The 461,373-nt window shown below is 60.5% G+C and carries 389 protein-coding genes, 1 tRNA gene, 5 pseudogenes and 2 riboswitches (1 of these 397 only partly in view); of the genes and pseudogenes, 201 read left to right on the forward strand and 194 right to left on the reverse strand.

What is annotated here, in order from left to right; genetic code table 11:
• Positions 1-619 carry the 3' portion of an acetyltransferase domain-containing protein gene (locus CD175_RS06130; protein WP_104448128.1) on the forward strand. 554 nt of this gene lie to the left of the window's left edge, so the window shows 619 of its 1,173 coding nt (coding positions 555-1,173); its start codon lies off the left edge, out of view; its stop codon occupies positions 617-619.
• A gap of 57 nt (positions 620-676) precedes the next feature.
• On the opposite strand, the gene CD175_RS06135 is transcribed toward CD175_RS06130, so the two are convergent.
• The 6 genes from CD175_RS06135 to CD175_RS06160 all read right to left on the reverse strand — a co-directional run bounded on the left by CD175_RS06135 (position 677) and on the right by CD175_RS06160 (position 6,646).
• Positions 677-1,450, reverse strand: coding sequence for a ParA family protein (locus CD175_RS06135; protein WP_104448129.1), 774 nt, complete (start codon positions 1,448-1,450; stop codon positions 677-679).
• A gap of 218 nt (positions 1,451-1,668) precedes the next feature.
• Positions 1,669-3,186: an amidase gene (locus tag CD175_RS06140; RefSeq protein ID WP_104448130.1), complete on the reverse strand. Its 1,518-nt coding sequence runs from the start codon at positions 3,184-3,186 to the stop codon at positions 1,669-1,671.
• Between the two features lie 100 nt (positions 3,187-3,286).
• Complete coding sequence (nthB, locus tag CD175_RS06145; protein WP_104448131.1) at positions 3,287-3,919, reverse strand: nitrile hydratase subunit beta; 633 nt, start codon at positions 3,917-3,919, stop codon at positions 3,287-3,289.
• Between the two features lie 44 nt (positions 3,920-3,963).
• On the reverse strand, positions 3,964-4,587 hold the full coding sequence (gene nthA / locus CD175_RS06150; protein ID WP_104448132.1) for a nitrile hydratase subunit alpha: 624 nt from the start codon (positions 4,585-4,587) through the stop codon (positions 3,964-3,966).
• A gap of 33 nt (positions 4,588-4,620) precedes the next feature.
• Positions 4,621-5,661, reverse strand: a complete 1,041-nt coding sequence (locus CD175_RS06155) for a phenylacetaldoxime dehydratase family protein (protein ID WP_104448133.1) — start codon at positions 5,659-5,661, stop codon at positions 4,621-4,623.
• 85 nt (positions 5,662-5,746) lie between these two features.
• Positions 5,747-6,646 (reverse strand): transporter, encoded by a 900-nt coding sequence (locus tag CD175_RS06160; RefSeq protein ID WP_420849097.1) that lies wholly within the window; start codon positions 6,644-6,646, stop codon positions 5,747-5,749.
• A gap of 408 nt (positions 6,647-7,054) precedes the next feature.
• Between CD175_RS06160 and CD175_RS06165 the strand changes: the two genes are divergently transcribed.
• Positions 7,055-8,059, forward strand: a complete 1,005-nt coding sequence (locus tag CD175_RS06165) for an AraC-like ligand-binding domain-containing protein (RefSeq protein WP_240628930.1) — start codon at positions 7,055-7,057, stop codon at positions 8,057-8,059.
• Here CD175_RS06165 and CD175_RS06170 read toward each other — a convergent pair.
• Positions 8,042-8,386 carry a GNAT family N-acetyltransferase gene (locus tag CD175_RS06170; protein ID WP_104448135.1) on the reverse strand — a complete coding sequence of 115 codons (345 nt, stop codon included), beginning with the start codon at positions 8,384-8,386 and terminating at the stop codon, positions 8,042-8,044. The two genes, CD175_RS06165 and CD175_RS06170, sit on opposite strands and share 18 nt — an antisense overlap.
• A gap of 30 nt (positions 8,387-8,416) precedes the next feature.
• On the opposite strand from CD175_RS06170, the gene CD175_RS06175 reads away from it, so the two are divergent.
• The 6 genes from CD175_RS06175 (at position 8,417) to CD175_RS06200 (ending at position 13,771) form a co-directional block, all read left to right on the forward strand.
• On the forward strand, positions 8,417-8,872 hold the full coding sequence (locus tag CD175_RS06175) for a glycine zipper 2TM domain-containing protein (RefSeq protein WP_104448136.1): 456 nt from the start codon (positions 8,417-8,419) through the stop codon (positions 8,870-8,872).
• A gap of 72 nt (positions 8,873-8,944) precedes the next feature.
• Positions 8,945-9,403 carry a metallophosphoesterase family protein gene (locus CD175_RS06180; protein WP_104448824.1) on the forward strand — a complete coding sequence of 153 codons (459 nt, stop codon included), beginning with the start codon at positions 8,945-8,947 and terminating at the stop codon, positions 9,401-9,403.
• A gap of 290 nt (positions 9,404-9,693) precedes the next feature.
• Positions 9,694-10,254: an FMN reductase gene (msuE, locus tag CD175_RS06185; RefSeq protein WP_104448137.1), complete on the forward strand. Its 561-nt coding sequence runs from the start codon at positions 9,694-9,696 to the stop codon at positions 10,252-10,254.
• Between the two features lie 11 nt (positions 10,255-10,265).
• Entirely contained in the window at positions 10,266-11,411 is a 1,146-nt protein-coding gene (gene ssuD, locus CD175_RS06190) for an FMNH2-dependent alkanesulfonate monooxygenase (RefSeq protein ID WP_104448138.1), read from the forward strand.
• A 55-nt stretch (positions 11,412-11,466) separates the two neighbouring features.
• Complete coding sequence (locus CD175_RS06195; RefSeq protein WP_104448139.1) at positions 11,467-12,654, forward strand: acyl-CoA dehydrogenase family protein; 1,188 nt, start codon at positions 11,467-11,469, stop codon at positions 12,652-12,654.
• Positions 12,655-12,667: 13 nt separating this feature from the next.
• Entirely contained in the window at positions 12,668-13,771 is a 1,104-nt protein-coding gene (locus tag CD175_RS06200; RefSeq protein WP_104448140.1) for a sigma-54 interaction domain-containing protein, read from the forward strand.
• Between the two features lie 30 nt (positions 13,772-13,801).
• On the opposite strand, the gene CD175_RS06205 is transcribed toward CD175_RS06200, so the two are convergent.
• Entirely contained in the window at positions 13,802-14,848 is a 1,047-nt protein-coding gene (locus tag CD175_RS06205; RefSeq protein ID WP_104448141.1) for a methionine ABC transporter ATP-binding protein, read from the reverse strand.
• Positions 14,849-14,877: 29 nt separating this feature from the next.
• Here CD175_RS06205 and CD175_RS32050 point away from each other — a divergent pair.
• Positions 14,878-14,982: pseudogene (locus tag CD175_RS32050) on the forward strand (N-acetyltransferase); the annotation flags it as partial.
• A 24-nt stretch (positions 14,983-15,006) separates the two neighbouring features.
• Here CD175_RS32050 and CD175_RS06210 read toward each other — a convergent pair.
• The 5 genes from CD175_RS06210 to CD175_RS06230 form a co-directional block, all read right to left on the reverse strand.
• Complete coding sequence (locus CD175_RS06210) at positions 15,007-15,777, reverse strand: MetQ/NlpA family ABC transporter substrate-binding protein (RefSeq protein WP_007974850.1); 771 nt, start codon at positions 15,775-15,777, stop codon at positions 15,007-15,009.
• 98 nt (positions 15,778-15,875) lie between these two features.
• Positions 15,876-16,541, reverse strand: coding sequence for a methionine ABC transporter permease (locus CD175_RS06215; protein WP_104448142.1), 666 nt, complete (start codon positions 16,539-16,541; stop codon positions 15,876-15,878).
• Complete coding sequence (locus CD175_RS06220; protein WP_104448143.1) at positions 16,538-17,911, reverse strand: LLM class flavin-dependent oxidoreductase; 1,374 nt, start codon at positions 17,909-17,911, stop codon at positions 16,538-16,540. The genes CD175_RS06215 and CD175_RS06220 overlap by 4 nt, the downstream gene beginning before the upstream one ends.
• A gap of 10 nt (positions 17,912-17,921) precedes the next feature.
• On the reverse strand, positions 17,922-19,136 hold the full coding sequence (locus CD175_RS06225; RefSeq protein WP_104448144.1) for an SfnB family sulfur acquisition oxidoreductase: 1,215 nt from the start codon (positions 19,134-19,136) through the stop codon (positions 17,922-17,924).
• Positions 19,137-19,359: 223 nt separating this feature from the next.
• Positions 19,360-19,818 carry a winged helix-turn-helix transcriptional regulator gene (locus CD175_RS06230; protein WP_104448145.1) on the reverse strand — a complete coding sequence of 153 codons (459 nt, stop codon included), beginning with the start codon at positions 19,816-19,818 and terminating at the stop codon, positions 19,360-19,362.
• Between the two features lie 135 nt (positions 19,819-19,953).
• Between CD175_RS06230 and CD175_RS06235 the strand changes: the two genes are divergently transcribed.
• Positions 19,954-21,231: an MFS transporter gene (locus tag CD175_RS06235; RefSeq protein WP_104448146.1), complete on the forward strand. Its 1,278-nt coding sequence runs from the start codon at positions 19,954-19,956 to the stop codon at positions 21,229-21,231.
• Positions 21,232-21,233: 2 nt separating this feature from the next.
• Here the strand turns inward: CD175_RS06235 and CD175_RS06240 are convergent, their stop codons facing one another.
• The 5 genes from CD175_RS06240 to CD175_RS06260 all read right to left on the reverse strand — a co-directional run bounded on the left by CD175_RS06240 (position 21,234) and on the right by CD175_RS06260 (position 25,843).
• Entirely contained in the window at positions 21,234-21,881 is a 648-nt protein-coding gene (locus CD175_RS06240; protein ID WP_104448147.1) for an amino acid ABC transporter permease, read from the reverse strand.
• Position 21,882: 1 nt separating this feature from the next.
• Complete coding sequence (locus CD175_RS06245) at positions 21,883-22,563, reverse strand: amino acid ABC transporter permease (RefSeq protein ID WP_102699563.1); 681 nt, start codon at positions 22,561-22,563, stop codon at positions 21,883-21,885.
• Between the two features lie 3 nt (positions 22,564-22,566).
• Positions 22,567-23,343 (reverse strand): amino acid ABC transporter ATP-binding protein, encoded by a 777-nt coding sequence (locus tag CD175_RS06250; protein ID WP_104448148.1) that lies wholly within the window; start codon positions 23,341-23,343, stop codon positions 22,567-22,569.
• A 16-nt stretch (positions 23,344-23,359) separates the two neighbouring features.
• Positions 23,360-24,325 carry an ABC transporter substrate-binding protein gene (locus CD175_RS06255; RefSeq protein WP_104448149.1) on the reverse strand — a complete coding sequence of 322 codons (966 nt, stop codon included), beginning with the start codon at positions 24,323-24,325 and terminating at the stop codon, positions 23,360-23,362.
• Between the two features lie 84 nt (positions 24,326-24,409).
• Positions 24,410-25,843 (reverse strand): amino acid permease, encoded by a 1,434-nt coding sequence (locus CD175_RS06260; protein WP_104448150.1) that lies wholly within the window; start codon positions 25,841-25,843, stop codon positions 24,410-24,412.
• A gap of 350 nt (positions 25,844-26,193) precedes the next feature.
• Here CD175_RS06260 and CD175_RS06265 point away from each other — a divergent pair, with 350 nt between their 5' ends.
• The 3 genes from CD175_RS06265 to CD175_RS06275 are packed head-to-tail and all read left to right on the forward strand — an operon-like array spanning position 26,194 to position 29,239.
• Positions 26,194-27,612 (forward strand): aminotransferase-like domain-containing protein, encoded by a 1,419-nt coding sequence (locus tag CD175_RS06265; RefSeq protein WP_104448151.1) that lies wholly within the window; start codon positions 26,194-26,196, stop codon positions 27,610-27,612.
• A 4-nt stretch (positions 27,613-27,616) separates the two neighbouring features.
• Positions 27,617-28,861: an NAD(P)/FAD-dependent oxidoreductase gene (locus tag CD175_RS06270; protein WP_104448152.1), complete on the forward strand. Its 1,245-nt coding sequence runs from the start codon at positions 27,617-27,619 to the stop codon at positions 28,859-28,861.
• A gap of 27 nt (positions 28,862-28,888) precedes the next feature.
• Entirely contained in the window at positions 28,889-29,239 is a 351-nt protein-coding gene (locus CD175_RS06275) for a RidA family protein (protein WP_102699557.1), read from the forward strand.
• Positions 29,240-29,251: 12 nt separating this feature from the next.
• Here CD175_RS06275 and CD175_RS06280 read toward each other — a convergent pair whose 3' ends face one another.
• The 5 genes from CD175_RS06280 to CD175_RS06300 all read right to left on the reverse strand — a co-directional run bounded on the left by CD175_RS06280 (position 29,252) and on the right by CD175_RS06300 (position 35,661).
• A complete protein-coding gene (locus tag CD175_RS06280) occupies positions 29,252-29,830 on the reverse strand; it encodes an eCIS core domain-containing protein (RefSeq protein ID WP_104448153.1) in 579 nt (192 codons plus the stop codon).
• Positions 29,831-29,871: 41 nt separating this feature from the next.
• Positions 29,872-30,348, reverse strand: coding sequence for a GFA family protein (locus CD175_RS06285; protein ID WP_240628932.1), 477 nt, complete (start codon positions 30,346-30,348; stop codon positions 29,872-29,874).
• Entirely contained in the window at positions 30,326-33,262 is a 2,937-nt protein-coding gene (locus CD175_RS06290) for a sensor domain-containing phosphodiesterase (protein WP_104448155.1), read from the reverse strand. Before CD175_RS06290 ends, CD175_RS06285 begins: the two co-directional genes overlap by 23 nt.
• A 265-nt stretch (positions 33,263-33,527) precedes the next feature.
• A complete protein-coding gene (locus tag CD175_RS06295) occupies positions 33,528-34,493 on the reverse strand; it encodes a 3-ketosteroid-9-alpha-monooxygenase, oxygenase component (RefSeq protein ID WP_104448156.1) in 966 nt (321 codons plus the stop codon).
• A 40-nt stretch (positions 34,494-34,533) separates the two neighbouring features.
• Entirely contained in the window at positions 34,534-35,661 is a 1,128-nt protein-coding gene (locus tag CD175_RS06300) for a 3-ketosteroid-9-alpha-monooxygenase, oxygenase component (protein ID WP_104448157.1), read from the reverse strand.
• A gap of 347 nt (positions 35,662-36,008) precedes the next feature.
• Here CD175_RS06300 and CD175_RS06305 point away from each other — a divergent pair, with 347 nt between their 5' ends.
• A complete protein-coding gene (locus tag CD175_RS06305; RefSeq protein WP_104448158.1) occupies positions 36,009-36,908 on the forward strand; it encodes a LysR family transcriptional regulator in 900 nt (299 codons plus the stop codon).
• Between the two features lie 23 nt (positions 36,909-36,931).
• On the opposite strand, the gene CD175_RS31600 is transcribed toward CD175_RS06305, so the two are convergent.
• Positions 36,932-37,177 (reverse strand): hypothetical protein, encoded by a 246-nt coding sequence (locus tag CD175_RS31600; RefSeq protein WP_104448159.1) that lies wholly within the window; start codon positions 37,175-37,177, stop codon positions 36,932-36,934.
• 325 nt (positions 37,178-37,502) lie between these two features.
• Here CD175_RS31600 and CD175_RS06315 point away from each other — a divergent pair, with 325 nt between their 5' ends.
• Positions 37,503-38,825 carry a DUF1329 domain-containing protein gene (locus tag CD175_RS06315; protein WP_104448160.1) on the forward strand — a complete coding sequence of 441 codons (1,323 nt, stop codon included), beginning with the start codon at positions 37,503-37,505 and terminating at the stop codon, positions 38,823-38,825.
• A 53-nt stretch (positions 38,826-38,878) separates the two neighbouring features.
• Here the strand turns inward: CD175_RS06315 and CD175_RS06320 are convergent, their stop codons facing one another.
• Positions 38,879-39,040, reverse strand: coding sequence for a DUF2986 domain-containing protein (locus CD175_RS06320; RefSeq protein WP_007974875.1), 162 nt, complete (start codon positions 39,038-39,040; stop codon positions 38,879-38,881).
• A 292-nt stretch (positions 39,041-39,332) separates the two neighbouring features.
• Between CD175_RS06320 and CD175_RS06325 the strand changes: the two genes are divergently transcribed.
• On the forward strand, positions 39,333-42,716 hold the full coding sequence (locus CD175_RS06325; RefSeq protein ID WP_104448161.1) for an Ig-like domain-containing protein: 3,384 nt from the start codon (positions 39,333-39,335) through the stop codon (positions 42,714-42,716).
• 73 nt (positions 42,717-42,789) lie between these two features.
• Here CD175_RS06325 and CD175_RS06330 read toward each other — a convergent pair whose 3' ends face one another.
• Entirely contained in the window at positions 42,790-43,356 is a 567-nt protein-coding gene (locus tag CD175_RS06330) for a nucleotidyltransferase family protein (RefSeq protein ID WP_167399502.1), read from the reverse strand.
• Between the two features lie 217 nt (positions 43,357-43,573).
• On the opposite strand from CD175_RS06330, the gene CD175_RS06335 reads away from it, so the two are divergent.
• The 5 genes and pseudogenes from CD175_RS06335 (at position 43,574) to CD175_RS06350 (ending at position 49,669) form a co-directional block, all read left to right on the forward strand.
• Positions 43,574-44,911 carry an MFS transporter gene (locus tag CD175_RS06335; protein ID WP_104448162.1) on the forward strand — a complete coding sequence of 446 codons (1,338 nt, stop codon included), beginning with the start codon at positions 43,574-43,576 and terminating at the stop codon, positions 44,909-44,911.
• A 590-nt stretch (positions 44,912-45,501) separates the two neighbouring features.
• The gene (locus CD175_RS06340; protein ID WP_104448826.1) at positions 45,502-46,038 is read left to right on the forward strand and encodes an AAA family ATPase; all 537 of its coding nucleotides are present in this window, start codon (positions 45,502-45,504) and stop codon (positions 46,036-46,038) included.
• 259 nt (positions 46,039-46,297) lie between these two features.
• A pseudogene (locus tag CD175_RS32055) lies at positions 46,298-46,576 on the forward strand (PAS domain-containing protein); the annotation flags it as partial.
• 252 nt (positions 46,577-46,828) lie between these two features.
• The gene (locus CD175_RS06345; protein WP_420849098.1) at positions 46,829-47,863 is read left to right on the forward strand and encodes a methyl-accepting chemotaxis protein; all 1,035 of its coding nucleotides are present in this window, start codon (positions 46,829-46,831) and stop codon (positions 47,861-47,863) included.
• A gap of 105 nt (positions 47,864-47,968) precedes the next feature.
• Positions 47,969-49,669: an aspartate:alanine exchanger family transporter gene (locus CD175_RS06350; RefSeq protein ID WP_104448164.1), complete on the forward strand. Its 1,701-nt coding sequence runs from the start codon at positions 47,969-47,971 to the stop codon at positions 49,667-49,669.
• A 153-nt stretch (positions 49,670-49,822) separates the two neighbouring features.
• Here the strand turns inward: CD175_RS06350 and CD175_RS06355 are convergent, their stop codons facing one another.
• From CD175_RS06355 to CD175_RS06365, 3 genes are all read right to left on the reverse strand, one after another.
• Complete coding sequence (locus CD175_RS06355) at positions 49,823-50,728, reverse strand: amino acid ABC transporter substrate-binding protein (RefSeq protein WP_104448165.1); 906 nt, start codon at positions 50,726-50,728, stop codon at positions 49,823-49,825.
• 42 nt (positions 50,729-50,770) lie between these two features.
• The gene (gene potE, locus CD175_RS06360) at positions 50,771-52,117 is read right to left on the reverse strand and encodes a putrescine-ornithine antiporter (RefSeq protein WP_104448166.1); all 1,347 of its coding nucleotides are present in this window, start codon (positions 52,115-52,117) and stop codon (positions 50,771-50,773) included.
• Positions 52,118-52,441: 324 nt separating this feature from the next.
• Positions 52,442-53,314, reverse strand: a complete 873-nt coding sequence (locus tag CD175_RS06365) for a DNA/RNA non-specific endonuclease (RefSeq protein WP_104448167.1) — start codon at positions 53,312-53,314, stop codon at positions 52,442-52,444.
• Positions 53,315-53,644: 330 nt separating this feature from the next.
• On the opposite strand from CD175_RS06365, the gene pdxR (CD175_RS06370) reads away from it, so the two are divergent.
• The 4 genes from pdxR (CD175_RS06370) to CD175_RS06395 all read left to right on the forward strand — a co-directional run bounded on the left by pdxR (CD175_RS06370) (position 53,645) and on the right by CD175_RS06395 (position 59,836).
• On the forward strand, positions 53,645-55,150 hold the full coding sequence (pdxR, locus tag CD175_RS06370; RefSeq protein WP_104448168.1) for a MocR-like pyridoxine biosynthesis transcription factor PdxR: 1,506 nt from the start codon (positions 53,645-53,647) through the stop codon (positions 55,148-55,150).
• Between the two features lie 112 nt (positions 55,151-55,262).
• A complete protein-coding gene (locus CD175_RS06375; protein WP_104448169.1) occupies positions 55,263-56,333 on the forward strand; it encodes a sugar phosphate isomerase/epimerase family protein in 1,071 nt (356 codons plus the stop codon).
• A 51-nt stretch (positions 56,334-56,384) separates the two neighbouring features.
• A complete protein-coding gene (locus tag CD175_RS06380; protein ID WP_104448170.1) occupies positions 56,385-57,650 on the forward strand; it encodes an MFS transporter in 1,266 nt (421 codons plus the stop codon).
• A 698-nt stretch (positions 57,651-58,348) separates the two neighbouring features.
• Complete coding sequence (locus CD175_RS06395) at positions 58,349-59,836, forward strand: sensor histidine kinase (RefSeq protein ID WP_104448173.1); 1,488 nt, start codon at positions 58,349-58,351, stop codon at positions 59,834-59,836.
• On the opposite strand, the gene CD175_RS06400 is transcribed toward CD175_RS06395, so the two are convergent.
• The 13 genes from CD175_RS06400 to CD175_RS06465 form a co-directional block, all read right to left on the reverse strand.
• Positions 59,833-60,534, reverse strand: coding sequence for a response regulator (locus tag CD175_RS06400; RefSeq protein WP_104448174.1), 702 nt, complete (start codon positions 60,532-60,534; stop codon positions 59,833-59,835). The two genes, CD175_RS06395 and CD175_RS06400, sit on opposite strands and share 4 nt — an antisense overlap.
• Positions 60,535-60,857: 323 nt before the next feature.
• Positions 60,858-62,225 carry a sensor histidine kinase gene (locus CD175_RS06405; RefSeq protein WP_104448175.1) on the reverse strand — a complete coding sequence of 456 codons (1,368 nt, stop codon included), beginning with the start codon at positions 62,223-62,225 and terminating at the stop codon, positions 60,858-60,860.
• Positions 62,222-62,884 carry a response regulator gene (locus CD175_RS06410; RefSeq protein WP_104448176.1) on the reverse strand — a complete coding sequence of 221 codons (663 nt, stop codon included), beginning with the start codon at positions 62,882-62,884 and terminating at the stop codon, positions 62,222-62,224. The genes CD175_RS06405 and CD175_RS06410 overlap by 4 nt, the downstream gene beginning before the upstream one ends.
• Positions 62,885-62,895: 11 nt before the next feature.
• Positions 62,896-63,540, reverse strand: a complete 645-nt coding sequence (locus CD175_RS06415; RefSeq protein ID WP_104448177.1) for a tetratricopeptide repeat protein — start codon at positions 63,538-63,540, stop codon at positions 62,896-62,898.
• Entirely contained in the window at positions 63,537-64,346 is an 810-nt protein-coding gene (locus CD175_RS06420; RefSeq protein ID WP_104448178.1) for an SDR family oxidoreductase, read from the reverse strand. Before CD175_RS06420 ends, CD175_RS06415 begins: the two co-directional genes overlap by 4 nt.
• On the reverse strand, positions 64,333-65,007 hold the full coding sequence (locus CD175_RS06425; RefSeq protein ID WP_104448179.1) for an iron-containing redox enzyme family protein: 675 nt from the start codon (positions 65,005-65,007) through the stop codon (positions 64,333-64,335). Before CD175_RS06425 ends, CD175_RS06420 begins: the two co-directional genes overlap by 14 nt.
• Positions 65,004-66,485: an AMP-binding protein gene (locus CD175_RS06430; protein WP_104448180.1), complete on the reverse strand. Its 1,482-nt coding sequence runs from the start codon at positions 66,483-66,485 to the stop codon at positions 65,004-65,006. The genes CD175_RS06425 and CD175_RS06430 overlap by 4 nt, the downstream gene beginning before the upstream one ends.
• On the reverse strand, positions 66,475-67,152 hold the full coding sequence (locus CD175_RS06435; RefSeq protein ID WP_104448181.1) for a thermostable hemolysin: 678 nt from the start codon (positions 67,150-67,152) through the stop codon (positions 66,475-66,477). The genes CD175_RS06430 and CD175_RS06435 overlap by 11 nt, the downstream gene beginning before the upstream one ends.
• Before the next feature lie 49 nt (positions 67,153-67,201).
• Complete coding sequence (locus CD175_RS06440; RefSeq protein ID WP_104448182.1) at positions 67,202-68,932, reverse strand: multiheme c-type cytochrome; 1,731 nt, start codon at positions 68,930-68,932, stop codon at positions 67,202-67,204.
• Between the two features lie 350 nt (positions 68,933-69,282).
• Entirely contained in the window at positions 69,283-69,741 is a 459-nt protein-coding gene (locus tag CD175_RS06445; RefSeq protein WP_007979155.1) for a MarR family winged helix-turn-helix transcriptional regulator, read from the reverse strand.
• 127 nt (positions 69,742-69,868) lie between these two features.
• Complete coding sequence (locus tag CD175_RS06450; RefSeq protein ID WP_007997893.1) at positions 69,869-70,321, reverse strand: Ohr family peroxiredoxin; 453 nt, start codon at positions 70,319-70,321, stop codon at positions 69,869-69,871.
• A gap of 78 nt (positions 70,322-70,399) precedes the next feature.
• Positions 70,400-70,840, reverse strand: coding sequence for an Ohr family peroxiredoxin (locus tag CD175_RS06455; RefSeq protein ID WP_104448183.1), 441 nt, complete (start codon positions 70,838-70,840; stop codon positions 70,400-70,402).
• A 1,042-nt stretch (positions 70,841-71,882) separates the two neighbouring features.
• On the reverse strand, positions 71,883-72,530 hold the full coding sequence (locus CD175_RS06465; RefSeq protein ID WP_104448185.1) for a hypothetical protein: 648 nt from the start codon (positions 72,528-72,530) through the stop codon (positions 71,883-71,885).
• A gap of 934 nt (positions 72,531-73,464) precedes the next feature.
• Between CD175_RS06465 and CD175_RS06470 the strand changes: the two genes are divergently transcribed.
• Complete coding sequence (locus CD175_RS06470; protein ID WP_420849099.1) at positions 73,465-74,637, forward strand: DUF2252 domain-containing protein; 1,173 nt, start codon at positions 73,465-73,467, stop codon at positions 74,635-74,637.
• A gap of 90 nt (positions 74,638-74,727) precedes the next feature.
• Here the strand turns inward: CD175_RS06470 and CD175_RS06475 are convergent, their stop codons facing one another.
• Positions 74,728-75,423 (reverse strand): tRNA (adenine(22)-N(1))-methyltransferase, encoded by a 696-nt coding sequence (locus CD175_RS06475; RefSeq protein WP_338066203.1) that lies wholly within the window; start codon positions 75,421-75,423, stop codon positions 74,728-74,730.
• Between the two features lie 111 nt (positions 75,424-75,534).
• Entirely contained in the window at positions 75,535-76,491 is a 957-nt protein-coding gene (locus CD175_RS06480; RefSeq protein WP_104448188.1) for a threonine dehydratase, read from the reverse strand.
• A gap of 97 nt (positions 76,492-76,588) precedes the next feature.
• On the opposite strand from CD175_RS06480, the gene CD175_RS06485 reads away from it, so the two are divergent.
• On the forward strand, positions 76,589-77,398 hold the full coding sequence (locus CD175_RS06485; protein ID WP_104448189.1) for a helix-turn-helix transcriptional regulator: 810 nt from the start codon (positions 76,589-76,591) through the stop codon (positions 77,396-77,398).
• Positions 77,399-77,411: 13 nt separating this feature from the next.
• On the opposite strand, the gene CD175_RS06490 is transcribed toward CD175_RS06485, so the two are convergent.
• Entirely contained in the window at positions 77,412-77,960 is a 549-nt protein-coding gene (locus tag CD175_RS06490; protein WP_104448190.1) for a cytochrome b, read from the reverse strand.
• 282 nt (positions 77,961-78,242) lie between these two features.
• On the opposite strand from CD175_RS06490, the gene CD175_RS06495 reads away from it, so the two are divergent.
• Together CD175_RS06495 and CD175_RS06500 are read left to right on the forward strand one after the other, a co-directional pair.
• The gene (locus tag CD175_RS06495) at positions 78,243-78,533 is read left to right on the forward strand and encodes a hypothetical protein (protein ID WP_104448191.1); all 291 of its coding nucleotides are present in this window, start codon (positions 78,243-78,245) and stop codon (positions 78,531-78,533) included.
• A gap of 151 nt (positions 78,534-78,684) precedes the next feature.
• Positions 78,685-79,245, forward strand: coding sequence for a hypothetical protein (locus CD175_RS06500; RefSeq protein WP_104448192.1), 561 nt, complete (start codon positions 78,685-78,687; stop codon positions 79,243-79,245).
• Between the two features lie 32 nt (positions 79,246-79,277).
• Here the strand turns inward: CD175_RS06500 and CD175_RS06505 are convergent, their stop codons facing one another.
• The 5 genes from CD175_RS06505 to CD175_RS06525 are packed head-to-tail and all read right to left on the reverse strand — an operon-like array spanning position 79,278 to position 84,327.
• On the reverse strand, positions 79,278-79,595 hold the full coding sequence (locus CD175_RS06505) for a cytochrome C oxidase subunit IV family protein (protein ID WP_104448193.1): 318 nt from the start codon (positions 79,593-79,595) through the stop codon (positions 79,278-79,280).
• A 13-nt stretch (positions 79,596-79,608) separates the two neighbouring features.
• Positions 79,609-80,334, reverse strand: a complete 726-nt coding sequence (locus CD175_RS06510) for a heme-copper oxidase subunit III family protein (RefSeq protein WP_104448194.1) — start codon at positions 80,332-80,334, stop codon at positions 79,609-79,611.
• Positions 80,335-80,340: 6 nt separating this feature from the next.
• On the reverse strand, positions 80,341-81,033 hold the full coding sequence (locus tag CD175_RS06515) for a cytochrome c oxidase subunit 3 (protein ID WP_104448195.1): 693 nt from the start codon (positions 81,031-81,033) through the stop codon (positions 80,341-80,343).
• Complete coding sequence (gene ctaD / locus CD175_RS06520) at positions 81,030-82,805, reverse strand: cytochrome c oxidase subunit I (protein WP_104448196.1); 1,776 nt, start codon at positions 82,803-82,805, stop codon at positions 81,030-81,032. The genes CD175_RS06515 and ctaD overlap by 4 nt, the downstream gene beginning before the upstream one ends.
• Positions 82,806-82,854: 49 nt before the next feature.
• On the reverse strand, positions 82,855-84,327 hold the full coding sequence (locus tag CD175_RS06525) for a cytochrome c oxidase subunit II (protein ID WP_104448197.1): 1,473 nt from the start codon (positions 84,325-84,327) through the stop codon (positions 82,855-82,857).
• Between the two features lie 308 nt (positions 84,328-84,635).
• Between CD175_RS06525 and CD175_RS06530 the strand changes: the two genes are divergently transcribed.
• A complete protein-coding gene (locus tag CD175_RS06530; RefSeq protein ID WP_104448198.1) occupies positions 84,636-84,974 on the forward strand; it encodes a hypothetical protein in 339 nt (112 codons plus the stop codon).
• 108 nt (positions 84,975-85,082) lie between these two features.
• On the opposite strand, the gene CD175_RS06535 is transcribed toward CD175_RS06530, so the two are convergent.
• Together CD175_RS06535 and CD175_RS06540 are read right to left on the reverse strand one after the other, a co-directional pair.
• A complete protein-coding gene (locus CD175_RS06535) occupies positions 85,083-85,475 on the reverse strand; it encodes a GFA family protein (protein WP_104448199.1) in 393 nt (130 codons plus the stop codon).
• 34 nt (positions 85,476-85,509) lie between these two features.
• Positions 85,510-86,331 (reverse strand): hypothetical protein, encoded by an 822-nt coding sequence (locus CD175_RS06540; RefSeq protein ID WP_104448200.1) that lies wholly within the window; start codon positions 86,329-86,331, stop codon positions 85,510-85,512.
• Positions 86,332-86,556: 225 nt separating this feature from the next.
• Here CD175_RS06540 and CD175_RS06545 point away from each other — a divergent pair, with 225 nt between their 5' ends.
• From CD175_RS06545 to CD175_RS06670, 24 genes are all read left to right on the forward strand, one after another.
• Positions 86,557-87,237, forward strand: coding sequence for a DUF3313 domain-containing protein (locus tag CD175_RS06545; protein ID WP_104448201.1), 681 nt, complete (start codon positions 86,557-86,559; stop codon positions 87,235-87,237).
• A 103-nt stretch (positions 87,238-87,340) separates the two neighbouring features.
• Positions 87,341-87,802: a hypothetical protein gene (locus CD175_RS06550; RefSeq protein ID WP_104448202.1), complete on the forward strand. Its 462-nt coding sequence runs from the start codon at positions 87,341-87,343 to the stop codon at positions 87,800-87,802.
• A gap of 82 nt (positions 87,803-87,884) precedes the next feature.
• Positions 87,885-88,226 (forward strand): hypothetical protein, encoded by a 342-nt coding sequence (locus tag CD175_RS06555; RefSeq protein WP_104448203.1) that lies wholly within the window; start codon positions 87,885-87,887, stop codon positions 88,224-88,226.
• Positions 88,227-88,719: 493 nt separating this feature from the next.
• Positions 88,720-88,938 (forward strand): hypothetical protein, encoded by a 219-nt coding sequence (locus CD175_RS06565; protein ID WP_104448205.1) that lies wholly within the window; start codon positions 88,720-88,722, stop codon positions 88,936-88,938.
• Positions 88,939-89,077: 139 nt separating this feature from the next.
• The gene (locus CD175_RS06570) at positions 89,078-89,899 is read left to right on the forward strand and encodes a transcriptional regulator (RefSeq protein ID WP_104448827.1); all 822 of its coding nucleotides are present in this window, start codon (positions 89,078-89,080) and stop codon (positions 89,897-89,899) included.
• Positions 89,896-90,378, forward strand: a complete 483-nt coding sequence (locus CD175_RS06575; RefSeq protein ID WP_104448206.1) for a hypothetical protein — start codon at positions 89,896-89,898, stop codon at positions 90,376-90,378. The genes CD175_RS06570 and CD175_RS06575 overlap by 4 nt, the downstream gene beginning before the upstream one ends.
• Before the next feature lie 649 nt (positions 90,379-91,027).
• Positions 91,028-91,360 carry a hypothetical protein gene (locus CD175_RS06585; protein ID WP_104448208.1) on the forward strand — a complete coding sequence of 111 codons (333 nt, stop codon included), beginning with the start codon at positions 91,028-91,030 and terminating at the stop codon, positions 91,358-91,360.
• 104 nt (positions 91,361-91,464) lie between these two features.
• On the forward strand, positions 91,465-92,487 hold the full coding sequence (locus CD175_RS06590) for an AraC family transcriptional regulator (RefSeq protein ID WP_104448209.1): 1,023 nt from the start codon (positions 91,465-91,467) through the stop codon (positions 92,485-92,487).
• A gap of 234 nt (positions 92,488-92,721) precedes the next feature.
• Positions 92,722-94,317 carry an EAL domain-containing protein gene (locus tag CD175_RS06595; protein ID WP_104448210.1) on the forward strand — a complete coding sequence of 532 codons (1,596 nt, stop codon included), beginning with the start codon at positions 92,722-92,724 and terminating at the stop codon, positions 94,315-94,317.
• A gap of 70 nt (positions 94,318-94,387) precedes the next feature.
• The gene (locus CD175_RS06600) at positions 94,388-94,888 is read left to right on the forward strand and encodes an outer membrane beta-barrel protein (protein WP_104448211.1); all 501 of its coding nucleotides are present in this window, start codon (positions 94,388-94,390) and stop codon (positions 94,886-94,888) included.
• A 905-nt stretch (positions 94,889-95,793) separates the two neighbouring features.
• Positions 95,794-96,312, forward strand: a complete 519-nt coding sequence (gene rfaH, locus CD175_RS06605) for a transcription/translation regulatory transformer protein RfaH (RefSeq protein WP_104448212.1) — start codon at positions 95,794-95,796, stop codon at positions 96,310-96,312.
• A gap of 52 nt (positions 96,313-96,364) precedes the next feature.
• Positions 96,365-97,525, forward strand: coding sequence for an outer membrane beta-barrel protein (locus CD175_RS06610; RefSeq protein ID WP_104448213.1), 1,161 nt, complete (start codon positions 96,365-96,367; stop codon positions 97,523-97,525).
• Positions 97,526-97,537: 12 nt separating this feature from the next.
• Entirely contained in the window at positions 97,538-98,071 is a 534-nt protein-coding gene (locus CD175_RS06615; RefSeq protein ID WP_104448214.1) for a polysaccharide biosynthesis/export family protein, read from the forward strand.
• A 2-nt stretch (positions 98,072-98,073) separates the two neighbouring features.
• Positions 98,074-100,389 (forward strand): GumC family protein, encoded by a 2,316-nt coding sequence (locus tag CD175_RS06620; RefSeq protein ID WP_104448215.1) that lies wholly within the window; start codon positions 98,074-98,076, stop codon positions 100,387-100,389.
• A gap of 143 nt (positions 100,390-100,532) precedes the next feature.
• Positions 100,533-101,924, forward strand: coding sequence for an undecaprenyl-phosphate glucose phosphotransferase (locus CD175_RS06625; protein ID WP_104448216.1), 1,392 nt, complete (start codon positions 100,533-100,535; stop codon positions 101,922-101,924).
• Between the two features lie 47 nt (positions 101,925-101,971).
• Complete coding sequence (locus tag CD175_RS06630; protein WP_104448217.1) at positions 101,972-103,333, forward strand: UDP-glucose dehydrogenase family protein; 1,362 nt, start codon at positions 101,972-101,974, stop codon at positions 103,331-103,333.
• Positions 103,330-104,037 carry a WecB/TagA/CpsF family glycosyltransferase gene (locus CD175_RS06635; RefSeq protein WP_104448218.1) on the forward strand — a complete coding sequence of 236 codons (708 nt, stop codon included), beginning with the start codon at positions 103,330-103,332 and terminating at the stop codon, positions 104,035-104,037. Before CD175_RS06630 ends, CD175_RS06635 begins: the two co-directional genes overlap by 4 nt.
• Before the next feature lie 16 nt (positions 104,038-104,053).
• Positions 104,054-105,124, forward strand: a complete 1,071-nt coding sequence (locus CD175_RS06640; protein WP_104448219.1) for a glycosyltransferase — start codon at positions 104,054-104,056, stop codon at positions 105,122-105,124.
• Positions 105,121-106,233 (forward strand): glycosyltransferase, encoded by a 1,113-nt coding sequence (locus CD175_RS06645; RefSeq protein WP_104448220.1) that lies wholly within the window; start codon positions 105,121-105,123, stop codon positions 106,231-106,233. Before CD175_RS06640 ends, CD175_RS06645 begins: the two co-directional genes overlap by 4 nt.
• Positions 106,230-107,549 (forward strand): O-antigen ligase family protein, encoded by a 1,320-nt coding sequence (locus CD175_RS06650; protein ID WP_104448221.1) that lies wholly within the window; start codon positions 106,230-106,232, stop codon positions 107,547-107,549. Before CD175_RS06645 ends, CD175_RS06650 begins: the two co-directional genes overlap by 4 nt.
• Positions 107,543-108,496 carry a glycosyltransferase family 2 protein gene (locus tag CD175_RS06655; protein WP_240628934.1) on the forward strand — a complete coding sequence of 318 codons (954 nt, stop codon included), beginning with the start codon at positions 107,543-107,545 and terminating at the stop codon, positions 108,494-108,496. The genes CD175_RS06650 and CD175_RS06655 overlap by 7 nt, the downstream gene beginning before the upstream one ends.
• Positions 108,497-108,509: 13 nt before the next feature.
• Positions 108,510-109,928: an oligosaccharide flippase family protein gene (locus CD175_RS06660; protein WP_104448222.1), complete on the forward strand. Its 1,419-nt coding sequence runs from the start codon at positions 108,510-108,512 to the stop codon at positions 109,926-109,928.
• Between the two features lie 30 nt (positions 109,929-109,958).
• Positions 109,959-111,011 carry a UDP-glucose 4-epimerase GalE gene (galE, locus tag CD175_RS06665; protein ID WP_104448223.1) on the forward strand — a complete coding sequence of 351 codons (1,053 nt, stop codon included), beginning with the start codon at positions 109,959-109,961 and terminating at the stop codon, positions 111,009-111,011.
• Between the two features lie 39 nt (positions 111,012-111,050).
• Positions 111,051-112,526, forward strand: a complete 1,476-nt coding sequence (locus tag CD175_RS06670) for a family 16 glycosylhydrolase (protein WP_104448224.1) — start codon at positions 111,051-111,053, stop codon at positions 112,524-112,526.
• A 30-nt stretch (positions 112,527-112,556) separates the two neighbouring features.
• Here CD175_RS06670 and CD175_RS06675 read toward each other — a convergent pair whose 3' ends face one another.
• The 34 genes from CD175_RS06675 to CD175_RS06855 form a co-directional block, all read right to left on the reverse strand.
• Complete coding sequence (locus CD175_RS06675; RefSeq protein WP_104448225.1) at positions 112,557-114,167, reverse strand: mechanosensitive ion channel family protein; 1,611 nt, start codon at positions 114,165-114,167, stop codon at positions 112,557-112,559.
• 612 nt (positions 114,168-114,779) lie between these two features.
• Entirely contained in the window at positions 114,780-115,235 is a 456-nt protein-coding gene (locus tag CD175_RS06690; RefSeq protein WP_104448227.1) for a YMGG-like glycine zipper-containing protein, read from the reverse strand.
• A 67-nt stretch (positions 115,236-115,302) separates the two neighbouring features.
• Entirely contained in the window at positions 115,303-115,656 is a 354-nt protein-coding gene (locus tag CD175_RS06695) for a Rieske (2Fe-2S) protein (RefSeq protein ID WP_104448228.1), read from the reverse strand.
• Positions 115,653-115,970, reverse strand: coding sequence for a YciI family protein (locus CD175_RS06700; RefSeq protein ID WP_007997964.1), 318 nt, complete (start codon positions 115,968-115,970; stop codon positions 115,653-115,655). The genes CD175_RS06695 and CD175_RS06700 overlap by 4 nt, the downstream gene beginning before the upstream one ends.
• A 3-nt stretch (positions 115,971-115,973) precedes the next feature.
• Positions 115,974-116,846 carry a dioxygenase family protein gene (locus tag CD175_RS06705; protein ID WP_104448229.1) on the reverse strand — a complete coding sequence of 291 codons (873 nt, stop codon included), beginning with the start codon at positions 116,844-116,846 and terminating at the stop codon, positions 115,974-115,976.
• Between the two features lie 37 nt (positions 116,847-116,883).
• Positions 116,884-117,951 (reverse strand): maleylacetate reductase, encoded by a 1,068-nt coding sequence (locus CD175_RS06710; RefSeq protein WP_104448230.1) that lies wholly within the window; start codon positions 117,949-117,951, stop codon positions 116,884-116,886.
• An 8-nt stretch (positions 117,952-117,959) separates the two neighbouring features.
• On the reverse strand, positions 117,960-119,423 hold the full coding sequence (locus CD175_RS06715) for an aldehyde dehydrogenase family protein (protein WP_104448231.1): 1,464 nt from the start codon (positions 119,421-119,423) through the stop codon (positions 117,960-117,962).
• 93 nt (positions 119,424-119,516) lie between these two features.
• Positions 119,517-120,536: a hydroxyquinol 1,2-dioxygenase gene (locus CD175_RS06720; RefSeq protein WP_104448232.1), complete on the reverse strand. Its 1,020-nt coding sequence runs from the start codon at positions 120,534-120,536 to the stop codon at positions 119,517-119,519.
• 47 nt (positions 120,537-120,583) lie between these two features.
• Complete coding sequence (locus CD175_RS06725; RefSeq protein WP_104448233.1) at positions 120,584-121,078, reverse strand: cupin domain-containing protein; 495 nt, start codon at positions 121,076-121,078, stop codon at positions 120,584-120,586.
• 213 nt (positions 121,079-121,291) lie between these two features.
• Positions 121,292-122,221, reverse strand: coding sequence for a LysR family transcriptional regulator (locus CD175_RS06730; protein WP_104448234.1), 930 nt, complete (start codon positions 122,219-122,221; stop codon positions 121,292-121,294).
• 184 nt (positions 122,222-122,405) lie between these two features.
• The gene (locus CD175_RS06735) at positions 122,406-123,434 is read right to left on the reverse strand and encodes a branched-chain amino acid ABC transporter permease (RefSeq protein WP_104448235.1); all 1,029 of its coding nucleotides are present in this window, start codon (positions 123,432-123,434) and stop codon (positions 122,406-122,408) included.
• Complete coding sequence (locus CD175_RS06740) at positions 123,434-124,297, reverse strand: branched-chain amino acid ABC transporter permease (protein ID WP_104448236.1); 864 nt, start codon at positions 124,295-124,297, stop codon at positions 123,434-123,436. The genes CD175_RS06735 and CD175_RS06740 overlap by 1 nt, the downstream gene beginning before the upstream one ends.
• Before the next feature lie 2 nt (positions 124,298-124,299).
• Entirely contained in the window at positions 124,300-124,992 is a 693-nt protein-coding gene (locus CD175_RS06745) for an ABC transporter ATP-binding protein (RefSeq protein ID WP_015095245.1), read from the reverse strand.
• 3 nt (positions 124,993-124,995) lie between these two features.
• Positions 124,996-125,721 (reverse strand): ABC transporter ATP-binding protein, encoded by a 726-nt coding sequence (locus tag CD175_RS06750; protein ID WP_104448237.1) that lies wholly within the window; start codon positions 125,719-125,721, stop codon positions 124,996-124,998.
• A 25-nt stretch (positions 125,722-125,746) separates the two neighbouring features.
• Positions 125,747-127,057, reverse strand: a complete 1,311-nt coding sequence (locus tag CD175_RS06755) for an ABC transporter substrate-binding protein (RefSeq protein ID WP_104448238.1) — start codon at positions 127,055-127,057, stop codon at positions 125,747-125,749.
• A gap of 87 nt (positions 127,058-127,144) precedes the next feature.
• Positions 127,145-128,491, reverse strand: coding sequence for an outer membrane beta-barrel protein (locus CD175_RS06760; protein ID WP_104448239.1), 1,347 nt, complete (start codon positions 128,489-128,491; stop codon positions 127,145-127,147).
• 345 nt (positions 128,492-128,836) lie between these two features.
• A complete protein-coding gene (locus CD175_RS06765; protein WP_104448240.1) occupies positions 128,837-129,547 on the reverse strand; it encodes an NAD(P)H-dependent oxidoreductase in 711 nt (236 codons plus the stop codon).
• A 9-nt stretch (positions 129,548-129,556) separates the two neighbouring features.
• Positions 129,557-131,203: an ABC transporter ATP-binding protein gene (locus tag CD175_RS06770; RefSeq protein WP_104448241.1), complete on the reverse strand. Its 1,647-nt coding sequence runs from the start codon at positions 131,201-131,203 to the stop codon at positions 129,557-129,559.
• A 2-nt stretch (positions 131,204-131,205) separates the two neighbouring features.
• Positions 131,206-132,033, reverse strand: a complete 828-nt coding sequence (locus tag CD175_RS06775; RefSeq protein WP_104448242.1) for an ABC transporter permease — start codon at positions 132,031-132,033, stop codon at positions 131,206-131,208.
• 3 nt (positions 132,034-132,036) lie between these two features.
• Entirely contained in the window at positions 132,037-132,996 is a 960-nt protein-coding gene (locus CD175_RS06780) for an ABC transporter permease (protein WP_104448243.1), read from the reverse strand.
• A 157-nt stretch (positions 132,997-133,153) separates the two neighbouring features.
• Positions 133,154-134,755 carry an ABC transporter substrate-binding protein gene (locus CD175_RS06785; RefSeq protein ID WP_104448244.1) on the reverse strand — a complete coding sequence of 534 codons (1,602 nt, stop codon included), beginning with the start codon at positions 134,753-134,755 and terminating at the stop codon, positions 133,154-133,156.
• A 99-nt stretch (positions 134,756-134,854) separates the two neighbouring features.
• Positions 134,855-136,270 carry an aldehyde dehydrogenase family protein gene (locus CD175_RS06790; protein WP_104448245.1) on the reverse strand — a complete coding sequence of 472 codons (1,416 nt, stop codon included), beginning with the start codon at positions 136,268-136,270 and terminating at the stop codon, positions 134,855-134,857.
• Positions 136,263-137,453, reverse strand: coding sequence for a pyridoxal phosphate-dependent aminotransferase (locus tag CD175_RS06795; RefSeq protein ID WP_104448246.1), 1,191 nt, complete (start codon positions 137,451-137,453; stop codon positions 136,263-136,265). The genes CD175_RS06790 and CD175_RS06795 overlap by 8 nt, the downstream gene beginning before the upstream one ends.
• A gap of 24 nt (positions 137,454-137,477) precedes the next feature.
• Positions 137,478-139,085: a 5-guanidino-2-oxopentanoate decarboxylase gene (locus CD175_RS06800; protein WP_104448829.1), complete on the reverse strand. Its 1,608-nt coding sequence runs from the start codon at positions 139,083-139,085 to the stop codon at positions 137,478-137,480.
• A 10-nt stretch (positions 139,086-139,095) separates the two neighbouring features.
• Entirely contained in the window at positions 139,096-141,195 is a 2,100-nt protein-coding gene (locus CD175_RS06805; protein ID WP_104448247.1) for an acetate--CoA ligase family protein, read from the reverse strand.
• Between the two features lie 18 nt (positions 141,196-141,213).
• A complete protein-coding gene (locus tag CD175_RS06810) occupies positions 141,214-142,374 on the reverse strand; it encodes an acyl-CoA dehydrogenase family protein (protein WP_007981552.1) in 1,161 nt (386 codons plus the stop codon).
• An 86-nt stretch (positions 142,375-142,460) separates the two neighbouring features.
• Positions 142,461-143,252, reverse strand: coding sequence for an enoyl-CoA hydratase/isomerase family protein (locus tag CD175_RS06815; RefSeq protein ID WP_104448248.1), 792 nt, complete (start codon positions 143,250-143,252; stop codon positions 142,461-142,463).
• Positions 143,253-143,683: 431 nt separating this feature from the next.
• Entirely contained in the window at positions 143,684-145,108 is a 1,425-nt protein-coding gene (locus CD175_RS06825; RefSeq protein ID WP_104448249.1) for an amino acid permease, read from the reverse strand.
• Between the two features lie 208 nt (positions 145,109-145,316).
• Positions 145,317-147,572 carry an ATP-binding protein gene (locus CD175_RS06830; RefSeq protein WP_104448250.1) on the reverse strand — a complete coding sequence of 752 codons (2,256 nt, stop codon included), beginning with the start codon at positions 147,570-147,572 and terminating at the stop codon, positions 145,317-145,319.
• The gene (locus CD175_RS06835) at positions 147,569-148,342 is read right to left on the reverse strand and encodes a substrate-binding periplasmic protein (RefSeq protein WP_104448251.1); all 774 of its coding nucleotides are present in this window, start codon (positions 148,340-148,342) and stop codon (positions 147,569-147,571) included. The genes CD175_RS06830 and CD175_RS06835 overlap by 4 nt, the downstream gene beginning before the upstream one ends.
• 5 nt (positions 148,343-148,347) lie before the next feature.
• Positions 148,348-149,064 (reverse strand): response regulator, encoded by a 717-nt coding sequence (locus CD175_RS06840; protein ID WP_104448252.1) that lies wholly within the window; start codon positions 149,062-149,064, stop codon positions 148,348-148,350.
• A 92-nt stretch (positions 149,065-149,156) separates the two neighbouring features.
• Entirely contained in the window at positions 149,157-149,804 is a 648-nt protein-coding gene (locus CD175_RS06845; RefSeq protein WP_007974341.1) for a TetR family transcriptional regulator C-terminal domain-containing protein, read from the reverse strand.
• 162 nt (positions 149,805-149,966) lie between these two features.
• Positions 149,967-150,755, reverse strand: a complete 789-nt coding sequence (locus tag CD175_RS06850; RefSeq protein ID WP_104448253.1) for a class II aldolase/adducin family protein — start codon at positions 150,753-150,755, stop codon at positions 149,967-149,969.
• 160 nt (positions 150,756-150,915) lie between these two features.
• Complete coding sequence (locus CD175_RS06855; protein ID WP_104448254.1) at positions 150,916-151,965, reverse strand: ABC transporter substrate-binding protein; 1,050 nt, start codon at positions 151,963-151,965, stop codon at positions 150,916-150,918.
• 316 nt (positions 151,966-152,281) lie between these two features.
• Between CD175_RS06855 and CD175_RS06860 the strand changes: the two genes are divergently transcribed.
• Positions 152,282-154,243, forward strand: coding sequence for an oxidoreductase (locus tag CD175_RS06860; protein ID WP_104448255.1), 1,962 nt, complete (start codon positions 152,282-152,284; stop codon positions 154,241-154,243).
• A gap of 162 nt (positions 154,244-154,405) precedes the next feature.
• The gene (locus CD175_RS06870) at positions 154,406-155,002 is read left to right on the forward strand and encodes a cupin domain-containing protein (protein ID WP_102700077.1); all 597 of its coding nucleotides are present in this window, start codon (positions 154,406-154,408) and stop codon (positions 155,000-155,002) included.
• Here CD175_RS06870 and CD175_RS06875 read toward each other — a convergent pair.
• Positions 154,999-155,931 (reverse strand): helix-turn-helix domain-containing protein, encoded by a 933-nt coding sequence (locus CD175_RS06875; RefSeq protein WP_104448256.1) that lies wholly within the window; start codon positions 155,929-155,931, stop codon positions 154,999-155,001. The genes CD175_RS06870 and CD175_RS06875 overlap by 4 nt on opposite strands.
• Positions 155,932-156,092: 161 nt before the next feature.
• Between CD175_RS06875 and CD175_RS06880 the strand changes: the two genes are divergently transcribed.
• The 12 genes from CD175_RS06880 to CD175_RS06940 all read left to right on the forward strand — a co-directional run bounded on the left by CD175_RS06880 (position 156,093) and on the right by CD175_RS06940 (position 170,907).
• On the forward strand, positions 156,093-157,451 hold the full coding sequence (locus CD175_RS06880; RefSeq protein ID WP_007974329.1) for a glutamine synthetase family protein: 1,359 nt from the start codon (positions 156,093-156,095) through the stop codon (positions 157,449-157,451).
• A gap of 152 nt (positions 157,452-157,603) precedes the next feature.
• A complete protein-coding gene (locus CD175_RS06885) occupies positions 157,604-158,692 on the forward strand; it encodes a polyamine ABC transporter substrate-binding protein (protein WP_104448257.1) in 1,089 nt (362 codons plus the stop codon).
• Complete coding sequence (locus CD175_RS06890) at positions 158,689-159,990, forward strand: NAD(P)/FAD-dependent oxidoreductase (RefSeq protein WP_104448258.1); 1,302 nt, start codon at positions 158,689-158,691, stop codon at positions 159,988-159,990. The genes CD175_RS06885 and CD175_RS06890 overlap by 4 nt, the downstream gene beginning before the upstream one ends.
• Before the next feature lie 242 nt (positions 159,991-160,232).
• Positions 160,233-160,829 (forward strand): paraquat-inducible protein A, encoded by a 597-nt coding sequence (locus CD175_RS06895; RefSeq protein WP_104448259.1) that lies wholly within the window; start codon positions 160,233-160,235, stop codon positions 160,827-160,829.
• Entirely contained in the window at positions 160,826-161,482 is a 657-nt protein-coding gene (locus tag CD175_RS06900) for a paraquat-inducible protein A (protein ID WP_095967088.1), read from the forward strand. Before CD175_RS06895 ends, CD175_RS06900 begins: the two co-directional genes overlap by 4 nt.
• Positions 161,463-163,139 carry a PqiB family protein gene (locus CD175_RS06905; protein WP_104448260.1) on the forward strand — a complete coding sequence of 559 codons (1,677 nt, stop codon included), beginning with the start codon at positions 161,463-161,465 and terminating at the stop codon, positions 163,137-163,139. The genes CD175_RS06900 and CD175_RS06905 overlap by 20 nt, the downstream gene beginning before the upstream one ends.
• A gap of 17 nt (positions 163,140-163,156) precedes the next feature.
• Positions 163,157-163,714 carry a PqiC family protein gene (locus CD175_RS06910; protein ID WP_104448261.1) on the forward strand — a complete coding sequence of 186 codons (558 nt, stop codon included), beginning with the start codon at positions 163,157-163,159 and terminating at the stop codon, positions 163,712-163,714.
• 530 nt (positions 163,715-164,244) lie between these two features.
• On the forward strand, positions 164,245-164,901 hold the full coding sequence (gene pmrG / locus CD175_RS06920; RefSeq protein WP_104448263.1) for a lipopolysaccharide core heptose(II)-phosphate phosphatase PmrG: 657 nt from the start codon (positions 164,245-164,247) through the stop codon (positions 164,899-164,901).
• 175 nt (positions 164,902-165,076) lie between these two features.
• Complete coding sequence (gene arnT / locus CD175_RS06925; RefSeq protein ID WP_104448264.1) at positions 165,077-166,798, forward strand: lipid IV(A) 4-amino-4-deoxy-L-arabinosyltransferase; 1,722 nt, start codon at positions 165,077-165,079, stop codon at positions 166,796-166,798.
• A 426-nt stretch (positions 166,799-167,224) separates the two neighbouring features.
• Positions 167,225-168,238: an iron ABC transporter substrate-binding protein gene (locus CD175_RS06930; RefSeq protein WP_104448265.1), complete on the forward strand. Its 1,014-nt coding sequence runs from the start codon at positions 167,225-167,227 to the stop codon at positions 168,236-168,238.
• Between the two features lie 3 nt (positions 168,239-168,241).
• A complete protein-coding gene (locus CD175_RS06935; RefSeq protein ID WP_104448830.1) occupies positions 168,242-169,840 on the forward strand; it encodes an ABC transporter permease in 1,599 nt (532 codons plus the stop codon).
• Positions 169,837-170,907: an ABC transporter ATP-binding protein gene (locus tag CD175_RS06940; RefSeq protein WP_104448266.1), complete on the forward strand. Its 1,071-nt coding sequence runs from the start codon at positions 169,837-169,839 to the stop codon at positions 170,905-170,907. Before CD175_RS06935 ends, CD175_RS06940 begins: the two co-directional genes overlap by 4 nt.
• A 4-nt stretch (positions 170,908-170,911) precedes the next feature.
• Here CD175_RS06940 and CD175_RS06945 read toward each other — a convergent pair whose 3' ends face one another.
• Positions 170,912-171,850: a site-specific integrase gene (locus tag CD175_RS06945; protein WP_104448267.1), complete on the reverse strand. Its 939-nt coding sequence runs from the start codon at positions 171,848-171,850 to the stop codon at positions 170,912-170,914.
• Between the two features lie 392 nt (positions 171,851-172,242).
• On the opposite strand from CD175_RS06945, the gene arnB reads away from it, so the two are divergent.
• From arnB to CD175_RS07010, 13 genes are all read left to right on the forward strand, one after another.
• Entirely contained in the window at positions 172,243-173,391 is a 1,149-nt protein-coding gene (gene arnB, locus CD175_RS06950) for a UDP-4-amino-4-deoxy-L-arabinose aminotransferase (RefSeq protein WP_104448268.1), read from the forward strand.
• Positions 173,388-174,407 carry an undecaprenyl-phosphate 4-deoxy-4-formamido-L-arabinose transferase gene (arnC, locus tag CD175_RS06955; protein WP_007974303.1) on the forward strand — a complete coding sequence of 340 codons (1,020 nt, stop codon included), beginning with the start codon at positions 173,388-173,390 and terminating at the stop codon, positions 174,405-174,407. The genes arnB and arnC overlap by 4 nt, the downstream gene beginning before the upstream one ends.
• On the forward strand, positions 174,404-176,395 hold the full coding sequence (gene arnA / locus CD175_RS06960) for a bifunctional UDP-4-amino-4-deoxy-L-arabinose formyltransferase/UDP-glucuronic acid oxidase ArnA (protein ID WP_104448269.1): 1,992 nt from the start codon (positions 174,404-174,406) through the stop codon (positions 176,393-176,395). Before arnC ends, arnA begins: the two co-directional genes overlap by 4 nt.
• Positions 176,395-177,279, forward strand: coding sequence for a 4-deoxy-4-formamido-L-arabinose-phosphoundecaprenol deformylase (gene arnD / locus CD175_RS06965; protein WP_104448270.1), 885 nt, complete (start codon positions 176,395-176,397; stop codon positions 177,277-177,279). Before arnA ends, arnD begins: the two co-directional genes overlap by 1 nt.
• Complete coding sequence (arnT, locus tag CD175_RS06970) at positions 177,276-178,925, forward strand: lipid IV(A) 4-amino-4-deoxy-L-arabinosyltransferase (RefSeq protein ID WP_104448271.1); 1,650 nt, start codon at positions 177,276-177,278, stop codon at positions 178,923-178,925. The genes arnD and arnT (CD175_RS06970) overlap by 4 nt, the downstream gene beginning before the upstream one ends.
• A complete protein-coding gene (arnE, locus tag CD175_RS06975) occupies positions 178,922-179,266 on the forward strand; it encodes a 4-amino-4-deoxy-L-arabinose-phosphoundecaprenol flippase subunit ArnE (RefSeq protein WP_104448272.1) in 345 nt (114 codons plus the stop codon). Before arnT (CD175_RS06970) ends, arnE begins: the two co-directional genes overlap by 4 nt.
• Positions 179,263-179,664, forward strand: coding sequence for a 4-amino-4-deoxy-L-arabinose-phosphoundecaprenol flippase subunit ArnF (gene arnF / locus CD175_RS06980; protein WP_104448273.1), 402 nt, complete (start codon positions 179,263-179,265; stop codon positions 179,662-179,664). Before arnE ends, arnF begins: the two co-directional genes overlap by 4 nt.
• The gene (locus CD175_RS06985) at positions 179,661-181,040 is read left to right on the forward strand and encodes a UDP-glucose dehydrogenase family protein (RefSeq protein ID WP_104448274.1); all 1,380 of its coding nucleotides are present in this window, start codon (positions 179,661-179,663) and stop codon (positions 181,038-181,040) included. Before arnF ends, CD175_RS06985 begins: the two co-directional genes overlap by 4 nt.
• 5 nt (positions 181,041-181,045) lie before the next feature.
• Positions 181,046-182,638 carry an ArnT family glycosyltransferase gene (locus CD175_RS06990; protein ID WP_420849094.1) on the forward strand — a complete coding sequence of 531 codons (1,593 nt, stop codon included), beginning with the start codon at positions 181,046-181,048 and terminating at the stop codon, positions 182,636-182,638.
• Positions 182,639-182,684: 46 nt separating this feature from the next.
• Positions 182,685-183,896, forward strand: a complete 1,212-nt coding sequence (locus CD175_RS06995; RefSeq protein ID WP_420849095.1) for an MFS transporter — start codon at positions 182,685-182,687, stop codon at positions 183,894-183,896.
• Positions 183,897-184,221: 325 nt separating this feature from the next.
• The gene (locus CD175_RS07000; protein WP_104448275.1) at positions 184,222-184,929 is read left to right on the forward strand and encodes an HPP family protein; all 708 of its coding nucleotides are present in this window, start codon (positions 184,222-184,224) and stop codon (positions 184,927-184,929) included.
• 191 nt (positions 184,930-185,120) lie between these two features.
• Positions 185,121-186,584: a nucleobase:cation symporter-2 family protein gene (locus CD175_RS07005; RefSeq protein ID WP_104448276.1), complete on the forward strand. Its 1,464-nt coding sequence runs from the start codon at positions 185,121-185,123 to the stop codon at positions 186,582-186,584.
• Between the two features lie 66 nt (positions 186,585-186,650).
• Positions 186,651-187,121, forward strand: a complete 471-nt coding sequence (locus CD175_RS07010; protein ID WP_104448277.1) for an LEA/WHy family protein — start codon at positions 186,651-186,653, stop codon at positions 187,119-187,121.
• Positions 187,122-187,148: 27 nt separating this feature from the next.
• On the opposite strand, the gene CD175_RS07015 is transcribed toward CD175_RS07010, so the two are convergent.
• The gene (locus CD175_RS07015; protein ID WP_104448833.1) at positions 187,149-188,165 is read right to left on the reverse strand and encodes an AraC family transcriptional regulator; all 1,017 of its coding nucleotides are present in this window, start codon (positions 188,163-188,165) and stop codon (positions 187,149-187,151) included.
• Positions 188,166-188,523: 358 nt separating this feature from the next.
• On the opposite strand from CD175_RS07015, the gene efeU reads away from it, so the two are divergent.
• Genes efeU through efeO (CD175_RS07035) form a run of 4 tightly spaced genes read left to right on the forward strand, consistent with a single transcriptional unit; the run spans position 188,524 to position 192,739 of the window.
• On the forward strand, positions 188,524-189,363 hold the full coding sequence (gene efeU / locus CD175_RS07020; RefSeq protein WP_104448278.1) for an iron uptake transporter permease EfeU: 840 nt from the start codon (positions 188,524-188,526) through the stop codon (positions 189,361-189,363).
• 8 nt (positions 189,364-189,371) lie between these two features.
• Positions 189,372-190,571, forward strand: a complete 1,200-nt coding sequence (efeO, locus tag CD175_RS07025) for an iron uptake system protein EfeO (protein ID WP_104448279.1) — start codon at positions 189,372-189,374, stop codon at positions 190,569-190,571.
• A gap of 17 nt (positions 190,572-190,588) precedes the next feature.
• Positions 190,589-191,887, forward strand: coding sequence for an iron uptake transporter deferrochelatase/peroxidase subunit (gene efeB, locus CD175_RS07030; RefSeq protein WP_104448280.1), 1,299 nt, complete (start codon positions 190,589-190,591; stop codon positions 191,885-191,887).
• A gap of 27 nt (positions 191,888-191,914) precedes the next feature.
• Entirely contained in the window at positions 191,915-192,739 is an 825-nt protein-coding gene (efeO, locus tag CD175_RS07035) for an iron uptake system protein EfeO (protein ID WP_104448281.1), read from the forward strand.
• Positions 192,740-192,836: 97 nt separating this feature from the next.
• On the opposite strand, the gene pssA is transcribed toward efeO (CD175_RS07035), so the two are convergent.
• Complete coding sequence (pssA, locus tag CD175_RS07040) at positions 192,837-194,180, reverse strand: CDP-diacylglycerol--serine O-phosphatidyltransferase (protein ID WP_104448282.1); 1,344 nt, start codon at positions 194,178-194,180, stop codon at positions 192,837-192,839.
• A 217-nt stretch (positions 194,181-194,397) separates the two neighbouring features.
• Here pssA and CD175_RS07045 point away from each other — a divergent pair, with 217 nt between their 5' ends.
• From CD175_RS07045 to CD175_RS07055, 3 genes are all read left to right on the forward strand, one after another.
• On the forward strand, positions 194,398-194,961 hold the full coding sequence (locus CD175_RS07045) for a TetR/AcrR family transcriptional regulator (protein ID WP_104448283.1): 564 nt from the start codon (positions 194,398-194,400) through the stop codon (positions 194,959-194,961).
• Between the two features lie 55 nt (positions 194,962-195,016).
• On the forward strand, positions 195,017-195,493 hold the full coding sequence (locus tag CD175_RS07050; protein WP_104448284.1) for a nuclear transport factor 2 family protein: 477 nt from the start codon (positions 195,017-195,019) through the stop codon (positions 195,491-195,493).
• 223 nt (positions 195,494-195,716) lie between these two features.
• The gene (locus CD175_RS07055; protein ID WP_104448285.1) at positions 195,717-196,496 is read left to right on the forward strand and encodes a TSUP family transporter; all 780 of its coding nucleotides are present in this window, start codon (positions 195,717-195,719) and stop codon (positions 196,494-196,496) included.
• Here CD175_RS07055 and nudC read toward each other — a convergent pair.
• The gene (nudC, locus tag CD175_RS07060) at positions 196,464-197,294 is read right to left on the reverse strand and encodes an NAD(+) diphosphatase (RefSeq protein ID WP_104448286.1); all 831 of its coding nucleotides are present in this window, start codon (positions 197,292-197,294) and stop codon (positions 196,464-196,466) included. The two genes, CD175_RS07055 and nudC, sit on opposite strands and share 33 nt — an antisense overlap.
• A gap of 6 nt (positions 197,295-197,300) precedes the next feature.
• Positions 197,301-198,113 carry a crotonase/enoyl-CoA hydratase family protein gene (locus CD175_RS07065; protein WP_104448287.1) on the reverse strand — a complete coding sequence of 271 codons (813 nt, stop codon included), beginning with the start codon at positions 198,111-198,113 and terminating at the stop codon, positions 197,301-197,303.
• A gap of 559 nt (positions 198,114-198,672) precedes the next feature.
• Here CD175_RS07065 and glgA point away from each other — a divergent pair.
• The 13 genes and pseudogenes from glgA (at position 198,673) to CD175_RS31025 (ending at position 221,813) form a co-directional block, all read left to right on the forward strand.
• A complete protein-coding gene (glgA, locus tag CD175_RS07070; RefSeq protein ID WP_104448288.1) occupies positions 198,673-200,256 on the forward strand; it encodes a glycogen synthase GlgA in 1,584 nt (527 codons plus the stop codon).
• A 12-nt stretch (positions 200,257-200,268) separates the two neighbouring features.
• Positions 200,269-202,068, forward strand: coding sequence for a malto-oligosyltrehalose trehalohydrolase (gene treZ / locus CD175_RS07075; RefSeq protein WP_104448289.1), 1,800 nt, complete (start codon positions 200,269-200,271; stop codon positions 202,066-202,068).
• Positions 202,061-204,139: a 4-alpha-glucanotransferase gene (gene malQ / locus CD175_RS07080; protein ID WP_104448290.1), complete on the forward strand. Its 2,079-nt coding sequence runs from the start codon at positions 202,061-202,063 to the stop codon at positions 204,137-204,139. Before treZ ends, malQ begins: the two co-directional genes overlap by 8 nt.
• Positions 204,136-206,931 (forward strand): malto-oligosyltrehalose synthase, encoded by a 2,796-nt coding sequence (locus CD175_RS07085; protein WP_104448291.1) that lies wholly within the window; start codon positions 204,136-204,138, stop codon positions 206,929-206,931. Before malQ ends, CD175_RS07085 begins: the two co-directional genes overlap by 4 nt.
• 21 nt (positions 206,932-206,952) lie before the next feature.
• The gene (locus tag CD175_RS07090) at positions 206,953-207,288 is read left to right on the forward strand and encodes a DUF2934 domain-containing protein (RefSeq protein WP_104448292.1); all 336 of its coding nucleotides are present in this window, start codon (positions 206,953-206,955) and stop codon (positions 207,286-207,288) included.
• Between the two features lie 193 nt (positions 207,289-207,481).
• On the forward strand, positions 207,482-209,644 hold the full coding sequence (glgX, locus tag CD175_RS07095) for a glycogen debranching protein GlgX (protein ID WP_104448293.1): 2,163 nt from the start codon (positions 207,482-207,484) through the stop codon (positions 209,642-209,644).
• Positions 209,645-209,860: 216 nt separating this feature from the next.
• The gene (locus tag CD175_RS07100) at positions 209,861-210,619 is read left to right on the forward strand and encodes a PIG-L deacetylase family protein (RefSeq protein WP_104448294.1); all 759 of its coding nucleotides are present in this window, start codon (positions 209,861-209,863) and stop codon (positions 210,617-210,619) included.
• A gap of 282 nt (positions 210,620-210,901) precedes the next feature.
• Complete coding sequence (locus CD175_RS07105) at positions 210,902-211,702, forward strand: endonuclease/exonuclease/phosphatase family protein (protein ID WP_104448295.1); 801 nt, start codon at positions 210,902-210,904, stop codon at positions 211,700-211,702.
• Between the two features lie 273 nt (positions 211,703-211,975).
• Positions 211,976-214,573: pseudogene (locus CD175_RS07110) on the forward strand (autotransporter family protein).
• A 300-nt stretch (positions 214,574-214,873) separates the two neighbouring features.
• A complete protein-coding gene (locus CD175_RS07115) occupies positions 214,874-215,941 on the forward strand; it encodes an autotransporter domain-containing protein (RefSeq protein ID WP_104448296.1) in 1,068 nt (355 codons plus the stop codon).
• A gap of 336 nt (positions 215,942-216,277) precedes the next feature.
• Positions 216,278-219,055 (forward strand): autotransporter family protein, encoded by a 2,778-nt coding sequence (locus CD175_RS07120; RefSeq protein WP_104448297.1) that lies wholly within the window; start codon positions 216,278-216,280, stop codon positions 219,053-219,055.
• Entirely contained in the window at positions 219,055-221,286 is a 2,232-nt protein-coding gene (locus tag CD175_RS07125; protein ID WP_240628935.1) for an RHS repeat domain-containing protein, read from the forward strand. Before CD175_RS07120 ends, CD175_RS07125 begins: the two co-directional genes overlap by 1 nt.
• A complete protein-coding gene (locus tag CD175_RS31025; RefSeq protein ID WP_146094558.1) occupies positions 221,283-221,813 on the forward strand; it encodes a hypothetical protein in 531 nt (176 codons plus the stop codon). The genes CD175_RS07125 and CD175_RS31025 overlap by 4 nt, the downstream gene beginning before the upstream one ends.
• 82 nt (positions 221,814-221,895) lie before the next feature.
• Here the strand turns inward: CD175_RS31025 and glgB are convergent, their stop codons facing one another.
• From glgB to CD175_RS07140, 3 genes are all read right to left on the reverse strand, one after another.
• The gene (gene glgB, locus CD175_RS07130; RefSeq protein ID WP_104448298.1) at positions 221,896-224,127 is read right to left on the reverse strand and encodes a 1,4-alpha-glucan branching protein GlgB; all 2,232 of its coding nucleotides are present in this window, start codon (positions 224,125-224,127) and stop codon (positions 221,896-221,898) included.
• A gap of 2 nt (positions 224,128-224,129) precedes the next feature.
• Complete coding sequence (gene treS, locus CD175_RS07135; protein WP_104448299.1) at positions 224,130-227,471, reverse strand: maltose alpha-D-glucosyltransferase; 3,342 nt, start codon at positions 227,469-227,471, stop codon at positions 224,130-224,132.
• Positions 227,472-227,610: 139 nt separating this feature from the next.
• Entirely contained in the window at positions 227,611-229,608 is a 1,998-nt protein-coding gene (locus CD175_RS07140) for an alpha-1,4-glucan--maltose-1-phosphate maltosyltransferase (protein ID WP_104448300.1), read from the reverse strand.
• Positions 229,609-229,811: 203 nt separating this feature from the next.
• Between CD175_RS07140 and CD175_RS31305 the strand changes: the two genes are divergently transcribed.
• Together CD175_RS31305 and CD175_RS31030 are read left to right on the forward strand one after the other, a co-directional pair.
• On the forward strand, positions 229,812-229,979 hold the full coding sequence (locus tag CD175_RS31305; protein ID WP_167399503.1) for a hypothetical protein: 168 nt from the start codon (positions 229,812-229,814) through the stop codon (positions 229,977-229,979).
• A 246-nt stretch (positions 229,980-230,225) separates the two neighbouring features.
• A complete protein-coding gene (locus CD175_RS31030; RefSeq protein WP_146094559.1) occupies positions 230,226-230,462 on the forward strand; it encodes a hypothetical protein in 237 nt (78 codons plus the stop codon).
• Between the two features lie 6 nt (positions 230,463-230,468).
• Here CD175_RS31030 and CD175_RS07145 read toward each other — a convergent pair whose 3' ends face one another.
• Complete coding sequence (locus CD175_RS07145) at positions 230,469-230,969, reverse strand: MgtC/SapB family protein (RefSeq protein WP_104448834.1); 501 nt, start codon at positions 230,967-230,969, stop codon at positions 230,469-230,471.
• Between the two features lie 120 nt (positions 230,970-231,089).
• Here CD175_RS07145 and CD175_RS07150 point away from each other — a divergent pair, with 120 nt between their 5' ends.
• From CD175_RS07150 to mapR, 3 genes are all read left to right on the forward strand, one after another.
• A complete protein-coding gene (locus tag CD175_RS07150; protein ID WP_104448301.1) occupies positions 231,090-231,323 on the forward strand; it encodes a DUF3203 family protein in 234 nt (77 codons plus the stop codon).
• A 195-nt stretch (positions 231,324-231,518) separates the two neighbouring features.
• Positions 231,519-232,931, forward strand: coding sequence for a cytochrome c oxidase accessory protein CcoG (ccoG, locus tag CD175_RS07155; RefSeq protein ID WP_104448302.1), 1,413 nt, complete (start codon positions 231,519-231,521; stop codon positions 232,929-232,931).
• Between the two features lie 145 nt (positions 232,932-233,076).
• Positions 233,077-234,486 carry a GntR family transcriptional regulator MpaR gene (gene mapR / locus CD175_RS07160; RefSeq protein WP_104448303.1) on the forward strand — a complete coding sequence of 470 codons (1,410 nt, stop codon included), beginning with the start codon at positions 233,077-233,079 and terminating at the stop codon, positions 234,484-234,486.
• Between the two features lie 44 nt (positions 234,487-234,530).
• Here the strand turns inward: mapR and CD175_RS07165 are convergent, their stop codons facing one another.
• The 8 genes from CD175_RS07165 to tpx form a co-directional block, all read right to left on the reverse strand.
• Positions 234,531-237,317, reverse strand: a complete 2,787-nt coding sequence (locus CD175_RS07165) for an RHS repeat-associated core domain-containing protein (protein ID WP_104448304.1) — start codon at positions 237,315-237,317, stop codon at positions 234,531-234,533.
• 130 nt (positions 237,318-237,447) lie between these two features.
• Positions 237,448-238,194 carry an SDR family oxidoreductase gene (locus CD175_RS07170; protein WP_104448305.1) on the reverse strand — a complete coding sequence of 249 codons (747 nt, stop codon included), beginning with the start codon at positions 238,192-238,194 and terminating at the stop codon, positions 237,448-237,450.
• Positions 238,195-238,398: 204 nt separating this feature from the next.
• Positions 238,399-240,480 carry a putative bifunctional diguanylate cyclase/phosphodiesterase gene (locus CD175_RS07180; protein WP_104448307.1) on the reverse strand — a complete coding sequence of 694 codons (2,082 nt, stop codon included), beginning with the start codon at positions 240,478-240,480 and terminating at the stop codon, positions 238,399-238,401.
• Between the two features lie 310 nt (positions 240,481-240,790).
• Positions 240,791-242,272, reverse strand: a complete 1,482-nt coding sequence (locus CD175_RS07185; protein WP_104448308.1) for an efflux transporter outer membrane subunit — start codon at positions 242,270-242,272, stop codon at positions 240,791-240,793.
• Complete coding sequence (locus CD175_RS07190; protein ID WP_104448309.1) at positions 242,269-245,376, reverse strand: efflux RND transporter permease subunit; 3,108 nt, start codon at positions 245,374-245,376, stop codon at positions 242,269-242,271. The genes CD175_RS07185 and CD175_RS07190 overlap by 4 nt, the downstream gene beginning before the upstream one ends.
• 148 nt (positions 245,377-245,524) lie before the next feature.
• Entirely contained in the window at positions 245,525-248,620 is a 3,096-nt protein-coding gene (locus CD175_RS07195) for an MdtB/MuxB family multidrug efflux RND transporter permease subunit (RefSeq protein ID WP_104448310.1), read from the reverse strand.
• On the reverse strand, positions 248,617-249,933 hold the full coding sequence (locus tag CD175_RS07200; protein WP_104448311.1) for an MdtA/MuxA family multidrug efflux RND transporter periplasmic adaptor subunit: 1,317 nt from the start codon (positions 249,931-249,933) through the stop codon (positions 248,617-248,619). Before CD175_RS07200 ends, CD175_RS07195 begins: the two co-directional genes overlap by 4 nt.
• 177 nt (positions 249,934-250,110) lie before the next feature.
• Positions 250,111-250,611: a thiol peroxidase gene (tpx, locus tag CD175_RS07205; protein ID WP_007974363.1), complete on the reverse strand. Its 501-nt coding sequence runs from the start codon at positions 250,609-250,611 to the stop codon at positions 250,111-250,113.
• Between the two features lie 423 nt (positions 250,612-251,034).
• Between tpx and CD175_RS07210 the strand changes: the two genes are divergently transcribed.
• A complete protein-coding gene (locus tag CD175_RS07210; RefSeq protein ID WP_007979865.1) occupies positions 251,035-251,460 on the forward strand; it encodes a YciI family protein in 426 nt (141 codons plus the stop codon).
• On the opposite strand, the gene CD175_RS07215 is transcribed toward CD175_RS07210, so the two are convergent.
• The 3 genes from CD175_RS07215 to CD175_RS07225 all read right to left on the reverse strand — a co-directional run bounded on the left by CD175_RS07215 (position 251,447) and on the right by CD175_RS07225 (position 255,861).
• A complete protein-coding gene (locus CD175_RS07215; RefSeq protein ID WP_104448312.1) occupies positions 251,447-252,940 on the reverse strand; it encodes a bacteriocin immunity protein in 1,494 nt (497 codons plus the stop codon). The genes CD175_RS07210 and CD175_RS07215 overlap by 14 nt on opposite strands.
• Before the next feature lie 91 nt (positions 252,941-253,031).
• On the reverse strand, positions 253,032-253,310 hold the full coding sequence (locus CD175_RS07220; RefSeq protein ID WP_007979869.1) for a bacteriocin immunity protein: 279 nt from the start codon (positions 253,308-253,310) through the stop codon (positions 253,032-253,034).
• The gene (locus CD175_RS07225; protein ID WP_104448313.1) at positions 253,297-255,861 is read right to left on the reverse strand and encodes a pyocin-S2/colicin E7-DNase domain-containing protein; all 2,565 of its coding nucleotides are present in this window, start codon (positions 255,859-255,861) and stop codon (positions 253,297-253,299) included. The genes CD175_RS07220 and CD175_RS07225 overlap by 14 nt, the downstream gene beginning before the upstream one ends.
• A gap of 365 nt (positions 255,862-256,226) precedes the next feature.
• On the opposite strand from CD175_RS07225, the gene CD175_RS07230 reads away from it, so the two are divergent.
• The 15 genes from CD175_RS07230 (at position 256,227) to CD175_RS07300 (ending at position 276,171) form a co-directional block, all read left to right on the forward strand.
• Complete coding sequence (locus tag CD175_RS07230; protein WP_104448836.1) at positions 256,227-257,018, forward strand: hypothetical protein; 792 nt, start codon at positions 256,227-256,229, stop codon at positions 257,016-257,018.
• 10 nt (positions 257,019-257,028) lie between these two features.
• Positions 257,029-258,480 carry a DUF1254 domain-containing protein gene (locus CD175_RS07235; RefSeq protein ID WP_104448314.1) on the forward strand — a complete coding sequence of 484 codons (1,452 nt, stop codon included), beginning with the start codon at positions 257,029-257,031 and terminating at the stop codon, positions 258,478-258,480.
• 20 nt (positions 258,481-258,500) lie between these two features.
• A complete protein-coding gene (locus CD175_RS07240) occupies positions 258,501-259,901 on the forward strand; it encodes a DUF1254 domain-containing protein (protein WP_104448315.1) in 1,401 nt (466 codons plus the stop codon).
• Between the two features lie 12 nt (positions 259,902-259,913).
• Complete coding sequence (locus tag CD175_RS07245) at positions 259,914-260,861, forward strand: SphA family protein (protein WP_104448316.1); 948 nt, start codon at positions 259,914-259,916, stop codon at positions 260,859-260,861.
• Between the two features lie 54 nt (positions 260,862-260,915).
• Entirely contained in the window at positions 260,916-261,896 is a 981-nt protein-coding gene (locus CD175_RS07250) for an AAA family ATPase (protein WP_102673574.1), read from the forward strand.
• Positions 261,896-262,840 carry a DUF58 domain-containing protein gene (locus tag CD175_RS07255; RefSeq protein ID WP_420849096.1) on the forward strand — a complete coding sequence of 315 codons (945 nt, stop codon included), beginning with the start codon at positions 261,896-261,898 and terminating at the stop codon, positions 262,838-262,840. Before CD175_RS07250 ends, CD175_RS07255 begins: the two co-directional genes overlap by 1 nt.
• Entirely contained in the window at positions 262,837-263,430 is a 594-nt protein-coding gene (locus tag CD175_RS07260) for a DUF4381 domain-containing protein (protein ID WP_104448317.1), read from the forward strand. Before CD175_RS07255 ends, CD175_RS07260 begins: the two co-directional genes overlap by 4 nt.
• Positions 263,417-264,409, forward strand: a complete 993-nt coding sequence (locus CD175_RS07265; protein WP_104448318.1) for a vWA domain-containing protein — start codon at positions 263,417-263,419, stop codon at positions 264,407-264,409. Before CD175_RS07260 ends, CD175_RS07265 begins: the two co-directional genes overlap by 14 nt.
• Position 264,410: 1 nt before the next feature.
• Complete coding sequence (locus tag CD175_RS07270) at positions 264,411-265,991, forward strand: VWA domain-containing protein (protein WP_104448319.1); 1,581 nt, start codon at positions 264,411-264,413, stop codon at positions 265,989-265,991.
• The gene (locus CD175_RS07275; protein ID WP_104448320.1) at positions 265,988-267,415 is read left to right on the forward strand and encodes a BatD family protein; all 1,428 of its coding nucleotides are present in this window, start codon (positions 265,988-265,990) and stop codon (positions 267,413-267,415) included. Before CD175_RS07270 ends, CD175_RS07275 begins: the two co-directional genes overlap by 4 nt.
• Positions 267,412-268,440: an HAD family hydrolase gene (locus CD175_RS07280; protein WP_104448321.1), complete on the forward strand. Its 1,029-nt coding sequence runs from the start codon at positions 267,412-267,414 to the stop codon at positions 268,438-268,440. Before CD175_RS07275 ends, CD175_RS07280 begins: the two co-directional genes overlap by 4 nt.
• A 71-nt stretch (positions 268,441-268,511) precedes the next feature.
• The gene (locus CD175_RS07285) at positions 268,512-270,092 is read left to right on the forward strand and encodes an arylsulfatase (protein ID WP_104448322.1); all 1,581 of its coding nucleotides are present in this window, start codon (positions 268,512-268,514) and stop codon (positions 270,090-270,092) included.
• A gap of 192 nt (positions 270,093-270,284) precedes the next feature.
• Complete coding sequence (locus CD175_RS07290) at positions 270,285-272,795, forward strand: fused MFS/spermidine synthase (protein WP_104448323.1); 2,511 nt, start codon at positions 270,285-270,287, stop codon at positions 272,793-272,795.
• A 187-nt stretch (positions 272,796-272,982) separates the two neighbouring features.
• Positions 272,983-275,343, forward strand: a complete 2,361-nt coding sequence (locus tag CD175_RS07295) for a tetratricopeptide repeat protein (RefSeq protein ID WP_104448324.1) — start codon at positions 272,983-272,985, stop codon at positions 275,341-275,343.
• Between the two features lie 327 nt (positions 275,344-275,670).
• Positions 275,671-276,171, forward strand: coding sequence for a peptidase associated/transthyretin-like domain-containing protein (locus CD175_RS07300; protein WP_104448325.1), 501 nt, complete (start codon positions 275,671-275,673; stop codon positions 276,169-276,171).
• A gap of 344 nt (positions 276,172-276,515) precedes the next feature.
• Here the strand turns inward: CD175_RS07300 and CD175_RS07305 are convergent.
• Both CD175_RS07305 and CD175_RS07310 read right to left on the reverse strand, forming a co-directional pair.
• Positions 276,516-276,992, reverse strand: a pseudogene (locus CD175_RS07305) (DUF934 domain-containing protein); the annotation flags it as partial.
• Entirely contained in the window at positions 276,989-278,662 is a 1,674-nt protein-coding gene (locus CD175_RS07310) for a nitrite reductase NirA (RefSeq protein WP_104448326.1), read from the reverse strand. The gene CD175_RS07310 and the pseudogene CD175_RS07305, both read right to left, overlap by 4 nt.
• A gap of 331 nt (positions 278,663-278,993) precedes the next feature.
• Here CD175_RS07310 and ccoN point away from each other — a divergent pair, with 331 nt between their 5' ends.
• Together ccoN and CD175_RS07330 are read left to right on the forward strand one after the other, a co-directional pair.
• Entirely contained in the window at positions 278,994-280,421 is a 1,428-nt protein-coding gene (gene ccoN / locus CD175_RS07325) for a cytochrome-c oxidase, cbb3-type subunit I (RefSeq protein ID WP_104448327.1), read from the forward strand.
• On the forward strand, positions 280,421-280,642 hold the full coding sequence (locus tag CD175_RS07330; RefSeq protein ID WP_104448328.1) for a CcoQ/FixQ family Cbb3-type cytochrome c oxidase assembly chaperone: 222 nt from the start codon (positions 280,421-280,423) through the stop codon (positions 280,640-280,642). The genes ccoN and CD175_RS07330 overlap by 1 nt, the downstream gene beginning before the upstream one ends.
• Before the next feature lie 57 nt (positions 280,643-280,699).
• On the opposite strand, the gene CD175_RS07335 is transcribed toward CD175_RS07330, so the two are convergent.
• The 4 genes from CD175_RS07335 to CD175_RS07350 all read right to left on the reverse strand — a co-directional run bounded on the left by CD175_RS07335 (position 280,700) and on the right by CD175_RS07350 (position 283,669).
• On the reverse strand, positions 280,700-281,194 hold the full coding sequence (locus tag CD175_RS07335; protein WP_104448329.1) for a hypothetical protein: 495 nt from the start codon (positions 281,192-281,194) through the stop codon (positions 280,700-280,702).
• A 188-nt stretch (positions 281,195-281,382) separates the two neighbouring features.
• Complete coding sequence (locus CD175_RS07340) at positions 281,383-281,904, reverse strand: GNAT family N-acetyltransferase (RefSeq protein ID WP_104448330.1); 522 nt, start codon at positions 281,902-281,904, stop codon at positions 281,383-281,385.
• A gap of 270 nt (positions 281,905-282,174) precedes the next feature.
• On the reverse strand, positions 282,175-283,155 hold the full coding sequence (locus tag CD175_RS07345; protein WP_104448331.1) for a LysR substrate-binding domain-containing protein: 981 nt from the start codon (positions 283,153-283,155) through the stop codon (positions 282,175-282,177).
• Between the two features lie 73 nt (positions 283,156-283,228).
• The gene (locus CD175_RS07350; protein WP_104448838.1) at positions 283,229-283,669 is read right to left on the reverse strand and encodes a carboxymuconolactone decarboxylase family protein; all 441 of its coding nucleotides are present in this window, start codon (positions 283,667-283,669) and stop codon (positions 283,229-283,231) included.
• Positions 283,670-283,874: 205 nt separating this feature from the next.
• Here CD175_RS07350 and pdxR (CD175_RS07355) point away from each other — a divergent pair, with 205 nt between their 5' ends.
• From pdxR (CD175_RS07355) to CD175_RS07375, 5 genes are all read left to right on the forward strand, one after another.
• The gene (gene pdxR / locus CD175_RS07355) at positions 283,875-285,308 is read left to right on the forward strand and encodes a MocR-like pyridoxine biosynthesis transcription factor PdxR (RefSeq protein ID WP_104448332.1); all 1,434 of its coding nucleotides are present in this window, start codon (positions 283,875-283,877) and stop codon (positions 285,306-285,308) included.
• A gap of 123 nt (positions 285,309-285,431) precedes the next feature.
• On the forward strand, positions 285,432-285,725 hold the full coding sequence (locus CD175_RS07360; RefSeq protein ID WP_104448333.1) for an antibiotic biosynthesis monooxygenase family protein: 294 nt from the start codon (positions 285,432-285,434) through the stop codon (positions 285,723-285,725).
• Positions 285,726-285,878: 153 nt separating this feature from the next.
• Positions 285,879-286,289 carry a cupin domain-containing protein gene (locus tag CD175_RS07365; RefSeq protein ID WP_104448334.1) on the forward strand — a complete coding sequence of 137 codons (411 nt, stop codon included), beginning with the start codon at positions 285,879-285,881 and terminating at the stop codon, positions 286,287-286,289.
• A gap of 228 nt (positions 286,290-286,517) precedes the next feature.
• Entirely contained in the window at positions 286,518-287,228 is a 711-nt protein-coding gene (locus CD175_RS07370) for an ATPase (protein WP_104448335.1), read from the forward strand.
• A 217-nt stretch (positions 287,229-287,445) separates the two neighbouring features.
• Entirely contained in the window at positions 287,446-287,835 is a 390-nt protein-coding gene (locus CD175_RS07375; RefSeq protein WP_104448336.1) for a hypothetical protein, read from the forward strand.
• 293 nt (positions 287,836-288,128) lie between these two features.
• On the opposite strand, the gene CD175_RS07380 is transcribed toward CD175_RS07375, so the two are convergent.
• Entirely contained in the window at positions 288,129-293,024 is a 4,896-nt protein-coding gene (locus CD175_RS07380) for an NAD-glutamate dehydrogenase (RefSeq protein ID WP_104448337.1), read from the reverse strand.
• Between the two features lie 595 nt (positions 293,025-293,619).
• A complete protein-coding gene (locus CD175_RS07385; RefSeq protein WP_104448338.1) occupies positions 293,620-295,458 on the reverse strand; it encodes a S8 family serine peptidase in 1,839 nt (612 codons plus the stop codon).
• 341 nt (positions 295,459-295,799) lie between these two features.
• Between CD175_RS07385 and CD175_RS07390 the strand changes: the two genes are divergently transcribed.
• The 7 genes from CD175_RS07390 (at position 295,800) to CD175_RS07420 (ending at position 303,277) form a co-directional block, all read left to right on the forward strand.
• Positions 295,800-296,153 carry a hypothetical protein gene (locus CD175_RS07390; protein WP_104448339.1) on the forward strand — a complete coding sequence of 118 codons (354 nt, stop codon included), beginning with the start codon at positions 295,800-295,802 and terminating at the stop codon, positions 296,151-296,153.
• Between the two features lie 269 nt (positions 296,154-296,422).
• Positions 296,423-297,382 carry an AAA family ATPase gene (locus CD175_RS07395; protein ID WP_102700673.1) on the forward strand — a complete coding sequence of 320 codons (960 nt, stop codon included), beginning with the start codon at positions 296,423-296,425 and terminating at the stop codon, positions 297,380-297,382.
• Between the two features lie 5 nt (positions 297,383-297,387).
• The gene (locus CD175_RS07400) at positions 297,388-298,332 is read left to right on the forward strand and encodes a DUF58 domain-containing protein (protein ID WP_007979925.1); all 945 of its coding nucleotides are present in this window, start codon (positions 297,388-297,390) and stop codon (positions 298,330-298,332) included.
• Positions 298,329-298,823, forward strand: a complete 495-nt coding sequence (locus CD175_RS07405) for a DUF4381 domain-containing protein (protein ID WP_104448340.1) — start codon at positions 298,329-298,331, stop codon at positions 298,821-298,823. The genes CD175_RS07400 and CD175_RS07405 overlap by 4 nt, the downstream gene beginning before the upstream one ends.
• Positions 298,816-299,898: a vWA domain-containing protein gene (locus CD175_RS07410; protein WP_104448341.1), complete on the forward strand. Its 1,083-nt coding sequence runs from the start codon at positions 298,816-298,818 to the stop codon at positions 299,896-299,898. The genes CD175_RS07405 and CD175_RS07410 overlap by 8 nt, the downstream gene beginning before the upstream one ends.
• On the forward strand, positions 299,895-301,631 hold the full coding sequence (locus CD175_RS07415) for a VWA domain-containing protein (RefSeq protein ID WP_104448342.1): 1,737 nt from the start codon (positions 299,895-299,897) through the stop codon (positions 301,629-301,631). Before CD175_RS07410 ends, CD175_RS07415 begins: the two co-directional genes overlap by 4 nt.
• Complete coding sequence (locus CD175_RS07420) at positions 301,628-303,277, forward strand: BatD family protein (RefSeq protein ID WP_104448343.1); 1,650 nt, start codon at positions 301,628-301,630, stop codon at positions 303,275-303,277. The genes CD175_RS07415 and CD175_RS07420 overlap by 4 nt, the downstream gene beginning before the upstream one ends.
• Positions 303,278-303,289: 12 nt before the next feature.
• On the opposite strand, the gene CD175_RS07425 is transcribed toward CD175_RS07420, so the two are convergent.
• Entirely contained in the window at positions 303,290-304,867 is a 1,578-nt protein-coding gene (locus tag CD175_RS07425) for an ATP-binding cassette domain-containing protein (protein ID WP_104448344.1), read from the reverse strand.
• A 379-nt stretch (positions 304,868-305,246) separates the two neighbouring features.
• On the opposite strand from CD175_RS07425, the gene CD175_RS07430 reads away from it, so the two are divergent.
• Genes CD175_RS07430 through CD175_RS07440 form a run of 3 tightly spaced genes read left to right on the forward strand, consistent with a single transcriptional unit; the run spans position 305,247 to position 310,722 of the window.
• Complete coding sequence (locus CD175_RS07430) at positions 305,247-306,491, forward strand: exonuclease SbcCD subunit D C-terminal domain-containing protein (RefSeq protein WP_104448345.1); 1,245 nt, start codon at positions 305,247-305,249, stop codon at positions 306,489-306,491.
• Positions 306,488-310,129 (forward strand): AAA family ATPase, encoded by a 3,642-nt coding sequence (locus CD175_RS07435; RefSeq protein WP_104448346.1) that lies wholly within the window; start codon positions 306,488-306,490, stop codon positions 310,127-310,129. Before CD175_RS07430 ends, CD175_RS07435 begins: the two co-directional genes overlap by 4 nt.
• Positions 310,126-310,722: a glutathione S-transferase gene (locus CD175_RS07440; RefSeq protein ID WP_104448347.1), complete on the forward strand. Its 597-nt coding sequence runs from the start codon at positions 310,126-310,128 to the stop codon at positions 310,720-310,722. The genes CD175_RS07435 and CD175_RS07440 overlap by 4 nt, the downstream gene beginning before the upstream one ends.
• Positions 310,723-310,889: 167 nt before the next feature.
• On the opposite strand, the gene CD175_RS07450 is transcribed toward CD175_RS07440, so the two are convergent.
• The 6 genes from CD175_RS07450 to CD175_RS07470 form a co-directional block, all read right to left on the reverse strand.
• On the reverse strand, positions 310,890-311,147 hold the full coding sequence (locus CD175_RS07450) for a hypothetical protein (protein WP_104448348.1): 258 nt from the start codon (positions 311,145-311,147) through the stop codon (positions 310,890-310,892).
• Positions 311,144-311,356 (reverse strand): hypothetical protein, encoded by a 213-nt coding sequence (locus CD175_RS07455; protein ID WP_104448349.1) that lies wholly within the window; start codon positions 311,354-311,356, stop codon positions 311,144-311,146. Before CD175_RS07455 ends, CD175_RS07450 begins: the two co-directional genes overlap by 4 nt.
• Positions 311,357-311,471: 115 nt before the next feature.
• Positions 311,472-311,597, reverse strand: a complete 126-nt coding sequence (locus tag CD175_RS31870) for a hypothetical protein (protein WP_276309726.1) — start codon at positions 311,595-311,597, stop codon at positions 311,472-311,474.
• 191 nt (positions 311,598-311,788) lie between these two features.
• Complete coding sequence (locus CD175_RS07460) at positions 311,789-311,968, reverse strand: hypothetical protein (RefSeq protein ID WP_007979950.1); 180 nt, start codon at positions 311,966-311,968, stop codon at positions 311,789-311,791.
• Positions 311,969-312,124: 156 nt separating this feature from the next.
• On the reverse strand, positions 312,125-313,294 hold the full coding sequence (locus CD175_RS07465; RefSeq protein WP_104448839.1) for a lactonase family protein: 1,170 nt from the start codon (positions 313,292-313,294) through the stop codon (positions 312,125-312,127).
• On the reverse strand, positions 313,287-313,625 hold the full coding sequence (locus CD175_RS07470; RefSeq protein ID WP_104448350.1) for a DUF5629 family protein: 339 nt from the start codon (positions 313,623-313,625) through the stop codon (positions 313,287-313,289). The genes CD175_RS07465 and CD175_RS07470 overlap by 8 nt, the downstream gene beginning before the upstream one ends.
• A gap of 75 nt (positions 313,626-313,700) precedes the next feature.
• Here CD175_RS07470 and CD175_RS07475 point away from each other — a divergent pair, with 75 nt between their 5' ends.
• On the forward strand, positions 313,701-314,420 hold the full coding sequence (locus tag CD175_RS07475; protein ID WP_158255661.1) for a FadR/GntR family transcriptional regulator: 720 nt from the start codon (positions 313,701-313,703) through the stop codon (positions 314,418-314,420).
• A gap of 48 nt (positions 314,421-314,468) precedes the next feature.
• Here the strand turns inward: CD175_RS07475 and CD175_RS07480 are convergent, their stop codons facing one another.
• The 9 genes from CD175_RS07480 to CD175_RS07520 form a co-directional block, all read right to left on the reverse strand.
• Positions 314,469-315,404: a sugar kinase gene (locus CD175_RS07480; protein ID WP_104448352.1), complete on the reverse strand. Its 936-nt coding sequence runs from the start codon at positions 315,402-315,404 to the stop codon at positions 314,469-314,471.
• A 116-nt stretch (positions 315,405-315,520) separates the two neighbouring features.
• Positions 315,521-316,738, reverse strand: a complete 1,218-nt coding sequence (locus CD175_RS07485) for an amino acid deaminase (RefSeq protein ID WP_104448353.1) — start codon at positions 316,736-316,738, stop codon at positions 315,521-315,523.
• Positions 316,739-316,777: 39 nt separating this feature from the next.
• The gene (locus tag CD175_RS07490) at positions 316,778-317,542 is read right to left on the reverse strand and encodes an IclR family transcriptional regulator (protein WP_102702095.1); all 765 of its coding nucleotides are present in this window, start codon (positions 317,540-317,542) and stop codon (positions 316,778-316,780) included.
• 132 nt (positions 317,543-317,674) lie between these two features.
• A complete protein-coding gene (locus tag CD175_RS07495) occupies positions 317,675-318,064 on the reverse strand; it encodes a RidA family protein (protein WP_104448354.1) in 390 nt (129 codons plus the stop codon).
• A 30-nt stretch (positions 318,065-318,094) separates the two neighbouring features.
• On the reverse strand, positions 318,095-318,901 hold the full coding sequence (locus CD175_RS07500) for an amino acid ABC transporter ATP-binding protein (RefSeq protein WP_104448355.1): 807 nt from the start codon (positions 318,899-318,901) through the stop codon (positions 318,095-318,097).
• Complete coding sequence (locus tag CD175_RS07505) at positions 318,898-319,560, reverse strand: amino acid ABC transporter permease (protein ID WP_104448356.1); 663 nt, start codon at positions 319,558-319,560, stop codon at positions 318,898-318,900. Before CD175_RS07505 ends, CD175_RS07500 begins: the two co-directional genes overlap by 4 nt.
• A 9-nt stretch (positions 319,561-319,569) precedes the next feature.
• Positions 319,570-320,232, reverse strand: a complete 663-nt coding sequence (locus CD175_RS07510) for an amino acid ABC transporter permease (RefSeq protein ID WP_033047866.1) — start codon at positions 320,230-320,232, stop codon at positions 319,570-319,572.
• A 51-nt stretch (positions 320,233-320,283) separates the two neighbouring features.
• A complete protein-coding gene (locus CD175_RS07515; RefSeq protein WP_104448357.1) occupies positions 320,284-321,132 on the reverse strand; it encodes a transporter substrate-binding protein in 849 nt (282 codons plus the stop codon).
• A 267-nt stretch (positions 321,133-321,399) separates the two neighbouring features.
• Complete coding sequence (locus CD175_RS07520; protein WP_104448358.1) at positions 321,400-321,804, reverse strand: MerR family transcriptional regulator; 405 nt, start codon at positions 321,802-321,804, stop codon at positions 321,400-321,402.
• A gap of 76 nt (positions 321,805-321,880) precedes the next feature.
• On the opposite strand from CD175_RS07520, the gene CD175_RS07525 reads away from it, so the two are divergent.
• Positions 321,881-323,104: an NADH:flavin oxidoreductase/NADH oxidase family protein gene (locus CD175_RS07525; protein ID WP_104448359.1), complete on the forward strand. Its 1,224-nt coding sequence runs from the start codon at positions 321,881-321,883 to the stop codon at positions 323,102-323,104.
• 148 nt (positions 323,105-323,252) lie between these two features.
• Here the strand turns inward: CD175_RS07525 and CD175_RS07530 are convergent, their stop codons facing one another.
• From CD175_RS07530 to cobW, 4 genes are all read right to left on the reverse strand, one after another.
• Positions 323,253-323,798: a VWA domain-containing protein gene (locus tag CD175_RS07530; protein ID WP_167399504.1), complete on the reverse strand. Its 546-nt coding sequence runs from the start codon at positions 323,796-323,798 to the stop codon at positions 323,253-323,255.
• A gap of 119 nt (positions 323,799-323,917) precedes the next feature.
• On the reverse strand, positions 323,918-324,940 hold the full coding sequence (locus CD175_RS07535; RefSeq protein WP_104448361.1) for a magnesium chelatase ATPase subunit I: 1,023 nt from the start codon (positions 324,938-324,940) through the stop codon (positions 323,918-323,920).
• Between the two features lie 161 nt (positions 324,941-325,101).
• The gene (gene cobN / locus CD175_RS07540; RefSeq protein WP_104448362.1) at positions 325,102-328,944 is read right to left on the reverse strand and encodes a cobaltochelatase subunit CobN; all 3,843 of its coding nucleotides are present in this window, start codon (positions 328,942-328,944) and stop codon (positions 325,102-325,104) included.
• A gap of 3 nt (positions 328,945-328,947) precedes the next feature.
• A complete protein-coding gene (gene cobW / locus CD175_RS07545; RefSeq protein ID WP_104448363.1) occupies positions 328,948-330,018 on the reverse strand; it encodes a cobalamin biosynthesis protein CobW in 1,071 nt (356 codons plus the stop codon).
• Between the two features lie 102 nt (positions 330,019-330,120).
• Positions 330,121-330,333: riboswitch (cobalamin riboswitch) on the reverse strand.
• Positions 330,334-330,513: 180 nt separating this feature from the next.
• Positions 330,514-330,739: riboswitch (cobalamin riboswitch) on the forward strand.
• A 122-nt stretch (positions 330,740-330,861) separates the two neighbouring features.
• Between cobW and CD175_RS07550 the strand changes: the two genes are divergently transcribed.
• The 4 genes from CD175_RS07550 to cobM all read left to right on the forward strand — a co-directional run bounded on the left by CD175_RS07550 (position 330,862) and on the right by cobM (position 333,013).
• A complete protein-coding gene (locus tag CD175_RS07550) occupies positions 330,862-331,053 on the forward strand; it encodes a CbtB domain-containing protein (RefSeq protein WP_007974650.1) in 192 nt (63 codons plus the stop codon).
• An 11-nt stretch (positions 331,054-331,064) separates the two neighbouring features.
• A complete protein-coding gene (locus tag CD175_RS07555; protein WP_104448364.1) occupies positions 331,065-331,772 on the forward strand; it encodes a CbtA family protein in 708 nt (235 codons plus the stop codon).
• Positions 331,769-332,182: a cobalamin biosynthesis protein gene (locus CD175_RS07560; RefSeq protein ID WP_015094887.1), complete on the forward strand. Its 414-nt coding sequence runs from the start codon at positions 331,769-331,771 to the stop codon at positions 332,180-332,182. The genes CD175_RS07555 and CD175_RS07560 overlap by 4 nt, the downstream gene beginning before the upstream one ends.
• Positions 332,183-332,266: 84 nt before the next feature.
• Positions 332,267-333,013, forward strand: a complete 747-nt coding sequence (cobM, locus tag CD175_RS07565) for a precorrin-4 C(11)-methyltransferase (protein WP_104448365.1) — start codon at positions 332,267-332,269, stop codon at positions 333,011-333,013.
• 163 nt (positions 333,014-333,176) lie between these two features.
• Here cobM and nfuA read toward each other — a convergent pair whose 3' ends face one another.
• Together nfuA and CD175_RS07575 are read right to left on the reverse strand one after the other, a co-directional pair.
• Positions 333,177-333,761, reverse strand: a complete 585-nt coding sequence (nfuA, locus tag CD175_RS07570) for a Fe-S biogenesis protein NfuA (RefSeq protein ID WP_007912592.1) — start codon at positions 333,759-333,761, stop codon at positions 333,177-333,179.
• Positions 333,762-333,963: 202 nt separating this feature from the next.
• The gene (locus CD175_RS07575) at positions 333,964-336,261 is read right to left on the reverse strand and encodes a fatty acid cis/trans isomerase (protein WP_104448366.1); all 2,298 of its coding nucleotides are present in this window, start codon (positions 336,259-336,261) and stop codon (positions 333,964-333,966) included.
• A gap of 156 nt (positions 336,262-336,417) precedes the next feature.
• Between CD175_RS07575 and metH the strand changes: the two genes are divergently transcribed.
• Positions 336,418-340,128 (forward strand): methionine synthase, encoded by a 3,711-nt coding sequence (gene metH, locus CD175_RS07580; protein ID WP_104448367.1) that lies wholly within the window; start codon positions 336,418-336,420, stop codon positions 340,126-340,128.
• A gap of 134 nt (positions 340,129-340,262) precedes the next feature.
• On the forward strand, positions 340,263-340,481 hold the full coding sequence (locus CD175_RS07585) for a DUF2970 domain-containing protein (RefSeq protein WP_007980782.1): 219 nt from the start codon (positions 340,263-340,265) through the stop codon (positions 340,479-340,481).
• Here CD175_RS07585 and CD175_RS07590 read toward each other — a convergent pair.
• The gene (locus tag CD175_RS07590) at positions 340,461-341,573 is read right to left on the reverse strand and encodes an ABC transporter substrate-binding protein (protein WP_104448368.1); all 1,113 of its coding nucleotides are present in this window, start codon (positions 341,571-341,573) and stop codon (positions 340,461-340,463) included. The two genes, CD175_RS07585 and CD175_RS07590, sit on opposite strands and share 21 nt — an antisense overlap.
• Before the next feature lie 522 nt (positions 341,574-342,095).
• Here CD175_RS07590 and CD175_RS07595 point away from each other — a divergent pair.
• Positions 342,096-343,754 carry a nitrite/sulfite reductase gene (locus CD175_RS07595; protein ID WP_104448369.1) on the forward strand — a complete coding sequence of 553 codons (1,659 nt, stop codon included), beginning with the start codon at positions 342,096-342,098 and terminating at the stop codon, positions 343,752-343,754.
• On the forward strand, positions 343,738-344,232 hold the full coding sequence (locus CD175_RS07600; RefSeq protein ID WP_104448370.1) for a DUF934 domain-containing protein: 495 nt from the start codon (positions 343,738-343,740) through the stop codon (positions 344,230-344,232). The genes CD175_RS07595 and CD175_RS07600 overlap by 17 nt, the downstream gene beginning before the upstream one ends.
• A 52-nt stretch (positions 344,233-344,284) precedes the next feature.
• Here the strand turns inward: CD175_RS07600 and CD175_RS07605 are convergent, their stop codons facing one another.
• The gene (locus CD175_RS07605; RefSeq protein ID WP_104448371.1) at positions 344,285-348,172 is read right to left on the reverse strand and encodes a dermonecrotic toxin domain-containing protein; all 3,888 of its coding nucleotides are present in this window, start codon (positions 348,170-348,172) and stop codon (positions 344,285-344,287) included.
• An 828-nt stretch (positions 348,173-349,000) separates the two neighbouring features.
• Positions 349,001-350,023 carry a protease SohB gene (gene sohB, locus CD175_RS07615; RefSeq protein WP_046038501.1) on the reverse strand — a complete coding sequence of 341 codons (1,023 nt, stop codon included), beginning with the start codon at positions 350,021-350,023 and terminating at the stop codon, positions 349,001-349,003.
• Between the two features lie 199 nt (positions 350,024-350,222).
• On the opposite strand from sohB, the gene CD175_RS07620 reads away from it, so the two are divergent.
• From CD175_RS07620 to CD175_RS07640, 5 genes are all read left to right on the forward strand, one after another.
• Positions 350,223-350,933 (forward strand): histidine phosphatase family protein, encoded by a 711-nt coding sequence (locus tag CD175_RS07620; protein WP_104448373.1) that lies wholly within the window; start codon positions 350,223-350,225, stop codon positions 350,931-350,933.
• 64 nt (positions 350,934-350,997) lie between these two features.
• A complete protein-coding gene (locus CD175_RS07625) occupies positions 350,998-351,312 on the forward strand; it encodes an SCP2 sterol-binding domain-containing protein (protein ID WP_007976511.1) in 315 nt (104 codons plus the stop codon).
• A gap of 250 nt (positions 351,313-351,562) precedes the next feature.
• Entirely contained in the window at positions 351,563-352,426 is an 864-nt protein-coding gene (locus tag CD175_RS07630; protein ID WP_095966810.1) for a LysR family transcriptional regulator, read from the forward strand.
• A 106-nt stretch (positions 352,427-352,532) separates the two neighbouring features.
• Positions 352,533-353,678 carry a sterol desaturase/SRPBCC family protein gene (locus CD175_RS07635; protein WP_104448374.1) on the forward strand — a complete coding sequence of 382 codons (1,146 nt, stop codon included), beginning with the start codon at positions 352,533-352,535 and terminating at the stop codon, positions 353,676-353,678.
• Entirely contained in the window at positions 353,675-354,754 is a 1,080-nt protein-coding gene (locus CD175_RS07640) for an SMP-30/gluconolactonase/LRE family protein (RefSeq protein ID WP_104448375.1), read from the forward strand. The genes CD175_RS07635 and CD175_RS07640 overlap by 4 nt, the downstream gene beginning before the upstream one ends.
• A 126-nt stretch (positions 354,755-354,880) precedes the next feature.
• On the opposite strand, the gene CD175_RS31310 is transcribed toward CD175_RS07640, so the two are convergent.
• Both CD175_RS31310 and CD175_RS07645 read right to left on the reverse strand, forming a co-directional pair.
• Positions 354,881-355,042, reverse strand: a complete 162-nt coding sequence (locus CD175_RS31310) for a hypothetical protein (RefSeq protein ID WP_167399505.1) — start codon at positions 355,040-355,042, stop codon at positions 354,881-354,883.
• Positions 355,043-355,151: 109 nt separating this feature from the next.
• Entirely contained in the window at positions 355,152-355,385 is a 234-nt protein-coding gene (locus CD175_RS07645) for a DUF465 domain-containing protein (protein WP_104448376.1), read from the reverse strand.
• A 218-nt stretch (positions 355,386-355,603) separates the two neighbouring features.
• Between CD175_RS07645 and CD175_RS07650 the strand changes: the two genes are divergently transcribed.
• The gene (locus CD175_RS07650) at positions 355,604-356,125 is read left to right on the forward strand and encodes a DUF4142 domain-containing protein (RefSeq protein WP_104448377.1); all 522 of its coding nucleotides are present in this window, start codon (positions 355,604-355,606) and stop codon (positions 356,123-356,125) included.
• Positions 356,126-356,710: 585 nt separating this feature from the next.
• Here the strand turns inward: CD175_RS07650 and CD175_RS07660 are convergent.
• Both CD175_RS07660 and CD175_RS07670 read right to left on the reverse strand, forming a co-directional pair.
• A complete protein-coding gene (locus tag CD175_RS07660; RefSeq protein WP_104448378.1) occupies positions 356,711-358,822 on the reverse strand; it encodes a hybrid sensor histidine kinase/response regulator in 2,112 nt (703 codons plus the stop codon).
• 180 nt (positions 358,823-359,002) lie between these two features.
• A complete protein-coding gene (locus CD175_RS07670; protein ID WP_007973313.1) occupies positions 359,003-359,692 on the reverse strand; it encodes a GntR family transcriptional regulator in 690 nt (229 codons plus the stop codon).
• A 140-nt stretch (positions 359,693-359,832) separates the two neighbouring features.
• On the opposite strand from CD175_RS07670, the gene CD175_RS07675 reads away from it, so the two are divergent.
• From CD175_RS07675 to CD175_RS07710, 8 genes are all read left to right on the forward strand, one after another.
• Positions 359,833-360,918 carry an ABC transporter ATP-binding protein gene (locus CD175_RS07675; protein WP_104448379.1) on the forward strand — a complete coding sequence of 362 codons (1,086 nt, stop codon included), beginning with the start codon at positions 359,833-359,835 and terminating at the stop codon, positions 360,916-360,918.
• A gap of 1 nt (position 360,919) precedes the next feature.
• Positions 360,920-361,837, forward strand: coding sequence for an ABC transporter permease (locus tag CD175_RS07680; RefSeq protein ID WP_007973317.1), 918 nt, complete (start codon positions 360,920-360,922; stop codon positions 361,835-361,837).
• On the forward strand, positions 361,834-362,622 hold the full coding sequence (locus CD175_RS07685) for an ABC transporter permease (RefSeq protein ID WP_007995935.1): 789 nt from the start codon (positions 361,834-361,836) through the stop codon (positions 362,620-362,622). The genes CD175_RS07680 and CD175_RS07685 overlap by 4 nt, the downstream gene beginning before the upstream one ends.
• 17 nt (positions 362,623-362,639) lie before the next feature.
• The gene (locus CD175_RS07690; RefSeq protein WP_104448380.1) at positions 362,640-363,707 is read left to right on the forward strand and encodes an extracellular solute-binding protein; all 1,068 of its coding nucleotides are present in this window, start codon (positions 362,640-362,642) and stop codon (positions 363,705-363,707) included.
• A gap of 156 nt (positions 363,708-363,863) precedes the next feature.
• The gene (locus CD175_RS07695; RefSeq protein WP_104448381.1) at positions 363,864-365,060 is read left to right on the forward strand and encodes an amidohydrolase family protein; all 1,197 of its coding nucleotides are present in this window, start codon (positions 363,864-363,866) and stop codon (positions 365,058-365,060) included.
• Positions 365,057-366,544: an amidohydrolase family protein gene (locus tag CD175_RS07700; protein ID WP_104448382.1), complete on the forward strand. Its 1,488-nt coding sequence runs from the start codon at positions 365,057-365,059 to the stop codon at positions 366,542-366,544. Before CD175_RS07695 ends, CD175_RS07700 begins: the two co-directional genes overlap by 4 nt.
• 12 nt (positions 366,545-366,556) lie before the next feature.
• The gene (locus tag CD175_RS07705; RefSeq protein WP_007973324.1) at positions 366,557-367,219 is read left to right on the forward strand and encodes a flavin reductase family protein; all 663 of its coding nucleotides are present in this window, start codon (positions 366,557-366,559) and stop codon (positions 367,217-367,219) included.
• A gap of 305 nt (positions 367,220-367,524) precedes the next feature.
• A complete protein-coding gene (locus tag CD175_RS07710) occupies positions 367,525-368,496 on the forward strand; it encodes an alpha/beta fold hydrolase (RefSeq protein ID WP_104448383.1) in 972 nt (323 codons plus the stop codon).
• A 1-nt stretch (position 368,497) separates the two neighbouring features.
• On the opposite strand, the gene CD175_RS07715 is transcribed toward CD175_RS07710, so the two are convergent.
• The 5 genes from CD175_RS07715 to CD175_RS31230 form a co-directional block, all read right to left on the reverse strand.
• Positions 368,498-371,596, reverse strand: coding sequence for an error-prone DNA polymerase (locus CD175_RS07715; protein WP_205886322.1), 3,099 nt, complete (start codon positions 371,594-371,596; stop codon positions 368,498-368,500).
• Positions 371,572-372,987, reverse strand: coding sequence for a Y-family DNA polymerase (locus tag CD175_RS07720; protein WP_104448385.1), 1,416 nt, complete (start codon positions 372,985-372,987; stop codon positions 371,572-371,574). The genes CD175_RS07715 and CD175_RS07720 overlap by 25 nt, the downstream gene beginning before the upstream one ends.
• Before the next feature lie 7 nt (positions 372,988-372,994).
• Complete coding sequence (imuA, locus tag CD175_RS07725) at positions 372,995-373,612, reverse strand: translesion DNA synthesis-associated protein ImuA (RefSeq protein ID WP_007973327.1); 618 nt, start codon at positions 373,610-373,612, stop codon at positions 372,995-372,997.
• The gene (gene lexA, locus CD175_RS07730; RefSeq protein WP_104448386.1) at positions 373,612-374,229 is read right to left on the reverse strand and encodes a transcriptional repressor LexA; all 618 of its coding nucleotides are present in this window, start codon (positions 374,227-374,229) and stop codon (positions 373,612-373,614) included. Before lexA ends, imuA begins: the two co-directional genes overlap by 1 nt.
• A 437-nt stretch (positions 374,230-374,666) precedes the next feature.
• The gene (locus CD175_RS31230; RefSeq protein WP_158255658.1) at positions 374,667-374,825 is read right to left on the reverse strand and encodes a hypothetical protein; all 159 of its coding nucleotides are present in this window, start codon (positions 374,823-374,825) and stop codon (positions 374,667-374,669) included.
• A gap of 651 nt (positions 374,826-375,476) precedes the next feature.
• Between CD175_RS31230 and CD175_RS07740 the strand changes: the two genes are divergently transcribed.
• Entirely contained in the window at positions 375,477-376,196 is a 720-nt protein-coding gene (locus tag CD175_RS07740; protein ID WP_104448388.1) for an ATP-binding cassette domain-containing protein, read from the forward strand.
• A gap of 67 nt (positions 376,197-376,263) precedes the next feature.
• On the opposite strand, the gene CD175_RS07745 is transcribed toward CD175_RS07740, so the two are convergent.
• From CD175_RS07745 to CD175_RS07795, 11 genes are all read right to left on the reverse strand, one after another.
• A complete protein-coding gene (locus CD175_RS07745; protein ID WP_104448389.1) occupies positions 376,264-376,542 on the reverse strand; it encodes a DUF971 domain-containing protein in 279 nt (92 codons plus the stop codon).
• Positions 376,539-377,501, reverse strand: coding sequence for a HEAT repeat domain-containing protein (locus tag CD175_RS07750; RefSeq protein ID WP_104448390.1), 963 nt, complete (start codon positions 377,499-377,501; stop codon positions 376,539-376,541). Before CD175_RS07750 ends, CD175_RS07745 begins: the two co-directional genes overlap by 4 nt.
• Entirely contained in the window at positions 377,498-378,346 is an 849-nt protein-coding gene (locus tag CD175_RS07755; RefSeq protein WP_104448391.1) for an ABC transporter ATP-binding protein, read from the reverse strand. The genes CD175_RS07750 and CD175_RS07755 overlap by 4 nt, the downstream gene beginning before the upstream one ends.
• Positions 378,346-379,128 carry an ABC transporter permease gene (locus CD175_RS07760; protein WP_104448392.1) on the reverse strand — a complete coding sequence of 261 codons (783 nt, stop codon included), beginning with the start codon at positions 379,126-379,128 and terminating at the stop codon, positions 378,346-378,348. Before CD175_RS07760 ends, CD175_RS07755 begins: the two co-directional genes overlap by 1 nt.
• Before the next feature lie 134 nt (positions 379,129-379,262).
• A complete protein-coding gene (locus CD175_RS07765; protein WP_167399506.1) occupies positions 379,263-380,669 on the reverse strand; it encodes an ABC transporter substrate-binding protein in 1,407 nt (468 codons plus the stop codon).
• A 223-nt stretch (positions 380,670-380,892) separates the two neighbouring features.
• Entirely contained in the window at positions 380,893-381,138 is a 246-nt protein-coding gene (locus CD175_RS07770) for a 4Fe-4S dicluster domain-containing protein (RefSeq protein WP_003180418.1), read from the reverse strand.
• A 26-nt stretch (positions 381,139-381,164) separates the two neighbouring features.
• Positions 381,165-382,895: a fumarate reductase/succinate dehydrogenase flavoprotein subunit gene (locus tag CD175_RS07775; protein ID WP_104448393.1), complete on the reverse strand. Its 1,731-nt coding sequence runs from the start codon at positions 382,893-382,895 to the stop codon at positions 381,165-381,167.
• Positions 382,892-383,644 (reverse strand): GntR family transcriptional regulator, encoded by a 753-nt coding sequence (locus CD175_RS07780; protein ID WP_104448394.1) that lies wholly within the window; start codon positions 383,642-383,644, stop codon positions 382,892-382,894. The genes CD175_RS07775 and CD175_RS07780 overlap by 4 nt, the downstream gene beginning before the upstream one ends.
• A 171-nt stretch (positions 383,645-383,815) precedes the next feature.
• On the reverse strand, positions 383,816-384,784 hold the full coding sequence (locus CD175_RS07785) for a Gfo/Idh/MocA family protein (protein ID WP_104448395.1): 969 nt from the start codon (positions 384,782-384,784) through the stop codon (positions 383,816-383,818).
• Positions 384,785-384,800: 16 nt separating this feature from the next.
• A complete protein-coding gene (locus tag CD175_RS07790) occupies positions 384,801-385,688 on the reverse strand; it encodes a Dyp-type peroxidase (protein ID WP_104448396.1) in 888 nt (295 codons plus the stop codon).
• A 114-nt stretch (positions 385,689-385,802) separates the two neighbouring features.
• On the reverse strand, positions 385,803-386,843 hold the full coding sequence (locus CD175_RS07795) for an AraC family transcriptional regulator (RefSeq protein WP_104448397.1): 1,041 nt from the start codon (positions 386,841-386,843) through the stop codon (positions 385,803-385,805).
• 238 nt (positions 386,844-387,081) lie between these two features.
• Here CD175_RS07795 and CD175_RS07800 point away from each other — a divergent pair, with 238 nt between their 5' ends.
• On the forward strand, positions 387,082-387,999 hold the full coding sequence (locus tag CD175_RS07800) for a SphA family protein (RefSeq protein ID WP_240628959.1): 918 nt from the start codon (positions 387,082-387,084) through the stop codon (positions 387,997-387,999).
• A gap of 105 nt (positions 388,000-388,104) precedes the next feature.
• Here the strand turns inward: CD175_RS07800 and CD175_RS07805 are convergent, their stop codons facing one another.
• From CD175_RS07805 to CD175_RS07815, 3 genes are all read right to left on the reverse strand, one after another.
• Positions 388,105-389,313, reverse strand: coding sequence for a DSD1 family PLP-dependent enzyme (locus CD175_RS07805; RefSeq protein WP_167399515.1), 1,209 nt, complete (start codon positions 389,311-389,313; stop codon positions 388,105-388,107).
• 74 nt (positions 389,314-389,387) lie between these two features.
• Complete coding sequence (locus tag CD175_RS07810; protein ID WP_104448400.1) at positions 389,388-390,782, reverse strand: D-arabinono-1,4-lactone oxidase; 1,395 nt, start codon at positions 390,780-390,782, stop codon at positions 389,388-389,390.
• A 22-nt stretch (positions 390,783-390,804) separates the two neighbouring features.
• Positions 390,805-391,191: a c-type cytochrome gene (locus CD175_RS07815; RefSeq protein WP_240628939.1), complete on the reverse strand. Its 387-nt coding sequence runs from the start codon at positions 391,189-391,191 to the stop codon at positions 390,805-390,807.
• 253 nt (positions 391,192-391,444) lie between these two features.
• Here CD175_RS07815 and CD175_RS07820 point away from each other — a divergent pair, with 253 nt between their 5' ends.
• Positions 391,445-393,070, forward strand: coding sequence for an NADP-dependent glyceraldehyde-3-phosphate dehydrogenase (locus CD175_RS07820; protein ID WP_104448401.1), 1,626 nt, complete (start codon positions 391,445-391,447; stop codon positions 393,068-393,070).
• Positions 393,071-393,114: 44 nt separating this feature from the next.
• On the forward strand, positions 393,115-394,155 hold the full coding sequence (locus CD175_RS07825; protein ID WP_104448402.1) for an FUSC family protein: 1,041 nt from the start codon (positions 393,115-393,117) through the stop codon (positions 394,153-394,155).
• A gap of 15 nt (positions 394,156-394,170) precedes the next feature.
• On the opposite strand, the gene CD175_RS07830 is transcribed toward CD175_RS07825, so the two are convergent.
• Complete coding sequence (locus CD175_RS07830) at positions 394,171-395,064, reverse strand: DMT family transporter (protein WP_104448403.1); 894 nt, start codon at positions 395,062-395,064, stop codon at positions 394,171-394,173.
• A gap of 136 nt (positions 395,065-395,200) precedes the next feature.
• On the opposite strand from CD175_RS07830, the gene CD175_RS07835 reads away from it, so the two are divergent.
• Together CD175_RS07835 and CD175_RS07840 are read left to right on the forward strand one after the other, a co-directional pair.
• Complete coding sequence (locus CD175_RS07835; RefSeq protein WP_007973356.1) at positions 395,201-395,638, forward strand: Lrp/AsnC family transcriptional regulator; 438 nt, start codon at positions 395,201-395,203, stop codon at positions 395,636-395,638.
• A 56-nt stretch (positions 395,639-395,694) separates the two neighbouring features.
• The gene (locus CD175_RS07840) at positions 395,695-396,024 is read left to right on the forward strand and encodes a YceK/YidQ family lipoprotein (protein WP_104448404.1); all 330 of its coding nucleotides are present in this window, start codon (positions 395,695-395,697) and stop codon (positions 396,022-396,024) included.
• Positions 396,025-396,084: 60 nt separating this feature from the next.
• Here the strand turns inward: CD175_RS07840 and CD175_RS07845 are convergent, their stop codons facing one another.
• Complete coding sequence (locus CD175_RS07845) at positions 396,085-396,756, reverse strand: Bax inhibitor-1/YccA family protein (protein ID WP_104448405.1); 672 nt, start codon at positions 396,754-396,756, stop codon at positions 396,085-396,087.
• Between the two features lie 123 nt (positions 396,757-396,879).
• On the opposite strand from CD175_RS07845, the gene CD175_RS07850 reads away from it, so the two are divergent.
• Positions 396,880-396,967, forward strand: a tRNA-Ser gene (locus CD175_RS07850).
• Positions 396,968-397,075: 108 nt separating this feature from the next.
• Here CD175_RS07850 and CD175_RS07855 read toward each other — a convergent pair.
• Entirely contained in the window at positions 397,076-397,999 is a 924-nt protein-coding gene (locus CD175_RS07855) for a universal stress protein (protein WP_104448406.1), read from the reverse strand.
• A gap of 322 nt (positions 398,000-398,321) precedes the next feature.
• Between CD175_RS07855 and CD175_RS07860 the strand changes: the two genes are divergently transcribed.
• Positions 398,322-398,747, forward strand: a complete 426-nt coding sequence (locus CD175_RS07860) for a potassium channel family protein (protein WP_104448407.1) — start codon at positions 398,322-398,324, stop codon at positions 398,745-398,747.
• Between the two features lie 24 nt (positions 398,748-398,771).
• Here the strand turns inward: CD175_RS07860 and CD175_RS07865 are convergent.
• Positions 398,772-399,215 (reverse strand): annotated as a pseudogene (locus CD175_RS07865) (hypothetical protein); the annotation flags it as partial.
• A 294-nt stretch (positions 399,216-399,509) separates the two neighbouring features.
• Between CD175_RS07865 and fnr the strand changes: the two are divergent.
• Positions 399,510-400,253 carry a fumarate/nitrate reduction transcriptional regulator Fnr gene (gene fnr / locus CD175_RS07870; RefSeq protein ID WP_104448408.1) on the forward strand — a complete coding sequence of 248 codons (744 nt, stop codon included), beginning with the start codon at positions 399,510-399,512 and terminating at the stop codon, positions 400,251-400,253.
• An 85-nt stretch (positions 400,254-400,338) separates the two neighbouring features.
• Here fnr and CD175_RS07875 read toward each other — a convergent pair whose 3' ends face one another.
• Positions 400,339-401,250 carry a universal stress protein gene (locus CD175_RS07875; protein ID WP_104448409.1) on the reverse strand — a complete coding sequence of 304 codons (912 nt, stop codon included), beginning with the start codon at positions 401,248-401,250 and terminating at the stop codon, positions 400,339-400,341.
• A 225-nt stretch (positions 401,251-401,475) separates the two neighbouring features.
• On the opposite strand from CD175_RS07875, the gene CD175_RS07880 reads away from it, so the two are divergent.
• Complete coding sequence (locus CD175_RS07880; protein ID WP_104448410.1) at positions 401,476-402,039, forward strand: GNAT family N-acetyltransferase; 564 nt, start codon at positions 401,476-401,478, stop codon at positions 402,037-402,039.
• A 54-nt stretch (positions 402,040-402,093) separates the two neighbouring features.
• Here the strand turns inward: CD175_RS07880 and CD175_RS07885 are convergent, their stop codons facing one another.
• Both CD175_RS07885 and CD175_RS31315 read right to left on the reverse strand, forming a co-directional pair.
• Entirely contained in the window at positions 402,094-403,017 is a 924-nt protein-coding gene (locus CD175_RS07885; RefSeq protein ID WP_104448411.1) for a universal stress protein, read from the reverse strand.
• A 24-nt stretch (positions 403,018-403,041) separates the two neighbouring features.
• Positions 403,042-403,371, reverse strand: a complete 330-nt coding sequence (locus CD175_RS31315; protein WP_167399501.1) for a hypothetical protein — start codon at positions 403,369-403,371, stop codon at positions 403,042-403,044.
• A 312-nt stretch (positions 403,372-403,683) separates the two neighbouring features.
• On the opposite strand from CD175_RS31315, the gene CD175_RS07895 reads away from it, so the two are divergent.
• A complete protein-coding gene (locus CD175_RS07895) occupies positions 403,684-404,604 on the forward strand; it encodes a universal stress protein (protein ID WP_104448412.1) in 921 nt (306 codons plus the stop codon).
• 21 nt (positions 404,605-404,625) lie between these two features.
• Here CD175_RS07895 and CD175_RS07900 read toward each other — a convergent pair whose 3' ends face one another.
• From CD175_RS07900 to CD175_RS07960, 13 genes are all read right to left on the reverse strand, one after another.
• Positions 404,626-405,825 carry a patatin-like phospholipase family protein gene (locus CD175_RS07900; protein ID WP_104448413.1) on the reverse strand — a complete coding sequence of 400 codons (1,200 nt, stop codon included), beginning with the start codon at positions 405,823-405,825 and terminating at the stop codon, positions 404,626-404,628.
• A 326-nt stretch (positions 405,826-406,151) separates the two neighbouring features.
• On the reverse strand, positions 406,152-406,433 hold the full coding sequence (locus CD175_RS07905) for a hypothetical protein (protein WP_104448414.1): 282 nt from the start codon (positions 406,431-406,433) through the stop codon (positions 406,152-406,154).
• Between the two features lie 425 nt (positions 406,434-406,858).
• The gene (locus tag CD175_RS07910) at positions 406,859-407,446 is read right to left on the reverse strand and encodes a peroxidase-related enzyme (RefSeq protein ID WP_104448415.1); all 588 of its coding nucleotides are present in this window, start codon (positions 407,444-407,446) and stop codon (positions 406,859-406,861) included.
• Complete coding sequence (locus tag CD175_RS07915; protein ID WP_007979459.1) at positions 407,446-407,973, reverse strand: CMD domain-containing protein; 528 nt, start codon at positions 407,971-407,973, stop codon at positions 407,446-407,448. The genes CD175_RS07910 and CD175_RS07915 overlap by 1 nt, the downstream gene beginning before the upstream one ends.
• A 67-nt stretch (positions 407,974-408,040) precedes the next feature.
• A complete protein-coding gene (locus CD175_RS07920) occupies positions 408,041-409,606 on the reverse strand; it encodes an ABC transporter substrate-binding protein (protein WP_104448416.1) in 1,566 nt (521 codons plus the stop codon).
• Positions 409,607-409,660: 54 nt separating this feature from the next.
• A complete protein-coding gene (locus CD175_RS07925; RefSeq protein ID WP_007979462.1) occupies positions 409,661-410,674 on the reverse strand; it encodes an ABC transporter ATP-binding protein in 1,014 nt (337 codons plus the stop codon).
• Positions 410,664-411,677 (reverse strand): ABC transporter ATP-binding protein, encoded by a 1,014-nt coding sequence (locus tag CD175_RS07930; RefSeq protein ID WP_007979464.1) that lies wholly within the window; start codon positions 411,675-411,677, stop codon positions 410,664-410,666. Before CD175_RS07930 ends, CD175_RS07925 begins: the two co-directional genes overlap by 11 nt.
• A complete protein-coding gene (locus CD175_RS07935; RefSeq protein WP_007979467.1) occupies positions 411,674-412,594 on the reverse strand; it encodes an ABC transporter permease in 921 nt (306 codons plus the stop codon). Before CD175_RS07935 ends, CD175_RS07930 begins: the two co-directional genes overlap by 4 nt.
• Positions 412,591-413,565: an ABC transporter permease gene (locus CD175_RS07940; protein ID WP_104448417.1), complete on the reverse strand. Its 975-nt coding sequence runs from the start codon at positions 413,563-413,565 to the stop codon at positions 412,591-412,593. The genes CD175_RS07935 and CD175_RS07940 overlap by 4 nt, the downstream gene beginning before the upstream one ends.
• Positions 413,562-415,022: a SidA/IucD/PvdA family monooxygenase gene (locus CD175_RS07945; protein WP_104448418.1), complete on the reverse strand. Its 1,461-nt coding sequence runs from the start codon at positions 415,020-415,022 to the stop codon at positions 413,562-413,564. The genes CD175_RS07940 and CD175_RS07945 overlap by 4 nt, the downstream gene beginning before the upstream one ends.
• Before the next feature lie 224 nt (positions 415,023-415,246).
• Positions 415,247-416,197 (reverse strand): LysR family transcriptional regulator, encoded by a 951-nt coding sequence (locus CD175_RS07950; protein ID WP_104448419.1) that lies wholly within the window; start codon positions 416,195-416,197, stop codon positions 415,247-415,249.
• Between the two features lie 145 nt (positions 416,198-416,342).
• A complete protein-coding gene (locus CD175_RS07955; RefSeq protein WP_104448420.1) occupies positions 416,343-416,795 on the reverse strand; it encodes a VOC family protein in 453 nt (150 codons plus the stop codon).
• An 85-nt stretch (positions 416,796-416,880) separates the two neighbouring features.
• Positions 416,881-419,016, reverse strand: coding sequence for a calcium-binding protein (locus CD175_RS07960; RefSeq protein WP_104448421.1), 2,136 nt, complete (start codon positions 419,014-419,016; stop codon positions 416,881-416,883).
• Between the two features lie 527 nt (positions 419,017-419,543).
• Between CD175_RS07960 and CD175_RS07965 the strand changes: the two genes are divergently transcribed.
• On the forward strand, positions 419,544-420,104 hold the full coding sequence (locus tag CD175_RS07965) for a lipid-binding SYLF domain-containing protein (protein ID WP_104448422.1): 561 nt from the start codon (positions 419,544-419,546) through the stop codon (positions 420,102-420,104).
• A gap of 232 nt (positions 420,105-420,336) precedes the next feature.
• Entirely contained in the window at positions 420,337-421,551 is a 1,215-nt protein-coding gene (gene gltS, locus CD175_RS07970; RefSeq protein WP_104448423.1) for a sodium/glutamate symporter, read from the forward strand.
• Positions 421,552-421,594: 43 nt separating this feature from the next.
• Here the strand turns inward: gltS and CD175_RS07975 are convergent, their stop codons facing one another.
• The gene (locus tag CD175_RS07975; RefSeq protein WP_104448424.1) at positions 421,595-422,509 is read right to left on the reverse strand and encodes a pirin family protein; all 915 of its coding nucleotides are present in this window, start codon (positions 422,507-422,509) and stop codon (positions 421,595-421,597) included.
• A gap of 122 nt (positions 422,510-422,631) precedes the next feature.
• Between CD175_RS07975 and CD175_RS07980 the strand changes: the two genes are divergently transcribed.
• The 3 genes from CD175_RS07980 (at position 422,632) to CD175_RS07990 (ending at position 425,635) form a co-directional block, all read left to right on the forward strand.
• Positions 422,632-423,543 carry a LysR family transcriptional regulator gene (locus CD175_RS07980; protein ID WP_104448425.1) on the forward strand — a complete coding sequence of 304 codons (912 nt, stop codon included), beginning with the start codon at positions 422,632-422,634 and terminating at the stop codon, positions 423,541-423,543.
• A gap of 94 nt (positions 423,544-423,637) precedes the next feature.
• Positions 423,638-424,453 (forward strand): helix-turn-helix transcriptional regulator, encoded by an 816-nt coding sequence (locus tag CD175_RS07985; RefSeq protein ID WP_104448426.1) that lies wholly within the window; start codon positions 423,638-423,640, stop codon positions 424,451-424,453.
• 108 nt (positions 424,454-424,561) lie between these two features.
• On the forward strand, positions 424,562-425,635 hold the full coding sequence (locus CD175_RS07990) for a threonine aldolase family protein (protein ID WP_240628941.1): 1,074 nt from the start codon (positions 424,562-424,564) through the stop codon (positions 425,633-425,635).
• A gap of 79 nt (positions 425,636-425,714) precedes the next feature.
• On the opposite strand, the gene CD175_RS07995 is transcribed toward CD175_RS07990, so the two are convergent.
• The 4 genes from CD175_RS07995 to CD175_RS08010 all read right to left on the reverse strand — a co-directional run bounded on the left by CD175_RS07995 (position 425,715) and on the right by CD175_RS08010 (position 428,298).
• Positions 425,715-425,972: an Atu4866 domain-containing protein gene (locus CD175_RS07995; protein ID WP_104448427.1), complete on the reverse strand. Its 258-nt coding sequence runs from the start codon at positions 425,970-425,972 to the stop codon at positions 425,715-425,717.
• A 15-nt stretch (positions 425,973-425,987) separates the two neighbouring features.
• Positions 425,988-426,725 (reverse strand): SDR family oxidoreductase, encoded by a 738-nt coding sequence (locus CD175_RS08000; RefSeq protein ID WP_104448428.1) that lies wholly within the window; start codon positions 426,723-426,725, stop codon positions 425,988-425,990.
• Between the two features lie 133 nt (positions 426,726-426,858).
• Entirely contained in the window at positions 426,859-427,782 is a 924-nt protein-coding gene (locus CD175_RS08005; RefSeq protein WP_104448429.1) for an NADP-dependent oxidoreductase, read from the reverse strand.
• Between the two features lie 75 nt (positions 427,783-427,857).
• Positions 427,858-428,298: a DoxX family protein gene (locus tag CD175_RS08010; protein ID WP_104448430.1), complete on the reverse strand. Its 441-nt coding sequence runs from the start codon at positions 428,296-428,298 to the stop codon at positions 427,858-427,860.
• A gap of 132 nt (positions 428,299-428,430) precedes the next feature.
• On the opposite strand from CD175_RS08010, the gene CD175_RS08015 reads away from it, so the two are divergent.
• From CD175_RS08015 to CD175_RS08025, 3 genes are all read left to right on the forward strand, one after another.
• A complete protein-coding gene (locus tag CD175_RS08015; protein ID WP_104448431.1) occupies positions 428,431-429,348 on the forward strand; it encodes a LysR family transcriptional regulator in 918 nt (305 codons plus the stop codon).
• Positions 429,349-429,695: 347 nt separating this feature from the next.
• The gene (locus CD175_RS08020; RefSeq protein ID WP_104448432.1) at positions 429,696-429,995 is read left to right on the forward strand and encodes a DUF4189 domain-containing protein; all 300 of its coding nucleotides are present in this window, start codon (positions 429,696-429,698) and stop codon (positions 429,993-429,995) included.
• Between the two features lie 160 nt (positions 429,996-430,155).
• Positions 430,156-431,895 (forward strand): dipeptidase, encoded by a 1,740-nt coding sequence (locus CD175_RS08025; RefSeq protein ID WP_104448433.1) that lies wholly within the window; start codon positions 430,156-430,158, stop codon positions 431,893-431,895.
• Positions 431,896-432,295: 400 nt separating this feature from the next.
• Here the strand turns inward: CD175_RS08025 and CD175_RS08030 are convergent, their stop codons facing one another.
• Positions 432,296-432,823 carry a GNAT family N-acetyltransferase gene (locus CD175_RS08030; protein WP_104448434.1) on the reverse strand — a complete coding sequence of 176 codons (528 nt, stop codon included), beginning with the start codon at positions 432,821-432,823 and terminating at the stop codon, positions 432,296-432,298.
• 3 nt (positions 432,824-432,826) lie between these two features.
• A complete protein-coding gene (gene pdxR, locus CD175_RS08035; protein WP_104448435.1) occupies positions 432,827-434,311 on the reverse strand; it encodes a MocR-like pyridoxine biosynthesis transcription factor PdxR in 1,485 nt (494 codons plus the stop codon).
• A gap of 116 nt (positions 434,312-434,427) precedes the next feature.
• On the opposite strand from pdxR (CD175_RS08035), the gene CD175_RS08040 reads away from it, so the two are divergent.
• The 8 genes from CD175_RS08040 to CD175_RS08075 all read left to right on the forward strand — a co-directional run bounded on the left by CD175_RS08040 (position 434,428) and on the right by CD175_RS08075 (position 444,956).
• The gene (locus CD175_RS08040) at positions 434,428-435,192 is read left to right on the forward strand and encodes a sulfite exporter TauE/SafE family protein (RefSeq protein ID WP_104448436.1); all 765 of its coding nucleotides are present in this window, start codon (positions 434,428-434,430) and stop codon (positions 435,190-435,192) included.
• Positions 435,193-435,368: 176 nt separating this feature from the next.
• Entirely contained in the window at positions 435,369-437,495 is a 2,127-nt protein-coding gene (locus tag CD175_RS08045; protein ID WP_104448437.1) for a TonB-dependent receptor family protein, read from the forward strand.
• A gap of 386 nt (positions 437,496-437,881) precedes the next feature.
• Positions 437,882-438,343, forward strand: a complete 462-nt coding sequence (locus tag CD175_RS08050) for a MarR family winged helix-turn-helix transcriptional regulator (protein WP_104448438.1) — start codon at positions 437,882-437,884, stop codon at positions 438,341-438,343.
• Positions 438,340-439,413: an HlyD family secretion protein gene (locus tag CD175_RS08055; protein WP_240628943.1), complete on the forward strand. Its 1,074-nt coding sequence runs from the start codon at positions 438,340-438,342 to the stop codon at positions 439,411-439,413. The genes CD175_RS08050 and CD175_RS08055 overlap by 4 nt, the downstream gene beginning before the upstream one ends.
• The gene (locus CD175_RS08060) at positions 439,406-440,944 is read left to right on the forward strand and encodes a DHA2 family efflux MFS transporter permease subunit (RefSeq protein WP_104448439.1); all 1,539 of its coding nucleotides are present in this window, start codon (positions 439,406-439,408) and stop codon (positions 440,942-440,944) included. The genes CD175_RS08055 and CD175_RS08060 overlap by 8 nt, the downstream gene beginning before the upstream one ends.
• 73 nt (positions 440,945-441,017) lie before the next feature.
• Positions 441,018-442,295: a tyrosine/phenylalanine carboxypeptidase domain-containing protein gene (locus CD175_RS08065; protein WP_104448440.1), complete on the forward strand. Its 1,278-nt coding sequence runs from the start codon at positions 441,018-441,020 to the stop codon at positions 442,293-442,295.
• Positions 442,296-442,467: 172 nt separating this feature from the next.
• Entirely contained in the window at positions 442,468-444,036 is a 1,569-nt protein-coding gene (locus CD175_RS08070; protein ID WP_104448441.1) for a DUF3300 domain-containing protein, read from the forward strand.
• A gap of 26 nt (positions 444,037-444,062) precedes the next feature.
• The gene (locus CD175_RS08075) at positions 444,063-444,956 is read left to right on the forward strand and encodes a DUF2950 domain-containing protein (protein WP_104448442.1); all 894 of its coding nucleotides are present in this window, start codon (positions 444,063-444,065) and stop codon (positions 444,954-444,956) included.
• 30 nt (positions 444,957-444,986) lie between these two features.
• Here the strand turns inward: CD175_RS08075 and CD175_RS08080 are convergent, their stop codons facing one another.
• Positions 444,987-445,490, reverse strand: a complete 504-nt coding sequence (locus tag CD175_RS08080) for a GNAT family N-acetyltransferase (protein WP_104448443.1) — start codon at positions 445,488-445,490, stop codon at positions 444,987-444,989.
• Between the two features lie 144 nt (positions 445,491-445,634).
• On the opposite strand from CD175_RS08080, the gene CD175_RS08085 reads away from it, so the two are divergent.
• Genes CD175_RS08085 through arsH form a run of 4 tightly spaced genes read left to right on the forward strand, consistent with a single transcriptional unit; the run spans position 445,635 to position 448,496 of the window.
• Positions 445,635-445,982, forward strand: coding sequence for a metalloregulator ArsR/SmtB family transcription factor (locus CD175_RS08085; RefSeq protein ID WP_104448444.1), 348 nt, complete (start codon positions 445,635-445,637; stop codon positions 445,980-445,982).
• 24 nt (positions 445,983-446,006) lie between these two features.
• Positions 446,007-447,290 (forward strand): arsenic transporter, encoded by a 1,284-nt coding sequence (locus CD175_RS08090; RefSeq protein WP_007978309.1) that lies wholly within the window; start codon positions 446,007-446,009, stop codon positions 447,288-447,290.
• A 28-nt stretch (positions 447,291-447,318) separates the two neighbouring features.
• Positions 447,319-447,789 (forward strand): arsenate reductase ArsC, encoded by a 471-nt coding sequence (locus tag CD175_RS08095; RefSeq protein ID WP_102674275.1) that lies wholly within the window; start codon positions 447,319-447,321, stop codon positions 447,787-447,789.
• Positions 447,790-447,800: 11 nt separating this feature from the next.
• Positions 447,801-448,496, forward strand: a complete 696-nt coding sequence (gene arsH / locus CD175_RS08100; RefSeq protein WP_104448445.1) for an arsenical resistance protein ArsH — start codon at positions 447,801-447,803, stop codon at positions 448,494-448,496.
• A 143-nt stretch (positions 448,497-448,639) separates the two neighbouring features.
• Here arsH and CD175_RS08105 read toward each other — a convergent pair whose 3' ends face one another.
• Positions 448,640-449,317: a hypothetical protein gene (locus tag CD175_RS08105; RefSeq protein ID WP_104448446.1), complete on the reverse strand. Its 678-nt coding sequence runs from the start codon at positions 449,315-449,317 to the stop codon at positions 448,640-448,642.
• Between the two features lie 344 nt (positions 449,318-449,661).
• On the reverse strand, positions 449,662-450,876 hold the full coding sequence (locus CD175_RS08110; protein ID WP_104448447.1) for an aldose 1-epimerase family protein: 1,215 nt from the start codon (positions 450,874-450,876) through the stop codon (positions 449,662-449,664).
• 305 nt (positions 450,877-451,181) lie between these two features.
• Here CD175_RS08110 and CD175_RS08115 point away from each other — a divergent pair, with 305 nt between their 5' ends.
• Both CD175_RS08115 and CD175_RS08120 read left to right on the forward strand, forming a co-directional pair.
• Positions 451,182-452,315: a pyridoxal-phosphate-dependent aminotransferase family protein gene (locus tag CD175_RS08115; RefSeq protein WP_104448448.1), complete on the forward strand. Its 1,134-nt coding sequence runs from the start codon at positions 451,182-451,184 to the stop codon at positions 452,313-452,315.
• 264 nt (positions 452,316-452,579) lie between these two features.
• Positions 452,580-454,088, forward strand: a complete 1,509-nt coding sequence (locus CD175_RS08120; RefSeq protein ID WP_104448449.1) for a sensor domain-containing diguanylate cyclase — start codon at positions 452,580-452,582, stop codon at positions 454,086-454,088.
• A 138-nt stretch (positions 454,089-454,226) separates the two neighbouring features.
• Here the strand turns inward: CD175_RS08120 and CD175_RS08125 are convergent, their stop codons facing one another.
• Positions 454,227-455,120 carry a LysR family transcriptional regulator gene (locus CD175_RS08125; RefSeq protein WP_104448450.1) on the reverse strand — a complete coding sequence of 298 codons (894 nt, stop codon included), beginning with the start codon at positions 455,118-455,120 and terminating at the stop codon, positions 454,227-454,229.
• 367 nt (positions 455,121-455,487) lie between these two features.
• Between CD175_RS08125 and CD175_RS08130 the strand changes: the two genes are divergently transcribed.
• From CD175_RS08130 to CD175_RS08150, 5 genes are all read left to right on the forward strand, one after another.
• Positions 455,488-456,471, forward strand: coding sequence for an aldo/keto reductase (locus tag CD175_RS08130; protein WP_104448451.1), 984 nt, complete (start codon positions 455,488-455,490; stop codon positions 456,469-456,471).
• Positions 456,472-456,938: 467 nt separating this feature from the next.
• Positions 456,939-457,790, forward strand: a complete 852-nt coding sequence (locus tag CD175_RS08135; RefSeq protein WP_104448452.1) for a sugar phosphate isomerase/epimerase family protein — start codon at positions 456,939-456,941, stop codon at positions 457,788-457,790.
• Between the two features lie 14 nt (positions 457,791-457,804).
• Complete coding sequence (locus tag CD175_RS08140; protein ID WP_104448453.1) at positions 457,805-458,875, forward strand: isopenicillin N synthase family dioxygenase; 1,071 nt, start codon at positions 457,805-457,807, stop codon at positions 458,873-458,875.
• A gap of 46 nt (positions 458,876-458,921) precedes the next feature.
• Positions 458,922-459,716 carry an ABC transporter substrate-binding protein gene (locus tag CD175_RS08145; protein WP_007978291.1) on the forward strand — a complete coding sequence of 265 codons (795 nt, stop codon included), beginning with the start codon at positions 458,922-458,924 and terminating at the stop codon, positions 459,714-459,716.
• A gap of 64 nt (positions 459,717-459,780) precedes the next feature.
• A complete protein-coding gene (locus tag CD175_RS08150; RefSeq protein WP_104448454.1) occupies positions 459,781-461,328 on the forward strand; it encodes an amino acid ABC transporter permease/ATP-binding protein in 1,548 nt (515 codons plus the stop codon).
• Positions 461,329-461,373: the final 45 nt, after the last annotated feature.

Raw genomic sequence — 461,373 nt, forward strand, 5'->3', positions numbered from 1 at the left:
TGATCGCGGCTGGATCGAATTCTCCGACAGCTTGCGCCTGCGCACTTCCTATCCCCTGCTGCCGTGGATCGGTGTCATCGCCCTGGGTTACTGCATCGGCCCCTGGTTCGCACAATCAGCCTCGGCCACCGTGCGTCAGCGTTATCTTTTGCTGGCCGGGACCAGCGCATTGACCGGTTTCATCGCACTGCGCCTGGTTAACGGTTATGGCGAGGCACATTGGGGGCTCTATGAAAGCACCACACAAAGCCTCATGAGTTTCTTCAACACCACAAAATACCCACCGTCCCTGCTGTTCCTCTCGCTGACGCTAGGGGTAGGCCTGTTGCTGCTGCTTGGCTTGGAGCGGGCTCGCCAACGCAATTGGATCAGCACTCTGGCGGTATTTGGCGCGGCGCCGATGTTCTTCTACCTGCTCCATCTTTACGCGCTGAAAATGCTGTATCTGACCCATGTGGCGTTGTTCGGTTTGAATCAGGGCAACTACTTCGGTTTCGACAGCATTTGGGCGGTGTGGCTGACGGCCGCGCTCTTGGCTACAACGCTGTTTCTACCTGTACGCTGGTTTGCCGCATTGAAGGCTCGTCGTCGTGATATTGGCTGGCTCAAATACTTCTGATCGGGGCACAGGTTTTTCACGGGCGGCTGGTAATAGCGCGTAGACACTGACGCGCTGTCAGGCCGCCCGCTCCAGTGCATCCAGCAAGCCCGCGTACTCCAGTGAGAGCCGGTGGCGCGGGGCCAGATGCACGATGGGAACAGACACTTCGTGAGACTCGCGCATCTTGACGGAACTGCTCAGGTAAACCGGCAGCACTGGCAAGCCTTCGGCCAACAGCTCATTAACGAGATTCTGGTGAAACCCGGTGTGCCCGGTGAACTGGTTCACCACCACCCCTTCCACTTCAAGCGACTCATTGTGATCGAGTCGCAGCTCTTCCACTTGAGCGATGACCCGGTACATCGCCTGGCGAGAAAAGCTGTCGCAATCGAATGGAATCAGCACCCGGTCTGCCGCCACCAAAGCGCTGAAGGTGTAGAAGTTCAGTGAAGGCGGCGTATCGATATAGATGCGCTCATAATCCTCAGACAGTTCAACCAGCAACTTGCGTAGCTTGTTGATCTTGAACTTGCTCTCGAGTCTTGACTGCAGGTCTGCCAGATCGGGACTCGCCGTCACCAGGTGGAGGTTGTTGTAATGGGTCTCGGTGATGCACACCCGATTGCGCCTGCCTTCGAAACCGCCGGACAAAGTCTGCTTGAAGAAATCGGCTATGCCGGCAGGAATATGCTCGTTGCTCAGCCCGGTGAGGTAGTGAGTCGAGTTTGCCTGGGGATCGAGATCAACCAGCAGCGTTCGGTACCCTTCGGCAGCACTGACAGCCGTAAGATTGCAGGCGATGCTGGATTTTCCAACGCCGCCTTTTTGATTGAATACGACACGACGCATAAGGCTTGCTCATCCATGAAAAGGCCAAGGGCCATCTGTAGTAAATGTAAGCAGTCATGTCAATTCTATGACCGCAATATTACAGTTTCACGACAGTGGTTGCCTGAAGGCACGGACTAGAGCGTTGCGCTCGGCGAATCCGAGTGTCTACAAGTTTACGAATCCCGGTGGGAACGGACGGGTGATTGGCGCAGTGTCCGCCCCACGCGTCTCATGGGTCAGCGCGATCGCCAGTCAGCAGCCTGCTCGAAAGCATGGGCCGCCCGGTAAATGTCGGCTTCGCCGAAGTACTTGCCGACCAGTTGCAGGCCAATGGGCAGGCCATCGCGCATGGCACAAGGGATCGACATCGCTGGATGGCCCGACACATCGAAGCCACAGGTGTTGCCGAGCATCTCGAAGGCACGACCCAGGAAATCCGGCAGTGCGGCATCCGCGTTCGGTAGTGGCGTCGACCTGATCGGCAACGTGGGCATCAGCAGCAGGTCAAAATGTTCGAGCAGGCCGTCGTAGGCCAGGCGCAGTTGACGGGCGAGATTCTGTGCTTTTCCGTAATAGCGGCCTTGGTACTGGCGACTGAGGTACTCACCGAGGATCATTGTTGTCTTGACGGTGTCCGGAAGGCTGTCTGCCTGCCCCCACCATCGCGCATGGTGTTCCATCATGTCGGTCAGGTAGAGGCCGCGCCAATTGAAGCCGTGGCTATTGCCTTTCATCATTTGCTGGGTGGCGCCTTCGGCCGCAATTGCCAGCCAGATAACCGCACCCATGGTGTGCATGGGAAGGGATACTTCTTCAACCGAAGCCCCGAGTGCACGGAAGGTCCCACAGGCCTCCAGTACCGCCTGATCCACGACGACTTCCGCGTTGGCCAGGCCGAAGCCCTCCTTGAGAATGCCGATCCGCATGCCAGCGACGCCACGTGACAGCGCCTCGACGTAGCCGCCCACCTTTGTCGGGGTCGATTGGCGAGGGTCGAGGCCGTCCGCACCCGCCAGCACCTCCAGCATTAGCGCGTTGTCCCGGACGCCAGCGGTGATCGGCCCCAGGTGGTCGAGTGTCGTTTCGATGGGCATGGCGCCGGTATAGGGTATCAACCCATAGGTGGGTTTCATTCCGTAGACGCCGCAGAAGGAGGCCGGGATGCGAACCGAACCGCCTTGGTCGCTGCCGACGGCCAGATCAACTTCGCCCGCCGCGACTAGCGCGGCGCAGCCCGACGAAGACCCGCCAGCGGAGTATCCGTGCCGGTGTGGGTTGTGCACCGGGCCGCTGGCTGCGGTATGGGAGCCGCCCGAGAAGCACAGCGCTTCGCAGACTGCCTTGCCGGCGATAGTCGCGCCCGCATCCAGAAGACGGGTAACGACGGTGGCGTCGACGTCCGGCACATAGCCGTCGAGCGTAAAGGAGCCATTGAGCATGGGGAGCCCGGCGACCGCGATGTTATCTTTGATCGCAACGCTTCTACCCGCTAACGGGCCGTCGCTCCTGCCGCGGATCTGCGATTTGCATTGCCAGGCGCCATAGCGGTTCTCCTCGGCGCCCGGCAAATGAACCCCTTGCCGTGGGTAGCGGACTTCTGGAATAAAATCCGGAAGCGCTTCGAGTTGGTCGTACGCGTCGAAATTACCCTGTAGCGCGACCTGATAATCCTCGATCTGCGAAGGGCTCAAGGTGATGCCGAGGGAGGCGGCGATTTCACCGATTTGTTCATTGCCGGGTCTGAGAATGGCCATGTAGTGTCCTCATGGAAGTCCGTGCTGAAAAAGGGTGCGCCGAGCGACACGCAGAAGCTGAACGTCTGTTAGCTGCTTCGTCGCACCGAAAAGTCGTTCGTCAGGCCGGGAGCAGATAGCCGCCGAACAAGTCCACGACCACTTTTCCCGCGTCCGCCTGGTCTCCCCAAAGTTCCTGGGTCGTGAACTGGACGTGGTAGGTGGGTTCGGATGGACTGGAATGGCCATGGCCGACCGTATCGGGGAATGGCCATTCCTGGGATGTGCGGTGCACCACTACACCGCGTTTTCCGCGAACATAACCGGGCATGCGGATATGCCCGGAAACGAACTCATTACGCACGAGCACCTGATCGCCCACCTGAAACGGCTGTTCAGGAGGACTGGGGGCACGCCCCGCGACCCAGGGCATGGCCAGTGGATAGGCGCCTGCGGCCAGTTCTTCGAGGCGTTGCTGTTGGAGTGCTCCCTTCTCGACGAACAAGGACGCCACGCCGACGATGATCCTGTCGTAGTAGCTGGACGTCAGGTATTGGCGCGGCTCCATGCGTTCTATCGCATGGCGCAGTTCGTCAACATTGAACAGGCCGAGTTCGGCTGCGCCCAGGAAGAGCAGGCTGTAGCCGAGTTTTTCCCAGTCTTCGTGGAAGACCGGCTTGTAGCTCAGGGAGTTGGCGGTGTGCTGTACCCGGCCGAAGCCCTGAAGGCCACCGAGATCATGTATGCCATCCATTTTTCATTCACTCGCTGCAGATGATGGAAGTAGTAGCTACCGGATCATTCCCGGCCCATACGCTCAAGGCTTGCCGGGACTTCAGGTCGGGCGATTCCGATCAGTACGTCCTTGGTGACGAGCAAGGCCAACGCCTCTTCCGACCAGCCTTCCGTACCCGCCGGCCGAAATGGCAGGACCATGTAGCGGGTTTCGGCAGTGGTATCCCAGACTTGGATCTCAACGTCGAGAGGCAGGTCCAGGCCCATTTCACGCAGGACCGTGCGCGATTCCCGTACGACCCGCGCGCGGTACTCGAAGCTCTTGTACCAATCCGGTGGCAGGCCGAGGACAGGCCAGGCAGTGCAGGAGCAGAGCGTGCAGACGATTACGTTTTGCAGTGTCGGTGTGTTTTCCAAGGCGACGATGTATTCACCCTGCACGCCGGTGTAACCGAATTGGTCGCAGGCGGCGGTAGCGTCCCGCAGCAGCAGTTCGCGATAGGCGGGGTCTACCCAGGCCCTTGCCACGACTCGCGCGCCATTGGCCGGATCGAAATCGTTTTCCATGATTTCGGTGAATTTCTCGACATAGCCTTCGGGCAGCAGTTCGCGTTCCTGGAGTGCATTTTTCAGGGCATAGGCGCGAGCGGATGCCGGCGCCGCAGTCTTGTTCAGGGTGTTACTCATGATCGTTCTCCTCTTGGCGAATCACCGAGCAGTTCATGCTCCACACATCAGCCCTGTACCGGCGTGACAGTTGATGTATTCATAGCGCTGGTCCTCGGCGCGCATGACGCTCACTTCGTGGTAGCCCTTCCACTTCAGATCGGCCTGGAGCGTTTGCACCATGCGCATGAAGGTCCCGAATATCTCGATATGGGTGGGATGGGATTCTGACCAGCGTTCAAGGTGCGCCAGGGAGCGCCAGTGGCTGACCGAAAAACTCTTCTCTTGAAGTTGCCCGCTGGCGTCGATGTGCTGCATGTAACGATTGCTGTAACAACCGACAGGCTGGCCTTCATCTCTCAGGAAATTCATGCCTTCGCGCAGCACGGGCTCCATCTCGCCGAGGTACAGCTCCCGCTCCTTGCCAACTGTTTCGGTCCAGTCCTGACCAGAGCGAATGACCACCAGGTTTTCATGCCCCCTGACAATCACACGGGAAGGCCTTTCTTCTGCCACCAGGTCCCCCGTTGGCGCCATGCCATCGGTCTGTGAAAGCGCGATCCGGTCGCGCATGGCGCCCCAGTAGCCATGTTCCTGAATCTCGTCGCTACGGGTCGCCATGACAACGCCCACACCTTCCATGCCCTCTGGCATGGCATAGAGTGTCTCGAAGCGCTCAACGCCCGGCATCAGGATTTCCCGGAAATAACCCAAGCCATCGCTGCCACGGGATTCAGCGTTCCACCAGCTGGCAACCTGCATGTTCGCTTCCCAGCGAGCGAAAGCGGCGGGATCGTCCCAATAGGCGATGGCCAGCATGTTGTCGTAGCCGGCAGCATCGACGTAGTGAGACAGGTCATGGTGATGAGGGCCATCGTCCAGGGTAAAGCTGGTCATGATCTGCCGCAGGGCTGCACACGCAGCACTCAACTGGCTCTCACCTTTTGACTGGACACCGAAGTAACCCATTACGAACTGGGTGACTGAAGCATCGGCGCGTCCTACCCAGGCCGGGAATGGAGGGGTGTAACTGTCGTCGATGCGCCGGGTGCGAGTACGAGGGCACATCAGGTGCTTGTCGATTGCTGATTCCATGGGTTTCCTCACAGTTTTTGATTGCCATTGACCGCCGATGCGCGGCATGGCCTATGGCTTGCTCTTGTTGTTGGTTAAAGCGAGGTCAGAACACCCGCGCATAGCGAAGATTCATCCGGAAGTCTTCTCGCGGGCCGTTTTCAACAGACAGGTCCCGGCCCAGCTGAAGTTGCAACTGGTCCTTGGGGGTGAAAAAACGGGTTGCGGTGAGGCGGAAGTTGGTGGTGCGCATGGCACTATCCAGGTCAGCGCCATCGATCTCGGCTTCACCTCCCCACGTCTGCCCGAAGCCGACGCCCAATGAAGTTGCCGGGTCCGGCATGTAACGCCCCATCAGTTGCGCAGCGTAGGAAGTTTTCTGCTTTAGAACATCCGAACCGGGACCGTAGTCATCGTTGCTCCCATACCAGATCGCATCACCCACCAGATCCATCGCCCACTTGTCGCTGAAGTGCTTGATATAGGCAGTCTGGAAATCGACCTTCCAGCGGTTTTCGCCGAGGTTGATCGGATCATCCTTGTCATAGCTGCCGGTAGGTACGTACAGGTAGGCGTTGAGGCTGAAAGTATCGCGGGCGCTGTTAAGCAAGAACTTGATCGGTGCTGTCAGGATCAGGTCGCCGGTGCCGCTGGAATTTCCCAGTGCGGAAGCGTCGCCGCCGCTGGAAACGTGACCGAAAGGCAAAAGGAACTGTGGGTCGATGGTGACTGAATCGCTCAACTGATAGACGTGCAGCAGACGCAGGATGCCGATGTCAGAGGTCAGGTTGAAATCTGAACTGGCTTCACGCCCATGGACGCGCAGAGAGTCAGTGGTAGCGTGCTGGTAATAGACCACGCCGATGGTGGCACCCGCGGGGTATTGCTCGTAGTCACCCGGCGCCACCTCCACGGCCAAAGTGGAAAAGGAAACGCCGATAAGCGTCAGCGCTGCCCATACCGATTTTTTAACCTCAGGAAGCAACAGTCTTATTGTTTTCATTATGTCTGCCTTGCTCGGAAAACCCCTCACGGGGAACTTGGGTCTTTGACCTTCCTGGTCGTGCGCCGGGCATGCCTGGCGTACGGGTCGACATCCAACGGCCATTCACACCGCATGTGTTTGTCGCTGACTCAAGGATGAGGCCGCCGTGCATCACACTTCTTGGCTCAGACGGAACCAAAAATATGCTCAGACGGCCCTTCCGTCTCAGGTAGCTGGCGAGTAGCTGGAGGCTGTTGTAAAAGTTGTCCCAAGGCGTTTGCAGGCCGTTGCGTACAGGGAGCTTCGCTAACCGTCAAAGAGCCCCGCCTGACAGAAAAAGCGAAGCAAACTATGGATCTATCCTGAAAATAAATTCAAAAAAGCAGGGGTACATTGCAATTGAACAAAGACGCTCGGGAGTACTCCATAGTGATTCCGCAAACCGGTCGAAAGGTTCTGGCGGGCACAGACTGGTCTAGCGAAAGCGTTGACCTCACGACTCAAACCAACTCTTTCAATGACCGGGTGGACTACTGGCGGGAAATGATCTTGCGACTGTTCGCCGACGTGGAAATCGGTGCAATCCCGAACCCCGATTTCTTCGGAAAAGTTCGCTCGCAAAAGTGTGAGTTCCTCCGCGTGAGCGATGTCGGAGCCGCAGCACAAGCTGTGAATCGACGGCACTTACAACCTACGTGCCGGGAAGAGGACAGATATTTTGCGGTACTGATGCTTGAAGGCACGGAGTGCCTGGAACAGGATGGCAACCGAGCGGTGATCCGGCCTGGCGATTTCTCCATCTACGATGCAACGCGGCCGCATTACTTGACGTTCGAGAATGACTGGAGGCAGATCATCGTCAGCGTACCCCGAACCTGCATCAATCAGTTGGTGGTAAACATGGAGTGCCGCACGGCAACGCGGATATCCACTGACAGCCCTGTGGGAAGGGTCATGCGCTCCTTCCTGGAGAGCATTGCCTCGCAGATCGGGCAGTTCACTCCAATTGAAATGGCACGGCTATCAGAGTCGATTACACATTTGATCGCGCTGACACTCGGCCATCTGCAGCCCATGGACTCTGAGCATTCGCGCTCACAGGCACTGACACTGATGCGGGTCAAAATCTACATTAACGACAACCTGGGCAACCCCACACTCAGCGCGCAGCAAGTTTCCCTGGCAACGGGGGTCTCCGTTCGCTACATCAACAAGCTGTTCGAACAGGAAGGTGTTTCCCTGATGCGCTACGTGCTGCGTCGGCGACTAGAGCGCTGCAGCAGCGATCTTCTCAATCCGATCAATACAGCGCATCGAATATCCGACATTGCCTTTCGCTGGGGCTTCAATGACCTTTCCCATTTCAGCCGGGTCTTCCGGGAATTCTATGGTGTAGCGGCCAGAGAATGGCGGGAGTCACAAACGAAGCGATGATTGGCGTGCATCTGCTGGCCGCCGTACCGCTTCGCATCCTGTGTCCAGCGCATGGCGCTCACAGAACGCCATCAGTTTTTTTTCAAAGCCTTTGCCTTTGCATCGTGGCGATACCGCGACATTGATCAGGGGCATTTCCGCTTGCTCCTGACGCATCACCAGCAACCCCACGACTTCCAGGTTGTCCGTCACCACGAAGGTATCGGTCTCGACCAGCACTTGCCGATAGTCGTCCAGCATCGGTGCCGGCTTTCTGCCGATCCTTGCCCGGTAAAAGAACCGAATGCACCAGGCTTTTTCGTCTAACGTGAATTGAAGCGTTTGCATGATCTATTCCCCTGAAAATGGAGTTCGACGATGAAAACTATCGCTTCCTGGCTGTCGGTTACGTTTCTTGGGCTGGTGCTCGGCGGCTGTTCGGCGGTCGGCGCCGGGAGCGGTGGCGCTGGCGAGACGGAGATTCGTTCGGGGAAAATCGAGCAGATTACACTCACCCAGATGCAGACCAATCACGATAGCGGCGTCGGCGCCATATTGGGTGGTATTGGCGGTTTAGCCTTGGGAAGCCTGGTCGGCCAGGGGACCGGTCGGGATGTGGCGATGGTTGCCGGTGCCCTCGCTGGCGGGGTAGGCGGCAATTACATCGAAAAGAAAAAGTATGATCAGCCCGTGGACGCTCAGCAGATCGTCGTTCGGACCCACAGCGGCGTACTGGTTCAGGTGACCCAGCCAATCAATCCGGCGCTGGCAAAAGGCATGAACGTTTATGTCGAGGGCACCGGTAACGAAGCGCGGGTAGTACCGCAAAGTTAGTACCGCAAAGTTAGTGGCGGCCACCTTCGCTCACCGGACAGGCCCGTCAGAATGCCGCTCGACCCGCCCGCGATGAAAGTCGGTGTCATCTCCGACACCCACGGCCTGCTCCGGCCCGAAGCCATCGCCGCCCTGCTGGGCTGCGATTGCATCATTCACGCCGGCGACATCGGCAGCGCGCACATCCTCGACCAATTGGCGGCCATTGCACCGGTGCACGGGGTGCGTGGCAACAACGACCTGGACGCGCCCTGGGCGCGCGAACTGCCCGACTGTCTGCGCCTGGACCTCAACGGCTGGAAGGTGCTGCTGGTGCATGACATCGCCGACCTTGCAATCAATCCTGATGAGCGTGTCGACCTGGTGATCTGCGGCCACTCCCATAAACCAGGCATCGAATGGCGCGGCGCACGACTGTTCCTGAATCCGGGCAGCGCCGGGCGTCGACGCTTCAAGTTGCCGGTCACCCTGGCGCTGCTGGACCTGTCTGCACAGTCCATCGAACCTCGGCTGGTATCACTGCTCGACTGATTCATCTGCCAGGCACCGCTCTCCCTTCGCGTCATAAATACCCTAAAGGAATATTAAAATAATTATTAATTCCTTTGAAGAATATAAACAATCTCCTATAACTGTCCGAAATGGAACACCTCGCAAGTGTTTCCAGGCAAACAGCGATTCAACAAAAATTGCCTGACAGCAACACACCAACCAAAAAAACAAAATAAATCCCTTTGTTTTCATGGAGATAAAAACTGGTTCGGTTCTTGCTGAGCACTGCCACCGACTCTGTTTGTAGAGCGACAGCACAGGAATTGAACATGACTGCCCCCTTGAACGTAATCGCTGTATCCGGCGGTGCCTACCGCCCTTCTCGCACCCAGGTACTCAGCCAGGCCATTCTCGACGAGTTCGCCAACCGTCTGAATATGGTGGGCCGGGTCATCGAGCTGGCCGACCTCGCCCGCGACGTGGGCGGTGCCCTCAGCCGCCAGGAGCTGCCGGCCGAGGTAGAGGCGCAACTGCAAGCCATCGAAAACGCCGACCTGTTGATTGTCGCTTCGCCGGTCTATCGCGGTTCCTATCCGGGCCAGCTCAAGCACCTGTTTGACCTGATCGGTCAGGACACCCTGATCGACACGCCGGTGCTGCTCGCCGCTACCGGTGGCAGCCCTCGTCACGCGCTGGTGATCGATCACCAGCTACGGCCACTGTTCAGTTTCTTCCAGTCGCTGACCCTGCCGCTGGGTGTGTACGCCAGCGAATCGGACTTCCGCGATTACCGCATCGACTGCGAGCTGCTGCAGGCGCGCATCGGCCTGGCCGTAGAACGCGCCCTGCCCTTTTTCAGCCGCCACCAACGCCTGCGCCAGAGCGCCTGAGGAGCATGTCGATGAATGTTTTCTGGTTCCTGCCGACCCACGGCGACGGCCACTTCCTTGGCACCAGCCAGGGCGCGCGCCCGGTGACCCTCAACTACCTCAAGCAGATCGCCCAGGCGGCGGATGGCCTGGGTTACTACGGGGTGCTGATTCCTACCGGGCGCTCCTGCGAGGACTCCTGGGTCATCGCATCGGCGCTGGCGCCGTTGACCGAACGCCTGCGTTATCTGGTGGCGATTCGTCCGGGGATCATCTCGCCGACGGTATCGGCACGCATGGCCGCTACCCTTGACCGATTATCCGGCGGACGCTTGCTGATCAATGTGGTGACCGGGGGGGATCCGGACGAAAACCGCGGCGATGGCATCCACTTGAGCCATGCCGAGCGTTACGAAGTCACCGATGAATTCCTGCAGATCTGGCGCCGAGTGCTGCAAGGCGAGTCCGTGGATTTCCATGGCAAGCACTTCCAGGTGGAAAACGCCAAGGCCCTCTATCCACCGGTTCAGAAGCCCTACCCGCCCTTGTATTTCGGCGGTTCTTCGGATGCGGCCCATGACCTGGCGGCCGAGCAGCTGGATGTCTACCTGACGTGGGGTGAGCCGCCGGCTGCGGTGGCGCAAAAGATCGCCGATGTCCGCGCCCGGGCAGCCCGGCACGGGCGGACCGTGAAGTTCGGTATCCGCCTGCATGTGATCGTGCGCGAGACCGCAGACCAAGCCTGGCAGGCCGCCGACCGACTGATCGAGCACATATCCGACGAGACCATTGCCGCCGCGCAAAGGTCATTCGCACGCTTCGACTCCGAAGGCCAGCGGCGCATGGCCGCGCTGCATGACGGTCGCCGGGACAATCTGGAAATCTCCCCCAACCTGTGGGCCGGCGTCGGCCTGGTACGCGGTGGCGCAGGCACAGCATTGGTCGGCGATCCACAACAGGTGGCTGCACGGATCAAGGAATACGCCGACCTTGGCATCGATAGCTTCATTTTCTCCGGTTACCCGCATCTCGAAGAAGCCTATCGCTTTGCCGAGCTGGTCTTCCCGTTGCTGCCCGAACCCTATGCCAGCCTGGCAGGTCGGGGCGTAACCAATCTCACCGGCCCCTTTGGCGAAATGATCGCCAACGATGTCCTGCCACGGACACACACACCATGAGCCTGACGTTAGCGACCTGCCTGGCAGGCACCACCCAACAATCGAGGAATTGCGCGTGAGCACCCAACTACAGACTGCTGTCCTGAGCCCCTTGCAGATCGCGCGCAAACTGGCCGCCACCTTTGCCGAAACGGCCGCTGAACGGGACGAGCACGGTGGCACGCCAAAGGCCGAGCGCGACGCCCTTCGTCACAGCGGCTTGCTGGCCCTGAGCATTCCGACCCAGTTCGGTGGCTTGGGGGCCGACTGGAGCGAGACGCTCGGCGTGGTTCGCGAGTTTGCCAAGGTCGACAGTTCGATCGCCCACGTCTTCGGCTTCCAGCACCTGATGCTGGCCACCGTGCGACTGTTTTCGCGGCCCGAGCAGTGGCAGCCCTGGTTTGAACAGACCGCCCGCAACAACTGGTTCTGGGGTAATGCACTCAACCCGCTCGACACCCGCACAGTGGTGAAGAAGTTCGATGGCTGGCGTGAGTTTTCCGGCAGGAAAAGTTTCTGCTCCGGTGCCAGCGACTCGGAAATGCTGATTGCTTCAGCGGTCGACGAAAGCGCCGGCGGCAAGCTGCTGATCGCCGCCATTCCCAGTGGACGTACCGGCATTACCCTGCATGGCGACTGGGACAACATGGGCCAGCGCCAGACCGACAGCGGCAGCGCAACCTTTGAGCGTGTGCGGGTGGAAGAGTCGGAGCTGCTGCTGGATCCGGGTCCCTTGAGCACCCCCTTTGCCTGCCTGCGCCCGCTGATCGCCCAACTGCACTTTGCCCATATTTTCCTTGGCATCGCCGAAGGGGCTTTCGAGGAAGCCCGTCATTACACGCTCAAGGAGGGACGTCCGTGGTTCACCTCCAAGGTCCGCCATGTCAGCGAAGACCCCTACATCCTGCGTCACTATGGCGAGTTCTGGGTCGGCCTGGAAAGCACCCGTGTACTGGTTGAACGCGCCGCGGCACAGCTCGACGAAGCCTGGCGCAAGGGCCACAACCTGGGCAGCGAGGAGCGTGCGCAACTGGCGCTGTCGATCGCCAGCGCCAAAGTGACGGCGACCCGTACCGGCCTGGACCTGTGCACCCGTTTGTTTGAAGTCACCGGGGCGCGCGCGACTCACGCCTCGCTGCGGTTCGATCGTTACTGGCGCAACCTGCGCACCCAGACGCTGCATGACCCGGTGGACTACAAAATTCACGAGTTGGGTGACTGGGCGCTGAACCAGAACCGCCCTATTCCCACTTTCTACTCATAAGCGAGGGAGCCCCATGCAACTGCTGACTCTGCCCCCATCCCCGTCGCTGGCCACGTCGATCCGCGCCACCGCCCAGGTTTTCGAAGACCCCAAGTCCCAGGCCCTGCTCGCCCATTTGCAACAGGTCGCGCCCAGCGAGGCCAGCGTCCTGATCATCGGTGAAACCGGCACCGGCAAGGAGTTGGTCGCACGCCATATCCATAACCTCAGCCGGCGCAGCCAGGGTCCCTTTGTGGCGGTCAACTGCGGCGCCTTCTCCGAATCACTGGTCGAGGCCGAACTGTTCGGCCATGAGAAAGGCGCCTTCACCGGTGCCATCAGTGCCAAGCCGGGCTGGTTCGAAGAGGCCAATGGCGGCACCTTGTTCCTCGATGAAATCGGCGATCTGCCGATGCCCATCCAGGTCAAGCTGCTGCGTGTGCTGCAGGAGCGTGAGGTGGTGCGACTGGGGTCGCGCAAGAGCATTGCGATCAACGTCCGGGTGTTGGCCGCCACCAATGTGCAGTTGGAAAAAGCGATCAACGCCGGACATTTCCGCGAAGACCTCTACTACCGCCTCAACGTGGTCAGCCTGCACTTGCATCCGCTGCGTGACCGCCCCGGCGACATTCTGCCGCTGGCCCGCCACTTCATCCGCACCTACAGCGAACGTCTGGGATACGGACAGATCGCCCTCAGTGCCGACGCCGAACGCAAACTGGCCGACTATGGCTGGCCCGGCAACATTCGCGAACTGGAAAACGTCATCCACCACACCTTGCTGATCTGCCGGGACGGACTCGTGCGGCAGGAGGATCTGCGCCTGTCGCATTTGCGTATCGAACGCCAGGCGGAAAAAACCAGTACCACTGAAGAATCTGCCCAGGCGCTCCTGCAGCGCGCGTTCAAACGGTTATTCGAAGAACACCAGGGCGCGCTTTACGAGCAGGTCGAGGACAGTTTGTTGCGCGCCGCCTATCAGTTCTGTCATCACAACCAGGTACATACCGCCAGCCTGCTCGGACTCTCGCGCAACGTGACCCGGGCACGCCTGATTGCCATCGGCGAGCTGGTGGTCAACAAGCGTCGTGCCGTCGATGACGCGCCAGACCATCGGGTGATCCAGCTATCGATATGATTGCCCGTCACTGCCGCCGCCAATACTGACTCAGACGCCGACCCGCTCGACCCGATCAGCGATCTGTCGTGCCTGTTGCAGCAATACGTCCACTCCGCCACCGGCTGTTTCCACGCGCACCCGCAGGCGACCCAACGCACGGCCCTGGATGCGCTCGATACCCCCTTGCACCAGGTGCGTACGGCAACCGAACAGCGCGGCGATGGCCGACAACTCCGGCTCGTGGCCGCTGGCACCGGTGTAGTGCAGATCGAGCAGGATCGCGGCCGACGCCTGCGCTGACGGAACGTCATGCCCGGCTGGCTGCAGTGTGCCAAGCAAGGCACGGGTGACGTCGTGTTGCGGGTCACCGAACACTTGCCAGACGTCGCCTTGCTCGACCACCCGGCCTTGCTCCAGGACCACCACACGGTCACAGAGGTCGCGGATCACCTCCATCTCGTGGGTGATCAGCACGATGGTCAGCCCCAGGCGGCGATTGATGTCGCGCAGCAACGCCAGAATCGCCTGGGAGCTCTGCGGATCAAGTGCCGAGGTCGCCTCGTCGCACAGCAACAGATCAGGCTGCAACACCAGCGCCCGGGCAATGCCGACCCGCTGCTTTTGCCCGCCGGAGAGCTGCGCCGGGTACGCGTCACGCTTGTCCTGCAGCCCCACAAGCTGCAACAGCTCGTCGACTCGGTGCTCACGCTCGGCACGCCCGATGCCCGCCAGCCGCAGCGGCAGGCCGACGTTGTTGCCGACGGTCTGGGAGGCCATCAGGTTGAAGTGCTGGAAGATCATCCCGGTGCGCTGACGCAAGCCTGCCAGGCGTGCACGATCGAAACCGACGATGTCCTCGCCCTCGATCAATACCTGGCCGCTGCTCGGTTGTTCCAGACGGTTGAGCGAGCGCAGCAGCGAGGATTTACCCGCGCCGCTGCGACCGATGATACCGAACACTTCACCGCGGCGAATGTCCAGGTTGATGTCGTGCAGCGCTTGCACGCTCTGCTGCCCGACCCGGTAATGCTTACCCAGGCCCACCAGCCGTATATGCACGGCGGCAGCCAGGGCCTGTGGATTGAAACTGACCATGAACGAAAGTCCTGAACAAACAAAAGTGACCATGTTCCCTGTGGCGAGGGAGCTTGCTCCCGCTGGGCCGCGAAGCGGCCCCAAAAGATGGGACTGCTACGCAGTCCAACGGGAGCAAGCTCCCTCGCCACAGAAAGAGTGTTCGTCTTGGCTACCGGTCAGAAGCCCGGAGCGATCTGGCCTTTGTAGCGGGTCAGGATGAAATCGCGCACTTGCGGCGAATTCAGGGCCTTGGCCAGCTTCTGGATACCCGGATCATTGATGTTGTCCGGACGGGCGACCAGGAACTCGACGTACAGGTCCTTGCCCTTCTCGACGATCAACGCGCTGTTGGTGTCGATACCGGCCTCCAGTGCATAGTTGGCAAAGACGAACGCCAGGTCCACCTGGCTGACCGCACGGGCCAGCAAGGCGCCTTCCAGTTCACGAATCTTCAGTTTGTGCGGGTTCTCGACGATGTCGTGTTGCGTCGCCAGGGTATTGCTCGGGTCCTTGAGCTTGATCAAACCGGCTTCGTGCAACAACACCAGGGCGCGCCCGGTGTTCACCGGATCGTTGGGAATGGCGACACTGGCGCCCTCGGGCAGATCGGCGAGTTTTTTGATCCGGGTCGAATAGGCGCCGAACGGCTCGATGTGCACGCCCACTACCGGTACCAGGTCGGTGTGCCGGGTCTTGTTGAAGTCATCGAGGAACGGCCGGTACTGGTAGTAGTTGGCGTCGAGGTTTTTCTCGGACAGTTGCAGGTTCGGCTGGATGAAGTCGCTGAAGACCTTGATGTCCAGATCGACCCCCTCCTTGGCCAGCACCGGTTTGACGAACTCCAGTATCTCCGCGTGGGGCACCGGGGTGGCGCCCACCACCAGTTTTTCGTTGGCGTGGGCGCTCAGGGATAAAACGGCAGCGAGGGCGGCCAGGGTCTTTTTCATGCTCATGACTCCAGAATGATCGGAAAGTGGCCGTCGTGAGGTGGACGTAGGGCCTGCAGCAGCGATACCCGGCTGCTGCGTTCGGGTAGATCAGGCGCTTAGCGCCGTGTGTAATGCCGGACCAGACGATCGCCGCTCATCTGCAAGGCCTGCACCAGCAGGATCAGCAGCAGCACGGTGACCACCATCACATCGGTCTGGAAACGCTGGTAACCGAAACGGATCGCCAGGTCCCCGAGGCCACCACCGCCCACCACGCCGGCCATGGCGGTGTAGTCCACCAGCACGATGGCGGTGACCGTGACCGCGGCGATCAGCCCGGTCCGGGCTTCGGGCAGCAAGGTATGCAGGATGACTTGCGGGGTGCTGGCGCCCATTGACTGCACGGCTTCAACCAGACCGCGATCGACTTCGCGCAAGGCACTTTCCACCAGCCGGGCGAAGAACGGCGTGCAGCCGACCACCAAGGGCGGGATAGCGCCGCGCACGCCCAGCGAGGTGCCCGTGACCAGAGTGGTCACCGGGATCAGCACGATCAACAGAATGATGAACGGCATCGAGCGCAACACGTTGGCCACCACCGACAACAGCCGGTACAGCCGCGGCGATTCGAGCAACTGGCGCTGGCCCGTCAGGTACAACAGCACGCCGAGCGGCAACCCGAGCAACACCGTGCAGGCCAATGCCGCACCGAGCATGCTCGAGGTGTCCAGGCAAGCCTCGGCCACCTCGCCCCAATTGACATGAGCGAACCACTCGTTCATCGCCGCTCTCCCACGCGCAAGGCCGCCGCCGGGTGGGGCGTCGCCAGGCGATCGCCCTGTCCGAAGAGCTTATGGCGCAGGGTGCCGTCCTCGTACTCGCGCTTGAACAGGCCCCGTGCCTGCAACTCCGGCACGAGCAGATCGACCACCGCCTCAAAGGTTTCCGGGGCGACCACGCTGGCCAGATTGAAGCCGTCGACGTCGGTTTGCTCGACCCACTCCTGGAGCTGATCGGCCACGGTTTTCGCCGAACCCACCAGCACCGGGCCATCGCCACCGATGGCACAGTAATCGGCAATCTCTGCGGTGGTCCATGTCCGATTCGGGTCGGCGCGGGTAAACGCCTCTACGGCCGACTGGATGGCATCGCTGGGCACTTCTCGCAGAATCTGGTCCGGCCTGTACTCGCCGAAATCGATGCCGGTCCAACCCGACATCAAGGTCAATGCGCCGCTCGCACTGGCGTATTCGCGGTACTCGCGCAAGCGCTCCAGAGCCTCGGCGTCCGTCGCGGCGACGATCACCGTGAGCTGTTCGAACACCAGCACCTGATCGGCCTCGCGACCGGCCGCCTGTACCGCCGCACGCAATTGCGCGACCTGTTGTTTGAGCACCACCTTGCTCGGCGCGGCCACAAACACGCACTCGGCATTCGCTGCGGCGAAGACCCGACCGCGGCTGGAAGCGCCGGCCTGGTAGATCACCGGCGTGCGCTGTGGCGATGGCTCGCTGAGGTGGAAACCGGGCACGCTGAAAAACTCGCCCTGATGAGCGATGCCGTGCACCTTGCGCGGATCGGCGTAACCCCCGCTGGCGCGGTCGGCCTGCACCGCGCCCTCTTCCCAGCTGGCTTCCCAGAGTTTGTAGCAAACCTGCAGATATTCCTCGGCCAGCGCATAACGCTGATCGTGGGACAACTGCCGCTCCTGGCCCAGGTTTCGCGCGCCACTGCTCAGGTACGAGGTGACGATGTTCCAGCCCGCGCGCCCCGACGTCAGGTGATCGAGGGTCGACATGCGCCGGGCGAACGGAAACGGATGCTCGAACGAGACCGACGCGGTGACGCCAAAACCCAGGTGGCGAGTCGCTGCGGCCATTGCCGGCACCAGTTGCAACGGATCGTTGACCGGCACTTGCGCCGCGCTGCGCAGCGCCTCGTCGGCACTGCCCTGGTAGACGTCATAGACGCCGAGCACATCGGCGATGAACAGGCCGTCGATCTTGCCGCGTTCCAGGGTTTTCGCCAGCTCGATCCAGTAGTGGATGTCGGTGTAGCGTGTGGACTGATCACGGGGGTGGCGCCACTGGCCGGGCGACAAGTGCCCGACGGTATTCATGCTGAAGGCGTTGAGACGAATTTGCTTGGGCATCTGCGCGTCCTCAGGACCAGTCATGGCGAGGCGGCTTGATGCCGTTGAGCAACCAGTTACCCACGACGTGGTACTTCCAGCGCACAGGGTCGTGCAGGGTATGAACCCGCGCGTTACGCCAATGGCGATCGAGGTTGTGCTTGCGCAGCGTCGAGCGGGTGCCGCCCAGTTCAAACAGCTTGTTGCTGGCCTCGATGGCGATTTCGGTGGTCAACACCTTGGCCCTGGCCACGGCCAGCGATGCCTGCGCAACCGACTGTTCATCGGACGCCGAGCGGGCCTGGTCGAGCACCAGGCCGGCACGCTCGAGCAGCGCCTCGGCGGCTTCCAGACGGATGTCCAGTGCGCCGACCTGAATGATGGTCAACGGGTCTTCACTGGCCTTTTCCACCCCGGCATCGATCCATGGCCGCGCCTGCTCACGGACAAAGCTGATGGTGTCACGCAGCGCCGCACGGGCAATGCCCGCATCGATGGCCGCCGTGGTGATCTGCGCAAAGGGGCCGGCCAGGGTCGGGCGCTCGTAGGAGCGGTAGGTCGGGAACAGGTTGAAGGCCGGCACCCACAGCCCCTCGACCAGCACGGTGCCGCTGGACGTGGTGCGCTGGCCGATGCTGTCCCAGTCGTCCACCACATGCAAACCCTCGGTGTGGCGCGGTACGAAGGCCAGTTGTGCACGGTCTTCGCTGTCCAGGGCCAATACGCCCAGCCAATGGGCATAGAGTGATCCGGTGCAATAACCCTTGCGCCCATCAATGCGATAGCCCTCGCCGTCTGCGACCAGGCGGGTACGGATGTCCTGCACGTTCTTGCCGCCGGTTTCCGACAGCGCATTGGCGAAACGATTGCCCGCCAGGGCCAGGTCGAAGAAGAACTGCTTCTGGTCGTGGCTACCCTGCAAGCGGATGTCTTCCAGCAGGCAGTAATGGTTCTGCGGGATCTGGCCAAGGGATGGGTCGGCCGCCGAGACAATCGCGATGACGTGGGCCAGGGTCGCGTAAGACACCTCGGCGCCACCGTACTGCCGAGGCACCGTAATGCCCCACAGTCCGCTGTTGGAAAAAGCATCGACCACCTCGACCGGCACCTGACGCGTCTGATCGCGCTCGGAGGCACCGACTTGCAACAACGCGGCGATTTCATGGGCAATACGTATGGCTTCGGCGTCATCACGGATCACATGGGCCGAAGGTGGATTGATCGGGTAGGCGGCTGCAACTGACATGGATTCCTCACTCTAACGGTGGCTCCGCCAACGGCCGCACAGTCCTGCAAATGACTGTCGGTACGGAGCCTTACCCAGATAGAGCATGATCCATGCCATGATATTTATTCGTTAAATATCAATAACATATAGATTTCAATGAAGAGTGAAATCGCCAGCCGGACACTTGTTGTTGAAGTACTGTTGAATATTCAACAGTGGTCAGGGGATTGGCTGCCCTTGTTCACGACTCGTCGGCAACCACTCTCACTCTGTGGCAGTCGGACGGCCCAAGCTTCTGACCGCCGGAGGAGCGAACTTCAATCGGCATCAGGGTCTGGCCGCGCTCGTTGTCCAGCAGCACAGAGCGCGTCTCTTCGCGCTTGAACAGGAAACGTTCACCCCACTGCCGCAGGCTGACCACCACCGGAAAGATCTCCCGCCCTTTGTCCGTAAGGACGTACTCCTTGTAGGCACTGCCGTCTGACGCGGGTTGTACGTCGAACACACCGACCTCAACCAGCATTTTCAAGCGCGATGCCAGAATGTTCTTGGCCACGCCCAGGCTTTTTTGAAATTCGCTGAATCGGCGAATGCCGTCGAATGCGTCGCGGATGATCATCAGCGACCATCGATCCCCAATGGCCTCCAGTGTTCTGGCTACCGGGCATTCGCTGCTGTGCGATGAAGTGTCTTCGACCATCGTATTGACCTTCCGGATAAGGATTGCCGGGCCTGCCGTGCAATCTCGAGCAAAGTGGTTGCAATTTTAAACCTGTTTCGATAACAATTCAATCCAGTTTTTAATTGAAACCAGTTTAGCGCCACGGAGGCTCCTGTGACAGCCGATGCCGATTCAGCCACCCGCCCCTTCGCCCAGCAGGCTTCAGGCCTGCCCGATGCGGATAATGGGGAAAGCGCCCGCGCAGATAGCTCTGCCGGGCTGTCTGCGTCACTCACACTGCTGTTTTCCGTCACCTGCGCGCTTGCAGTCGCCAACGTGTATTTCGCGCAACCCCTGCTCGATTCAATGGCGCAGAGCCTGGGGGTTGCCTCATCGATGATCGGGGTCGTGGTCACGGCTACCCAGGTCGGTTACGCGCTGGGGTTGCTGTTCATCGTCCCGTTGGGCGACTTGCTCAACCGTAAGGGGTTGATCCTGACGCAAGTGCTGCTGTCTGCGGTTGCACTGGCGGGAGTCGGCGCAGCGCAGCAATGGCTGACTCTGTTGGGCGCCATGGTCATCGTCGGTTTGCTCGCGGTGATGGTTCAAGTGCTGGTGGCCTATACCGCCGTGCTGGCAACGCCGTCACAACGGGGCCAGGCCGTGGGCACCGTCACCAGCGGCATTGTCCTGGGCATTCTTCTGGCGCGGTTTACCTCTGGGCTGATCGCCGATCTGGCGGGCTGGCGCGCCGTGTATTTCGTTTCTTCGGGATTGATGCTGGCCCTCGCGGCGGTGTTCTGGAAAGTGCTTCCTGCCACAGAGTCTCCACGCAACCGAAACACCTACCCGGCACTCATCCGCTCGATGTTCAGGTTGTTCATGACCGAACCGGTCTTGCGCATCCGGGGCTTGCTGGCCTTGCTGATCTTTGCCGCGTTTTCGGTGTTGTGGACATCCATGGTGCTGCCACTGAGCGCGCCTCCACTGTCGCTGTCGCACACGGCCATCGGCCTGTTCGGTCTGGCTGGCGTCGCCGGTGCGCTCGCTGCCAGAAGAGCCGGTCGTTGGGCCGATCAGGGGCTGGGGCAACGCGTGACCGGCATTTCGCTGGTGATCCTGACGCTGTCCTGGATGCCCATCGCGTTTGCGCCGACGTCACTGATCGCGCTGGTGTGCGCAGTGGTCCTGCTCGACTTCGCGGTGCAAGCCGTACACGTCACCAACCAGAGCCTCATTTTTGCCGCACGCCCCGACGCCCAGAGCCGCATGGTGGGCGCCTACATGTGCTTTTACTCGGTGGGTAGCGCACTGGGAGCCGCGGCCGCGACCCAGGTGTATGCGCACTGGGGCTGGACAGCCGTCAGCCTGCTGGGTGCCTCGATCAGTGCGACGGCCCTGGTGCTGTGGTTGATCACCTGGCGTTGGCACAGGCAGCGCTACGCCAGATAACCTCAGTGCCTGGTCTTGCGCTCGAGCATGCGCACGGCCAGTGAAAGCGGATAACACAGGGCAAAGTAGATCGCGCCGACCAGAATGTAGATTTCCAGCGGCATGAAATACACCGAACTCAAATCCTGCGCCCGCAGCATCAAGTCCGGTGCCGCGATCAGCGAAGCCACGGACGTATCCTTCAACAGCGAGATCGCGACGTTGCCTATGGGCGCCAGCACGATGCGGATGGCCTGGGGCAACACGACCCAGCGCAACACGTTGTGGCGTGCCATGCCAATCGCTTTCGCCGCTTCCACCTGCCCCTTGGGCACGGCCTCGAGCCCCGCACGGTATATCTCTGCCAGATACGCCGCCGCGTTCAGTCCCAGGCCAATCATGGCAGCCTGGAACGAGCTGAAATGAACGCCGATTTCGGTCAGGCTGAAATAGACGATGAACAACTGCACCAACGCCGGGGTGCCACGAAACAGCTCGATGTAATAGAGCGCGGCGCGCCGCAATGCGCGGTTGCCGGAAAGCCGTGCCAGCGCCACCAGCAAACCGACGATCAAGCCGATGACCAACGCACCGAACGCCAACTGGAGTGTGGCCCAGGCGGCCGCCAGCAATTCGACATGGGTCGCGTCCCACAACTCGCCATAGCCCATCTCAATTCTCCTTGACGACTTTGAGACGGCGTTCGGTGCGCGCCGCCCAGTGGGAAAGCACCAGGCTCAGGATCAGGTAGATCATCGCCAGCAGGAAGTAGATCAGGTTGGTCTGGTAGGTTTCGCTGACCAGCATTTTCGCCTTGAACGTCAACTCCGGCACTGCCGCCGCAGACGCCAGGGAGGTGTCCTTGAGCAGGCCGATGGCGAAGTTGGCCATCCCCGGAATCGCCACCTTGAACGCTTGTGGCAGCACGATGATGCGCATCGCCAAAGACCGGGTCATGCCGATGGAGAACGCCGCTTCGCTTTGTCCACGGTCAATGGTGCGGATGCTCGACCGGAAAACCTCCGACAGAATGGCCGCACCGTTCAGACCGAAGCCGATGATCGCCGCACCGATCGCCGGCAGGGTAATGCCGATATAGGTCAGGCCAAAGTACAGAATGAACAACTGGGTCAGGATCGGTATGTTGCGAAAGATCTCCAGGTAAACGCTGGCGATCAGGCTCAGGAGGCGGCTGCGCGAAAGCCGCATCAACGCCAGGCAAAAACCCAACAGCGCCGCCACCACAAACGCAGCAGCCGTCAGGCCGATGGTGGTCAGCGCGCCGACGCCCAGTACGTTCAAGAAGTACGGCAGCATCTCGATGGCTTTGTTCAGTGCAGTGGTATCGAACATCGATCAATGCTCCTGCACGGCGCGGATGAAGGAGCGGGTACGTTCGACCTGGCTCTCGCGGAAAATCTGCCGCGGCGGTCCCTGTTCGACGATATTGCCGTCGGCCATGAAGATCACCTGGTCGGAAACGCTTTCGGCGAAGCTCATTTCGTGGGTCACGATGATCATCGTCATGCCCTCCTCCGCCAGCCTGCGCATCACGCCCAGCACTTCCCCGACCAACTCCGGGTCCAGCGCCGAGGTCGCCTCGTCGAACAGCATCAACTTGGGCTTCATCGCCAGCGCCCGGGCAATGGCGATCCTTTGCTGTTGCCCGCCCGACAGTTGCTCGGGAAATGCATCGCGCTTGGCGAACATGCCGACCTTGTTCAGCAGATCCTCTGCCAGCTCCACCGCTTCGGCGCGATTGCGCTGCTGCACCTTGAGCGGACCGAGGATGATGTTTTCCAGCACCGACAGGTGCGGGAACAGGTTGAAGCGCTGGAACACCATGCCGATTTCGGCGCGCATCCGCGCCAGTTCCTTATCGCTCATGGGCACTTTTCGACTGCCCACCAGGCGCTGGCCGATCAGTTCGTTGTCAATGTAGATGTCGCCTTTGGTGGGCTCTTCCAGGTAGTTGACGCAACGCAGTAAGGTGGTCTTGCCCGAGCCGCTGGGGCCGATGAGCGAGATTTTCTGGCCCTGCTGCACGTTGAGGTCGATGCCTTTGAGAACGTCCAGGCTACCGAAGGACTTGTGCAGCCCTTCGATACGCACCAGTGGAGTGGATTCAGCCATGGGTCAGGTCCTCGATTCAGGCAAAGGCCTGACTGAAATCACGGGCTGGATGCTCGAAGGGTCCAATGACATTGCCCTTCTCGTCGCGGTCCACACCGATGCGCGGGTCCTTGGCGGGCGGTACGAGGTAGTCCGGGTTCTTGATGCCGTACTTGGCCAGCACCGGTTTGATCTGATCCGTGGCTTTCAACCAGCGCAGCCCCTGGTTCACCCCATCGAACAGGTCCTGGTTCTGCGGATGAACACCCCAGATCGCCTCGAACTTGGCGGTCAGGCTGGGGAATTTCTCGTCGTAGGCCATGGGGATCTGCTTGAGCTTGAGGCTGGGGTCCTGAAGGATCATGTAGTCGATGGTCGGCGCATCCAGCACGGCGAAATCCAGGCGCCCGGCGCGCACGTCGCGCAGGCAGGAATCGGTGTTGTCGTAGAGTTTGACCTCCTTCACGCCCTCGATTTTCTTCATGTCGGGGATTGTGAAATAACCGGTGATGGCGCCGATGGTGCGGCCCTTCACATCGTTGACCGTGATCGAGTCGGTGAACGGTTCGCTGTCGCGCATGATCACGTAGGCACCGGTGTAGAACACCGGGTCGGTCAACAGCAGGATTTTCGAGCGCATGGGGTTCCACGCGAAGTTGCCGCCAAACCAGTCGGCACGCCCGGACCGCACGGCTTCGACCACCGCCGGGAAACCCATGGTCAGTACGTCGAGCTTGAGCTCGAGGCGGTCGGCAATCAGTTTGAGCAACTCCAGATCGGTCCCGACCGGGACGCCTTCGCGCAGCGCGCCCAAGGGCATGTCGCCCAGGCAGGCCGCGGTCAGGTAACCGGGACGTACGGTCTTGATTGGTTTGTCGGCAGCGAACGCGAACGACATCGGGCCCGTGGCACTGGCAGCCATTGCCGCCAACGAACCGTAGCCTGCGGCCTTGAGCACTGCGCGCCGGGAAACACCCTGGGTATTGAACTTGAAGTCGGACATACATCACCTATAGGCAAATTATTGTTGTGACCGGAACAAGCCTTGCTACTCAACCGCCGTCCGTGGCGCGATGCTTCCCGTGATTTATGACCGTGTCGGCAGACCCGCGAGGATGTCGATGGCATTGACGTGGGGGGTGGCGGCGGTTTGCCGTTGGCGCCTGAGGACCAGGTAAGCGACAGACACCACAGCGAGGCTGACGAGGCTGGCGAGGAACTGTGTACGCAAGGATTCCTGGAACGCCATGGCCACCAATACACCCGCAATCACTGCCACCACAGCATAGGACAGCCATGGGAACAGCCACATCCTGAGGGTCAGCCGGGCCGGCGCGGTGGCTTCGACCTGGCGTCGAACCTTGATCTGCGCCAGTGCTACCGCCAGGTACACGAACAGCATCACCGCACCGGAAGCGTTGACCAGGAACAGGAACACGCCCTGCGGAGAAATGATCGCCGCCATGATCGCGATGTAGCCGATCACACTGCTGAGCAGTACGGCGGCCCTGGGCACTTTGCGCCCGGTCAGCACCGACAGTTTTGCCGGGGCGTCACCGCGCTGGCTGAGGCCGAACAGAATCCGCGAAGACACATACAGCCCGGAGTTCAGCGCCGACAGCACAGCGACCAGCACCACCGCCTGCATGATCATCGCCGCTCCGGGAATGCGCATGACCTCCAGCGCTGCCACGAACGGCGAATGACCGGCGACGATCTGGCCCCAGGGCACCACGCAGACAATCAGGAAGATCGAGCCGACATAAAAGGTGATGACACGGAAGATCACCGAACGGGTCATGTTGGCGACGTTCTTCGATGGATCGTCGGACTCGGCGGCGGCAATCGTCGCGATCTCGGCGCCGCCGACCGCGAAGATCACCGTCGGCACGCCGGCCAGGATCGCACTCACGCCGTAAGGCATGAAGCCGCGGTCATTTACCAGATTGCCCAGCAGCGCGCTGGTGCTCGGCGCGAACCCGAACAGGTAGGCGCCCACCACAAAGATGAAGACGATGATCGCGAAAACCTTTAATGAGGCGAACCAGTACTCGAACTCGCCATAGGATTTCACCGACAGGCAGTTGATGGCGGTCATGATCGCCAGCAGGCTCAGCCCGATCATCCAGGCCGGCAGCGGTATCCACTGTTCAAGGATATTGGCGCCGACCACCGCTTCCACCGCCACCACGATCACCCAGAAGTACCAGTACAACCAGCCACTGGTGAACCCGACCCAATTACCCAGGCCGATACGTGCGTATTCGGTAAAGGAGCCGACGCCGGGCAAGGCCACGGCCATTTCACCGAGCATGCGCATCACCAGCATCACCACGATGCCGGCAGCGAGATAACTGAGAAACGCGGCGGGCCCGATTGCCTGAATCGTTGCGCTGCTGCCGACAAACAGGCCGGCACCAATGATCCCGCCCAGGGAGATCATGGTGATATGGCGCTGACGCAGTGCCCCGCTGAGGCGTTGCTGGCCGGATGTTGTCTTGCGTGGCTGGGCGTTGCTCATCGGAGGACCTCCGCTGGGGTGGATAGGGTCGATCGACCGGATAAATTCATCGAAGACTTTGCGCGAGGGGGACAACTCACCGGATACTCTGTGCCGCCCACTCTCAGGGGCAAGAGGCTTTGGTGTCGGGTAGCCAGGGCTGAGCCCGGCTGGAAGGTTTTATGAGTCATGTGCTTACCCGTTTGGGCTGGTCATCGCCAGCCATTTTCTTATTGTGTTGCATGACAAGCATTACAACTCACACACTAATCACGGTTTTTTAGCTTGTCAATGGGCTTTGTATCGGATAAAAAGCAATACAAATTCGCTTATTGTCTGGCTCAGAGCATGACAAGCAGGGATAAAGCACCATGAGTCAATTCGAACAACTGCTGGACGAACTCAAAGCCAGCGCGGCGTTGCAACGCGACAAGGCAGAAACCCTTTATGCCCAACTGGCCGAATCGCTGGCCGAAGCGATTGGCAACGGCAAACTCAAGCCCGGCGAACGCCTGCCACCCCATCGCGATTTCGCCAGTGCACTGGGGGTGAACATCACGACGGTGACCAAAGCCATGGCCGTGCTGCAACAAAAAGGACTGGTGGAAAGCCGCCCGGGCCGCGGGACGCAAGTTGCACAGCCGCGGCATCCGGCGGCGCAATTTCAGTCGGCCCCCAGCAATGACCCGGGCACCGTCGACCTGAGCGTCAATCGCCCCGCCACCCATGGCTTCAACCGGGTGTTGGCGCAGCTGTTGCCGCGCCTTGCCAGCGATCCGCGCTTTTCCGACATGAAGGACTATCACCCGTCCGAAGGTCCGCTGTGGGCCCGTGAAGCGGCGGCGCAATGGCTGCGCCACACCGGCGTCGAGGCCCAGGCCTCGCAGATGCTGATTTGCGAAGGCGCCCAGCACGGGATCGCCAGCACCTTGCGCAGCCTGACCAACAGCGGCGATACCGTGCTGGCCGACAGCGTGACGTATCAAGGCATCAATGCCTTGTGCCGTTCGCTGGGGCTGATTCTGGTCGGGGTCGACGCCGATGAACGCGGCATGTCCCCCGAAGCTCTGCGCCAGGCCTGTGTCGAACATCAGCCACGCCTGTTGTTTCTGGTGCCGTCGATCCATAACCCGACCGCCATCACCCTCGATGCCGAGCGCCGCAAAGAACTGGCGACAGTCATTCGAGAAACCAGCCTGCTGGTCATCGAAGACGACGTCTATCGTCCCCTGCTGGACAAGTCGCCGGCGCCTTTCGCCGCGCTGCTGCCGGAGCGCACGATCTATATCTCGGCCCTGTCCAAATGCATCGCGCCGGGGCTGCGCATGGGTTTTGTCATGGCCCCGCAACCCCTGGTGCAGGACATCGCCGCCATGCAGCGCATCGACTGCTGGAGTACGTCACCCCTGACGGCGCTGATTGCCGCCCGGTTGATCGAGGACGGTCATGCCGAGCAATTGGTGTCGGAACAACGCGAAGAACTGCGCATTCGCCAGACGCTGCTGGCCACGCACCTTGAAGGCCTGGAGTTCCAGCACAGCGCCACCGGCACCCACGCCTGGCTGGTACTGCCGGAACCCTGGACCGGCTCGCGTTTCGCCCGCCTGTGTCAGGACCGCGGTGTGGTGCTGCTGGCCGGCGGTGCCTTCACCTTGCGTCCGGAACTCTCGCCGCAAGCCGTGCGCATCAATATCTCTGCGGCCCTGTCACGGGAGCAGTTGATCAAAGCCCTGACCATCATCAGCCAGTTGGCACGCCAGGGTCACCTCCACATGCACAACCGGATCTGAGGACATGACACAGCCCGTTCATTGCGAAATTGCCGTTATCGGTGCCGGCGTTGTCGGCGTTGCCACCGCACTCTGGCTGCGCCGCCAGGGTTATCAGGTCGTGTTGCTGGAGCGCGACGCGATTGCCAGCGGCGCGTCCTATGGCAATGCCGGCACCCTGGCACCGTACGGCGTGATGCCGATTGCCCAGCCGTCGCTGCTGAAGGCGATTCCGTCACTGCTGTTTTCGAAGGAGTCGCCCTTCGTCATCAACTGGGCACGCCTGCCAAGGTTGATGCCTTGGCTACTGCGGTTTCTCAATGAATGTCGCGCTTCGCGCTGTGAGGCCAACACCCAGGCCCTGAGCAACATTCTCCAGCACACCTACAGCGGCTATGCGCCGCTGCTGGCCGACGCTCCGCTGGCCGACCGGCATTTGCGTCACAACGGTTGCATCTATGCCTACGGCACCGAGCAAGGTCTGGCCGGTGCGCGACCGGCGATCGAATTGCGCCGCGCCATGGGCATTGCCCAGCAAGTGCTGAACGCGGCGGATATCGAACAACTGGAGCCTGCGCTGGCAGGCAAAGCGGTCGGCGGCATTCTGTTTCCCGAGTCGTCGCACATGGATGACCCGCGCGCCTTCATCGAAGCGCTGGCCGCGCCACTGATCGCCGAAGGCGCAGTGCATCAGGCGACGATTACCACCGTGCAGCGCAAGAGTGACGGCCTGTACCTGGGCAGTGCCGAAGGGAAAAGCTGGCGCGCCGATCGCGTCGTGCTGTGTGGCGGCGCCTGGTCCGCGGCACTGGCACGTCAGGTGGGTGATCACATACCACTGGACACCGAACGTGGCTACCACATCGAATTCGATCTGCAGGACACCCTGCTCAACCGCCCCTGCTGCCCGGTGGAAAGTGCGTTCTACATGACGCCCATGGCGGGTCGCCTGAGGGTCGCGGGCACAGTGGAACTGGGCTCGATCAATGACCCGGCCAATCCGCAACGCTTCGACTACCTGGAGCGCCACGTACGCCGGGTCATGGGCCTGACCCAGCCGGTCGCGCGCAAGTGGCTCGGGTTCCGCCCCTCCCTGCCTGACTCGTTGCCGGTCATTGGTCCGTCACCCAACGAACCGCGATTGATCTATGCCTTCGGCCATCAGCATCTGGGCCTGACCCTGGCCGGCGCGACGGGTCAGTTGGTGGCTGACTGTATCGCCGGCAAGGCGCCCCAATGGCTCGACAGCTTTTCCGTGCAACGCTTCTGAGCAATGCCTTCCAAAGGAGTGCAATTGATGCAAACAATCGAACGCAAGCAGACCAACCAGCGCATGAGCCAGATCGTCATCCACGGCAATACGGTTTACCTGGCCGGGCAAGTGGGGGAAGCGCGTCACGACATCACCGGTCAGACCCGCGATGCCCTTGCACGGGTGGATGACTTGTTGGCACAGGCCGGTTCGTCACGGGAGCAGATGTTGCAAGTGACCATCTGGCTCGCTGACATGGCGGATTTCGCCGCCATGAATGCCGTTTGGGATGCGTGGGTACCGGCGGGCCATGCCCCCGCCCGTGCCTGTGGCGAGGCGAAACTGGCAGACCCGGCGCTGCGGGTAGAAATCATCGTCTGCGCCAACCGGGGCTGAGTCGGGACGGCTTCAGTCAGCCCCTTTGCGCACCGCCCGCCTGACCTCGGCCTGTATGGCATAGGCCGGTGCCTCCACGGCATTGAAGTCATGGGTATAGCGCTGGGCAAATCCCTGCACACCCCATTCCTGATATTGCTGCACATGCTTGAGTTCGTGAGCCCAGAGCGCGACGTCCGTTTCTGCGGCTTGGGGGTCGCGGAAGAGGATGATGTCGATCAGCGTCACGGCACCGACATCGGGGTTCTGCAGCATGGCCGTGGCGGCGCTGAATTGGCCGTTGTCGCTGATTTTGTAGCGCGCGGCATCGAGGACGCCGGGGTCGTACCAGGGCAGCAGTTGCTCACGGATGTGCGGTGGAATGGGTTGGGTACCGGCGATGGCGGCTTCATCACGGGCCTGGGTCAACCACAGCGCCAGGGCCGGTGTCGCGATCTGGTAAACGTCCTCGGGCACCACGTCCGGCAGGCAGATGCAGCCGTCCAGGCACACCTGTCTCTCGCCAGCCGGGCAGTCGCTGGTCCGGGCCGGCACTTCAAGTGCCAGGCAAAGAACAAACAGCGCCACCAGAGGTGTGGTGATGGGCGGCATTCGGCGCTCCGGGCAGCGGACAGTGGTGAACCGTTTCCGGGTCAGGCATTGACCTGGAGTTCATGCAGAAGAAAACCCAATGATTCCGGGGCTGCGCAATGACTTTTTTCCGAGCGTTGTTCATCCCATGGCCTCGCGTCATCGGTGCAGAAATCTCCAATGCATTCCATGCTCAGCTCGGCGTCGAGAAGTCCGAGCGGAATCCAGAAATAAGGTGTTTCGCGAAGTACATTAGGCACGGTCGAACCACATCGCGAGCAAAAGTCATTTCTGTACCCGGTGGATTTGCGCCAACCGGTGATCGCCTCTTGCCCTTCTTCCCATCGAAAGTCGCGAGCATTGACCAGTGTGGCGAGATTATGGCCGACCCCGGTTTGCTTGCGGCACAGCGTGCAATGGCAGCGATAGAAAAAACGTGGTTCTACCGCCAGGAAAAAGCGTACAGCCCCGCAAAGACATTGCCCTGATGCCATGAGTCTCTCCCTTGAAAAATGTTCATCCGTGTTGGCTTGCGCCATGATATCCGCTTGATCCCTGGCGGCCGAGCAGTTCACTCGCCAACAGCGCTTTCAACGCCATCGGCTTGGCAAAGTGATAACCCTGGGCCTGCCCTGCGCCCATTTCACGCAGCAGATCCAGCGTCGCTTCATCTTCGACACCTTCGGCCACCACACTCAGGTCCAGCGACTCGGCCATCCGCACAATCGCCCGGACAATCGCGCGACTGCGGGAACTGGTGGTCAGTTCGAGGATGAACGACTTGTCGATTTTCAAACCGCTGAAACGGTACTGATGCACATAGCTCAGGGAAGAAAACCCTGCGCCGAAGTCGTCGAGCACCACCGACATGCCGTTGTCGGCCAGTTGCTGCATGGTCTGTCGGGCAATCGCCGGCTCGGCGACCAGCGCTCCTTCGGTCAGTTCCAGGCAGATCCGCGACGGCGACACCCGATGCTGCGCCAGCAGTTCCAGCACCTCACTGGCGAAGTCGGGGCGCGTCATGCTGTAGCTGGAACAGTTGACGTGCACCGCAGGCCAATTGGCGTGCTCGGGCTGCGCGAGGATCTGGGCAATGCTGGTCAGCATGTACAGGTCCAGTCGACCGATCAGGCGCAAGCCTTCGACATCCGGCAGGAACTCGCCCGGCGCGATCACCCGGCCGCCCGGCTGATGCCAACGGATCAGCGCTTCAAGGGCCAGCAGCTCGCCGGTTTCGACGCTGACGATCGGCTGGAAATACGGCAGCAGTTCGTCAGTACGCTTGAGCGCGTTGCGCAAGGCCCCTTCACGCTCGACCTGGTCCGAGACTTCACGGCGCACTTCCTGGTTGAACACCGCGTAGCTGTCGCGCCCGGCACTCTTGACCCGGTACATCGCCGCATCGGCATCGCGCAGCAAGTCGGCGGGCTCGTGATGGAACTGACTGTCGGCGCTGACGATACCGATGCTGCAGGACGAAAAAACCTCATAGCCGTTGATGAAAAACGGCAGGTCGAACGCCACCAGGATCCGCTCGGCGATTTCGATCATCACGTCCAGCGGGGCCTCGGGCGCCAGTACCGAAAACTCATCGCCCCCCAGGCGTGCCAGCATGTCGGTCTCGCGCAGACAACCGCGCAAACGCTGGGCCGCCTGCATCAACAGCAGGTCGCCAAAGTGGTGGCCGAGGCTGTCGTTGACCATTTTGAAACGGTCCAGATCGATGAACATCACCGCCAGATGCCCGCCTTCGCGGCCGAACCGCGACCAGGCCAGATTGAGGCGCTGTTGCAGGTAGGTGCGATTCGGTAGCCCGGTCAGCGCATCGTGGGCGTTTTCGTGCTGCAACTTGGCGTTGGCGTGATCGAGTTCGCGGGTGCGGCTTTGCACCCGGGCTTCCAGCTGGAGGTTGGCGGCATGGATCGCTTCAGCGGCCGTGCGTCGCGACAGCGCCGTGTCGATGTGCCGCGACACGAATGTCAGCAGTTCCTGGTCACGCTGGGTATAGCGCACCTGCGAGGTATAGCTTTGCACCGCCAGCACGCCACGCACCGCGTCGTCTTCGAACAAGGGAATGCCCAGCCAGGAGTAAGAGCGTACAGACTCATGGGCAAGTTCGATTTCACCCTGAACGGACAATCGTTCGGCCTCGGCGACATCAATCAGGCAAGGTCGACGCTTACGGATCACATATTCGGTCAGGCCCCTGCGCCCTCGCCGTGCCGGCGGGCAGGTCGTCTGCCGCTCATCCACGTAATAGGGAAAAGTCACTTCGCCGGTGGCGTCGTCGAACAGCGCAATATAGAAGTTCTGCGCGAACAGCAGATCACCGACGATGCCATGCAGGGTTTTGAACAGCTCGGCCATGTCACCGGGCTGGCTGGACAGTTCGGCAATCTGGAACAGCGCGCTCTGCAGATGTTCGGCGCGTTCCCGGTCTGCCACTTCCTGGCGCAATGCATCGTTGAGCGCGGACAGTTCCAGGGTCCGACGCATCACCGTTTCTTCCAGGTCCTCTCGGTGCAGAATCCGGTCCAGCGCCATGGCCACATGACGGGCGACCACCAGAAACAACGCGCGGTCTTCAGCGCTGTAGACACGCGAAACGTCGTAGACCTGCATCGCCAGCATGCCAAACACGTCATCCGAGGCATTTTTCAACGGTGCGCCCATCCAGAACTCGGGACGATCACCCACGCAGTGGAAACGGTTTTGTGCCTGGGCCGCGAGAATGCCGGCGGAATCGATCAGCAATGGCTGGCCACTGGTCAACACCTGCCCGGTCAACGACAGGCGCGAAGGGTCAAGGTATTCATAGTTTTCCGATTCCAGGGCATCGACGTCGATGATGTCGACGTAATACGGGTAATCGATCTTGCCAGTGTGCGGGTTATACAGCGCGAGATAGAAGTTCTCGGCGTCGATCAGGCTGGCCAGCAGCCGGTGAACCCCCACCAGGAACACTGAACGGTCACGGGTCGAACTGGCCAGATAGGTAATTTCATACAGCACACGCTGGGTGATCTGCGCACGGGCCAGGGTATTGGTCTGTAGCTCGATGCCCAGGCGCTGGGCAAAGTCCGCGAACGCAGGTTCAGCAGCATCATTGACGGGTGCGAGCAGCCAACCCAGCTCACTTTCACCTCTGCCGGTCGGCCAACGGTGCAGGTTCGAAGTCCGGCAAAAGGCTTCAAACGCCTCATTGGCAATGCTCGAAGGCCATTGCGCCCGCGGGTCGCCTTGCCCGACCCAATGCATTTGTTCGCCGGCGCGGTAGAACACCCAGGCAGTGCTGTGGGCCCAGTTGCGCGCTGAGTCCAGCACGTGTTCGATCGAGTCGTCGTTGCCAGCGTAAGCCATGCCGACAGTATCCGGATTCTCTATGGGTTGGAGTGCGGCCACTTCGCAATGGCTCGAATGCCGCCGGGAGTCGGTCAATGTACGAAAACTCATCAGGGCTCCCTTAGCCAAAAACCGCCGACACTCACTGACTGATTGCTAGCAATATGCCACCTATCATCTTATTTATAGCTTATAGCGTTTTTTGCAATGATTTGTTCACTTTAGTATCAGGTATGAGACGGGCTGCAAATTATTCGCTGCGTATTGCCCGGGCCGGCGTCTTTACGGGGATGCGTTCCATCAACCGGCCCAGACAAAGAAACGCCACTCTAGCGAGTGGCGTTCTTGTAGTGCTGTCTATGGAGGGGACCATTGATCAGGCAATGTTGGCTTGAGGTGGCGCATCAACAAAAAACTGTCGATACCACTTTCTCAATTCGAACAGCTGACCGTCCGCCTGGCACAACAGCGGCGACTCGCGATAAACCTTGTTCTCCCAGATTTCGACATCCTCGTAGAACGCCTTATGGGCAAACCCGGCGTATTCCTCGGCAATGGCGTCAATATCCGCAATCGCATGATCATGGCGCAGCTTCAATCCGTAGCAAAGGTCCAGACTCTCGTGATCGACCGGCGTATGGAAGTTGACCTGACGGCTTTCGTGGGTACCCTGCATTTCAACGTGCATGACGCCGGGTCCGAAGTAGGTGGCCACCGTCTCCAGTTGACTGCCCAGTGTGGGGTGCTGGCCAATCAAGGAAATCTGCCGCGCGATGTGCCTGTCGTACTCAACGGTGATCTTGTCGATGGGCGACTGGTGAACGATGGCGAAGTGCGGGGTATCCACCAGGTTTTCGATGATTTCCTTACCCTGGGTCTTGATCCTCCAGCGCTTGAAGTACCAACGCGTCCAGCCCTCCTCTCCACTCATTTCGGCTGACCGCGGAACCTCCCATTCGGGCTCGCCACCTTCAGGGTCGAACCAGAGATGAATCATCTGGTTGAGTTCCCGGACGTGGTGCCATTTCAGCGCGCCTTCCTTCGCCTTGGGTGGAATACGCTCCGAGTACGGTATGGCGGTGCACTTTCCCTCCTGATCGAACTGCCATCCGTGGAAGGGGCAGCGAATGGTATTTCCTACGCAACTGCCGCCGCCAAGGTGGGCGCCAAGGTGAGGGCAATGCGCATCGAGTATCGCCACTTCCTGGTTTTCACCCCGAAAAGCCACGTAGTCCCGATTGAAGTACTTGAACGATTTTATTTCCCCTGCGGCCAGCTCACTTGAAAAGAGCACACCAAACCATCCCTTGGGGAATCGTTCAGAAAAAAAGTCTTTTTTCACGGTTGTATCTCCAGGCTTTTATTGTTTTTTGCGCGCCACCCTATGCCTCGGAACCAGACAGCACCCCCTCCCTTGGATTGATTGCCTGGCCGTCGAGCCCGACACCATGAACATCCAGAAGCCATTGCGCCGTATCCTCTCTTTCGCGAGAAACAAACACTCTTTTCTCGATGGACTTAAGGGGCACTTGTTCGCGGTCCAGATAAAACTGGTCATACCATTCGCGCAACTGATATACCGGCCCGTCCCCGCCGCAGAGAATTGGATTGTCCACGCGTTTTTTGTTATCCCAGATACGCAGATCCTGAAAGAAAGTTTCCTGCCCGTTGGCAATGTATTCAGCGATGAGCTTTTGATTCTCGGAAAAAGACAAGCACTCCAGCGCCCGCACTTTCATCCCGAAGTGCATCATGAAACGATCATGATTAATCGGAACATTGCCAATCATCATGATGCATTCAAGTTTATAGCCCCACATTTCGGCTTCCATGTCCGCAATTACATAGGACGGCCCATAGTAATAGGCAATACTACGTAACGAATCGCCTGTACCAATCAACTGATTTCCGCCCGTCAGCATCTGGCAGTATGTATGTCCTTGCGAAACATTAAGGTAACTACTGACGGGTGAGCCGTGGACAGGTTCAAAGTGGTACACGTCGGCAAGGTTATCGATCAGTTCCCGGCAGTTGGTATTCGCCGGCTTGCTGATAACGGCCCAGTCCGACCAGCCATCTTCGGTACAACACCTGTGTGCCGGTATTTTCTGTTCAGCAATCGGACCCTGTCCTTCGAGATCGTGCCAGATAAACAGAAGTTCGTTTTCGACCATGCTTTCCCACTGCCGGATCCGCGCTTTGGGCGGGATTTTCTCGCAGTAAGGAATCTTTTCGCAGTAGCCTCCATCGCCCCACTGCCATGAGTGAAATGGGCATTCCAGGGTATTTCCCTTGACGGTACCGTTTGCCAGGTTCGCTCCCATATGTGGACAGTAAGCGTCGAAAACCCGAATCTGTCCGTCCTCACCACGGAACGCCACCAGTTCTGTCCCAAAGGCCTCAAGAGAAGTTATTTCGCCCAGCTTGATATTTCTTTCAAGTCCAAAGCAATGCCAGCCACGTGCATAGCGATCAGGCAACTTCGAGATTATCCGTGCAAAATCAACCATCTTCCTTCCTCTATGAAGTTCACTTCCAGGGCCAACTGCTATACAGATGAATGTGAAGAAAACTAGTAGTGCAAGAACGCTGTGTAAAGGTTCAAATTTGCACGCAACAGTGCATTCTCGCACCCTGCAATCAAGTTGCTTTAGTGCAGGCGTACACCGCAGGCGCCATGAGGCTACTTTGAGTTCGGGGTTTTACCCGATGGTTGATCGCTGCACCTATACGTGCTTTTATGCACAGCTTCGCCCCTTTCAACCCGATACTGATCAAGCATAAGTAAAACCCGTGCTTGAGGGGAAAGATCGGGTTGCACGAACCAATACTATTAGAACAAAAAGGAGCCTCGAGAATGCTGGACTGGGACGATCTACGTTATTTCCTCGCCGCCGTTGAAGCGGGCTCCTATTTGGGCGGCGCAAAAGCGTTGGGGGTTAATCGAACAACTGTAGGTCGTCGTGTCGAAGCACTGGAAAAACGCATCGGCAGTCCACTCTTCAAACAATCGGCGTCCGGATATCATCCAACTGAAGTAGGCGTCAAAGTCTTGAAGTGTGCTAAGCAACTCGAAAAACATGTCGCGCAGTTGTCAACCACACTCGTCAAGCAACAAGGCGCACTGGAGGGGCATGTTCGCGTTGCCGTCGCAGCGGAACTGGGCAGCGATCTGCTCCCCGACATCATGCGTTTTCAACAGACCCATGCCGAAGTGACCGTTGAAGTCTCTAGCGTACGCGACCCGGCAATCGCTCTGACCCAACGTAAAGCTGACATTGCCCTGGGCGTTTTGAGGGCAAGGCCTGAGTATTTGACAGGGCTTTGCCTGGGTAGATTGTCACTCGCGGTTTATGGCGCCGCGAGTCCCCCTCGCCCCCGTGTGGACCCGGAGCACTCAACCTGGGTTGGGTGGTCTGAAGACATGAACGGCTGCATGCTGGCAAGCTGGATGACCCGTCATCTCAAGGAAGACGCCCGGACCGGTAGCTGGGTAGATTCCTGGGCCGCGCTCAAGGCGGCCACACAAGCGGGTCAAAATGTCGCGCTGATGTGGCAAGCCTTTGCCGAGCCCGAGCCGGGGCTTGTTCAGCTTCCGGGATTCATGACGGGGACAGGGCAAGGATCGGATCTCTGGCTTCTATCACTCGAAGCGATTCCGCTGGATGCCTGCAAGAAAGAGATGTTCGATTTTCTGTTCTCCAGCCTCAGGCACAAGCTCTGCGGCGGGCCAGGTTTCACAGCAGCTCCCCACTAGCCCCCGCATTTCAATGCGACCTATCAGTCGTCATTGTCATCGCGATCACGGTAGCGACGGTGATCGCGATCATAGTCGCTACGATCATAGCCACGACGTTCATCGTCACGGTCATAACCTCGATCATCGCCCCCTCTCCAGTCGTCACCACGTCGATGATCATGATCGTGATATCGCCCGTACCGTTCTCCGTCATCCCAATGCGGGCCGCAGCCTCCCAACAACACGGCGCTGGAAATGGCCACGATCAAAACTACTGCGCGATTCATGAAAACGTCCTGAGTGTCGGGATTATGGAAGGGTCACGGCTGCTCGAAACGTTCAGCCATGGCTATGACCATTCAGTAACTCAATGATTCCGCTGGGAAATACAAACAAGTGACGGTCACTCTCAGCGATCACGCCATCGAAATGCCCGCCGAGGCCCACCGGGCCTGTCATCAATAGCCAAGGGGCTGTCGTCGAATGAAAAGCGCCCCTGACACGGGGGTTATCTAATGGCAGTACTGAAAAGGTCTCTGGCGACGAGTCGACGTAAGCGACGTTGCGCCTGAGTCACGAGTTGCCTGGAACACCAGGCAGGAGAACAACAATATGAAATTCGTGAAAACTCTTCTGGCTGCCGCACCCTTCATGGCGCTGGCCATCGATGCCCAAGCCTATGTATCGAGCCAGGAAGCCGCCCGGTTGGGCAGCAGCCTGACGTGGGTGGGAGCCGAAAAGGCCGGTAATGCCGATGGCTCCATTCCGCCCTACAACGGTGGCCTGACCACTGCCCCACCCGGTTTCAAGACCGGCGACAGCATGCGTCCGGACCCTTTTGCCGGCGAAAAACCGCTGCTGGTGATCAACGGCAAGAACGTCGATTCGTACAAAGGCATGCTCACCGCCACCACCGTAGCATTGGCCAGGCGCTACCCCGGCTTTCGCATCGACGTGTATCCGACCCACCGCACGGCATCGCTGCCCCAGGCGGTACTGGACAACAGCCGCCGGAATGCTACCAATGCCAAGTCCCTCAACGGCGGGATCGCCATCGACAATGTGATGCCCGGGGTGCCATTCCCGATCCCGCAATCGGGCGCCGAGGCAATGTGGAACTTCCTGCTGCGCTACCAGGGCGTCAACATCCATTCCAAGTACGACTCCTGGACGGTCGACACGGCTGGCGTACCGAGCCTGGCGGTCACCGGCGAGGCATTCGTCTCCTTCCCCATCTACGAGAACATGTCCAAGCCGTTCAACAGCTCGGACATTTATTATCAGTTGAAACTGTCCTATACCGGGCCTGCGCGCCGAGCCGGCGAGTCGATCATGCTCAAGAACGCCACCAATCCAACGGAGTTTCCCGGCCGCGCCTGGCAGTACATGCCGGCCCAGCGCCGGGTCAAACAGATTTCGATCCTGGCCTACGACACACCCAACCCCGGTACTGCCCGTGCGCTCGAGCTGTATGACTGGACGCTGGTCGGCAAGCAAGAAATGATCGTGCCCTACAACACCTACAAGCTCACCTACGCTCGCGACGCCAAATCCCTGACCACGCCGAATTTCATTGCCCCGGATTTCGTTCGCTGGGAAAAGCACCGGGTCTACGTCGTGGAGGGCAACCTCAAGCCCGGCGCCAGGCACATCTACCAGAAGCGTCGCTTTTACCTGGATGAAGACACCTGGGCCGCAGTGGCCTCTGATCAATACGACACCCGTGGCCAGCTGTATCGTGGCTCCTTCGCTTTCTTCAGCCAGAGCTATGACCAGCAAGTCCCGGATGCCACGCCCTTCATGACGTACGACCTGTCGAAAGGCACCTACAACATCAATGGCGTGGTCGGTCCTCATGGAGGCATCCGCTACATCGAGCCGCTATCGACGGCGCAGTGGGTGCCGGAGTCCATGGCGGGCGCCGGTATTCGCTGAGTTCGTGGTGGCAGAGCCCCCTGATGGGAAAAAGGGGGCGTGAGCTGCGCGGATCAGCTCTCGCTGGCAACAACCGGGTCTTGAGCCGCTTCGGCAGCCAGCTTCAATCGGTCAGCCTTGCTGATGTACTTATCCTTGCTTTTCGGTGCCAGTTTGGCACTCGCCTTTTTGGCGTTAGCCTTTAACAACTGATTTATTTTCTTGCGACGATTCATGTTGTTCTGCTCAACCGGTATTTCTTGAATGATATCAGCTTAACCATTCAGGCCGGGCTGCCACGTTCCCCATAACTGGGTTACTTCACCCACCCTTCCGGGCAATCACCACCAAGTTGGAGGAATACCCCCCGCATCTGTCGCCCATGCCCCAGTCAACAACCTGTTCATTTACCTGGATTTTTTCTTTTCCCGGGTGATGGCTCATTAGTTGCACTCCCCCCACTTGTGCCCACCACAGCGGTCGTCCCGGACATGGAGACGACGGGACATCAGCCGAGGGGTAAAAAAAATGAACAGCGCGACACCACAACGCAATTCCTTCGACCGGCTGCGTAAATCAAGCCTGCCTTGTGCGATGCTCCTTTCCCTGGCCACGGCAGACGCCGCGCCGCTTGACGATGTCAGCCAGCCGCCACCGACGGACCCCTCGGCGTTTACCAACCCGCCGGCCGACCCCAAGGCCGCGCTGGATGCCATTCTGACCATGCCCTCCACCAACCAGGGCGCCATCGCCCTGCCCAACGGTGTGTTTGGCGACCGGTACACGCCACGGGCCGAGAACGTGCTGCCGCCAGCGCTGCAGACATCGTTCAAGATCCCCACCAACGGCAAGCCCAGCCCGTTGTTCGGGGCGCAGCCGTACACTCAGCAACTGCTGTTGTTCGAAGAATTCGGCACGGAAAAACTCGACCCCACACTGCCAGCGCCGCCCCTGACGTTCCCGCCGCCGATTGTCGGCCCAGCGCCCACCCAGGACCCGAACAGCATCGCCCGCAGCGGCCCTTCAGCTGCGTCGCTCGAAGCTTTCATGCGCCAGCCCGGGCTGTACCCGTTTCCGTCACAGTATTCCAACGTGCTGGACCGTAACCCGTGGAAAGCGCAGGTAGAAGCCTTCCTCAACCGCCATCCGGTCGGCTCGCCGGCCGAGGGGCGGCCGCCAGGAAAAGGCTGGTCGCACCAGCGCTGGAACGAGTTCTACCCACAGGTCGCCTTCAAGACCGCCCAAGCCGGCGCCAAGCTCAACGGCGGCATGCGCGACCGCCGCCAGTTGCACAACTACGCCGTCGGTGAATTCGGGCCAGGCGGGCTCTACAACCAGACTTCGGACGCCCCGGTCATCGCGGGCACCACCAAAGGCATCGACACGCGTTTTCACCCCAACATGCCGATTCAGAACCACAAGGCGCTCTGGACCTTCGACGGCACCTTTCCACCAAAACTGTTGATGGTGCGTTACGGCCAACCGGTGCTGATGCGGCACTACAACGCCCTGCCGATCGATCCCTCGGCCAACATGGGTTTTGGTCTGCACACCCTCAGCACCCACGAACACAACGGCCACTCCCCAGCCGAAAGCGACGGCTATGCCAATGCGTTTTTCTTTCCGGGGCAGTACTACGACTATCGTTGGCCGATCCAGTTGGCCGGCTATGACAGCATCAATACCACTGCGCAGGATCCGCGCGCGGCCTTCCCCTGCGCCCCGGGTGAAACCCTGTTCGTCAACGACGCCACTCCGGGCCTGAAGACCTGCAACAACGGCAGCATCAAGATCCGTGGCGACTGGCGCGAAACCATGAGCACCCACTGGTTCCACGACCACATGCTCGATTTCACCGCTCAGAACGTCTACAAGGGCAACGCGGTGATGATGAACTACTACAGCGCCATGGACCGCGGTAACGAAGCCATGGAAGACGGCGTCAACCTGCGCCTGCCCAGCGGTTCGGCGTTGCCCTGGGGCAACCGTGACTACGACGTCAACCTGATGGTGGCCGACAAGGCCTGGGATGCCAATGGCCAGTTGTGGTTCAACCCGTTCAACACCGATGGCTTCCTCGGCGATCAGATCCTGGTCAACTGGCAGTACCAGCCGCGCTTGAACGTGCGCGCGCGCAGCTATCGCTTCCGCATCCTCAACGGCTCGGTGTCGCGTTTCTTCAGGATCGCGCTGGTGCGTGAAGTCGTCGGCACCGGTGGCGAATTCCCCGGTCCGGCAGGTTCCGGCCTGTCCTATACCCGCGTGCCGTTCCACATGATCGCCAACGACGGCAACCTCATGGAACACGCCGTGCCGTTCGACGGCAGCATGGACCTGGACGCCGACGGCGATGTACAGGACCACAACGCCATCCTGCCCACCCAGGGCATTGCCGAGCGTTTCGATATCATCGTCAACTTCTCGAAATACGGGATCAAGACCGGTGACAAGCTGTACTTCGTCAACCTGATGGAGCACCAGAACGGCAAGGGTCCGGAGAATATTGCGCTGAGCCTGGCCGATGTGCTGTCCGGCAAATACAAAGCCGTGCTCAAACTGGGCAGCAAGGGGCTGGAGTGGGACTTGGGTGACCCGGCGGTTGGCAAGTTCATGCAGATGGTGGTGCAGCCTTATGCCGGCCAGGACGTAAGCATGAACCCCGCCGACTACGAACCCGCCAAACCGGGTAAACCGGTCGGCAAGGTCATGATTCCGTTGACGGTCAACCGCGACGATCCAACGATGCAGGCCAAGCTCAAGACCGTGCGGCATCGCGAGTTCATCTTCGGCCGCTCCGACGGCACCGACGGAGAACCCTGGACCATCAAGACCGACGGTGGTTTCGGCAACCGCGCGGACCTTCGTCGGATCAGCGCCGCGCCGCAACTGGCCACCGGCCCGACCCCTGCCGGGTTCTCCGGTGATGGCACCCTGGAAGTGTGGAAAATCAAGAACGGCGGCAACGGCTGGAGCCACCCTGTACACGTGCATTTCGAAGAAGGCGTCGTCCTCAGCCGCGACGGCAAGGCACCGCCGGAATGGGAAAAATGGGCACGTAAGGACGTCTATCTGATCGGCCAGGGCATCGACAGTACGGTGGATGTGGACATCGCGATCCGTTTCCGTGAATTCGCCGGGACCTACATGGAGCACTGCCACAACACCCAGCACGAGGACACCTCCATGTTGCTGCGCTGGGATACCGAGAACCCGGGCCAGTTTCAGTTGATGCCAACGCCCCTGCCAGGCTGGGATGGCGTGACCTACGTCAACTCCGCTGCGCTGCCTACCTTCCGCACGGGTGATACCCGTACCAACGACGATAACCAAAAACCGATCGCCAACCCCGACAGCGCCATCAGCAACACCGGCCAACCGGTGACCATCAACGTGCTGGCCAACGACAGCGACCCTGACGGTAACGTGCCGCTTAAAGTAGTGGGCCTGGCACAACCGGACTCCGGCATGGGCTCGGTCAGCACCGATGGCCTGCGCGTGATCTACACGCCACCAGCCACGGTCACCGCGCCATTCACTGCGACCTTTACCTATCAGGCCGCCGATGCCAAGGGTGCGGAATCGGCACTGGCGACGGTAACCGTGGCGGTCTCGGCAGGGGTCGTCGAGAACCTGATCGTCACCGGCGCTACCGTCACCTCCCGCAGCAACAGCCGCTGGTATTGGGTACTTTCCGGCACCACCTCGCGTGGCACGGGCAATACCATCACGGCGACGGCCACGACAACAACCGGTACGGTGAACCTTGGCACCGCCACCCTGACCACTACGCCTACGGGCGCGCGCTGGACTATAGCGGTGACAACCGTCGGCAGCGGCCCGTCGCCTGCCCCGACGGCGACCATCAAGTCGGCCTTCGGCAAAACCGTAACGGTGCCGGTAGTGAAGAACTGAGCTTCAACCTGGCTTTAGCGACGAGGGCCTCAAAGGATCTGAGGCCCGAATCGGTAAGTTCAGCTGCTTGCCTTCAACTGTGCGGCGCGATGATCCTGAGCCACGGCCAGCGAGCCTGATAACTCCTGGCCTTCTGATCGAACAAGTCCGGCCTGGGATTCCCTGGATTGATTCGAAGCAACCCTTGCTCTGTGTCGGCTAGGCCGTTGGGGGCATAGACCTCGCCGGTGGCGACATCCCAACCTATGCAGGTACCGGCAACCAGGTAGCGGTCGATCCCGTCTCGGGCAGACTGAAGCCTGGGATAATCCCCGCCGAACCGTTGGCTGTACCACAGGTGAACGCGCGCCTGATTCTTGACCTCAACGTTCACGTCGAGGTCGTTGAACAGATGCCGGGCTGACTGGATGACCTCATTCTCTGCCTCCCAGGACAGATCGTCATCGAAGTAAAAGACGTCGTAATCCTTCACGCCCCATTCTGGCGGTCGCTGCGACTGATGATTCCAGACGGCCTGGAACAGGCAACCGGCCGTGAGCATGCATTGGTTCAAGCCGAGCTCGGGCAAGCGTGTGTAAATTTGTGCGTTGACCGGATTGGTCATTGCGATCCTGACCAGGCTTTCGGCAGTCAATGTCATCTTCATCCCTTCCCTATCGATCTGATCCTGGCGACCGACAATACCCCCGCTGCTTTACAAATTCACGAAAAACACGGCACGGCCGATCTGGCGCCAATCATGGGTCATTCAAGGCTATGAAGTCGGTGCTGACTATGTGGATGACACTTTTGAAGTGAGCCGCCGCCGTGCCTGCCCCGATAATCGATAGCTTACTGACGAACTGTCGAGGTCAAGCATGACGAGCGCAAATATGGAACAAGTCAGCCCGGGAACACTGAGAAGAGTGATCGTCGCCGCCGGCATCGGCAATTTCGTCGAGTGGTTCGACTTTGCCGTCTATGGCTTTCTGGCCACGACCATCGCCCAGCAATTTTTCCCCAGCGGCGATGCCAGTGCGGCGCTGCTCAAGACCTTTGCGGTGTTCGCCGTGGCCTTCGCGTTTCGGCCCCTTGGCGGGATTTTCTTCGGCATGCTGGGCGACCGGATCGGCCGCAAGCGAACCCTGGCGATGACCATTCTGCTGATGGCAGGTGCGACGACCCTGATCGGTCTGCTGCCCACTTATGCGGCGATCGGAGTCATGGCGCCGATTCTGCTGTCGCTGATCCGTTGCGCCCAGGGCTTTTCGGCCGGGGGCGAATACGCAGGTGCCTGTGCCTACCTGATGGAGCATGCACCGAGCGACAAACGTGCCTGGTACGGCAGCTTCATTCCGGTGTCGACATTTTCCGCCTTCGCCGCGGCAGCCGTGGTGGCCTACGCGCTCGAGGCGTCATTGTCGGCCGAAGCCATGGGCAGTTGGGGGTGGCGCCTGCCGTTCCTGATTGCTGCGCCACTGGGCCTGGTGGGGCTTTACTTGCGCTGGAAGCTCGACGAGACGCCGGCATTCCAGGCGGTGACCCAGGAACATGCGGTCGCCCACTCGCCGCTCAAGGACACCTTGCGCAACCATGGGGCGGCGATCTGTTGCCTGGGTGCCTTCGTGTCACTGACCGCCCTGTCGTTTTATATGTTCACCACCTATTTCGCGACTTACCTGCAAGTCGCCGGTGGCCTGAGTCGCGCAACCGCGTTGCTGGTGTCACTGATTGCATTGCTGTTCGCCGCGGCGATCTGCCCGCTGGCCGGACTGTATTCGGATCGGGTCGGGCGTCGCATGACGGTGATGACGGCCTGCGCACTGTTGATCGTTGTCGTGTATCCATCGTTCCTGATGGCCAGCTCCGGCTCGTTCGCAGCGTCCGTCGTCGGCGTAATGCTCCTGGCGATTGGCGCGGTGTTGTGTGGCGTGGTGACGGCGGCCTTGCTCTCGGAAACCTTCCCGACCCGCACTCGATACACCGCCTCGGCCATCACCTACAACATGGCGTACACCCTGTTCGGCGGCACCGCGCCGCTGGTGGCGACGTGGCTGATCAGCACCACCGGCAGCAACCTGTCGCCGGCGTTCTACCTGATCGCGATCGCATTGCTTGCATTGGCGGGTGGACTGGCATTGCCGGAAACCTCGAGGATTTCCCTGCATGACGTGGTGGCGCAGGAGAAAGCCGAAGGCGTAGGTGCATCCGCCTGACACACGAAACGAGCCGGCAGCCGTCATGTCAACGAGGTTTCCCTCTGCGGCCTTTGACTGGCCAGCAAAACCCTGCACAATTGCCGGCTGTTTTTGGGGCTTTCACTGGTTTGGAGGCCGCTGGCTTGCCAGCGATGGTCGTTAACGATTACGCGTGTGACCTTGATAAACGCGGTCCCATGTAGGAGCTGGCCTGCCAGCGATGGTCGTCAACGATAACGCGGGTGAACTGGATAAACGCGGCTCCTGTAGGAGCTGGCCTGCCAGCGATGGTCGTCAACGATAACGCGGGTGAACTGGATAAACGCGGCTCCTGTAGGAGCTGGCTTGCCAGCGATGGTCGTTAACGATAACGCAGGTGATCTGGATAAACGCGGCGCACTGGAGTCCATCGCCAGCAAGCTGGCTCCTACAGTTTCCCAGTGTGGGCATAGTCCCCTGTGGGAGCTGGCCTGCCAGCGATGGTCGTTAACGATAACGCGGGTAATCTGGATGAACGCGGCGCGCTTGAGTCCATCGCCAGCAGGCTGGCTCCTACAGTAGTTCCCCGGGAATGCGTAAAGAATCTTTTTTTCGACAGGACGTCACTCGTGCAACGGATTGTTATTCTGGGCAATGCCGGCAGCGGCAAATCCACCCTCGCCCGCGCCCTCGGCAAGCGTCTGGGCCTGCCCGTGGTGCACCTCGATACCTTGTTCTGGGAGCCCGGCTGGGTCGAACCCGACGCGGAACAGTTCCGCACGCGGGTTAGCGCAGCAATCGCAGCGGATAGCTGGATTTGTGAAGGCAACTATGCCCGGCGCACCTTCGACCTGCGCCTGCCCCGGGCCGACCTGATCATCTGGCTCGATACGCCGCGACTCACCTGCTTCGCCCGGGTGATCCTGCGCAGCCTCATGAACCGTCCTCGCCCTGACCTTGCAGCCGGCTGCGCAGAGAAGCTCGACCGGGCGTTCCTGACGTTCCTTGAGTTCGTGTGGAATTTTGATCGAGGCTACCGCCCGGGTATCGAAGCGGTGCGCCTGGCCATGGGCCCGCGGATTCCCGTGGTGCATTTGCGCAATAGCCAGCAGATTGCCGCCTTTCTCCATGGCTTGCCCGCAATGCCTGGAACCTGCCTTGAATAGAGGGGCGACGACATCCGTCACCCGAGGTCATGCCTCGCGCCCCGAAACCGACTCAATTCGACGTCACGCATGATTCCACAGCGACATCGTGGACTTGTCATGAAATGAAAAGAAATTGTCGTCGAATGAATCTCCGTCAACCTCCCCCCTCCATAAATTCCTCTTCGGGCCCGCACGCGTTGAATCCCGTGATCTGACGACGGGCCCGTTCTGGTTTACAGGCTCAACATCATAATAATAATCCGAGGGGCCGCATCGTATGCGCGTGAATTTACCCGTAACCGAGCATGAAAGAGTATTTCCCGCCGAACAACGATTGATCTCCACGACCGATCTCGATAGCCGGATCACCTACTGCAATGAGGCCTTTGTTGCCATCAGCGGTTTCACCTACGACGAGTTGGTGGGCCAGCCCCATAACCTGGTTCGACACCCCGACATGCCTCCCGGGGTGTTCATTCACATGTGGCACACCATCAAGCAAGGCAAACCCTGGATGGGTATTGTGAAAAACCGCGCGAAAAATGGTGATTTCTATTGGGTCAGTGCCTACGTCACGCCCATTCATGAAAACGGACGCCTGAGTGGTTACGAGTCTGTTCGTTCACTGCCCAGCCGCGACCAGGTTCGTCGGGCAGCAGCACTCTATGCACGGATGCGGGCCGGCAAGCCCATCGTTTCGCTGAGCACGCGGATTTCCCGGCCGCTGCAACACGGCTGGCCGTTGCTGATCACTGGCGCAGTTTCATTGCTCGCCGAGCAGTGGCTGCCCAATGCGGCGGCACAGGGGCTGTTGGTGGCGAGCCTGTGTATGGCCTGGTACCTGATCGACTCCCGGCATCGCAGAGCTATCGAGCGTACCCTGGCCGAGCATCCGAAAGCCTTTTCCGATCCATTGGTCGCGCTCACCTACAGCGACAACCATGGTCCCCAGGGTCGTCTGGACATGGCCATGGTCAGTGAGGAAGCGCGCTTGCAGACCGCCCTGAGCCGACTTGTCGATGCCGGGGTCAATGTCAAGGCCAAGGCCGCGCAGTCATCCGAACTCTCCGGTTCGCAGGCGCAGTCGCTGGATCGTCAGCGCAGTGAAACCGATCAGTCAGCCGCCGCCATCTCACAGATGGCCGCCACCATCCAGGAAGTCACCCAGAACGTCATCAGCACCGCGCATGCCGCATCGGAGGCTGACCAGTTGACGCGTGAGGGCAGTGAGCTGGCCCGGCAAAGCCTGAGCGCCATGGAAACCATGCATGAGGCGGTCAACGAGATCGGTAAGGCGGTCAACGCACTGGCCAGTGAAACGCAATCGATCGGCAGTGTCGTGGATGTCATCACGTCGATTGCCGAACAGACCAACCTGCTGGCGCTCAATGCGGCGATCGAGGCGGCCCGGGCCGGTGAGCAAGGTCGCGGTTTTGCCGTGGTTGCCGATGAAGTGCGTTCCCTGGCACAACGCACTCGCACCTCCACCGAACAGATCCACGGCATCATTGCTTCGCTGTACGACGGTGCCGATCGCGCAGTGTCAACGGCCAGCCGTGGCGAGCAGATTTCCCGCGAAAGCATGCAGCGTGTCGAGGCGGTGCAGTCGGCGCTGATCGGCATCAGTCAGGCGGTCACCCGGATTACCGGGATGAGCCAGCAGATGGCCTCGGCGTCTGAAGAGCAAAGTCATGTGGCTGAAGACATCAATCAGCAGATCACGCGTATTGCCCAACTCTGTGATCACAGCGCCGGGCAGGCCAAACAAGGCGCCGCGATCAGCCAGGATCTTGAAGTCATGGCCGACTACCTGCACAGCCTGGCCGAGCGTTTTAACCGTTAGCACCTGCAAGGATCGGTCAACCCCGTTTGGATTCACACGCTACGCTACTGCCTGAAGCTTTCCTGCCATCAGGCATTAACGTAGCGAAAATGGGGGAATCAATCCGTGCAGGCACTCTTCGCGTTTCTCAATGCCAACCCCTACATGTTGCTGTTCCTGGTGGTGAGCCTGGCGGTGCTGATCGGCCGCTTCACCATTAAGGGTTATGGGTTGGGTACAGTCGGAGGCGCCATCGTGGTCGGCTGTGGCGTAGCCATCGCCGCCTCCCTCTATGGCATCACGTTCAAGCTCGACACGTTCACCATGAACCTCTTCTACTACCTGTTCATGTACGGGGTCGGGTTGCGCGTCGGTCCTTCCTTCCTCAATAGCCTGAAGGATGACGGGCTGAAGTTCACTGTCCTTGCGGTCATTTGCAGTGTGGTCAGTCTGGCCGTGGTGGTCCTGGGTACGCGTCTTTTCAATTTGCCGACTGGCGCGGCGGGCGGAATCCTCGCCGGGGCCACGACCATGTCATCCGCCATCGGCTCGGCGGAACAGGCGGTTGCCTCGGGTGCCGTGCACCTCGCACCGGGCGACACGGTCGAGGGGGTGTCGGCGATGATTACCCTGTCCTATGGCATTACCTACATCTGGGGCACCATCGGCATCGTACTGATGTGCAAATACATGCCGCGCTGGTGGGGTGTCGATGCGAAAGCGGCAGCCCGTGCCTATGAGGAACAGCATGGGATGCATGATCTCGAGGACGATGGCCTGACCGCAGACAAGGCCTTTGGCTTGCGCGCCTACCGCCTGGAAAACCCCACGACTGCCGGCCTCACCATCCGCGAATTTCTCGCTCGATACCCGGAATACCGCATCGTCAATGTGCACCGCGACGATGAATCGACAGGCGCCGATCCCGGCATCCAGCTGCAGTTGGGCGATGTGATTACCCTAGGCAGTACACGCAAGGGGCTGACGGCCAACATCGGCCTGATCGGCCCGGAGGTCGATGACGCCAGGGCACTCGCCGTACCCCTGGACCACGCGGAGATCCTGGTGACCGAGAAAGCCGTCATCGGCAAGAAGCTCAAGGAGTTCCGAGCGCTGGACCTGGCCGGGCAGCTTCAGTTGACTCGCATCCAGCGCGGCGGTGTACCGCTACCCGTCGGCCCGGAGACTTCGTTGCAACGTCGCGACGTGCTTTTCGTCACCGGCCTGTCCGGCGCCGTGCAACGCGCGGGCGAGTTGTTTGGCGTCATCGCCCGTCCCAGCAGCATGACCGATTTGTTGACACTGTTTGCCGGAATGACCCTGGGGCTGCTGATCGGCCTTATCCAGTTCCCCGCCTTTGGCGCTTCTGTGGGCCTCGGTAGCGCCGGCGGCCTGATGGTGTCAGGCATCATCGTCTCGTCACTGTCCTCGCGCCTGCGCTTCTTCGGCAATACGCCGAACGCCGCGCGCAACATCCTTGAGGACATGGGCCTGCTGGTGTTCGTTGCCATTGTCGGGATCAATGCCGGCGCCACCCTGCTCGCGCAATTGACGGGGACGCTCGCCGTGCAGATCTTCCTGGTAGGCTTCGTCGGCTGCATGCTGCCGCCGTTCGCCGTCTGGGTGGTCGGCTATCACGTGATGAAGATCAACCCGGCCGTATTGATGGGCGGCATGGCCGGCGCCCGCAGTCATTCCGGACCGTGCCTGGAAGCCGCGGCGGAGATCGGCAGCAACGTGCCCTGGGTTGGTTTTCCGGTAGCCTTTGCAGTCTCGGGAATCCTGCTGACAGTCCTCGGCTACTTCGCCATGGTCTTCGCCAATTGATGCTGACCATTAATCCGATGCCGCCTGCAGGCGTGATGCCGCTCACTGTAGGAGCGAGCTTGCTCGCGATGGACTCAAAGACGCTGCGTTTAGCCAGTAAACACGCGTTTTCGTTAACGACCATCGCGAGCAAGCTCGCTCCTACAAAACCCATCAGGGCAATGCATACACCCTGAACAGTCTCTTCACGGTAAGGTTGCTCCCGCCCAGATACTGGTCGTAGGCCTTCTCCACAAAGCCCGAGTAATAGGCTTCACTCAGGGCCGTATCGACCAGCAAGCGGAAGTCTTCGTCGTTGCGATCGACCATCATCGCTACCGGCGAGTACTCGAAAATGCGGTCCAGGATCATCAGGTTCTGCGCCGCACCTCCCTTGGCGACTTCATTTCGCAGCAGCATGCGTTCGGAGAAGAAGGCATCGGCCTTGCCCTCGGCGACCAGTTTGACGCCCTCGTCATTGTTGGCCACGGTCACCAGCGAGGCGATCACGTTGAGCAGGCGCATGCGTTCGCGAATCCAGTCTTCGGTCACCCCGCCCTCGAGGGTCGCGTAGGTCTGGTTGGACAGGCCATTGTTGATGCTGGCACGCCAGGTCGGTCCGTTGTAGGCGACCTCGCCGTTGAGCACCTTGAGCAACGGCTCGCCAGCGTCCTTGCGCACCACGACCGAGAGACCGGCGGTGTAGACCGGTATGGAGTAGCTGATCATCTTGCGCCGTTCCAGGGTGGGCGCGGTCGGCGTGCAGAGGATATCCACCTTGCCCTGGCTCACGGCACTGACCTGGTCCGCAACCGTGACCGGCTGGTAGTGCACTTGCAGGTCGGGCAGGCCCAGCTCGCTCTTGAGCTTGTCGGCGACTTTCAGGCACAGGTCGATGGCGTAACCGCTGGCCTTGTCGCCTTCCTGCTTGCTGAAGGGTGCCAGGTCCGGCAAGTAGCCCAGGGTAAAGGTGTGGCTGCTGCGTACGCGTTCAAGGGTGTTGGCGCCGGCCACCAGCGGCAGCGTCAAGAGTGCGAAGGCAAGCAGCAGTCTGGTGGTTGTGGCAAATGGTACGTTCATGTCCGGTTTCCCCGTATGCAGATGTCTGTGCAGTCCTGATGGCTACGCCTGAGGGTTTGCAGGCCTGGCCTGGCTGGCCGCTGGCACTTCGGTGAAGCGCTTGGCGAGGAATCCGTAGAGCAGGTAGCCGACAGCGAGTACCAGGGTGCCGCCCATCACTGCGTCCTTGCCGCAGGCATACAGGGCGTACAGGGAGTACGTGACGGCAATCAGCAAGACCACCACGTTACGCGTGCGAATCGCTGATGAGACCCCGGCCTTGTGCATGATCACCAGCAGGCCGGTCAACGCAGTGATGTAGGGGATCAGGTTGGTGACCGCCGCCAGGCTGACCAGCTTGCTGAACTGCGCGGCGGCGTCGGGCGAGATGGTCGACAGGGCCATGAGGGTTTGCAACACGCCACAGACGATCATGCCGACGACAGGCGCATTCATCGAGTTGACCTTGCTGAACAGCTTGAGGAACAGGTTCTGGTCAGCCGTCATCTTCGCCGTTTGCGCCAGGGTGAATTGCCAGCCCAACAGCGAGCCGACGCAGGCCATGACCGCCAGGGCCATGACGATATTGCCCACCATCGGACTGAATATCGTGGCGTAGACCAGCGCGAAAGGCGCCGAGGACTTGGCCAGTTCGGCGTTGGGAATGATGCCCTGGATGACGGTGGTCGACAGCACATAGACCACGGCGGCACCGAGGGTGCCGAACAGGCAGGCCAGCGGCACGTTGCGCTTGGGGTTTTCCACGGCATCGGTGGCCTGGGCCGCCGACTCCATGCCCAGGAAGGCCCACAGGGTCAGGGGGATGGCTTTGCTGATGGCTTCTGAAATCGGCAGGCTGTTGGGGTTCCAGGCGGCGGCCAGCACATCGGGCTTGAACCAGAACCAGCCGATGATGCTCAGGCCCGCGACCGGAATGATCACGCCCCACACCGTGAACGCGCCGATCTTGCCGGTGATGCCCGGGCCACCGAAATTGGCGAAGGTGGTCAGCCAGATCAACGAGATCGTGCCGATGCACAGTGGAATGGCCCCCGTGCCCAGCCAGGGCACGAAGGCCGTCATGTAGCCCACCGCGGAAATGGCCACGGCCACGTTGGCGATGGCCAGGGACAGGAAGTACAGATAGGAGCAGAGGAAAAACCCCGACTTCGCATGGGCTTCTTCGGTGTAGGCGGACAAGCCGCCGGAACGCGAACAGAAGACTCCGCATTGGGCAAAGCAGTAAGCAATGGCCATCGAACCGATCGCCGTGAAGATCCATGACAGCAGCGAGACCGCACCCAGTTGAGCCATGTTGGTGGGCAACATGATGATGCCCGAGCCCATCATGTTGACCGTTACCAGCGTCGTGAGCCCCATCAGGCTCATTTTCTTGCTTGAATCAGCCATCGCAAACTCCTTGCCTTGTTCAGAGTTTTGAACCTGGGCCTGGCGACGTGCAGTACGCGGCCGGACAGGGCTAATGCTTGATCAGACCTTGAACCTGTAAACGCACCGCATTGCTGGCAGGGATTTTCAAAGCGTTCATCACCAGAATTTCTCGGTCTGTCCGACGTTGAGGTTCCTGGGACGAATATCTGTGGAGGCATCATGTCCCGGGGCCAGGAGCGATTGCCCTATTGGGTATAGTTCAAATTTACAATCTGTTACTTCTTGCTGAATGAAACACCCCATAGGTTGCGTCCAACCTGTGGGGTGCTGCTCATCCAGCCGTCAGGTGCGCCCTGCGGAACCTGTAACGGGCAGGTTCCCAAGCAATTTGAGCCCGGTGCTCTTCACGAAAGTGTCGTAGTCCATCGGCTTCTGGATACGGGTTTCAGCATTGGGCAGTACGTAGGCCCAGGCACGTTTGGACGAAGCGTCGTACACCAGCTTGAACAGGCGCGTCGGCACCCAGACCTGGTTGTCGCCGATGGTCGAGTGGCCTGGATCGAAGAGTGGGCCGGTAAAGACAAACACGTTGCCATCGGCTCGCGTGGCAAACTTCCTGACATCCGACTCGACCTTGCTCCAGATCTTGCGGTTGTTGGTCGGGTCTTGCGGCACCATGTTCGACAGCGCAAAGGATTGGGCCATTGCCTTGGGGTTCGGTGCATCGGCTGCCGGGGATTGATGGCCACGGTCCACGGCCGGATGCTGGCTGCGGTAGTCGCTCAACTCTGCACGCCCACCCTTGGGAATGCGTGGGTCCGGGTAGAACTGGTTGGTACGCTCCTCCCCTTTGGCATCCCGCAACTGGGCCGCATTCAGGCGTTCGACCACCACCAGCGGAGTCTTGCTGGTTTGCGAGTACAGCACCGCGAAATTGTCGGAACACAATGCCAGGGGTTTCATGGATGCAGGCACAGTGGCGGTGTTGATCGGTTTCGCTGCCGGGAACAGCTCTGCACAGCCATCGAACGAGGCCTGTTTCTGTTTGCTTGAGTAGAGGTCCAGGGCCGCGCTCTGGCTGATCGAGCCTGAGCGGGACGCTTGTTCGTGTTGCGCGGCGGGTGGCTTGAGGAGGTCCAGCAGACTGCGGGCTTGCGCCCCGGGCGAGAGCAAAACAAGGGCCGACAGCCCAACTGCAATTTTGCGTAGGTGCATGAGTTAAATCTTCGAAAGGAATTGAGGGGTAAACGTACGGCGAGTCCCGATTCACGGAGCCGGGTGGAGGGGGGGGCTGATTATGTGGCGGCGAGCATGCTTTCACTGTCCTTGATCAAATGACCGATGCGGGGCCGGTCGGTTCGACCGCTGAGGGTCGTGCGGGGGTTATGGACCATGACAAAACCGGTTAGTGCAATGCCGCACCCGGCACTCTTGCTATTGTGACGCCGGGGTGGATGACATATCCAGCACCCCTCGCTACCCTTTCGCATCCGGGTGCCTGACAGCGATTCAGGCCAGACCACATTCCATCCAGACGAACGAAAAATGAAATCCTCCGCAGGTTTGCTGTTGTCGCGTATCGAGCTGGACCGTGCCAGTTCCATCCCCTTGTACCGCCAACTCTACTTGCAGATTCGCAAACAGATTCTCAGTGGCAGGCTTCAGGGCGGCGTGCGTCTGCCGTCCACGCGGACCCTGAGCAAGGAGCTTGAGCTGTCGCGAATCAGCATTCTCAATGCGTTCGATCAACTGATTGCCGAAGGCTTCCTGACGTCGCGGACCGGGGCCGGGACTTACGTCGGCCATGAATGGGAAGGCCGCGGCATTGATGACGAGCACCCGCGCCAGCCGCCTCGCCTGTCCGACCTGAGCCAGTCGATGCTGTCGTTGCGCAGCGATCATTTTCGCGGCGTTTCCTATGCCGACTGGGCGACCGGCAGCCCGACGTCGTTCCTGCCCAGTCACAGCGCCTACGATGCGTTCCCGCAATCGGTCTGGAAGCGCCTGTTGAACCGCCACCTGCACAAGCCGACCAAGGCCATGCTCGGCTATGGCGAACTGCAGGGGTTGCTGGCCCTGCGCGAGGCGATTGCCGAGTACGTCTTCGATGCCCGCGGCATTGATTGCAGTGCCGAGCAGGTGGTCATCGTGTCCGGCGCCCAGCAAGCCTTCAACCTGCTGGGTATGCTCTTGCTCAATCCACAGGACAGTTTCTGGATGGAAGATCCGGGGCATATCGCGGCGCGCATTGCGCTCCAGGCCCAGGGTGGCCAGGTCGTGCCGTTGCGTATCGACGAACAGGGGATCGATGTCCGGCAAGGCCTGGCGTTGTGTCCTGACGCCCGCCTGGTGTTTACCACGCCTTCTCGCCAGCATCCCCTGGGCGTCACCATGAGTTATGGGCGACGCCAGGAACTCATCGACTGGGCCGCGCAGAATCAAAGCTGGATCATCGAGGACGATTGCGACAGTGAGTTTCGCTACAACGGCCGCCCCTTGCCGGCACTCTATGCCATGGACCAGTGGGCCCGGGTCATCTATGCCGGGACCTTCAGCAAGGTGCTCTTCCCCTCGCTGCGACTGGGGTACGTGATACTGCCGAACGCCCTGGTCGAACCCTTCTGCACCCTGCGGGCGGTGATGGATCGCAGCCCGCCCACCCTGCTTCAGGCCGTCACGGCGGACTTCATGCGCGAAGGCCACTTCCTCGGCCATATTCGCCGCATGCGCGCCCTGTACCAGGCTCGCCAGCAGGCGCTGGTCGAACAGCTGCAGAAACAGCTGGGGACTTTCTTCAGGATCACCCCGGTGGAAGCCGGCATGCACCTGATCGCCTGGTTACCCGCGCATCTCGACGACGACGCCCTGGCCAGGGAGCTCGGCCAGCATGGCATTCACACCTATCCCCTGAGCGACTATTGCCTGGAGCACGTCTTGCCGCCGGCGCTGCTGATCGGCTTTGCCAGCACCCCCGAGGACCAGGCCCAGGCGCGGGTCGAAGCGCTGGCCCAGGCCCTGGACAAAATGGGCTACCTACAACCGGCCACTTGACGCCGGGCAAGTGGTCTTATGATTTAACTGATAATGGATCTATCGAGAGTTCCTGACTGGCGCGATAAAGGCTGCGCCGGTAGACCCGGTGTCTGAACCAGGAACGACTCGAATGAACAATAAGATCCAGGAACGATTCAACGCCTTGCTCAGCCATAAGGCTGTCGAGGCCGAGGCTCCCCCGCTACTGACCGAGGCACTGGCGCGCCAGTTGCTCGACCGACTTGGGCAACTGCGCCTGTTTGCCCATGCCTACCCCTTGCTGACCAACCTGACCCACGGCCGTGTCACCCCTGGCGACCTGCTGGACTTCGCCTATCGCCACGAACTCCAGGGCCTGAGCCTGCACCTGCTCGACGGTGAGGAAAACAGCCTGAGTCAAATGACAGACGCGCAGCTTCAGGCCTTCGCGGCCAAGGCCAATGCCCTCGGGCTGGACGTGCATCTGGAAATCAGCAGCACCCTGAAAAAAGATATCGATCAAGTAATCGCCATTGCCAAGGCGCTGGGCACCCGCAACATCCGTGTCTACTCACGCTACGAAGGGGCACTGTCCCGGGTCATGGACGTGATCGAGTCCGACCTGCACTACCTCGCGCAACAGGCAGACAAACACGACCTGTTCTTCGACTTCGAGCAGCACGAGGAACTCAAGAGCGGCGAGATCGCGCAACTGCTGAGCCGGCTGAACCACCCGCGCCTGCACGCCCTGTTCGACTTCGGCAACATGATCAACGCCTGCGAGCAGCCCCTTGCGGCACTGCGCGCCCTGGCCCCGCACATACGCCAGGCCCACCTCAAGGGTGTGCGCATCGTGCCTGAGCAAAACGGCTTCGGGCATTACGGCGTGCTGCAAGGCAGTGACGAAGACGACCTGCCCAACGCACGCATGCTGTTCGAACTGCTGATGCTCGGCGAATCAACCCCGCAAGTGATCGCCTTCATTCTCGAGCAGGAAAACCACTACGTGGCACCGGCGTTCCGCCAGCTCGACGAAGCCACCGACCCGTTCATTGCGTACCGGGAAATGAGTGAAACAGCGCTGCCGCAAGGCTTCTCGCTGGAGCGAATGCTGGCCGATGAACACCGTTGGGCAAACAACCAGGTCGCCTATGTACGAGGTCTGCTGGCCGAGTTCCGAACCCTGGCCGAGTTGACCCTGGCCCATTGCGCTGACGCCTGAACCTGACGTGCCGAGCGGCACTGCCTACCCCAATACGCCTGGAGAACAATAATGACATCCCATGACAAGGCCAAATGGCTCAGATTCCTGATTCTCATCCTCGGTGGCGGCACCATCTACAAGCTGGCGAATCTCAAAGATGCCTTCTACATCCCCATGCAGGAATTCATGGGGCTGTCCCACACTGAAATCGGCGTGCTGCTGAGCGCCAACGCCATCATCGCCACCGCGCTGTTCGTGGTGGGCGGCATGCTCGGCGACCGGTACGACACGCGCAAGCTGATCCCCCTCGGCCTGATCGGTACCGGCGGCCTGGGGCTTTACCTGGCGACCTTTCCGCCCTTCAGCAATCTGCTGGTTGTGTTCTGCCTGCTGGCCGTGTGTGCCGACTGCATCTTCTGGCCTTCGCTGCTCAAGGCCATCCGCAACCTGGGTGACGATAAGGAACAGGGGCGCCTGTTCGGCCTGCTCGAAGGCGGGCGTGGCGTCATTGATACCCTGGTCGCGTTCTCTGCGCTGGGCGTCTTCGTCGCCATGGGCTCCGGTGAAAACGGCTTGAAGTCGGCGATCCTGTTCTATTCGGTCATCGACATTCTTGCCGGCACCCTGACCTGGCTGCTGCTCAAGAGCGGCAAAACCCAGTCGACCGTCAAGCCGAAGAACGGACTGTCGAACCTGCTCGAGGCGATCAAGGTGCCGGGCATCTGGCTGGTCAGCCTCAACGTGTTCATGGTCTACATCGTCTACTGCGGCCTGACCTATTTCATTCCCTACCTCAAGGACATGTACGAACTGCCCGTGGCCCTGGTGGGCGCTTACGGGATCATCAACCAGTACTTCCTCAAGATCCTCGGTGGCCCCGCTGGTGGCTTCATTGCCGACAAGCAGTTCAAGAGTTCCAGTCGTTATCTGAAGTGGGCCTTCCTGGCGTTGTTGCCGCTGATGGGCGTCATCATGCTCATCCCGAAAAGCCCGGGTTTCATCTACGCAGGCATGGCGGCCACCCTCTCCTTCGCGCTGATCGTGTTTTCCATGCGCGGTGTGTTCTGGGCACCGATGGGTGAAGTCGGCATTCCCCAGCACATCACGGGCTCGGCCTTTGGCATTGGTTGCCTGATCGGCTATGCGCCGGGCATGTTTGCCTACGTCATCTATGGCGCGATACTCGACCACTTCCCGGGTCAACAAGGCTACAACTACGTCTTCTCGTTGATGAGCCTGCTAGCCATTATCGGATTCATGGTGTCGAGCCTGCTGTATCAAGCGGTGCGCAAGAACGCCACGGTCACTGGTGAGCTCAGCGCCGCGCAAGCCTGAACATAGGCCGGGTTTACCCAGTTCATACCCGTTATCGTTAACGACCATCGCTGGCAAGCCAGCTCCTACAAAGGACCGTGCCCACGCTAAAACTGTAGGAGCCAGCCTGCTGGCGATGGACTCCAGTGCGCCGCGTTTATCCAGTTCACCCGCGTTATCGTTAACGACCATCGCTGGCAAGCCAGCTCCTACAAAGGACCATGCCTACGCTAAAACTGTAGGAGCCAGCCTGCTGGCGATGGACTTGAATGCGCCGCGTTTAACCAGGTCACCCGCGTTATCGTTAACGACCATCGCTGGCAGGCCAGCTCCTACAAAGGACCGTGCCCACGCTAAAACTGTAGGAGCCAGCCTGCTGGCGATGGACTCCAGTGCGCCGCGTTTATCCAGTTCACCCGCGTTATCGTTAACGACCATCGCTGACGAGCCAGCTCCTACAAAGGACTGCGCCCACGCTGAAAACTGTAGGAGCCAGCTTTATACGTGTTGCAATGCAACGCCGTGCGGCGGTAACCGGTGCCTCCCGGTTACCGCCGCACCGACGCCAGCATCAGATGTGGCGGGTATTCCACCCGTGAAGCTGTCGGATCGTCATGCAGTGATCTACTGTCAGTCATAGGCTTGGCGTCAATCTCCAGATGGGCGTTGAACTGCCGGGTTTGCAACCGACCTGTCTCGATGATCAGGGAACCGGACCTATGGCAAAAAATGCAAAAGCGGAATCCGAAAACCAGACGTTCACCGCGCGGCAAGCCGAGGCGCAGGACGAACCAGCCCCTGTTGGCGATGTGAATCGCAATGGCCTCTGGCGTACATGGATCAGGGGCCGGGCGCGCAAGCTGAGTCACTCGACCCAGTTTGTCATTGCCGCTGCGGTGATCCTGGGGCTGACCATGTTTTTCGTCGGCAATCTGGTGAGCGTGCGCATAGAAAGTGCCGCGGTACATAGCGCAGCAGAAGCAGGCGCTCAGTACATGGATACGTTTCTGGAGCCCTTTGTGCAGGAGTTGAGCCAGGACAACACCTTATCGGCTGCAAGTATCCAGTCCCTGGACCGCCTCACGGAAAGTCGTTCGCTGAAACAGCACATTGTCTCGATCAAAATCTGGCGAGCAGATGGCACGGTGGTCTACAGCACGAACAAAGACATCACTAACGTTCAATTCCCGCTGGATGAGATCACCGAGGCACTCAAGGGCAAAGTGGTCACCGATCTTCAAGAACTGACCCAGGATGAGAACGTGTTCGAGCGCCAGCTCAACGTCCCGCTCTATGAAATCTACGCGCCCCTGCGGGATTCGCGCTCCGGGAAAATCATCGCGGTGGGCGAATTCTATGAAAAGGCCGACAGCCTCAGGCGCGAGATCAATCGGGTTCGGGAAGAGGTATGGGGGGTCGTCGGCGCCGCGACACTGGCCATGCTGACCCTGCTTTTCTTCATCGTGCGACGCGGCGACAAGATTATCCAGCAACAGCAGGTGGCACTGCACTTGCGGCTGATCGAACAAACCCGTTTGCACATCAGCAATGCTGAACTCCAGCACAAGATGGCAACGGCTACCCAGGAGTTTTCCCGAGTCAACGAGCTCACCTTGAGGCGCATTGGCGCAGACCTGCACGATGGGCCCGCGCAGCTATTGACCTTGATTCTGATCCGGCTCGACGACGTGGCCGAAAACTGCACGGCGGTCGATCAGGAATCGCTGGAAACCATCCGTGCCGCCGCCACCGACGCATTGCGTGAGGTCCGCGATTTATCACGAGGCCTGGCACTTCCGGAAATCAACGACGTGAGCCTGGTGGAAGAGTTGCAACTGGTGGCGCAACGGCACGAGCAACGCACTGGCACCAAGGTCACATTGACCCTGGGGCAGCTACCCAAGGCCGCGCCATTGCCGCTCAAACTCTGTTTGTACCGGTTTGTGCAAGAAGCCCTCAACAACGCTTACCGGCACGCCAACGGCGAGGGCCAGGTCATCCTGGCGAAGTACATCGATGGCGTATTGAACATCAGCGTCAGGGACAGTGGCCCAGGCATGGCCGCGGACGCGATGCAGCTCGAGAAATCCGGTAGAACCCGATTGGGACTCGCCGGTTTGCGTTATCGCGTCGAATCGCTGGGCGGGTTGTTCAGCATCGACTCCTGCGACACGGGTACGTCGGTCAATGCACAGTTCAAACTCTAGTCAGGCGCCGCTTCGGCATCCATTGGCGCTTTCGCCGCGCCGATGTGAAGGTGGCCGATAGCTTCGCGCTCCCGGTAGTGGCGCAGAGCCGTGACCGCTTCGACTCGATTTCGCGCGTTCAGCTTCTGCATCACACAGCCCATGTGGTGCTTGACGGTTTTTTCGCTGATCAACAGCTTGTCCGCCACTTCCCTGTTGGTCAGCCCCTTGGACACTTCACGAATGACCTCTTCCTCGCGGTGGGTCAGATCGAACTTGCGGGTTTCCGCTTCGTGCTTCTTGATGTTGCTCAGCAGTTTGTTGGCAAACTCGGGGGTGATATACGACTCACCCTTGGCAACCGTCCTGATCGCCAGCACCAGTTCCGGCCCGCTGACACCTTTCAATACATACCCGCGTGCCCCGGCCTCCAGTGCCAGGAAGGCATCATCCTCGGACTCCGAAACGGTCAGCATCAGCACCCTCACATCCGACAGCTGTGTGGAAATGAAGCGCACCGCGGCGAACACGTCACCCGGCATATTGACGTCCATCAACATCACGTCCGGACGCTCCTTCTGCGCAATATCCATGGCATCCTGCGCATTGGAACCTTGCTCCACGACCTGAAGATCCGCCCGTTTTCTCAACGTATTGGCCACACCCTCACGCAACATCGGGTGATCGTCGGCAATGCCGATGCGAATGAATGGACTCATGAGACGCTCCCGCAAGAATAAGCATTCGGATACACATTGATTAATAGCAGGGAACCCGTGAAGCCGCCGGTCATCAGTCGTATGTACCGGGCTCCAGTCGTCCGGATATTCGACTTAGGTCGGATGCAATCAGAACCTGAACAAGTAAAAAATCTTACAAAGCACTTTATATTTCTATTTCAACGCTTTGTTTTAAATGGGTTTGAGCATACAAAAAAACTGAAACCTTCATAAAATCCGGATCCGTCTTCAATCCGACCAGCAGTCGCCCTGCAACACTTGGGTACAGGCGACCAAAGCACCCGGCATAACCAGGCCCGACGTCAAACGCGACAAATTTCCAACGTGGCGCGTAACCCGCCAGCAATGCGGTTCTCCAGTTTGATCTGTCCACCCAGGCGAACCGCAATGGCCTTGACGATGGTCAGCCCCAACCCTGCCCCCTGATCATTTGCGCGACTGTAGAAACGCTCGAAAAGCCGATCACGATCCTGCTCATCGATACCAGGTCCCTCATCTTCGACAGACAGTTCGTAGCCCTTGCTCTTTTCGACCAGTTTTACCGTGATCACTCCGTGCCGGGGGGAGAAGTTCGCCGCGTTGGTGACCAGGTTGTTCAAGGCAATGTCGATGGCCGCAGGGTCGACCCTCGCAAGGCCGATGTCGTCGCTGACATCGAAAACCAGTTCAAGGTCCTTGCTCAACAACCAGGGCGTCAATTGGACCAGGCTGTCGCGAACCGTGGCTGCCAGATCGACAGGTACAGGCGGTTGCGCGCCTGCTTTAGGCTCGATACGGGCCATCGTGAGCAATTGATTAACCAGCCGGCTGGTACGGTCCACTCCGGCAATCAAGTGCTCAAGCGACGCACGACGCTCCCCTTCGCTCCCCGCTTCCATCAGGTTCTGCGCATGCACCCTGAGCACGGCCAGGGGGGTGCGCATTTCGTGGGCGGCATCGGCGATAAAACGTCGCTCACGTCCCATGACTTCCTGAATCTGCGCAAGCATACGGTTAAGGGCCGCCTGCATCGGCTCAAGCTCCGTAGGCAGCGGTGTCAATTGCAGGGGTTCGAGTGAACCGGGGTGCCTCGCGCGCAGTGTTGCAGCCATGTTGACCAGCGGTTTCAATCCCCAACCGATGGCCAGCCAGAGCATGGCGGCCAGTATCAAGCTCCCCAGAATATTAGGCCACAAGGTGTGGCGTACGATGCGGTCCACCAGGTCCATTCGCACATCGTCCCGTTCGCCCACCCAGATCCGCAGGTTGTTCTGCTTGTCTTCAAGCAGGAAGGCCCGCCAATGCCGGTTGTTCAGGTCGACGACGTCGCTGAAGCCTGGTGTGACCGGGGGTTGGCTGAAGGACGGAGAACTGGCGGTATGTACCAGCACTTCACTCCTGGCATTCCAGACCTGAAACGCAATCTTCGTTTCATACGGATGCCCCTCGTCCCTGGGCGTCGCCTCGTTCAAGGCCTGGTTGAAAGCCTGGTACAGGTCTGCGTGATCCTTGCTCACCATGGGCATACGCATGACGCCTTGCAGCAGGCGAGCATTCTGGGCCAGTTGGGCATCATAGACTTCGGCAATTTCATGGTTGCTGTCGTGCAGGTTCAGCACGCTGATCACCGCCAGACCTGCGAGCATCAGGCCAATGATCAGGGTCAGGGTGCGACGCCGGATCGAGGTCATCGACGCTCCTCCACCAGATAACCGATACCGCGGACGGTGCGAATCAGGTCGGTGGAGAGCTTCTTGCGCAGGTGATGGATGTGCACTTCCAGCGTGTTGCTTTCGGCCTCCTCGCTCCAGCCGTACAGCAACTGCATCAGATGATCGCGAGTCATTACCCGCCCCGGTGGCGAGAGCAGTTCGTGGAGCAACTGGTATTCCTTGGGTGTCAGGGCCACCGGTTCGCCTTTGTAGCTGACTTGCTGGGTGCCGGGGTTCAGGCTGATACCCGCGTGCTCGATCAGCGATTGCCCACGCCCGGCGCTGCGCCGAAGCAACGCACGCAGGCGCGCCTTCAATTCTGCCAGGTCGAAAGGCTTGATCAGGTAGTCATCGGCGCCGGCATCCAGGCCGGCGATGCGGTCTTCGGTGGCATCGCGCGCCGTCAGGATCAACACAGGCAGGTTGGAGCCGCTGTCACGCAAGCGCCTGAGCACTTCGAGACCGTCCATGCGTGGCAGGCCAAGGTCGAGCACCGCCAGATCAAAGATTTCACTGAGCAGCGAGTGCAAGGCACTGTTGCCGTCCTGCAACCAGTCGACGGTATAACCTTCACGGCGCAGGGCCTGATGAATGCCCTCGCCGAGCGCCACGTCATCCTCTACGAGTAATAAACGCACAGGGTCTCCTGTCAGCCGAGTTTCTTGTTCACGTCCACCAACAGCGCTTCGATCTCCTTGCGGCGCCCGGCATCAGCGCTCTCGCGGCCAGGTCGGGGCGCTGCCTGCAAGGCTTTTTGCAACGCTGCCCTGGCTTCGACATACCGCTTCTGACGGTAGAGGTGATCGCCCCAGAAGTACAGGCTGTCGATGCCGTTGGGGTTTATTTGCAATGCCAGCTTGAGCAACTGCTCGGCCTTGTCCGCATCGCCGAAACCGATGGGCCAGCCCGGTACGCGGTCATACAGGGCCCCCAGACTGGTATAGGCAGAGCCTTGCAGGGCCTTGGGGTCCAGGGCCAGGGCTTTTTCCAGATCGACTTTGGCATCCTTGACCTTGCTCAGCGCACCCAGCCCTCCCTGGGCGCCCGCCCAGCTACTGGTGACGATGCCAGACCAGATCCACGCCTCCGCCACCGTTTGGCGTTCCTGCTTGAAGCTCGAAGCCTGGGCGGCCAGCTTTTCAAAAGCCGCAGTGCGTTGTCCCTCGGGCAACTCGTACTGAATGTGCGCCCAGCTTTGCTGGATACCGTTGAGACGCTGCTGGTCGGCAGCATCCAGCGCCCAGACACTTTGGCTCAATGCGCTCAGCAACAGGCAAGCGATGATCTTTTTCATGGTTCGAGATTCTCCTGGTCGGGTTTCTGGCTCAGGCGGCGGATCAGTGGCAATTGCTTGCGCAACCCACGGTCCACCAGATGGGGCAGGAAGCTGTTCAGGCGTACAAAAAAACGCTCGGGCCAGCCCAGGTACAAGTCGCGACGGTCACCGGCAATGGCGTGAATCACCGCGGCCGCCACGGTTTGCGGATCGTCGACATTGGCCTTGAGCGCATCATTGAGCGCTTGGGCTGCCGGGCTGTTCATGCCGGTACGGGTCGCTCGCGGGGCGACGTAAAGCACACTGACCCGGGTGTCCGCCAGCTCTCGGCGCAGGGCTTCGGAGAACCCGCGCAGGGCAAACTTGGTGGCGCAGTAACTGGCGTAGCCGGGGTAGCCAATGGAGCCATAGGTCGAACCGACGTTCACCACCATGGCACTGTCGGCTTGCTTGAGCAGTGGCAGCATCAGTTTTGTCAGGCATATCGGCGCACTGATGTTCACCGCGAGCATCGAATTGATTTCACTGTCGTCGAGTTGTTCGAGCATGGCGAAATGGTTGACCCCGGCGGCATTGATCAACAGGTTGATTCCGCCGACGCTCTGGGCCCGAATCAGCACCTTACCGCGGTCGGACAGTAACGTCAGGTCTGCACGGATCCAACACAGATTATCGGGATATCGCTCAAGCAGCGGCACCAGGGGCTCTCGATGACGAGCCACGGCCAGCACCTGGGCACCACTGGCGCACAGTGCAGTGGCGATGGCCAGGCCGATGCCGCCACTGGCACCGGTCAACACGACGCGGGCTTCAGACAGGCGCATGCAGGTTCTCCCCGTTACGCGGCAAGCCACGAAACATATCGGCGTAGAGCCGGTACACCACTTTGGAGGCATGAATGACGGCGGCCTGGTCGTGCGGGTCATCCAGAGTGTCCATCAGTCGACGGTAGGTCTGCATATGTTCGATATCCAGCGAACCGTGGGAACTGAGGTAGCTGAAGGCGCTTTCCGGCAAGTCCAGGCGCTGGCGAATACTGCCGGCGGCGTGGGTCGCCAAGGCGATGCTCGTGCCTTCTAGCACGTTGACCATGCCGAACAGTCCCACCGGGTTGTCCCTGGCAATCAGGTCGTAGAGGAAACTGACCATCAATTCGATCGGCAATGACGGGCGCCCGTCCCGTACAGCGTCCCTGTCACCGCCGCAGGCTTGAATGTCATTGAGCACCCATTGTTCGTGGCCATATTCGTCCTCGATGTATTCACAGACCGCTTCGCGCAGCCATTCCAGACGCAATGGCAGGCGCGCCCCGCAGGCCATCATCAACGGCACGGTATGGCGTACGTGGTAATAGGCCTGTGCCAGAAAGGCCCGGTAACTTTCCAGGCTGACGTCGCCCTGCAGCGCATCACGGATGATCGGCAGGTTGAACAGCTCATTGCGTTCTTGCTCAGTGGCTTGTTGCAACGTGTCAAAAAAGCTCATGGTGCGGATTCCTCGGAAAATACAGATTCGGTCAATTGCCGCCGGTAGCACTCGATGATGGCGTCACGGCGGGGCCGGCCATTGGCGGTGAGCAAACCGTTGGTGGCACTGAAGGGTTGGTCGAGCCGACTCCAGTGGCGGACCTGGGCGTACTCGGGTAAAGACTCGTTGGCCTGGGCCACGGCGGCGGCCAGTTGTTCGTCGGTACAATCCGGGCGATGCGGCCACAGCAGCGCATGGTTGTGGGGCATCGCCTCGCCATAGACGAAGGCCTGGGCGACAGGCCCGCGCTGGGTCAATTCGGCTTCCACCCACTCGGGATTCACATTGCGCCCGAAACTGGTCACGAACTGATGCTTTTTGCGTCCCTTGAGGTAGAGAAAACCTTCGGCGTCGAACTCGCCGAGATCGCCACTGGGCCACCACTGCGCGGTGTGCGGCGCCTCTCCCAGATAGCCCAGCAAGGTTGAACCCTTGATCAGCACTTCTCCGTCATCTGCCAGGCGAATCTCCACATGGGGCAATGGCCGTCCGACACTGCCGGGGCGCCGAGCTTGCGGGCGATTGAGGCACACTACCGATGCGCACTCGGACAACCCGTAACCTTCATAGACAGGTATGCGCACACGTTCAGCGCGATGCAGTAGATCTTCACTGACCCGGGCACCGCCCACGGCGGCAAAACGCAGGTGCTGTGGGTCGAAAGCCTTCTGCTCGGCAGCACCGACCAGCATCAGCAACAACTGCGGCACCAGGACCAGGCTCTGGGGGGAGCGGCTGGCCAGGCAACCCAATAGTTTCGGCACTTCCACACCGCTGGCGCCTGCAATCCCCAGGGTTTTCTGGCTGGGCAGGCTCAAGGTGGCCCCGGCATACACAGCGGCGTAACAACCGATGTTCTCCAGCAAAATGGCCAGCGGCAGCAGCGCCAGGTGGTGTTGCGGGTCGGTGGGTTGGCTGGCCAGATCCAGCTCGCGAGCGACCCGCAGAATGCTGTCGGCACTCAAGCACACGCCCTTGGGTGTGCCTGTGGTGCCCGAGGTGAAGGTCAACTTCGCGGTGCCTTCAGGCATCCGGTTCGGGCCACTGAACGTGCGGTGCCAGAACTCGCCGCACTTCAGATATCCAGCGGCTTGCAGTTCGTCCTGCAATGGCGGCTCGGCAATGACGTGCTCGGCCTGGCTCTGCTCCAGGCAATGCTTGCGTTGCGCCGGACTGAAAAAAGGCGGCAAGGCCACGCAGGTCAACCCCTCGAACAGCGCGGCCAGGTCCCAGAGCAGGGCTTCGATACCATTGTCCAGGGCCAGGGCGACCACCCTGACCCGTTCATCACGCAGGCGCTGCTGACGATAAATGACCTCGGTATAGAGCGTGGCGTAGTCGAGCTTGCGATGATCGTCCCACAGGGCAATGGCGATGGCTTTTTGCTCAGCATGATTACGCAGGGTCTGTTTGAAATGCTCCATTTCAGGCGACATGGCAGGCACCTTCAATGGAGGTCGGCAAGCCCAGGCGACTGAACAGGCCGATGTTGCGCAAATGAATGAACCCGGAGCGGATATTGCCGAAATGAACCCACGGCTTACTTTCGTAGTAATTGCCCCAGGCGTGGCGGTCGTCGCCCAGGCGCGCCGGATCGGCAGCACACAGGGTCACGGGCTTCAAGCCAAGGCGATGAAAGCTATTGACCAGCCCCACGTTTCCGGTAAAGGCGACCCATTCCAGCCCCCCCATGGCCAGCAGGAAGGTCATCGCGATGATGCTCATCCGCGCGCTGCCGGTGTCGCTGGCAGCCAGGTTGCCGACCTCGACGATGGCTGAGCGGCTTACGGTGTGGTCGGCCGCGGCACTGATCAGCGGATCGATCGCCTCATCCAGGTAACCTTCCAGAAACAGCGGTCCACTGCTCGCCAGACGCACGCCAACCACCGCGCAAAGCGTGCCGGACGCATCGCTCATGCCAAACAGCTCCGGCATGAAGTGGCGAACATCGGCACCGTGGGCCCGACGAAACCGTTGCTGGATAAAGGCTTCGAAGACACACCTTTGCGGGGCGTCCGGCAAGGCCCTGACAAGATGCATCTGCTGTGCTTCGGTCAAGCCAAAGCGCAGGGGCAACTGAACGTTCCAGTTGAAAGCGGACATTGAAAAACATCTCCCCGGATCAATGGGGGAGCAGTATCAAAGACAATTCTTAACGAAGTCTGAAGGTGACAAAACGGTTCGCATCAGTGGTCTTCTGATTGTCACCTTGCAGGACCGGGGCCAGCCCGGGCGCCGAGACTGCACCCGTATCCGCCCCGGCAACCGGCAGGCTGGTCGACAGGGGTACGCTCTGCGTGACGTTGCTCATCCGGGTGATCTCCACCTGCACCTTGTCCTTGCCGAGCAGGTAGTCGGCCAGCTTCTGCGAAAACGGCCAGTAGTTCAGGTCGGCCGTCAGGGTCAGCGGCCCGACGGCGTCGGCCGGCACCAGGAAGGAGAACTCCCCGATATCGTAGCCCTTGGGCAGAATGCGGTTGTCCGAGAGAATTTGCGTGGCATTCCAGACCTCGACGTCAAGCGGGTTGCCGTCCTTGTCGCCTATGTGCACCTTGAAATTTCGCGTGTTGACTTCGGTCTTGCCGTCCTTGATCGAGCCCAGTCGGTAGATCTCGCGCCCCGTGGCATCCTGCACCCGGAAATCGATCCACATCTCCCGTCCCTCCGGAAAGCCGGTCGGCAGCTTGTGCCCTGCGCCGACATTGGAAACCTTGACGGCGACCGAGGTGTATTGCCCGGCAACGATCGCTGCCGGCAATTGCTCGAAGGTTATTTCCCCCGCGCGCGCGAGCATGTTGCGAGCCCGTTGTGCGCCCTCATCCTGACCGAGATGGTTGAGCATCATCGCGTTAGCCCCGCTGAACCAATGCGAGGCGACCTCCTCGCGATCCGGCCCCATGATCGCGGCCTTACCCTTGAAACCCGGCATGTGGCAGCTCTGGCAGGTGACATCGTTAAGGCTGTAGGTGCTCTCCTGCCATTCGTCATAGGTGCGCTCCACCGCCACGCTGCTGAACGGGTGCGTGACGTTGTGGCAGGTGCCGCAAAAGTCCGAGCGGGTGTGCAAAGCCGAATACACAGTGTCGTGATAAGGCGAGACGGCGTCTTTGCGCGGGCCGAACTTGGTCGGTTTACCGTGTGCCCGAGGGCTCAGAACATAGGCGCCATTGTCCAGGCCCGTGCGGGCACTGATGTTGTGGCAGGTTTCGCAATCGACCCCGGGCATCGGAGTGTTCTTCGCGCTGTCTTCAACCGAGGAGCGGTTGACTTGCGAAGTGATCTGCCCGGTCGTGAGACCGATCGGCGTATGGCAGCCGGTGCAGAAGTTATCGACCTTGCCCTCGGTAGCCGAACTCGCACGCTTGAGCAAGGCCCGATAGATGGGTTCATCCCAGGCCTGGGACATCATCGACGAGCGCCACTGCTTGTAGATCTCCGTATGGCAAGCGCCACAGACCTGGGCATTGTCGAAGTCCTTCACATTCAAGACCAGGTTACCGGTGGTATTGGCCCGGTGAGGGAAGAACGGCATCCCGCCATTCACATGCATGAGCCTGGAGCGTGCTGGCTCCAGCCACTTCTCATTGCTCTGATTGTCATTGCCCTGATTGTTATTGCTCTGCGGTTCGTCGGCTGCCACCAGCGTCACCGTCAGCAGGCAGGCCAGGAAGAACAAAATACGGCGAGCCAGAGGCCTGAGTGCCAGGAACAACGGTATGAACAATGTCGCCAGGGAAATGTTCAAGTCGACAATAGCCAGCTTGACGCCTGGCGGTACGTTGAACATTGCCATGTAAGACCCGGCGCTGATCGTCCAAAGAACAATCAAGGCCGATAGCCCGTGCAGCGCCAACTGTGCACACGTTGATCTGGAGTGGCTCATAGCATTTCCTCTGGACGGTTCGCAGAGGAGGACTGCAGTACTTCTATTGAGTAGCCAAGGGGTATTTCGTGATGCAAACCGATGGTTACATGCAATCACTCAATGGGGTACTTACAGCTCCACAGCTTGCCGCCGCTGCACCTTTCATGAACGGGACAAGCTCACTGAGCAATTACCCTGCCATCGCTGTAACAAAATATGTGCGAGGAGCGAAATGTGCCTGCAAACATTCGTCGAAAGTTGAAATGCCGTGCTGATGCTGGCGTGAATACTGCTGGGGAATTGCGCCCCGTTTGTGGGGACGCTCACACCGAAATCGGGGGCCACTCATCGTCTTGAGTCGATCCCCATTAATCCCTGTCTTTCGTCGTCCGAATGAGATTGCCCCGTAACTTCACGATGGCCTTCTGCATTTGCACGAAGTCGTCGGGATCGAGGCCGGTTTGCGGGAAGCCGTCTTCGCGCAGGCCTTCACGCAGCGTTCGCCCCTCTTTTGTGAGATTGATCCGCACCTGGCGTTCGTCTTCCGGGTCGCGCTGGCGCAGCAGATAACCCATCGCCTCGAGCTTCTTCAGGATCGGCGTGAGGGTGTTGGATTCGAGAAACAACTTTTCGCCAAGGCTGCCGACGGTCTGATTGTCTTCTTCCCACAGCGCGACCAGGGTGATGTATTGCGTGTAGGTCAGGCCGAGCCGTTCGAGCATCGGCTTGTAGGCCTTGCCGAAGGCCAGGTTGGTGGAATAGACGGCAAAACACAGGAAGTCGGAGAGTTTGAGATCCAGGGCGGATGTCTTGTCGGTGTTTTTCATGGACGTTCTCAGGGGTCAGTCTCGCAAGACTGAAACTATACGTCGTACGCGATGGTATCGGAAGTGTGCATAAACACCGACGACCGGCTCACCGGGAAAATCCCCGTTGAGCCGGCCGTGCAGCGGGTCAGGCCGTCAAGACATTGATGTCGACATCAATGTTGCCGCGTGTGGCCTTGGAGTACGGGCAGATTGCATCGGCGTTATGGGCCAGTTCAGTCGCCACCCCATGATCCAGTCCCGGCACGCGCAACGTCAGGCGGGCCTGGAGGAAGTAAGCCGCGCCGGTCTGGCCCAGATCGACTTCAATGTCGACGGCCGTGTCGGTCGGCAGTGTCACCTTCATTTGCTGGGCGGCCAGCCCCACCGCTGCGATGTAGCAGGCCGACCACGCTCCGGCGAACAGTTGCTCGGCTTTCGGGTGCGGCTGGACGGCAGTCAGCACGTGTGCCGGTGTGTCGCTGCCGGGGGACGACAGCACGATGTCGAGGTTGCCGTTATGACCGCGCGACGTATTGCCCGCGCTGTTATGGGTGGTGTGGGTTTTGCCGCTGGCCAGTACTTTTTCGATCTTGCTCATGATGATTCCCTCAGGATTACAATCAGTTAAATTCGTATGCGCTTGCATCGTATGCGATATTGGTGATGCGTCTGCGCGTCACGCCGTGATCACGTTCAGGGCAACATCGATATTGCCGCGTGTCGCTTTGGAGTAAGGGCAGATGGAGTCGGCGATGTGCGCCAGTTCGGTCGCGACATCCTGTGCCAGCCCTGGCACGCGCAGGGTCAGTCGGGCCTGAAGGAAGTAGGCCGGACCAGTCTGGCCCAGGTCCACTTCAATGTCGACGGCCATGTCCGCCGGCAAAACGATATTGCGTTCCTGCGCCACCAGCCCCACTGCTGCGGTGTAGCAGGCCGACCAGGCCCCGGCGAACAGTTGCTCGGCTTTCGGATGCGGCTGTGTGGCGGCAAAGACGTGGGCTGGCTGGGTGGAACCCGGTGACGACAGGACGATATCGAGGTTGCCGTTGTGACCGCCGACACTGCTGCGGGTGGTGTGGGTTTTGCCGGTAGCCAGTACTTTTTCGATTTTGCTCATGGGGATTTCCTCAGGGTTTAAAGTTCGTACGATATTATCGTGTGCGATGCATGTGACATTCAAAAAGACATCGTTCGTCAATTGGCCTGTGCAACGATCCAGTTGTTGCCGTTGTGGCCATGGGAAGCTTGAGCGGTAGCGATCAACAGGGTGCGGCGGCTTCCGGTGTTCATGGCTGAATCTCCAAACGGCAAGGGTTGTCTGTATTTGTTATCGCATTCGACTTGATCGCATGCGATTGATGAATATTCAACCAAAGCCCCAATGATGTCAAAGTTTATTTTATGCCTTGGCGATGAGCGGCAGGTTCGCAGCCGACCGTGCTGCCCTCCCCCTCCCCGAACCAAGGGATGAGCGGACAACATTCGGCATCGGACAAAAAGGTTCTTCACGCATTCCCGGGAACTGCTGGCGATGGACTCAAGTACGCCGCGTTTATCCCGTTAACACGCGTTATCGTTAACGACCATCGCTGGCAAGCCAGCTCCCACAATGGACCGTGCCCACGCTGAAACTGTAGGAGCCAGCCTGCTGGCGATGGATTCCAGCGCGCCGCGTTCATCCAGTTCACACGCGCTATCTTTAGCGACCATCGCTGGCAAGCCAGCTCCTACAGGGGACCGTGCCCACGCTGAAACTGTAGGAGCCAGCTTGCCGGCGATGGACTCCAGTACGCCGCGTTTATCCAGGTCACACGCGTTATCGTTAACGACCATCGCTGGCAGGCCAGCTCCTACAAGGGGCCATGCCCACGCTGAAACTGTAGGAGCCAGCCTGCTGGCGATGGACTCCAGTGCGCCGCGTTTATTCAGTTCACACGCGTTATCGTTAACGACCATCGCTGGCAAGCCAGCTCCCACAAAAGGACCGTGCCCACGCTGAAACTGTAAGAGCCAGCTTGCGACCATCGCTGGCAAGCCAGCGCCTGCAATGCCCCGGAAATGCGTGAAGAACCCGCAAAAAAAACCCCCTCACTGGGAGGGGGTCTGGTGTTTGCAGGGTTCTAACGGTTTAACCCGTCTTCACCTGGACTTTCGTCAGCTCATCGCGCAGGAATTCCAGCGAACAGCCAGGTAGTCTCCTCGGCCGGCGCTGCGGCGTTGCGATTGCGCGCCCATTGGGTCAGCGCCACCATCGTCGCAAAGCCGAGCACGATCAATACCGGATAGGCCATCAGCAACTCGGTCAACGAGTATTTCCAGGCCAGCGGTCGGCCTACACCGAGCATCGCGGCATACAGCCAGGAAACGCCTGACAGTGCACCGGAGAACAGGGCAAACATTCGCACATTGATAGGCAGGTCAAGCAAGGAACCGGCCTTGAGCATGGCGGGCAATACATAGCGGTGCAACAACATGCCGTTGAATGTCAGCAACAAGACGATAATAACTTTGGCTTGAAGTTTCGGGTTGGCAAAATAGGTCATCCCTTTATCAAGATAATCAATGCCTATAATCGCCGCACCGCTGATCCACAAGAATAGCAACGCATTGGAAACAGACTTCTGCAGACTGGCCATATGATCATTATCGTGCCCGGAAGACACACGGCCCTTCAATAAATCCTTGACCATGGCGACATCGCTGGCAAACACCAGGCCAATGGCTACGCAGCAAGCCAACAGGTGTACGTATACAACTCCTAAACGCATAAACTCCATGGATTCTTTCTGGCCGAGCAGGCCGATCATTGTATTAATATCCACGTTTACATCTCCACTTATTGCGGCAGTGTGAATTGACCATGCCCCAGGCACGCGAATTAAATAATCACGCCTGCACAATCAAAGTTCACATTGATTGAAGCAACTAAAATAGTTTGGGTATTACAAGAGAGAGCGACTCGCCCCGCGAGTCAGTGATGACGGCATACTATCACTCCAGGTCTCAGGTAAAAAAAATCCCCATGTGCATTCCATTCAATGCAGATGAGGTATTCGTCCATTTTACTAGGGATTGCAGTGCGAAGCTCAAGGGATCCGCCTGCTGGAAGATCAGAGCCCAGCATATCGCGATCGTTCATTTTTCGAACAGAAACCTCGACAAACGGTACTCCCGACACCCCCCAAAAAGGCCGGTTTCATTGGCTGAAACCACCGTTGCCAAGCGGCTGAATCGTTTCATTTTTTCATGCCGAAAAAAAGCGGATTTCGCGCGGAACTCACACTGTTTGACCCCGCAAACAGCGAATTTCGCCTCGCACGCGGTCACGCCATTCAATGCTGGCAATACAGCATCTCGGAACGGAACTGCTACGCTTGAACAACGGCTTCGACTCTATCCGAAACACCAGTACAGGCGCGCCCTGAAGGCTGATGGAACAGTCGCAATAGCAGATCCTGTGCCCGAGGGAGTCAGCCTTCGTTGAGCAAAGGAGTGGACATGCCCCCCCGTAAAAGCAAGTCTGCCGACGGCCCGGCAAAACAACCGGACGACAGTGCAGACGATTCAGATTTTCTCTCGCGTAAGGAGCGCCTGTTCGCAGGCGAGCAGTTACGCGAACGCTTGCCCCATTCGGTTCACGGCGAATGGAAACCGCCGGGCAAACACCGCGACCCTATCGAACGCCTCGAAGAATCCAACCGCTATCGACTGCCCAACCTGGTGCCGCTGCGCTACGGACGCATGCTGCGCAGCCCGTTCACCTTTTTACGCGGCTCTGCGGGTTTGATGGCCCATGACCTGGCCACTACCCCAAACACAGGCATTGAGGTGCAGGCCTGCGGGGACTGTCACCTGATGAACTTCGGATTGTTCGCGACACCTGAGCGCAATCTGATTTTTGATATCAACGATTTCGACGAAACACTCCCTGCCCCCTGGGAATGGGATGTCAAACGCCTGGCAATCAGCTTTGTCGTGGCGGCACGCGATAACCGGCTCACCGATAAAGAGGCACGGGGCATTGCCGTCAAATGCGTTTGTGCTTACCGCGAGGGCCTGCGCAAGTTCTCGAAAATGGGCCCGCTGGAGGTCTGGTATGACCGTCTGGATGCCCAAGCGATCATCGACATGGCGCCCAATGCCCAGATCAGGAAAATTCGCGAGCAAGTGGTGGCAAAGGCGAAAATGCGTCTGGGGGATTACCTCTACCCCAAGATCAGCAGCGAAGTCGGCGGGCGACGGCGACTGATCGATCAACCGCCGCTGCTTTTTCATGTGTATGAAAAGGGCTTCAAGCAGCGAGTGCGAATCGCCCTGCAGGATTATCGTTTGTCGCTGCCCCATGAACGACGCGTGCTCTTCGATCGGTACCGCCTCGAAGACGTTGCCGTCAAGGCTGTCGGCATCGGCAGCGTGGGCACCTACTGTTTCGTCGGCCTGTTCTTTTCTGCAGAAAACCACCCCTTGCTCCTGCAGTTCAAGGAAGCCTGCCCCTCGGTATTGGCGCCTTATGCAGGCGACAGCGAATACGAAAACCAGGGGCAGCGTGTGGTCACGGGGCAACGGCTGATGCAGTCCTCCAGCGACATCTTTCTGGGCTGGACACGCGGACAAAATGGCCGGCATTTCTTTGTACGCCAGTTGCGCGACATGAAAATGTCAGCCCCCATCGAAGGCATTTGCGCCGCAAGAATGAAGATGTACGCCGAGTGGTGCGGGCATACCCTGGCCCGTGCCCATGCCAAATCCGGAGATGCCGCGCTCATCAGTGGCTACCTGGGCAAGACGGACTCCTTCGACCAGGCCATCGGCAAATTTTCCATTGCCTACGCCAATCAAAATGCGAAAGACCATGCCACGCTGCTGGCGGCAGAAAAGTCAGGGCGGATCCATGCACTCAGGGAAGAAGAGTGATGAGGCCGAACCATCGCGTTGATGTGTCTCGCTCGAGGTTGCCGCCCCCAACCTGAATCGAGGTTCCTGGGCGCGGTGGGCCTGGTTTTCTCAAGCCAGCAACTGGTTGATCCACCGCACCTGGCGCGCGATGTCCTGCACCTTTTCCTCAGGCACGGCCCGCTGCGCCCCGGCAAATTGGCTCAGGGTCTTCTGCTTCTGGCGCAGTTTGCGCTGCCACTTGACCAGGAACGCCGGGCTGCGGGCCTGCATCTGCAACGGGCCGAAGTACAACTCTTCTGCGGTGTAGATCACCGGCCCTGCGCGCTCGGCGACGATGATTTCGTAGTCGAAACGATTTTCCCGCAGCACTTCCTCGCAGAGGATGCGATAGCCATTTTCCATCAGCCACAGGCGCAGAGGCTGTTCCCCGCCGTTGGGTTGCAGGATCAGGCGCTCCTGCCCGCTCAGGTACGCCTTGCCGCTCTCGAGGATGTCGCGGATCGTTTCGCCGCCCATGCCGCAGAGGCTGATCGCCGTGATCCCGTCCCCAGGCAGGATTGCCGCCAGGCCGTTGGCCAGGCGCACGCTGATCCGTTGCTCCAGATCGTTGTCGTGCACGGTGCGTTCGGCCGCGCGGAACGGCGTCAACGCCACCTCCCCGGCCACCGCCGCCGTGATGGCGCCACGGCGCATCAACGCCACCGGCAGGTAGCCGTGATCCGAGCCGATATCGGCCAGGCGTGCACCGGCCGGCACATGCGCCGCCACGCGTTCCAGGCGCATGGACAATGTCTGTTCGTTCAACTGCGGCCCCTTCTCACCACGAACGTCCGGAGCCTTTGCCCGGATCGGGGCGCGATTGTGTCGGGCAATGCCGTGCATTTCAAATTTATGCGACCACGGCCACAGCTCCCTTCACGCGATCACGCCCGCATACACCGACCTGTCGACGTTTCCACCGGACAGAATCACCCCCACCTTTTTTCCCGACATGGCTTCACGCTCGGCAATGAGCGCCGCCAGCGCCGCCGCACCGGCCCCTTCCGCCAGGTTGTGGGTATCGGTGTAATACACGCGCATGGCCTCGGCTATCTGCGCGTCACTGACCGCAACGATCCGCGCCGCACCTGCGGCATAGACGGCAAAGGCTTCAGGTATTGGCTTGCGTACGGCCAGACCGTCGGCAAAGGTGGTCGCCGAGGCCGTTTCGCACAGCGCTCCGGTATCGAACGATAACTGCGCGGCCGCCGCCTCTGTGGAAACCACGCCCACCACCCGGGTGTCCAGGCCCAGTGCATCGCGGGCGGCGATCACGCCACAAATCCCCGATCCACAGCCAATCGGTACATAGACGGTGTCCAGATCCGGCACGGCGTTGAACAACTCCAGCGCATAGGTGGCGACGCCCTTGACCAGCTCGGTGTGAAACGGCGGCACCAGGAACAGGTCATTCTCCTGGGCAAGGCGTGCCGCCTCTTCGCGGGCATCATCGAAATCGCGGCCATACTCGACCACTTCAGCGCCAAAGCCGCGCATGGCGTTGTTCTTTTCGACCGAGTTGCCTTGCGGCACGACGATCAGCGCCCGCAAGCCCAGTGCGCCAGCCGCCAGTGCAAGGCTCTGACCATGGTTGCCGCGGGTCGCGCTGACAATGCCCTTCACGCCCGGATGCTCGCGTTTGAGCCAGTGCATGAACGTGATGCCGCCGCGCACTTTGAAAGCACCGGTAGGCGTGTGATTTTCGTGCTTGACCCACACCGTGCAACCCAACCGCCTGGCCAGCAAGGGCCAAGGGTACTGGGCGGTGGCGGGCATGACCTGGTACACGTTACGTGCGGCCTGTTCGATGTCGTCGCGAGTCAGTGTGTGCATGAGTGGTCTCCCCGGGATTTTTTCCCAGTCTGAACAGGGGCGCAGTACGCAGGCTTTCAAAAAACCGACCTGACTTTTGTGTCCCCTCTTCACTACTATGGTGCTCATGAGCCATCGAAACCGTCTGCATCCACCCCTGCTGTCCGAACCGGTCCGCCGTATCGAGGCCGGCCCCTGGGCGATTGAATTGCTCCCCGGCTGCGCCTACGCGACCCGATACGTAGCGACCCAGGCGGGAATCGGCTTTGCCTTCGACAGCCAGCGAGGCCTGCACGCGATCGGCAGCGACCGGGTACAACCCTTCGATGCCATGCCCAACGGCCTGGCGTTCGTTCCGGTCGGGTGTGACGTGTTGTCCGAATCGCCCAAGGGGGGTGAATATCTGCGGGTGATACGCACTGACGGTATGGCACTGGAGGGCAATCGCGCTTTCAACAATCGCATCGACCGGCAGGCCACGGCCCTCGCATGGCGCATGCGCGCCGCGCTGTTGCACCCTGGCGTGGAGGACGATTGGGAGGCCTGGGCACTGGCATTGTCCGAGCGCGCGACGGCTGGTGAAGCCGTGTCGACACCGCCCCATGGCTCGATAACCGGCAGCCGGATGCGCTTGCTCGATGAGTTCATTGACGCGGGCCTCGATGGCCCGTTGAGCGTACCGGCGATGGCGGGCCTGCTCGGCTTGTCCGAAGGCTATTTCATGCGGGCCTTCAAAAACGCCACCGGCAAAAGCCCCCATGCTTACCTGATCGACCGACGCCTCGCCAGGGCCCGCGCCCTGATGCGTGACTCGACCGCCACGCTGGCTGAAATCGCCTACGCCTGCGGTTTCAATTCCCAGGCGCACATGGCGACCACCTTCAGGCAACGCCTTGGCGTGAGTCCGGTGCAATTGCGTCAACAATGAAACGACAGGAAAATCAGCGGTCGCGTGCGGGCAGCATGCCCTTGAGCACATCATCCTTTTCAACGAAGTGATGCTTGAGCGCAACCAGCAGATGGCCACCGACCAGCGCACCGCACAACCACGACATGTTGGTGTGAACCGCCTTTGCCAGATCGTACAGGCTCTGATCCGGGTCAACGATCGGCGGGAGCATGAACAGCGCAGCCACCATGACGGGTTTGTCGGCGACCGAGCTCCAGTACCAGCCGGACAACGGCAGCCCGATCAAGGCCATGGCGTACAGCAGCACATGCCCGACCAGCGCACCACGCTTCATCGTCGGGCCCATCGAGTCGGGTAACGCCGGTGCCGCGTGACTCAATCGCCAGGCGATACGCACGACAATGAGAAACAGCAGCGTGCTGGCCATCGCCTTGTGCACGTAGGTGAGTTCATGGTGGGCATTGAATTCGTCGCGCCAATGCGTCGCCACAATTCCAATGACCCAGGCACCCAGCCAGACCAGGGCCATGCCCCAATGCAGCCACTTGGCTGTACCGGTATAACTTCCTTCCTTCGCCATCACGCTGTCCTGCCCGTCACTTTAGAGGGCGGATTATCGCGACAGGGTGTTATCGGAAAAACCGTGAAATGTTGCTTAAACATATCGAGATGTTCGATGTAGCTCGTGTTTCGCCTTCGATCGTAGAGGCCGAAATCGACCCCATGTGGCCGGTGGTCGTTGCGTGTCGATTGTCGCCGGCGTTTGACTAAGCTTACTGAATCAGGGCGACCTGAAACCCGGGGACTGCGGACATCAACGGATCTGTATTGCATCAAGACGGTACTCTCAAAGGAGACGACCATGTATGCGGTGATAAGAACCTACCTGGGTGCTGGAGCCAAGCAGCTATTCGAGCTTATGGAAGAGCGCAACGTCGACATCGAAGCGACCTTGCGCACAGTACCTGGCCTTGTCAGCTACACACTGTTGAATACGGGTGATGGTGGTACTTCGATCACTGTGTGCACGGACAAGGCCGGCAGTGATGCGAGCCTGAAAGTTGCGCGTGAGTGGATTCAGAAAAACACTTCGCATATTCATGCGAACCCGCCGATCGTGACGGAAGGTCCGGTCATTGTGCAAATTAACTAGCGACCGGTCCGCAGGGTGGCGAGTGCTATACTTTTTTTCAGATTGCATGAAGTGTGCAACGTTCCCCACGGTTCAGGCACCGACTGCAAATCCAGGTTAATCGCTGCCGGACAAAGGAGGTCTACAGCAAACTCGAGTCGGGAGGTGTGGCATGAATCGGCACTATTACATCAGTGACAATCTCAACGATCTTGAAAGCGTTGAATATGAACTCGAAGCCAGCGGCATCAACTCTGAACAGATTCATGTGCTCAGTGAAAAAGTTGCTGATGTCGAACAACATCACCTCCACGAGGTTAACTCGTTATTGGAACAGGATGCTGTTCACTCAGGCGAGATTGGCGCGGTGATCGGTTTGCCCCTGGCGGCACTGGTTCTGGGTGGCGCCTATTGGATGGGCTGGACCGAATCCGCCGCAGGCTGGATGCCGTTTATCTTCCTTTCCATTGTCATTTTGGGCTTTTGCATCTGGGAAGGCGGTTTTTTCGGCTTCCAGGTGACGAACACTCACTTCCGCAATTTCAAACAGCTGGTAACCGAGGGCAAACATATCTTCTTCGTCGATGTTGAGCCCAACCAGGAATCGGTACTGGATCAGGTCATCAGACAACATCCACAGTTGGAGATAGCCGGCACTGGCGCGGCAGCCCCCCATTGGACAGTGGCCTGGCAGCACAAATGGCATCAGTTCAAGCGAGTGATATCGGGTTAGCGCCTGGCGACTCAAGGCCATCCGCACACGGCTTACTTGCCAAAGAAAATGACCCGGCTGAGGAAAATATAGTCAGCCTCGGTGGCCATAAGTCCGACGAGCACCAGCAAACACAAAGGTGGCACCAATATGGCGTAGACCATAGCCAACCGCTCCCAGGCCATATGCATGAAGATGGAGACAATTAAACCTGCCTTCAACAACATGAAAGTGATAATCAGGGACCACCGAAGGTAGCCATGGAAGTGGAAATAGTCGACCAGGTACGACAGCGTGCTGAGGACGAATAACAGCCCCCAGATTTTAAGGTACAAACTGATTGGATGTTGCTGACCCTGAGCATGTGCCATCACCCGTGCTCCTCTACCATAAATAGAAGAAAGCAAAAATAAACACCCACACCAAATCCACGAAGTGCCAGTAAAGCCCGGCTATCTCGACGTTCTGGTAGTTTCCGGAGCGTTCATAATCTCCGCGCAAAACTTTCAGCGCCACAATGCTGAGGTAGATGGCGCCGATTGACACATGCAGTCCGTGAAAACCGGTAATCATGAAGAAGCTGGCACCAAATTGCGCCGCCCCCATGGGGTTCCCCCACGGACGCACGCCTTCTGCGATGAGCTTGCTCCATTCAAATGCCTGCATGCCGACGAAAGTCACACCCAAGGCAGCGGTCGCCAGCATCAGGGCAGTCGTTTTCGTACGATCACGGCGATAGGCGAAGTTAACGGCCATGGCCATGGTGCCGCTGCTACTGATCAGCACAAAGGTCATGATGGCGATCAGAATAAGCGGGATTTCCCTTCCTCCGATCGTCAAGGCAAACACTTCACTCGGGTTCGGCCAGGCCGTGGTGATGGTCATGCGTACTGACATGTAGCCGGTTAAAAAACAGGTGAATATAAACGTATCGCTGAGCAGGAATATCCACATCATCGCCTTGCCCCAGGGCACCTGCTTGAAGGCCTCTTTGTCCGAGGACCAGTCGCTGGCGATGCCTTGCCATCCCGGCGCAGTTGGCGAACCTGGGGGATTGGATGAACCAGTCTCGGCTTGGACTTGGGTTTGGGCTTGCGGATGCAATGCCATGGCTTTTCACCTCAGGCCGCAGAATCTGGCGATGGCTTCATAGGTTTGCGGCGTGCTGGCCAGCAGAGCGAACAGCACGAACCAGAGTCCCAGCAAGTAATGCCAATAGATGGCACAGAGGTCTACGCTGGCGCTCAATTGCGCCACGGGCACATGGCGTAGAAATTTGGCGACGATCCAGCACCAGGCGATCAGCCCGCCCAGCAGGTGGAGCCCATGCAGCCCGGTCAACAGATAGAAAAAACTGTTGGCCGGATTGCTGGCGACAAAGTAGCCCCAGGCGACAAACTGCTGCCAGACCCAGAGTTGCCCCGCCAGAAAGGCAATTGCAAAGATGCCCCCCAATGCAAAACCCATCACGGTTGCGCCCAGTCGAGCCTGTCGGGCGGCCATGCGCGACCACTGCAGTGCGATGCAACTCAATAGAAGAAAAGCCGAATTCAGCCATAGCGGCCGCAGATTGCTTAACGGCGCCAAAGGCTCTGTCAGAGGTAGCCAGTCGGCCATTTGTGAACGGGCAACAAAGGCGATCAGGAACAGGAAGAACAACGAGCTCACCACCACCAGAAACAAGCGCAAGCCCACTCTTGCGATTTGACGTCTATTGGCACCCTCGGCGTCGTGAACGCCCTCAGGGTCGCGATTCCAACTGCCGCCGGGGTCAGCGCCGTCGGCGTTTCTCAATAGCAGCCTGTTCATGTCTTGACGTCCGCTTTCCAGGTTCCGGCACTGAGTTGCCGCATGTGCTCCAACTCCTCGGCGGAGACCGTTTGCGGCACGAAATCCTGCTCTATCCCCGGCACGCTGTAGTCATAGGCCCAGCGATGCACGACCGGCAATTTCTCTCCCCAGTTACCATGTATCGGCGGGGTGTTCGGCGTTTGCCATTCCAGGCTGGCCCCGCCCCAGGGATTACTGCCGGCGGGCTTGCCCTTGAATGCACTCCAGGCCATGTTGAACACGAACAGTAATTGGGAAACCCCGACAGTCAATGCGACCACCGTAATGAAGGCATTCAGCTCTTGCGCCGACTGCGGGATGAACGCGTAGTTTTCATAGGCGTAGTAACGGCGAGGCATGCCCTGGAAACCCAGGTAGTGCATGGGGAAGAAGATGGCGTAGGTGCCCAGAAAGGTAATCCAGAAATGCAGCTTGCCCAGGGTGTCGTTGTACATGCGCCCGGTGACTTTCGGATACCAGTGATAGATACCGCCGAACACCACCAGTACCGGTGCGACCCCCATGACCATATGAAAATGGGCGACGACGAAATAGGTGTCCGAGAGCGGTATATCCACGATCACATTGCCGAGAAACAACCCGGTCAGACCGCCGACCAGGAAGGTGACGATAAAGGCCAGGGCAAACAGCATCGGCACGGTCAGATGGATGTCGCCGCGCCACAGGGTCAGTACCCAGTTATAGACTTTCAGCGCGGTCGGCACCGCAATGATCAAGGTGCTGACGGCGAAAAAAAAGCCAAAGTACGGATTCATTCCGCTGACATACATATGGTGCGCCCAGACCACAAAACTCAGTACCCCGATCGCAATAATGGCCCACACCATCATTCGGTAACCGAAGATGTTTTTACGCGCATGGGTGCTGATCAGGTCGGAGACCAGGCCAAATGCAGGGAGAGCGACGATGTAGACTTCCGGGTGGCCGAAAAACCAGAACAAGTGCTGGAACAATATCGGGCTGCCACCCTGGTGATCGAGTTGCTGCCCCAGCGAGACCATCGCCGGCATGAAGAAGCTGGTGCCCAACAGCTTGTCAAACAGCATCATGACCGCGCTGACGAACAACGCCGGGAAGGCCAGCAAGGCCATGATCGAGGCCATGAAGATGCCCCACACCGAGAGCGGCATGCGAAACAAAGTCATGCCGTGCGTGCGCGCCTGCAACACCGTGGTGACGTAGTTCAACCCGCCCATGGTGGCGGCGACGATAAAAATCGCCAGTGAGACGAGCATCAGGACAATGCCCCACTCGACTCCCGGTGTCCCCTGGGCGATGGACTGTGGCGGATAGAGCGTCCAGCCGGCACCCGTGGGGCCGCCCGGGACGAAAAAACTGCTGAGCAACACCACTACCGCCACCAGGTAAAACCAGTAGCTGAGCATGTTGACATAGGGGAAGACCATGTCGCGGGCGCCCACCATCAGCGGGATCAGATAGTTGCCGAAGCCCCCCAGAAACAAGGCCGTCAGCAAGTAAATGACCATGATCATGCCGTGCATGGTCATCGCCTGATAGTAAGTACTGGCATCCATGAACGCCAAACTGCCGGGGAAGCCTATCTGCATGCGCATCAAGTCGGACAACACCACCGCGACAAGCCCCACGAACAGAGCCGTCAAGGAATATTGAATGGCTATGACCTTGTGGTCCTGACTCCAGATGTATTTGGTCAGGAAGCTTTTGGGCTCGTGCAGTGCTTCTGTTTCGGCTTGTTCCGCATAGGCCATCACGTCATCCTCGTTCCGAAGTTTCAGTGTGTTTCTGGCTGCTTTACGGCTACTTCCCTGGCTCCGCCTTGGTCGCATCAGCGTCAGTATTCGCTTTGGATTTGATAAAAGCGATCAGTGCACTCAGTTCCTTGTCACTCGGCGCCAGGGTCGGCATGACGGCTGGATAGCCCTTGACGATTTTGGCATTGGGATGAAGAACCGATTCTTTCAAATAGCCCTCATCGACCTTTACGCCCGTATCGTCGGCAAGGGTTTCTGTCTTGCCATACAGCCCCTGCCAGCTGGGGCCGACGCCCTTGTTGCCATCGACACTGTGGCAGGCCAGACAGCCAAGCGACCCGGCCACTCGCTGCCCCTGCGCCACCAGGTCTTCACCCGGGCTCGACGCTTCGCCGGTCGAAGGTTGATCGTCTTGCCGGGCAGCACCCAGTGATTTGATCAGGGCGATGACAGCACCCAGTTCGTCGTCCTTGAGAGTATAGGCCACCATCACCGGCGGGTAGCCCTGTACCAGTCGAGCCTTCGGATCGAGAATCGACTCTTTCAGGTAGGCCTCGTCGACCAGCACGCTGGTGCCATCGGCAAGCTGTTCAGTGCGGCCGTACAGCCCCTTCCATCCCGGGCCGAGACTGGCACTGCCATCCTGGCTATGGCAGGCCTTGCAGCCTAGCTGTTCGACCAACTGGCGGCCTTTTTCCAGCACGCTGTCGCCACCGGGTTTGGCAGCTGTGGTCAATGTCTGCGCAAAAGTCGGTTGGCCTTTCAGCCATTGATCGAAGACGGCTTGCTCTTCCACGATCATATGGCCGCGCATGTTGTAATGACCTACGCCACAAAATTCAGCGCATAGGACTTCGTATTTTCCGGTTTTAGTCGGCGTAAACCAGAAGTACGACACCATCCCTGGCACCATATCCATCTTGCTGCGAATTTGCGGTACATAGAAATCGTGCAGGACATCTTTGGAGCGTAATAAAACTTTCACCGGCCGATCGAGCGGAAGGCGAACTTCATTATTCATGACAAGCACATCGTCCTGGCCTGCTGGATCCTTGGGATCAAGGCCGAGGGGATTGGTGGAGTCGACAAACTTGATATCCGACTTGCCCAGCTTTGCGTCTTGCCCGGCAAAACGATAGGCCCACTGCCACTGCTGGCCGACCACTTCAAGTTCGTAGGCATTTTTCGGCACCCGGATGAAATCGTTGTAGACAACCAGACCTGGCGCCAACATCCCGGCGATACCTGCCGAGGTAACGATGATCAGCCATGTTTCCAGTTTTTTGTTTTCCGGCTGGTAGGCCGCCCTGGCACCCACCTTGTGACGATATCGAATCAGCGCTACCGCCATGAATCCCGTGATGGCAATGAAAAATATTCCGCTGATGATCAGGGTGATGAACAGGGTGGTGTCTATGGATCCCCAGTTGGAAGCGGCCGGTGTCGCATGCCAGGGCGCCAGTATGTGGAATAGCACGGATGCAATAACGATGAGTATCAAGACAATTGCTATTGCCATTTGCTCTTCATCCTATTCCTGTTGTTCATTGGTTATGCAATAAGCATCGCCACTGACGTCCAAGCAGGGCCGACAAATACCACCCGTCCGGGCGTTAAAGTCAGTAAGAAGTATAGAGCGATCGGCTTGTAACGTGAGGCCGGCAAGTGAGTTCCGGTTGCCAGCTATACTTGAGTGCTGATGACGGATGGCAGAGTTCGGCACCGCAAAGTTCGAACCCTGCCCTTGTCGAGTCGTCAAACAAATGTGGTGACATTGAGCAGGGACGACAGCCACACAGTCCAGCAATCCACTTGGGAGGTTTCGTCATGAGTGCCCTGACGATCGAAGGCTGGTGCAAAACCAGCGGCGACCAAAAGTCCACCCCGATGGGGGAAGTCCATTTCAACGTCGACGGACCTCTCCATCTCCGTCTGGAACAGGCCGAAGAGCGCCTGCAGAAGAGCCACGAGCGTGAAGCCATGGTCGATGTCGATATGGACTCGATGGATTTGAAAATGCCCGAGGGATTCGCGCCCTTGTCCGACTGTCAGATGCGTGTCTATCTGCACCACGAACGCGGTCAGTTTCATATGGTCGGGCATCGTGCGAGCGATGGCAGCCTGATTTATACCAACGCGGTGCTGATCGATCAGTTGCTGGATTAGCGGCGAGAGATTCGCTGCATCGATCGTTCTGTGCGGTGCTGAAAACTCACTGATCGCTGAGCCGGACACCCGGAGCCTCAAGACCTGGCGTACCGCAATGCGTGCCCGCTAGTCCTCGAAACGCCCCGTGGAATCCCGATCGCGCTCGTAGCGTCGTGTGAGCGCAAACGCCGGCAGCCAGGCCTCACGACGCACGAGCCAGCTCTCATAGGTTGGCGTCAGTTGATCCGGGGCATCCAGCGACCCGAGGTTCACTTCGATTTCGTCTGCACTGCGCGCGAACACGGACGAACCGCAGTGCGGACAGAAATGCCGCCCGGCGTAGTCACGTGTTTCGCCTTCGATCGTCACGGCATCCTGATGAAATATCGCGGAGGCGTGAAACAGCGCCCCATGATGCTTGCGGCAGTCGAGACAGTGACAAACGCCAACCCGGAACGGGCGCCCCGATGCAACAAGGCGCACCTTGCCGCACAAACAACCGCCGGTGAATCGGTCCATGGGGTATCTCCTCCAGGCCGTCCGAAACGGCGTATCAGCGTGGAAACAGGAACGTCACGGCGGCGCGAAAGCCCCAGCCTTGCGGGCCGTCTTCCGGGCTGTCGAGCCAGTAGCGCGGGCCGGCCTGCACCGTCAGCGGTTGACCGCCGATCTTCAACAATTGGGTGACCGTGAGGTTGACCGGTACCGACCATTCCCGCGATTGCCAGTTGTAGGTTGACTCGGTGTTGACCCCGTAGGTCGTGAGCGTATGGGTGGTGTACGAGAGGAAGGGTTGAAGGAAGGTCTGGTTGACCTTTTCCTTGTCGTCCGGCGGGCTGTCGTCCAGGCCCCAGATATGGTTGGCCAGAATGCCGCGGGTCCAGCCATTGGACTGTTTCAACGCCACCCCCGTCGGGCCGAGGCCCCATTGCTCGCTGCCGAGCAATTCGTCACTGCCGGTCGGTATCAGCAACGCCGGGCCGGCACCGAGTATCCAGCCACTTGCCGTCGGCTTGGTCGGCGAGAAGAAAAAACTCTGGGTGATATCGCCGGTGCCGGTTTTGTCCGCCGCGCCATTGGGGGCCAGGCCGTGCTGGTCGATGATCGGCAGAATGGTGCGAGAGATGAGATTCCAGTCCTCGTTCAGGGCAAACGGCAGCACCGGCTGGATATTGGTCACGCTGTGCATGCCCTCCCCGGTCGGCCCCATTTTCTGGTCCCAGTTGTACTGTACCGGCAGGCTGTACATCGCGGCGACCGGGTTGAGGGCTTTTTTTGCCAACTCTGCCGAATCCTCGGCCTGAGCCATTGGGATGCAACCCAACGCAACGACGAGTGTCGACGCGCTACCCATCCACCCTGCTTTCAAATCCATCTCGCTCACCTGTCGTTGTCAAAAACCGGCGTTGCAAAGGGTTAGCGTAGGCAACTGTGATCGATGTGCAACCCGGCCCTGCCCCTCGCTGGCCGTGTGTTTAACGGTTTTTGAGAGTTTTTGATTCGGATTATCCCGCTGCGGCAGGCAGCATTCGGCCCGCATTGACCGGCGTGCAAACACCTGTACCCGAATGACAACTTTCATCACGTGAGAACCGAACACATGGGCATGTCGAATAAATGGATTGCGGGTATTGCTTTGAGCTGTGTATTTCAGGTCGGCTGTGTCTCGAAAGTGGCGCAACAGGAGCAATACTCGGGCTTCCTGGGCAACTACCAGGGCCTGGAGGAGCAAACGACACCGAGTGAACAGAAGGTCCTGCGCTGGGTATCGCCGGGGTTCGATCCTCGCGCCTACTCCACTGTAGTGTTCAGGCAGATGGAGCTGTATCCGGCGCCGAAGCCGACCGCGCGCGTCAGCCTGAAGACCCTGCAAGACCTGCAATTGATGGCCAGCAACAGCGTCAAGCTCGCCTTTTCCCGCCGCTATGCGATCGTCCCTTATCCACAACTGGCACCGACCGATTCGCGATCGCTGATCCTGCAAGCGGCTATCACTCACGTCAGCGCCAACAACGAAGGCATGCACTGGTATGAGGCCGTGCCGATCGGCGCCATTGTCGGGGCAACACAAGCAGCCACCGGGCATCGGGATCAGACTGCCGAGATGTACATCGAAGCCAACCTGATCGATGCCAAGACCGGTTTGCCGGTCGCGAAGATGGTTCGCAAGGTGTTTGGCGCGACACTCGACAATGCCCAACAGCCGGTGCTTGCCAGTGACTTCAAGGTCGCGCTCAAAAGCATGACAGACGATATGCAGGCCCTGCTCCTCAAGCACTGATGCCCGGATAAACCCCATTGCACGCAGACTGGCATGGGGTTTCAACCGCGCTTGTTCCTTGACAAACCGTCAGCCGTATCGACGCCTGACGTGAGACCCCATCATGAAAATACTGGCCCATACCCTGGCGGTGCTCATGCTGTTGCTGAGCACCAGCGCCCTGGCAGTGACGGTGATCCCCCTCAAAGGTCAGACTTCCCAGGCCATCGCGCAGGACACCAGTGCCTGCCAATCCCAGGCCAACGCACAACATCCGGTACAAAGCACCGTGCCATCCGGTGGTCGGGCAAAGGGCGCCGCAACCGCCGCCGTAGCCGGGGCGACCGCGGCTGAGGTCCGGGGCCGCCAACATGAAAACGTCTATGACCAGATCGACGACGACACCCGGCAAGACTATCGCCAGAACCACGCGCGCAGTGCCGCGGCGGCCGGCGCCGTCGTCGGGGCTTCCAGGCAACGCCAGGCGCGCCGGCAGAATAATGCGGCGAGCGAGCAAAGCGTCACCGCCAACAATTCCGTCTATAGCAGTTGCCTGCAGCAGCGTGGCTACGATGTCTTGCCTTGATCGGCGGTGACAATGACCTGAAACATTGGCCGACCTTCCTCACCATGACTCAACGAACCGATCGAATTTGAGGGCTTCACCGATGCGCCTTGCAGGTGTTCCTGTCGTGATCCTCGCTTACTGGCTCCTGGCCGGTTGCGCCGCCTCCCCTAACAACCCGACTTCATCGTTGCAAACGGACAAATCGCCCGAGCAGTATGTCGACTGCCTAGTACCGAAGTTGAAGGACAACGCGATGAGCCCGGTCGTATCCGGGAGCGAACGCAGTTACCGGGTTGTCGTTTCAAGCAAAGTTGCCGTAGACACCGTGCTGGAAACCCACAGGGCACAGGATGGGGGCAAGGTGTATCTGTACGAGCGCCAATTGTTGGCCTCGGCCTTCAGGCCATCGAGCATCGAGCGTGCCGCGCAGGAATGCCTCTAACGCCGATATACCCCGCAAAAAAGGTTCTTCACGCAATCCCGGGAGCCTGTAGGAGCCAGCCTGCTGGCGATGGACTCCAGTGCGCCGCGTTCATCCAGGTCACACGCGTTATCGTTAACGACCATCGCTGGCAGGCCAGCTCCTACAGTGGCCCCGCGTTCATCCAGATCACACGCGTTATCGTTAACGACCATCGCTGGCAAGCCAGCTCCTGCAATTTCCCGGGCTCGCGTGAAAAAAACCAAAAAAAACCCCGCGTCCTCCATGAAGGGCGCGGGGCAAATGCCGTTGAACGAGAGGTGAGGATCGTTTACGCCGCGTCAGGCAACGCATGAACGCGATGAGTGTCAACGCTCCTCGAGATCCATTAAAAGCGCTAACGAGCCTGGTTCAAAGCTAATTGGAATCAAAAATAATCTGCAGTTGACCGTGCGCACAAACAACAATCATTGACTTGTATTGTGAAAACACTCGACCCGTTCAGGAGCAACTAATGCCTGCCTGGACAGCGCAGGCAATCCTCTCGGACCCTGGCTACGCGCAACTCACCCGCCAGAGCTTGCAGTTTTCGGATAGCGCAGAACATCCATTCAAAGCATTATTCATGCTGTCAAAATCAAAAACCGTGGGTCATCCAGCAATGCTTTTCCTTCGTTTGATTCAACTGATACCTCTGACAGGCAGGGCTGTTTACCGCACTGCGCGCTCCTGAGTCGAGCCGGTCCCGCATCGTAAAGGCGACACAGCGCGCCTTGCGCCTGGCCCTCATCTTTTTCACCTCCCAGTCCAGAATGTACCGAGCCAACTCCGGCCCCTATACTCAGGCCAGTACGCCTGATCGGAAGATTTCTATGAGCTACACCTTCAAGTTGAAAAATGGCGCCGTGGCGATATTCGACCCGGACAGCGCCATGCTCACCCTTACAACCCCCCATGGAGATGTACAGAATTCCACGCTAGGCAGAGCCGAGTCGCGTCTATTGGACCTGCTGCTCATGGAACCAGGAGTCACCAAAAGCCGCGATGAAATCATCGACTACACCTGGAATGACCGCGTGGTTGCCTCCGGCAGTTTGAATCAAACCGTTTTCTCACTACGAAACATTTTGAATGACAGTCGGGATCACGAGATCCTGATGACTGTTCCTCGCCGGGGATATTGCTTCAACCGGCACTTTGTAGTCGATGCAGCAGCAGACGCACCGGCACCTTCAGAAGAAGCTGTGCAGCCACCCGCAGCCACTCCTGGACAACGACCGCAGCCAGATAGCGATGAGTCGCTGGCGCCCTCGAGTAAAACCGAAAAACCCACCCGCATTACCAAGGCCCAACTGATCGCCTATATCGTTACCTTGGCAGTCGTTGCCTTGACTGTCTTTCAGTTCGACTTCGACGCACCAAAAATTGAAATTTCCAGCGTCGACAAGAATGGACTGATCATCCACGCCGTAGGCAATGATCTTGCCGAGGCACAAGCGTTGATGGAGCTGTCGGCCAAACAATCAGAACAGCTTCCACCCAACCTGAAGGGTCAAGTCTGGATCAACCTGTATAAAACCAATTATTCCGTTTCGTGCATTCGCCCGGATCTAAGCACTGCAAATTTACAATTAAACAGCAGCGAAAGAGACCTCGCCATGATGATTCGTCAATGCTTGGAAGTCACCTTATGAAGTTTGAAATTCCGCAAACGGTTCACTGGCCGATTATAGCCTTGATCAATGCACTCTGCATTTTCTCCTTTTTTTATTCTCCTTCGCACTACATGGAAAATACCAGTTATCAAACAAAAGCCAGGCAATGGCTGGAAGATCTCAATCAACTCAACACCGAAGAATATCTCACTATCGGGCATGGCCGACTCACCGGGACCACGCTGGAAAGCCTGAATGGGAAAATCCGTAATGCAACCCTATCGGCAAATATAATCAGAGAAAGCAAAACGCAGGTACAGATCAAAATCAGTAACGTCAAACTCAGCCAGGACAATGAACTCTTTGCCATTGAAAAGACCCCTGACCTGTTCTTCAGACGCCAATACGTCTTGCAAGAAGGCGCCATCCTGAACTACGAATTGATTCCGACGCAGAACAAAAACACCGTGTGTTTTTACATACATGATCTTGGCCGTTTGCGCTGCATGAACCATTGATTGACTCAACACCCACCTGGCACAGGCTCACATCAAAGATTACTCCTGATAAAAATAACAGTTATTGAGTTGAATCAGATGGCGTCCCGGAAAAAAATCCCCCGCCAATAATCTCTGGAATCGAGCCTGCTTGATTCTCGTCCGGGACAATGCCCTACACAGGGGAATCAAGTGAAAACAATGCATTTCCTGCGAAGCAATAAATCGACGACCTTCGGATGCCTGGCGGTTCTATTACTGTCTGCCCTGCCATTTTGTTCGTTAGCGAACGACGAGCACTCCGTCGAAAGCACGACCATTGAATATTATGAAATTCAAACAAACCCGGATGACACTCAGAAACTATCGCATCTGAAAATCCATAGTGAGAATGAGTATCATACGGACGATCAGGATAGTGATTCAGCCCTCTCTCCTCCGCCACAAAGTGAGACCGGAATGAGTTACGCCACCTCGCTCATATTACTTTGAACAGCGCGGTATTTGCCATCGCAAGCGGCGATTGGCCTCTTCTGACGACCTGGCAAATATGAGTTATTGACTTTGGAAGGCGCAGTCGGGGTGAGATTATTCGCAGACCAAGTCGTGGCAGAGATGCAGCTGACACTAGGTTCTGCCTGAATAAACTGTAAATAAGGAAATCGCCTCGATGCTACTGAAAAACTTCGTCACCGTGTCGTTTGGTTTATTGCTTTCTCTCAAGGCCATGGCCGACGACAAGGGTATCTACAGTGCAAAATTGACGAGTGTCGAAACCAACAAGAAGGCTCCGGATTCTGTGAAAACTGGCTATGAGGTAAAAACGGGTTACCGTATTGACGACTTTTATTCCTTTACAGCGGCAGCCATTGACCCGATGAACCCCCCATCGAAAATCTTCAGTCCGATGGTTGACTCGCGCAACGTACAGCAGCTGGACGACTCACCATCGCACAGCAATTACGCATTTTCAGCGGAACTGGAAATAATCCGGGGGCTCTGACAAGCCTCTCGACGCGTCTGTACCTTCATCCGGCATGTGACCGTCATCGCCGCACGGACAGTCATTGCCTGACCCTAATCATTTAACAGGTGAGCTTTCAATTCATGAGTATCGCACCTCCCGATGAAATCTTTCATTTGTCTTCTGCCTCGCCAAGCCAACTGAACAGAACAATAGGCAACTGGGAAATGAGCCTTATCCCGACCGAGCACGAGGCGCGCATCCGGCAACATAGGCTCTTTCACAGCCCTGCACTGCAGTGCAGTCGCCTCGAGTTCGACTCCTCCGTCACCCTGGTCAGTTCTGTCCCCGCCGGATTCGTCACATTCGCCATCTCGCAGGCCCCGATTGGCCGCCCCCTCGTGAACAATCACAAACTACGGCCTGACGAAATCATCGTACTGCACAGCGACGAATCGGTGCATTACACCTGCGAACCGAATGAAACACTGTTCACCATCACCACAACACTGGAGCACTATGACCGGTGCCGCCAACTTCACCCTGTCAAAGACATACTGGCGAACAGAACAAAACACAGCTACCAGGTTGATAACTTTCAATTCATACAGTCTGCCATTCAAGCCATCAGCGCTTGCTGTGTCGACATCAATGACGCAGCCTCACCACAGTACGCTGAAGCAGAGCGTTCAACGATTGAAACTGCGGTACTGGCGTCTGTATTGCAATCATTGACCCCCGCTGGCGGCTTCAGCCGTAAAGTCCCGACCAGACGGAAGGTGGCGATAGAAGCCATCGAGTACATTCATGAAAACATCAAGAAAACGCTCACCATCAAGTCACTCGTAAGGCAACTTGAGACGACCACCCGCACCCTGCATTTTGGCTTTATCGAGACATTCGGGATGTCGCCAATCGCCTATATCAGAAATCTGAGACTCGCCAGTGCCCGCCGCGACCTGATTAATAAAACATGGCCCACCGTGACGGAAACCGCGATGTTCTGGAACTTTCATCATCTGGGCCGATTCTCCAAGGCCTATCAGACTGCTTACGGAGAGACACCGTCAGAAACAGCCAGGCGCAACTCAGCCAGGCCCAGGAACATGACCTCATCCCTTTACAATCAGGTCGTTGGCACGTTTCCACCAAGCCCCGAAAAATGAGGATTAATAATTTCCGTTGATTAACGATGGATGCCGACAATTGCTTGTTTTCCCACTCAAGGAGATAAGCATGCTTCATCGAATAAACACGCTGCCACTCAAGCAGAAAATCTTCCTGTGCATGGCCGCCTATGTCAGCGGCATCTTATTGGCCTGGGTCATTGATTGGTACTGAAGAAGTTTAACTCGCGACTGCAAGGTGCACAGTGAAATAATGATACCTCGGGGTTTTCGATGATTGCCGTATATAAAGCGTTATTTGGAAGGCACGCAATCACTGTATGTCTGATTGCTGCAGCGGGTTGGGCCGCATGGTTCTGTGCCGGAGGTCTGGCGGAGTCAGTCATTGCACGGAAGTTGAATAACGTTTATGCCGATCTGCGTGCGGCTCAAGTGGAGCCCAATGCGCAGATCGACAAGGTACTGGAAGCCCTCGGCGATCTTGATCGCTCAGGTCAGGAATGCTCCGTCGAGCAGTATTCACAACTGGCCGACCTGGTCAAAGACCTGCGATTTGTTGATCAAGCGGCAATCCAGTTGCCCAATGGCAAGATCTGCTCCTCCTATGGACAAGAACTCCCGTCGATACTGGCCGGTAATGAGAAGCGCAAGTTCTCCGTTGGTAAGCGAACCTATTGGGTCGATTCCGGCCACGCCGTTTCTGCAGACACCGACTTTATCATCGTGTCGGAACAGTCGATCTACGTCTGGGCAAACAAGAAGATCCTGCTCGACAACTTGAAGTTTCCCGAGGACCTGCAACTGGACCTCATCGGCCCCGGCGGCGCAGTACCCATTGCCTCTACTGGCCTCAAGCCGCTGCAGATGCTGAAGCCGTTCCACCTTGAAGAACTGGTTACCGCGGCAGACAAGGCCCTCATCGCCTTTGCGGGCAATCGAAATGAATTGATCTCGGTCATTTCGCTTCCGTCGAGTTACCTGACAGCGCTCAAATTCAAATTATTCATTGGCCTTGTGTGCGTGTTCGCAGCGTTGCTCTTGCTCGCAAGGTGTATCCAACGGCATTACACCTCTACTGCCGTACGTCTTCGCAAAGCCCTGAAAGCCAACACACTGGGCGTTCACTATCAGCCGATCGTCAATTTGACGACAGGTTATCTGGTTGGCGCCGAATCACTTTCTCATTGGAGCGACAATGGCACCCCCGTGCCTGCGGACGTGTTCATTGCGCAGGCGGAGAAGTCTGACCTGATCTGCAAACTGACGCGTTCGGTGATTCGACAGGTAGCGGAGGATTACAGCACTTACCTTTGGGCGTGCAAGGATTTCTACATTACGGTCAATCTGTCCGCCCAGGATATTCAGGACCCGGACTTTCCAGATTATGTGGCCAGCGTGCTGGCAACCTACAACATGCCTGTGTCAGCCATGGCCTTTGAAATCACCGAAAGAACCATGCTCGACCAGAAGCCTGCCGCCATGCAATTGCGACGGCTTCGGGCCTGTGGTCACCGCATTGCCGTGGACGACTTCGGTATCGGCTATTCCAACCTCTCGCTCCTCGATTCAGTGCCTTTCGACATTCTGAAAATAGATCGCTCGTTCATCGCCGGCGACAAGATCGCAGCCGAGGATGCCCTGTGGCGACACATTGCCCAGTTGGCCAGGTCGCTAAGACTCAAGGTCGTGGCCGAAGGTGTCGAGACTGCGGAGCAACTGCCGCATCTGGTCTCGGAGGGCGTTCTGTTGGCACAAGGCTGGTTGTTCTCCAAAGCGCTGCCTGCCCAGGCGTTGGCCAGGCGCTACTTTCAATGCCCGGCAAACAACCCGCCTTGCGACCCGAAAATATCAATCAATGACTTCTATTAACGCCTCATGGCCCCTCAAATGCTCGCCGAACCCTAACACCTGACAAACCTGTACAAGGACTCCACTACACATGCTACTTCGAAACCTTGGCTTCGCTTCACTGCTATCGCTGCTGTCTTTCCAGGCGCTCGCTGATGACAAAGGTTTGTATCTTGGAGCTGGCGTAAGCAACATCCAGACCGACGAATCCAAGTTGGACGACGAGGACACCAGCTACAAAGTTTATGCAGGCTATCGCGTCAACAGCTACCTGGCCTTCGAAGGCGCCTACGTCGATCTCGGTCAATTCAAGGACAAGAACATCGATTTCGACGGCAAGTCGGTTCAGGCTGCCGCCCATGTCGGCTTTCCACTGGGTGATCGGTTGCGAGTATTCGGCAGTGTCGGTGCTCACGCCTGGGACGCCGACGGCAATGCCACCGACGACGATACCGGGGTTGACCTGACCTACGGCGTCGGCGTGGAGCTCGATGTCTTTCGCAACATCGGCCTGCGCGCTGAATACGAAATTCTGGAGGTCGGAGAGATCGACCTGAATCAGACAACTGCATCTGCCTATATACTTTTTTAACACCGCTGCAACTGAGCGACCTTGCCGGTCGCTCAACGCACTCTGCGCGACGCTCGTCCCCCACCCAGCCTGGCCCCGCTATTACTTCGCACACTCTGCGGCTGAAAATGTATCAAGACTCTTGTAACTACAGCGTGTAAAGAAATAGCGACACACCCAAGTTCTGACGCTTTTCAAAGAGCCATCGAACAGCAACCCCCTCTGAACAAATGAAACATTATGGGGCTCTTATGCAACCCACTCATAAGCCATGCACCAATAATGCTCCAAACGTGCGAAAAAATATCATTCGCAACGAGCAATCACTAACAAATACACTACCCCCTCTCAACTAAGTTATGAACTCCCCTCCCGGTGACCCTCAATGCCAGCGAAAGTTTAATTTTTCCGACAGAATTCAATTTACCTATAAAAACAATCAATTAGGATCAGCTTATTCAAAAACAGATAAAAGGTATGCTTTTTGACTTCTTATGTTTTGACAGACCGATTAGAGAGGCCGATAACTATATACCGACCCATATGGATACTTCGTGAGTGCAGCAGTACTAAATATCCGAAGAGTCCGGGCAACACGTGAATCACCTTTGTATACAGGACGCCAAGTGCGGACCGTGCGGTAGCTTTGAGCCAGTGAAAGTTGCAGGGTTCTTATTCCACACACGACCCTACATACACCCCCGCCGAACTGCCTCACACTTGAAACACATATACGCTCATTTCTGAAACACATATACGCTCACTTGTGAAACACATAAAGCCCCCAATAAAAAACATGATGTTTTTGGTATTAATTCTTAAAAGGCCGGATAGGCCTACTACCTACTAGCCAGCACGACGGAGTCTCCTCCCCTCTTCTCGGGTCTGCCGTGCTCAAGACCAAGCTATGTACGGAGTTCTCCAGAATGCTGACTAATAGCCCCAACGGCGCTCATTGGTATCTGCTGCAATGCAAACCCCGTCAGGACGAAAGAGCCCAGCTCAACCTGTTGCAACAGGACTACGTCACGTTTCGCCCTCAACACGTGAGTGAACGCCTGGTTCGCGGCAAGCGCCACCGGATGCTGGAGTCCCTGTTTCCAGGGTACCTCTTCATACAGCTAAGTCCCCGTGATCACTGGGCACCCATACGCTCTACTCGCGGCGTCAGCCGTATCGTTGAATTCAACCATGTCCCCGCAGAGGTGTCCGACGAGATCATCGAGCATTTGCGCGTGCGCAGCATTCAATCGCTGGATCAATTGCAAACCTGCAAGACAATCGAGCCCGGGGAAATGCTGCAAATCGTCCACGGCCCGCTGGCGCCGCTCGAAGGCGTGTTCCTGTCTATGCTCGGCGCCGAACGGGTCATGCTCCTGCTACAGTTCCTGAACCGGCAGCAGCACGTCTGCGTGCCGCTCAGCTATCTCGAGCGCCAACGTTAGCAACGACAAAACCAACAACAGCCTGGCTTGTTTACTTTTCGGGAAAAACGATATGCCCCTCAAGTCGCATTGCCCTTTTGCTCTGTTCCTGGCCTCCCTGTATCCCGGCATTGCCTGGAGTATTGTCCCGCAATCCATTGATGTTTACGGATTCCAGTTCATCCCCACTTTCGGCTTGACGGAAAGTTACGACGACAACATTCGGGAGGTCGAGCACAACGCTCAGTCCTCGATGGTGACCAGAATTGCGCCCTCCTTCGAACTCAAGGCTGAAGACCGCAACAGCGCCACCCGCATCATCTGGCAACCGACACGCTACATTTATCATTCGGAGTCCGATGCATCGAGCACCTCGCAGCGCCTGCGGGCCGACAGCATCATGGAATTCACCGACCGCCACCGCCTGAAGCTCGAGGCCGAGTACCGCAAGTTCGAGCGTACGACCGATACCGCCGTCGAAGGCGTCAACGACAAGATCAATAACAAACGCGTGGGGGGCGTCTATACGTACGGCGCCAAAAGCGCCGCCAACCAGATAGACGTCGGCGCCAACTACGCGCAACTGCGCTACGACAATGCCGACGGCGTCAACGACGACAAAGAACGCAACACCACCGGTTTGACCACGACCTGGTATCACCGCATCGGCAGCAAGACCCGTGGCTTGCTGGAATACGACCACACCCGTTTCGACTACTTGCAGTCCAACAGCCCGCGCAGCAGTAAATCCGACGCGCTGCTGGCCGGTGCAGAGTGGGACATCACAGCACGCACGACCGGCAAGGTCCGTATCGGTTATGAGCGCAAGAACTTCGATGAAAGCACGTCCAAGGACCTGGACAACCCGACCTGGCAAATCGATCTGCAGTGGAAACCCCGCACCTACTCGACCTTCACTTTCCTCGCCCGCCAGGCCCTGGCCGAAGGTGACGATGGTTCGGACGCCGTCAAGGCAACCTTCACCCAGATTGGCTGGCGCCACGGCTGGACCGAACGGATCACCACCGTCGCGCAGGCCGGTTACGGGCACAAAGTCTACGAGGGTGAAAACCGCACCGACAAGCTTCAAGAATACAACCTTGCGGTGATCTACCAGATGCGTCGCTGGCTGGACATCGAGCTGGGTTATCGATTGCGCGATAACAACTCCGATGCCGACAACGAAAGCTTCTTGCGCAATGTGTTTCAACTCGGTTTCAACGTCAGCCTGTAGGAGGACATGCATATGAACCCGCGCCTGTTTGGTTTGTTGTTATGGCTGTTGCTCGCTCCCCTCTCCTATGCAGCAGACCCCATCACCGATTACAAACTGGCCGCCGGTGATGTGTTGCGCATCACCGTGTTCGGGGAGCCCGAATTGAGCATCAAGAAAGTCCGACTCAATGATGCGGGGACGTTTTCCTACCCGTTCCTGGGTGAAATCGTCGCCAAGGGCCTGACCCCGAACCAGGTTGAGAGAAAGATCGTCGACGGGCTCAAACAAGGCTACCTGATCGACCCGAAAGTCAGCATCAGCCAGATCGAATACCGCCCGTTCTACATCAATGGCGAAGTGCAGAAGCCCGGCAGCTACGCCTTCGTGCCCGGCCTGACCCTGGAAAAAGCCATTGCCCTGGGCGGCGGCCTGACCGAACGCGCCTCGATGAAACGCGTGACCATCCTGCGCGGCGACGGCGGTCCACCGCTCGAAGACAACATTTCCAGGACCACCGTTATATCCCCCGGTGACACCATTTCCATTGCACAAGGCTTTTTCTAATCATGGACAACAGCCCTAGCACCTACGTCGAACGTCCGCTCCAGGCGCATCTGCATCCGCAGCACAGCGAAGAGTCGGACACCATTGATCTGCTCAAACTGTGGAGAGTCATCTGGTACGCCAAATGGAACATCGCCTGGTTTGTGGTGCTTTGTTGCGCCCTTGCGGTGGCGGTATTGTCCTTCATCACGCCCCAGTACCTGGGCAGCACCACGCTGCTGATCAAGGAAAAGACCCCACCGGTGCTGACCTTCCAGCAAGTCTCCGACTCCGGCGCATCGACAACCACAGACTATCTGCAAACCCAGCAAGCGCTCCTGCAATCGCGGGATCTGGCGGAACGGGTCGTGAAGAAACTCAGTCTCACCACCCACCCGGTTACCGATCCGCGCCAGCAAACGCAAGCCTGGTTCAAGCCTCGTCAATGGTTGAGCGATCTCAATGCCGGTCAATGGCTGCCCTGGCTGGCCTATTTGCCCCCGGAGAAACCCGCGCCCACGGAACAGGACATATTCAATGACGTCACGCAGAACCTCATGCTGCACACCACCGTCAAATTTGTCGGCAAGAGCCAACTGATCGAAATTGCCGTCGAGTTACCCGACCCTGATCTCGCGGCGGCGGCCGCCAACGCGCTGGCCCTGGGTTACATCGACAGCCAGCTCGACACCAGCCTGAAGTCATCGCAAACCACCACCAACTGGATGAACACTCGCCTGGTCGAGTTACGCAGCAACTTGCGCGCCGCCGAGGACAAACTGCAAGCTTATCGGGAAGAGCAAGGCCTGGTGGACGTCGACGGCGTGGCAACGATCAGCGCCAACGAGCTGCAAATGACCGGAAACCGCATGATCGATGCACGGCGCAATCGCGCGGAAGCCGAAAGCCAGTTCCGCCAGGCCCAGTCGCTGAGCAACGGCGACATGAGTCGGTTGTCCAGTGTGCCGGCGGTATTGAGCAACCCGTTGATCCAGCAGTTTCAGGCGGAGGTGGCCAAGGCCCAAGCCAAGGTCGAGGAGCTTTCCGGACGATATGGTTCCAAACACCCGGCGTTGATCTCCGCTCAATCGGAGTTGCGTACGGCGCAAACCAGCTTGCGCCTGCAAGTGCAGCAAGTGGTGGCCGGCATCGAGCGACAGTATCAACTGGCGGTGGCCAGCGAAGGTGCCCTGCAGAAATCCTTCAACACCAACAAGGCGCAGATCCAGAACATTTCACGTAAAGAATTCCAGCTGCGCGAGTACCAACGGGAAGTCGACAGCTCCCGTGCACTGTACGAAACGTTCGTGACTCGCTTGAAGGAAACCTCCGCCACCTCCGACATGGACTCTGCCAAGGCCCGCGTCGTCGATCCGGCGATCACCCCGGTGGAACCCAGCAAGCCGCATAAAACCCTGATTGTGGCGATTGTCGCGGTGGTTGCGTCGATCATCGGCGTCGCGCTGGCCTTCCTGTTCGAAACCCTGAGCAATACCTTCAGGACCGACGAAAGCATCGAAAGCATTCTCAACGTGCCGTTGCTGAGCGTGGTGCCGCTGGTCATGAAAAAAAGTCGCCGGCAACTGGCGCGGCTGTTCGAAGACAACGACAACCCGCGGTTCTCTGAAACCATTCGCAATCTGCGAACCTGGCTGATGCTGCAAAGTACCGAGGCGCCTTCGCAGGTGGTGCTGGTCACCTCGACCGTACCGGGAGAGGGCAAAAGCACCATCGCCAATAACCTCGCCTCCTCGCTGGCCCCACTGGAGCGGGTGCTGTTGATCGATGCCGATCTGCGCCAGCCGACCTTGTCGCTGAACTTCGACTTTCCGCCGGACAGCCCGGGTTTCGCCAACGTGATCGCCGGGACCGCCCGTCTCGAAGACTGCATTCGTACCGTGGGCAATCTCGACATGCTGCCGGCCGGGAGTGTCTCACCGCCCGCGCTGGACCTGTTCGACACCCCTCGCCTGCCTTCGCCGAACGATCCGCTCGACACGCTGCGCCAGCCACCCGCGCAGGATCTGCTCAGTTCGCCGCGGGTGGCACGCATGCTTGACGTGCTCAAGTCGCGCTACCGGCACATCGTCATCGATTCTCCACCCGCCGAGATGGTCAGTGATGCGCTATTGCTGGCCAAGCATTCCGATGCAGTGATCTATGTGGTGAAAGCCCAGAGCACGCCGATCGACCAGGTGCAAAAAAGCCTGGCGATGCTGCAACAGAACCATGCGCCGGTGTTTGGCGTGGTGCTCAACCAGGTCGACCTGCGCAAGGCGCGCAAGTACGGCAACAGCCACTCCAGATCCTTCTACGACTATGACTTCGCTCCCCGGTAACCAGCCCCGGTAGCTCCCCCCAAATCTCCTCCGATAACAACGGGCAGCAGCCCTGGCTGCGCTAACTCATCACCCGTGTGCGCATTGAAGCCGGGCCGTCCGATACGGCTTGGAATGACTCCCCATGCCTGGAGATTGAGCCCATGACTCCGATACTTACCGCTCAAATGGCGCACCGCCGGGGCGTGACTTTCTGGGGCCAGTGGTTGAGTGCGATGACGCTGGTCAACCTGTTGCTGATGCTGCTGGTACAGATGCGCGTCGGCAGCCTGACCCCCGAGTACCGAGTCCTTATCATCCTGACTGTCCTCGGCTCGGTGCCGATCTACAGCCTCATGCAGGTCTACCACAAGCGTCATGGCCTGTTGGTCGGGCTCAGTCGTCTGCTGGCCGGCTGGCTGGTCTTGCTGTCGGTGTTGATCACCATTGCCTTCGTCACCCAGACCAGCGCCCTGTTTTCGCGACAGGTCATCATCGTCTGGGCCGTCGCCGGCTTCCTCGTCCAGGCCGCCAGCTTCCTGCCCTTGCACTACTTTGCCCGGCTGTACTCGCGGATAGTCTTCAACGAGCGTCGCTCGGTGATCATCGGCACCTGTCCGACCGCCCATGAGCTGGCCAAGAAACTGAGCAGCCCCAACCGCGCGCTACTGCTGGGGTTCATAGCCGCGAAGGAACATCATGGCCCTGCCCCAAGCATCCTGCCGCTGCTGGGTCACGTCGATGACATACGCGAACTCATCACGCGCATGGAGGTGCGCCGGGTCTACATCGTGTTGCCGATGGCGGAAGCCGCGACCATCGAGGCACTGTACATCGACTTGCTGGACATGAACGTCGACGTAGTCTGGATTCCCGACTTCGGCAGCATGGTATTGCTCAACCACTCGATCTCGGAGATCGAGCGAATGCCCGCCATCTACCTCAACGAAAGCCTGCTCACGTCCCACCCCGGCAGCCTGTTTTGCAAGGACCTGCTCGAACGCAGCCTGGCCGCTATGGCCCTGATATTGCTCGGCCCGTTGCTGCTGTGTGTGGCGCTGGCGGTCAAGCTGACATCGCCGGGTCCGGTCTTGTTCAAGCAGAACCGCCACGGCTGCGACGGCCAGGTGATCATGGTGTGGAAGTTCCGGTCGATGCGCGTTCACGACGACGGCGAAGTCCGCCAGGCCACCCGGAACGATGATCGCATCACACCCCTCGGACGCTTTCTGCGTCGCAGCTCCATCGATGAACTGCCGCAACTGTTCAACGTGCTGTTCGGGCAAATGGCCCTGGTCGGCCCGCGCCCGCATGCGGTGACGCACAACATCTACTACACCGGCAAAGTCCGCGCCTACATGGCCCGCCATCGCCTCAAGCCAGGCATCACCGGACTGGCGCAAATCACCGGCCACCGGGGCGAAACCGAAACCCTGGAAAAGATGCAGCTGCGGGTTGCCCAGGACCTCAACTACATCAATCACTGGTCGCTGTGGCTGGACATCAAGATTCTGCTCAAGACGCCCTTCACCCTGTTCTCGAAAAATATCTACTGACCTCGTGCCCGGTCCTGGATCGGTCCCACGAAACCTGAGGGTTTCCCATGAATGTGAGTGTATTTGGCATTGGCTATGTAGGACTTGTACAAGGTGCGGCGCTGGCCGAGGTCGGTCACACCGTGATGTGCGTGGACGTCGACGCCGACAAGGTCCAGGCGCTGAATGAAGGCACGCTGCCCATTTATGAGCCGGGTCTGGAAGCCCTGGTTCGGGACAATCATCAAAGCGGTCGCCTGCAGTTCAGCACCGACCTCGCCGGTGCCGTGCAGCATGGTGATGTGCAGTTGATCGCCGTCGGTACGCCGCCCGACGAAGACGGCTCGGCCGATTTGCAATACGTCCTGAGCGTGGCCCAGACCATTGGTTTACACATGCAGCGCCATCAAACCATCGTCGACAAATCCACCGTACCGGTGGGCACGGGCGATTTGGTGCGGGCGCGCATCGCCCAGGTGCTGGCCGACAACAATCGCAGCGACCTGACATTCGACGTGGTCTCCAATCCGGAGTTTCTCAAGGAAGGTTGCGCGGTAGAAGACTGCATGCGCCCGGACCGCATCATCATCGGCACCGACAGCCCCTGCGCTGAAGAGGTCATGCGCGAGTTGTACGAGCCCTTCAATCGCAATCGCGAAAAAATCATCGTGATGGACATCCGCAGCGCCGAACTGACCAAGTACGCCGCCAACTGCATGCTGGCGACCAAGATCAGCTTCATGAACGAAATGGCCAATCTCGCCGAGCGACTGGGCGCCGATATCGAGATGGTCCGCCACGGCATTGGTTCGGACCCGCGCATCGGGTACCAATTCATATACCCCGGTGTCGGCTACGGCGGCTCGTGCTTTCCCAAGGACGTGAAGGCGCTGATCCATACCGCCAACAGTCTCGATTTTGATGCACGCGTGCTCAAGGCCGTGGAATCACGCAACAACGAACAGAAAGCCACGCTGTTCCACAAGATCCATGCGCATTTCAACGGCGCGCTGCACGGCAAGACCTTCGCCCTGTGGGGCCTGAGCTTCAAGCCCAACACCGACGACATGCGCGAGGCGCCCAGCCGTGTGCTGATGGAGGCCTTGTGGCGAGCCGGAGCCAGCGTTCAGGCGTTCGACCCCAAAGCCATGAAAGAAGCCCAGCGTCTGTACGGCGCCCGGGATGACCTGACCCTGGCCGGCACCAAGGAAGCGGCGCTGAAAAATGCCGATGCGCTGGTCATCGTTACCGAATGGCAAGCCTTTCGTGCACCGGACTTCGAACTGCTGGCCACACAACTCAAGCAACCGCTGATCTTCGACGGGCGCAACCTGTACGACCCGCAGCGCCTGAGCAAACGCGGCTTCACCTATGTGTCGGTGGGCCGCCCGCCTTCTTCACCGCTGATGCCACCGGGAGACAGGCCATGATCCGGCTGGATTTGATCGGCCAGTATTCGCCGGCCATGCTCGAGACCAACAAGGCGTTTTCCTTTATCAACTTCGCGTCGATCGGCAGTTTTTTCCAGCACCCGCCTGACGCCATTGCCTACTTTTGCGACGGCATGCTGATGTCGAGTTTCATGTCGAAAGTCACCGGACGAACCATCGACCGGGTCAGCTTCGACTTCACTTCGATTGCCGGCCCCGTGTTCAGCGATGCCGAAAAACAGGGCAAGCGGGTGTACATCGTTGGCGCCACGCAAAACGAACTGGAACTGTTCATCTGCAAATTGCACGCTCGCTACCCACGGCTGCCGATTGCCGGTTACCACAACGGTTACTTCGATGCCCCACAGCTCTCGGCAATCCAGGCGGACATTCGCCTGGGTCGTGCCAACGTCCTGATCGTGGGCCTGGGTGCCGGCTTGCAGGAGCGCTTCGCGCTAAGCGCACTGAATGCCGGCTTCACCGGTGTGGCGTTCACCTGCGGCGGTTTCATTCGCCAGGAAGCCATGGCCAACGGTGTCTATTACCCCGAAGCAATCAATCGTCTGCACTTGCGGGCCTTCTATCGCATGTACCGCGAGCCGCACACGATCAGGCGCTACGCGATCGACTACCCGAAAAACTTTTTGCAACTGGCGGCGATGATTCTGCGCCACAAAGTCGCGATCAACATCACTGCGCCCTGAGCGCCGGAGAATGGCCATGCACATTATGTTCACTCTCAAGGATTTCAAGCTCGGTGGCGGTGTCGAGCACGTCCAGCAACTCTTGGCCGGGCAGTTTCTCAAGGATGGGCAGCGCGTGAGTTTTTTCGTCATGAACGGTGAAACACCGGATGTAGAGGGCGCGCAAATCACCGGCGGCGGCGGTACCGGACTCCTGGGCCTGATCAAGTCGATTGTGCTGCTGCGCGGGATCATTCGCCATGAGGGCGTGACGCACCTGATCAGCGCCAAGGAGCAAGCCAACCTCTGTACCTGGGTTGCCACCCTCGGCAGCCGTTGCCAGGTCATCTACACCCGGCACACGGCCCTGGATTGCGCAGAACAAAAAACCGGTGTGCACAGCCTGCGCCTGCTCTACGCCTTGTACTTGTGTGGCAGCGGCAAAGTGGTGACGGTCTCCCATGGCCTGCATCAAACCATTGCCCGTCTGATGCCCTGGGGACGCGAACGTATCCGCTACTGCCCCAATGCGGTGGTCAACGAGCAACTGCACATCGCCTCTCGGGCGCCGCTGCCCCAGGACATGCCCCATGACTACTGGATCGGCGTGGGCCGCCTGGTCGAGCTCAAGGGTTTTCATTTGTTGCTCCAGGCCTATGCCCTGGTGAATCACAACCCGGACGTTCCCGACCTGGTGATTGTCGGTGACGGCCCGCAGCGCGAGGCACTGACCGCTCAGGCGCGGCAACTGGGCATCGCCGACCGGGTGCACTTTACCGGCCACCTGCAAAACCCCTACCCGCTGATCCGCCGTGCACGTCTGTTGATCCTCAGCTCTTTTTCCGAAGGTCAGCCCACCGTGTTGATCGAGGCGATGGCACTCGGTACACCCGTGCTTGCCAGCGACTGTCCCACCGGCCCCCGGGAGCTGCTTGATAATGGGCGACTGGGTCAACTGGTGAAAGTCAACGATGTGTCAGACCTGGCGCAAGCGCTACAGCAAAGTCTGTATCTCAGGGCGCACAGCGCAAGATCGATGATTCGCACCGTGCGTCCGTACACCAGCGTGCACGCCGCGCACGCCTACTACGCGGTGTGGGCTCAATGAAACGCCTGCTGATCATCCTGCACGACCTCAGCGCAGGCGGGGCCGAGAAAATGATGGCGCGCCTGGCCGGTGCGCTGGTCGACGCCGGCAATGACGTGACGTTGCTGATGCTCACGGGTGGCGGAGTCAACGTGGCGTTGGTCGACCCTCGGGTCAAACAGGTGGAATTGCGCAGCGCCCGCAGCGCCAGCGCGGTGCCCGCGCTGGCCAGTTTTCTGCGCCAGAACCACTTCGACGCACAACTGGCCGCCCTCACCCACGTCAACGTGGTGGCCATTGCCGCCGCTGCGCTGTCGGGGACGCTGGCACGGTTGCACGTCAGCGAGCGCAATGCGTTTTCCCGGGATAAACACGTCAATTCTTCATTACGCGTACGCCTGGCCTATTGGTTGGCACCCCTGCTGTATCGGCTGATCCCCAACCCGGTGATTTGCGTCTCGCGCGGCGTGGCCCAGGATCTGGTCGAAACCACGGTTGCCCGCACGCAGGACGTCACCATTGCCGACAATCCGGTACTGGACAATGACTTTCGCGACAAACCACCGGGCTGCCCGACGCATCGCTGGCTTCAGGAAAAGACCTCCCCGGTGATTGTCGCCGTGGGACGCCTGGCACCGCAGAAGGGTTTTGACACCCTGATCGAGGCGTTTGCCCGGCTACCGGTTCGCAACGCCCGGCTGATCATTTTCGGCGAGGGCGCGCTCAGGGACGACCTGCTGGCACAAGCCGCGCGCCTCAGCGTGGCGGACCGTTTCGATTTGCCGGGTTATGCCGACGACCCCATGGCCCAAGTGGCCGCCGCCGATTGTTTTGTCCTGTCGTCGCGTTTCGAGGGCAGCCCCAACGCCCTGGTCGAAGCCCTGTCCACCGGCACGCCGGTGGTCTCGACCCGCTGCCCCTATGGCCCGCAGGACATTCTCGAAGACGGCGCAGTGGCGCCGCTGGTGAGCGTCGATGACCCGCAAGCACTGGCCCAGGCCATCGGCATCGAGCTGGCCCAGCCAAGGGGTCGGCACCGCCAGACACGCATTGATGCCGCCGCACGGTTCATGAGCAGCCGCGCCGTGCAGACCTACCTCGCCGCACTGCTTGGGAGGCAGTCGTCATGAACAAGCTGGAAGTCAGGTTTTCTACGCTGCGCGATGCCTTCACACTGTTTGGCCTGCTGTTTTACTTCCAGGTGACGTCGTTTTTTCTCGGCCTGGGCAATGCGGTCGACATCGACGATGTCGCAAAAGACCTCGAAGGCAACGTGCTCAACCAGGTGTGCGGCCTGATCACCTTGCTGGTGCCGTTGTTCCTGTTCGTGCGCCACAAGGTGTTCCTGAGCAAAAGCTTTTACCGCGGCAACTTCTTTTTGCTGGCGTTCCTGATCTGCGTGGCGGCGTCGATCTTCTGGTCCGACGATCCGATGCTGAGCTTCAAGCGCTATATCGCGATGCTCAGTGTGGTGTCCTTCGCCGGGTTCATTGTCTACAACTACCGCATCGAAAGAATCGCCTTCATGCTCGGTTGTCTCATCGGTGCCATAGCCTTGATGGGGCTGATTTTCGCCGTGTTCAGGCCCGATATCGCCTTCATCGCCGGCGGTATTCGTGACGGGGCGTTCAAAGGGATCTTTGCCGAGAAAAACGCCGGCGCGCGGATCAATGCCATCGGCATCCTGTTGCTGCTGCCGACGATCAGGCAACGCAACCCGTTGGCCATCCTGTATGCACTCTTCTCGCTGATAGCCATCGGCCTGGCGCAGTCCGCCACCGCGATTGCCTTGATCGTGGCCGGCGCGGCGAGCTACTGGTACTTCCTGACCCTGGTGCGGTTACGCATCAATCGTTCGATGATGGCGTTCTTTGGCGCCACACTGGTTTATGCCTTGATTTGCGTGTTTTTGTACGGCAATTACAACTTGTTGCTGGACCTGCTCGGGCGGGACTCGTCACTCACCGACCGCACGCTGATCTGGGAACTGCTCTCGCCATTCATCGATGCCAAATTCCTCAAGGGCTACGGATACGGAGCATTCTGGGGCAGTGATGATGCCGAGATTTTCATCAAGCGCTGGGGCTACATCGGCAACGCCCACAGCGGCTACCTGGAAACCCTGCTCAACGGCGGCGTGATTCAACTGACGGCGCTGTTCCTGCTGTTTGGCCAGGCGCTGATCAAACAATACCGGTCAATCACGTCCGAACAGTCGGCCCGGGTGCGCACCTGTGCCCTGGTGATCATCGGGCTGTTCGTCATGACCAACTACGTGGCGTATGTGATTCCCAACTATCGCAGCGCCGAGTTCCTGGTGTTCTGCACCCTGGCCCTGTCGTTTCGGTCCCCTCACGCCACTCGCCCGCAACAGTCACCGGCAACAGGCCGGACCCGCTTCCCCGGGTCGGCGAAGGCGTATCCCAAGGAGAAAACCTCGTGCTAGAGCAACCCTCCGCTTCAGGGCATTCAGTGTGCGTCGTGATCCCGATGTTCAACAGTGCAGACAGCATAGAGCAGACGCTGGCCTCGTTGACCGGCCAGACCCGGTTGCCCGATCACGTCATCGTCATCGACGACGGTTCCAGCGATGACGGGCCGCAACGCGTCAAGGATTTTGCGGCGCCGTTTCGCCTGACGCTGCTGCATCAAGCCAATGAAGGCCCGGCCAGCGCCCGCAATCATGGCCTGCGACACACGGAAGAAACCCTGGTGGCGTTTCTCGATGCCGATGACCAATGGCATCCGCACAAGCTCGAAAAGCAACTGGCGCTGTATGACGACCTGCTCCGCCAGGGACGGCCGGTAGGGCTGATCGATTGCAACGTGACGATTGATTACAGCGACGGCACCCGGCTTGTGGAAGACCGCTACAAGAGCGGCATGCATTTCCACGATTTCATCCATTGCAACATCGTCAATGGCGTTTCCGCCGTACTGATCCGCCGCGATCTGCTCACACAACTCGGTGGCTTCGAAACCAGCCTGCGTTATTCCGAAGACCGGATGATGTGGGCCCGGATCGCCGAACACTGGGAAATCCACACGGTGCCGCAATTCCTCGTGCGGCGGACGGTCAACGACGGCAACGTCACCGCCCAGCCGAAAAAATACTACCCGCACAAGCTCAGGTTCATCGAGCTGTTCCTCGCCCGTTATGGCGCACAATTGAGCCCGCAACAGCGGATCGATTTCGTGCTGGGCAACCACGCGGACTTCCTCGGTGCCTTTTCCCGCTGCGGCGAGCATGCCGAGGTGATCACCGTGTATCGGCGGATGCTGGCGCACTCCTGGCAGACGCTGATTTTCAACCGGGGCAAACCGACCTTGCGCTACCTCTATGCGTGCGCCAGAGCCCTGGGCCGGACCGCCGAGTCAACCACCGCCCATTGAACCGGTGCCCACCATGGCCAACCATCGTCTGGTTACCCTGCTCTGGATCTTCACCGAGAAATTCGGCCTGATTTTCCTGTCGATGATCACCTTTGTCGTCTACGCGAGGTTGCTCACGCCCACGGAACTGGGCGTGGGCACGGTGATCATCGCGATTGTGGAAATGGTCGGGCTGCTTTATTCATCGGTGCTGGAAGATCCACTGGTCCGGGCCAAGCGCCTGGAAGACAGGCACATCAGCACTGCGTTCTGGTTTGCCGTGCTGATCAGCCTCGCATCCATCGTCGTCATCTCGCTGGCCGCGATGCTGTACACACCCTCCCCGGCACTGCAATGGATGACGGCAGTGGCCTCGGTGAAGATTCTCTTCACCATGATGGCGCGGGTGTATGTCGTGCAAATGCGCCGCACCAGCAACTTCAAGCGACTGGCGTCGCGCACGCTGCTGGGGAAAATCGTTGGGGGAGCCGGCGGGATTGTCGTGGCGCTCTGGGGGTTCGGTGCGTGGGCAGTGATCGCGCAGGCGCTGATCATGGAATTTGTCTGCGTCCTGGTGCTGATGAACGGGGACAGGCGGCGCATCGCTTTGTGCATTGACGGGCCTTTCCTGCGGGAACTGCTCAAGACCGGAGCCCCGGTGGCCATCAACACGCTCAGCACACAAACCCTGCAACGTGGCGTCAACGTGGTACTGGGCATGACCGCCGGGGCCCATGTGGTGGGCATGTTCAACCTGGCCATGCGCATCATCGACCTGCCACGCTCGGCGATCTACAACGGTCTGATGAGCTATGCCTTGCCGGTGTTCGCCCGGCGCAGCAGCGACCCGCTGCGACTGATCGGGATCATCAGCGACTCGACGGCGATCAGCGGTTTTCTGCTCACGCCGTTTTTCCTGGGGATTGCGCTGACGGCCGAGGATATCGTCCTGTTGATCTTCGGCGCCAAGTGGGCCGACGCCATTCCCATGCTGCAAGTACTGGCAATCACCGCAGCCATCGGCAACCTTGCCATGTACGCCACCACGGCACTGGTGGCGGTCAACCACACCCGCGTCACCCTCAAGGCCGAGGTGACCACCACCCTGCTCGCCCTCGGGCTGGTTTATCTGCTGGGCCCGACCTTTGGAGGCATGGGCGCTGCCCTGGCCTTGCTGGTGCGCATGCTGCTCATCACGCCGTTGCAGGTCCGCGGGCTGAACACCGCCATCGGTTACGGCTGGGGCGCGTTCTTCGAGTCCGGCTACCGCAGCGTGATCGCCTCGCTGGTCATGGCGGTCACGGTGTTCTCGGTTTCCCCGCACCTGGCCTTGCAAGGCTTCTTGCACCTGGCCTGCAACATCGCCATCGGTGCCCTGACCTATGCGCTGGCCTACAGCGTGCTGCACCCGCGCTGGCCGCAAGAATTCAAGTTGGTTTTCACCGCCCGCTGACCCTGATTTTTTCAAACAGGAACGCCCAAAATGCATAAAACCACACTGATTACGGGCGGCGCCGGCTACATCGGTTCCCACACCGCGCTGACCCTCATCGACGCCGGCCAACACGTGCTGGTGCTGGATAACCTGAGCAACAGTTGCCATGAGTCCATAGAGCGCCTGGAGCACCTGGCCCATGCCCGGGTCGACTTCATTGAAGGCGATATCCGCGATACGGCCTTGCTCTTGCGCCTCTTCAGTCATTACGACATTGACGCTGTGGTGCATTTTGCCGGCCTCAAGTCCGTGGCCAACAGCGTGAGTCATCCCCTGGATTATTACGCCAACAACGTCGTGGGCACCCTCAACCTGTGTGCGGTCATGGCGCGCTTCAATGTGTTCAAACTGGTGTTCAGTTCTTCGGCGACGGTCTACGGCGAACCGGCACACACGCCCATCCTCGAGGATTCGGGCACTGGCTTTCCGGCCAGTCCCTATGGGCGTTCAAAGCTGATGGTCGAACAGTTGCTGACTGACCTTGCCCTCTCCGAACCGCGCTGGAGCATCGCCCTGCTGCGCTACTTCAACCCGATTGGTGCACACGAAAGCGGGCTGCTCGGCGAAGACCCCAACGGTCGGCCGAACAACCTGTTGCCCTGCCTGACCCAAGTGGCGATTGGCCGAATCCCCGAGCTGACGGTGTTTGGCAACGACTACCCCACCGTCGACGGCACCTGCGTGCGGGACTACATCCACGTGGTCGACCTGGCCGAAGGGCATCTCAAGGCCTTGCAGGTGTTGCACAGTGACGGTGGCCTGCACATCTGGAACCTCGGCACCGGGATCGGCTACAGCGTGCTGCAGATGATCCGCAGTTTCGAAGACGTTACCGGCGTCAGCATTCCGTTCCAGATCGCCCCGCGCCGGGCCGGCGATATTGCTCAATGTTGGGCCGATGCCAGCAAGGCCCGGCGCGAACTGGGCTGGTGTGCCCGGCGCAACCTGGCGCAGATGATCGAGGACAGCTGGCGCTGGCAATCGAGCAATCCATTCGGCTACGGCCACGCTGTTCAGTTGTCGGCCGCCCTGGCCAGGTGACGGCCGCGTCACTCCTCCAAGGCCTTTCAGGGGGCTCCCATGCTCAGGGAATTTTGGCTGGTCTTGCTACTGGCCGCGATGGCCTGTTGTGCCCAGGCTGCGCCTTCGCGTCCGGCGACCGAGGGCCTGGTCCTGTGGCTCGATGGCGCCGATCGGTCAGCGATGTCCCTGGACCGGCAAAACGGGATCCTGCGCTGGCACGACAAATCGGGCAAGTCCAACCATGCGAGTGTCGACAACCCGAACGCCACGTCGCTGCCACAGTGCATCGACAATGGGATCAATGGCAACGCCGTGGTGCGTTTCAGTGGGGTTTCGGCATTCATCGGCAAGCAAATCCGCGTGGCGAAGGGGCCGGTCACGGTGTTTCTGGTGTCACGCCGACTGCCCGAACAGGCCGGCGGCGATACCTGGCAGCGCCAGTTCAGCTCGCGTCCGCAGCTGGCCGATAACGACAACAAGGCGCCCAACTTCGCGCTCAGCGTGGAAAAGACCACGGCGTTCGAGCCGACCCTGGCCTTTCTGGAACTCAATGATGTGCCCATCGGCCCCTACGCCGTGGCGCGCAACGTGGTCGGCAGCACCGAAGTCTTGCGTGGCGACATTGCTGAAGTACTGGTTTATGACCGTCCGCTGATCACACAAAAGGAGCGCCAGGCCGTGTTCGAGTACCTGGCGAACAAATGGTCGGTCGCCATTCCCAAGCAGGCGAATGTCTGGACCCGGGTGGGTCCGCTGGGCGCCGTGCCTGCATCGACCCATGCCAGCCTGCCACTGTCGGATCAGGCCAATGCCGGGCATTGGGTGCTCGACACGCCACTGTGCGACGACTTCAACGGCGATGCCCTTGACCGTGAGCGCTGGTACGTCAACAACGGCACGGGCACCGACTCGCTGGGACGTCGACCGGCCCTGTTCACGCCGGAAAATGCCAGCGTCGCAGACGGCAACCTCAATATCGTTTTCCGCAAGCAGACCTTGCCGGAGAAATACATCAAGTTGGGCTTCAAGGATTACACCTCGGCGATGGTGCACACCCATGACCGACGCTTGTACGGCTACTACGAGGTCCGGGCCAAACCGATGAATTCGGCCGGCTCCAGCGCGTTCTGGCTGGCGTGGACGGGGCTGCCCGAAAACGCCACTGAAATCGACATTTTCGAAATCGGCGGCAAAACCGCAAGCGGTGCTTTCGACCGGCTGTACAACATGAACGCGCATGTATGGGCCACGCCACAAAGCGCCGAGCATTTGGCCAATGGCAGCACCTGGACCGCACCCTGGCGCCTGGCCAGCGCCTTTCATGTCTACGGGTTCGACTGGCAACCCGACACCCTGCGCTGGTACGTCGACGGCGTGCTGGTCAGGGAGTCGAAAAACACCCACTGGCACTTCCCGATGCAAATCGTGTTTGACAGCGAGGCCTTCTGGAACTGGTTCGGCGTCGTGGACGACGCCGACCTGCCTTCCACCTTCAGCGTGGACTACGTGAAGGTGTGGCAGCGGGGCCAATAACCGGGGGGCGGACTAGCGGTCAGGCGTAAATCAAGGCTCCTTCGACTCTTGCGCCGGCGCCATGTACCACTTGTCCCTGGGTACCCACTTCTCCTGTTGCGGATCACCCAGGTAGTGCGGCGACATGATCTGTACGCCGTACTCGTTGAACACATCCTGGATGTTGGCGTGCAGCATGCTCAGCAGCACCGCTCGCGGCCGTGGCTGGCTGGGAATGGCCTGGGCCACCAGCCGGTACTCGGGGTAGAAATCCGACAACGCCGTCTGGAACACCTGCGGCGGTGGGGTTTCGAGGACGCCGGGCGTGCGTTTGGCGGCTTCCAGCAACATCCCTTCGACCTGCCGCCAGGGGGTGTCATAGCCAATGGTGACCACGGTGTCGACCACATAACCGGGGCCTTGTACGACCCGTGAGTAGTTCTTGGTGACCGTGCCGGTGATCATTGAGTTGGGCAGGGTCAGCACTTCGCCCAGGCCTGTACGAATGCTGGTGGTAAACATGCCCAGTTCAGTGACCGTGCCTTCGTGCTCGCCAATGCGCACGAATTCACCGGGACGCAGGGTCCGGGTGTACGTCAGGATCAATCCGGCCGCCGCCTGCCCGACGACGCTGGAAGCACCCAGCGAGATCATCAGGCCGACCAGCACCGACAAGCCTTTGAATGCATCGGTACCTGCACCCGGCAAGTAGGGATATGCCATGGCCAGGGCAAACAGCCAGATCGCCAGTGACGTCAGGCGCTGGGTGGGTTTCAGGGTTTCGTGGTTCAGCCAGTTGAAGGTGCCGGGCGTGGCCATGCGCCGCAGTATCCGGCGGGAGAAGGCTGTGGCGCCTCGTGCAATGAAGAAAATCGCCAGCGCTACGCCGAGTCCGGGGATGGCCCCGAGAATCCCTTGCAGCAAATAACCGGCGACTTCCAGCAGATAGTTGTTAAGGCTCTCGCCCCAGGGCCGGGTATAGGGAAAACGCGACAGGACAAACCCCAGCCATTCGTAGCTGAGCAGCAGCACGATGACCCAGCGCAGCACTTCCAGCACGCGGCTGACCAATGGATAGAGAAAGTTGGCGTCGATCAGCGGAACCCGCCCGACCTTGAGGGCCTGGGTGTGCCGATGCATCAGGTCGGGCAGTTTTTTCAGCAGTTTGCGCCGTAGAAAAGCCATGGCCAGGAGCAGGCCCAGATAGATACCGGTGGCGAGCAGCGCGGCGCCCACCGACCGGAGTATCAAGTGCAGGCTGCGAGCTTCCTGGGTTTCGGCCACCACCTGACGCAGTTTTTCAGCTGCGGCTTCGGCGGCTTGCTGCACCGAGTCGAATTCGGTGGCGTCGAAATCCTTGGGCGTAACGATGAAAGCGCGGCGAGAACCGAGCAGCACCATGTAGCTTTTCATGATCGGATCGAGGGTAACCTTCAGGTCGTCGGCCTCGTCCAGCGCCTCACCGATCACCGCTTTCGCCCGTTTGACCCGCGAGGCTGGGGCTTCACCAAGGAGGGTCGCGCGAAACACCACGACACTGCGGTTGGCCACTTTCAGTTCAGCAGGGGCATCAACCACCTTGGGTGAATCCTCGGCCCACAGCTGCAACGACCAGAACAACCCGAAAACAGTGAACAATACAACGAGCAGCCTGCTCCGCATCTGTCAGATCCCTACTTCACAAATTTCTGGTCGAGTGCACGTACCGCAGCGTAGCTCACCGATGAACGGTTGTCAGATGGGTGCTTCTGTAGGCGCGAGCTTGCTCGCGATAAACCGGAGAGCACTGCGGGGCACCTGCCAGCCAGCGTTATCGTTGACGACCATCGCGAGCGGGCTCGCTCCTACAGGGTTTGTGTTTTCGCCGGCAGCCAATGCCATCTGTAGGAGCGAGCCTGCTCGCGATAAACCAGAGAACACCACGGGGCACCTGCCAACCCGCGTTATCGTTGACGACCATCGCGAGCGGGCTCGCTCCTACAGAGTTTGTGTTTTCGCCGGCAGCCAATGCCCCCCTGTAGGAGCGAGCCTGCTCGCGATAAACCGGAGAACACCACGGGGCACCTACCAACCCGCGTTATCGTTGACGACCATCGCGAGCGGGCTCGCTCCTACAGGGTTTGTGTTTTCACCGGCAGCCAATGCCCCCCTGTAGGAGCGAGCCTGCTCGCGAAAAACCGGAGAACACCACGGGGCACCTGCCAACCCGCGTTATCGTTGACGACCATCGCGAGCGAGCTCGCTCCTACAGTTACGGTGTGTTCAATACCTGATTCAAGGGTTGACCTGGTAACCCTTGCCCTGCAAACAACTGGTGTAAGCCGACGTGGTGTTCGCCTGCGTGGTTTTCGATTGCTCCCGGCGTTCCTGGCGCTGACGTGACGCACCGACTACGGCGCCGGCTGCCGCTGTCTCCTTGGCGCGGTTCTGGCGATAGTCCTGTTTCCTGTCATCGTCGACACGATCATAAACCTCGTCATGTTGATTGCCGCGCACCTGGGCCCCAACCGCGCCAGCGGCAGCCCCGGCAGCAGCACCCTTGACCCGCCCGCCGGAAGGCGTGGAAGCCGTCGATGCGCTTTGGCTGGCGGCGATGCTGTTGCATTCGTTGATGTCGGCCTGGGTTTGTTGCGAGCTTTGCCCTTTCATCGGCACTACCGTTTGCGCCCATCCCGGGGCGCTCAAAACCGACAAGGCGAGACACAGACTGATGGGTGAGAATTTTTTCATGATGACCTCCGGATGAACCTGGTTCACCCCCAACAGGAGTTTAGATCAGCCCCCATCAGCCACCCGGTTACTGACCGGCGGTGAGCTCGATCTCCATGACCAATTGGTCTTCGACCCAACGTACCGGCACGGCCTCCAGTTGCGCGCCTTTACACGGGCCGTCGATGCAGTGCCCGTCGTCGTAACGAAACATCGCACTGTGATGGGCGCACATCAGGACCTTGCCGCGCCAGGTGCAGAACTGCTGCGGATTGAAGTCCAGCGGCACCGAGAAATGCGGGCAGCGATTGATGTACACCCACACCTGCTCGCCCTGACGCACCGCCACCAGCCCGGCGGGATGCAGTTGCTGGTGCTGTGGCAATCCCAACGCCCCGCCGTCGGCGATGTCGTCCAGTCGGCACAAGGGAATGCTGGTCATGGAAAACCGCGCAGTTCGGGATTGCCCAGGCTCCAGTGCCAAGGACGAATCTGCAGGCTGGCGAACAGTCCCGCCTGGACATAGGGATCGTCGCGCATGAACGCTTCCACCTCCGGCAGGCTGCCCGCCTCGATGACCAGCAAGGTACCCGTCATCGCCGCGCCGGCATCATCAAGGATCGGGCCGCCGAGGCGCACGACGACCCGATGATCCCCGGTCGCACGCAAATGCGCCTGGTGACTGGGCCGCAGACGCTGGCGCAGCGCCTGGCAGTCCGAGTGATCAGTGGCAAACACCGCAAAGAACTGACCCATGATTCACGCAGATTCCATGACAAATTCATAACATGCACGCTTGAACGGCACGTCCATACCCAGCCTGGCGGACACATCGTCGTGGCAGGTCAAGTCTTCGTAGATCACCTGCAACGACTGTTTCACCCCAAACACTGCATCGGATTGCAGGTACGGATCATCGTGGTTGAACAGGTGCGTGACCAGTTTGCGATAGCCCGGCACATCAATCATGAAATGCAGGTGAGCTGGCCGCCACGCATGGCGATTGGCGGCATCGAGCATGCGCCCTACCGGGCCATCGGTCGGTATCGGATAGGCCACCGGGACAATGGTGCGAATCGCAAAGCAGCCATCCGCGTCGGTGCGATAGCGCCCGCGCAAGTTGCCGAACGGCTGTTCGGTGTCCTGTCCGGAATACATGCCGTTTTCGGCGGTCTGCCACACGTCCAGCACCGCGCCGGCCAAGGCATTGCCATGGATGTCGACCACGCGCCCGCGTACCAGTGCGGTTTCCCCGGGCGTGAAGGCCATGTTTTCGCCGAACTCGCGATCCGGCATGCCATCGATGTAGAACGGCCCGAACACCGTGGTCTCGGTGGCCGTTGCGCTGTGGCGATGGTTGATCGCGTCGACCAGCATCGAAACGCCAAGGGTGTCCGACAGCAGAATGAATTCCTGGCGCACCAGGCCATCGCATTTGTGCCCGGTGTCGGTCAGAAAGCCAATGCCTTCGAACCACTCCTGCTCGGTCAACTCGACCTCGCTGACAAATGCATGCAGGTGGTGCACCAGGCTTTGCATGATCTGTTTGTAACGCGCATTCGGCGCATCGTTGAAGCTGTTCACTGCCTGCTGGGAGATCAGTGATTCCATGGTTTTGTCTTGATCGGTCATTGTTGTTATTCCGACGAGGATAAGAGTGGCTGGCAGATCAGGCGGGAGCCAGACCTGTCAGAGCACGGTTGAGCAGCGCCTCAATCGGGCCTTGTTCAAACGGCCGCGGGTTGTAGTAAGGGCTGGCGCAGGCGATTTGCGCGGCTTCGGCCGGGCCGTTGGCCGGGAAGCCGATGTCCGCCAGGGCCAGTGGAATACCCAGCTTCTGGTTCAGCGCGTACAACAAGGCACCGACCTCGCTCGCCTCACTCCCACCCAACGCGCGCGCAGCCCGTTGCAAAGGCCCCGCCGCTGCTTCGCGGTTGTAATGCGCGGCGTGGGGCAAGACGATAGCGTGCGCCTGGGCGTGGGGCAGATTGAACGTGCCACCCAAGGTGTGACAGAGTTTGTGGTGCAAGGCCATGCCGACCGAACCCAGGCAAATGCCTGCCAGCCATGCGCCGTACAGCGCCTGGCTGCGCGCCTCGGGGTCATCGGGATGCTTGACCACACCCGGCAAGGCCTGCGCCAGCGAGCGAATCGACTCTTCGGCCATGAAGCCGATGATCGGGTTGGCATCCTGGGCGTACAGCGCCTCGACCGCGTGGGCCATGGCGTTCATGCCCGAACAGGCCGAAATGTGCGCTGGCAGGGTCAGGGTCAATTGCGGGTCGTAGATCACGGTCCTGGGTAAAACCCGAGGATCCCGTCCGGTTTTTTTCAGGCGATTTTCGGTCAGCCCGTAGATCGGCGTCATCTCGGAACCGGCGTAGGTGGTCGGCACTGCCACGATGGGCAGGCCGGAATCCATCGCGATCGCCTTGCCCAGGCCGATGGTCGAGCCACCGCCAATGGCCACGCAACAATCCGCATCCAGCCGCGCCGCCTCAAGGCGCGCCGCTTGCGCCACTTCCAGCGGGACATGCATCACGGCCTTTGGATAGACACCGGCGGCACGATCACCGAGCAACGCCGCGACCTGTTCGCCGAGCCCCTGCTGTTCCGGTGTGGTCAGGATCAACGCACGCCGCGCACCCAGCCGTTCGATTTCCTCGGCCAGCGCCGAGAGCTTGCCCCAGCCGAACACCACACGGGTCGGCAGGCTTTGATAGACAAAGGGATTCATGGCTGGCCTCAGCGTTTGTAGTACGGCGGGATGTTGGCGTCGACATTGACCCAGACCGAACGGGCTTCGGTGTAGTCGTGGATCGCTTCGAAGCCCATTTCCCGGCCATAACCGGACTGACCGACACCGCCAAACGGACTGCCCGGGTTGACCCGTTTGTAGCAGTTGATCCAGCACATGCCGGCGTGAATCGCCTCGGCCATCTTGTGCGCGCGGCTCAAATTCTGCGTCCACAGGCCGCTGCCCAGCCCGTATTCGGAGCCATTGGCGATGGCCAGGGCCTCTTCGTCGGTGCTGAAGCGCACCACAGTCACGAACGGACCGAAGACTTCCTCCTGGCAAACGCGGTCACCAGGCCTGGCCTCGACCACCGTCGGCTCGATGTAGAACCCATTGGCCAACGCCTTGTCATCCGGTGCCTTGCCGCCGGCCAGGACCTTGCCGCCCTGCTCGATGGCAATGTCGATGTACGCCATCACCCGGTCGCGGTGCAGCGCCGAAGTCAATGGGCCCATTTCGGTGTCCGGATCCAGCGGGTCGCCCAGGCGAATGGACTTGGCCAACGCAATGAAACGCTCAAGGAATTGATCAGCGATGTCTTTGTGCAGAATCAGCCGCGAACCGGCGATGCAGGCCTGGCCCTGGTTGTGAAAGATCGCCCAGGCCGCGCCATTGACCGCCGCGTCCAGGTTGGCGTCCTCGAACACGATGTTCGCGCCCTTGCCACCCAGTTCCAGCTGGATGCGCTTGAGGTTGCTTTGGGAGGCTTCGACGATCCGCCGCCCGGTGGCGGTCGAACCGGTAAAGGCAATCTTGCCCACATCGAGGTGTTCGGCCAGCGCTTGCCCGGCGGTATGGCCGTAGCCCGGCACCACGTTGACCACGCCCTTGGGGAAGCCGACTTCCGTCATCAGCTCGACAATGCGCAAGGTCGACAACGGTGTGATTTCCGAAGGCTTGATCACGATGGTGTTGCCCGCCGCCAGTGCCGGGCCCATTTTCCAGCTGGTGAACATCAGTGGGAAGTTCCACGGCACGATCTGCCCCACCACGCCAATCGGCTTGCGTTGCACGTAGTTGAGGAAGCCCGCCTCGACCGGAATCACCGAACCTTCGATCTTGTCCGCCATGCCGCCGAAATAACGGAAGCACGCTGCCGTGCGCGGCACGTCGAGGCCACGGGAATCGCGGATCGGATGCCCGGTATTGAGGGATTCGAGCTGCGCCAGTTCTTCACCGCACGCTTCGATCCGGTCCGCCAGTTTGAGCAACAGGCGTCCGCGTTCGGCAGCGCCCAGCGCCGACCAGGCCGGGAAGGCGCGCTTGGCGGCGGCCACGGCGAGGTCGATGTCAGCGGCTTCGGCAGCTGCGATGCGGGTGATCAACGAACCGTCATGGGGCGACACGACGTCGATGGTGCCGCCGCCGACGGCATCCACGAAGCGGCCATCGATATAGAGCTGATTTTGCATAATGGTTTCCTCGCACCGCGCGGCTGGCGCAGTGTTTGACGAAGTGATTGCTGAACGCTTTGCCCGGCGCTGGGCCGGGCCGGACACGAGGTCCTAGAACTCGATCGGATACGGCTTGAGCTCACCGCTTTCGTAGCGTTGCGGCAGGTTTGGCGTGGCGTTTTCCCAGACCATCAGCATCGAGCGTTTGGTCGAGTAGCCCTGATGACGGATGTCCGCGGGCATGGCGCAGATGTCGCCGGCACGCATGGTGATGCGCGCACGGGGATTGCCGTCGTCCTTGTCGCCGACGTCCCAGATGATTTCGTCGGACATCTGCAGGAACCACTCGATGCGGTCGTTGCCGTGGAACACCGGCAGGATGAACTCCTCTGTGGTCGGGCAGAACAGGCTGGCCTTGCACACCGAAGTCACCGACGGGTTCCAGGTCACGTCGGAGCGCGACAGGTACTTGAACAGGTTGAAGGCATGCAGTTCGCCTTCGAAGCCTTCGGCGGCATGGACCTCCGGTTCGTCCTGCGGCACATCGATGAACTGGCGGTTGACCGGCAGGTCGTCACGCAGCGGCGAGTCATCCTTCAGGCCCGGCATGCGTTTGGTGGCGATGCGCGAGCGCTCGATGGCTTCGATGTTGTTGCCGTTCTTGCGCCCGAATGCGCTGCCGGTTTCTTCCGGGGCGGCAAAGGGGTCGAAGGTGGCGTTGGTCCAGTCCCGCAGGATGGCCTTGAAGGTGGCCATGATCAGCGGCGTTTCGAAGTTTTCGGTGTAATTGACCCCGGCCGCCTTGAGCGTGCCGTTGAAGGTGCCGGCGTACAGGTCGACCTTGCCGTAGTAGTTGCGGGTGCCGATGACCTGGTCAAAGTTGACCCAGCCATAGAAAAAGCCCCAGGCCACGTCGCGCATCATGGCGCGCAGGAAGGCATCGACCGGAATCAGGTGCGAGCGGGTCTGGCCCTTGGCCGGCCAGGTGATGCGGGCGAAATACTCGTCGCGCGACAGTTCGAAGGCGCCGAGCTTGAATGAGCGGTAGCCGGTGACGGCATGGGGCGCGCTGGCCTGGACTTCATCGTCGGCAAGGTGGGCGGTGTCGGCAGCGGTTTCAAGCATGGCCATGGCGGAATTCCTCTTGTTGTTGTGGGGGGGCGGTCGGATGTGGCAGATCACTTGAAGCAGATGTCGGCCCACTTCTCGACCGACAACGGGCCTTTGATGGTCTGCTGCAGGATCACACCCGGGCGGCTGGCTTCGAAGCGATAAGCGGTGCCGACCGGCAACAGGCACTGATGGCCGCGCTTGAGCAACACATAACCCATCGGTTTGCCGGCCGGTACGTCACCGGCCAGGTGCGTGCCCTCGCCGGCTTTCAACGGCGCATCGAGCTTGAGGAAGTCCACGCGAACCTCACCGTCCATGACGATGGCGAATTCATCGTGTGCTGCGGTGTACCAGGGCGACTGGCCTTCGGCACGGATGGACTCAACGACGTAGCCGAGGTTGAAACCCACCACGACTTTTTCATAAGAGAGGGACTTATCCGCCACTTCGAAAATGTTGGAAAAGGCGTAGTGGCTGGCCTGGCCGCTGATGATTTCAACCGACCCTTTGGTGTAGTTGTCCAGCGAGCCGAAGACCGTTTCGATTGCAGCGCTACTCATGGTTTTCACCGTTTTGTTGTTGTAGTAACAGTGAGCCAACAGTACGTCGCACCACCTCGGCGAACAATTAGAGGACCGGCGACAACAGTGTTTGCGAAACGCGAACACTGTTGTAGGAGCTGCCGCAGGCTGCGATCTTTTGATCTTGCTTTAAAAAATCAAAAGATCGCAGCCTCGTTGCACGAGACAGCTCCTACAGGGAGTACGTGGTCATCAGCGCACCCAGCCACGCTCCAGCAGGGGCTTGTCCCAGCATGGCTCATCGCCGAAGTTGTCCACCAGAAAGTCGATCAACGTACGGACTTTCAAGGCCCGGCGCTGGGTGGCGGGATACACCGCCGAGAAGTTGAACGAGGACAGCGCATACTCCGGCAGCACCGGAATCAGCCGACCGCTGAGCAAGTCATCACTGGCCACCAGGGTCGGCAGGCAGACAATGCACACCCCGGTCTGCGCGTAATCGCGCAGCAAATGCACGGAGTTGGAGCGCACCTGGCCCGGCAGGCTCAGCTCCACTTGCTCGTCGTCGCGGGTGAAGATCCAGCGATTGCGCGACGGATAGCCTTCGTACAGGGCGATCTTGTGTTGCAGCAACTCCTGGGGATGGGTCGGTACACCGAACTCGCCGGCGTAATCCGGGGACATGCAGAACAATCGGCGCACGCTGAACAGCTTGCGCTCGATCAGGGTTTCGGCCATGGGCGGGAACATCTGGAACGCCACGTCGAAGCCTTCTTCGATGGGGTCCACCACCCGGTCGTTGACGATCACGTCGACTTCGATGTCCGGGTACAGGCGCGTGAACTCGGCCAGCATGCGGCCGAAGTGACCAATGGCAAACCCCGGCAGCATCTGCACCCGGAGCTTGCCGGTGGGCTTGGCCCGCAGTTCGCGCATGTGTTCGGTCAGCGAGTTGAAACCGGCGACCATGTCGGCGCATTCCTTGTAGTAGGTCTCGCCCACTTCGGAAAGCCGCACATGGCGCGTGCTGCGGTGGAACAGCGGCGCGTTGATGAATTGTTCCAGTTGCTGGATGCGGTGGGTGATCACCGAACGGGTCACCCCCAGTTGCTGGGCCGCCTTGGCGAAGTTGCCGGTTTCGGCCACCCGCACAAAGGCTTCGACACTGAGTAAACGATCCATGGGCAGGTACTCTGGATGTTTTTTGTTCTTGTATGAACAGCGAGGTTAGCCTGTCGCTCCACTTCCAGGGCGAAAACCTGCCTGTAGGAGCGAGCCTGCTCGCGATGGACTTGAGAACTCCGCGGGGTGTCAGGTACTCAGCGTTATCGTTAACGTCCATCGCGAGCGGGCTCGCTCCTACAGGTCATGGCCGGGCGGACAATCGTCGCTGCATCGGGAATACCTGCCAGCCCAGCCGCTCGCTGATCAACCCCCACACCCCTTGCGGCGCCTTGAGCATCATCACCACCGCGACCACGCCAAGGATGATCATGTACAGCGCGCCATACTGCGCCAGACAACCGCGCAATACGAAGTAAATCAGCGTGCCGATCAACGGCCCTTCCAGGGTGCCGATGCCGCCAATGATCACGATAAAGATCACCACCGCCGTCCAGTCCTGCAGGTTGAACGCCGCGTCCGGGGAAATCCTCAGCTTTTGCAGGAAGATCAACGCTCCAACCACGCCCGTACAACCCGCGGCCAGTACATAGACCATCAGTTTGGTGCGAAACGTATCTACACCGAGGCTGCCGGATGCCGGCTCGGAATCACGAATCGACGCCAGGGCCAGCCCCTGACGCGAGCGCAGCAAAAAATACACGACTGCCACGGCGGCAATGGCGATGGCCATCGCGGTGAAGTAGATCAGCGTTTCACGTCCGTCCCGGTCATTGCCGATTTGCCGCACAATCGCTGCCGGCAGGCTTTGCCCCGACCCGCCACCCAGGCTGCTCATCTGCGCCAGGCCCAGACGGAAGACCTCCGCCACCACCCAGGTACCAATGGCGAAGTAAGCGCCGCGCAGGCGAAAGACGATCAGCGCCGTGGGAATCGCCAGCAACGCCACCAACATGCCTGAAAGCAGCACCGCGACCAAGGGCGGCACACCGAATTGGCTCGCCAGCATGAACAGCAGATAGCCGCCCAGGCCGACGAAGGCCTGCTGCCCTACCGAAACCATGCCGGCGTAGCCCGCCAGCAGGTTCCACATTTGCGCCAACGCCAGGTAGTAGGCGAACTCCACCACCAGGCGCAGGCTCGCCCGGTCGGCCCACAAGGGTGCACTGAGCAAGACCAATACGCACAGGCCCAGTAACGACAGGCCGATGGTGCTGCTGGTGGTCGTGCGTTGTACGCGATAAGCGAGCGCGGGGTTGTTCAAGGCATTCATCAGTCGACACTCCGGGGAAACAGGCCACGCGGGCGCACGACCAGGATCAGCAGAAACACAAGGTGACCAGCGAGGATTTGCCAGCCGGGATCGATTTTTGCCCCCAGGGTTTGCGCAACGCCGAGAATCACTCCTCCGGCCAGCGTGCCCCACAGGCTGCCCAGGCCACCGATGATCACTGCTTCGAAGCCGTACAACAGCCGCGCCGGCCCGACCGTAGGATCAAAACTGGTGCGGATCGCCAGGAACACGCCGGCAATCGATACCACGGCCATCGCCAGCGCCATGGCCAGGCCGAAAATGTGCGCGTTGTTGATGCCCATCAGCCGTGCGGTGTGCTGGTCATCAGAGGTGGCGCGAAACGCCCGGCCCAACGATGTTTTGTAGAACAGCAACTGCAGGCCGCCAATGATCAGCAGCGCACTGCAGAACACGATCAGCGGCATCACGCCGACGCTCAGGCTGCCCATGCCGACACTGGCCACCTCCAGGTCGCCTTGAGCCAGTTTCTGGCTGTCGGCGCTGAAGAATTCCAGCAGCACGTTCTGCACGATGATCGACAGGCCGAACGTCACCAGCAACGGCGGCAGGATGTCCGTGCCCAACGTGCGGTTGAGCAACAGCCGTTGCAGCAGATAGCCGAAACAGAACATCAGCGGCACCACGATCAGCAAGCTCGCCAACGGGCTGAACCCCAGGTGATTGACCACCAGCAGTGCCAGGTACGACGCCAGCACGATGAAGTCGCCATGGGCGATGTTGACCAGTCGCATGATGCCGAACATCAGCGACAGCCCCACCGCGAACATCGCGTACAAGCCGCCGAGCAACATGCCTTGAAGCAAAGTATTGAGCCATTCCATCACTAGATCCCGAAATACGCGGCTTTGATTTGTGCTTTGTCCGCATCCCCTGGCCGGCCGGTCAGGGACACCCGCCCCTCCTGGAAGCAATAGAAGCGGTCGCACACACTCAGTGCCTGATTGATGTCCTGCTCGACGAGAATCACCGTGGTGCCGTCGGCCTTGATCGAGGGCAATGCGGCGTAGATGTCCTTGATCGTCGTCGGCGCCAGGCCCAGGCTGATTTCGTCGCACAACAGCAAGTGCGGGTTGGCCATCAGGCCCCGGCCAATCGCGACCATTTGCTGCTGGCCGCCAGACAGTGCGGTACCCGGACGCTTGCGCAGTTTTTCCAGCACCGGGAACAGCTGATAGATGCGCTTGAGCGTCCACGGTCCCGGGCGTTTGCTGTAGGCGCCGATCAGCAGGTTTTCTTCCACGCTCAGGGACGGAAACAGCTTTCGGCCCTCCGGCACCAGCGCGATGCCGCGCTCCAGCACCTGATTGGCTGCCATGTCGCCAATGGTCTGCCCCTTGAAAGTAATGGCGCTCGGCTGGTTCTTGATCAACCCGGCCAAGGAGCGCAGGAACGTCGATTTGCCCGCGCCGTTGGAGCCGATGATCGCCACGGTTTCACCGGCCTCAAGGGTCAGGCTGATGTCGAACAGCGCTTGAAAGTCGCCATAGCCGGCGCAGAGTTTTTCGATGGTCAGCATGCGTCAGCTCCCGATGCCCATGTAGATGTCCTGGACTCGAGGGTCGGCCATCACGCTGCGCGGTTCGCCTTCGGCCAATTTGGCGCCGAAGTTGATCACCGTCAGGCGACTGACCACCGCCAGCAAGGCGTGCACGATGTGCTCGATCCAGATGATGGCGACACCCGACTTGTGGATGCCCTGAATGGTTTCCACCAGTGCCAGGCATTCCGGTTCGGTCAGGCCTCCGGCAATTTCGTCGAGCAACAACAGGCGCGGCCGTGTCGACAAGGCCCGGGCCATTTCCAGGCGCTTGCGGTCGAGCAAGGTCAGTGAGCCGGCCAGCACATTGGCCTTGCGCATCAGGCCAGTGAGTTCCAGCGTCTGCGCACACCATTGGCTGGCTTCGTTGTCACGCAGCCGTGCACCGAAGGTTGCGCCTACCAGCAGGTTCTCGAACACGGTCATTTTCACGAACGGATGCGGAATCTGATGGGAGCGGCCGATGCCCTGCTGGCAGCGCTTGAACACCGGTTCGCGGGTGACGTTGCGGCCTTCGAAATGAATCGTGCCTTTGTCCGCCGCTACGCCACCGGCGATCAGGTTGAACAACGTGCTTTTACCCGCGCCGTTGGGGCCGATGATGCCCAGGGCTTCACCCGGTTGCAGGGTCAGGTCGATGGCGTCCGTGACCTTCACCGAGCCGTAGCTTTTGTGCACATCGGTCATTTGCAGAAGTGGTTGTTGCATGGTGCACCCGTGTCCTGTTGCGCGATCAATACGTAATGGCCTGCATCTCTCCGCCCAGCGGAATCGCCGGGGCGGTGGCATTGCTGGTCACGATCAGGTCGTATTTATTGTCCTTGCCCAGTCGCCACTGGCCGCTGACCAGAGGCGTCTTGGCGACGTTCTTCACCGGTCCGCCATTCCAGTTGATCGGGCCGACCACGGTGTTGAGGTGGGTCTTGAGCAAGGCATCGCGGACCGCTTGGGCGTTGCCGATTTCTTCGGTGCGCTTGAGGATGTCCACTGCCAGCTCGAACAGGGCATGCACGAACCCCAACGGTTGCGTCCACTGCTTGCCGGTGGCCTGGGTGAAGCCCTGGGCCAATTGGCCGGCACTGGCGCCGGTCAATGACGAGCTGAACGGGTGCGTCGGGCTCCACCAGATTTCGGTCGACAGGTTGTTGCCGGCCTTGCCCAATGCCTCGACTGCCGTCGGAAACAGCAAGGCCTTGCCCACCGACACGGCTTTCGGATTGAAGCCCTGCTGCCGGGCCTGGGTCCAGAACGTGCTCAGGTCCGGCGGGATGACCACGCCGGTAACGATCTCGACATCAGCCTTTTTGAACGCGGCGATCTGCGCGGAAAAATCGTCGGTCAGGCTTTGAAAGCGGCCAGGGTCGACCAGTTGAAAGCCCTTTTGCGCCAGTACTGGTGGGAACCCGAGCTTCTGGTCGCCCCAGGCATTGCCGTCGCCATCGTTGGGGAACAGACCGCCGACAACTTTATTGGACGGCATCGCTCCCCACATGGCGCTGTAAGTGCCGATCACATCTTCCAGGCCCCAGAAGAAATGGTAGGTCCACTCGAAGCCTTGATCCGGCTTGCCGCCCCGGGTGAAAAACCACGGCTGCCAAGGGGCAACGGTGGAGATGCAGGGAATCTCGTTGATTTCGCACTGGTCGGACACCGGGTTGGTGGTTTCCGGGGTCGACGACACCAGCATCAGGTCGACCTGGTCCGACAGGATGAGCTCGCTCGCCACTTCCGCCGCGCGGTTGGGGTTGGACTGGCTGTCCTTGACGATGACCTCCAGGCGATAGGCCTTGCCTGCGACATTGATCGAGTTCTTCAAGACTTGCTTGAGCGACTCGATGATGTAGTTGTCGGCCGCCGCAAACGGCGCCAACGGCCCGGTCTGCGGGCTGACGTAGCCGAGCTTGATCACCCGCTCACCGCCGATGGCAAAGGTGAACGGCATGCTTGCCAGTGCCACGCCACCGGCGGCAATACCGGTACTGCGCAGGAAATCACGGCGGGAGAAGTCGCGGCCTAACAGGTTTTTATCGTTGTTGTCTGTCATGTAAGTACTCCAAAAGCCTGGACGAACGGGGTCGCCACGTGTGGCCGGGCCATCACGCAGGGTCAGGGATAAAGCAGGGAAATCCGTTTAGAAAAAGAAACTGACGTCGAACGACGCGACCACTTGCGAATCCTTTTCGCCGTCGGCATAGGCATCGCGGCCGGAGCCTGAATGGATGTCGTAGCGCAGTTCCGGGCGCAGGCGCACGTTGGGTGTCGGCGTCCAGGCCAAGTTGGTGGTGACGCCGTAGAAGCTACCCCAGGTCGGATCGGGAATGCCGGTGTTCGGGTCGATGTTGGCCATCATTACGTGGACCGGGGCGTCGGTGTAGAACCACTCGGCTCGACTGTTCCACATCAGGTTTTCGCTGAGTTTGTGGTACCAGTTCACGTCCGTGCCATACCAGGTCGCGTCGTTTTTGTTGGCGAACCCGGCGAAGGCGCCCTGCTCCTGCTTGCCGTAGTTCAACTCCAGCGCCACGCGGTTGTTCGGGTCGAGTACTTGCGACAGGGTCAGGTAGGACGCCAGGCGTTTGTAGTCGTCATCCTTGGTGCCCGCCGGCAGCGGCGAGCCACAACTGCATTCGGCAAAACTGTCGCCAGCGCCATTGCCGTAGATGTTTTCCCAGTCGATCCAGGTGCCGAAGTCCGCCGAGCGCCAGCGCACGTTGGCAATCACGTCCGGCGAATGATTGGGGTCCTGCAGGTTGTTCCAGCCCTGGACCACGCCCAGTTCGAAACCGAGCATGCTTTCGCCCGGCTCCGAAGGCAGTTTGAACGAGTACAGTGCCCCGGCATGTTTGGCCGGGCCGTGCATGAATGAATAGGTGTGGGAGTAGAAGTCAGTCGGGGCCGGAGATGGCAAGGCGAAACCGATTTCGTTTTCCAGCGGCGTATGGAAAATCCCGACCATCAACTCAGAGCCCCCCAGCACGGGGAAGTAGAAGTTGACGTAAGCCTGGGCGACGGTGAACGCCGGATCTTCAGGCTTGTTGTCGCGGTTGACGCTCAGGTCTTCGTCCCAGCCGTAGGTCTTGAAGAAGCGCGCATCCTTGCCGTAGAGCGCCGTGACGTTGAACCCCCAATCGGCTTCTTGCGGCATCGCCCCGGGAAACGGTCCGACGCGGCCGATCACATTGCTCTTGGGTTTCTTCTCCACGGCCAGGGCGAACTGGTTGAGGTTCACACCTTCGTCGGTATTGAAGAAGCTTTGCTTGCTGACGTCATCCGTGCCGTTGTTGTTATAGATCACACCGGCCTGAGCCCAGCCGTAGATCTTGATCCCGTGTTCGCGCTCAAGGCTGTCGCCGAAGACATTGCGCACCAGCGAACCCATGGGATCGTCTGCTGCCAGAGCCGTTGAGGGAAACAAAACGTCGGCACCCAGAACGGGCGCGAACAGGGTTGCTGCGCAAACCCATGCACGAATACTCATACCTGCCTTCCTTATTTTTATTAGGCGCCAATCCCCCGAAGGGGCATGAGGCCGAAAGCAAGGTATGACGTCTTGATGAGCCCTGGCTTGAGCTCCACCCGGTCGTTGGCGGATCGTGGTGTTCGGCGTAATGGAGGCTACAAGCCCGCCACTGCACCAACAATTCCATTCTCGGCGACTTCAGTGTTTGCGTATTCAGAACAATGGCGCGGGGATTCGAATGCATTGAAGATCAAACTGTGGGAGCGAGCCTGCTCGCGAAGGCGGTGGGTCAGCCGACATCAATGTTGACTGTGCCACCGTATTCGCGAGCAGGCTCGCTCCCACAGGGGGGTGTGGTGTTAGTCAGGCCTTGGTGCTCAGCGGATAGAGCTTGTCATCGAACTGCGACAGCTTCGGGAATACCAACGGCTGGTCATCACTCAGGTGTTGCAGGCGTTGGCCGTAATCAACCAGGAACTGCTGGCGCGCCTCTTCGCTGATATACGGCACATGCCAGGCCACGAAGGGTTCCAGCACATCAAAACCGACATAAGCCAGCGTGCCGCGCAAGATCGGGCGCAGCATGTCTTCCAACGGACCGTGGATCGCGCCCTCACCGAACATGTGTTCCCGACCGCCCAGGGTCACGGTCACCAGCGCTTTCTTGCCGGCCAATCCGCCCTGATCGTAGAAGCGCTTGCCGCCATAGCAGATGCCCGACACCAGCACCCGGTCGATCCAGCCCTTGAGCATGGCCGGGGTGGAGAACCAGAAGATCGGGAAGTTGAGGATCAGCAGGTCGGCCCACAGCAGTTTGTCCAGCTCGGCCTGGATGTCCGGCGCCAGCGACTGGCTCTTCACGCCCAGGCGTTGTTCCAGGGCATAGACCAGGTACTCGGGGTTTTCCCGATTCGAGAAGTCGGCGTCGCTGGCCACCGGGTTCCAGTTCATTTTGTACAGGTCACTGACCTGCACTTCGTGGCCCTGGGCTTCGAGCGTGGCGACAGCCTGGTCACGCAGAGCGGCGGTGAAGGATTGCGGCTCCGGGTGAGCGTGGACGATCAGTACTTTCATGGTGGTTCCTTAGACTTGTTCCAGCGTATCGGTTGAAGGTGTGCAAGCGCGTGTGGCCAGCAAGCGGTCGAGCCAGTCGGGGTCCATTTGCGGTTCGGAAGAAAACAGCAGCCTGGTGTAGTCCTGATGCGGCGGGGTGAAGATCTGGCTGCGCGAGCCGTGGTCCACCACCCTGCCCCGTTGCATCACCAATACCTCATCGGCAATCGCCCGAACAGTAGCAACATCGTGGGTGATGAACAGGTAGGCGACACCCAGTTGTTGCTGGATGCGGTTGAGCAATTTCAATACGCCTTCGGCCACCAGTTGGTCCAATGCCGAGGTCACTTCATCGCAGATGATCAGTTGCGGATCGGCCGCCAGGGCCCTGGCGATGCAGATGCGTTGTTTCTGCCCGCCGGACAGCTCCCGGGGTTGACGCTCCATGAAGGTCGCCGGGTCGAGTTCGATCATCTCCAGCAGTTCGGCGACCCGGGCGCGCATGGCCTTGCCCTTGAGGCCCAGATAAAACGTCAATGGCCGACCGATGATGTCGACGATGCGCTGACGCGGGTTCAGCGCGGTGTCGGGGATCTGGTAGATCATCTGGATGCGCCGCAGTTGTTCCTTGCTGCGCTGGCGAAAGTCCGCCGGCAAGGGTTCGCCGTTGTACAGCACCTGGCCGTAAGTTGGCGGCAGCAAGCCGGTGATCAGCCGCGCCGTGGAGCTCTTGCCGCTACCGGATTCGCCGATCACCGCCAGGGTCTGGCCGCGATACAGCTTCAACGATACGTCGTGCAGCACCGGTTGCCGGCCGTAACTGGCAAAGCTGTTGCGCAGTTCCAGCAGCGGTTGTTCCTGTTGCGGACTTGCCTTGGGCTCGGTGCGGAAACTGCGCACCGCCCACAGTGACTTGGTGTAGTCCTCTTGCGGGTCGCCGAGCATCTTGCGGGTCTCGGCCTCTTCCACCAGTTTGCCGTGGCGCAGCACCATGATGCGGTCGGCCATCTGCGCGACCACCGCCAGGTCGTGGCTGATGTAGATCGCCGCGCTGCCATAGGTCGCCACGGCATCGCGAATGGCGGCGAGGACTTCGATCTGGGTGGTGACGTCCAGCGCCGTGGTCGGTTCGTCGAAGATGATCAGGTCCGGGTGACAAGCCATGGCCATGGCGGTCATGACCCGCTGCAACTGGCCGCCGGAGACCTGATGCGGATAGCGCTGGCCGATGGTTTCGGGATTGGGCAAGCGAAGCACCCGATACAGTTCCACCGCCTCGCGCATGGCCTGTTCGCGACTCATGCCGCCGTTTTTCACCGCAGTTTCGACGTGCTGGTCGATCAGTCGATGGGCCGGGTTGAACGAGGCCGCCGCACTCTGTGCCACATAGGCAATGCGCAGCCCCCGCAGTTTGCGCAGGGCTTCAGGCTTGGCCTTGAGCAGGTCGATGCCGTCGAAGTGCACCGAGCCGCCGGTGATCCGGCAGCCGTCGCGGGTGTAGCCCATCGCCGACAGGCCGAGGGTCGACTTGCCCGCGCCGGACTCGCCGATCAGCCCCAGCACTTCGCCCCGTTGCAGGGTCAGGTCGATGCCCTTGATCAGCGGATGCCAGGCGTCTTCGTAATGGCCTTCGATGTGCAGCTCACGGATTTCCAGCAAAGGTTTTGCAGTCGTCATGTTCAGCACTCCTTGAGGCCGCTGGATTTGTGCAGCATCCAGTCGACGACGAAGTTGACGCTGACCGTGATCAAGGCCACGGCCAGGGCGGGCAGCAACGGACTGATGTCGCCGAAGGTGATCAGCACGGCGTTGTCGCGCACCATGCTGCCCCAGTCGGCGGTGGGCGGTTGAATGCCCAGGCCGAGGAACGACAACGCGCTGATGAACAGGAACACGAAGCAGAAACGCAGGCCGAACTCGGCAATCAGCGGCGCCGCGGCGTTGGGCAGCACCTCGCGGGTCACCAGCCAGCACAGGCCCTCACCGCGCAGGCGCGCGGCTTCGACGAAGTCCTGCACCACCACGTTCATGGCCACCGCGCGCGACAGGCGAAACACCCGGGTCGCATCCAGCAGCGCAATCACCAACACCAGCGACGTCGCCGTGGTGCCGACCACACTGAGGATCAGCAAGGCGAAGATCAGTTGAGGTATGGCCATGAGGATGTCCACCACCCGCGACAAACCCTGATCGACCCAGCCGCCCTTGATCGCCGCGATCAAGCCGCAGGACCCACCGAGCAAAAACGCCAGTACCGTGGTGAGGAAGGCAATGCCCAGGGTGTTGCGCGCGCCATAGACCAGGCGGCTGAACATGTCGCGCCCCAGGTTATCGGTGCCCAACAGGAACTGCCCGCCCCGCGGCGTGAAGCCGTCGCCCACCACCTGGGTTTCGCCAAACGGCGCCAACACTGGCGCAAACACCGCCACCAGCACGTAAAGCAGGATCATCAACAAACCGAACTGGGCGCTCAGGGGCGCCCGCCACACGTGTTTTAACAGGCTCATGGTCTACCCCTTCGGATGCATCAGGCGTGGGTTGCTGGCAATCGACAGCACATCGGCGCTGGTGTTGAGCAGGATGTAGGTCGCGGCGAAGATCAGGCTGCAGGCCTGCACCACCGGGATGTCGCGCTTGGCCACCGAGTCCACCAGCAACTGGCCGAGCCCCGGATAGACAAACACCACCTCGACCACCACCACGCCGACCACCAGGTACGCGAGGTTCAACGCCACCACGTTGACGATGGGCGCCAGGGCATTGGGCAAGGCGTGGCGCAAGATGATCCGCGACTGGCTGATGCCCTTGAGCCGGGCCATTTCGATGTACGGACTGGCCAGCAGGTTGATCAACGAGGCGCGGGTCATGCGCATCATCTGCGCGATCACCACCAGGCTCAGGGTCGCCACCGGCAACACCGAGCGTTCCAGTACCGTGCCCAACGAAGCGTCGGGCGCCAGGTTGGAAATGCTCGGGAACCAGTTGAGCTTCACCGCGAACACCAGGATCAGGATGTAGGCAACGAAGAACTCGGGGAACGACACCGCGCTCAGGGCCGAGGTGTTGAGCAAGCGGTCGAACCAGCTGTTGCGGTACAGCGCGGCGAGCATCCCCAGACACAATGCCAGTGGCACTGACACCAGGGCCGCCAGCAAGGCGAGGCTGAAGGTGTTGCCCAGGCGCGAGCCCACCAGCTCTGCGATGGGCCGCTGGTTGGCCAGCGATACGCCAAGGTCACCGTGCAACAGCTGCCAGATCCAGTGGCCGAAACGGGTGAGCGGCGGCAGATCCAACCCCAGTTGCGCCCGGTAGGCCGCCACGGTTTCCGGGGTGGCCGACTGGCCGAGCATGGCCTGGGCGATATCACCCGGGAGCATGCCGACGGCCAGGAAGATGATCACTGAAACGGCGAACAGGGACAGCAGGCCTAATGCGAGGCGCTGTCCCAACAGTTTGAAAATACTTCTCATCGTGCGGTTCCTTGAAGTGGGCACGCCTTTGAAGACTGCAAATATCCAACTGTAGGAGCCGGCTTGCCGGCGATGACGTCTTCATTTTCGATGCAAGACTCCAGACCGTCATCGCTGGCAAGCCAGCTCCTACAGGGGATTTCCATCGTTCCCGGGGTTACGCCTGCCACCAGCGCTCGATCACCCGCAGGCCATCCAGTTCACCGTAGGGCGCAGTCTGCCCGCCGTGAACCACCCGGTTGGAACGCGCTGCCACGGAACTGGCGAACAGCGGCACGATCGCCCCGCCTTCGTCCCGGCACAGCGCCTGCATTTCGTTGTACATCTCGCGGCGCAGCGGGTCGTTCATTTCGCCGCGAGCGGCGTTGAGCAATTGGTTGAAACGCGGGTTGTCCCAGTGGGTTTCGTTCCAGGCCGCACCCTTGGCGTAGCCGATGCTGAACATGCGGTCGGCGGTCAGGCTGCTGTACCAGAACGAGGTGGTGAAGGGTTGCTTCATCCACACGTTGGAGAAGAAGCCATCGGCCGGCTCGCGCACCACGTCGATCTCGATCCCGGCGGCTCGCGCCTGTTCCTTGAACAGCACCGAGGCGTCCACCGCGCCGGTGTAGGCCGCGTCGGAGGCTTGCAGGCGCACCTTGAGCGAATCCAGACCGGCCTTCTTCAGGTAGAAGCGCGACTTGTCCGGATCGTAGGTGCGTTGCTCCAGCGCGGTGTTGATGAAACGGCTGCCGGGCTGGATCGGGTGGTCGTTGCCCACCAGGCCATAGCCGTGCAGCACCGAAGCCAGTAGGGTTTCGCGGTTGATCGCGTGCTTCATCGCCAGGCGCACGTCGTTGTTCAGGAATACCTGGCTGTCGGTGAGCATCGGGAAGGTGTAGTGCTGGGCGCCTTTGGTTTCTTCGATGACCAGGTTCGGGTTGCGCTTGAGCAGCGCGACGGTTTTCAGGTCGACCTTGTTGATCACATCCACTTGCCCGGTGACCAGCGCATTGACCCGTGCCGCGCCGTCGGAGATCGCGATCAACTCGGCGCTGGCGAAGTGCGCGCGGCCCGGTTTCCAGTAATCGGGGCTGCGTTCCAGGGTCATGCGCAAGCCCGGCTCGAAGTCCTTGAGGCGATAGCCACCGGTGCCGGCGCCGGCCTGCCAGTCCGCCGCGCCGTCCTTGCTCGGCATGATCGCCAGGTGGTAATCGGCAACCACATAGGAGAAGTCGGCGTTGCCCGAATGCAGTTCGAACACCACGCTGTCGCTGCCGTTGGCACTGACTTTGGCCACGTCGCCCAGCACGGTCTTGGCCGCCGAGGTGGATTTCTCGCCGAGGTGATGCTGGATCGACGCCACCACGTCCTCCGCGGTCAGGGTCTTGCCGTTGTGGAAGGTCACGCCCTGACGAATCTTGAAAGTCCAGACGCGCGCGTCCGGGGTCGAGGTCCAGCTTTCGGCCAGTTCGGGAATGGCGCTGCCGTCGACGGCAATTTCGGTCAGGGTGTTATAGACCGCCGAGAAGCCGACGAAGGTGAAGGTGTCAGACCAGGAACCCGGATCTTTCGAGTCCGTGGTGCTGCCACCCGCCAGGCCCAGACGCAACACGCCACCCGGTTTTGGTGTGGCCTCCCCGGCAAAGGCGCCAAACGGCAACCCCATGGAGAACGCCCCGGCCACCGCCGCGGCTGCCGCGCTGTACTTCAGGAAGTCCCTGCGCGGGAAGCTGAATTCATGGTTCGCTTGAGTAATCTTGTTTTTGTTATCGCTCATTGCATTGCCCCTGATCAAAAAGCTAATGAATTACCGGTTCAAAACCACGCAAGACACCGGGCCAGGGCCCGGTGCATACAACATTTGAATCGCCAACCGTCACACCTGGATCGCCTTCACTTCGACGAACTCGTTGAGTCCCTCCTCACCCCACTCCCGGCCATTGCCCGATTGTTTGTAGCCACCGAACGGCGCCTGGTAATTGAACGCCGCGCCATTAAGGAAGCACTGGCCGGCACGCATCTGCCGGCCCAGGTGCAAGGCACGCTCGGCACTGCCGGCCCAGACGCCACTGGACAGGCCGAACGGCGAGTCGTTGGCGATCTGCACCGCTTGCGCCTCGTCGGCGTAGGGAATCAGGCACAGCACCGGGCCGAAGATTTCTTCCTGGGCGATGCGCATGCGGTTGTCGACATCGGCGAACAGCGTCGGGCTGACATAGAAGCCGCGCTCGAATGCCGACGGCGCATCACCGCCGCACAGCAGCCGTGCGCCTTCCTGTTGGCCGACCTTGATGTAATCGAGCACTGTGCGTTTTTGCCCCGCGGAACACATCGGGCCCAGGAAGCTTTGCGGATCCAGGGGATCGCCCATGCGCAGGCTCAGGGTCTCCTGCAGGGCGATTTCCACGGCTTCGGCATAGCGGCTGGCCGGCAGCAGCATGCGGGTCAGCGCGGTGCAGGTCTGGCCGGAGTTGATCATCACGTCCTGCACGCCGTAGCGCACGGCCGCGTCCAGGTCCGCATCCTCGGCAATCAGCAGCGGCGACTTGCCGCCCAGTTCCAGGCACACACGCTTCACTGAAGGCGCCGCCGCTTGTGCGACGCGAACGCCCGCGCCGGTGGAGCCGGTGAACGACACCATGTCCACGTCAGGGTGTTTGGCCAGCGCTTCGCCGACTTTCGAGCCCGGCCCACTGACCAGGTTGAACACCCCGGCCGGCAAGCCGATGTCTTCTATCATCTGCGCCAGCAGGAACGCATGCAGCGGGGTTTCCTGGCTCGGCTTGACCACCACGGTGCAACCGGCGGCCAGAGCCGGGGCGAGTTTGCCGATCAACTGGTGCAGCGGGTAATTCCACGGGTTGATGAACGCGCAGACACCCACGGCCTCGCGGATCACCAGCGAATTGCCGACTTCGCGCACCTCGTCCATCAGATGAGCCAGTTCGACGTACTGCTCAAGGCCAGCGATCGGCCCGTCGACCTGCACCGAGCGGCACCATTGCACTGGCATGCCAAGTTCAGTGGTGATGACCGCGGCCATCTCATCGGCACGATTGCGCAGTTGATCGGCCAGTGCACGGATGTAACCGGCGCGCACGCTGGAGGGAGTGCGTGACCATGAGTCGAAGGCCCGGCGCGCAGCTGCCACAGCGTTTTCGACATCGAGTTCATCACCGAGCGGAACACTGCCGCAGACTTCCTCGGTGGCCGGGTTGATCACCTCGGCGATACCCTGCCCCGACGGTTTTTGCCAGCGGCCATCAATAAACAGTGCATTGTGATTAAGCATGAACCTGGGCCTCCATCAATTCCTGGGCACAACGGGCAATGCGCTGGCAGGCATCGCGCAACGGTTCGGCGCCGACCACCAGACCGAGTCGAATGTGCCCCGCCGCGCTCGGACCAAAGGCCTCGCCCGCCAATACCGACACACCGTGGCGATCCAGCAGACGGTCGGCAAACGCCTGGGCACTGAGCCCGGTCTGGCGGATATCGAGCATCACGAACATGCCGCCGTCAGGTTTCAACGCCCGCACGCCTGGGCAATCGGCCAGGCTGTCGCACACCAGGTCGCGACGCTGGCGATAGGCTTCGCGCATGGCCTCCAGTTCCGGCAGGTTGCTTTCCAGGGCCACCACGGCAGCGTCCTGAATGAAATCCGGCGAGCCGTAGAGCATGCACAGCGCGAGGTTTTCCAGGTGCGCAGCGAGGGACGGTGGCGCCACCACCCAGCCGACGCGCCAGCCGGTCATGGCGTGGGATTTCGACAGGCTGTTGAGGGTCGCGGTGCGCTCGGCCATGCCCGGCAGGCTCGCCGGGCTGACGTGCTCGCCTTCGAACAGCAGTTCGCTGTAGACCTCGTCGGAAATCAGCCACAGGTCGTGGGCAATGCACAACTCGGCCAGAGCGGCCCAGGTGCTGCGCGGCAGACTGGCGCCGGACGGGTTGTGCGGACTGTTCAGCGCCAGGGCCCGGGTGCGCGGCGTGATGCGTGCGGCGACATCTTCAGGCAACACCCGGAAGCCGTTTTCCGAACGCACCGGCACCGGCACCACCACGGCGCCGCAGGCACCGAACACGGCTTCGTAGGTGACGTACATGGGTTCGGCGACGATCACCTCGTCACCGGGATTGAGCACGCATTGGGCCACGCTGAACAGCGCACATTGCGCCCCGGCCAGCACGGTGACCTGATCGGCCGAAACGCTTTGGCCGCTGCGTTGTTGATGACGCCTGGCAATGGCCTCACGCAGGGCACGCTTGCCGCGCACCTCGGCGTAATGGGTATTGCCGCCCAGCAGGCTGTCGATAGCGCCCTGCACGATGGGCTGTGGCGTGTCGAAATCCGGGTCGCCCACGGACAGCAGCAAAATGTCCTGGCCCTGCTCGCGCAGCGCCAGGGCGCGGTAGTGAATATCCCACGCGGCAGCGCCATCACCGGCAATACGTTGAGTCAGATCGGAAAAGCGCATGGCTTCGTCCCCTTCAAATACAGATCAGTGCGCGCAGGCATGCTTGAGTTCGATCAAGGTCACGCCGTTGCGCTTGAAGCCGTGGCGCAAGTCGGTCTGCAACTCGGCCAGGCTTTGCGGCTGGTTCACCGTGCAACCGAACGCACGCGCGAGGGCTGCGAAATCCGGATTGCGCGGCAGTACGCCGATGGGTTCGATGTCCAGGCCGAGCATGTCGTCGCGGATCTGCCCCAGGGCGTCGTTGTTCCACAGCAGCACCACCAGCGGGCTGTCCAGCTCTTCGACGGCCGTCGCCAGTTCCTGCGCGGTGTAGAGGAAACCACCGTCGCCGACCAGTACCAGACCGGGCCGTTGCGGTGCGCCGAACTTGGCGCCGATCCCCGCCGGCAATCCATAACCCAAGGTGCCGTAGCCGGTCGGGTGCAGCCAGCTGCGGATGGCCAGGCTGTCAAAGGCGTAGTTACCCGTATACGCAAGCTGGGTCATGTCGGTGCTGATGAAGGCGTTTTCCGGCAGTTCAGCAGCAATACGCTCGAGAATCGCCTGATGGATGGACTGCAATGGGCCATGACTGGCCTTGACCGCTTCGCGCAACGCGGCAACCGAGGCTATCGCAGTGCCGGCATCACGCACGTCCGATGGCAGGCGCTCAAGCAAACCGCTGAGGGTTTGTTGTGCATCGCCATGCAAGGCCACTGCGCAGGGATAGAAGTCGTTGAATTTGCGCGGGTCGATATCGACACGCAGCAGTTCACCCTTGAGCGGCAGGCGTTCGCGCCAGAAGTCGGTGTCGGCCATTTCGGTGCCAACCGCCAGCACCACGTCGGCCTCGGCGATCAGGTTCCAGCCCGGCTCCACACACAGGGAGGAACCGGCGTTGAGCGGTGCATCCGGTGGCAGCAGGCCCTTGCCGGCGACGCTAGTGAACAGTGGTGCAGCGAGACGCGTGCTGAGTTCGCTCAGTTCCTGCACGGCATTGAGTGCACCACCACCGGCGATGATCATCGGGCGTTTGGCCGCGTTGAGTTTGGCCACGGCCTGGTCAAGCGCAGTGGCGGATGCCGGACCACGGCCCGGACGACGCACCACCTCGTTGCTCCAGTCACGGGCAATCGGCGCCGCCAACACGTCCAGCGGCACCGAGATGTGCACCGGGCGCGGCCGCTCGCTGTCGAACACCGCGTAGGCACGGGCGACCAGTTCCGGCAGGTCTTCGGCGGTCAGCGCTACGGCCGAGAACGCCGTGATCGGCGCAGTCATCGCCCGTTGATCCTGACACTCGTGCAGGCTGCCCCAACCCTTGCCCAGGCTGGCGCTGTGGTTGACGCTGGAAATCACCAGCATCGGAATCGAATCGGCATAGGCCTGGCCGATACCGGTGGCGGCGTTGGTCACGCCGGGGCCGGTGATGACAAAGCACACGCCGGGTTTGCCGCTGACCCGGGCATAACCGTCGGCCATGAAGCTGGCGCCCTGCTCATGACGGGTCAGCACGTGGCGAATGCCGCTGCCGGGCAAGCCGCGATACAGCTCCAGGGTGTGTACGCCGGGGATGCCGAACACGGTATCGACGCCGTAGTTGGCCAACAGGCGCACCAGGGCCTGGCCGCCGGTCAAGGTTTTGCTTTGCATGTTCATGTCCTCACTCGTGGCCGAGGCGAATCAACGCATCGACCGCAGTCGTGCCCTGGGCACCGACCAACAATGGGTTCACATCGAGTTCCAGCAGTTGCGCGGCGTTTTCGCAGGCGTAGTCGGCCACGGCGCGGATCGCCGTCACCAGGGCGTCGAAGTCAGCAGACTCACGGCCACGGAAGCCTTGCAGCAACGCGGCGCTGCGCAGGCTGAGCAAGGCATTGCGGATCGCACCGTCGGTGGTCGGCAGCAACAGGCTGCGACTGTCCTTGAGCAACTCCACCAGAATGCCGCCGGCACCGATCACCAGCGCGAGGCCGAAATCGTTTTCGCGCTTGATGCCGACGATCAGCTCAGCCAGTGGCGGTTTGGCCATGGGCTCGAGCAACAGTTGATCGAAGGCTACGCCCGGGGCGTAGGCGGCGATGCTGGCGCGCATCTTCTCCAGCGCCGCGCTCAACGCCGCGCCATCCTTGAGGTTCAACGCCACGGCGCCGGCCTCGGTCTTGTGCGGCAGCTGTGCGCTGACGGCTTTCAAGACCAGCGGATAGCCCAGTGACTCGGCATCCTTCAGGGCCTGTTCCGGGGTGCTCAATACGCCGTTTGGCGTCGGCAGGCCGAAGGCTTTCAACGCCTGTTTGGAATCCCATTCATTGAGCAAGCGCCCCTCGCCTTCCAACGCATGCGGGCACAGCGGCACCAGCGCCGATTCGCCCAGAGCCAGCAAGGCCTGGCGATTGCGCTGATAACCGGCGATGCGGCCCCACGCGGCCAGCCCGTCTTCCACGCCCTGCAAGGCCGCGACGCCTTGTGCGTGCAGACGCTCACGGGCATGGGCCGGCAGCAATTCGGGGAAGGCCGAAGTCACGAAACCGGTCTTGCCGTGGCGCTGCAGTGCCGCGCAGTACAGCTCCAGTAGCAGGTCGCACTCCTTGCGCTCGCCGGTGAACTCCGACGGGTAGTCGAGCACCAGCATCGCCGCGTCGGCTTCGGTACGCAGGGCGCTGTCGAGCATGCGGTTCAAGGCTTCGCCGTCACCCCAGATCGCCGTGGTGAAATCCAGCGGGTTGACCAGGTTGGCGTAGGTCGGCAGCACGTGCGCGAGTTCGCCGACCTGCCCTTGATCGAGTTTCGGCAGGCCCAGTTCGTTGCGCTCGGCGTAGTCGGCAATCAGGCCGGCGTCACCGCCGGAACAGGCCAGCGCGATCAGGCTGTTACCCGCTGGCAGGTTGCCGCAGGCCGCGGCCTTGAGGGTTTCGACAAAACTCACCGGGCCGCTGACGCGGATCACCCCGAGACGGTCGAACAGCGCGTCGTACAGCGCATCGGAGCCGGACAGCGAGCTGGTGTGACTCAAGGCCAGTTCGGCGCCGATCTGCGACACGCCGGTTTTCAGGGCGATGATCGGGATGCCCTTCTCCAGCGCCTTGTGCGCGGCACGGGCAAAACCCGGGACGTTCTTCAGGCCTTCGAGGTGCAGGCCGATGGCGGTGACCCGCGGTTCGTCGAGCAACACGTCCATCAACTCAGCCACGCCCAGTTGCGCCTGGTTGCCCACCGAGGCCATGTAGGCCACCGGCAGCGAGCGGTCGCTCATGGACAGGTTGTAGGCGAAGTTACCGCTCTGGGTCAGCACCGCCACGCCCTTCTCCACCGCTTTGCCGCCATGGGCCACCGGCCACAGCGCGGAGCTGTGCAGGTAGTCGAGCACGCCGTAGCAGTTAGGGCCGAGCAGCGCCATGTCGCCAGCGGCCTTGAGCAATTGCTGTTGCAGGGCCTGGCCTTCGGCGCCGGTTTCGGCGAAACCCGAGGCGTAGCAGATCGCGCCGCCCGCGCCGATGGCGGCCAGTTCGGCCACGCAGGTCAGGGTCAGTTCGCGGTTGGTGGCGATGAATACCGCGTCCGGGCCGCAAGGCAACTCGGCGATGCTGCGCACGCAGGGTACGCCTTCGAGGCTGTCGTGCTGCGGATTGACCAGCCACATCTGCCCTGGGTAGCCGCCCTCAGCACAGCGCTTGAGGGCGCGCGCCATGCTGCGGCCGCCGACAAACGCCACGTGTTGCGGCGCGAGCATGCGTTTGAGGTTGTCACGAATGGTTTGGGACATAGGAATTCTCCGGGCCGATCAGCGCAGCAGCGGCCGCAGCAGCTCGCGGGAAATGATGTGGCGCTGGATTTCCGAGGTGCCTTCCCAGATCCGTTCGATCCGTGCGTTGCGCCAGATGCGCTCCACCGGACCTTCGTCCATCAGGCCCATGCCACCGAAAATCTGCACCGCTTCGTCGGCGGTACGGCCGAGCACTTCACTGGCGAACAGCTTGGCCATGCCGGCTTCGCCATCGGTCATGGTGCCCTGGTCCATTTTCCACGCGGTGTGCAGGGTCAGCAGTTCGGCGGCGCGGATTTGCGTGGCCATGTCGGCCAACTTGAACGACACGCCCTGGTAAGTACCGATCGGCTGGCCGAATTGCTTGCGGTCCGCCGCCCATTGCAGCGACACGTCGAGTGCACGCTGGGCCTGACCGACGCAGTTGGCCGCGACCATCACGCGCCCGGCGGTCAGCCAGGCGTTGGCCACATCCCAGCCTTTGCCGACTTCGCCCAGCACTTTGCTGGCCGGTACGCGGCAGTCGTCGAAGAACATTTCGAAGGTGTGGTAACCCCGGTTGCTCACGCACTTGGGTCCACGGCGGATGGTCATGCCCGGGGTGTTGCGGTCGACCAGGAACGAGGTCACGGCGTTACGCTTTTTGCCGTTGTGTTCGTAGGTGTCGGTCACGGCGAAGACGATGGCGAAGTCGGCATGCCCGGCGTGACTGATGAAATGCTTGCTGCCATTGAGAATGAAGTCGTCGCCTTCACGCACGGCGCGGGTCTTGATCGCATTGGCATCGGAACCGGCGCCCGGCTCGGTCAGGGCGAAGCAGTCGATTTTCTCGCCCTGGATGCACGGTAACAGGTAGTCGTTGATCTGGTCGCCGGTGCAGGCCATGAGGATTTTCGACGGCCGGGCGACGAACACGTGCAGCGCCCAGGACACTTTGGACAGCTCACGTTCGATCAGCGCCTGGGACAGGTAGTCCAGGCCACCGCCGCCCACTTCTTCGGGCATGTTGAAGGCGTAGAACCCGGCAGCGATCGCCTTGCCGCGAATCTGCGCCGCCAGCTCCGGGGACACCTCGTCGGCGCGGTCGACTTGCTCTTCATAGGGCAGCAGTTCCTTCTCGACGAAGCTGCGTACCGAGTCCACCAACATTTCTTGTTCTTGGGTCAGTTGGAAATTCATGGTGCTACCTGTTGTTCGTTCAAAAAGAATGGTGTGCGAGGCTGAAGGCGATCACTGGCAAGCCAGCGCCTACAGGCCGGCTGCGATTAGCGGCCGACAAAGTTCGCCGGACGTTTTTCCATGGCGGCGCGCAGGGCTTCGTTGCCGTCCTCACTGCGACCGCAGAGCAGGCCCGCGGCGAGTTCGGCTTGCAGTTGTTCCGCCAGGCTGCGATCGGCGCCTTCACGCATGAGTTTTTTGGTCTGGGCGAAGGCGAACGTCGGCCCGGCGGCCAGGCGTGCGGCCAGTTCGCTGGTGACCGTCAGCAACTGATCGTCGGCACAGACATCGCCGACCAGGCCGGCGTCGAGGGCACGGTCAGCACCCCACAGCTCATCGAGGAACAGCAGGCGCTTGGCTTTTTCGCTGCCGATCAGGCGCGGCAGGTGCCAACTGGCGCCGGCATCCGGCGAGTACGCCATGCTGGTGTAGCCGGCCTTGAAGCGTGCCGACTGGCCGGCAATGCGCAGGTCGCAGCATAGGGTCAGGTCCATCCCGGCACCGACGGCGGTGCCGTTGATGGCGGCGATAGTGGTTTTTTCCAGACTGTGCAGGCGAGTCATCAAGGCGTGGGCGGTCTCGGTCCAGCCGTAGGTTTCCAGTGCGCCCCGGGCTTCGGCATCCGCCCATTCATCGAGGTCGGCACCCGCGCAGAAGCTGCGGCCACTGCCCGTCAATACCACCACGCGCACCGCTGGATCGGCGTTGAAACCGTCGAGCAAGGCGTGCAGGTTTTTCAGCGTCGGAACATCCAGCGCATTGCGCTGGGCAGTGCGATTGAGGGTGATCCAGGCAACGCCTGCTTCGACCTGGCTGAGCAGCGACGATTGAGTGGTCATGGGAATCCTCGAATTATTGTGATTGGTCTGAGGTGATGCGACTTGAGGCCATACTAAACGAGTGTTCAGTAAGGCGGCAATCGGTGGGGAAATGGGCTGTAACAGCTTGAAAACAGAGTCAACCTGTTGTTTTTATTGGATTTAATTATTTTTCTGGAGGATGCATTGGTTGCCTTGTTACAACTTTGAACAACTGTGGACACGATGACGCCAGGATCGCAGCCTGCGGCAGCTCCTACAGGGATACAGGCGTACCCGAGCAATGTAGGAGCTGCCGAAGGCTGCGATCTTTTGATTTTGTCGGGAACACAAAACCACTGTGGGAGCGAGCTTGCTCGCGATTGCGGTGGATCAGTCAACAGTGATGTTGAACCTGATGCCGCCATCGCGAGCAAGCTCGCTCCCACAGGGAATGTGTTGGATTGAAGGAATTAAACAGTCGGCAAGCTCGGTGCCAGCACGCCCTGACGCTTGCGATGAATCAGGAAGTACGCGCCATAGCACAGCGCAATGAAGCCAAAGCCCCAATACAGCGATGGACGCTGGGTTTCATCCAGGGCCAGGAACACGAACAGCGAGCAGCACAGCGTGATGCACATCAGCGGCAATACCGGGAACCACGGTGCGCGGTACTTCAGGTCGCTGAGTTTGCCGCCGTCACGCAGGTACGCCTTGCGGAACTTGTACTGCGCCAGGGCGATGACGATCCAGGTCACTGTGCCGGACATGCCACTCACCGCCATCAGCACCATGAACAAGGTGTCGGCGGCGACGAAGCTGGTCATCAGCGACACCAGCGCGAAGCACAAGGTGATGCTCAGGGCGCGTAACGGCACGCCGCGCTTGCTCAGTGGCGACAGGCTTTTCGGCGCCATGCCGGTTTTCGACATCGCCCACAGGATGCGCGTCGAGGCATAGAGGCCGGAGTTGCCCACCGACAGGATCGCGGTGAGGATCACGAAGTTCATCAGGTCGGCGGCGTAGGGAATGCCAACCATGTCGAACACCTGCACGAACGGGCTTTCCATCAGTCCTGCCTGCTGCCATGGCACGATGGCCGACAGCACGATAATCGCCAGCACATAGAAAATCAGCACGCGGAACACCACGTTGCGCACGGCGCGGGGAATGCTCTTTTCCGGCTGGTCGGTTTCACCGGCGGCCACGCCCATGATCTCGCAACCCTGGAACGCGTAGACCACGGTCATCATCACCGCGAACACGGCGGACAGACCGTTAGGGAACAGCGAATCGCCGATCAGGTTGGTCGCCATCGGTGCCGGTGCGCCACTGCTCAGGGGCATCACGCCGAAGATCACCAGCACGCCGACCACGATGAAACCGAGAATGGCCGCGACCTTGATCCCCGAGAACCAGTATTCGGCTTCACCGAACGCGCGGGTGGCCATGGCGTTGATACCGAACAGCACCACCACGAACAGCGCCGACCAGTACCAGATCGGCACCGCCGGGAACCAGCGGGTCATCAACATGCCGGCGGCGGTGAATTCCAGGCCGACGGTGGTGGCCCAGCTCATCCAGTACACCCAGCCGATCATGAACCCGGTGGCCGGGCCGATGTATTTTGTCGCGTGGGTCTGGAACGAACCGGACACCGGCATCTGCACCGACAGTTCGCCCAGGCAGACCATCACCAGGTACATCAGGAAGCCCGCGACCAGGTAAGCCAGGATCGCCCCCACCGGGCCACCCTGGTTGATGGTCACACCGGAACCCATGAACAGCCCGGTACCGATGACGCCGCCCAGGGACAGCATGAAGATGTGCCGGCTCTTGAGGGCGCGGGTCAGCTGTATGCCTTTTTGCTGGGTGCTGCGATCTGTATTTTCGTTCATGTCGGCACCTCAGCAGTCAGTGAGGAGCGCAGCGCATGACAGGACGTCACGGCGCAGGGAGGGATCAGCTTTACGGCAATTCATTATTATTATCTCCAATAAGCTTCGAAGACCGCGCTGCGGCGGTTGCGTCGATTATTGGAAAGCCATGTAAGTTCGCGTTGACCGTAAAGATCGAAGTTGTACAAAGTCGTAACAAATTTGTACGTCAGCTCTGCAACAGGCCTTTGAGGGTATCGAGCGAGTGCTGCAATTGCTCATCCAGCGCGGGACTCATGCGCTGGATGTCCGATTCATCGTTGGCCAACGCCAGGGTTTCCAGCGTCCTCAAGGTGCTGGCCAAGGCCCTGAAACCCAGGGAATCACAGCTGCCGGCCAGACGGTGCGCCAGTTGCGCGACTTCTGTGCAGTCATCGGCGGCCATGGCTTCATGCAGCGCATCGCGGTGTTGAAGGATCGAGTCGCGCAGCACCGCCAGCAGACCCTGGACCTTCTGCTCACCGAGCAAGGTGCGATGGGTCTGCAACAGCGGCCAGTCCATCGCTTCATCGCTCATCAGCGCCCCGGCGCTGTGAGTACGCCCTTCCAGCACCTGGCGCAGGTTTTCCAGCTTCAAGGGCTTGGCCAGGACGCCGTCCATGCCGGCCTCCAGATAACCGCGCACCAGTGCCGGTTGCACGCTGGCAGTCAGGGCGAAAATGCGCGTATGGCGGTTCGGCCCGTCGCTGTGGCGGATCTGCCGGCATAACTCGACACCGCTGATGCCCGGCAGATGCACGTCCAGCAACAGCAAATCGAAAACCTGCGTCGCGCAGTGTTGCAGCGCCTGATCCGCCTCTTCGGCGAGCCACACCTGGTGGCCGTCTCGCTGCAGCAAACCTTTGGCCACTTCGCGGTTGAGCGCCACGTCTTCGACCACCAGGATATCCAGTGCCGGCCCCGCCGCCCGAACCGGCGGGGCCTCAGCCACGCCGCTGGCCGGCTGCAAGGACAGCTCGAACCAGAAACAACTGCCGCGCCCCTCTTCGCTGTCCACGCCGATGCAGCCGCCCATCTGTTCCACCAGGTGTTTGCAGATCGCCAACCCCAACCCGGTGCCACCAAAACGTTGCGCGACTTCTTCGCTGGCCTGGGTGAAACGCTCAAAAATCTTCGCCTGCATCGCCGGGGCTATGCCGATGCCGTCGTCAGTGACACTGACCCGCAGCCGCTGTCCCACTTGTTCGCCGGTTTCGCTGAGAAGCGCCACCTGGACGCTGACTTCGCCACCTTCGGTGAACTTGATCGCGTTGGCCAGCAGGTTGCTCAGCACTTGGCGCAGGAACTGCTCGGCGCCATGGTGATGCTCGGCAATCCGCTGGTCGACCCGGCAACTGAGGATCGTGTCGTTGGTCAAGGCTCGCGGTTCCAGCAGTGTCAGCACCTCGTCGAGCAACTGGCGCAGCGAGAAATCCACCGGCTCGGGATGACTGACGCCCTCCTCCAGCTTGGCGAAATACAGCACTTCGTTGAGGATCGTCAGCAAGCCTTCGCCGGCCTTGTGCAAGGCATCCAGGCGCTTGCCGTCCCGGGCATCCAGGCGCGCACCGCGCAACAGTTCGGCCATGCCGAGGATGCCGTTGAGGGGCGTGCGCAGTTCGTGGCTCATGGTCGCCAGGAACCGCGACTTGGCAAGGTTGGCCGCTTCCGCTTCATCCTTGGCGCGCATCAGGCTGGCTGTACGGCGCTCGACCATTTTCAGCAGTTCGTCACGGTTGTCCTGCAAGGCCAGGCGATCGCTTTCCCGGCGCTCGATGTCGTGCAGGATCGCCCGGCGCATGTCGTCCAGGGCATGGGCCACGGTATCGATTTCGTCGCTACCGCGGCGCTTGTCCAGTTGCAGGGGTTCCTGCCATTCACCGGCGGCGATGCGCCGGGCGAACTCGGCCATGACTTTCAGGTGTCGGGTCACCAGGCGATAAAACAAGCCCGACAACGCCACGGCCAGACCGCAGAGAAACACCGCCATCCACAACAGGCTGGTCAAACCGGTGGCGTAGAGACGCTGGTAAACCGCCCCCAGATCAGTGCTGACTTCCAGTTCGCCCAAGTGGCGCAACGGGCCGGACGGCGGCTGATAGTCCAGGGCAAAGCGCTCGATACGCAGCGGTCCGACCGGCTCGGGGTTGCCCTGTATAAGGTCGAAATCGGCACTGGTCAAGTGCACCCGCGCGACGTCGGAGAAGTCCACCAGCCCGCGCAACTGCACGTTCAGCTGCTCCTGGTTCAAGTCCCACAGGCTGCGTTCCAGGCTGGCCAGGTAGCCGGCGCGGATCAGTTCCATGCGCGAATCGATGTCGCGCATTTCCCGTCGATACTCGATGTACAGTTGCACGCTGCTGGCCAGCACGGTGAAGCACAGGCTGAATAACAGAATGAACAGCAACAGGCGTCGCAACAGTCCACCGGGACGCGCGCGAATCATTGCGCATCCGCCGGCAGGTTGATCATGTCGCGGTAGGTCACTTCGCTTTCGTTGAGCCAGCGCTCGATGTCGCCGGCATCGACCATGCGCTGCAATTGCGCGTTGATCTCGGGCATGCGATTGGCCAGGGGCGAGCGCCGCGACACGGCAACCCGCAGATAGTCCACGCTCAAGGCCTTGGGCAAGGCGACGATGTCCTGGCCACCAGGCAGGTTTTCCACGTACAACTGGCCGGTGCGCCGCTCCTGGGTGATGAAGTCGATGCGCCCGCGAATCAGCTTGCCGAAGTTCTGGTGGCTGTCGGACACCCATTCGATGTTGTTGTTGCGCGCGACCATGCGATCGAACTCCACCCCATAGCTCTCACCGAACAACAGGCCGCCACGGTAATGGGCCAGGTCGTCCAGTTGTTCGAATTTCACCGGGTGTTGACGGTTGATGAACAGCGCCACTTCTTCACGCAATACCGGCACCGTCGAGAACAGCATGCTTTGCTCCCGTTGTGCGGTGCTGTAGGCCAGCACCACATCGACCCGGCCTTCGGCGGCGTCCAGCAGGCAGCGTTTCCAGTTGCCCAGCACGACTACCTCGACCTCATAACCCAACTGACCGAACAGGTGCTTCACCACGCTCGGCGCCAGGCCGCGCACCTGTTTGCCATCGCTCCAGGAAATCGGCGGGTACACCGGGTAGTCGCAATAGCGAACCCTTTCCGCCGAGACAGCATGGCCGGTCACCAGCAGCGCCAGCAGGCAAAGCCATCGCGCCATCCGGTTCAGGCCGCCACGCCGGCGGTGAACAGGTAACCGGCGCCGTGAATGGTGATGATCAACTGCGGTTCGGCCGGGTCGTCGTGCAGCTTGCGACGCAGGCGTCCGACCAGCACGTCGATGGAGCGGTCGTTGGGCACCCATTCGCGGTTGCGGATCTGGTCCATCAATTGATCGCGGCTGAGGGTGTGGCCGCTGTTGCGCAGGAACACGCTGAGCAACTGGTATTCGCCGTGGGTCAGCAGGGTTTCGTTGCCCGATGGATCGATCAGGCGCCGACGGTCGGTGTCCAGCGCCCAATCGGCGAACTGCTTGACCGGTTTAGCCAGCGCAACGGCCGGCTGTGGCATTTGCGCATGACGTACCCGGCGAATCAGGTTTTTCGCCCGGGACACCAGTTCCCTTGGATTGAGGGGTTTGATCACATAGTCATCGGCGCCGCATTCGAGGCCGACAATGCGGTCGATTTCATCAAAGCGCCCGGTGATCAGGATGATCCCGACCTCCGAACGCACCCGCAGCTCGCGGGTCAGGGTCAGGCCGTCCTTGCCCGGCAGGCGGATGTCGAGCATCACCAGGTCGACGGCCTGGCTGGCGAGGAAGGTTTCCGCCAGTTCCGCCGTGGCGGCGCAATGGACGTCGTAGCCTTCCTGGGACAGGTAGGCGTGCAGCAGATCGCGAATCAGCGGATCGTCATCGACGATCAGTACCCGAGGAGTCATCGCTTGGTGTCCGGCTCAGGCCCGAAGGCCAGTTTCTTATTAGAGTGTTTTCCCGCATCGGCGCCAGAGAGTATCCAGTGTTGAACAACTGATCAACAGTCGCTCGTCTGCACGCAAAAGCGCTGGCGTCCACCGGCCTGCAAACCATCGACCCAGGCCTCGCAGATCTGAATGCCCTGTTCCGGGGTAAAGGTCCCGGGGTTCAGCCCGGACTCCAGCCACAGGCCGTCGAGCAAGGCGCTGAGGCTGATGGCGGCGAGGTCGGCGTCGAAGTTTTCCCACCCCTCCTCCTGGGCCAGTTCCGCCAGCACCTTGCGCAGGATGGCGCGATACTCGCCATAGGAATGATCGTGGGCCTTGTTGATCGCCTCGGCGGTTTTCACCGCACCCCAGAACGCCAGCCAGGCATCGATCAGCTGCGGATCGAGCAATTCGGCGGAAAACGAACCGCGGAAAAACGCCGACAATCGCTCCCGGGCATTCGGTGCGGCCTGTTCCATGGCGTCGCGCAACAGGGTCATGACCCGCCCGGTGATCGCCATGTAGGCTTCGGCCACCAGTTCATCCTTGCCGGAATAGTGATGGCTGATCAGCCCCACCGAGACCCCGGCCTCGGCGGAAATCTTGCGGATCGACGCGCCCTGGAAGCCGTGACGCTTGAGGCACACCAGCGTCGCCTCGATCAGGTTGGCTTTGCGCAACTCCGGTTCCATGCGGGAAAAACGGGCTTCCTGGTTCATGGGCGACACGCTCCTTGGTTCAATCGTTTGGGCCTGCGCGGGTTGGCGATGGGCTGAACGACTGTACAGCAAGAGAGGGCCTTGTCTCCAGTCAGTTGCCAGTCTGGCAGACCGTGGCGCGCCCATCGCGAGCAAGCTCGCTCAGACAACATAGGATCTGGATCAGTCGCGGTAACCCGGCGCCACTCGGTCCAGCATCCGCAACAACGCCGCCCAGGCCAGTTGCATGGCATCCGGATCGTTCAACTCGCCCTCTTCCAACGGCCGCCCCGGATCATTGAACTGCCGTTCGGTGTGCGCGCAGACCTCGTGCGACGGCAAAACAATTTCACCGGCCGCTTGCGCGGCCAACTGGATTTCGCAGGCTTTTTCCAGATAGTACATGCGCAGGAACGCCTGGCTCACCGTTTCGCCCACCGTCAACAAACCGTGGTTGCGCAGCATCAGGACCGACTTGTCGCCCAGGTCCGCCACCAGCCGTTGTTGCTCGCTCAGGTCCAGCGCTACGCCTTCGTAGTCGTGATAGGCGACGCGGCCGTAGAACTCCATGGAAATCTGGTTCACGGGCAACAGCCCGCACTTCAACGCCGCCACCGCACAACCGGATTTGGTGTGGGTGTGCAGCACGCACTGCGCGTCTTCCCGAGCACCATGGATGGCGCTATGGATCACGAAACCGGCCGGGTTCACCGGGTACGGCGATGGCTCTACGGCGTGGCCATCGAGGTCGATTTTCACCAGGTTGGAAGCGGTGATTTCGTCGAACATCAGCCCGTAGGGGTTGATCAGAAAGTGATGCTCCGGCCCCGGAATGCGCACCGAGATGAGGGTGAAGATCAGGTCGGTCATGCGAAAGTGCGCAATCAGGCGGTAGCAGGCCGCCAGTTCCTCACGCAGGCGCTGCTCGGTGGCGCTGCGCTCAGGGGCCAGGTGGCTGGCGATGTTGTTCATTGTCGTGGTTCTCCAGGCTGAGTGGCTGGGCGCTAGTGTACAGCCGCCCACTAACGCTTTTCTGTAGGCGCTGGCTTGCCAGCGAAGGCGGCCTTGAAACTTGCGCGGACCATGAGATCGTCATCGCTGGCAAGCCAGCTCCTACAAAGTCCGCGCCAGGTTATTTGCTGGCCCAGGCGTTGAAGCGCTCTTCCAGCTCTTCGCCATGATCGACCCAGAAGCCGACGTTCATCGACAGCGCGCCCTTGAGGTTCTGCGGTGCGGTGGGCACCCATTGCGCCAGCTTGTCGTCCAGCCGTGCGGCGGCCTGGATGTTGGTCGGGCCGTAAGGGATCTGCTGTACGTAATTGACCTGGGCGTCCGGCTGATTGGCGAAGGCGATGAATCGCTTGGCCTGGTCCACGTGTCTGGAGCCTTTGATGATCGCCCAGTAGTCCATGCCGTACAGGCTGCCGGGCCAGACCAGGCCGAGGTGACTGCCTTTCTGCGCGGCGTCGGCGATGCGTCCGCTGTAGGTCGAGGTCATCACCACGTCGCCGGCGGTCAGCCACTGCGGCGGTTGCGCGCCCGCCTCCCACCACTGGATGTAAGGCTTGAGTTCAGTGAGTTTGGCGAATGCCCGGTCCACGCCTTGCGGGGTGCCGAGTACTGTGTAGACGTCTTCGGTTTTCACGCCGTCCGCGAGCAAGGCGAATTCCAGGTTGTACACCGCGCGTTTACGCAGCCCGCGCTTGCCGGGGGTCTTCTTCACGTCCCAGAAGTCTGCCCAGGAGGTCGGGGGCTGGGCCAGTTTGTCGGTGTCGTAGGCAATCGCTACGCTCCACACCAGTGCGGCGGAACCACATTCTTGTGCCGCTTGCGGGATCAACTGGTCGGCGTGGCCCAGGCGGGTCCAGTCCAGGCGCTCGTACATGCCTTCCTCGCAGCCGCGCATCAGGTCGGGGCCTTCGATCTGCACCACGTCCCAGTCGACGTTGCCGGTGTCGACCATCACTTTGATTTTGGCCATCTCGCCGTTGTATTCGCTCTGGATCACCTTGCTTTGATCCACGGCGGCGAAGGGTTGAAAGAACGCCACGTCCTGGGCTTTTTGTCCGGCTCCGCCGTATCCGACCACCACCATGTCCGATGCTGCCTGAGCGCTGCCCAGGCCCATGGCCACGGACAACACCAAGGGATAAAAACCGTGCTTGAGCGTGTGCGATTTCATCGAGGGTTCCTCTTGCAGGTGCCGCCCGGACAGAGGTCGGCGCAGCCCTTTTTTTATTGTTGTGAGGTACGGCCCGGGAGCGGGCTCGAAATGAAATTACTCCACGCCGCAGTAAAAAAACAAGTTGATTTTTTACTGAAGGTAAATTTCTATAGCACAATAATAACAACCGAAAACCTGATGCCTCTGTAGGAGCGAGCCTGCTCGCGATGGACCTGAGAACGCCGCGGGGTGTCAGGTACCCAGCGTTATCGTTAACGTCCATCGCGAGCACGCTCGCTCCTACACAGGTCAGCCTGCCTGGAGTACCCGCACCATGCCGACCTCGACACCTGCCTTCGCGCACCTGTTCGACCCCCTGGAAATCCGTGGCAAGCGCCTGAAAAACCGCATCATGTCCAGCGGTCACGACACCTCGATGCCCACCGACAATCTGGTCAACGAGCAATTGATCGCCTACCACCGGGCACGTGCCGAAGGCGGTGCCGGGCTCATCGTGCTGCAAGTGGCCGGTGTGCACGACAGTGCGCGCTACACCTCCCATGTGCTGATGGCCACCGACGATGCGTGCATCGAGGGCTATCGCAAACTGGCGCAAACCTGCCATGCCCACGGCACCGTGGTGTTGTCCCAGGTGTTCCATCCGGGGCGGGAGATCATGGAGTCCAGCGATGGCCTGCTGGCGGTGGCCTATTCGGCCTCGTCGGTGCCCAATGAACGTTTCCGGGTGATGCCCCGCGCCCTCGATCAGGCCATGATCGACGAGATCGTCGCCGGTTATGCCGCTGCCGCCCGCCGCCTGCATCAGGCCGGGATCGATGGCGTCGAAGTAGTTGCCAGCCATGGTTACCTGCCGGCGCAATTCATCAATCCGCGAGTCAACCGGCGCACCGATGGTTACAACGGAGATTTGGAACAACGCTTGCGTTTTCTGCGCGAAGTCATCGAAGCCGTGCGTGCGGCGACCGATGAACAGTTCATCATCGGCCTGCGCATTTCCGCCGACGAGCGCGACCCCGAGGGCCTGACCGAAGACGAATCCCTGGCTGCCGTACAGTCACTGCAAGCGCAGCTCGATTACGTGCACATCGTCGCCGGCACCTCGGCCTCCCTTGGCGGCGCGGTGCATATCGTGCCGCCGATGGCGATCGAGGCGGCGTACCTGGCCAAGGAAGCCGGGACGTTCAAGGCCGGCTTGAACATTCCGCTGTTCGTCACCGGGCGCATCAACCAGCCCCAGGAGGCCGAGCTGATTCTGGCTCGCGGCCAGGCCGACGTGTGCGGCATGACCCGGGCGCTGATCTGCGATCCGCAGATGCCCAACAAGACCGACACCGGCCGCGTCGAAGACGTGCGCGCGTGCATTGCCTGTAATCAGGCGTGCATCGGGCACTTTCACAAGGGCTTGCCGATTTCCTGCATCCAGCACCCGGAAACCGGCCGCGAGCTGATTTTTGCCGAACGCCGACAGGCGATAAATCGCAAACGCATCATGATCGCCGGCGGCGGCCCGGCCGGGATGAAAGCAGCCGCTGTCGCCGCCCAGCGCGGACATGACGTGACCCTGTACGAGGCCGGTTCACAACTCGGCGGCCAGGTGTTGCTCGCGCAGTTGCTGCCACGGCGCAGTGAGTTTGGCGGCGCCAGCACAAATCTGCAGCGGGAAATGCAGCTGGCCGGGGTACGCGTGGTGCGCAATACGCGGGTCAATCGGGCGCTGGTGGAGCAGGAAAAACCCGACATGGTGATCGTCGCCACCGGTGCCGAGCCCTACTGGCCAAGCTTCGAGCGTGGCGGTGAATTGCAGGTGGTGGATGCCTGGCAGGTCTTGCGCGACGAGGTACAGATCGGCCGCTCGGTGGTGGTGATCGACTGGCGCTGCGACTGGATCGGCCCCGGCATCGCCGAGCGCCTGGTACGCGCCGGGCATCAGGTGCAACTGGCGGTCAACGGCACCCATTGCGGGGAAAACCTGCCACTGTACGTGCGTGATCAACTGGCTGGCGAGCTGCATAAACTGGGCGTGCCAATCACGCCGTACGCGCGGCTGTATGGCTGCGATGACAACACGGTCTACCTGCAACACACCGCCAGCGGCGAGCCGATGCTGATGGAGAACATCGATACGCTGGTGCTGTGTCAGGGTCACCAACCCGTGGATACGCTGGGTGCCGAGCTGCAAGGGCTGGTGGAGTTTCGCCGCATCGGCGACTGCCTGGCGCCGCGCACCGCCGAAGAAGCGATTTATGAAGGCCTGAAAGTCGCGTGGGAGCTTTAAGGCTGTTTATACTCCGGGGCTTTACATACACATGATCGCTCTGTGTAGGAGCTGCCGCAGGCTGCGATCTTTTGATCTTGTTTTTGAAAAGCAAGATCAAAAGATCGCAGCCTGCGGCAGCTCCTACAGGGGTGTAGCGAAGACCCGGGTTTGGAACTCAGCATGAGCAATAACAGCAAGAAACCGTCCGAAACCGGCAGCGCCGAACCGCATTTCCTCGGCACACGCATTCGCGGCCTGCGCAAACGCCGGGGCATGACCCTCGCGGAACTGGCGCAACAAAGCGAACTCACGGCCGGCTACATCAGCCAGCTGGAGCGCAACCTCGCCTACCCGTCGATTCCGGCGCTGTTCAACATTGCCCGCAGCCTCGGTGTCACCATCCAGTGGTTCTTCGCCAGTGAAGCAGTTACCGCCCCTGAAGACGATGGCGTGGTGGTGCGCAAGAACAGTCGCCTGAACGTGCATTACGAAGACGGCATCGTCGACCAGTTGCTGACCCCGCAAGCCAACCGCCAACTGGAAATGCTCCACTCACGGTTCCCGCCTGGCACCTACAGCCAGCAAAGCTACAGCCATGAAGGCGAAGAAGCCGGGTTTCTGCTGTCCGGCAGCTTCGAACTGTGGGTTGGCGAGCGCCATTTCCAGCTCAATGAAGGCGACAGCTTCAGCTTTTCCAGCCAGGAACCGCACCGCTACGGCAACCCCGGCGATGTGGACGCGGTGGTGATCTGGGTGATTACGCCGCCGACGTTTTAACGCCGGCCGCGCCCGATGGGCTGCGCGACACTCGCACGCTTGAGGGTGTCGCTCGGCAGTTCCTTGAACAGCGCGCGATAGCTGCTGGAAAATCGCCCCAGGTGCCAGAACGACCAGTGCATCGCCACTTCGGCCACGGTGGTTTGCGTGGGCGTGCGGTTCAGCAGTTCGCGGCGGGCGCTGTTGAGGCGGCGCAGGCGCAGCCATTGGGTCGGCGCCATGCCGGTGTAGGTCTTGAATGCATGCTGCAACTGGCGCAGTGAAACCCCGGCCACCTGGGACAGTTCCAGCAGGTTGAGGTGTTCTTCCGGGGTGTCCGCCGCCCATTCCCCTACCCGCTTCATGATCGCCCGCTCTCCGGCACGGCGCTGCAACGCGCCCTGGTCGAGGCCGACACAGGCGTTGTCGAGAATGAACAGACAGTCTTCCAGCAATTGCTGGGTCAGCGCTTCGCGGCTCGGTGGATCGAAGGTCTGCGACAGCCGCGTCAGGGTCCCGCTGAGCCAGCGGCAGAACAGCGCGTTCTGCTGCGAGTTGAGCGGCGCCATGAACAGCCCTTCGAGCCGGGCGATGTCGAGGCTGTGGCGTTTTACGAACTCCGGCCCGAACACCACGGCGATTTCCTGGTAGTTCTCCGGGGTGATCCAGATGTTGCGACTTTCGCCATTCAACACGTACAGCGCGTTGTCGCCGCGATCGAAACAGAACGACAACGAGCCCTGGGGCGCACTGAAATTCTGCTCGACCCGGGTGTTCATCGACTCTTCGTAAATCTCCACGCCCTGCAGATCCAGATAGCGCACCAACCCCGCGAAATGCCCCGGCGACATCTGCTGGTAATGCTGAATCCAACCCGGTGTGGCGCGGATTTGCTCGGCGACATCGGCGGTGTTGAAGGCTTGGACCTGGAGGGAATTGGAACCTGTCATGGGTGACCTTACGCACTCTTTTGGTGCGCTTTGTGCTGCTTAAAGTGGATAGATGGAACCGCAAGGCTCGCCCAAGATAGACCTCAACGCGCTACAGGGGAAGTGTCCGGCGGATGAAACCGGCCTCTCCTGGCGTTAATAAAACCAATAACGAGGTCTTTATGAATGTCCCTTTCGATCAGCTGTTCACTTGGCTGAAAGATCACAAGATTACCGAAGTCGAGTGCGTTGTCAGCGACCTGACCGGCATTGCACGCGGCAAAATTGCACCGACCAACAAGTTCCTGCATGAGCGAGGCATGCGCCTGCCGGAAAGTGTCCTTCTGCAAACGGTAACCGGGGACTTTGTCGACGACGACATCTACTACGACCTGCTCGACCCGGCCGACATCGACATGGTCTGCAAGCCGGACGCCGACGCCGTCTACGTGGTGCCATGGGCCATCGAGCCGACCGCCATCGTGATCCACGACACCTTCGACAAGTTCGGCAACCCGATCGAGCTGTCGCCGCGCAACGTGCTGAAGAAAGTCCTGCAGCTGTACACCGACAAAGGCTGGCGGCCGATTGTCGCGCCGGAAATGGAGTTCTACCTGACCCAGCGCTGCGAAGACCCGGACTTGCCGCTCAAGGCGCCGATGGGCCGTTCGGGCCGTGCCGAAAGCGGTCGGCAGTCGTTTTCCATCGACGCGGCCAACGAGTTCGATCCGCTGTTCGAAGACGTCTACGACTGGTGCGAACTGCAAGGCCTGGACCTCGACACGCTGATCCACGAAGACGGCCCGGCGCAGATGGAAATCAACTTCCGTCATGGCAACGCACTGGACCTGGCCGACCAGATCACCGTGTTCAAGCGCACCATGCGTGAAGCGGCGCTCAAGCACAATGTGGCGGCAACCTTCATGGCCAAGCCGGTCGGCGACGAGCCTGGCAGCGCCATGCACATTCACCAGAGCGTGGTGGACATTGCCACCGGCCAGCCGATCTTCGCCGATGCCGATGGCAACATGAGCGAGCTGTTCCTGCATCACATCGGTGGCTTGCAGAAGTACATCCCGAAAGTGCTGCCGATGTTCGCACCGAACGTCAACTCGTTCCGCCGTTTCCTGCCGGACACCTCGGCACCGGTGAACGTCGAATGGGGCGAAGAAAACCGCACCGTCGGCCTGCGCGTACCGACTTCCAGCCCGGACGCCATGCGCGTGGAAAACCGCCTGCCGGGCGCGGACGCCAACCCTTACCTGGCCATCGCCGCCAGCCTGCTGTGCGGTTACCTGGGCATGGTCGAACGCATCGAGCCAAGCGCCGCGGTACAGGGCCGCGCCTATGAGCGTCGCAACCTGCGCCTGCCGATCACCATCGAAGACGCTCTGACCCAGATGGAAGAGTGCGACACCATCAGCCGCTACCTGGGCAGCAAGTTCGTACGGGGCTACGTCGCGGTCAAACGCGCCGAGCACGAGAACTTCAAGCGCGTGATCAGTTCGTGGGAGCGTGAGTTCCTGATGCTGAGCGTCTGAGGCCTGCGCTGTTCTCAAGGGCCCCTTCGCGAGCAGGCTCGCTCCCACAATTGGAATGCATTCCCCTGTGGGAGCGAGCCTGCTCGCGAAGACGGCCGCTCAAACACCAAAGAATTGCCTGAAGAATCCAATAATTCCAAGAAGGTATCGATATGCGTCTATTGAAATCCGTCGTCCCGCTCGCCCTGGCAGCCTTGTTCAGCGCCATTGCCCAGGCCCAACCCCAGGTCAGTGTCTACAACTGGACCGACTACATCGGCGAAACCACCCTCGCCGACTTCCAGGCCAAGACCGGGATCAAGGTGATCTACGACGTTTTCGATTCCAACGAAACCCTGGAAGGCAAACTGCTTGCCGGTCGCACCGGGTATGACGTGGTCGTGCCGTCGAACCACTTCCTCGCCCGCCAGGTAAAGGCCGGCGCGTTCCTCAAGCTCGATCGCGAGCAGTTGCCGAACTTCAAGAACCTGGACCCGAAACTGCTGGCGCTGCTGGAGAAAAACGATCCGGGCAACGCCCACTCGGTGCCCTACCTGTGGGGCACCAACGGCATCGGCTACAACGTCGACAAGGTCAAGGCCGTGCTGGGCATCGACAAGATCGACTCCTGGGCTGTGCTGTTCGAACCGGAAAACATCAAGAAGCTCAGCGCCTGCGGCGTGTCGATGATGGACTCGGCGGATGAGGTGTTCCCGGCAATCCTCAATTACATGGGCATGGACCCGCGCAGCGAAAACCCTGAGGACTTCAAGAAGGCCGAAGCCAAGCTGCTGCAGATCCGTCCTTACATCACCTACTTCCACTCCTCCAAGTACGTCTCGGACCTGGCCAACGGTGACATCTGCGTGGCGTTCGGTTACTCGGGTGACGTGTTCCAGGCCGCCAACCGCGCCAAGGAAGCCAAGAACGGCGTGAACATCGCCTACGCCATTCCCAAGGAAGGCGCCAACCTGTGGTTCGACCTGCTGGCCATCCCCGCCGACGCCAGCAATCCGAAAGAGGCCCACGCCTTCATCAACTACCTGCTGGACCCGCAAGTGATTGCCAAGGTCAGCGCGTCGGTCGGCTACGCCAACCCGAACCCGGCCGCCAAGCAGTACATGGACCCCGAGCTGGTCAACAACCCCGAGGTGTATCCGCCCCAGGAGGTCCTCGACAAACTCTACATCTCCACCACGCCGCCACAGTCGATCATGCGTCTGATGACCCGCTCGTGGAGCAAAGTGAAGTCCAACAAATGAATCAGTACACCCAGGAACATACCCACTCCTATTACGCGGCGTCCGCCAAGGGCATGAGGCAGCGTCCCGCGCTGGCCTCGGACCTGGTGGCCGATGTCTGCGTGGTCGGCGCGGGTTTCACCGGCATCAACACCGCCATCGAGCTGGCCCAGCGCGGGCTCTCGGTGGTCCTGCTGGAGGCCCGGCGGATTGGCTGGGGCGCCAGCGGGCGCAATGGCGGCCAGCTGATACGCGGCATCGGCCATGACGTCAGCGGCTTTGCCAAACATGTGGGCGCCGAAGGCGTGCAGTACCTGGAACAGGCCGGGGTCGAATCGGTGCAAGTCGTGGCCCATCGCATCCGCGAACACGGCATTGATTGCGACCTGCGCTGGGGCTTCTGTGAACTGGCCAACACCCCGGCGCATTTTGCCGGGCTGAAGGCCGAACACGCCGAATTGCTCGAGTCCGGTTACGCCCATGAAACCCGCCTGATCGAACCTGACCAGATCCGCGAGCACGTGGTGGACTCCAGCGTTTATGCCGGCGGCCTGGTCGACATGGGCTCGGGCCACCTGCATCCGCTGAACCTGGCACTGGGCGAAGCGCAAGTCGCCGAGTCCCTTGGCGTGCAGATCTTCGAGCAAAGCCCGGTGCTGGAGTTGATCCATGGCAGCACGGTGCAGGTGCGCTGTGCCGGTGGCACCGTACGTGCGGCCACGCTGGTGCTCGCTTGCAATGCCCACCTGGAAGAGCTGGAACCGAAGCTCAGTGGCAAGGTGCTCCCGGCGGGCAGCTACATCATCGCCACCGAACCCTTGTCGGAAGACGCCGCCAGGCAACTGATCCCGCACAACGTCGCGCTGTGCGACCAGAAAGTCGGCCTGGATTACTACCGGCTCTCGGCTGACCGGCGTCTGTTGTTCGGCGGTGCCTGTCATTACTCCGGGCGCGACCCGGCGGACATCGCGGCCTACATGCGCCCGCAGATGCTCAAGGTGTTCCCGCAACTGGCCAAAACGCGCATCGACTATCAGTGGGGCGGCATGATCGGCATCTCGGCCAACCGCTTCCCGCAGGTCGGGCGCCTGAGCCAGCACCCGAACGTGTTCTACGCCCAGGGCTACTCCGGCCATGGCCTGAACGTCACCCACTGGTGCGCGAAGTTGTTGGGCGAAGCGATCCATGCCGGGCACAGCAAAGGCTTCGACGTGTTCAGCGCCGTGCCGCACATGACCTTCCCCGGCGGACGCGCCCTGCGCTCACCACTGCTGGCCCTTGGCATGTTCTGGTATCGGATGCGGGAAATGCTGGGTTGACACAATTCTCCTGAAAGGCAGATTCATCCGGTGGGAGCGAGCCTGCTCGCGAAGACGATTTAGCAGCAAAAGAATGGCTACCTGATAAACCGCTTTCGCGAGCAGGCTCGCTCCCACAATGCTTTGGGCAACATCCGGTACGCCCTCCATCCCCTTGTTTCGACTTTCGATTTGCTCAATTGCGAGGCACTTCTATATTGAGGGGGTGCTCTGAATTTCCTGCCTCTTGTTGAGCTTGACCCATGGCAACTACCGATCAACTGATCATCTGCGAGCACTGCGACAGCGTTTACCAAAAAGTCACGCTCGCCAAACATCAGAAAACCCTGTGTACGCGCTGCGGCGGCGTGCTTCAGCGCTATAACGGCCTCACGGTGGAGCAGCGTCTTGCGTTGACCTTTACCGCGCTCATGCTGTGGATTTTCGCCAATTTCTATCCCGTGATGAGCATCAGCCTCAAAGGCTCGAAGCACAGCGCCACCCTCTGGGACTCGGTGCTGGCCCTGAGCCTGGGGCCTATCACCTTCATCGCCATGGTGGCGGCGATCGCCATGATCATCGCGCCGATCTTCCAGTTGTTGCTGTTGATCTGGGTGCTGGGCTTCGCACTCTCCGGACAACGCTCACCCGGATTCAAGTTCTGCATGCGCTGGCTGGAAACCCTCAGGCCCTGGAGCATGCTTGAAGTCTGTTTGCTGGGCGCCATGGTCGCCGTGATCAAACTCGCCGGGCTGCTTGATGTGCTGCCCGGTATCGGGTTGTTTGCCCTGGCCGTATTGAGCCTGATGATGATCCGCATCGCCGGGCGCGACATCCGCGAACTGTGGGACATTGTATGAGCACGCCTCCGTACGCCGACGAGCTCAACCTGTGCCTGTGCCACACCTGCGGCCTGGCTTGCGACATGACTGACGAGCCTCACGAATGCGAGCGTTGCGGTGCGCCGCTGCACCGGCGCAAAACCAATTCGCTGACCCGCACCTGGGCCTACATGATCGCGGCCCTGGTGTTTTACATCCCGGCCAACCTGTTGCCGGTGATGAACACCGAAATGGTCGGCCACGGCGCCGACAGCACGATCATGAGCGGCGTGCTGGAGTTCTGGGAAGCCGGGGCCTGGGACATCGCCCTGATCATTTTCATTGCCAGTATCGCGGTGCCGGGCATCAAGTTCGTCGCCATCACCTTGCTGCTGATCACCGTGCAGCGCGACAGCGAGTGGGCACGTAAAGAGCGTTCGACGCTGTACCGCTTCGTCGAGGTCATCGGCTACTGGTCGATGCTCGATGTGATCGTGGTCGCCCTGGTGGCCTCGCTGGTGAAATTCCAGGCCCTGGCCGACATCGAGCCGCGCCCGGGCATTCTGTTTTTTGGTCTGGTTGTGGTGTTCACCATGCTCTCGGCAATGAGTTTCGATCCACGCATGATCTGGGATAAAGAGCGGGAAAACCCACACAATGAGGAGGTCACGGATGAAGTCGCAAGCCACTGACGGGCCGCAAGCCCCTGGGCAGGCACCGATCAAGACCCGCCGTTTCAGCGTTTCGCTGGTCTGGATCGTGCCCATCGTCGCGGTGCTGGTGGGTATTTCGCTGGTGGTTCACAGCATTCTGCAGCAAGGCCCGACCATCGTTGTCACGTTCAAGACAGGGAGCGGCCTGACGGCGAATAAAACCGAGGTCAAGTACCGTAATGTGGTGATTGGCCAAGTCTCGGATGTGGAACTGAGCGATGACCAGAAGAGTGTCAACGCCACCATCAAGCTGGCCAAGCAGGCCGAAAGCTTTACCCGCGAGGATTCGCAGTTCTGGGTCGTGCGCCCGCGCATTGGCGCGGGTGGCGTGTCCGGTATCGATACGCTGCTGTCGGGCGATTACATCGGTGCCGATATCGGCCAGGCCAACGGCCGGGCAAAACGCTTCACGGGGCTGGAAAACCCGCCGCCCATCACCTACGGCGAGCCAGGCAAGCGTTTCACCCTGTTCACCCAGGACCTGGGGTCGCTGGATATCGGCTCGCCGGTCTACTACCGCAAGATCCCGGTGGGCCAGGTGGTGGCCTACGCGCTGGACCCGGATGGCAAAGGCGTGAACATCGAGCTGTTCATCCACGCCCCCAACGACAAGTACGTTACCGAAAACACCCGATTCTGGAACGCCAGCGGCATTGACGTGAACGTCGGCGCCAACGGGTTTGCGGTGAAGACCGAATCGTTGTCCTCCCTGCTGGTGGGCGGCATTGCCTTCCGTGCACCCGACTACAGCCCAGGCGATAAACCGGCCGCTGCGGAGTACGCCTACGAACTGTTCGACGACCAGCAAACCGCCCTCGCCCCGCCAAACGGCAAGCCGCAGTACCTGGCCATGCGCTTCGACCAGGCAATGCGCGGGCTCAAGGTGGATGCTCCGGTGGAATTCCTTGGTGTGGAAATCGGCAAGGTGGTGTCGGTCAATCTGGATTACGACGAGAAGATTCGGTCCTTTCCGGTCAACGTCGGCATCGTGATTTACCCACAACGCCTGGGCAAGGCCCATGACAAGATGCTCAAGGCGCTCAATCATGACCCCAATGACGAAGCGGCTGGCGTACGCCTGATCGGCACCTTTATCGATAATGGCCTGCGTGCCCAGGCGCGCACGGGCAACTTCCTGACCGGCCAGTTGTACATCGCCCTGGACTTCTACCCCAAGGCAGAAAAAGTCGCTTTCGATGCAACGGCACGTCCGGTCATGATTCCGACCATTCCGGGCAGCCTCGAGCAATTGCAGGAAAAACTCGAAGCCATGGTCGACAAGATCAACAAACTGCCGATCGAGCGAATCGCCGGCAATCTCGATGGCAATCTTGTCGAACTGCGCAAGGGCATGGCGCAATTCAACGGCAAGATCCTGCCTGGCGTGCAAAGCACTCTGTCGGACTTCAGCAAGACGATGGAAACCGCCAATACGACCCTGCAATCCGCCGGTTCGACCTTGGCCGACGACTCGCCGCAACGGGAAAAACTGGGGCAGACCCTGGATGAACTGGGACGCACGTCGAGATCCTTGCGTGATCTTTCGGATTACCTGGGACGGCATCCGGAGTCGCTGCTTCGCGGCCGCCCGAACAATGCCGCGCCCATGGATCTGCAAGGGCCACCGCGCAATTGAGCACAGGAGCAACACCCATGGCTTTTCCGCTGAAGTTCACCGTGTTCACCGCGTTGTTGCTGCTCGCCGCCTGCCGCAGTGACCCGATTCAGTTCCACACCCTGACCCCGGCCCAGGTGGGCAATCATTCCACGACCACCGTCGGGGTGATTCAGATCGAGACAATAAGCTTGCCGCCTCAGGTCGATCGGGCGCAGATCGTCATTCGCGAGGGCAACAGTACCCTGGCGATCCTCGAAACCCATTGGTGGGGCGCAACCCTCGTGGAGGAATTGCGCAGTGCGCTGGCCGATCAACTGAGCAACAGTCCCGTACAGGGCAAGTATTCGGTACGGGTCGATGTGCAGCGTTTTGACTCTGTCCCCGGTCAATATGCGCTGATGGACGTGATATGGCGTCTGCGCAGTGCAGAGCCCGGCAACAAGGCACAGGTGATTTGCCGCAGCACCTTGCAAACGCCGTCAGGCGCGAGTGTCGATGAGTTGGTACTGGCCCAGCAAAACAATATCAAACGCCTGGCCGCGCTGATCAGCCAGGCGGCCACCCGACCACAGGCGAGCTGCCCTTCGTCCTGAAGGCCATCCATCGCCGGCAAGCTGGCTCCTGTGGGAGCTGGCTTGCCAGCGATGGTCGTTAACGATAACGCGTGTGACCTGGATAAACGCGGCGCGCTTGAGTCCATCACCAGCAAGCTGGCTCCTACAGTTTCGGCGTGGGCATGGTCCTTTGTGGGAGCTGGCTTGCCAGCGATGGTCGTTAACGATAACGCGTGTGACCTGGATGAACGCGGCGCGCTTGAGTCCATCGCCAGCAGGCTGGCTCCTACAGGTATTGCGTTATTGGTGTTTCCCGGGATTGCGCGAAGAACCTCTTTTTAGCGCTGCCATCCCACGCAAGAGTAAAAGATAACAATTTCCAGTAGTTGACTAATTACCTGCCACAACCCCCTCTGCAATTTTTTCACATTCTGTTCACCGTTCCGACACCTGCGCAGATTTAACTTGGGCTCCAGTTAATTCGCTGAACTTGGTTTCGGCGAAATTTTTTGTGCTGTTTCAGGTTTTGTTCAACAGCACTTTCCCTGGCGCTTCAATGGTGGACAAACTTGGTCGACTCCGTCTTGCGTAAACCGTCTTCGCGCCTGTCCAAATCGGTCGTGGCCATTAGCGCACTGACCATCGCCGTGCTGGTCACCGGCTTTGTCCTGTGGCCGAAATCCCCGAACAACCTGGCCGAGGAAGGTGCGCAAGCCCGGGCCCAACTGCTGCAACAATGGAACGCCGGCGAGATCGCGGTGCTGGTTCGCCATGCCGAGCGGTGCGACCGTTCCAGCAATCCTTGCCTGGGGCCGGCTGACGGCATTACCCGTGCCGGCAGTGAAGCGGCCGCCGTTGTCGGGCAAGGTCTGGCACACCTGGGTCTGTCGCAGACCGACATCCTGTCCAGCCCCGTTACACGCACTGTGCAGACCGCGCATTACATGTTCAACAGCGACCCTCGGACCCAGGAATGGCTGGCCACCTGCGGCACGACCCTGCGTAACGATGTCGTGGCGCACAAGGTGGCCCATCGCAACCTGGTGCTGGTGACCCACAGCGGTTGTATCGCGGACTTTGAACAGCAGACTGGCCTCAAACACGCGGCGAAGGACGCCGAGTACGGCAGCTCGTTGTTTGTCCACATCGATGGTAATGGGCAGCTGCAAGTGCTCGGCATTGTGAATGCCGAAGACTGGAATACTCTGCGACAAGAAAAAGACTGAGTCATTACTCAGCGAAAACTTTGGCAACAAGTTACTTCAAAGTTGACTGAATAACAGCTGAACAAACGGCGAGAAACATGAATGAACTTCTCGCCGTTCAATATCATCCCGCTTTTCTCTCTTGCAAGTTTGCACATCCTTCTTCAATCAGCCTTTTCAGCGCCAAGGTCAAGACATGACGTCAAATCAGCCACTGCCGGATTTTGTCGGCCATTCTTCCCGCCTGCTCGCACCAACGACACCTGCCAATGAGCGCTGGATGCTGTTCGCCCTGGTTCTGGCGTTCATAGCGTTCTACTTACTACCCCTGATGAGCCACGGCCTGTGGATTCCCGACGAAACCCGTTATGCGCAGATCAGCCAGGAAATGCTGCAAAGCGGGAACTGGATCTCGCCGCACTTCATGGGCCTTCGTTATTTCGAGAAGCCGATTGCCGGGTACTGGATGATTGCCATCGGTCAGGCAGTGTTTGGCGACAACTTGTTCGGGGTGCGCATCGCGTCGGCGCTGAGCACCGGGCTGAGTGTTTGGCTGACCTGGCTGATTGCCCGCCGGTTCTGGGGCGATCCGCGCAAAAGTTTTGCCTGCGCGCTGCTTTACATGAGTTTCGGGCTGATTGCCGGTCAGGCCGGGTATGCCAACCTCGACCCGCAATTCACCCTCTGGGTGAACTTGAGCCTGGTCTCCCTGTGGTTTGCCATCGACAGCCGCACCACGCGTGCCCGCCTGGTTGCCTGGGTGGTCCTGGGCATCGCCTGCGGCATGGGCTTCATGACCAAGGGCTTCCTGGCTTGGCTGCTGCCGGCGGTGATCGCCCTGCCCTACATGCTCTGGCAACGTCGTATTGGCGAGCTGTTGCGTTACGGGCCACTGGCTGTCGTGGTCGCCGCGGCCGTCTGCCTGCCCTGGGCATTGGTCATTCATTATCAGGAACCGGACTTCTGGAATTTCTTTTTCTGGAACGAACATGTACGCCGCTTCGCCGCCGACAATGCGCAACACGCCCGTCCGTGGTGGTTCTACCTGCCGATGCTGGTCGTTTCTGTCCTGCCCTGGGCTGTGTTGTTACCAACAACCCTCATCCAGGCCTGGAATAACAAGCGTCAGCCCGTCAGCGGTTTTCTCCTGCTCTGGTTGTTGTTGCCATTGGCGATTTTCAGCATGAGCAGCGGCAAGTTGCCAACCTACATCATGCCGTGCCTGTTGCCGCTGGCGCTGCTGATGGGGGATGCCCTGACTCGCCTGCTGCAACAGGCACGGGGACGGACGATTCGCTTCAACGGATGGCTCAACGTCGTCATTGCCACGACGGCCCTGACGGCCTTGCTGTACCTGCAACTGAGCAAAGAGATCTTCGAAAATACCGAGATGTTCAGCCTGTCCCTGGCATTCATCGTATTGCTGGGCTGGATCATCGCCAACGCCCTGCAAATCCTGCGGCCATTGACGTTATGGGCGATGCCGGCCCTCGGCATCTGGCTGCTGGTGGCGCTGCTACCCGCCGCCATGCCGGCTCAGATCGTCGACAGCAAGATGCCCGACCGGTTTATCTCCGAACACCTGGACAGCCTGAACCAGACCACCACGCTGCTGAGCAATGACCTGGGGGCAGCTTCGGCCATGTCGTGGCTGACCCGGCGACCGGAAGTAGCGCTCTACAACGTCGCCGGTGAAATGAAATACGGCCTCCAGGATCCCGCTGCCGCCGAACGCAAGGTGACCCTGCAAGATATCGGGCAATGGATGGCCGAGGCGCGCAAGAAAGGCTCGGTCGGGGTGGTAATGCGGGTCAACAGCGTCGATGAGGTTCAGGAGGTCGAGGCACTACCTGCCGACGGCACGCGTTATCAGCGCGGCAATATGCAGGTCCTGATCTTCCCGCCAATCCAGCCCTGACAGGCAGGCCAGAAAAAGGACCGCAAGGCCTCTGCCCTACGCTCCCCCGGTGGAGCCGTTGACGATGGGTGGAAGCGGCTGAACCCGTTCCCCGGCACGCCGGCAATCACCGAGCTATCCTTTCGCAACCCCGATGAACGCCACGCGGGGCCAGCAGCAACTGGCATCGGGTGATTGAAAAAGACAGTCGGGGGCAGCGTCCTATCCTGATCGACGACATCGTTTAATCGACGAGTCGCACCACGGCTGGCACACTGCTGCTAATCTGAATGACAATTACATGTATTAACGGTTTTTTTGACGTTATTTTCTCATTTGGATCTCTACATTTCCCGCAACTCAAAAGACATGCAAATGATTCGCATTGGTTAACTGGCGTTTCAATGCGCATGACTTTCAAAAAATGCACCAGGAGCAGCCCGCAGAATGATTCCCAAAATCCCTTCGTTCTTGAAAAAAGCCCTGCTGGCCACCGCGTTGCTGAGCGCTGGCCAGGCCTATGCCGCTGACTCCGTCGGCCTCGTGGTGTACAACGCGCAACATGAAGGCCTGACCAAGGCCTGGGTCGAGGGTTTTACCCAGGAGACCGGTATCCCTGTCACTTTGCGCAACGGCGATGACACCGAAATGGGCAATCAGATCGTGCAGGAAGGTTCGTCCTCTCCGGCGGACGTATTCCTGACCGAAAACTCCCCGGCCATGGTGCTGGTCGACAACGCCGGGCTGTTCGCGCCTGTCGATAAAACCACGCTGGAGCAGGTTGACCCGGCCTACCGTCCGGCCCACGGCAAATGGGTCGGGATCGCCGCGCGTTCCACGGTGTTTGTCTACAACCCGAGCAAACTCTCGGAAACCAACCTGCCGAAATCGATCATGGACCTGGCCGACCCAAGCTGGAAAGGTCGCTGGGCCGCGTCGCCAGGCGGTGCTGACTTCCAGGCCATCGTTGCCGCCATCCTGCAACAAAAGGGCGAAGCCGCCACGCTGGAATGGCTCAAAGCGATGAAAACCAACTACACCAGCTACCGTGGCAATAGCGCGGTGCTCAAGGCGGTGAATGCCGGGCAGATCGAAAGCGGTGTGATCTACCACTATTACAGCCTGGTGGATCAGTCCAAGACCGGCGAAAACAGCAAGAACACCGCCCTGCACTATTTCAAGCACAAGGACCCGGGCGCTTTTGTCAGCATCTCCGGCGGTGGCGTCCTGGCTTCCAGCCAACACAAGGAACAAGCCCAGGCGTTCCTCAAATACATTACCGGCAAGGACGGCCAGGCGGTGCTGAAGAACGGCAAGTCGTTTGAATACGCTGTCGGCAAAGGCGCTGAATCCAACCCTAAACTTGTGCCTCTGAATCAACTCGATGCGCCGACTGTCGATGCTTCAAAACTCGACAGCAAAAAAGCCGTAGAGCTGATGACACAGGCCGGACTGCTCTAATTGATGCCTGAAACCCTGCCTGCGGAAGTCGCCGAGGCGACTCCCGCACAATTGCGTCGACGCTCCCGCGGACTATTCGCCGGGCGTGGCGGTGTATGGGTGATCGGTTTGTCGGTGCTGGTTTCGTTACTGGCACTGCTGCCGATCGCTTACGTTATTGGCGTGTCCCTGCAGACAGGCTGGTCAACCGTCGTGACCCTGGTGTTCCGCCCTCGGGTCGGTGAACTGCTGGTCAACACCGTGTTGCTGGTGCTGCTGACGATTCCATTGTGCGTGGCACTGGGCGTGACGCTGGCATGGCTGACCGAACGCACGAATCTGCCGGGGCGGCGCTGGTGGTCGTTGCTGGCCACCGCACCGCTGGCGGTGCCTGCGTTCGTTCACAGCTACGCCTGGGTCAGCCTGGTGCCACCGATTCACGGCTTGTTTGCCGGCGTCCTGGTCTCGGTCATCGCCTACTTCCCGTTCCTGTATTTGCCGGTGGCGGCCACGTTGCGCCGGCTCGACCCGGCCATCGAAGACGTCGCCGAGTCCATGGGGCTCAAACCCTGGAAAGTGTTTTTCCGTGTGGTGTTGCCGCAATTGCGCCTGGCGATCTGCGGCGGCGCGTTGCTGGTCGGCCTGCACCTGCTGGCCGAATATGGCCTGTACGCCATGATCCGCTTCGACACCTTTACCACCGCGATCTTCGACCAGTTCAAATCGACCTTCAACGGCGCAGCGGCGCACATGCTGGCCAGTGTGCTGGCGCTGTGTTGCCTGGCGATGTTGACGGCCGAATCCGCCGCCCGGGGTTCGGCACGATATGCTCGCGTCGGCTCGGGGAGCGCCCGGGAGCAACGGGTCGTGTGCCTGAAACCGGCATCCACCCTGCTCTCGTTGATGCTGCAAATCGTGACCTGCGCCCTGGCCCTGGGCGTGCCCTTGATCACCCTGGGCAAATGGCTGATCGCCGGCGGCGTGGAGGTCTGGGACACGAGCGAGTTGTTGCCTGCTTTGGAGCAAACCCTGCTGCTCGGCGTCGCCGGTGCAGCGCTGACAACGTTAGCGGCGATCCCGATTGCCTGGCTGTCGATCCGTTACCCCGGCCGAATGCAACGCGTGCTGGAAAGCTGCAACTACATCACCAGTTCCTTGCCCGGAATTATCGTGGCGTTGGCCCTGGTAACGGTCACGATCCATTTTGCCCGGCCGATTTACCAGACCACCTTCACCGTATTGCTGGCGTACCTGCTGATGTTTTTGCCACGCGCCCTGGTCAGCCTGCGCGCCGGCATTGCCCAGGCCCCGGTGGAACTGGAGAACATTGCCCGCAGCCTTGGCCGTTCGCCGGCCCAGGCACTGTGGCTGATCACCTTGCGCCTGGCCGCGCCGGGGGCAGCTGCCGGTGCGGCGCTGGTGTTCCTGGCGATCACCAACGAATTGACCGCTACCCTGCTGCTGGCCCCGAACGGCACGCGCACCCTGGCGACCGGGTTCTGGGCCATGACCAGCGAAATCGATTACGCTGCCGCGGCGCCCTACGCCCTATTGATGGTTGTGCTGTCGCTGCCGCTGACCGGACTTCTTTATCACCAATCGAAAAAAACGGCTGGCCGATGAACACTCTTGAACTCAATGCCCTCTACAAATCCTATGGCACCCATTGCGCGCTGGACAATGTCAGCCTGTCGGTGCCAAGCGGCAGCCGCACGGTCATCGTCGGCCCGTCCGGCTCCGGCAAAACCACTTTGCTGCGAATGATTGCCGGCTTCGAATTCCCCGATTCCGGACGTCTTTCGCTCAATGGCCAGACCCTGGTCGACGACACCCACGAAGTGCCGGCCCATCAACGCCTGATCGGCTACGTGCCACAGGACGGCGCCCTGTTTCCGCACATGACCGTGGCGGCGAACATCGGCTTCGGCTTGTCGACCAAGGGTTCTGAAAAACAACAGCGCGTCGCCGAACTGATGGACAGCGTGGCGCTGGACGCGAAGATGGCCGAGCGCTGGCCTCACGAATTGTCCGGTGGCCAGCAACAGCGCGTGGCCCTGGCCCGGGCATTGGCACAACAGCCACGGCTGATGCTGCTGGACGAGCCGTTCTCGGCGCTCGATACCGGATTGCGCGCCGCGATGCGCAAGATGGTCGCGCGGCTGCTGGAAGACGCGGGCGTCACCACCATTCTGGTCACCCATGACCAGAGTGAGGCACTGTCGTTCGCAGACCAGTTGGCGGTGATGCGCCAGGGTCGACTGGTACAGTCAGGGCATCCGCTGGACCTTTACCGCTATCCCGAAGACGAACAGACCGCCCTGTTCCTGGGGGATGCGGTGGTGATGCCGGCACGCATCGAGGCCGGTTGGGCTCATTGCGACCTGGGGCGGATCCCGGTCAACAACCACCGCAACAACAACTCGGCGCAGATCATGCTGCGCCCCGAACAACTGCAATTGACCAGTATCCTCCCCAGCGACCCGGAAGCCGGTGGTTGCCGGGCCGTGGTCACCGATCGGGATTTCAGCGGCAACACTTGCACGCTGACGGTCGAGCTCCAGTCATTGACCAGCGGCGAGCAACCGGGCCGCTCACTGCTGGTGCGCAGTTCCGGCATGTATGCACCACCCGCCGGCAGCGCGGTTCAGGTCTCGACCATTGGCCACGCCCACGTGTTGAGCGAGCTGTAATCGTTTACAGGTCGAAACGATCCACTGCCCGACGCCGCTCGTTATCGTCGCGCACATCGTAGTTGGCCGTGGTCTGGATGTTGCTGTGGTGTGCCAGTTTCTGCGCAATCGACAAGTCATGCTCTTCGATCACCCGGGTAATGAATGAACGCCGGAAGTCGTGGGGCATGATCTTCACCCCGACCTGCGCTCCCCGCTGCCGGGCGATGTAGTAGATCGCATGTTTGGTGATGCGCTCACGGGTGATGTGGCTGCCACGGCGGATGCGGTTGAACAGAAACGGATCGTCCGACTCGCCTTCCTTGAGCAACGAACGGCGCAGTTCAAGCCAGGCTTGCAGTTTGGCAAAGGCCCAGGCCGGCGCGTACTTGATCAACTGCTTGTTGCCCTTGGCGGTCACCTGCAGGCTGCGCTGGGTGAAGTCGACCTGATTCAGCTCCAGGTTCACCGATTCGGACTTGCGCATTCCCGAGCCGTACAAAATCCCGATGATCGCGGCATCCCGCAAGCCTTGTGGCCGCGGATCGGCGGCGCAGACGGCCATCAGCTCCTGGATCAGCGTACGCCTGAGGTTGCGCCCCTGGGACAGCCGTGAACCGGCGATGCCCTTCACCGAGCGCATCTTCAACAGGTGCTCCTGAGAGATCAGGCTCATGCGCCACGCTTCGTTCATTACCCCGCGCACCGCGTTGACATACAGTGAAGAGGTGTTCGGCGCATAGCCGTCTGAACGCAATGTGGCCACGAGTGCGATCACGTCTTCGGGCTGCAGGTTGTGCCAGGGTATCTCCTCGATATCGCAGTCTTCGAAGCCCAGGCGGTCGGCGGCGTCCTGCAGCACATAGCGCATGGTCAGCTGGCTGGAGGGTGCCAGTCGCGCCAGATACAGGGTCAGCGGATTGGTGAGAGATGTGCGTGGATCAGTACCAGGTAAGTCAATCAAACGAAACGGCCTTGAATGTAAACAGTTCAATGAAGCAACTAAGAAGAGAAATAACGATGATCTAAAAGACGCTACAGATGTAGGACTTTTCCTAACATTCGCGATAAACGGAAGAAGTCTGAACAGCGGCTTAATGGCCTTCAGATAAAATGATTCCCCAACCGTTTTTTCATGTTCCTTTCACAAAATCGGGCATAACCTCCTATAAAGTCGGCGCAACCCGAATGGACGTCCAACCTGCCGCCCACGGCGAAAAAAGTCAACCGATGCAGTTTTTTACCGCCAACCGGTAACTAGTTGATTTGATGCAAATTCTGTTTTAGCGTCTATGCTGATTTTTGGATCCCTTTTAGCCTCAAAGGCTATTTACGTTTTCAGCCCCAGAGGTGCCCATGAGTCAGGCGTTTCTCCCTTTTTCCCGTCCCAGTATCGGTGACGAAGAAATCGCCGCCGTCGAGCAAGTATTGCGTTCCGGGTGGATCACTACCGGGCCGAAGAACCAGGCACTGGAAGAACACTTTGCCAACTACGTCGGTTGCCGACACGCCGTGGCACTTTCCTCGGCCACGGGCGGCATGCACATCACCCTGCTGGCATTGGGCATCGGTCCCGGCGATGAAGTCATAACGCCGTCGCAGACCTGGGTGTCCACCGCCAACATGATCACCCTGCTGGGTGCCACACCGGTGTTCGTCGACGTCGACCGCGACACGCTCATGACCGACGTGGCCATGATTGAAGCCGCGATCACGCCGCGCACCAAAGCCATCATCCCGGTGCATTACGCCGGTGCGGCATTCGATCTCGATCCGCTTTACGCCCTGGCCGACAAACACGGCATTGCCGTGATCGAAGACGCCGCCCACGCCGCAGGCACGTTTTACAAAGGTCGTCACGTCGGCGCCAAAGGCACGGCCATTTTCTCGTTCCACGCGATCAAGAACATGACCTGCGCCGAGGGCGCCATGTTCGTCAGCGACAATGAAGCCCTGGCGTCCCGGGTGCGCATGCTCAAGTTTCATGGGCTGGGGGTTGATGCCTACGACCGCCTGACCCACGGCCGCAAGCCCCAGGCCCAGGTGGTCGAGCCCGGCTTCAAATACAACCTGGCCGATATCAACGCGGCCATTGCCCTGGTGCAACTGGAACGCCTGGACGAGATCAACGCCAAGCGCACTCAACTGGCCCAGGCCTACTTGCAGCGCCTGGAAGGTTTGCCGGTACAACCGTTGGCCGTCCCCGCTTATTCGCAACAACACGCCTGGCACCTGTTCATCCTGCGCATTGATGCCGAGCAGTGCGGGCTGGATCGCGAAGCGTTCATGAAAGCCCTTCAAGAACAGAATGTCGGCACCGGCATTCACTTCATTGCAACCCACCTGCACACCTACTACCGCCAGCGTTACCCCAACCTGTACCTGCCCAACACCGAATGGAATTCGGCTCGGCTGTGTTCGATCCCGTTGTTCCCCGACATGACCACCGATGATGTCCAGCGCGTCGTCGGCGCCATTGAAAACTGCATGGATAGAAGCCTTTGAGACCTTACCCAATCAACTTCGTGTCGATCGTCATTCCGGTCTACAACGAACAGGACAGCCTGCCGGAGTTGCTTCGTCGCACCGAAGCAGCCTGCCAGCAGTTGCACCATGCCTACGAAATCGTACTGGTCGACGACGGCAGCCGCGACGACTCCGCACAGATCCTGGAAGACGCCGCGTCCCGCGAAGGCAGCCCGGTGGTGGCCGTCATCCTTAACCGCAACTACGGCCAGCACGCGGCGATCATGGCCGGTTTCGAACAGTGCAAGGGCGATGTCGTCATCACCCTCGATGCCGACCTGCAAAACCCGCCCGAAGAAATTCCGCGGCTGATCGAACAGGCCGAACTGGGTTATGACGTCGTCGCGACGGTGCGCAACAACCGCCAGGACTCGGCGTTGCGCCGCTGGCCATCGAAGCTGATCAACCTCGCCGTGCAACGCTCCACCGGCGTGGCCATGAGCGACTACGGCTGCATGCTACGCGCCTACCGACGCACCATCGTCGACGCCATGCTCGCCTGCCGTGAACGCAGCACCTTCATTCCGATCCTGGCCAACAGTTTTGCCCGCCACACCACGGAAATCCTCGTGACCCACGCCGAGCGTGAACACGGCGATTCCAAGTACAGCCCGATGCGCCTGATCAACCTGATGTTCGACCTGGTCACCTGCATGACCACCACGCCCCTGCGACTGCTGAGCATCGTCGGCGTCGGCATGGCGGCCCTGGGCATGCTGTTCGCCATCGCCCTGGTCCTGCTGCGCCTGGTGTTCGGCGCCGGTTGGGCCGGTGGCGGTACCTTCGTCCTGTTCGCCGTGCTGTTCGTCTTCACCGGTGGGCAATTCATCGGCATGGGCCTGCTGGGTGAATACCTGGGCCGCATGTACAGCGATGTGCGCGCACGCCCGCGCTTCTTCATTGAAAAGGTGCTGCGCAGCCAGCCCGCCTCCCCCGCTTCCGTTGTCACCGTCGACGGCCTTACTTCCACTTCTTCAGATCAGGTTCCTTCATGAGTGCAAAAGCTGTTGTCTTCGCCTATCACGATATTGGCTGTGCCGGCATCGAATCCCTACTCTCCTCCGGTTTCGAGATCGCTGCGGTGTTCACCCACGCCGACGATCCGAAGGAGAACGCCTTCTACGGTTCCGTCGCGCAACTGTGCGCCCGCCACGGTATTGCCGTGCATGCACCGGAGGACGCCAACCATCCGTTGTGGATCGAACGTATCGCCAAGCTCGATCCCGACTACATTTTCTCCTTCTACTACCGCAACCTGCTGAGCGAGCCGCTGCTGGCCACGGCGCGCAAGGGCGCGTTCAACCTGCACGGTTCGCTGCTGCCGCGCTACCGTGGTCGCGCACCGGCCAACTGGGTGCTGGTGAACGGCGAAACCGAAACCGGCGTGACCCTGCACCGCATGGTCAAGCGTGCCGATGCCGGCGCTATCGTTGCCCAGCAAAAAGTCGCGATCGAGCGCAGCGACACAGCGCTGAGCCTGCACGGAAAACTGCGTACGGCGGCCGCTGATCTGCTGCGCGATACCTTGCCGGCGCTGCTGCAAGGCAAAGTCAGCGAAACACCACAGGACGAATCCAAGGCTACGGTGTTTGGCCGTCGCACGCCGGCTGACGGCAAACTGGTCTGGGCCAAGCCGGCCGAGGAACTGTTCAACCTGGTCCGCGCCGTGACCCAGCCTTACCCGGGCGCCTTCTGCGCGGTAGGCGAGCACAAGCTGATTGTCTGGAGCGCCGAAGTCGCCAAGGGCAACGAAGGCCTGACGCCGGGCCGCGTGATCAGCGTCGATCCGCTGCGCATCGCCTGCGGTGAAGACTCGTTGATCATCAACGCCGGCCAGCGCAACGACAACGGCCTGTACCTGAGCGGTCCGCAACTGGCCAACGAACTGGGCCTGGTGGACGGTTCCGTGCTGCGCGGTGCCGAATCCGGTCGTGCCCCGCGTCGCACCCGCGTATTGATCCTCGGCGTCAACGGCTTCATCGGCAACCACTTGTCCGAGCGCCTGCTGCGTGACGACCGCTACGAAGTCTACGGCCTGGACATCGGTTCGGATGCCATCGAGCGCCTGCGCAGCCACCCGAACTTCCACTTCGTCGAAGGCGACATCAGCATCCACTCCGAGTGGATCGAATACCACATCAAGAAGTGCGACGTGGTACTGCCGCTGGTGGCCATCGCCACGCCAATCGAATACACCCGCAACCCGTTGCGCGTATTCGAACTGGACTTCGAAGAGAACCTGAAACTGGTTCGCTACTGCGTCAAGTACAACAAACGCGTGATCTTCCCGTCGACCTCGGAAGTCTATGGCATGTGCCAGGACCCTAACTTCGACGAAGACAGCTCCAACCTGGTGGTCGGCCCGATCAACAAGCAGCGCTGGATCTACTCGGTCTCCAAGCAACTGCTGGACCGGGTGATCTGGGCCTACGGCCAGAAAGGCCTGAACTTCACCCTGTTCCGTCCGTTCAACTGGATGGGGCCGCGCCTGGACCGTCTGGATTCGGCCCGTATCGGCAGCTCCCGGGCGATTACCCAGTTGATCCTGAACCTGGTGGAAGGTACGCCGATTCGCTTGTTTGACGGTGGCGAGCAAAAACGCTGCTTCACCGACATCGCCGACGGCGTTGAAGCCCTGGCACGGATCATCGACAACGACAACGACGTCTGCAACGGCCAGATCATCAACATCGGCAACCCGGAAAACGAAGCCAGCATCCGTCAGTTGGGCGAAGAGTTGCTGCGCCAGTTCGAAGCTCATCCGCTGCGCCACAACTTCCCTCCGTTCGCCGGGTTCCGCGATATCGAGAGCAAGGCGTTCTACGGCACCGGTTACCAGGACGTATCGCACCGCAAGCCAAGCATCGCCAACGCCAAGCGCCTGCTGGACTGGACGCCAACCGTTGAGATGAGCGAAACCATCGGCAACACGCTGGACTTCTTCCTGCGTGAGGCCATGCTCGAAATCGCGGACAAGCGCTGATGCAGGCGGGACTGCGGATCGATGTCGACACCTACCGAGGCACCCGTGAAGGGGTGCCCCGGTTGCTGGAAATCCTTGATGAAGCCCAGGTCAAGGCGACGTTCTTCTTCAGTGTCGGGCCGGACAACATGGGGCGCCACTTGTGGCGTCTCATCCGTCCACAGTTTCTCTGGAAAATGCTCCGTTCCAATGCAGCCGGCCTGTATGGCTGGGACATTCTGCTGGCGGGCACCGCATGGCCTGGAAAACCGATCGGCCGCGACCTGGGGCACTTGATGCGGCAGGCTCGGGATGCCGGGCATGAAGTCGGCCTGCACGCCTGGGACCACCACGGCTGGCAAGCCAATGCCGGGCGCTGGAGTGATGCACAACTGGTCGACCAGATACGCCGTGGCGTGGACACCCTCAACGACATTCTCGGGGAAAAGATCACCTGCTCGGCCTCCGCCGGCTGGCGTGCCGATGAGCGTGTGATCGAGGCCAAGCAAGGGTTCGGCTTTCGCTACAACAGCGATTGCCGTGGCCAGAGCCTGTTCCAGCCGCGACTGGCCAATGGTTGCCTGGGCGCACCGCAAATTCCGGTGGACCTGCCGACCTTCGACGAGGTGGTCGGACCGAGCGTCGCCGCCAAGGACTTCAACAGGTTCATCCTGGACCGGTTCACTCCGGAAAAACTCAACGTCTACACGATCCATGCCGAGGTAGAAGGGATTCTGATGGCCAACGATTTCCGTCAACTGCTGAGCGATGCGCGTCAGCGGGACATCCGTTTTCAACCCCTGGGCGACTTGTTGCCCCAGGCCCCTGACAGTCTGCCGGTCGGCCGCGTGGTACGCGGTGCGCTCGAAGGTCGCGAAGGCTGGCTGGGAGTGCAAGGAGAATGAGCAAACGCTGGGCTTTGCCGTTGTTGCTGGCCATGGTGGCGCTGGCGTACCTGCTGCCACTGGGCAGTCATGGCTTGTGGATTCCCGACGAAACCCGCTACGCCCAGATCAGCCAGGGCATGCTCCTGAGCGGCAACTGGGTATCGCCGCATTTCATGGACGTACGCTATTTCGAAAAACCGGCGGCCGGCTACTGGATGATTGCCATCGGGCAGGCGCTGTTCGGCCAGAACCTTTTCGGGGTGCGCTTCGCCTCGGCCCTGAGCACCGGCTTGAGCGTGCTGCTGTGCTACCTGATCGCCCGCCGCCTGTGGAACGAACCGCGCAAGAGTTTCGCCTGTGCCTTGCTCTACATGAGCTTTACGGTCATCGCCGGGCAGGCCGGGTACGCCAACCTCGATCCGCAATTCACCTTCTGGGTCAACCTCAGCCTGGTCGCCTTGTGGTTTGCGCTGGACAGCGTCGGCCGCCGTCAACGGCTGGTGGCGTGGGCGGTGCTGGGTCTGGCCTGTGGCATGGGTTTCCTGACCAAGGGCTTCCTGGCCTGGTTGCTGCCCGTGTTGGTCGCCCTGCCCTGGGTGATCTGGCAAAAGCGCTGGCGTGAACTACTGGTCTACGGCCCGGTGGCGGTCGTGGTCGCCATCGCCGTCAGCCTGCCGTGGGCGCTCGCCGTGCACGCCCAGGAGCCCGACTACTGGCGGTTTTTCTTCTGGCACGAACACATCCGCCGTTTTGCCGGGGACGACGCCCAGCATAACGCACCCTGGTGGTACTACCTGCCGTTGCTGGTGGCTTTCAGCATGCCGTGGGTTGCCTTGCTGCCGCCCGCACTCAAGCAAGCCTGGCAAACCCGACGCCAGTCCGATATCGGGTTCCTGCTGCTGTGGCTATGGATGCCATTGATCTTCTTCAGCCTGAGCAAAGGCAAACTGCCGGCCTACATCCTGCCGTGCCTGTTACCCCTGGCCTTGTTGCTCGGCCATGCGCTGGCTGACCGATTGAAGCTCGAACAAGGCCGCCTGCTGGGCATCAACGGCCTGCTGAACCTGGTGGTGGGCGTGGTCACCCTGCTGGCCCTGGTTTACGTGCAACTGAAAAAGCCGATCTACGATCATGAACTGCACAACCTGGTGCTGGTGTTCATCGGCTTGATCGGCTGGATCATGGCCAACCTGCTGCAAGCCTTCCGCCCATTGCAGTGCTGGGCCGCCCCGGCCTTTGGAAGCCTGCTGTTCGCCGGCCTGTTGCCTGCCGGCCTGCCCAATTCCGTAGTCGCCAACAAAACGCCTGACCAGTTCATCCTCGATCACGCCCAGGAACTCGGCCAGAGCGCCAGATTGCTGAGCAACGACCTGGGCGCTGCTTCGGCCTTGTCCTGGCGAATGAAACGGCCGCACGTGGCTTTTTTCAACACGATAGGCGAATTGAAATATGGCCTTGCCTATCCTGATTCGCTTGAGCAGCGCGTCGACCCGGACCAGGTGCAACAGTGGATGCACGATGCCCGCCAGCAAGGCTCGGTCGGTGTGGTCATGCGGGTCAAGGGTGAGGAAGAGCTGCATGAACTCGAACAGTTGCCCAAAGAGGGCAAGCGCTATGAACAAGGCAACCTGGTGATTTTGATTATCCCGCAGGCGGCACCATGAGCCTGCTATTGCTACTGGTGGCCTGCCTGCTGACCTGCCTGGGCCAGATCGCCCAGAAATATGCGGTGGAAAGCTGGCGCGGCGAACCTTCCGGGTGGATGGACAAACTGCGCTCGCCCTGGCTTTGGCTGGCTCTGGCTGCGCTGGGCCTGGGCCTGCTGGTATGGCTGCTGGTGCTGCAACGCCTGGAAGTCGGGGTTGCCTATCCGATGCTGAGCCTGAACTTCGTGCTGATCACCCTTGTTGCGCGTTTCGTGTTCCACGAAACCATCGACCGCCGCCACTGGGTCGGTGTGGCATTGGTGATCGGTGGCGTGGCTCTGTTGGGGCAACACGCATGAACCGCAGGCGCGGCATCACCTTCGCACTGGGCAGCGTGTTGCTGGTCAGTGCCGCCCAACTGGGCATGCGCTGGAGCATGAGCCACCTGCCATCGCCAGAACAGTGGCTCAGCGCGCACATCGACCTGACAGCCGTTGCCGTGGTGCTCGTGGCCATCCTCGCCTACGCCTTGTCGATGCTGTGCTGGCTCGCGGCCCTGCGGGACCTGCCCCTGGGCCGCGCCTACTCGTTGCTGAGCATCAGCTACGCGCTGGTGTACCTGCTGGCCGCCAGTCTGCCGCTGTTCAGCGAAGCGTTCAGCCTTACAAAAAGCCTTGGCGTGGCATTGGTCATCCTCGGCGTCATTACCATCAATTCCCGACCTGCTCGTGCGCCCGAATTAAGGAGTGCCCCATGAAAATCAGTGTGTTTGGTAGCGGTTATGTTGGCCTGGTGCAGGCAGCGGTATTGGCGGAAGTCGGCCACGACGTGGTCTGCATGGACGTTGACGAGAAGAAAGTCGAACTGCTCCAACAGGGCCACGTGAGCATTTTCGAACCCGGCCTGGCCAGCCTGGTACGCGAAGGCCTTGACGCCAAGCGGTTGCAGTTCACCTGCGACGAAAAATTCGCCGTCCAGCACGGCGAGGTGCTGTTCATCGCAGTCGGTACTCCCTCCCGGGACGACGGCTCGGCGGACTTGCGCTACGTGATGTCGGTGGGCGAAGCCGTGGCGCGTCATCGCGAGCAACCGGCGATCCTGGTGGAGAAATCCACCGTCCCGGTCGGCACCGGCGACGCCTTGCGTGCACACATCGACAAATGCCTGCTCAGCGCCGGGCGGGTATTGCAGTTCGATATCGTCTCCAACCCGGAGTTCTTGAAAGAAGGTTCGGCCGTGGCCGACTGCCGGCGCCCGGACCGTATCGTCATCGGCTGTGAGCGCGATGAAGTGCGTGACGTGATGCGTGACCTGTACTCGCCATTCAACCGCAACCACGAACGCATCATGTTCATGGACCTGCGCAGCGCCGAACTGACCAAATACGCCGCCAACTGCATGCTGGCGACCAAGATCAGCTTCATCAACCAGATCGCCGAACTGGCCGAACACCTGGGTGCCGACATCGAATCGGTACGCCTGGGCATCGGCGCCGACTCGCGTATCGGCTACCACTTCATCTACCCCGGTTGCGGCTACGGTGGCTCGTGCTTCCCCAAGGACATGCGCGCCCTGATCCACAGCGCCGAAGAGGCCCATTGCTCCAGCGACCTGCTGCAAGCGGTGGAAGCCATCAACGAGCGGCAAAAGCACAAGCTGTTCGAGCGCATCAACGCGTTCTACAAGGGCGACTTGCGTGGCAAGACCTTTGCGGTCTGGGGCCTGGCCTTCAAACCCAATACCGACGACATGCGCGATGCACCGAGCCGGGTGTTGCTCGAATCGTTGTGGGCCGCCGGGGCGAATGTCCGCGCGTTCGATCCGGAAGCCATGCAGGAAACCCAGAAGCTGTACCCGGATGAGTCGAAACTGATGCTCATGGGGACGCCTGAGTCAGTCTTGTCCGGCGCCGATGCGCTGATCATCTGCACCGAATGGCAACAGTTCAAGGCGCCGGACTTCGAGTTTATCCGCCAACGCCTGAACGCGCCGGTGATCTTCGATGGCCGCAACCTGTACGACGCGGACCGACTGGCGCGCATCGGTTTTACCTACTTCCCGATCGGTCGGGGTGAGTCGCGCAAGTTGCCGATGCCTTACCAGCAATGGCTGACCGAATCAGTGGTCGCTTAAACGTCATGCTCCCCCACTTGCGCCAACAGTCCCTCGCGCTGGGTCTGTTGGCGCTGATATTGTTCTGCGCAGGGATGTATCAGCAGCCGGCCATCGGCTTCGATTCGCGCTTCGTGCTGTTCGCCCAGGAAATGCTGCGCAACGGACCGTCATTTTTTCCGACGACCTACGGCCAGCCCTACGCAGACTATTCGGGCCTTTCAACGGTATTCATCTGGCTGCTTTCACTGCCGCTCGGCCAGGTCACCAGCCTGACCGCGTGGCTGCCGAGCGCCATCGCCGCAGCGGTCATCGTCACCTTGATGTACCGATTGCTGGCGCCCTACTCCACGCGTTGGGCGCTGCTGAGCATCGCCCTGATGCTGCTGACCAACACCTTCATCACCGAAACCCGCGCCGTTTCCCTCGACCTGATGCTGGCGGCCGTCGCGTTCAGCGTGTTCTACCTGGGTTATGCCGCCGATCACTTCGCGGCACCGCGCCGCCGGGGCCTGATCTTTGCCTTGCTGATGCTGGGCTTCTGGATTCGCGGCCCCATCGGCCTGGTGATTCCTGCGGGAATGCTCTGCAGCTATTTTCTGGTCAACCGCCAATGGCGGCGGCTGTTTGTCTTCGGATTGCTGGCATCGGTGCTGTTGGCGATGTGTGTCGGTCTGTTGCTGTGGCTGGCCGACGTCAGCGGCGGCCCGGCCTTCTTGCAGGACGTGATTCGCATGCAGTTCATGGGACGCATGGACGGCAGTGAAGGCTCCAACGAAGTGTTGTATTACTTCACCAGCTCGATAGGCAATTACGCACTGGCCTGGCCCTTGGCAGTGCTGGCGCTGGTGGCGGTCGCAGCTTCTGGTCGACAACAGTCAGGCCCGGCATTGCGCCTGACGCTGTACTGCGCAGCCGCCGGGTTGATCGTGATGGTCGGCCTTTCCGTCCCACAGGCGAAAAAGGCCCGTTACCTGCTGCCGATGCTGCCCATGGCGGCGATCATTGCGGCTTACCCGTTCTACGCGGTGCAAGGTCGGCTGTTCAGTTGGCTGCGCGTATTGATGCAGGGCTTATGGCTGCTGATCCCGGGGCTGCTGATCGTGACCTTGCTGGTGGTACAGCGAAGATTCCCCGAAGACGTGGCTCACCTCGCTTCGTTGTTCATCATTCTCGGCGTGCTGCAAACGGTCGCCGTGGCAGCGTTCAAGCAACCCCGCTGGCGTGCACAGACTCTCGCTCTTTGCGCGGTCCTGGCACTGTGGTCGTTATACATCCTGCAGTTCGAGCCCATCCAGCGACAGCTTTACGACACCCGGACCTTCAGCCACGAAGCGTTCGAACTCGTGCAAAAAGACCCGGCCCCCCTGGTGATGCACGCGATGGGCAAGGATGCCAAAGCCATCAAGTTCATGGTCAACATCAATCAAGGCCTGCAACCGGAGTTCACCGATTCCCCCCAGGAACTTGATGCCCTCGAGGGTCCGGCGTGGCTAATGATGGACCTGAAGGTTTACAGGACACTGCAAGGCACGGCTATCGGTGCCTTGCCACCCGTGTTGAGCGGGCGTTTCGACAAGAATGATTTCGTGCTGCTGCACCTCAAGTCAATCCCGTAGCAACGACCGGGTGTCCGACTGCTAGAGTAGCGCTGACCTTGGGCTGATGCCGGCCCGATCGAATAAGGACATTCACGTCGTGACCCGTTACTCCCCCCTCATCCGCCGCCTGCTGATCTGCTCACTGACCATCGTCGTCAGCCGCGCCATCACCAGCCCGTTACTCACGTTGTTCGTCAGCGACAAGCTTGGCCTGAACCAGCAGGACGTCGGCTTGTTGCTCGGCATTGCGGTGTTCGTCGCCACCCTGCTCTCCCTCTACGGCGGCTACATCATCGATCGCTTCGAAAAACGCCGACTGCTTGTGCTGTCGATGGCGTCCAGCGCGGTCGGCCTGCTGTTACTGACCTTTGCCGAAAACCTCTACCTGACCACGATCACCCTGATCGTCACCGAAACCGCCTCGGCGCTGTTCCTGATCGGTTCGAAAGCCATTCTCAGCGACAACTTGCCCGTGGGCCAGCGGGCCAAGGCGTTTTCCTTGAGCTATACGCTCACCAACATTGGCTACGCTGTCGGGCCGATGCTTGGCGTGCTGATTGCCGGTGCCTTTGCGAGTGCGCCATTCCTGATCGCGGCGGCCATCGCTTTTTTCAGTATTTTCCTGATGACCGGCATTCCCGCGGATCCGGCCAAGGTACCTCTTGCCGGTCAGGCGCAGAGTTTTCTGAAAACCCTGATCACCCTGAAAAACGACCGCACCCTGATCATGTTCACCGCCGGTTGCCTGCTCAGCACCGTGGTGCACGGGCGATTTACGTTTTACCTGTCGCAGTACCTGCTGGTGACCAGTAATCCCCGGCACACCATGGAAATCATGGCCGCCCTGCTCGCCTGCAACGCCATCAGCGTGATCCTGTTGCAATACCAGGTCGGGCGTTTTCTCAAACGTGAGCAATTGCGCCAGTGGATTGTGGCTGGCACCGGCCTGTTCATCCTCGGCCTGATCGGTTTCAGCCTGGCGAACAGTCTGGTGAGCTGGTGCGTGGCAATGTTCATCTTCACCCTGGGTGAAATCATCATTTACCCGGCCGAGTTTCTCTTTGTCGACACCCTGGCTCCGGAAGAACTGCGGGGCAGTTACTACGGCGCACAAAACCTTGCTGCGCTTGGCGGCGCGGTGAGCCCGGTGATTTGCGGCTTCATGCTGATGCACACCCCGGCACCGACGATGTTTTATGCCTTGAGTGCGCTCGCAGCACTGGGCGGCCTGCTCTGCTACCTGAGTGGCCGAAGGGGCCATTTAAAGCAAAATTAATGCACTGAAAGATCATTAATATGAATTTGTCAGTAGCTGGATTGAACGGCACACTGTGCCTGTTCCTCCCCCAACAGTTGGAACACCTTCAAGGGCTTTCTGGGTTTCCCAGCTAAGCCCTTTTTTTAGGTTCTTCACTGGCGGGAGGTCACACGATCCCTTGTAGGAGCTGGCTTGCCAGCGATGGTCGTTAACGATAACGCGTGTGAACTGAATAAACGCAGCGCACTGGAGTCCATCGCCAGCAAGCTGGCTCCTACAGTTCCCGCGATTGCGTGAAAAAAAACTTTTTTACCTCGATTTTTTTTGCCGGAGTTTTCTCGCAATGCTTGCCCGCTGGTTGCCCGTCGCCATCAACACCCGCCCCACCGAATGGAGCCGCGCCGCCATCGGCATGGCCTTGGGCACGCTGCTCAGCGTCTGGCTCTGTAGCCAGGTGTTTGGCATTGAGGTGGCCCAGCACCTGATCGGCCCGCTGGGGGCCTCGGCGGTGCTGTTGTTTGCCGTGTCTTCGGGAGCGCTCGCACAGCCCTGGTCGATTCTGGGTGGCTACTTGTGTGCTGCAGTGATTGCGCTGCTGGTGGCCCATGTGTTGGGGCGAACCCTGGGGAGCGCCTGTCTGGCGGCGGGCATGGCGGTGTTGCTGATGTGTTGGTTGCGCTGCATGCATCCACCGGCCGGGGCATTGGCCCTGACCCTGGTGCTGGCGGATCCGGTGACCATTGCCATGGACTGGAAAGCCATAGAGCCGGTCATGCTCAGCGCAGCGACGATGCTGCTCTGCGCGCTTGCCTACAACAATCTGACCCGCGTTCGTTACCCCAAGGGCAGCAGCGAACCGGCCGTCATGATCCCGGCCGATCACCCGCCAGTCGACAGTCAGGCCATCACCGCCGAAGACCTGAAACTGGCGCTGGCTGACATGGAAGCCTTCTATGACGTCACGCCCGAGGACCTCGAACAACTGATCCAGGCCAGCCAATTGCACGCCAAACGCCGCAGCGTCGCCGAGGTGTTCGCCCCGCGTCCGTAAGCCCCTGTTCTGGTGCAATGCGGTTCACTTAAGGATGAACACTGTATCCGTGGCGAGGGAGCTTATTGTTCGCTCTATCTCTTAAGTAAACAGCATTACTGTTCTGGAGGATCTTTTGCCGTGGCCGGGCGGTTCTGGCATCCTGCGCCTCCATTTTCCGACCCGGCCCGCCTTCTGGCACGCAAACCACCATGACCGCCTCCGAAAAAGCCCCCGCGCCACGTAACAATGACCTGATCTACGGCCTCGATGACCGCCCGCACCTGACCGCCACCGTCTTCGCCGCCCTGCAACACGTGCTGGCGAGTTTCGTCGGCATCATCACCCCGACGCTGATCATGGGCAGCGCCCTGGGCCTGCAAAGCGAAATTCCCTATCTGATCAGCATGGCGCTGTTCGTCTCAGGCCTGGGCACCTTCGTCCAGGCGCGGCGCTTTGGCCCGGTGGGTTCGGGCCTGTTGTGCCTGCAAGGCACCAGTTTCTCGTTCATCAGTGTGATTCTCAGTGCCGGCTTCATGGTCAAGGCCCGGGGCGGCGGCACCGACGAGATTCTCTCGACCATCTTCGGCGTGTGTTTTTTTGCCGCGTTCATTGAAGTGGTGTTGAGCCAGTTCATCGGCAAACTGCGCATGCTGATCACCCCGGTGGTGACCGGGACGATCATCACGCTGATGGGGTTGTCGCTGATCAAGGTGGCCATGACCGACATCGCCGGCGGGTTTGGCGCCCAGTACCTGGGGGCTGCCAGTCACCTGGCCCTGGCGGCGCTGGTGCTGGGAACCATCGTGGTGTTGAACCGGGTAGACGTGCCGTTTCTGCGCCTGGGGGCGATTGTCATCGGCCTGACCCTCGGTTACGGGGTGGCCTGGCTCACGGGCCAGGTGGATTTCAACGGTCTGCCGGAAGTTCCGCTGATGAGCGTACCGGTGCCTTTCAAGTACGGTTTTTCCTTCGATTGGGTGGCGTTCATTCCGGTGGCGGTGATCTTCCTCGTTTCGCCATTGGAGGCGGCCGGTGACCTCACGGCCAACTCGATGATTTCCCGGCAACCGGTCAAAGGCCCGGTGTACATACGCCGGATCAAGTCCGGCCTGCTCGCCGATGGCCTCAACTCGGCCATGGCGGCGGTGTTCAACAGCATGCCAATGGTGACCTTCGCCCAGAACAACGGGGTGATCCAGCTCACGGGCGTGGCCAGTCGTTACGTGGCGTTTTTCATTGCCGGTTTGCTGGTGGTGCTGGGCCTGTTCCCGATGATCGGCGCGGTACTGCAACTGATGCCCAAACCAGTGCTGGGCGGCGCGGAGCTGGTGATGTTCGGCACCGTCGCCGTGGCCGGGATCAAGATTCTCGCCGAGGCCGGCCTGCATCGGCGCAACATGCTGATCGTAGCGATTTCCATCGGCATGGGCCTGGGGGTGGCCGCCGTGCCGGAAGTCTTGCGTGAACTGCCCAAGGCCCTGCACAACATTTTCGAATCGCCCATCACCGTCGGCGCGCTGTGCGCTATCGTTCTTAATATCTTCCTGCCTGAGGAGTTCATCGAGCTGGAAGAGGACGAATTCGATCCGGAGGCCTCCGTGCTTCAGGTGATGCAGAACCCCGATGTGACCACCAGGGATGAACCCGCAAAGGCTGCGGTGGTCGCACCGTAAAACCGCCGGACGGGCTCAGGGGCTGAGCCGGTGGCGGTACAGCCCTTTTCAGATGAGAGCACGTCCATGCGCAGCGTTCACGCGGTCCTGATTTCCCTCCTGCTCTGCCTGAGCGCCTGTTCCTCGCTGCCCAATCGAGACCCGCTGAAAATCAACGTCGTGGGTATCGAGCCCCTGCAGGGCGAGGGCATGGAAGTACGCTTTGCCGTGACAATCCGCGTGCAGAACCCCAATGACTACAACCTCACCTACAGCGGCGTCGCCCTGGATCTGGACATCAACGGCCAGCCATTCGCCTCGGGCGTCACCGATGAGAGGGGCGAGATCGGGCGTTTTTCCGACACCGTCGTGAGCGTGCCGGTCAGCGTTTCGGCATTTTCGTTCATCCGCCAGACCTATGGCATCAGCCAGATGAAAACCCTCAACAACATGCCTTACATCCTGCGCGGCAAGCTGTCGGGCGGGCTGTTCAACACGATGCGTTTCGTCGACAGCGGTACACTCAATCTGCCGGGATCGACCACTGGCAGCCGCTAGCGATAGAGGGTCAGGCTGGCGCTGAATCTACTCGACGTCATTGAGAATCAGGCTGCGGTAATGCCCCGGATTTGACCCCGACCACTTGCGAAAGGCCTTGTAGAACGAACTGGTGTCAGCGAACCCGAGCCGCGTGGCGATTTCGCTGAAGCTGATCGCCGGCTCGGCCAGCCAGACGATCGCCAGCTCCTTGCGCACGCTGTCCTTTAGACCTTGATAGGTTTGCCCTTCTTCGGCCAGCCGGCGGCGCAAGGTCGATGCCGACATGCACAGGCGTTGCGCCAAGGCCTCGGTTTCCGGCCAGTGCTCGGCCGGCAGGTGACGCAGATCGTGTTTGATACGGCTGGCCAGGCTCTGCGGATCACGGTATTTCACCAGGATGTTCGCCGGCGCGAGGGCCAGGAATCGCTTGAGCTCTTCGGGGCTGCGCTTGATCGGCAGATCCAGGCAATCGGCGGAGAAAATCATCCGCGTACGCGGCCGGTCGAAACGCAGGTTCTCGGAAAACATCACCTGATAGTCATCACAGAAATCCGGTTTCGAACAGCGCAGTTCAATGGCCAGAATCGGAATCCGCCGCCCTGCCAGCCAGCAGGCAACGCCGTGGACGATCATCCAGTAGGTGAAATAGGTGAAGGCCCGGCGTGGCTCCCTGTCGTCTTCGAGCAAGACGATTTCCGCCAGGCTTTGCTGACGCACCAACTGCGCCGGCAGGTGTTCGAGGATCAGCGACAGAAACGCCAGGCCGCCAGCCAGTCCCGCCGCCACGTTGGGTTGGAGCATGGCGCTGCGACACAGGAATGCGAAGCTGCCGGATTTGAGTTTGCGTGGGTCCATGCCAAAAAACTCGTCATCCCCACGCCGTGCCAGCAGCCGCCACAGGCGCGCATAAGCGGTGGCTGGAACCCGGGCGTCGGCGTTATCCAACAGCCGCGGGTCGATGCCGACCTTGATCAACACCTCGTCCTTGTCGATGCCTGGTGCGCAGCTTTGCAACAGTGCTTCACGCACCAGTTGGATGGAGATGGTGTCTTTTTCCGACATGGATTGCGGCAAGCCCTGTTCTTGTTCGAGTGGGGGCATATTAGCTGAAACCGCCCATTGAACGCAGATCCCCCTTGCTCGCGATGGACGTTCGGCCTCACGAGGGGGCAAGAAGATCAAAAGATCGCAGCCTGCGGCAGCTCCTACATTGACCGGGTACACCGCCAATATGGTGGACGAACAAAAACCCCGTAGGAGCTGCCGCAGGCTGCGATCTTTTGATCTTCTCCCACAGGAGGCGGCACTGATCTTCAGGATCGTTCAGCTTAGGTTCAGGTAATTGTCAATCAATACCATATAGGAATGAATGTCATTATGTTACAACTTAGCTCCCTAACTAAGTTCGAGACGCCGCTCAATGCTGGTTCCTTTTCTGATCATGCTGCGCGAGGGTGTCGAGGCTGCGTTGATCGTTGGCATCATCGCCAGTTACCTCAAACAGACCGGTCGCGGCCAATGGCTGCTGGCGATGTGGATCGGGGTGTTTCTTGCCGTCACGCTCGCCCTGCTGGTGGGCGGTGGCCTGGAACTGGTCAGTGCCGAGTTTCCGCAAAAACAACAGGAGCTGTTTGAAGGCATCGTTGGACTGGTCGCCGTCGGCATTCTCAGTTCCATGGTGTTCTGGATGCGCAAGGTGGCGCGCTCGATCAAGCATTCGCTGCACCAGTCCCTCGACCACGCTTTGACCGGCTCCGGGCACCAGGTGATTGCGCTGATCGCCATGGTGTTTTTCGCCGTGGCCCGCGAAGGCCTGGAAACGGTGTTCTTCCTGCTCGCGGTATTCCAGCAAAGCCAGGGCCCGGCGGCACCGATTGGCGCCCTGCTCGGCCTGGTCCTGGCCATCGTCATCGGCTTCCTGATCTACAGCGGCAGCATGCGCCTGAACCTGGCGGCGTTTTTCCGCTGGACCGGTCTGTTCATCCTCGTGGTAGCGGCCGGCATCCTCTCCAACTCGGTGCAGGCGCTGCATGAAGCCGGGCTCTGGAACCACCTGCAAACCGTGCTGTTCGACTTCAGCGCAACGCTGCCGATGGACGGCCCAATGGGCTCGGTGCTGGCCGGCATGTTCGGGTACCAGGACGCTCCGACCGTCAGCACCCTGGGTGCGTATCTGATCTATCTGCTGGTGGCGCTGGTGATGTTCTTTTCCCCGGCCGGCGCACCCGCCAGGCAACCCTCTTCCGCTTCCAGCCAGTAAGGGCTCCCATGCCAAATCAAGCCACACCCCAGGCATCCCCGCCCCGCGCCTTGCGCTGGGCGGTGGCCGGCTCGGTGATCCTGATGATCGCCGCCGGTGGCCTGTTCTACTACGCCGCGCAAAGGGCGGCGGCCAAGCGCCAGGCCAATCACGATGAAGTGCTGGTGACCATTGACCCGCACAGTTGCGAACCCAATGCCCTGACCGTTGCGGCCGGGCGTGCGAGCTTTCGCATCGTCAACCGCTCCGACCGCGCCGTGGAATGGGAAATCCTCGACGGCGTGCTGGTGATCGAAGAACGGGAAAACATCGCCCCCGGCTTGAGCCAGGTCATCAACGCCAACCTGTCACCCGGTGACTACAGCATCACTTGCGGCCTGTTGAGTAACCCGCGCGGGACCTTGCATGTCACGCCAACGGCTGCCTCCGACGCTGCCGCCAACGCCAGGCCGTCGATGCTGGCGTTCGTCGGGCCGCTGTCGGAGTTCCGCGTGTACCTGAACAGCCAGAGCAACGCACTGATCAAGGCGGTCACCGCCCTGCAGCAAGCCATCGAGTCCGGAGACCTGAGCCAGGCGCAAGCCCTGTATGTGCCGGCGCGCATCGCGTATCAGCAGGTGGCGCCTGCCGCGCAACGCCTGGCGGAACTGGACAACGCCATCAATGCCCGCGCCGACTATTTCGAAAAGCGCGAGCAGGACCCGGACTTCACCGGTTTTCACCGCCTCGAGTACGCGCTGTTCCAACAACGCAACCTTGAAGGTCTGGCGCCGATTGCCCAGCGTCTGCTGACAGACGTCACCAGGCTCAAACAACAACTGCTGGCCCAGTCACTGCCACCGGAGCAACTGGTCAGCATCATGGTGCGCAACCTCAACAGCCTGGCCGATGTACGCGCCGGCAGCGGCGAAGAAGAACGCTACAGCCATAGCGACCTGAACGGCTTCGCCGCCAACCTCGACGCCACCCGCAAAGTCGTCGACCTGTTGCGTCCGTTGCTGAGCAAATCCGCGGCCGGCTTGCTGCCAGACATCGACGAGGCCCTCAACGCTTTCGACACCGAACTCAATGGACTCCAGGTCGGCAACGGTTACGCCAGCTACGACAGCGTCGACGCCGAACAGCGCAAGCAGGTCGCCGACAAGGCCAAGGCACTGGCCGCCGCACTCGATGGAATCGATCCCGCCCTTGGCCTTTCCGGCCTGTAAGCAGAAGACGTTAACCGATGAACGATCCAGAGCAATTCAACCTCCAGCGCCGTCGCGTCCTGATGGGCATGGGCGCCGCCGGTGTCGCCCTCGCCGGCTCAGCGCTCAGTTGCCCGGCCATGGCCGCCAGCTCGGCGCAAGTCACCGAAGCGCCGAGCAGCGACAAAACCTTCGAACGCCACGCGTTCCATGGCCAGCACCAGACCGGCATCGTCACCCCGCGCCCGGCGGCCGGCATGCTGGTGTCCTTCGATGTGTTGGCCAGCGACCGTGAAGACCTTGAGCGGCTGTTCCGCACCCTGAACCAGCGCATTGCGTTCCTGATGCAGGGCGGCCCGGTGACCCAGGTCGACCCGAAGCTGCCGCCGGTGGACTCGGGCATCCTCGGGCCGGTCGTGACCCCGGACAACCTGACCGTTACGGTGTCGGTGGGCGCATCGCTGTTCGATGAGCGCTTCGGACTGGCCGACGCCAAGCCCAAGCGGCTGGTGCGCATGGTCGGCTTCCCCAACGACGCGCTGGAAGCCGATTACTGCCATGGCGACTTGAGTATCCAGTTCTGCGCCAACACCACCGACACCAACATCCACGCCCTGCGTGACATCGTGAAAAACCTGCCGGACCTGCTGCTGGTGCGCTGGAAACAGGAAGGCAGCGTGCCGCCCCAGGCCCCGGCGAAACCCGGTGTGCCGGCACAGAGCGCGCGCAATTTCCTCGGTTTCCGCGACGGGTCGGCCAACCCTGATTCCAACGACGCCAAGGCCATGGAGCACATCGTCTGGGTGCAGCCCGGTAGCGATGAACCGGCGTGGGCCGTCAACGGCAGCTATCAGGCGGTGCGGATCATCCGCAATTTCGTCGAACGCTGGGACCGCACGCCGTTGCAGGAACAGGAAAGCATTCTCGGCCGGGTCAAGAGCACCGGTGCACCCATGGGCGGAGCCCACGAATCCGAAGTGCCGGACTACGGCAAAGACCCGCAAGGCAAGCTGACCCGACTCGACGCGCACATTCGCCTGGCCAACCCGCGCACTGCCGCGTCCCGGGCCAACCTGATCCTGCGCCGGCCGTTCAACTACTCCAACGGCGTGAACAAGAACGGCCAGCTCGACATGGGCCTACTGTTCATCTGTTATCAGGCCGACCTGGAAAAAGGCTTCATCACCGTGCAAACGCGGCTCAACGGCGAACCACTGGAGGAATACCTCAAGCCGGTCGGCGGCGGCTATTTCTTCACCTTGCCCGGTGTCACCAGCGACCAGGATTTCATCGGTCGTTCGCTGCTCGATGCCACGTCCCCGAAAACAACTGCCTGACCACAACAACCCTCACGGAACCGTCCCATGAAGAAGTCACCCCTCGCGCTAATGCTGACCCTTGGCTTGCTCAACACTCCGCTTTCGGCTTTCGCTGCAACGGCGCCGCTGGACCTGGTGGGGCCGGTTTCGGACTACAAGATTTACGTGACCGAGCAACTGGATGAACTGGCCAGCCACACCCGGCAATTCACCGACGCCGTGAAAAAAGGCGACCTGGCCACCGCGCAAAAACTCTATGCGCCGACTCGCGTCTACTACGAGTCGATCGAGCCGATTGCCGAGCTGTTCAGTGACCTGGATGCGTCCATCGACTCCCGCGTCGACGATCACGAAAAAGGCGTGAAGGCCGAAGACTTCACCGGATTCCACCGCCTCGAATACTCGCTGTTCTCGGAAAAAAGCACCCAGGACCTGGGCGAACTGGCGGACGGCTTGGACAAAGACGTGAAAGACCTGCAAACCCGCGTGGCCGGTCTGACCTTCCCGCCCGAGAAAGTCGTGGGCGGTGCCGCCGCGCTGCTCGAAGAAGTCGCGGCGACCAAGATCTCCGGTGAAGAAGACCGCTACAGCCACACCGACCTGTATGACTTCCAGGGCAACATCGACGGCGCGAAGAAGATCGTCGACCTGTTCCGTTCGCAAATCGGGAAGCAGGATGCGGCGTTCGTGGCCAAGGTCGACAAGAACTTCGCCACCGTGGACAGGATCCTGGCCAAGTACAAAACCTCGGACGGCGGATTCGAGACCTACGACAAAGTGAAGGATGCCGACCGCAAGGCACTGGTCGGGCCGGTCAATACCCTGGCTGAAGATCTGTCCACGTTGCGTGGCAAGCTGGGTCTGAACTGACAGTCCGCGTTGTCGGTAAAAAGATCGCAGCCTTCGGCAGCTCCTACATTGACCTGTGTAGGAGCTGCCGAAGGCTGCGATCTTTTGATTTTAATCTTTAAAGAATCCGGTACAGCAACCGCTCGATCCGCACACGACTCACGCGCTTGAGGAACTTGGCCACGCCCATCGGATATTCGGCAAGGGTTTCCAGGTTCTGGAAGTGCTCGATTCGCCGGGTGTGCTGGAAGATCTCCGCCAGTTCAAGGCGGCGCGGCTCCAGCCATTCGCCGTGTGGATCATCGATCAACAAGGCGTTTTCCAGATCAAGCCGGAACGCCCGCGGGTTGAGGTTATTGCCAGTCAGCAAGGTATAGCGCCGGTCGATCCACATGCCCTTGAGGTGATAGGTGTTGTCACCATCACGCCACAGGTGCAGGTTCAACTGACCGCTGTCGATGTTGCGCTGATGACGCTTGGCAAACCGGCGCAAGCTGATTTCGTACAGGTACGGCAGCGCCGATATGACCCGGAACGGTTCGCTCGGCGGAATGTAGAAGTCATTGGCCGTCTTGTCACCGACCACGATGTCGATCTTCACCCCACGGGCCAGCGCGCGGTTGATCTCGCGGATGATCGCCAGTGGCAGGTTGAAATACGGCGTGCAAATGGTCAGTTGCTGCTGGGCGCTGGCAATCAGCTCGCAGATCACCCGGTTCAGCGGATTGTTCTTGCCGACGCCGAGCAGCGGGCTGACGGACAGACCGGTCCGGTCGGTGGAGCCTCGCGTGGTGTCGTACGCCGCGTGCTTGAGCCGGCTGCGCAGGTCGCCGATGTCATTGCGCAGGCTACGGGTGGTCGGCAGGTTCGGCAGGTCGAGGCGGTGCACCGCTTTGGAGGCCACCAGGCCGTGCTGCACCAGGTGCTGCATCGAATCGGCCAGTTCGCGATTGCGCAGCAGGTGATAGCGGTCGTAGCGGTACTTGTCGAGCTTGTGCAGGTACACGTTGTTCAGGCTCGCGCCGCTGTAGATCACGCAGTCATCGATCACGAAGCCTTTGAGGTGCAGCACACCGAACAGTTCGCGGGTTTGTACCGGGACGCCATAGATCGGCACTTCACTTGCGTGGGTGCGGGTCATCTCCTGGTACCAGGCCGAGTTGCCCGGTTGCTTGCCGGCACCGATCAGGCCGCGCTGGGCGCGCAGCCAGTCGACGACCACCACCACGTCCAGTTCCGGACGCGCCAGTTTGGCCGCGTGCAAGGCATCGAGAATTTCCTGGCCGGCTTCATCCTGTTGCAGGTACAGCGCAACGATGTAAATGCGCCGGGTCGCGCTGGCGATTTGCTCAAGCAGGCAACGACGGAATTCGGCAGCGCCGGAGAGAATGCCGACGGCATCGGCCGTCAGCGGGAAACTGCGCAGCTTGGGCAGCAGGGAGCGTTTGAAAAGCGACGGCATAGGGCTCGCAATGGGTCGAATCCGAAGAACCTGAGAGCTTACACCATCGCTGGGTTCGGGTCTTGTTGCTGTCTGCCCTGACGTCATCGCCGGCAAGCCGGCTCCTACAAGGGGAACGCGGTCAATCTGTAGGAGCTGGCTTGCCAGCGATGACAATCTTCAGGTCGCGCAAAAATAACAATTGACCAAGGAGAACGATCGTTCTACTGTTAGCCCCATGAGCGAAATCAATAGCAACGACACACGCGACATCATTCTGGATGTCACCGAAAAGTTGATCTACAAAAGTGGCATTGCCGCCACTGGCATGGATCTCCTGGTGAAAACCGCCGGTGTCTCCAGAAAAAGCATTTACCGCTACTTCGCCAACAAGGACGAACTGGTCGTGGCCGCCCTGCAACGCCGCGATCAGCGCTGGATGCACTGGTACCGCAGCGAAGTCGGCCAGGCACCGACCCCGGCCGGGCGGCTGCTGAACCTGTTTACCGTACTCAAGTCGTGGTTCGCCTCCGAAGGCTTCCGTGGCTGTGCCTTCATCAACACCAGTGGCGAAACCGGCGACCCGCAAGACCCGGTGCGCCTGGTCGCCAAAGAGCATAAACAGAAGCTGCTCGACTACGTGTGCGAGTTGTGTACCGAACATGGCGCCGAGGATCCGCAGAGGCTGGCCAGACAGCTGCTGATCCTGATCGATGGTGCCATTACCGTGGCGCTTGTAACGGGTGATCACAGTGCCGCCGATAATGCGCAATGCATGGCGCGCAAGTTATTGGACCTGTAGCAACCTGATCAAGCTCGACAATTGTTTTGACTTTAACTTGATACGGAGACTTGAAATGTCTAATGCCGAAGTTCGTCCGCCATTGCCCCCTTTCACCCGTGAATCGGCCATTGAAAAAGTTCGCCTGGCTGAGGATGGCTGGAACTCCCGTGATCCGCAACGCGTGTCCCTGGCCTACACCCTGGACACCCAGTGGCGAAACCGCGCCGAGTTCGCCTATAACCGCGAAGAAGCCAAAGGCTTCCTGACCCGCAAATGGGCCAAGGAGCTGGATTATCGACTGATCAAGGAACTCTGGGCCTTTACCGACAACCGCATCGCCGTGCGTTATGCCTATGAATGGCACGACGACTCGGGCAACTGGTTCCGCTCCTATGGCAACGAAAACTGGGAGTTCAACGAGGACGGCCTGATGGCCCGCCGCTTCGCCTGCATCAACGACATGCCGATCAAGGAAAGCGAGCGCAAGTTCCACTGGCCGCTGGGGCGTCGGCCTGACGATCATCCGAGCCTGTCGGATCTGGGTCTGTAAACACTCACTGTAGGAGCTGCCGCAGGCTGCGATCTTTTGATCTTGATTTTTTAAGATCAAAAGATCGCAGCCTGCGGCAGCTCCTACATACAGAGCGATCGACAGATCCCATGCAGTGGGATCGACGGATCGCGAGCTAAGCGGTCGCCGTCGGAAGGGGTTATGGGTAATATGTCGCCCCTTCCCTGCAGCCCTTTCTGCACCCGCCGAATAAGCCGATCCCATGCCTTTCGAACTCAGCGTTGACCTCTCCACCCTGGCCATCCTGGCCCTTGTCGCTTTTGTTGCCGGTTTCATCGACGCCATCGCCGGTGGCGGTGGTCTGTTGACCACCCCGGCCTTGTTGACCGCCGGCCTGCCGCCGCACTTGGTGCTGGGCACCAACAAGCTCAGTTCGACCTTCGGCTCGGCGATTGCCAGTTTCACCTTCTACCGCCGCAAGCTGTTCCACCCCGCGCAATGGGTGCACGCCATCGTCGGTACCCTGGTCGGCGCGCTGACCGGTGCCGTGGTCGCGCACTACCTGCCGGCGGAATGGCTGAACAAAATGCTGCCGGTGATCGTCTTCGCCTGCGGTGTCTATCTATTGTTTGGCGGTACGCCGAAAGCGCCAACGGACAGCGATGCACCGATCAAGAAAAAGTGGCAGTCGACCCAGGGCTTCAGCCTCGGTTTCTATGACGGCGTGGCCGGTCCCGGCACGGGCGCGTTCTGGACCGTGAGCAGCCTGTTGCTCTACCCCATCGACCTGGTGAAGGCCAGCGGCGTGGCGCGCAGCATGAACTTCGTCAGCAACGCGGCGGCGCTGTCGATCTTCATCTTTTCCGGTCAGGTGGACTGGATCATCGGCCTGTGCATGGGCTCGTCATTGATGGTCGGCGCCTTCTTCGGCGCCCGCACCGCCATCAGCGGCGGCGCGAAATTCATTCGTCCGGTGTTCATCACCGTGGTGTTGGGCCTGACCGTGCGCCTAGCCTGGCAGCACTGGTTCAGCGTGGCCTAAACGCCGCGCCACGTAGACGTCGATCAGGTAACGGGCAATCGAGCGCGACGCCGGCAACGGCGGCAGCGCGTGCACGTTGAACCACTGGGCGTCTTCGATCTCGTCCTCCTGGCAAACGATCTCGCCACTGGCGTATTCGGCATGAAAGCCGAGCATCATCGAGTGCGGGAACGGCCAGCATTGGCTGCCCATGTACTGGATGTTCCTGACCTCGATGCTCACCTCTTCACGAACCTCGCGAATCAGGCAGTCCTCGGCCGATTCGCCCGGCTCGGCAAACCCGGCCAGGGTGCTGTAGACCCCCGGCACAAACCGTGGCGAACGCCCCAGCAGAATCTCGTCACCACGGGTCACCAGTACGATCATGCTCGGTGAAATCCGCGGGTAATAGCGCAAGTCACACGGCTCGCAGTACATCGCCCGCTCACGCACCACCTGATGGGTCGCCTGGCCGCAATTGCCGCAAAAGCGGTGTTCGCGGGCCCAGGTGCCGATCTGTGCGGCGTAACCGAGCACCTTGTAGACCGTGTGATCGCCTTCGAGCATGAACGCCCGCAAGCCTTTCCAGTTGCAGCCCGGCACTTCGCTTTGACTGCGCAGCTCCAGCAGATAGACCGGCTCGCCATCGAGATGACCGATGCCATGCTCGGCGAGAATCGACAGGTCCTGACGCTTCAACCATTCGCGTGGAAACAGTGCGCCATTGTCATCGAACAGAAAGCCTTCGGGGCTGCGCGCGACGGCCCAGCCGCCGGGTTGGTCGGTATCCAGTACTGCAGTGGTCCAGCGAGGAATCATGGTTAATCAATCCAGAAATTCGGGTTTCTGTTTGCTCATATGGGCGGCCATGGCCACGCGCAGATCGGTGGATTGCAGCATGGCGGCGTTCCAGGTGGCGATGTATTCGAGGCCGTCATCGATGCGATGGTCACGCATGTAGCTGATCATCTCCTTGGTGCCGGTGACGGCGATCGGCGACTTGCCGGCGATTTCGCGGGCAATCCCCATGACGCCGTCGAGCAGGCTGGCGTTGTCGCTGTAGATGCGATTGACCAGGCCCATGCTCCGCGCTTCGTCGGCGCCAAAGGTGCGACCAGTGTAAGCCAGTTCGCGCAGCATGCCGTCACCGATGATCCGCGGCAAGCGTTGCAGCGTACCCACGTCGGCGGCCATGCCGATGTCGATTTCCTTGATCGAGAACTGTGCGTCCTCGGCGGCATAACGCATGTCGCACGCGGCAATCAGGTCGATGGCGCCACCCAGGCAGTAGCCCTGAATCGCTGCAAGCACCGGTTTGCGGCAGTTGTCGACGGCATTGAACGACGCTTGCAGGGTAAGGATCTTGCGCCGCAACAGGCGCGCATTGCGGCCGACGTCCTTGCCCAGTTCATTGGCCACACCGGCCAGCATCATCAGGTCGATACCCGAGGAGAAATGCTTGCCTGCGCCGCTGAGGACCACCACGCGCACTTCATCGGTGTCATCGATCCACTGGAAGATCTCGACGATCTCGCTCCAGAACGCAGCGTTCATCGAGTTGATCTTCTCCGGTCGGTTGATCTGCACATGGGCGATTTTATCGACCAGTTCGACGTTGAACGCGCTGTACTGAGACATTCCATTGATCCTTTTGCGGGCAGAAAACGAGGCCCGAACTATAACAAGGCATCGCGACCGGCAGTAAGGCAGTGGTTCAGCCAAATCCGGGACTTAGCGCGCGCACCACATTGGTGCGCGACCGCCCGATCACGTCGCACATTCATGTGACTGCCCGGTGACTTTTTGAGGCCAAAACGCAAAAAAACATGCACTTCGTCGGGGCGTTTGCACCTCGATCAGGCACGTCCGTACCGTTACAAACCGATTGTCGAACAATTTTGCCATCTGCCCTTTACCGCTCTAAGTTCTGGCCTAGACTCATTTTCTCAAAGCGAAACCGGGCGGTCATAAAGTGGAAAAATAGTCGAAACTTTTTCCATTCCCGATCGGTCCTCTGACAAGAAGGTGCGTTGCGACTGGTGCAATCTTTGCAACGGCTCATTCACCCCTTTTGCTTCGACGCATCGGGCAGCGCTTGCTCACTGATGCGCAGCGCTTTTGCGCCCGGCCACGGGAATTGGCCATGAAACACCGTTTGCCAGACCTAAGAATTAGATCAACAGCACGGGAGATTCATATGATCAGTACGGCTTTGGAAATACAGGGAGAACGTGCTCATCAGGTCGGCGAATCGAGCGCCGTAACTGCCGCGAACACCCAACCCGTCAGCGTGCCCGGCACCAGGCCCCTGACCCCGGCAGCCCACCAGAATCCGAACCGTAAGAAAGTGTTGTTCGTGACCTCGGAAATTGCCGACCTGGTGAAGACCGGTGGCCTGGGCGACGTTTCCGCTGCACTGCCACGGGCCATGGCCCATCTGCACGATGTGCGGGTGTTGATCCCGGGTTACCCGCAGGTGCTGCACAGCGAGAACCCCATTCATATCATCGGTGAACTCGGCGGTCATGCCGCGTTGCCACCGTGCAAGATCGGGCGCATGGACATGCCCGATGGTTTGGTCATTTACGTACTGATCTGCCCCGAACTCTACGAGCGCGAAGGTTCACCCTACGGCGCCAACAACGGCCGCGACTGGCCGGACAACCATATCCGTTTCGCCCGACTGGGCCTGGCGGCGGCCGACATCGCCGCCAACCTCGCGCAAATCCACTGGTGCCCGGACCTGGTGCACGCCCACGACTGGCCGGCCGGCCTGGCCCCGGCCTACATGCATTGGCGCGGACAACGCACACCAACCCTGTTCACCATTCACAACCTGGCGTATCAAGGCGTGACCAGCCTGGGTTCGTGCCCCGAACTGGGCATTCCCCATCACGCGCTGCAACAGGAAGGCATGGAGTTCTACGGCAAGATGTCGTTCCTCAAGGCCGGCATGGCCTACTCGAGCCACATCACCACCGTCAGCGCGACCTACGCCCAGGAAATCACCACCCCGGATTTCGGCTGCGGACTCGACGGTTTCCTCGCTGCCAAGACCCAGCAAGGCCTGCTCAGCGGGATTCCCAACGGCATCGATGAAAGCTGGGATGCGGCGACCGACCCGCACCTGTTCTGCCCGTTCAGCATCGGCGATTGGGATGGCAAGGCGGTGAACGCCGCCCATGTGCGCGAACTGTTCGGCCTGCAAGACTCCGAAGGGCCGCTGTTTGCCGTGGTGTCGCGCCTGGTCTATCAGAAGGGCCTGGACCTGACCGAAGCGGTCTCCGAATACATCGTCAAATCCGGTGGCCAGATCGCGATCATCGGCCGTGGCGAGCCGGAAGAAGAACAGTCGATGCGCGAACTGGCCCTGCGTTTCCCCGGGCAGATCGGCGTGCGCATCGGCTTTAATGAAACCGATGCCCGGCGCATGTTCGCCGGCAGCGACTTTCTGCTGATGCCTTCGCGTTACGAACCTTGCGGCCTGAGCCAGATGTACGCCCAGCGCTTCGGCTCGTTGCCGGTGGCGCGCAATACCGGTGGCCTGGCCGACACCATCGAAAACGGCGTGACCGGCTTCCTGTTCGATGAATCAACGGTGCAGAGCTACCAGGAAGCCCTGAGCCGCGCGTTCAAGGTGTTCGCCTTCCCCGACCTGCTGCACGCCATGCGCTGCCGGGCCATGGCAGCGCCGTTCAACTGGTGCAAGGCGGTCGAACCCTACGCCGAACTCTATGAACAGCTTGTGGCGAAAGCGTTGGGGAAATCGAACAAACAGTAAGAGGCTTTCAAGATGCCGTTACGGACCCTTGAGACCTGGCCCCACGGCGCAATCATGCTGGACGCAGAGCACACGCGATTCGCGTTGTGGGCGCCAGATGCGTTTTACGTCAGTGTCGAACTGGAACATGGACAGTCCTTGCCGTTGCTGCCCCAGGCCGACGGCTGGTTCGTGAGCAACATCCGATGCGCGGCGGGCACCCGTTACCGCTACAGCATCGACGGCGAACTGGAAGTGCCCGACCCGGCTTCCCGCGCTCAGGATGGCGATATCGACCGACACAGCGTGGTGATCGATCCGCTGGCCTATGCCTGGCAACACAGTGCCTGGTCGGGACGGCCGTGGAACGAAGCGGTGATCTACGAATTGCACGTCGGTGCCCTCGGCGGCTTCAGTGCCGTCGAGCAGCACCTGGCGCGCCTGGTCGAGCTGGGCATCACCGCGATCGAACTGATGCCCATTGCGCAGTTTCCCGGTGAGCGCAATTGGGGCTATGACGGCGTCCTGCCCTACGCGCCCCAGGCTTCATACGGGTCACCCGAGCAGCTCAAACACTTGATCGACACCGCCCACGGTCATGGCCTGGCGGTGATTCTCGACGTGGTCTACAACCACTTCGGTCCGGATGGCAATTACTTGCATCGTTATGCCAAGGGCTTCTTTCGCGAAGACAAACAGACGCCGTGGGGCGCGGCCATCGATTTTCGCCGCCGCGAAGTACGGGACTTCTTCATCGAAAACGCCTTGATGTGGCTGCTCGAATACCGTTTCGACGGTTTGCGCCTGGACGCGGTGCACGCCATTGAAGATCCGGATTTCCTCCAGGAACTGGCGCAACGGGTGCGCCAGCAGACGGGACCGGCGCGACATGTGTGGCTGATGGTGGAGAACGAACACAATCAGGCCGGACTGCTCGAACAGGGTTACGACGCGCAGTGGAACGATGACGGCCACAATGCCCTGCATGTGTTACTGACCGGCGAAACCGAGGCCTATTACGCCGACTACGCGCAAAACCCCACCGAACAACTGGCGCGTTGCCTGAGCCAGGGTTTCGTGTTCCAGGGTCATATCAATCGCCATGGCGTGGCACGCGGTGAACCCAGCGGGCACTTGCCACCCGGCGCCTTCATCCTGTTCCTGCAGAACCATGATCAGATCGGCAACCGGGCCTTCGGCGAGCGCCTGCATCAACTCGCTCACCCGCAAGCGCTGCGGGCCGCCACGGTGTTGCTGCTGTTGTCGCCGATGATTCCGCTGCTGTTCATGGGTGACGAATTCGCCGTCGAGCAACCCTTCCTGTTTTTCACCAGCCATCACGGTGAGTTGGCCAAGTTGGTACGAGACGGCCGGCGCAACGAGTTCGCGGCATTCAGCGTGTTTGCCGACCCACTCCTGCGCGAACACATTCCTGACCCGAACGATCCGCAGACATTTTCAGCGTCCCGCCCTGTCCTGCCTTCGACCGGCCATACTGAGATGCACGACCTGTATCGCCGGCTGTTGCAGATCCGTCACCGGCTCCTCATCCCCCGCTTGCCGGGCACCCAGGCACTGGGGGCTGACGAGCTGGGCGAAGGCGCGGTCAGTGCCGCCTGGCGCTTGGGCGATGGCAGCGAGCTGCGCATTGACCTGAACCTCAGCGACAAGCCCGTAGTCCACACCTCACAGACCGGTGCTGCGCGGGTGTTCGAATACCCGCCACAGAGCGCCGATCTGCTGGACCAGGGCACCCTTGCCCCGTATTGCGCGCTTGTCAGCCTCACCGCCGCAGCCCCTTTGCTAGTTCGTATGGAGAGCGTCCATGAGTGATGCGCAACTGGAAATTCTGGCCAGCCGTGCCGGCCTCGCGGTCGACTGGATCGACGCCAACGGCCGCCCGCAAAAAGTCGCACCCTCCGTGTTGCGCAATGTGCTGACCGGCCTGGGTCACCCGGCGGGCAGCGCCCAGGAAATCGACGCCAGCCTGCTGGAATTGCAAGCGGTGCAACAGACCCATCACTTGCCGCCATTGATCACCGCCGATGTCGGGACGGGCCTGGATCTGGCACGCTTTTTTGCACCTGAAACCCCTTGCGAAATCCACCTCGAAGACGGTTCGCGCCTCAACCTGAAACTGGACGCCAACGCAAAGCTGCCGGGGCTGGTACCGGTCGGCTATCAACAGGTCAGCATCGACGGACAAACCTTCACCCTGGCGGTGGCCCCATCCCGTTGTTACAGCGTCGCCGATGCCGTGGATAACCCGATCCCCCGTGCCTGGGGCCTGAGCGTGCAATTGTATGCCTTGCGCCGTCCCGGCGATGGCGGCTTTGGTGACACCCAGGCGCTGGAGGACCTCGCCCGAGTGGCCGGTGAACGTGGCGCCGAGGCGCTGGCGATCAGCCCCTTGCATGCGATGTTTTCCAATGACGCCCAACGCTACAGCCCGTATTCGCCGTCCAGCCGTCTGTTTCTCAACAGCCTTTATTGCGCCCCCGGCACCATTCTCGGCGAGCGCGCCCTGCGCACCGCCATCGATGCAACCGGACTGGCCATTGAACTCAAGGCGCTGGAGGAGCGTGCGCTGATTGACTGGCCGGCCGCCGCCGAAGCCAAGCATCGGCTGTTGCAGTCGCTATACGAAGGTTTCGTCCAGGGTGAACACCCCTTGCACGAAGACTTCAGCAGCTTTCGTCACGCTGCCGGCGAAGCGCTGGAAAACCACTGTCGCTTCGAAGCCATCCAGGAGGCACGCGCCGCCCGTGGTGAAGGCCTCGACTGGCGACTGTGGCCCGAACCCTGGCGCAACCCGCGCAGCGCCGAACTGGCGGCTTTTGCCGAAGAGAATGCCGGGCGCATCGGCTTCTTCGCTTTCTGCCAGTGGCTGATCACTCGCTGCCTGGAGCGCGCGCAAACCGCCGCCCGCGCCAGCGGCATGAGCATCGGCCTGATCGCCGACCTGGCCGTTGGTGCCGATGGCGGCGGCAGCCAGGCGTGGAGCCGGCAGGACGAACTGCTCGCCGCGCTCACCGTCGGCGCGCCACCGGACATACTCAACCGCACTGGCCAGGGCTGGGGGATTTCCGCGTTCTCCCCTGAAGGCCTGGTGCGCAATGGTTTCCGCGCGTTCATCGAAATGCTGCGGGCCAATTTCGCCCATTGCGGTGGCTTGCGTATCGATCACGTCATGGGGCTGCAGCGTCTGTGGGTGATCCCCAACGGCTCGCCACCGGCCGATGGCGCCTACCTGTATTACCCGGTGGACGACCTGTTGCGCTTGTTGACCCTGGAATCCCATCGGCACCAGGCCATCGTCCTCGGCGAAGACCTCGGCACCGTGCCGGACGGCCTGCGGGAGAAACTCATTGCCCGTTCGATGCTCGGCATGCGGGTACTGCTGTTCGAGCAGGACAATACGCACTTCAAGCCGATCCTCGACTGGCCGGACAACGCCCTGGCCACCACCAGCACCCATGACCTGCCCACCCTCAACGGCTGGTGGCATGGCCGCGATATCGACTGGAACGCCCGGCTCGGCATGGTCGACGCCAGCGGTGAGATCGAATGGCGCCAGCATCGCGAGCGTGAGCGCGAGGGCTTGCGCCGGGCATTGAGCCAGGACCCGCAGAACTTCCGCGAAGAATCCCACGAAACCGACCAGGTGCTCGACGCCAGCGTGCGTTTTCTCGGTCATACCCGGGCACCCTTGGTGCTGCTGCCGCTGGAGGATGCCCTTGGCGTGGAACAACAGGCCAACCTGCCCGGCACCATCGACACCCACCCGAACTGGTCGCGGCGCTTGCCCGGCTACAGCGAAGCCCTGCTCGATGGACCGGATGCCGCGCGGCGCCTGGAACTGCTCGCCTGTGCGCGACTGCAGGCGGCCGAGCGTGACCGATGACCCGGCAGTCCACCCGCCCACTGCGCGCCACGCTGCGCCTGCAATTTCATAAAGGCTTCACGCTGGAAGACGCGGTGCCGCTGGTGCCGTATTTCGCACGCCTGGGCATCAGCCATGTCTACGCCTCCCCGTTGCTGCGTGCCCGAGCCGGATCGATGCACGGCTATGACGTGGTGGATCCGACCAGGGTCAACCCGGAACTGGGTGGCGAAGTGGCGCTGCGCAGCCTGGTCAACGCCTTGCATGAGCAAGACATGGGGTTGATCCTAGACATTGTCTCCAACCACATGGCGGTTGGCGGCGCTGACAATCCCTGGTGGCTGGACCTGTTGGAGTGGGGACGCCTGAGCCCCTACGGCGAGTTTTTCGACATCCAGTGGCACTCTTCCGATCCGTTGATGGAAGGCCAGTTGCTTCTGCCGTTCCTGGGCAGCGATTACGGCGTGGCGTTGCAGGACGGCACGCTGCCCCTGCGCTTCGACGCCTGGCACGGCACCTTCCATGTCGAGCATTACGAACATCGCTTCCCCATTTGCCCCTGGGATTACGGCGAACTGCTCAAGACCGATGCTGCGCTCGATACGGAGCAGGCCGAACAACTGAAAAACCTGGCCGATCGCTTCAGCACCCTGAGCTACCAGACCGACGCCCACAGCCTGGCCATACCGCTGAAAGAGGAACTGCGCGATCTGGTCAGCGATCCGCTTATTGCTCAAGCCATTGACCGGCACCTGAAGAACTACGACTCACTGACCGACGAAGGCTTCCAGCGCCTGCACAACCTGCTGGAGCGTCAGAGCTATCGCCTCGCCAGCTGGCGCACGGCCGCCGATGACATCAACTGGCGGCGCTTCTTTGATATCAATGAACTCGGCGGACTGCGCGTCGAGCGTCCCGCGGTGTTCGAAGCCACCCACGCGAAGATCTTCCAACTGGTGGCTGAGGGGCTGATCGACGGGTTGCGCATCGACCACATCGACGGCCTCGCCGACCCGCGGAGCTACTGCCGAAAGCTGCGGCGCCGGGTCGACAGTCTGTGCTCGGGCCGCCATCTGCCCATCTATGTCGAAAAAATCCTCGGTGAAGGCGAGACCCTGCATCGCGACTGGTCGGTGGATGGCACCACCGGTTACGAGTTCATGAACCAATTGTCACTGCTGCAACACGACCCACGGGGCGCGCAGACACTGGCCGAACTCTGGCAGCGCCACAGTGAGCGGCCCGCTGACTTCTCCCCGGAAGCACAGCTGGCCCGCCAGCAAATTCTCAACGGTTCCCTGGCCGGGGATTTCGAAAGCGTCGCCCAGGCCTTGCTGCAAGTGGCCCGGGACAATCTCATGAGCCGCGACCTGACCCTCGGTGCGATTCGCCGGGCCTTGCAGGCGCTGATCGTGCATTTCCCGGTGTACCGCACCTACATCAGCTCCCTCGGCCGGACAGGCCAGGACGAGGTGTTTTTCCAGCAGGCCATGGACGGCGCCCGCCAAACCCTGGGCGAGGCAGACTGGCCGGTGCTCGACTGCCTAGCCGGCTGGCTCGGTGGCGAGCCCTGGCGGCAACGCCCGGCCGGTCGTCAGCGCAAACGCCTCAAGCACGCGTGCGTACGTTTCCAGCAACTGACCTCGCCAGCCGCGGCGAAAGCGGTGGAAGACACCGCGTTCTATCGTTCGGCCGTCCTGCTTTCGCGCAATGACGTGGGGTTCAGCACCGAGCAATTCAGTGCGCCGGTGGCCGACTTTCATCGGGCCTGCATCGAGCGCCTTGAAACCTTCCCGGACAATCTGCTGGCCAGCGCCACCCACGACCACAAGCGTGGCGAAGACTCACGCGCGCGGCTGGCGGTACTGAGTGAGCGCAGCGGCTGGTACAGCGAGCAGATCGGCCTGTGGCGCACCCTCGCCCGGCCATTGCGCCAAGACGATCAAGTGCCGTCGGCGGGTGATGAGTTGATTCTGTACCAGGCGGTCCTCGGCAGTTGGCCACTGGGTTTGGCTATCGATAATCCACCGGCGCTCGAGGACTACGCAAAACGCCTCTGGCAATGGCAGCGCAAGGCCCTGCGCGAAGCCAAGCTGCAAAGCAGCTGGAGCACGCCCAATGACGCTTACGAGCAAGCGACCGAGGACTTTATCCAGCGCCTGTTGCTCAACCCCGAAGGTGAGCTGCTGCGTGCGGCCCTCGCCAAGGCGGCCCGCTCGATTGCCGCCCCGGGTGCCCTTAACGGTTTGGCGCAAACCTTGCTGCGCATGACCGTGCCCGGCGTGCCGGATTTGTATCAGGGCAACGATTTCTGGGACTTCAGCCTGGTCGACCCGGACAACCGTCGCCCCGTGGATTACGCCAGCCGCCAACAGGCACTGCAGCACACGATAGACCTGCCGGACCTGTTGTCGAACTGGCAGGACGGGCGCATCAAGCAAGCCCTGATTGCGCGCACCCTGGGTCTGCGCGCCGAACATGCCGAGCTGTTTCGGCGTGGCACTTACCAGCCCCTGGAAGTACTGGGCAGTGAGGCCCATCGAGTGCTGGGTTTTGTCCGCGAACGGGAGGGAGAACGCGCCATCGTGATTGTGCCAATACGCTGTGCCGAACTGCTGGAAAACAGTGCCGTACCCCAGGTCCACGCGCCGCTGTGGGGCGATACCCGGGTCAAACTGCCGTTCACCGTTGCGGACGAACATCTGAAGGGACTTTTTACCGGCCTCACAGTCACAAAACACAGAGAGCTGCTGATCAGCGCCGCGCTGGGGGATTTCCCGGTCAATCTCATTATTCAAACTGCCCACACTTGAGTTCAGTTCAGGAGCATTGCGATGAGTACCGACGATAAACGCATCCGCGAATTCGCCTATCAGATCTGGGAATCCGAAGGAAAACCCGAAGGTCAGGAAGCCCGCCACTGGGAGATGGCGTGCAAACTGGCGGAAGCCGAAGCCCTGGCCCCGAAAATGCCTGCGAAGTCCGCCGCCAGCAAGGCAGCGCCAAAGAAAACCGGCGACGCAAAACTTGGCCCCGACAAGTCACTCAATGGCAAGACCGCCGCGCCGAAAGCCAAAGCCAAACCGGCGGCGACTTCAAAAGTGATCCCGCCGGGAGAAAAGGCCGTCGAGAAAAAGCCCCGTGCGGCGCGAAAACCGCCCGCGGTTTGAGACAGTCCTGGCAAGGCTTGCGAAGAGTCACCATGAACGTCGAGCCTGATGGCCTCATCGCGAGCAGGCTCGCTCCCACATGGGATCTGTGTCGTTCAAAAATTTGCGGCCCGTTCCCGATCAATGTGGGAGCGAGCCTGCTCGCGATGGCGGCATGGCAGTCGCCATAGATTTCTAGTTTGCAGGAGCACTTATGACCAGCCCAAAGAAAGCCCCCGCGCCAGCCCCCCGCGCTGAAGCCACGCGAATCCGTGAAGGCCTGCCCTTCCCGCTGGGTGCCACCTGGGACGGACTGGGAGTCAACTTCGCCCTTTTTTCCGCCCACGCCACCCGGGTTGAACTGTGCCTGTTCGACGACAGCGGCGAGGTGGAGCTCGAACGCATCGAACTGCCCGAATACACCGACGAGATCTTCCACGGCTACCTGCCCGACGCTCATCCCGGGTTGATTTACGGTTATCGCGTCTACGGTCCGTACGACCCGGCCAACGGTCATCGCTTCAACCCCAACAAACTGCTGATCGACCCCTACGCCAAACAGCTGGTCGGCAAGTTGAAATGGTCCGAAGCGCTGTTCGGCTACACCATCGGCCACCCCGACGCCGACCTCAGTTTCGATGAACGCGACAGCGCACCCTTCGTACCCAAGTGCAAGGTGATCGACCCGGCGCACACCTGGGGCCACGACCACCGCGTCAGCGTACCGTGGGACAAGACGATCATTTATGAAACCCATGTACGCGGCTTCAGCATGCGTCACCCTTCGGTCCCGGAAAACCTGCGCGGAACCTTTGCCGGACTGATGGTCGATGACGTGTTGGAGCACATTCGCAAGCTCGGCGTGTCGACCGTGGAGTTGCTGCCGATCCACGCGTTCGTCAACGACCAGCATTTGCTGCACAAGGGCATGACCAATTACTGGGGCTACAACAGCATCGCGTTCTTCGCCCCCGATCCGCGTTACCTGGCCAGTGGCAAGATTGCCGAGTTCAAGGAAATGGTCGCGCACCTGCATGAAGCGAATCTGGAAGTAATCCTCGACGTGGTCTACAACCACACCGCCGAAGGCAACGAGCAAGGCCCGACCCTGTCCATGCGTGGCATCGACAACGCGTCCTACTACCGCCTCAAGCCCGATGACAAGCGCTTTTATATCAATGATTCCGGCACCGGCAACACCCTGGACCTGAGTCATCCATGCGTGCTGCAGATGGTCACCGACTCCCTGCGCTACTGGGCTTCGGAAATGCACGTGGACGGATTCCGTTTCGACCTGGCGACCATACTCGGGCGCTATCACGACGGTTTCGATGAGCGCCACAGTTTCCTCGTCGCCTGCCGCCAGGACCCGGTGCTGCGCCAGGTCAAGTTGATCTCCGAACCCTGGGACTGTGGGCCCGGCGGTTATCAGGTCGGCAGGTTTCCGCCTGGCTGGGTCGAGTGGAACGACAAGTTTCGCGACACCGTGCGCGCGTTCTGGAAGGGCGACGACGGTCAACTGGCGGACTTCGCCAGCCGCCTGACCGCTTCGGGCGATATGTTCAATGAACGGGGTCGCCGCCCCTACTCATCGCTGAACTTCGTCACCGCCCATGACGGCTTCACCCTCAACGACCTGGTGTCGTACAACGACAAGCACAACGAGGCCAACGATGAAAACAATCAGGACGGCAGCAACAACAACCTGTCCTGGAACCACGGCGTCGAAGGCCCCACCGATGATCCCGAGATCAACGCACTGCGCCATCGGCAGATGCGCAATTTCTTCGCCACCCTGCTGCTGGCCCAGGGCACGCCGATGCTGGTGGCCGGCGACGAGTTCGCCCGCACCCAGGACGGCAACAACAATGCGTATTGCCAGGACAGCGAGATCGGCTGGGTCAACTGGGACCTCAGCGAAGACGGCAAGGCCTTGCTCAAGTTCGTCAAACGCCTGATCAAGTTGCGCCTGACCTACCCGATCCTGCGCCGCGGGCGTTTTCTGGTGGGCAGCTACAACGAGGACATCGGCGTCAAGGACGTGACCTGGCTGGCGCCGGACGGCACGGAAATGACCACCAGGCATTGGCACGATGCGCACAATCGCTGCCTGGGCATGCTGCTCGATGGCCGCGCCCAGGAAACCGGCATTCGCCGCAAAGGCGCCGACGCGACGTTGATGCTGGTGGTCAACGCGCATCACGACATTGTCAATTTCCGCCTGCCCGAAGTGCCTGACGGCGGTTTCTGGACGTGCATGATCGACACCAACCAGCCGTCGATCCGTGGCCAGGAGCGCTTCGAGTTCGGCCACGAGTACTCGGTTACCGGCCGCTCATTGCTGCTGTTCGAGTTGCAGCATGAGGAAGAGGAGTGACGACGAGGTCCAGGCATTCAGCGCGCGACTGCCGCAGAGCGGAAAAATCATTTTGGCCGGGCTCGCGACGCGACGAATAGCGTTGCATGAGCAATACTCGATTCGCGGCGATCCAGGGTTGGGGTTGTCGCACCTCGCTATCCACCAGCCCTCACGGGTCGGCCGGGCTTGTCCCGCGCACGACTGAAGGCGAAGCAGCACAAGGACGTAATACCCATGAAATCCGTTTCCCTCAGCGAAGCCAGCCTGCCCTCCCAGATCTGGAACAGCGCCCCGCAACTGGACAGCATTGCGGTCATCAACACCCAATCCCTGGTGCCTGCCGGTGCACGCGCCGTGCTCATTGCGCCGCACCCAGGCGATGAAGTCGTGACCTGCGGCGGCCTGCTGCAATTGCTCAGCAACCTGGGCCACCCGCTGCAATTGATCTCGATCACCGACGGCAGCGCCAGCCATCCCGGCTCTCGACAGTGGTCGGAAAAACGCCTCAGCGTATTTCGTCCCCAGGAAAGCGTGGAAGCCATCCGCCGACTTGGGTTGCCGATGCACAGCCTGAAGTGGATCCGTGGCGGGTTTACCGACAACGCCCTGGTGGAACACGAAGATCGGATCGCCCAATTCATCGGGCGCTACCTGCGCCCGGGTGATGTGGTGTTCAGCACCTGGTGCGAGGACGGCAACGTCGACCACGACACCGTCGGCCGCGCCAGTGCCAGGGCGGCGGCCAGTGTTGGAGCCACCTACAACGACGTGCCGTTCCGGGCCTGGCACTGGCCGGCGCGGGACCGGGAGCTGATCCCCTGGCATCGTGCGCGCAAGGTGCGCCTCGATGCCTGGACCGTCGCCCGCAAGAGCCACGCCACCCACGCCTACGCCAGCCAACTCGACGGTGAACCCGCGATCGGCCTTGCGCCGTTGCTGCCGCGCACACTGCTGGAGCGCATTCGTTTGCCTTATGAAATCGTCTTCGTCTAAGCCCGTTGCGCTTTTCTGTAGGAGCGAGCTTGCTCCGGGCGGCGATCCGACGATGGTCGTCAACGATAACGCTGGTTGGCAGGCGCCCCGCGGTGCTCTCAGGTTTATCGCGAGCAAGCTCGCTCCTACAGGGGGCATTGGCCGCCGATGCTGAAAACACAAACCCCGTAGGAGAGATCACCGCAGAGTGTCAGATCTGGCGCGTTGGCGTTAAAGGCAAACTGAACTGCCCGTCCATGCGCCAGTCGCATGCATAGGCAGCCCCCAATCATAGGAGCGAACGTGGCCAGTCATTCCAAGCGGCAATCAGCTGAATCGGTGCCGTTGAGTACTCCCCCGGACATCCACCGACTGCGCGTGCTGACGGTCAACACCCACAAGGGATTTACCGCGCTCAACCGGCGCTTCATCCTCCCCGAACTGCGTGAAGCCGTGCGCAGTACGTCGGCGGACCTGGTGTTTCTGCAGGAAGTGGTCGGCGAGCACGACCGCCACTCCTCCCGCTACAACGATTGGCCACAGACCTCGCAATATGAATTCCTTGCCGACAGCATGTGGAGCGACTTCGCCTATGGACGCAATGCCGTCTATCCCGACGGTCACCATGGCAATGCTCTGCTGTCGAAATACCCGATCCGCGAATACCGGAACCTGGATGTCTCCATTACCGGCCCGGAACGCCGCGGCTTGCTGCACTGCGTGCTAGACGTGCCGGGGCACAGCGAAGTGCACGCCATCTGTGTGCACCTCAGCCTGCTGGAAAGCCATCGTCAGCTGCAATTGCAGTTGCTCTGCCAGCTCCTCGAGTCCCTGCCGGATGATGCGCCGGTGATCATTGCCGGCGACTTCAACGACTGGCAGATGCAAGGCAATGCCGCCCTTGCCCGCCGCGACTACCTGCACGAAGCCTTCGAGCGCCACCATGGCCGCCCGGCCAAAACCTACCCCGCGAGGTTCCCCCTGTTGCGCCTGGATCGCATCTACCTGCGCAATGCCAGCAGCCATGAGCCGAAAATACTCGGGAACAAGCCGTGGACGCACCTTTCCGATCATTTGCCGTTGGCGGTGGAAGTGCATCTTTGAATCGCGGGGATTGAGTGTGAAGTACCGAGAAATTGTCCCCCACCTGTTATTTCTGACAGTAGCCACGTTGTATCGGTGCCTGCTACGTTGTTGCCGCCCTGACGGAAATCCGCAGGGGCTTGCGACACACACGTAGCGCCTTGGTTGCCGAAGGTACTTGCGGGTCATAGTTCCTGCCGATGTCGTCTTGCAACTCGCGCTGCCAAGCACGTCTGGTTCCTGGCGATCGATGACGACCAAAGGAACGGACGTTGATCCCATCGCGGAGGCAACATGGAGTTTTCGACAGATCTGTCCAAGTACCGTTATGGCGCCTGCCTGTTCTCGATCTGGTTATGTGCGAACTGGCCCCAACCCGCCTACGCAACCTGCACACTCACCCCTACCGCCGGCAATGACAACTTCGTCTGCGACAGCGGCACCAGCGGGCCGTTGACCGATTTGTCGGGCAACAACACCCTGACCTTCCCCGCCAATGGCAACGGCAGGATCAACGGCAATGTGACCTTCGGTGCCGGCGCCGACGCTGTGAACATGGCCTCGGGCACCGTGGCCGGCGCCGTAGATCTGGGCGACGGGGCCGACAGCTTTACGATCAGCGCCGGGCAAGTCACCGGGGCGGTCAGTCAGGGCAATGGCATCGACAACTTTGTCATGTCTGGCGGAACCATCCAGTCCGTGGCCCAAGGGGACGGCCGCGATACCTTCCTGATGACCGGCGGCACCATCGTCGGCGCCTTCGAAGATGGCGACGTGGCCAAAATGACTGACGGTACCATCGGCCGGGTCGACATGAAACTCGATAACAATATCTTCGATATGTCCGGTGGGCAGATCCTCGCCAACCTGGTAACCGGTTTGGGCACCGACACCATCATCGTTTCCGGGGGGCATATCGGCGGCAACATCAGTGTCAGCAACGGCAACGACAGCATCACGATCACCGGCGGAGAAATCGTCGGCGAGATTCGCGCCGGCAACGGCGATGACACGCTGGTGTGAGACGGCGGCGGGATCATCCGCTCGCAAGTCCTGCTGGGGGCAGACAACGATCGCGCCACTTTGCGCAATCTGACCGAAAGTACCCTCGCCCTGACCCCGAGCATCGATGGCGGCAATGGCAATGACCTGCTGACCTTCGATCACTCCACCTCATCGGGCGCCGCCCGGTATATCAATTGGGAAACCCTCAATCTGGTCAAGGGCTCGCGCCTGGATCTCGATGGCAATCTTCAATTGGGGGACAGCACCACGGGCACCGGCGTGTTCAACATCGACGGCAGCAGTACGCTCACGTCAATCCAGGGCAGCATCTCATCTTCGACCGCGGGCCGCCTCGCGACCTTGAACAACAGTGGGGTCATCGACCTTGCCGGCGGTAACTCGCGTACCAACGACACCCTGACGGTTGAAGGCAATTACGTGGGTAACGGCGGCCAGTTGCTCTTGCAAAGTGCAGTGGGCGATGACAGCTCCCCCAGCGACAAGCTGGTGGTCAACAACGGAACGCTGACCGGCAGCACCCTGATCAGCGTCACCAACGTTGGCGGCGCGGGTGCCCTGACTCGGCAAAACGGTATCCAGCTGGTACAGGCCCAAGGTACGGCGGTCAGCGACAACACCGCATTCGCCCTCAAAGCCCCGGTGTCGGTGGGCGCCTTCGATTACCGCCTGTTCAAAGGCGGCATCACACCGGGCAGCGAAAACAGCTGGTACTTGCGTTCCTCGGTGGTGGCGCCGCCCGTGGTTGCCGTCGCCAACCCGGATCCCGCCTTGCCGCCGACGCTGGTGCCCATCGTGGCAGTGCCGGTCGCCGCGCCTGTGGTCGTGGCTACCGGGGTTCAAGGATCTGAAGGCGTCGTGACGCTCGAAGCGCCTGTGTTACCGGCCGCCGTACCCGGCGCAGAACCTATCCCCCTGTATCGCGAGGCGGTGCCTACCTGGTCGGTGGTGCCACCGGCTGCAGCACAATTGAGCCTGACAGCACTGGGTACCTTTCATGACCGTCAGGGCGATCAGCGTCTGCTGACCGAAACCGGCGCCTTGAGCGCCGGTTGGGGCCGGGTCTACGACAAGAACCTCGAGCAGACCTGGGCCGGCACCGTCACACCAAGACTGGACGGTTCGCTCAATGGCTTCCAGGTCGGCAATGACCTGTTCAGTTCGCAACTGGCGGGTGGACAAACCCAGCGCAGCGGCTTCTTCATCGGCCACAGTCGCCTGCAAGGGGATGTCGACGGTTTCAATCAGGGCTTCGAAGGCAAACGCTCCGGCAACGTCGAGTTGAAAGGCGACAGCCTTGGCGTGTACTGGACCCTCACCGATCCTGCCGGCGCCTATTTCGATGCCGTGGCCATGTACACCTGGCTCAATGGCGACAACCGCTCCGAAAGTGGCCTGAAGATCGACAATGACGGCCACGTAACGACGTTATCGGCAGAAGTCGGCTACCCGATCACCGTGGCAGGCAACTGGGTAGTCGAACCCCAGGCCCAGGCGATTTATCAGAAGGTCAAACTCGACAGCCAGGACGACGGCATCTCCCATGTCTCGTTCGATTCCGACAGCGCCTGGACCGGCCGCGTCGGCGCACGTCTCAAGGGGCGCTACGAAGTCAGTGGCCGACCGCTGGAACCCTATCTGCGGGCCAACATCTGGCACACCTTTACCGGTACCGATACGGTCACCTTTGACCATGTCGATCAGATCGAAACCCAACAACGAGCCTCGTCCGCCGACCTCGGTATCGGCATGGTGCTGAGCGTTGCCACCTCGGTCAGTGTGTATGCAGGACTGGACTACACCAGCAATATCGACAGCAACCAACAACGGGGGACATTCGGTAACGTGGGGGTTCGGGTGAAGTGGTGAGGGGTTGAAACTGCTCTATCCCGAGGTTTTTTTGACGATTGCTCGAATAAACAAGTACCTGGAGACACGCCATTAAACAGCCCCTTTTAAACCATTACCACTGATCGGCCATCTTCTTGACTCGACTGTTTCGGTCTTCTTGACTTCACGTTACTACCCCCGGAAACACTACCAGGACCAGCCGCGGGCTCCCGTAAAAACGGGCAGCCCGTGACGGCGCCTAATCCATTCGGTCGCCCCTCATTCGGGTAGGAGAGACGCCAGAGCGAGATACCGCATGCGACTGCAAGGCAGACCTCCATGAAAACGTCACTCACCTCACAAGAGATCAAAGTCACTTTTTGCACTGTATCGAGTTCCCTCCTCCTGTGTTCCTCCATTGAATTGCTCGCCGCCACTGCCGAGCAGGAAACAACGCCGTGGTATCGCCAGGACATCCCGACACTCGGTCTGACTACCCTTGCAGCAACCTGGCCCGGTCAATTCAGCGCCCATCCCGATCTGCGCAGTTCCAGCCTGACCACTGAAGACGCCGCGCCCACGGCCTGGGACCAACTCTACGGCCAGCCCTCCCGCCAGGCACAAACCGATTACCTTTCCCAGCGAATGGCGGTTCCCGGCACCCACGAACTCAAAGGCCCGGCGATCCTCACCCTGCAAAGTGCCAGCGGCCATACGCAAAGGGTCGGTCTGGTCGGCGGCACGAGTCAGTACCCGCTCAACAACAAGGGCGCGCCGATCACCCCGGCGATGTCCGCCCCCAACCACAACACGCTCAACCTTCAGGGGCAAAGCCTCGGCGCCTACTGGAGCCTGACCGGTCCACAAGGCTGGCACGTTGACCTGACCGCCAGCGGTGGCCGGGTCAGCGGCGTCAGCCGCAATGAGCAAGGGACGCGAAGAGCCACCGAAGGCAGCGCGATGACGCTGTCGGTGGAAGGCGGTTTCCCTATCGGCCTGGGTGAAAACTGGGTGATTGAACCCCAGGCGCAATTGATCAATCAGCGCATCACCCTGGACACCCCGTATGCCGGCTCGGGCAACGCGTCTTCCAGTGACCTGACTTCATGGAGCGGTCGGGTCGGTGCGCACTTGAAAGGCAGTTACGATATCAACGGGATGCCGGTCGAACCCTACGTGCGGACCAACTTGTGGCACACGGTGTACACCGGCAATACCGTAACCCTCGATCAGGTCGACAAGATCAGCAGCAGCCGCAAGTCCTCGACCGTCGAACTGGGCCTGGGTCTGGTCGCCAGGGTCACCCCGACCGTGAGTCTGTACGTCAGCGCCGACTACAGCAGCGACGTGGACGATAATGATTTGAATGGGTTGATTGGCAGCCTGGGTGTGCGGATGCGTTGGTGAGGGATGGGCCTCGAAAGATGGAGTTACAGGGTGGACGTCTGCTGAAGGCTCGGTGTTTCCTCGGTAGACGTCCCCTCGCACGCGCCGTACCTGGAACCGTTCTCCTCCCTGAATACCTGTTATTTCTGACAGTAGCGCATCGGCCGACCTGTTGATACCGTGGAAACCGCGCTGTGCATTGTGATGTGCAGTCGAAAAAGCCATGTCAACTGGTTGCATAGCCCGATGTTTTCCGATGCAGGAAACCAGCAGTCCCTGATCCGTATCGCTTTCGACATTGCCATGGTCTGCCCCGCAGGAGCGGGCACGGAGCATCCCATCGAGCGAGGATGGATCATGAGTAGAGCACTTTCGTCACTGAAGTACCTGGTCACCGGCACCCTGTCGTTAATGATCATGGCGGGCTGGCCGCTCATTTCTCACGCCGACTGTACACTCGTGCCTACTGCCGGCGATGACAGCTTTACTTGCAGCAGCAGCACCGGCTCCGGGCTCGCGGACCCGAGCGGCAATAACAGCCTGACCTTTCCGCAAAACGGTACCGGCACCATCAATGGCAATGTCACCTTTGGCGCTGGCAATGATCTTGTGCAAATGAGTTCAGGCAGCATCATTGGCGCTGTGGACATGGGTGGCGGCGCAAACATCTTGCAGCTCTTCAATGGGGCCATCAGCGGTTCAGTCCACCAAGGCGATGGCAACAACATCGTACAGGTCAGCGGCGGTTCAGCCACCACCTTTACCCAGGGCGCTGGCAACGACAGTTTCACCATAAGCGGAGGCAACATCACCTCCCTGTCCCAAGGCGCTGGCCATGACATCTTTAAGATGAGCACCGGTGCCATTACCGGTAGCGTTGAAGACGGTGAAGAGGCTCTCATGAGTGGGGGGAGCATTGGCAGGGTCGCGATGAATCTGAACCTTAACTCATTCGAAATGCTGGGCGGCCGGATCGTCGGCGACCTGGACGCCGGGATCGACAACAACACCGTCAACATCAAGGGCGGGACGGTTGGCGGAAATATTATTGTCAGTGGCGGCGGTAACGTGATCACGGTCAGCGCAGGCGAGATCAATGGCCAGGTTCGTGGTGGCAGCGGCAATGACATTTTCACCTGGGATACCGGTGGACTGATTCACTCGGCCATCCTGATGGGCGGGGGCAACGATCAAGCGTTGCTGCACAATCTCACCGAAACCAGCCTGTCGTCCACACCGGGCATCGATGGTGGGCCGGGTAACGACAGCCTGACGTTCGACAACAGCCAATCCGCCAGCCCTGGACGCTACCCCCATTGGGAAACCGTGAATCTGGATAACGGCTCGCGCTTCAACCTGAATGGAGATTTCGTCCTCGGCGATAGCGTTTCCGCCACCGGTACGTTCAACGTTCACGGCGGTAGTGTGTTGTTGGTCGACCAGGGTAGCATCACACCGTTCAGTACCGGACAGTTAGCGACCTTGAACAACAAGGGGCTGATCGACATGACCAGCGGTAACGCCACTGCGACCAACCGACTTACGGTCCGGGGCAATTACTTTGGCGACAATGGGCAGCTGCGCCTGCACAGTGTTTTGGCCGGCGACGATGCTGCCAGCGACAAACTGGTGGTAGAGCGAGGTACGCTGCAAGGTTCCACCAAACTCGACATCGTCAACCTCGCCGGTCCTGGCGATCTGACACGGCAAAACGGCATCCTGGTGGTGCAAGCACTCAATGGCGCCACGGGCAGTGACCTGGCGTTCACCTCCTCCGGGCCCGTTTCCGCCGGAGCCTATGATTACTATCTGTTCAAGGGCGGCGTCACCCCGGGCACAGCCCAGAACTGGTACTTGCGTTCCGCCGTCGTGGCGCCTCCACGACCCGAACCGGAAGCCCCTCCTGTGCCACTTCCCAACCCGGAAGACCCTCACGTTCCCTTGCCCACCCCGGAGGACCCTCACGTACCCCTGCCCAATCCGGAGGACCCTCACGTACCCCTGCCCAATCCGGAGGACCCTCACGTACCCCTGCCCAATCCGGAGGACCCTCACGTACCCCTGCCCAATCCGGAGGACCCTCACGTACCCCTGCCAGGTGTCGTCGACGGTCCGGGTGGCACAATTCTGCCGACTCGACCGGATTTACCGGGAACCGAACCCGGCAAACCGCCCATTCCGCTCTATCGCCCGGAAGTCCCGGTGTATTCCGCACTCTTGCCTGCCGTCAAGCAGATGACCCTGGCCGCCCTTGGCACCTTCCATGAGCGCCAGGGCGATCAGAACCAACAACATCAGGCAGGCACAATGGCGGCCGGCTGGGGTCGGTTCTATGCCAGCAACAGCCGCCAGACCTTTGCTGGCACGGTCAACCCGCGTCTGGACGGTTCGATGACGGGTTATCAGGTCGGCAGTGACCTGTACGGCTGGACCACCGCTGATGAACAGACCCAAAAGATCGGATTCTTTGTCGGTCACAGCCGAGTGCAAGGCGACATCGACGGCTTCAACCGCGGATTCGAGCACCGTGACGCGGGCAAGAGTACGTTGCGCGGCAATAGCGTGGGCCTGTACTGGACACTCATCGCCCCCTACGGCGGGTACATCGACAGCGTGCTGATGTGGACGGGTCTGGACATCAACAGCGAGTCCAATCGCGCCGTCAAGCTCAACACCCGCGGCCACGCCATGACGTTATCCGTCGAGGCCGGTTATCCACTGCAGGTTTACCAGTCCTGGGTTCTTGAGCCGCAGGTGCAACTGATAACCCAGCACAGTGCCCTGGACGGCCAGAACGACGGCATCTCCGATGTCGACTTCGATGCCGACAACAGCGTGACCGCTCGACTCGGTGCCCGACTGCGCGGTACCTATCAATTGGCCGGCATGCCCGTGCTGCCCTACGTGCGCAGCAACGTCTGGCACACCTTGTCCGGTACCGACCGGGTGACCTTCAACAACTTCACGGCGATCGACACGCAGCAGAAGTCCACGACCACGGACCTGAGCATGGGCATGACCGTACAGGTTTCGAGCACTTTAAGCCTGTATGGCGAGGCTGGCTACGAGACCCAACTTGACAGCAATGCACTGAACGGACGCAAGGCGACACTCGGAATAAGGATGGAGTTCTGATGCTGACCAAGGGTCTGGAACATCCGCATCGTGGCACGCCGATCCTTGCCGTCATGGACCCGCGAGGCCTGGCGATCAGAGCGGTGCAATACCACCGGCGGCAGGCAGTCGATCCGCTCGAGGCGCGGGTAACGCATCAACGCTTCGACACCGCCGGCCGGCCGGTGACCAGTCAGGATCCGTATCTGTTTGCCCTGGCGCAGGACGATGCATCGGTTCCGGTCAACCTCAGCCAGGTGTTCAGTTTGTCCGGCGTGCCGTTGGCGAGTGACAGCGTGGACGCTGGCTGGCGGGTCGCGTTGCAAGGCGCTGCCGGGCAAATCGTTGAACGCTGGGACGGTCGTAGTCGTTCGTTGACTGAATTCGATGCACTGTTGCGCCCCGTGGCTGTGCGAGAGCATGGTGGCGATGACGTGGAACTGGTCGTTGAGCGCTTTACCTATGCGGAGATCGATGACGATGCCGTTGCGCACAACCTCTGCGGCCAACTGATCCGCCATGACGATCCGGCCGGAACCCTGCACCTGAAGGAGATGGGGCTCGGCGGTGCGGTGCTGCAACAGACCCGGCACTTCTTGCGCGATGCCGACACACCGGATTGGCCTGCGAGCGAAGCCGCCCGCGACGCCTTGCTCGAAACCGGCGATGGCGCCACCACTTCCCATGTCTACTCGCCAGGCGCCGAACCCCTCCAGCAAACGGATGCGTTGGGCAACCGCCAGCGCTTTGCCTACACCGTCGCTGGCGAACTGAAAAACACTTGGCTGACCTTGGTCGGTAAGGACGAGACGACGCTGGTCAGCGACCTCCATTACAACGCCTTCGGCCAGATCGAGGCGGAAACCGCCGGCAACCGCGTCATCACCCGCCATCGCTACGACCTCGCGGACGGACGCCTGATTGGCTTGAGCGCGCACAAAGCCGATGGCACGCCCCTTCAAGACTTGCACTACAGCTACGATGCCATCGGCAATGTGCTAAGCCTCAAAGACGCCGCCCAACCGATCCGCTACTTCAACAACCAGCGCATCGAACCGCTCAAGACCTATCGCTATGACACCCTCGATCAACTGATCGAAGCCCGCGGCTGGGAAGCCAAAACCGGCAGCGGCGGCCCCGCCCTGCCCGACCTGCCCCCCGACCCCAGCCAGGTCGCCAACTACACCCAGACCTACCATTACGACGCCGGCGGCAACCTGCTGGACCTGGTGCACGTCGGCGCCCAGGCCCCCGGCCGCCTTTTGACTCGCGCCAAATACAGCAACCGCTGCCTGCCCGAGCGCAACGGCCGGCCACCGACGGAAGCGGAAATCGCTGCCGGCTTCGATGCCAATGGCAACCTGCGGGAGCTGCAAGCTGGCCAGTCGATGGAATGGGACCTGCGTAATCAACTCACCGTCGTGCGCCCGGTGGTGCGCGACAACGCGGAGGATGACTACGAACGCTATGTCTACGATGGCGGTGGCCAACGTGTACGCAAGCTCCGCGCGAACCAGACCAATGCGCGCACGCTGATCAGCGAAGTGCGCTACCTGCCCGGTGTGGAAATCCGTAGTCATGGTGGCACCGGGGAGGTCCTTCATGTAATCACCGCCAGCGCGGGCAGCAATAGCGTGCAGGTGTTGCATTGGGTCGCCGGACAGCCCGAGGGCATCGCCAACAATCAAGTGCGCTACAACCTCAACGACCACTTGCAGTCCAGCGCCCTGGAACTGGACCAGAACGCTGACCTGATCAGCCAGGAATGGTATTACCCGTTTGGTGGTACGGCTTGTTTTGCTGCCCGGTCGGCCACAGAAGCCAAGTACAAGACCGTGCGTTATTCGGGCAAGGAACGGGATGCGACGGGGCTTTATTACTACGGCCTCCGCTACTATGCGCCGTGGTTACAACGCTGGATCAATCCAGACCCCGCGGGCCCTATCGACGGGCTCAACTATTACTGCATGGTCAGCAACAATCCGATCACCTTACTGGATGTAAATGGAGAAAAAGGCGAAAAATACAATGATGAAGATTTAAAAAATTTTAAAAAAGAGCTTGAGGAGTCGACACTTATAATAGACGCCATTAAAGACAATATAAAAATACAGAAAATTCTTGAAAAAATAAACAAGACAAAATCGATATCAAAACACAAGCACTTTCTAAAGTTTTCGCAAAGAATACTTAAGATACGTGAAGAACTTAAAAATGAAAAAAAAGGCTTGGGGAAGATATTTTTAGATTGACTGATGAATTTTTCGAGTCTGCACAGGGATTTAAATCTACAACCAGTGAAACTTATGTAGCCTGGACGGTACCTGAGTTCGACCTTTTTAAAGGGGCTGGACGGCCCTCCCCCGGATTTTCAGGGAGTGGTAGGCCGAGTAGTTCTGAACGAACACATTCAGGGCGGCAGCATTTTGAATCAAGCCAGCAACCTGGGGCTTCCCATTCGCGCAACACTCAGAGACCAACGGAAAATCCGTTTGTAACTCCCATTGAACTGCCACCGCAAACAGATAAAAACATTATCAAGGGATACAACATGGCCATCGACATCATCAATAATAAAAATAATATTCGCGCTATTTTTCCTGCCGAAGACGAAAGCAGTAGACAACAAAGATACAAGGCGATAGCACTGCTTACACACCCAGACAAACTAAAACTAGAGGGCGTGCCTGAAGTTAAAAAAACGGCTGAGGAAGCCTTCAAGATAACTTCAGCTTGGAAACAGAACGGATATCCCGGAGCAACAACAGGTCGTCGATAATCCCGATGCCATCAAGGCGAGCCCCCTTTCCTACAGGTCAGCATCTGCAGGAAGGGGTCTGCCTATAATCAACGCCCCCTCATCACCCCTCCGGCCGCAACATCAACACCGCCAACGGCGGCAAATTCAACACCAACGACAACGCCTGCCCATGGCTCGGCGTGTCCTCGGCCATCGCCCCACCGCTATTGCCGTAATTGGACCCCGCATAGATCGACGAATCGCTGTTGAGCACCTCGTTCCACTGCCCCGCAAACGGCACCCCAACCCGATAAGCCTCACGCGGTACCGGCGTAAAGTTGGCCACCACCAGCACAGGCCGGCCGTCCTTGCTCCAGCGCAACCACGCATAAACGCTGTTGATCGCGTCATCGCCGATCAGCCATTGGAAACCCTGCGGCACATCGTCCTGTTCATGCAGGGCCGGCTCTTCGCGGTACAGGCGGTTGAGGTCGCCGACCAGTTTCTGTACGCCCTTGTGCTCGGAGTACTGCAGCAGGTACCAGTCCAGTTGCTGGTCGTGGTTCCACTCGCGCCATTGGCCAAACTCGCAGCCCATGAACAGCAGCTTCTTGCCCGGATGCGCCCACATGAAACTCAGGTAGGCCCGCAGGTTGGCGAACTTCTGCCAGCGGTCGCCGGGCATTTTGTCGATCAGCGAGTGTTTGCCGTGTACCACTTCGTCGTGGGAGATCGGCAGGATGAAGCGCTCGGACCAGGCGTACACCAGGCCAAAACTCAGCTCGTTGTGGTGATGGGCGCGGTACACCGGGTCCTGCTGGATGTAATGCAGCGAATCGTGCATCCAGCCCATGTTCCATTTGTAGGCAAAGCCCAGGCCGCCCTGTTGCGTGCCCTGGCTGACGCCTGGCCATGCGGTGGACTCCTCGGCAATCACCAGGGCACCGGGTGCTTCCAGGGCGACCACATCGTTGAGGTGGCGCAGGAAGTCGATGGCTTCCAGGTTCTCGCGCCCGCCGTGGCGGTTCGGCACCCACTCGCCGGCCTTGCGCGAGTAATCGCGGTACAGCATCGAGGCCACGGCATCGACCCGCAGGCCATCGACGTGGAAATGCTTGAGCCAGTGCAGTGCCGACGCCAGCATGTAGCCGTGCACTTCGGTGCGCCCCAGGTTGTAGATCAGCGTGTCCCAATCCTGGTGGAAACCTTCCTGCGGATTGCCGTACTCGTACAGGGCCGTACCGTCGAACTGGGCCAAGCCGTGGGTATCGGTCGGGAAATGCGCCGGCACCCAGTCGAGAATCACCCCGATGCCGGCCTGGTGGCAGGCGTTGACGAACGCGGCGAACTGGTCCGGCGTGCCATAACGCGCACTCGGTGCGAATTGCGACAGCAACTGATAACCCCACGAACCGCCGAACGGATGCTCCATGATCGGCATCAGTTCGATGTGAGTGAAGCCCAGGTCTTTGACATAGGGAATCAGTCGCTCGGTCAGTTCCGGCCAGGTGTACTGGCGGGCCACTTCACCCAGGTCGTCCAGCTCGCATTGCCACGAACCGGCGTGCAATTCGTAGATCGACAAGGGCGCCGTCACCCGCTGGTGGTCACCTCGGGCCATCATCCAGTCCTGATCCTGCCAGTCGACGCTCAAAGGCGAGGCGACTTTCGAGGCGGTGTCCGGTGGCAGGCTGGTGGCCAGCGCCATCGGGTCGGCCTTCAGCGGCAGGATGCCGTGGGCACCGAGAATTTCGTATTTATAGGCGTCCCCCGCTTGCAGACGCGGGATGAACAACTCCCAGACCCCGGTGGGATGCCGCAGGCGCATCGGATGGCGGCGCCCGTCCCAGACGTTGAAATCACCCACCACCGACACCCGCCGGGCATTGGGTGCCCACACCGCGAAACGCACACCATCGACGCCGTCCACGGTCTTGAGCTGGGCACCGAGGCACCCACTGAGGTCGCGGTGATTGCCTTCGGCAAACAGGTACAAATCCATGTCGCCCAGCAAGGGGCCGAAGCTGTAAGGGTCTTCGGCCGTCTGCTCGCCGCCGGCCCAACGGGTGCGCAGCAGATACGCTTGCGCGCGGTCGAAATGCCCCACAAACAACCCCGGCGTCTCTGTGGCTTGAAGACTCCCAAGCGCTTCGCCCGAGTCCCTGGCCAGAACCTCTACACTCAGGGCGCCCGGCAGATAGGCGCGGATGAACTGTCCACCGGCACCATCACCGTGGGGGCCAAGTATGGCAAAGGGATCGATATGCTCGGCGCGCACCAAGGCATCGATATCCCGTGCGCCGGGCAGCAGCGCTTCTTTGTGATGACCCTGTTCCTTGTTCGAGACACTCATGACTACTCTCCACCAAGATCGGAAAAGGGTTTAAGCCCACTCAATAATCCATATAAACCGTGCAACGGCACGGGCAACCAGGTGGGGCGATTTTCCGCCTCATAGGCCACTTCATACGCCGCCTTCTCCAGACCGAACAACGCCAGCGCAGCGTCCTCGCCTTCGGGATCTTGCCATGCATGGGCAAGACTAGCTGCCGCCAGCCGATAGGCGTCGACAAATGCTGTTCGCGCTTCACTCAAATAGCGCTCGGTGACCCGCACACGCGCGGCATCGGCCGCCGCCGTGTTATCGACGTTGTGCACGTTGGTCGCCATTGCCGCCGCATAGTCGAAGGAACGCAGCACGCCACTGACGTCCTTGTACGGGCTGTGTTTGCCCCGACGTTCATGCAAGGGCCGCGCCGGTTCCCCCTCGAAGTCGATCAAGTACGCATCGCCCTTGATCACCAGCACCTGGCCCAGATGCAGGTCGCCATGCACACGAATGCGCAAGCCGCCCGCGGTCTTTTTGCCCAACGCTTGCACATGTCCGAGAATAGCTTTTTTGTTGTCCAGTAAATGGCCGACCAGGGTCTGGTCCGCCGGGGTCAGTTGATTCTGATGTTGCTTGAGCAAGTTCAGCGCGTGCTCGATTTGCGTTGCGACATCCCTGGCCGAGGCCAGCGCGTCCTTCTGCGTGGTGACCTGCGGCAGGAAGTCCGGGTTGGCGCTCGGCGTTGCCAGCACCTGATGCATTTCCCCCAGGCGCCGGCCCAGCATACCGGCAAAATCTTTCAGTTCGCCGAGCGCGTTGTAGTGTTGCTCCTGCTCGGACATGGCGTCGGCCAGTTCGTCGCGCAGCGCCCGTTCGAGGTTGTTTTGCGTCCATTCCCAGGCATCGCCCTGATTGTTCAGGTAGCCCTGGGCGATCATCAACAGGTTGTCTTCACCCGCCCCGTCCCGGCGAACCACGGCCCCCAGCAGTGGCGAGATATTGCTGAACCCGGCTGCGGTCAGACAGGCGCTCATTTCCAGTTCAGGATGCACGCCGCTGGCGACCTTGCGGATCAGCTTGAGCACCATGCTGTTGCCGATCACCACCGAGCTGTTGGACTGTTCCGCCGACAGGTAGCGCACCGGCGACTCGGCATTGAGGCCGAGCTTTTCCAGTTCGGCGGTGGACTCGAAGCGAATATCGCCATCGCTGCAGGCCAATACGGTACCAGCCTGAATGCCTTGCAATACGGCATGCACGAAGGATTCCAGGCTGAAGGCATCGGTGATCAGGCCGACCTGGCGTCCGCGCCGTACCCGCGACAGCGCCAGCTGCTGCGGCAACGGTGTACCGACTTGATCCTCGGAGATAAAGCCGAACGGCAACTGATAGCGACTGCTCTGGCCACCGCTGGTGACATTGATCTCACTGAACAGCACCGGATGTTGCGCATCGCCGAAGCGCACACCGTAGGCCAGATCGACCTGCTCGATGGCAGCGTCCTTGCCGGCGAACCAGCGACGATTCTGCAACCAGCTGGGCAGGATGCTCTGCTCAAGGGTGTGGCGTGACGGCGCTTCAAGCAGTTCCTCCATGCGTTTTTTCAGCACCAGCGTGGTGAAGTCCGGCAGGCTCTGTGCGGGCTCCACATGCCAGCTGGGCATCTGGTTTTCCGCGGCGAGGCCGAACCAGTAAAAGCCGTAGGGCGCGAGGGTCAGGAGGAAATTCAGCTGGCCGATGGGCGGGAACGCGTTCCCCCCGAGCATCTCCACCGGCACCATGCCGACGTAGGCCGACAAGTCGAGCTCGGCGGCCTGGGCACTGCGCGACACGTTGGCCACGCACAGGATGACTTCGCGTTTGCCGTCCGCCCCTGTGTATTCACGGGTGTAGGCCAGAATCCGCCGGTTGCTCGGCGACAACATCTTCAATGTACCGCGCCCGAAGGCCTTGGACTGCTTGCGCACGGCGAGCATGCGCCGGGTCCAGTTCAACAGCGAATGCGGGTCGCCGGCCTGGGTTTCGACGTTGACCGACAGATAGCCGTATTGCGGGTCCATGATCGGTGGCAGCACCAGGCTGGCCGGGTCGGCGCGGGAGAAACCGCCGTTGCGATCAATGGACCATTGCATTGGCGTGCGCACGCCATCGCGGTCGCCGAGGTAGATGTTGTCGCCCATGCCGATCTCGTCGCCGTAATACAGGGTCGGCGTGCCGGGCATCGACAGCAGCAGGCTGTTGAGCAGTTCGACCCGGCGTCGGTCACGCTCCACCAGCGGCGCCAGGCGCCGGCGAATCCCCAGGTTGATCCGCGCGCGACGGTCGGCGGCGTAGTAATTCCACAGGTAGTCGCGTTCCTTGTCGGTGACCATCTCCAGGGTCAGTTCATCGTGGTTGCGCAGGAAGATCGCCCATTGGCAGTTGGCAGGGATATCCGGGGTCTGACGCAGAATGTCGGTGATCGGGAAGCGATCTTCCTGGGCCAGCGCCATGTACATGCGCGGCATCAACGGGAAGTGAAAGGCCATGTGGCACTCGTCGCCGTTCAGGCCTTTCTTGTCGGTGTCGCCGAAGTACAGCTGGGTGTCCTCCGGCCACTGGTTGGCCTCCGCCAGCAGCATGCGGTCGGGGTAATTGGCGTCGATTTCGGCGCGGATCTGTTTCAGGACGTCGTGGGTTTCCGGCAGGTTTTCGTTGTTGGTGCCGTCGCGCTCGATCAGGTAGGGAATCGCATCCAGGCGCAAGCCGTCGATGCCCATGTCGAGCCAGTAACGCATCACCGACAGCACCGCTTTCATGACTTGCGGGTTATCGAAATTCAGGTCCGGCTGGTGGGAGTAGAAACGGTGCCAGAAGTATTGGCCGGCGACCGGGTCCCAGGTCCAGTTGGACTTCTCTGTATCGAGAAAGATGATGCGGGTGCCGTCGTATTTCTGATCGTCGTCGGACCACACATAGAAGTCCCGCGCCGCCGACCCGGGTTTGGCCTTGCGTGCGCGCTGGAACCACGGATGCTGGTCTGAGGTGTGGTTGATGACCAGTTCGGTGATCACCCGCAGGCCGCGTTTGTGTGCCTCGGCAATGAAACGCCTGGCATCGGCCATGGTCCCGTAGTCACTGTGCACGCCGCGGTACTCGGCGATGTCATAACCGTCGTCGCGCCGTGGCGAGGGATAGAAGGGCAACAGCCAGATGGTGTTGACGCCCAGGTCGGCGATGTAGTCGAGCTTGGCGATGAGGCCGGGAAAGTCGCCGATCCCGTCGTTGTTGGAGTCGAAATACGATTTGACGTGTACTTGATAGATCACCGCATCCTTGTACCAGAGCGGGTCCTTGATGAACGTGGCTGCCTTGGGTTTCTTCGCCATGTGAAACTCCTGGTGAATTCATAAAGGCCGCTCTCAGACGCCCCTGTAGGAGCTGCCGCAGGCTGCGATCTTTTGATCTTCACTTTCTTTAAAGCAAAAGATCGCAGCCTTCGGCAGCTCCTACAGGGGGGCGGCGCATTCAAGAGGCGGTAATGCGCCAGATCCCGAACGGCTGGTACGCCGGGTCGATCCGCATGAACTGATGCTTGCCATGCCAGGTCCAGCGATGGCCATTCATCAGGTCTTCGCCCTGGGTGCTGGCGTCGTCAGGCAAAACCATTTCCCACAGCGGCAACTCGAAGTTCGCCTCCTGCACGTTGTGCGGATCGAGGCTGACCGCCACCAGAATAAAGTTGCTGCCATCAAAGCTGCGTTTGCCGAAGTACAGGATGTTGTCGTTCCAGGCGTTGTAGACCTTCAGGCCCAGATGCGTGTGCAGCGCCGGGTTCTGCCGACGGATGCGGTTGAGCTGGGCAATCTCGGCAATGATGTTGCCCGGCGCATTGAAGTCCCTGGGGCGGATCTCGTACTTCTCGGAGTCGAGGTACTCCTCCTTGCCCGGCACCGGTGCCGACTCGCACAACTCGAAACCCGAATACATGCCCCACAGACCCGAACCCATGGTCGCCAGCACGGCGCGGATGAGGAACCCGGGACGCCCGGATTCATGCAGGAACGCCGGGTTGATGTCCGGCGTATTGACGAAGAAATTCGGCCGGTAGCACTCGCGCCACGGCGATTCGTTGAGTTCAGTGAAGTAGGTCGCCAGTTCGGCCTTGGTATTGCGCCAGGTGAAATAGGTGTAGCTCTGGGAATAACCGACCTTGCCCAGGCGCGCCATCATTGCCGGAGTAGTAAAGGCCTCGGCCAGGAAGATCACTTCGGGGTACAGCGCCCGTACATCGGCGATCAGCCATTGCCAGAACGGCAACGGCTTGGTGTGCGGGTTATCGACGCGAAAGATCTTCACGCCCTCCTCGACCCAGCCCACCACGATGTCGCGCAGCTCCACCCACAGGCTCGGAATCGCCTCGGGGGCATAGAAGTCGACGTTGACGATGTCCTGGTATTTCTTCGGCGGGTTCTCCGCGTACTTGATCGAGCCGTCGGGCCGCCAGTTGAACCAGCCGGGGTGCTGCTTGAGCCATGGGTGGTCCTGGGAGCACTGGATGGCGAAGTCGAGGGCGATTTCCAGGCCGTGGGCCGCAGCGGCCGACACCAGTCGCCGGAAGTCTTCGCGAGTCCCCAACTGTTTGTGAATCGCCTCGTGGCCGCCCTCCTCGCTACCGATCGCATACGGACTGCCCGGATCATCGGGGCCTGCCGTCAGTGAGTTGTTCGGGCCTTTGCGGTAGCTGCGCCCGATCGGGTGGATCGGCGGGAAATACAGCACGTCGAAGCCCATGTCGTGGATCATCGCCAGCCGCGAATGCACGTCGTTGAAAGTACCGTGGCGTTCCGGACTGTCGGTGATCGAACGCGGAAACAATTCATACCAACTGGCGAACTGCGCCAGCTCGCGCTCCACATCCACCGGGTACTCCGGGCTCAGGCTCAGGTAGGCACGATGATCGACGCGGGCCATGAGGTCGGCGCTACGCGGGTGCAAAAACAGTGCGACCTGCTCGGTTTCGAGCAGTCCTGCCAGTTCATGGTGCAATGCCGCCAACTGCTCACTGAGTTGCCCTTCACTGCGCTCGGCAGCTTGCTGCACCTGGATCCGCCCTTCCTGCAATTCGAGGCTGACGGGCACCGCTGCCACATGCTTCTTTTCCAGTTCGTAGCGAAAACTGGCGAACTGATCGATCCAGGCTTCGATACAGAACAGATAACGGCCCTGACTGTTCACCCGGAACTGCCCCTGCCAGCCGTTGTTGCCCAGATCGTGCATGACAGCGCTTTGCCAGACGTCCTCGTCCTCGGCGCGCCAGCGCACGCGAACCGCCAGCTTGTCATGCCCGTCGGCAAAGACCTTGGCCGTCACCACCACATCCTGGCCCACCACCGCCTTGACCGCGAACTGCCCGCCTTCAAGAGTCGGCATGATGTTTTCTATGACAATGCGCGGCAGCAACAGCGCCTGCGACAGCGGCATGTGCGGGTTGTAGCTCAACTCAGTCGGTTTTTCAGCCGTCATCGAGCCTCTCTCCTTACGCCCCATGGACGCGCTTGTGTCTGGTCGCCATCCCGTTGGGCCATCCGCCCCGGAACGTACTCACTTAGGTTCCGAGCGATAGCTGGCGGGAAAAGTTCATCAGCAATTTGCGGAATCAAATCGTTCGCACAGCAGTCAACCTACTAAAGCACGACTCACGCCATGTGCCACCGGAGGCCTGACCAATGAACAATCCATTCCCGGCTGAAACCCCCGATCCAAACATCGACAACCCGGTGATCCCCCCCAGCGAACCCCAACCGGTGCCCGAACAGGACCCGCCCGGCACAACCCCTCCGCCAAGGGAAGAACCGCCAGCGACGATGCCGCCGGTGATTGTGAATCCTGAATGAAGACAGTTGATCGTTCCTGCCTCGACACCAGGAACGATCATCGAAAATGAATGACGCTTCCCAAGTACGTGTAGTACCGATCCTAAAGCGCCAATTCTGCCCGTCCGTCACTTTACGAAACTCACACCCCGCGCCTTATATAGCCATCACTTCTTCAGCCTTGAGTGTGGTTAGCCATGAAAACGTTTTTTTCCAGCGTCAGCGAGTTCGCAAACAGAGCTAGCGCACAGCACCACGCGCTAAACCGTGAACGACCCACCGACGGCTGGCCATCCCTTGAAAATATTCAACTACGAATTTCTTTGCTTCAAAGCCGAACGCAATCCCTCTGAACAATCAACCAAAAGCTCAATCATCAGGGAGCTGGAGAAACATCTGCTGCACGGTGATATGGACTACAGCCAGCACGAACTTTCGGAAACGCAGAGCGACGAGCTGGAGTCGGGCTGTGAAGCGACTTGCACAGGCGGGGCAAATCCCTGACAGCTCCTAGGGTCGATGATCTTTGTCAATCAGCTTCACAATTCTCGGCATCACACTGAACACCCCCAGCGCCAACAGCGTACTGAGCACCGCCGTCGCTTCCCGGCCCAGGCCGGCGGCGACGCCGATGGCGGCGGTCATCCACAGGCCGGCGGCGGTGGTCAGGCCCTTGACGTCGCTTTCGTCGCCTTCGTGGTTTTTCAGGATGGTGCCGGCCCCGAGAAAGCCGATCCCGGCAATCACGCCCTGCACGACCCGACTCATGGCATCGGCCTGTGAACCGGACATCTGCGGCACCAGCACGAACAGCGCCGCCCCCATCGCCACCAGCATGTGGGTGCGTACGCCAGCGGCCTTGCCCTGGTGTTCACGTTCGAACCCGAGAATTCCGCCCAGCACGGCGGCCATCAGCAGACGCACGGTCATCCGCGTCAATTGCGAGGCATCGGTGATGTCGGCGAACTCGGCTTGCAGCGTCACCCAGACTTCGTGCCACCAGGCGTTCATGGTGCTGTCCTTGTGAGGAACCATGGAGAGTGGACCGCTGCGACCATTAATCGGTTGCACAGAACGATGACCGGCAGTGGCGGCCTGAAACATTAGATACCCCTGAAAAAGGATTCCGCCATGACCGTGCGCATCGAGAACCAGACCTGCTTTTTCACCACTGAAAATGGCGAAGAAATTCGTCTGTGTCCTGACGTGACCATCGTCACCGATGGTCGCAAAGCCATGTCGGCGGTGGACATCGAAGGCCAGCGCATCTACATCACCGAGGCGGAAGCCGATGCGTTGACCGTCGCAGGCGCGGTGGATGGACGCCGGCACCTGAAAGCCAGCGACAGTGATTCGGTGATTTGACTGACGTTGGTCAACACCCGCCGCAGCTGTTTTGCATAGGCGTTTGCACCTTTGTGCGACGAGTGCTTCAAGTTGTCGCAGGCCGGGCGAACACGGCCATCTGATCCGCTTTTTAATGCAATACCTGAGTCTGTTATGCAAACAGATCGCCGCTCATAGTGCTCATGCCTGATGGAGGCTGATGAGCGAAAGACCATGAGCGAAAGAATCCCCGTCCGAACCGTAGAAACATTCGAGCCTTCGCGTCCTAAGACGAAGACCGGAACCAGCGATAACCTGATCCACACCCGCAGCTTCACCGGGCTGTTCCGAACCCTGCGCATCAGCGGCGCGGGTTTTCTGTTTTTGCTGTTTTTCGGCACCGTGTGGTTGAACTGGGGCGGCCGCCAGGCGGTGCTCTGGGATCTTTCCGAGAGCAAATTCCATATCTTCGGCGCGACTTTCTGGCCGCAGGACTTCATCCTGCTGTCGGCGCTATTGATCATCGCCGCGTTCGGCCTGTTCGCGATCACCGTGTTTGCCGGCCGGGTCTGGTGCGGCTACACCTGCCCACAAAGTTCGTGGACCTGGATCTTCATGTGGTGCGAGAAAATCACCGAGGGCGAGCGCAACCAACGGATCAAGCTGCAAGCCGCGCCGTGGGGCGTGAACAAACTGATGCGTCGCTCGGCCAAACACACTTTGTGGCTGGCCATCAGCCTGCTGACCGGCCTGACCTTCGTCGGCTACTTCACCCCGATCCGGCCACTGGCCGAAGAACTGCTGACCTTGCAAATGAGCGGCGTCAGCCTGTTCTGGGTGCTGTTTTTCACCGGTGCCACCTACATCAATGCCGGCTGGCTGCGTGAAGCGGTGTGCATGCACATGTGCCCTTACGCGCGGTTCCAGAGCGTGATGTTCGACAAAGACACCCTGACCATTTCCTACGACGTGGCCCGTGGCGAAAACCGTGGCCCGCGCAAACGCGAGGTCAAACCCGCCGAGGTCGGTTTGGGCGATTGCATCGATTGCCAGCTCTGTGTACAGGTCTGCCCGACCGGCATCGACATCCGCGATGGCTTGCAGATGGAATGCATCGGTTGCGCCGCATGCATCGACGCCTGCGATTCGATCATGGACAAAATGGGTTACGCCCGGGGACTGATCAGCTATACCTCCGAACATCAGTTGCAAGGTGGCAAGACGCACCTGCTGCGTCCGCGCCTGATCGGCTACACCGCCGTATTGCTGGTGATGATTGCCGCGCTGGTGGTGGCATTGATGGAACGGCCGATGGTCTCGCTCGACGTCAGCAAGGACCGGGGCCTGTTCCGCGAAAACAGCCGGGGCCAGATCGAAAACATCTACAGCCTGAAGGTGATCAACAAGACCCAGCAGCGTCAGGACTATCAATTGAGTCTGGTCGATGCCGATGATTTCGAGTTGCAGGGCAAGACCGTGCTGAGCCTGGCGCCGGGCGAGATTGTCGATCTGCCGGTGTCGGTGGCGATGCTCTCGGAGCGTCCGGCCAGCAGTTCGCAGAGCATCAGCTTCAAAGTGATCGACAGCGATGAGCCTGGCGTCTACAGCGTGGCGAAGAGCCGGTTTGTTGCGCCAATGAATCGCTGAGCCTTTAAGATGCAGAGCTTTAAAGATCGCAGCCTTCGGCAGCTCCTACGCAAGCGAGCCGATCCATTGTAGGAGCTGCCGAAGGCTGCGATCTTGGCGGTACCACCTTCACTTCTTTCCAAAAGACACCCAACCGGGCTTTTTGATGAAACGCTACGAAAAATTCGCCGACGACATCGCAGAACTGATCCGCTCCGGCGTTCTCGGACCGGGCCAGCGTGTGCCGTCAGTGCGCTACGCCAGCCAGACCTACGGCGTCAGCCCGTCGACGGTGTTCCAGGCCTACTACCTGCTGGAGCGTCGTGGACTGATCCGCGCCCGTCCGCGCTCGGGCTACTTCGTCAATGCCCATGCGCCACGACCGTTTTCCGAGCCGGTGATCAGCAGCCAGGTCAACGAATCCACCGAAGTCGACGTCAGCGAACTGGTGTTTTCGGTACTCGACTCGATCAAGGACCCGAACACCGTGGCCTTTGGCTCGGCATTCCCCAGCCCGACACTGTTCCCCCTGCAACGCTTGTCCCGCTCCCTGGCCAGTGCCACCCGCGAGATGGATCCGCGCATGGTCGTCACCGACCTGTCGCCCGGCAACCCGCAGCTGCGCCGGCAAATCGCCCTGCGCTACATGGTCGGCGGACTGATGCTGCCCATGGAAGAACTGCTGATCACCAACGGTGCGCTGGAAGCCCTCAACCTGTGCCTGCAAGCGGTGACGCAACCTGGAGACTTGGTGGCCATCGAAGCCCCGGCGTTCTACGCCTGCCTGCAAGTGCTCGAACGCCTGAAACTCAAAGCCGTGGAAATCCCCGTGCACCCGCGCGACGGCATCGACCTCGGCGTGCTCGAACAAACCCTGGAGCGTCATCCGATCAAGGCCTGCTGGTGCATGACCAGCTTCCAGAACCCCATGGGCGCCACCGTGCCCGAGGTGAAGAAACAGCAGCTCGTGGAACTGCTGCGCCGCCACCAGGTACCCCTGATCGAAGACGATGTCTACGCCGAACTGTATTACGGTCAACAAGCGCCGAAACCGGCCAAGGCATTCGATACCGAAGGCCTGGTGATGCATTGCGGCTCGTTCGCCAAGAGCCTGGCCCCCGGTTACCGCATCGGCTGGGTCGCCGCCGGGCGTTATGCGCAGAAGATCGAACGCCTGAAACTCATGACCTCGCTGTGCGCGTCGATGCCTGCGCAGGCGGCGATCGCCGACTACCTGCAACACGGCGGCTACGACCGGCACCTGCGTAAATTGCGTCATGCGCTGGAAGACCAGCAAGCCGCCATGCTTGCCGCCATCGCCCGCTATTTCCCGGCGCAGACCCGGGTCAGCCAACCGGCGGGCGGGTACTTTTTGTGGCTGGAATTGCCGGAGCAGATGGATTCGTTGAAGCTGTTTCAGATGGCGCTGGCGCAGGGGATCAGCATTGCACCGGGGCCGATTTTTTCGCCGACGCAAAGGTTCAGGAATTGTATTCGGTTGAATTATGGGAGCCCGTGGGATGAGGCTGCGGAGAAGGCGATGGAGACGTTGGGGCGGATTGTGCGGTCGTTTTAAATGGAACAACCTCACGATATTCACACTGCAAACCAAAGTCATAATCAAGGAGCAGTTTTACGATCTTCCCTGTATCGACTCATCGCGCCAGCGAAAGCCGCTAGCGTATCCGCGTTAGCGAGGGCCATATCTGTTCTAATCCGGGGGGAATTTCTAAATTTATGCATGGCCTCGTCTAAGTTACTCGCACCGGCTCCTAGAATAAATTTTTGCTTCAGGCTCCGATCAATATCACTCTCTTCGACTACGCCACCCATCAGTTTTTTTGATATCGCCTCCGTGCCTACATGCTGCATCGCATCCATCAGAGAGAACTGTGGGTTGCTTGAAGAAGCTCTATACTGATTTTCATAAATTGGAATTGCTGAATACCAATAATCCTTAGATTTAAACAGTAAATTTCTATGACTCAATTCATGAATTATTATCGAACCAACACTTTCATCAGTGCCTGCCTTTACCCGCAGCGAATTAAAATAGATCTTTCTTCTTCTATCATTATGGTTTACAAGCGCCTCCGTATCCACCAACTCCCCAACGCCAGCAAAAATCACAACTTTACCTGTTTTCTTTTCAATATGCTCCATGTCAGACAACAGCCCACGATAGCCCTTGATCAAATACTCCGTATCATCCGAAGATATCGTGCCAAAGTACGATTTTATTATATCCGAATTGAAATCCCCTCCCTCCAGTTCTGCCACCACATTTTCCAAGACATCTTTTGCTCGGCTAAACGCTTCGATTAACAAGTCAGCTACTTCAGGCAAATTCTTTCTGATATTTTTCATACCTCTCTGTTCAACCATATGACGCAAGCCTTTGTCTCGCTCCACCCGAAAATCATTAATGAAAGCGAACAACGAATTACACCCTATTTGGTCAACAAAATTAACCGGACTACTCCTGACAAACCGATAAAAATTCAACCCATCCACATCCCCCGCCGGATCCGGATTCAACCACCGCTGCAACCACGGCGCGTAGTACCGCGCGCCATAGTAATAAAGCCCCGTCGCATCCCGTTCCTTGCCCGAATAACGAATGGTCTTGTAGCTGGTTTCCACTTCATGCCGCCCCGCCAACCACGCCGTTCCGCCGAAGGGGTAATAGACTTCCTGGCTGATGGTTTTAGCCTGCGCATCGACTTCAAAGGCACTCGATCCCAAGTGATCGTCGAAGCAGTAACGCCACTGATCGTTGTCCAGTCCTGCTGGCGGCGGGCTGTCCCAATGCAGCAGGCGCACGCTGCAGCGCCCGGCCTGTACGCTGATCACCTGGAGCCGTTCTCCGGTGGCGCTATTGGCGTGCAGTTCGATGCCCGGCAAGTAACGTACCTCCGGCGTATGCACGATGGATTTCGCGGTGACCTCCCGGTATTTGCGCAGGCGAGCGCCTTCGCTGTCGTAGACATACCTCTCGATGTCGTCGGCGCCTTCAATCCGTGCCACTTGAGTGACCTGGGCCAACTGATTACGCCCATTCCACTGCAAGGCCTGCCCAGGTTGCAGCTCCAAGAGATTGCCGCGAGCGTCGAACAGCTCGTCGATCCCGGGCTGGCCGGATCGGGTTTTGACGCTGCGATTGCTGTGCGATGCCACGCGCATGGTCAAGGTGTCGTCTACCGCGCCGTGATGCAGACGTTGCAGCAGATTGCCCGCTTCATCGTAATAATAAGTCTCTGTGTAATTGCACCAGCGACTGGCGTCCGGCGGGCCGAATCCCTGCCACCCGGGCAATGCTGGCCCTAACGACGGCTTGGCGGTTTCCCAACCGGTGGCGCTGATCAACTGGTACAGAGTGTCGTAGGTGAAGCGCCGCACCGGTTCGATGCGCTGATTGGCAAAATGCTGAATGGGCAGCGCCGCGTCGGCGATTTCGCTGATGTTGCCAACCGGGTCGTAGCCATAACTGAGCTTCTGCAGAAATCCCTGAGCGGGGCCTTGGGTATCGAGGTTTGTCAGGCGTCCATTGGCCGGATCATAACTGCTGGAAGTACGCATGCCATTGCCTGCCCGCTCGTGTTCTATCTGGCCAAAAGCGTTGTACTCGATGGCATTGACCAGCGTGTCGGCGGAGGACTGACCAGCCCGTTGCAGCCCGACCGAATGCAGTTGCCCGGCGCGGTCATAGGTGAAATGTCGGGTGTGACTTTTGGTGTCGGTCTGATGCGAGAGCTCGCCCGAAGGCAGGAAGGACCAGGATGCCTGTGCGCCCTCGCCCGGTTCCAGCAGACGGTCGCGCTCCGTTTCTACAAGGGGCCAATCGGGCGGATCAATACTGTTCAAGAAATGCCGAACCTCAAACAGCACCAACGCCGACAGCCCATAGTCGGCCATCAACCGGCTGCCTGCCGGGTCGTCCTGTCGGATCGGCTGACCACAGCGATTGTGCCGGGCCTCTTCTTCCGTCGCAGCGCCCCATTGGATGCGCTCGGCGCAGCGTTCCACCTCACCGACAACTTGTTCGAACATCGCTACAGGCCGCAGCGACGCATCATGCTCAGTGCGACGATGCCAGCCGCGTTGATCCCATGCTTCAAGCGCCTGCCCTGCGGCACCCGGCAACTCAAGTTGCCACCCGGCATCAACACTGTCGCTGCACAGCGGCTGATTCGAAAGGCTGTAAGTGGTGGACAGGTTTGAAGGCGCATCGAGCAACGCAAACAATCGCGGATCGCGTTGCCGAGCAAGACGGCCAGCCCCGTCATACTGTTGATGCGTGATCCGAGACTCGGCTGGCTCTTCGGCCACGCGACGTTGATAAGCCACCGCACGAACAGCTAAACCCCGAGGGTCGACGGCGCTCAGCGTTGGTGTGTGAATGTCCATGCACAGGGCGCCCGACTTTGAGAGGCTTCACCACACGCCGTGTTCGGTTGCGTGGCTCGTCGCCAATCTAGGCGCCCTTGTCAGCAGCGTCTACTGTCAGAAATAACAGGTGGACGCTGGCGGGCTCAACTCAGCGACCTCCACCCAGATCAACAAACGTCCCCGTCGCATAGGAAGCCTTGTCCGACAACAACCAGACAATCGCCTCCGCCACTTCATCCGGCCGCCCGCCCCGTGCCATCGGGATCGCCGATTCCAGCTTGCTGACCCGGTCCGGATCGCCGCTCAAGGCATGGAAATCGGTGTAGATGTAGCCCGGGCGCACGGCGTTGACACGGATCCCCTCTCCCGCCACTTCCTTGGACAGGCCGATGGTGAAGGTGTCCAGCGCCCCCTTTGACGCCGCGTAGTCGACGTATTCGTTGGGCGCGCCAAGCCGCGCAGCGACCGAGGAGACGTTGACGATACTGCCGCCCTGCCCGCCGTGCTTGGGTGACATGCGCAGGATCGCGTGCTTGGCGCAGAGGATCGGCGCCAGGACGTTGGTTTTCATGATCTTGAGAATGCGGAACTCGGACATTTCGTCGACCCGGGACTTTTGCCCCACGGTGCCGGCGTTGTTGACCAGCGCGGTGACCCGGCCCAGTTCGTTGTCGACCCGATGGAACAGCGCGATGACTTCGTCTTCGATGCTGACGTCGGCCCGTACTGCAATGGCTTGCGCACCGAGGGCGCGGACTTGCTCCAGCACGTCGAGTGCGGCCTTTTCGTCCGCCTGGTAGTTGATGCAGATCCGATAGCCCTGCGCGGCGGCCAACAGTGCGGTGGCGGCGCCAATGCCGCGGCTGCCGCCGGTGATGACGATGACTTTGTCCATGCGAGCCTTCCCCCAATCAAAGCTTAAGCGGTCGGGGGCAAGAATAACCGCCATTGGTGGTTTTTGCATGGCTTGGGCAGTGCTTTGTGGCGAGGGAGCTTGCTCCCGTTCGGCTGCGAAGCAGTCGGGATTTCAGTTGACGCTGTAGGCTGAAAAGCGGGGGCCGCTTTGCGACCCAGCGGGAGCAAGCTCCCTCGCCACGGGTCAACTGGCAACCAGTGCCTCGCCGCGATGGATTTCCATCATGAAGCCTGCGGCCGGCAGCGGATGCCCCAGCAGGTAACCCTGCAGCGAGTCGCAGCCCAGTTGCGTCAGGAAGTCCTGCTGCGAGCCCGTCTCCACCCCCTCGGCAACGATGCGCAACCCCAGCGCCTGGCCGAGCGCCACGATGGCCGAAACGATGGCGGCGTCATCGCTGTCGCGCTCCAGGTCGCGGACAAAACCGCGGTCGATCTTCAGCTCGTTGGCCGGCAGGCGCTTGAGGTACATCAAACTCGAATAACCGGTGCCGAAATCGTCGATGGACAGGTCGACACCCATTTCCGAGAGTTCCTGAAGCACCGTCATGCTCGCGTCGGCATCGCTCATGGCGGTGGTTTCTGTGATTTCCAGGGTCAGGCTGTTGGCCGGCAGATGGTGAGTCGCCAGCGCCTTGGCGACGCTCTGGACCAGTCCGGCATGGCAAAACTGGATGGCCGACAGGTTCACTGCGATGCGCCAATCGGTGTAGCCCAGCACGTACCACTCGCGCATCTGACGGCACGCTTCGTTGAGCACCCACTCGCCGATCGGAATGATCAGCCCGGTCTTTTCCGCCAGTTCGATGAATTTGTCCGGCAACAGCAACCCCTGCGTCGGGTGCTCCCAGCGCAACAAGGCCTCGGCGCCCACCGGCCGGCCATTGGCGGCATCGAACTTGGGCTGGTAATGCAGGCTGAATTGCTGATGTTCCACGGCATTGCGCAAGTCCTGCAGCAATTGCAGTTGCTTGCGCGCGTTGTTGTTCATCGAGGCATCGAAAAAGCTGTAGCCGTTTTTACCGGCGCCCTTGGCGTGGTACATCGCCGCGTCGGCGTTCATCAGCAATTCGTGGGCGGACTGCCCGTTACCTGGATAGAGCGCGATGCCGACACTGGCGGAAATGTGCAAATCATGTTCGGCAACCCGGAACGCCTGCGCGATCAACCCGACCTGACGGGCTGCGAGGTTCAAGGCATCGTTCTGTTCGCTCAATTGCACCAGCAACACGAACTCATCGCCGCCGATCCGCGCCAGGGTGTCCTGGCTGCGCAAGTCCTCGCGCAGGCGCAGGGCCACTTCGCGCAACAGCAAGTCGCCCATGTGGTGGCCGAAGGCATCGTTGACGGGTTTGAAGCCGTCCAGGTCGATGAACATCAGGGCAAAGCAACCACCCTCTTCACGAACCCGCGACATGGCCTGATCGATTCGGTCGGCGAGCAACGTCCGGTTCGGCAACCCGGTGAGGGTGTCATGCAGAGCCAGTTGGGTCAGTTCACGGTTGGCTTCGGTCAGCGACTGGGCCAGGCTCGCGGTGCGGGCCTCCAGGCGTGCATCGAGGATCGAGGTCAGCAAGGCGATGCTCAGCACCGCCAGCGTGGTGATCAGCACCAGGTTGTCCAGGCCCTTGCCGCTCAACCCATCGACCGCTGCTCCGCAAAAGCTGCCGTCGGCAAAGCGTGCAGCGGCCATCCCGGTGTAGTGCATGCCAACGATGGCGATGCCCATGATCACGGCGGCACCGCCACGGATCAGACGGACATAAGGCGTGTGTTGGCGCAATCGGAAAGCGATCCACAATGCCGCGCCCGAGGCACCGACAGCGATCATCAGCGACGCGCCGAACAGCGTCGGGTCATAGTCGATGCCGGGTTGCATGCGCATGGCAGCCATGCCGGTGTAGTGCATCGCGCTGATGCCGGCGCCCATGACCAGCGCCCCAAAGGCCAGTTGCCAGGCCGGCAGTTGCGGCTGGCTGACCAGCCACAGCGCAAAACCGCTGGAGAGCACGCCGATCAACAGCGACAACAGGGTGATTGCGCCGTCATAGCCCAGATCGATCGGCAGTTTGAATGCGAGCATGCCGATAAAGTGCATCGACCAGATACCGATGCCCATGGCAATGGCCCCGCCTGCGGTCCACAAATGCACGGCGCGGCCTTTGGCAGTGGCAATGCGTCCGGTCAAGTCGAGTGCGGTATATGAGGCGAGAATCGCGACACAGAGCGAAATGATAACCAGGGTGGGGGAATAGCTACCGATGAGCATGGGGACTTCTCGCGAATGCCCCCGTTAATGGTATTGATTCTCGCCGGGGGAAAATGCGGCGATTGTACTGATTCCGAATGAGAACGCACTCACAAAATGAGCAAAGGGCCATCAGCCCGATGAAACGTCTGTTTTAAGGTTTTACATTAAGTCGCATCAAGCTGCTGGCACCACAAAACCTGTGGGAGCGAGCTTGCTCCGGGCGGCGTTCCGACGATAGCGGTGGGTCAGGCAACATCCATGCTGAATGTGACTCAGCCATCGCGAGCAAGCTCGCTCCCACAGGGATTGCAGTGTCCGTTTGATTGCGCTATCGGCTCTCACTCACCTCAAGCTGCCCGTCCCAGCCACCGCCCAGCGCGGCAATCAACTGCACGCTGGCGATCAGGCGGCTTTGCAACAGGTCCAGGTTGCTGCGCTCATTGCTCAGCGCCGCGGCCTGGGTCACCACCACATCGATGTACGCGATCAAGCCGGAATTGTACTGGTTCTGGGTCAGGCGCAACGATTCACGAGCGGCGTCCAGCGCCTGTTGGCGCACGACGGCTTCGTCCTGGAGCACCTTGAGCTGCACCAGGAAGTTTTCCACTTCGCGGAATCCGTCCAGCACGGTCTGGCGGTACTTGGCCACTGTTTCGTCATAGGCCGCTTCACTGCGATCGACTTCCGCCGAGCGCTGGCCGCCGTCGAACAGGGTCATGGCCAATTGCGGTCCGACCGACCAGAAGCGGTTCGGCAGACTGAACAAGTCTTTCGAGGTACTGCTGCTGTAACCACCGTTCAAGCTCAGGGTCAGGTCCGGGTAATAGGCAGCCTTCGCCACACCGATGTTGGCGTTGGCAGCCATCACCGAGCGCTCGGCGGATGCGATGTCCGGGCGACGCTCCAGCAGTTGCGAAGGCAGGGCCGGCGGCACTTGCGGCAACTGCGGAATGTCCTGGCTTTCCGCCAGGCTGAACTCCGCTGGCGGCAGGCCGATCAGCACGGCAATGGCGTTCTCGAACTGGGCGCGTTGCCAGATCAGATCGATCATGTCCGCTTCGGTACTCTTGAGCTGCGTCTGGGCCTGGGCCACGGCGTCCTTGCCGGATACGCCGGCGCGGTACTGGTTCTCGGTCATTCTCAGGGAGCGCTGATAAGCCTCGACCGTGTCCTGCAGCAGGCGTTTCTGGCCATCGATCACGCGCAATTGCAGGTAATTCTGCACCAGCTCCGACTGTTGACTCAGGCGCATGGCCGCCAGATCGGCAAAGCTTGCCTGGGCATTCGCGGTGTCGGCTTCCAGGCCACGGCGCAGCTTGCCCCACACATCCGCTTCCCAACTGACGCCCGCCTGGGCTGAATACGTGTCGCGAATACCGCTGGACGAACTGCTCAGGCTGGAGTTGCTGCTGCCGGTGCCCTGGCTTGAACGGTTCTTGCTGACGTTCAGGTCGACCGTCGGGAAAAACGCCCCGCGTGCGCTGCGCACCAAGGCCTGGGCCTGACGGTACTGGGCTTCGGACTGGGCGACGGTCTGGTTGGCGCTGTTGAGCTTCTCGATCAGGCCATTGAGCTGTTGATCGCCGTACAGCTCCCACCATGCGCCGCGCGCCAGGGCATCGCTCGGGTTGGCCTGGCGCCAGCCTTCTGCTGCCTTGTACTGAGCAGGCTCCGCGGTTTGCGGGCGCTGGTAATCCGGGCCGACGGCGCAGGCACTGAGCATCGCCATGCACAGTGACAGGCTCAGCAGACGCGAGCCTCGAGCCGTGATCAGCGGTGCAGCCAGGTTGAAAAGCGAACGTTCAGTCATAGCGGAGTTTCCAGAGCAGCATCGGTACGCACTCCACGCCATTGGTTGAAGCGATGGCGCAGTTTGTCGAGATAGAGGTAAACCACCGGCGTGGTGTAAAGCGTCAGCACCTGGCTGAAGATCAGCCCGCCGATGATGGTCAGGCCCAGCGGCTGGCGCATTTCCGCCCCTTCGGCGCGGCTCAGCAGCAACGGCAAGGCACCGAGGATCGCCGCCAGGGTGGTCATCAGGATCGGTCGCAAGCGTTGCAGGCAGGCACTGCGAATCGATTCCAGCGGTGCCATGCCCTGATGCCGCTCCAGCTGCAACGCCAGGTCGATCATCAGAATGGCGTTTTTCTTCACCACGCCGATCAGCAGAAACAGCCCCAGCAATGAAATCAGGCTGAACTCACCGCCCAGCGCATAGATCGACAGCAACGCGCCGACCCCGGCCGACGGCAGGGTGGACAGGATGGTCAGCGGATGAATGTAGCTTTCGTACAGCACACCCAAGACCAGATAAACCGCCACCAGCGCCCCCAGAATCATCCACGGCTGACTTTTTTGGGTTGCCGCGAAAGCGTCGGCTGTGCCGGCCATTTTCGCGATCACCTCTTCCGGCAGCCCGACCTTGGCAATCGCCCGCTCGATGGCGGCACCACCCTGCTCCACGGTCACGCCTTCGGCCATGTCGAAGGCAATGCTTTCCGAGGCGAACTGGCCTTCGTGGCTGACCCGGTCGTTTTCCAGGCTGTTTTCGTAATGGGCGATGGTCGACAGTGGGATCCGCGCACCATCGGCGGTAATGACCTGGACCTGTTTGAGGGTGATCGGGTCCTGGGCGTATTTCGGGTTGACCTCCATCACCACCTGATACTGGTTGAGGCTGTCGTAGATGGTCGAAATCTGCCGCTGGCTGTAGGCATTGTTCAGCACCGCCGTGACCATGTCCATGTCGACACCCAGGCGCTTGGCCTGGTCGCGGTCGACGATCAGGGTCACTTGCCGGGCGCCCCGACCTTCCCGCGCATCGATGGCCGTCAGTTCCGGCAAGGCCTTGAGCGCGGTGACGACTTTCGGATACCACTCGCGTAACGCCCCGAGATCCCCGCTTTGCAGGATGTAGGAGTATTGCGAGGTGGTCTGCTCACGCCCGCCACCGAACTGCAGGTCCTGGTCGGCCATGAGCATCAGTTGTGCGCCGGGCACCTTGGGCATTTCCTTGCGCAGGCGTTCGATGACTTTCTGCGCGGAAATGTTGCGCTCCTTGATCGGCTTCAGGCGCACCAGCATGAAGGCGTTGTTGGTGCCGTTACTGCCGCCGATGAAGCCGGCGACGCTTTCTACCGCCTCATCCTTCAAGACCGCCCGACGGAAAATCTCCATCTTCGGCTGCATCACGCTGAACGACAGGCCGTCGTCGCCGCGCACGAAACCGATCAGCTGACCGGTATCCTGCTGAGGTAAAAATGTTTTAGGAACAACAATATACAGTGCAATATTAACGCCAATTGTCACGAACAGACTGAGCAACGTCAGGCGTTTGTGGCGCAGCACCCAGTCGAGGCTGGTGGCGTACTTGCCAACCATCCAGTCGTTGGCCCGTCGGCTCCAGCGTTGCAGGCGGTTCTCCTGCCCCGGCGTGTGCGGCTTGAGCCAGCGGGCACAGAGCATCGGGGTCAGGGTCAACGACACCAGCAGCGAAACCACGATGGCCGCCGCCAGGGTGATGGAGAATTCGCGGAACAGGCTTTCAATGATCCCGCCCATGAACAGGATCGACAGGAACACCGCCACCAGCGACACGTTCATCGACAGCAAGGTAAAGCCGACTTCCTGGGCACCGAGGTAGGCCGCCTTCATCGGCCGCACACCTTCGTCGATGTGCCGGGAAATGTTCTCCAGCACCACGATGGCATCGTCCACCACCAGCCCGGTGGCCAGGATCAGCGCCATCAGCGACAGGTTGTTCAACGAAAAGCCGTAGAGGTACATCACGGCAAAGGTACCGACCAGCGACACCGGCACCGCCAGGGTCGGGATCAGCGAGGCGCGGAAGTTACCGAGGAACAGGAACACCACCAGGATCACCAGCGCCACGGCGATCAGCAAGGTCATTTCCGCCTCGTGCAGCGTGGCCTTGATCACCGGCGAGCGATCCATGGCCAGGTTCAGCTTGACGCTGGCCGGCAACACCGCCTGCAACGCCGGCAACTGCGCCTTGATCTCGTTGACCGTCTCGATGATGTTGGCGCCGGCCTGCCGGTTGATCACCAGCAGCACCGCCGCGTCGTCGTTGAAGAAACCGCTGTTGTAGCGGTCCTCGACGCCATCGCTGACCTTCGCCACGTCCTTGAGGCGCAGGGCCGCGCCGCCGTTGTAGTGGATGATCAGCGACTCGTAGTCCTTGGCCTTTTCCAACTGGTCGTTGGCCTGGACCTGCCACAGCCGCTGATCGTCTTCCACCGAACCCTTGGGCCGGCGCACGTTGGCATTGGCGATGGTGTTGCGCACGTCGTCCAGGGCCACGCCGTACTGGTTCAGCGCCTGCGGTTCGAGTTCGATACGCACCGCCGGCAGCGAACTGCCGCCGATCTGCACCTCGCCGACGCCCTGCACCTGGGACAGGCTCTGGGACAGGATCGTCGAGGCCAGGTCATAGAGCTGGCCTTTTTCCAGCACATCCGAGGTCAGCGACAGCACCATGATCGGCGCCTGGGACGGGTTGACCTTCTTGTAGGTCGGCATGCTGCGCATCCCGCTGGGCAGCAGGTTGCGCGAGGCGTTGATGGCCGCCTGCACTTCCCGCGCCGCGCCGTTGATGTCGCGGTCGAGGTCGAATTGCAGAATCACCCGGGTCGATCCCTGGCTGGAGCGGCTGCTCATGGTGTTGACCCCGGCGATGGCGCCGAAGGAGCGCTCCAGCGGCGTAGCCACGGTCGACGCCATGACTTCGGGGCTGGCGCCGGGCAGGCTGGCCTGGACCACGATCACCGGAAAGTCCATTTGCGGCAGCGGCGATACGGGCAGCAAACCGAAGCTCACGCCGCCCAGCAGCATGATGGCCAGGCTCAGCAACATGGTCGCGACCGGGCGCTTGATGAAAGGTCCCGAGAGATTCATTAATGACTGCTCCCGGCACCAACCCACGAGCCCTGCAGCCCTCCTGTGGGAGCGAGCCTGCTCGCGAAGAGGGCCTTGCATTCAACATCCCTGGCGACTGACCCGGCGCCTTCGCGAGCAGGCTCGCTCCCACAGGTTATGCAGGCCGTCATACCGCCGTCTCCTGAGCGCCGGTCTTGCCAAAGCGCCGACCGAGACGATCGAAATACAGGTAGATCACAGGCGTAGTGAACAGGGTCAAAACCTGGCTCAGCAACAGACCGCCGACCATCACCAGGCCCAGCGGCTGGCGCAGTTCCGCGCCGGAACCGGTGGCCAGCATCAACGGCACGGCACCGAACAGCGCGGCCAGGGTCGTCATCAGGATCGGTCGGAAACGCAGCAAGGCGGCCTGATAGATCGCCGTTTGCGGGTCCATGCCCTGGTTGCGCTCGGCGTCGAGGGCGAAGTCGATCATCATGATCGCGTTCTTCTTGACGATGCCGATCAGCAGAATGATGCCGATGATCGCGATCATGCCCAGGTCGTTGCCGCTGAGGATCAACGCCAGCAAGGCGCCCACCGCCGCCGACGGCAAGGTCGAGAGAATGGTGATCGGGTGGATGTAGCTCTCGTAGAGCACGCCCAGCACGATGTACATGGTCACCACCGCCGCCAGGATCAGCAGCAAGGTGCTCGACAACGAAGCCTGGAACGCCTGCGCCGCACCCTGGAACTGGGTCTGCACGCCAATCGGCATGCCGATGTCCTTCTGCACCTGCTCGATGATCTCGACCGCATGCCCCAGTGCCACGCCGGGCGCGAGGTTGAAGGACATCATCACCGCCGGGAACTGGCCGATGTGGGTGATCGCCAGTTGCGCCTGACGCTCCTCAATGTGCGCCAGGCTGGACAGGCGCACCTGCCCGCCATCGGTGGTCTTGACGTGAATCTGGTTCAACGCATCCGGGCCGATCTTCTCGCCGGACTGCGATTGCAGGACCACGCGGTACTGGCTCGCCTGGGTGTAGATCGTGGAAATCTGCCGCTGGCCGAAGGCGTCGTACAGCGCATCGGTGATGTTCGACACCGACACCCCGACCCGCGACGCCGCATCGCGGTCGATCACCAGATAAACCTGCAAGCCCTTGTCCTGCAGATCGCTGGCCACGTCAGTCAATTCCGGGCGGTCGGCCAAGGCCTCCACCAGGCGACCGCTCCACAGGCTCAGCAGCTCCGAGTCCGGCGACGACATGCTGAACTGGTACTGCGTGCGGCTGACCCGGTCCTCGATGGTCAGGTCCTGCACCGGCTGCATGTACAGACGGATACCGACCAGCTTGTCCAGCTCAGGTTGCAGGCGAGCAATCACTTGCGTTGCACTCAGGTCACGGTCGTGGTGCGACTTGAGGTTGATCAGCAAACGACCGCTGTTGAGCGTTGAGTTGTCGCCGTCCACGCCAATGTAGGAGGACAGGCTCTCGACCGCCGGGTCGGCCAGAATCACCTTGGCCAGCTCCTGCTGACGCTCGCTCATGGCGGCGAAGGAAATCGATTGCGGCGCTTCGGAAATACCCTGGATAACCCCGGTGTCCTGCACCGGGAAAAAGCCCTTGGGCACCACCATGTAGAGGAATACCGTCAGCGCCAGAGTGCCAATGGCCACCATCAAGGTCAGGGGCTGGTGCTTGAGCACCCACTGCAACTTGCGTCCGTAAGCGGCAATCATCCAGTCGATGAACGCACCGCTGGCGCGATAGAAACGCCCCTGCTCGGCTTCCTTGGGTTCCCGCTTGAGCAACCGCGCGCACATCATCGGCGTCAGCGTCAGGGAAACCACCAGGGAAATCAGGATCGCCACCGCGAGTGTGATGGCGAACTCGCGGAACAAGCGCCCGACCACGTCCGCCATGAACAGCAGCGGGATCAGCACGGCGATCAGCGACAACGTCAGGGAAATCAGGGTGAAACCGATCTGTTTGGCGCCCTTGAGCGCCGCGTTCAGCGGGCTGTCGCCCTCCTCGATGAAGCGCGCAATGTTCTCCAGCATGACGATCGCATCGTCCACCACGAAACCGGTGGCGATGGTCAGGGCCATCAGGGTCAGGTTGTTGACCGAGAACCCGGCCAGGTACATCACGCCGAACGTGCCGATCAGCGACAGTGGCACGGCCACCGACGGAATGATCGTGGCGCTGGCGCGACGCAGGAACAGGAAAGTGACCATGACCACCAGGGCGATAGCGATCAGCAATTCGTGCTGCACGTCCTTGACCGAGGCGCGGATGGTCTGGGTGCGGTCGGTCAGCACCACCACGTCGAGGCCGGCCGGCAGGTTGTCGGTGATGCTCGGCAGCAAGGCCTTGATCCGGTCCACCACCTCGATCACGTTGGCACCCGGCTGACGCTGGATGTTCAGCAGTACGGCCTGGTTCTCGTTGGCCCATGCCGCGAGGCGTTCGTTCTCGGCGCCGTCGACGATTTCCGCCACGTCCTTGAGCCGCAGCGGCGCGCCGTTGGCATAGGCCAGGATCAGGTTGGCGTAGTCCTTGGGCGAGGTCAGTTGATCGTTGGCATCGAGCATCGAGACCCGGGTCGGGCCGTCGAAGTTGCCCTTGGGCTGGTTGACGTTGGAGGCGCCGATCAGGGTGCGCACGTCCGACAGGTTCAAGCCATTGGCCGCCAGGGCCTCCGGGTTGACCTTGATCCGCACGGCCTGGCGTTGACCACCGGCGATGCTGACCATGCCGACGCCGCTGATCTGGGCGATTTTCTGCGCCATGCGCGTATCGACCAGATCGTTGAGCTTGGGCAGCAGCATGGTCTTGGAGGTAATGGCCAGGGTCAGCACCGGCGTGTCGGCCGGGTTGACCTTGTTGTACACCGGCGGTGCCGGCAGGTCCTTGGGCAGCAGGTTGGTGGCCGCGTTGATCGCCGCCTGCACCTGTTGCTCGGCCACGTCCATGTTGATGTCGAGGCTGAACCGCAACGTCAGTACCGACGCGCCGCCGGAACTGGTGGACGCCATTTGTGTCAGGCCGGGCATCTGCCCGAACTGCCGTTCAAGCGGCGCGGTCACCGCGCTGGTCATGACATCCGGACTGGCGCCGGGGTACAGGGTCATGACACGAATGGTCGGATAATCGACCTGGGGCAGCGCCGACACCGGCAGCAACCGATAGGCAATCACGCCGGCCAGGATAATCGCCAGCATGCTCAGCGTGGTGGCTACCGGGCGAAGGATGAACAGCCGCGAGAGATTCATGCGCCGCCCTTTTTCGCCTTGTCGGTGGTCGCGGGCTCAGCCGCGTTGACCGCCGACTTGCCTTGCAGGTGTTCGGTTGGCGTGGTCGGCACGTCCTGGCTGTCGTTGACCACCTCCACGTCGCTGCCGTCCTTCAGACGGTCAGTGCCTTCCAGTACGACCCGCTCGCCCGCGGACAGGCCTTCGGTGACCACGGTGTTCAGGCCGTCACTGGCGCCGACTTTCAACTGACGGATCTTGACCTTCTTGTCACCGTCCAGGACATAGGCGAACGTGCCGTTGGTGCCGAACTGGATCGCGGCGGACGGTGCGAGCACTACGTTTTTGAGGGTGTCGGCCAGCAGGCGCACATTGACGAACTGGTTGGGGAACAGCGACTGATCGCGGTTCTCGTAACGGGCCTTGAATTTCAGGGTGCCGGTGGTGACGTCGATCTGGTTGTCCAGGCTCTGCAGTACCCCAGTGGCCTGCAACTTGGTATCGCCGCGATCCCAGGCTTCAGCCGGCAATTGGGCACCGCTGCGATAACGGGCGAGCACGGTGTCGAGGCTGTTTTCCGGGAGGGTGAAGGCCACGCTGATCGGTTGGGTCTGGGTGATGATCGCCAAGGCGGTGGTGTCGTTGGCCGCCACCAGGTTGCCGACGTCCAGTTGACGCAGGCCCACGCGACCGGTGATGGGTGCGCGGATCCGGGTAAATTCAAGGTTGAGCCTGGCATCGTTGACCGCTGCCTGATTGGTCTTGACCGTGCCCTGGAACTGACCGACCAGCGCTTCGGCGGTGTCCAGGGTCTGCTTGGCAATACTGTCTTCGCGGTACAGGCCGCGATAACGCTCGACATCGACCTGGGCGTTTTTCAGTTGCGCCTGATTCTGCAGCAAGGTGCCTTCGGCCTGAAGCAAGGCGTTCTGGTAAGGGCGCGGGTCGATTTCGGCCAGCAGGTCGCCGGCCTTGACCATCTGCCCTTCTTCGAAAAAGATCTTGACCAGTTCACCGCCGACGCGGCTGCGGACGTTGATGGTGTTCAGCGCCGTGACCGTGCCCAGCGCCTTGAAATACAGAGGGAAGTCACCGGTGACGGCCGGAGCCACGCGCACCGGTACCGGCCCTGAGGCACCGCCGAACCCCGGACGCATGCCCCCCGATCGACCGGTATGCCCGGCAACGGCTTTCTGCCCCGCGGCCTCTTTGGGTGCAGCGCTGCCAGGCCAGAATTTCCAGCACAGGGCGGCGATGACCAACAGGACAAGCAGGCCGAACAGCCAGCGACGGGGACTACGGGAAGCGGAGGATTGCATTGAGTGATCAACCATTGGGCGCGTGGGCTTTTTTACATGAGGCTGAACGATAAGCACTGGCGGGTTTTAAGCAAAGCGCCTTTACCGGCAATTTACTTTCGGCTTACGTAACAGGAGTTTTGTGTAAGACACTGAAGCACAAATGAAAACGGCCTGGACAGGGCCAGGCCGTTAAACATTGTAAAGGTACGCTTATTTCAGAACAGCAAGTGCCGCTTCGTAGTTCGGCTCGTCAGCGATTTCGCCAACCAGCTCGCTGTGCAGCACATTGTCGTTTTCGTCCAGCACGACCACGGCACGGGCGGTCAGGCCTTTCAGCGGACCGTCAGCGATGGCCACGCCGTAGTTCTGGATGAACTCGGCGCCGCGCAGGGTCGACAGGTTCTGTACGTTTTCCAGGCCTTCGGCGCCGCAGAAGCGGGCCTGGGCGAACGGCAGGTCAGCGGAGATGCACAGCACAACGGTGTTGGCCACGTCGCTGGCCTGGGCGTTGAACTTGCGTACCGAGGTGGCGCAGGTCGGGGTGTCAACGCTTGGGAAGATGTTCAGCACTTTGCGCTTGCCGGCAAAGTCTTTGAGGGTAACGTCGGACAGATTGCCGGCAACCAGGGAAAAGGCTGGCGCCTTGGAACCGGCTTGTGGCAGTTGGCCGTTGACTTGAACCGGGTTGCCTTTAAGAGTGACTTGAGCCATGAACGGAGTCCTTCTGAACGTTGTGGTGGAGAATTTTGACGAGGCCGAAGTTAACCACGAAATTGTCCTGCGACCTACGGTCAAACATAAATTGTCATGTATCAGCGCACAAAACTGGATACAACCCATAACCCTGTGGGTGCGGGCTTGCTCCGGGCGGCGATCCGACGAAAGCGCAATGTCATGCAACATCGCTGGCGACTGATCTGACGTCATCGCGAGCAGGCTCGCTCCCACAGGGTTCGCTTGTTAGCCGAACAAGTCGGCAAAAGTACAGAGTACGCCCTCACCCGCCGCTTCCCGATGTTCATGACGAAAGGTACGCGACACGTCTTCGACTAAAACTTTTTTAGCACTCTGTCGAATTGCTCCACCGTCGTTCGACTATAAATCGAATCACTCAACTGCAACGGAGACGACACCATGCGATTCATGATCATCATCAAGGCCAGCCAGGATTCCGAAGCCGGCGTCATGCCCAGCCAGGAACTGCTGACCGCCATGGGCAACTACAACGAAGAACTGGTCAAGGCCGGCATCATGCTCGCGGGCGAAGGCCTGCATCCGAGCAGCAAGGGCGCTCGTGTAAAGTTTTCAGGTGACAAACGCTCGGTGATTGACGGCCCCTTCATCGAAACCAAGGAACTGATTGCCGGTTTCTGGTTGTGGAAAGTGAAGTCCAGGGAAGAAGCCATCGAATGGGTCAAGCGCTGCCCCAACCCGATGCCGGGCACCGAGGCCGAGATCGAGATTCGCCAGGTGTTTGAAGCCGAAGATTTTGGCGCCGAGTTCACTCCCGAATTGCGTGAGCAGGAAGAGCGGTTGTTCGGGCAAATCAAGAAGTGCTGAGCATGACGTACAGCGGATCAAACCCTGAATCATCCGGGAAAACCACGATGTAATCGGCGAACCGGGCTGTTGCTCCTTCGGCTGTGATGGGCTCGACAAGCGGTACGGTCAAAGACTGCACAAATCCCAAGCGACGCGTTGGGGGCTGTGCTGCGGGAGTCTGACGCACAAGGGGGACTGGGGTAGACCAGCAAACAGTGACGGGGGTGGTGCCATCAATGGTGAAACCAAAGGCGCCCCGTTGCTGATCAAACTGCGCCGCCCGCACTCTGACCTTGGCCGGCACGTTAGCGCTTGGGGTCGGAGTGATATAAACCTGCGCCAGTGTTTTCACCTCGCGCAAGCCCTGAAACATCGTTCCCGGTCTTGCGGGCACTGTAGTCGTCCCGATTCGGAAAGGAAGATCAATCTCGGACTCTTTCATCGCCAACGAAAGCCAATCCTGACCCTCGAGCGGCGTCAGTTCGACCAACGGAACACAGAGCCCGTAGACCTGAGTATCCGCACGGCTGGAAAACTCAAATTGCATCACGGCGGCGCACAGTGTCTCATCGCTCGGTTCGCCTGAAGTGTTCCTCCAGGTAAATTCGGCAACAACCGAACGAATGGCTGCCTGCAAATCAATCTGTTGGCTCAACTGCAAACCGGATGGACCACCCTCCAGTAAAACCTCGGGGCGCTTGTGGGCAAAGGCCAATGAGGCCGTGATCATGTAGCCCGGCTGACCAGGTTCGGCCCTCGCCAGCCGACGGGAACGAATCAATTGGTCCTGTGCCTTTATCAACAACGCCTCGACCTCGTCATGCAAAGATCGATGACGCTGGCTAAAAGCTGCCAATTGCCCGGTGTAGCGATCCTGCAATGCGTTGATCTGCTGAGCGAGACTTTGCCACTGCGCCTGTTCGGTACGTGCATAGGTCAGGTTACGCTGGGCATCATTTTTGGCGAACTGCACAGTCATTTTCCAGAATTCGAACTTCCTGACCGCGATCACCACTGAATGTTGAACATGTTCCAGTGCGCGGATATCTGCTTCTCGATCAGAAACCGTCTTGCTGCCATTTAGCTGGTCGCGCAGTTGCTGGATACCCTGCCCGAACAGACCAAACGCTTTTTCAACGGCTACTTCCGACGCTGCCACATCTGCAGCAATTTTTTGCACTTGCGCAAAGCTGCGTGCAAGAGGTGTCATCACTGGCGATGGTGCGGGTACGAAAACTGATTCTTCTTTGAACGCAGTACCTCCTTGATTGCGATGCCAGTCCTTGACGTAATCCACCACCGATTCGGGGCTGTTCGAGTTGAATTTTTCATTCGGGTAAAATAGCAGGTCAGCCCCCTTGGGATGACCGACAATCTGGTCGAAATGGTTGATAAGCCTGTCATGATCCTGCTTGGATAAATCCACAGCCCAGATCTTGTTGACCAGCGCCTGAAATTCCGATTCGGTGTAATCCTTGAGTGTGGCCTTAAGTTCCATCCTGGTTCTTCCTTGAGCCCTTGGGGCAAGCTGTCGTAGACAAGGGCACTTGCTCGATCAGGGGCAAGTGCCGGCAAGTGTTGATAGAAGGTTATTCTGGTTTGAAGCCGGGCTTGTTATTGGCTGCGCGCCATTCTTTGACTTCTTTCAGGATGCCTTCCGGACTGTCTTCCTGGCCTTCCTTTGGGTAAAAGATGACGTCTGAGCGTCCCGGGTGCTCAGTGACTGCCTCAAAATGCTCTAAGAGCCTGTCCCAATACTCTTCGAGCGCCCGTCCTTTTAAACCGCTTGTGTGATTAAAGAACTCACCCAAAAAAGACAGAAATTCCGCCTCGGTGTAGTCCTCTAGTTTCTCTTTAAAAAAAATCATAATGTTGTCCCTTATGCAGTTGAATATGACGCTTCGGGGTCATTACAAACAAGTCATCCAAGCCGTAAACAGCACCACCCTTTGCTATTTCAATTCGATGATGAAGTTCGAACGCCTTACGCCCCCCGACTTGATCAGTCCCCTTGGGAAATGGAGCCGAACCATTTCGCATTCTTTCGAGGTTACCTTTATAAAATTGCTCACTAAGTAATACGTCCGCCGCAACAGCCTTCCAAAACGCCTCCCTGAACCGGTGAAAATTGGCAAACTCAACCCCTCTCAACCGATCCGCAATACGCGAAGGTATAGGCGCCCCCTCTCCTCGCGCAGCTTCACCCAACCATCCCCCCGAAACCACCTGCCCCACCCCGGTTGCAACCCCCGGATCGTCCCGTCGATCACGAAACAAAGCGTCCGGCGAGGGCAGTTCCATATCCCCCGGATACCCCGGAATACTCGCACCAACTTCCCCTACATCAACAGCCGGAAATGTCTCGTTTTCCGGTAGGACGGGGATGGCCGGGCTACCGGGATAAATCAACGGATCGGTCGGTGTAATCGGCGATGTCGTCGACCCGATGTGTTCGCTGCTTGGCGGCACCACGGGTTTCCAGCTGCTGGCCGGAGGAATCGGCCAAGGAACAACCGCAGGGAGGATCCCGAGCCATCCTTCGGCAGCTTGCGGCGTCTTGATGCTGATTCTGTCGAGGTTGAAAGGATCAGACCAGAACTCCGAACGCTCCTGGTAACGCAGTTCGAATTCATGGCTTTCACCCACCCATGTGCTTTTCGGCGCGTAGGGGGCGAAACCTTGTTCGACGCGTTTTTTGTTCACCTCATCGAATGACGAGACAAGTGGGTGATGCTCTCCTATCGTTCGCCACAACGCTTCATCGAAGGCCTCGAACGATTTGAATTCGCGACCTCGGAACTGGTCTCCGACTTGAGTCGGGATAGCCGCACCCGCAGTCTGAGTCGCCGAATTCCACCATTCTTTTGTCGGCGGCTGACCTGTTCCTGTAACGACGCCTGTGCCCATAGGCGGGACGCCGAAAGACAGATAGATCGGCTCAAGGCCAGGCACGCAAACAATGCAATCCTGGATGCGCAGATCGACGCCTGACGGGATGTCTTGAGCCTGGGGCTCCATCACCGCCAACGGCGTCCGGCCAGGTATCGCAGCCTGGGAAGGGGTATCGGCAGTGAACAGCAGGTGCCGGGTTGGCGATCCAGGGACCTCGGCGGTGTAGAGCCCTGTCAGAGGGTCGAGTATTGCATTGACGACCGGAACCCGGGAATCGATCTCGCCGCCAGTACTGGCGATGACAATTGCAACACCTTCCGACATGGCTAAGGGCTTGAGCCGGTACTCTGCTTCTACCGAGCCGCGTTCGTCAGCAATCCCTTGCAGTTCCTGAGCGTCGTAAAGCTCCAATGTTCTCGCGGGTACACCGACGGCGTAGAACAAGCGATCTCGTTGCTCCGGAGTCAACTCACCGTTGCCCAGGACGGGTGACTCCAGCATCCCCGTAATGAACACCGGTCCTGTTTTTAGCGCGATGCGGCCGAGATCGATAAGACCTTTGATGCCAGCCTGAACTGCATTTTCGAGTACTGCTGCAACTTCCTGGGCAACAAGCAGGCCTTGTGGTGTCAACACCACACCGCCTGCGGCCAGCGCAGTGGCAGGTAACCTCAGTGTGTTGGCTTGCCTGACGCGCTCAATGCGCGTATCCGCATCTGCCTGTTGCTTGAAACGGATGCGTGCATCACGTTGCTCGGCAATCTGCCGAAGACGCTCCCAATGAGCTTCCCTTTCACGCCAGACAATGGTCTGTTCAGCATGATGACTGGCTAGCCTGTTTGACTTTTCGGTGAGCGAAGTAACTTGAGTGGATAGCAGCCGGGATTCATGGGCAGCTGTATAGGCGTTTTCCCAAGCCTGATAACCACTGTCGAGCGCATCGCCGAACTGGTCCAGTCGCACCAGAAAATCAGCTGGCGTACGCGTGAGAGGATCGTGCCCATCAAACGATCGGGCAGCGATATTCCTTGCATTGAGTTCCGATGTTTTGCGGGCGATCAGCCCATCTATTTCGTTTTTTTCTTTGCTGAGCAAATACAGTTGCCAGCGTTCGCTGCTCGAACCACTGTCAAGAGGTTGTCTTGCGCTCGATATCTCGTGTTCAAGTGATGACGATAGCTGAGCAGTCTTGGCCGCAAAGCCCTGGTCAATCTCAGCCCTCACGATGCCATGACGCTGGGCCTGCCCTGCAAGCAGTTGTTGCCGCGTCTGTACACGGGCCTGCTCCTGCGCCCGAGCTGCAGCGTCTGCTGCATCTTTGGCCGCCTTCTCTTTTCGCTCCTGTTTGGCCTTTTTCCTGAGCGCAATGGTCTTGGCGCCCGGGCCACCAAAATTGCCGGACGCGCCGACACGATTACCCCCGAAACCACCGCCTCCCCATGAACCACCACCGCCACCCGAAGCCGGCGGTCCGGACCTGATTACTACGTCTCCTGACGTCCCATCATTGAATGTTCGTTGTGCCATACAGTCTCTCCTTGTCTGTAAGGCACAGCTTGTCTACGTAGCAGCGATCAGGTGCGGTACATATTTATGGGATGCGGTCGGACTACGGGATCAATGAGCTATCTGATGGCTTGCAACCACTCTCAACGCAACGGCTCCTTTAGTTAATACTCCCAACTCGTTGTTTCGTATTAACTTCTTAGTACACAAAAATAAGGAGAATCCACACACAAAACGAAAGAATTAATCCATAGGACTGGCTAACCCGTGGTTAACTGCTAACTTCATCCGACGAGTCCTACAGGCTTGATCGGAAAGGGATTACGCAGTTACGGCCAAACATAACGGCCGCATGCCCAATCAGCCACCAAGGAACCGGGGGAATGATGTCAAAGAAATTGGGGAAGTACGCCTTCGTCTGGGTGACTTCACTCACGCCTGTTTTTTGTGCTCACGCCGATAACGCCGAGACGGCCAACAAAAGCAACAACCCGCTGAACCTGGCGCCCGGCGTCAACCTTCAGGACTACTACACCCCCAGGTTGTTCGACACCAACGCTCATACCAATGACGCGCTGCTGCGTGGCGCGTTGCCCATGGCGCCGAATGATTACATTGGCGTCCCGCAACTGTTGCGCGTCACCCTTCCCGTCAGCACCCGCCCCGATCCCCACAACGGTTACAGCACCGGCATCGGTGACCTGAACCTGTTCGATATTTTCCTGCTCAAGACTGAAGGCGTGCAGTTGGGCGTCGGCCCGCAAATTACCGCGCCGACCGCCGAGCAGGATGAGTTGGGAACCGGCAAATGGCAGGCCGGACTGTCCGCCATCGCCATCGACTCCTCGCCGCATGGACTCCTTGGCGCACTGGTGCAGTACCAGAGTTCGTTCGCCGGCGATCACGACCGTCCTCACGTCGAGTCCGCCACCTTCCAGCCGTTCATCATCCACAACCTGGAAAAAGGCTGGTACCTGCGCTCGACCGGCATCTGGACGTTCGACCTGAAGAACAACACTCACTACATTCCACTCGGTTTGGGTGGCGGCAAAGCCTGGAAGTCCGGGTCCAATATCCTCAATGCCTTTATCGAGCCACAGTGGACCGTTGACCGAAAAGGCGACGGCTTGCCGCAATTCACACTGTTCGCCGGGATCAATGTCACCTTCGGTAAATAAGGACTTTTGTATGCACGGTGCACTTCGCGCAGCCGGTTTCAGCCTGATGACAATGTTCGTCAGTTGTGGTGTGGGCGCCCAGGATCTCGATACACGTATCGGCAAAATTGCCATGCAAGGCGAACTACCGGCCCACGAATCGATCGCCAGGCTTTACGCCGAACTGGATTTCCAGCAGGCCACCCAAAGCTATCTGTGGGCGTTGCCGCTGGTGTCCTACGCCCAATGGCAGGAAGAGTTTCGCGACAAACTGGGTGCCCACAGCGGCGACCTGATGGTGCTCAACAGCTACGAAGACAAGCTAGGGGTGATCACGGCCAACGCCACCACACCTTACATCCTTGGCTTTGTCGACCTCAATGAAACCGGGCCACTGGTGATTGAGTTGCCACCGGGCCCGACCGCCGGTGGCGTGGGCGATTTCTGGCAGCGGGCGATCATCGACATGGGCCAGACAGGCCCGGACAAAGGCAAGGGAGGCAAATACCTGGTGCTGCCACCGGGTGCCGAGCCACCGGCCGATGCCGGCAAGTATTACCTGGCCAAATCGGAAACCATGAACGTGCTGGTCGGTTTCCGCGTACTCGATCCAGACCCGGCCAAGGGCAAGGCGCTGGTCGAGCAATTCAAGATGTACCCGTATGCCAAGCGTGCAGAACCGTCCAGGACCAGGTTGTTGTCCCCCGGCGGCAAAGCCTGGTCCGGTACCCAGCCTCGAGGCCTGGCGTATTGGGAGCGCTTGCACCAGATCATTCAGAAGGAGCCGGTCAACGAACGTGACCGTTTCTACATGGCCATGCTGGCCAGCCTGGGCATCGAGAAGGACAAGCCGTTCAATCCCGACGACAAGCAACGCGCTGCCCTGGAACAGGGTGCGCAGGTCGGCGAACTGATCGCCAAGGCCAACACCTTCGCCAAGCGTTTCCCCGACGCCCAGTACTGGCCGGATCGCCAATGGGACACCGTGCTGAACATCGCCGAGCCGTCCCAGCGTGTCGCCTATTACGACCAGCTGTGGGAGCGCAGTGCCTGGTTCTACGAGGCGGTGACCAACACCAAAGGCATGGTCTCGAAAACCCCGGGGCTGGGCCAGACCTACCTTGGCGCCTACACCGACAACCAGGGTAACTGGCTCGACGGCAGCAAGAACTATCGCCTGCACGTCGGCGCCAACCCTCCGGCCAAACAGTTCTGGTCGATGACCGTGTACGACATCGACAGCCGTTGCCTGATCGACAACCCGCAGCGCAAGGCCGACCTGTCGTCCCGGCAGAACCTGAAGAAAAACCCCGACGGTTCGGTGGATCTTTACTTCGGCCCGACGGCGCCGCAAGGCTTTGAAGACAACTGGGTGCAAACCCTGCCGGGCAAGCACTGGTTCAGCTACTTCCGCCTGTACGCCCCGACCGAGGCGTATTTCGACAAGAGCTGGAAACTCGACGACATCACGGCTGTGCAATGAAGGCCGAGACAGGGAACACTATGAACTACCGCATCGTATTCACCGGCCTGGCACTGGCTCTGAGCACCAACGCCTGGGCCGACTTCACCGCCACCCCGGACGAAGCCCGGGCCATTGCCAAGGAGGCCTATCTGTACGGCTTCCCGGTGGTGGAGATGTACAAGACCCTCTACACCCAGGCCGTGGACAAGAAGAGCCCGAATTTCAAGGCACCGTTCAACCAGATCGGCAATACCGCCAAGGCGTTTACCGCGAAGGACACGGCGTTCGTCACCCCGAACTCCGATACGCCCTACTCCTTTGTCTGGATGGACTTGCGCGCCGAGCCGTTGGTGCTGACCCTGCCGCCCATCGAAGAACACCGTTATTACTCGGTGCAACTGATCGACGCCTACACCCAGAACTTTGGCTATCTGGGCACTCGCAGCACGGGCAACAACGGGGGTCACTACATGATTGCCGGCCCGAACTGGCAGGGTCAGCAACCGGTCGACATCGACCGCATGGTCCGCAGTGGAAGCAACATCGCTTACGCGCTGTACCGCACGCAATTGTTCGATGAAAAAGACCTGGCCAAGGTCAAGCAGATCCAGAAAGGCTACAAGGTCGAATCCCTGAGTCACTACGTCAAACAGAAAGCTCCGGCTGCCGCACCGAAAATCGACTGGCCGAAACCGACGCCAACCATGAGCGAGACCCCGGACCTGTTTCGCTACCTGAATTTCATGCTGGCATTCACCCCGGCCCAGGACGTGGAAAAAGACCTGCTGGCGCGCTTCGCGAAAATCGGCGTCGAGGCCGGCAAACCCTTCAAGCTCAGCGACCTCACCGCCGAACAACGCAAGGCGCTGGAAGACGGTATCAGTGACGCCAGGGCCGAGTTCGCCGAATTCAAGAAAACCAAAGTCGACACCCATGAGATCAGCAGCGGTGACCTGTTCGGCAGTCGCGACCACCTCAAGGGCAACTACCTGTACCGCTATGCAGGTGCCAACATGGGGATTTTCGGCAACTCTGCCGAAGAGGCGAACTACTTCGGCTATTTCGTCGACAAGGACGGAAAACCGGTCGACGCGTCGAAAACCGACTACACCCTGCATTTTGACAAGGACGCCCTGCCCCCGGTCGATGCGTTCTGGTCCCTGACCATGTACGACGGCAAAAACAAACTACTGGTGGCCAACCCGCTCAATCGCTACTTGATCAATTCGCGGATGTTGCCCGACCTCAAGCTCGATGCCGATGGTGGCCTGACCCTTTACGTGCAACACAAGGCACCGGCCAAGGCATTGCAAAGCAACTGGCTGCCGGCTCCGAATGGTCCGTTCTACGGCGTGCTGCGCCTGTACCTGCCAAAACCGGAAGTCAACAACGGCCAGTGGAAACTGCCGCTGCTGACGCCAGCCACCACACAACAATAAGCGGAGTCGTTCATGATCAGGCCTTTCGTAGTGCGCCCCTTGTTGGCGCTGTGCATGGTCAGCGTCAGTCCATGGGTCCTGGCGGCCGAAGGCGGTGTCGGTCGCCCGATCACCGGCCAACAAGTGTTTTCCGATGCCGGGATCGTGCCCCCGGAGCCGGGTTGGGTCATGTCCCTGACCAGCATCTGGTACGACGGCGACCTCAAGGGCAACGCCCAGGTGCCGATCGTGGGCGCCCTGAGTACCGGGCTGGACATGAAAGTGTCTTACACCATGGCCAACTTCACTCGCGTCTGGGACACGGGCAAGGGTCGCTGGAACTACGCCTCGGCCATCGGTGTACCGGTGCAGTACACCGACATTACCGCGAGCATCACCGGCCCTCGCGGCAGGACCCTGGGCACCGAAGACACTGGCACCCAGTTCGCCGACATCCTGGTCACGCCGATTGCCGCCGGTTATCACTTCGACGAACTCAACCACATCGCGTTCTCGCTGCCGATCTACGTGCCGACCGGTGCCTACAACGACGATCGCCTGGCCAACCCCGGGCAGAACACTTACACCTTCATGCCGACCGTGGCGTTCACCCATCTGGACGGCAAGGGCGGCGAGTTCACGTTGTCGAGCGGCCTGGAGTTCTACACCGAGAACGACGCCACGGATTATCAAAACGGCAACATTTTCACCCTCGACGCCCTGTGGACCCACGGCTTCGGCAACGGCTGGAACGCCGGCGTGGTGGCAGGCTATATCCAGCAGGTCACCGACGACTCCGGATCCGGCGCAACCAGCGGTTTTCGCGGACGCTCGGTGGGCGCGGGCCCGACGGTAGGCTGGAGCGGCAAGTTCGCCGACGCCCAGGCCAACATCAGTGCCCGTTGGGTGCCGGAGTTCGACACCAAGAACCGGCCCGAAGGCAATGGCATCAGTGTCAACCTGACCCTGGCATTTTTCTAAGAGGTAGCCAGGGATGGCCATCAGCACCCGTTCGACCTTTTGCAGGATCCTTTCATGACCGCACTCAACGACCTCAACGCCCTGCAAGCCAGCATCGCCGAAGCGGTACTCGGTCAGGACCAGGTGATCCGGCAGATCCTCGTCGGCCTGCTGGCCAACGGGCATCTGCTGCTGGAAAGCCTGCCCGGCCTGGCCAAGACCCGCACGGTGAAAGCACTGGCCAAACACCTGGACGCGAAGATGAGTCGCATCCAGTTCACCCCGGACTTGCTGCCGTCGGACATCACCGGCGCCGAGGTGCTGCATCAGGTCGAAGGCAAGAACGAAATACGCTTCCAGCCCGGCCCGCTGTTCGGCAACCTGATCCTGGCCGACGAAATCAACCGTGCGCCGGCCAAGGTCCAGGCGGCGTTGCTCGAAGCCATGGAAGAACGCCAGATCACCGTGGCCGGCAACAGTCATGCCCTGCCGGAACTGTTCATCGTGGTGGCGACCCAGAACCCGATCGAACAGGAAGGCACGTACCCGCTGCCGGAAGCGCAGATGGACCGCTTCCTGATGAAAGTGCTGCTCGATTACCCGAGCGCGGAAAACGAAAGCCAGGTGCTGCGCCTGCTGCGCGAAGAAGAGCAGGCGCTCGGCGCCAAAACGGCTGCGGTGCAAGGGTTCGCCCTGGCCCAGGACGTGATCTTTGCCGCGCGCCGGGAAGTCAGTGCGGTGCACGTGTCCCCGGCCATCGACCGCTACCTGATCGACCTGATCAATGCCACGCGCCATCCGGCCGATTACGACGCCGATCTCGGGCGCTGGATCAGCATCGGCGCCAGCCCCCGCGGCGGCATCGGCCTGGACCGTTGTGCCCGGGCCGACGCCTGGTTGCAGGGCCAGGATTTCGTGTCTCCGGACAACGTGCGCGCCGTGGTGCACCCGGTGCTGCGCCATCGGCTGCAACTGAGCTACGACGCGGTGGCCGATGGCGTGAGCGCCGACCAGGTGCTCGACCGTCTGCTCGATAAAGTCGCGATCCCGGCCTGATGCCCATGAACAGCGTCGACGGCCTGGTGTATGTCTCTCTGGCGCAGTTGATGGCCCTGGAGTTCAAGGCCCGGGACCTGAGTTTTGTCGCTCGCCAACCTCAAGGCAGCATCCTCGCGGGCAATCACGCTTCACGCTTGCGTGGCCGCGGTCTGAACTTCGATGAGCTGCGCCGTTATCAGCCGGGGGACGATTTGCGTCATCTCGACTGGCGCGCCTCCCTGCGCACCGGCAAACCGGTGGTACGGACATTCACCGAAGAGCGCGACCGCCCGGCGCTGATCCTCGTCGACCAGCGCATGTCGATGTTCTTTGGTTCGCAACGCAGCTTCAAATCTGCCGTCGCCGCCGAGCTTGGTGCCCTGGCGGCGTGGATGGTGTTCAACGCCGGCGACCGCGTCGGTGGGCTGGTATTCAACGATCAACGCATCGACAGCATCGCCCCGCTGCGCAGCCGCAAACGCGTCGAAGCGCTGTGCAGCCGCATTGCCAAGCAAAACCAGGCACTCAATGCGGGCAACCCGGATGCCGAGGGCGAAGACCAGCTCGACAAGGTCCTGCAGCATTGCCTGGCCGTGGCCGGTCACGATCACCTGATCTGCATCGTCAGTGATTTTGCCGGGGCCGGCGAACGCACCTTGCAACTGATGCGGCAACTGGCGGCCCATAACGATGTGATCGCCATGCAGGTCTATGACCCGCTGGCGCTGAACCTGCCGAAAAACGGCCGCGTGCTGATCACCCAGGGGCAATTGCAGGTGGAATTGGCGGTGGATCGGCAACAGGTGCATCAGCCATTGGGGGATTTTCTCAGCGGTCGGCTCAAGGACGTCGCCACTTTGCTGCGCCGTAGCCAGGTGCCGTTGATGATGTTCAGCACCGCCACCGAAGCCCACGAACAACTGCGCGACGAACTGGGCAAGCTCGCCGGGAGACGCCGATGAACCCCGCTATCCCGAGCATCGACCAACTCAAGGAAATGGCCCTGCCGGCGCCGGTCAGCTATGCGCCGCAGACGTGGGGTTGGTGGACGTTGCTGACATTGTTGGTGCTCAGCCTGTTGCTGGTCAGTGCCCGACGTTACTGGCAATGGCGGCGCGATCGCTATCGGCGCGAGGCGCTGGCACGGCTGGCGGAGTTGCAGCAACGCAGCAATGACCTGAATGCGTTGCGCGAACTTCCGGAGCTGCTCAAGCGTGTGGCCCTCTCGATGCCCTTCCGGCAAAACACAAAACCTGTGGGAGCGAGCCTGCTCGCGAAAGCGTCAGGTCAGTCGACACAACCTTTGGATGTAACGTCCTCATCGCGAGCAGGCTCGCTCCCACAGGGATCTCCTGCGGCGCTGGGGAACGAGGATTGGCAGGTGTTTTTGCAGCGGCACAGTAAACAGCCCTTACCGGCCGATTTCAGCCAGCAACTGGCGCGGCTTGCCTATGCGCCGGACACCACCTTGCGGGACATGCCCAGCGAACAGCGACAGCAACTGTTCAACACCTGCAAAACCTGGGTGGAGCGTCATCATGTGGCAGCTTGATTACCCCTGGTTGCTGATCCTGCTGCCATTGCCATGGTTGGGTTATCGCTACCTGCCTGACTATCGCGAGGCGCGCAGTGCCGTGCGCGTACCGTTTTTCGGCGCCATGAGCCGTGCTGTCGGCCAGGCACCCAGCCAGGCCGGTACCCGCAGCAACCGCTGGCAGCTGCTGCTGAACCTGCTGGTCTGGACACTGTTGCTGGTGGCGGCGAGCCGGCCGGTGTGGGTGGAACAACCCATCGAGCGCCAGCAGCCGGTGCGTGACCTGATGCTGGCCATCGACATTTCCCAGTCGATGGAAACCACCGACTTCACCGGCGCCAACGGCCAGAAAATCAACCGCCTGGCCGCGGTCAAGGACGTGGTGCACGGGTTCATCGACAAGCGCAAGGACGATCGAATCGGACTGATCGTGTTCGGTACCGGCGCCTATCCGCAGGCACCCTTGACCCTCGATCACGCCAGCCTGTCACTGCTGCTGGACGACACCGGCATCGGCATGGCCGGCCCCAACACGGCCATCGGCGACGCCATCGGCCTGAGCCTGAAACTGCTGGAGCAGGCCCACGAGCAGGAAAAAGTGCTGATCCTGCTCACCGACGGCAACGACACCAGCAGCGCCATCACCCCGGATCACGCGGCCGCCATGGCTGCCGCCAAAGGGGTGGTGATTCACACCATCGGCATCGGCGACCCGAACGCCGAAGGCGAAGCCAAGGTCAACCTGCAAGGTTTGCAGGACATTGCCCAGGCCACGGGCGGACGCTTCTTCCGCGCCGAAGACCGCAACGCCCTGGATCAGGTCTACAGCACCCTCGACAAGCTCACCCCGCATCAGGTGAAAACCCTCAGCCATCAGCCCAAACGCGATCTGTTCTGGTGGCCGCTGGGCGGGGCCCTCGCGCTGCTGACGATGTATCACCTGGGCGCCCTGCTGCTTCCACGGTTGATGCTCGCCCGTCAACGGCAGGAGGCCTGAGATGGACATCAACCTCGGCGACTTCCATTTCCTGCGCCCTGTGTGGCTGTTGCTCGCCGTGTTCGGCGCACTGCTGCCAGTGCTGTGGCGACATAGCCAGGATTTGCAACGGCGCATGCGCAGCAACATCGCGGCGCACCTGCTGCCGCATCTGCTCATCACCCCGCAAGACCGGCACCGCCTGCGCCCGGTACATCTGCTGTGTGCGCTGTTGGTACTGGGCGCCCTCGCCGCCGCCGGACCAACCTGGGAACAGGATCGCCCGGACTTTCTGGAAAACCGCGCGCCGCTGATCATCGCCGTCGACCTGTCGCCGTCCATGGACGCCAGCGACGTTCCACCCAGTCGCCTGGAAGCGGTCAAGCACAAGCTCCACGACCTGATCCAGCGCCGCGCCGGCTCGCGCAACGCCTTGATTGCCTATGCCGGCAGTGCGCACCTGGTGTTGCCCGCCACCGATGACCCGGCCCTGCTCGACACCTTCATTCAGGCCCTGAGCACCGACCTGATCAACAAACCGGGGAAAGATGTCGCTGCGGTCATCGATCAGGCCAAGCGCCTGCTCGCCGCCGAGAAAACACCCGGTACCCTGCTGCTGATCACCGATGGCGCCGACACCTCGGCACTGGCCGGCCTGGACAAACGACTGGCGGACAGTGCGTTGCAAGTGCTGATTCTGGCGGCCGGCAGCACCGACGGCGGAATCATCCGCGATGCCAGCGGCCAGCCACGCATCGACAGCAATGGTCGCCCGCAACTCGGCAGCTTCGACCCGGACGCCCTCAAGCAGCTTGCCTCAACGTTGAATGCCCCGTTGGGCAGCCTGACCCTCAACGATGACGATCTGGACTGGATCGAACTGCACGCCGAGCAGCACTACCAGTCAGCCAGCGACGAACAGCGTGAATTGCGCTGGAAAGACGCCGGTTACTGGTTGTGCTGGCCGCTGTTGCTGTTCGCCTTCTTCAGCGTACGCAAGGGCTGGAGCGTGAACTGGATGGCGGGACTGCTGCTGGCGGTGGGCCTGGGCCTGCAACCGGCGCCGGCACAGGCCAACGCACTGACCGATGCCTTTTTCACCCGCGACCAGCAAGGCCGCTGGGCCTTCGAACACCAGCACTACCCTCAGGCGGCGGCGCTGTTCGTCGATCCGTACTGGAAAGGCGTGGCCGCCTACAACGCGGCCGATTTCGACCTGGCACTGGCCAGCTTCGCGCGGCTCGATACACCGCAGGCGTATTTCTACCTGGGCAATATCTACGTGCGCCGGTTCAAGTTCGATCAGGCCATCGCGGCCTATCAGCAGGCGCTGAAGTTGCAACCGCAGTTCCCGGAAGCCACGGCCAACCTGGCCCTGGCCATCGCCTTGCAGAAAGACACCGAAAGCGCTGAGAAAAACACGCCGGAGGTCAAACCCGACGAAATCAAAATGGACAAGGCGCCGGGTAAAGGCCAAAGCAAAAAGATGGAAACCCAACAAGCGGCTTCGGATGAGCAGTGGCTGCAGAACCTGACCACGTCGCCGGCGAAGTTTCTCAAGCAGAAGTTCAGTCTGCAGGATCAGGCGGGGGCTAAACCGTGATCAGCCTGAAAGTCCGTGTCGCGGCCTTCGCGAGCAGGCTCGCTCCGACATTTGATCCTGGCGCACCACAAACCCCCTGTGGGAGCGAGCCTGCTCGTGAAAGGGCCCGACCACTCACCACAAATCTCGGAGCCCTGCTCATCGGCCTGATCAGCCTCAACACATTCGCCGCCGACCCTCAACTGAAAGTCCAGGCCACCCTGCAACCCGCCGACCCTGTCATGGTCGGCAGCCTGATCGAACTGCAACTCGATGTCTTCACCGACACCTGGTTCACCAACGCCCCCACCCTGCCCGACCTGAAACTGCCCGGCGCACTGGTGATGCCGCCGGACGGCCATGCCGAGCACATCAACCAGACCTTCGACGGCCAATCCTTCAGCGGCATGCGCTACAGCTACCTGATCACCCCGAACCTGGCCCAGGGCTTCGACATTCCGGCACTAACCGTTCAAGCCACACCGGGCCAGGCCAGCCACGCACTCAGCGCCCAAAGTCAGCCATTGCACTTCAACGCCGCACAACCGCCAGGATTCCAGCCCGGGGAGGCGGTGCTGGTGGCGCAGAACCTGCGCTTCACCCAGAAGACCATAAATTCAGCGACACCGTTGAAGGTCGGCGACAGCATCACCCGGGAACTGACGCTACAGGCCGACGGTGCCCTCTCCATGTCACTGCCGACACCGGCGCTGGAGGCCATCAAGGGCCTGAGCCGTTACCCGAAAGCCCCACAAATCCGCAATCTGGATGACGGTCGCGGCCACTTCAATGGCGGCCAGCGCATCGACAGCGTGACGTATCGAATCGACACCGAAGGCCACTACAATCTGCCAGCCGTCGAGCTGAAATGGTGGGATGCCAGCAGCCGGCAAACCCGCACGGCCACAGTGCCCGGCGTGACCTTCGACGCCGCGGCCAACAGCGCCTACAAGCCGGTGTTTTCAATCACCGAAGACCTGAAAGAACTCGGTCAGCACAATCGCCTGCACCTTTCCGGGCACTGGTTCGGACTATTGGCACTGGCGTTGGCGGTGGTGGCCGTGGGCTGGTTCAGTCGCCCGCTCGTACACCGCGCATACCTTAACTGGCAGGCCCGACGCCGCGCCCGGCACGCCGCCTGGCTCGAGTCCGCCGACTACGCATGGCAGCAGATTCCGGCACAACTGGAGAGCAAGCCGGCGCAATTGAGCGCCCTGTACCTGTGGACCCGACGCAGCCGCCGGGGCCTGAAATTGACCGGTCTCGGCCCGCGCCTGCAAAGCTTCCTGCGAGCCTGTTACGGCCGCGAACCGGACAAAGAGCAGGCCCTGCGCCAAATCAGGGAATCCTTGTCTACGCTGCATAGTCAGGCCGAGTGCAACAGAGAATCAGTCTCTTCTGCTCTTCATCCGCTCAACCCCGTTCAAGAGAAGGGTTTCCCATGACGAATTCGATATCGTTACGCCATCCTCGCGTATTCAGCTTCCTGCTGACCCTGGCCTTGAGCCTGCCGCTGCTGGTCCAGGCAGCCGAACCGCTGCCCTCGTGGAACGATGGGCCGTCGAAAAAGCAGATCATCGAGTTCGTGCAGGCGGTGACCGATCAAAGCAGCAAGGACTTCGTCAAACCCGAAGACCGCATTGCCGTGTTCGATAACGACGGCACCTTGTGGAGCGAGCAGCCGATGTACTTCGAAATGCTGTTCGCCCTCGAAGAAGTCAAACGCACCGCGGCGCAGCACCCGGAATGGAAAACCACCCAGCCGTTCCAGGCCGTGCTGGAAAACGATCACAAGGCACTGGCCGCCAGCGGCATGGAAGGCATGATGAAGATCTTCGGGGCGACCCACACCGGCATGACCAGCGAAGCGTTCGATGACTACGCCAAGACCTGGCTGAGTCAGGCCAGGCATCCGAAAACCGGTAAGCCGTACACCGAAATGATCTTCCAGCCGATGCTGGAGATGCTCGACTACCTGCGCGGTAACGCCTTCAAGACCTACATCGTCTCCGGTGGCGATACCGGGTTCATGCGCGCCTTTGCCGAGAAGGTCTATGGCGTTCCACCGGAACAAGTCATCGGCACCACCTTCGTCACCGCGTTCCAGTACAAGGACGGCAAGGCGTCGATCTTGCGCACACCGAAACTGGCCCACAACGACGATGGCCCGGGCAAACCGGAAAGCATCAATGCCGTCATCGGCAAACGACCGATCCTAGCGTTCGGCAACTCCGACGGTGACCTGCAAATGCTCCAGTGGACCGCCGCTGGTCCCGGCAAACGATTCATGGGGTTGGTGCACCACACCGACGCCAAACGCGAATGGGCCTATGACAGACAGTCGCAGATCGGTCGCCTGGACAAGGCCCTGGACGAAGCGAACAAACGTGGCTGGACAGTCGTCGACATGGCGGCCGAATGGCGCCGGATCTATCCGTACGACGCCGCCACACCTGAGCAAGTGCAATAAAAAAAGGCGTTACGCAGGACCGCAATAAACGTTTGTCGCACTCAGCGACGTAGTGAAAAGGAGCCAGTCAGATGACTCGCATAGGTAAGTGGCTACCGAAACTCGCCCTGGTGGCAACCTCGGTGATGGCGATTTCGGCAACAGCCGGAGCCGCTGATAAACCCAACATTCTGGTGATCTTCGGCGACGATATCGGCCAGACCAACATCAGCGCCTATTCCATGGGCGTGGTTGGCTACAAGACGCCGAACATCGACCGCATTGCCAAAGAAGGCATGATGTTCACCGACTATTACGCGGAGAACAGCTGCACCGCCGGTCGGTCTTCGTTCATCACTGGTCAGACGCCTTTGCGTACCGGTCTGTCGAAAGTCGGCATCCCGGGCGCACCGGTGGGCCTGCAAAAGCGTGACATCACTATCGCCCAGGCGCTCAAGTCCCAGGGCTACGCCACCGGTCAGTTCGGCAAGAACCACCTGGGCGACAAGGATGAGTACCTGCCGACCAACCACGGTTTCGACGAGTTCTTCGGCAACCTGTACCACCTCAACGCCGAGGAAGAACCTGAGCGCCCGTACTGGCCAAAAGACGATGCCGAGTTCGTCAAGGCCAACACCCCACGTGGCGTGATCCACAGCTTCGCCGACGGCAAGATCGAAGACACCGGCGCGCTGACCACCAAGCGCATGGAAACCATCGACGATGAAACCACCGCTGCGGCGCAGGCGTTCATCGAGAAACAGGCCAAGGCGGACAAACCGTTCTTCGTCTGGATGAACACCACGCGCATGCACGTGTTCACCCACGTACGCGATTCGATGAAGGGCCAGAGCGGCATGCCCGGCAACGAGTATGCGGACGGCATGCTCGAGCATGACGGCGACGTCGGCAAACTGCTGAAAACCCTCGATGATCTGAAAATCGCCGACAACACCATCGTCGTCTACACCACCGACAACGGCCCGAACCAGTTCTCCTGGCCGGACGCGGCGACCACGCCGTTCCGTAACGAGAAGAACTCCAACTGGGAAGGCGCCTACCGCGTGCCGGCCATTGTGCGTTGGCCGGGCAAGATCAAGGCCGGTGAAGTCTCCAACGAAATGTTCTCGGGCATGGACTGGTTCCCGACCCTTCTGGCCGCCGCTGGCGATGCCGACGTGAAGGAAAAGCTGCTCAAGGGTTGGGCACCGACCTCGGGCGGCAACAACTTCAAAGTGCACCTGGACGGTTTCAACCAACTGCCCTACCTGACCGGCCAACAACCTAAAGGCGAGCGCAAGGAGTTCTACTACTTCAACGATGACGGCGTGCTGGTGTCGATGCGTTTCGATAACTGGAAAGTGGTGTTCTGCGAACAACGCGCGCCTGGTGGCTTTAAAGTCTGGAGCGAACCGTTCGTGTGCCTGCGCGTACCGAAAATCCTCAACCTGAGGATGGACCCCTATGAGCGCGCTGATGTGGTTTCCGATCAGTATTACGATTGGCAGACCAAAAACGTCTACCTGGCCGCTCAAGCCGTACAAAAATCGGCCGGGTTCCTGCAGACGTTCATCGAATACCCGCCAAGCCAGAAACCGGCCAGCTTCAGCATTGACCAGATCCGTGCTGCGGTAGATGCCAAGATCGCTGAAAAAATGAAAGCTGCACAGTAAGACCACCGCTCGCCCTCACCGGCGAGCGGACTTTTTTCCGGAATGCGAACACATTCCAACTGTAGGAGCTGGCTTGCCAGCGATGGCGATGGCTCAGGCAACTTCTTGGGTGGCTGGAAGTCAGCCATCGCTGGCAAGCCAGCTCCTACAGGGCTTGGTTCTAATTCGAAATTCGCACAAGGCAACAGACCCATGACCTCACGTGTCGCCAGCAAGTCGTCGGCCATACCTGCCCCGCAAGTCGCCTCCCCGGCGCTGTTGATCCCCGCCCTGCTGCTGTTTGTCTCCGGCGCCGCGGCGCTGGTGTATCAGGTGCTGTGGATCAAGCAGCTGTCGTTGGTCGTGGGCGTCGAGGTCTACGCCATCACCACCGGGATCAGCGCATTCTTTGCCGGGCTGGCCTTGGGCGGCTTGCTGTTCGGCCGCTGGGCGGACCGGATGCAGCAACCGGTTGTGCTCTACGCCGTGCTGGAAGTGCTGGTGGCGCTGCTGGGTGTCGCTGCGACCTTCTCCATGAGCCTGGCGGCCGGCCCGTTTGCCTGGCTTGAAGCACAGGTGGGCTTGCTGGCCTGGGTGCTGCCGTTCGCGCTGGTAGGCATTCCCGCGCTGTTGATGGGCGGCACCCTGCCGGTGCTGGTTCGCTCCCTGGCCACTGACCCACAACACCTGGGCAAGGCCGGTGGGCAACTGTATGCGGCGAACACCGCCGGGGCCATCGCCGGCACCCTGCTCGCCGCGTTCGTGATTGCCACCCTCGGCGTGCGCGGCAGTGCGCTGGCCGCCGCCATGCTCAACTTGCTGGCCGCCACAGGGGCCCTGTGGTTTCAGCGCCGGCGCGTGGCCCCCGTCGATGCGGCGGCGAAACAACACGTTCAAAAAGCCCCCGACCGCCTGGCCCTGTGGCTGTACTCCATTGCCGGTGGCGTAGCGCTGGGCTACGAAGTGGTGTGGTCGCAATCGATCGTGCAGTTCATGAGCACCCGTACCTACGCCTTTGCCGTGGTGCTGGCAACCTACCTCACCGGGTTGTTCCTGGGCAGCATGCTGCTGGCCCGTCGGGTCGATCGCCTGCGCGATCCCTGGGGGGTGTTCGGTTTGCTGATTGCCGCAGCAGGAGCAATTGCCCTGCTGGAAGTGGCGTTGCTCGGACGCTGGCTGGTGTTCGCCCAGACCCTGGCCGAATCCTGGGTATTGTCATGGGGCGGCAGTGAACTGGCGGGCATGAGCACGCGCTTTGCGGTGGCTGCCTTGAGCATTGTATTTGTACCGACCCTGTTGCTGGGTGCGGCGTTCCCGCTGGCCCTGCGCTTGAGCGTCGGCGGCGCACAGGTGGGGCGCAACGTTGGCGAAGTCGTCGCGTTCAATACCCTTGGCGGGATCATCGGCGTGATGCTCTGCGGTTTTGTCCTGATCCCGATGCTGGGTCTGGTACGGACCCTGGGACTGCTGGCAATCATCGCCGCCGGTATCGCGTACCTCGCCGTGCGCAAGGGCCATGGCGTGAAGAAAGGCCGGCGTCAGGCGGTGATTGCCATTGGCCTGGTGTCCCTCGCACTGGCCGTGTTCACGCCGGTCAACAAGCTCGCCAGCCTGCTGCCGGGCGCGCGCAATGGCACGCTGACGTTCTACGAAGAAGGCCGTGGCGGGACCGTCGCCGTGGTCACCCAGGGCAAGGGCGAACGGGCGTTCCAGCGTTTGTACATCCAGGGCGTGTCCAATACCGGCGACGCCATGCCGTCGTTGCGTTACATGCGGATTCAGGCGCTGCTGCCCCTGTTGATCCACAACGGTGAACCGCGTTCGGCGCTGGTGATCGGGTTCGGCACCGGCATCACCGCCGGCGCCCTGACCCGCTACCCCGGCCTGGACCATCGCGTGGTCGCCGAACTGCTGCCCTCGGTGGTCAAGGCGGCCCCCTTGTTCAAGGGCAATTTCAATGCCGCGGCCGATCCGGGTGTCGATGTGCGCTTGCGCGACGGTCGCCAGGAACTCTTGCGCAATCCCCAGCGCTACGACCTGATCACCCTTGAACCGCCACCGCCCTCCGCTGCCGGCGTGGTCAACCTGTATTCCCGGGACTTCTACCAACTGGCCGCCAGCCGTTTGCAGAAACAGGGCCTGGTCGCCCAATGGCTGCCGCTGCCGACGCAGAACATCGACGACTCGCGCTCACTGGTGCGCAGCTTCCTCGACGTGTTTCCCTACGCGACCCTGTGGACCAGCGAGTTCCACGAGATGCTGCTGGTGGGTTCGATGGAGCCGATTGAGCTGGATGCGGCGAAGATCAACGCACGCTTCCAGCAGGACAGCGTCCGCAGCACCTTGCAGGATGTCGGCATCGGCTCAGCCGCAGCATTGCTCGCCACCTGGGTGACTGATCGTACGGGGCTGGAACGCTTCGCTGGGCAAGCGCAACCGGTGACGGACGATCAGCCGCGCATCGAATACGCGCCGTGGGTTCGGGCCAAGGAGATCACACGGGTGCTGCCGGCCCTGCTCGACTTGCATCAGTCGCCCACGCTGGTGAACGCCGACGCCGGATTCATCGAGCGCATGAACACCCAGCAACAACGTCTGATGCAGTTCTACCGGGCCAGCCTGCATGCCTATGACGGAAACCGTGACGCTTGGGCCAGGGATATGCGTGAGGTGATGCGCGGGGATTCCGGGAATCCGTATTACCGGTGGTTTGTCGGGGATTGATTGGCCGCCTTCGCGAGCAGGCTCGCTCCCACATGGGGATGCGTTCCCCTGTGGGAGCGAGCCTGCTCGCGAAGGGGCCATCGACTTCACCGCATCCGTTATTTGACAGACGCCGACCATCCGGCAAAGCTGCATCAAGCTTCAACGCGCGCCTGACGGCAATCGCACCTGGACCATGGAAGTCGTAATGCCGACAAATAAAAACAAAGCTGCACAGCCAAACCCAAATTCGCAACCGACCCTGATCAACCGTTATCTGTTCCCCGTCACCATCGGCATCCTGTTGCTGACTGTGGCGGGTATTGGCTGGTTTTTGCTGAGCAGCACACCGACGACGCCCAAGCCGGTCACCGTCAGCCCCCCTGCTGTCCAACCGGCCCAACCGCAACCCGTCGCCATGGAGCCAGCAAAAATGGTCGACGAGCAGCAATGCCAGGGTTGCCACGGCGAGCAGGTCAAGGACTGGCAAGGCTCCCACCACCAGTTGGCGATGCAGCAAGCCAACGCCGACACGATGCTCGGCGACTTCAACAACGTCACTTTCAAGGCCGAAAAAGAAACCACAGTGTTCTCGCGCAAAGGCGACGAATTCTGGGTCAACACGCCGGGTACCGATGGCAAGAATGCCGATTTCAAGGTGGCCTATGCCTTTGGCGTCGCTCCCTTGCAGCAGTACCTGATCGAGGTCGGCGAAGGCCGGTTGCAGGCTCTTGGGATTGCCTGGGATACCGAAAAGCACCGCTGGTTTCACCTCTACCCGGGCCAAGGCGTGAACTTCAAGAACCCGCTGCACTGGAGCAAGCCGAGCCAGAACGCCAACTTCATGTGCGTCGAATGCCATACCACTGGCTTCAAGCGCAATTTCGATGCGGCAAAAAACACCTTCGACAGCCACTGGAACAGCCTGGGTGTCGGCTGTCAGGCCTGTCATGGCCCCGCATCCAATCACCTGGAATGGACGGCAAAGAAGACCGACCTGATCCATGCCGGCTTTGCCGTCGACCTCAAGGACAAGAACGCCACCGTCGAAATCGAAACCTGCGCCCGCTGCCACTCGCGCCGCGCGCCTCTGGATGACGGCTACACGGTCGGCAAGCGGCTGATGGACGACTACCTGCCTAGCGTCCTGACCCGCGAGCTGTACGCGCTGGACGGCAAGATCAAGGACGAAGTGTTCGAACACGGCTCCTTTGCCCAGAGCAAAATGTTCGACAAGGGTGTGCGTTGCAGCAACTGCCACAACCCGCACAGCACTCAATTGAAAGCGCCAGGCAACGGTGTCTGCCTGCAATGCCACAACACAGCCGGCAAAACCACCGTGGAAGGTGTCGATGGCAAAGGCCTGCAAGCGAAAAACTACGACTCCATCGAACACACCCGCCACACCATGGGCCAACCGGGTTCGCAGTGCGTGGATTGCCACATGCCCGGCAAGTTCTACATGGGCAATGACTTGCGGCATGACCACAGTTTCAGCATCCCCAACCCTGAGCGGGCAAAGAAACTCGGTACACCTGATGCCTGCCTGACTTGCCACCAGGGCAAGGCCGGCGACAAGGTCACCGAGCAGTTCAAGCTGTGGAACACCGCCAACGCCAGCGCGGTACAAGCCCCTCGCTACGACGAAAGCCTGTGGCTGATTCGCAACGGTCAGGCCGGTGCCGCACAGGCCTTGATCGAGCAACTGCAACGCAGCAACCTGCCGGCGATCCAGCGCGCGACGCTGCTTGGCGAATTGGCGCAGTATCCGAGCGAGCAAGCGTTGAAACTGGCCACCAGGGACCTCAACAACCTGTCGCCGCAAGTCCGTGAGAGCGCCATCCGCGCACTCAGCGCATTCCTGCCGCCAGCGGAACGTGCGCCACTGCTGACACCCTTGCTGAGTGACCCTGTGAGAGCCGTGCGCATCGCCGCCGCCCGTGATCTGCTCAGTGTCGCGCGCAACGGCCTGGGCACGGCCCAGGACAGCTGGAATGCCGCCATCGCCGAATACGAGGCGGTGCAGAAAAACCTGCTCGAACGCGCCGAAGCGAACCTCAACCTGGCGATGCTGTATCAGGCCAGCGGTCGCAACGCAGAAGTCGAAGGATTCCTGCGCACGGCCCTGCAGCGCGATCCGGACTTCTACCCGGCGCTGGTCACCCTGGTGCAGTGGCTGGAGGCCAACGGTCGCAGCCAGGAAGGTCATGCCCTGCTGGCGCAAAGCCTCAAGGACCATCCTGACTCGGGCCTGCTGCAATACACCCAGGGCCTGGCGCTGATTCGTGCCGGCCAGGCGGCTCAAGCCATGCCGTACCTGCGCCAGGCGGCGAAACTGGAACCGCAGAGCGGGCAATTCGGCTACGTACTGGCAGTGGCCCTGCATGACAGCGGCAAGATTGACGAAGCCTGCGCAGAACTGGAACGGCTGTTGAAAGAGCAACCGGCCAACCGCAATGCCCGCTTGTCGCTGATCCAGTATTACCTGGCCAACGGCCAGGAGCCCAAGGCCCAGGTGCTGTTGCAGGGCTGGAAGAAGATGAATATGGGGGACCCGGCATTGAAATGATCCGGGCTGAACCGGACGCCCGTTCACGGGCAATCCTGCCCCCACGGGGTTAGCGTCGTCGACAGAATCCGTGTACGACACTAACCCTGGGGGAGCGGGCGCGCCCGCGAAGACGGCCGTGCGAGCAACGCCCATCCCTGGCATATCCCTTCCCCGTTTGCCCTGTATCGGTCAGCAAACAATGCGAATCCCCTGAATTTTTAGTGATATCACTACGCCACTAGTGATAAGGTTCGCGGCGCTTGAAAAACCTCCCCCATTACATTTCGAGGCGACATGAAGCAAGCCTCGGCCAATGACGGCAATGACCGGTCGCAAGGATCAACCATGGAAGCTCTCCGCAAGCTGTTCACCGTTACAGCCCTGACCACAGCACTCCTGACTTCGGGCTGTGCAAGCATCGTCGGTGACAGCAAATATCCGGTGAACGTATCGAGCACGCCTAGCGGCGCCAACTTCACCATCACCAACAAAGCCGGTGTCGTCGTACATAACGGCTCCACGCCCAACACCGTGACACTGCCTTCCGGTCGTGGTTACTTCAAGGGTGAGGCCTACACCATCACCTTCAAGAAAGAGGGTTATGCCGATACCAGTACCACTCTGGATACCAGCATGAGCGGTTGGTACTGGGGCAACATTCTGCTTGGCGGGTTGATTGGCATGCTGGTAGTCGATCCACTGACCGGCGCAATGTACAAACTTCCCGAGGACGCCGCGGGTAACCTCGGCAGTCCGTTGGCCGGCGAAGCAGCAAAAAATCTCACACTGCTGGAAATCGACCAGCTTTCGCCAGGCGAGCGCGCTTCGCTGGTTCGCATCAACTGACATCACCCGGCGCATTCCGCCGTTCGGGATGCGCCCTTTTGCACGGCAAAGCTGTCGAAACCTCATTTGTAGGAGCGAGCCTGCTCGCGATGGTGTTAAAGACGACGCGTTTATCCAGAATGTTCGCGTTTTCGTTGACGTCCATCGCGAGCAGGCTCGCTCCTACAGGGGCGGTATTGGCTCAATCACCAACGCATATTCAGCGGATTTGTCTTCACGCACGGCAAATCAGTCGAAACCGCGTTTGTAGGAGCGAGCTTGCTCGCGATGGCGTTACAGGCGACGCGTTTATCCAGAATATTTGCGTTTTCGTTGACGTCCATCGCGAGCAAGCTCGCGCCTACACGGCGTCTGAACAACGGCCGCGGTTCAATCACTGAACGCCCGTACAACACGCTCATCCCCGCCAATCCCTTCAATGCATCTTCCGCGGATTTGTCTTCACGCACGGCAAAGCTGTCGAAACCGCATTGGCGCATGTGGCTGAGTTGATCGCGCAAGACATCGCCGATGGCGCGCAACTCGCCGCCCCAGCCCAATCGCGTGCGCAGCAGATACGCCTGGCTGTACCCGCGGCCATCGCGAAAGCTCGGAAAATCCAGGGCGATCAAGGGCAGTTGGGCAAACCATGGCTGGAGGCTTTCCACTTCATCGTCCGGCCCCAGCCACACGCCGTTTTGCGACGGGTTTTCCAGCCAACGGCTCAGCGGCAGAATCGCGGCCCCCACGGGCAGCGGTGCTTGCGGGTCGCGCACGAGCTCCCAAGGATCATCCGCAACAATCCGCGCCACGCCCGCTTCCAGCCGCAACAGATTGTTCATGCCGACACCTGCGGCACTTTCCCGTAGACCGCCTCCTTGAACGGCTCCAGCCCGATCCGCTGGAAGGCGTCGACGAACAGTTCTTCGCTCTCGCGATAACGCACGAAGGTGTCGACAATGCATTCGATCACCCCGGGCACTTGCGCGGCGCTGAAGGACGGGCCAATGACCTTGCCTAGCGCACTGTTCTTGCCCTGGGCGCCACCCAGGGTGATCTGGTACCACTCGGCGCCGTTCTTATCGACCCCCAGAATGCCGATGTTGCCGATGTGGTGATGACCGCAGGCATTCATGCAGCCGGAGATATTGAGGCTGATGTCGCCCAGGTCGTGCAGGTAGTCGAGGTCTTCGAAGCGTGCGGCAATGGCCTTGGCGATGGGGATCGACTTGGCGTTGGCCAGCGCGCAGAAGTCGCCTCCGGGGCAGGCGATGATGTCGGTGAGCAATCCGGCGTTGGCGCTGCCCAGATTGTGTCCGCAGGCCAGGCGCCACAGAGTGAACAGATCGGCCTTGGACACGTCCGGAAGGACGATATTCTGCTCATGGGCAATGCGGATTTCACCGAAGCCCAAGCGTTCGGACCACTCGGCCACCGCCTCCATCTGTTCGGCAGTGACATCGCCCGGTGGCGCAGCGGCGCCGGGCTTGGTCGACAACACCACGCTGGTATAACCCGATACTTTGTGCGGCTGCACGTTACGCTGCACCCAACGAGCGAACGCCGGGTTTTCGGCCAGGTGCGTGCCGAAATCGAGATGGGTGTCGGACAGATCGCGATAAGGCGGTGCGACGAACGCGCTGGCCACACGCTCGAACTCGTCAAGGGTCAGTTGCGCCGGGCCGTCCTTGAGGTACTGCCACTCTTCTTCCACTTCCCGGGCGAAGGCCTCGATGCCCAGGGCCTTGACCAGAATCTTGATTCGCGCCTTGTACTTGTTGTCCCGCCGACCATGGCGGTTATACACCCGCAGCACCGCCTCTACGTAAGACAGCAGGTGCTGCCACGGCAAGCCTTCGCGGATCTGCAAGCCGAGGATCGGCGTGCGCCCCAGGCCGCCGCCGACCATGACTCGCAGGAGCATGTGCCCGTCGGAGCCTGGGTAAAGATACAGGCCGATGTCATGCATCATGATCGCCGCGCGGTCCTGCTCGGCCGAGCAGATAGCGATCTTGAACTTGCGCGGCAGGAACAGGAATTCCGGGTTGATGGTCGACCACTGCCGCAGAATTTCCGCCAACGGTCGCGGGTCGATCATTTCGTCGGCCGCCACCCCGGCAAAGGCTTCGGTGGTGATGTTGCGCACGCAGTTGCCGGAGGTCTGGATCGCATGCATTTCCACCTCGGCCAGGCGTTCGAGGATGTCCGGCACCTGGGCCAGTTCGATCCAGTTGAACTGCATGTTCTGCCGGGTGGTGAAATGGCCGTAGCCGCGATCGTAATCCCGGGCGATGCTCGCCAACGTACGCATCTGCCGGACGCTCAGTGTGCCGTAGGGAATCGCCACCCGCAGCATGTAGGCGTGCTTTTGCAGGTACAGGCCGTTCTGCAGGCGCAATGGCAGGAACTCTTCTTCGCTCAGTTCACCGGCCATGAAGCGCTCGACCTGATCGCGAAACTGCGCAACCCGTTCGAACACCAGTGCCCGGTCGTAATCATCGTACTGATACATGTGGCAACCTCATCAGGATTCACCGCATTCCCCTGTGTAGGAGCTGCCGAAGGCTGCGATCTTTTGATCTTAAAGAACAGAATCAAAAGATCGCAGCCTTCGGCAGCTCCTACGGGTCGGTGGGTTTGCGGTTGTTGTGTGAGGTTGACTATGGACGTGCGGCTCAGCGCATTACAGATTCACCTGAGCGCATAAAAACCGTATCAGAGCACGGCAGATGGCCGCAGGCGGCACTCAAATCTGATCCGCCTAAATGAAATATTCCTGAGCCTGTTTTGTTTCCATCGGGGTTTCTACAGTGCACGGCATTGCAACCGTGGAAGCATTGAGCATGAGCACAACAACTATCAGTCAGGCCTATAACTACAAGGTCGTGCGCCAGTTCGTGGTGGCGACCGTCTTCTGGGGCGTCGTGGGGATGGCCATGGGCGTGTGGATCGCCTCGCAACTGGTGTGGCCGCAGATGAACCTGGACCTGCCCTGGACCACCTTCGGCCGCTTGCGCCCTTTGCACACCAGCCTGGTGATTTTCGGTTTTGCCGGCAGCGCGCAATTTGCCGCCAGTTACTACGCGGTACAGCGCACCTGCCAGGTGCGGCTGTTTTCCGACAAGCTCGCCGCGTTCACCTTCTGGGGCTGGCAATCGGTGATCGTGGTGATGCTGATCACCCTGCCGCTGGGCTACACCACCACCAAGGAATACGCCGAAATCGAATTCACCGGCGCAGTGTGGATGACCGTGGTCTGGGTTGCATATGCCGTGGTGTTCTTCACTACCGTAGTACAACGCAAGACCAGGCACATCTACGTCGGCAACTGGTTCTTTGGTGCGTTCATTGTGGTCATCGCCATGCTGCACGTGGTCAATCACTTGTCGATTCCAGTGGACTGGTTCAAGTCCTACCCGGTGTATTCCGGGGCCACCGACGCCATGGTCCAGTGGTGGTACGGACACAACGCCGTGGGCTTTTTCCTGACCACCGGTTTCCTGGGGATGATGTACTACTTCGTGCCCAAACAGGTCGGCCGCCCGGTGTATTCCTATCGCTTGTCGATCGTGCACTTCTGGGCGCTGATTACCCTGTACATCTGGGCCGGTCCTCACCACTTGCACTACACCGCGCTGCCGGACTGGGCGCAGTCGCTGGGCATGGCCATGTCGCTGATCCTGCTGGCGCCGAGCTGGGGCGGGATGATCAACGGCATGATGACGCTCTCGGGCGCCTGGCATAAGCTGCGCACCGACCCGATCCTGCGCTTTCTCGTGCTATCCCTGGCGTTCTACGGCATGTCGACCTTCGAAGGGCCGATGATGGCCATCAAGACGGTCAACGCCCTCTCCCACTACACCGACTGGACCATCGGCCACGTGCACGCCGGCGCGCTCGGCTGGGTGGCGATGATCACCTTCGGCGCGACCTATCACATGGTGCCGAAGGTATTCGGACGCGATCGGATGCACAGCACGCCGCTGATCAACCTGCATTTTTGGCTGGCGACCATCGGCACCGTGCTGTACATCGCCTCGATGTGGGTCAACGGCATCACCCAGGGCCTGATGTGGCGCGCGATCAACGATGACGGCACGCTGACCTACTCCTTCGTCGAAGCCTTGCAGGCCAGCCATCCGGGATTCGTCGTGCGCTTTGCCGGCGGGGTGTTCTTCCTCAGCGGCATGCTGCTGATGGCCTACAACGTGTGGCGCACGGTGCGGGTAGCGGACGTGGCGATGGCCGAACGCGAGGCGCAGTTGGCCTGATGATTGAAGTCATGTTGAACATGGCGGGGGTGGCATTTTTGTGGTTCGCCATCGAGTATTGTCTGCGCCACCAGACCGCCGAGAGCCTGGACGATGCGAGCCTGATCCCGTTTGCGGATGACCCGGAAGTGGCGCGGCGGGTGGAGTTGGCGACCGGAAAAACCGTCAAGACACTCCCGCCGCAAGAGGCGAAGGCGGATTGGGGAACCCTCGATATCTGATGCAGCTGCGATGACTGTGGGAGCACGCTCGCTCCCACAGGGTTGTAGGTCGAGACTTCAGGCACGTTCCCGGGGAATCAGGCTTTGCAGTTGTTGCGCCAGGAAGTTTGCATCGAACTCAAACGTGTCCGGGTCTTTCAAGCCATTGGTCTTGCGCCACTGCCAGCCGGTGGATGGCGGCAGGCACACCAGTGACACGCTGCCATAACGGGCTGCCGTAAAGCCCATCACCGCCACGGAAATCTGCCCGCCGACACCCATCACCTCCGGCACGAATTCCACCGGTTTGCCCGCGATCAGGATGCTCAGCTTTTCAGTCTTGAAGGGAGAGGTCTCCACCGGAACACTGGGCCCCGACGCGACATACACTTCGCGGTTCACTTCGAGCAGGTCAGGTGCCTTGACCGGTTCGAGCCACTGCTGGATCTCATCGAACAGCGCACCAATGCGCTTCGCCCACTCGGCCGATTGCGACTCGAACACTTGTTTTTTGTGCGCTTCGCTTTCGGCGTAGTGGCGAAGCATTTCGCCCAGTTGCTGTACATCGTCCATAGCGGTGTTCCCTGAATAGACCGGTGTTGCGGACCTGAAGCATGGCAGATGCCCGCACGCTGCGTACGACTAAAACCTGACGACAGTTTGCACCGTTGCGCAAACGCGGGCACTGCAGGTGCGCACTTCACCTGACAAACGGAGCACAGCATGCGCCAGCTGCAGTGGCGTTCGCCCTGGCGAATGACTCAGTTGGCCCTGGGCGGGCGACGCAGGCGCGCCATGCTCAAGGTGTCCACCAGTACGCCATCGCGAACGGCGTAATCACGAAACAGACCCTCGGTTTCGAAGCCGAACTTGCGGTACAGGGCAATGGCCGCTTCGTTATCGGCAAACACCGAAAGCTCGACGCGTTGCAGGTTCATCCAGTTGTCGGCGATATCCAGCGCCGTCGCGAGCAACTTCGAACCCACGCCCTTGCCCTGCCACTCGACCGCAACGCCCATGCCGAAACTGCCGGCATGGCTGCGACGAATGCGCGAGAACTGCTCCAGGCCAATGTTGCCGATGACCGTGCCTTGATGCAGGGCCACTACCTTCACCAGGCGTTCGTTATCCGGCGCCAGGCGACTGCGCCAGAGCTCGGTGGACTGAAACGGCATTTGCAGGGTCTGCCGGGCGATGGCGGGATCGTTGTACAGCGCCGTAATGCCTTCGATATGGGACTCGTTGAAGCGCTCGAACGTGATAACGGGTTCGGTGGTCGGCATGGGTGAATCATCCTTGAAGCAGACATGGCCGTTCACTCTATAACGCTACCGTCCAGTGTGGCGAGAACCGATGTGGGAGCAACTGTCTTCCCCCTGCTACTCGTCACCGCCATTCGGTGCCGGCCTCATCGCGGGCAAGCCCGCTCCCACAGTTTTGTTGGTTGCTCGGGGATTTTGCGGATAGCCACGAACCCTGTGGGAGCGGGCTTGCCCGCGATGGCGGTGACGAGTGGCATGGTGAAGGCAGTTGCTCCCACATTTTGATCGCACTCAGCTTTCGAACCACTCCCGACGCTCGCTGAAGGTGTTTTCAATCAACTCGACCACCGTCCGCACCTGTGCTTCACCCTGTGACTCGGCGTTGACCGCCATCCACACCTGACGCCGCATCGGCCGCTCGAACAGGCCCGGCAAGGCAACCAGGCCGCGGTCGAAGTGGCTCATGTAGTGCGCCAGCAGGCCGACGCAGGCGCTGCAACGGATCATCTCCAGCATCAGTTCGTAGGATTGCAACTGCACCGCTCCGGCCAGGCGCTGGTCCACCAGTGCATTCCATGGCCGGAAGCTTTCAACCTGGCAGTCCTGCTGCCATTGCACCAGGAGGAAATCGGCCAGTTCCTCCAGGCATTCCGGCCTGGAAGCCACCCGTGAGTAACGCTTGGCAATGTGTGGCAGGTACTCCAGTTGTGCCAGAGACCGGGGTTCGGTGGTGGCAAAGCTCGGGCCCGGCAACGGCGATCCGGTTTCGCCCAGCCACACCACCACGTCGGCGCTGACCGCTTGCAGGGACAATTCGCTGTCGAGCGTCTTGATGTCCAGGCGCACGCTGGCATTGCGCCGCAGCAGCGCCACCAGGTCACGCCCGAGAATGTCATGCAGGATCGAATCGGCCACGGCCAGGCGAATCAACGGCTGCTCGATCACCGGCAAATCGCGCTCATGGGCCAGGGCGATCAACTGTGCGTGCAGGCGCAAGCCATCGCGGCTGAGGCTCAAACCATTGTCTGACGGGTTGAACAGCGAGCAGCGCAACTGTGTTTCCAGCAGCGCCAGTTGCCTGCGCAGGCGGGTGGCCTTGATGTTCAGGCTGCGCGCGGCCTGCATGAAACAACCGCAACGGGCACTGACGGTGAAGCTCAGCGCCAGTTCAGGGTCGATACCCGCGGCCAACTGGCGCCAGGACGCATTTTTATCGATGGCTACACGATACTCGGCAGCACCCCGGTGGGCGCTGGTTTCCATGACTGACATCGAGGACTCCCTGTCGACATGACACTGACAGCGCCATCCTGCGGATCATTGATGAACCTGCTGTGACAATGACTCAGGCGCTGGGTGTCTGGCGAAAGCTCACGGCCAGGCTATTCCAGCTGTTGATGGTGGTGACGGCGATGGTCAGGTCGACCATTTCGGTTTCACTGAACTGCTCCCTGGTCAGCGCGTAGACATCGTCCGGGACGTGGCTTTGCGAGAGCAAGGTGACGGCTTCGGTCCAGGCCAGCGCGGCTCTTTCCCGCGGATTGAAAAAGTTGCTGTCGCGCCAGACCACGATGGAATACAGGCGGCGGTCGCTTTCGCCGAGGCGCCTTGCATCCACCGAGTGCATGTCGGTGCAGAAGGCACAGCCGTTAAGTTGCGAGGCGCGAATCTTGACCAGGTGCAGCAGGCCCTGCTCGATGCTCAGGCTGCTGGTCAGGGCCTCCATGGCGATCATGGCCTTCATCGCTTTGGGGGACGCGCTGTAATAATCCAGGCGGGGCTTCATGGAGCGTTCTCGTGCGGCCTTGAGTTGATTTTCACGGTAATCGCTGGCGCGGGAGCATGACAGATCCAATTTCGCGATTTCCCCGTGGACCAAGGCCCGCAGACCAATTGACGGTTTTTCCACTGCGCAACTTCTGCCGACCGAGCGGATAAGGGTAATCTTGCGCGACGCACACGCGCCTCAACAGCCCCGGAGTCTCGCCGGCATGGAACTACATGTTGTCATCAACGGCCGCAAGGACCTGGCCGGCCAGTTGTATAACCAACTGCGCAGCGCCATCGAGTCCGGACGCCTGGCCGCCGGGACGCAACTACCGCCCAGTCGTTTGCTGGCCGAACAATTGGGTATTTCGCGCAAGACCATTTCCGATACCTACGCCCAGTTGACCTACGAAAACTTCCTCACCGGCGTGGTCGGCAAAGGCACTTACGTCAATGCGCGCTCGTCGAAGGTACAGCGTAAACAGAACTACACGGAGCTTGGCGGCTTTGAGGTGATCGAGTCCTGGCGCAACCTGCCGGTATTCCTGCGTCATCCGACCCTGGAAGGCTCGCTGCGCTACGACTTCATTGGTGGCGCCACCAGCAAGGGCCAGTTTCCCCAGGATGACTGGCGACGCTGCACCTCCCACGCGCTGCGCCAGATTGCCGGCTCCAAGGGCTTGTATAGCTTGCCTGAGGGCTTGCCCGCTCTGCGCAACGCCATTGCGCGGCACATCGCGTTCTCCCGCGGGGTCAATTGCCAGGATGAGGATGTGGTGGTGTGCAACGGCGCGCAGCAGGCGTTGGACCTGATCGCGCGGGTGCTGATCAGTCCGGGCAGCCTGGTCGCCATGGAGGACCCCGGCTACCCGCCGGCGCGGCTGCTGTTCGGCACCCATGGCGCCACGGTGATCGGCGTGCCGGTGGACGCCGAAGGCATCGTGGTGGAGCAGATTCCTCGCGGCACGCGCTTGATCTACGTCACCCCGTCGCACCAGTTCCCGCTGGGCATACCGATGAGCCAAGCGCGCCGGGAAGCACTGCTGGCCAAGGCCCATGAGCTGGGCGCGATCATCATCGAGGACGACTACGACAGCGAGTTCCGCTACGAAGGCCGCCCTACCGATTCCCTGCAAAGCATGGATGAACGGGGGATCGTCGCTTACGTCGGGACCTTTTCCAAAACCCTGCTGCCGGAATTGCGGCTTGGCTATGGGATCCTGCCGCCGGCGATCCTGGAGGCCGTGGTGCGCGCCAAACAGCTCACCGACCTGCACACGTCGACCCTGCCGCAGTGGGCGTTGGCCAAGTTCATCGCCGAAGGCTGCCTGCTCAAGCACATTCGCCGCTGCCATGCCATCTATGCCGGGCGCCGTGAACGGATCCTGACGCGCGTGGCCGGCGACCTCTCACCCTGGCTGGAGGCGGTGCCGTCCACCGCCGGCTTCCACATGGTGGTGATGTGCAAAGTGCCCCTGGATATTCCATTGGTGATCGAACTGGCGAAAAAAGTCGAAGTCGGGCTCTATGCCATCGACAGCTTTTTCTATCAGCAAGCGCCCAAGGCCGGGTTTTTTCTCGGTTTTGGCGCCATTGAGACCCTGGACATCGACACCGCCCTGGACCGTGTGCGCGACATTTTGCAACAGGTGGCCTGACGGATTGGCCTGCGGCTTTATCCGGCGATTGGCTATTGGCGGTCCGCAGGGTCAGGCCTATCCTGCATAGGCGTTAACCCTCAATGAGCAGGATTCGTCCGGCCTGATTCAGGAGTGTGAGCAATGTCCCATGAAGTGATCAATACCGTACAGGTACGTGCCGTCGCCGGCCGCTCGGATGAACTGGGTAAGCAACTGCAAAGGATTGTCGAAACCCTGCGTGAACTACCGGGCTGCGAATCCTATATGGTCGACCGCTGCCCAGAGGACAGCAATCGCTGGACCGTCAGCGCCCGCTGGCAATCGGAAGCGGCCATGAAATCGCATTTCAACTGCCCCGAAGTCCAAGGTTTCATCGGCCTGATCGACAGCCAACTGGCCAATGCCGTGGACTTCAACAGCTTTCCTATCGTCTGAAAACAGGATCAAGAGATCGCAGCCTGCGGTAACTCCTACACGGGCTGCGATCTTTGCTTTGGTCCCCTCGCCTTCCGCAATATTGGCTGTTTAACCGCTACCGCTTGCGCACTACTGTGGTTTGCAACAACTAACCACCGCAGGTAAAGAACCATGAACATGTTGCGTTTGCGTGCTGCCTCCCTCGCCGCCCTGGCCCTGATGGTGTCCGCATCGGCCTTTGCCCATGACCCTTCGGAAAAAGTCACCGTTTTGCAGGACCAGATGCTGAAAAATGCCCCGGGCAAAAAGGCTTTGATGATCGAGGTTGACTACCAGCCAGGCCAATCGTCCATCGCCCACAAGCACGACGGTACGGCCATGGCCTATGTGCTTTCGGGGTCAATCACTTCTCAGGTGAAAGGCGAAAAAGCGGTCACCTACAAGGCCGGTGAGTACTGGTACGAACCCGCAGGTTCAGAACACCTGGTCTCGAAAAACGCCAGTACAACCGAACCGGCGAAGCTGTTGGTGTTCATGGTCTTGGCCCCCGACGAGAAAGTGTTGATCCCATTGGAAAACTGATGGCTGAACGTACAGCTATAAATAAAAAGGCTCGAATTTCGAATTCGAACCTTTTTATTTCCCGAGGCAATTAACCGCAAACTGTTAAGCCAAACAAAACTATAGGCCACCGAATAAGTGCGGACATTCGCTATTTCAATGAAACAGCCAGGGTTTAGTCTTTATTCACCGCCGGCACAGCACCGGCAACTTTAACTTTCGACTGAATTGTTTCACTGGAGAAACACCATGAAACTTGCACTTGTCAGTACGTTTACCCTAACGATTGTTTTAACCGGCTGCTCGATCCCAACTGCGCCCACGGCGGTCTCTCCGCTCAATGGCATTTTCACCGAACCGGTAGGCCGCAGCGGTGCCACCCTGATTAACAACGGTAGCCAGGTCTCGTTGGGCATCGTCTACAGCCAGAATACCCAGACGAACCGCGCCTATCTGCGGGACTACCAGGCCAACGCCGGCACCGGTTTCGGCCAGAGCCTGCTGGTGCAGCCAATTCATGACGCCTATGTAGCCACTTCCAAGCCAGACCTGGCCGTGGATTGGGTCAAGACCTCCCTGCAGCGGCAATTCGGTTCAGTGACCGTGTATCCGGACATGCAGAGCCTCAGGGCGGCGAAGCCGGACGTGATGGCGGTGGTCGACACCCGCAGCCAACTGATTACATCGCGCAGTTCAGATATCCAGTCAGATGTCAGTGCGGACTTTTACGACAAGAACTTTAACTATCTCGGTACTGCACAAGGGCATGACGCCAAAGCACTTAGTCCCGTGTGGGCTGACTACAAACGTAGCGAAGAGATCGTTGCCGACATCAATGAACAACAGAATGTGCAAGTCAGGGCACTGCAGAAGTTTGACCAGTCGCTCAGCGACTTATTGACAACCTCCTCAAAGGAAATATCAAAACTCGACTCTAAAACAGAGAAAAAATTTTATTAACACTGAAAACTTGTCGCGAGCAAGTTCCCTACCACTGGTGATCGAACTCGCCTGGAAGAATTCGGTCACCTGTGCCGCCCACAAACGTCAGAACCTGGATCAAGGAGCTGTTTAGTCACATCAAGAAATCATCGAGCACTTCACTCACAGTTTGGATACCATTACTTTGAATTGGCACAAAAGCCACTTCAACTTAATTCGAAATAAAGGAATATTTATGAACAAAGACCAAGAACGGTCCTTCGTTGCTCGCCTCTCTAGCGATTTCAGCAACATGAGCTTTTTTGACCAACAGTTGGACTCCAACCTGTTTAACTCTTCCGGATTTTCCTCTCCGTATCCACCAAACATCATCACAACAAACGAGTTTGTCCTTGATGGCAAACTATTCCCGGTGGCAAACGACCGGCGCACGCCTAAACTTATTGTACATTTCCGGTGCTATGACGATTACTACAACCTGCAAATTCTCAACGAGCCGTACTCCCTAAAATACTTCAGCAAAGACAGTCAAGGTATCCTCGGGGCTTTCCCTGCAGCGGGGGGGAAACAACATCATTCAATTTGTTGGACGACAACCACAACATCATTACATTGGATGATTTAGCTTCAAACGAGGCGACCATTTATCTTAAGGCACGGAACGCAGAAATTATCAAAAAGAGCATCTGGGGTAAGCCGATCAATAAAGCAATATTTACTGACAAGAGCGGAGATATCTCTGCATTTCAGCTGACGATCCTTGAAAGAGAGGTCGCAACGCCGAAAAGTCCGGCAGATTACGCCTGAACAATAGATAACACTCACCTTAGTGAGCCACATCCAAAAGGCAATACTGGCAGCGCGAGATAAAAAAAGCCCCGCATCTTTCGATGCGGGGCTTTTTCATTCAACGCCTGATCAGGCCGCCGGTTCCAGCTCGGCGGCGACGGCGGCAGGCACTACCGCTTGACCGCTCAACGCCAGGTCCAGCAGTTCGCGGTTGGCCACCGCGTACATGGCGTAGTCAGTGCCGCTGGCGGCACGGATTTCCACCAGCATGGCGCGCCAGCGTTCGATCATGCTTTCGTGCTGCGCCATCCACAGGGAAAGCCGTGTTTCCACGTCCTGGGTGCCGTCGCCCTGTTGCAGGACCGAGATGGTGATCGCGCGTTGCTGCCAGTCGACGTCATCGCGGAACGCTTCACGGGCCAGGGCCTGCCAGTTGTTTTCAACCGGCAGAGCGCTGATCTGTTGCATGTACCAGGTGATGTCCAGCGCGCTACCCACGGCGAAGTAAGCCTTGGCTACCTCAGCCGGATCCTGGCCAGTCACGTCGGAAGCCTCGATGATCGGCAGCAGGGTGTACAGGTGCGAGGTACCCGCCACCATACGCGCCAGCAACTCCGGCACACCGGCTTCGACGTAGGCCTGATAACGGCGCTGCCAGGTTTCACGGATCTCACCGCTGAGCAGCTCGTCGAGCTTCAGGCCCAACTCTTTCAAGTGCGGACCAAAGTGCGCGACGTCACGGGCAGCGTTCTGCTCGTTGCGACGGGCACGCAGGAACCAGCGCGTGGCGCGACGGCCCAGGCGCATCAGCTCGTCCATCAGCTCCAGTTGAACGTCGGCCGAAACCTGGTAATCCAGGTTTTCGATCTGACGGAACCAGTGCGGGAGATGGAAAATGTCACGCACGATCACGTAGGCGCCGGCCACGTTCGCCGGGCTCATGCCGGTCGACTCTTTGAGTCGTTGAACGAAGGTGATGCCCATGTGGTTGACCAGATCGTTGGCGATCTGGGTGCTGACGATTTCGCGCTTCAGGCGGTGACGGCGCATGGCCACGGAGAACTTGCTCACCAGGGTTGGCGGGAAAGCGGTTTCCATGTCGCGGGTCAAGTAGTCGTCGTCCGGCACCAGGGAGCCCAGCAGCTGCTCCTTGAGGTCGATCTTGCTGTAGGAGATCAGCACCGACAGCTCGGCACGGGTCAGGCCATGGCCTTGCGCGACACGCTCGTTGATCGCTTCTTCCGACGGCAGGAACTCGATGGCACGATCCAGCTTGCCACGGCCTTCCAGGTCGTTCATCAGGCGCTTGTATTCGGCAATCCGCGGCAAGGCGCGACGGGCTGCCAGGGACAGGGCCTGGGTCTGCTTGTAGTTGTTGCCCAGCACCAGACCACCGACTTCGTCGGTCATGCTCGCCAGCAACTGGTTACGTTGCTTGTCGGTCATGTCGCCGGCCTGAACCACTTCGTTCAGCAGGATCTTGATGTTCACTTCGTGGTCGGAGCAGTCCACGCCACCGGCGTTGTCGATGAAGTCGGTGTTGGAACCGCCGCCATTGAGGCCGAACTCCACACGACCCAGCTGGGTCATGCCCAGGTTACCGCCCTCGCCCACGACTTTGCAGCGCAGTTCGTTGCCGTTCACGCGCAGTGCATCGTTGGCCTTGTCGCCGACATCGGCGTGGCTTTCGCTGCTGGCCTTGACGTAGGTACCGATACCGCCGTTCCACAGCAGATCCACCGGCGCCTTGAGCAAGGCGTTCAGCAGTTCGGTCGGGGTCAGCTTGTCAGCCTCGATGTCGAAGCGCTCTTTCATCTGCGGGGAAATCGCGATGCTCTTCGCGCTGCGCGAGAAGATGCCGCCGCCTTCGGACATGATGCTGGTGTCGTAGTCCGACCAGGCCGATCGCGGCAGGTCGAACAGGCGCTGACGCTCGGCGAAGCTCGACGCCGGCTCAGGGTTCGGATCAATGAAGATGTGCAGGTGGTTGAAGGCTGCGACCAGTTGCAGCTTGTCAGACATCAACAAGCCGTTGCCGAACACGTCACCGGCCATGTCGCCGACACCGACCACGGTGATGCTGTCTTCCTGGACATTGATGCCGCGCTCGCGGAAGTGGCGCTGTACGCCGACCCACGCGCCCTTGGCGGTGATGCCCATTTTCTTGTGGTCGTAACCGGCCGAACCACCGGACGCAAACGCGTCACCCAGCCAGAAGCCGTAGTCGATGGCAATGCCGTTGGCGATGTCGGAGAAGGTCGCGGTGCCTTTGTCCGCCGCCACGACCAGGTACGGGTCATCGTCGTCATGACGCACGACGTTGGCCGGCGGTACCAGTGCGCCGTCCTTGAGGTTGTCGGTGATGTCCAGCAGACCCGAAATGAAGATGCGGTAGCAGGCGATGCCCTCGGCCGCGATCTCGTCACGGCTGCCGCCCAGTGGCAGGCGACGCGGCAGGAAGCCGCCCTTCGCGCCCACCGGCACGATCACCGAGTTCTTCACTTGCTGGGCTTTTACCAGGCCCAGGACTTCGGTACGGAAGTCTTCTTCACGGTCAGACCAGCGCAGGCCGCCACGGGCAACGTTGCCGAAGCGCAGGTGCACGCCTTCGACGCGCGGCGAGTACACGAAGATTTCGAACTTCGGTACCGGCTTGGGCAGCTCGGGAATCAAGTGCGGGTTGAACTTGAAGCTGAAGTACGACTTGTTATGGCCGTTGGCATCGGTCTGGTAGAAGTTGGTGCGCAGGGTGGCCTTGATCAGGTCCAGGTAGCGACGCAGGATGCGGTCTTCGTTCAGCACCTGGACGTCGTCCAGGGCGCTGAGAATCGCGTGTTCCAGACGCTGTTGCTTGTCGTCCAGGTCATCGCTGGTCAGCTTGCGCGCCAGGTAGAAACGGGTCTTGAACAACCGGGTCAGTTCGCGAGCGATGTCGGTGTGGTTGTTCAGGGTGCTGGCGATGTAACCCAGGTCGAAGCCCAAGCGGATCTGCTTCAGGTAACGGGCGTAGGCACGCAGCAGTGCCACGTCACGCCATGGCAGGCCGGCGGTCAGTACCAGACGGTTGAACGCGTCGTTCTCGGCATCGCCACGCACGATGTGGACGAACGCGTCCTGCAACGTGTCGTTGAGCTGCTGGATGTCGAGTTCCAGGCCTTCGGCGGCAGTGAACGCGAAGTCGTGAATCCAGAATTCGCGGCCATTGCTGTGACGCAGGTGATACGGGAACTCACCCAGCACGCGCAGACCGAGGTTTTCCAGGATCGGCAGGACGTCGGACAGTGCCAACGGCGTATCGGCGTGGTACAGCTTGCAATGCAGCTGGCGCTGACCGGCGACCTGGCCCAGCGGCTGATAGAAGCTCATCACCAGCGGGTTTTTGTCGCTCAGGCTCAACAGATGCTGCATGTCGACCACAGCGGAATGCGCGGCGAAACGCTCGCGGTACCCGGCCGGGAAGCCTTTCGGGAAATCGGCCAGGACGTTGGTGCCCTGGGCTTCACCGAAGCTCTCGACGGTCAGTGCGGCGTAGTCGTCCTGCCAGCTGCGGCAGGCCTGTACCACTTCTTTTTCCAGCAGCAGCGGGTCGATGTCGAGACGGTTTTTCGGGTCGACGCGCAGGATCAACTGCACGCGGGCCAGCACGGACTCGGAGAAGAAGGTCCAGAACTCGCAGTCGGTGGCTTTCAGGCGATCCATCAGCACTTGCTGGATCTTCTGGCGCACTTCGGTGGAGTAGATGTCGCGCGGCACGTAGGCCAGGCAGTAGCAGAAACGGCCGTACGGGTCTTTGCGCAGGAACACGCGAATCTTGTTGCGTTCCTGGATCTGCACGATCGACATCACGGTGCTGAACAGCTCGTCCACCGGGGTCTGGAACAGATCGTCGCGCGGCAGCACTTCGAGCACCTGCGCCAGTTCCTTGCCCAGGTGAGCCTTGGCCTGGAAGCCGGAGCGGTGTTCGATTTCCTCGACCTTGCGGCGGATGTACGGGATCACCCGCACGCTCTCGCCATACACCGACGAGGTGTACAGGCCCATGAAACGGCATTCCTTGATGACCTTGCCGTTGGCGTCGATTTCGCGGATCGACACGTAGTCCGGGTAAGCCGGACGGTGTACGCGGCTTGGGTGCGCGGCCTTGGCGAACGACAGCAGGGTCGGTTCGCGCAGGTAGTTCACGGCGTAGTCTTCGATGTGCCGGTCTTCGTTGGTCAGACCGGTGCGCAGCAGCTTGGTCAGGCCGAGGAAGGAGTTCGGGTCATATTCGATATGGCCGCCATCTGCCTGATCGACCACGGTGAACTCTTCATAGCCCAGGAAGGTGAAGTGGTTGCCCACCAGCCATTCCAGGAAGCTCTTGATTTCGTTCTTCTCGTCGCCATCGACGGCGAACTGGCTGTTGTCCAGCTTGGTCAGGATCTCCTGGACCTTGGCCTTCATCGGCTCGAAATCGCCGACGGCCACGCGGACTTCACCGAGCACCTGCTCCAGCTCTTTGCTCAGGACGTTGAGCTCGGCGGTGTTGGCGCAGCGGTCGATTTCCAGGTACATCAGCGATTCTTGCTGAATGTCGTCGCCCTGGGTGCCCTTGGGCAGGATTTCCAGCAACTCGCCCTTGCTGCCACGACGCACGCTCAGCACGGTGGTTTGCAGGGTATGGATGCTGTAGCCCCGGCGGTTCAGCTCGGTACGCACCGAGTCCACCAGGAATGGCAGGTCGTGGTGCAGCACTTCGACCGCCGTGTGGGTCGACTGCCAGCCGTGGCGTTCGTAATCGGGGTTGAAGACGCGCACTTGCGGTTGCGCGTGATCGAAGCGCTCAAGCAGGCGCCATGCAGAAAGGGTGCAGCCAGTAAGGTCGGACAACCGACGCTGGGTCAGCTCGTCAAGGGAAATGATGCCGAAGAATTGTTCAGCGAACAGCGCCACTTGTGGCAGTGCCTGTTCACTGATGTGCTGCGCCAGTGCCGCTTGCAGTTGGTGCTGGAAGTCGGCTTTGCTGGCTGCGGTGAAGAACGCCATCTGTGGTACTCCGCTTGGGCTTGTTATTGATGAAAGCGTCGCGTGCAAAACCCCTGTTCGGGGTTACCCGTCACCCTGCTCCTGATTCTCGGGCAGAGGAAACAGGGTGACAGGTGGGTGAAGCTGGACGAGACACTCGGGTCACATTCACCTTCCGTGAATGGGCATCTGCAAAAACGACTGGCCACGGGTTGCTCCAATGTCTTTACAGGTATCCATTGGTTGCGCAGCTTAACCAGTGCGGCAAGGCCCGTGCTTGCGGTGCTGCGACATATTCGGTCATCGGCACGCTGCTCAAGGCACGCGCATCGAACAACACTAGCAGTCGTACAGGAAAATGACGGCTTTGCGCCCGGATTTACGGGACCTTCGTACCAGAAATGACCGGTAACACACTGGGTGTTCGCTACATGAGCTTGACCGCTCGGACGAGCACAGTTTTTTTTTGGGGGGGGGGGTGAGGCTTGGCGGCGTCAGGTGCGGTGATCAACGAAGATGAGCGGGTCAAAGGTGCCAGTGAGCACGGGTCCTTCAGTGCTCACTGGAAGTTCAAGATTTCGGCAGAGACCACAACACATGCCCTGCAAGTACCTTGTTATGGGCAATCAACCCCTGGGTGCCAAGGCTGTCCAAACGGAGCTGAATAGAGATCCGGTGGCTTATTGACGCTCTTGTAGTTTTGTTTGTATTTTTTCCCTTTGTGCGCCACCTCTTCGTCATAAGTTACATATTTTTTGCCGGCATCCCAGGCCGGGATCTCGCCGCACTCACCTCCCCCGGCAGGTGCTTTGATATTGATATGCTCAGTTAGCGTAAGGGTATGCGTGCCATCAGAAACGGCTACAGAAAGGGTACCTCTAGTATCCGCAGTGACTGTCGGCGCTGTGAAGGACATCGTTTCCGTACTACCTATCGGAGGCGCGAATCTGGTGGCGGTCCAAAGATAATTCAGGGGCTTGTTTGCTGGAGACCCCGCATAGACATGTGCGCTGAATATCTCGCCCGATGCGACTTCCTCTGGCACGGCAAGCCGTCCTGTAGGCGGTTTGTCCTCCAACATTTTCTTGATTGCGACCTCCAGATCGGGTTGAACGCCTATTTCTGTACTATCGCCGTTGATCTGCGGGTAGCCTGTTTCGACGAGGAGTTTACGGAGTTCTTTCGGTGGAATATTGCCTAGTCCCTTGGCGCGAGCTACTCCTTGTAACGAGGCAACAACACCGGCAATGATTGGGTTCGCTGAAGAGGTGCCGCTAAACGTATGCGTATAGTTCGTGGTTGGATTGCTCACACTCCATGTCGTCGTTGTGACATTGCGACCCCAACTAAACAAATCGACGCGACTTCCATATTCGGAAAAGCTCGCTCTAAGGCCAGTTTTTGGGTCAACAGCCCCCGCATAAATTGCACCGCTATCGAAAGCATTACGATCATAGTAACCATTGAAAAATGGATGATCCAAATTTATATTGCCATTCGCCGCAGCCAACACCACATGCACGCCTTTTTCTTCAACAAGATAAGTAATAATATCGCGCACTGTTCTATTATCTTCGATCGGCACAAAACAGTTAACCGTGCAGCCAACCTCACTAAAAGGCTCCTTTTTTCTGATATGAACACCTATCTGCACTACATCACCCTCACGTAGCTTATCCGCCAACTGGAGCAATCTATCCGTACCCCAGTGCAAATAACCCAACTTGGCACGGGGAACAATCCCGGTAGTGCCAAAACCATTTTGCTGTGATGCAATAATGCCTGCACTGGCCGTGTCATGAGCGCCTGTTACGGCCCCGACATCAATTTCCAAATTGGCTTTTGGTAAATCAACATGCTCCTCCGCCCAACGATTTACTTCTGCGGAGACCACTTGCATGTCCTGACCTCTGCCACCCAAAACTTTCCAGGCTTCAACCGCGTTCACGCCACCAATCTTATAAGGGGTTACTGTAGCTTTGCCTTGCAGATAGTTTTGTTGACCCGTGAAATCAGGAATACTTTTGCGTGCGAGCTTTTTAATAGGCTTACCATTATCTTCATGCATCCCTTCTACACGGGGCTCAAATTCGGCGCTTTCGACCAAAGGACTCTGTCTTAATTTATCAAGCAATGACTCAGCCTGATTTTCAGTCAGTTTGTGGGTATCAACCATGAAGTAACGATCCAATCGATGCCTCTGCAGTGCCTGTAACTGGGCATTGGTTCTCTCTCGGGAAGCCGGAACCAGCGGCCGTATATCAGGCACAAGAAGCTTGAGTGCCTTTAACGATTCATCACTGGAGCCTTGTTGCCTGTGACTTTCCGAAGATAAAACACCGCGTTTAACCAATATCATCACACTCGAATAATCAGGAGTGGCCGCACTCACCAGCAAAGGCAACGAAGCAACACAGAACAACATAGCACCCAGCCATTTATTCATCGACTTCATGTCTACACCTCGCAACTGTTGCAAAAATCAATAAAGCACTTTCCAGCAACACCAACACTGGCCCATGCAATACAGAACAAACTCGACTGCTATTCATCGATTGCTCGGCCTACAGTGAATGCTGCAAACCGAAGAGTGGCTACTGTCAAAATTTACAGTGCCGACGACTGGTCACACTTTTCTAATCCTTGGTACTTACACTGAAGACAATTGCCCAGAGAAGTGTCGTTGTTGTTGCTATCGCTACGCAAAAGGACCTGTAGCCGAGCAGGTTTTTTTAAAGGCTGGCAGAATTGTGCCTTTGTCTGACTTCGCAGCGCTCGTCGAGCCAGGAAATCCCCATGAAAATGAAAACCGCCCTTTTGATCGTCAACCCGTGCGATGACGAAGAAGACAATATGGCCATGCTCTGCTGCCATAGCGACAACGGCGAAATGTTCCTGATGAGCCGTTACCCGGATGAAGACGAACTGGAAATCACCCTCGACGGCGAGCCTTCGACCCTGGAGGGCGTGAAAGTCACCCTGAGCCCTTCCCTGCTGAAGATTGAAATTGCGGCGGCAGATGCCGATGCGCTCAATGGGGATGATGTGCTGGAGATCACCTTTGATGCCGACATGACGGATCTGGCTGAAGTGGAAGAAACCTTGCAGAACATTCTCAAGGGTACTGGCACCTATATCAGCCAGATTTAAGGTGTTTGATCTGCCCTCATCGCGAGCAGGCTCGCTCCTACAATTGATCGTCGTACACCGTCAATGTAGGAGCGAGCCTGCTCGCGATAGGGCCGGCACAGCCACCCAATCACTCCCCAGCTACGAAAATCCAGCAATCGCCCCAACCATTTCCCGCACTTTGCGCAAAATGCCGTTAGTCGCCGCCCCCCGCGATGGATTAAAGTAACGCCCCCAGCCCTGGCGTATGTCGAACGTCCTCGGCCACCCTTTTGCAGGAACAGTCATCGATGGAACATCGTGAAGCGCTGCTCGCGCTGCGAACCTTTCTTTCAACGCAGATTCTCGGCCAGGAAAAACTCATCGAGCGCTTGCTCATTGCCCTGCTCGCCGACGGCCACATGCTGGTCGAAGGCGCCCCTGGCCTGGCCAAGACCAAGGCCATCAAAGAACTCGCCGAAGGCATCGAGGCCCAGTTCCACCGGATCCAGTTCACCCCCGACCTGTTGCCGGCCGACATTACCGGTACGGAAATCTACCGCCCGGAAACCGGCAGCTTCGTGTTCCAGCAAGGTCCGATCTTCCACAACCTGGTACTGGCGGACGAAATCAACCGCGCCCCGGCCAAGGTTCAGTCGGCCTTGCTCGAGGCCATGGGCGAGCGGCAAGTCAGTGTCGGGCGCAGCACCTATGAGCTGTCGCCGCTGTTCCTGGTGATGGCCACGCAAAACCCCATCGAGCAAGAAGGTACCTATCCGCTGCCGGAAGCCCAACTTGACCGGTTCCTGATGCACGTGAAAATCGGTTTTCCCGATGCCACGGTTGAGCGTCGGATTCTGCAGCAAGCCCGTGGAGAAGCACTGAACGGCGAAGCGAAGCCTGAGCGTCGGGTGACTCAACAGACGATTTTTGTCGCGCGCAAGGAAATCCTCGGCTTGTACATGGCCGACGCCGTGGAGGAATACCTGGTGCAGCTGGTCATGGCCACCCGCATCCCGGCCAAGTTCGACCCGGAGATGGCCGAGTGGATCGCCTATGGCGCCAGCCCTCGCGGTTCGATTGCCCTGGACCGCTGCGCCCGCGCCCACGCCTGGCTGGCCGGCCGCGACTTCGTCAGCCCGGAAGACATCCAGGCCGTGCTGTTTGACGTGTTGCGCCATCGCATCATTCTTTCTTTTGAAGCCGAAGCCGCTGGCATCGATCAGGACCGGGTGGTCCAGCGGATTCTCGACGTCGTAGCCGTCGCTTGACCCCGATGAACGCCAGCCTGCCGCCCGAGCCGGGCATCCGTGTCAGCCTCGCCGACCTGATCGAGATGCGCCATCGCGTGCGTGAAGTGCAATTGTTTTCCACGCCGAGCCAGCGCAGCCCGCTGATCGGCCTGCACCACTCCAAACTGCGCGGACGTGGCGTCGACTTCGATCAGGTGCGGGTCTATCAGGCCGGCGACGATGTGCGCACCATTGACTGGCGCGTGACGGCCCGTACCCAGGAACCCCACACCAAGCTGTTCCACGAAGAACGTGAGCGACCGATCTTCATCATGGTCGAACAAAGCCGCCGGCTGTTTTTCGGCTCGGGCCTGATGTTCAAGTCGGTGCTCGCCGCCCAAGCCGCAAGCCTGATCGGTTGGGCCGCCCTGGGGCACAACGACCGGGTCGGCGGGCTGGTGTATGGCGACAACGAGCACTACGAAATCAAGCCTCGGCGCAGCAAACAAAGCCTGCTGCAGTTGCTCAACCGGCTGGTGCGGGTCAATCAGTCGCTCAACAGCGAAAGCGAGCCGGACCGCGACGCCTTTGGCATTGCCCTGCGCCGCGCCCGGGAAGTGTCGCGCCCTGGCAGCCTGGTGATCGTGATCTGTGACGAACGCGCCCTTTCGGACAGCGCAGAGCAACAGCTGAGCCTGTTATCGCGCCACTGCGACCTGTTGCTGCTGCCGTTGTCCGATCCGCTGGACCATGCCCTTCCCGCCGCCGGCCTGTTACGTTTCGCCGAACGCGGCGCGCAACTGGAGCTCGACACGCTGAATTTCGACCTGCGCCAGACTTACCGGGCCCAGGCCGAAGCACGTATCGCTCGCTGGGAACTGCTCGCGCAGAAGCTACGGGTGCTGATGATGCCGTTGAGCACCCAGAGCGAGATGGTCGAGCAACTGCGCGAATACCTGAACCCACAGAAACCGGGGAAAGGCCGATGAGCAGCCTTGATCAACTGCAACCGCTGATATCCCCGCCACCGGTGGAATTCTGGCCTCCGGCACCGGGTTGGTGGCTGCTGCTCCTCGTGGTGCCGCTGATCGCTCTGGGCCTGTGGAAGCTGCGTCGCTTCATTCCGCAAAAACGCCCCGTGGTACGTGCCGAACAGCCGCTTGACCCGGTACGCCTTGCAGCCCTGGCCGAGCTGGCACTGATGCCCAAGCCTTATGACGGTGCGCCGGCCGGTGCCTGGCTGCAGCAACTCAACGGCCTGCTCAAGCGTCTGTGCCGCAACCACTATCCCTACAGTCAGAGCCATACTCTCAACGGCCGCAAATGGCTGGCGTTCCTCGACAATCGCTGCCCGGCGGCCGGCCTGACCCGCTGGATGGTGCTCGTGGAAGGCGCCTACAAACCCGAATGCAAACTCGACGACAAGGCCATAGCCGGCCTGACCCAAGCCGTCGATACGTGGATTCGCAAACATGTTTGAATTCGCCTGGCCGTGGATTTTTGCCCTTGCGCCGCTGCCGTGGCTGATGCGCATCGTATTGCCGGTGGCCGACAGTGGTGAACCGGCACTCAAGGTCAGCTTCCTCAGCGATCTGGAAGGCCTCGCCGGGCGACGCGCCCGGGCCAACCTGCCAGCCTGGCGCCAGCAGGCACCGTTCATTCTGCTGTGGCTGTTGCTGCTGGTCGCGGCGGCTCGCCCGCAGTGGCTCGGCGAACCCCTGCCGATTGCCGCCAGCGGCCGTGACCTGCTGGTGGCAGTGGACGTTTCCGGGTCCATGGATTTCCCTGACATGCAATGGCAGGACGAAGACATCAGTCGCCTGTCACTGGTCCAGCATCTGCTCGGAGACTTTCTCGAAAGCCGCGAAGGTGACCGGGTCGGGCTGATCCTGTTCGGCAGCCAGGCCTACCTGCAGGCACCGCTGACCTTCGACCGCCACACCGTGCGCGTCTGGCTCGATGAGGCGCGCATCGGCATCGCCGGCAAAAACACCGCCATCGGCGATGCCATCGGTTTGGCCCTCAAACGCCTGCGTTTGCGTCCGGCCACCAGCCGCGTGCTGATTCTGGTGACCGACGGCGCCAACAATGGTGGTGAAATCGACCCGCTCACCGCTGCGCGACTCGCCGCCAAGGAAGGCGTGAAAATCTACCCGATCGGCATCGGCGCCGATCCGGAGCAAAGTGGCACGGTCGGCTTTCTCGGCGTCAATCCGAGCCTGGACCTGGACGAACCGTCCCTCAAGGCCATCGCCGAGGCCACGGGTGGCCAGTATTTCCGTGCTCGCGACGGCAAAGAGCTGCAGGCAATCAAGGACACCCTGGACCAACTGGAGCCCGTGGCCCAGCAACCCACCCAGGCCCGCCCGACCCAAGCGCTGTACCACTGGCCACTGGCCCTGGCGCTGTGGTTGAGCATGCTCCTGGTGGCCCCCGTGCTCTGGCCGGACAACCCCTTGCAACGCCTGTTTACCAAGGATCTGTTCTTGCAAACCCAACTGCTGCCTGACTGGCGCCAGCGTCTCAAACGCTTGCGCCTGCGGAGGCGTCGATGAGTGCGCTGTGGCCGTACTGGTTCCGCCCCTGGTGGCTGCTGTTGCTGCCGGTGCTTGGCTGGTTGCTCTGGCAACTCTGGCACCGCAAGAAGCGCGCCGGGCGCTGGCAAATGATTCTGCCACCGGCCTTTCACGCCGCACTGCTCAGTGGCGGCAGTGGCCGTGACAGTAAACTGCCCTGGATCGCCCTCGGTCTCGCGTGGCTGTTAACCGTGCTCGCCCTGCTCGGTCCGGGCTGGCAGCGTGTCGAGCAGACCAGTCAAAAGCCCGCCGACCCGCTGGTGGTGGTGCTCGAGCTGACCCCGGAAATGCTCGCCACCGACGTGATGCCCAACCGGCTTGAACAGGCTCGACGCAAGTTGTTCGATCTGCTGCAGATTCGCAGCGACGCGCAAACCGCCATCGTCGTCTACGCCGGCAGTGCCCACACGCTGGTACCGCTGTCGGATGATCTGTCCACCAGCCGCAATCTGCTGGACGCACTGAAACCGTCGTTGATGCCAGAGGCCGGGCATCGCGCCGATCTGGCGGTGCTCAAGGCCCTGGCGCTGCTCGAACAAGCGGCGCTGGGCGACGGCCGGGTCCTGCTGATCGGTTCGTCCTTGACCGAACAGGAACGGCTGGGCATCCGTCATGCGCTCAACGGCAAATCGACTCAATTTCTGATGCTTGGCATCGGCACCGCCGAAGGCTCGCCCATCACCCAGGAGGACGGCAGTTTCCTCAAGGATGAACAAGGGGCCATTCTCGTGCCGCGCCTGGACGAGCCCGGCTTGAAGGGTTTTGCCAACGACCTGGATGGACGCTTTCGCCAGGCACGCCTGGACGACAGTGACCTGCATGCCCTTGGCCTGTTCGACGGCCCACGCCACCTGCGCAACGACGGTCAGACCCTGCGCCTGGACACCTGGGCCGATCAAGGTTACTGGCTGCTGCTACCGCTGCTGTTGCTGGCAGCCTGCGCGGGGCGTCGCGGCTGGCTGCTATGCCTGCCGCTGCTATTGGCGCTGCCTCAACCGAGCTACGCCTTCGACCTCGTCGACCTGTGGTTGCGTCCCGACCAACAAGGCGTGCACCTGCTCAAGCAAAAGCGCCCGGCCGAAGCCGCCCGGCGCTTCGAAGACCACCAGTGGCAAGGCGTGGCGCTCTATGAAGCCGCAGACTATGCCCGCGCCGCCGAGCGGTTCGCAGAAGGCAACGATGCCCACGCCCACTACAATCGAGGCAATGCCCTGGCCAAAAGCGGTGAGCTGGAGGCGGCCCTGGACGCGTACGAACAGGCTCTGGAACGTCAACCGGATTTGCGCCCGGCGCTGACCAACAAAGCGCTGGTGGAAGAGCTGCTCAAGCAGAAAAACAGCCCGTCCGCCCCGGAACCGGACCCTTCCAGCGACGAACCCCAGGCCATGCAACAACAGACGCCACCGGGCGTCTCATCGCAGTCTTCGGACAGCGGCGAGCCGCAGGCGCAGGAACCGCCGGCCGACTCCAACACCGCGCAACCGCCGGTGTCACCGCCCAGACCGGGTGCCAATGAAGTGCCCGGCAGCGAGTTGGGTGACGAACAGCACACCACGCCGCCCTTGCGCCCTGCCACCGACAGTATCGAAGGTGAACAGCGTCAGGCACTGGAGCAGTGGTTGCGGCAGATCCCGGATGACCCCGGCGAGCTGCTGCGGCGAAAATTCTGGTACGAACAGCAACAACATCAGGATCAGGAAAAAACTCGATGACCCGCTTCACCGTTTTATTGCTCGCGCTGTTGCATGGTCTGTTGTTCTGCTCTGTCCAGGCGCAGGCTGCAGAGCTGGCCGCCAGTGTGGACCGCAGTCGCCTGAGCTCAGGCGAGACGGTCGAGCTGACCCTGGAGTCCACCGACGTGACTCAGTTCGGCAAACCCGACCTGACACCGCTGGAGCCGTTGTTCGAAGTGCGCGGCACCCGCCAGGTCAACCAGTTGAACACCCTCAGCGGTGAAAACCAGGCCGCCACGCGCTGGATCATCACCCTCCTGCCGCGGCAAAACGGCAGCGTCGTGATCCCGCCACTGCAACTGGGCGAACTGCAGAGCCAGCCGATCACCCTGCAAGTGGTCGAGAGCGAAACACCAGACAACCCGAACAAACGCGCCCCGGTGTTCATCGATGCCAGCCTCGATCAAACCAGCGTGTACGTTCAGGCCCAGGCAGTCCTGACCCTGCGCATCTACCACTCGGTGTCGCTGTACGACGACAGCAGCCTGCCACCCTTGCAGATACCTGACGCACGCATCGAACAATTGGGCGACTCACGCACCTACGAAAAAGACATCGATGGCCTGCGCCACGGTGTGATCGAAATGCGCTACGCGATCTACCCGCAACACAGTGGCGAACTGATCATTCCGGCACAGATCTTCAACGCTGCGCTGGTCGATGCGCAACCGACACAGGACACCACCCAAGGGCCGAAAACCGGCAAGCAGATGCGCGTCACCTCGACCGAACTGCTGTTGACGGTCAAGGCCAAGCCCATCACCTGGCCGGCCGATGCGCCCTGGTTGCCTGCCCGCAGCCTGACCCTGAGCGAAAGCTGGAACCCGGAGCCGGACCACGCCCAGGTCGGCGATTCACTGACCCGCAGCCTGACGGTGACGGCCGAAGGCTTATCCAGCACCCAACTGCCACCGCTGCCCGGCACCGATGTCGGCGGGCTGCGCCGCTACCCGGATCAACCGGTACTCGGCAACCAGAACAGCGAACGCGGCCTGGTCGGCAGCCGTGAAGACCGCGAGGCCCTGGTGCCGACACGGACCGGCGCCATCGAGCTGCCCACCGTCGACGTGATCTGGTGGAACACTTTCGAAGACCATCTGGAACACAGCAGCCTGCCTGCCCGCACGCTGCATGTGGCGGCCAATCCGAGCCTGGTGGTCGACACCCCGGCCGGCGCGTCTGCGGTCGAAGCCGGCGCAGACAGCGAAGCCCTGTGGCGCTGGAAGCTCAGCACCCTGTTCCTGGCCTGCACCACCCTGCTCGGCTTCGGCCTCTGGTGGCGTGGCCGCTGGCAACCGGCGGTGGCGCGCACTGCCCAAACCGGCCCGAGCCCGCGCACCGTACTCGACGACCTCAAGCGCGCCTGCCTGGCCAACGATTCCCACGCCACCCGCCAGGCCCTCGACGCCTGGGCCCGGCAACAACCGGAAACCCTGGCCGACATGGCCGCCCGCTTCGTGCCCCTGTCCAACGCCCTCGACGGCTTGAACGGCGCGCTCTACAGCGAAACCGGCCAGTACTGGCAAGGCGACGAATTGTGGCGGGCGATCAAGGCGATTCCGCTGGCCGAACGGGTGCAGGATCCGGTTGGTGACAGTGGGTTGCCGCCGCTTTATCCGAAGTGATTGTTTTAAGCTTTAGAGATGAAACTCAGCATCCAGATGAATAGCGTGTAAAAAAGCGCAATCGTGAGAAACCACGATCAATGCCCCTTGGTATTGATCAAGCATCTGCTCCAGCGCGATTCTACTGGGCAGATCCAAATGGTTATCCGGTTCGTCCAGCAACAGCAATTGCGGTGGCCGCTGTGCATACAACTGCGCAGCGAGCGCTATTTTCAGGCGTTCGCCGCCACTCAACTGGCAGGTCTTGAGCATCGCACGATCTGCATCTATCCCCATCTGCGCCAGGCGGGTCCGCGCCTCGGCCTCAGGCAACTCAGGATTGCTTTCATAGAGCCATTGCACCGCCGTGCGTTCGGGGTGCTGCAACCCGGCGTGTTGATCCAGCCAGCCGACATGGCAGCTACGGATGAGTTCGCCTTCGCACACCGGCAGTTGGCCGGCGATCACTCGCAACAACGTCGACTTACCGCTGCCGTTGGCGCCCAAAATCGCCATGCGCATAGGCCCGGTCAGCGTCAGATTGATCGGTGCTGCGTAACCGTACGGGAGAATGACGTCGTTGAGTTGCACAACCAGCTTGCCATTGGGCACTACGCTTTCCGGAGACAGCATCATGCGTTGAATGTCGGGCGCACACCGCGCCCTGGCCTCGGCGATTCGTTGTTGCTGCTGTTCCCGGGCCAACTGCTGGTTCAGGCGCAACTTGCCCTGGCTGTTTTCGCTGCGTTCTTTCTGGGCGTTGGTGATGAGTTTGGTCTGGTTACCATCGCGAGCCTGACGGTCGCCACGGGCATTACGTCGCTGCTGACGCTCCATCTGTATGACCATCTCGCGTTGCTCGCGTTTGGCCTGCGCCCGCTCACCTTGCAATGTCGACTGGAACGCCTGCTGCTCCTGCTCGCGCGCCGCCGCATACTGACTGAAGTTGCCGCCATAAGCCGCCAGCCCCAATGGCGACAGCTCGACGATTTCGTCCATGTGCTCCAAAAGCCCTCGGTCGTGACTGATCAACACCAGGCCGCTCGGCCAGCGATCGATCTGCTGCGCGAGCTTGTGTTGCTGATCCCTATCGAGGTGGTTGCTGGGTTCATCGAGAATGAGCCAGTCGGCTCTGGAGAGCCACGCCCCCAGTAGTGCCACCCGCTGTCGCTCGCCACCACTGAGTGCGTCGGTACGGGAGTCGGCGTTCAAATGACCCAGCCCGATCTGCGCAAGCTGCGCCTCAAGACGAGTGGCACAGTCCCATTGGTCGACCGCCAGCGCATGGTCGTTATCGTCGACGCTGCCTTGGGCAATGCGATCCAGCGCCGCCAGAATAGGGGCGACCCCGGCCAGCGCGGCAACGCTGGGATAGCGCTCCGGTTCCAGTAACTGCGCAACGGTGTAAACCCGCCCTTCGCGACGGACGATGCCGCTGGTGGGCTGTTGCTCCCCCGTCAGGAGCCGGCCAAGCAAGGACTTGCCACAGCCATTGGCGCCGACGATCCCCGTGGCCTTGGGACTGAAGGTGTGGTTCAAGTGATCGAGCAACACGCGCCCGTCGGGCAGGTTGAAGGACACTTGATCAAGCTGAAGTAACCGTTGAGTCATGACACTTCCTTATGCAATCGGCCCGATAGGCACTGAACCACTCCCTGATGGTGCGCAACAGCACCTGCCCACATTTGAAAATGACCTTCGAACAGCATGCCGGCCCTGATCGACGTCGAAAGATTTTGTGTCACCATCAACACCAGATGTTCCGAGGGCCAATGTACCTCGACCAAGCAGGCCCCTCTACCTACAACAAGATCAAAAGATCGCAGCCTGCGGCAGCTCCTACATGGGACATGCGCATAACCTGTAGGAACTGTCGCAGGCTGCTTTTTTTTGCCTTCTGCATTCCCGTCCTTTTACCAGTAAACTCTCCCCCCTTTCGCCGCCTTCATTCTTCACGCGGCCATCACCTATTTTTGTACCGGAGTTCGCCTTGCGCTTGTTTCACACCTCCGACTGGCACCTGGGGCAAAACCTGCACGGCCAGGATCGCGATTTCGAACATGGCTGTTTTCTTGACTGGCTGTTGCGCCAGCTGAAACTGGATCAGCCGGATGTGCTGTTGATCGCCGGCGATATCTTCGACACGGTCAATCCGCCGGTCAAAGCCCAGGAGCGGCTCTACGACTTCATCGTCAGCGCCCACGAGCAGCAGCCGTCGCTGACCATCGTGATGATTGCCGGCAACCACGATTCCGGTTCACGGATCGAACTGCCCGCGCCATTGATGCGCCGCTTGCGCACCCATGCGCTCGGCCGTGTGCTGTGGCTGGATGACGGGCAGCTGGATGCCGAGCGCCTGTTGCTACCCTTGCCTGACGCCAGTGGTGCGATCGCCGCCTGGTGCCTGGCGCTGCCGTTCCTGCGCCCGGCGGAAGTCACCGGCGCGCATTTGGGCGACAACTATCTGCGCGGGATCGGTCAGGTTCACGAATGGCTGATCGAAGCGGCCAACGTCAAGCGCACGCCAGGCCAGGCACTGATCGCCATCAGCCACGCGCACATGGCGGGCGGCTCGGTGTCGGAAGACTCCGAGCGCAGCCTGATCATCGGCAATGCCGAAGCCCTGCCCGCCAGCCTATTCGGGCCGAGCATCAGCTACGTTGCCCTGGGCCACCTGCACAAACCGCAGAAGGTCAACGGCGAGGACCGCATCCGCTACAGCGGCTCGCCGATTCCGCTGTCATTCTCCGAGATCAGCTATCAGCACCAGATTCTCGACATCAAGCTCGACGGCGAAACCCTGGTGAGCGTCGAGCCGAAACTGATTCCCCGCGCGGTCAACCTGCAACGCATCGGTCCGGCCCCCTTGAGCGAGATCCTGCTGCAACTGGCGGACCTGCCGAACATCGACCTGTTGGCCGACATCCAGCGCCAACCCTGGCTTGAGGTGCGGGTGCGCCTCGATGAACCGCAGCCCGACCTGCGCAATCAAGTGGAAACCGCCCTGCAAGGCAAGGCCGTGCGCCTGGTGCGCATTGCCGCCGAGTACGCCGGCAATGGCGGCCGTGATGGTGCCGATGAAGGCAGCACGCTGATCGAGCTGGACCAGCTCACGCCCCAGGAGCTGTTCAGCCGCGCCTGGCAGGACAACTACGGCAGCGAGGTCGACGAGCAGACCCTCAAGGACTTTGCCGAGCTGTTGCAAGACGTGCAGATGGAGAGCGAACAGCCATGAAAATTCTCGCGATCCGCCTGAAAAACCTCGCCTCCCTGGCCGGCCCCTTTGAAATCGACTTCACCGCCGAACCCCTGGCCAGTGCCGGGTTGTTCGCCATCACCGGCCCCACCGGCGCCGGTAAAAGTACGTTGCTCGATGCGTTGTGCCTGGCGCTGTTTGGCGCCGTACCACGCCTGAACAACACCGGTCGCGACGCGAAAGTGCCGGACGCCGACGGCGAAATCGGCACCGGCGACCCACGCACCCTGTTGCGTCGCGGCACGGGTGAAGGCTACGCGGAAGTGGATTTCGTCGGAGTCGACGGCCGCCGTTACCGCGCCCGCTGGGAAGCCAATCGCGCCCGGGACAAGGCCGCCGGCAAACTGCAGGCCAGCCGCCAGAGCTTGCGTGACATCGATCAGGACCAGTTGCTGGCCAGCCAGAAAGGCGAATACAAGGCTCAGCTCGAAGCCGCGCTGGGGCTGAACTTCGAACAGTTCACCCGCGCCGTGCTGCTCGCGCAAAGCGAGTTCAGCGCGTTCCTCAAGGCCGACGACAACGACCGCAGCGAACTGCTGGAGAAACTCACCGACACGGCGCTCTACACCCGCCTCGGTCGTCGCGCCTTCGACAAGACCAAGGAGGCTCGCGAGGTTCACAAACTGCTGCAGGATCAAGCCAGCGGAGTGACGCCGCTGGCGCCGCAGGCCCGTGCGGAACTGGATGAGCGCTTCAATGCCGCGCAGCAACAGCTGAAGTTGCAGCAGGCGCAACTCAAACAGCTTGAGCAGCAGCACACCTGGCTCAAGGAGCTGCGTCAGTTGCAGGACACTCAACTCGCAGCGACCGAGCAACTTCACAGTGCTCAACAGCAGTGGGAAGGTTTGACCGGCGAACGCTTGAAGCTCACACGGCTGGAACAACTCGGCCCACAACGGCACCAGTTCGCCCGCAAAACCGAACTCGATGCACTGCTGACGCCACTGGCCGCACAGGTTGCTACCCATACCCGGCAGCAACACGAGCTGACTGAACGCCAGACGTTGCTGGAGCAGAACCTCTCTGCCACACAAATCGCCCTGAGCGAAGCCCAGCAACGACAAACCGACAATGCTCCGCTACTGCGTCAGGCCTTCGAGGAACAAAGCACCCTCGCCCGCCTGGCCAAGGACACTGCCCTCAGCGCCGACGCGAAGCACAACGCAGAACAAGCCTGCATCCAGGGCCAAAGCGCCATTCAAGCCTTGTTGGAAAAGCAGAATCAGGTTGCCGAACGTTTGCAGCGTATCGCCACCGAGCTTGAGCAAAGCGGCCATCTGGCCCCGCTCAGCGACGCGTGGAATGCCTACCGGGATCGCCTGCAACAGTTGATGTTGATCGGCAACCGCTTGAACAAAGGCCAGGCCGAGCTGGCGACCCTCGAACAAAACGCCACCCGCTACGGCGAAGAACTCGCCTTGCAAAAACAGCAACTTGAAGTGCTGTTCAAAGAGGCCGGCGCGGAGCCGGACGCCGTGGCCGAGCAGATCGGCATCCTCGGCAACCTGTTGCAGGACAACCGTAAACAGCTGCGCGCCATCGAAGACCTGACGCGGCTGTGGGCCAGCCAGCAGGAACTGGACAAGCGCGGCGCCGAACTGCAACAACGTCAGCTCGCCGCGCAACAGGAACGTGAGCGCCTGACTCAGGACGGGGTGAAAACCAAAGCCGAACTGACGGTCGCCGAACAAACCTTCAACGTCACCCGGGAACTGCTGGAACGCCAACGTCTGGCCCGCAGTGCGAGTGTCGAAGAGTTGCGCACGCAGTTGCAGGACGACCAGCCGTGCCCGGTCTGCGGCAGTCACGAGCATCCTTACCATCAGCCCGAAGCGCTGCTGCAAAGCCTCGGTCGCCACGACGAAAACGAACAGGCCCACGCGCAGCAAGCGGTCGACCAGCTCAAGGAAAAGCTCACCGAATTGCGCGCCGAGGTGGTGGGCGTCATCGCTCAGCAAAAGGAGTTGCTGCAACAACAGGAGCAACTGGACGCCCAGCAACAAGCCTTGGCTCCGAGTCTCGACGCTCACCCACTGGCCGCACAGCTTCTGGATCAGGACGCCGAAAAGCGCGACGCCTGGCTGACCCGACAGAACGATCAGTTGAACCAGAGCATCGCTCAGGACGAACAACGTCAGCGCGCCCTGCTCACCCTGCAGCAGGACGCCGCGCGCTTGACCCAGCAATTGCGCCATGCCGAAACCGCGCATCAGCAAGCGGCCCAGCACCTGAGCAACCAGCAGCGCGAACTGGGCAGCGACCGTCAACGGCTCGACGAGGAACTCGCCGCATTCGGCAGTCTCCTGCCGGCCGAAACCCTCGATGCGCTACGGATGGAGCCTGCTGCAACGTTCATGCAGCTGGATCGGCAGATCGCCGAACGCCTCACACAGCTCGATCAGCAGAAAGAAGAACTTGCCGAGCAGCAACAGCGTCAACAAACGCTAGAGAAAGAACAGGATCGCCAGCAAACCCGCGTGCAACAACTGCAAATCGCCGAGCAGCAATTCAGTGCACTGGCCGAACAGCAACGGGCTTGCCAGCACCAACTTGCACAACTGCTGGGCGAGCACAGCAGCGCCGAGCAGTGGCAGAAAGGGCTGGAAAACGCTGTAGAGCAAGCACGCAATGCCCAGGCAACAACGGCGCAGGAGCTGCAGCAGGTACGTACGCAACGGGTGCAGATCGCCGCCGAACTCAAGGCACAGCAGGAGCGTTTGCAAGCGCTGGAAAACGAAGATCGCGATCTCACCGACAAAATCGCCGACTGGCGCGGCCGTCATCCTGAGCTGGATGACGGTGGCCTCGAAGATCTGCTGCGGATCGACGATACGCAGGTCAGCGAACTGCGCCAACGCTTGCAACACAACGAAAAAGCCATCGAACAGGCCAAGGTGCTGCTGCAGGAGCGTGATCAGCGCTTGCTCGACCATCAAGCCCAGCACAACGGCCATCTCGATGCCGAGCAACTCGCCACCGCCCTCACCGACCTGCAAAATCAGTTCGCCGTCAGCGAGCAACACTGCGCCGAACTGCGCGCCGAGCAGGTCGAGGACCAGCGCCGGCAGAACGCCAATCAGGCCCTGGCCCAACAGATTGCCGACGCCTACAACGAGTATCAACGCTGGGCACGCCTGAATGCGTTGATCGGTTCCGCCACCGGCGACACCTTCCGCAAGATCGCCCAGGCCTACAACCTCGACCTGCTGGTGCATCACGCCAACGTGCAATTGCGCCAACTGGTGCGCCGCTATCGCCTCAAGCGCGGCGGCAGCATGCTCGGGTTGCTGGTGATGGACACCGAAATGGGTGACGAACTGCGTTCGGTGCATTCGCTGTCCGGTGGCGAGACCTTCCTGGTATCGCTGGCACTGGCCCTCGGCCTGGCTTCGATGGCATCGAGCACGCTGAAAATCGAGTCGCTGTTCATCGACGAAGGCTTCGGCAGCCTCGATCCGGAGTCCCTGCAACTGGCCATGGACGCCCTCGACGGCTTGCAGGCTCAGGGCCGCAAGGTCGCGGTGATATCCCACGTACAGGAAATGCATGAACGGATTCCGGTGCAGATTCAGGTCCGCCGTCAGGGCAACGGCCTGAGTACCCTGGAGGTGAAATGAACACGCTGTATTCCTTCCGCCGCTGCCCGTACGCCATGCGCGCACGCATGGCCCTGCGTTATTCGGCAGTGGCCGTGGACATCGTCGAAGTCAGCCTGAAGGCCAAGCCCGCCGAGATGCTCGCGCTGTCGGGCAAAGGCACGGTGCCGGTGCTGAGCGCCGACGGCCGGGTGATCGACGAAAGCCTCGACATCATGCGCTGGGCGCTGGCACAGAACGATCCGCAAGACTGGTTGCTCAAGGAAGATCCTGATGCAGCGGCACAGATCGCCCCGCTGATCGACCATAACGATCAGGTGTTCAAGGTGCACTTGAACCGCTACAAGTACGCCGAGCGTTATCCCGAGCAGCCGATGGAGGCGTATCGCGCCGAGGGCGAGGTGTTTTTGCAAAGGCTGGATGAGTTGCTGGAGGGACGCGACTATTTGCTGGCCGACCATCCAAGCCTGGCCGACGTGGCGCTGATGCCCTTCGTGCGCCAGTTCGCCCACGTCGACCGTGAATGGTTTGCGCAGACGCCGTATCGGCGGTTGCAGGACTGGTTGCAGCGGTTTCTGGAGTCTGAACTGTTTACCAGTGTGATGCGCAAGTAAGCACACCGACACTGTGGCGAGGGAGCTTGCTCCCGCTGGGCTGCGAAGCAGCCCCAAATCCATTGCACTCAATTCTTCAGGTAAACCAAATCAACCGGTTGACGACTGCTGCGCAGCCGAGCGGGAGCAAGCTCCCTCGCCACAAAGGGTTCAGTGACCAGCAGAGTTCAAGCCAACACCTCACACATCCCGATCGCCGAGCAATCGACCTGGAACGGGCCGAAAACCACCCCTTCGCTCCTGATCGGCGGATTGCCAGCCAGCATACCCTGCGCGTTGGCATTTTCGATGTTGCGGGCAATGTTGTGATTGGCTTCGATGGCGCGCGCCACCGAGCCCGCCGAGCCCTGTCCGATCCCCAGCAGGGAGGATCCGTTGGTCATGAACGCCAGGAAGGCGATAACCCAAAGTCTGTGCCCTTTCATGCGCCGGCGACTCCTGCGAGTTCAGCCTGATCAACGCTGGCGTTTTGCGCACGGTGGTCAAACTGGATGCCGGGATGAGCGACCTGGATCGGCGCTTCGAAGGTGGATTGTGACTGGGATGACAGGCTGACCAACAGCACCATGGCAAGGTACAGGCCGATCGCTACATAAGCGCCGTGTTTGGCAGAAGTGAGAATTGCGCTGGCCATGATGTTCTCCGCAGGCATGTTGCAATGCCCACAGAATCGATCAAAAAAGCCTGGGTCACCACTCAGGGTTATCCATAGTGATCATCAGCTTCGTTGATCATCAAGCCAGACTATTTCAGTCTTCAATAAAACTCATCAAGCGCTCGCGCGCAGTATCCGGTTCACCGGAAACAGCGTCGGATGCCGACAAAATAGGGGTGGAATAGAGAAACAGAAGAACCAATGCCAGACGCGTCACCATGCTGCCGATCCTTGCCGTGAGGAGGAGTCAAAAAATCAGCGTCAATTTAAACGTATGGCTATGTGATATCAAGCGCGACATTGATAGCAAACTGATGCTGTCGCAAATGCGTTATGCAGGAGCGACATCACTCTGATCGTTTTCAACGATCATCAGTGACTTCGCTCCTGCATAAAGGCAGGGGGGAAAGTTCAGGCTTGGGTCTTGTGATCCAGCGCGGCGTAGAAGTTGGCGCTCTGTTGCAGGTATTTCTGGGTGTAGCTCTGGGTGTGGGCTTTTTTGTCGCTGATTTCAACGTTGGCACTGGCTGGCAGCGCAACGGTGGCAGAAATGGCGGAAGCGGCGATAACAGAGAAGATGTTGAAGTTCATGGCGGTATTCCTCGGATTCAGTTGGCTTGCTTGCCCGGTGGGGCCGTGAAGCAAACTTAACCCTCGAGGGTTCATGCCTTGAAATGCTTTGTAGCAGTACCAGATATCAGCGCCATTGATAAAAGCAGGCAGGCCCCATCAACCGGGGCCTGCGGCTTATTGACGCAGCAGAAACTTCAGGTCGCTCGGGGCGTCCATCGGCAGTTTTTGCACGGTTTTACCCAACAGACCGCTCTTGGCATCGCGTTCGACGACGACAATCTGGTTGCTCTTCTGGTTGGCGATCAACAGGAATTTGCCGCTCGGATCGAGGCTGAACTCCCGTGGATGGTCACCTTCTACCGCCCGGCGTTGCAGCTCGGTAAGGCGTCCGGTTACCGGGTCAATGGCAAACACCAGCAGTTGATTGGCCGTGCCACGGTTGCTGACGTAGAGGAACTTGCCATCGGCCGAGGCATGCAGCGCCGCGGCCGCCTTGTCCGAGAGGGGTTGCCCGGCAGCCAGGTCGACAATCTGCGTCTGCTCGAGCGTGCCGTCGTGGTAATCGAACACCGCCACCTGAGCGCTCATTTCCATGGTCAGCCAGGCGTGTTTGCCATCGCGGCTGAACAGCAGATGACGCGGTCCGCTACCGGGCGGCAGTTGCACGAATGCCGGGTTGGCCGGGGTCAATGGCAGCTGCGGATTGGCCTTGGGGTCGAAGCGATAGGCAAACACCTTGTCGGCGCCCAGGTCATTGGCGAACACGTATTGGTCATCCGGTGACGGGATGGTCGAATGCACGTGGGCCGAGGCCTGGCGCTCGGGATTGACCCGGCTCGCCGGGTGGCTGCTCATCTGCACCACCGCTTTGAGCTTGCCATCGGCAGCCACCGGCACCACCGCGAGGGTACCGCCGGGGTCTTCGGCCACCGAGTAATTGCTGACAAACAAATGGCTGCCATCGACGCTGAGACTGGAATGGGTCGGCTCGTTGCCGAGGCTTTGCACCTGGCTGATCAGGCTTAGCGCATGGGTCTTGGGATCTATCGCATAACTGCTGACACGCCCAACCGGATCAGCCTGGCCCGGGCCGTTTTCGTTGACCACGAACAGGTGTCGCTGGTCTTTCGACAGGGTCAACCACGATGGATTTTCGCTTTTCACCACTTGCAAGGGCCTGGCGTTGATCTGCCCGGTGGTGCTGTCGAATGCCAGGCGATAGATCCCCTGGCTTTGCCCGGCGGTGTAGGAGCCCACCAGCAATTCGACAGGCTCGGCCATCGCCGTTTGCACGCCCATGGCGCCGATGCTGCCGGCCATCAACAGTGGCCAGAGGTTACGCATCGTCTTGGTCATCATCTTCGTTGTCACCGCTGACGACATCGCCCAGGCACACCAAGCGGTGTTCGCCCGAGTCACCGGTGATCAACCAGCTTTGCAGCGTGGAGTCGAAGGTCGCGGCCTGGACCTGCGCCGGGGTGAACTCCCAGTGTTTGGCCGCACGGCCATCCATGCATTCAATATGCAGGTTATCGAACTCGTCGAGGGCGAATTCGAAGGCGTGCAAGCCATCGATTTCCACCATTCCGCAGTGTTCGAGGGCATTGAGCAAGGTGTTGGTTGGGGCAGTCATGGCAATCAATCTTTGAATGGGAAAGCGCCAATGATAGCTCATAGTGCCCCAACCCAAGGTGGGAGCGCGCCTGCTATCATGCGCGACACCTATTCGCACTGGACCGCGCCGTTCCCCATGGATTACCGCAAACCCTCCGACCGCAAAAGCATGCACTCGCGCATCGTCCAGGAACTGGGCATGCAGATCGTCTCGGGACGTTTCCTGCCGGACGACAAACTGCCCGCCGAAGCGCTGTTGTGCGAAGAATATGCGGTTAGCCGGCCGGTGCTGCGCGAAGCCACGCGAGTATTGGTCGCCAAGGGCCTGGTGTATTCCCGCCCGCGCGTCGGGACCGTGGTCAAGCCGCGCAAGGACTGGCACATGCTCGATCCGGACGTGCTGCACTGGCTGATGCAAAGCAGTCCGCAAAGCCAGTTTTTCGACCTGCTGACCAGTGTGCGCAGCATCATCGAACCGGCCGCTGCCGCCCTCGCCGCGCAATTCGCCACCGAGGCGGACATCGCGTCCATCGGTGAGGCCTACCAGCGCATGGAAGCCGCACCGACACCGGAGGCGCTGTTGCAGCCGGACCTGGACTTCCACAGTCGCATCGCCGACGCCACGCACAACGACTTGCTGGCCAACCTGTGCAACATGCTCTCGGTGGCGATTGCCGAAGCCTTGAAGCATTCGAACCAGCGACCGAACCTGCATGAACGGGCGCTGCCGCGGCACAAGGCGATTCTCACCGCCATTGAGAACCGTGATGCTCTGGGTGCGCGGCATGCGACGCTGGTGCAGCTGGATGATGCGCGTAGTGCGTTGAATGTGGTGTTGGGTAGCGATCCGTCGTAGAGCAAAGTCAAAAGATCGCAGCCTTCGGCAGCTCCTACAAGGGTTTGTTCAGGTGCGGGGGATCAGTGCCCCGGGCACCTGAATCACCTGGCTCGCCAACCGGTGCCCCGCTTGCGCCGCTTCAACCGGGCTGCCACCCTTGAGCCGACTGGCCAGGTACGCAGCACTGAACGAATCCCCCGCCGCCGTGGTGTCCACCACCCGCTCGACCTTCTGCGCCGGCACCTCGAATGACTCGCCATCACAACGAATCAGGCACGCTTGCGCGCCGCGCTTGAGCACCACTTCCGGCGTACCGATCTGAGCGTAAGCGGCAAATACCGCGTCATCATCGGCATAACCAAACAACGCCTGCTCGTCATCCACCGTCAGCAACGCCAGGTCGACTTGCGGCAGCACGCTGCGATACGCCGCCCGGGCGTCCTCGACCGATGCCCAGAGCCGTGGCCGGTAGTTGTTGTCGAACACGATCCGCGCATCGCGCTGGCGGGCTTCGATCAGGGTTTCCAGGAGTTTTTCCCGACCTTGCACGCCGAGTACCGCCAGGGTGATGCCACTGAAATACAGCACATCGTAGTCCGGCAGCGCCGCGAGGATCGGTGCGGCGGCCGGGGTGGTGAAGCAGTCGCGTACCGCCGCTTCATTGCGCCAGTACAGAAAGCGTCGCTCACCGGCGGCGTCAGTCTGGATGCAATACAAACCCGGCAGGCGTCCGGGCAGGCGCTGGACCATCTCGAGGCCGATGTTTTCCGCCGCCCAGCTCTGGCACATCGCGTCGCTGAAACTGTCATCGCCCAGGGCGGTGACGTAGTCCACGGTGCCGCTCGCCCCCAATTCCCGGGACAGGTACACCGCCGTGTTCAAGGTGTCGCCGCCGAAGCTTTGTTGCAGGCTGCCGTCGGCGCGATGCTGCAACTCGATCATGCACTCGCCGATCAGGGCGATGCGAGGGGTGTTGGGGCCGAGGGTGTTGATGGTGTTCATTGTTGTGGGGTCTCTGGTGTTTCTTTGTTGTCTGGGCCGCCGCCATCGCGAGCAGGCTCGCTCCCACATTGGAATGCGTTCCCCTGCTCGCTAAGGCCGCACCTCGGTCCTGAACCTTAGAAACAGGTTTCCATGGTCTCGATAACGTTCAACTGCTCATCGACCAGACAGCCGACACGCCACTTGTCGAACGTCAGGCACGGGTGCGAAGTGCCGAACGAAATGATGTCGCCCACCCGCAGATCAACCCCAGGTGCCACGGTCATGAACGCATGCTGATCCATGACCGCGGTGACTTTGCAGGCACTCACGTCATCGCCGCTGGCCGGCACCACGCCCGCCTTGTAGCGCCGCAAAGGCACCGGCAACCCGGCGTCGTAGGCGACGTCGCGTTTGCCGAGGGCAATCACCGCAAACCCTGGCTCCGGCAACGACTGCACGTGCGCCCACACTTCCAGCGCCGGGCGCAGGCCTTCGTGCAGGTCACTGCGACGATCAAGCACGCAGCACTGCGCTTCCTTGTAGATGCCATGGTCGTGAGCCACGTAGCTACCGGGACGCAGCACGCTGAGGAAGCGTCCGGCGGCGTTCTGTGCTTCGAAGGACTCGGCAATCAGGTCATACCAGGCCGAACCCGACGCGGTGATGATCGGCTTGGCAATGGCGAAGGCGCCGCTGTCCTGCAACTGCACCGCAAGGCGCACCAGCGACGCGGCGAAATCGCGGATACCGGTCACGGCGTGATCGCCATGGATCACCCCTTCGTAGCCTTCGATGCCGGTCAGGGCCAGGGCCGGTTGCGCGGCGATGGCCTTGGCCAGGTCGAGCACTTCCTGTTCGCTGCGGCAACCGCAACGCCCGCCGACCACGCCGTATTCGATCATCACGTTCAGGCGCACGCCACGGGAGGCGAAGTAGGCACCGAGGTCGGCGACGTTGTCCGGGTGATCGACCATGCAATAGAAGTCGAACGTCGGGTCGGCCAGCAGGTCGGCGATCAATGCCATGTTCGGCGTGCCGACCAACTGGTTGGCCATCAGGACACGGCGCACGCCATGGGCGTAGGCGGCGCGGGTTTGCGTGGCGCTAGCCAGGGTGATGCCCCAGGCACCGGCGTCCAGTTGGCGACGGAACAACGCCGGGGTCATGCTGGTTTTGCCATGGGGCGCCAGTTCCGCGCCGCTGTCGCTGACGAACGCCTGCATCCAGCGGATGTTGTGTTCCAGCGCCTCGCGGTGCAGTACCAGCGCAGGCAGGCTGACATCACGCACCAGGCTGGCACCGATGGGCGCCGCGCCTTTATCCACGTTGGCAGTATGGGGGGCAGAAGACATGGTCGAACTCCTCGTTCACGCGGCTGCAGGCAGCCACTGTTATTCGTTGATGCGACGGGCCAGGCTATTGGCACTTGCGATCAGCACCCGGCGGTAGTCGTTGTAGTTTTTCTTCGCATCAGCCCGTGGGGCGACGATGCACAGGGTCGCGATGGCCACGCCGTCGGGGTTTTTGACCGGCGCGGCGAAGCAATGGGTAAAGGTGTCGGCGACGCTATCGAAAGAAAAGAATCCATCGATACCGGCCTGACGGATTTCCTTGAGGAACTGCGCAAGCTCCAAGCGTTCGCCATCGGGCAGGATGAAGTCGTCGTGGTCGATCAGGTCGACGATCTCCTGGTCGCTCAGGTGCGCCAGCAACAGGCGCCCGGAAGCGGTCCAGGGGATGGGCGCGTTTTCGCCGATGTCCGAGGAAATGCGAAAGTGCCGCTCGCCTTCCTTCATCAGCGCCACGGTGTATTTGCGCCCGTTGAGCAGGCACATCTGCGCGGTTTCATGGGTCTGGCTGACGATGTCCTGCAAGGCGTGATCGGCCTCGCGGGTCAGGTCGAAATGGCGCAGGTGCGCCTGGCCGAGAAAGTACAGCTGACGACCAAGGTAGACATGACCGTCCTTGCCCACCGGCTCCAGGATCCGCCGTTCCAGCAGCGAGGCCACCAGTTCGTAGACCGTGGATTTGGGGCTGCCGATACCGTTGGCGATGTCGTTCGGGCGCAAGGGCTGGCCGATCTCCTTGAGGAAATCGAGGATATCGAACGCCCGGTCCAGACCGCGTGCCCGGCGCTTGATGGTGTCTTCGGTCATTTCAGTATGCTCACTCAATGATGCCCTGTAGGAGCTGCCGCAGGCTGCGATCTTTTGATCTTGCCTTTGGTCCCGTACAAAAAACGGCAAAAGATCGCAGCCTTCGGCAGCTCCTACAAGAGCAACAGCCGATCAGGCCTTTTTCTTGTACGCAATGCAGTCGATCTCGACCTTGCAGTCGACCATCATGTTCGCCTGCACACAGGCCCGTGCCGGGGCGTGCTCGGGTTTGAAGTACTCGGCGAAGACCTTGTTGAAACTGGTGAAATCCCGCGGATCCTCCAGCCACACGCCAGCACGCACCACGTCTTCCAGGCCATAACCGGCCTCCTGGAGAATCGCGATCAGGTTCTTCATGGTCTGGTGGGTCTGTTCGACAATGCCGCCAGTAATGATCTCGCCGTCCACCGCCGGCACCTGCCCGGAAACGTGCAGCCAGCCATCGGCTTCAACGGCGCGGGCGAAAGGGCGAGGCTGACCGCCAGCGGCGGTACTGCCGGTGCCGTAACGAGTAATGCTCATGAGTGTTTCTCCTGATTGAAAATTGAAGGATCAAAAACGGGTGCTTTTGAGAAATTCCGCCAGTCGTGGCGATTGCGGGCGCTCGAACAGGTCCTTGGGCGGCCCCTGCTCTTCGATACGTCCCTGATTCATGAAGACGATCTTGTCCGAGACCTCGAAGGCAAAGCGCATTTCGTGGGTCACCAACAGCATGGTCATGCCGTCTTCGGCCAGGCCCTTGATCACGCTCAACACTTCGCCGACCAGCTCCGGGTCCAGCGCCGAGGTCACTTCGTCGAACAGCATCAGGCTCGGGTTCATCGCAATCGCCCGGGCAATCGCCACGCGCTGCTGCTGGCCACCGGACAACTGACCGGGAAAGTGGTCGCGCCGTTCCAGCAGGCCGACGCGCTCCAGCCATTTCTCGGCCAGGGCCACGGCCTCGTCCTTGTGCAGTTTCTTCACCTTGAGCAGGCCCAGGGTGACGTTCTGCAACGCGGTCAGGTGCGGGAACAGGTTGAACTGCTGAAACGCCATGCCGGTCATGGCGCGATGCCGGGCGATGACTTTTTCCGGATGACGCACGCGCTTGCCGTTAATCTCGTCATAGCCGATGGACTCGCCATCGAGCAGGATCTGCCCGCCCTGGAACTCTTCGAGCATGTTCACGCAACGCAGCAATGTGGTCTTGCCCGAGCCGCTGGAACCGATCAAGGTCACCACATTGCCGCGCTGCATGCTCAGGTCGACGCCCTTGAGCACTTCGAGCTGATCGTAACGCTTGTGCAGGCCGCGAATGTCCAGCAGGGGTTGGCCGTTTTGAGCAGGATTTTGTGCAGGGTTTTGAGTCTGAGTCATGGCAAAGCCACCCGTTTTTCAATGTGCCGGCCGAGTAACTCGATGCCGTAGTTGATGACGAAGAACAGGAAACCGGCGAACAGGTAAAACTCCAGGGTCATGAAGGTCCGGGCGATGATCTGCTGGGTGCTGAGCAGCAATTCCGCCACGCCGATCACCGACAACAGGGTCGAGGCCTTGACGATTTCGGTCGACGAGTTGACCCAGGTCGGCAGGATCTGCCGCAACGCCTGGGGCAACAGTACATAGCCGAGCGCCTGGTAGAACGTCAGGCCGATGGCCTTGCTCGCCTCCATCTGCCCACGCGGCAATGCCTGCAAGGCGCCGCGCACGATCTCGGCGACGTGGGAGCCGCAGAACAGAGTCAAACCCAGCGCACCGGCCTGGAACGCGCCGATCTGCCAGCCCAGCGCCGGGGCCATGTAAAAGCACGCCAGCACCAGCACGAACACGGGTGTGCCGCGAATCACATCGACATAAAAACGAAACGGCGCGCGCATCCAGAATTTGCCGTAGGTCAGCACCAGCCCGGTGACCACACCCACCAGCGTGCCGAGCAGAATCGCCAGCACCGACACCTGGACACTGGTCAGAAAGCCTTGCCACAGCACTTCCCGCGCCACCCACAACTCATGCAACCAACTCGGGGATTCGTACATGGGGAGCTCCTATCGGCGAATCGCCAGACGCTGTTCGAGGTAACGCAGCATCATGGCAATGAGGTAACAGGCCGCCACATAGAGCGCCGTGGTCACCAGCCAGGTTTCAATCACCCGGTAACTCTCGACATTGATCTTGCGCGCGTAATAGGTCAGCTCCGGCACCGCAATCGCGGCCGCCAGCGAGGTGTCCTTGAACAGCGAAATGAAGTTGTTCGACAGGGCCGGCAACACGTTGCGCAGCATCACCGGCACGGTGACGTAGGCCTTGACCTGCCACTCGCCCAGCCCGATGGCCAACCCGGCTTCGCGCTGACCCTTGGGAATGCTCAGCAATCCACCGCGGAACACTTCGGTCAGATAGGCCCCGGCATACAGCGACAGGGTGATGATGAACGAGGGGATCTTGTCCAGGCGGATGCCAAGGCTTGGCAAGGCAAAGTAGATCAACAGAATCAACACCAGGATCGGCGTGTTACGAATCACCGTGACATACACCGACGCCATCACCCGCAATGCGCGGTGCCTGGACAGCAAGGCAAACGCCATCATCAGGCCGATCACGCATCCGATGGCGATCGACACCAGCGCCAGTTCAAGGCCCAGGCCGAGCCCCGCCAGCAAGGTGTCGAAGTCGCGCCAGACGGCGGCAAAGTTCAACTGATAGTTCATGGTCAGCAGTACCTGAACGGGGCGATTCATCACCGCCCCGCTCTCACGGGATCATTGAAATTCGACGGGGAAACCAATCTTCGGTGACGGCAGATCGACACCGAACCACTGCTTGAACGACGCCGCGTAAGTCGGGAATTCAACACCGGTCATGGCTTCATGCAGGGTGGTGTTGACGAAATTCAGCCAGTCCTGGTCGCCGCGCTTGACCGCGCACGCATAGGTCTGCGGGCTCCAGGCGTAGGCCGGGCTGCGATAACGGCCAGGGTTCTGCACCATCAGGTACTTCACCGAAGACTGGTCGGTGGCCGCCGCGTCGGCCCGACCGGAGTTCACAGCCTGGTACATCAGGTCCACGCTGTCGTACTGATCGACCTTGGCCTTGGGCAGCGCCTGGTGCACCAGCTCCTCGGCGTAGACGTTTTGCAGCACTGCCACGGTGACGCTGTCACCGGCGGCCTGCATGTCGTCGATTTCCTTGTACTTGCTGTTCGTCGGCAACAGCAGGCCGACACCTTCGCGGTAATACGGCAGGGTAAACGCCACTTGCTGGGCGCGGCTGGCGGTCACGGTGATGAACTGGCAACTGATGTCGACCTTGTCGGTCAGCAGGTTCGGAATCCGCGCATCGGACGACTGCACCACGTATTCAACCTTGGTCGGATCGTTGAACAAGCCCTTGGCGATCATGTGCCCGATATCGATATCGAACCCCTGCAACTTGCCGTCCGCGCCCTGGAAGTGCCACGGCGCATTCGTGCTGCCGGTGCCCACAATCAGTTTGCCGCGGGCCAGAACACTATCGAGCTTGCTGTCCGCCGCCTGGGCCACGCCCATGGCAGCGGCTGAAGCTGCGAAAAGAAAAACACACGCTTTGAACAAGGATGGTCGGCGATGCATGGCAAGCACTCCAGGGTGATGTGTATTCCGCTATACCGGAACGTGGTATGTAACAACGGAATAGACAGCAGAAAGTGTGCCACAGGAAGTGGAGGGAATGTGAGGGGGATTGAAATTTGTTTTGAATCAGAGGGATGCGTGCAGACAGAAAAAAGCGTTACCAACCGCACGAAACCTTGACCGCTACCGTTGGCTACATATGGCGGGTATCCGCTTCACAACCGGGCGTTTGGAGGGCCGGTACGCTGATGAGCAATCCGTTCTGACCTAGTGCTTGAATGACGTCATCACCCGTTCGGCATTTTCATCGCAACTCATGCCCTCCGGCTTGGCCTGGATGGTGTCGATCCACCCCAACAACTGCGCCTTGCTATGGGCCAGGTGCCGTTGCATCTCTTCGATCTGCTCGATCTTGCGATGCAGGCCCGCCATCAACTCATCGTGCTTGAACGCACCGGTCACATTATCCGGGAGCAACTGCTTGAGTTCTTCCAGGCTGAAACCGGCCTGTTGTGCGCATTGGATCAGTTGCAGGGTTTGCAGCGCCTGTTGCGAGTAACGCCGATACCCGTTGGCAGAACGCTCGACCTGCCGGATCAAGCCCTGAGACTCGTAAAAACGGATGCGCGATGCGGTCAGGCCACTCAACTGCGCCAATTCACCAATTTTCATTGCGGCCTCATTTGCCTGCTTGACATTAAAGTTAACTTTAAGCTTAGCCTCTGCTCATCAGTATGAGGAGTCAAGCATGTCACCCTTCCAAACCTTGAATTTGCCCAACGGCCAGACCATCGGCAATCGCATAGCCAAAGCCGCGATGGAGGAGAACCTCGCCAACACCGACCAGGTACCCGATCAGGCGCTGCTTCGCCTGTATCAGGCCTGGGCCGAAGGCGAAGCCGGTTTGTTGCTGACCGGCAATGTGATGATCGACCGCCGCGCCATGACCGGCCCCGGTGGTGTCGCACTGGAGGACGAGCGAAACCTGGAACGCTTCCGCCAGTGGGCCCGTGTCGGCCGGGCCGGCGGTGCGCACTTCTGGATGCAACTCAACCACCCTGGCCGCCAGACCATGGCCAACCTTGGCCAGCAAGCACTGGCGCCGTCGGCGGTTGCGCTGGATCTCGGCCAGTTCTCGAAGATGTTCGCCGAACCCAAACCCATGGACGAGGACGACATCCAGGAGGTGATCCGACGTTTCGCCACCAGTGCCGCACTGGCGGAGAAAGCCGGTTTTACCGGCGTGCAGATCCACGCCGCCCATGGCTACCTGCTCAGCCAGTTCCTGTCGCCGCTGACCAATCGACGCACTGATCGCTGGGGTGGTTCGCTGGAGAATCGCGCGCGCCTGCTGCTGTCCGTCGTCGAGGCGGTTCGCCAGGCGGTGTCGCCGCAATTTTGTGTGTCGGTAAAGCTCAACTCAGCGGATTTCCAGCGCGGTGGTTTCGATGCCGATGATGCACGGCAAGTGATCCAGTGGCTCAACGAGCAACCGATCGACCTGCTCGAACTCTCCGGCGGCAGTTACGAAGCACCGGCCATGCAAGGCGAAGCGCGCGACGGCCGGACCCTGGCCCGGGAGGCGTACTTTCTGGAAATGGCCGGTGAACTGGCCAGCGTGGCACGCATGCCAGTGATGGTGACCGGCGGGATCCGGCGTCTGGCAATCGTCGAACAGGTCCTCGACAGCGGCATCGCCATGGCGGGCATCGGCACCGCGCTGGCCGTGGAGCCGCACCTGGTCAAACATTGGCGCGAAGGCAAGAACAGCCACCCACAACTGCCGCCGATCCGCTGGAAGCGCAAACCCCTGGCGGCGCTGGCGAGCATGGCGGTGGTGAAGTTCCAGCTGCATCGCTTGAGCCGTGGGCGCAAAACCCGACCTGAGGTTTCGGCGCTATGGGCGTTGATTGTCGACCGGTTGTACATTGGCAAGCGTACCCGGCAGTATCGGCAGACGATGGGCAAGTGATTCAAATTTGAGGTTGGCAGGTACACCGCTTTCGCGAGCAGGCTCGCTCCCACAGGGGTTTTTCGGGCGATTACAAAGTTTGTGTTCAACACAGATCATTTGTGGGAGCGAGCCTGCTCGCGAAGAGGCCGGAACTGCCAAACAGAACTCAACCAGGCAGCAACTCGTCGATGTGCCGATACTCGGCCTGCAACTGCGCCGCCAACACCCTGCTGCGCCCGAGCCGAATCGGTCCGCGCTCGATGTCAATCAGCACTCCGGGGCACTCCAGCACGGGCAGCAACGACCAGTCCTTCAGCCGGCCATCGGTCAACAACAGCAACCGCTGCTGCTCTGCCGGAAAACGTTTCTGCCGAGCAGCAAGCCACTGCCCGGCTTCGCTCAATGCCGCCAGCAGCGGCGTGCCGCCACCGGCACCCAGGCCGTCGAGCCAATGGCGCAGCCCCGTGGAAGCCTTCAACCCCTGCACCTGCCACCTTGGAGCAGCACCGCTGGCCGTGAGCAAGGCCAGACGTGCGCGCTGGCGATAGGCATCGTCGAACAACTGCGCCAGCAAGCCCTTGGCATCGCTCAATGCCTGATGACGGCGGGTCGACGCGGAGGCATCGACTATCACCAGCCACAGTTCATGGGGCGAACGCGTGCGCAGTTGAAACATCAGGTCGTCGCGCTGACGCGGCCGGCCATTGAGCAAGGTGCCGGGCCAGTTGACCGAGCCACTGCGGGCGGCGTGACGCTTGCCCTGTTTGCCATGGTCCAGTCGCCCGGCTCGGGGTCTGGCATTCGCCCCCGCGTCGCAACGAGGGCGAATGCCTAGGGCTTTTTTGGCCAGCTCGGCACTTCACGTCGGACGCCAGTCGCCAGTGCCTGGGCAGGCAATTCGCCCCACTGGCCCTGCCCTTCGCTCGGGTTGGCGTGCTGCGGCGCGGAGTGCTGCGGCGCGGAGTGCTGCGGCGCGTGGGATGGCTGAGACGCCGCAGTTGAATGCTCGCGACGACGATGGCGCAAGGCGAACTCGGCGACGGCGTCGATATCTTCTTCGGCGATAGCGTTCGCCCCGCGCCAGGCGGCGTGAGCCCGGGCGGCACGCAGCCATACCAGGTCGGCGCGCAAACCATCGACGCCAGCGGCAAAGCAGCGCTCGGTAATGAGGGCCAGCGCCTGGTCGTCAAGGGGAATGCTCGCCAGGGCGTTGCGTGCGTGCTGGCAACGTTCACGCAGAGACGCCTGCGCCGATTCCCATTCGGCGCAGAAACCTTGCGGATCGCTGTCGAAATCCAGGCGACGGCGGATGATCTGGCCTCGTTCGGCCGGTGCTGTGTGGCCACCAAGGGCGATATTCAAGCCGAAACGGTCGAGCAGTTGCGGACGCAATTCACCCTCTTCGGGGTTCATGGTGCCAATCAGCACGAACTTCGCCGAGTGCCGATGGGAAATGCCGTCACGCTCGACCACATTGATGCCGCTGGCGGCCACATCGAGCAGCAAGTCAACGAGGTGATCAGGCAACAGATTGACCTCGTCGACGTAGAGCACGCCACCGTCAGCCTTGGCCAATACGCCAGGCGAGAACTGTGCGCGACCTTCACCCAGCGCCGCGTCGAGATCGAGGGTGCCGACCAGGCGCTCTTCGGTGGCGCCCAGCGGCAATGTGACGAACTGACCGCTGGCCAGCAGGTCCGCCAGACCACGGGCCAGGGTCGACTTGGCCATCCCGCGCGGGCCTTCGATCAGGACTCCGCCGATTTTCGGGTCGATGGCGGTCAGGTACAGGGCCAGCTTCAAATCGTCGGCGCCGACCACGGCGGAGAGCGGGAAATGCGGGGTGTCGGTCATTGTTCTATCTCGGTCATGGTCGGTGATCAATTTACAAATATCACAGTTGCCTTCATCTCTGTGGGAGCGAGCCTGCTCGCGAAGGCGGTGTGTCAGCCAGCATAAATATCGGCTGACTCTCCCTCATCGCGAGCAGGCTCGCTCCCACAGGTTCAAGCGTGTCAGCCGTCTTCTTCTATATCCAGCAACAGATTCTCCAATGCCTCGCGGTACTCGCCCGGCTCCTTCCACATCCCGCGTTGTTGCGCCTCGAGCATGCGTTCAGTCATGTCGCGCAAGGCATGGGGATTGTGTTCACGGACAAAATCCCGGGTGTCAGGGTCGAGCAAATAGGCGTCGGCCAGCAACGCGTACTGGTGATCGTCGATCAACTGCGTGGTGGCATCGAAGGCGAACAGATTATCGACGGTCGCGGCCATTTCGAACGCACCTTTGTAGCCGTGGCGCTTTACCCCATCGAGCCATTTCGGATTGGCCGCCCGGGAGCGGATCACCCGGTTCAGCTCTTCCTTCAAGGTGCGAATCTTCGGCAGGTCCGGCTGACTGTGATCGCCATGATAACTGGCCGCCGCCTCGCCTTTCAGGCTTTCCACCGCCGCGAGCATACCGCCCTGGAACTGGTAGTAATCGTTGGAGTCGAGCAAATCGTGCTCACGATTGTCCTGGTTTTGCAGCACCGCCTGTACCTGGCTCAGGCGATGGCTGAACTGTTCACGGGCGGCGGTGCCTTCGTCGGAACCGCCGTAAGCGTAGCCGCCCCAGTTGAGGTAAACCTCGGCCAGGTCTTCTCGGGTTTGCCACAGGCGACCGTCGATGGCGCCCTGCACGCCTGCACCGTAGGCACCGGGCTTGGCCCCGAAAATCCGCCAGCCGGCCTGCCGTCGCGCAGCGTCTTCATCCAGCCCCGCCTGCAACAAGGCTGCACGCTCGGCACGCACCTTGGCCGCCAACGGATTGCGGTCGTCCGGCTCATCCAGGTCGGCCACCGCTTGCACCGCCGCGTCAAACAGGCGGATCAGATTGGCAAACGCATCACGGAAGAAACCGGACACGCGCAAGGTCACGTCGACCCGAGGACGGTCGAGCAAACTCAACGGCAGAATCTCGAAATCGTCGACCCGCTGACTGCCGGTCGCCCAGACCGGACGCACGCCCATCAACGCCATCGCCTGGGCGATGTCATCGCCGCCGGTGCGCATGGTCGCGGTGCCCCACACCGACAGACCGAGCTGGCGCAGATGATCGCCGTGGTCCTGCAGGTGCCGTTCGAGTATCAGGTTGGCCGACTGGAAACCGATGCGCCACGCCGTGGTGGTCGGCAAATTGCGCACGTCCACCGAGTAAAAGTTGCGCCCGGTGGGCAGCACGTCCAGGCGACCGCGACTCGGCGCACCGCTGGGGCCGGCCGGGACGAAGCGACCGCTGAGGGCGTCGAGCAGACCGCGCATTTCCGCTGGGCCGCAGGCGTCCAGCCTTGGCGCGACCACTTCGCGCAGGCTGTCGAGGATGGCTTGCACCTCAATCCAGTCGGCCCCCTGTAGGAGCGAGCCTGCTCGCGATGGAGTGTCAGTCGACATCAGTGTGACTGATACTCCATCGCGAGCAGGCTCGCTCCCACAGGGGTCAGCCAATGCCTGCGAGATCAGTTGTGTGGCGAACAGCTCGAGGCGTTCGCGGGTATCGCCGGTGGTGCGCCACAGTTCAGTGCTGATCGACAACAAGGCATCCGGTCGAGGCCCGGTCCACGGCTCCGCCAATGCACAATCGAGCGGATCGAAGCCCAACGCAAACGCCTTGGCCAACGCCCGCAGCACACTCGATTGCGCGCCTCGGCCATCGCCCCGTGGAATGCGCAACAACGCCAGCAAGGTGTCGATACGCAAACGCCCGGTGGGCGATTCGCCGAATACATGCAGGCCGTCGCGGATCTGCGACTCTTTCAAGTCGCACAGGTAAGTGTCGAGTCGCGGCAGCCAGATCGCTGCGTCGGCATCGCTGTCGAGTTGCTCGTCCAGTTGCAGTTCACGGTCGATGTGCGAGTCACGCACCAGTTGCAGGATGTCGCGCTGCAACTCGCGGGCGCGGCGCGGGTCGAGCAACTGCGCTTCGTAATACTCGTCTGCCAACAGTTCGAGGTTGCGCAGCGGGCCATAGGTTTCGGCGCGGGTCAGCGGTGGCATCAGGTGATCGATGATCACCGCCTGGGTGCGCCGCTTGGCCTGGGCGCCCTCGCCCGGGTCATTGACGATGAACGGATAGATGTTCGGCAGTGGCCCGAGCAGCGCATCCGGCCAGCAGTTTTCCGACAGCCCCACGCCCTTGCCCGGCAGCCATTCGAGATTGCCGTGCTTGCCGACGTGGATCACGCCGTGGGCGCCATAGGTGTGGCGCAGCCAGAAGTAAAACGCCAGGTAGCCGTGGGGCGGCACTAGGTCCGGGTCGTGATACACCGCGCTCGGATCGACCTGATAACCCCGCGCCGGTTGAATGCCGACAAAGGTCAGGCCAAAGCGCAGACCGGCGATCATCATCCGTGCGCTGCGGCACATCGGGTCGTTTTCCGGCGCGCCCCAACGTTCGAGCACCGCCGCACGATTGGCTTCGGGCAGTGCATTGAACATCGCCAGATAGTCGTCCATTCCCAGGCTTTGCTGGCACGGACGCAGGTCGAGGGTATCGAGATCGTTGCTGACACCACCCAGCAACTGCTGGATCAGCGCGGTGCCACTGTCCGGCAATTTGGCCGGCAGCGGATAACCTTCGGCATGCAGTGCCCGCAGGATGTTCAGCGCCGCGGCCGGAGTGTCGAGGCCGACCCCATTGCCGATGCGCCCGTCGCGGGTCGGGTAATTGGCGAGAATCAAGGCGATGCGTTTTTCGGCGTTGGGCACCCGCGCCAGTTCGACCCAGCGCCGCGCCAGTTCGGCAACGAAGTCCATGCGCTCCGGTTGCGGTCGGTAGCAGACCACATCCGACTGGCTGCGCTCACTGCGCCACGCCAGGTCCTTGAAGCTGATCGGGCGGCTGATGATGCGCCCGTCCAGCTCCGGCAAGGCAATGTGCATCGCCAGATCGCGCGGGCCAAGCCCCTGTTCACTGGCGCGCCAACCCGGTTCGTTGTCCTGGGCGCAAATCGCCTGGATCACCGCAATATTGCGCCGGAACGGCCGCAGGTGCGGCGCTTCGGGGCTGGACTGGGCGAAGCCCGTGGTGTTCAGGATCACCGAGACGCCGGCTTCATCCAGCCAGTCCTCGACCGCGCCCAGGCAGCCGGGTTCTTTCAAACTGGCCAGCGCAATCGGCAACGGATTCAACCCCGCGGCCTGTAAACGCTGGCAAAAAACATCAATGAAAGCAGTGTTCGCCGCCTGCAAATGCGAACGGTAAAACAGCACCGCCGCCACCGGGTGATCGGCGTGCCAGTCGGCCTGCCAGTCGCTCAGTGCGGCAGAGTGTTTGTGCGGATGGTAAATCGCCGTGCGCGGCAGGGTTTGCGGCTCGCCCCAGGTGTAATCGCGCGCCAGCCAGCGGTTGGCCAGGCAGCGGAAGAAATCCAGGGCATTGCCCATGCCGCCCTGACGCAGAAACTGCCAGAGCCGGTCGCGGTCCTCGGCACCGACGGTACTCAGGTCACTGAGCTCCGGGTCCGGGCGGTCATCGCCCGGCACCAGGATCACCTGCACGCCGCGCTGGGACAGCTCGACCAGGCGCTCGATGCCGTAGCGCCAATAGGCGATGCCGCCGTGCAGCGAAATCAGGATCACCCTGGCGTGGCGCAACACCTCATCGACGTACAAATCGACCGAGGCATGGTTCTGCACCTGCATCGGGTTGGCCAGGCGCACGCTGGGGTAATCCTCGGGCAACTGCTGCGCCGCCTCGGCGAGCAGCGCCAGGCTGGAGTCGCCGCTGCACAGGACCACCAGCTCGGCGGGGGTTTGTCCAAGGTCGGCGATGTTGTCATCCGACACGAAACCGCCGGGCTGGGTCCTGAGCAGGTGCATGGGTTACACGCTGAGCGCAGCGCGCAATTGCGCTTCGAGCACGGCGGCGTCCAGTTCCTGGCCGATCAGCACCAGACGGGTGATGCGCGCCTCTTCGGCACCCCACTGGCGGTCGAAGTGTTTGTCGAAACGCGTGCCCACGCCCTGGATCAGCAGGCGCATCGGTTTGTTCGGAACGGCGGCGAAACCCTTGACCCGCAGGATGCCGTGCTGAACCACCAGTTGGGTCAGCGCATCCATCAGCAGGCTTTCGTCGGCTTGCGGCAGTTCGATGGAGATCGAATCGAAGGCGTCGTGATCGTGGTCGTCATGATCGTCGTCGCCATCGTGATGATGGTCGTGGTGGCTGTGGCGGCTGTCGATGTGTTCTTCGGAGCCGGCACCCAGGCCGATCAGCACGTCCAGCGGCAGGCGACCGCTGCTGGCTTCGATGATTTTCACCGCTGGCGGCAATTCTTCGGCGACTTCCAGGCGCACACGGGCCAGGTCGGCCGGGTTGATCAGGTCGGATTTGTTGAGAATCACCAGGTCGGCGCTGGCCAACTGGTCGGCAAACAGCTCGTGCAATGGCGATTCGTGGTCCAGGTTCGGGTCGAGTTTGCGCTGGGTATCGACCTGGTCCGGGAAGGCGGCAAAGGTGCCGGCGGCCACGGCCGGGCTGTCGACCACGGTGATCACCGCGTCAACGGTGCAGGCACTGCGGATTTCCGGCCACTGGAAAGCCTGGACCAGCGGTTTTGGCAAGGCCAGGCCCGACGTTTCGATGAGGATGTGGTCGAGATCGCCACGACGAGCCACCAGTTCGCGCATCACCGGGAAAAATTCTTCCTGGACGGTGCAGCACAGGCAGCCGTTGGCCAGTTCATAGACGCGGCCGTTGGCTTCTTCTTCGGTGCAACCGATGGAGCACTGCTTGAGGATTTCGCCGTCGATGCCCAGCTCGCCAAACTCGTTGACGATTACCGCGATGCGGCGACCCTGGGCGTTGTCGAGCATGTGCCGCAACAGCGTGGTTTTACCCGAGCCGAGAAAGCCTGTGACGATGGTGACGGGGAGTTTGGCCAGTGTTTTCATCGGATGCCCTATGGCTAGGTGGCGGGCATACGGGACGACGACCGGCAACGCAGATGCGCGTGCCTGAAGAGTTCGCCACCGGATCACCCCGCCCGGTTGAATTTGAGAATCTGTGTCGAGGCAGGTCTCCTGGCTGACGGTGTGCCGGCCTTGGGCCTGGCATTCGCTGCGCCTTCCCGCCGGCCTCATGGATTGAGCCTGCAGTGGCGTGGCAACGAACATCACCGTTCACAGTTGCGGGGGCAGCCGCGGCATTGACCGCGTTCCCTTCTTAGCTTCGACAAACGCCGAAGAACCTCGAAAGCGCAAGGCTACGCATGGTAGGAAGACCGGTCAATCACTGTAGGAGTTGCCGCAGGCTGCGATCTTTTGATTTTGCTTGTAAAAACAGGATCAAAAGATCGCAGCCTGCGGCAGCTCCTACAAAGAGCCGGGCATCATTGCGCTTCAAGTGAGAACCCATGCCAATTGACGCCCAACCCTCGTCCATGCTCTCCTACGCACCTTGTTACGGGTGCCCTTCACAGGGTGAAACGGGAAACCGGTGAATCATGTGCTTTACTCTAAAGCCATGTCAGTCCGGTGCTGCCCCCGCAACGGTAAGCGAGCGAAGCATCAAATCCACTGTGCCACTACGGCATGGGAAGGTGATGTTTTCAGGTTCAGGCCCAAGCCTTTGCCCCTCGTGAGCCCGGAGACCGGCCCGCAACATAAAGTGACCATAACGATCACTGAAACAACAAACCCGCGGTGGGCGGGCGCTGTTTGAAACCCTGCGCGCCTGGTCGTGCAGGTTTTTGCATGCGCTCTTGATTCCCCGCTGACAGACCAGAGGGAAACGCCATGTCGATCATCAGCAGCACCGGCCACACTACAGCCAGCACCACTTCTACCCTGACTCAACGTCTGACCGCCGCCGTCTGCGCGTCGATCCTGGGCGCGTGCCTGGTGTATTTCGCCGGTTTCTCGCACATCGAAGCGGTGCACAATGCCGCCCACGATACCCGTCACAGCTCCGCGTTCCCGTGCCATTGAGACCTGCTGACATGATCAAGCGTATTGCGCAAACCGCAGGTTTCACCGGGCTGCTGGCCGCCCTGTTGCTGACCCTGCTGCAAAGCTTCTGGGTCGCCCCCCTGATTCTGCAGGCCGAAACCTACGAAAAAGCCGAACCGGCTGCCGTTGAAATGCATGAACACGCCGATGGCGCGATGGCTGCCCACACCCACGACGCCGAAGCCTGGGAGCCGGAAGACGGCTGGCAGCGCGTGCTGTCGACCACTGGCGGCAACCTGGTGGTGGCCGTCGGTTTCGCCCTGATGCTGGCTGGCCTGTACACCTTGCGTGCGCCGACCAAAACCTCCCAGGGCCTGCTCTGGGGCCTGGCCGGCTATGCGACCTTCGTGCTCGCGCCGACCCTCGGCCTGCCACCTGAACTGCCAGGCACTGCCGCCGCCGATCTGGCACAACGGCAACTGTGGTGGATCGGTACCGCCGCCTCCACCGCCGTCGGTATCGCGCTGATCGTGTTCAGCCGTCACTGGCTGATGAAAGTTCTCGGTGCGGCAATCCTTGCCGTTCCCCATGTGATTGGCGCACCGCAACCGGAAGTGCATTCGATGCTCGCTCCGGAGGCACTGGAAACCCAATTCAAAATCGCTTCGCAACTGACCAACGTGGCGTTCTGGCTGGCCCTGGGCCTGATCAGCGCCTGGTTGTTCCGTCGCAAAAGCGATGGCCAATACCACGCATGACTGACGTCAGCACAGCGCCGACCCTGGTGGTCGGCCTGGGCTGCCAAAAGGGCTGCCCCGTCAGTACCTTGCTGGCGCTGCTCGACCAGGCACTGGAGGCGCACCAGATTGCGCGCCATGAAATCAAGGCCCTGGCCAGCATCGATTCGAAGCGCGACGAACCCGCACTGATCGAACTGGCTCAGCAGCTTGGCCTGGAATTGATGTACTTCAGCAGTGAACAACTGGCCCCCTATGAGCCGCAACTCAGCCATCAATCGCAAATAGCGTTTGAACGCACCGGTTGCTACGGCGTGGCGGAAAGCGCCGCACTGGCCCTGGCCGAACAACTGGCCCAGGCACCGGCAAAACTGCTGATTCCCCGACAAAAATATGCCCAGGCAACCCTGGCATTGGCCGGCGCGGCATAAAATCCCCGATAATCCCCGCCTCGATCATGAACATTCTTCATCTGAAGCCCTGTTCAGCCCCTTTTATCCCCACAGGAACCGACGATGACCGTCTACTTCATTGGCGCAGGTCCCGGCGACCCCGAACTGATTACCGTCAAGGGCCAGCGGCTGATTCGCAGTTGCCCGGTGATCATTTATGCCGGCTCGCTGGTGCCAGCCGCCGTACTGGAAGGTCATCGTGCCGAGCAGGTAGTCAACAGCGCCGAACTGCACCTGGAACAGATCATCGACCTGTTCAAGGCCGCCCACGCCAAAGGCCAGGACGTGGCCCGGGTACACTCCGGCGACCCGAGCCTGTATGGCGCCATTGGCGAACAGATTCGCTATCTGCGGGAGTTGGGCATTGCGTTCGAAATCGTCCCGGGCGTGACGGCCACCGCCGCTTGTGCAGCGCTGCTGGGTGCAGAGCTGACGTTGCCGGACGTTTCACAGAGCGTGATCCTGACTCGCTACGCCGACAAGACCGCCATGCCACCCGGAGAGGAATTCGCCAGCCTGGCCCAGCACGGCGCGACCATGGCGATTCATTTGGGGGTCAATCACCTGCCGAAGATCGTTGAGGAACTGTTGCCGCATTACGGCGCCGATTGCCCGATTGCGGTGGTTCACCGCGCGAGCTGGCCGGATCAGGACTGGGTGACGGGAACGCTCGAGGACATTGCCGGTAAGGTTGCCGCCAAAGGGTTTCGGCGCACGGCGTTGATTCTGGTGGGACGGGTGCTGGGCAGTGATCACTTCAGTGAGTCATCGCTGTATCGCGCGGGGCATGCGCATCTCTACAGACCGTAATCACCCGGTGTAGGAGCTGCCGCAGGCTGCGATCTTTTGATCTTGTCTTTTAAAAATCAAAGTCAAAAGATCGCAGCCTGCGGCAGCTCCTACATAGGGGTTTCGATAGGGCATAAAAAAACGGCGCTCACGGGGCGCCGTTTATTATTTCGCAGCGAACACCTTAGTAGTAGGCGTTTTCTTTCTGCGTGTGGTCGGTCACGTCGCGAACACCCTTGAGCTCGGGAATACGCTCAAGCAGGGTGCGCTCGATGCCTTCCTTCAGCGTCACGTCGGCCTGGCCGCAGCCCTGGCAACCACCGCCGAACTGCAGGACGGCGATGCCGTCTTCGACCACGTCGATCAGGCTGACCTGGCCGCCGTGGCTGGCCAACCCCGGGTTGATCTCGGTTTGCAGGTAGTAGTTGATGCGCTCGTTGACCGGGCTGTCGGCGTTGACCATCGGTACTTTGGCGTTTGGCGCCTTGATGGTCAGCTGGCCGCCCATGCGGTCGGTGGCGTAGTCGACAACGGCATCGTCCAGGAAGGCTTCGCTGAAATGGTCGATGTAGGCGGTGAAGCTTTTCAGCCCCAGCGCGGTGTCTTCCGGTTTTTCTTCGCCCGGCTTGCAGTAGGCAATGCAGGTTTCGGCGTACTGGGTGCCAGGCTGGGTGATGAAGACGCGGATGCCGATGCCCGGGGTGTTCTGCTTGGAGAGCAGATCAGCCAGATAATCGTGGGCGGCGTCGGTAATGGTAATAGCGGTCATGGAAACTCCTCGCAGGCTTGGGCGCAGTTTACGCCAATCGGCGCGCCGGACAAAGTCCCAGTATTTTTGTCGGGAAAGATTCCGACGATCCCCCCCTGTGTAGGAGCTGCCGCAGGCTGCGATCTTTTGATCTTGTCTTTTAAAAATCAAAGTCAAAAGATCGCAGCCTGCGGCAGCTCCTACACAAGGGTTCGGTGATTGGTCAGAGGTTCTCGAAGCGGTTCATGTCCAGCACGCCCTCTTCCACCGGATCGGTCTCCTGGATGTAGCGGCTCATGTCATGGAAATACTGCCAGAATTGCGGATGACTGCGGCGTATTCCCCAACGTTCGACGATTTTTTCAAAGCTGTCGCTATCCTTGGCGTTCTCCATCGCATCCACGAACGCCGGCACTTGCCCGGCCGGAATGTTGAACATGAAGTTCGGGTAGCTGCTGAGCACACCCGGGAAAATCGTCAGGGTATCGAGCCCCGGCTGATAGCGCAGCGATTCGCCGAGCAGGAACGCCACGTTGCTATGGGCCCGGTTGCGCAGCAGGCTGTAGACCTCACGCTTGCCGCTGCCGGTTTCGATACGCAGCATGGTCGCTTCCGGCAGTTGATCAATCACTTTCAACCCCGCCGCCGGACGCGAAGTCAGGCGGCTCAACACTTGCTCGGCATTTTGCAGGTCCGGATCAATGTTCGGCCGCGAACAGTAGGCGCCATCGCAGCGGTTGATCGGGTCGGGCCTGGCATTGAGGTCGCCATAACGGGCCAGCAATTGCTGGGCGAAATCGCGCTTGGGATCCCGCGGATCAAGCTTCAGCGCCGTCGGCGTGTCATCGTCGATGGACTCGTAGTCCAGCCACATCTTGAATTTGCCACTGTTCTGATACCAGTCGTCGAGGTAGCCCTCCCGCGAATCGGCGGGCATCAGGCGCAGGAAATTCTGCTCGGCGCCGTTACGGATCAGGTCGAAATACAGGCGCGTCTGGGCCTGATGGGACACATTGCCGAACACATCGAAATTGACTGCCAGTTGATAGTAGGTGCGCTCCAGCAGCGGATAGTCGAACAGCCACATCGTCTGCGGCACCTCACCGATCAGGCCCTTGGTCACCGAGGCGCTGTCGAAATGGCGAAAGATGCTCAGCAGTGCGTTGTCGTTGCCGGCCCACAGGGTCGACCAGCTCGGTGCGGGCTCGTCGGCGTAACTGTCGCGGCGCAGGGCCTCGTATTCGTTGCGTTTGTCGCGGTAGTCGTGCCACAGGGTCAAGACGCTGCCGACATCATCATTCTGCCCCGGCATCGCCAGCAACGGCGTGGCTTGCCCGCGATAGTTCGGGTCGGTGATGTAGAGGTCGTGTTCAGGTGCCTGGAACAACGCCCAGAAGTTATCGCGAATCACGTCCGTGGCGATCTGCCCACGACACACTGGCCCACGGATAAAGGTGCGCACGAAGTACTCGGCGTTATCGAGCATGAACTGATAGCGAGCCTGGGCCGGAATCGCTTCGAAGGTGGCAAAGGGGTTGGCCCGGCTCTTCGGCCCGTAGCCCGGTAATGCATTGACCTCCCAGTTGCCGCTGTAGAACAGGGATTTGACCCGCGCCAGTTTCGCCGAACTCAGCGGATAGGTGATGTGGGTCTTGTGCACGATCACGCCCTGCACCGGCCACAGGCGGTAGTAAAACTCGGTGCCCGGATCATCGTTGGGGCGCCGGGTATTGATCAGGTCAATCGGCTGGCCGGGCGGCGTGCGCGAACGCACCCACTGGAAGAAATGCCCGGGCTCACCTTCCTTGAAGTAAATATGGGCGAGGAACCAGTGTTCATACAGCCAGCGTCCCACCAGGCTTTGCCGGGCGCCCGGCGAATTGAGCAGGTTTTCCCACAGGATCACTTGCTGCGCTTCCTTCGCACTCGGAGCCAGGGCCTGTTGATCGATGGGTGCGCCTGCGGCCAGCCAGCGTTGCAGCGTCTGGTACTGCGGGTCGGTCAGGCCGGTTACCGCCAGCGGCATGCCTTCCTTCGGATGCGAAGCGGCGTAGCCATCGAACTGCGCGGGCATGGAACACATGTTCTCCCGGTTCAGGCCCAGGACGATGTCTTGTGGCAGCCTGGCGTTGGGTTGCAAGGGGGTGTTGTGGCCCAGTTCAAGCATGCGCGCCATCAACCCGGCCTGGCTGCCCTGTGCATCGAGCACCGAAAAGAAGCCCTTTTGCTGCCAGGCGGCTTTTCCGGAGGCGTCCAGAAACAGCCGCGTCGGTGCCACCGCTTTAGTGCGGTCACCGTCGTAAACCGGGACTTTCGTCGCGCCGCGTGCCGCGCCCTCGCCGCTGCCCAGGTTTAGCTGACAGGCGGCGTCGTTGCAGGCGTGGCAGGCCACGCACTTTTCAGTGAAGATCGGTTGAATGTCTCGACTGTAGGAAATGGCAGAGGAATTCGCCGGACTTTGCGCCGCAGCGCCCCAGCTTAAAAGCATCAACACACTGCTGATGACGAAGCGATGAGACATGTCCCTGGTCCTGGATCCTGAAAAAACGCCGCGATTCTACCGGTCTGCCACCCCTACCAACATGAACGATATTCATGCAAAACCGAGTCATGCTCTAAAAGCGCACAGGTTTGCTATCATCCCGGCCCTTCGTCATGGTCTTACCGAGTAGTCCAAATGTCCGATCGCAGCGTTCGCCTTCAAGCTCTCAAGCACGCCCTCAAAGAGCGCATCCTGATTCTCGATGGCGGTATGGGCACGATGATCCAGAGCTACAAGCTCAAAGAGCAGGATTACCGTGGCAAACGCTTCGCTGACTGGCCGAGCGATGTCAAAGGCAACAACGACCTGTTGGTACTGACTCGCCCGGACGTGATTGGCGGCATCGAGAAAGCCTACCTCGACGCTGGCGCCGACATTCTGGAAACCAACACCTTCAACGCTACCCAGATCTCTCTGGCCGACTACGGCATGCAGGGCCTGGCGTATGAATTAAACGTAGAAGGCGCTCGCCTGGCACGCAAGGTCGCCGACGCCAAGACCCTGGAAACCCCGGACAAGCCACGCTTCGTCGCCGGCGTGCTCGGTCCTACAAGTCGCACCTGCTCGTTGTCCCCGGACGTGAACAACCCCGGCTACCGCAACGTGACCTTCGATGAGCTGGTGGAAAACTACACCGAATCCACCAAAGGCCTGATCGAGGGCGGCGCCGACCTGATCCTGATCGAAACCATCTTCGACACCCTCAACGCCAAGGCCGCGATCTTCGCCGTGCAAGGCGTGTTCGAAGAGCTGGGCGTCGAATTGCCGATCATGATTTCCGGCACCATCACTGACGCCTCGGGCCGCACCCTGTCGGGCCAGACCACCGAAGCCTTCTGGAACTCCGTGGCCCATGCCAAGCCGATTTCCGTTGGCCTGAACTGCGCCCTCGGCGCCAGCGAGTTGCGCCCGTACCTCGAAGAACTGTCGAACAAGGCTGGCACCCACGTGTCGGCGCACCCGAACGCCGGTCTGCCGAACGAATTCGGCGAGTACGACGAACTGCCGTCGCAAACCGCCAAGGTCATCGAAGAGTTCGCCCAAAGCGGCTTCCTCAACATTGTCGGCGGCTGCTGCGGCACCACGCCGGGCCACATCGAAGCCATCGCCAAGGCCGTGGCCGGTTATGCGCCGCGCCAGATCCCGGACATTCCCAAGGCTTGCCGCCTCTCGGGCCTGGAACCCTTCACCATCGATCGCAGCTCGCTGTTCGTCAACGTCGGCGAGCGGACCAACATCACCGGTTCCGCCAAGTTCGCCCGGCTGATCCGCGAGGACAACTACACCGAAGCCCTGGAAGTCGCCCTGCAGCAGGTTGAGGCCGGCGCCCAGGTGATCGACATCAACATGGACGAAGGGATGCTCGATTCGAAGAAGGCCATGGTGACCTTCCTCAATCTGATTGCCGGCGAACCGGACATCTCCCGCGTACCGATCATGATCGACTCCTCGAAGTGGGAAGTGATCGAAGCCGGCCTCAAATGCATCCAGGGCAAGGGCATCGTCAACTCGATCAGCATGAAAGAAGGTGTCGAGCAGTTCATTCACCACGCCAAACTGTGCAAGCGCTACGGCGCCGCGGTGGTGGTGATGGCCTTCGACGAGGCCGGCCAGGCCGACACCGAAGCGCGCAAGAAGGAAATCTGCAAGCGCTCCTACGATATCCTGGTCAACGAAGTGGACTTCCCGCCGGAAGACATCATCTTCGACCCGAACATCTTCGCCGTGGCCACCGGCATCGAAGAGCACAACAACTACGCCGTCGATTTCATCAACGCCTGTGCCTACATCCGTGACGAGCTGCCGTACGCGCTGACTTCCGGTGGCGTGTCCAACGTGTCGTTCTCGTTCCGCGGCAACAACCCGGTGCGTGAGGCGATCCACTCGGTGTTCCTGCTGTACGCCATTCGCGCCGGGCTGACCATGGGTATCGTCAACGCCGGGCAATTGGAGATCTACGACCAGATCCCAATGGAACTGCGCGACGCCGTCGAAGATGTGATCCTCAACCGCACCCCGGAAGGCACCGACGCCCTCCTCGCCATCGCCGACAAGTACAAGGGCGACGGCAGCGTCAAGGAAGCGGAGACCGAAGAGTGGCGCAACTGGGACGTCAACAAGCGCCTGGAACACGCGCTGGTCAAAGGCATTACCACCCACATCGTCGAAGACACCGAAGAATCGCGCCAGTCCTTCGCTCGCCCGATCGAAGTGATCGAAGGTCCGCTGATGGCCGGCATGAACATCGTCGGCGACCTGTTCGGTGCCGGCAAAATGTTCCTGCCCCAGGTGGTGAAATCCGCTCGCGTGATGAAACAGGCCGTGGCGCACCTGATCCCGTTCATCGAACTGGAAAAAGGCGACAAGCCGGAAGCCAAGGGCAAGATCCTCATGGCGACCGTCAAAGGCGACGTGCACGACATCGGCAAGAATATCGTCGGCGTGGTGCTCGGTTGCAACGGCTATGACATCGTCGACCTCGGCGTGATGGTCCCGGCGGAGAAAATCCTCCAGGTGGCCAAGGAGCAGAAGTGCGACATCATCGGCCTGTCCGGCCTGATCACCCCGTCGCTGGATGAGATGGTCCATGTCGCCCGCGAAATGCAGCGCCAGGACTTCCACCTGCCGTTGATGATCGGTGGCGCCACCACCTCCAAGGCGCACACCGCGGTGAAGATCGAGCCGAAGTACAGCAACGACGCGGTGATCTACGTTACCGACGCCTCCCGCGCGGTCGGCGTGGCGACCCAGTTGTTGTCCAAGGAGCTCAAGGCCGGTTTCGTCGAGAAAACCCGCCAGGACTACATCGAGGTTCGCGAGCGCACCGCCAACCGCAGTGCCCGCACCGAACGCCTGAGTTATGGCGCGGCCATCGCCAAGAAACCACAGTTCGACTGGGCGAGCTACACGCCGGTCAAACCGACCTTCACCGGGACGCGGGTGCTGGACAACATCGACCTCAACGTTCTGGCCGAGTACATCGACTGGACGCCGTTCTTCATATCCTGGGACCTGGCCGGCAAATTCCCGCGCATCCTTCAGGATGAAGTGGTCGGCGAAGCGGCCACCTCGCTGTACAAGGATGCCCGGGAAATGCTCACCAAACTGATCGATGAGAAGCTGATCAGCGCCCGCGCGGTGTTCGGTTTCTGGCCGGCCAACCAGGTGCATGACGACGACATCGAACTTTATGGCGATGACGGCAAGCCAATGGCCAAGCTGCACCACCTGCGCCAGCAGATCATCAAGACCGACGGCAAGCCGAACTTCTCCCTGGCCGACTTCGTTGCGCCCAAAGACAGTGAAGTGACCGACTACGTGGGTGGCTTCATCACCACCGCCGGCATCGGCGCCGAAGAGGTGGCCAAGGCCTACCAGGACGCTGGCGACGACTACAACTCGATCATGGTCAAGGCCCTGGCCGACCGCCTGGCCGAAGCGTGCGCCGAATGGCTGCACCAGCAGGTGCGTAAAGACTATTGGGGCTACGCCAAGGATGAAGTGCTGGATAACGAAGCGCTGATCAAGGAGCAATACACCGGCATCCGTCCGGCACCGGGTTATCCGGCCTGCCCGGATCACACCGAAAAAGCCCAATTGTTCGCCCTGCTCGATCCAGAGGCCCAGGAAATGCGCGCCGGCCGTAGCGGCGTGTTCCTCACCGAACACTACGCCATGTTCCCGGCAGCAGCGGTCAGCGGCTGGTACTTCGCTCACCCGCAGGCGCAGTACTTTGCCGTGGGCAAGGTCGACAAGGACCAGGTACAGAGCTACACCTCGCGCAAAGGCCAGGAGTTGAGCGTGACCGAACGCTGGCTGGCGCCGAACCTGGGTTACGACAACTAAGGCAAGATCAAGAGATCGCAGCCTGCGGCAGCTCCTACAAGGGAATATATAACCCTGTAGGAGCTGCCGCAGGCTGCGATCTTTTGATGTGTATTGTCTATGCTTGCCTCACACACATTCGTGGCGAGGGCTTTATGGACGATCCGGCCGACAACAAGCCGCCGAGCTTCTGGCAAATGCTGCACAGCGTCATGGCGGCGGCGTTCGGGGTGCAGAGCGGGAAGAACCGGGCCCGTGATTTCACGCACGGCAAGCCCAGTCATTTCGTGATTCTGGGGATCCTGTTCACGGTGGTGTTCGCCTTGACGCTGTTCGGCATCGTCAAGCTGGTGCTACTCCTGGCCGGGGTTTGACGCGGCTCGGTGCATCAGGGTTTGCAGGGTGAACGGGTACCGCCAGGACGCGGGACGGCCCTTGGCCGAGAGTTTGTGAAAATCCACACCGAAGTCCTGCGTGGCACCCATCGCCAGCAGTCGCCTGGCCTGTGCCCGGTCGATCAGCTGCAGCAACGGAATCTGGCGGTCACGGCCGCCGTACTGGCTGATGTCCACGCCCTCATCGTAGTCATGCAATTGCACCAGCGCCCAGCCACCCAGACTGAAGTGCCCGCCCAGCAACACACTCAGGCGACGGTCCAGCAGTGCCTGCAACGCCTCGGGTGAACTGTTGATCGCGCCGAACAGCACGCCCTTGCCTGGCACACCGCCGGCCTCGACGTACGCCTGCATCACACCGAACGCCATCTCGTCGTTCGCGGCCCAGACCAGCGACGTCTGCGGGTAGCGCTTGAACAACAACCTGGCCTGCTCGTAGGCGCGTTGCCGGGTCCAGCCGCCGTACACCAGCTGGCGCAAACGCACTTCGGGGTGCTCGGCCAAGGCACGCCGCAGGCCTTTCTCGCGATATTGCGCGGACGGGGTGATCTTCAAACCGGAAAAGGCCAGCAGTTCAATCGTCTGGCCGGGGGCCGCCGGGCCGTGCTGCCGGATCAGTTCCTTGAGCATCAGGTAGCCGCCCTCCTCGTCATTGGGCACCAGGCTGCCGAGCAAATCGGGATACTTGTCAGGCCGCGCGCCAATCAATTTCATCTGATCCGCCGTCAGGGCGTTGTTGACCATGAACAGCTTCACCCCGCTGCCTTTGGCCAGCCGCAGGATCTCGGGGGCGATGTATTGCTCGTTGACGAAGACCAGGTAGTCGGGACGGTGGTAGCCCTGAAGGGCTTCACGAGCCTGGTGAATGGTGTTTTCGGAGACGCGGTCGGAATACTGGATACGCAAGTCCATCCCCAGGTCCGTCGCCGCAGCCTGCATGAACTGCGAGTAGCTCGCCCAGAAAGCTTCCGTTGGGGTCCCCGGATTCAGGAACAGCACTGACGCCGCTTGGGCACAAGGTCCCACGACCATGCCCAGCGTCAGCAATACGCCATACAGAAACTTCAACATTGGTCGTCCGAGCCCCCGGAAATTCGCCGCGCATTATAGCCAGCGAAAGTCCGTAAAACGGCGATTTTTCCGGTTTTTGTCGGACAATCGTCGGAACCGGGCCCGGACGGGTCGTTTATTGGTGGCTGACCCAGAAAACCGCCGTCCCCACGACCAGGATGATCAGGAACAAGATTGCCCAGGCATCTACGGTGCTATCGCTTTTCCGTGCTTTGGTTGGGTTGCTCATTGCATCGCCTCTTGTCGGTTTTATCGGTGATTGCATAAAGACTCGAGCAGAGTAAAGACGACGATTGCCCGCATCACAAACAGGGTCTTTGCAACAACGATTCTCATTAGGCGATTTGGTTCTTTACATATGCTCAAACATCACTTTTACGCATAACTGCAAACTGGTATCTTGCCCCGGCTCCGTAGGGAGTGCGCGGCCGTGCGCGCAGAATTGCCGAGGTTTTATCGGACGCCAGCCAGCCAAAAAACGCCGCTGTTTCCGACCGGCCCAAGCCTGAGAACAGGACTTATATGTACGTATACGACGAATACGATCAGCGGATCATCGAGGACCGCGTCAAGCAGTTCCGTGATCAGACCCGACGCTATCTGGCAGGCGAGCTGAGCGAAGAAGAATTCCGCCCCCTGCGCCTGCAAAATGGCCTTTACATCCAGCGTTTCGCACCGATGTTGCGAGTCGCCGTGCCTTACGGCCAACTGACTTCGCGGCAAATGCGAATGATGGCCAAAATCGCCCGGGACTACGACAAGGGCTACGCCCACATCAGTACCCGGCAGAACGTGCAGTTCAACTGGCCGGCCGTGGAAGACATTCCGGACATTCTCGCTGAACTGGCCACCGTGCAGATGCACGCGATCCAGACCAGCGGCAACTGCCTGCGCAACGTCACCACCGACCAGTTTGCCGGTGTCGCCGCCGATGAACTGATCGACCCGCGCCCATGGTGCGAGATCGTGCGCCAGTGGACGACTTTCCACCCGGAATTCGCCTACCTTCCGCGCAAGTTCAAGATCGCCGTCAACGGTTCGACGTCCGACCGCGCCGCCATCGAAGTCCATGACATCGGCCTTGAGCCGGTGTACAACGCCGCTGGCGAACTGGGCTTCCGTGTTCTGGTCGGTGGTGGCCTGGGCCGTACGCCGGTGGTGGGTGCATTCATCAATGAATTCCTGCCATGGCAAGACCTGTTGAGCTACCTCGACGCCATCCTGCGGGTCTACAACCGCTATGGCCGTCGCGACAACAAGTACAAGGCGCGGATCAAGATCCTGGTGAAAGCGCTGACGCCTGAAGTCTTCGCGCAGAAAGTCGACGCGGAAATGGAGCACCTTCGCGGTGGCCAGACCACGCTGACCGAAGCCGAAGTGCAGCGCGTCGCCAAACATTTCGTCGACCCGGACTACAAGGCGCTGGACAACCAGTCCGCCGCCCTGGCCGAGCTCGACCTGCAGCACCCGGGCTTTGCCCGCTGGCGCGCACGCAACACCCTGGCCCACAAGAAACCGGGCTACGTGGCCGTGACCTTGTCCCTCAAGCCAACCGGCGTCGCACCGGGCGACATCACCGACAAACAGCTCGACGCCGTGGCCGACCTGGCCGAGCGTTACAGCTTCGGTCAACTGCGTACCTCTCACGAGCAGAACATCATTCTGGCCGATGTCGAGCAGGACAAGCTGTTCGTCCTGTGGGGCGAGCTGCGCGAACAAGGCTTCGCCACGCCGAACATCGGCTTGCTGACCGACATCATCTGCTGCCCGGGTGGCGACTTCTGCTCCCTGGCCAACGCCAAGTCGATCCCGATCGCCGAATCGATCCAGCGCCGTTTCGACGACCTGGACTACCTGTTCGACATCGGCGAGCTGGACCTGAACATTTCCGGTTGCATGAACGCTTGCGGCCACCACCACGTGGGCCACATCGGCATCCTCGGGGTGGACAAGAAAGGCGAAGAGTTCTATCAGGTTTCTCTCGGCGGCAGCGCCAGCCGTGACGCCAGCCTGGGCAAGATCCTCGGCCCGTCCTTTGCCCAGGAAGCCATGCCTGACGTGATCGAAAAGCTGATCGACGTGTACATCGAACAACGTACCGAAGACGAACGCTTCATCGACACCTATCAGCGTATTGGTATCGACCTCTTCAAGGAGCGTGTCTATGCAGCGAATCATTAAGAACAACGAGGTCGTCGACGAGACCTGGCACCTGCTGCCCAAGGACTTCAACATCGACGAAATCAGCAACTGCGACGACTTGATCGTCCCCCTGCAGTTGTGGCGCGAACACAGTCGCATGCTCCTGGCCCGCGATGGCGGCCTGGGCATCTGGCTGGATGCCGATGAGGAAGCCGAGGAAATCGGTGAAGACGTCGCGCAGTTCCAGGTCATTGCCCTGAACTTCCCGGCATTCACCGATGGCCGCAACTACTCCAACGCCCGTCTGCTGCGTGACCGTTACGGTTTCAAGGGCGAATTGCGGGCCATTGGCGACGTGCTGCGTGACCAGTTGTTCTACATGCATCGCTGTGGTTTCGACGCGTTCGCCATTCGCCCCGACAAGGATCCGCACGAAGCCCTGGAAGGTCTCAAGGACTTCTCGGTGAGCTATCAGGCCGCGACCGACGAACCGCTGCCGCTGTTCCGTCGCCGTTGACCGTCACCCCTTGAACCCCGGCCCCGGGGTTCAAGGGGCTTTATCCTTGACGCTAGAACACCGGATGTTCCACCAGCGGAATCGGCCGCCCCATGGCCACCCAGTCACGGTACAGCCGGACTCGATCCTCCAGCACCATGAACAACCTGAACGGGTTTTCCGCATCGCCAACCCGCGTATCGACACTTTGACGCAACCAGCCCCACAACTCTTCTGACGTATCCGCTTCGTGCAGCAAGCGCCACACGCGCGCCTGCAGCGACCGATAGCCGACCTGGAAATCCGCCGTCAGGCGCAATCCATCCATGACCCGCAGCAACGTACTGCCCGATGGCTTGACGGCCAGTCGTTGCCAGATCTGTTGCCGCGCCTCGCGCACGCTTTCATCGCCCTCCTCCAGCCAGGGCGTCGCACTGCCGTAGTCGGCACCCGGTTCACTCAGCCACAGATTGATGCCGGTACGCTCGCGATGATCGACCAGGCGCAGCAAGGTATCTTCATCCGTCAGCGGATTACCCCACAGTTTCACCCGGTCCCGGGAGACCGCCTGATTCAGTATCGATTGGGGAACCCGGCTGATCCGGTTGCCTCGCAAGTCGAGCGAGGTGAGGTACGGCTGATCGGCGATGCCTACCGGACAACGGCTGATCCCGGTGTTTCTCAGGTTCAATACACGCAACTCATTGAGACCCAGCACAACGGGCGGGACGGTCAAGGGGTTGTCACTCAGGTCCAGCGTTTGCAAGCTCACCAGATCACCAAACTGTGCAGCCGTGTTCTCCTGAAACTGCAGCAGAGTGGAGCTCAGGTTCAGCGTAGTGAGACGGGTCATTTGCCGAATCGGTGGAGGCAACACACCTTCCAGTGCGCCGTCTGCGCTGAGTCGACGCAGGTTGACACGCTCCAGGCTCAGGGAACGCAGGTTCGGAAAACTTTCGAGAAAGGCGCTCAGGCTCTCGCGCTCGATCAGGTGCAGGCCCAGCATCGATAACTCGACGACCTCATTGAAGCGTACGTTCATCGTCGGCAACCGATGGTAGTCCTCGAAAGCCAGGTCCAGCCTGTACCCGGAGAACGCCTCACCCGACATCACTCTATTGATCCGGGGCGCGCATTTTTGCCAGATGCTCATCAGTTCATCGCCCAGTTCGGTCCGGGTTTCACGCTCGAAATCGATCACGGTTTGCAGCAGTTCGACATTGTGTGCCTCGACCTGCCCGGGGCTCATGCCCGCTGCATCATCATCGCCCACGGCCAGAAAATCGATGTCCATGTCATCGGCATCCAGCACGGACTGGTCGATCCACTGGCGTAGATCGGCATGCAACTGCTGCATCTGCGCAATCAGGCGATCCACCAGTGCCTGAGCCCCGGCACCCGCGTCAAACAGCAACTCATCCGCTTGGGCATCGGTGAAATCCGGATACAGATCCTTGACCTGCAGACGCATGACGCCATGGGTCAGCGCTGCGGCCTGTGGCGTGTTCGGGAAGCCGCCACCGCGCAATCCCCCGGCTTCGAAAGGCAACCGCGAATCCATTCGATTCAAGCCGAGTATCAACTCGGAACGGGCCAAGGCATGATCACCAATGCGCAACCGCAACTCGCTGGCAGCATCCTGCGAGTCAAGCGACATCGCCGTACGTTCCTCCACGGACAATAGGTCAACCAGCGCGGTAAACAGATCCGAACCCTCGTCATCGGTAGCCGCCACTGCGGTGTATCGATAGCGCTCACCAACCTTGATCAAACGCCGGCAATCCGTGGAATCGAGCGGACCGCAGCGGTCGAGGACACGGCCGCTGATTGCCCCGTCGAGCACCTCGATACGCAGGCCTTGCGGCCAGTCGGGCAGGCGCGGCAGAGAGTGCAGTGCCAGGACATCGGTTTCGGGGTTCCGGACCGAACGCAAATACAAGCCTTCATAGGCCCGGTTGAGTCGTACATGCTGTTGGTATTCCCGCGATTTGTTGTCCAGTCGCTTAAGCAATTGCAGCGCCTCGTCAGCGTCGAAGGGCCGATGGATGTCGACTCCCGAACGGTCGAGGATTTGCTCCACGGCGCTTTTCGGCAATCCTTGGTATTCGCGCTGAAACAGGCGAACCCATTCGCGCTCCGAGTGCTGGAGCGTCTGATAGCGGGCGTTGAACAATCCGGCCCGTGCTTGCGCATCGGTGACGGCTTCGAGTTCCTGATCGAGCTTGAAGCGTGTGATGGTATCGGCCAGCAACGGCGTTGGCGGACGACCCGCCTGCATCAGGCGCAGCATATCGTCGTCGACCGTGCTGACCCGGGCGATCTGCCCCAGCACCTCATCACTGAAAGCGGCATGGGGTGCGCACACCTCACGCAACAGCGCTACGCGGGTCGACACCGGCGCCGGAACCGATCCGGCTACGGGCTTGGCCAGCGTTCCGGGATGCGGCTCGCTCGCGGGTTCTCCAGGCTCGTGCAGGGTTCCGGCGATTTTTTCTTCGCCCTTGAGTGCCACCACGGCCCCGACCAGCGGGAGCGCATTGAGCAAGCCGAACACAGTGCGCGACACGCCCTCGGAGCGCTGCTCCGGTGTCTTGCCGTTGATGGCCTGGTCGAGGCCATAACCGGCGTCGATCAGGCCGGCCAGCACCAGGACGCCCTCGCCTCCCGGAATGAACAATGCCAATGGCCCCAACCGGTTGATCCAGCGCACCAGCGGCTCCACCACCGCGCTCAGGTTGTCGCGATTGACCTGGGCATCGTCACGGATGGTTTTGACGCTGGCCATCGAGGCCTGCTTCATGGTCAGCACCAGTTGCGCGAACGGATCGGTGCCTGAGGGCGGGCGCTCAAGATCGATGTAATCCTGCGGGTTCCAGAAACCGTCGTCGTTGAACAGCCCGGCGCTCCTTTTCAGCCAGTGTTCGTTCGGGTAAACCGCCATGCCCTCCAACGCGGTCGACACGCCCGCATGGAAGGTGCCGTCTTCCCGATCGTTCTCGGCAAAATGCGCGAGCAGCGCCTGGCGTGTGGCCGGCACCTTGCCTTGGGCCACGATCCATTGGCGCAGGTGCCGCCAGTCGGTGAATTCATGCAAGGGTGAGGAGTTGCCCGGGATGTTCAGCAGGACCCGGCCGCTGTGACGGTGGCGATAACACCAGATATCGTCCGACGTGTAGCGATAGATCGTCAGCCGTCCGGCCTCGATCGGTGCGCTGACACGAGTCGGCGCCTGGAGCTGATCGAGGGTCAGCGCACTCCATGCCTGCCCCGCTGGCAAGTCGGCGGCCTGCATGGCCAGGGCCAGGCCTTCCTGACTCAAACTGCCCTCCTGGTGTTGCAGGCAGGCGCTCATGATAAAGGCGGCCTTGGCCGAGGTTCTCAGGTCGTAAGGCTGCGCCTGGACGATTCGCTTATCGGAGGGCCAGGCACGATCAAGGTATGCCTGATAGCGGGTTTGCAAATCCAGCTCCCACACCCACTGTTTGAACGCCGCCGGCCTGAGGGCAATTTGCGTTGCCGGTCCATACACCTGGGGCGTGGTCTGGCGATAGATGCCTTCGTAGGTATGGTGGTTGCCATTGCCGTGGTCGGCGAATTCATCGACATGCTCCACGATGCGAATGGACGGGCCGACATCGGGCGGTGTGTACAAGCCAAACGCGCTTTCGGCGAAGCGCCCGTCGCCGACGGTCTGGTAGTTCTCCAGCAACGCCTGGACCAGGGTTTGGGTGCTTACCACCTGCCCCTGCTCGATACCGTCCTGCGGCGGGTGCCCGTGGTAGCGGTAATCCAGGGTGACCAACAGCGCGGTTTGCGGGTCGATGTCTAGCCCCCATTTCTCCTTGATCAACTGTGCACCGAACTGCTCGGGAGACTGAGGTAAAGCCGCGCTCACCACAGACTGCAGTGTTTCGCGCAATGGCGCAGGCTGGGGGTTTAGCGGTGTCTGGTGGTCATTCATGTGCATTCCATGGCAACTATTTTTGGAACACCAACATAACCAGCCGCCGCGTTGCCGAAAGCAGGAACGATCGCCTGCCGACTACAGAGATTTCGCCGTGCCGTGGAAGACATCGGGCAAGCGTTCGCAGGCAAAAAAAGGTTCTTCACCCCTTACCGGGAACCTGTAGGAGCCAGCTTGCTGGCGATGGACTCCAGTGCGCCGCGGTCATCCGGCTCACACGCGTTATCGTTAACGACCATCGCTGGCAAGCCAGCTCCTACAAAGGACCGCGCCCACACTGAAACTGTAGGAGCCAGCCTGCTGGCGATGGACTCCAGTGCGCCGCGGTCATCCAGCTCACACGCGCTTTCGTTAACGACCATCCCTGGCAAGCCAGCGCCTACAAAGGACCGCGCCCACACTGAAACTGTAGGAGCCAGCCTGCTGGCGATGGACTCCAGTGCGCCGCGTTTATCCGGCTCACACGCGTTATCGTTAACGACCATCGCTGGCAAGCCAGCTCCTACAAAGGACCGCGCCCACACTGAAACTGTAGGAGCCAGCCTGCTGGCGATGGACTCCAGTGCGCCGCGGTCATCCAGCTCACACGCGCTTTCGTTAACGACCATCCCTGGCAAGCCAGCGCCTACAGGGGACCGCGCCCACGCTGAAACTGTAGGAGCCAGCCTGCTGGCGATGGACTCAAGCGCGCCGCGTTCATCCGGCTCACACGCGTTATCGTTAACGACCATCGCTGAAAATGAAGCGCCCTCCAAACCAGTGAAAACACCAAAAAAAACCGGGGCAAATGCCCCGGCTGGATGTTTGGCAAAATTTCCTGGCCCGTTACCAGAAACGTTGCTGGGTCAAACGGCTCCACCAACTCAACAGCACGCGATCGACCGAGCCGCTGGCGGCCATGCCGATGCGCTCCGGCAGGCTTTTGCGTTCGGCGTAATGCAAGTGATAGAGCTCGGACTTGCTGGCGCGCTCAGCGAGGTATTCATCGCTGGTCTTGAGTTCGTCGACCAGGTGCTTGTCCAGCGCCGCGACGCCGAGCCAGATTTCGCCGGTGGCCACTTCATCGATCGCCAGTTGCGGACGGTAGCGCGACACGAAGTTCTTGAACAGTTGATGGGTGATGTCCAGGTCTTGCTGGAACTTCTCCCGGCCCTTCTCGGTGTTTTCGCCAAACACCGTCAGGGTGCGCTTGTACTCGCCGGCGGTGAGCACTTCGAAGTCGATGTCGTGCTTTTTCAGCAAGCGATTGACGTTGGGCAACTGCGCCACCACGCCAATCGAGCCGAGGATCGCGAACGGTGCGCTGATGATCTTCTGGCCGATGCACGCCATCATGTAGCCACCGCTGGCTGCGACCTTGTCGATGCACACGGTCAGGGGCACGCCGGCTTCGCGGATACGCGCCAGTTGCGAGGAGGCCAGGCCGTAGCTGTGAACCATGCCGCCGCCGCTTTCCAGGCGCAGGACCACTTCGTCCTTGGGTGTGGCGAGGGTCAGCAAGGCCGTGATTTCGTGGCGCAGGCTCTCGGTGGCCGAAGCCTTGATATCACCGTTGAAATCGAGCACGAACACCCGGGGTTTGGCCTCGGGCTTTTTCTTCTGCTTCTTGTCAGTCTTGGCCTGGGTCTTGCGCAGGGCCTTGAGCTGGTCCTTGTCGAGCAAGGTTTGCTCCAGGCGTTCGCGCAGCCCTTTGTAGAAATCATTGAGTTTGCTGACCTGCAACTGGCCGGACGACTTGCGCCGCCCCTTGCTGCGCAGGGCCGCAAAACTGGCCAGGACCACCAGAATGGCGATCACCAGGGTCACGGTCTTGGCCAGAAAAATGGCGTACTCGGAAAAAAACTCCACGGGGACTCCTCAAACGATGCGCGGCTTGAACGCGCGGGATACCTCCAGCATACCCATGCGCCGACCTTGCGACCAGCCGTGAAACCTCTGGCAACGGGCCTGTAACGAGCATTTCAAACAAGCGTATGTTTTTTCATTGACAGCTCACCGCCATCCTCATAACCTCGCCAAACCTTCAACGTACCGGGATGACGCGGACGTGGGCAGTATCTATTTGATTCGACATGGCCAGGCCTCCTTCGGTGCAGACGACTACGACGTCCTGTCGCCGACCGGCATTCGGCAGGCTGAAATCCTTGGCCGGCACCTGGCCGAACTCGGGATCAGCTTCGACCGCTGCCTGGCAGGGGATCTGCGCCGGCAGCAGCACACGGCCAACAGCGCGCTGGAACAATTCGCCGCGGTGGGCCTGCCGGTCCCGCTGCTGGAAACCGACTCCGCCTTCAACGAATTCGACGCCGACGCGGTGATCCGCGCGCTGTTGCCGGCCATGTTGCCGGACGAACCCGAGGCGCTGAACATCTTGCGCAACGCCGCGCAAAACCGTGGTGAGTTCCAGCGCATCTTCGCCCTGATCATCGAACGCTGGCTCGCCGGTACCTACGACACACCGGGCCTGGAAAGCTGGCTGGGGTTTGTCGAGCGGGTGCGGGCCGGCTTGCATCGCATCCTCGACCAGGCCGACAACACCCAGAAAATCGCCGTGTTCACCTCCGGCGGCACCATCACCGCCCTGCTCCACCTGATTACGCAAATGCCTGCCCGGCAGGCCTTTGAATTGAACTGGCAAATCGTCAACACCTCGCTCAACCAGCTTAAGTTTCGTGGTCGCGAGGTGACGCTGGCTTCCTTCAACAGTCATGCGCACCTGCAACTGTTGAAGGCCCCGGAACTCATCACGTTTCGCTGAGTCCGGACTATTGTGACCCTGGCTGTAATCACCCAGCTCTTATTACCCAAGAAAGGATTGAACCATGACCTCCGTAGCAGACGCCGTACAAGCAATGAAAGCCAAGTTCAACCCAGCCGCTGCTGCCGGTCTGGACCTGGTCTTCGGTTTCCGCATCGACGACACCAAGAACTTCTCGCTGATCGTCAAGAACAGCACTTGCGAGCTGCAGGAAGGCGAGAACCCGGACGCCCAGGTGACTCTGGTGATGGACGGCGAAACCCTGGAAGGCATCGTCGACGGTTCGACTGACGGCATGCAAGCGTTCATGGGCGGCAAACTGCGCGCTGAAGGCGACATGATGCTGGCCATGAAACTGTCCGAGCTGTTCCCGTCGTAAGCACCTGGCTCCCGGCCTTCGGGAGCGTGCCTGCTGCAAACGAATCCCGCCCCTAGTGGCGGGATTCGTCGTTTCAGGGTTCTAAAAAGACGCTCTGTGTGGCGAGGAAGCTTGTCGGATTGCCGCACCGTCCCGTTGGGCTGCGCAGCACTCGGTTCGGGGCCGCTGCGCAGCCCAACGCGAGAAAGCTCGCTCGCCACAAGTTCTGTGGTGCTCTTACAATGCTCACACTCCCCACACCGGCCGCCCCATGGACATCGACCTCGCCCGCACTTTCCTCGAAATCGTCCGCCATGGCAGCCTGGCTGCCGCCGCGCAAAAGCTCCATGTCACCCAGACCGCGATCACCGCACGGGTGCAGAAACTCGAGAGCCAACTGGGCAGTACCCTGTTCGTGCGCAACCGTGCCGGTGCTCGCCTGACGCCCAACGGTGAAGCGTTCGTGGTGTACGCCAACCAACTGGTGCAAACCTGGGACGCCGCACGGCGTGATCTGCCCTTGCCCGAGGGTTATCGCGATGTGCTGCATATCGGTGGCGAGGTGAGCCTGTGTAACCCGCTGATGCTCGGCTGGGCCGGCGAAATCCGCAAGCACATCCCCAGCCACGCCCTGCGCATGGAAATCCATGACGGAGAAAACCTCCTGCGCCAACTGGAGTTGGGCGTTCTGGATGCTGCGCTGGTGTATCAGCCCGAGTACTGGCCGCGTTTGCAGGTCGAGCAGGTGCTCGAAGAAAAACTGATCCTCGTGCGCCTCGCCGACAGGCCCGATCCTTATGTGTACATCGATTGGGGCGCCGAATTCCGGCGCCAGCACGATGCCGCCCTGCCGGAAAAAGCCAAGGCTGCGCTGAGTTTCAATCTTGGCCCGCTGGGCTTGCAGTACCTTCTCGAAAACGGCGGCAGTGGTTACTTCCGCACCCGTGTCGTGCAGAGTTATCTCGATAGCGGCGCCCTGGAACGGGTGCCCAAGGCTCCGGAGTTCAGCTACCCGACCTATCTGGTCTACTCCCGCGATCGTGACTCGCCGACGCTGCAACGCGCCTTCGACCTGCTGCGCGAGGTGATCGATTCCGACGAAGACTGGTCGCAACGCTGGGACCCGCTGACCTGAGACCGGTTTGCACCGGATCATGGCCGTTGTGTCCTCAAGGTTCACCCCGCCAAAACAGCGGAATCGACTAATCTGCAGGAGATAACAATAACCACAGGTGATTGCAGTGAGGCAGACCACCGAAGGATTCCGCAGCCATTACCGCGCTGCCATTCATCCGCTATACAACCCTTGGCTGCACGGCGCTTTTGTCCTGTTGTTCGGGGCGCTGGCGATCAGCGCTTTCTGGAGCAACGTGCATCAGGTACAGCCAAGGGAATGGCTTGCGGTACCCGTCACGCTGCTAGCGTTCAACCTCGGCGTGTACGTGGTGCATCGCCACCTGGGGCATCATAAAAAGCGCTTCGCCCGGCTGTTTTATGCCCGTCACGCCGGCGACCACCACAGTTTCTTCACCCCTGGCCACATGACCTACGACAGCGCCCGCGACTGGCGGGTGATCCTGTTTCCCGCATGGCTGATCGTACTGCACACGCTCGCCGTGGCCCTGCCCCTCTGGTGGCTGCTCAAGCACTTCGATAGCAACGTCGCCGGACTGGTCGGCGGCGTTCTTGTCCTCGGCTACCTGGCTTACGAGGTGTTCCATGCCTGCGAGCATCTGCCGTCGCACAATCCGCTCACACGGCTGCCGTGGATCCGCCAGATGCGCCGGCTGCACGAACTGCACCACCGCCGCGAACGGATGCAGGAGCGCAATTTCAACATCGTTTTCCCGCTGATGGACTACCTGTTCGGCACCCTCTATTGGGAGCCGGAACCTGCGCCGCTCAACCCGACGAGAACGCCCATGACCCGCATGCAGCATCAGATTGTCATTGCCGGACACCCGACCGATGTACTGGCCTACGCCAGCACCGTGACCCTTTGGCCGCAATGGCACCCGTCGTCGCTGCACATCGATGGGCCCAAAGGTCCATTGCATGCCGGCGCACGTTTCGAGGAGGACATCCGCGCCGGCGGCCGTGAAGGACACTTGAGCTGGGAAGTGGCGCAGTACCTGCCCGGCCAACGCTGGAGCGCGCGTGCCCAGGGTGACCATGGCCTGTCGCTGGTGGTGACCTACGAATGCGAAGCCCTGGGCAAGGACACACGTTTCGTCCGTACCCTGGAATACCGATTCAGCGGTCTGGCGATGCGGATTGCCAACCGGTTGTTGCTCAAGCGGCGCATCGACCGGGAATCGGCGGCGTCGATGCAAGCGTTGCGCGAGATGGCGCAGAAATACCTGGTGGCAACCGGAGTCAACGCGTGAGCAGAATCCTCAAATGCCTGCTGCTGGTCATTGTCGTCATCGGCGCCTTCCTGCTGCTGATGCCGACCAAGGTGCGACCGGTGGCCTGGACGCCACAACCCGCGCCATCCCTCTCCAGCGGCATCTACGCCGACAATCAGCGCCTCAAAGGCGTGGAGCGCGTCGGTGCCGCCGACATCGACGGGCCGGAAGCCCTGCTGCTGGAAAACGACACGCTCATCACCGGCCTGCACGACGGGCGCCTGATCCGCACCAGCCTGGATGGCAAGACCACCAAAGTCCTGGCCGACACCGATGGCCGGCCACTGGGCCTGGCCCGGCATCCCAATGGTCTGCTGGTGATCGCCGATGCCGTCAAAGGTTTGTTGTCTCTCGACGCCCAGGGTCGTCTGGTGGCCTTGACCACAGAGGCTGGCGGCGTTCCCTTCGGATTTACCGATGATGTGGTCATCGACAAACCCGGTCACTACGCTTATTTCAGCGACGCTTCGAGCCGTTTCGGTTATGGCCACGACGGTGAGGCCGTGCTCGAACACGGTGGTGACGGTCGATTGCTGCGCTACGACTTCCAGACCGGCAAAACGGCGGTTGTGCTGGACAAGCTGGAGTTCGCCAACGGCGTGGCCCTGGGACCGGACGATGCCTACGTGCTGGTCAATGAAACCGGCGCCTACCGTATCAGCCGTTATTGGCTCAGCGGCCCCAAGGCCGGCACCCAAGACCTGTTCATCGACAACCTGCCGGGCCTGCCGGACAACCTGTCATTCAATGGTCACGATCGGTTCTGGGTGGCGCTGTATGCCCCCCGAAACGCCCTGCTCGATGGCACGGCGGCGCATCCGTTCGTGCGCAAGATGATCGTGCGGGCCATGACTGTCCTGCCCAAACCCGTGGAAAAGCGCGGGTTCGCCCTGGGCCTGGACCTTGAAGGCAAGGTGATCGCCAACCTGCAGGACGGCAGCAGCGACAACTACTCACCGATCACCACCGTGCGCGAGTATGGGGACTGGTTGTATTTCGGTTCACTGAAGGCGCAGAACATGGCGCGGTTGCCTTTGAGCAAGGCGTTGCAATGATCTGTTGAGTTCAACCAAGCACCAATGTGGGAGCGAGCTTGCTCGCGATGGCGCCCGACCAGTCCGCATTTATATCGACTCACCCACCGCTATCGCGAGCAGGCTCGCTCCTACAGAGGACGGTGTTCACTCTGGATCGATGTCGACACCTTCATCCTCCGGCCATTCATCAATGCCCGGCTCTTCCTCGGGATTGACCGTGGTGTGTTCGGGGCTCAGCGGTTCGGGATGAGTGGGTATCGGGTCGTAGCCACCCTGTTGTTCACTGGGATATTTGGGCTGGGTCATGAGGCACCTCGTTGAGAGCCGTGATATCGGTCTCTGAGCATTCGAGGTGCCGGTTCTGGTGGCCGTTCCAACTTTTCAGCCACCGATCGTCGGTGGCAGGCACGCTGGATCAGGACCGCAACTGGAGTTGTTTGACGATCTTGTCCTTGACCTCCAAGCGCTTCGCCTTGAGCTTCGTCACCGCATCATCGCTGGATTTGGCTTCCTCCGCTTTCACCACTTCGGCATCAGCCAGGGAATACTTGTTGATCAGTGAATCCAGTAACGGATCCGTGGTGCGTTTCTGCTGGATTTCTTCCTTTGTGCAACTCAGATCCTGAAAAAGGTCATGGGGCACCGGCATGGAACACCTCCGTTTGTTAATCGGTAGCAAACGCCGACTGATTGCGTTCACCAACTATCAGAATGGCCTCGGTTGGCCCGTTCTGTCGACCACCTGTCAGACCAGCGGTGCCCGTTCGTCGTCCTGTCGCAAATGCGATAAAACCTTTGCCTGCGCCGCTGCCTCCACTGGTTAACGATCACTTGATCACCTTAGAAAACCTGTGCGGAGAATCACCAATGGACGGACTCAACGTGCGTCACCTGGCCCTGGTTATCGCAATGAGCAGCTGCATGGGCAGTGCCCTGGCTGCCACCTCCAATGACTTTGTCGACAAAGCGGCCGCCGGCGGCATCGCCGAAGTCGAGACCAGCCGGCTGGCCCTGGAAAAAAGTGCATCGGCCGACATCAAGAAATTCGCCAAGATGATGATTACCGATCATTCCAAGGCCAACCATGAACTGGCCGCCCTGGCGAAAAAATTCGACATCGAAGTGCCGGACAGCACGACGCTGACCAAACAAGCCAAGGAAAAAATCCTCGACATGCGCGACGAATCCTTCGACGCGGCCTACGCCGACAACCAGGTCAAGGCCCATGAAGAAACCATCGACCTGTTCAAGAAGGAAGCCAATACGGTGACGGACGACCGGGTCAAAGGTGCCACCGCGCTCAAGGGCTTTGCGCAAAAAATGCTGCCGGCGCTGGAAAAACACCTGCAAATGGCGAAAAAACTCCAGGCCGCCCATCCGAGCAAGTAGCTGCGTGATCCATGCATCCTTGTGGGACGGCGCTTGCTCCGGGAGTCGATCCGACGAACGCGTCAGGTCAGCAAACATCTCTATTGGATGTACCGGCCTCTTCGCGAGCAAGCCCGCTCCCACAGGTGCCGAGTACAGCCCCAAGAAATTGATCGGCTGTCAGACCGCCATCGCTGGCAAGCCAGCTCCCAGAACAGCAGAGTTGCGAACACCCGCTTCTCACCACTCAACAGGCCGAGCGTTAGCTCGCCTGCCGCTCTTGATCTTGATCCACCCGCCCCCTCGGCAGGCTGAGCGGAGGTGTTCATCCGGGGATGGGCGCGCAGCGCCGTTCGACGTAGTCGAACTCATTGCATGTAGGTCGAAGCGAAGCCGACCGGAGGGCAATGCCCCCGGATGAATGCCGGAGCGAAGGAACCCCGAGCCTAGGCGAGGGGCCGCACGTAAGGGGCGAGCGTTTTTTGCTTACTTTTTTAGGCGCTTGTAAAAAAGTGAGTCGCCGTAAGGGCGAAACCATAAGCCGCCGTTACCGAAGAAACGGATATGTACACAGTCAACACAGGCTCGCCCCCACAAGAAATTCTGTCAGCCACCAAGAACCGTCCGCACCATCTGCGTCAACGCTTCAGGACTATAGGGTTTGCTGAGCAAATGGGTATCCGGACTCAGCTGGTGATTGCGCGAGATGATGTCGCGGGTATGCCCCGAAGTGAACAGCACCGCCACCGGCGGCTCCTGCACCTTCGCCCAGGCCGCCAGGTCCGAACTCTTGATCAGACCAGGCATTACCACGTCGGTGAATATCAGGTCCACCGTCACCCCATCCAGCAACATTTGCATGGCGACGTCTGCGTTGGCGGCCGTGAGGACTTGATAACCCTCCTCGCCCAACAACTCCACCGCCGACACTCTCACGGCCTCATTGTCCTCGACCACCAGGATGCGTTCGTGCCCGCCCCGTGGCGGCATATCGGGGCCCGGCGTCTCACTGGGTACCGCGCGCAAGGTGCGCGGAAAGTACAACTGCACCCGGGTCCCCCGCCCCACGTCACTGGCGATTTCGATATGACCGCCACTCTGCTTGACGAAGCCAAACACCATGCTCAAGCCCAAGCCGGTGCCCTGCCCGTCGGCCTTGGTGGTGAAGAATGGCTCGAACGCCTGGGCCAGCACCTGTGGCGGCATGCCGACGCCGGTATCCGTCACGGACACCCGCACATAGTCCCCCGGGGCAATGCCCCTACCGACGCAAAACTTGCGATCGAGGACGAGGTTTTCCGCACACAGGTCAATCCTGCCCTCGCCTTGAAGGGCGTCACGGGCATTGATCGCCAGATTGAGAATGGCGTTTTCCAGTTGGTTGCGATCAACAAACACATTCCAGGAATCCTCAGGTGCCGTCATGTGCACCTGAAGGGTTTCACCCAGGGCACGCAGCAACAACTCCGCCAGGCCATCGAAAATCTGCCGCAATGTGAAGACCGCGGGCGACAACGGTTGGCGGCGGGCGAACGCCAGCAATTGCGAGGACAGCTTGGCACCGCGCTCGACGGCGGCAATCGACGCCGAGACCCGGCGCTGCACATTGGCGTTACCCCGCTCATGGCGCGCCAGCAAGTGCAGGTTGCCGGCGATCACTTGCAACAGGTTGTTGAAGTCATGGGCCACACCGCCCGTGAGGCCGCCGATGGCTTCCAGCTTCTGTGACTGGCGCAATTGATCTTCCGCCGCCAGCCGCGCCTCGACCTCATCGGCCACCCGCTGCTCCAGGTTGCGGGTGAACTTGAGCAAGGACTCTTCGGCGGTCTTGCGTTCGTGGATGTCGATCAGCACGCCGGGGAAACGAAACGCCTCGCCCTGTTCATTGAACTCGCAACAGCCACTGGCGAGTATCCAGAGGTAACTGCCGTCGGGGCGCCGGATCCGGTATTCGACGTTGTAGGGCTCGCCCGTCTCCACCGACAATCTGACGCGTTCCCGGACCCAGCTGCGGTCATCTGGATGGATGCGGCTTTCTGCGGTTTCCTGTGACAGGTTTTCCAGGTCTTGCCCGTGGGGATAGGAAAACGTGCGGGCAAAACGCTCATCGCCCGACAGCACGTTGGCCTTGATGTCCCAGACAAAGGAGCCGAGCAATGCACCGGCGTTCAGCGCCAGGCGCACCCGTTCGTTGTCGGCGCGGTAGGCGTCTTCAGCCGCCTGTCGCCGATGTTCGGAGATCACCCGATCCGTGGTTTCCACCACCATGGCCATGACCCCGGCCGGGCGTCCGTCATCGTCGGCTACCGGGCTGTAGTAGAGGTCCATCCAGACATCTTCCGGAACCCCGTCACGCAGCAGCACCAGTTCCTTGTTGCGAAAGGACAAGGTGCCGCCCGCCAGACAGGTGTCGACCACGTGGCGATTGAATTCGGCGACCTCGGGCCAACCCAGTTCCACGGCGGAGCCGAGCAGGTACGGATGACGCCCACCGGCAAACTTGGAATAAGCGTCGTTATAGATCATGTACCCGGACTGGCCCCAGAGCATCACCATCGGCAGCGGCGAAGCGAGCATCAACTGCACCGCGCTGGTCAGGCTCCTGGACCATGAGTCGAGCGGGCCAAGTTCGGTCTGGCTCCAGTCGAACGCACGAATGCGCCCGGCCATTTCGCCGTTCCACCCGGCACACCCGTGGCTATCCGCTAGAAACTGCATCGGCTGGCTCTATCCCGGTAAATGGCACCCGTTTGTTTCGAGCACTCTGGGCGCGATTCGTTTCATAGAGGTATAGCTGATGCGATGAAATAGCTACCCCTGTAGGAGCTGCCGCAGGCTGCGATCTTCTGACTTTGATTTTTAACAACAAGATCAAAAGATCGCAGCCTTCGGCAGCTCCTACACCTCAATCAGATGCTTGAGCGGGTTGTAACTGCTTTTCAGGGTCGCCGCGACATCGAGAATGGCCTTCTCGATGCCATTCAAATGCATGCAGGTCAGCTCGATGGCCGCGCTCTGGTTGCCCGCTTCGATGTACTCGATCAACCGCAGGTGTTCATCGTCGCGGCAGGCTTCGTGGCTGTCGTCATCGAGCGCGGCGGCATACAGCGAGGCCCGGGAAATCAGCTTCTGGAACCAGTCGAGCAATACCGGGTTGTTCAGGCTGCGGGCCAGTTTGATGTGGAACTCGCCGAGCAGGTGAATCAGCCGTTCGTGATCACCGCTTTGATGCGCTTCATCTTCCAGCAGCAGGTGATCGCGCAGATCCTGGGTCACCGCCGTATCACGGCGACGGCACAGTTCACTGACGATACCGATCTCGACCAGACGCCGGGTTTCGAACAGCGAGCGGATCTCCTCGTCACTGGGCAATGACACCGATGCCCCCTTATTGGGCTCGGTGGTGACCAACCCATCGGCCTCCAATTGCTTGAGCGCGGCCCGCACAGACGTACGGCTGACGTTGAACAGCTCGGCCAGCGAGGCTTCGCCCAGCTTCATCCCCGGACGCAACGAACGCTTGCTGATCGCCTCGTAAACCCCTTGGTAGACGCGGTCCACCGTGGTTTCCAGTTTCTTTTCCGTCATTCATCAACTCCTTGCGCCCTGTGCAAACAACCCTGGCGAATGATCAGCCTTTGAAAAAGGGGCTTGCACGAGCAGATTAATCCGGGTATTTCTAAATTGCATCCAGATTTTGCATACAATAATTAGAGGAATGCACCATTATGGGTCATCCAGTTGCAATTGAAGTGCGAAACGTCTCAAAGCGATATTCCGACGACCCCGGGCTGGCGCCAGCCCTCGACAATGTTTCTGTCGACATCGCCGACAACGAATTCTTCACCCTGCTCGGCCCCTCCGGCTGTGGCAAGACCACCCTGCTGCGCACCATTGCCGGCTTTGAGCACGTCAGCGACGGTGAGATCCGCCTCGCGGGCGAGCCGGTCAACGATTTGCCGCCGTTCAAGCGTCGGGTCAACACGGTGTTCCAGAGTTACGCGCTGTTTCCGCACATGAGTGTTGCGCAGAATATCGCCTTCGGCCTCGAGATGCAGGGCCTTGATCGCAAACTGATCCCGCAGCGGGTCGAGGAAATGCTCGCGCTGGTGCAAATGCAGCACCTGGCCAAACGCAAACCGGCCGAACTGTCCGGCGGTCAACAGCAACGGGTGGCTCTGGCCCGGGCCCTGGCGCCGAAACCGAAAGTGCTGTTGCTCGATGAGCCGCTGTCGGCGCTGGACCTCAAGCTGCGCAAGGAAATGCAGGTCGAACTCAAGCGCGTGCAAAAAGAAGCCGGGATCACCTTCATTTTCGTCACCCACGATCAGGAAGAAGCGCTGACCCTGTCCGATCGCATTGCCGTGATGTCCGCCGGCAAGATCCTGCAAATCGGCACGCCCAACGAGATCTACGAGCGTCCGCAGCACCAGTTCGTCGCGCAATTCATCGGCGACATCAACTTCCTCCCCGGGCATCTCAAGCGTGGCCAGCAGAACGAAAAGCTCTTCGTGCCCAACGGCATGCCCGTGGAAATCCCCTGCCCGGCCCAGGGCTTTGACGGCAGCAAGGTACAACTGGCGTTCCGCCCCGAGCGTTCGCAACTGGTCGAACCGTCGCAACCCCATCACCTGCGCGGCGTGATCGAGGCCGTGCTGTACGTCGGCACGGCCACGCTCTATCAGTGCCGATTGAACAACGACATCAAGGTCATGCTGCGCGAGAACAACGAAGGCCTGAGCCACGGGCGGGTGGTGGGCGATCGCGTCGCGGTCAACCTGCCGCCTCACGCCTGCCTGTTGATGGAGGCCTGAGATGAGCGTCAGCAGCACTTCCCCGGCCCTCAACCGCGCGCTGTTGCTCAGCCCGGTCGTCCTGACCCTGCTGGCCCTGATCGCCATTCCGCTGGGCATCATGGGCTACATCAGCCTGTTGCCGCGCAACGTCTATGGCGGCGTCGATTGGCAGGCCAACTGGCAATTGCAAAGTTATGTGCAGCTGTTCTTTCAGGAAGGTTTCGACGGCGAACTGGAACTGAACTGGGTCTACGCCCAAGCGTTGTTGCGCTCGGTGTTCCAGGCCGGCGGTACCACGGTCCTGTGCTTCCTGTTCGGCTTTCCGGTGGCGTTGTGGATGTCGAGCCTGACGCCGCGCCGACGCAACCTGATGGTGTTGCTGATCACCATCCCGTTCTGGACCAACCTGCTGATCCGCAACTATGCCTGGCTGATCATCCTGCGCGAACACGGCTGGGTCGCCCAGAGCCTCAACGCGCTGTTCCCCCAGGCCGGCGGCATCACCCTGCTCTACAACGATTTCGCGGTCAGCGTCGGCCTGGTCTACAGCTTCCTGCCGTTCATGATCCTGCCGATCTACTCGACCCTGGAAAAACTCGACTGGCGCCTGGTGGAAGCGGCCTACGACCTGGGCGCCAATCGCTGGCACGCCTTGCGGCGGATCATCCTGCCGCTGTCGATGCCGGGGGTGATTGCCGGTGCCTTGCTGGTATTCGTGCCGAGCCTGGGTGCCTTCATTACCCCGGCGATCCTCGGTGGCGGCAAGACGCTGATGATCGGCAACCTGATCCAGCAGCAGTTCGGCACCGCGCGCAACTGGCCGCTGGGCAGTTCGCTGTCGTTCCTGCTGCTGGGGATCATGTTGCTGTCCCTGGTGCTCTACGCCCTCTATAGCCGCAATGCCGCCAAGACCCAACGCCCAGGAGCCCAAGCATGATTGCCCTGCACCTGAAGAAACTGCCGCTGACCCGTGAAGTCAGCCTGTTGATGCTGGCCTATCTGTACCTGCCGATCTTCGTGCTGATCGCCTACAGCTTCAACGCCAACCGTTCGGCGACGGTGTGGACCGAGTTTTCGTTCGCCTGGTACGGACGCATCCTGGCGAACCCGTCGATCCAGACCGCGGCATTGAACTCGATCATCGTTGCCAGCATCGCCACGGTCTGCGCCACGGCGATTGCCCTGCTCGCGGCGCTGGCGACTTACCGGCCGTTCTACGGACAGAAAATGGTCGAAGGCGGGATCAACCTGCCGCTGATCCTGCCGGAGATCGTCACGGCCGTCGCCACCCTGCTGCTGTTCATGGCGCTGGGGATCAAGCTCGGTCTGCTGACGGTGATCGTTGCCCACATCGGCTTTTGCATCCCCTTTGCCTACCTGCCGATCCGTGCGCGGCTCAATGACCTGGACAAGAGCCTGCTGGAAGCGGCGAACGACCTGTACGCCAACCCCTGGCAGGTGTTTCGCCGGGTGACCTTGCCGCTGTTGTGGCCGGCGGTGCTGTCCGGTTCGGTGCTGGCGTTCGTGGTCAGCCTCGACGATTTCATCATGACCTTCTTCGTCGCAGGCCCCGGTTCGACCACCTTGCCGGTGTACATCTTCTCGGCGATCAAGGCCGGCGTGACGCCGGAGATCAATGCGATTTCGACCCTGATGCTGGTGATTTCCATCGTGCTGGTGGTGCTGGCCTTCTGGCTGGGACAGCGCGGCAAACAACAATGAGCCTGGAGGTTACTTTTATGAGCAATAAAGTGAAAAGCATGCGTTTCGCCGTTGCCAGTCTGGCCTTGAGTTGCTTCACCGCGTTCGCTGCGTCCAGCGCCCAGGCCGCCGAGCCCAAGGAGCTGTTCTTCTACAACTGGACCGATTACTACCCGGTCGACCTGTTGGCCAAGTTCGAAAAGGAGACCGGCATCAAGGTCACCATGGATGGCTATGACAGCAATGAAACCCTGCTGGCCAAGTTGCAGGCCGGCGGCGCTGCCTATGACGTGATCGTGCCGTCGCAATCGATCATGCGCACCCTGATCAACCAGGACCTGCTGCTGGAAATCGACGCCTCGGCCCTACCCAACTTCCAGTACGTCAAACCGGCGTTCCGCGACCCGAGTTTCGACCCGGGCCGCAAGTTCTCGGCACCGTACCTGTGGGGCACCACCGGTTTCTCCTATGACAGCGCCCGGGTGCCCGGCGGCAAGCTCGACGACTCGTGGAAAGAGTTCTTCGAGCCGCGCAAGGAACTGCAAGGCCAGCTCGCGGCCCTTGACACCTCCAGCAGCGTGATCAACGCCGCCAGCCACTACCTGAATGTCGACGAATGCAGCGAAAACCCGCAGGACGCCAAACGCATCCTCGAACTGCTGCAGAAGCAGAAACCCTTCCTGAAGATGTACAGCTCGGACAACACCGTCGACCGCATGGCCTCCGGCGAAGTGATCATGATGCAGAACTGGAACGGCTCCACTGCCCGCGCCACCCTGCAGAAGAGCACCATCAAGTACGTCTATCCGAAGGAAGGCCTGGCCATGTTCCAGGACAACTTCGCCGTACCCAAGAGCGCGCCCCACCCCGGCAACGCGAAGATTTTCATCGACTGGATGATGAAACCGGAAAACGCCGCCGCCGTGTCCAATGCGATCGCCTACGACAACGGCATCCAGAGCGACAAGCTGATCGACGCCAAATGGCGGGTGATGGATGCCATCAACATGCCCGACGAATTCGCCTCGCGCCTGCGTCCTGAAAAGGAATGCAGCAACAAGGCGCGGGAGCTGCAGGACAGGATCTGGGCGAAGCTCAAGGGCTGATTGTTTGACTTGAAGCCGAGTCGCGGCCATCGCTGGCAAGCCAGCTCCCACAGGGTTTGGTGGTGTTCACAAATTTTGTGCCCAACACAAATCACTGTAGGAGCTGGCTTGCCAGCGATGAGGCCCTCCCAAACACCACAGAATTTGAGGTTTTAAATGACCCAACCCCGCTGGCTGCGCAACGTGCGCCCCTACGGCACCCCCGCCGAAGACCTGCTGATCGAAAACGGCCGGTTCACTCAACGCCGTCCGGCTTCGAACGAGGCCCTCTGCGCCACCGACATCGACGGCCAGAACCAGTTGCTCACCCCCGCCCTGGTGGAAAGCCACGTACACCTGGACAAAACCCTCTGGGGCCAGCCCTGGCGCCCTAACAGCGCCGGTCCGACCCTCAAGGACTACATCGCCAACGAACGGCGCATCCTGCGCGAAGTCACCACACCGATTGCGCAACGGGCCGGGGCCCTGCTGGAAAACTGCATCGCCCGCGGCTCGCTGACCATGCGTTGCCACGTCGACATCGACCCGGAATTCGGCCTGCGGCATGTCGAGGCCATGCAGCAACTGCGCGAACAATACCGCGACCTGATCGACCTGCAACTGGTGGTGTTCCCGCAAACCGGGCTGATCAGTCGCCCCGGCACCGCCGAACTGATGCGCGAAGCCATGGCCCTGGGCGTGGAGAACGTCGGTGGCCTGGACCCGTGCGGCATCGACAACGACCCGATCGCCCAACTGGATTTCGTCTTCAAGCTGGCCAGCGAATTCGACCGTGGCGTCGACATTCACCTGCACGACAAGGGCGAGCTGGGCCTGTGGCAGATCGCGCTCATTGCCGACTACACCGAGCGCTTCGGCCGCCAAGGCCGGGTGATGATCAGCCATGCCTACTGCCTCGGCATGCTGCCATGGAGCCAGGTCAAACCGGTGGCCGAGCGCCTGGCGACACTGGGTATTTCGCTGATGAGTTCGGCCCCGGCCGATTGCGCGGTGCCACCGTTCCTGGCCCTGCGCGAAACCGGCGTGAATCTGTGCCTGGGCTCGGACGGCATTCGTGATGCCTGGTCGCCCATGGGCAACGGCGACATGCTGGAGCGCGCGATGCTGCTGGCGTTCCGTTTCGATTTGAACAAGGACGAAGAACTGGCTGCGGTGTTTGACGCGGCGACCGTCAACGGCGCCCAGGCGCTGGGTTGCGCAGCCAATCGCCTGAAGATTGGCCAGCCGGCGGACTTCCTGCTGATGCCTGTGCAAACGTTGGGTGAAGCGGTGGTTTCGCGACCGCCGCGTCAAGTCTATCGCGCGGGTCGTTTGATCGCTGCGGGCGGTCGTTTGCTGGAAAGCCGTCTGTGAAGCGCATCGGCTTGCGGGCCAGTTGCGTGGTCGGCTTCGACGGCACGCAGCATGTGCTGTGGCGCGACGGCGAAGTGGTGTTCGAAGGCTCGCGCATCGAGTTTGTCGGGCGCGGTTATCTGGGCCCGGTGGATCAGTGGGTTGATTACGGCAACGCGCTGATCGGCCCCGGCTTCATCGATCTGGATGCCCTTGGCGATCTCGACTCCACGGTACTGACCCTGGACAACGGCGACGAGCGCGACATGGGCCGCATGTGGTCGGCGCAGTATCTGGCGCGTGGATCGCGGGAAAGTTACAGCCCCGAAGAAGAAGTCTTCAAATACCGCTATGCCTTCACGCAACTGATCCGCAACGGCATCACCACCGCCATGCCGATCACCTCGATGTATTACCGCGAGTGGGCCGAGACCTACGACGAGTTTGCGGCGGTAGCCGGCGTGGCGGCCGAGTTGGGGCTGCGCACTTACCTGGGCCCCTGCTACATGAGTGGCATGAGTTACTGGCGCGCCGATGGCACCCTGGCGCACCACTGGGACGAAGCCCGGGGCATGGCCGGCCTCGATGCCGCCGAACGGTTTTTCCGGGATTTCGACGGCGCGAACAACGGCCTGATTCGTGGTGCACTGTTGCCCGACCGCATCCAGACCTGCACCCCGGCGCTGCTGCAACGCACCGCCGCGCTGAGCCGGGAACTGAACGCACCGATGCGTTTGCACTGCTGCCAGGGCCTTGGTGAAGTGGCGATGGTCGAGCAACTGCACGGCACCTCGCCGTTGGGTTGGTTACAGCAGCTAGGGCTACTGACTCCACGCAGCCTGCTGCCCCACGGCATCTACACCCACGGCGATGACGACCTGCAACGTGTGATAGATGGCGGCGCGAGCCTGGTGCATTGCCCGGTGGTGTTTGCCCGGGACGGCGAGGCATTGAATTCGTTTGGCCGCTATCGGGCCAAGGGTGTCAACTTCGCCCTCGGCACCGACACCTGGCCGGCGGACTTGCTCGACAACATGCGCCAGGGCCTGAACATCGCCCGGCTGATGGAGGGCGGCAACTCACTGACCAGCACACTGGATATGTACAACGCTGCGACCCTCGGCGGCGCCAGGGCACTGGGTCGCGACGATCTCGGCCGACTGGCACCGGGGTGCAAGGCCGACATCAGCGTGTTCAACCTGCGCGGGATGCACCTGGGGCCTTTGTTCGACCCGCTGAAAAATCTTGTACTGGCCGGTCGCGGCGACGACTGCATCGCCAGCTACATCGATGGCCGCTGCGTGATGCAAAACGGCCAGGTCGAGGGCGTCGACTACCCCGCCCTGCAACGGCAGGCCCAACGCCAATTCGAAAAACTGATGCGCAGCCACAGCGACCGGGCCTTCGGCCAACCGGACTGGAAAAGCCTGTTCCAGCCGGCCATCCCGTTCGCCGACGACTACAGCGCACAGACGCCGCTGAGCGTGATCGAGCCTCTCCTTTAGGGAATTCTGCCTATGCAAAGCTTTGACTTCAGCACACTGAGCCCACGGGACAAATACAAGATTCTGATCGGCAGCGTCGTGCCACGACCGATTGCCCTGGTCACCACCGTCGACGGCGAAGGCCGGATCAACGCGGCGCCGTTCAGCTTTTTCAATGCGCTGTCGGCCGATCCGCCCATCCTCGCCCTTGGCGTGGAAAACTACGGCGACCAAAGCCCCAAGGACACCACCCGCAATATCCAGCTCAATCAGGAATTCACCGTGAACATCGTCAGTGACGCGTTGGTGGAGGCCATGAATGTCTGTGCTGTGCCCTTCGCCCCCGGCTTCGACGAGCTGACCGCCGCCGGCCTCACCGCCATCCCCGGCACCACGGTCAAATGCCCGCGCATCGGCGAAGCACCGGTGGCGCTGGAGTGCCGGCGGATGATGGCGCTGTCCATCGGCCAATCCCGGGAGATCATCTTTGGGGAGGTGCTGATGGCGCATGTGCGTGACGAACTGATCGACCCGAAAACCCTGTACATCGATCAGTTGGGGCTCGATGCCATCGGACGCATGGGTGGACATGGCTATGCGCGCACGCGGGATTACTTCGATTTGCCGACGCGCTCGCTGCAGGCGTGGACGGATGCCCCGGGCGGTGGCGAGCGGTTTTGGCCACTGGCCAAATAATTTCTGTAGATGCACCCCTTCCATGTAGGAGCTGCCGAAGGCTGCGATCTTTTGATCTTGATTCCTGGCGGTTTCATGACCGCTGAAGATCAAAAGATCGTCCGAACGCGGCCCGAGCCTTCGGCAGCTCCTACAGAGGTTGCGGTGGGTCAATGGCAGGCCAAGAACCCGCCTGACTACCTGCGTTGGCATCTGAAATTCGAGGTCGTACATTTTTCAGGTGCCAGCATTGCCGCCGTACCCCATCCCCCTTTCAAATCCTCCCTCTTGCTTCTCAGCTCACCCATCATCAGGATCTCAAAGACATGGATGCCCTTGAACGATCGACGCTTCGCCATCAGACACGAAGCCGGCGACTCACCCGCTTGCTCAGCGCAATAGTCGCCACTACCACGCTCGCAGTCCTGGGCGCCGCCCAGGCAACTACCCCGACAGACTTCCCCTTGAAGACCAGGTCGATCCTGGCAGGTGACACGACCTGGTCGTACTACGAGGGCGCAAAAAACGGTCCGGTACTGTTGCTTGTACATGGCTTTTCTTCAAACAAGGAGGTCTGGCGCACGCTGGGCGAGGACCTCGGCGCACGCTTTCATGTGATCATTCCCGACCTTCCCGGCTGGGGCGAGTCAACGCGCCTTGCAGGTGAAAATTACGACATTGATGCACAAGCCGTACGGCTCAATGATTTTCTGCTTGCGCTCGACCTGCGTGAAATCAATCTGGTCGGCCACTCCATGGGGGGTGCCATTGCCGGAGTGTTCGCCGCCCAGAGGCCGGAGCGCATTGCGCGCCTGGTGCTGATCAGCCCGCTGGGATTGAGCTTTGCCGAAAACGATTTCATCCGGGCCTTGAATGCGGGTGACAACCCGTTTATCTACGATGACCGTGCCGGCGTCGAACGCACTGCCCGACTTGTCTATCTCGATCCTCCCGAAATGTCTGATCAGGAGGTGGAAGATGCGGTTGCAAGCAATCGGCGCCAGCGCAGCTTTATCGAGTCCTCCCTGGCGCAGATCCGTCCACCGTCCCAATGGCTCGCGCTGGACCCTCGGCTGGCGCAGCTCACCATGCCGGTACTTGGCATCGGCTGCCGCGAGGATAAGGTGATCGATATCTCCGCCCTGGAGACCCTGCAAAACGGTCTGCCCGATGGTCGGGGCGGACAGGCTGTCACCCTTGAAGGTTGCAACCACTTGCCCATGATCGAACGCCCTGTGGCAACAGGGCAGCTACTCACCGACTTTGCTGCCGACACTCAACTATCTGAAGCCCTGTGACTCAATGAAAGTCCCGGCTACGCACAGTGATGCCATCGAGCAACGCACTCAGGTCACTCAAGCGCCCGGCTATCAGATGCCGGACCTCGCCCTCCTTCTCCCAGCGCCCATCGACCTTGAGCAGCTGCGAGCCGACCAGCACCTGGCGCTGACGCTCGGCCAGGTCGCGCCACACCACTACATTGACATTGCCGAACTCGTCCTCGAGGGTGACGAAGGTCACGCCGCTGGCGGTGGCCGGGCGTTGCCGGCCGGTAACCAGGCCGGCGACGCTGACCGGCCGACCGTGCTCGACGTCCAGCAATTCTTTCGAACTGCGGCAGCGCCGTGCCTTCAACTCACCCCGCAACAGGGCCAGCGGATGCGGCCCGAGGGTGGTGCCGACACTGGCGTAATCGGCTTGCAGGTCCTCGCCCACGGTAGGTTTGGGCAACGCCACCGCATCCTCCTCCTGGCTCGGCAGGCCGGCAAACAAACCCAGCTGCTTTTGCACCCCCGCCACTTCCCAGCGCGCCCGGTGGCGGTCGCCGGCCAGGCCACGCAACGCACCGGCATCGGCCAGTTGCTCCTGGGCGCGGGCATCGAGTCGCGCCCGCTCGCCGAGGTCGGCGATGTCGGCGAACGCGCCTTGCGAGCGGGCCGCTTCGATGCGTCGGGCATCGTCCTCGCGAAAGCCCTTGATCATGCGTAGCCCCAAGCGAATCGCCGGTTGGGCACCGCTGATCGGTTCCAGGCTGCAGTCCCAGTCACTGGCTCGCACGTCCACCGGGCGAACCTGCAAATGATGACGCCGAACGTCCTGCAGAATCTGGTCCGGGCTGTAGAACCCCATCGGCCAGCTGTTGATCAGCGCACAGGCGAAGGCCGCCGGCTCGTGGCATTTCAACCAGCAACTGGCGTACGTCAGCAAGGCAAAGCTGGCGGCGTGGGACTCGGGAAAACCGTAGCTGCCAAAGCCCTTGATCTGCTCGAAGATCTGCGCGGCGAACTCGGCGGTGTAGCCGTTTTTCTTCATGCCGGCGGCCAGCCGTTCCTTGTGCGGTTCGAGTCCGCCATGACGTTTCCAGGCGGCCATGGAGCGGCGTAGCTGATCGGCCTCGCCGGGGCTGTAGTCGGCGGCGACGATGGCAATCTGCATGACCTGCTCCTGAAACAGCGGCACGCCAAGGGTGCGCTTGAGCACCACTTCCAGTTCCGGCGACGGATACGCCTCCGGCTCTTCCTTGTTCCGTCGCCGCAGGTACGGGTGCACCATGCCGCCCTGGATCGGCCCTGGCCGAACGATGGCGACCTCGATCACCAGGTCGTAAAACGTCTTGGGCCTGAGCCTCGGCAACATCGACATCTGCGCCCGGGACTCGATCTGGAACACGCCGATGGTGTCGGCCCGACCGATCATTTCGTAGGTGGCCGCATCCTCGGGCGGGATGGTCGCCAGACTCAGGTCCAGGCCCCGGTGCCGGCGCAGCAGATCGAAACATCGACGAATCGCGCTGAGCATGCCCAGGGCCAGGATATCGACCTTGAGCAGGCCCACTGCGTCGAGGTCATCCTTGTCCCACTGGATGATGGTGCGCTCGGCCATGGCGGCGTTTTCCACCGGCACCAGACTGTCCAGCGGCTGCTCGGAAATCACGAAACCGCCGGGGTGCTGGGACAAATGCCGGGGGAAGCCGATCAACTGCCCCGTCAGGCTCAGCACCCGGTGCAGCAGCGGACTCTCCGGGTCAAAACCACCTTCACGCAGGCGTTCGACAGGGGGCGTTTCATCGCTCCAGTGACCGCAGCAATCGGCCAGGGCGTTGATCTGGTCCGGCGGCAAGCCCAATGCCTTGGCCACATCCCGTACCGCACCGGCGGCGTGGTAAGTGCTGACCACCGCCGTCAGCGCGGCGCGGGCCCGGCCATAACGCTGGAACACGTACTGCAAGACTTCTTCGCGGCGTTCATGTTCGAAATCGACGTCGATGTCCGGCGGTTCGTTACGTTCCTTGGACAGGAAGCGCTCGAACAGCAACGTGGTGCGATCCGGATCGATTTCGGTGATCCCCAGGGCGAAGCACACTGCCGAGTTGGCGGCAGAACCACGCCCCTGACAAAGAATCTGTTGCTGGCGGGCAAAGCGGACGATGTCGTGGACCGTCAGGAAATAACTTTCATAGCCCAGTTCGGCGATCAGTTGCAGCTCTTTATCGATCTGTACCAACACTTCGTTTTTCGGCCCTTTTGGCCAGCGCCACTCGATGCCCTCCTCGGTCAAATGACGCAGCCACGAGGTGGCCGAGTGCCCTTGCGGAACCAGTTCGCGGGGGTATTGATAACGCAGCTGGCCGAGGTCGAAGGTGCAGCGCCGGGCAATGACCAGTGTTTGCGCCAGCAAGTCTGGCGGATAAAGCGCCTGCAGCACATCGAGACTGCGCAGATGGCGCTCGCCGTTGGGGTGCAGGCGCAACCCGGCATCGGCCACCGGCAGGTGGTGTCGGATCGCGGTCATGGTGTCCTGCAAGGCCCGGCGCCCGCGTGCGTGCATGTGCACATCGCCACTGGCCACGGCTGGAATTCGCAGCTCCCGAGCCAGTGTGAGCAGATCGTTCAGGCGTTGCCCATCGTCCTGACCGCAATGCAACTGCACCGCCAGCCACAGGCGTTCGCCGAAGACCTGCTGGAGCCAGTGGCCCTGTGCAAAGGCATCGACAGCGTCCGGCACCCACAATGCCAACAGCCCCGGCAACGGTTCGCCGAAGTCTTCGCGCAGCACCTGATACTGGCCTTTCTGCGTACGGCGCCGGGCGCGGGTGATCAATCGGCACAGCGCCTGATAGCCCTCGAGGCTCTCCACCAGCAGCACCAGTTTCGGACCGTTCTCGATGCGTATTTCACTGCCGATGATCAGCGGCAACTCCACGGACTTCGCTGCTTGCCAGGCACGAACGATGCCCGCCAGGGTGCATTCGTCGGTGATCGCCAGGGCTTGGTAACCCTGTTTTTTCGCGCGCTGGAACAGCTCGAGGGCACTGGAGGCACCGCGCTGGAAACTGAAGTTCGACAGGCAGTGCAGTTCGGCATAGTCGCGGCTCATGCGAACCAGCCCTGCAACCACAACGGGCCGTCCTCGCCGACCGCCCGGTAGGCCCAGCCCTGTTGGCCGGCGCGGGTTTCGATCAGGTAATAGTCGCGGCGTACGTCGTCACCGTCCCACCAGCCCGACTCGATACGCTCCGGCCCCATGAGGATGCGCGCCGAACCCTGATGCACGGCCAGCGGCTCGGTCAGCAGCCAGCCCGGCCGCTTCACGGCACCCAGCGCTGCGCAAGGCTGGCTGTCGGCACTGGCCTGCCACGCGCACTCGGGGCGATGATCGGCCTGGAAGCGCAAGCCATGCACCGCGTCATCCCCCAGCCGTGCCCGCAGGCGTTCGCGCAGTTGCTCCCAGGGCAAGGACTGCTGCGGGCGATCGTCGAACAGCTCCTGATGCTGGGGCACGAAGCTCGGCAAATCCTCGGCACACAGGCGAAAGCCGCGCACCGGCGCCTCGACCTGGACTTGCTCCAGCCGCCCCCGGGCCAGTTCGAAGAGCATCGCCGGATCACGCTCGGCGCTGAGCAGGCCGACCTTGATCAGCGTATCCGGCAACCCGGCGTGCTCCAGATGCAGATCGAAACGCTGTACGCCGCTGTCGCGACCGCAGAGGAACGCCGACAGGTCGCCCGTCAACCGGCGCAACGGAAACAGCAGGGCTTGATGGGACTGCACATCGAAATTGAGCTCGATACGCACATCGAAGCGGTCCGGCGGCAGGTAAAACGCCAGCGCCAGCCGCCGCACACCCAACAGGGCATCCAGATGCTTGAGCACCTGGGCCTCGAAACGCCGGGCCAGGCTCTGCCGGGGCAACGCCTGCACCTGGCTCAAGGTGCGCAGGCCCATGCGCGACAAGGCCGTGGCGACCTGTGCTTCGAGGCCGATCCGGTCGACGGGCATCTGCCCCAGGTGATGCTGCAAGGCTTGATCATCCGGGACCACCAGGCCGTCATAGGCGTTGGCCAGCACCCGCGCCGCCACCGGGTTGGGCGCGGCCACGATGCGGTGCCGAAACCCCAGTTCGCCAAGTTCACGGCGCAAAAGCGCTTCGAATTGCGGCCAGGCGCCGAACAGGCCAAGACTGGATTCGATCTCGAACACCACGGCCCGGGGGTAATGCACGCTGACCTGGGAACTGAAGCGATAGGCCCAGGCGGCGAGAAACTGCTGCCAGCGCTCGATTTCACTGGCGTCGTATTCAGCCGTGGCAAAACCCTTGCTCAAGGCCTGTGCCGCGCTCATGGACTGGCCGGGACGCAAACCCAGCGCCCGCGCCGCAGCGTTGACGGCCTGCAGCACCCGGCGCTGGGCCGGGCCGGTCAGCAACGCCAGGGGTTCATCAGGATCGGCGCGCTGACGCAATGCCGCGTCCAGCGCCAGTTGCGGGAAAACAATGCAGACCCAGCGCATGGCAACCTCAATGCCCCACGGCGAAGGCAATCGGCGCCGAACGGGCCAGGCCGCCGCGGCACTTGAGCACGCGCAGTTGTGCAGGCCGGGCATCGATGGCGATGCGCAGGGCCGCCGGCGAAGGGTTGATCGCTTCACTGAGGGGGCGATAGGCGAAGGCCAGGGTCTGGCCGGTTTCCGCCGCCACCTGCAAACGGCGCAAGGCACGATCATCGGCCTTGTGCGGCCAGCACAGCACCGCGCCGCAACTGCCCGAACGCAGGCATTGTTCCGCGGCCCACAGCGCATCGCGCTCGCTGGCCCGGATGATCGACAACTGACGCAGATCGACCCCGGCGCCCTGCCACGCCTGGGGATACGGCACATAAGGCGGCGCCACCAGCACGATGCGTTCGCCCGCCGCCGACAGCCGTGCCAGCGTCGGCCACACCAGTTGCAACTCGCCCACGCCCTGCCCGGCCAGCAGGATTTCCGTCAGCGCCGCCTCCGGCCAGCCGCCGCTGGGCAATGCCGCGTCCAGTGCCGCATGCCCGGTAGGCTGCGGGCTGGCGGCCGGCGGCGCAGGCCGGCCCCTCCAGACCTGGCCGCCATTGAACAGCGTATCCAGCGCAACGACGGCACCCATCAGCCTTGCCTCACCAGGCCACAGAACACGCCTTCGATGGCCAGGTCCTGATCGGCGTTCACAATGATCGGCTGGTAGGCCGGGTTGCGCGGCAGCAGGCGAACCACATCGCCGACCCGCTCGAAGCGCTTGATGGTGACTTCACCGTCGAGCCGCGCCACGACGATCTGGCCGTTGAGCGCCTCGGGGTTGCGGTGCACACCCACCAGATCGCCATCGAGAATGCCGTCCTCGATCATCGAATCACCGCGCACCCGCAACATGTAGTCCGGCACCCGCGAGAAAATCGACGGATCTAGCAGCAAGCGGCTATGAACTTGCGCATCGACCCCGATCGGCGCACCGGCCGCCACCCGACCAAGCACCGGGATGTCCAGCAACTCGGGACGCGGCGGCTGCCCGAGCAGGCGAATGCCCCGGGCCTGATGCGGGTTGACCTCGATAAACCCGGCTTCGGTCAGCGCCAGCACATGCTTGCGCGCCACACTGCGGGAGGCGAAACCGAACGCCTCGCTGATCTCGGCGAGGCTCGGAGGCTGACCGTGCTCGGCGATGCGATCGCGGATGAAGGTCAGGATGGCGGTACGGCGGGGAGTCAGAGTCGTCATGGAGTACATTTGTACTCTTTCAGCATTTACCTGGCAAGGACTTGTAGGAGCTGTCGAGTGAAACGAGGCTGCGATCTCTTGAGGCCAGAGCAAAAAGATCGCAGCCTGCGGCAGCTCCTACAGGAGGCCGGTTCAGTCAGGGAGTCCACGGATAAAACCTGCCGCTCGTCGCCTTTCTGAAAAAATCAGCATTTGAAGAAAATAAAAATCCATAAAAAAGTATAAAACGCGCACTGACTCCTACAGAAATACTTTACTCAAAATAGCAAGATCATTTCTGTGTGCCGAAAACTAAAACACCGTTTCAAAAAGGAATTCCACGGATCCACATTTGAACCCGCCCCCACTAGCACCATTAAGCTTCCCAATCACATGTAGGAGATATCTTAAAAAGCCATAAGAAACCCCCTACAACATCACTTGCACCCAACGCCAAAATCAACTAATCAATACCCGGCAGCAAACCACAAACGAAAGCGAATTAAAAAAACAACCTCAGGGTGACACCATTCAATGACTAAAAACATTTTACCCAGAGTGCTCTCCCTAACCCCCATATTCATCAAAGAACAACTAAAAGAACCCATCGCCTTTTTCTGGATCATGATATCCCCTTGTGCAATGTTCTATTTTTTTTCAACAACCAGGCAAGACCCCAACTATTTCTCCGGCAATTACATTACGATTTCGGCATGGTTTTATGCCTACATCTCTTCAAGTGTCGCACTATTCGGATTCGCCTTTTACATAATCGGAAGAAGGGAAAGCGGATTCACCCGATCATTTATTTACTCCAGGGAATCGAAACTGATTTTTCTTTTATCGCACTTCATTGCCTACTCGCTAATATCAATATCTTATTGCGCAACCTTTTACTTGACGACCAAGCTTCCATTTGGAAACTACGCCCTCAATGAACTACTGAATCTCGCACTACGCTTTTACATCTGCTTTATGATGTTTTGTGCTCTCGGGGCTGCCTTCTCATTGCTACCGATCAATTTCCAGAACTCGAACACTTTGCTTTCCATTTTTTCGTTCTGCATGTTGATCCTCGGTGTAATGAGTGCCAGCAGACCAAACCCCATCACCGACGCTTTGAACCTCGCAAACCCACTGACACTTGCAAGCCAGATAATGGAACAAGGCCTTGGACCCAACAAACTCATCACAACTGCAATAGTTCTTTTGTTTATTTTTGCACTGTACAAAACGTTCAAGCACCTAAGAATAAATCCCGTATGGAGCCGGTACTGATGAAAAAATTCACGGCGCAGAACATTGACTTCTCCTATACAGATACGCCCCTCTTGACCCGGGCATCTCTTGAGGTTGCTCAAGGCGACATTGTCGGCATTCTGGGGCCCAACGGATCTGGAAAAACAACTTTTTTCGATATCGTCTGCGACCTTAAAAAAGCAAAATCCGGCCTCATAAAAAACGACTTCAATCATTTTTTATACCTTTCTCAAATCATCTCCACGCCCCCACCGCTGCGCATGCGTGACATTTTTAAAATGGTATCGGCGCTGTCATCAAACGACCCCATGACACAAGATAAAACCCTGAAAAAACTAAGTACCTGGAGCCCAGCGATAGTTGACCGATACCAGGATATATGGAACAAAAAGTCATCACTATGCAGCTACGGAGAGACACGCTGGTTCTTTACGCTTTCTCTTCTTTCAATTTCTGCAGACTTTGTAATTCTCGACGAACCTACTGCCGGCGTAGATCCAGAATTTCGTCACTATATCTGGCAATGTCTTCACGGCGCTGCCAGGGAGGGCACCGCCATTCTGGTTTCCTCGCACAATGTTGATGAAGTCATTAACCATTGTGATTATTTTTATATGATCAGCCAGCAACGCTTCAATCGCTTTAACAACGGCAGTGAATTCATGCAAAAGTATGGAGTAAAGACTGTGGACGATGCGTTTATCCGGGCCGTTACTGAACCTGTATTCGCAACATAAATCACTGGAAGCGCACGGGGGAGCTGCCGCAGACCACGACAGCTCCCGATGAGGAATGAAATTCGATTCAGTCGGTAAGTCCAGCCAGATACGCCCACGGATAAATCCCCCGCTCATGCCCATCGCTGAAGACCAGTTGCAGGCCATAGCCCTGCGGGTTCAGTTCGATCACCCGCACCCGGGCATCCACCAACGGCACCATCCCCCGCAGCCGAAACGCTCGACACTGCGAACACGGGCACTGCCGGCGCAACTCGGCGTGGTCCAGCAGTTGTTCGCGGCCATCGGGCCAGTTCAATCGCAGCTGCTGCCTACTCTGCGAATTACCCACCGCCAGCGGATTCATTGCAGTTGACTCAAGGCAATGCGCACGGCCTTGCGCACTTCAGGGTCGCCGTCGTGTTGCGCGGCCTGCAATGGCGCAATGGCCCGTGGGTCGCCCAGTTCGCCAAGGGCCAGCGCGGCTTCCTTGCGCAGGTTGCTGATGCGATGGCCGAGGGTGTCGATCAGCGCTTCGAGCGCCGGTACATAACGCAAGCGACCGAGGCTGCGGGTGGCGCGCAGACGCACCTGCCAGTAATCGTCGCCCAAGGCGTCGACCAGGGCCGGGCCGGCGTCGGGGTGGCCGACCTTGCCCAGGGTGGTGGCGGCTTCTTCGCGGACTTGCCAGGCAGCGTCCCGCAAGGCCTGGCGCAGGGCCGGCAGCACCTGGGCGTCAGACGCCAGGCCCAGCGCCCCGGTGGCGGCTCGCCGCACGTCGGTGTCCGGGTCAGCACTGGCCAACCGCGCCAGGGCCGGCAAGGCCTCGAGTTGCTTGAGCCAGCCGAGCACCCCCACCGCCTCGCGGCGCACGCTGGCGCTTTCATCGTCCAATGCCCGGGCCGCCGCATCGGCGGCATCGGGGCAGCGCAACTCGCGCAACGCCCTGAACGCGGCAATGCGTACGCCGCTGTCGGCGTGCCCGGTCCACGGCAGAATGACCCGCCCCGCCGCTTCGCTCTTGAGCAGGCTGAGGCTTTGCGCAGCGGCCGCCTGCACCGCCGGGGATGGATCCGTCAGGGCCTGGCACAAGGCTTCGACCACGGGCGCGTCCTCCCAGGCTTCCAGCAACCGGGCGGCTTCGGCGCGCACCTCGGCGATCGGGTCTTCGGCCAGTCGATCGATCAACCACTGCAGGCCGTCCGGTTCCTCAAGATCGGCCAGTTCGATCAGCGCGATCCGGCGTACGCCGGGGTCGTCATCGGTCAGGCGTGGTTGCAGAGCCAGAATGTCGTCGTTATCGGTTACATCGAATAGTGAGGTCATAGGGCAAATCGCGGCAGTTTGTTTTCAGGGGGAAGTCCGAGCGGGTTCAGGCGCGGCAGTTGCCGGCCGTCTTCGTGCCGCAGGAGTTCGAGGCAATGGCGTTTCAGATGCGAAAATTCAGGGCGGGTCATCAGTTCCGTGCTACGCGGCCGGGGGAAGTCCAGGCGCAGGTCTTCGATGATTCGCCCGGGGCGCGAGCTCATGACCAGCAAGCGGTCGGCGAGGAACAGCGCTTCGTCGATGTCATGGGTGACAAACACCACGGTGGTGCGGATGCGCGTCCAGATGTCCAGCAGCAGCTCCTGCATGTTCAACCGGGTCAGGGCATCGAGGGCGCCGAAGGGCTCGTCCATCAGCAACAGGCGCGGACGGTTGACCAGCACCCGGGCGATTTCCACCCGCTGCTGCATGCCACCGGACAGTTGATCGGGCCAGCGCCCGGCAAAACCTTCGAGGCCCACCAGGGCGAGGATTTCATCCGCCGCCTTGTGCCGTTCGGACCTGCCGATGCCTTGCATTTTCAAGCCGAACGCCACGTTGTCACGCACCGTGCGCCACGGAAACAGCGTGTGCTGCTGGAACACCATGCCCCGTTGTGGCGATGGTCCCGACACCGGCGCGCCATCCACGCTCAAGCTGCCGGTGCGCGGTTGCAGATGGCCGGCCAGCGCCCCGAGCAAGGTGGATTTACCGCAACCGGACGGCCCGAGGATGCACACGAACTGCCCCGGTTCGATCTGGCAGTCGAGGCCCTGCAACGCTTCGAAAGCCCCAGGGCCCTCGCCTAGGCTGATCGACAACCCGTGGATATCGATACGCCCTTCCAGGTGTTGAAAAACGCTCATCAGGCTTTTCCTCGTGGTCGATGCCAAGGCGTGAACAGCCCGCCCAGACGCTTGATCAACAGGCTGCTACCCATGCCGAGCACGCCGATCAGCAACATACCGACGACGATGTCGGCGTAGTTCTGGATGGTGTAGGACTCCCAGGTGTAATAGCCGATGCCGAATTGGCCGGAGATCATTTCCGCCGTCACCAGGCAGAACCACGAGGTGCCCATGCCGATGGCCAGGCCGGTAATGATACTCGGCGCGGCGCCCGGTAGAACGACTTCCAGCAGGATGGCCCGGCGCCCTGCCCCGAGGCTTTTCGCCGAGGCGATCAGCCGTGGGTCGACGCCTTCGACGCCATGCACGGTGTTGAGCAGGATCGGGAACAGGGCGCCGGTGAAGGTGATGAACACCATCGACAGTTCCGACGAGGGAAACATCAGGATCGCCAGGGGAATCCATGCCACGGCCGGGATTGGCCGCAGGACTTCCAGGGGCGGCAGCAACAGATCTTCGGCCCATTTCGAGCGGCCGATGGCCAGGCCCAGGGCGACGCCTATGATCAGCGCCGCGAGGTAGCCGGCGAATACCCGGCCGAGGCTGCTGCCCAAGTGCTGGGCGAGTTTGCCCGAGTCGCCCAGGCCAAGGGCGGCCTCAATGACCGCCAAGGGTGTCGGGACGTTGGCGAAGGTCACCAGGCCGAGGTTCCAGTGGTGGCTGGCGGCGAGTTGCCAGAACAGCAGGCAGAGCAGCAGTGAAGCGGCTCTGGGAATCCAGCGTAAGAATGATCCAGACATACACATTTCCCGATGGCAATCACAACCCCTGTAGGAGCTGCCGAAGGCTGCGATCTTTTGACGGTTTCACGATTGCCGAAGAGCAAAGATCGCAGCCTTCGGCAGCTCCTACAGGGAACCGTGGTGTTTGGGGGTTAGCGGGCGGCCACGGCCTGTGTGGTGGCATCGGTGAAGTCGTATACCTTCCCGCCCTGGGCGCTGGCGAACTGTTGGGCCTGGCCTTTGAGCAGGAACGCGCTCAGCCGCCCTTTTCCGTCGGTGGCAAACCACGCCTGATCCGCCAGCAACTTGATCCCGCTGTCGCTGGCCTGGGTGTACACCGCACGGATGCTCTTGCCTTCCTGTTTCAATGCTGTCAGCGCGGTAAATGCCGACTCCGCGGAGGCGTACTGACGGACTTTCGGCTCGCCACGTACCCAGATTTCCGCCACATGGCTGAAGTCGGTGATGGCTTTGCCGCTTGCCGCATCGACGGCCTTGAGCGGCGTCTGCTGGTAATTCCCAAGCTGCGCGCTGTAGTCCAGGTTCGAGGCCTTGAAGGCGGCGCGGATGTACTGGTCGTCGATGAAGGTATTGAGATCGAGACCGCGATCGGCCTTCTTCAACAGCTTGAGGGTATCGATGGCGGTGCCCACGGCCTGGCGGTATTCCGGCTTCCAGCTCAGGTCGCGGGTCTGTACGCCGAGGGGGCCATGGAACAGGTAGTTGACCTCGGCATCGACCCCGGTGACCTTGGCGATCAACTCGCTGTATTTCTCCGGTTCAGCCGCCAGCAGCTGGTTGGCTTCGATGCTCGCCCGCAGGTAGGCGACGACGATTTCCGGGTACTTTTTCGCATAGGCCTGATCGACCAGCGCACCGTGGAAGGTCGGCGCATCGGCCTGGGAGCCATCATAGATCTTGCGGGCGAAACCACGGCTGGGAAACAGCTCGGCGAAGGGGACGAAGTCGGCGTGAGCATCAATCTTGCCGGCCTGCAACGCGGAACCGGCGACTTCCGGCGGCTGGGCGATGATGTTCACGTCCTTGAGCGGGTCCCAGCCCTGGGCCGCGACGGCGCGCAGCAGCATGCCATGGGCGGTGGAAGCGAACGGCACGGAAATGGTCTTGCCCTTGAGTTCGGCCAGCGACTGCACGCCCGACGCACTCGGCACCACGATGCCGTTGCCACTGCCCTTGGTGCTGCCCGACAACACGCTGATGAACAGACTGTGCTTGCCCGCCGTTTCGAAAGCCACGCCGTTGAACGCACCGGGGAAATCGGCCATGGCGCCGAAGTCGAGTTTGCCGGCGACCATCTCGTTGGTCAGCGGTGCGCCGCTTGTGAAGTTTTTCCACTGCACCTCGTATTGGGCGTCTTTGTAGGGGCCGTCGTGGGGCAGGTATTTGTCCAGCAGGCCGAGTTCACGAATCAACAGACCACCGGCGGCGCAGTTGATGGTGGTGTCCTGGGTGCCGATGGCAATGCGGATGGTTTCGGCCGAAGCCGACAGGGTGAAGGAAGCCAGTACCAGACCGGCCAAAGCTGCACGCAACATCATGAGTGTTTCCCCTCGAATCATTTATTGGATGTTCGTCTCCGCCACGATCAGGGCGTGGTGGGAAACGAGGGGGTGTTCTGGATCAGGCGTCCGGTGGTTGCCGGATGGCTTTTTGGGTTGTTTGAACTCGATTCACTGCTCGCGAAGGCGTCCGATCAGTCAATGGAGATGTCGCCTGTGCCGGCCTCTTCGCGAGCAAGCCCGCTCCCACAGGGACGGTGTTTCAGCGCAGCAAATACGGGATTTCGACTTTCACGGCCCCGGTCGGGCAGTCCTTTTCACAGGGCATGCAGTACCAGCATTCGTCGAACGCCATGTAGGCCTTTTGCGTGGCCGGGTTGATCGCCAGCAGGTCCATCGGGCAGACGTCGACGCACACGGTGCAGCCTTTGTGGGCGATGCATTTGTCTTCATCGACCGTGACCGGTGCGTTGGAGCGGAAGAAGATTTCCTGGGGTTGGTAAGCCATGTTCGGTCTCTCTCTGGTTGTCGGCATCAAGCCGCATCGGCACCGACCCGCAGCCGGTCGTAGGCCTGCATCTCGTCGGCATCCAGCGGGATGATGTAAGGCTCGACGGCTTTCTTGAAACTGCTCATCAAACCGTTTTCGTCCTTCTTCAGGTGGCAATGGCAGAACCAGTCGCGGTCGTTGCGTTGCGGGTGATCGACACGATGGTGGTAAAGCCCCCAGCGGCTTTCCGCGCGGAACAATGAAGCGCGGGCGGCCATTTCGGCGCAGTCGCGGATCATGCTGACTTCCATGGCGCGCATCAGTTCGTGGGCGTTGTGGGCCTTGATCTGGTCGAGGTCGCGCTGTATGTCGCTGAAGCGTTGCAGGCCGATCTGCATCTTCTTCGTCACTTTCGGCGGTTGCAGGTAGTCGTTGACGAAGCGCCGCAGCTTGTACTCGACCTGGGCCGGTGGCAGGCCGTGTTCGCGGTCCAGCGGTGCATAGACCCGCTGTTTTTCGCTTTCGATCTGCGCGGCATCCAGCGCGGAAAACTCACGCCTGGCGACAAAATCCGCCGCGTTGTTGCCGGCAAACCAGCCATAGGTGAACGCACCGAGCATGTAGTTGTGCGGCACTGCCGCCATGTCCCCCGCCGAGTACAAGCCCTTGACCGAGGTCTCGGCCTTCTCGTTGACCCACACCCCCGACGCCGAATGCCCGCTGCAAAAACCGATTTCCGAGATGTGCATTTCGACCATCTGCGTGCGGTAGTCGGTGCCGCGATTGGCATGGAACTGGCCACGGCTCGGACGCTCGTTGCTGTGCAGGATCTCTTCGATGTTCTGGATGGTTTCCTCGGCCAGGTGATCGAGCTTGAGGAACACCGGGCCGTTGCCGCTTTCCAGCTCCTGATGGAACTCCCACATCATCTGCCCGCTCCAGTAGTCGCACTCGATGAAGCGTTCGCCCTTGTTGTTGGCGGTGTAGCCACCCAGGGGGCCGGTGACGTAGGCGCAGGCCGGGCCGTTGTAATCCTTGATCAGCGGATTGATCTGAAAGCATTCAAGGTTCGCCAGCTCGGCCCCGGCGTGGTAGGCCATCGAGTAGCCGTCGCCGGCATTGGTCGGGTTTTCGTAGGTGCCCATCAGGTAGCCCGAGGACGGCAGCCCCAGGCGTCCGGCGGCACCGCAAGCGAGGATGACCGCCTTGGCCTTGATCACATGGAAGTCCGCCGTGCGGCAATCGAAACCCATCACGCCGTTGACCGCGCCCTCCTCGTCCGTCAGCAAACGCGTGCACACCAGGCGATTGGTGATACTCACCCGCGCGCGCTTCAACTGCCGGTACAGGACTTTCTTGATGTCGTGCCCTTCCGGCATCGGCAACACGTAAGCGCCCATGTGGTGGACTTTTTTCACGGCGTAGTCGCCGGTTTCGTCCTTCTCGAACTTCACGCCCCAGCGGTCCAGTTGCTCGATGGTTTCGAAGCTGTGGGTGGCATAGGCGTACACCGCCGCCTGGTTGACGATGCCGTCGTTGGCGATGGTGATTTCCTTGGTGTACTGCTCCGGTGTCGAATGGCCCGGAATGATCGCGTTGTTCAGGCCGTCCATGCCCATGCTGATCGCGCCGCTGCGCTTGACATTGGCTTTGTCGATCAACAACACCCGCAGGTCGCGGTTGCGTTCCTTGGCCTTGATCGCCGCCATCGGGCCGGCGGTACCGCCGCCGATCACGACGATGTCGTATTCCTGCTCCAACGTGCTGCGCGTCATGCCTGATCCCCTTTTTGCCGGTCGATCCGCAGGCGGTACTGGAAGGCATCGCCTCGGTAGTAAAGGTGTTCGAAGTCCACTGGCCGGCCTTCGGCGTCGTGGGTCAGACGCTCGATGCGCATGATCGGCGAGCCGGGTTCGACGTTCAGTGCCTGGGTCAGGTCGCTGTCGGCCAGTACCGCATCGATGGCCAGGTCAGCGTGACCGAGCGCCAGGCCGCAGTCGTTTTCCAGGATCAGGAAAATATCGCGGGTGACCAGGTCGGCTTTTTCCAGGCGCTCACCAACATCCTTGGGCAGGTAGGTGATTTCCAGGGAAATCGGTTCGCGATTGATCAGGCGCACCCGTTTGATCTGCGCCACGACCTCGCCTTCGTCGACCTGCAAACGCTCGGCGACAAGCTTGTCGGCAGCAATGAATTTGAAGCTGCGCAGGCGGTTGATCACCTCATAGCCGCGACCGGTCATGGACTCGGCCAGGCCTTGCAGGGTGCTGACGTTCTGGAAGGTTTTCGGTTTGGCGACAAAAGTGCCCTTGCCGTGGATCTTGAAGATCAACCCTTCCTTTTGCAGGTCACCCAAGGCCTGGCGCACGGTGATGCGGCTGACCTTGAACAAGGCGCCAAGCTCGCTTTCGGAAGGCATCTGGCTGTCTTGCGGGTATTCGCCGTCGAGGATGCGGGCACGCAGCACGTCTCGCAGCTGGGTGTGCAGCGGGACGCTGCTCAGGGATAGAACGTTATCGGTCATGGCAGATCACTTGTTATAACGAGTTATGACGTGATCTTAGAGAGGCCGTGTGGGGCTTGAGAAATACTGTTTGAGAATAAGGTTAAGCAAAAGATCGCAGCCTGCGGCAGCTCCTACAGGGATTGGGTGTATCTGTAGGAGCTGCCGCAGGCTGCGATCTTTTGACCCCGCTCAGCCGCGCTTGAGGATCCGGTCCATCACCCAATCGGTCTTCAGCGCCTCTGCGGCCACCGCAGGGTGCTGCGCCTCACCACGAATATGCGCATTCATGCCCAACACGTGGTGCCACTGAATGTGCGCGTGGTGCTCGATGGTCAGGCTGAGGTGCTCGCCGGCGTGCAACTCGACCGGGTGCTCATCGAACACTGAAAAGCTGATCCGGCCTTGACTGCCAATCACTTCGACCCGGTCTTCGCGGCGATCGGCGACGAAGTTCCAGCAGCCCATCCCCAGTGCCCCGCTGGCAAACCGCCAAGTGGCGCTGACGGCATCTTCGGCCGCGTACAAACCGGCCTGCCGTGCGGTGAGCCCGGCGACTTCGACGATATCGCCGAACAGGTACTGAAACAGGTCCAGGCCATGGCTGGCCAGATCGGCGAAGTAGCCACCACCGGCAATCGCCGGATCGGTGCGCCAGTTGTTCGCGCCCGCAAGATCCGCTGCCGACGGGGTTTTGGTGAGGGTCCAGCTCAAGTGCCGGACCTGACCGATCCGCCCCTCCTCCAGCCATTGCCGCACTTGCCGGAAGCGTGGCAGCGAACGCCGGTAATAGGACACGAACAGGTGCAGCCCGGCATCGGCAAACACCTGCTGCATCTCGCGACTTTGCCCGGCATTGAGCGCCATCGGTTTCTCGACGCAGCAATGCTTGCCGGCGGCGGCCACCTGCAAGGCATAGGCATGATGGCTGTCGGGCGGTGTGGCGATGTATACGGCGTCGACCTCGGGATCGTTGATCAGCGCCTGCGCATCGGTATAAACCCTCGCGATGCCGTGGCGCGCGGCGTAGTCGGTGACGGCTTCCAGGCGCCGCCCCATCACCGCCACCAACGCCGATCCGGGCGCCTTGTAGAAGGCCGGCGCGCTTTTGCGTTCAGCGACACTGCCACAACCGATCATGCCCCAGCGCACCAGGTTCATAGGCTCTCCTTGCCGTTCAGTCGATACGCAATGCGCGCAGGTCCAGTCGACCGTCCTTGAGCGGCGGGCACCAGTAGTAGCCACCGGTGACCGGACGGCTGATGCGGTACAGACCGTCGGTGATGCCGTCTTCCAGGCCACTCATGCGGCGCAGCTGGGCTTCGAAGGCGTCCAGGGAGAAACCGAAAGCCAGGAACATCAGGCCGGCGCGGTCACCTTCGATCCACGGCATCGAGCGGCGCACCACGAAGGCCTCAGGCGCAAAACTTTCCTGGGCGGTGCGTTTGACGTGGGCGGAAACCGGCGCATCGTCGATCTCTTCGTTATCGCTCAGGCGGCGGCCCATGATGTTGTCTTTCTCATCCGCCGACAGCCCATGGAAACCTTTCAAGTCATGCTGCCACTGCTGGATCGCGGCGAAGCTGCCACCCACCATACCGTCCGCGCCTTCAGCCACCAGTGCGGCGGCTACTGCGGCTTCGTCGTGCGGGTTCTCGGTGCCATCTTCGTAGCCGGTCAGGTCATGGCCGGTCATGTGGCGGAAGGTTTCGTTCATCTGCACCAGGCGCAACGCCGGGGCCAATGCCGCGGCGATGGCGTTGCTGCGGTTGAGCAACTCGCCACGATCTTCACCGTGCAGCCAGCACCAGAGCGCGTGTTGGGTCGACGGATTGTCGACGCCGACGCCCGTCAGCGCCGGGAACGGCCGCAGACCTTCGATCTGCCCGTCCAGCGCCTTGACCAGGGACTCGCCGAAGCCAACCACCACCGACTTGCCGTCCACCAGCCCTTGCAGGTTATCGAGCGCGGCCGGCAGTGCAGCGGCGGATTCGAGCGCGAAGAACATATGGCGGGCTTGAGGTGGAACGGGGGTGGCGAGAATGCCCGGCTGGTAATGACTCATATGAACTCCTTGAAAAAGAGCATGGAGTTTAACCGGTGTGTGAGGTTTTGTGTGCCGTCGGAGGTCAGGAACCTGTGGCAAAGGGGGGCTTCTGTGGTGCTCACCACAGAAGGATCAGACTACGCTGGGGCTTTCGCTGCGGAACGCACTCGGACTCATGCCGGTCCAGCGCTTGAACGCCCGGCGAAAGCTGCGCACGTCGCTGTAGCCGACTTCCTCGGTGATGCGTTCGATGGACATGTCCGGGTTGGCCAGCAGGCTCATGGTGCGGGCCTGGCGCACTTGTTCCAGCAGTGTTTCGAACGTCAGCGCGTGTTCGGTGAGGCGCCGACGCAAGGTACGGCTGCTCATGTTCAGGTCGCTGGCGATTTTCTCGATGTGGCTGCCCTCGGTCAGGTCCCGGGCAATCGCCCGTTCCACCGCCTGGATCAGGTCCATTTTCTGGTGCACCTGCGCGGCTTCCAGTTCGAGCAGTTTCACGGCCTGACGCAGGGCCAGGGAGTGGTGATTGGGCAATTGGACGTCCAGCCAATGCCCATCGATCACCATGCGGTTTTGCAGGCAACCGAAACGCACATCCGGACCCAGCAGGCGCGAATATTCGCCGAGATAGTCCGGCGCCGCATGGATGAACTCCACGGCCATCGGCTTGAAATCCGCCCCGACCAGCGCCCGGCCGTACACCAGCAGGCTGGCGAAAAACTCCTCGACCGCGAACAACTGCACGTCGGCGAACGGCAAGCGGCATTCAACGTCGACAAACACCCGGTCACCCGCCTCCTCCACACTGGACACGACAATGCCGCCCGAGGTGTGTTGATGGCGGATGCCCAGTTCAAAAGCATCGCGCAGGGTCTTGCACAGCGACAACACATGCCCCAACAGCCCCAGCGTGCCGAGCACGTTCTGCGCGCCGACCCACAGGCCCAGCCCCTGATTGGGCAAGGCCTTGAGCGCACGCTGAATCATGGCCACGGCCTGGCGATAGGAAATGCGCTGCGCCGGATCCTGAAGGTCTTCAAAGTCAAACCCCAACCCTCGGCACAGGCTCTGGGGGTTGATGCCTTTCTGCTCGGCGACTTCGGCCAGGGTTTGCAGGAGAAACGGCGACACCAGCGCCAGTTCAAAGGTGGGATCGATCACTTTCATTTGCATGGGGCCATACATTCCGGGACGAGCAGCATTCTTATTTTTGTAACCGGTTATGTCGAAGGAAGTTAGCACAGCGTTTAAAGGCTGTCCGCAGAAGTCCCCCTAAATGGCCGCCAATACCCTGCCTTGCAGGGCGCGGACAGCTTATTTCTATGGGGCGGCCCTCGTATGGATGCCGGACAGCCCGCTAACAATAATAATGAGTACACCCATGATCGCGACTCGCACGACACTTTCCCTGATGGCCATCAGCCTGGCCGGCGTCTGCGCCCTGCAACCGGCCCTGGCCACCGAGGCTGGCGTGGACAACATCGGCCCCGGTACCGACGGCTTTTTCATGTTGCCGCTTTCGCCCGACAGCCTTCCGGACAACATGGTTGCGTTCAACCTCTACTACAACCACTACAAATCCACGAATCTGAACATCAGCTCCCTCGGCGGCAAGGTGCCGAACGTCGAGATCGAATCCACGGCCGTCATTCCGCGCCTGGATTACCTCAGCCCGGTGCGGGTGTTTGGCGGCCGGTTGGCCGGCTACATCGCGCAGCCATGGCTCAAGCAGGAAGTCTCGGTGTTCGGCCTGCCGCAGGACACCCGCGAAGGCATGGGCGACACCACCGTCGCGCCGATCATTCTCTGGGACATGGGCCCAAACCTGACCCTCGGCGCCGCCATTGAAGTCACGGTGCCGACCGGCGAATACAGCGTCGATCGCCTGGCCAACACCAGCAACAACTTCTACACCTACAAACCGCTGTTCTCCTTCACCTGGCTGCCGACGGACAGAACCGAGGTGTCGATGAAGACCACCTACAGTTTCAACGAGAAAAACAAGGACACCGATTACAAGTCGGGGCAGATTTTCCACATCGACTACTCGGCCAGTTTCAAGATCACCGACGACCTGATGTTCGGGCTGAACGGCTACTACCTCAAGCAAACCACCGATGACAAACAGTTCGGCCACACCGTGCAGTTCAACGGTCAGGACGTGAACGACGGGGTGCGCGGCCAGGTGTTTGCGATTGGTCCGGCGCTGCACTGGACCTTTCTCAAGTACGCCAGCGCGGAGATTCGCTGGGCCAAGGAGTTCGACGTGGAAAACCGGCCTGAAGGGGAAATGCTTTGGGCCAAGGTCAGTATTCCCTATGCGTTTTGACTGAACTGACGCCTTCGCGAGCAAGCCCGCTCCCACATTTGGAATGCATTCCCCTGTGGGAGCGGGCTTGCTCGCGAAGGCGGTGGCACCTCCACAAAAGATCCTTCAGGAATACACCGGCCAGCTATCCACAATCCGCCCACGCCGAACCGCCAGCAAATCCCCAAACTGCAACAACACCGCCTCCGTCTGGGCAGGCCGCAAGAACACCTGGTCCTCAACCCCAAGCCCCACCGCCGCCGAACCATTGACCATCTCCTGGTTCGAACTGCGGCCATACACACCATTGCTCTGCAACCCCGGTGGCGATTCGAACTCGGCCATCCAGTTGCCGCCGTAGATAAAAAACGTCTCACGCTGATTGGCGTCCCACCAGGCAAACAGCCTGGACTTGTCGTCCAGCGCCGGAATGTTCACCGCCCCGGTGCTTTTCAGCACCGGCGTGGCGATGTAAGCTGCCGGCACATGTTCCACCAGCGACGGCAAGTCATAGTGAGTGGGCTTGAGCATCGCCGTCCCCACCGACACTTCGCTGCTGAGCTGCTCTTGCTCATGCATGCGATAGCTCGGGCTGCCGGCCGTATTGATGGTCAATCCTTCTCGCCATAAACCGGGATATTGCTGACGGGTGAAATCGACGCAGCGCTTGTAGATCACCATCACCTTGGCGAACAGCTCTTCGGGCGAGCCCAGAATCCCCGGCACGCCCATGCCCACGAACGGGTCGTAGCCCATGAATCCGGCGAACTCCAGGTGCTGCGGGTGCTGGCTGATCAGCGTCAGCATCTGCCCGAGTACGCCAAGGTCGCTGATACCTCCGCGATGCAGCCCGACATCCAGTTCGATGTTCACCCGCAATCGCGTGTCCAGCCCCTGAGCCAGGGCGAGGTATTGCTGCAAACGCTCTGGCGTATCGAGCAGCCATTGCAATTGCTTCGAAGGGTCGAAAGGCCCCTTGTGCGACTGATAGAACAACTGCGCCGAACGCACTGGCAGCGGCTTGCCCAGCAGAATGTCAGCCTCGGGAAACTGCACGGCGTCATGATTGAGAAAGGGTTGGTGAAACGACATCAGGCGTTGCGTGCCGGCGCGCTGGATGATGTAGGCCAGAAGCCCCGGTGCCGGCAGCGACTTTTCCACCAGCCGCAGGTGTTTGCCGCCACGCTTGACCGATTGCATCACCACGTCGATGTTGTGATCCAGCCGATCAAGGTCGATCAGCATCACCGGACGCATCGGCCCGTGGTCCTTGAGCTCGCGGTTGAGCAGGCGGAAATAGTCGCTGTAGGGCGCACCTCGGTCACCCGGCCGCAGCCACGCCCCGACACCCGCCAACAAGGCGCCGACGCCTGCGGCACCCAGCATGAAATTACGGCGATTGACGGCCATCAGCTCACCCCCAGGATCGATGACAAATGCGCATTGAGGAATTTGCCGTTGGGGTCGAGTGCCTGCCGCACCTGAATGAACTCCTGCCAGCGCGGGTACAGCAGCTGCAGGTTTTTCGCGTTCAGCGTGTGCAACTTGCCCCAATGCGGCCGGCCGTTGTACTTCCAGAAAATCGGCTCGATGGCGGCGAAGAAGTTGTGATGATCCATCTGGTAATGCTGGTGGACCGAAATCGAACAGCTGTCGCGGCCTTCGAACATGCTCAAGGGAATGTCATCGGCCTTGACGTAACGGTATTCGATCGGAAACCAGGTGCGCAGGTCTTTGTCCTGGATCAGCTTGAGGATCTCGCGCAAACAGGCCGGGCCGTATTCGGCCGGCACGGAGTATTCCATCTCGTTGAAGCGCACCGTGCGCACGTTGGCATAGATGTCGAACGAATCGCCCACCCGGTCATCGAAGCTGGCCAGGTGGCGCAGGTTATTGAGCATCGTGCGGCGCAGGTCCGGGAAGTCGCTGGCGTACTTGTCGATCTTCTCGATCAGCGTGACAAACTCGTTGCCGCCCTCCTCATCCGCCGGGACCGGCGGTGTGGACGGGTCGGTGGTTTCGTTCAGGGCGATCGACAAGGCGTAGTCGGAATGGGTCACCACAAGCATTTCCCAGTGCTGGTTTTCCCGGGTGTTCTTGTCCAGGTCTTCGAGCAACTCTTCGGTTTTGGCGATCCACTGCCGCTCCCGCAAGCGATACGCCGGGCGGTTTTGCAGGCGCACCCGGGTCGCCACGCCCAACGCCCCCAGGGACACCCGGGCGGCGCTGAACACCTCAGGATGGCGATTGGCGTCACACTCCAGCACGTCGCCCCCGGCGGTCACCAACTGCAAGCCGCAGACATGCGCCGAATAGGATTGAAAGTGCTTGCCGGTACCGTGGGTCGAGGTCGAGATCGCGCCGGCGAGGGTCTGGTAATCGATGTCGGCCATGTTTTGCAGGGCCTGGCCGATGTCCTTGAGCGGTGTGCCCATGCGTGACATCGGCGTGCCGGCGGCGAACTCGGCTTGCAGGGTGTTCGGATCGTGATCGAGCAACCCCGAGAAATAGCTCAGCGACAGCAAGGTGCCATCGGTGGGCACCAGCGCGCTGAAGGAATGTGCCGAACCCACCGGACGGATCTTGCCGGGGGCCTGGCGCACCACTTGGGTCAATTCATCCAGGTTCTTCGGCGCCAGCCGCGCCGCCGGCAGGCAATTCTGGCCGCCCGACCAGTTGCGCCAGGGAATCAACCGTGGCGCGCGCAGCAGCTCGGCCAGCGCCGGGGCTGAGCCGAGCGCGGTAAAGGCGCCGATGACGCTCGCCCGTTGCAACAACTGACGCCGTGTCAGGTCCATCGTCATGAATCGCACCCTGCCGTTCTTGTTATTGGATTTGCTGGCCGGACATGAAGGCAATCAGCGCCAGGAACTGTTCCTGCGAACACTGCATGCACATGCCCATCGGCGGCATGCCGTTGTAGCCGTTGATCGCGTGATCGAGCAGCGAGTCGGCGCCCTGCAGCACCCGTGGCTCCCAGGCCTTGATGTCGCCGGTCAGCGGTGCCCCGGCCGCCGGGTTGGCGTGGCAAAGCTTGCAGCTGTTGTCGTAGACCTGCGCCAGCTCGGCGTCGGCGGGCCTCGCGGCACCAGCTTCGTTGCGGGTCGGCGGGTTTTTCGGCTCTTCGCCACACCCCGCCAGCAACGCCGCAAAGACACCCACCGCCAAGGCCAAACAAAGGCTAGGCTTTTCAGTTAATCGGCTTGCCCGCATGGCTGTCCTCTCATTGGCTGCCCGGTCGGCCGGGTGCAGCTTTTTTGTTGTGCTCAAGGAGAGCTCAACACTAAGGCACTCCACGCGGGCGGGTTGAGGGCATTGGGGGCCAACAAGGGGCGCTTCTGAGGCCATGACGGAGGGCGCCGATAAATCCGCGAACGGCAAAACGCTGAGATGAGTCATGACAAGGGTTGCTGAGGTCTGCTAAAACGATTCATCAGTGCATCACCCAATCCAGAGGGGTAGCGACATGACCACAGCCAATATTCTCCAGAACCTGTTCCCGAGCCCCGCCGACATCCCGGAAAAGTACCGCCTCGACGGCCAGACCGAACAGCGTGAGTACCTGGTCGATGGCGTACTGAGAACCTGGAACGGGCCACTGGCCCAGGTCCGCAGCCCGGTGTACCTGAACGGTGCCAACGGCGACGAGCAAGTGATACTCGGCAGCACGCCGCTGCTCGATGCCGACACCGCATTGACCGCCCTCGACGCTGCCGTGCGCGCCTACGACCGTGGCCAGGGATTGTGGCCGACCATGCGCGTGGCCGAGCGCATCCAGCACGTCGAAACCTTCCTCGGGCGCATGCGCGAGCAGCGCGACGCCGTGGTCAAGTTGCTGATGTGGGAAATCGGCAAGAACCTCAAGGATTCGGAAAAGGAATTCGACCGCACCTGCGACTACATCGTCGACACCATCAACGCGCTGAAAGAGCTCGATCGCCGCTCCAGCCGTTTTGAACTGGAACAGGACACCCTCGGCCAGATCCGCCGTGTGCCGCTGGGCGTCGCCCTGTGCATGGGGCCTTACAACTATCCGTTGAACGAAACCTTCACCACGCTGATCCCGGCGCTGATCATGGGCAACACCGTGGTGTTCAAACCGGCGAAACTCGGCGTGCTGCTGATTCGTCCGCTGCTGGAAGCCTTCCGCGACAGCTTCCCGGCCGGGGTGATCAACGTCATCTATGGCAGCGGCCGCGAGACGGTCAGCGCGCTGATGGCCAGCGGCAAGATCGACATCTTCGCCTTCATCGGCACCAACAAGGCCGCCAGCGACCTGAAAAAACTCCACCCAAAACCCCACCGCTTGCGCGCGGCGCTGGGCCTGGATGCGAAGAACCCGGGCATCGTCCTGCCGGAAGTGGACCTGGACAATGCAGTCAGTGAAGCGGTGACCGGTTCGCTATCGTTCAATGGCCAGCGCTGTACGGCCCTGAAGATCCTGTTTGTCCACGAAGACGTGGTCGAGTCTTTCATCGACAAATTCAATGCCAGGCTCGCCAACCTCAAACCCGGCATGCCCTGGGAAAGTGGCGTCGCCCTGACGCCCCTGCCGGAATCGGGCAAGGTCGACTACCTGCACGCACTGGTGGCGGATGCCGAGAGCAAAGGCGCCAGGGTGGTCAACCCCAACGGTGGCGAGGCCCGGGCGTCGTTCTTCTACCCGGCAGTGCTGTACCCGGTCACGCCGCAGATGCGGGTTTATCAGGAAGAGCAGTTCGGCCCGGTCATCCCGATCGTGCCGTACCGTCATCTGGATACCGTGATCGATTACGTGCTGGAGTCGGACTTCGGCCAGCAGTTGAGCATCTTCGGCACCAATCCGGTGGCGGTCGGCCGGCTGGTGGACACCTTTGCCAACCAGGTCGGGCGCATCAACCTCAATGCCCAGTGCCAGCGTGGCCCGGACACCTACCCCTTCAATGGTCGCAAGAACTCGGCCGAAGGCACCCTCTCGGTGCATGACGCACTGCGGGTGTTTTCGATCCGCACGCTGGTGGCCACCAAGTTCCAGGAGACCAACAAGGACCTGATCAGCGAGATCATCAGTGGCCGCAGTTCGAGTTTCCTGACCACCGACTACATCTTCTGAGGAGAGCCAGCCTGAGTACATCCAGAGCCGATCGACTGCCACCGCTGCTGCGCCGATTGCTGCGTCCGTTGCTGGACCCGTACCGGCGCTACCGCCATGCGCGGGTGATCCATGCGGTGCGGGTGTCGCTCGGCTTGCTGGCGACGATCCTGCTGACCACCGGGATCAAACTGCCCCACGGTGAATGGGCGTCGGTGACCATGCTGGTGGTGATCGGCGGCTTGCAGCACCACGGCAACATCGGCAAGAAAGCCGCCGAGCGTGCCATCGGCACCTTGATCGGCGCCGGTGTCGGCCTGGCGCTGGTGGCACAACAGGCCTGGCTCGGAATGCCCTGGCTGACCTATTTCGCGATGTCGGTGGTCTGCGGGTTTTTCTCGTATCACGCCATCGGCAAGGGCGGCTACACCGCGCTGCTGTCGGCGATTACCGTGTTCATCGTCGCCGGGCATGGCGACAACCCGGTCACCGATGGCTTGTGGCGCGGGGTGGATATCCTGATCGGCATTGCCCTGGCCCTGGCGTTTTCCTTCGCCCTGCCGCTGTACGCGGTGTATTCCTGGCGCTACAACCTGGCCGATGCGCTGCGTGATTGCGCGAAAGTCTACGGACGCATCATTGACGGCCAGGCCATCACCGCCGACGAACACCTCAAGCTCATGACGCGCCTGAATGCGGCGATGGTGCAACTGCGCTCACTGATGCCGTCGGTGTCCAAGGAAGTGAAGATTTCCATGACCGAGCTCGATGCCATCCAGCGCAACCTGCGCATGTGCGTCAGCACCCTGGAAATCCTTGGCAATACCCGACCGGATGCCAATGACCCCGAGGCCATGACGCTCCTGCAAACGGCATTGAAAGCCGAACATCGACAGATCCGCGTGCAATTGATCGGCATGGCCCGGGCGTTGAAATCAGGCGCCGCCCAGCGCCTCGATCGGCCCATGGAGGTGCCGCTGGTCAGCCTCGATGCACCGGTCTACAACGCGCTGGACGGTTATCGCCTGCTGACTCAACAACTGGCGGCCAACATCGGCGAGATGCGCCAGCGCCTGGCCAGGAACGCACCGCGCTGGAACATTTGAAGCCGGTGAGGCGGGTTACGGCGTCACCCTGCGCCGAAACTTGAGTGACCAGCCTTGCTGCATACCGGCGGCGGCCAGCAGGATTGCCGCGACGCCGATCCACTGCAGCGGCTCCAGACGATGGCCAAAGGCAAACCAGTCGACGAAAATCGCCGCAATCGGATAGATGAAGGACAGCGCCCCCGTCAGCGCAGTCGGCAGTTTTTGAATGGCGCCGTACAGCAACACATACATCACACCGGTGTGCACCATGCCCAGTGTCACCAGGCTGGCCCATGCGCTCGGCGCCTGCGGCAGTACCGAAAGATTCGCGAATGGCGCGAGCAACAACACGCCGGTGCTGACCTGGATCAGCGCAATCAGGTGCGGTGGCGTCCCCGTCAAACGCTTGATGATCAGCGCGGCAATCGCATAGAGAAACGCCGCGCCCAATGCCAGGGCAATGCCCGTCAGGTAATCGCTACCGCTCTCGCCCTGGCTGCCATGGGCACTGACGATGGCCAGCATCCCGAGAAACGACACGCCCAGCCAGAGCATTTTCTGCGTCGTGATCTTTTCGTTGAGAAACAGCGCCGCCAGCCCGACCAGCATGAACGGTTGAACGTTATAGACGGCGGTGCCGATGGCAATCGACGCCCGGGAATAGGACGCGAACAACAACACCCAGTTGCCGACAATCGCCACCCCGCTGAGCTCGGCGAGCAAAAACGTGGTGCGGGTCAGAATGCCAGGGCGCAGAAAGCCGAAGGCGGCGCAAATCAGCAGCAAGGTGCCGGCACCGAACAAGCAGCGCCAGAACACCACATCCAGTACCGGTTGCCCGGACACCAGCACGAACCAACCGATGGTGCCGGAGATCAGCATGGCGGCCGTCATTTCAAACGAACCGCGGCGTAGGGATTTGTCCATCATCAGACTCCTGTGTTTGTGGCAAAAGTATGCCGATGCACCACAGCGCTACTCCATAGCAAAAAGCAGGCTAAACTCTGAATCGGCCTTTTTTATGAAGGCAGTTTTGAAAAAATGCCTAACAGAGGGTTTCGCCATGACCGATGACATCGACCAAGTGCTGATCACGGCCCTGATGGAAGACTCGCGACGCTCGCTCAAGGCCCTGGCGCAAATCAGCGGCCTGTCCTCCCCCAGTGTTGCCGAACGCCTGCGCCGCCTGGAAGAACGTGGCGTGCTCAAGGGCTACACCGTTGAAATCGACCCGAAAAGCTTCGGTTATCAACTCCAGGCCATCGTGCGTATTCGCCCGTTGCCGGGCCAGTTGCAAGAAGTGGAGCGGCAAATCATGGCCATTCCCGAATTCACCGAGTGCGACAAGGTGACCGGCGACGACTGTTTCATCGCACGCCTGCACGTGCGCTCGATGGAACAACTGGACACCCTGCTCGACCGCCTCAACACCCACGCCGAAACCAACACGGCCATCGTCAAGAAAACCCCGGTCAAGCGCCGGTTACCGCCCATGGCGTGAGTGATATTTGCTTCAGGCTGAAGTAGATTGATGGTTTCCGGCGAAGGATTGACGGCATGAAAATTCAGGCAATGCTACTGGCGGCAATGATGCTTGCGGGTTGCGGCACGATTCAGACGGTTGTGCGCAGTGACGAAGTGGCCTCGAAAAGTCTCCAGAAACAAAAGAGTTACTGCGGTGCGGTACCGCGAATCTACAGCGGCGTGACCTACGACTTCTGCTACCTCAACGCGCCCCTCGAAAACGGTCGGGATGCGCAGGTACATGGCCCCGCCCCCGCCATCGTGCTGCTCGACGTGGTCGTGTCCGGCGCATTGGACACCTTGCTGCTGCCCTACACCCTCTACCGCCAGCAAGCCGACGGCAGCATTGTCATTACCGAATAACCCTGGATTCCAGGCAATAAAAAACCCGCCTGAGCGGGTTTTTTACTTCAAGGCCGACGATCAATCGTCACGGCCCATGATGCCGAACAGCTGCAACAGGCTGACGAACAGGTTGTAGATCGATACATACAGGCTGATGGTGGCCATGATGTAGTTGCGCTCGCCGCCATGAATGATGGCGCTGGTCTGGAACAGAATGCAGACCGAGGAGAACAGCACGAAACCTGCGCTGATCGCCAGTTGCAGACCGCTGATCTGGAAGAACATGCCCGCCAGCGTCGCACCCAGCAGCACAAAGAAGCCTGCCGTGATGAAACCGCCAAGGAAGCTCATGTCCTTGCGGGTGATCAGCACATAGGCCGACAGGCCGCCGAACACCAGCGCGGTCATCGCGAAGGCCGAGCTGACCACTTCAGCGCCGCCCTGCATACCCAGGTAACGGTTGAGGATCGGGCCGAGCAGGAAACCCATGAAACCGGTCAGGGCAAATGCCGACACCAGGCCCCAGGCCGAATCACGGAGTTTGTTGGTGAGGAAGAAAAGACCGTAGAAGCCGATCAGCACCACGAAAACGTTCGGGTAGCCAACACGCATCTGCTGGGCAACGTAGGCCATTACACCGCTGAATGCGAGGGTCAGGGCGAGCAAGCCGTATGTGTTGCGCAGGACGCGGCTAACCTCTAGCTGCTCAGCCTGCACGCTGTTATTAACTGCGTAATCCTGTTCGCGCATGGCGACACTCCTGTTGGTTTGAAACGTTCAGTCGCAAAGATCATAACAGACGCTCTGTAACTAGCTATGCAGAGAGTTTGACAGTGTGTTTCATTCAGGTATTATGGCGCCCGCAACGCAAACGGAGGTGTGGCCGAGTGGTTTAAGGCAACGGTCTTGAAAACCGTCGACTGTAACAGGTCCATGAGTTCGAATCCCATCGCCTCCGCCATCTTTATACGACAAAGCCCTGATTATTCAGGGCTTTGTCGTTTCCGGGGTTTGGCGAATACACGACCACACTCAAAGCATGACAAAACCCTCCCGATTTCCCGCCTTCCTACATCCTGCCCCCCGATAATGGCTTGACGATCATCAAACTGCACGGTGCCCGGTTCAACACACTCTCGGCGGTATCGCCGATAAAGCCCTCAGGCCCATGGTGATAAGCCGTGCCCAGCACCACCATGTCGAAAGCATGCTGTTGAGCGAACCGCGCGATTACCTTGTGGGGGGAGCCCGTCAATAAATGTCGGTGGGCATCCTTGATGCAGTAGCGCTCGGCAAGCACATCGAAAGCCTCTTGTTGGGCATCCTCGATAGCGTTTCTCAAATTCTCATCAAGACTGCCTGTCGGTACACTCATCGGCGCATCGCTTATCTCTGACCAACGACTGACGTTAAGCAAGTGCAACTGCGCACCGCAACTGGCCGCCAGAGTAGAGGCCAGGTCAAGTATTCGGTCATTCAATCCCTGAGTGAGTTCCTCTAGATGGGACAGATCGATCGCCGCGAGAATTTTCAAGGGCTTGGGATTTTGGGCGCTGGTCACCAAGTGCAGGTGGGTCGGACACTCGCGTAGCAATCGCCAGTCCACGGGCCGATGAAAGGCACGGTCAAGCGCCGGCACATAATGGGTGTCCTTGATCACCAGGTCCGGAAGAAAATCGTTCACGTATTCCAGCAGGTTTGTCAGGCTCGACCTGGCCCAGACCACTTCGGTGGTCACCTGTATGCCGCTGCATCGTTGAAACCGGGCCTGCTGCTCCAGCCAATGACGGTGAACCTGCAGATAGCCTTCTCGTGCCTGTGCCATCGCGTCATGGTCAAGCAGACCGGCTACCGCCAGGGCCTGGACATAATCGAACGCGACAATGTGCAATAAGGCACCGGTTGCACCAGCCAAGGCATGTGCACGCTCAAACGCCGGGGTCAGGGTCATTTCGCTGGGTGCTATCAATAGAATGCGTTTGAGTTTGAGCATCACATACCTCGCCCTGAAACCTGCCTGATTGCAAACCCGCCTGGCTGTCGAGCCTTGTGTCAAACGTTTGTTACTTCGAGCGAACTCGTGACTGCAGCCAGCAAAAAGTCCTGTCGACTTGTTGCGACCGGAAAGCGGCAGTTCGATTATTTGGCGTTATACCGTGGGGGATCTGACTTTTATCAACTAATCAACAGCTATCGTTAACGGAGCGACTGGCTTTCGATGACTTAAACCCTTGTTGATTCAGCTCAACGATTTTCCGGCTTCCTCGCGTAGAACTACGCAGATGCACTGCCTCCCCTATCGCTGGAGATTTGCCATGCTGGCAGTCACGCTGATCAATACGCTGGTGGTGGTCATCGCCGTAGTGATCCATTACGAATGCCTGTTACGCCTGAATGACTGGCTGCCCCGGCTCAAGGTGTGGCACCGCTTCAGAATCGTGGTTGGCGTATTCGGCGCCCTCCTGGCCCACGCCATAGAGGTCTGGTGCTTTGCGCTGGTCTATTACCTGATGTTGCACTCAGGGGGATGGGGCAGCCTGACGGGTAACTTCGACGGTTCGCTGATGGACTGCGTTTACTTTTCCTTTACGACTTACACGACCATCGGCTTCGGCGATATTTCGCCTGTGGGCAACCTCAAATACTTGACCGGTCTACAAGCCCTTACCGGGCTGGTGCTCATCACATGGACCGCATCCTTCCTGTTTCTGGAAATGCAAAAGTACTGGAAGCGCAAATAATCCCCTCTCTGACTCGTATCAGACTCAACTGACGGTCTGGATCAAGTCTGGTACGGACAGGATCCAGACCGCCAGAACGCAGCAGGACTTGTCCACGCCATGGGACTGGACTCTGCCCATCACGATCACATCCACATTGTGTTCATTGGCAAACTCACTCGACACCGTCACCGGGCCGCCCATGTCCGCCAGAAGAGCGGCCGAGATATCACAGGCATACAGCAAATGCAGCTCGGCGTTGCACTGCATCGCAAGGCTGCAAGCCTGCTTGATGATTCGGTCGTTCAATTCATTGTCGGTAGACTCGACATCCGGTACCTCGACCGCTGCTACTACCTTGCGAGGCAAAACGAAGCTGCTCCCGCCCACCAGAAAAACCGGCACCGGACAGTGACGCAATAAGTGCCAATCCAACGGTGTGAAGAAGGCTCGCTTGAGTACTGTGGCCATTACCGGCTCAGCCTGGACGTCATGTGCCTGCAGTTGCCCGGCACACGAAAAATCGCTCTTGAACTTCTCCGCTAGCGGATCAGGCCACCAACAGGTTTTTCTCGATTCTGAGCGCCTGCAGCGCTCATGACTTGATTTACATCAACGCTCAGAAAGTACGTATTGACTGAATGACGCACAGGCAATGGGCATTGGTCCAGCAGACGCAACGAGGCATTCACCCGTTCGTCTATTACATCCACTATAAGTTGGAACAAAGGGTGGCCTGGGCTGCTAGCGCGTATGCTGATCCTATTCGTGCGGAGACATGTCATGTCTGAAGCCATGCAGATTCAAAGTCAAAACCTCAAGTCTGCATGTTCCAACTGCAGCGTCCTGGAGCTGTGCCTGCCGCTTGGCCTGACCGGTCCGGAAATCGAACGTCTCGACACACTGATCGTGCAACGATTCAAGGTCAAAAAGGGCGCAACGCTTTACCGCGCGGGCGACCCGTTGCGTTCGCTGTATGCGGTGAGAATCGGTTCGTTCAAGACCAGCGTGCTGTCGGTCGATGGTCGCGAGCAAGTCACAGGGTTCCAAATCCCCGGCGAAATGCTTGGTCTGGATGCCATCAGCACCGATCTGCATGCGTGTAATGCCGTTGCTTTGGAAGATAGCGAGGTCTGCCCCATCCATTTTGCTCACCTGGAAAAACTTGCCCGGGAACTGCCTTCGTTGCAGCACAACCTGAACAAAATCCTCAGCCGGGAAATCGTTCGCGATCACGACATGCTGATGATGCTGGGCAACATGAACGCGGATGAACGACTGGCCGCTTTTCTCCTCAATTGGTCGCAGCGCTTGAATACCCGCGGTTATTCGTCCAGCAGCTTTGTGCTGAAAATGCGTCGGGAGGAAATTGGCTCCTACCTGGGCCTGCGCCTTGAAACCATCTGTCGGGGCATCGCGCACCTGCGAGACCAGGGACTGGTGGAAATAAGCGGCCGCGACGTCAAGATCCTGAACATGGACGGGCTCAAGCAACTGAACGTGGGCTGCCATCGCAACCTCCACTGACACCTGAAGCCTGGAGAATCTTCATGCGTGCCATGGTGCTGGCTGGCGCTGTTGCGCACAGGTCAGTTCAACGGTGCGATAGCGCTCACTCCCTGGCACGCGACCTGACCACCAACAGACTGCCCGGCACAGAGTACAACGCCCGCTCGGTGTTGCTGCCGATCAACCGATCGAGCCCCACCCGATTCGCAGTCCCCATCACCACGACATCGGCCAGGTATTGCTCGACAAACTCACTGATCACCGGCACCGGCAGTCCCATGACGAAATGCCGTCGCTCCGCTGGCACCCTGTAGCGCTGCGCCAGTGCAACAAACGCCTGGTGCAAGGATTGACGCAGCTCTTCGCTCAGATCCACGCCCCAACCGCCCCCGGCCAATGGCGCGTCGCTGTTGAAAGCCGGCGACAGGTCATAGGCGTAGAGCAGGTGCAACGGCGCATCGCATTGCAGGGCCAGGGCGTTAGCGGTCTGAATGATGGTGTCGTTCAAACCGCTCAATTGTGTCGACGGATCGAACGGATCCACTGCTGCCACGATTCGGTGCGGCAAGCTGTAACGAACGTGGTTGACCAGATGCACGGGGATCGGGCATTCACGCAACAAGTGACAATCAAGCGGGGTGATGAACACTCGCTTGAGCACAGGCTCAAGGGTTACATCCTTGATCAACAGGTCGGGTTTGAGATCCTCGACCGTCTTCAAGATATCCAGCAGTGCATGGGTGGTGAAGACGGCCTTGACCGTCACCTGCAGCCCCAGGTCGCTGAGTCGATCGAGCTCTTCGGCCTCCCAGCGGCGGTAGCGACGCAAATACCGCTGTTGCTCTGCGTCATCGACTTTTTCTTGCCATAAATGCACCACCGGTGCCGGTTCGACAAAGGCCCGTACATCCAGTACGGCCCCGGCTGCCTTGGCCAATGCGACGGCACGCAGCTGGGCGGGAGACTGATGCAGGTTTTGATCAGCGATCAGCAGAAAACGTTGATATTGCCCCATCACACACCTCCGTTCGACTCCGGTCGTACAGTGCCGGGATGCTTTCAAGACTGCGCTCTATCACCTGGCGCGGTTTGATTTACATCAAGCCCACGCAAACCGGTGCCGCCGGCACAGCTGTCTGATCCAGATCAGATTCAAACGTCGCCAGCGGAGTAGAAAAGAACTCAAACGCGAATTTTCTTCCGCATGCCAATCTTGCAAACCGCACTGGAGGAACACCCCATGCTTACCGTCAAAGACCACAACGATCGGGCCGCGGCCACCTATGCCGCGGTCGACGGCCAATACTGGATAGAAGCGCTCAGGGACGGTCGCCACGTTTTGATCCGACCACTGGCGCAGAAGGATCGCGACCGTGAATACGCCTTCATCAAACGGCTGTCTCCCGAATCCAGTCATATGCGCTTTCTCGCGCAGATCAGCGAACCCGGCGCTGCGATGCTCGATCAGTTGATGGACACGGACAATAAACAGCGTGTGGCCTATGTCGCCCTGGTCCATGAAAAAGGGGATCTGGTCGAGATCGGCATCAGCCGTTACGCGGCCACCCGCGAGCATGAGTGTGAATGTGCCGTCACGGTCGCCGATGAATGGATGCATCTGGGGCTGGGCACGTTGTTGATGGAGCATCTGATCAAGGCGGCGCGCAAAAACGGCTTTCGCCAGATGTATTCGGTGGACGCCTCCAGCAATACCCCCATGCGCGACCTGGCCAAGGCGCTCGGATTCGAGACGCACAATGATCCCGACGACAGCCGTCAGGTGATCCATCGTCTTTACCTGTAGAACAAACGCTGCGCGATGTTCCGGCCACCGGTTCGTCGCGGGGCGATCCAGCCCTCAGGATTGCAGCATTCTTCCCGGCTTGATCGCCAGCACACTGCACGGCGCCCGATGCAGCAGGTGCTCGGCGGTGGTTCCGATTAATTTGCTCAGGCCCTTGTGCTGTACCGTGCCCATGACAATCACATCGGTACGGTGGTCCGAGACGAATTCACAGATACTCGGCACGGGTGCCCCCACTATGAAGTGACGACGCTGCGGTGACACGCCGTGGCGTTCAGCGATGGCCGCAAATGCCTCATGCTGAGCCGCTCCCAACATTTCATGGATCCCGCTGGCCAGCGGCAATGCGCCAATGCCCATGTCCTGGACATATATAGCCGTCCAGTCATACACATGCAGCAACTCAAGACTGGCATCACAGACCGCCGCCAGTTTCGCCGCGGCGCTGATAATCTGGTCGTTGAACACAGGGTCCTGATCTTCATCGCGCAACACATCAATGATGGCCAGCACGTTGCGTGGTCGGGCATTCAGCGCAGTCGTCACCAGATGCACCGGCACAGGACAATCGCGCAGCAGCTGCCAATCCAGCGGTGTAAAAAATACTCGCTTGTACGCCGACTCTTCCTGGGCGTCCTTGATGATCAGCGCCAGCGGCATCTCAGTGATGAAGTTCAGAATCTCCTCATAAGGATGCTGTACCCACACCACTTCGCTGGTGACCTCGACACCCTGCTTGCTCAACAATCCGGCTTGATCCACGAGCCATTGGCGATGGGTTTGCAGATAGCCGTCCCGAGCCCGATTGAATTGTTCCGGGGCGAACAACCCGGCCACCGCCAGGGCCTGGGAATAGTCGAACGCCACGATATGCAACGGCAATTGCATCGCGAGCGCCAGCGCAGCAGCCCGGTCGAATGCCGGTGTCCGAGTCATGGCTGAAGGAGCAATCAAGAGTAAACGCTGAGATTGCGTCATGGGGCACCTCGGCACGCGGCCATTTCAATCCGGGAGTAGACCCACAGATTGATTGCTCCTTGTTCCGACCACTTGATTTTTATCAGTTGCGCACGCGATATCCATCAGAACAGCCCCATACCCGCCCATAACGCCAGGGTCAGCAACACCTGGCCCCGGATCACGCAAGCGGCGAAGCGGCGCTGCCCCTGCCAGGCTAGCGCCGCTTGGCCAGACATGGGGCGCCTCGATACGCGCCGTGAGCTGGCCAACAAATGCCTGTGCTTCTCCCAGAGTGTTGAAGTTCACTTTCAAGGCATCCATGCACACAACCCAGCAATGGCTTGCCGGTTTTGCCTTGATATCAATGATCATAGAGTCCTCCGTACTGCTTCGAGAATGCATGGTCCAGTTCCTTTCGACGAATACAGCCGCTCTCATGGTTGGCGTGGTGCTCCCTCCTCCACCGTACGTATGCCGCAGTTCAGCATGAGCCCAAAGATTGCGCCGGGGAGTCGGACGAAAAATTGATAACGGTCAACAATTTCGTCACTGGACGAAGCCCGGACAACCGCACGTCGGGCAACGCCATCCGTTCCCTTCCATTTGACAAAGATCAAACCCGGCGCCCCGAACAGCGGCAGGCTAGGGGCAAGCGATTGCGCGACTACCTACCGGAGATCTGTCATGTCCGATCAATTACGCTTCATGTTGGTCGTTTCGCCGTTGATGGAAAACAGCCCCGTCTTCGACCGGGCCGCTGCCTTGGCCAAGGCTTCAGGTGCTGCCCTGCACATCGTGGCGTTCGATTATCTTGAAGGGCTGGCGACTGCCGGATTGGTCAATGGACAGGCGCTGGAACAGATGCGGCTGGGCTATGTCGAGCGCCATCGTCAGTGGCTCGAAGACCAGGCCCGCCCGTTGCGCAAGATCGGTGTGCACGTCACCACGGAGGTCGTCTGGGTCGAAAGGCCTTTGCAGGAAATCCTCATTCATCTCAAAGAACAGCCGATGGCCGTATTGATCAAGGCGCTGGAACACGAATCGCTGCTGTCACGCCTGATGTTTACGCCGTTGGATATCCACCTGCTACATGAATGCCCGGTGCCCCTGCATTTTGTCAGTCATGTGCACAACGCTTTGCCGCGCAAGATCGTCGCCGCCGTTGACCCTTTCCATTCTGATGGCAAATACGAAGGCTTCAACGACAGCATTCTGCGCGAGGCCTCCAAACTGGCGAGCACCTGTAATGCAGAACTGGACGTGATCTACGCCCATGACCTTTCCAGCATCAGTGCGGACGAATTCGGTTTCAGCAATGGATCGGCGTTTTTCTCCTCGGGAAAAGCCAAGTCGCTGTTCGAAGCGCAGGCTGATGCGTTTCGCGAACTTTCTGAGCGCAACGGTATCCCGCCGGAGCACCAGCACATGATCATGGGCAGTCCAGTCAAGGTGCTATCCAGCTACGCGCAGACCTGCGACATCGATGTGATTGTCATGGGGCGCATTGGTCATCGCGGCATGGAGCGGCTGGTTGGCAGTACGGTGGAACATCTGCTGTACAAGTTGCCCTGCAGCGTGTGGGTGGTTTCCCCGGAAAAAATCTGAATGTTCGATGACGCGCTTGTTTCATCGTTTAGCGTTTTCCAGGTACGGCAATTTATGCCACGGATAGCCCTTCGCGCTGAGTTGAAAGGCGTAATCGAATAAACGCTTCATGTACTCGCCATCGAATTTCCGATCGTGCGCAAAGTTAAAGTCGGAGCCAATGTACGCAAGATTGAAATCCGCCCCATCCTGTTGCGCCATACGGTAGATACGCTCCAGGTCGCTGATCCCCTGGGTTTGAATCAAGGCGCTGATGGCCCGGCCGCCGATGCTCAATGTGCGGCGCTTGGTCCCGGACCACTGCGGCTCCAGTGTCCCGTTACGAATGACATAGAAATGTCGGTCGAATCGCAACGGTGCTCCGGTGGCTTTGCTCAGCGCCATCACGGTGCTGGGTGGGTAAAGAAACACTTGGGTGATGACCCCTCCGTCCACGTGCATTTCCTGGAACTGTTTGCCGTCAACGTCCACATCAATCATGACGGGTGAGACTGCACCGGGAATGCTCATTGACGCGAGCATGATGTTGCGAAAGAGGTCGAGCGCTCCCGGTGCCTGGCTTGCGGCAATCGCGCCCATGTTCCAGGTGACGGGCCGCCCCGAATCAAGGTCGGTTGTGCCGATCAGCAGGATTCGTCCTTTGGCGTACTCCGTCGCGATCGCCGCAAGAATCTGTGCCGTGACGTATTTTGCGATGAGCCGCGACAGTGGCTTGCTGTCCGCTATACCGTCGCTGGCGAAACGGGTTAATACGTTTCGTGAATGAAAAATGTCTTTGGGACCGATTGCGTTGGAGACATGCCGAATCACGCTGTCGTAATCGGACCCCAGGTAAGCGAACGGAGCGACCAGGGCACCCGCGCTAATGCCGGTGACGACCTTGAACTGGGGGCGAGTCCCATGCGTCGTCCATCCCGCAATCAGTCCCGCTGCGAAGGCGCCCGCATCGCCGCCACCGGAAACCGCCAGCATATTGGCCAGCGGAAGGATATGGTTCGACTTCCCGGCCTTGGCAAGCTCCTCGCTCTCACGCTTGTTGGACTGAACCGCATCCTCAATGAAAGGCGTCAGGTCGTGGTCCAGCCTGTAGCGAGCATTGGGAATGCCGGGGATGACCGCTCTTTCCGTCAAGGTTGGCGGAACAGCGTCACGACGTGGCAGACACGCTTGAAGAAACATGTCCAGAGTTGAGGCGCCAGGTCTGAGCGGGAATGGTTTCAAAGCGCGTCTCCAGCCCTTGCCTTCGTCAGCAAGCGCTCATCATCGCCGAGAGAGGCCCTACCCCTGGTGCTCGAGATGACTACACGCCAGCCCCGCCTGCGGCACTTCATTCGAACGCCGGGCTGCTCATTCTGCGCTCCTTTACCTGATAAAAAAACTCATTGGCCACGCGCGCCAGGTTTTATACGAAGCCATTGGACTCACCAGGTTAAAGGGCAGAGCGTAATATTCAACAAGCCGGGTTGGAGCGCCTGATGAAAGAGCATGGTTTCAATAACCAGCATAAGATGTGTCAGAACCTCTAGCTCGTCAGTGACAACCCACCATTAGAACAGGACGTTGTATTTATTGTTGGCGATATTCAGTGTTGCCATAACCCTGACAGAACTATCGGCGTAGAACTTCTGGACAATGCCGTCATATACACAGAGCACAACCCCTTCGCCGGATACGTATGAACTACCGTTATCCACCAATACCAAGTTGTGCACGCCGTAACTACGAGTGATATCTGGCTTGAGCCTGTTGCAGATGGCCAGATGATCAGGTTCGCCAGCAATGGCGACAAGGGGGGCAAGCAGGGTCAACAGGATGAGTGACTTTTTCACTTTGGCTCGCCTTAACGCACATTTAGTTTGAATCTGACAGGCTCGGCATTCAGCAATACTGCAGACACAACAGGCGCACATGAATATATATTTCCACCCGGGTGTCGGAGCAAATGCAAGATACCCGTGATTAGCTGCCTTAAAGTTCATGGCGCCGGATGGTAATTTTGGCTTGACTACCTGTCAATATGCGATATCTGCTAGATTTTTATGCGACACAAGACCATTAAATACAAAACTGACTGTTTAATTATTGGAAAATAAATAATAAATCCGACAAGCCAACCAGGTTAATGCAGAGCTTCAATCGTCAAGATCAGTGAATCCCCAGAAGCACGAAGCTCCTGCTCCCGAATCGATCACAGGAGATACTTTTCTGCCGTAGAAACCGTGGCCGACTCTTGATCGGCCAGGCCCGATGGGGGTTATGGGGCGGTAAACACAGGCTCACCCAGATTCAACATCAATCGATTGGCCCAGGCGAAAATCGCAATCGCGTGGATCAGATCCAGGACCTGTGCATCGTCCAGCCCTTGTTCGCGCAGTGTTTGGATGTGCCCGGCATTCAGCGAGGCTGGCTCAAGGGTCAGGTCGATGGCGAACCGCACAATGGCCCTTTCGCGATCTGTCGTGCCGGCCGTTGCCGGGTCGGCAAACACCTCGCTGATCACGTCGTTGCGCTTGGCCAGTTGCTCGAAGCGTTGTGCATGCACCGAGGCGCAGTACACGCACCGATTGATCCGCGACACCACGGTACTCGCGAGTTCGCGCTCGGCACGGGACAATCCGCCGGGTGCATACATGATGGCGTTGAATGCCTGTGAGCGCTGGCGAAGGATGTCCGGATGATGGGCCAGTGTCAGGTAGTAGTCCGACGTCATGGCCTGCGGATGACTCTCTTGCAGCACGGCCACTTGCTCGTCCGTAGCGTTGTTGAGGTCGACCGTAGGCAGCCAGGCTTTCCAGCCGAGCACTTCGTTGGTGAAGCCATTGCTGCGAATCAGTTCGCTCATCAGGCGGCTCCCGCGGACTGCAACGCGCCGAGCCCGGCGGCCAAACGCACTTGATAGGACAGGAAGGCAATCAACTGCGCCAGCACGACAATTTCAGCCGTGCTCAGGCCTTCGTGTTGAAGCGCTTGCAACGCCACCTGATCGCCATTGACGGGTGATTCGATCAGCGTGCGAGTGAACCCCAGGATCACCCGCAGACGAGCGTCTTCCAGCGTTCCGATGGCGCCGGAATCGACCGCGGCGTGTACGGTTTCATCCAGGCCCAGTGCCTGTAATTGCTCGAGGTAATGTGCCGTGAGTGTCGCCTGCGGTGTCAGTCGCGCGGCGTAGTAAGCCACCCACAGGCGCTCACCCAATGACAGGTTGTTTTCCAGTGCCGGATCAAAAAACAGATCCTGGCTGCCTTGCGTGGCCGAGGCCACTTTGGCCCGGGCATGGCGCATGGCGTGCAGATGTGTACCCGTCTGGATGTCCAGCAAACGGTCGAGCAAATCCGGCTCGGCGATGTGTTCAGCGGTCGAGGTCATGACAATTCCTATAGGGCTGTTGGCGAGCATTGCGCGCAGAGCCCGGTGGGCCCTGGCGCAAACCGGTTCAAGGCAGTTCGGTGACCATGGTCGCCGCCGTGCGGTCGCTGACCAGCGGTTCGACTTTCAGGCCTTTGCGTGCGGCCCAGATGTTCTGGTAGTGGAACAGCGGGATGATGCCGACGTCATCGCTGACCACCTTGACCGAGTCCTGGAGGATCTTGCGGCGCCTGGCTTCATCAAACTCGGCGGTCGAATCCACCAACGCCTTGTCCACCAGCGGGTTGCTGTAACGACCCCAGTTGGAGGCGCCCTGCCCTTTGCTGCTGTCCACCGTGGTCAGAATGTTGGTCAGCGCATACGCCGCTTCCCCGGTGCCGTTGCCCCAGGCAATCACGCTGACCGCCAGTTCATTCTTGTTGGCCTTGCCGGCATACACCGCCCACGGCAACACTTCGAGCTGGACCTTGACGCCGATCCGCGACCAGAACTGCGCCACCGCCTGCATCGCTTCCGGCGCCTGCGGATAGCGGTCGCCGGGTACATGCACGGTCAATTGGAAGCCGTCCGGGAAGCCTGCCTGCGCCAACAGTTCCTTGGCCTGTTTCGGGTCGTACGCAATGTTCTTCACGTCCGGGTTGTAGCCGAAGGTGTTGGCCGGCATCCATTGATTGGCCTCGGTGACGGTGCCTTGCATGATGCGTTCATCGATGGCCTGGCGGTTGATCGCCAGAGACAACGCCTTGCGCACACGCACATCACGCAGCGGGTTCTCGGGCAGCGGCTGGCCGGCGTTATCACGAATGAACTCGTTGGGGCCTTCGCGAAAGCTTGGCTGGATGATCAGCGCACGCAGGCCTTGGTAGGCGTAGACATTGACCCCCGGGGTGTTGCGCAGACGCTCGACATCGGTCGGCGAAACCTTGTCGATCACGTCCACGTCACCGGCCAGCAACGCGGCAGTGCGGTTGGCGGCGTTGGCGATGAAGCGGTAGTCGACCTTGTCCCAAGTCGGCTTGGCGCCCCAATAGCTATCGTTGCGCTCGAAGATCGTCCGGTCACCCGGCACGTAGGAGACGAAACGGTACGGCCCCACGCCAATCATGGCCTTGCCCGAGTTGTAATCGGCGCTGCTGGCATCGGCGCCGGCGTGGCGACTGACGATGTAGATCGAATCAACATCCGGCAGCAGGTTCGCGTTGGGGGTGCGGGTCTTGATAATCAGCGTGTGATCGTCTTTGGCCTTGACCGACTCCACGGTACGTGTGGACCCGGCATAAGAAGCCACGCTGCCCGGCACATTGCGGGCACGCTCGAACGAGAACACGAAGTCATCGGCGGTCAGCGGCGTGCCGTCCTGCCATTTGACGTCGTCGCGCAGGGCGAACTCCCAGGTGGTGTCATCGATGACTTTCCAGCTCTTGGCCAGGCCCGGCAGGGTCTTGTTGTCGCGGCGACTGACCAGCGATTCGAAGGCATGCAGCGCCACCGAACGGTCACCGGCGTAGTTGTTCAGTTGCGGATCAAGCGACGAAACAGGATCGGCATAACCGATGCGCAGGGTCTGCGCGGCAGCACTGCCGGTCGCGAGGATAAGGGCCGAGGTCAACAGTGAACGAACAAGTGGTTTCATGGGTAATTCCTTGTACGCAATGGCAATGGGCATGACGAACGTCTTAGCGCTCGCTCAAAAGTGGTCGTTGAGGTGACACGCACTGAGGTGGTTCGGCGAAACCTCCCTGAGCGCTGGAGCTTCGTTGCGGCAGCGCGCTGACGCGTGCGGGCAACGAGGGTGGAAATGACACCCGGCGGGCGGGTTCAGCGGGCTGGGGATTTCCCCTTTGATCGCGTCATAACGGGTACTGCGGACATCAAAACGCGGGATCTGCGCCAACAACGCCTGGGTGTAGGGATGGTTGGCGCGGGCAAACAGGTCATCGACTGACGCGCTCTCCACCACCCTGCCCAGGTACATCACCACTACGCGGTCGCACAAGTGCTCGACGACGCCCAGGTCATGGCTGATGAACAGATAGGTCAGGCCCAGTTCATCGCGCAGATCCATGAACAGATTGAGAATCTGCGCCTGAATCGACACGTCCAGCGCCGCCACTGACTCATCGCAGACCAGCAGTTGTGGCTGCACCGCCAGCGCTCGGGCAATGCCGATGCGCTGACGTTGACCGCCGCTGAACTGGTGCGGATAGCGCTGACGCAGCTGCGGGCTAAGCCCGGCGCGTTGCAGTTGCGCACTGACGTAATCGTCAAAACCCTGCTTGTCGGTGAGCCCGTGCAGCAGCGCGCCCTCGCCCACGATCCGGTCGACCCGCAGACGCGGATTGAGGCTCGACGACGGGTCCTGAAAGATCATCTGCACCTTCAGGCGCACGGCCTGGCGCTCATCGGCGGTCATGTTGTCGAGGGATTGGCCGTCCACCCACGCACTGCCCGACGACACAGGCAACAGCCCCGCCACCATGCGCCCCAGGGTTGATTTGCCGCAGCCGGATTCGCCGACCAGGCCCACCACTTCGCCACGGGCGATGCGCAAGTCCACGCGATCGACCGCCTGGGTCACCGGCCTTGGGCGCGTCAGGTGTAACCGTTGCAGCCAATGCCGGACTGAATGTTGATCCACTGGCTTGCCGAAGGTTTTGCTGACCTGGCGCAGTTCAATGAGGGGGACTTGATCAGTACGCATGGGCGGCTCCCGGATGAAAACAACGAACCGTCCTGCCTGGTTCGACCTCGCGTGGTTCAGGACTCTGTGCGCAGGCCTGCGACGCTCGCGCACAGCGCGCGGCGAATGCACAGCCTGCAGGCATCGACAGCAAGTCCGGCGCCATCCCGGGAATCTGTCGCAGGCGCTGACCGCGCTGGTTGCGGCTTGGCAGGCTGTCGATCAAACCCTGGGTGTAGGGGTGTTGCGGACGATCAAGCACGTCGGCGACCGAACCCTGTTCGACGATGCGTCCGGCGTACATCACGGCCACGTCGTCGGCCAGCCCAGCCACCACCGACAGGTCATGCGTGATCCAGATCAGCGACGTGCCCTGCTCGCGCACCAGTTTCTGCACTTCACTGAGGATCTGCGCCTGGATCGTCACGTCCAGCGCTGTGGTGGGCTCATCGGCAATGATCAGGTCAGGTGAATGCAGCAGCGCGATAGCAATCGCCACCCGCTGACGCATGCCGCCGGACAACTGATGGGGATAGGCGCGCAGACGCTCTTCAGGGCTGGCAATGCCCATCAGCGCCAAGGTGCGGCTGGCGTGTTCACGCGCGTCGCGCTTGCTCAGTGGACGATGGGCACGCACCGCTTCAATCATTTGCGTGTCGACCCGCAGCACCGGGTTGAGGGTCATCATCGGATCCTGAAAAATCATCGCGATCCGATTGCCTTGCAAAGCGCGCAGTTGAGAACCCGACAGTTTTGTGAGGTCACGGCCTTTGAACAACACCTGACCGCCACTGATACGACCGGGCTCATCCACCAGCCCGAGAATGGAAAACCCGGTCACCGATTTACCCGACCCGGATTCGCCCACCAGCCCCAGGATCCGCCCCGGCTGTACACGCAACGACAGGTCGCGCACCGCCGGCAGCACGCCTGCCCGGGTGTAGAACGAGGTGCAAAGCCCCCGCACCTCCAGGGTTGGCTGCTCGGCAGCCGACGGTGGTAAAGACACTTCAGGCTGGCTCATCGCTGTAACCTCGGGTTCAGGACATCGCGCAACCGGTCACCGACCAGATTGATGGCGACGATGGTGATCAACAGCGCCAGCCCCGGAAACAGGCTGATCCAGTATTCGTTGCTGAGCATGTACTGGAAGCCGTTGGCGATCAGCAGGCCCAGGGAAGGCTCCGTGACCGGCACACCGAGGCCGAGAAACGACAAGGTCGCTTCCAGCGTGATCGCGCGAGCGATCTGCAAGGCGCCGATGACTATAAGCGGCGGCAGGCAGTTAGGCAGGATGTGCCCGACGACGATGCGCCACGGACCAATACCCTGCCCCCGTGCGGCGTCAACGTATTCGCGGCGACTTTCGGTCAATGCCTGGCCGCGGGCGGTGCGGGCGTAATAGGCCCACTCCAGCAGGACCAGCGTGAGCATCACATTGCCGACACCCTTGCCGAGCCAGGCGAGGATCATCAGCGCCATGAGAATCACCGGGAACGACAACAGCAGATCCACCAGACGCATCAACAAAGCGTCCACCCAACCGCCGGCATAGGCCGAGACCAGCCCCAGCAGCGTACCGATCAAGGCGGCGATCAACGCCGAACCGATGCCCACCCACAAACTGATCCGCAAGCCATACAGAATGGCTGAGACCAGATCGCGGCCTTGACCATCGGTGCCGAGCCAGTAGGTATAGCCGCTGTCCATGTTGGCGCTGCCCGGCGCCAGGCGTGCATCCAGTACGTTGAGCTGCATCAGGTCGTAGGGGTTTTGCACCACGATCCACGGGGCCAACACCGCGACCAGCACGATGGCCAGCAACACCAGCAGACCCACTACGGCGGTCGGCGAATTCATGAACTCGACGGCCACCCTCCTCCACGGCGACTGGGCCTGTAGACACACGCGGGTCGTCAAGACTTTCTGAACGGCATTCATCGGGAGGCCTCGATACGCACGCGGGGGTCGAGCAGGTAGTACAAGCCGTCGACAATCAGGTTAAGCACGACGAAGATCACCACGACCACCATCAGATAGGCCACCACCACCGGACGATCCAGGGTGTTGATGCTGTCCAGGATCAGCTTCCCGGCGCCGGGCCAGGAAAAGATGCTTTCGGTGACCACGGCGTAGGCAATCGTCGACCCCAACTCCATCGCCAGCACCGTGACCAGGGGAATCATGGTGTTGCGCATGACGTGCATGCACATCACCCGCATCGGTGACAGGCCCTTGGCCCGTGCGAACTTGACGAACTCCTGTGGCAGCACTTCCCGAACGCCGGCGCGGGTCAGGCGCAACACCAGCGATATCTTGAACAGCGCCAGGTTCAGCGCCGGCAGCAGCAGGTGTTGCAGACCATCGAGGGTCAGCCACGACCACTGCACGCCCAGCCACTCGCGGGTCTCGCCGCGTCCACTGGCGGGCAGCCATCCCAACTTGATCGAGAACAGCATGATCATCATCAACGCCACCCAAAACGCCGGCAGCGAAAAACCCACGATGCTGGCGGCCATCATCAGACGCGATAACGGGTGATCGGGATAGGCCCCGGCGAACATGCCCAAGGGCACGCCGATCACGACCGCCAGGAACAGCGCGCAGAAGGCCAGTTCGAAGGTGGCCGGCAGTCGTTGCAGGATCAGGCGCATGGCGTCTTCGTGATAGACAAAACTCTGCCCCAGATTGGCGTGGGCAACCCCCTTGAGAAAAATCAGGTATTGCTCCCACAACGGCTTGTCCAGCCCCAGGTGAGCGATGGCCTGCAAGCGTTCGGCCTGGTTGAGGTCTTCACCCACCAGGATGTCCATGGGATTGCCAATGGCGTTCAGGCCGATGAACACCACCAGGGTCATCAGCACAATCACCAGCAGCGACTGAGTCATACGCCGCAGTGCCCAGCCGATCATGGCCGCAACTCCTCAGCGGTCGGCTGGCTCGCCACCCACTCATCGCCCAGCAGTTCGGGGTCTGCATAGCTGCGCATGGACTCGAAATGCAGCGCGATGTCTTCGTTGAACAACTGGCCGACCAAGGCGTGGGCCAGGCGTTTGGAGCCTTCGCTGATGGCCGGAATGTCGCCGGACACCGCGCCATAGTTCAGTGCCGCGGGATAGCTGAAGCAATGGATGTGGCTCAGCCCCGGGCAGAGACCGGGTGTCTTTTCCTGGAATTCGAAACAGCTGCCCAGGTCCGGCAGTTCCGACAGTTCGGCATCGCGTTCAGTGGGCGGGGCCTCGAAACGATCCTGCCAGGTGCGGATGTGCCGGGAGAACGGCGCGAACTCCGGACGCTGGTCAAAGTCAGTGCGAAAACCGGTGGCGAACACCAGAAAATCCGCTTCGATCCGGGCTGTGGGCGTGTACAGCCACAGACCGCCAGCCGGATTTTCTTCCACCGCGACAACCGGGCTGCTCAACAGGAACCGCGCCCGGCCCGAGCAGGACACTCTGAGCGTGCTGCTGCGTGGCGGAGGCACTTGCTGCGTATTGAGGTAGTTGCGAATGCGCCATTTCCAGGCGTCCGGCAGGCGCCAGTAACCGTGGACCATGCCCGGATTGCCAGCGCCTTTGCCTTTGTTGATGCGGGGTAACTCGGCGCGACGGATCAACAGGTCCACCCGTGTCGCACCCGCTTCCAGCGCGGTGGCGGCACTGTCCATGGCTGACGCCCCGCCACCGATGACCGCGACGCGTTTGCCTTCAAACCACGCATCCTGCAAACCGTCCGCCGAGTGCGCCCACAAGTGACCCGGCAGCTGCCGGGCGAACTCAGGCACCCAGGGTCCACCCAGGCCGTCGCGCCCGGTGGCAAGCACGACATGGCGCGCCAACAGATGATGCGTCTGCGCCGGCGTCACGATATCCAGTTCAACCAGCCCGTCTGCCCTGGGCGCAACCCGGTTGACGCGATGCTCGTTGCGCACGTCCAGCGTCAATACCTTGCGATACCAGCGCAGGTAGTCGGCCCATTGCAGACGCGGAATCTTGTCCAGCGTGGCCCAACCCTCAGCGCCGAATTGCGCTTCGAACCAGGCGCGGAAAGTCAGCGCAGGCAATCCCAGTGCTGGCCCGGTCAGGTGTTTGGGTGAACGCAGGGTTTCCATGCGTGCGGTGGTTGCCCAGGGCCCTTCGAAGCCTGCCACCGACTGATCGAACACCACCGCTGCCACACCGAGGTGGCGCAGTTCGGCGGCAAGGGCCAGGCCGGCCATACCGCCGCCGATGATCGCCACCTCGAGCACCGGCGTGCCTTCGCTCACACGTGGCTTGACCCATGGACTGGCGGGAAGGTCGAGCCAGGCCAGGTCCTGGCGCAAGCGTGCTTCAAGTGCCGCAAGGCCTGCGGGTGGCTTTACATCGGACATTGATCGCTACTCGATGACGATCGAGAGCAAATCACTCGACCCTTGATTGAAATCACTCCATCAACATTGAACGGCTATAAATGAATTCTTATAGCTATTGAATGCTTAAAGCGAATACTAAAAGGGACCTTTTATTCCTGCAATGCGCAAAAAAACATAATGATATTCACAAATGGAATTATAAGACTCTAGAGAAAGCAACCCGCGACTGTGGCTCAGCCGCCCTACTCGGCGTAAATGCTCTGCAACAAGGCATCATGGACGCCGGCTTCATGCATGACCATCTGCGGCAGCAACAGCTTTGCCGAAGCGGCGATCTCGCCGATCAGCGCACGCGCCACATCGGACAACGGGCTGGCGAACGCCGAAATCAAACCGAAGAAAAACGGGATGTTGCAGGCAATCGGCCGCACCACCACGCCTTCCAATGGCACTCCCCTGGCGGTAAAGGGATCGACCAAGGCCACGCCCAGCCCGACTCTGGCCATCTGCATCGCAATCAACGATGTGTTGGTGTCGAGCATGCGGGGCGGCGCGCCTCCTGCGTCCTGGAAAGCCTTGTCGACGCGGCGCCGAAAACGATACGGATTGGCCATGGTGATCAGGGTCTGCTGCGCCAGCAGTTCCATGGACAGCACCTCGTGCACCGCCAGTTCTGAGCTGGCCGGCAACACCGCGACACAGGGCGCCTCGCCGATCCAGTGAATATCCAGTCCGCGATGCTCCAGCGGCAGACTCACCGCGCCCAGATCCATGGTTTTCGACAGCACCGCCTGCACTACGTTTTCCGGCGACATGCTCTGCAGCTGGATCTGCTGCGGGCGAAGGCTGTCAGGCAATCGCGACAACGCCACAGGCAACAGCCCTGCCGCCAGCGCCGAAATCGCTACCAGTTTGATTTGATTGCTCTCTTCCCGAGCGATGTGCTGCGCGCGCTGGCGAATATTGCGAATCCCCAGCAGTGCGCTTTCGACTTCGCCGTACATCATGAACGCCTTTTGGGTCGGCATGACCTTTGGCCCGCTGCGCTCGAACAACGCGAAGCCCAGCTCTTGCTCCAGCTCCTGAATGACCCTGGTCACCGATGGCTGGGAACGACCGAGCATCTTTCCTGCTGCGGTGACACTGCCCGCCGACATCACAGCAGCAAACGCTTCGAGCTGACGCAGATCCATAAGCACGCCTTAATCAATACTGAGACTGGCAGGAGCGCGAAATGCAAGGCTCCCAGGTTCGAAGCGCGAAAGTCTACACGCTGTCGAGGCATATATCGCGCTTGCAACCGGTCCTGGTGGTGACGCTCAGCCACTGTCGCAGGTGTCATCGAGAAGCGTGCTGCCCAAGCTCCTGGGCAAGCCCGATGAGAATGCCTTCGGGGCCCCGGATGTAGCAGAGGCGATACATCGCTTCGTACCGAACCACTTTGCCGACGAGCTCTGCGCCGTGTTTGTAGAGCCTGGCGAGTGTGTCGTCGATGTCTTCCACGGTGAACATGACTCGCAGGTAACCAAGCGCGTTCACCGGGGCGCGGCGGTGATCGGCGACCACGGGGGGTGCGAGGAATCGGGAAATTTCGAGCCGGCTGTGACCGTCCGGCGTGCGCATCATGGCAATCTCGACGCGCATGTCGCGCAATCCTGTGACGCCATCTGCCCAGTCACCCTCGATGGGTGCGCGCCCCTCGAGCTCAAGGCCCAGTTCGGTGAAGAACTCAATGGCAGCCTCGATGTCCTCTACAACGATGCCGATGTTGTCCATGCGCTTGACGGTCATGATGTCTCCCTGGCGCTTGAAGGGGCCCGTCGCCCGGCCTGACGCATGCTCACGCCATCACCCGGCGTGAGCATGCGTCGTTCACTCAGGTAAAGGCGAAGTCCGACTCGGTGATGGCGGCCTGTGGCACGCCGCTCAAGGTGATGGTTCCCACCCCCGGCTGGCCCGTGACGCTGATGACGGCCTCGCCGAGCTGTTCTCCAACGGTAAGGTTAGCAAAGGTCAGACCGCTGGCGCTCAGGTCGATCAGGTCAGTGCCGTCCTCGAAGTCGGCGATGGTGTCCGTTCCCCAGAGGGCACCGAACTGGAACCTGTCCGCATCGAGGCCGGGTTCGAACTGGATGCTGCCGACCATGAAGTCATCCGCCGCGCTGCCCACCAGCCGGTCGTCCCCCGTGCCACCAATCATGAAGGCACCTGCGCTGCCCGATTGCAGTGTGTCGTTGCCTTCATTGCCCTCAAGGGTCGTCTGGAAGGCGAACGCGGCGCTGCTGCCGATCACCAGGTCGTTGCCGGCTCCGCCGAAGGCACTGCCGAAATCCTCGATGGTGAGCGTGTCGTTACCCTCGCCGCCGAACAGATTATCCAGGCCTGCGCCGCTGAGCAGCACGTCGTCACCCGTACCGCCATCGAGCAGGTCCTCTCCTGCCTGGCCGAACAACTGGTCGTTGCCGCCGAGGCCGAAGATCTTGTCGTCGCCATCGGTGCCGACGATGATGTCGTTGCCATCGGTGCCGGCCGTAACGAAGACGGTATTGTTACCGAAATCGTCCACCGTGAAGTTCTTGACGCCGAGGAACTTCACCGTGAAGTCGGTGCTGTCGAGCCGTCCGTTGTCATCCTCGTCCGCTATCAGCCAGGTGTTGCCCTGGCGGACTGTGTAAAGCAGGTCGGTGATGCCGTTGCCGCCGCCGACCAGTACCGCGCCAAGCTGTGGATTGAGCGTGACCTGGCCACGAAATACGAACTCATCGACCAGTTCGATCGTGTCGCCCCCGGCCACGCCTGCGCCCTGGAAGTCCTGGACCGTATCGAAGGTCGCGAAGGGTGAGTTCGGGTTGAACGCGCCGAGGAAGAACTCGAACTCGTCATTGCCGGCACCGCCATTCAACTGGTCTGCCCCGGCGTCGCCTTCGAGCACGTCGTCACCATTGCCGCCGAACAACTGGTCGTTGCCGGCATCGCCGAACAGTTCGTCGTTGCCGTCATCGCCAAACATCTGGTCGTTGCCGTCTTCGCCAAACAGGCTGTCGTTACCGATGCCGCCGGAGAGCTGGTCGTTGCCGGCATCGCCGTCCAGGGTGTCGTTGCCTGCGCCGCCATTCACTATGTCATTGCCGTTGCCGCCGGCAAGCAGCGGGTCATTACCGGCACCACCGTCAATGATGTCGGCGCCGTCGTTGCCCGTGATGCTATCGCGGTCGTCGCCACCGTTCAGGATGTCATTGCCGAGCCCACCGGTCAGCAGATCGTTGCCCGCGCCACCGTTCAGAATGTCGTTGCCGGCTCCGCCGTCGACGATGTCATTGCCGTTACCAGCGTTGACCACATCGTTTCCACCGAGCGCGAAGATCCTGTCGATCTCTGCGGTGCCGTTGATCACATCACCGCCTTCGGTGCCACGCACGACGAAGGGCGTGGTGCCGAAATCGGCTTTTACGAGGTTGTGCCGCCCCGTCAGTTGTACAGAGAAGTCCGTGGCGTCAAACACGCCGTTGTCGTTGGAGTCCGCGAACAGCAGCGTGCTGGCGGCACCTGCGACATAGAAGACCTCGGTAAAGCCGTTGCCGCCGAAACCAAGCGTAGCGCCCAGGGTCGGCACCGTGGTGCGAGCCCCCTCGAAAACCAGGCGGTTGCTCGCGGAGAGAAGCAGGTTGTCACCACCGGCAACGCCGGCACCCTGGAAGTCGGTCACCGTGTCGCGGGCCACGGAAGAGGATTCCACGCCATTGCCGACAAACCAGTTGAAAGAGTCATTATCCGCGCCCCCGGTCAGGGTATCGGCACCGACACCGCCCGTGAGGCTGTCGAGTCCGGCGCCACCGCGAAGGAGATCATCGCCGTCACCACCGACGAGTTCATCGTTGCCGTCACCACCTTCTATCGTGTCGTTGCCTCCTTCACCCAGGATAAAGTCGTCGCCACCCAGGCCGAAGATCTGATCAGCCTCCGGGTTGCCAAATATGAAGTCACCTTGTTCAGTCCCATTGATAACAGCCATGGTACTACCCTCCATTAAAGGAAATGGTAAGCGTTAACTGCGTTACAGCGGGTTGAGGAAAATTAGACAAGCTCAAGGCGTGACAAGTGCGCCATTTCGGCCTCACCGTTTATCGCGAATGCAGACGTGTATTGCGGAGCGTTCACCCACCTTCCAACGCCGCCATACGGCTATTTCGGGTGTTCCAAGGCAGCAGGGTTTGAAAAGCGACTACCCCCACGGCGACCAAATGAAACATTTGGAAATATTTAAGGCTTCCCCTGCGTGAACTTTTACAAAAGTTCTACCGCACATCTTTTTACTCGACAGAATCCCAAAGAAAAGCCTGGCGAACGAACACCACCATTACGCAGTGGTCACAACATCTGATGGCATCGCAAATGACAGCTGGTCAAGAACCTGCTTCATACAAAAGCGAAGCTTGAATTCACACATTTCAGGGTGCGCCGGATAACCTCAGCGGATTCAGTTCCTGCCAAATGCAGGCCCGCTGCTCTCATCCAATGCTCCCTCAACGGAGTATGCAAATGACTCAATCAATGCGGTTCTTCCTCTCGTTCTTCCTCGCCACTGCAACATTGGCATCGACCGGTTTCCTGAACACTGCAGGAGCGGCCACCGCCGAGGATCTGAATGCCGATGCCAAACAAGCCTTGCAATTGCTTTACAAGGCCCATCCTTTTGCCGAAAAAATCTCGCACGAAGCCAAAGCGGTGCTGGTTTTCCCGAAAATCATCAAGGCGGGCCTTGTGTTCGGTGGCAGCTACGGTGAAGGCGTCCTGATGAAAGGCACCAAAGTCGAAAATTACTACAACTCCGTCAGCGGTTCATGGGGGCTGCAGGCCGGCGCCCAGTCGTACGGCTATGCGGTTTTCCTGATGACCGATAAAGCCGTGAAATACGTAGCCGAAACCAAGGGCTGGGAAATCGGTGTGGGGCCAACGGTTGTCGTGGTTGATGAAGGGGTGGCGAAGAACCTGTCCAGCTCGACGCTGAAAGACGACGCCTACGCGTTCATCTTCGACCAGCAAGGGTTGATGGCGGGGGTCAGTATCGAGGGAACGAAGATTTCCCTGATCAAGCGCTAGACTCAGCCGTTTGACTGGCCATCGGGAGCGTGATGGCGGCCTATGCCAATACTGGTGGGTTTTCCCATTCAGGCTAGGCTGTCCTCACTCCTGGCGCACAGACGTAGCTGGTGATGGGGCTATCTGGACGAGCAAGGCTGGCAGTGGCTGTATCGACCATTCATTGATCCAGGTCTAAACATTGAATGACCGAATACTGATAATGATTTTTCAATTCTCAGGTAGGCCTTAAATGACTTCACAGCTCTTCCAGGTTCACGGCCTCGTGAGTTTTACCCTTGCCATCCTCCTGCTTTTCCTCGGCAAAACCCTCGTCCAGCACAACGCCTTTCTCCGTCAGTACTGCATCCCCGAATCGGTCGTCGGCGGCTTCGTCTGTGCGGCGGTGACGTCCCTGCTCTACTTCGGCCTGAATATCCAGGTTGAATTCGATCTGCAGGTTCGCGACACCCTGCTGCTCTATTTCTTCGCCGGCATTGGCTTGAAATCGGACATGCGCCAACTGCTCAAGGGTGGGCGCCCGTTGCTGATCCTGCTGTTACTCGCCGCTGTGTTCATTCTCCTGCAGAACTCGCTGGGCATGGGTGTGGCCCAGGCGTTCGGGCTTGATCCCAAGGCGGGCCTGATGGTGGGCTCCATTTCCCTCACGGGCGGAGTGGGTACCACCCTGGCCTGGGCACCGCTTTTCGTCGAGAAACTGGGCATCAGTAACGCCCATGAACTGGGCATCGCCAGCAACACCGTCGGCCTGATTGCCGCTTGCGTCATCGGCGGCCCTATCGCCAACCGGCTGATACGTCGTTATCGGCTGACGCCGTCCAGGGATGCGGAGCTGGAAGTCGGCATTCTCGAGCAACAACCGAGCAAGGCGCTGGACTACTACGACGTGCTCTGGGCGTGGATGTGGCTCAACCTGACCCTGATGCTCGGCTATGGGCTCAACCTGCTGCTGGTCGATGCCGGCGTCACCCTGCCAAAATTTGTCAGCTGCCTGTTCGCGGGCATCGTCATTCACCACCTTGTGCTGGCCTTTGTGGGTGATCAACGCCTGAAAAGCTGGAGCGGCGCCAGCCTGGGCCTGTCGCTGATCTCCGATATCTGCCTGGGCATGTTTTTGACCATGGCCCTGATGGGGCTTCAGCTATGGCAGCTCAGCGGCGCGCTGTTGTTCATTCTGTGTGCGTTGACCCTGCAAATTCTGCTGACGGTCGCCTATACGTATTTTGTGGTCTTCCGCTTCATGGGGCGCGATTACGAAGCCAGCGTGATCGCTTCCGGATTCGGCGGGATCGCCCTCGGTTCCACGGCGACAGCCATCGTCAACATGTCGACCGTGACACAGAAGTACGGCGCGGCGCACCAAGCCTTCCTGATCGTGCCACTGGTGTGCGGTTTTTTCATTGACCTGGTCAACGCCGTGATCATCAGCCTGTTCAGTGGTCTTTAGCGGCCGTCTCTTCGGTTCTCGAACGGCCAGGCACGCGTCAGGGTTACTTGAAAACCGGCACGCTGCCTGAGCCGTCGGGCTGTTTCAGATACTCACGCAACCGGGCGCCAATCTCGGCGATTTTCGCCTCCCCCGCCCGCAAGGCTTGCGGGTTGGTATGCACCGAGTAGTTGCCCAGTGCCAGTTCATGGGGATGGGGTTGCGCCGAGCCGATCACGAAGACCGTATCCTTGTGCATGGCCTTGAGCGTGACGGCACCGCTACCTGGCTCGAAGATGACCATTTCTCCCGCCATGACCACCCCGGGCGCGCCAAGGGATCCGCGGCTGACACTCAACCACAACGACTCATGTCCATCGGGCGGCACATAACGCCAGGATTCCCCGGCACGCAGCGTGACCAGCAGATAATTCATGCCGGCGGGAGCGCGGACCGGACTCTGAACGCCCTGATACGTGCCGAGAATCACCCGCGCCGGCCCCACTTCGGGCATCGCGCTCGACTCCAGGTACTGGCTGTCGACACTGGCGTTTTCCAACGCCGGCGGCAGCGCCACCCACAATTGAAAACCCTGGATCCGTTTCGATGTCCCCACCGACATTTCCTTGCCGTGCCAGACTCCGCCTCCGGCCCGCATCCACTCGACACCGCCGTAGTCGATCATGCCTTTGCCCGAATCCGCATCCTCGAAGCGCAGGTTGCCTTCGGTAATGACGGTGACAGTGGCGATGCCCGAGTGCGGGTGCATGGGCATGCCGTTGATGAACGAGCTCTCACCTTCGAACAGATCCAGGAACACAAAGGGCTTGATCAGGTGGCCAAGATCACCAGGGCTCATCAACCGGACGATGGCGCCATGCCCGCTGCCTGTGGTGCGGTAGCTGATCGCCCGGTAAGTGTCGGTTTCGCGCGCAGTGGCCGGAGCAACCGCGTTGTAAGGCTGTGGCTGAACATTCATCAGGATCACTCTAAGCAGGAGGCCTCGCGGCCCGATACCCCAGACAATATTGCGAGGCCGATTACTTGATTAGCCGGTACAATTGGATTGCACTCGTCCACCCATGTCAGGAATGACCGGCCATGCTCGACCTCAACGACATCGCGATGTTTGTCCAGGTGGTCCGCTGCGGCAGCTTTGCCGAGGCGGCGCGCCGGCTGGGCATGCCGCCCAATACCCTGAGTCGCCGCATCCAGCAGCTCGAAGCGCACCTGGGCACACGGCTGCTGCAACGCTCCACCCGCAAGCTCACGCTCACCAGTGCCGGCCAAGGCTTTCACGAGCGTTGCGTGGGAGCCGTCGATGGCCTGCTCGAAGCGGGACAAGCGTTGGTGACCGGCAGCAACGAACCCAGCGGGCTGGTGCGCGTGGCGGCTCCCGCCGACTTTTTCGACTTTTTCCAGATGGAGTGGGTGAGCGGGTTTCTGGCCGCGCACCCGCGCGTGCGGCTCGACTTCGTGCTCAGCGATGCGAAGGCTGACCTGATCGCAGAACAGATCGACGTCGCCTTTCGCGGCGGCCCCTTGCGCGATTCGGGCTTTGTCGGCCGCCAGATCCTGGACCCGCGCAGCGTCGGCATGGTGGCCAGTCCGGCCTACATCGCAGCGCGTGGCACCCCCCGCACCTTGCAGGACCTGACGGACCACGACTGTGTGATCTCTGCGCAGCCGGGTGGCCACGCCACCTGGCGCCTGGTCGGTCCCGAGGGCGAGGAAGAAGTGCAGGTTGCCGGGCGCTTCAGCGGCAATACCGCCCAGGCATTGCGCAAGGCCGCCGTGGCCGGGCTCGGCATCGCGCTGCTGCCGCCCGTGATGGCCAGGCTCGAGGTAGAGACCGGCGCGCTGATCCCGGTACTGCCGCAATACCAACCCAAAGGCTATGGCCTGAACGTGCTGTATCCGAGCCGCCGGCAGCTACCGCCGGCGGTATCGGCATTCATCGGGCTGGTGATCCAGAAGATGAATACGGCAGACTCACCGCAGGTGCCTCAGTAACCACCCCCGTTACTGGCACCCCATGGATCTGAACCGTGGGAGCACCTAAACTTTGTGCGCCCCTGCCCTCCTCGCCGATTGTTGAACAGGTCCCATGACTGAGCATGCCAAGTACCATCACGTGTCCGAAGTACCAGGCCTGGTCTTGGGTTCCGCACGCTTTGCGGATATCGGCTTCGATCGCCATTACCACCTCGATTTCCACATTGGCTTTGTCACCGAAGGCATCCAGCGTCATCGTTCGAAAGGCGAGTCGTTTCTTTTGGGGCCGGGACGCATTGCCCTGATGCCGCCCGGCGAAATTCACGATGGTGCGTCTGAAGGTGGCGGCGCCTATACGCTCAAGACGTTCCGTCTGTCGCAGGCACTGATCGCGGGCATGACCGAGGAGATCAGCGGTCAACCGAGAGAGCTTGAGTTGACCAGTGTGTTGCTCAAAGACCCGCGGCTTGTCGGCAACCTGCGCGGGCTGCACGAAGCGATGCAGCAGGCCGTTGGCCCCGGCAGCCTCGCGGTGCAGACGCAATGGATCACCCTGCTTGAACGCCTGTTGCGCCAGTCACGGGCAATCACGCCCGAAAGCATTCCCGGATCGCTCTCAGCCCTGCAATGGTCGCGCGTCAGGGACTATTGTTTCAGCCACATCGATCAGCGAATCACGCTCGATGATCTTGCCGGACTGTGCGGTCTGGGCCGATTCCCGTTCCTCAAGCAGTTCAAGCGGACCATCGGCATGACGCCGCACGCGTGGTTGCTTCGGCTGCGTCTTGAACGGGCGTGTGGCCTGCTATCGCGCAGCGGCCAACCGATCGTCGATGTCGCCCACGCCGTCGGCTTTTACGATCAAAGCCATTTCAACCGCGCCTTCCGCCAGGCATTCGGCGTCGCACCCTCGCGCTACAGGACTTAGGGCGGCGCATCAGGAGACCGTCAATTTTTTACAAGCGCGACAACCGTCCCTCTCCCTAGGATGCGCCAATCCAGGCGAAACACCTTCGCCTGCGCAACCGAGAACCGGATGATGAACGGTGAAACAAGCAGACCGCCCGCCCTGGGTTTTTCAAGTGACAACATCGCCGGCGCATCGCCGGAGGTGGCACACGCCCTCGTGAAACACAGCACGGGCCAGGCGGGCCCCTATGGCACCGACGAGTTGACGGCGCAGGTCCAGCGCAAATTCAGCGAGATCTTCGAGCGCGACGTGGAGGTCCTTCTCGTGCCCACCGGCACCGCCGCCAACGGCCTGTGCCTGAGCGCGATGACACCACCCTGGGGCAATATCTATTGCCATCCCGCCAGTCACATCAACAACGACGAATGTGGCGCGCCCGAGTTCTTCTCCAACGGCGCGAAGCTGATGACCATCGACGGCCCCTCGGCCAAGCTGGACATCACTCGACTGCGTGAGCGCACCCGCGAAAAACTGGGTGACGTGCACACGACCCAGCCCGCCTGCGTCAGCATCACCCAGGCCACCGAAGTCGGCAGCATTTACACCTTGGACGAAATCGCAGCCATCGGTGAGGTTTGCAAGTCGGCTTCCCTCGGGTTCCATATGGATGGGTCCCGATTCGCCAACGCCCTGGTATCCCTGGATTGCTCGGCGGCAGAGATGACCTGGAAGGCCGGCGTGGATGCCCTGTCGTTTGGCGCCACCAAGAATGGCGTGCTGGCGGCGGAAGCCATCGTCCTGTTCAACCCCTCGCTCGCCACCGAGATGAGGTACCGCCGCAAGCGTGCAGGTCACCTCTTCTCCAAAATGCGTTTTCTTTCGGCGCAGATCGATGCGTACCTGACCGATGATCTCTGGCTGCGCAATGCCCGCAAGGCCAACGATGCCGCTCAGCGTCTGGCGCAGGGGCTTACCGGGCTGAGCGGCGTAGAAGTGCTGGGCGGCACCGAGGCGAACATCCTGTTCTGTCGGCTGGACCCTGCCGTGATTGATGCACTGTTGAAGGCCGGGTTCGTCTTCTACCATGATCGCTGGGGCCCCAACATCGTGCGTTTTGTCACCTCGTTCGCCACCACCGCCGAGGATGTCGATCACCTGTTGAGCCATGTGAGGCGAGTGGTGAGGTCAGTACACGCATAACGGGCGCAATGCGCAATGACCGATGGCGGCGGTGCTCACTCTTAGTCGAATGAGCACCCGCCACTGCGGCGTCAGGCGTCTACATCTGGCGGTAAAGAATCATGCCCGCGTGATACAGGATCCCGTCGCGGAACTCCCCGTCAGCCGTAAAGCCGGTGTCATCGACGTACTCGATGTGGTCACCCTCCAGCCAATACTGGCCCTGGTAGGCACTCGTCTTGCGGCCCCGGGCTTCATCGTACCGGCCACCCGGTAACAGCTCATGGCGGATGAGCCCGTCTGCAGTGACCCACAGACCGATGTACTTATCCTGATCAGCGGATTTTTTCATCGTCATGTTCAGGTCCTCCGTTCAGAACGCACTGGCGGTCGGGCGGACAATCAGTTCACTGACGTCCACATCGGCAGGTTGTTCAATGGCGTAAGCGATCGCACGAGCAACCGCCATTGCAGGGATGGCGATCTTGCGGAACTCGCGCATCTCCGCCCGCCCGTCTTCATCGGAAATGCTCTCGGCCAATTCGGATTCGGTAACGCCAGGAGAAATCACGGTGACACGAATGTCCCCGCCGACCTCCTGGCGCAACCCTTCCGAGATGGCGCGCACGGCAAACTTGGTCGCACAGTAGACCGCCGCCGTCGGGCTGACGGTGTAGGCACCGATCGAGGCGATATTGATGAACTGGCCTGATTGCTGTTTCTGCATCAGCGGCAAACCGGCCGCGATACCGTGCAACACGCCGCGAATATTGACGTCGATCATCCGGTCCCACTCGGAGACTTTGAGCGCCTCGAGTTTCGACAGCGGCATCACCCCGGCGTTGTTGACGATCACATCGACCCGGCCATGCAGCTTCAACGCAAAGTCCACAAACCCTTGCATGTCGTCTCGGCGGGTGACATCCAATGCCTGGAAGTGAGCGACTCCACCGCTCGCGTTGATCTCGCCACAGAGTATTTCGAGGCGCTCGGTACGACGTGCCCCGAGCACGACATGCGCGCCCTTGCTGGCCAACAGGCGCGCTGTCGCCTCGCCTATACCACTGCTCGCGCCGGTGATCAGAACGATTTTTTTCGAGATGTTCGACATGACCCTATTCCCTCACTTGAGTGTCTGGTGACGCGAGAGCGGTGTCTCGCTGCCAGTCCAGATTAGGAATAACGACGGTCGGCCAGTTAGTCAGATCCTTCTGACAACTTGCCTGATCCTGTCGGGGAACACCTTACTTCGTTGCGTCGAGGACAAGCCTGCCCTGTAAATGCCGGCCCATGCTTTTCTCGATCGCCACTTTCGCGTCACTCAATGGGAATGCCTCGACGTCGACGCAGAGGTGTCCCTTGTCGAACAGTTCGGCAATCAGCGAAAGCTGCCGGCCATCCGAGCGAGTCGCAAAGTTGGCGGGGGTCACACCGTAGTCGTTGGCCAGCGACATGTTCGGCAGGCTCACGGGCGATACCAGCACGCCGTGTTTTTTCAGCACCGCAAACGAACGGGTCTGTGTGTCGCCGCCTACCAGGTCCAGTACCACATCGACACCGGACACCAGTTCTTCGAATGCCTGGGTCCTGTAGTCGATGGTGTAATCAGCGCCGAGGTCTTTCAGGTAAGCATGATTATGCGCGGAGGCCGTTGCGTAGACTTCGGCGCCCAGGTACTTGGCCATCTGCACGGCCATGCTGCCTACGCCACCGGCCGCGGCGTGGATCAACACTTTTTGCCGACGTTGCACACCCGCGTGTTCGGTCAGGGCCTGCCAGGCCGTCAGTGCCGTGGCGGGGACAGTGCTGGCCTGCAAGGCACTGAGTGATGTGGGTTTCAGCGCCAGTTTTGCAACCTGGGCGACGGCTTTGGTCGCATAACCCCCGACGATGTTGATGAAGCCAAACACTTCATCGCCGATGCTGAACTCAGTGACGCCCTGCCCCAGCGCTATCACGGTACCGGCCACTTCAACCCCCGGGGTAAAGGGCAGCGGCAAAGGGATGAACGCTTTCATGGCACCGGAGAGGATCTTCCAGTCAATCGGGTTCACCCCGGCTCCGGCGACATCGATCAGTACTTCACCGACACCGGCCACCGGGTCGGCAATGTCTTCCAGACGTAATACTTCAGGGCTGCCGTATTCGTACACGCGTATGGCTTTCATGGCGGTCTCGACTATCGAAAAAGAAGGGAGAAGAACATTGCGCTGCGAGGGGCTGGCCTTCGCAGCGCGGGGGTATCAACGACGGCGAGCGTCGAGGCTGAAACGACCGGCACCAAAGGCCACGACCTGCAGCAGGCCACCGGCCATCGCGATGTTCTTGAAGAAGTGGATGAACTGGTTTTGATCGCCCAGGGCGTTATGGAAGGCCAGTGCGGTAAACACGCTGAACACCGCAAGCACAGCGGCAACGGTGCGGGTGCGGTAACCGGCGATCAGTGCCAGGCCACCACCGATCTCAACGACGATCGCCAGCGCCAGCGCCAATTGCGGAAGGGGAAGACCCACAGAGCTGATGTAGCCGACCATCATGGCCGGAGCGGCCAGTTTCGAAAAACCGGAGAGGATGAAGATTGCGCTGAGCAGTACGCGGCCGATCAACGAGGCCGAGGCTTGTGCAACGTCAGAAGGGTTCTGTTCGGAGGCGGACGGTTGAGCGATGTTTGCAGAAGCAGTCATGAGGTATTTCCTTCAAATGGGTGCGATTCGATTTGAACCGCCCTGGTGAGGAAATGTTGCGCCTCGTCAGCTAACCTGAATAGCTGACTAATTTAGATCATTAGATTCGATAAATTAGAAAAGGAAACACACATGATCTCTGACCCCGGAACACCGACACTGGACCAGCTGCGCGTTTTCCTGACGGTCGTGGAAGTCGGCAGTTTTGCCGCAGCGGCCAGAAAACTGCACCGGGCCACCTCGGTCATCAGTTACTCGATCGCCAACCTGGAAATGCAGCTCGGCGTGTCGCTGTTTGACCGTCAGACCACCCGCAAACCCCAGCTCACCGATGCCGGCCGCACCGTGCTGGCTGAAGCCAGGACCATCGCCAACGGTATTCATGGATTGCGCGCCAAAGTGAAGGGCTTGCTCCAGGGGCTCGAAGCCGAGGTTCACGTGGTACTCGATGTGATGCTTCCCCCCGACCGGGTGGTGGACGCGCTCAAATCCTTTCGCGAAGCGTTCCCCACCGTTGCCCTGCACTTGCATATGGAAGCCCTCGGCGCCGTCACTGAGCTGGTGATCAACCGTGGCGCGATCATCGGCGTCAGTGGGCCAATGAATGAAGGCATCGATGGCATCGAAAGAATGGGCGTCGGCAGTGTCGAGTTGATTCCGGTGGCAGCCCCGAATCATCCACTGGCATCGAGCGATTCGAATGTTCCGGGCGCCGGGCGAGAGTTCACGCAATTGGTACTGTCCGACCGTTCGGTGCTGACCAAGGACAAGGATTTCGCCGTGCTCAGTAACCGCACCTGGCGGCTGGCGGACCTGGGCGCCAAGCACATGCTGCTGCGTGAAGGCATCGGCTGGGGCAACATGCCGGCCCCGATGGTCCAGGAAGATCTGCAGAGCGGCCGACTCGTGCAACTGAACATTCCGGAATACAAAAGCGGCCAATATTCCTTCGACGTCATCTACCGCACGGATGTGCCACCGGGGCCGGCGGCGCGATGGTTGATTGAACGCTTCGTTCAACAAGGCTCGGCGCAGGCGGCATCGGCTTGAGGACGGGACTTGTCGATTTTCTGGAAATCCCGGGGGAACACAGATTACGAAATATCTGTAGGAGCTGCCGAAGGCTGCGATCTTTTGATCTTGCTTTTGCGATCTGGAGATTGCTGAAGATCAAGATCAAAAGATCGCAGCCTTCGGCAGCTCCTACAGGGGAACGCGTGCACCACCAAACAACGAGGGGAACTAATTAATGAATAGACCCAATCGGATAGCAGTAATACCAAAAACACATAACTCTATTGATTGAGACAGGTCCAGCCGAAGGTGGAGGATGTCCTGAAACAGGCCTAATCTGAATAGACACGACCTTGATCGCCTCTTGATACAGGGGAAACGCAATGACGGGACAGACTGCACGCCAAGGCTCGTCATGGCTCCTGCTTTCCCTCCTCGCCGCCAATCTGGCGCTGACAGCCGGATGCTCAGGCAAAACCACCACCGCGCGCTATTCAGCCTCAAACACCGGCTCAGCCTGCTATGCAAAAGCCCTCCCCACTGTCGGCGAAGGTGGCCTCGCCTGGGGCGACACGCTGAACATGGCTCGCCAGAAATCCCTGAGTAACTGCATCCGCTATGCCGGCCGATCGGGCGGTACGCCGAATACCTGCCAAGTGGTGTTGGCGGAATGTAAACACTGATAGAGGGTTTTTTCGTTTCTGCGTCGCTTTTGCATTTCTGTGCGACAGATCCCACTTCAGGGGCTCCCGTTTCACACGCGCATGGTGTTAGTTTTGAAATGTTTCTGATCAAGCGATCAGATATTTCTTACAACCCGCCTGCAAAGGAATGCCCCCAGCAATGGATTTTTCACTCAAGCACCTGGCTGCGACCACCCTCATGCTCGCCAGCCTTTCGTCGTTCACCAGCGCTGCCCACGCCAACATCACACCACAACAGAACGCGATCATCCTCAAGACGTTCAATGATGCTTCGGTCAAGGATTTCCGCCAGTTCCTGCAAACCCTGGCCAAGAGCGATGTCGCCAAAACCGACGACCTCGGCCCGGCCATCAGTGCCTTCCTCGGCAACAAGACGCTGTCCGCTGAGCAGCAGAACGAAATCCATCGCTTGCTGGGGCTTTATGCCCGAGTGAAGTACGGCAGCGCGGCCACCGAAACCCTGAAGGAGCTGGTGGCCATTCCGACCGTGCGCGTGGACGGCGTTGACCAGCACGACAATCCCGAATTCCTCAAGATCGCCGAGAAGATCAAGGGCCTTGCCCAGGCGTTCAACCTGAACTTTCGCAACATCGACAACCGCGTCTACGAGATCTCCCTCGAAGGCAAGGGCGATGAAGTCGTGGGCATTCACGCCCATGCCGATGTGGTGCCGGTGACGCCGGAGAACTGGGTGCTGCAGGACGGCACCCGCCTCGATCCGTTCAAGGTCACCCTGGTCGGCGATCGCATGTATGGCCGCGGCACCGAAGATGACAAGAACGGCATCGTGGTGGCGCTCTACGCCATGAAGATCATCAAGGAGGAGCAACTGCCGCTGGCGCGCAACTTCAAGCTGCTGGTCGACACCACCGAAGAAACCACCGGTGATGCCATCCCCTACTACTTCGAGCGCAACCCGACACCCAACTACAACCTGGCGCTGGATGGCGGCTACCCGGTGGTGATCGCCGAGAAAGGCTACGGCACCGTCATGGCGAACTTCGCCAAGCGTGCTGGCGAGGGCAAAGGCGCAGAAATCATTTCGATGACCGGCGGCCTGGCCACCAACCAGATTCCGTCGACATCGGTCGCGACCCTGGTGACCGACAAGCCCGCCGAACTGGCTGCCAGCCTGCAAAAGGCCGGCACTGAGTACGCCAAGCAAAATGGCGGCAACTTCGAAGTGGCTGCCAAGGCCGACGGCAAGGACGTCAAACTGACGGTCACTGGCGTTTCCGCCCACTCCTCCGAGCCCGAGTCCGGCGTCAACCCGGTGGCCAGGATGCTCGACTTCATCAATAGCCTCGACGGCAAGGTCGCGCTCAAGCACAACCAGATCACCGACGCCGCCCGTTATGCCGCCGACAACTGGGGGCTGGACTACCTGGGTGGCAAGCTGGGAGTCGGTTTTGCCGATGAGTTCATGGGCCCGCTGACCACGTCCCTGACGTATGTCGGGATGGATGACAAAGCCTTCAAGCTCGCCGTCAACCTGCGCGTGCCGAAGGGCAAGACGCCGGAGGTGCTCAAGTCCGAAATCGCCGCGAAGCTGGACGCCTGGAGCAAGAAGACCGGGATCGCACCGACCTTCGACCTGTCGATTGCCGAACCGATGTACCGCAACCCCGAGGGTGAATGGGTCAAGGCCCTCCTGGCGGTGGCCAGCGAAAACCTCGGCATGGAACACAAATTCGGCACCTCCGCCGGCGCCACGTCCGTGCATGAATTGCCTAACGGCGTGCAATTCGGCCTGGCCATGCCGGACGTCAAGTACACCGGTCACAACGACAACGAGTTCAAGACGACCGAGCAGTTCCTGCTGGACTTGCAGATCGTGACCGAGATGATGGGCCGCATCGGGCAATTGCCGACACTTTGATCGGTTCTTTCCCTGGTTTGGACGCGGACACGGTCCCCTGTAGGAGCTGGCTTGCCAGCGATGGGCGTTAACGATAACGCGTGTTAACCGGATAAACGCGGCGCGCTTGAGTCCATCGCCAGCAGGCTGGCTCCTACAGTTTTAGCGTGGCAGGGTCCCCTGTGGGAGCTGGCTTGTCGGGTCGCCACATCGCAGCGATGGTCGTTAACGATTACGCGTGTTAACCGGATAAACGCGGTCTCCTGTAGGAGCTGGCTTGCCAGCGATGGTCGTTAACGATGACGCGGGTAAACTGGATAAACGCGGCGTACTTGAGTCCATCGCCAGCAGGCTGGCTCCTACAGTTTTCCGGGAATGCGTGAAGAAGATCACCCTCCCGGCGGGTCCGGTTTGATGCCGGCTACGGGACCTGGGGTACCCGCCACGACATGGCGCAGCGGCTCCCGGGTTCAAAACCGCAGCCGTACTCTTGCGCCAGGATGTCTGCAAGGCGCTTGCCCAGCGTTGCCCCAGCGGTGACTTCAAACCCCAGCCGCTGGTAAAAGGGCGCGTTCCACGGGACCTGTGTGAAGGTCGTCAGCGTGACACAAGCCAACTGATTCAAGCGTGCATATTCCATCGCCGTTTCAACCAGTCTTCGTCCCCAGCCCTGCCCCTGCACGGACTGTTTGACCGACAGTTCATAAATATGAAAATCGCTGCCGTGGCGTTCTGCACTCAGGAACCCCATGGGCCGAGCTTGCGCATCGACAGCCACCCAGCATGTCGATAACGCGATCAACTGCCTGTGACGATCGACTGTCATAGGGGCAGCGTCCGCCAGCCAACCCAGCTCATCGATCGAGCGGAATGCCTGAGCGGCGCAACGCTCAACAGGGGGCAGCAACGGAGCATCATCGGGTACAGCCAGGCGAATGTGTGCAGGCATGAGTCAGCTTTTCTCCTCGACGTCCCGAATCACGGCACCCAGAATGCGGACCCCGTCATGAACCTGCTGCGGTGTCAGGCCGGCATAGCCCAGAATGAGTCCTGCGGGTCGCTCATGCTCTGCGCACGAGGGCTCGGCAAACAGCGGCGAGAGCGGATAAACGCCCACCCCGCGTTCGAGCGCCAGCGCCTGTAGCCTGGGCTCATCCTGAGCGCGCAGTGCCGATAACAGCAGCACGCCATGCAGGCCCGCCGCCATGCCGACCAGTTGCCCGTGCCCCGCCAGATGTTGCTCGACGGCCTCCAGCAAAGCCCTTCGCCGCTGCTCATTGTCCCGGCGCAGGCGGCGTACGTGGCGCTCATAGGTACCGCTCTCGATCAACGAAGCGAGCACGTTTTGCTCCCAGCGCGGTGAGTGACGATCGGTCAGCCGTTTGGCTTCACGGAAAACATGTACCAGCTCCCGTGGCAGCACCAGATAGCCCAACCTGAGCTGCGGTGAAAGTGCCTTGGAGAAGGTCCCGACATAAATGACGCGGGCTTGCGTGTCCATCGATTGCAGCGCGTCGATGGGTCGCTGACCGTAACGAAACTCGCCGCCGTAATCGTCCTCAATGATCCACGCGCGATGTCGACTCGCCCACCCCAGCAGTTCTAGGCGACGTGCGACAGGCAGCACCGCCCCCATGGGAAACTGGTGCGACGGCGTCACATAGGCCAGGCGCACGTGATCATCTTCCGGCAGGGCGCCGGTATTCAGCCCAAAGGTGTCGACGGACAGGGGCAGCGCCATGGCGCCCACGGCCTCAAAGCAATATCTGGCCATGCGGTAACCCGGTTCCTCGAAGACGAACCCATCGCCGGGGTTCAATAAAAGCCGGGCACACAGGTCAAGTCCCTGCTGCGAGCCATGCACGACGAGGATTTGCTCCGCATCGCACGTCAGGCCTCGCGCCCGTTGCAGATAGCCTTGCAGGGCGCTGCGCAAACGCGCCTCCCCTTCGGGCTGCCCGTACGCAAGGCTCGGCTGGCGTTTGACCAGTTCGGCACGATAGGCGCGCTGCCAGCCCAGGGCCGGAAAGTCCCTCGATGCGACCGAACCGTAGCGGAAATCGATGCGCGTACCCGGCGATGCCATGCTGTAGGGCTTCAGGTCGGCAACACGCTGCCCGTACAGGGAAAGCGCAGGTGGCAGCGCTTTGTGCCGCACCGCATTCCCCCTGGCGGGCCCGGACGAGGGACTGATCATGCTCGCGACCGTGGCAGCCTTACCCGTCGATGTCGCGACAAAGCCCTCGGCTGCCAGTTGCTCGTACGCCGCCGTCACCGTGGTTCGCGACACGCCGAGCTCGGCCGCCAGCGCCCTGGTCGACATCAGCTTCGCACCCGCTGCGAGCGTGCCGTCTTCGATCTGCGCCCGCAGCCTGGCATAGATACGGCGTTGCGCACCGCGCAAGGATGCATCCGGCCCATCTGAAAACTGGCCCATGGAAAAACCTCAAAACTGGCACTTTCTGTGAAGCAGGTCGTGGTCGACATTATGGATACCCGACCACCCGGAATGAAATCCCCATTTTCAACCGACCACTGCAAGGAGACCGCCCCTTGGAACTGGAACTGACCGCCACCACACTCCTTGTCACCTTCGCCGGCGTCTTTCTGATCTGCTTCATGAAAGGCGCGTTCGGTGGCGGCTTTGCCATTGTCGGCATCCCGTTGCTGTCGCTGGTGATGGACCCGATCACCGCCGGCGGACTGCTCGCTCCGCTGTTCATCGCCATGGACCTGTTCGGCCTGCGCTACTGGAAGCCGTCCACCTGGTCAAAACCGGACCTTGGGTTGCTGGTCCCCGGCCTGGTCGTCGGCATTGGCGTCGGCTATTGGCTCTTTCGCGTGATGGACCACCGCGCGGTCGCCATTGTGATGGCAGCGATCACACTGATTTTTGTCGGCCTCTGGTTCAAGGCCGGTGGAGAAGTCAGCGTACGCCCGCGCTCATCGCCCAAGGCGGTGGCCGCAGGCGTCACCTCGGGCATCACGACCATGGTCGCGCATTCAGGTGGACCACCCTTGGCGATGTACCTGTTGCCGCTGGGTCTGAGCAAGCAGCTCTATGCCGGCACCACCAGCCTGTTCTTCACGGTGGGCAATCTCCTCAAGGCGGTGCCCTGGCTGCTCCTGGCCAAACCCACTGGAAACGTGCTTAGCCTCATGCTCATTTGCCTGCTCGCGGTTCCCAGCGGTGTCTGGCTTGGCTGGCGCCTGCACGCCAGACTGGATCAACGCCAGATGTACCGCGCCTGTTACGGCTTGCTGGTGGTCACCGCCGTGAAGCTGCTTTGGGATGGCATCGGCGGCTATATCGCCTGAGACTGTCCCGCCATCTGATCGTGTTGCTCAGCCAGACCCGGACCCGGGCGTTGCAGTGACCTTAACGCCACTGGAAATATCCGGTGGGCAAAAAACCAAATTGCCATGTGCTCCCTTCGTTCATTCTTGCGTCGCACTGTTCATTGTCCGTTCCCTGTACGTCTGGAGTTTCCCCAATGCCCTCGCCTAATTCCTTGCCCGCCGCGCTGCTGGGCCTGGCCCTTGTTTGTCCGGCGATGACCGAGGCTCAGGGCCTTGAACTGGGGCAAGTGCTGATCGGGGCCGAGGACCAGAGTGACGAAGACCAGGGGATCGAGGACGCCAGGGCCCGTCTGGCCCAGGTACCCGGCGGTACCAATGTGGTCGACATGCGCCGTCCGCTGCAGGGCCGTGTGGCGAGTAACCAGGATGTGCTGGCTTATCAGCCCGGGATCTATGCCCAGTCGGCGGGCAATGAGGGGGTGAAGATCTCGATCCGCGGATCGGGCATCAACCGTGCGCCGGGTGCCCATGCCTCGGGGCTGTACACCATGCTCGACGGGCTGCCGCTGACCGGCCCTGGCGGCACGCCCTATGAACTGCTGGAACCGCTGTGGCTCGACCATGTGGAAGTGTTGCGCGGTGCCAACGGTTTCGATCGCGGTGCCCTGGCCTTGGGCGGGGCCATCGATTACGTCAGCCATACCGGCTACAACGCGCCAAAGTTGCAGGTACGCTACGCAACGGGCAGTCACGGTTATCAGCAGCGTCAGGTCAGTTCCGGACAGGTGCTGGGGGACTTCGATTACTACGTGGCCATGACCGACGCAAACGCCGACGGCTACCAGGACCACACGGCCAGCGAGAGCCAGGGCGTGATCGCCAACTTCGGTTATCGCTTCAACCCGAACCTGGAAACGCGCTTCTACCTGCGTCAGCGCCAGACCGACAACGACCTCGCGGGACGGGTGACCAAGCACTCCATCGAGCACGATCCACGGGCGGCCAACCCCGCCTACGTGGCGCGGGACGACCGCCGCGACGAACCGGGCAGCACCTTTATCGGCAACAAGACCACCTGGTACCTCGATGACGATTCGAGCATCCAGACCGGCCTGGTCTACCACGACTACCCCATGGACTTGCGTGAGGGGCCCAACCGCCTGAAGGTGGCGTACACGGACGTCAGCGGCACGTTCGACTACCAGCGCCGCGACACGCTCTGGGGCCTGCAAAGCCAGAGCACCCTGGGCCTGCGAGTGACCAAACACCTGCCCAACTCAGGCGCCAGCGAGTTCGTGCGCATCCCCACCGGCAACACCGCCGGTTACGCACCGGGCACGCTGATGCGCAACTTCACCTACCAGGGCTCGGACACGGTCCTGCATGTCGGCAACGACCTGGAGATCGCCGACGATTTGTGGCTGACCACCGGCCTGGCCGCCATCTACACCCGCCGTGAAAGCGACGTCACCTATCCGCAGGAGGGCGGCAAGACCAGCCTGCACGACTGGGACTATGCACCGCGCGTGGGCTTGCGCTACCAGCTGACACCTGACCTGCAACTGTTCGGCAATCTCAGTCGTTCTGTCGAGGCGCCGCACCCCTGGTCGCTGATTTATAGCTCCAACATTCGCTTCCCCGCCGGCAGCGGCCCCGCCACAGGCGCCCAGCGCGATCCGGTCACGCTGCAAAACCAGACCGCCACCACTCTGGAAATAGGTGGACGCGGTGACAGTACCCTGGGCCAGTGGAGCCTGGCCTGGTACTACGCCCAGGTGCACCACGAGTTGCTCTCGGTGTTGCCGGACGCCAACGCCACCACGCCGTACGAGCTCAACGCCAGCCCTACCGTGCACCAAGGCGTCGAAGCCAGCCTGCTGAGCCCGCTCTGGTCGCCGGGTGATGGCGGCCAGTTGAGCCTGCGCCAGAGCTACACCTTCAGTGACTTCCACTACCGCGACGATGACCGCTTCGGCGACAACCGCCTGCCCGGCCTGCCGATGCACTATTACCAGGGCGAACTGCGCTACGACTGGCCACAAGGCTTTTTCGCCGCGATCAACACCCAATGGGCGTCCAAGGTCGCGGTCGATTACGCCAACAGCTACTACGCCGATCCCTACGCCATATTCGGCGCGACCCTGGGCTACAACGCGCCCAAGGGCGACTGGCAGACCTGGCTGGACCTGCGCAACCTGACCGACAAGCACTATGCCGCCACGGTCACGCCGGGCTACGACGACAAAGGGCTGGACGCGGCACGCTCCACACCCGGCGAGGGCATGGCGATGTACGTCGGGGTGTCGTGGAGCCTGCTCTGAGATGAACCTCTGCACGGACCTTGTAGGAGCTGCCGCAGGCTGCGATCTTTCGGCTTTTAACGGGCTCAAATCAAGATCAAAAGATCGCAGCCTGCGGCAGCTCCTACAGGGGTGTATGGCAGATGTAAAAAAACGGCGCTCTGGGCATCCCAGTGCTGGTCAACGGATGCGCACCTGACCTTCCGTGTAGGAGCTGCCGCAGGCTGCGATCTTTTGACTTTTAACGAGCCAAAATCAAGATCAAAAGATCGCAGCCTGCGGCAGCTCCTACAGGGGTTGCTGGTTGTTCACGGAATCGATTCACCTTAATTATTCGGCAAATATAGATAGCTGACTAATTACAAGCTCAACTATGATGAGCTAACTCCTCCGCAGCAGATTTCACCATGACCGACATATTGACCCTTGGTTTTGCCCTGCATGACAGCGCCCGGCTGATGCGCAAGCGGTTCGAACAACGCGCGCGGCATGTCGGCCTCACTCGCTCGCAGTGGCAAGTGTTAGCCATGTTGTCGACCCATGAAGGCATCCACCAGAAGGGGCTCGCGGACCTGCTGGAACTGGAGTCGATCACCCTCGTGCGCCTGCTGGACAAGATGGCCGAGCGCGGTTTGGTCGAGCGACGTCGTCACCCCACGGACCGGCGCCTGTCCCTGCTGTTCTTGACGGAACAGGCTCACCCGCTTCTGGAGCTCATGCGCGACATGGGCCGGACGACTCGCCAGGAAGCCACCCGCGGATTCTCTGCCGAGGAGGAACAACTGCTGCTGCAGATGATGAAGCGGATGAGGTCGAACCTGATCGAAGCCTGCAGTCTTCCCGTTGAAGAGCCGGAGTCATTGTCATGATTGAGAAGCGCCAGCTCGTGCGCACCACGCTCTTTGCCTTGTTACCCATCGCGCTGGTGGTCGGCGGTTACCTGTATGTCACCGGCGGGCAGATCATTTCCACCGACAACGCCTACATACAGGCCGATCATGTCGGCGTCTCCACCGATGTCTCGGGGCTGGTCGCCTCGGTGGATGTCAAGGACAACCAGCGGGTCGTCAAGGGTCAGGTCCTGTTCACCCTGAAGCCCGAGCCCTTTGAGATTGCGTTGGCCAGTGCCAGGGCGCAGCTGAACAACGTGCGCAATCAGATCCTCAATCTCCAGGCCAATTACAGGCAAGCACAGGCCGAGATCGATCAGGCGCAAATCGACCTCGCCTACTACCAGGCCAGCTTCCAGCGCCAGCAAACCCTGCTCAGCGTCTCTGCGGTGTCCAGAACCAACTACGACGATGCCAAGCACGCGCTGGACAGCACCCGGCAGAAAATCACAGTGGCCAGGGCCACGGCGCAAATGGTGCTGGCGCAACTGGGCGGAACCATCGACACCCCCGTCGAGCACCAGTCCACATATCTGATCGCCCAGGCCGCCGTCGACGAAGCCCGGCGCAACCTGGACAACTCGGTGGTCAGGGCTTCGTTCGACGGTGTCGTGACCAACGTCGATTCGCTGCAGGTCGGCTCCTACCTGCAGCCACCCCAGTCGGGCATCAGCCTGGTGTCGGCCGATCGCCTGTGGGTCGCTGCGTCCCCCAAGGAAACCGAGCTGACCCACATGAAACCCGGCCAGCCCGTCGAGATCAGTGTCGACAGCTACCCCGGCGTGCAGTGGCACGGCACCGTCGACAGCATCAGCCCGGCGTCGGGTTCAAGCTTCTCGCTGCTGCCCGCGCAAAACACCACGGGCAACTGGGTCAAGGTCGTGCAACGGATTCCGGTGCGCATCAGCATCGATGATGCCGGGGAAAAACCGCCGCTGCGCACCGGCATGAGTGTGCAGGCCGAGATCGATACCGGCTCGGCCCGTGGCCTGCCGCACCTGTTCTCGGGGCTGCTGGCGAGCAAGGCCCCGGCCCTGGCTCATGAGTAACCCGGCGCCGATCGACCCGGTGGCCCATCGCGGGATGATCACTGCCTGCGTCGTGCTGGCGGTGATCATGCAGGCGCTCGACACCACCATCGCCAACGTCGCCCTGCCCTACATGCAAGGCAGCATCTCGGCCAGTTCGGACCAGATCAACTGGGTGCTGACGTCCTACATCGTCGCCGCCGCAATCATGACCCCGCCGTCGGCCTTCCTGGCCCGGCGCTTCGGGCGCAAACGCGTGCTGCTGTGGGCGATTGTCGGCTTCGTGATCTCGTCGATCCTGTGTGGCCTGGCGCAATCGCTGGAAGAAATCATCCTCGCCCGCCTGCTGCAGGGCCTGGCGGGCGCGGCGCTGGTGCCGCTGTCCCAGGGCATTCTGCTGGACATCTACAGCCTCAAGGAACGCGGTTCAGCCATGGCGCTGTTCGGCGTGTCGGTGATGGTCGGTCCGGTGCTGGGGCCGATGCTCGGCGGCTGGCTGACGGAAAATTTCAGTTGGCGCTGGGTGTTCTTCATCAATTTGCCCATCGGTATGCTCGCGCTGGCCGGGATCGTCTATTACGTCAGCGAAACCACCACCGACACCTCGAGCCGCCTGGACTGGCTCGGCTTCGGCTCGCTGAGCGTGGCGATCATGGCCCTGCAACTGTTTCTCGACCGGGGCGAGCAACTGGGCTGGTTCGCTTCCGGTGAAATCCTCGTCGAAGCCATAGTGGCCGCTGTCGCCCTGTATGTATTTCTGGTCCACACCTTCACCACCGACACACCCTTCATCAGCCCGAAGCTGTTCAAGGACCGCAATTTTTCGATCAGCGTCGTGTTTATTTTTATCGTCGGCATCACCTACCTGGCCTCGCTGGCGCTGATGACCCCTTACCTGCAAACCCTGATGGGCTATCCGGTACTGACCGCCGGCATGGTGATGGGCCCCCGTGGCCTGGGCACGATGCTGACCATGTTCCTCGCCGGCCGCCTGTTGGGCAAAGTCGATACCCGCCTGTTACTGCTGATTGGCCTGGGCTTGTCCGCACTGTCGATGGGGCTGATGACCGGCTGGACGCCGGATGTGTCGATGCAAACCGTCATCTGGGTCGGCTTCATCCAGGGCACCAGCCTGGGCATGCTGTTCGTGCCTTTGACCACGGTTGCCTTCGCGACCCTGCCCGCCTCCTTGCGCGCCGAAGGCACCGGGCTTTACAGCCTGTCGCGCAACGTCGGGTCCAGTGTCGGGATCTCAATTGTCACCGTGCTGCTGACCCAGAACATCCAGGCCAACCACGAGCAGATCGGCGCCTACGTCACGCCCTTCAACCGCGCCTTCGACGCAGGGTCGATCAAGAATTACCTGGACCCGATGGCCGCGCCCGGCCGCGCCGCCCTGGACGCGTTGGTCAATGTGCAAGCCAGCTGGGTCGCCTACGTGAACGACTTCAAGCTGCTGATGCTGTTGTCACTGGCGGTGATGCCGTTGTTGCTGATTATCAAGACCCCAAAAGCCCAGGCACATGAAGAGCCGGGACCGGTCATGGAGTAATCCCGGATCAACACGCAACCGCCCGCGACGACTAAGCTTTTGTAACCTCACCTCGTCCCTCAAGGAGCTATCCATGAGTGCCGCTGCCCTGTCCGAACTCGATGCCGCCCTGCCCGGCCTGACCCGCAAGATCCGCGTGCTCGATGCGCTGTCCTGGCCCGATGGCGTCGAGGAGGACTTCCTGGCGAAATGGCGCAGCGGGCGCGCCACGCTGCCCAATGTCAAGTTGCAGCCCCGCGACCACAGCGCCGACATCGCCGCCCTGGAAACCTTTATCAGCCATTGCGATGTGGGGCATCCGGCCGGGAATTTCCTGGCCCTGACCGCCCGTAGCTATGCCACGGCCGGGCACATGCTGGGGGCCATGGGGACTCCCGCCTTTACCCAATACTCGTCAGCGCTGTACCGGCGTCCGGACTTCTATTATTCGCGCCTGCAGCTGAGCATGCTCGACGCGGCCCGATTCTTCCTCCAGACCACCGACGCCCTGCTCGGGGGTGCACGCATTCCACCCAGCCCCGCCGAGATTCCGGCCAAAGTGTTCGCCGCCTGGATTCAACCGGAACTGGACCGTTTCTTCGGCGCCGGGCAGATCACGGTCGTGCTCGATCCGAACCTGGCCGCCAAGGCCATCGCCGGATCGAGCCGCATTCGCCTGCGGGCCAGTGCGCTGTTCACGGAGCTGGACAAGCATCAGCTGTTGCAACATGAGGCCTTCGTGCATGTCGCCACCGCACAGAACGGCGCGCGGCAGCCCAACCTCACCAGCCTGGGCCTGGGCGCACCGCGCACAACCCAGACCCAGGAGGGCATTGCCACCCTGGCCGAACTGTTCACCGGCAGCATGGACATCAACCGCCTGCGTCGCCTGGCCCTGCGCGTGCTGGCGGTCCAGCAGGCGCTGGAAGGCGCCGACTTCATCCAGGTGTTCGAAGGTTTTCTGGCGGCCGGGCAGACGCAAGAGGAATCCTTCCGCTCAACCCAACGGGTGTTCCGCGGTGCCGATCTGCGGGGCGGTTCAGCGTTTACCAAGGATGCCGCTTACCTGACCGGGCTGCTCGGCGTCCACACCCTGCTGCGCATTGCAATCCGCGATAACCGGCCGGAACTGATCGGGCATTTGTTTGCAGGGCGCCTCAGCCTGGCGGACACCGTGCGCCTGGCGCCACTGTTCGAGTCCGGCTGGCTCAAGGGACCGACCTACCTTCCGGCCTGGGCCTCTGATCTGCGTCTGCTGGCGGCCAACCTGGCCTTCTCCGCGTTCATTTCCCGGATCAGGCTGGATGTACTGGACCTGGACGTGTTCATGGCATTTGCCGAAGAACACGAAAGCGATGCCAGCGCACACTGATCAGAATCAGGACCTGGATCACAGCGTTTCAAAGCCAGCCGGGGTCCTTCAAATGAGCTGCTACCATTAGGAAGCGGTGTCAAGGCGCAGCTCTGTGGCTTGCAGAGTCGGCTTTCACCTGCCACGGATTGATCCACTCATTTCAAGCCTGCCTGACCACATGGGGGGTGCAATGCACATTCCATTACTTTACGCGTTGTCGGCCGTACTGTTGTTGAGCGGATCTTCCAGCCTGGCACTGGGTGCGAATGAGACCGCTGCCGCACCCGCCCCGGTTCCGGCACCCGCCGCAGCCCCCGCACCGGCTAGCGCGCCCACTGCAGCGCCCGCCGCCCAAGTGACGAAGGATCCGGTGTTTAACCAGGAACAGCTGGATCAGATGCTGGCGCCCATTGCGCTTTACCCGGACCCTCTGTTTGCACAGGTGCTGATGGCCACCACCTACCCCGGGGAAGTCGGCGAGGCCGTCAGCTGGTCCAAAGCGCACCCGGACGCCAAGGGTGACGACGCGGTCAAACAGGTGGCGAACCAGCCCTGGGACCCGAGCGTGCAGGCACTGGTCGCCTTCCCGCAGGTTCTGGCAACGCTGGGGCAGGACCCCGTCTGGGTGCAACGCCTGGGTGACGCCTTCCTGGCGCAGCCCGACGATGTCATGGAAAGCGCGCAACGCTTGCGGCGCCAGGCACAGGCAGCCGGCAATCTGCAGAGCAACCAGTATCAGAACGTGACGATCCAGAATGTCGCGGCGCCAGCACCTGCAACCACGAATGCGGCACCGGCACCGGCACCGGCGCCAGCGCCTGCTGCGGAACCGGCGCCGGCCAGCAGCTCCACCATCATCATTCAGCCTGCCGATCCGCAGGTGGTGTACGTCCCCACGTATAACCCGACAACCACCTACGGTACCTGGCCTTACCCGGCGTCGCCGCCGGCGTACTATCCACCGCCACCGGCCTATTACCCGGGTCAGGCCCTGATGGCCGGACTCGCGTTTGGCGCCGGTGTGGCGATCGTTGGATCGTTGTGGGGTGAATGTGACTGGGGCAACAACGACGTCGACATCGACGTCAATCGCTACAACAACATCAACGGCAACAACCGGATCACCAACAACAAATGGCAGCACAACCCGGTGCACCGCAATGGCGTGCCCTACCGAGACAATGCGAGCCGCGCACAGTACGGCCGCCAACTCAACGGTGCCAACCAGCGTGAAGCCTATCGCGGGGACACTGCCCAGCGCGCCCAGGCTCGTGAAAATGCCCGCAGTTCAATGGACAAGCACGGTATCGAACGCCCCGCCACCAGCAACCGCGAAGCCCGTGATCAAACGCGCAAACTCCAGTCCGGGGCCGCGGACGGCAATCGGGTACAGGCTGGTGCGGACAGGCCCAGGGCGGCTGACAGAGGCCAGGGTACCGCCAGAAATACCCGGGAAAATCAGCAGCCCAGGCCCCAGGCCCGCCAGGAACCCAGAAACCAGACCGCCCAGTTGAACCAGCGCAGGGAAGGCGCCGCGCAGACGCGGCAGGCGCCGAACAAACGACCGGCCGCCAGTGCCGGCAGTGCCCGCAACAATGCGTTCGCCGGCGCACGCTCACCGTCCCAGGCCAACGTCCAGGCCAATCGTGGCCGGGCCAGCCAGGCATCCGCCCATCGCCCCAGTGCCGCCCGCTCGGCCGGTCACCAGGTCAGTCGGCCGTCCAATCCACCAGCGCGTCAAAGGGGGGGCCGTCGTTGAAAAACCATCCTCGAATGAAAGGACTCATGGGCTTGCTGCCTCCTGTCCTTGCGGTAGCTGCCGGCTTGCTTTGGTCATGCATGGCGACGGCGCAGCAAGCCTTTCCAACACCGGAAAAGGCTGCAGAAGCCTTGGTCCAGGCACTGGGTACGGAACACGCCGACCAGGCACGCCTGACGGAACTGCTCGGTAGTGACTGGCACAACTACATCCCGCGTGAAGGCGTGCAGCGCAAAGACGTCGATGCGTTTTTGCAGCAGTACCGCGAGCAACACCACATTGAAAAAAGCGGTGACGACAAGGGCATCCTGGCGGTCGGCCCCGAGAACTGGACACTGCCGATCCCCTTGGTCAAAGTGGCGAGCGGCTGGCGCTTCGACATGAAGGCCGGCAGTGCCGAGATCCGCGCACGCGAGATCGGCCGCAATGAACTCGACGCGGTGCAATCGGTGCTGGCCTATCACGACGCGCAGATGGACTATGCGTCAGTCGATCGGGACGGTGATGGCGCACTCGAGTATGCGCAGAAAATCTTCAGCACCCCCGGCAAGCACGACGGACTCTATTGGGCACCAGACGATAGCGGCCAGATCAGCCCGCTGGGGCCTTCGTTCGGCAAAGCCATTGCCGACGAAGAATGGCATGGCTACCGCTTCCGCATCCTTCATGGCCAGGGGCCGTCGGCACCGGGTGGTGCCTACAGCTACCTCATCGGTGACAAGATGAGCCGCGGCTTTGCCCTGATCGCCTGGCCGGCGAAATACAACGACACCGGGGTGATGAGCTTCATGATCAGCCACGAAGGCCAGGTGTTCGAAAAAGACCTGGGCCCCGAAGGTGAAAAACTGGCGCTGGCGATGAAGCGCTTTGACCCGGATGACAGCTGGCAAGAGGTGGCGGCAGATCAGGATCAGGAGTAGCCCGCAGCAACCTGCTGCGGGCTTGCAGAACTATTGAAACGACAGGACGAATCGCTCTTCCCTGCCCGTGCTGTCGTCACGGCAAGGCTGCTCAAGCTTGAATCCGCACCGGTCCAGTACCTTTCTGGAGCCCAGGTTTTCCCTGTAGGCATAGCCCACCAGTTGCGCCAGTCCCCAGCGCACCCGTGCCTGCTGGATCAGATGCCTCAGTGCAAGAGTTGCCAACCCCTGCCCGCACGCGCGCTGATCGATCCGATAACCCACTTCGGCGGACCCCATCACCAGGTCGATGCTTTTCAGATTGGCTCGACCAACGATTGTCTGGCTTGAGTCCTCGATGACAAACGGGTGCCAGGCGCCGCTGGCTAAACCGGACAAATAGCTATCGATATGATCGACGACACCGCGCAACGAATAAAACGCAGGGTCGCGCGCATCGATATGCGATTCGAACCATTCACGGTTGCGGATTTCGAACGCCAGTAAAGCTTCAGTGTCAGTCTTTTTCAGCTCGCGAATGCTAAACGATTCCATGCACTGCATCTCCTTTGCCTTGTGTCGAAACAGCGCAAGTCTATCGCATACCTGAACCACCTTGCCCTTTTCGAGTGCGAGCGACTTGCTTACAACATATGGATAAACGTATATTCGAATAACCATATGTACAGAGCCACGCCAATGCTCAACCCTGCCGCCGTATTCAAATGCCTGGCCGACGAAACCCGCGCCCGGGCCACTTTGCTCATCGCCCGTGAAGGCGAGTTATGCGTGTGTGAGCTGGTCTGTGCCCTGGACGATAGTCAGCCAAAAATTTCCCGCCATCTTGCCCAGCTTCGCGGATGCGGCCTGCTTCTGGACCGCCGCCAGGGGCAATGGGTGTATTACCGGCTCAACCCTGATCTGCCCGTGTGGGTTCGTGATGTTCTGCAGACCACGCTGGCAGCAAACGCCGACTGGCTCAAGGACAACAGCACCCGCCTGAACGCCATGGGCGACCGCCCTCTCAACACTGCCGCCTGCTGCTGACCCTTCAACCCGTCGAGAATCCACATGCTGACTGCGTTTTCCATTTTCCTGCTCACCATGGTGTTGGTCATCTGGCAACCCAAGGGTCTGGGCGTCGGTTGGAGCGCCTCCCTGGGCGCCGTTCTGGCCCTGCTGGCAGGCGTCGTGACGCTGCACGATATTCCGCTGGTGTGGGCCATTGTCTGGAACGCCACCGCGACCTTCATCTCGCTGATCATCATCAGTCTGTTGCTCGATGAGGCCGGGTTCTTCCAGTGGGCCGCCTTGCATGTGGCACGCTGGGCCAAGGGTGACGGGCGACGCCTGTTCGTCTTCACGATACTGCTGGGGGCCGGCGTCTCCGCGTTGTTTGCCAATGACGGCGCCGCCCTGATCCTGACCCCCATCGTTGTTTCAATCCTGCTCGCACTGCGTTTTTCGCCAGCGTCCACCCTGGCGTTCGTCATGGCGGCCGGCTTTATCGCCGACACGGCGAGCCTGCCCCTGGTGGTGTCCAACCTCGTCAACATCGTTTCGGCGGACTACTTCGACCTGGGGTTCGCCGAATACGCCGCCATCATGGTGCCGGTCAATCTGGTTGCCGTGGCGACCACCCTTGTGGTGCTCTACCGGTTTTTCCGCCGTGACATTCCCCGGCACTACGCGCTCGATGACGTGATGGATCCGCGACGCGCCGTGCGTGATCCCCTGACCTTCCGCGTCGGCTGGATCGTTCTGGCCCTGTTGTTGGTCGGGCTGTTTGCCCTGGAGCCCCTGGGCATTCCGGTCAGCGCCATCGCAGCCGTCTGTGCCGCGCTGCTGTTCGCCGTGGCGGCACGCGGGCATGTGATTTCCACCCGCCGGGTACTGCGTGAAGCGCCCTGGCAGGTCGTGATCTTTTCCCTGGGCATGTACCTGGTGGTGTACGGGCTGAAAAACGCCGGACTGACCACCTATATGACCATGGCGCTGAACCGCATGGCGGAGTTCGGCATCTGGGGCGCCGCGCTGGGCACCGGCCTGCTCACGGCCTTGCTGTCATCGGGCATGAACAACATGCCCACGGTGCTGGTGGGCGCACTGTCGATTCAAGCCAGTGACGCCACCGGCGTAGTGCGTGAAGCCATGATCTACGCCAATGTCATCGGCTCTGACCTGGGCCCCAAGATCACCCCCATCGGCAGCCTGGCCACCCTGCTCTGGCTGCATGTTCTGGAGCGCAAGGGCATCCGCATTACCTGGGGTTACTACTTCAAGGTTGGCGTGGTCCTGACGCTGCCGATCCTGCTTATCACCTTGTCTGCCCTGGCCTTGCGCCTGAGCGTCTAGCCCTGTGCGACCGTAAAGAGGAGTCACCATGCGCGTTCTGTTTATGTGTACCGCCAACAGCTGTCGCAGCATCCTGTCCGAAGCCATGTTCAACCATCTCGCGCCAGAAGGCTTCGAGGCGATCAGCGCCGGCAGCTTCCCCAAGGGACAAGTGCTGCCCCGCAGCCTGAGCACCTTGCAAGAGGCCGGCATTGCCATCGACGGCTTGAGCAGCAAAGGCAACGAGGCTTTCGAAGCCAACCCGCCGGACATCGTCATCACGGTCTGCGACAAGGCTGCCGGCGAGGCGTGCCCGGTGTACTTCGGGCCGGCACTGAAAGCTCACTGGGGCCTGGAAGACCCCTCGGACATAACGGGCGATGAGGCAAGGATAGCGGCGGCGTTCCACTCAACCCTGGCGCGCATCGAAACGCGCTGCCGGGCGTTCCTCGAACTGCCTTTTGCACAACTTGACCGCGATGCATTGAAGCGCGAACTCGAACGCATCGGCACGCTTTGAACGGAGCCCTTATGACTCATTCCTTGCCCAATCTCGACACGGCACTGACCCCTCCCATCGCCCATGGACGCAACGACCAGCACAAGCCGCGCATCCTGTTGTTATACGGTTCGACTCGTGCGCGGTCGTTCAGTCGCCTGCTGGTCGAGGAAGCAGCCCGGTTGCTCGAACACTTCGGCGCCGAGACGCGGATCTTCAATCCATCAGGCCTGCCGCTGCCGGACGACGCGCCTTCCGATCACCCGAAAGTCCAGGAACTGCTCGAACTGATGCAGTGGTCTGAAGGACAGGTCTGGTGCTCGCCAGAGCGCCACGGCTCGATGTCTGCAGTGTTCAAGGCGCAAATCGACTGGGTGCCGTTGGCGTTGGGGGCCATTCGCCCAACCCAGGGTAAAACCCTCGCGGTCATGCAAGTCTGCGGCGGCTCCCAGTCCTTCAATGTGGTGAATCAGCTTCGTGTGCTGGGACGCTGGATGCGCATGTTCACCATCCCCAATCAATCTTCCGTGCCAAAGGCTTTTCTGGAGTTTGACGACGCCAATCGCATGAAACCCTCATCGCTGTACGACAGGGTCGTAGACGTCATGGAGGAGCTGGTGAAATTCACCCTGCTGCTACGGGATCGCCCCGACCTGGTTGACCGCTACTCGGAACGCAAAGAGTCTGCGCAAGCGCTGACTCAGCGCGTGAATCAGCGGTCGATCTGACTTTGGAGATTTGGCTCGATAGCCGAAAAAAGTCGCAAACCCCATGACGTTTCAGGGCTTGCGACTCTTTGCCGATACGTCCCTCAAGCTCTCGGGACGTTTTCTACGGTATGCCTGCCGTGTTCATTGCCGAACGTGCAGGCTCAGTTCTCTACCTCAACCGCGTCGAAATCCGCTTCGTCTGGAGCATCCGCCACATCCTTTCTGGCGTCCTTCGCCTCAACTTTGGCGGCCTCCCGGGCTGCCTTCGCGTCGGCTTTGGCGGCGTCCCGAGCGGCATCCGCGGTAGCCCGGGCAGCATCCCTGGCGGCATCTGCGTCGGCCTTGGCCGCGTCCCGAGCGGCATCTGCAGCGGCACGGGCAGCATCTCTGGCTGCGTCTGCGTCATCGTCCGCTACGCCAGCCGCTTTTGCGGCATCCCGGGCGGCATCTGCAGTTGCTTTTGCCGCATCCCGGGCGGCATTGGCATCAGCCCTCGCAGCGTCCCTGGCTGCATCCGCGGCATCGTTGTCAGCCTCGTCCGCGTCGTTGTCATGGGCATTGCCCGGGCCTTTGTTCCCGGCTACACCACCATGGTCAGCGTCATGGCCTGCAGCACCATGATCGGCACCCTCTCCACCATGGCCGCCGGCACCGTGACCGCCGTCACCACCACCGTGGCCGCCGCCGTCACCGCCACCGTGACCACCACCGCCTCCACCGCTGCCGCCATCCTTGGCATACACGCTGGAGAAACTACCGATGTAATCGGGCACCAGGACAGTCGATGCCGACAGGACGCCACCGATGGCCAGAGCCAATAAACATTTCTTGAGCAGCATGATGCACCTCCGCATGGAGTTGCGAACTCATCTCCGTATCGAACGCAATGTCCAGTGAGTTCCCGGCCGCCCATTGGAGCAGCCGGCCAACCGGCACGGCCATCAATCTGCAACATTGACGAGCTACTGCGGTATCCGCACGATCCCTCAGAGCCAGTTGGCATCGTTGCGTGGGAAACATTCCCACATATTTTTTGGATAAGCGCTTTCAGCCCGAGTTCAAAAAAAATCAGGACTGACGCATGGGTTGAGCTAGCGCCTTGGGTGATTGACAGCTATGAGTCGAGAGCTGGCAAACAGTAACAGGCTGGTGCGATCAGCGAGTCGCAATGCGCTAGCCGGTGTCACCCCTTGGTCAGATCAACCAACGGCGTCTGCCGCACCTCAGTCTCCCGCCCGCCCTGAATATCGCTCACCTGCTTCAAGGCCTTGTCCACAGCCACCTTATCCGCCAACAAGCTATAGCTGATGCGGAACTGCTTGTGCTCCTTCGGCCCAATTGTCGGTACCAGGTTCAGCGGTCGTTGATAACGGCGGTTGTAGGAAAAACTTGTCCCCGGCTCCAGCCCCGTGACATAGCCCTGGCCTTGGGTATCGGTGTTTTTCCACAGGGAAAACACGGGCAGTGTCTGAGTGTTGAAGCCGACCGAAACGCCCAGGCTGCCGGCCTTGTTGTGCAACACGGTCAACGTATCGCCCTTGGCATCGGCATACGGAACCACGTTGTAAACCGTTTCGTCGTAGTCCTTGGTCGGTGCGCGGTAGGTTTGCCAGTCGGGCAGATCGCCCTTGGCCTTGTCGTTGAACGGCGACACCTGTTTCACCGGCGCGGCGAAACGAGCGCCCTGCTCCAGGAACGGAGTGCTGAAGTTACTGTGATACAGCGCCTGGTATTCCTTCGGATAGTCGCCGTTGTTGGTCAGGGTGTCGTTCAGGGTGAACACTACACTGCCGGGTTCGGTGACCAGTTCGGTCGCGACGGAGAAGTCGACCTTCTTGAACGCCTGCTCTTTCAGTTCGCCGCGCAAGGTGATCGCGTACGGTGGTTTTTCATCGATGTGCAGGGTGACTTTGTTCGCAGGAATGTTGGCGGCCCGACCGTGCAGGGTCAGCAGTTCGCCATTGTCGACGCCCGGGTGGCCGACCCATTCGTATCCGCAGCGGGTGACCAGCTCATTGAAACCTTCCAACCAGCCCAGACCACCTCGGCCATTGAGTTCGATGAAGGACGGATTGACCACTTCCTTGACCGGCGAATCCCAGCCCATGCGCACATTGCCGACCGAGGCCTGCAAGACGTTCATTCCGCGAGTCGGCACTACCGAGAGTTTCATCGTGCCGTTATCGATGTCGACGATGCTGACGCCCTCCTGCCGACCGCCGTGCAAGGTACGCAGGGCAACGCTGAAGGGTTTGTCGGTTGTTATGCCCAGTTGCTGGCTGGTGATCTGCCAGTTCTGGGCGGCTTTGTCGGTGTCGAGCAGAACGTAATCCCAGGCCATGGCGTGGGAGGCAGCGGACAGTGCGCTGAGGGCAACAAAGAGTTTGAGCGAGGTCATGGCAGCAGCCTTTCTTGGAGTTGTGCCATTTTTATAGCCTTGAAGAAACGTTTCAGCAAGCTTAAAAAGCGACAATGCGCCGGCAAATGCCAGGAAAGTTTTGGGGCAAGTCGGAAAATCGAGTCGATGCCATCGCGAGCAAGCTCGCTCCCACATTCACCTGCGAGCATTGCTACGCCCGGTAATCGACCTGATGGTGTCAACCGCTCGACAGAAGTCGCCATTCAATTCCGAGCAATCTTGTCATTTGCCGAGGCTTAGGGCAGGGTCGATACCACTGAGATCCCTGCCAAAGGAGTCACCCCATGTCAAAGCTCTATCCCAGTATCGATCCCGAGGGGCTGGTCGAGTACTCAGTGGTCTACACCGACCGCTCGCTCAACCACATGTCGCAGTCATTTCAAGGCGTGATGAAGAACATTTCCACGACCCTGAAACAGGTCTACAACGCCCAGGCGGTTGCGGTGGTCCCGGGCAGCGGAACATTCGGCATGGAAGCGGTGGCGCGACAGTTTGCCACCGACCAGCCATGCCTGGTGATACGCAACGGCTGGTTCAGTTATCGCTGGAGCCAGATCCTTGAGATGGGCAACATCCCGGCGGCCACCACGGTGCTGAAAGCCCGACCGGTCGACACGGGTCGCCAGGCTGCCTACGCCCCACCCCCTCTGGACGAAGTGCTGGCAGCCATTGCGGCTTCGAGGCCGCAGATAGTCTTCGCCCCCCACGTTGAAACTTCATCAGGGATTATCCTGCCCGACGAGTACCTGCGGGCCGTCGGCGACGCCGTGCATGCGGTGGGTGGCTTGTTCGTGCTGGACTGCATCGCCTCAGGCACCATTTGGGTTGATATGCACAAATGCGCAGTCGACCTGCTGATCAGCGCACCGCAGAAAGGCTGGAGCGCCTCCCCTTGCTGCGCCCTGGTGATGCTCAGTTCCCTGGCCCTTGGCCGTATCGAACAGACGCAAAGCAGCAGCTTCGCCTGCGACCTGAAAAAGTGGCTTCAGATCATGCAGGCCTACGAACAGGGCGGACATGCCTACCATGCGACCATGCCCAGCGATTCCCTCGCGCGATTCAACGAAGTGATGAAAGAGACGCAAGCCTACGGTTTCGACAAGGTCCGCGACGAACAACAGGCGCTGGGCGATCGGGTGCGCGCAATGTTGACCGGCAAAGGTTTCAAAAGCGTGGCCGCTGCCGGCTTTCAGGCCCCTGGCGTAGTGGTGAGCTACACCGATGATGCAGACATCAAGAGCGGCAAGAAATTTGCCAACCACGGCCTGCAGATCGCCGCCGGAGTGCCGTTGCAATGCGACGAGCCGGCGGACTTCCAGACCTTCCGCATCGGTCTGTTCGGACTCGAAAAGCTGCACAATATCGAGCGCACGGTCAGCACCCTCGAGCAAGCACTGGACGAGGTGATGGTTAACTAAGCCCTCATCTTGCCCGCAGCACGTACCGAACTTGTGAATTCCAGGAAGGCATCCTGCCCTGGGCACTGCCGGCCCAGGGCGCTGATCGGATTATGTGAAAACACTTTTTGAATGCCCGGCAATAGACTGGGTATTGCGATGAGCGTGCTGAAACTATGCGTAACAACTTGTATCCTGATTCAAGACAAGGAAGAACAGCTGCCGTTATGGCCTTGGCCCAATAGTAGCTGGAACGGAAAACTGGACTTTCCATAAGGTAGTGATGTGAAGCGTGATACCCACCTGGTTGTACTTTTGCTGTTGTTTATCGGCTGTTCCCTGGCGTCACTGACTGTCTGGAAGGTGCTGGCCTCCCGAGATCGAGCGCTGGAGGATGTGAATGTCCACGGGTTGAATCTTACTCAGGCGCTCGCTACCTACTCCGAAGGCATTGTCCGCCAAAGCTCCCTGCTCTTGCTCGGACTTGTCGAACGCCTGGAAACTGAAGGTAGTGGCCCCCTACAGATCCGGCGGTTAAGTGCGCTGGTCAATCGACAGCAACCCCTGATGCCACAGCTCAGTGGTATCACCATCTACGACAATCAGGGACGCTGGTTGATGTCTTCCAATCGGCCGATTCCGGCCGGGGCGAACAGCAGTGATCGTGCCTATTTCATTCATCATCGCGACGATCCATCCCGTGAGATCTTTATCGGTCCGCCAATCCAAAGCCGTTCAAATCAGGAGTGGGTGATCACCGTCAGCCGGCGCTTCAATGATACTCGCGGAGAATTTGCCGGGGTGGTGGCGGTAACGTTGGGGATAGAAAACTTCCTGCGGTTGTTTGGAAAGATCGACGTAGGGCAAGAAGGTGCCATCGGGTTGTCCTATACCGATGGTACGTTGTTAGCTCGCTATCCCTTCCGCGAGCAGGACATGGGGCGCAACTTTTCGAAGTCGCCGATCTATGCGAAATATCTTGTGGACCGATCCGTCGGCACCGCGTCGTTCACCTCCAGCCTGGACGGCGTGGAACGGCTCTATGCATTCCGAAAGAGTGACAAGCTGCCGCTGATAACCACCGTCGCTCTCGGGAAGCGAGAAGCGCTCACTGCGTGGCGAATGGAGGCACTGCTGTCGGCGGTAGTGGTGACGGGGCTGCTGGGGCTCACCGGCCTCATCGGTTGGCTTTTGATCCTGGATATCCGTCGGCGTACCAAGGTAGAAGGTCAGTTGAGGGGCACTCAGGAGCAATTGCTCTCATCGAATCGGCAACTGGAGCTACTGGCGATGAAGGATGCCCTAACCGGTTTGGCTAATCGGCGCTACTTTGATGTGACATTGGCCATGGAGGCGCGACGAGCACAGCGCGAGGGGACGTCTTTGGCACTTCTGATGATTGACATCGACTATTTCAAGCTGTTCAACGATTCCAAAGGACATGTTGCCGGCGACATCTGTCTGCAGAGCGTTGGTAAGGTCGTGGAGGAATGTGTACGCCGACCATCGGATCTAGTGGCGCGGTATGGTGGTGAAGAGATGGGCGTAATCATGCCTGATACGGACATTGATGGTGCGCAGGTTGTGGCGCAACTAATCCTGCGCCGGTTGAAACAAGAGAGTATTTCCCACGAAGCCAGCCCATTGGGTCGAGTGAGTGTAAGTATAGGGATTGCCACTGCCGCGGGTTCCCGATTGGACCAACTGCAAAGTTTAATCGAAGCCGCAGATCAGGCGCTGTATAGCGCCAAGACACTTGGACGAAACCAGTTTGCGACGCACTGTAAAGGATGAGGGTTCGAAACTGGCCGATTTCAGACTGCCTCCACCGTCAGCTTCGGGTCGATTGCTGCCTGTCACGAAGGGCAGCAACTGGCTGGAGCGGTCATCCCCGCTGACGGCGAATCGCGCTTGGCTCTTGTCAATGCCCCATCAAACACCTGAACGCAGCAAGTCGAGCAAAATTCTGAACGCGGGCTTTGGCTGCCTGCGGCTTGGATAGTAGAGGTGATAGCCGGTCACCGCAGGACACCAATCATCTAATACACGTATCAGACGGCCTTCCAGGATGTGCTGTTCAACGATGTCTTCGGGGAGATGGGCAAGACCGACGCCGGCAAGCGCAAAGTCCAGCATCAGGGGGATCGTGTTGCACACCCTGTGACCCTCCGCGCGAACCCTTACCTCCCGCCCCTTCTTTGCAAACGGCCAGGACCAGAGCCCGCCTGATGTAGGCAGACGCAAGTTGATTCCGATATGGGCTGTCAGATCATGAGGCGTAACGGGTTTGGCCCTGTGCTCGAAGTATGAGGGCGAGCCAACCACGGCCTGCCGAAAGTCAGGACCTATACGAACCCCGATCATGTCCTTGGCCACCTGCTCGCCCAGACGAATCCCCGCGTCGTACCGTTGCTCGACGATATCCACCAACCCATAGTCATTGGTGATTTCGACCCGCACCTCCGGGTAATCCAGCATGAGCCTACTGACCGCTGGCGTCAGGATCGTTGCAGAAGCGTGCTCTACCGAGGTGATTCTCAGGGTGCCTGCCGGTTTTCCGCTGAGTTCGGACAGATCCGCCAGCCCTGCTTCGATGCCTTCAAAGTGGGGTCCGATGGAGCCAATCAAGCGATCTCCAGCCTCTGTCGGTGAAACGCTGCGAGTACTGCGAGTCAGCAACTGCACACCCAATTGCTCTTCAAGACGTCTGAGCGTTCGGCTCAGTGCTGGTTGCGACGTCCCCAATTGAGCCGCTGCCTTGGTAAAGCTCCGCTCACGGGCAACTGTCAGGAATGCAACCAGGTCATTAATGCTGTCCCGCATGATTGATATCCAACTGATATAGGTCCATTCCTACCATACCATCTAATCATTTGTCGGATGCGCTGCTAGATTGGCTCCACATTCAGTGCGGCTTCATTTCATGAACCCATCCATGACTTCAACGGACAAGCAGCCTTGGGATTCATGATCGGACTGACCAGAAGTGCATGCTCATTCAGGAGTTTTTATGAATAGCGACAGGCCGGTAACAGGTTCTGATTTCTTCACCACTCTTGGCCGTCGCGAGTTCGTGACCAAAGCCGCGCTGACAGGAGCCGCCCTGGTAGTCGGCGCTTCGGCATGGGCTGGGTCATCGGTCCCGCCCACAGCGGTTCAGAACTCGCAAAAGCCTTCTGGAGGAACTGGAAACATGAGCAAACGTCATCTGGGCAATTTAGAGGTTTCAGCCATCGGCGCAGGTTGCATGAGCATCAGCGCCAACTACGGTCCACCGGCTGATATTGATCAAGGCATTCACACGCTTCGAACGGCGTTCGACAAAGGCGTCACCTTCTTCGACACCGCAGAAGTGTACGGTCCCTATACCAATGAAGAGTTGGTGGGCAAAGCCCTCAAGCCTTTTCGCGACCAAGTGAAAATCGCCAGCAAGTTCGGTTTCGCCATCGACGGCACCATCGGCCTGAACAGCCGCCCGGAGCACATCAAAAGGGTGGTCGAAGAATCGCTCAAGCGATTGCAGACGGACCGTATCGATCTTTATTACCAGCATCGTGTCGATCCAAACGTACCGATTGAAGAGGTGGCCGGCGCTATCAAGGACCTGATCGCAGAAGGCAAGATCCTGCATTTTGGTTTGTCTGAAGCCAGCGCCAGAACCATTCGCCGCGCTCATGCGGTGCAGCGCGTGTCTGCAATCCAGACGGAATACTCATTCTTGCATCGGGACCCGGAGCACAACGGGGTACTCGCGGCATGTGAAGAGCTGGGGATCGGTTTCGTTCCATGGGCACCGCTGGGTGAAGGCTATCTGAGCGGTAAAATGGACGCTGACACCAGGTTCGATCCAAAGACTGATTTCCGGGGAACATTCCCCCGCATGTTCCCTGAAAACATGAAAGCGAACATGCCGGTCGTGGATATCCTGAGAAATGTTGCCACGGCAAAAGGCGGAACACCTGCACAAGTCGCGATTGCCTGGTTACTCGCACAGAAGTCTTGGATCGTGCCCATCCCCGGCACACGCAGAGTCGATCACCTCAGCGAAAACCTTGGCGCGCTGAACATTCAGCTGACCAGCGACGACCTGCTGGCCATGGAGCAGCAGTTCTCACAATTGACGGTGTATGGGGAGCGCATGTCTGAGATGCACATGCAGCAGATCGACCGTAGCTGACAGGCGGGCATTTGTCTCGAAGAGCCGGACGCTCGGCGGCCAGGAACCACGCCAATCGACTGTCCGCTTCACGCCCCGAGGTAGTCAGTCAGCAATCGGCTAGCCCCCCTCGCGGCCCGATGTCGCTTGGCAGTCTTCAAAATGATGTCGTAGTAAAGGCATCCCTCGCCAGCAACCAGCGTAGACACGCACTCGCCCACAAAACCCCTCCTCGCCAGCGGGATAAATAGCCAGCTATTGGTTGACGAAAGTCTGAAGTATTCATTTGAACTTTCGGATTCTTTCGCCACTCGGCCTGTGCCTAACATCGGCTCCACAGCGAACCAGCCTCGGCATCGCTCAGTGGGATCAGGTTACGCAGGGATCCGGTTTCGAAGTCCTCTGCCGCCACCGACCACTGATCGCTTGGCCGCCTGGTGCCGTCGAAGTGCTTTTGCAGCAGGCCCTGGGATTTTTGAGGATCACCGATGAAGCTGGAAATTTTCCGTACGCTGTGGGGTTACACCGCCAGCAAGGCTCAGGCGCTCGAGGAGTTGCTGCAAGCGGGCTTTGATGGCATGGAAGCGCGTCTGCCACTGGACGCCCGCGAACGGGCTGAGTTTGGTGTCTTTCTCCAGGCCAACCGCCTGGGCTATATCAGCACCGTCTTCAGCGCCTACGACGTGCTGCCGGATCAGTCGGCAACGCCTGCCGTCCACATCAATGACCTCGACCAGAAGCTCGCCTGGGCCGCTGAACTCTCCCCGCGCTTCGTCAACGTGCTGGCGGGCAACGACCGCTGGTCCTTGCCGCAACAGGTGGAGTTTTTTGGCCAGGCGCTGGAGCTGGCGCGCAAGCACGGTCAGGTCTGCAGTTTCGAAACCCATCGCTCGCGTTCGCTGTTCAACCCCTGGGTGACCCTGGAGTTGATCCGGCAACTGCCCGATCTGCTGTTCACCAGTGACATCAGCCATTGGGTCGTGACCTGCGAGCGTCTGTTGAATGATCCGGCCGACGACCTGAGTGCGTTCATCGAGCGGGTTCACCATATCCAGGCCCGGGTCGGTTATGACCAGGGACCACAAGTTCCGCACCCGGCGGCGCCCGAATATGCAAAAGAACTGGCTTTCCATCAGCAGCACTGGGAAAGCATCTGGCGCTCGCAGCAGGCCCGCGGCTACCAGGTCAGCACCCTGACGCCGGAATTCGGTGCCGACGGCTACCTGCATCACCTGCCCTTCACCAATGTCCCGGTCGCCGACCTGTGGTCGTTGAACGTGTGGATGGGCCAGACCGAGCGCAAACACTTCGAGCGTTTCCACCACTCAAGCCATCCTTAGGGAGCCGATGCGTCATGCCTGACAATAAAAACAACAGCGCCAGCACTGACACACTCAAAGCCAACTTCAACAGCATCCCGGTGATCAACATCGCCGGCCTGTTCAGCTTTGAACTGGAACACCGCCTGGCCGTGGCCGAACAATTGGGGCGCGCCGCCAGCGAAGTCGGGTTTCTCTATATCACCAATCACGGTATCGACCCGCAACTGATCGCCAACCTGCGCAAGGCTGCCAAGGACTTTTTCGACCAGCCCCTCGACACCAAGATGCGCCACTACATCGGCACCTCACAAACCCACAAGGGCTTTGTGCCCGAAGGCGAAGAGGTCTATTCCAAGGGTAAGCCGGACCACAAGGAGGCCTTCGACGTCGGCTTCGAAGTCCCGGCCGATGACCCGCTGGTGCTGGCCAACACCCCCTTGCTGGGGCCCAACGACTGGCCGCAGCTGGCAGGCTTCAAGGCCTCGGTGCAGGCCTACTATGAAGCGATCTTCGCCCTGGGCCGGCGCCTGTTCGGCGGCTTCGCCCTGACCCTGGGCCTGGAAGAAAACTACTTCGACAGCCTGGTCACCCGTCCGCCGTCCAAACTGCGCCTGATCCACTACCCGTTCGACGGTGCTGCCCATGACGCACCGGGTCTTGGCGCCCATACTGATTACGAGTGCTTCACCATCCTCCTGGCCGACAAACCCGGCCTTGAGGTGATGAACAATCTTGGCCAATGGATCGATGCACCACCGATTGCCGATGCCTTTGTGGTCAACATCGGCGACATGCTGGAGGTGATGACGGCGGGCGCATTCGTTGCCACTGCGCACCGGGTGCGCAGCGTGAAGGAGGAGCGTTATTCCTTCCCGCTGTTTTATGCCTGTGACTACCACACCCAGATCAAACCGCTGCCCGGGTTCGCCCAGGCCGGCAACGACTACGAAGAGATCACGATCGGCGAACACATGTATGGCCAGGCGCTGCAGACCTATCAATATCTGCGCCAGAGGGTGGCCAACGGGGACGTTCAACTGCCAGGCAAGGCACGTAAACCCGCCAGTTTCGGACATTTGAAAAATCAGGTGCAACCGACCTGATTGAAGTTTTCAGCTAAACCCCCTACCTACGCCGGAGTCAGTAAAAATGAAAAACAATAAAAAGAACCTTTTGTGCCTGGCTGTATTGGCAGCCGGCATGTTCGGTGCCTCGGTGAGCATGGCCGCGTCAGATACGTTCAAGGTCGGCATGGAGATCACCTACCCTCCTTTCGAGTCCTATGACAAGGACAAGAATGTGGTGGGTTCGGACCCCGAACTGGCTACCGCACTGGCCAAGCACATGAACGCCAAGGTGGAGTTTGTCGACACCAAGTTCCCGAGCCTGATCCTGGGCCTGAACTCAGGCAAGTACGACGCGATCATTTCCGGCATGTACATCACGCCGGAGCGCCAGACTCAAGCCCAGACCATTGCGTACGCCAATACCGGTGCCGCGGTCATGGTGCCCCAGGGCAGCGAGATCAATGCGAAAAAACCTGAAGACCTGTGCGGCCTGAAGCTGGGCCTGGAACAGGGCACGACCTGGGTCAAGGAATTCAGGAAGCTGTCCGACGAATACTGCGTGCCGAACAACAAGGGCGCCATCACCGTCAGCGAGTACCCTTCGGCGCCCGAAGTGACCCAGGCCTTGCTGTCCAAGAACATCCAGGCCCAAGTTGAAATCGCCGGCGCCGCCAAAATGATCGCGGAAAAGACCAATGGCCGGGTCGTGATCACCACCGAGCACCCGATCTATCAGCAAACCCTGGGCATCTTCGTCAAGAAAGGTAACGACGCAACCTACCAGGCCGTGCAAAAGGCCTTCGAGGAAACGAAAAAGAGCGGAGAATACGCAGCAATCCTCAAGAAGTATGGCCTGGAAGAACCGACCGCCAACTAAGAATCTGTCCTTGTAGTCTGGTTATCTGCCGCCCCTGCACGGGGGCGGCAGATCGAGGTGTCCCATGCAATTCGATTGGTCGTATTTCTTCTCCCTGTTCTCCCTGCCGGACTTCTGGAATGCCTGCGTCACGGTCATCCAGCTCAGTGCCCTGGCTTGGTTCATCGGCATGCTGCTGGGTTTTGTCCTGGCCACGGCCAAGCTGTCCCAATCGCCCTTGCTGCGCATTCCCGCAGCGGTCTACATCTGGTTTTTCCGCAGCATCCCTTTGCTGGTGCTGGTGGTGTTCGTCTACAACCTGCCGCAGTTGTTTCCCGGTAGCGGACCGATTCTGTCCAACCCCTTCTACGCAGGGTTGCTGGCCCTGGTGGTCACTGAAGCGGCGTACATGGCGGAGATCCATCGTGGCGGCCTGATTTCCGTGGCCAAGGGCCAGAAGGAAGCCGGGCGCGCGCTGGGTGTCGGCGTGCTCGGCATGCAACGGCTGATCGTGATCCCCCAGGCGTTCCGTATTTCGCTGCCCACCCTGATCAATGAATACATCACGGTGGTCAAGCTGACTTCGCTGGTCTCGGTGATCTCCCTGACTGAAATCCTCACGGTCGGCCAACGCCTCTATGCCACCAACTTCCTGGTGATGGAAACCCTGGCGGCGGTGGGCGTCTACTACGTGTTGATCGTCACCGTATTCGGCTATTTCCTGCAGCGCCTGGAGCGCTACCTGGACCTGAACTTCCGCAAGCCGCACACCCTCGACGCCGCCACTATTGCCAAGTTCAAGGCCAGCGCCGAAGCCTTGCCGGACATTGCGCGCAAAGCCGCGGGCAACAACACAACGCCGATCCTGCAACTGAACAACATCCAGAAGAGCTATGGCACCCACAAGGTGCTGCTGGGTATCGACCTGAATGTCGATTACGGCCAGGTGGTCTCGATCATCGGGCCATCCGGCTCCGGCAAGACGTCGCTGATCCGCACCGTCAACGGCCTGGAAAGCATCGATACCGGCGACATCAAGTTGTTCGGCGAAACGTTCATCGAAGCCTCGGACAAACCCAACAGCTCGCGCCTGCGCAAAGGCGTGCGGCACATCGGCATGGTGTTCCAGAACTTCAACCTGTTCCCGCACCGCACCATCCTCGACAACATCACCCTGGCACCGCGGTACCACGGCCAGCCGGGCGAGCTGAGCGAGCATCGTGCCTATGCGCTGCTGGACAAGGTCGGCCTGCTGGCCCATGCCCACAAGTACCCGCACCAGCTCTCCGGCGGCCAGCAACAGCGCGTGGCGATCGCCCGGGCCCTGGCCATGGAGCCGCAGATCATGCTGTTCGACGAGCCGACCTCGGCCCTCGATCCGGAGCTGGTCAACGACGTGCTGAACGTGATCCGCGACCTGGCCAGGGAAGGCATGACCATGCTGATCGTGACCCACGAAATGGACTTTGCCATGTCGATCTCCGATCGGGTGATTTTCATGGAGAACGGCAACATTCAACTCGATGCCGCCCCTGAAACCATTCGCTGCGAAGCTGAAGGTGAGAGGGTACGACGCTTCATGGGTATCGGTGCCCGATCGCCAAACCTGTCAGCAGCGGTGGATCACGCATGAACAGGCAAGCGTTTTACATGAGCTTCTTTCTGTCAGGAACACACG

This window comes from Pseudomonas laurylsulfatiphila, from assembly GCF_002934665.1.
In the GTDB taxonomy this organism is placed as follows: domain Bacteria; phylum Pseudomonadota; class Gammaproteobacteria; order Pseudomonadales; family Pseudomonadaceae; genus Aquipseudomonas; species Aquipseudomonas laurylsulfatiphila.

Bases quoted from the DNA above. Each gene is read 5' to 3' on its own strand.
- CD175_RS07935 (WP_007979467.1), bottom strand. From the start codon at position 412,594: ATGAATGCCGTTCAGAAAGTCTTGACGACCCGCGTGTGTCTACAGGCC.
- CD175_RS07535 (WP_104448361.1), bottom strand. From the start codon at position 324,940: ATGACCGACACCCCGCATTTCCCGCTCTCCGCCGTGGTCGGCGCCGAC.
- CD175_RS06535 (WP_104448199.1), bottom strand. From the start codon at position 85,475: ATGGACCGATTCACCGGCGGTTGTTTGTGCGGCAAGGTGCGCCTTGTT.
- CD175_RS06540 (WP_104448200.1), bottom strand. From the start codon at position 86,331: ATGGATTTGAAAGCAGGGTGGATGGGTAGCGCGTCGACACTCGTCGTT.
- CD175_RS31230 (WP_158255658.1), bottom strand. From the start codon at position 374,825: ATGATCCAGAAAAAGGCGATGGGTTCTTTTAGTTGTTCTTTGATGAAT.
- CD175_RS06800 (WP_104448829.1), bottom strand. From the start codon at position 139,085: ATGCAAAGCAAAACCTTGACCGGCGGCCAGGCCCTGGTGCGCCTGTTG.
- CD175_RS07500 (WP_104448355.1), bottom strand. From the start codon at position 318,901: ATGACTCAGACTCAAAACCCTGCACAAAATCCTGCTCAAAACGGCCAA.
- CD175_RS08115 (WP_104448448.1), top strand. From the start codon at position 451,182: ATGTCAAAGCTCTATCCCAGTATCGATCCCGAGGGGCTGGTCGAGTAC.
- CD175_RS07705 (WP_007973324.1), top strand. From the start codon at position 366,557: ATGCAAAGCTTTGACTTCAGCACACTGAGCCCACGGGACAAATACAAG.
- CD175_RS06200 (WP_104448140.1), top strand. From the start codon at position 12,668: ATGCAACTGCTGACTCTGCCCCCATCCCCGTCGCTGGCCACGTCGATC.
- CD175_RS08085 (WP_104448444.1), top strand. From the start codon at position 445,635: ATGCTCAACCCTGCCGCCGTATTCAAATGCCTGGCCGACGAAACCCGC.
- CD175_RS06320 (WP_007974875.1), bottom strand. From the start codon at position 39,040: ATGAATCGTCGCAAGAAAATAAATCAGTTGTTAAAGGCTAACGCCAAA.
- CD175_RS08045 (WP_104448437.1), top strand. From the start codon at position 435,369: ATGCCCTCGCCTAATTCCTTGCCCGCCGCGCTGCTGGGCCTGGCCCTT.
- CD175_RS07045 (WP_104448283.1), top strand. From the start codon at position 194,398: ATGAGCGAAATCAATAGCAACGACACACGCGACATCATTCTGGATGTC.
- gltS (WP_104448423.1), top strand. From the start codon at position 420,337: ATGACTTCACAGCTCTTCCAGGTTCACGGCCTCGTGAGTTTTACCCTT.
- CD175_RS06650 (WP_104448221.1), top strand. From the start codon at position 106,230: ATGAACAAGCTGGAAGTCAGGTTTTCTACGCTGCGCGATGCCTTCACA.
- CD175_RS06335 (WP_104448162.1), top strand. From the start codon at position 43,574: ATGACGAGCGCAAATATGGAACAAGTCAGCCCGGGAACACTGAGAAGA.
- CD175_RS07695 (WP_104448381.1), top strand. From the start codon at position 363,864: ATGACCCAACCCCGCTGGCTGCGCAACGTGCGCCCCTACGGCACCCCC.
- CD175_RS06595 (WP_104448210.1), top strand. From the start codon at position 92,722: ATGATTGCCGTATATAAAGCGTTATTTGGAAGGCACGCAATCACTGTA.
- CD175_RS06210 (WP_007974850.1), bottom strand. From the start codon at position 15,777: ATGAAAAAGACCCTGGCCGCCCTCGCTGCCGTTTTATCCCTGAGCGCC.
- nudC (WP_104448286.1), bottom strand. From the start codon at position 197,294: ATGATTCCTCGCTGGACCACTGCAGTACTGGATACCGACCAACCCGGC.
- lexA (WP_104448386.1), bottom strand. From the start codon at position 374,229: ATGTACTCCATGACGACTCTGACTCCCCGCCGTACCGCCATCCTGACC.
- CD175_RS06255 (WP_104448149.1), bottom strand. From the start codon at position 24,325: ATGTCCGACTTCAAGTTCAATACCCAGGGTGTTTCCCGGCGCGCAGTG.
- CD175_RS06435 (WP_104448181.1), bottom strand. From the start codon at position 67,152: ATGTCCGCTTTCAACTGGAACGTTCAGTTGCCCCTGCGCTTTGGCTTG.
- CD175_RS07830 (WP_104448403.1), bottom strand. From the start codon at position 395,064: ATGGACAAATCCCTACGCCGCGGTTCGTTTGAAATGACGGCCGCCATG.
- CD175_RS07220 (WP_007979869.1), bottom strand. From the start codon at position 253,310: ATGATTTTTTTTAAAGAGAAACTAGAGGACTACACCGAGGCGGAATTT.
- CD175_RS07450 (WP_104448348.1), bottom strand. From the start codon at position 311,147: ATGAAAGGGCACAGACTTTGGGTTATCGCCTTCCTGGCGTTCATGACC.
- CD175_RS07895 (WP_104448412.1), top strand. From the start codon at position 403,684: ATGTCCGATCAATTACGCTTCATGTTGGTCGTTTCGCCGTTGATGGAA.
- CD175_RS07990 (WP_240628941.1), top strand. From the start codon at position 424,562: ATGATGAACGGTGAAACAAGCAGACCGCCCGCCCTGGGTTTTTCAAGT.
- CD175_RS06135 (WP_104448129.1), bottom strand. From the start codon at position 1,450: ATGCGTCGTGTCGTATTCAATCAAAAAGGCGGCGTTGGAAAATCCAGC.
- CD175_RS06155 (WP_104448133.1), bottom strand. From the start codon at position 5,661: ATGGAATCAGCAATCGACAAGCACCTGATGTGCCCTCGTACTCGCACC.
- CD175_RS07490 (WP_102702095.1), bottom strand. From the start codon at position 317,542: ATGACCGAAGACACCATCAAGCGCCGGGCACGCGGTCTGGACCGGGCG.
- CD175_RS06510 (WP_104448194.1), bottom strand. From the start codon at position 80,334: ATGGCATTGCATCCGCAAGCCCAAACCCAAGTCCAAGCCGAGACTGGT.
- CD175_RS06780 (WP_104448243.1), bottom strand. From the start codon at position 132,996: ATGAGAAGTATTTTCAAACTGTTGGGACAGCGCCTCGCATTAGGCCTG.
- CD175_RS07120 (WP_104448297.1), top strand. From the start codon at position 216,278: ATGAGTAGAGCACTTTCGTCACTGAAGTACCTGGTCACCGGCACCCTG.
- CD175_RS06745 (WP_015095245.1), bottom strand. From the start codon at position 124,992: ATGCTGACCATCGAAAAACTCTGCGCCGGCTATGGCGACTTTCAAGCG.
- CD175_RS06525 (WP_104448197.1), bottom strand. From the start codon at position 84,327: ATGGCAATAGCAATTGTCTTGATACTCATCGTTATTGCATCCGTGCTA.
- CD175_RS06485 (WP_104448189.1), top strand. From the start codon at position 76,589: ATGGTGCTCATGAGCCATCGAAACCGTCTGCATCCACCCCTGCTGTCC.
- CD175_RS08000 (WP_104448428.1), bottom strand. From the start codon at position 426,725: ATGTCGAACATCTCGAAAAAAATCGTTCTGATCACCGGCGCGAGCAGT.
- CD175_RS06440 (WP_104448182.1), bottom strand. From the start codon at position 68,932: ATGAGCCACTCCAGATCAACGTGTGCACAGTTGGCGCTGCACGGGCTA.
- CD175_RS07065 (WP_104448287.1), bottom strand. From the start codon at position 198,113: ATGTCTCAGTACAGCGCGTTCAACGTCGAACTGGTCGATAAAATCGCC.
- CD175_RS06175 (WP_104448136.1), top strand. From the start codon at position 8,417: ATGAAAACTATCGCTTCCTGGCTGTCGGTTACGTTTCTTGGGCTGGTG.
- CD175_RS07595 (WP_104448369.1), top strand. From the start codon at position 342,096: ATGTACGTATACGACGAATACGATCAGCGGATCATCGAGGACCGCGTC.
- CD175_RS08130 (WP_104448451.1), top strand. From the start codon at position 455,488: ATGAGCAAACGTCATCTGGGCAATTTAGAGGTTTCAGCCATCGGCGCA.
- CD175_RS07475 (WP_158255661.1), top strand. From the start codon at position 313,701: ATGGATTACCGCAAACCCTCCGACCGCAAAAGCATGCACTCGCGCATC.
- CD175_RS31305 (WP_167399503.1), top strand. From the start codon at position 229,812: ATGAACAATCCATTCCCGGCTGAAACCCCCGATCCAAACATCGACAAC.
- CD175_RS06940 (WP_104448266.1), top strand. From the start codon at position 169,837: ATGAACACTCTTGAACTCAATGCCCTCTACAAATCCTATGGCACCCAT.
- CD175_RS07480 (WP_104448352.1), bottom strand. From the start codon at position 315,404: ATGAACACCATCAACACCCTCGGCCCCAACACCCCTCGCATCGCCCTG.
- CD175_RS06990 (WP_420849094.1), top strand. From the start codon at position 181,046: ATGCTCCCCCACTTGCGCCAACAGTCCCTCGCGCTGGGTCTGTTGGCG.
- CD175_RS31600 (WP_104448159.1), bottom strand. From the start codon at position 37,177: ATGAATCGCGCAGTAGTTTTGATCGTGGCCATTTCCAGCGCCGTGTTG.
- CD175_RS07840 (WP_104448404.1), top strand. From the start codon at position 395,695: ATGAAAATTCAGGCAATGCTACTGGCGGCAATGATGCTTGCGGGTTGC.
- CD175_RS07260 (WP_104448317.1), top strand. From the start codon at position 262,837: ATGAACCCCGCTATCCCGAGCATCGACCAACTCAAGGAAATGGCCCTG.
- CD175_RS07845 (WP_104448405.1), bottom strand. From the start codon at position 396,756: ATGCGCGAACAGGATTACGCAGTTAATAACAGCGTGCAGGCTGAGCAG.
- CD175_RS07050 (WP_104448284.1), top strand. From the start codon at position 195,017: ATGTCTAATGCCGAAGTTCGTCCGCCATTGCCCCCTTTCACCCGTGAA.
- malQ (WP_104448290.1), top strand. From the start codon at position 202,061: ATGAGTGATGCGCAACTGGAAATTCTGGCCAGCCGTGCCGGCCTCGCG.
- CD175_RS08070 (WP_104448441.1), top strand. From the start codon at position 442,468: ATGCACATTCCATTACTTTACGCGTTGTCGGCCGTACTGTTGTTGAGC.
- CD175_RS06620 (WP_104448215.1), top strand. From the start codon at position 98,074: ATGGACAACAGCCCTAGCACCTACGTCGAACGTCCGCTCCAGGCGCAT.
- CD175_RS08150 (WP_104448454.1), top strand. From the start codon at position 459,781: ATGCAATTCGATTGGTCGTATTTCTTCTCCCTGTTCTCCCTGCCGGAC.
- CD175_RS31870 (WP_276309726.1), bottom strand. From the start codon at position 311,597: ATGGTGACGCGTCTGGCATTGGTTCTTCTGTTTCTCTATTCCACCCCT.
- CD175_RS07995 (WP_104448427.1), bottom strand. From the start codon at position 425,972: ATGACGATGAAAAAATCCGCTGATCAGGATAAGTACATCGGTCTGTGG.
- CD175_RS07630 (WP_095966810.1), top strand. From the start codon at position 351,563: ATGGACATCGACCTCGCCCGCACTTTCCTCGAAATCGTCCGCCATGGC.
- CD175_RS08095 (WP_102674275.1), top strand. From the start codon at position 447,319: ATGCGCGTTCTGTTTATGTGTACCGCCAACAGCTGTCGCAGCATCCTG.
- CD175_RS08060 (WP_104448439.1), top strand. From the start codon at position 439,406: ATGAGTAACCCGGCGCCGATCGACCCGGTGGCCCATCGCGGGATGATC.
- CD175_RS07195 (WP_104448310.1), bottom strand. From the start codon at position 248,620: ATGAATCTCTCGCGGCTGTTCATCCTTCGCCCGGTAGCCACCACGCTG.
- glgX (WP_104448293.1), top strand. From the start codon at position 207,482: ATGACCAGCCCAAAGAAAGCCCCCGCGCCAGCCCCCCGCGCTGAAGCC.
- CD175_RS06760 (WP_104448239.1), bottom strand. From the start codon at position 128,491: ATGAGTATTCGTGCATGGGTTTGCGCAGCAACCCTGTTCGCGCCCGTT.
- ccoG (WP_104448302.1), top strand. From the start codon at position 231,519: ATGAGCGAAAGAATCCCCGTCCGAACCGTAGAAACATTCGAGCCTTCG.
- CD175_RS06400 (WP_104448174.1), bottom strand. From the start codon at position 60,534: ATGAGTCCATTCATTCGCATCGGCATTGCCGACGATCACCCGATGTTG.
- CD175_RS06860 (WP_104448255.1), top strand. From the start codon at position 152,282: ATGCCGACCTCGACACCTGCCTTCGCGCACCTGTTCGACCCCCTGGAA.
- CD175_RS07625 (WP_007976511.1), top strand. From the start codon at position 350,998: ATGACCTCCGTAGCAGACGCCGTACAAGCAATGAAAGCCAAGTTCAAC.
- CD175_RS07370 (WP_104448335.1), top strand. From the start codon at position 286,518: ATGAAACTTGCACTTGTCAGTACGTTTACCCTAACGATTGTTTTAACC.
- CD175_RS07380 (WP_104448337.1), bottom strand. From the start codon at position 293,024: ATGGCGTTCTTCACCGCAGCCAGCAAAGCCGACTTCCAGCACCAACTG.
- CD175_RS06905 (WP_104448260.1), top strand. From the start codon at position 161,463: ATGAAGTCGCAAGCCACTGACGGGCCGCAAGCCCCTGGGCAGGCACCG.
- CD175_RS07875 (WP_104448409.1), bottom strand. From the start codon at position 401,250: ATGGGGCAATATCAACGTTTTCTGCTGATCGCTGATCAAAACCTGCAT.
- CD175_RS07765 (WP_167399506.1), bottom strand. From the start codon at position 380,669: ATGATGTTGCGTGCAGCTTTGGCCGGTCTGGTACTGGCTTCCTTCACC.
- CD175_RS07600 (WP_104448370.1), top strand. From the start codon at position 343,738: ATGCAGCGAATCATTAAGAACAACGAGGTCGTCGACGAGACCTGGCAC.
- treS (WP_104448299.1), bottom strand. From the start codon at position 227,471: ATGGCGAAGAAACCCAAGGCAGCCACGTTCATCAAGGACCCGCTCTGG.
- CD175_RS07170 (WP_104448305.1), bottom strand. From the start codon at position 238,194: ATGGACAAAGTCATCGTCATCACCGGCGGCAGCCGCGGCATTGGCGCC.
- CD175_RS06880 (WP_007974329.1), top strand. From the start codon at position 156,093: ATGAATGTCCCTTTCGATCAGCTGTTCACTTGGCTGAAAGATCACAAG.
- CD175_RS07555 (WP_104448364.1), top strand. From the start codon at position 331,065: ATGATCAAGCGTATTGCGCAAACCGCAGGTTTCACCGGGCTGCTGGCC.
- CD175_RS06750 (WP_104448237.1), bottom strand. From the start codon at position 125,721: ATGCAACAACCACTTCTGCAAATGACCGATGTGCACAAAAGCTACGGC.
- CD175_RS07775 (WP_104448393.1), bottom strand. From the start codon at position 382,895: ATGACGCGCAGCACGTTGGAGCAGGAATACGACATCGTCGTGATCGGC.
- CD175_RS07145 (WP_104448834.1), bottom strand. From the start codon at position 230,969: ATGAACGCCTGGTGGCACGAAGTCTGGGTGACGCTGCAAGCCGAGTTC.
- CD175_RS07335 (WP_104448329.1), bottom strand. From the start codon at position 281,194: ATGGACGATGTACAGCAACTGGGCGAAATGCTTCGCCACTACGCCGAA.
- CD175_RS07180 (WP_104448307.1), bottom strand. From the start codon at position 240,480: ATGCTCATCGGTAGCTATTCCCCCACCCTGGTTATCATTTCGCTCTGT.
- CD175_RS07250 (WP_102673574.1), top strand. From the start codon at position 260,916: ATGACCGCACTCAACGACCTCAACGCCCTGCAAGCCAGCATCGCCGAA.
- CD175_RS06375 (WP_104448169.1), top strand. From the start codon at position 55,263: ATGAACAATAAGATCCAGGAACGATTCAACGCCTTGCTCAGCCATAAG.
- pdxR (WP_104448332.1), top strand. From the start codon at position 283,875: ATGGAACTACATGTTGTCATCAACGGCCGCAAGGACCTGGCCGGCCAG.
- CD175_RS06250 (WP_104448148.1), bottom strand. From the start codon at position 23,343: ATGGCTGAATCCACTCCACTGGTGCGTATCGAAGGGCTGCACAAGTCC.
- CD175_RS06220 (WP_104448143.1), bottom strand. From the start codon at position 17,911: ATGCCCAAGCAAATTCGTCTCAACGCCTTCAGCATGAATACCGTCGGG.
- CD175_RS07660 (WP_104448378.1), bottom strand. From the start codon at position 358,822: ATGCAGTTTCTAGCGGATAGCCACGGGTGTGCCGGGTGGAACGGCGAA.
- CD175_RS07015 (WP_104448833.1), bottom strand. From the start codon at position 188,165: ATGTCGGAAAAAGACACCATCTCCATCCAACTGGTGCGTGAAGCACTG.
- CD175_RS06445 (WP_007979155.1), bottom strand. From the start codon at position 69,741: ATGAAAAACACCGACAAGACATCCGCCCTGGATCTCAAACTCTCCGAC.
- CD175_RS06795 (WP_104448246.1), bottom strand. From the start codon at position 137,453: ATGCGCTTTTCCGATCTGACTCAACGTATTGCCGGTGATGGCGCTGCC.
- CD175_RS08020 (WP_104448432.1), top strand. From the start codon at position 429,696: ATGACGGGACAGACTGCACGCCAAGGCTCGTCATGGCTCCTGCTTTCC.
- CD175_RS07835 (WP_007973356.1), top strand. From the start codon at position 395,201: ATGACCGATGACATCGACCAAGTGCTGATCACGGCCCTGATGGAAGAC.
- pdxR (WP_104448168.1), top strand. From the start codon at position 53,645: ATGAAATCCTCCGCAGGTTTGCTGTTGTCGCGTATCGAGCTGGACCGT.
- CD175_RS07350 (WP_104448838.1), bottom strand. From the start codon at position 283,669: ATGAAGCCCCGCCTGGATTATTACAGCGCGTCCCCCAAAGCGATGAAG.
- CD175_RS07290 (WP_104448323.1), top strand. From the start codon at position 270,285: ATGACCTCACGTGTCGCCAGCAAGTCGTCGGCCATACCTGCCCCGCAA.
- CD175_RS07265 (WP_104448318.1), top strand. From the start codon at position 263,417: ATGTGGCAGCTTGATTACCCCTGGTTGCTGATCCTGCTGCCATTGCCA.
- CD175_RS06900 (WP_095967088.1), top strand. From the start codon at position 160,826: ATGAGCACGCCTCCGTACGCCGACGAGCTCAACCTGTGCCTGTGCCAC.
- CD175_RS07750 (WP_104448390.1), bottom strand. From the start codon at position 377,501: ATGACCTCACTATTCGATGTAACCGATAACGACGACATTCTGGCTCTG.
- CD175_RS07975 (WP_104448424.1), bottom strand. From the start codon at position 422,509: ATGAATGTTCAGCCACAGCCTTACAACGCGGTTGCTCCGGCCACTGCG.
- CD175_RS07470 (WP_104448350.1), bottom strand. From the start codon at position 313,625: ATGAGCTATCATTGGCGCTTTCCCATTCAAAGATTGATTGCCATGACT.
- CD175_RS07575 (WP_104448366.1), bottom strand. From the start codon at position 336,261: ATGTCTCATCGCTTCGTCATCAGCAGTGTGTTGATGCTTTTAAGCTGG.
- CD175_RS07745 (WP_104448389.1), bottom strand. From the start codon at position 376,542: ATGAATCCGCTGGCGGTGGGTAATTCGCAGAGTAGGCAGCAGCTGCGA.
- CD175_RS07795 (WP_104448397.1), bottom strand. From the start codon at position 386,843: ATGCAAATGAAAGTGATCGATCCCACCTTTGAACTGGCGCTGGTGTCG.
- CD175_RS06825 (WP_104448249.1), bottom strand. From the start codon at position 145,108: ATGAACGAAAATACAGATCGCAGCACCCAGCAAAAAGGCATACAGCTG.
- CD175_RS07710 (WP_104448383.1), top strand. From the start codon at position 367,525: ATGGATGCCCTTGAACGATCGACGCTTCGCCATCAGACACGAAGCCGG.
- CD175_RS06870 (WP_102700077.1), top strand. From the start codon at position 154,406: ATGAGCAATAACAGCAAGAAACCGTCCGAAACCGGCAGCGCCGAACCG.
- CD175_RS06170 (WP_104448135.1), bottom strand. From the start codon at position 8,386: ATGCAAACGCTTCAATTCACGTTAGACGAAAAAGCCTGGTGCATTCGG.
- CD175_RS06330 (WP_167399502.1), bottom strand. From the start codon at position 43,356: ATGACATTGACTGCCGAAAGCCTGGTCAGGATCGCAATGACCAATCCG.
- CD175_RS06705 (WP_104448229.1), bottom strand. From the start codon at position 116,846: ATGACCGATCAAGACAAAACCATGGAATCACTGATCTCCCAGCAGGCA.
- arnF (WP_104448273.1), top strand. From the start codon at position 179,263: ATGAACCGCAGGCGCGGCATCACCTTCGCACTGGGCAGCGTGTTGCTG.
- CD175_RS07400 (WP_007979925.1), top strand. From the start codon at position 297,388: ATGAACGCCAGCCTGCCGCCCGAGCCGGGCATCCGTGTCAGCCTCGCC.
- CD175_RS07505 (WP_104448356.1), bottom strand. From the start codon at position 319,560: ATGTACGAATCCCCGAGTTGGTTGCATGAGTTGTGGGTGGCGCGGGAA.
- CD175_RS07395 (WP_102700673.1), top strand. From the start codon at position 296,423: ATGGAACATCGTGAAGCGCTGCTCGCGCTGCGAACCTTTCTTTCAACG.
- CD175_RS07140 (WP_104448300.1), bottom strand. From the start codon at position 229,608: ATGACGGCTGAAAAACCGACTGAGTTGAGCTACAACCCGCACATGCCG.
- fnr (WP_104448408.1), top strand. From the start codon at position 399,510: ATGTCTGAAGCCATGCAGATTCAAAGTCAAAACCTCAAGTCTGCATGT.
- ccoN (WP_104448327.1), top strand. From the start codon at position 278,994: ATGAGCACAACAACTATCAGTCAGGCCTATAACTACAAGGTCGTGCGC.
- CD175_RS07085 (WP_104448291.1), top strand. From the start codon at position 204,136: ATGACCCGGCAGTCCACCCGCCCACTGCGCGCCACGCTGCGCCTGCAA.
- CD175_RS06300 (WP_104448157.1), bottom strand. From the start codon at position 35,661: ATGGTTGATTTTGCACGGATAATCTCGAAGTTGCCTGATCGCTATGCA.
- CD175_RS07225 (WP_104448313.1), bottom strand. From the start codon at position 255,861: ATGGCACAACGAACATTCAATGATGGGACGTCAGGAGACGTAGTAATC.
- CD175_RS07680 (WP_007973317.1), top strand. From the start codon at position 360,920: ATGAGCGTCAGCAGCACTTCCCCGGCCCTCAACCGCGCGCTGTTGCTC.
- CD175_RS06550 (WP_104448202.1), top strand. From the start codon at position 87,341: ATGAAAATACTGGCCCATACCCTGGCGGTGCTCATGCTGTTGCTGAGC.
- CD175_RS06635 (WP_104448218.1), top strand. From the start codon at position 103,330: ATGATCCGGCTGGATTTGATCGGCCAGTATTCGCCGGCCATGCTCGAG.
- CD175_RS08145 (WP_007978291.1), top strand. From the start codon at position 458,922: ATGAAAAACAATAAAAAGAACCTTTTGTGCCTGGCTGTATTGGCAGCC.
- CD175_RS07465 (WP_104448839.1), bottom strand. From the start codon at position 313,294: ATGCGTAACCTCTGGCCACTGTTGATGGCCGGCAGCATCGGCGCCATG.
- CD175_RS07385 (WP_104448338.1), bottom strand. From the start codon at position 295,458: ATGAAGTCGATGAATAAATGGCTGGGTGCTATGTTGTTCTGTGTTGCT.
- CD175_RS06490 (WP_104448190.1), bottom strand. From the start codon at position 77,960: ATGGCGAAGGAAGGAAGTTATACCGGTACAGCCAAGTGGCTGCATTGG.
- CD175_RS06515 (WP_104448195.1), bottom strand. From the start codon at position 81,033: ATGAACAGGCTGCTATTGAGAAACGCCGACGGCGCTGACCCCGGCGGC.
- CD175_RS06405 (WP_104448175.1), bottom strand. From the start codon at position 62,225: ATGACCTCGATCCGGCGTCGCACCCTGACCCTGATCATTGGCCTGATG.
- CD175_RS07165 (WP_104448304.1), bottom strand. From the start codon at position 237,317: ATGGACATTCACACACCAACGCTGAGCGCCGTCGACCCTCGGGGTTTA.
- CD175_RS07255 (WP_420849096.1), top strand. From the start codon at position 261,896: ATGCCCATGAACAGCGTCGACGGCCTGGTGTATGTCTCTCTGGCGCAG.
- CD175_RS06465 (WP_104448185.1), bottom strand. From the start codon at position 72,530: ATGATCGGCCTGCTCGGCCAGAAAGAATCCATGGAGTTTATGCGTTTA.
- CD175_RS07645 (WP_104448376.1), bottom strand. From the start codon at position 355,385: ATGCCGGTGCCCCATGACCTTTTTCAGGATCTGAGTTGCACAAAGGAA.
- CD175_RS06205 (WP_104448141.1), bottom strand. From the start codon at position 14,848: ATGGTCAGTTTCAATCCACAGGCCCTGGCTGCCGCCGTGCATATACGG.
- CD175_RS07790 (WP_104448396.1), bottom strand. From the start codon at position 385,688: ATGAGTCATTACCAGCCGGGCATTCTCGCCACCCCCGTTCCACCTCAA.
- CD175_RS06495 (WP_104448191.1), top strand. From the start codon at position 78,243: ATGTATGCGGTGATAAGAACCTACCTGGGTGCTGGAGCCAAGCAGCTA.
- CD175_RS07210 (WP_007979865.1), top strand. From the start codon at position 251,035: ATGCGATTCATGATCATCATCAAGGCCAGCCAGGATTCCGAAGCCGGC.
- CD175_RS07685 (WP_007995935.1), top strand. From the start codon at position 361,834: ATGATTGCCCTGCACCTGAAGAAACTGCCGCTGACCCGTGAAGTCAGC.
- CD175_RS06280 (WP_104448153.1), bottom strand. From the start codon at position 29,830: ATGCCGCCCATCACCACACCTCTGGTGGCGCTGTTTGTTCTTTGCCTG.
- arnB (WP_104448268.1), top strand. From the start codon at position 172,243: ATGAGTCAGGCGTTTCTCCCTTTTTCCCGTCCCAGTATCGGTGACGAA.
- CD175_RS06790 (WP_104448245.1), bottom strand. From the start codon at position 136,270: ATGCTTAATCACAATGCACTGTTTATTGATGGCCGCTGGCAAAAACCG.
- CD175_RS06845 (WP_007974341.1), bottom strand. From the start codon at position 149,804: ATGAACCAGGAAGCCCGTTTTTCCCGCATGGAACCGGAGTTGCGCAAA.
- CD175_RS06140 (WP_104448130.1), bottom strand. From the start codon at position 3,186: ATGGCCATTCTCAGACCCGGCAATGAACAAATCGGTGAAATCGCCGCC.
- CD175_RS07770 (WP_003180418.1), bottom strand. From the start codon at position 381,138: ATGGCTTACCAACCCCAGGAAATCTTCTTCCGCTCCAACGCACCGGTC.
- CD175_RS06575 (WP_104448206.1), top strand. From the start codon at position 89,896: ATGAAGTTTGAAATTCCGCAAACGGTTCACTGGCCGATTATAGCCTTG.
- CD175_RS08080 (WP_104448443.1), bottom strand. From the start codon at position 445,490: ATGGAATCGTTTAGCATTCGCGAGCTGAAAAAGACTGACACTGAAGCT.
- CD175_RS06695 (WP_104448228.1), bottom strand. From the start codon at position 115,656: ATGACCAGCATTCCCTTGTGCCGACTGGACGACATCGCCGACGGCGGG.
- CD175_RS07955 (WP_104448420.1), bottom strand. From the start codon at position 416,795: ATGACCGTCAAGCGCATGGACAACATCGGCATCGTTGTAGAGGACATC.
- CD175_RS08140 (WP_104448453.1), top strand. From the start codon at position 457,805: ATGCCTGACAATAAAAACAACAGCGCCAGCACTGACACACTCAAAGCC.
- CD175_RS06585 (WP_104448208.1), top strand. From the start codon at position 91,028: ATGCTACTGAAAAACTTCGTCACCGTGTCGTTTGGTTTATTGCTTTCT.
- potE (WP_104448166.1), bottom strand. From the start codon at position 52,117: ATGGCTGATTCAAGCAAGAAAATGAGCCTGATGGGGCTCACGACGCTG.
- CD175_RS06305 (WP_104448158.1), top strand. From the start codon at position 36,009: ATGCTGGACTGGGACGATCTACGTTATTTCCTCGCCGCCGTTGAAGCG.
- CD175_RS08105 (WP_104448446.1), bottom strand. From the start codon at position 449,317: ATGCTGCTCAAGAAATGTTTATTGGCTCTGGCCATCGGTGGCGTCCTG.
- CD175_RS06775 (WP_104448242.1), bottom strand. From the start codon at position 132,033: ATGAGCCTGTTAAAACACGTGTGGCGGGCGCCCCTGAGCGCCCAGTTC.
- CD175_RS06455 (WP_104448183.1), bottom strand. From the start codon at position 70,840: ATGAGCAAAATCGAAAAAGTACTGGCTACCGGCAAAACCCACACCACC.
- arnT (WP_104448264.1), top strand. From the start codon at position 165,077: ATGACGTCAAATCAGCCACTGCCGGATTTTGTCGGCCATTCTTCCCGC.
- CD175_RS07800 (WP_240628959.1), top strand. From the start codon at position 387,082: ATGGCCATCAGCCTGGCCGGCGTCTGCGCCCTGCAACCGGCCCTGGCC.
- CD175_RS06755 (WP_104448238.1), bottom strand. From the start codon at position 127,057: ATGACAGACAACAACGATAAAAACCTGTTAGGCCGCGACTTCTCCCGC.
- efeU (WP_104448278.1), top strand. From the start codon at position 188,524: ATGCTGGTTCCTTTTCTGATCATGCTGCGCGAGGGTGTCGAGGCTGCG.
- CD175_RS07860 (WP_104448407.1), top strand. From the start codon at position 398,322: ATGCTGGCAGTCACGCTGATCAATACGCTGGTGGTGGTCATCGCCGTA.
- CD175_RS06885 (WP_104448257.1), top strand. From the start codon at position 157,604: ATGCGTCTATTGAAATCCGTCGTCCCGCTCGCCCTGGCAGCCTTGTTC.
- CD175_RS06260 (WP_104448150.1), bottom strand. From the start codon at position 25,843: ATGAGCAACGCCCAGCCACGCAAGACAACATCCGGCCAGCAACGCCTC.
- nthA (WP_104448132.1), bottom strand. From the start codon at position 4,587: ATGAGTAACACCCTGAACAAGACTGCGGCGCCGGCATCCGCTCGCGCC.
- CD175_RS06565 (WP_104448205.1), top strand. From the start codon at position 88,720: ATGCCTGCCTGGACAGCGCAGGCAATCCTCTCGGACCCTGGCTACGCG.
- arnT (WP_104448271.1), top strand. From the start codon at position 177,276: ATGAGCAAACGCTGGGCTTTGCCGTTGTTGCTGGCCATGGTGGCGCTG.
- CD175_RS06325 (WP_104448161.1), top strand. From the start codon at position 39,333: ATGAACAGCGCGACACCACAACGCAATTCCTTCGACCGGCTGCGTAAA.
- CD175_RS06225 (WP_104448144.1), bottom strand. From the start codon at position 19,136: ATGTCAGTTGCAGCCGCCTACCCGATCAATCCACCTTCGGCCCATGTG.
- efeO (WP_104448279.1), top strand. From the start codon at position 189,372: ATGCCAAATCAAGCCACACCCCAGGCATCCCCGCCCCGCGCCTTGCGC.
- CD175_RS06690 (WP_104448227.1), bottom strand. From the start codon at position 115,235: ATGAAAAAATTCTCACCCATCAGTCTGTGTCTCGCCTTGTCGGTTTTG.
- CD175_RS07375 (WP_104448336.1), top strand. From the start codon at position 287,446: ATGAACAAAGACCAAGAACGGTCCTTCGTTGCTCGCCTCTCTAGCGAT.
- efeO (WP_104448281.1), top strand. From the start codon at position 191,915: ATGAAGAAGTCACCCCTCGCGCTAATGCTGACCCTTGGCTTGCTCAAC.
- CD175_RS06810 (WP_007981552.1), bottom strand. From the start codon at position 142,374: ATGAATTTCCAACTGACCCAAGAACAAGAAATGTTGGTGGACTCGGTA.
- CD175_RS06505 (WP_104448193.1), bottom strand. From the start codon at position 79,595: ATGGCACATGCTCAGGGTCAGCAACATCCAATCAGTTTGTACCTTAAA.
- pdxR (WP_104448435.1), bottom strand. From the start codon at position 434,311: ATGGGCCAGTTTTCAGATGGGCCGGATGCATCCTTGCGCGGTGCGCAA.
- CD175_RS08135 (WP_104448452.1), top strand. From the start codon at position 456,939: ATGAAGCTGGAAATTTTCCGTACGCTGTGGGGTTACACCGCCAGCAAG.
- pssA (WP_104448282.1), bottom strand. From the start codon at position 194,180: ATGCCGTCGCTTTTCAAACGCTCCCTGCTGCCCAAGCTGCGCAGTTTC.
- glgA (WP_104448288.1), top strand. From the start codon at position 198,673: ATGATCAGTACGGCTTTGGAAATACAGGGAGAACGTGCTCATCAGGTC.
- CD175_RS07590 (WP_104448368.1), bottom strand. From the start codon at position 341,573: ATGTTGAAGTTTCTGTATGGCGTATTGCTGACGCTGGGCATGGTCGTG.
- CD175_RS07415 (WP_104448342.1), top strand. From the start codon at position 299,895: ATGAGTGCGCTGTGGCCGTACTGGTTCCGCCCCTGGTGGCTGCTGTTG.
- CD175_RS06590 (WP_104448209.1), top strand. From the start codon at position 91,465: ATGAGTATCGCACCTCCCGATGAAATCTTTCATTTGTCTTCTGCCTCG.
- CD175_RS08075 (WP_104448442.1), top strand. From the start codon at position 444,063: ATGGGCTTGCTGCCTCCTGTCCTTGCGGTAGCTGCCGGCTTGCTTTGG.
- CD175_RS07780 (WP_104448394.1), bottom strand. From the start codon at position 383,644: ATGACCGATAACGTTCTATCCCTGAGCAGCGTCCCGCTGCACACCCAG.
- CD175_RS06840 (WP_104448252.1), bottom strand. From the start codon at position 149,064: ATGACTCCTCGGGTACTGATCGTCGATGACGATCCGCTGATTCGCGAT.
- CD175_RS07690 (WP_104448380.1), top strand. From the start codon at position 362,640: ATGAGCAATAAAGTGAAAAGCATGCGTTTCGCCGTTGCCAGTCTGGCC.
- CD175_RS07010 (WP_104448277.1), top strand. From the start codon at position 186,651: ATGCGCAGCGTTCACGCGGTCCTGATTTCCCTCCTGCTCTGCCTGAGC.
- CD175_RS07760 (WP_104448392.1), bottom strand. From the start codon at position 379,128: ATGTCTGGATCATTCTTACGCTGGATTCCCAGAGCCGCTTCACTGCTG.
- CD175_RS07390 (WP_104448339.1), top strand. From the start codon at position 295,800: ATGAAAATGAAAACCGCCCTTTTGATCGTCAACCCGTGCGATGACGAA.
- CD175_RS07670 (WP_007973313.1), bottom strand. From the start codon at position 359,692: ATGACGGAAAAGAAACTGGAAACCACGGTGGACCGCGTCTACCAAGGG.
- CD175_RS07855 (WP_104448406.1), bottom strand. From the start codon at position 397,999: ATGCTCAAACTCAAACGCATTCTATTGATAGCACCCAGCGAAATGACC.
- CD175_RS06645 (WP_104448220.1), top strand. From the start codon at position 105,121: ATGAAACGCCTGCTGATCATCCTGCACGACCTCAGCGCAGGCGGGGCC.
- CD175_RS08065 (WP_104448440.1), top strand. From the start codon at position 441,018: ATGAGTGCCGCTGCCCTGTCCGAACTCGATGCCGCCCTGCCCGGCCTG.
- CD175_RS07650 (WP_104448377.1), top strand. From the start codon at position 355,604: ATGGACGGACTCAACGTGCGTCACCTGGCCCTGGTTATCGCAATGAGC.
- CD175_RS07675 (WP_104448379.1), top strand. From the start codon at position 359,833: ATGGGTCATCCAGTTGCAATTGAAGTGCGAAACGTCTCAAAGCGATAT.
- CD175_RS07310 (WP_104448326.1), bottom strand. From the start codon at position 278,662: ATGTATCAGTACGATGATTACGACCGGGCACTGGTGTTCGAACGGGTT.
- CD175_RS06765 (WP_104448240.1), bottom strand. From the start codon at position 129,547: ATGAAAGTACTGATCGTCCACGCTCACCCGGAGCCGCAATCCTTCACC.
- CD175_RS07000 (WP_104448275.1), top strand. From the start codon at position 184,222: ATGCTTGCCCGCTGGTTGCCCGTCGCCATCAACACCCGCCCCACCGAA.
- CD175_RS06420 (WP_104448178.1), bottom strand. From the start codon at position 64,346: ATGCGCCTGTCTGAAGCCCGCGTCGTGTTGACCGGTGCCAGTGGCGGC.
- CD175_RS07405 (WP_104448340.1), top strand. From the start codon at position 298,329: ATGAGCAGCCTTGATCAACTGCAACCGCTGATATCCCCGCCACCGGTG.
- CD175_RS07455 (WP_104448349.1), bottom strand. From the start codon at position 311,356: ATGGCCAGCGCAATTCTCACTTCTGCCAAACACGGCGCTTATGTAGCG.
- CD175_RS07485 (WP_104448353.1), bottom strand. From the start codon at position 316,738: ATGTCTTCTGCCCCCCATACTGCCAACGTGGATAAAGGCGCGGCGCCC.
- CD175_RS07185 (WP_104448308.1), bottom strand. From the start codon at position 242,272: ATGACTGAACGTTCGCTTTTCAACCTGGCTGCACCGCTGATCACGGCT.
- CD175_RS06290 (WP_104448155.1), bottom strand. From the start codon at position 33,262: ATGAGTTTTCGTACATTGACCGACTCCCGGCGGCATTCGAGCCATTGC.
- CD175_RS07410 (WP_104448341.1), top strand. From the start codon at position 298,816: ATGTTTGAATTCGCCTGGCCGTGGATTTTTGCCCTTGCGCCGCTGCCG.
- CD175_RS07285 (WP_104448322.1), top strand. From the start codon at position 268,512: ATGACTCGCATAGGTAAGTGGCTACCGAAACTCGCCCTGGTGGCAACC.
- CD175_RS07560 (WP_015094887.1), top strand. From the start codon at position 331,769: ATGACTGACGTCAGCACAGCGCCGACCCTGGTGGTCGGCCTGGGCTGC.
- cobW (WP_104448363.1), bottom strand. From the start codon at position 330,018: ATGAAAACACTGGCCAAACTCCCCGTCACCATCGTCACAGGCTTTCTC.
- CD175_RS06700 (WP_007997964.1), bottom strand. From the start codon at position 115,970: ATGGGTCAGTTCTTTGCGGTGTTTGCCACTGATCACTCGGACTGCCAG.
- CD175_RS07980 (WP_104448425.1), top strand. From the start codon at position 422,632: ATGCTCGACCTCAACGACATCGCGATGTTTGTCCAGGTGGTCCGCTGC.
- CD175_RS07940 (WP_104448417.1), bottom strand. From the start codon at position 413,565: ATGATCGGCTGGGCACTGCGGCGTATGACTCAGTCGCTGCTGGTGATT.
- CD175_RS06285 (WP_240628932.1), bottom strand. From the start codon at position 30,348: ATGGCGCAAGCCAACACGGATGAACATTTTTCAAGGGAGAGACTCATG.
- CD175_RS06270 (WP_104448152.1), top strand. From the start codon at position 27,617: ATGACACAGCCCGTTCATTGCGAAATTGCCGTTATCGGTGCCGGCGTT.
- CD175_RS07945 (WP_104448418.1), bottom strand. From the start codon at position 415,022: ATGTCCGATGTAAAGCCACCCGCAGGCCTTGCGGCACTTGAAGCACGC.
- CD175_RS07125 (WP_240628935.1), top strand. From the start codon at position 219,055: ATGCTGACCAAGGGTCTGGAACATCCGCATCGTGGCACGCCGATCCTT.
- CD175_RS06555 (WP_104448203.1), top strand. From the start codon at position 87,885: ATGCGCCTTGCAGGTGTTCCTGTCGTGATCCTCGCTTACTGGCTCCTG.
- CD175_RS07515 (WP_104448357.1), bottom strand. From the start codon at position 321,132: ATGCATCGCCGACCATCCTTGTTCAAAGCGTGTGTTTTTCTTTTCGCA.
- tpx (WP_007974363.1), bottom strand. From the start codon at position 250,611: ATGGCTCAAGTCACTCTTAAAGGCAACCCGGTTCAAGTCAACGGCCAA.
- CD175_RS31310 (WP_167399505.1), bottom strand. From the start codon at position 355,042: ATGACCCAGCCCAAATATCCCAGTGAACAACAGGGTGGCTACGACCCG.
- CD175_RS07005 (WP_104448276.1), top strand. From the start codon at position 185,121: ATGACCGCCTCCGAAAAAGCCCCCGCGCCACGTAACAATGACCTGATC.
- CD175_RS06430 (WP_104448180.1), bottom strand. From the start codon at position 66,485: ATGTCGCCTGAAATGGAGCATTTCAAACAGACCCTGCGTAATCATGCT.
- CD175_RS07420 (WP_104448343.1), top strand. From the start codon at position 301,628: ATGACCCGCTTCACCGTTTTATTGCTCGCGCTGTTGCATGGTCTGTTG.
- CD175_RS07910 (WP_104448415.1), bottom strand. From the start codon at position 407,446: ATGAGCGAACTGATTCGCAGCAATGGCTTCACCAACGAAGTGCTCGGC.
- CD175_RS08015 (WP_104448431.1), top strand. From the start codon at position 428,431: ATGATCTCTGACCCCGGAACACCGACACTGGACCAGCTGCGCGTTTTC.
- CD175_RS06450 (WP_007997893.1), bottom strand. From the start codon at position 70,321: ATGAGCAAGATCGAAAAAGTACTGGCCAGCGGCAAAACCCACACCACC.
- CD175_RS07915 (WP_007979459.1), bottom strand. From the start codon at position 407,973: ATGACCTCGACCGCTGAACACATCGCCGAGCCGGATTTGCTCGACCGT.
- CD175_RS06715 (WP_104448231.1), bottom strand. From the start codon at position 119,423: ATGCAAAATCAGCTCTATATCGATGGCCGCTTCGTGGATGCCGTCGGC.
- CD175_RS08005 (WP_104448429.1), bottom strand. From the start codon at position 427,782: ATGAAAGCCATACGCGTGTACGAATACGGCAGCCCTGAAGTATTACGT.
- CD175_RS06770 (WP_104448241.1), bottom strand. From the start codon at position 131,203: ATGACGACTGCAAAACCTTTGCTGGAAATCCGTGAGCTGCACATCGAA.
- CD175_RS07920 (WP_104448416.1), bottom strand. From the start codon at position 409,606: ATGAAACCACTTGTTCGTTCACTGTTGACCTCGGCCCTTATCCTCGCG.
- CD175_RS07930 (WP_007979464.1), bottom strand. From the start codon at position 411,677: ATGAGCCAGCCTGAAGTGTCTTTACCACCGTCGGCTGCCGAGCAGCCA.
- mapR (WP_104448303.1), top strand. From the start codon at position 233,077: ATGAAACGCTACGAAAAATTCGCCGACGACATCGCAGAACTGATCCGC.
- CD175_RS06265 (WP_104448151.1), top strand. From the start codon at position 26,194: ATGAGTCAATTCGAACAACTGCTGGACGAACTCAAAGCCAGCGCGGCG.
- CD175_RS07280 (WP_104448321.1), top strand. From the start codon at position 267,412: ATGACGAATTCGATATCGTTACGCCATCCTCGCGTATTCAGCTTCCTG.
- CD175_RS06545 (WP_104448201.1), top strand. From the start codon at position 86,557: ATGGGCATGTCGAATAAATGGATTGCGGGTATTGCTTTGAGCTGTGTA.
- CD175_RS07740 (WP_104448388.1), top strand. From the start codon at position 375,477: ATGAAAAAATTCACGGCGCAGAACATTGACTTCTCCTATACAGATACG.
- CD175_RS06500 (WP_104448192.1), top strand. From the start codon at position 78,685: ATGAATCGGCACTATTACATCAGTGACAATCTCAACGATCTTGAAAGC.
- CD175_RS07520 (WP_104448358.1), bottom strand. From the start codon at position 321,804: ATGAAAATTGGTGAATTGGCGCAGTTGAGTGGCCTGACCGCATCGCGC.
- CD175_RS06640 (WP_104448219.1), top strand. From the start codon at position 104,054: ATGCACATTATGTTCACTCTCAAGGATTTCAAGCTCGGTGGCGGTGTC.
- CD175_RS07150 (WP_104448301.1), top strand. From the start codon at position 231,090: ATGACCGTGCGCATCGAGAACCAGACCTGCTTTTTCACCACTGAAAAT.
- CD175_RS07925 (WP_007979462.1), bottom strand. From the start codon at position 410,674: ATGCGTACTGATCAAGTCCCCCTCATTGAACTGCGCCAGGTCAGCAAA.
- CD175_RS06850 (WP_104448253.1), bottom strand. From the start codon at position 150,755: ATGAACAACATCGCCAGCCACCTGGCCCCTGAGCGCAGCGCCACCGAG.
- CD175_RS06530 (WP_104448198.1), top strand. From the start codon at position 84,636: ATGAGTGCCCTGACGATCGAAGGCTGGTGCAAAACCAGCGGCGACCAA.
- CD175_RS07885 (WP_104448411.1), bottom strand. From the start codon at position 403,017: ATGACGCAATCTCAGCGTTTACTCTTGATTGCTCCTTCAGCCATGACT.
- arnA (WP_104448269.1), top strand. From the start codon at position 174,404: ATGAGTGCAAAAGCTGTTGTCTTCGCCTATCACGATATTGGCTGTGCC.
- CD175_RS06415 (WP_104448177.1), bottom strand. From the start codon at position 63,540: ATGAAAAAGATCATCGCTTGCCTGTTGCTGAGCGCATTGAGCCAAAGT.
- CD175_RS07815 (WP_240628939.1), bottom strand. From the start codon at position 391,191: ATGCGGGCAAGCCGATTAACTGAAAAGCCTAGCCTTTGTTTGGCCTTG.
- CD175_RS07230 (WP_104448836.1), top strand. From the start codon at position 256,227: ATGTCAAAGAAATTGGGGAAGTACGCCTTCGTCTGGGTGACTTCACTC.
- CD175_RS06615 (WP_104448214.1), top strand. From the start codon at position 97,538: ATGAACCCGCGCCTGTTTGGTTTGTTGTTATGGCTGTTGCTCGCTCCC.
- CD175_RS07100 (WP_104448294.1), top strand. From the start codon at position 209,861: ATGAAATCCGTTTCCCTCAGCGAAGCCAGCCTGCCCTCCCAGATCTGG.
- CD175_RS07785 (WP_104448395.1), bottom strand. From the start codon at position 384,784: ATGAACCTGGTGCGCTGGGGCATGATCGGTTGTGGCAGTGTCGCTGAA.
- CD175_RS31315 (WP_167399501.1), bottom strand. From the start codon at position 403,371: ATGATCATTGATATCAAGGCAAAACCGGCAAGCCATTGCTGGGTTGTG.
- CD175_RS08050 (WP_104448438.1), top strand. From the start codon at position 437,882: ATGACCGACATATTGACCCTTGGTTTTGCCCTGCATGACAGCGCCCGG.
- CD175_RS07340 (WP_104448330.1), bottom strand. From the start codon at position 281,904: ATGCCGACCACCGAACCCGTTATCACGTTCGAGCGCTTCAACGAGTCC.
- CD175_RS07985 (WP_104448426.1), top strand. From the start codon at position 423,638: ATGACTGAGCATGCCAAGTACCATCACGTGTCCGAAGTACCAGGCCTG.
- CD175_RS06675 (WP_104448225.1), bottom strand. From the start codon at position 114,167: ATGCGGAGCAGGCTGCTCGTTGTATTGTTCACTGTTTTCGGGTTGTTC.
- CD175_RS08030 (WP_104448434.1), bottom strand. From the start codon at position 432,823: ATGCCTGCACACATTCGCCTGGCTGTACCCGATGATGCTCCGTTGCTG.
- CD175_RS07215 (WP_104448312.1), bottom strand. From the start codon at position 252,940: ATGGAACTTAAGGCCACACTCAAGGATTACACCGAATCGGAATTTCAG.
- CD175_RS07440 (WP_104448347.1), top strand. From the start codon at position 310,126: ATGAACACGCTGTATTCCTTCCGCCGCTGCCCGTACGCCATGCGCGCA.
- rfaH (WP_104448212.1), top strand. From the start codon at position 95,794: ATGCTGACTAATAGCCCCAACGGCGCTCATTGGTATCTGCTGCAATGC.
- arsH (WP_104448445.1), top strand. From the start codon at position 447,801: ATGACTCATTCCTTGCCCAATCTCGACACGGCACTGACCCCTCCCATC.
- CD175_RS07055 (WP_104448285.1), top strand. From the start codon at position 195,717: ATGCCTTTCGAACTCAGCGTTGACCTCTCCACCCTGGCCATCCTGGCC.
- metH (WP_104448367.1), top strand. From the start codon at position 336,418: ATGTCCGATCGCAGCGTTCGCCTTCAAGCTCTCAAGCACGCCCTCAAA.
- CD175_RS06830 (WP_104448250.1), bottom strand. From the start codon at position 147,572: ATGATTCGCGCGCGTCCCGGTGGACTGTTGCGACGCCTGTTGCTGTTC.
- CD175_RS07585 (WP_007980782.1), top strand. From the start codon at position 340,263: ATGGACGATCCGGCCGACAACAAGCCGCCGAGCTTCTGGCAAATGCTG.
- CD175_RS06895 (WP_104448259.1), top strand. From the start codon at position 160,233: ATGGCAACTACCGATCAACTGATCATCTGCGAGCACTGCGACAGCGTT.
- CD175_RS06275 (WP_102699557.1), top strand. From the start codon at position 28,889: ATGCAAACAATCGAACGCAAGCAGACCAACCAGCGCATGAGCCAGATC.
- CD175_RS07525 (WP_104448359.1), top strand. From the start codon at position 321,881: ATGTCACCCTTCCAAACCTTGAATTTGCCCAACGGCCAGACCATCGGC.
- msuE (WP_104448137.1), top strand. From the start codon at position 9,694: ATGACTGCCCCCTTGAACGTAATCGCTGTATCCGGCGGTGCCTACCGC.
- efeB (WP_104448280.1), top strand. From the start codon at position 190,589: ATGAACGATCCAGAGCAATTCAACCTCCAGCGCCGTCGCGTCCTGATG.
- CD175_RS07345 (WP_104448331.1), bottom strand. From the start codon at position 283,155: ATGTCAGTCATGGAAACCAGCGCCCACCGGGGTGCTGCCGAGTATCGT.
- CD175_RS07200 (WP_104448311.1), bottom strand. From the start codon at position 249,933: ATGGTTGATCACTCAATGCAATCCTCCGCTTCCCGTAGTCCCCGTCGC.
- CD175_RS06480 (WP_104448188.1), bottom strand. From the start codon at position 76,491: ATGCACACACTGACTCGCGACGACATCGAACAGGCCGCACGTAACGTG.
- CD175_RS07550 (WP_007974650.1), top strand. From the start codon at position 330,862: ATGTCGATCATCAGCAGCACCGGCCACACTACAGCCAGCACCACTTCT.
- CD175_RS06315 (WP_104448160.1), top strand. From the start codon at position 37,503: ATGAAATTCGTGAAAACTCTTCTGGCTGCCGCACCCTTCATGGCGCTG.
- CD175_RS07810 (WP_104448400.1), bottom strand. From the start codon at position 390,782: ATGACGATGGACCTGACACGGCGTCAGTTGTTGCAACGGGCGAGCGTC.
- CD175_RS08025 (WP_104448433.1), top strand. From the start codon at position 430,156: ATGGATTTTTCACTCAAGCACCTGGCTGCGACCACCCTCATGCTCGCC.
- CD175_RS06215 (WP_104448142.1), bottom strand. From the start codon at position 16,541: ATGAACGAGTGGTTCGCTCATGTCAATTGGGGCGAGGTGGCCGAGGCT.
- CD175_RS06245 (WP_102699563.1), bottom strand. From the start codon at position 22,563: ATGTTCGATACCACTGCACTGAACAAAGCCATCGAGATGCTGCCGTAC.
- CD175_RS06815 (WP_104448248.1), bottom strand. From the start codon at position 143,252: ATGACCACTCAATCGTCGCTGCTCAGCCAGGTCGAAGCAGGCGTTGCC.
- CD175_RS06365 (WP_104448167.1), bottom strand. From the start codon at position 53,314: ATGCACCTACGCAAAATTGCAGTTGGGCTGTCGGCCCTTGTTTTGCTC.
- CD175_RS07510 (WP_033047866.1), bottom strand. From the start codon at position 320,232: ATGAACTATCAGTTGAACTTTGCCGCCGTCTGGCGCGACTTCGACACC.
- CD175_RS07240 (WP_104448315.1), top strand. From the start codon at position 258,501: ATGAACTACCGCATCGTATTCACCGGCCTGGCACTGGCTCTGAGCACC.
- CD175_RS06725 (WP_104448233.1), bottom strand. From the start codon at position 121,078: ATGAGTAGCGCTGCAATCGAAACGGTCTTCGGCTCGCTGGACAACTAC.
- nthB (WP_104448131.1), bottom strand. From the start codon at position 3,919: ATGGATGGCATACATGATCTCGGTGGCCTTCAGGGCTTCGGCCGGGTA.
- CD175_RS07950 (WP_104448419.1), bottom strand. From the start codon at position 416,197: ATGGATCTGCGTCAGCTCGAAGCGTTTGCTGCTGTGATGTCGGCGGGC.
- CD175_RS07190 (WP_104448309.1), bottom strand. From the start codon at position 245,376: ATGAATCTCTCGGGACCTTTCATCAAGCGCCCGGTCGCGACCATGTTG.
- CD175_RS06570 (WP_104448827.1), top strand. From the start codon at position 89,078: ATGAGCTACACCTTCAAGTTGAAAAATGGCGCCGTGGCGATATTCGAC.
- CD175_RS07365 (WP_104448334.1), top strand. From the start codon at position 285,879: ATGAACATGTTGCGTTTGCGTGCTGCCTCCCTCGCCGCCCTGGCCCTG.
- CD175_RS07755 (WP_104448391.1), bottom strand. From the start codon at position 378,346: ATGAGCGTTTTTCAACACCTGGAAGGGCGTATCGATATCCACGGGTTG.
- CD175_RS06355 (WP_104448165.1), bottom strand. From the start codon at position 50,728: ATGAACGTACCATTTGCCACAACCACCAGACTGCTGCTTGCCTTCGCA.
- CD175_RS07965 (WP_104448422.1), top strand. From the start codon at position 419,544: ATGACTCAATCAATGCGGTTCTTCCTCTCGTTCTTCCTCGCCACTGCA.
- CD175_RS07425 (WP_104448344.1), bottom strand. From the start codon at position 304,867: ATGACTCAACGGTTACTTCAGCTTGATCAAGTGTCCTTCAACCTGCCC.
- CD175_RS06240 (WP_104448147.1), bottom strand. From the start codon at position 21,881: ATGGGCTATGGCGAGTTGTGGGACGCGACCCATGTCGAATTGCTGGCG.
- CD175_RS06625 (WP_104448216.1), top strand. From the start codon at position 100,533: ATGACTCCGATACTTACCGCTCAAATGGCGCACCGCCGGGGCGTGACT.
- CD175_RS07880 (WP_104448410.1), top strand. From the start codon at position 401,476: ATGCTTACCGTCAAAGACCACAACGATCGGGCCGCGGCCACCTATGCC.
- CD175_RS06380 (WP_104448170.1), top strand. From the start codon at position 56,385: ATGACATCCCATGACAAGGCCAAATGGCTCAGATTCCTGATTCTCATC.
- CD175_RS07330 (WP_104448328.1), top strand. From the start codon at position 280,421: ATGATTGAAGTCATGTTGAACATGGCGGGGGTGGCATTTTTGTGGTTC.
- CD175_RS07435 (WP_104448346.1), top strand. From the start codon at position 306,488: ATGAAAATTCTCGCGATCCGCCTGAAAAACCTCGCCTCCCTGGCCGGC.
- CD175_RS07245 (WP_104448316.1), top strand. From the start codon at position 259,914: ATGATCAGGCCTTTCGTAGTGCGCCCCTTGTTGGCGCTGTGCATGGTC.
- CD175_RS07360 (WP_104448333.1), top strand. From the start codon at position 285,432: ATGTCCCATGAAGTGATCAATACCGTACAGGTACGTGCCGTCGCCGGC.
- CD175_RS06935 (WP_104448830.1), top strand. From the start codon at position 168,242: ATGCCTGAAACCCTGCCTGCGGAAGTCGCCGAGGCGACTCCCGCACAA.
- CD175_RS07720 (WP_104448385.1), bottom strand. From the start codon at position 372,987: ATGCGCTGGGTCTGCATTGTTTTCCCGCAACTGGCGCTGGACGCGGCA.
- CD175_RS06730 (WP_104448234.1), bottom strand. From the start codon at position 122,221: ATGGATCGTTTACTCAGTGTCGAAGCCTTTGTGCGGGTGGCCGAAACC.
- cobN (WP_104448362.1), bottom strand. From the start codon at position 328,944: ATGCACCTGCTCAGGACCCAGCCCGGCGGTTTCGTGTCGGATGACAAC.
- CD175_RS07295 (WP_104448324.1), top strand. From the start codon at position 272,983: ATGCCGACAAATAAAAACAAAGCTGCACAGCCAAACCCAAATTCGCAA.
- CD175_RS07960 (WP_104448421.1), bottom strand. From the start codon at position 419,016: ATGGCTGTTATCAATGGGACTGAACAAGGTGACTTCATATTTGGCAAC.
- CD175_RS06470 (WP_420849099.1), top strand. From the start codon at position 73,465: ATGCTGCGCAGCCCGTTCACCTTTTTACGCGGCTCTGCGGGTTTGATG.
- CD175_RS07820 (WP_104448401.1), top strand. From the start codon at position 391,445: ATGACCACAGCCAATATTCTCCAGAACCTGTTCCCGAGCCCCGCCGAC.
- CD175_RS07460 (WP_007979950.1), bottom strand. From the start codon at position 311,968: ATGAACTTCAACATCTTCTCTGTTATCGCCGCTTCCGCCATTTCTGCC.
- CD175_RS07270 (WP_104448319.1), top strand. From the start codon at position 264,411: ATGGACATCAACCTCGGCGACTTCCATTTCCTGCGCCCTGTGTGGCTG.
- arnE (WP_104448272.1), top strand. From the start codon at position 178,922: ATGAGCCTGCTATTGCTACTGGTGGCCTGCCTGCTGACCTGCCTGGGC.
- CD175_RS06890 (WP_104448258.1), top strand. From the start codon at position 158,689: ATGAATCAGTACACCCAGGAACATACCCACTCCTATTACGCGGCGTCC.
- CD175_RS08110 (WP_104448447.1), bottom strand. From the start codon at position 450,876: ATGACCTCGCTCAAACTCTTTGTTGCCCTCAGCGCACTGTCCGCTGCC.
- CD175_RS06855 (WP_104448254.1), bottom strand. From the start codon at position 151,965: ATGAAATCGCACACGCTCAAGCACGGTTTTTATCCCTTGGTGTTGTCC.
- CD175_RS07090 (WP_104448292.1), top strand. From the start codon at position 206,953: ATGAGTACCGACGATAAACGCATCCGCGAATTCGCCTATCAGATCTGG.
- CD175_RS06180 (WP_104448824.1), top strand. From the start codon at position 8,945: ATGAAAGTCGGTGTCATCTCCGACACCCACGGCCTGCTCCGGCCCGAA.
- CD175_RS06630 (WP_104448217.1), top strand. From the start codon at position 101,972: ATGAATGTGAGTGTATTTGGCATTGGCTATGTAGGACTTGTACAAGGT.
- CD175_RS07115 (WP_104448296.1), top strand. From the start codon at position 214,874: ATGAAAACGTCACTCACCTCACAAGAGATCAAAGTCACTTTTTGCACT.
- CD175_RS06230 (WP_104448145.1), bottom strand. From the start codon at position 19,818: ATGGTCGAAGACACTTCATCGCACAGCAGCGAATGCCCGGTAGCCAGA.
- CD175_RS06740 (WP_104448236.1), bottom strand. From the start codon at position 124,297: ATGGAATGGCTCAATACTTTGCTTCAAGGCATGTTGCTCGGCGGCTTG.
- CD175_RS06785 (WP_104448244.1), bottom strand. From the start codon at position 134,755: ATGAGCGATAACAAAAACAAGATTACTCAAGCGAACCATGAATTCAGC.
- CD175_RS06910 (WP_104448261.1), top strand. From the start codon at position 163,157: ATGGCTTTTCCGCTGAAGTTCACCGTGTTCACCGCGTTGTTGCTGCTC.
- CD175_RS06425 (WP_104448179.1), bottom strand. From the start codon at position 65,007: ATGAGCTTTTTTGACACGTTGCAACAAGCCACTGAGCAAGAACGCAAT.
- treZ (WP_104448289.1), top strand. From the start codon at position 200,269: ATGCCGTTACGGACCCTTGAGACCTGGCCCCACGGCGCAATCATGCTG.
- ssuD (WP_104448138.1), top strand. From the start codon at position 10,266: ATGAATGTTTTCTGGTTCCTGCCGACCCACGGCGACGGCCACTTCCTT.
- cobM (WP_104448365.1), top strand. From the start codon at position 332,267: ATGACCGTCTACTTCATTGGCGCAGGTCCCGGCGACCCCGAACTGATT.
- CD175_RS06735 (WP_104448235.1), bottom strand. From the start codon at position 123,434: ATGAATGCCTTGAACAACCCCGCGCTCGCTTATCGCGTACAACGCACG.
- CD175_RS06805 (WP_104448247.1), bottom strand. From the start codon at position 141,195: ATGTCCCAAACCATTCGTGACAACCTCAAACGCATGCTCGCGCCGCAA.
- CD175_RS06660 (WP_104448222.1), top strand. From the start codon at position 108,510: ATGGCCAACCATCGTCTGGTTACCCTGCTCTGGATCTTCACCGAGAAA.
- arnD (WP_104448270.1), top strand. From the start codon at position 176,395: ATGCAGGCGGGACTGCGGATCGATGTCGACACCTACCGAGGCACCCGT.
- CD175_RS06985 (WP_104448274.1), top strand. From the start codon at position 179,661: ATGAAAATCAGTGTGTTTGGTAGCGGTTATGTTGGCCTGGTGCAGGCA.
- CD175_RS06395 (WP_104448173.1), top strand. From the start codon at position 58,349: ATGGCAAAAAATGCAAAAGCGGAATCCGAAAACCAGACGTTCACCGCG.
- CD175_RS07605 (WP_104448371.1), bottom strand. From the start codon at position 348,172: ATGAATGACCACCAGACACCGCTAAACCCCCAGCCTGCGCCATTGCGC.
- CD175_RS08090 (WP_007978309.1), top strand. From the start codon at position 446,007: ATGCTGACTGCGTTTTCCATTTTCCTGCTCACCATGGTGTTGGTCATC.
- CD175_RS06835 (WP_104448251.1), bottom strand. From the start codon at position 148,342: ATGGCGCGATGGCTTTGCCTGCTGGCGCTGCTGGTGACCGGCCATGCT.
- CD175_RS07495 (WP_104448354.1), bottom strand. From the start codon at position 318,064: ATGAGCATTACTCGTTACGGCACCGGCAGTACCGCCGCTGGCGGTCAG.
- CD175_RS08010 (WP_104448430.1), bottom strand. From the start codon at position 428,298: ATGACTGCTTCTGCAAACATCGCTCAACCGTCCGCCTCCGAACAGAAC.
- CD175_RS06720 (WP_104448232.1), bottom strand. From the start codon at position 120,536: ATGGCCATGCTTGAAACCGCTGCCGACACCGCCCACCTTGCCGACGAT.
- CD175_RS06875 (WP_104448256.1), bottom strand. From the start codon at position 155,931: ATGACAGGTTCCAATTCCCTCCAGGTCCAAGCCTTCAACACCGCCGAT.
- imuA (WP_007973327.1), bottom strand. From the start codon at position 373,612: ATGGGTGCCGTCGTTGCGCTGGATACGCTGTTCAATGGCGGCCAGGTC.
- CD175_RS07300 (WP_104448325.1), top strand. From the start codon at position 275,671: ATGGAAGCTCTCCGCAAGCTGTTCACCGTTACAGCCCTGACCACAGCA.
- CD175_RS06930 (WP_104448265.1), top strand. From the start codon at position 167,225: ATGATTCCCAAAATCCCTTCGTTCTTGAAAAAAGCCCTGCTGGCCACC.
- CD175_RS06995 (WP_420849095.1), top strand. From the start codon at position 182,685: ATGCCGGCCCGATCGAATAAGGACATTCACGTCGTGACCCGTTACTCC.
- galE (WP_104448223.1), top strand. From the start codon at position 109,959: ATGCATAAAACCACACTGATTACGGGCGGCGCCGGCTACATCGGTTCC.
- CD175_RS06610 (WP_104448213.1), top strand. From the start codon at position 96,365: ATGCCCCTCAAGTCGCATTGCCCTTTTGCTCTGTTCCTGGCCTCCCTG.
- nfuA (WP_007912592.1), bottom strand. From the start codon at position 333,761: ATGACCGCTATTACCATTACCGACGCCGCCCACGATTATCTGGCTGAT.
- ctaD (WP_104448196.1), bottom strand. From the start codon at position 82,805: ATGGCCTATGCGGAACAAGCCGAAACAGAAGCACTGCACGAGCCCAAA.
- CD175_RS06670 (WP_104448224.1), top strand. From the start codon at position 111,051: ATGCTCAGGGAATTTTGGCTGGTCTTGCTACTGGCCGCGATGGCCTGT.
- CD175_RS07235 (WP_104448314.1), top strand. From the start codon at position 257,029: ATGCACGGTGCACTTCGCGCAGCCGGTTTCAGCCTGATGACAATGTTC.
- CD175_RS08055 (WP_240628943.1), top strand. From the start codon at position 438,340: ATGATTGAGAAGCGCCAGCTCGTGCGCACCACGCTCTTTGCCTTGTTA.
- CD175_RS06600 (WP_104448211.1), top strand. From the start codon at position 94,388: ATGCTACTTCGAAACCTTGGCTTCGCTTCACTGCTATCGCTGCTGTCT.
- CD175_RS06710 (WP_104448230.1), bottom strand. From the start codon at position 117,951: ATGAATCCCTTTGTCTATCAAAGCCTGCCGACCCGTGTGGTGTTCGGC.
- glgB (WP_104448298.1), bottom strand. From the start codon at position 224,127: ATGAGTGTCTCGAACAAGGAACAGGGTCATCACAAAGAAGCGCTGCTG.